Genomic DNA, 453624 nt, shown 5'->3' with positions numbered 1-453624 from the left:
GCTGGGCAGGATGGCGGATGCAGCAAGGGTTTCGCCATTGGCGGTCGAGACGCGATATTTGAAATCATCGGGTTTGAGCGACAGGCCGATGCGTCGTGCAGCGTTTGCGTTGATCGCAACCACGCTCGCCCCCGTGTCCACCATTGCACGAAGGGATTGCCCGGCAATTTTTATGTCCGTGATGAAATGGCCACGACTGTCCGGTGTGATCTGCGTGCGGCGTCCGCTATAGGCGGCGGGGTTTTGCGAAGGAGCAGTCGAAGCTGTCGCGGATGTGTTTGAACCGGCTTTAGGCTGTTGCCCGAATTTTTCAAACAGAAGCGGGAAGGCAATTGCCAGTCCCGCAAATACCAGAAGGATCGTAAAAACCCGCGCCATGCTGCCCCCGTTTCCAGGCACATTAGCAGGTGCGGGTTAATGCTTACTTCGTACCGTACATACGGTCGCCGGCATCGCCGAGACCGGGAACGATATAGCCCTTTTCATCGAGACGTTCGTCGATGGAGGCCGTGAACACGTCGACATCCGGGTGGGCTTCGGTAAAGCGCTTGATGCCTTCCGGTGCCGCCAGCAGACAGAGGAAGCGGATATTGGTCGCGCCGCGTTCCTTCAGCTTATCGATGGCTGCGATTGCCGAGTGCCCGGTGGCCAGCATCGGGTCGACCACGATGATGAGGCGGTTGACGATGTCTTCCGGCGCCTTGAAGTAATATTCGACCGGCTGCAGCGTATCGTGATCACGATAAAGGCCGATATGGGCGACGCGCGCGGCGGGTACCAGATCGAGCATGCCTTCGAGAAGGCCATTGCCTGCGCGCAGGATCGAGGCGAAGACAAGCTTCTTGCCTTCAAGGACCGGCGCGTCCATTGGCATCAACGGGGTTTCGATCGGCATGGTGGTCAGTTCGAGATCGCGTGTCACTTCATAGCAGAGCAACAGCGATATTTCCTTCAGCAGCCGCCGAAAGCTGGCTGTGGACGTTTCCTTCTTGCGCATGATGGTGAGCTTGTGCTGGACAAGCGGATGGCTGACGACTGTAACGCCCATGATCTTTCCACTTTTCTTGTTATCTTTTTGACTTTAGCGGCAGTTTGCGCCGGAGAAAACGCCGGGCCAAGCGCGCACACACAGTTTTATGTCTCTTTGGCCATTTTTAAACGCTAACGCAAGACAGTTCACAAGTGCCGGATCACAAAAGGGGTAGTGGAGGACGGTCTCTGCTTGTATCGTCTGGCACAAGCTTTATATGCATTACGGAAATCGTTTTCGTCTTAATATTCAAAAGCAGGATGAGCTATGAGCCAGCAGAACGGCAATGCGGACCGCGTGGGCGCACAAGGTGGCATGGAGCATTCATTCGGCTTCAAGGCGGTCGACGAAAGCGAAAAGCAGGGTCTGGTCAACGACGTTTTCCATAAGGTCGCCAGCAAGTACGACGTGATGAACGATCTCATGTCGGCGGGTATGCACCGCGTCTGGAAAGATGCGATGATCGCATGGCTGGCACCATCGAAGCGCCCCGGCTGGACCTCGCTCGACGTTGCAGGCGGCACCGGCGATATTGCTTTCCGCATTGTGGAGGCTTCCGGTCGTCAGGCCCATGTCACCATTCTTGATATCAATGGCTCGATGCTCGGCGTCGGTCGTGAACGGGCGATCAAGAAGGGCCTTGCCGACAATCTCGAATTTGTTGAAGCCAGTGCCGAAGAGCTGCCATTTGAAGATGCGAGCTTCGATGCTTACACGATTTCGTTCGGCATTCGCAATGTTCCACATATCGACAAGGCGCTGTCCGAAGCTTATCGCGTGTTGAAGCCGGGCGGTCGTTTCCTTTGCCTCGAATTCTCCGAGGTTGAACTGCCGGTTCTCGACAAGGTTTACGACCAGTGGTCGTTCCACGCCATTCCGCGTATCGGCAAGATGATTACCGGCGATGCCGATTCCTACAGCTATCTGGTCGAATCGATCCGCAAATTCCCCAAGCAGCAGGATTTTGCCGCGATGATCGAGAAGGCTGGTTTCGAGCGCGTGAGCTATCGCAATTTCACTGGCGGCATTGCCGCGCTGCATTCCGGCTGGAAGCTTTGATTGTGCCTGTGATGAGTTGGGGTCAGGAACGGGGCATCGGGGCATGAGTAATCTATCCGCCGCTTTCCGGCTGATGCGGGCCGGATGGGTTTTGACACGTGAAGGCGTTATCAGCGCCTTGCCGGTGGAAGGGCTCTCTGGCCTTCCGGCATTCGGGCACAAGATTGCCGGTCTTCTGGCGCGTCCGCGCGCACGTCACATGCAGCGTTCCGAACGTATGTCGCGGGCCATGAACAAGCTTGGTCCGTCCTATGTGAAGCTCGGCCAGTTTCTGGCAACACGGCCCGATATTGTCGGGCGCGATGTCGCTGCCGATCTCGAACTTTTGCAGGACAGGCTCGACTTCTTCCCGCAGGTCGACGCGGTTGCTGCTATCGAAGGTTCGCTTGGCCGCAAGATCGATGATCTTTACCTGCATTTCGATGCGCCGATAGCAGCGGCGTCGATGGCGCAGGTTCACCCAGCTGAAATCATGAAAGACGGAACGCGCCAGAAGGTTGCGGTCAAGGTCATTCGTCCGGGCGTGCGCCAGCGTTTCGTCCGCGACCTTGAAGGTTTCTACATGGTCGCGCGCATGCAGGAGCGTCATGTTCCGTTTACGCGCCGCCTGCGCCCGGTTCAGGTTGTCGAGACGCTGCAACAGACAACCCGCATCGAGATGGATCTGCGTCTTGAAGCGGCAGCGCTGTCCGAGATCGCCGAGAATATCAAGGGCGATGCGGGGTTCCGCGTTCCACAGGTGGACTGGGAGCGCACCGGTCGCGATGTGCTGACGCTCGAATGGATCGACGGCACCAAGATGTCGGATATTTCGGCGCTGGCCGCTGCCGGTTTTGATCTCAAGAAACTGGCCGAAACGCTGATCCAGTCTTTCCTGCGCCATACGCTGCGCGATGGCTTTTTCCATGCCGACATGCATCCGGGCAATCTGTTCGTTGATCCGCAAGGCATTATCGTTGCGGTCGATTTTGGCATCACCGGGCGGCTCAACAAGCAGCAGCGGCGTTTCCTTGCCGAAATTCTCTATGGCTTCATCACGCGTGATTATATGCGCGTGGCGGAAGTGCATTTCGAAGCAGGCTACGTGCCGCATACGCATGATGTGGCGAGCTTTGCGCAGGCTATCCGCGCCATTGGCGAGCCGATCCACGGTCAGCCGGCGGAAACCATTTCCATGGCCAAGCTGCTCACGCTGCTGTTCGAAGTAACCGAGCTTTTCGACATGGAGACCCGACCGGAACTCCTGATGCTTCAGAAAACCATGGTTGTGGTCGAAGGTGTGTCGCGCACGCTCGATCCGCATTTCAACATGTGGAAGGCTGCGGAACCGGTGGTGGGCGACTGGATCGCCAGGAATCTCGGACCGCAAGGTATGCTTGCCGATGCGAAGGACAGCGCTTATTCGCTGCTGCATTTCACGCGTAAGACACCGGAACTTGTTGCGCGTGTGGAACGTGTTTCCGTTGCTCTGGACGATATGGCTGCGAACGGATTGCGCTTTGACGAAGCGACGGCAGAAGCTATCGGCCGGGCTGAAGCGCGCCACTCACGTTGGGGTCGCATCGCGCAGGTGGTGATTGCGGTCTCACTCGCAGCGATAGCGATTAAGCTTTATATTTGGCTGTAGGATCACTTTTAAGGTGACATCTACCTTCTAAAGTGATTTCAATGATTGCACTTGTAACAAGCGGGTGCAATCAAATGGCCAGCATTACCATCCGTAATCTCGATGATGACGCCAAGGAACGGCTGCGTATCAGGGCAGCGCAGAACGGGCGCTCCATGGAAGAGGAAGCACGCATTCTGCTGGCCGGGCAGGATATAGCTCCACAGGCTGTTGCAGTGTCTCCCGGTGCGGGTGCGTCGCTGGCCGGGAAGCGCATTCTTCTCATTATCGGTGGTGGCATTGCCGCCTATAAGACGCCGGACCTCATCCGCCGTCTGCGCGAACGTGGCGCGCATGTGCGCCCGTTGATGACGGCTGCAGCGCAGCAATTCGTGACACCGCTGACCATTGGCGCAGTTTCTGCCGATCATGTCTTCACCGATCTGTTCTCGCGTGAGGACGAGCAGGATGTCGGGCATATCCGGCTTGCCCGCGATGCGGACCTGATCGTCGTCGCGCCTGCGACTGCGGACCTGATGGCGAAGATGGCGAACGGGCTTGCCGATGATCTGGCCAGTGCGGTGCTGCTTGCTCGCAAAGTTCCAGTGCTTGTTGCGCCTGCCATGAACCCGGCCATGTGGGAGAATCCCGCGACCAGACGCAACCGCCTGACGCTTGAAAAAGACGGCGTTCGCTTCATCGGCCCGGAGAGAGGGGAGATGGCGGAAAGCGGTGAAGCCGGAACCGGACGTATGAGCGAGCCGTTGGCGATTGTCGCGGCGATCGAGAACCTGCTTGCTCCGCAGGCAAAGCCGCTTGCAGGCAAAACCATTGTCATGACGTCCGGCCCGACGCACGAGCCAATTGATCCGGTGCGCTACATTGCCAACCGTTCGTCGGGCAAGCAGGGCCACGCTATTGCGGCGGCGCTGGCGCGGCTCGGCGCGACGGTGCATCTGGTGTCCGGCCCGGTCACCATTCCTGACCCCGAAGGCGTCGATGTCATTCATGTCGAGACGGCGCGTGAAATGAAGGCTGCTGTGGAGCGGCATCTTCCTGCCGATGCGGCAATTATGGTTGCAGCGGTTGCCGACTGGCGCACGGCCAATGAAGCCGGACAGAAGATCAAGAAGAAACCCGGTGAAAGCGCGCCGACGCTTGCCATGGTCGAAAACCCTGACATTCTGGCCGGCGTCGGTCATAGCGACAAGCGCCCCGGTCTTGTGGTGGGCTTTGCGGCTGAAACGCAGGACGTGGCCGGAAACGCGAGAGCCAAGCTTGAGAAGAAAGGCGCGGACTGGATCGTCGCCAACGATGTTTCGCATGCGCCGGATGGCAGCAGCGTCATGGGTGGCGACCGCAATCATGTCCGCATTCTAAGCCGTTCCGGCATCGAGGAATGGCCGGAAATGAGCAAGGAACAAGTGGCTGAAAAACTGGCGGAGAAGATTGCTGAGCGGCTTTTGGAAACGAAAGGCTAAGCGTTCTTGAGCGATGCCGGTTTAGAAAAACTCGTCCAGCAAACGGTAATAGGCAATTTTCGTTTCGTCGATTGCCGGGCCGCCATAAATGTCGAGAAAAGGCTGTACCCATTCGTCGCCCAGATTGTAGCGAATGCTCCAGCAGGCTAGTGCAAGATCCTGATAGCGGTCTGCACGGCCGAGCCTGCCGCAGTCGATAAAGCCTGTGAATGCACATTCGCTGGCCATGAAATTTGGCAAGCAAGCATCGCCGTGAGTCACGACCACATCTTCCTGTGACGGTTTCAGGCGGCAAAGTTCGGTGAACAGGTCTTTGGCGCTGCGGCCTTCGCGCTCGTCATCGAAATCATCTTCATCGACGGCACCGGCTTCGACCCGCTTGCGCGCGTCTTCAATGCGACGGTCCAGCCGGTGGTCGAAGGGACAAGCGGCGGGATCGACGCTGTGCAGCGCCTTCAAGGCTTTCGCGAGAATGGAGACGATGCGGTCCGCCGGGAGAGTGCCGACAGATGAGGCGAGGTCCGATCCGGCAAGGCGCGTCATCAAAAGAAAGTGGCGGTCGGCCTGCGTCTCGTACGTAACGACCTTGGGGCAAGGCAATCCCTGCGTTGCGAGCCATTCGAGCCGGGCGCCTTCACCGGCAAGTTCGCTGACGGTACTTGCCGGTTCGATTTTCAGAACGAGCGGTTCATGTTCGTCATGATCGAGAAGCAGGACATTGGCGGTCGAGCGGCCAAGCTCATCCTGCTGGCTGCTATAACCGGTAAGCCGATGCAGCAGTGCATCGGGCAAATCGAGAGCAGCCAGAACAGGATCGGTCATATCACCTTACCGTATCAGGCCTTGTCGCGGACCTGATAGTCCTTGACGGTGGCAAAGCGAATATCCTTCCAGCGTTCGGCTTCGTAATTGAGAGAGAAGCCGTTCTGGGCAAGGAAGACCGGATCGTGATCGAGGTCGTGGGCGATATCGGCACGATGCGAGGCGATGAAACGGTCGAGTTCGGCCGGATCATCTGCCGTAATCCACCGGCAGACCGAGAAGCGCGACATTTCAAAGCCGACCGGCAGCGAATATTCCACTTTCAGGCGTTCGGTCAGAACGTCGATCTGAAGAGCGCCGACGACGCCGACAATGGCTGGAGAACCGTCATCAGGCACGAAGAGCTGTACGACGCCTTCTTCGGCCATCTGCTGCAGCGCTTCACGCAGCTTCTTGGCTTTCATGGCGTCGTCCAGACGCACGCGGCGCAGGATTTCCGGCGCGAAGTTCGGCACGCCACGGAACAGGATATCTTCACCCTCGGTCAGCGTGTCGCCGATGCGCAGCGTGCCGTGGTTCGGAATGCCGACCACGTCGCCCGCAAAGGCTTCGTCGGCAATCTGGCGCGAACGTGCGAAGAAGAATTGCGGCGCAGACAGGCTCATTGGCTTGCCGGTGCGCACCAGCTTTGCCTTCATGCCGCGCGACAGCTTGCCCGAGCAGACGCGCAGGAATGCGATGCGGTCGCGGTGGTTCGGGTCCATATTGGCCTGAATCTTGAACACGAAACCGGTCATCTTGTCTTCGGTGGAGCCAACCATGCGCGTGTCGGCCTGCTGGTCGCGGGGTGAGGGGCCGAAATCGCAGAAAGCTTCGATGAGGTCGCGCACGCCGTAATTCTTCAGCGCCGAACCGAAATAAACCGGCGTCATATGACCTTCGCGGAAGGAGGCGAGGTCGAACGGACGGCAGACGCCGCGTGCCAGTTCCACGCCTTCGAGCCATGCCTCGCGTTCGTTTTCAGGCAGCAGTGCGGCGGCTTCTTCCGGGCCGCTGACCTTGGTTGGCTGCTCTTCATTGTCCTGACGACGCATCGTGTCGTTATGCAGGTCGAAGGTGCCTGCAAAGCTCTTGCCTGAGCCGATAGGCCAGGTGATCGGGGCCGTGTCGAGTGCCAGCTTTTCTTCGATCTCATCGAGGATTTCGAGCGGGTCGCGCGCTTCGCGGTCCATCTTGTTGACGAAAGTGACGATGGGAATGTCGCGCATACGACAGACTTCGAACAGCTTCAGCGTGCGCGGCTCAATACCCTTGGCGGCGTCAATGACCATGACGGCGGAATCCACAGCAGTCAGCGTGCGGTAGGTGTCGTCTGCGAAGTCTTCGTGGCCCGGTGTATCGAGCAGGTTGAAGATGCAATCCTTGTATTCGAAGGTCATCACCGAGGTGACGACCGAGATGCCGCGGTCGCGTTCGATGTTCATCCAGTCCGACCGGGTCTGGATGCGGTCCTTCTTGGCCTTCACCTCACCGGCGAGCTGGATGGCGCCGCCGAACAGCAGCAGCTTTTCGGTCAGCGTGGTCTTACCGGCGTCCGGGTGCGCGATGATCGCGAATGTGCGGCGCTTGGAAACGGGATGGTCAGCGGGCATGAAGAAACTCGTGATGGCGAAACGTTGGGCTGCGCGTGAAAGCGCGCCGCGAAGATGTTGGGGAGCATCTAGCAGGACTTGGCCGAAAGGTCGAGTTCAAATGAAAAAGCGGCGCAGTGCGCGCCGCTTTGCCAGTGATCTGTGATGTTTATCGGCTCTTGATGCCAAGGCCGAAGGCAATAAAGGACCAGCCCTGGAAGATCAGGTCTATCGCCAGGAAAAGACCAAGAATGAACAGGCTGTTGACCGGCCATTGCATGGCGATGATGAGACCGAGCAGCATGGTGATGACACCGGCTGCGACGATCCAGCCCCAACCGGCGGACGGTTTCGATTTGAAGCCGAGCCAGATGCGGAAAGCGCCGGAGCCGAGAAGAGCTGCCGCCAGAAGGAAGGTCATCACGCCAGCCGCCAGCACCGGATTGATGAAGGCGACGATACCGGCTGCCGTGTAGAGCAGGCCGCTCAGGAGCCAGAAGAAGAAGCTGCCCCATGTTTTGACGCCGAAGGCGTGAATGATCTCGATGACGCCGCCAATCAGCATCATCAGGCCGACATAGTAGACCGAGACTACGGTGGCCAGAACGAGATTACCGAAGGCGATGCCTCCGAGGATCAGCAGTGCGACCCCAAGGGCGACGAACCACCCCCATTTGCTGGAAAGTTCCTTTGGAAAGGTCGGGCGGTCGAAATCATTATGAGCTGTTGCCATGAGACGTCCCTCAAATTGTCATGCCTCGGGAACCATATAAGGCATGTCCGGGATTTGACCAGCTTTTGTGCGAGGCGGGTGGGATCATCGTTGTCTACTCTGTTCGTTCGCTCGACCGCGCATTATATCTCTTTGCTATTGCAGTCGTTTTCCGCTTAAAGTTCATGTGATGTTCGATCTCGTTTCCCACTACTGGCCGCATATCCTGTTCGTTCTGTCGGGCGTTCTGGGCGCGATTGCCGCCATTCACGCGACGATGACGAAGGACGAGGTACGCACGGCCATCGGCTGGGTAGGCGTGATCGTGCTGTCGCCCATCGTCGGGGCGGTGGTCTATGCCATTGCGGGCGTGAACCGTATCCGGCGGTCGACGCTCACCCACCAGCGCGCCAATATGGGCAAGATCGCGCTCTATCACCTGTCGCATTTCGATACGACGAACGACCTCGTGCGCGCCGCCTTCGGACGCCAGTTCGGGGCGATGAAGATATTGGGCGATGCCGTCAGCCTCTATGATTTCACCAGCGGCAACAGCATCGAGATGCTGGAAACGGGGGACGAAGCCTACGCCGCTATGCTCGACGCGATAAGCAGAGCCGAGCGCAGCATCATGCTGGAAACCTATATTTTCGACCGGGACGCCATTGGCGAAAAATTTGCCGATGCTCTGGGTGATGCGGTCAAGCGCGGTGTGGAAGTGCGGGTGCTGGTCGACGCTGTCGGCGCGCGCTATTCCTTTCCGAGCATCGTGAAGCTTTTGAAGGACAAGGGTGTTGCCGTCGATGTGTTCAACGGCAACATCATCATCGGGTTGCGCCTGCCTTATGCGAACCTGCGCACCCACCGCAAAATTCTCATTGTTGACGGCAAGATCGCCTTTACCGGCGGCATGAATATCAGAGCGGGTTTCGTGCGTGCGATCGCGGGCAAAGCGGTTGCCTTCGATACGCATTTCAAGCTTGAAGGCCCGGCGATTGCCGATCTCTTCCATATTGCATCCGAAGACTGGCGCTTTGCGACCGGCGAACTTCTGACCGGCGAGGCATGGAAGATAGCGCCGCCGGAAAACCCGCCGGGAACGGGAACGCTGGTGCGTGTCGTCGGGTCAGGCCCCGACAAGAATGTGGAAACCAACCAGCGCATGATGATGGGCGCTTTCTCGATTGCCGAGCAGCATATTCTCATCATGACGCCTTATCTTCTGCCGGACCGTGAACTGATCAGCGCGCTGGTGACGGCGGCGCGGCGCGGCGTGTCAGTCGATATCGTCGTGCCGGGCGTCAACAATCTGAAGCTGGTGGATCGCGCCATGCGCGCGCAGTTCGACCAGCTGTTGAAGGATGGTTGCCGCATCTGGCGGGCAGGCGGCGCTTTCAATCATTCGAAACTGATGACCATCGACGGTGCTTGGTCTTATGTCGGATCGTCCAATATTGATCCGCGCTCGCTGCGACTGAATTTCGAGGTCGATCTTGAAATTCTCGACCGCGACGTGGCGCGTCAGGTGGAAGAACGCATCGGCAAGGTGATCGAGGGTAGCCGCGAGGTCAATCTTGCGCGTCTCAAGAACAGGCCATTTCTGGAGCGTCTGCTGGACCGGATTATATGGCTGGGTTCGCCGTATCTCTGAGAATTATCCCGTCCTGCTCGTGAATATTTCCGGGCTGAATTCTTCCAGCAGGTTCGTTGCCGATTTGAGGTCAAGATGCGCCTTGATGGGCAGGTGATCGGATGCCAGGCGCGCCAGTGGCGTGTTGTGCACTTCAACCGATGTGACGAGATTGTGCGGTGCTCCGAGCACGCGATCCAGCGCAAAAACCGGGAACCGCGACGGGAAACTCGGGACTGCTGTGGCGACATGGTTGAATGTCGGCATGAGGGCAGCGAGCGACGAGCGCTTGCCGATGCGCCATTCGTTGAGGTCGCCGATGAGCAGGGTCGGCACCGTATCGGCCTCCTGCAAGGCAGTAAGAATACTTTCGGCCTGCTGCTCACGGGAGCGTTTCAGAAGACCAAGATGCGCGGCGATCACGCGCAGGGGGCCTGCCGGAAACTGTAGGTCCGCAACCAGAGCGCCGCGCGGTTCAACACCGGGAAGCTTGAGCTGCTGCACATTGCGCACCACGCCTTCACGAAACAGAAGCACATTGCCGTGCCAGCCGTGGCCCTTGGGCATTGTCGCGGTAATGGGGACCGGGACGAGCCCATGGCGGCGCTCAAGCAGGCCGAGATCAAGCAGGCCGGAACGCTCGCCGAAACGCCTGTCGGCTTCCTGCAGGGCAATCACATCCGCGTCGATTTCACTGATGACTTCAGCCGTTCGCTGCGGGTTGAACTGTTTGTCGATACCGATGCATTTGTGGACATTGTAGGATGCAATGACGATATCACCGCCGGTAATATTGGCGTTGAGCGGCCTGAAACCCGGCCTGTTCCGGATAGCAGTCAGGATGGACTTCGATATCCGGTTTGGTTCTTTCTTTTTCAGCACCCGTTTTTCACCTGTCAGGTATTCTGTTCTGAAAGACTATGACTATGCCGGAGAAATGAACCGGCGATCAGTCTTTATATAGTCAGATTGTATCTCTGTTTGAATAGCAATTCCCTACACAATCAGGCGATCTCAATATCCGAACGCGGAGGATGTTGGCATAGTTCCCAACCTCATCTTGCAATGAAACGGATCAGCCTGTCAGTGAGGCCGGTATAGGGCGGCTTGATGAGGTCGCTCGGAGCCGGGGCATATTTGGTCAGGACGGGCATTGCCTTGGAAAAGGTCAAAAAACCGTCATGGCCATGATACTGGCCCATACCGCTTGCACCCACCCCGCCGAATGGCAGGCTGCTGCAGGCGAATGGTAGAGCGTGTCGTTGACGCAGACGCCGCCCGCAACGATACGGCTGAGCATCATTTCAATTTCTGCAGTGTTATCGCTGAAGCAGTAAAGCGCCAGCGGGCGGTCAAGCTTGAGAACAAAGCCGATTGCATCGTCGAGCAGGCGATAGCTGACGATTGGCAGAAGCGGGCCGAAAATCTCCTCTCGCATGATCGTGCTGTCGGCGTCAGGTTCCAGCACGAGCGCAGGCGCCGTTGATCGCGGCTGTTCGGAGCCTGCCGGAAGCTCAATGACGACCTCGCTCCTGTTTGCGGCATCGGCCAGGAGTTCCGACAGTCGCGCTTCCTGAGCATCGTTGATGATCGTCGTGCGGTCTTTTTCCGCTGATGCGCTGCCGTAACGTGCCTGCATTTCGGCACGCAGAAGGTTCACGAATTCGTCGCGCTTGCTGTGATGGATCAGAACATAGTCAGGTGCGATGCAGGTCTGCCCCGCGTTGAAGAATTTTCCTGTCGCGATCGCTCGGGCGGCGCGTTTTAGATTGGCGTTTTCGCTGACGATGGCAGGTGACTTGCCGCCAAGCTCAAGCGTCACCGGGGTCAGGTTTGGTGCCGCCGCCGCCATGATCTTGCGCCCGACAGCAGTGGAGCCGGTGAAAAAGAGATGGTCGAATGGCAGTGATGCAAATTGCGCTGACAGGGAAGCATCGCCAAGCGCCACGGTAACACGATCCTCCGGGAACACATCGGCAAGCATGCTTTGCAGGAATTCGGCTGTGCGCGGTGTGTGTTCGGACGGTTTCAGGAAAACGTGGTTTCCAGCTGCTATCGCCGCGACAAGCGGCGCCAAGGCCAGATTGACCGGATAATTCCACGGCGCGATGATCCCCACCACACCGAGCGGAACATAACGGATTTCGGCCTTGGCTGGCCACATTTTCCAGCCTGCCTTACGGCGTTTCGGTTTCATCCAGCGCTTGAGATTGTGCAGGGCATCATCGATTTCGGCAAAGACGACACTGGCTTCACCGAGCAGGGTTTCGTGCAGCGAGCGATTACCAAAATCCGCGCTGATGGCCTTCGCCATTTCATCCAGTCTTGCTTCGAGCCGCTCGCGCAGGCGCTTCAGGTCGTCCAGACGCTGCTCATAGGCCGGGCGGTCTTCAAGCCATGCGTGACGCAGGCGCTCGAATGAGAGCTGCAATGCCTGTTCTTCAGTCGCCATAGGCAAAATCCTCGGTCGAGCGGGCAAAGAGGAATTGCGCAGCATAATAGGTTGCAAGCACCCATAGACCGTTCAGCGGAATGTCGAGGCTGAAGCGTCCATAGGCAAGCAGCGTGTCGCTTGCCATGAAGAAGAGGCCGCCTGCTGCCGCGAGCCATGCGGCATAGCGCTGTGGCGTTTCCGGCTCGGTGCCGAGCGCGCGGCTCATCGCCTGCGCCGCCATGATGCCGAGCGCTGCGGCATAGATGACGACCGGGATTTTCATCGACGTCGGCAGCGACGACCAAAGGCCTGCTATGATGGCCAAGGCTGCGATGGCAAAAAGGACGAAAACGCCTTTATGCGCGGCAAAGCGCGTATGGCGGCAAAGCGCATAGATATAGGCGCAATGGGTGACGAGAAAGCAGATCAGGCCCGCCATGAAATAATCGCCAGGCAACATCAGGAAAAAGTCCCCGAGTGCTGCAAAAGCCAGGCCAAAGGCGACGGCAAAGCCATAGGATTTCGATTTGGGGCGTTCGGCGCAAAGGACGGCGGCGAGCAGCAGCAGGGTTGCGGTTGGCTTGGTCAGATAGTGCAGCCAGCGCCAGGCGGAATCCTCGCCACTATAGCTCATGAGACTGCCCGCAATGGCGCAGATCGCGCAGAACAGAAACAGGCCGTAAAGCGTTCTGTTTCTCCCGAATTCCAGCAAGCCTTTACGGCGCATATTCGCTCCCCGTTATTATATTTGTAAGCAAATGAATTAGAGCAAAGGACGTCGGATTGTGCCGCCAATTACGAGATCAGCGCAATAGGCACAATTCATAGGGCTGTTGACAAAGCCTTGCCGAAGGGGCGGGTTCTCTACTCCAATGGTTCGGGAAGCCCGGCTGGAATCAGGAAAGGTTCTTACGTCGCTCGATTTCTTCTTCCGATGGGTGGTCCATCGCAAAAGATCCGGTCTTGAGTTCGCCTGAACGCTGATAATTGGCAATGATGACGCCGCTGGGCGATGTGGTGGAGCTGACCAGCTTGAAGGCTGATGGCACGGATTGCCCGTCGAAGAGACGCTTACCTTTGCCAAGGACGACCGGATAGATCAACAGCCGCAACTCATCGACCAGATCGCTGGCAAGTAACTGATGGACCAGTTCGCTGCTGCCCGAGACTGACAGGTCAGGGCCTTCCGTGGCCTTGATAGCTCTCAATGAGGCGATGATATCGTCGCCCAGCAGTTCACTGTTCTGCCAGTTCAGGCTTTCCGGCCTGTGCGTCGCGACATATTTCGTTACATCATTGAACATTCTGGCGATCTCGCCTTCGCCGGATACGAAGCCGGGGTCGTTGGGGTCTGTTACCTGATGCGGCCAGTGGGCAGCAAAAATATCGTAGGTGCGTCTGCCCAAAAGCAGGTCGAACGGCTTGGAAAAGCTTTCACCCATGGCTCCGGCAACCACATCGTCCCAATAGGGCACTGTCCAGCCGCCATATTCGAATTGGCCGGTACGATCCTCCTCCGGCCCACCCGGCGCCTGCATCACGCCGTCGAGGCTCAGGAACGTTCCAACAATGATCCGTCGCATGATTTTCCTCCCAGAAAGCCCGCCACGCGGGGCCTACCTTACAAGGTAGGGGCGGATCAGGATAGATGCGGACTGTCAGGAGGTATTTCTGCCGCCTTGCGTCTCTTGCGCTCTAGGAACGATGCCAGATCGTCGCTTTGTTTTTCTGCCAGCCGTTTCGGTGCAGCAGGGGTGAGTCGTCATCAGCCAGCGGCCAGCCGATGCACAGATAGAGGCTGAAGCGCCAGCTGGGCGGAGTCTTGAAAAGCGTTTCCATTGCATGTGGATCGAGAATGGAAACCATACCGACGCCAAGCCCGAGCGATCTTGCCGCCAGATTGAGATTCTGGACCGCCATTGCCGTGCTGTGCTCCAGCGTAATGGCCATGGATTGTCTGCCGAGGCCTTGCCCTTCGACGGGCGCAGTCTCGGTAAAAATGGCAAGCTGCACTGGAGCAACGCGGATGCCTTCCAGTTTCAAATCGCGGTAATGCTCCGCGCGCGAGCCTTCATAGATTTGTGCGGCCGACCGGTTGGCTTCCAGAAAGTTGTCGTGCACCGCTGCACGTATTGCAGCAGTTTCAACTGAAATCACGCGCCAGGGGCGGGCATTGCCGACGGAGGGAGCATAATCCATCGCTTCGTGCAAAGCATCGATGATTCCGCCGTCTATGGCTCTATCGCTGAAGTGACGGACATCGCGCCGCCATTTCAGCAATTCGAAGAAAGCGTCGCGTTCTGAGGGAGAAAACTGCATCGACTGCCAAATCTGTTGGTCGGATTAACCGGCTTGAAGCTTGATCCTGTCGGGACGACAATCCAGAAACAAAAAAGCCCGCTTGCGCGGGCTTTTTGGGGTGCTTCTGGACCTTGGTAGTGGTCTGAAGACTTGGAAATGGTGCCAGAAGAGGCAGTCAATTCCTCTCCTAACTCATTGAATGAGCTTATTAAATTAATGTCTCCTTCTTGTCTATACCAACAAAAGTACCAACAATCCGCTGTATGTGATGGTAATCCACAAGTTTCGTATCTTCTCGATCCAATCAAAACCCACTTAGGTGACAATTGCCGTTGATGTCTTTGTCATGATGTCGATTTCAGATTGCACCTCTGTGTAAAGATCGATGTCTGCAGCAGTTTGCATTTCGACAATCAAGGAAAAGCGAACAGTCTTTTGTGAAGGGTTGAACTGAGATTGCGTTTTCCACCATCCGCCAACGGGGAAAACCGCAATATGCGAACGCCGTGCAATATCCGAAGCCTGGCTAACACGTATGTCGAGCTCGTCGATATGGAGCGAACCTACGTCCCGCTGTTGAGTGCCGAAAAGCCAACCGTCGTCGTCTGTGCTCCTGATTGATAGGCTATCAAGATCGGCTAAATCATCTTCATTCAGTGCGTTAAGTCGCGCCATAAACTGGGCTGGCTTTTCGTTAGGCCTTTGCAGCTTAAAACGCAGATGGTGGGACGCGTAAGCGAGTTTCCTTCCTCGTGACGGCTCGGAAGGGTTTGGTTCTGGAAACGTACTCAGAGCGACCCTTACATTTACGCTGGCACTACCCATTTTTCGCAATGCCTGCGTTGGCCAAGGCAATTTGAATAATTTCAGCTGATTGAGGCCGGTGTATTTTCTTTTTGGGTCGTATCTATATGGCGTCAGCTCATCTTGGATGATTAGTGTGAAAGCGTTACTAGCGCTGCGCCGTGCCCGAGATATACTCGGTACACCGTAACCATATCGTTGAAACAACTCTTTATAAGCACGTTTTCCCGCGTTTGGCGGTAAATAGGACCGCATTTGGTCTGTCCATCTGGCCGAAGAAACGAAAAGTGCACGAATGGTTTCTGGCCAAAGTTCAGGATATTCCGCCCAAAGATTAGCAATCGAGCCGGCAGCTGTTGCTGTGGCAGCACTCGTGGCGTCGAAAGTCGTGAACGCTCGCTGAGGAAACTGGTTGCTGGTTGTGAGAGGCATTAAGTCTGGGTGCCTCATCGGGGGCGGGAAACCATCATCTACCCAGTTTCCGCCTTCCATAACTACATCCGGCTTAATTGGCCAGGTTGAGTTCCAGCTAGCAGTCCGGGACGATGGAGAGAGGTCGCCAAATTTGGCAACTGGTTTGCCTTTTGTGCCTTCCTCAAGCACCGTTTTCTCAGTGTAAGCGCCGACTGTGATAGCATTCCATGCTTGCGCCGGCGCCTCAATCTCATGATCTGGCGAATGACAAATGGATAGGTAATCACCACCCCGGTATTTGTTTTGTACGGTGTTTCCCGCCGAAACTACGAACAGACGTTGCTGTGGTGTGTCACCTGTGACGCCTGCCGCAAGTTGGTCTACGACGGTTGACCAAGAGGTGGGGGCACCGCTGTGCGGGGTGTCATCGCTGGTGGTTGTTGCCAGGGTATACACACGGCGGCGCGATGCGGATTGTTCGACTGCGTTGACACCTTTTTCTGTTACTGTCCCTAACAAATGGTATGGGTTTTCCCCGGCATCGGGAATTATCTTTACGGCCTCTAATCGATGCTTGATGATTATTGCGGTTGTTGATCTGAGTGCAGTTTGAAGATCCCCAAACAAAGCCATGCCGGCGACACAAGTCCCGTGACCATGATTGTCTTCCAAGGCCCAAGCCGGTTCTGCTGCGAAGCGATCATCCCGTGACAGGGCTGGCGAAATCAAAGGATTGCTTAACCCAACGCCCGTGTCGAGTACCGTAACATACACGGTATCGTCGCTAACTCGCTCAAACTTTGTTCTCGCAACGAGTTTAGTCGCTTCGTCATTTTGAGCAATACTATCCATTGCGTCATAGTATTCAGCTTTTGACGACGGAGTGCTTAAAGCAGTAACGGCTCCTAAATCTTTGATCGCATAAGCAAGTGATTTAACACTAGCCTGAGCATAAACAACGATATCTTCAGGGAAGCTAAGGCGATCAGCCGAAAACTGTATGCCGTATGGTCTGGCTTTTTGAATAAAATTCTCTGCGCCGGTTCTGTCGATCCATACTTCCCATCCGAATTCGCTATCGCCCGTCGGAAAGCTGTCTGGGTTTCCACGCCACAACCGTCTTAAACCAGCTTCAGCAATTTGGCCGATGCTTTGAACCAGATCAGCATTCGGGGGCTTGCCAACCTTGCCGTTTCTCCTTCGCGGTTCACCTTCACCAAAATCCTTAATTTTCTTGCGAAGGTTTCGTACACCCGTAGGAGAAGCAAAAATAACGGCGTGAGCTGGGCCCCCGTTTCCTTCACCGCCATCTTCGTATCTCAGAAGTTTAAGGCCGCTCTTTTCGAGAGATTTTGTAACCAGCGGTTCGCCGGAACGCCCTTCCAATGCAAGGTATACGCCTGCGCCGTCCGGACCCGATGGGGGAATGAATGCGTCTAATGAAGCCAATAGCTGTAGAGCGTGAGAGCGGCGATCATCAACATCACTTGGATGTTTTGCCGACCCTCCCCCGTTTGGCTTGTATCTTCTCGACTGACCTATCTTGTTCAGAATAAAGTGTGGTTTGTCCCGTTCCGCCACTTATCGCACCCACTTGTTGGAGCGATCGTCTTCTGTCTATTGCCCCCACTAGCAATTCTTCCGAGATCGCATTTTCCTCGCCCAAAACAAAACGTCGCGCTGCGTCTTCCGCGGCAGATATGACATCTGCATGAGAAAGGCCGTCTGCCCGCTTTGCCACTCTGTGCCAATCTATCGTTGCAAATGTAAAATTTGCAAGCCGCTGCCGGATGCTGTGGACAATTAGCTCCGGCTCAGGCAACTGATATTCAAGCACCAAATCAAAACGACGAAGAATTGCAGGATCTAAAAGGCCAGCATGGTTAGTAGTGGCGACAATAATTGATGGTCCAATGTCATCATCGAGAAATTGAAGGAACGAATTCAGGACGCGTCGTGCTTCGCCCACGTCATTCGGGTTGCCGCGTGAGCTAGCCAACGCATCTATTTCATCAAAAAGGTAAACGCCTCTGTTCGTTCGGATGGCGTCAAATACACTATGCAGCTTTTGGGCGGTTTCGCCCATGAATTTTGATATGAGGCCGTGTAGTTGAACAGTGAATAGAGGGAACTTGAGCTCGCCGGCCAGTGCACTGGCACTCAATGTCTTGCCAGTTCCAGGCGGCCCTGCAAACAGAAAACGCTGTCTGGGTCGCAAACCGTTTTTCTCCAACTGCTCCCGCCTTCGAAACTCCAAAACAATTTGGGCCAATTCAGCCGACGTATCCTCCGTAAGGACAACATTACCAAGTCGCACTGATGGGTAGCTGGCGAACAATAAATCAGCTAATGGACCTCTGGGTGCTGAAATAGGCGTCGGTTTAACCGGAAGCTTGCCGCCAGCCGGTTTCCCGGCTTCAGCCCATTGACGCAGTTGTTCAGCAAGCCTTGTATGGCCTTTTTGCTCTTCAGCAGCAGCCAATTGCATCGCGAGGTCGAAGAAGCGGTCTTCGTCACCCTCTGCGTGGCTTTTCACCAAGCCTATCAACTGTTGCGCCGAAGCCATGCGATCTCCACCCCCGAAGCGAACGTCCAGCTTTTTCGAGGCTAACCCTTAATGAGCCAAAAGTCTTCATAAACCGTTTTCTTATCCCCTATAGCACTCAATTCATATGGGCATATGGCGAAAATGTCGCATCATTGTAGTGTGATTGCAGTCAATAAGCGGGCGATTTGCATATGACTGGGCCTAAGCCGCAATGCTTCGGCTAGCTTTGTGGCAAAATTTCAATCGCTGCAAGTGCGGGCGTAATATCCTTTGGTATGTAAAAAGGTTTGCTCCCATCCGCCAACAATTTCTTAAATAATATTCATCTGTAAAGGACAATCATCACCAGTTGCTATTTTCAATCAGCAAGGATCTGGCATCAACTATTCTGCTATAAAGTTGTTCAAAGGCGTCAACCAATCCACTGTGATTATTATCTATTCTATCATAACAAAGCGTTTTTAGATTTCTATTCTTTCGAAGCGACTTCTTCATGTCATCCGATATTTCATCGGACGTCAAGAAATAGTGTGGGTTGATCGAGCCAGGCTGAGTGCTAAATGCCTGATTTCAAGTAGTAAATTGATATCAGGATCGCCGTAGCCGCAGCCGATAAACAAGAAAGTATGCGTCAATAATGCCGCGTCGAACGCAGAATAAAACAAGCTATGTTTTATACGCGCCCGGGCGTAATCCTCTTGAGTAAATATGAGTGATGCTGGCGAGGCTAGATTGCCGTGCACTTTGACAACATATCTTGCATCGTTTCTTAAAAACTCACAGACATCGGTGTCGCTATAATTTTTGGTGAACTGGGACGCTTCATTTATCTCTCTACTCTTAATTTCATAGATGTCGTCAAAGTTTAGCGAGAAAACGACGCGCGTATCTAGAAGTGCAATCAGTTCATGAAGTCTACTCGGTGTATAGCGCGGATCGGTAAATCGAGACCTAAGGTACGGCGCCCAATCCTCGTCATATCGGTTCTTAATCCACTCGCAGGCATGTAAAAGATCGCCGTCGTCGATCGCCCTATGGATATGCGCTGTTTCAACCGCGTTAGGAAATCGTTGAGCGGCATCTCTGAGAAATTCTTTCCATACCGGCGGGCGCGTTACGTTATCCGCGCCGACAGCGTGGCGAGAAACACCAGATCCAATAACAAAAATCGCGCGCCGACGAGCGATATCTCGTATCAGTGGTTGCGGCCATTCTTCTCTGAGCATGTTTTACACAAGCCGCTTTCGTATTTCGTCTGAAACTTCGCCAAAAATTTCTTTCGCTTCTTTGACTTTGGCGAAGTGGGCCCCTACGACGCCGTCAGCGGCTAACAATGAAAAGATAGGTTTTCTTCGCGATTGCGACATCGGAGCGAGACTATGCAAGTTGGGGATTTTTCCAATTTCATAAGGCTTGGGTGGCAGCAAAGAACCTTTGAAATGTTGATCAATCTGGCTGTCAATTTGCTTTATGATTTCGTCATACGATTTCACCGGCCGTCGCTCGCCGCTGGCATCTCGCTTCGCAATATACTGCTGTGAAACGTACCCTATAAACTTCGCCCCCGTTATCAATTTTGCATCAATAACGGTTTGGTTATTTCCGTCGAGTTGAGGACTATTTACTGAATAATTCCAATGGGCGTGCCATTTTGACATCCAACGACTGATGTTTTCGAACGCTTTTAATGAAAAAATGTCTATTGACATAGGACTAATAAAATAATCACACGACAGCAGAACAGTTCTGTTTATTGCGCCAAGAGACGGGCTTACGTCAAAGAAAACGTAGTCATAATCGGTTAATGATCCAAGCATGCGATGGAAAACCATCGTGCTTGAAAGGCCACGCTGTGTATTAAGCCCTGCCCATTCTTCGGCCAAAAAATCTTCGGCCATGGATAATCCTGGGCTTCCACACACCGCGTCTACCCCAAATGCAGCGGAACGTTTGACCGGTGCCCGAGCAGCATGGCCTTCTCCCGCCATGAGACCTCTGAACAAAGTTTCGATGTTTTGCTGCGGATCGTCAAATGTAGTTTCGAGAAAATCATCGTGAAAAAGGTATTGAGACGCATTACACTGTGGATCACAATCAACTACACAAACTCGCAGGCCGTCCTGCGCGAAATAGGCTGCAATATTGCAAAGAAGTGTAGTTTTTCCTACGCCGCCTTTATTGTTGAAAAAGGCTATAGCCTTCATACCGTTCTCCACATTCATCGCGTCGAGTAAAATTCCTCGTGAATTTAAACAGTATATGAATGCCGTCACGTCCGATAGCAAGCGGATTTTGGCATAATCAAACTATCTTGGTCAGTTTGCCGTTTCGGGTGTGAAGTTTCAATGAAATCAGGGCGGTACATCGAGTGGGCGGTTGGATTATTCCCCGATCGTTCTTTTAAACGATAACGTATATGAATATGTGAAATCTCCCATTTATAATCCACTTGATCCCCGCGTAAAACGGAACATAAAAAGGCACCTAATTGCGGAGCAACCGCTTTTCAGATTTGCGTTGGGAGTATCCCATTCTTACTCACACTACTCTGTGAGTAGAATAATCCCGGCTGTTGATAGTCGTTTCTAGATGCCGTTCAGAACTGCGTCACGCACGTCGTCTTGATCGTTTGCTTCGTCCAATATATTCAAAACTTGTGTAGCGCGTACGCCATACTTCTGAGTGATCATCCTGCGCTTGGCGGCCCAGTCCACCGGATTGTATTTTTCCAGCAGATCAGCGGCCAAGCCGGGGTTGTTCACGACGGCGCTTGTCAGTTGATCGATGGCCCGTGCCTGCACTTTCGCTGTCCGGTTTCTCAAGTACGAGGCCGCCAAATCGATGATCAGAATGGGAGCTGATATAACTCCACGGTGATATCCTCGTACACGCGAAGCGATCGACGAAGCCGACATGGACGGATCGTACTTGTTCGCCAGTGCCTGCGCTGTGCCGGAAGAGTTCGCCGCCCGTGGCCGGATGCTGCCTTCCGCTCCGGCCAGAGCGCTGAAAACATCCTTGATGTTCTTCAGATCCTCGGGATTGTCCGCCCAAAGTTCATCTGCAACGGCCGAAACTTTCGGGTCGTCGAACATCGCCTTCAGCTTTTTCGCATCCCAACGTTCTGCACCTTGCGCATCGGGAGCGGCGAATTTCTTCGACTTCACACTTTCCCAAAGCGCCGACCGTGCGTTCAAACGGGCTTCCGGTGTGTTGCCAGCTGCCTCCAGAAGTTCACGCGCGGCCTCCCGCGGCTGTGGCCCTTGCGTGACAGAACGGATCGCGTCAACGGTCGCTTCGTCACCGTACTTCAGATAGCTGGCAGTGGCCGAACGACCGGGGGTCGTCAGCCGCTTCTCTGTTCCCTGCCGGGCGCGTTCGGCGGCAGTCAAACCTTCACGTGCGGCACCTGCGTCCTGCAGTCGCGTGCGGAGTTCGGGGAAATTGTCGAGCAGGATCGAGCGGTCGCCTAACCAGCGTTGAAGTGCCTCCGGGCGATCAACGAGACGGTTCGCCTGAACCTGCGCCATAACTTCATCTGCAAGAGCGTTGCGAACGCGAGGATCATCTCCCGCCTCCCGCAGAAGCGCCTGCACGTCGTCAAGACGGCCATTGTCGGGTTGCGCGAAACGTCCGGCGACGGCGTTATCGTTCAGCTGATACCCGCCGCCTTCACGCGGCCGAAGCGTTTCTGCGATGCCGGTGCCTGGGCGCTCGAAACGATCTGCCTGATCGCGGCGGGCGGCGCGGGCCGTGTCGTATTGCTCCCGCAGCTCGACCGGGATCGACTGGTCGATGAAGTTGTCAATCTCATTGCGATATTGCTGTCCGACGCGCACTGCCTGATTTTGCTGCGCAGCGCGGTTTGCCCGGATATCGTCAGTGAGGCCGGAACGTGCACTTGTGATTTCCTGCAAAGGCACTTGCGCACTGGCCGCTTCAGGTGTGCGGGTGATCGGATTGCCAGACGCGTCCAGCAAACCAGTCTGTACGGGGGCGCCGGCCTGTTCTGGCGCCAGCTGCGCGGGGATGTTGGCTTCCGTCGGGCGGAACCGCTGCCGATCATTGAGAGGCAGGCTTTCATCGATCTGGTTGAAGCGGTCCCTAAGCGGGCCGACATCAACATCGACCTGCGCGTTGTTGATCGGCTCCCACGCCTTATTAACGGCAGCCTTGACATTATCGTAGGCGTCCTGCAGCCCTGCGCGGATAGATGAACCGCGTGCCGAGGCATTGCCAAGCGTTGGCTGGACAGCCTGATTTGCATCGCCGAAAACTGCGCGAGCGATTTCTTCTTCACTGATCGCATCAGCAATTGCCCGGTCGCGGTAACTGTCCAGCGCTTGGCGAAACGCAGCTGGATCACCTTGCGGTGCCAGCTCGGCCATCCTTGCGTCGATGGCGACGTTGTTTGCTGTCCGCCGAACGTTGGCCGCACCTGGCGAAACCATGTCGACGTTCTGCGCAAATGTCATCAAAGATGTATCGCCGCTCCGGTCGCCGATATTGGCGACGTAACCGGGAACAGCGCGTTCAGCGGCCGAAGGTTGCCGCAGCCGGTCCGCCAACGGCTTCGTGTTCACTGCTCCAGACTGCGCAAACTGATCGGCCAGATCTTGGGAATTATTGATGATGCGGTCGACAACTTCCTGCCCGGCGACTTCATCCATCATGTTCGGGTTGCCAGTGATCGCACCGTATGCGTTCTTGCCTGCCCCAAGAATGCGGGATCCGGCAGCGGTGAGGCTGGCTCCTGCGAGAGAACCCAGAAAATCTGACCAGAAATTATCTCCTTCTTGCGGGTTGCCAGCCATTTCGTTCGCAATACCCGCGCCCATCCCGGAACCCACGGCCATCGCTCCCTCTTTCTGAAGCACTGTGCCGGGAGCAACAGCAAGTGGCTCAACGAACATTCGGCCGAGTGGACCCATATTGCGAGCGCCTTCGGCTCCGACACGCGACGCCACACCAAGCGCGCCGCCGACCGGTACGGCAGTTGCGCCTACTTCACGGCCCACGCGATAGGCTACGCGCTGGAAAGCGTCCTCCGGCTGGCGGTTGGCCTGCACGCGACTATCGGATCCAAGAGCTTCAGCGCCTTGATTGTAAGCGTAAGCGCCGGCTTGCGCCGGAGCAGTCATCGCCGTGTCGAGACTGTCGGCGATCATCGCCGAGCCAAGAAACGGCCGTTCCGACATCGGACCGACGCCTTCAACGCCGGGGAGCAGGTTGGCCAGCCTTGGTGCATTGTTCACAGCGTCGACGACCAGTCCGGGCAGTGCTGCGAACTCTGCAGCGCCGCGTCGCGCGCCGTTGAGCGTGACTGCGCCCGTGTTGTCGGCATAGTCGACTACATCAAGTATCTTGTCGAGGGCAGTCGGTGCAGGTTGCGAACCCGTCGTCTGGCCACCTGGAATACCGTTTACATCGCGCGCATCTTCAGGTGCAACGACGGCTGGTGAGACTTCGGGCTGCCGTAAACTTTCGTTTGCCAATGCTCGCTCAAGCTTACCCATGTCACGTGCGAAGGGGTTCTGTTGCTTTGGCTGGGCTGTGGCGGTTTGCTTTCCGAAGCGCTTCCAGAGCGCATTGCGCATGACATCGTGCGAGGTGTCGTCTGGAAACTCCACGATTGTGCCATCGGGCAACTCAACTTCGATCATTTCTGCCGTCCTTTCTCCCATTCTTAGAGTGAAAACGGACGACATTTCCGCTAGTCGGCAGAACTAAAAGATGCTGGATGGATGCCAGAATTTCTTCGACGAGGCGTAGCGTCTTCTGCTGTGGGTCGATGGCTTCCCGGTGCTGTCGTTGGGATATGAGATCGGCGTTATGCAGCGCGTTCCGGAAAATGCGCATGTCAGATCGCAGACCATCAACGTGCATGACGCTGAATGGGATCTGGAGTGAAGTTGCAGCGACACCGGTAATCGCAGCATCTATTTCGGCCAGTTTTCCCAAACTGAGAAGTCCGAGACGGAGTTCGCGAGCCGTGAAATGAGTAGCTGGACGGGATTGTTAAAATCGCCATTGTCGCGGGTCCGCAGCCAGGTTTCATCGACCTTGATAACTTTGCCGTCCTTCAATGCTGATAGATTGCTCATGAGCCGACCCCCACTAGCACGAATTTTCCACTAACTATATTAGAGGTGCCCATATAGAGGCGTATGGTGGTGGCCGTACCGCCCGTAATTAGCATTCCGTTAATAATCTGCGTTTTGTACCCCCCTCCACCAATAGCTGGTTGAAGTCCTACTATGCTAGAAAAAGCAGGTTTGGCTTTTGCTCCATAGCCAGGATAGATGATCGTTTGAAAACGAATGCCATGGTCTATGGATACGTTGCTTCCAATCACTACATAAGTAAGAATTTCCGATCCAATAAATGAGCCAGTTGTTGCGCCAGTAACTACAATTCTGCTGCTTCTATACGAGTTATCAGTAATGAAGCTAGCGCCACCGTCGATACTCACGTTAAGAGCTAGAGCCACGTTTTCTGTATCTGAATACACGTCGATACCGTGAAGTTCAAAATACGAGTAACCACTCGGCAAAGTGAGGTCGATGTAGACGGTTGGAGCACTAATGTTGGTTACAGTTAATACCTGACGCTGCTCGGCGTCGATGTTGGTCCTTGCCTGTTTCCTCTGGGGCGACGTCAACGTCTGTGGTGAGTAGGAAACCGGAAACTGAACCCCGGAAGCTGCCGTTTCCGCGCGTTCCGCAGCGTCCTCCGCTTTATCTTCACTGATAGCGGCTGCACTGGCGCTCCCTGCCGCTGCCGCAGCGCTGTTCCCGGACGCTGTCGCGCTACTGACTGCGTTTGTCGCGCTGTTCGCAGCGTTTCCTGCGCTGGTCGAAGCAGCCGATGCGCTCCCTGCAGCAGCATTTGCGCTGTTACCCGCAGATGTGGCCGATCCTGACGCATTCGACGCGCTGATCGTGGCCGCACTGGCGCTATTTGAAGCTGCAGTCGCAGATGCCGCAGCGTCGTTCTTGCTGGTGTTCGCCGCAGAGGCTGAATTAGCCGCAGCTGAGGCACTTCCTTCTGCTGCTGTCGCTGAATTGGCTGCTGCGGTTGCAGAGCCGGCCGCTGCCGCTGCTTTGGCCACTGCCACATCCCGAGCGTCATAAACGGCCTGTTCGAGTTCGGTTACTGCGATCGTCGACAGAATGCGAAATTCATAGGCGACGCCAATTGCAGGTGCTGTGTTCAGCGTAATGGACGGGCCGGAGACTGTGTAAGCGTTGATGCTGAGAACGTTAACGCCAACTTTCGCAAAAACGTTGTTCACGCTGGCAGGCGCAACAGGCAACGTGAACGTTTTCGTCACGCCATCGCCAATTCCGGATACGACCGGAATAGACAGTGCGCCCGCAACGACCAGATCGTCAACCGAGAAAAGATAGCCCCACGTTGCACTATCTGCGTCCGGAGCGTTGGCCAATGTCGCCGTGTTTGCGACCAACGCCACGTAAAACTTCTGGTTATGCACCACGCCATCGCCCGCGTCGTAGCGCTCGCCGACTTGCCATTGTCCGGCCATCGTGAAACCGATGTTCAGAGACGCAGCCAGGCTTTCAGGCGTAACAATTCCGTTTTTCAGCTTCCCGTCATCGCGGCGGATGTCGTTGACTGCGTCGATGCTCTGGCCAAGCGACTGCGCGATATTGTCGAACTGTTCATCGAGCCGGGGCGCAGGCATTGGTGACGTCGGGTACTGCGTCTGAAACCCGGTGAAGCTGTAACTTGAGGTGTATTTCGTTGGTCGAGCCATGCCAGCAGTACCTTCAATTAGTGGAGGTCTCATTGAGGGAAGAGTAGAGAAACTGGAAGGGTGCCAGCGTCTCATCGAATATCCTGGTGACTTTCAGACATTGATTGGCTAATTCGTCGCTCTTTCGCTGGTCGCGTAGATCTATGTTGTGCAGAGCGTTGCGGAATACTCGGATGTCTCTGCGCAAACCTCCCTTAAAGGGATCTTCCTTTGCCTGCAGCCATTGCTTCAAGAGGCGCAACACCGCGCCAAATCCGAGGCCTACGTCGTCCACGTACAGATGAGATGCGGACGACATAAGCGTTTCTGTTGTTGCCCCAGCAAACGCAGCTGCAATGAGTTCATAGTCGTCACGAGTAATTGCGATTTTCACAGCAGCGGCTTCCAGATTGCACACTGCGCTTCCCAAGTAATATGCGGGATGGTCGTCGTGTTTGATTTGTTTCAGATCAAATACCAGATCCGCTGCATTACAGTAGGGCGCTTTCAAGTTACTGTTCGTGATGCTCATGATCGACCTATGAAAACTACGTTAAGGTCAAAAATACGCGTTCCAATTTTGCGATAAAACCGTCTTTAAGAACGCCTAAATCGCAAAGTATTATTGTCGTTGAAGATGCCGGACTTAATGTCCAAAAACTTCTCGCGCCCTGAAAATTTGTGCGGACGTGGGGCGGCGCCAGCGTTGGAGCGTTCGGAGTGTGCCAGGGGGCGGCCCCGCCCTTCGACGCCGCCCCCGACCACCTTGCAGGCGATGCGGTTTATGAATAAGGGGCGATGGGCGCGCCTCAAAAGTATACTTTGTGAGACTGTCGCTTGACGTGTCTCTTTTTATGTCTCATATATTTGTTATCGTTAACTCTAAGGATATATGAGACATGTCGCTGGTAGCTTACATTCGCGTTTCATCCATCGGCCAAAGCTTGGAAGTGCAGCGCGACAAGATGCTGGCGCTCGGCGTCGAGCCCGATCATATCTTCGAAGAGAAACGTTCGGGCGTCGACAGCAACCGCCCGGCACTGAAGGAAGCGCTTCGGTTTGCACGGAAAGGCGATACATTCGTCATCACGAAAATCGATAGGCTGGCCCGATCTGCGGCCGATCTGCTCGCAATTGTGAAGGATCTGCAAGGCAAGGGGGTAGAATTGCGCGTTCTCGATCAGAGCATCGATACGAGTAACCCCGCCGGCGCGCCATGTTGCAAATGTTGGGAGTGTTTGCGGAGTTCGAGACGGCAATACGCGCAGAGCGTCAAATGGATGGGATCGCTAAGGCGAAGGCAAAAGGCACCAAGTTCGGCCGAAAGACCCAAGCAACGCCGGACGTCGTTGCCGAAATTCGCCGGTTGAGAGGTGAGGGGGTGCTTATCAAGGATATCATGGCGCGTACCGGTTTGAGCAAGGCGACCGTTTATCGGGCGCTGGATAATGCGTCTGTCTGTGCTGAACCGTGAAGGCTGCTTAAATACCGGCGCAGCCTCCTTGCCGAGTTATTCCCTGTATGGTCCAGTCATCCGCAGCTACGCCCGCCCCCATATTTCGTGCTCGTATAAGCATCTTACAACCGAAACGTGGGTCCGGTGCCGACTTGTAGGCTACGAAAACGCGAACGCCTTGCGCGTCATAAAAATCGTGCGGCGTTATGAGCGTTTCGGAAGTGAAAGCGGCCATAGTCATACCGTTGAATGACGAAAAGCGGCTTTGCTCCGCCGCTTCTCGTTGCTCGACGGTCGTGCACCCTGCGCACATGAAAAGCAATAATATGCCCATTCTTGGTACTTGCATGTGGTCATGCTTTCCTATTCGCCACTAACCGTATTGTGGCGGTTCGAATGAACCGTCACCGCTGGGGCCGTTAGTTCTTCATATCTTGCCCATGAAGCTGAGAAATGTCTCGTATGGCATGTCAGCGCAAAATACGTAGTTTTCACTTGCCGTTGCCGACTTCGAACCAGGTAGTGTGTTATGTACAGGGTGGCGCTTGTCGTACGGCTGAACCGTCAGCATGGTGTCGAAAGCTGCCCAATCACCGTCCAAAACATCGCTTAGCGCGTTTTCGTACATATGCGCTTGTTCGATTGGCACAATCTGCGAAAAGCTCACAAGCGAAGGGCCGTATTCGATAGCAGGGATTGTGTTAGTTAACATGGTCATTTCGGTAGCTCCTGGCTGTTCTCATGATTTCTAAAGTCCGGAATTGAGAACTGGCTACCGCAGCCTGACGATTTTAGGCTTTCGCCTTGGACATGCCGTCAGCTTCCGGACTTGGATCAGTGATCAGCCGACCCAAAAGCACATTAGCGCTTTACCAGTTCCTTTTCCACCTTCCAATTGTATTAAAGGTTAATGTATTGTCAATATAGATTGGAAAATAATAAGTATGTATGATGTATGTAAGATATTAAACTTGTAAGACATGCATTCAGCATACAGTTTAATATAAAACTATTCAGAAAAATATATTTGACTTATTTGGCACGTTTTCTATTATTTCGCAATGAATGAGAGCGATGTGCAAAACTCAAGATATTTGCTGGAAGAGGAAGTAGCGGGATTACTCCGATGCTCGAGAGGCAAGGTAAAGCAGCTGCGGCTTTCGGGGAGATTGCCCTATGTGCCGGGCAGGCCGGTACTAATCGATCACGAAGATCTCCGGCTGTTTATCGACAACGCAAAGATTGCGGCAACATCCGATCCGATGACGCCCTATCGAAAAGACCCAAACGCTTGGAAAAAAGGGACTGAGGCGGCGAGAAAAGCATGGTTGAGAAGTCAACGGAAGCGCCCATAAGGTTACTTACTTCGGCTGAAGTCGCGAGAAAAATAGGCAAATCCGAGAGCGCCGTGAAGGCGCTACGAGTGAAAGGGTTCCTGGCGTACATTCCCGGGCGCCCGGTACTGTTCGAAGAGAGCGATGTGGACGCTTATATCGCGGCCCGCGAAGCGGCGATAAATGCGAAAAAAGCTCCTTACATCCCTGGAACTCCTGAATTTCAGCAGCGAATTGCCAAAGAGCAATATGTCAGCATCCACATGGATTTCTTTAAGCGGCGTCAACGCGAAGAGGAACGCCTCAAAAAGAAATGACGCTCAATCGAACGCGCCGCCGGTCGAAGTCGATTTGATAATGGCGTCTATTCGGCGCCTATCCGTTTCTAACTGGCGCTTGTGGGCTGCTAACTCTTCACCCGTCATCTCATGCAGTTCTTTACCGGATGGTTTTTCATCGTTTCGATCAGCGCGATTAAGCATCCCGCCAATCTCCAAAAGTGTCCGAGCAGAATTTGACCTAGCTTGTGACGTAGATTTTGGATCCTTACAGACTGCTAATGCCGTTTCGTAAGCAACTTCTATACCCTCAACGCGCGAACGCCTCCTGACCTGCTCACGTCTTGCCAGATCTTCGTCCTGAAAATCATCCTTTGGCTGGTTCATCCGAAAGCCCCCATGTTTTTATTTGCGTTGCTGATTGCATCTATGTCCTGAAGCATGCTTTCAAGCCTTTTGCGTTCGGCTGCCAGCGCAGCCACTTCCAGGGTAACTGGCTGAGTTTCCGCGTTGGCGTGGCGCCAACGGAATTCATCATTATTCGCCCGTTCTTGCCGTCTGCGCTCGCGTTCCGCTTTCGGGCCGGGAATATGCGTAGATTTCCATTTCTCGTATTCCTGGCGCTGTTCTGGCGTCATGGAAGCCAGTCGCTTATTGCGCGCTTTTTCGATACGGCGCTTGTCGGCAAGTTTGCGTTCGGCTCGGGCGACCGCATTGCGCGAATTTCCATCAGGAAGTTGGACCTTGTGCCATTCTTTGCCCTTTGGTGATTTTCCGCCGTGCCATTTGCAGCGACCGTTTTCCATGGCGAGATTTTTGCAGGGCTCGCCGTCCTTTTTGTTCGTCGCGCCACACTTCGGTTTCAAATGCCGTTCGGCGTTCATCTTGAAACAATGTTGCCGCGCAATCTCGCGCCATTCTTCGGATCGCTGCCAGTTCCGAAGCCGCTGCGATTGTATACGTCTCATCAAGCCACCTCGGCGAAGTTGCGCATATGAGCCATCGAACTGGAGAGGGGAAACCGTCGAGCGCCGGTCAATGCGTATGTGATACGCATAACCGGTGTTTTACGGACTTTGCGGCTTGCGCGCGCATAAGATAGATTTCCCTGTAGGCTCCCAATGACTGGGGAATTAATAATATAAGAAGAGAGAAAAAAAGGCTCTGTATGTTCGCGTACGCAAGCCGCAAAGTCCGCACTTTGAATGGAAAAACATCATTTTACGCCTCCAAACCGGACAATATGTCCTCAGAAGTGAAATCGTTGCGCGCCTTAACAGCTTGTTGAATGCGTGCGCGTTTTTCTTCCCGCGTTTTCCGTTCCCAATCTGCGCGCTGTTTGAAACGTGCATGCACCGCCGGATTGATTTTCCATTGGCTCGGCCCTCGGCTGGTTGTCTTTGAAACGCGCACCCAGCCGAAGTGTTCAAGCTCTGCCATCGCGGCGGCCAGCGTTCTGAAATTCTGCTCCCCGCGAAGCTCTTTCTTGATGTCCGTGATATCTCGCACCGTTACCGCTGCAAGGTCAGGCTTTGTCAGGAAGTGGCCCGCAATCCACCGCGCCAAAACCGTATCATCGGCGCCTTGGTAGTTCGTTTCGTAAAACTGCAAGCCGTGGCGTACGAGATAGCTGGAAAACGCAACAGCTCGACGCGCGACGTCTTCGGAAACTTCCCATGTGGGATCGACAACGCCTAGAAACTCCACCATCTCGACTGCATGGAAAGTCAGTGCGATGCGGTGAAGGAAGTTCTCCCATTTGTTGACATGCCCGATCCAATCATCGCTCGCACCTGGGATATGCATCAGCGTTTTAATTTTGCGCCAGCCATCTTGCAGAACCGTATAGGCGGCCGGTGACAACCGAACCGGTGTTTTCGATCCATATTCCGCGGTTGCCAGTTGACGAACGATATGGGCGTACCGGTGCCCGGCTTCCATATCTGGCGCTTCGTCCAAACCTTCCCGTTCGACACCATCATGCACTACAAAAAGAAAACGCTGAAGCAAGCCGTCGCCGCCCAAGTCGCGGACGCAAGCTGCGATCTTTTTCGGTTGAGTGCCTGCCAGGATGCCGAGCAACGCGTGCTCCGCATAAACAGAGCTTTGTCCGTTCACGCGATCCTTGCTGATAGCGCGACCGTCGAACATGCCCAGAAAATTGCCGCGGTCGCCGTCGCCAGTCTTTTTATACGCTCCGAAAGAACCCAAAAGCGCCGATAGTTCATCCGGCACGCGGAGCACACCGCGCGGGTTATCGGCCTGGATCTTGATAAGCTGCTCGATTGTCGTGTCATCCACGAGAGTGCGCCGCATTCGTGGTTCGGGACCGCCAATGTTTGCCGTAGCTTTGTTGCGTTTGCGCTCTGACCACTCGGCATGACGGGCCAAATCTGATCTGCGGTATTCAGTATCAAGTTTTCGCAAGGGCGCGATTGCTGACGATATCAAGGGGGATTTCGCAGCGCCGGGAGGCGCGACAAGGCAAACCCACAGGGAGGCGGGAAGGGCCCAGGTGTTATCCATGCTGCGGGCCTGAATGTTCAACGAGCTTCCAATCGCGGCCGCCACAGTTGCCAATGCTGATGCGGCAGCGAACGACAGCGGCACGCCCTTGCGCCGCGCTTCACTGCGGGCCCATCGCTCCAATATGGGCGGCAAGGAACCGACCGGAGGCTCTGAAAGCTGCGTAGGAAGCTCGTCGCCGAAAAGATCGATTGGCGCCGGCCAGCTCTCTTTGGGTTCATCGGGAAACAGACCGCCGCTTTGATCCGCTAACGCTGATGGATCAAACCACTTAATGACGGTTTCTGCAGCGTCGGCCGTAGGCGTTGTCTTTACCCAATCACGGGCAATCTGGCGGCAAAGCTGATCGTCATCATATTTTTCCCAAAACTCGCTGATCTGCGGCCAAACATGAAGCAACTGCGCAAATTCGGTGACCGAAAACTCAAGCTGCCGAACACGCTGGATCTGATACGCGAGCGCAAAATGCCATTCGCTGGTCGATCCAGATTTGGCCCCCTTCACATGGTTTGGGTCACCTTCCCATATGGATTGTAGTTGGGGATTCTTGTCACACGCGACAGCGAACCGATTTCGCAGATCGACGGGTAGCGCTTCGAAGGTTGAGCACTCAGAAGCCTCGGCAAGGTCGATCTCTGCCATGGTTTGTGAAACTCGCGGATCCAGATCAGACGCGGCACTGCCCGGTGCAGCGACAGGTGCTAACTCGCGGATCTGCCGCATGCCGTAGGTGGGGCCGTTGAAATGCAGTAGTTTTGCAGGTCGCTCGATCCGTCCGCGTGCCCGTTTGTTTGCGTCCGGAATGTTAAGCATGCCCGGCAATCTGAAAATGCGATCTATATTCTGAACCCGATCCCCGTCGTATTGACACGCAAGACTGCGGCCGAAGCTTTCAATCTCGCTGGCGATTTCGGGAGTGACTGGCACTTTCTCGTCGATTATCCAGCACGCTTGAAAGCCCCCGCCGCTATCCCAAACAGCGGTCGGCGGAAAATCCCCGTCTGCTGCGTTGATAAACTGTTGCCGGATGCGTTCACGAGACGGTTCCAACTGAATACCGTCGTCAGGATCAATGTCAACGCAAAGGGCGCGAACCCCCAATATATCGGCTTTGCTAAGCTTGCCGTTCGGAGAATTCGGACGCGGTTCGTTCAAAGAGAAATAGTAGTTGTCGCGACCGTATCCGTCGGCAAGATACGCTCGAATGGCATCCCATTGACTTGGCTCGAAAGTTCGCCCACGCGGCGCATGTTTCGCGTTAGCCACTCGATCAATTTTGATGCGAACGATATTGTGTCGGCCGGTTGGATCAAGCTTCTTTAGAAAGCTGACCGCTTCATCAACGGCACAATAAATTTCAAGATCAGACTTAATAGAAAGAGATCTGTTGGCGAGAAAGTCGCCTAGCTTTTCGGAGTGGTTTTGTTGTATATTCATGTCGGACACCTTCTGACCGGTTCGCCCCTGCAATGGGCGGCCGGTCTTTTCATTTGTCGTTGTTGACGATCAATCGGAGATGCTTGGCTTTGCGCGCCATGCGCGAACGTCGACGCATTTCGCTCATTCTCTGAACGCTATCGCCGTCGACATGAATTTTCCCGTCTAGTCGCCCGGAAATCAGTATTCCGCATGCACAGAGCGCATAAACGCGGTTGCGCGAAATCCCGAGCCGGGTTGCGGCCTCGGCGGGCGAAATCATGTTGCTGGCGTATACAGTTTGCATTTTGGTCGTCCCCAGGTTGGTGAGATCGACACAATCACGCTAAAAAGTTTGCGATCACAGACCGGCATACGCGTGCGAAATCGCAAAGATTATGCATATCGGATACGTGCACTATTCCGCTTCAGCCACCAGTCGACACACTGCGGAATGCCTTTATGGGTATGGACGGCGTTCGCAAGGTCATAGCCTTTACGAGATTTAAGAAGCTCGTGTTGTTTTGCCTGTATCCATAAATCGTTCAGAGCTTGCACCATAAGCCGATCGCGCCACATCATCGCTTTAAACGCCTCAAGAAACCGGGTCTTTCCGCAGCTCAATTCCTTCGAGGCCGAAAGGCACTCCTTGAGGAAACGGGCGTCAGTTCTCCGAATGAGATGAGCGTCTAGCCCTTGGCTCTCTGACATCGTGGGAATATCAGCGTTAAGGTCTTTGGCGGTTTGATTGTGACACCAATTATCGCTTCTCTGTTCGTGAGCTCCCCGCAAGTTGGCGAGGCAGGCATAGATAACGCGAGTTTGCAGAGACACGTAAGCGGCTAGGCCGCCGTTACTTGTTTGATCAAGCAGTTGGCCGGAGAATGCCAAAAGCAGGAGACGATTATCAACGATGCGGCTGATAAGGTCGGATAAGTTCGCAGTCTCAGTAACACCCGCAAGCTCCAGTTCTTCTATCACTTTCGCTCGAGTAGTCGTTTTGATGGCTTCGTAATGTGCGTTATTCTGCTCAGCTGCAAAGGCCGTATCGCGGTCTGCGCCGACATCGATTGAAATGTGGGTAAAAGTTGGCGAAACGCTGTTGGCGTCGAGCCATTCGAAACATCGAATGAAAAAGCTCAATTTGCTGGCCGGGTGCGGGGCTTTATAGCTGCGACGAGGTTTTGACATTACGCAGCCTCCCGGACTTTTCGAGCCATCCATTCTCTAACCGTGTTCAACGACCAACGGGAAGCGCGACCGAATTTCAGGGGTGCAGGGAACGTCTTTTCGTTCACCATGACGTAAATTTTTGCTTGGCTAAATCCAATTAGCTGCCGAACTTCTTTGACGTCGATAAATCGATCTTCGTAAGGCATATCCATTTTCCGCACAGCTCCGTAGTTGTCTGTCGGAGACTATGGAGCATCAGACATACGTCATACAATTCTGCAATGCGGGCCTTTTATCCATATGAAAACGCTAAATAAATGTCGGAAAGGGCGGCCGTCAGAAACTAATTTCTCCGCGAGCGCTCGCGTAACGCAGCTTTCAGGCTCGTTTTCCTACCCGAACGTAACCACCGTTCGATTGCATCCTTGCAACGTCTATCAGCATTCAAAACGTCGATAAGAGCCAGCGCTAGGTTCTGGGTAGTTTGTAACCTCCCCTCGCGCAGCAGAAGCTCGCTTGCGCGTGAATAATAATAAGTCTCGAAAACCACTTTATCGGTGTCCGAGTTGTAGCCATAGAGGGGCGGTTTTCTTAGCCGGTCCATCTGACGCTTGAAGTCGCGTGCCATTTCATCCGAATGGAAATCGAATGCTGGATTTTCCGGGTCATGCTTGACCGGGAGCTTCGGCGGACGACCGCGAATTTTCCCCGTGAGATTTCGTCTTGTCTTCAACCGAACGCCCCTACACCTTGGTTGCGGAGAGCGTCGATATCGTCTGCCCAAGCCTGAGCCATCTTCACGCGATCATCCCAATAAAGCGCCCGGTGGTAGACGCGGCGGACCTGATCAGCTCCGACATGCGCCAATTCCGCTTCAATGGCGTCAGCAGGCCATTTCTTGCTTTCGTTCAACATAGTGGAAGCAGAGGCGCGAAATCCATGACTGGTCATCTCTTCGGACGTAAAGCCCAGGCGACGCAAGGCGCCGTTCAGCGTGTTCTCACTGATTGGCTGTTTTCGCGATTTGATCGATGGGAAAACGAGAGATCCATCCCCGGTATGCTTATGCAATTCCCGCAGAAGCCCAACCGCCTGAGTGGGCAGTGGCTTAACATGCCCCCGTCGCATTTTCATTCTGGCGGCGGGAATGGTCCACGTCGCCGCGTCCAGATCGAACTCAGACCAATGCGCTTTCCGCAATTCGCCTGGGCGCGGATAAAGCATTGCCATCAGTTGCAAGGCGGCCTTGGTTTCGGGCGTGCCCTCATAGGCCCAGACCGCCCGGAGCAATCCTCCAAAAGCTTGGGGATTGGTGATCGCTGCATGGTGTGTGACCGTAGGAGTGGTCAGAGCTCCTCGCAGTGCGCCGGTGGGGTCGTTGTCTGCTCGAGATGTTGCAATCGCATAGCGGAACACTTGGCCGGCAGTAGAGCGCATACGGCGGGCCGTTTCATAGTTTCCCTCGGCTTCCACAGCGCGTAAGGGTTCTAGAACTTCGGCAGCCGTAATTTCTGCGATGGGGCGCGAGCCAATGGCGGGTCTGATTAGATCAAGCAGCCAGCGCTTTTTGATCATAGTGGTTTCGGCTCGGCCTTCACGTTCGAATTTCTCCAGTAGCTCGTCAGCGATGGCGTCGAACGTGTTTGCGGACGAAACGCGCTGGCGACGCCGATCGGCTTTGACCTGTTCGCTTGGATCCGTTCCAGTCGCCAGTAGCGTTTTCGCGTCTTCTCGACGTCGACGCGCGTCGGCAAGCGATACTGACGGATACGCACCGAACGCTAGCAGTTTCTGTTTTCCATTAAATCGGTAGGCAAGACGCCACAATTTCGAGCCGGTAGGGCTGACAAGCAGATGAAGCCCACCACCGTCGCTGTATTTTTTCGCGGCGTTTTGCGGTTTCAGGTTCTTAATCGCGGTGTCTGTCAAAGCCATTGTTGGTATCGCCTCGGGCCAAAACGCGAGAAAAGCGCGCTATACCAACAACAGTACCAACAAAATCTGTGGCTGCAAGTGGAGCTCAGTGGAGGCCAGCAGAAACTCAGAAAGCAAAAAAGCCCGCTTGCGCGGGCTTTTTGGGGTGCTTCTGGACCTTGGTAGTGGTCTGAAGACTTGGAAATGGTGCCCAGAAGAGGACTCGAACCTCCACGCCCTTGCGAGCGCCAGCACCTGAAGCTGGTGCGTCTACCAATTCCGCCATCTGGGCGACGAGGACCCATCTAAGGGGTCGACCTGTCTCTGTCAATCGCGTTTTCGACATTCAGCCAGCTTTTTTTCAGCCAATGCTTTTTTCGCGTTGAAATGAGGGACGGGCGCGCTGACGTGCCCGACGAATTCACAGCCAAACAGCTATCAGGCTTCGAGAATTTCCTTCGAAGCGACAGTCGAATCGGCATTGAGCCGATAAACGACCGGAACACCGGTGTTGAGTTCCTGCTTGAGAATCTGTTCCGGTGTCAGACCATCGAGCGCCATGATCAGTGCGCGGAGCGAATTGCCGTGGGCTGCAACCAGAACGGTTTCGCCGCGCAGCACGTGTGGCTGCACCGTGTGCAGATAGTACGGCCAAACGCGCGCGCCGGTATCCTTCAGGCTTTCGCCGCCCGGAGGCGGGACGTCGTAGGAACGGCGCCAGATATGGACCTGTTCCTCGCCCCACTTGGCGCGGGCATCATCCTTGTTGAGGCCGGACAGATCGCCATAGTCGCGCTCGTTCAGGGCCTGATCGCGGATCGTCTTGAGATCAGACTGACCGAGCTGGTCCAGAATGTGCTGGCAGGTCACCTGCGCACGCGACAGCGCAGACGTATAGGCGATGTCGAACTTCAGACCGGCAGCTTTCAGGCGCTGGCCTGCGGCCTTCGCCTCGGCATGGCCCTGTTCGGTCAGGCCCGGATCGCGCCATCCGGTGAAGAGGTTCTTGAGGTTCCACTCGCTTTGACCGTGGCGGACCAGGACGAGAGTACGAGACATATGCGACGCTCCGTTAGAGAGCGCATCCCGAAAAGTGTGAAGCGGTTTTCGGATAAGATGCGCGATAAGACAAAACTCTGGAGAGCTGATCTGAACAGGTCGGATCGGCGCTCCGGTGGAAACGATCAGTCGTTCAGCCCGAGAACATCGAGCATCGAATAGAGACCGGGCTTTTTGCCATGGGCCCAGAGTGCGGCCTTGATGGCACCGCGTGCGAACACCGACCGGTCTTCGGCATGATGGGAAAGAACGACGCGTTCACCGGGACCAGCCAGAATCACCGAATGATCGCCGATAACCGAACCGCCGCGCAATGTTGCAAAGCCGATGGAGCCGGTTTCGCGCGGGCCGGTATAACCGTCACGCACGCGCACGCTGTTTTCCGCCAATGCAATGTCGCGCCCCTTCGCTGCCGCTTCGCCGAGAAGCAGCGCGGTGCCGGACGGTGCATCGACCTTGTGCTTGTGGTGCATCTCGAGAATTTCGATGTCGAAATCCGCAGGATCGAGCGCTTGCGCTGCTTTCTGCACCAGAACGGACAGAAGATTGACGCCGAGGCTCATATTGCCGGATTTGACGATGGTTGCATGGCGGGCGGCGGCGCGGATTTTCTCGTCGTCTTCAGCCGAGCAGCCCGTCGTGCCGATGACGTGCACGATGCGCGCTTGCGCAGCAAGCCCTGCAAATTCCACGCTTGCCGCAGGGCTTGTGAAGTCGAGGACGCCGTGCGCCTTGGCAAAGACCGGTAACGGATCGTCGGTGATTGTCACGCCGAGCGGGCCAATGCCGGTGACTTCGCCCGCATCCCTGCCGAGAAGTGGAGAGCTGGAGCGTTCGATGGCACCGACCAGTTTCGCGCCTTCGATGGTCTGGATGGTCCGGATCAATGTCTGGCCCATGCGTCCGCCAGCGCCGACGACGACGAGGCCCACTTCGCTGTTCTGCGTTTCTCCGCTCATCGGGGTTCTCCTGTCCGCAATTCTTCTGCCGTTTTTTCGGTGATGATATCGCCGTTGCCGCTCTGCAATTGATAAAAGCGGGCATAAACGCCGTTCTGGATGCCGATCAGATCGTCGTGACGCCCTTCTTCCACCACACGACCAGCTTCCATCACCACGATGCGATTTGCATTGACCACCGTGGAAAGCCGATGGGCAATCACGATTGTGGTGCGGTTCTGCATGATGCCTTCCAGCGCTTGCTGGACCCGCTTCTCCGATTCGTTGTCGAGGGCGGAAGTCGCTTCGTCGAGCAGGAGAACCGGCGCATTGCGCACGATGGCGCGAGCGATCGAGACGCGCTGGCGCTGGCCGCCAGAAAGCGTCACGCCGTTTTCGCCGACCGGCGTGTCGTAGCCCTGCGGCTGTTGCAGGATGAATTCATGCGCATGGGCAAGTTTCGCCGCCTCGATGATTTCCTCATCCGCCGCGTCCGGGCGGCCATAGCGGATATTGTCGGCAATGGTGCCTTCAAACAGATAGGGCTGCTGCGAGACATAGGCGATGGCATGGCGCAGCGACCGTTTCTTGACCTGTGCGATATCCTGTCCGTCGAACAGGATCTTGCCGCTGTCGAGATCGTAGAAGCGCTGGACAAGATTGATGAGCGTCGATTTGCCCGCGCCCGAAGCGCCCACCACGGCAGTGGTTTCTCCCGCCTTGGCGACGAAGCTGACGCCGTGAAGCACCGGGGCGGTCTCGTTATAGGAGAAATAGATATCCTCGAAGCGGATTTCGCCAGGACCGGCTTTCAGTTCCACAGCGTTTGGAAGATCGCGCTGGCGCGGCTCTATATCCAGCACTTCATAGATCATGCGCGCATTGACGAGCGCCTTTTCCAGCCCGACCTGAAGGCGGGCGAGGCGGCGAGCCGGGTCATAGGCAAGCAGCATTGCGGTGATGAAGGCAAAGGTTGCGCCGGGCGGTTGTTGTTCGAGAATGGCGCGGTAGCCGCTATAGGCCAGCACGCCGGAGACGGCAAAACCTGCCAGCATTTCGGAAATGGGCGTCGTGCGCTCGGAGACCTTGGCGATCTTGTTGCTACGGCCTTCGGACTGGTCGATGAGCTTGCCGATCTTGGCGCGCAACTGGTCTTCCATCGTAAAGGCCTTGACGATGGCAATGCCCTGAATCGATTCCTGCATCGCGCCCAGCAGATGGGAATTGAGATGCACGAGATCACGGGTGACAGAGCGAATGCGGCGCGAAATATAGGCAACGGCGAGAATAAGCGGCGGTCCGATCAGGAAAATCGCAACGGACAGAACCGGATCCATGTAGAACATCATGCCGACGAGACCGACGAGCGAGATGAAATCGCGCGCGATCGACGAAATCGTCATGTTGAGCAGATCGCGAATGCCGGAAACGTTCTGATTGATCTGCGCTGCCAGATGACCGGAACGGGTGTCGTTATAGAAATCGAGACCGAGCTTCATCAGATGGTCGAAAATGCGCTTTTGGTAGCGCGCGACCAGATTGTTGCCGATCTTGGCCAGTTCCACAGCCTGTATATAGCCGGAAATGCCACGCAATACGAAGATGGCCAGCAATGTGCCACAAATGACCCAGACCAGAGCGAGATTTTGCTCATAGAAGATCTTGTCGATCATCGGCTTCATCATATAGGCCAGTGCGCCATTCGATCCGCCGACGATGAGCGATGCCAGAATGGCGATAATGTAGTTCTTTTTATATTCGCGGATGTTTTCCGACATCATGCGCCGGATTACGCGGGTGGCTTCGCCCGTATCGATCTTCTTGTTTTTCTTCTTAAATAGACTCACGTGCAAAAGCGCTTTTTGTCTCTTAGCCCTCCGGCAGGTCCGGCGGCTATCGTTGAAAAATACGACTTCCCATACGGAAACGCTGCACTGAAAAAGCCATCGGCAATTTCAGTGCAGCGTTTCTATAACGTTATCCGTGCGGCTTGACCATCCTCAAGCTTTGCCGGTCAGAGCGGGATGTTTTTAAGCTGAACCATCATCCCGCTCTAAGTTTTTGTTTGAGCATGATTTTACCCGAAGACCGGTTCCCACTTTTCGGAATCATGCTCTAATGCGCCAGCGGCGTCCTTCGGTCGAAACTTCGAAACGGGCGGGGGCCTGCGCAAAGGCGGAAAGCCCTGTGAGGGCTGCAAGCTGGTGCGTGATCACGCGGACAGGAATGTCGCGCATGATGGCCTTGTGCGGGGCTTTGTCTTCGAATGCTTCGCGAAAAGCGCCGGACTTGAGCGCAGAAAGGATGCGCTGCGGAATGCCGCCGGAAAGATAGACACCGCCATGCGCCATGAAGATCAGCGCCAGATCGCCTGCAACGCGTCCGAGATAGGTGACGAACAGATGCAGGGTTTCTTCCGCCTGCGCATTGCTGCCATCGAGCCCTGTTGAAGTGATGTCGGCAGGTGTTTCCAGCGTTGGCGTCACCTTGTCGGCGGCGCATATGGCAAGATAGAGATTGCGCAGGCCGCGGCCGCACAGGATCTGTTCGCCAGCGACGCGGCCGTCGATGCGCTCGATATGCGGGAAGACCTGATAATCGCGTTCAGTGCGTGGGCCGATATCGATATGGCCGCCTTCGCCAGGCACCGGCACCCATGCATGGCGTGTGCGGACAAGACCGGCAACGCCAAGCCCCGTGCCCGGTCCGAGTACGACGCGGGTGGCAATCACTTCTTCCGGCTTGCCGCCAATCTGTTCCAGATGATCGCTGCCGAGAGACACGACGGCAAGCGCCTGCGCCTCGAAATCGTTCAGCACGGTCACGTCCTCGAAACCGAGATCGGCGATCATCTTCTTCGGACGCACGACCCAGTCGCAATTGGTGAGGTCGATTTCGTCACCGTCGACGGGGCCGGCCACGGCGAGAATTGCGGAGCGTGGCCGGATCGAAGTGTGATCAAGAATGGCGCTCTGTATCGCCTCATCGATGGTTGCATAATCCGCTGTCTGGAGAACGGGAAATTCCTTCGGCTCTGCATTGGAATCCACCAAGATAGCAAAGCGGGCATTGGTGCCGCCGATATCGCCGACGAGTACTGGAAACCGGAACCCCTGTTCGACCAGCTCTATCTCTTTGTTTTCATGCATGTTTTTGTCCCAAAGCCGGTTCCCACTTTTGGGAGACATGCTGTACTTCGCCAGCATGCCCTCTCCCTGGTCATGTCTCCCGCCCGCGGTGGTCTTCCGCGGGCGAGCCTGTCTTGTGCAGGATTAGAGCGCGTTTCGATCTGATTGGATCAGATCGCGCTCTAATCATTTGTTTTTACGCGCATCTTTTCCGAAAACCGTTTCACACTTTTCGGGATGCGCTTTAATCAAGCGCTTTGATCAGTTTTTCCGCTGTCGCGCGATTGAGCGCCATTGGAATATCGTAGACGCTGCCAAGGCGTGTCAGCGCCTTCACATCGACATCGTGCGGAAGCGGGGACAGCGGATCGATGAAGAAGATGAGCACTTCCACCGTGCCTTCCGCAATCATCGCGCCGATCTGCTGGTCTCCGCCGAGCGGCCCACTTTTCACACGCTGAATGCTGAGTGAAGGGCAGGCATCCAGAATGAGGCTGCCGGTCGTCCCCGTCGCCACGATGTCAAAGCGGGCCAAAGCCTGCTCATGCGCTTTGGCGAAGGCGACCATGTCATCCTTCTTCTGGTCGTGGGCGATCAATGCGATGCGCAGGCGTTCCGTCATGAATGAGCAACCTTACGAGTTGATAACCTTGTCATTAGCATTCTAAATCGTTTTAAATCTATAGCGAAGTGCCAAAGACCTGAAAAGCGCTAAAAGCCTTTACTGCACGCCGTAGGTGACATCCGCAACCGAATTCGGCGCAGGGCCGTTGAGGACGGCGGCACAGGCCTTCGGCAGATCGGAAACCATCACCGGACGCGGCTTTTTTGGCGGTTCCTTCGACGGCTTTGCGGGCTTCCATGGCTCGTCGGTGAACCACCAGGCGAGCGACTTGTCACAACCGTCGCCAGCAGCCACTTTCGGCTGTCCCTTGCATTGAGGCGAACCGGGCTGGCAGGTCAGGCGCACGTGGAAATGGTAGAAGTGCCCCCAATAGGGGCGAACCTTGCCGAGCCAGCTTCGGTCGCCCGTCACTGTGTCGCAAAGCTGCTTCTTGATGCCCGGATGCACGAAGATGCGCTCGACTTCCGGATAGCTTGCGGCATGCTTGATGAGGGCCGTGCGGGCGGGGGTCCATTTTTTCGGGTCCACATAAAGCGAATCCGGTTTCAGCATCGAAACGGCGGAAACGCTTTCGCGTTCGGCATCGGAAAACCGCTTTTTCGGCATCGGTGTCAGCCAGATATCGGCATCGAGGCCGACCTGATGCGAGGCATGACCGGTGAGCATCGGGCCGCCGCGCGGCTGTGAGATGTCACCGACGAGCAGGCCGGGCCAGCCGTCCTGTGCTGCATCGCGGGACAGTTTCTCCAGAAGACCGATCATGCGCGGATGACCCCAGCGGCGGTTGCGCGAAAGGCGCATGACCTGCCAGTTCGGTCCGTCCGTCGGCAATGCCACCGCCCCGGCAAGGCATCCTTTGGCATAAAAGCCGATGGATTGTGGCTGCTGCGTCAGCACAGGAAGCCTTTCACCGCCGAAAGCCTGTTTGGCCGGCATGTCTTCCGCCATGGCCATTGGCGCGAAGTCGGGCGCGATCATTGCGGCCAGCGAGGCTGCGAGAATGATCTTCTTCAATCTGTTTGCGATCATGGGGCAGTTCCATGTTTTGCCTACAGCATCGGCCCGAAAATCGATTACGATTTTCGGAAAGTACGATGCGTAGATTCGATCGGTTAGAGCATCCTTTGTGCGTCCATATGGACGCACGGCGCTCTAGGGGCTGCGGCTGCGAATCAAGACAACCGGATTGCGGGCATTATGCGGTGTCCACGGCAGGGCTTCAATGGCGGTCGACAGTTTGTGCTGCCGACCGCCATTTCCCTCAGCTCTTTCGTAGCCTTGCAAGCATGGCCAGAACCAGCAACGGCATGAAGGTGCAGAAGGTGATCAATGGCCAGGCAGTATCGCCAGGCAGGAAAATGACCAGTGCGGTTCCTGCGAGACTGACGATCAGGCTCTGAACACAGAAATAGACTGCGACCGCCATGCCCGCATTGTCGTCAAAAGCTGCAAGCGCACCATTCGCCGTCATCGATGCGGTGAGAACGATCCCGACAGCGGCAAGCCACATCGGGACGATGAGGCTTGTGAATGATGGTTGCAGCAGTGTCTCGCCCGCCAGAAGCAGGAGTGCGCTGGCAAGGAGCACGACCATGCCAAGGGCCACGCTTGTACGGGCACCCCATTTCTGCGTCTGGCGCGGCAGGATGCGCGTGGCGGCGATCATGACGCCGGCAACGCTTGCGAAAGCAAGGCTGAATCCTGTTTCGCCGAAGCCGCTGCGTTCGATCAGAATGCGCGGTGCGGTAGAAAAGAATACGAAGAACGTGCCCATCGCCGTGGCAAAGCCGAGCGTGTAGGTCCAGAAGCGGAAATCCTTTATGATCCGCCCCAGACTGCCGGCGTTTGGCGCATCGCCGGTCGGTCGTGTCTCGTGCCAGTGGCGCAAGGCGCGCCATGTTGCGATGAGACCGAACAGGCCCAGCAATGCGAAGATTGTCCGCCATCCGAAACCCTTTGCAATCAGTGCACCGGCAATCGGGCCAAGCGCAGGAACGAAGGAAAGCATGGCGCTGAAAAGGCCGTAGATCGTCGCGCCGTCGGGACGTGTCGCATAGACGTCGCGCACCGTTGCGAAAGTGGCGACAAGTGCCGCCGAGGCGCCCGTTGCCTGTACGAAGCGAAGCGCCACGAATAGCGCGGCATTGTCGGTAATCGCCAGCGCGAAGGACGAAAGGGCGAAAACCAATCCGCCACCAAGCAAGATGGGCCTGCGTCCGAAGCGGTCCGACAACGGGCCGAACAGCAGTTGCCCGACACCCAGCATCACCATGTAGAGGCTGAGCGTCAGCTGCACCATGGCGGGTGTCGTTTGCAGGATGGCGGGCATGGACGGCACGACCGGCAGGTAGATGTCCATGGCCAGCGAGGCGAGAATGTCGAAAGGGGCCATCAGCGCGAGCGCAAATGGCAGGGAGTAACTCCAGCGTGGAGTTTGTTTGTTATCAAAAGGCATGACGAAGCATCCGCTCGAGAAAGAATTCGGGCGGCGATCTGCCTGCTTTACAACGCGTGTCTTATCCGAAAATCGTTACACACTTTTCGGGATGCGCTTTAAGGGAAATTGGTCCGGGGCAGATGCCGCAACAGGTCGGAAAGGCTGTTGCGGCTTATCTGGTTGCGAGTTCGGTGCTGCTCATTCTGTTTTGTCCCGGTTCGATTACGGATGCATTTTTAACAGCCGCATCTGAACAATGCAAATCAGTGCCAGCTATCGTCGCGCCACATGGCCGAAAAGGCGGTCTCGTAGTCGGGATAGGCAAATTCATAGCCGAGATCCCTGATGCGCTGGTTGGAGACACGCTTGTTCTCGCCATAGAAGGAGCGCGCCATCGGCGTCATGTCGGCTTCCGCGAAGGGGACTTCCGGCGGCGGCGTCACGCCCATCAGTTCGGCTGCATAGGTGACGACATCCTGTGGTGGGCTTGGTTCATTGTCGGTGATATTGAAGATGCCGCCCGTGTTGGTTCCTGCCAGAAAACGCAGGCTACCGGCGATGTCATCGACGTGGATGCGGTTGAAGACCTGATTGTCTTTGATGATGCGCCGTGCAGTACCGCGTTCCAGATTAATGAAGGCGTTGCGGCCCGGCCCGTAAATGCCGGAAAGACGCAAGATTGCGAGCGGCGTTCCGTGCCGTTCGCTCAATTGTCCCCATGCTTCTTCGGCTTCCACCCGCTCCAGACTGCGGCGGGACGCAGGCTTGCAGGGAGCAGTCTCGTCCACCCATTGGCCCTGATGGTCGCCATAGACGCCGACCGTCGACAGATAGCCGATCCAGCGAATGGTGTTGTCGGGGCGACGAAGCGCTTCTTCTACAACGGCGACCGCCGGGTCGCCGCTTTCGCCGGGCGAAATCGAAACGACAACATGGGTCGATTGGGCAAGCCGGTCCAGAAGGTCGGGCGAAGGTGTTTCACCGTCAAAGAGCATCGGCTTTATGCCCGCCTTTTCAAGGAGCGGGAATTTCTGCTCGTGCCGCGTTGTCCCGTCGATGCGTTCCGCCTCACCTGTCATCCTTTGAGCAAAGGCTTGGGCAGAATAACCGGCTCCGAACAGAAAAACGCGCATCAAACTTCCTCCATAGAGCGCCGTGCGCCCGTTGGGACGCACATAGGACACTCTAATCCATTGAATCTACGCATCGTGTTTTCCGAAAATCGCTTCCGATTTTCGGGTCGATGCGGTGGTCCACTCTGCTTGCACCGTAGCATCCTCTTCCGATGAGGCCAGACGTTTCTGCATTTCAGCCACACGGTCGGGATTGGCCAATTGCTTCAAGGCCCATATAGCTGCCCCGCGCACGACAGGCGCTTCGTCTTCCAGCAGTCGTTCGACATCTGGCAGAAGCGTTTTATCACCGGAATTACCGGTGGCGATCAGCACATTGCGGAGGAAGCGGTCGCGCCCGATCCGTTTCACCGGGGAACCCGAAAACAAAGTGCGGAACGCGGGATCATCCAGCGTCAACAGGTCGGCCAGACGCAGCGCTTTCAGATCGTCGCGGGCTTTCAGCTTCATTTCGCTGGTTGCCTGCGCAAACTTGTTCCAAGGGCAGACGGAAAGGCAGTCATCGCAGCCATAGATGCGGTTGCCCATCGCCTTGCGGAATTCGTGCGGGATCGGCCCCTTGTTCTCGATGGTGAGATAGGAAATGCAGCGCCTTGCGTCGATGCGATAGGGCGAGGGGAAGGCCTTGGTCGGACAAGCGTCGAGGCAGGCGCGGCAGGAGCCGCAATGGTCGCGGTCAGGCTTGTCGGGCGGAATTTCCGCCGTTGTGAAGATGGAGCCGAGGAACAGCCATGATCCAAGCTCACGGCTTACCAGATTGGTGTGCTTGCCCTGCCAGCCGAGCCCCGCGGCCTCAGCCAGCGGCTTTTCCATGACGGGCGCGGTGTCGACGAAGACTTTGACATCCTGTCCGGCGCGCGCGGCAAAACGGCTCGCCACATGCTTGAGCTTGCCCTTGATGATGTCATGATAGTCGCGGTTTTGCGCGTAGACCGATATGGCCGCGCGATCCTGTTGCTCCAGAATGGCGAGCGGGTTGGCATCCGGCCCGTAATTCATCGCCAGCATCATGATGGAACGGACTTCCGGCCACAGCACGCTTGGATCGCTGCGGCGCGCCTCGGTTTCCTCCATCCATTCCATGTCGGCGTGGTGGCCATCGGCAATATATTGGCGCAGCCGTTCGGGCGCTTGCGGAATTGCATCCGGCGTGGTGAAGGCGACGGCATCGAAACCAACCGCCTTCGCCTCTTCGATCAGGAAGCGCTTCAGCTTTTCGGTTTTCGAACTAGAAGTCGAGGTCGCCATAATGGGCCACCGGGGCAAGCCGCGCACGCGGTCAGAAAGTAATGGGCGGAAGGCCGGGCGCGATTTCATGCGTGCATACCAGTCACGCGCTGCTTTGGTTTCGCCCCACTCGATTTCGCCGAGATAGTCTAGCACGGAAATGCATGCTGCCGCAGCCATGTCGGCATAGCTTGGATGCGCGCCACCCAGCCAGTCGCGGGTCGCGGCCAGCCAGTCGATATATTTCATGTGCTGGCGGATATTGGTGCGGGCGGCGCGGATAGCGGTCGAATCCGGCGCGCTACCGCCCATTTCGGCTGCCATCTGCAGCTTGAACACACGTTCGCGCGCGATGTGGCGTGTGACTTCATTTTCGAATTTCAGCAGAAACCAGTCAACGAGGCGGCGCACTTCGGCGCGCTCCATCGGGCTTTCCGGCAGAAGGCGGCGGCTGCGTTTCAAGGCGCCACGGGTTTCGTCCAGATATTCGGCAATCACCGTCGCGCCGACGACCGGAAGGTCATTTTCAGCCAGAAGAACGGGCAGGGTGCCCGCCGGGTTCAGCGCCAGAAATTCTTTGCGACGTGACCACGGTCGTTCCTCGATCAACTCCGCTTCAACGCCATACTCGCCGAGGATGAGCCGCACATAGCGCGAACCCGAAGACATGGGATGATGAAAAAGCGTAAGCATGATCGACGCGATACTCTCGACTGAAGCTTGAATTGAACGTCCGGAGATAGCACGGCGGCTGGCGTTTGCGCATGCAGCAGGCTATTCCTGCTACCGAGCGATTCGACGCCGCCTCAACGGAATATAAAGTCTATAAGGGCTATGTCTGCGTGAGACAAGCAATCGCTGGAAGTGCTCGTTTTTGCCTCGGCAACCGCAATCGCGGCCCGGTCTTGCTGCCATCATGGTGCCCAATATTCTAAGGTGCTGACTTCATGGATGTTTTTAATCTGCTGGAAGCCGCGTTTCTCGGTCTTATCGAAGGCTTGACCGAATTTATCCCGGTTTCCTCCACCGGGCATTTGCTGCTGATCGGCCATTTTCTTGGTTTTGAATCCACAGGAAAAACCTTCGAGGTTCTGATCCAGCTTGGTGCCATTCTGGCCATCTTGACTGTCTATTCGGCAAAACTTCTGAAAATCCTGACCGATTTTCCCCGCGATGCCCGCACGCGGCGCTTCGTCTTCGGCATTCTGGTTGCCTTCCTGCCCGCTGCTGTCATCGGCGCGCTGGCGCACGGCTTCATCAAAAGCGTGCTGTTTGAAACGCCGATGCTTGTCTGCATCATGCTCATCATCGGCGGTTTCATCCTGCTCTGGGTGGACCAGCTCAATCTGCGTCCGCGCTATCATGATGTGATGGATTATCCGCTGCCCATGTGCCTCGCCATCGGCTTCATCCAGTGCCTGGCCATGATACCAGGCGTGTCGCGCTCCGGCTCCACCATTGTCGGCTCGCTTCTGCTGGGGGCCGACAAGCGCTCGGCGGCGGAGTTTTCGTTCTTCCTCGCTATGCCGACCATGGCAGGCGCTTTTGCCTATGACCTCTACAAGAGCCGCAATATCCTGTCGCTCAACGACGGTGCGCTGATCGGGGTCGGCTTCGTAATGGCTTTCATCTCGGGCGTTTTCGTCGTGCGCTATCTGCTTGACTATGTGTCCCGCCACGGCTTCAAGCTGTTCGGCTGGTGGCGCCTGATCGTCGGATCGGTGGGGTTGGCTGCGCTTCTCGTCTGGGGATGAACGTCGTCAAATTCAGACAAAGCTCGGCGTATAAAAAATCGGGCAAAAGAAAAGGGGCCTTTCGGCCCCTTGTTCATTTTCCGATGAGCGGAATGTCTCACGCAAAACCGGTTTTGGTGTACTGGCCGGCAACGCGGTAGCGCCACAGATAGGATGGCAGTACGGCGTCAACGCCTTCCGGCGTGATGCCCATGCCTTCCAGCGTGCGGCCTTCCTTGATCGCCTTTTCGGAAACGACATTGTCGAATTTCAACAGCGTCACCTGATCGTTGGTGAGCATCGGGTTCGGCAGCAGGCCGAGGATCGATGCCTGCAAACGGGCAACCCACCAAGGCATGGAAATGATGAGGCGCTTGCGGGCGATAACGCCGAGCATGTCCTTCATCCAGTTCTTGAACGGCTGCACATCCGGGCCGCCGAGTTCATAGACGCCACCCGGCATCAGCTTGCCATCGACGGCGCGGGCGACGGCTTCCGCAACATCACCGACATAGACCGGCTGGAGCTTCGTTTCGCCGCCGCCGATAGCTGGCAGGAACGGCGAGAAGCGCGCCATGTTGGCGAAGCGGTTGAAGAAGCGGTCTTCAGGGCCGAAAATGATCGAGGGGCGCAGGATGACGCTTTCCGGCAGAACGGAAAGAACGGCGTTTTCGCCTTCGCCCTTGGTGCGTGCGTAATCCGATGGCGAATTGACGTCGGCTGCGAGCGAGGACAGATGCGTCATGCGAATGCCTGCGGCCTTGGCGGCTTCGGCGATGTTCTTCGCGCCCAGCACCTGAACGGTGTTGAAACGCTGGCGACCGCTTTCAGCAAGGATGCCGACGAGGTTCACGACATGGTCGGAACCCTTGACGACATGTTCGACCGAAGCGCGGTTGCGGACATTGGCCTGCACCATCTGAATCTGGCCGACATTGCCGAGCGGAGCCATGTAATAGGCAACTTCCGGCTTGCGCACGGCAACGCGCACGCGATAGCCGCGCTTGGTGAGACTTGCGACGACCGCGCGCCCGACAAAGCCGGAGCCGCCGAAAACGGTGACCAGTTTCGGCCTGTTGTGGACTTCGTTCGGTTCGGTCTTCATCCTAAACTCCTGCATGAAAGCCAGCTGCGCCGCTTGCAATGAGCGGCGACAATGCGTCTATATTGCCGGTGATTTATCGCCTTTTGGCCACAAGGCAAAGGGGACTTGTTGTCACGATCATGATAGCAGGACTTTTTCCCATGTTCGTTTTTTTGTTTCAACGTGAACTTATCCGAAAACCGCTTTGAGATTCCGCTTCTTGCTGTTAAATCGCGCGCATGAGCACACCACTTGACCATATTCGCAATTTTTCGATCGTCGCCCATATCGACCACGGCAAATCGACGCTGGCCGACCGCCTCATTCAGTTGACCGGCGGGCTGGACACGCGCGAGATGAAGGATCAGGTTCTCGACTCGATGGATATCGAGCGCGAGCGCGGCATCACCATCAAGGCGCAGACCGTCCGTCTCAGCTACAAGGCGAAGAACGGCGAAGATTATGTGCTGAACCTGATCGACACGCCCGGACACGTCGACTTCGCCTATGAAGTCTCGCGCTCGCTGGCCGCGTGCGAAGGTTCGCTTCTGGTGGTGGACGCCTCTCAGGGCGTGGAAGCGCAGACGCTGGCCAATGTCTATCAGGCCATCGACAACAATCATGAAATCGTGGTCGTGCTGAACAAGATCGACCTGCCCGCTGCCGAGCCTGAGCGCGTCAAGCAGCAGATCGAGGAAGTGATTGGCATCGATGCCGCGCAGGCCGTGCATATTTCGGCCAAGACCGGCATCGGCATCGAGGATGTGCTGGAAGCCATCGTCACCCAGTTGCCCGCGCCGAAGGAAGGCGACCGCAATGCGCCGCTCAAGGCCATGCTGGTCGATAGCTGGTATGACAGCTATCTCGGCGTTATCGTTCTGGTGCGCATCATTGATGGCGTTCTGAAAAAGGGCCAGACCATCCGCATGATGGGCACGGGCGCGAAATATCCGGTGGAACGCACCGGCGTGTTCACGCCGAAGATGGTTCAGGTGGACGAACTCGGTCCCGGCGAGCTTGGCTTCATCACCGCTTCGATCAAGGAAGTGGCCGACACCCGCGTCGGCGATACGATCACCGAAGATCGCCGCCCGACGAACAAGATGCTGTCTGGCTTCAAGCCCGCGCAGCCGGTCGTGTTCTGCGGCCTGTTCCCGGTCGATGCGGCGGATTTCGAGGACCTGCGCGCTGCCATGGGCAAGCTGCGCCTCAACGATGCGTCGTTCTCGTTCGAAATGGAAACCTCCGCTGCGCTCGGCTTCGGCTTCCGCTGTGGTTTCCTTGGTCTTCTGCATCTGGAAATCATTCAGGAACGTCTTGAGCGCGAGTTCAATCTCGACCTCATCACGACCGCGCCTTCGGTTGTCTATCGCCTGAACATGCAGGACGGTTCGCAGAAAGAGCTGCACAACCCGGCCGATATGCCGGATGTGGTGAAGATCAATGCGATTGAAGAACCTTGGATTCGTGCGACTATCATGACGCCGGATGATTATCTCGGCGCGATCATGAAGCTCTGCCAGGAGCGCCGTGGTCTGCAGATTGATCTGACCTATGTTGGTCCCCGCGCCATGATCACCTATGATCTGCCGCTCAACGAGGTGGTGTTCGATTTCTACGATCGCCTGAAGTCGATCTCGAAGGGCTATGCTTCGTTCGACTACAATCTTTCGGATTACCGTGAGGGCGATCTGGTCAAGATGTCGATCCTTGTGAACGAGGAGCCGGTCGACGCGCTTTCGATGCTGGTTCACCGCTCGGCGGCGGAAAAGCGTGGCCGCGCGCTGTGCGAAAAGCTGAAGGAGCTGATCCCGCAGCACATGTTCAAGATTCCGATCCAGGCAGCGATTGGCGGTCGTATCGTAGCACGCGAGACCATCTCGGCGCTGCGCAAGGACGTGACGGCCAAGTGCTATGGTGGTGACGTGACGCGTAAGCGCAAACTTCTGGAAAAGCAGAAGGAAGGCAAGAAGCGCATGCGCCAGTTCGGCAAGGTCGAAATCCCGCAGGAGGCCTTCATTCAGGCGCTCAAGATGGGCGATGATTGATCATTTGGTGATCTGTTGAATACTGTCTTGGATTGGGCGCTTCGGCGCCCCTTCTTTTTGAACTTTGACGATGCCAATTTCGTCCTCATCCTGAGGAGCCTCCTGAGCTTGCGAAGGAGGCGTCTCGAAGGACGAGGGCGACAGCGCTCCCCTCAGCCCTTCGAGACGGCTCCCATGAGCTACGCTCAGAGTGCCTCCTCAGGATGAGGGGGAAGGCGGGACGAGGTAGACGTCCCGATCTCATCCCCGCTTCGACAATACAGGCAGGCCCTCATAATTTAGCGCAATCAACGCTTCTTTCTTTGCACGTGACCATCCTTTGATCTGCCGTTCGCGCGCGATGGCATCGATAATCCGATCATATGTTTCTGTGAAAACAAGTTCGATCGGTCGACGCTTCTTCGTATAGCTATCGTAAATACCTTCATTGTGTTCCCACAATCGGGCTTCGATGCTCTGCTTGGTGAGACCGGTGTAATATGAACATTCTGCGCAACGCAGAATGTAGACTGTTACTTCCATGACTTGCCCCCGCGCGTCTTTGGAAGCTAGATGTTGATGCAAGTTTGCCTGTCTAACAAGCCGGCAATAGACTTTAAGATTGCCCTAGTTCCGAAGGTTGAAATCAATGTCCGAACATCCCCGTATCTCCATCACCTACTGCACCCAATGCAACTGGCTGCTGCGTGCTGCGTGGATGGCGCAGGAACTGTTACAGACTTTCGGGCAGGATTTAGGCGAAGTGGCGTTGCGTCCGGGGACTGGTGGAGTGTTTGAAATCCGTGTTTATATGCCGGATGGAAGCGAAGAACTCATCTGGGAACGCAAGCGTGACGGCGGATTTCCGGAAGCCAAGGTGTTAAAGCAGCGCGTGCGCGATCTGGTCTGGCCGGAACGCGATCTCGGTCATTCCGACCGGCCAGCTAATATTTGACGAGCCGTTGTGCTGCCCGCCCTTTCGACAGGCTGAGAATGAGGGTCGAGTTGTGCGTTTCCCTCGTCCTTCGAGACGGCGCTTCGCGCCTTCTCAGGATGAGGGAAATAGCAGAGTCGCTATTCTGAGCCGAAGAAATTAATCCTCATCCACCACGCGCAGGCGCATTTGAGTGGGAGTGTTTTCCGCCTGTCTCGTTTGCGGGCGGGATGCTTCCTCTGCGGGTGCAGGGCCAAATTCCAGCGCTTCGATCTTCGCGCCGCGCCGGGTGACCTTGTTGGAAGATACAAGAATATCGTCAATATCCTTGTTGGCCTGCACGAAATGGGTCTGCAGCTTGCGCACGCGCTCGTCGAGGCGGCCCACATCTTCCATCAAGCGGATCACTTCGCCCTGAATCACATGCGCCTGCTCACGCATGCGGGCATCCTTCAGGATTGCCTGAATGACCTGAATCGACAGCATCAGCAGCGACGGCGAGACAATGACGACTCGCGCCCGATGCGCACGCTGGATCAGGGCCTCGAAGTGCTCGTGAATATCGGCGAAGATGGACTCCGACGGCACGAACAGAAAAGCCGTATCCTGTGTTTCGCCGGGGATCAGATATTTGTCCGAGACATCCTTGATATGCACTTCCATGTCGCGGCGGAACTGGGCGACTGCTGCCTTGCGCGCCTCCGGCTGTTCCGTTTCGCGCATCGAATTCCAGGCTTCGAGCGGGAATTTTGCGTCGATCACGAGCGAGGGTGCATTGTTCGGCATCCGTACAAGGCAGTCGGGACGGGTGCTGTTGGAAAGCGTTGCCTGAAACTCGTAGGCCCCCTGCGGCAGGCCGTCGGCGATGATCGCTTCCATGCGCGACTGGCCGAAAGCGCCGCGCGTCTGCTTGTTGGCGAGGATCGCCTGCAATTGCACCACCTGTCCGGCGAGCGACTGGATATTGTTCTGCGCCGTGTCGATGACGGCAAGACGTTCCTGCAATTTGGCGAGATTTTCATGCGTCGAGCGGGTCTGTTCGGTCATGGTCTGGCCGATGCGATGCGTCATGCCGTCGAGCCGTTCGCGGATCGACTGGTTGAGTTCCGCCTGCCGTGAGCCGAATACCTCGGCCATGGTCTGCATCCGGCCCTGCATCTCGGCCTGTGCCTTCAGGATTTCCGCCATGCGATATTCTGCATCCCGGGCACGGTCCTCGGCCTGTGCTTCCGCAACCGCGCGAAGTCGGGCAGAGCGCGTCGCCGCGATCAGAAAAATCGCAAGACACAGCACCAGCACGACGATACCCGCCAGCAGGATATTCCCCAGCGTGAAGGATGTGGCACCGAGCTGCAGAATCGGCTCATTCAGGAGATTCTGATTTTCCATGAAGAGAGCTTAGCTGATTCGTATCGTCTTGATGAGATCAAAACGAGAACATTTTGCAAAGTGTAATTGACGATTCTCGCGTGAGCCATTACGTGAAAGCCCATGTCTGTAAAACCGCTTGTCATCCTTCCCGATCCCGTCCTGCGCCAGGTTTCCAAGCCTGTGGAGCGCTTTGACGACCAGCTGCGCAAATTTGCCGGCGACATGTTCGACACCATGTATGATGCGCCGGGCATTGGCCTCGCCGCCATTCAGGTAGGCGAACCGATCCGCATGCTCGTCATCGACCTTGCCAAGGAAGATGAACCGAAAGCGCCGCATGTCTTCATCAATCCCGAGATTGTCGGCGTGACGGATGAAGTCAGCACCTATGAGGAAGGCTGCCTTTCGATACCGGATTATTATGCCGAAGTGGAACGGCCAGCCGCCATCAAGGTCAATTACTTCGATGCAGATGGCAAACAGCATTTGATCGAAGCCGACGGGCTGATGGCTACCTGCCTGCAGCATGAGATCGATCATCTGAACGGCGTGCTCTTCATCGATCATATTTCCAAGCTGAAGCGCGATATGGTCATCAAGAAGTTCAAGAAGCTCGCCAGCCAGCGCGCGCCCGGGAAAGTGCTTTAATGCGTGTCGTTTTCATGGGGACACCGGAATTTTCCGTGCCGATCCTCACCGCCATCATCGGTCACGGTTATGAGGTTGTTGCGGCCTATACGCAGCCGCCGCGTCCGGCTGGCCGTCGCGGGCTGGAGCTGACCAAGTCACCGGTGCATGAAAAGGCCGAACAGTTCGGTATTCCGGTGTTCACGCCGAAGAGCCTCAAGGGCGTGGAAGAGCAGGACGTTTTCGCAAGCCTCGAAGCCGATGTCGCGATTGTCGTGGCCTATGGTCTGCTGCTGCCGCAAGCCATTCTGGATGCACCGCGCCTCGGTTGCTATAACGGCCATGCCTCGCTGCTGCCGCGCTGGCGCGGGGCTGCTCCGATCCAGCGTGCCATCATGGCAGGCGATAGCGAAACCGGCATGATGATCATGAAGATGGATGCCGGGCTCGATACCGGTCCCGTTGCCATGGCCGAAAAGGTTGCGATCACGCCGGACATGACGGCAGGCGAACTGCATGACCGTCTGAGCATGATCGGCGCCGACCTGATGATCCGTGCGCTGGGCGCGCTTGAGCGTGAAAGCCTTGCCTTGCAGCCGCAGGCGGAAGAAGGCGTCACCTATGCCGCCAAGATCGACAAGGCCGAGGCGCGCATCGACTGGTCGAAGCCGGCACAGGACGTGCACAATACCATTCGCGGTCTGTCGCCCTTTCCGGGTGCATGGTGCGAGATGGAAATCAATGGCGCTGTCGAACGTGTGAAGCTTCAGCGCTCGGCGCTGGGTGAGGGGTCCGGGGAACCGGGCACGGTGCTGGACGATCGCCTGACGGTTGCCTGCGGGGAAAGGGCCGTGCGGCTCGTTACGCTGCAGCGTTCCGGCGGCAAGCCATTGCCCGCGCAAGAATTTCTGCGTGGCGCACAGGTTTCGAAGGTTCTGTAAGCGGTGCCGCGCTACAAGCTCACTGTCGAATATGACGGCACGCCCTATGTTGGCTGGCAGCGGCAGGAAAACGGCCATGCGGTGCAGAATGCCATCGAACTGGCATTCAAGAAGTTCTGCGGGGAAGATTTGACGCTGAGTGCGGCTGGCCGCACCGATGCAGGCGTGCATGCAACCGCACAGGTCGTGCATGTCGATCTCACCAAGGATTGGGGTGCAGGCAAGGTGCGCGATGCGGTCAATGCGCACCTCGTCATGGCGGATGAGCGCGTCAGCATCTTGAATGTCGAGAAGACGACGGACACATTCGATGCGCGTTTTTCAGCGCGTGCCCGGCATTATCTCTATCGTATCCATAATCGCCGTGCGCCTCTGGCGATTGATTATCAGCGCGCATGGTGGGTGCAGAAGCGACTTGATGCTGAAGCGATGCACGAAGCAGCAAAGCGGCTCCTGGGCGAGCACGACTTCACGACGTTTCGCGCCACGCAATGCCAGGCCAAGAGCCCGGTCAAGACGCTCGACCGGCTCGATGTCATCCGCAACGGCGATTACGTGGAAATGCGCGTTTCGGCGCGGTCTTTCCTGCACAATCAGGTCAGGTCCTTCGCAGGCAGCCTGATGGAAGTGGGTGTTGGCCGCTGGACGGCGGATGATCTGCAAGCGGCTTTGGAAGTCAAAGATCGCAAGGCCTGCGGGCAGGTTGCCCCGCCCTATGGGCTTTATCTGATTGGTGTGGACTACGCCTTTCCGTACTGAGACCCGAAGCGCGCTCTAGGGAATCAAGAGTAAACTTCCGGATGATTTTCCCGTCTCCAGCGCACGATGGGCCTGTTCTGCCTCGCTCAGCGGATAGGTTGCCCCAATCGTTCCAGTCAGTCCCTTTTCCATGATGTCGAAAAGCTTGGAAGCGGAGTTTCGGTAGTTATCCAGATCGTTGATGTAAGCGATCACGCTTGGCCGGACGAAAGAAAGATCTGCTTGATTGCCGAGTGCATCAATGACGGTCTGGGAGATTTTTCCACCGGCCTGACCGATGCTCGCCAGAGTTCCAAACGGGCGCACGCATTGTGCCGTTTTGGCCAGAGTTTCACCGCCGATCCCGTCATAGGCGACGTGAACGCCCTGTCCATCCGTGAGGCGCCGGGTGGCTGTCACGAAATCGCAATCGCGTCCGACGAGCACATGATCGGCACCGTTTTTGCGCGCCATTTCGGCTTTGTCTTCCGAGCTGACCGTTCCGATCACAGTTGCTCCAAGAGCCTTGCCCCAGCGGGTCAGCAAAGTGCCCAGTCCGCCTGCGGCTGCATGCACCAGCATGATTGTATCCGGGCCAACGGGAAATGTATTGGTGAGGAGCATGTGGGTGGTAAGACCGCGCAGCATGGTCGCTGCCGCCGACTGCGAGGAAATTGTGCTGGGCAGTAGCAGCGCCCTTTGGGCCGGTAGAAGCCGGGTTGAAGCATATGCCCCCACTGGCAGGCCCGCATAAGCAACCCTGTCGCCTGGCTTGAGGTCGGTTACATCCGATCCGACAGCTTCCACCACGCCTGCACCTTCGACGCCGAGCACTGCCGGAAAGGACGGCAGCGGATAGAGGCCGGTCCGATGGTATATGTCGACAAAGTTCACGCCGATTGCCTCGTGGCGAAGACGTATCTCGCCCGCACCGGGGCTTCGGGGTGTCTGCGGGTCTGTCTGAAGCAGCCCTGCTTCACCTGTTTCGTTCAGAATGATCTCGTAGTCCATCAGTCAGCCTCCGTTGCAATCCGTGGCAGTATCGCGGATAGAGAAACGGGAAAAAATTGCCGATTTGATCGCAGCGTATGGGAAAAATTTCACAATGGTGAATTGGGAAAGCGTGCGTTACTTTGTGGCTTTGGCCGATACGGGGACTCTGTCCGGTGCCGCGCGATTGCTCAATGTAGAACATGCGACGATTGCGCGACGTGTGGCAGCTCTGGAATCCGAAACCGGTTTGAAACTGGTTGATCGTCGGGGGCGACGTTTTCTGCTGACGGAAGACGGCGAGCGGATTGCGGCGATTGCCCGCAAGATGCAGGACGAGGCACAAGCCATCAGCCGTTTCGGCGCAGTTCGGGATACGGGCATAAGCGCGACCATCACGCTCACCGCGCCGCCGTCCTATGCGGTTGCAAGACTGGCGAAGCCGCTCGCTGCCGTGTCAGAACAATATCCGGGTATCCATATGCGTGTGATGGGAGAAGCACGCTTCAGTTCACTGAACCGTCGGGAGGCGGATATAGCTATTCGCCTGACGCGCCCGACAACCGGCGATCTCACCATTCGCAGGCTGGGCGAGGAAGCTTTCCGCCCTTATGCGAGCCGGGATTATCTGGCGCGAACTCCTCCTGAAGAATGGCAGTTCATCGCTTATGATGAAAGTCTGGAAGACGCTCCGCAGCAGGCCCATTTGCTTGCTTTGGCTGGTGCCCGGCCAATCGCCCTGCGCGCCAATACGCTGGAGATGCAGCTCGCTCTTGTAAGAGAGAACGCAGGCATAGCCATGTTGCCTGATTTCATGGCTGAGACGCAGGAGCAGCTGGTGCCAGCGCTGCCGGATCATGCCCCGCTCATACGCGAGGTGTGGATGGTCGTTCATTCCGATATGAAGACGGTTCCGGCTCTCCGTGCCGTCATGGCCGAGATCGCCAGCGCCCTCAATCATCCCATGCCGATATAATGGCTTTCGCTTTAATAGGCGTGCGGATCAAAGCCGATCCCGAGCAGTTGCTGCAGCAGGACGGTCAGGAACAGTGAGCCAAAGACGATGCAGGCGAAGAATGGTGCCGCATAGGCATGTGGGCGCTGCAACGCGACAAAAGTCAGCCGGTAGCTCAGCACAATGGATGCGCCGAACATGATGAAGGCAAACAGTGTCGCGATGTCGAACCGTCCGGGAAAGAAGAGCTGTAGCAGTGTAATGGGTGCGAAGACCCACGAAAGCAGTGCGCTGCCCCAGTTGGTGGCAATCACGAAAGCCGCATAACGCTTGGCAATGCCGATCCGCTTGGCGATAAGGCCGATGATGACGAGCGGAATAATCCAGGCCGCTATGTCCACGAAGGCTGCGCGCGTGACGATGGCAAAGCGCAAGCCTGCCTCCTCGCGACCTGCCGTCAGATCCGCGGCATAAGCGACCCAGCTTGCGAAGAGCGGCGGCAGTGCAATCGCTATCGCAAAGAAGGACGACCAGAAGCCCTCGGCGGAAATGTCGAGATAGCCCAGTCCTTCCTTGCGCCCGAGCATCATTTTCCAGACGCCCCAGAAATATCTGAAAATATCGTCCAGGCTTGGCATGAGATTCCCAATTTTTCGCGTAATCCCGGCGGAACAGTCATGCGACTTTCCGGGGCTATGCGTTACCCAAAGAAATCGGCGATGAAGCGTTCATAAATCTGTGTCAGGCCTTCGAGGTCGGCAAGGGCCACGCGCTCGTCAACCATATGCATGGTCTGTCCGACAAGGCCGAACTCGACCACCGGACAGTAATCCTTGATGAAACGGGCATCGGACGTGCCGCCCGATGTCGACAGTTCCGGGCGTTTGCCCGTTACGGCCTCGACGGAATCCGTCAACGTGCCGATCAGCTTTTCGTCACGGGTCAGGAACACATGGCTCGGATGCTCGCGCCAGGCGAGTTCGTATTCGATCGGTGTTTCGCGACCTGGTCGCAGGCGATTGTCGCTGGCGGCTTTTTCGAGGCGCGCGATGATTTCGGCCTGCAAGGTCTCTGCCGTCCAGGTGTCGTTGAAGCGGATGTTGAACGAGGCCGTTGCCTTGTTCGCAATGACATTGGTGGCCTTGTTGCCGACGTCGATGCTCGTCACTTCCAGATTGCTGGCCTGGAAATTGGCCGTCCCTTGGTCGAAAGCCGGATAAAGCAGGCTGTCGACCAGCGTGGTAATGCCGCGTACCGGGTTTTCGGCCAGATGCGGATAGGCGGCATGGCCCTGCACGCCATGGACGGTGATCGTGCCGGACAGCGAGCCGCGCCGTCCGATCTTGATCGCATCGCCGAGTGCATTCGGGTTGCTCGGCTCTCCGACGATGGATGCATCCCAGCTTTCGCCGCGCTGCTTCGCCCAGTCGAGAAGCTTGACCGTGCCATTGATGGCCGGGCCTTCCTCGTCGCCGGTGATGAGGAACGAAACGCTGCCCTTGATGCTGCCGTGCTTTTCGATGTGACGGGCAACTGCGGCCACGAAACAGGCGACACCGCCCTTCATGTCAACCGCACCGCGACCGTACATCACGCCGTCTTCAATAGCGGCAGAAAAGGGCGGGTGTTTCCAGTCGCCCTCATTGCCGGGAGGCACGACATCGGTATGTCCCGCAAACATCAGATGCGGGCCATTGCCCGATTTGCGTGCATAAAGGTTTTCGATGTCGGGCGTGTCTTCATCGTGGAAGACAGGTCGTTCCACCGAAAACCCCATCGGCTTCAACATTGCTTCCAGCGCCGTCAGCGCACCGCCCTCGGCAGGCGTTACGGATGCACAACGGATGAGGGCGGCAAGGTTATCGGCGGGATTGACGGCTAAGCTCATGAGATCGGGACTTTTTTGAAAAGGGAATCGTCTGACGGCGAGATTATCGCGCATCCCGAAAAGTGCGAAGCGGTTTTCGGAATAAGATGCGCGTTGAAACAAACTGCATCCCGAAAAGTGCGAAGCGGTTTTCGGAACAGGATGCGCGTTGAAAAAACAGGCCGGAAGCCGGCGGATGAAACAGCAATCCGATGGTTGCGCGCAGGCGGCATCGTTTCGCCTTTCACTTGTTTTTCTCAACCGGTTTCAATTTGGGAACGAAATTTCCTTGACCGGAGGGGGCCTGTCATCGTTAGTTAAAAATAAGTTGATAACGAGACCCGCAAAGGGCCGCTCAACGGGGACTCTTTTTAAATGGGAAACTGCGCATGCGTTTTGTCACTTCTGCGATAGCAGGCATGATGGTGCTCTTCGGGGCGACGACAATACCGGCCAAGGCCGCGCAATGGAGTGAAGCAGGCGGGCTTACAAGCATTCCTTACGGACACAAGGAGTACTGCGATCGTAACAAGCGCGATTGCGGTGCGCATCGCGTATTGCCGCCGATGAAGATGACCCCGCAGCGCGCGAAGCTGCTGCAATCGGTCAGCAGCTCCGTCAATCGCCGCATCAAACCGGTCTCCGATCAGGATAATTATGGCAAGCGCGATTACTGGACCATTCCGGTCAACGGCAAGGGCGATTGCGAAGACTATGTCCTGATGAAGCGGGCCCAGCTGATGGCGCGGGGTATCAGCCCGTCACAGCTTCTCATTACTATGGTACAGGGCAGCGAGCCGCATGTCGTCCTGACCGCCCGCACAGATCATGGCGACTATATCCTCGACAATCTGCGCGACGAGGTGTTGCCGGTCGAGAAAACTTCGTACCGCTATATCAAGATGCAGTCGCCTGCCAATTCCGGTCAGTGGGTTTCCATTGCCGGGCGTTCGGTCGCTGTTGCAAACAACTGATCGGGGTTACAGCGTTCAATCAAGAGCTGGTCCAATTGAATGTCATCAAGCCGCATTTCGATGCGGCTTTTCTTTTGAGTATGGGCTGATTTGACTGGCTGAACGATGCCAGCCGCAAATCAGGGTGTCATTTCGACGAAGCTTGCGTCGTTTGCAAAGGACCGATTTCGCGAAAAATCGCATCATTGTTCACTCTCATTGGACAATATATTGGGACAGACTGTTCGCTCTTTTTGAACAGAAGACACTTTGTAACAGTCGTGTGATTGCTGGTATATCAATTAAGTATTTGATTTTGTTATTATTTTATAATTTCAATTATCGTCCTCCAAGAAAATGGCCGCACAAATGTGTGATAAAGAAAACATTTTCGTGACTGGAACTTTTGCCCACTGTCACCCATTTCAGCTGCATCGGAACGACGAACAAACGCCGCTCCACTTTCCAAGGAGATAGGAAAATGAAGAAGATTGTTCTTGCTGCCGCTGCTCTTGCTCTTACCGCTGGTGCCGCTTTTGCAGAAAACCCACATGTCGGCGAACCTGCCGATCTTTATGCAAATGACCGTACGCCGGTTGCAACGCAGAGCCAGAAGCTCGATTACACGGCTCCTGCCTCGATCAACAAGGCAACGGTTTATCAGGATGGTTCGGCTCACCGCTTCGGTGACGCATCGCCTTCCTCTTACCAGAACTAAAAGTCCGCTCGGACTTTTGGCCTCTCCGGTCCAGACGGACCGGGCATGAATGAAATACCCACATTGCATGTATTCCCGAAGGTGTCGGGGCATTTCCTCCCAGATGTGCCTGACACCGTAGGGCGGGCCACGCGGCCCAGCTAACCAAAGGTCCCCTCTATGCCTGAGATGCAGTCTCAAGGTTCAGCCGGTTAAGCACCGATGCCGGGGACGCCATGGAGAAAAGGAATAAAGAAATGAAGAAGTTTGCTCTCGCCGCTCTTGCTGTCGCTCTTAGCGCCGGTGCTGCCTATGCCGAAAACCCGTTCGTTGGCCAGCCGCCTGCAATGGCTGCTCAGGACAAGGCTTTCGTTCTTCCTGGCGAAACGCCGGTCGCTTCGACCCGCAGCAACATCGACTATACGGCTCCGGCTGCCATTCGTCAGTCTGCGCCAGTTAATCAGGACGGCTCGGCTCATCGCTTCGGCGACGCTTCCCCGTCCAGCTACCAGAACTAATTTGTTCTGACGGCTGAGCCTGTCGGTCGCCCTGCATCGTCCGTTGCGTTCCTCCCCCTCACGCATGTGACACGCGGGGCAGCCGAAGGGCTGCCAAGAAATCTCCCCGGAGGATGGCGTCAGTGTCTCCCCGGACTGCCCGGATCAGAGGCATTGCGCCATCCGAAGGGGCGACCATTAAATGCAAAAAGGCGACGCCAGCAGCGTCGCCTTTTGTTTTTAAGCACGCTCTCAGTCATTGTCGAAACGCGCTATCCATTTGTTTTAAGAATGTCTTTATCCCGAAACCGGTTCCCACTTTCGGGAGACATGCTCTAGTCACGCAGCAATTCGTTGATCGAGGTCTTGGAGCGGGTCTTTTCATCGACGCGCTTGACGATCACGGCGCAATAGAGGCTCGGACCCCAGTTTTCGCCGGGAACGTTCTTGCCCGGCATGGTGCCTGCAACGACGACCGAATAGGGCGGCACTTCGCCATAGAAGACTTCGCCGGTTGCGCGATCCACGATCTTGGTCGATTTGCCGATGAAGACGCCCATGCCGAGGACCGAACCTTCACGCACGATGCAGCCTTCAACGACTTCCGAGCGGGCACCGATGAAACAATTGTCTTCGATGATGGTTGGACCGGCCTGCATCGGTTCCAGAACGCCGCCGATGCCGACGCCGCCGGAAAGGTGAACGTTCTTGCCGATCTGTGCACAGGAGCCGACGGTGGCCCAGGTGTCGACCATGGTGCCCTCATCGACATAAGCGCCGAGATTGACGAAGGATGGCATCAGGATCGCGTTTGGCGCGATATAGGCCGAGTGGCGCACGATGCAGTTCGGTACGGCGCGGAAGCCTGCCTTTTCGAATTCATTGGCTGTCCAGCCGTCGAACTTCGATGGCACCTTGTCCCACCAGGAGGACTGGCCGGGGCCGCCCTTGATGACTTCCATCGGGTTGAGACGGAAGGAGAGCAGAACTGCTTTCTTCAGCCATTGGTTGACTTGCCAGTTGCCGTCCGCCTGTTTTTCTGCGACACGGGCTTCACCGCGGTCGAGCAGAACGAGCGATTGTTCGACGGCTTCGCGCACTTCGCCGCGCGTTGCCGTGTTGATACCGTCGCGCTCGTCAAAAGCCTTGTCGATTGTCTTCTCAAGGGAGGCGAGGTCTGGCTTGGTCATAGGGTGCGATCTCCATGAAGGGGCGGCGGAAGGCAGGCGTGGACAAGTCCGGCCTGTTTGCTGGGAAATTGATTAAGCGAAGGCGCCATGAGGGTCAATGTCGTTCGTGATCTGATTGCAGTGCCACGTTTGAGACAGATTAAGCATTTAGCGCCAGAATGGATGCTGTTATACCAAAACCCGATGAGCTTGACTCATCGAGTTTTGGTTAAGCCCGTGCGGCAATTGAGCATTTTCAGGGCTTGGATAGCGTCAGCATCTCAGCGCCCTGGTATTACGCGTTGAATGGCGATAATGAAGGAGCAGGTGAGAGCATGAACCCGATGGAGAAGTCTGGCTGGACGCCATTCCCGAATTCTGAGGAAGCGGTCAAGCAGGCCCGCACCGTACCGCAGACGCCACAGACCGAAGCCCCTGCCTATCGCCTTGCTTTCACGGACGATGATTTCCTGACGCGGCGCGAACTGCGGCCGATCCGGCTGCAGCTTGAGCTTCTGAAACCTGAAATGATTCTGGCCGACCGGGGTATCAAGTCCACTGTCGTCATGTTTGGCGGTGCGCGCATTCCGGAGCCCGGCGGCGAGGCATGGGCAGCCAAGAACGAGGTTCAGAAGAAGAACCTTGAAGCCAATGCGCATTATTACGAGGAAGCGCGCAAATTCGCGCGGCTTTGCTCCGAATATTCCGCGACGACCTATTATCGCGAATTCATCGTGGTGACGGGCGGCGGTCCCGGCGTCATGGAAGCGGGCAATCGCGGAGCCGCCGATGTCGGTGCGCCGACGATCGGTCTCAACATTGTGCTGCCGCACGAACAGGCTCCCAACGCCTATGTTACGCCTGACCTTTGCTTCAACTTCCATTATTTTGCGATCCGCAAGATGCACTTCCTGATGCGCGCCAAGGCGATCTGCGTGTTCCCCGGCGGCTTTGGAACGATGGACGAGCTTTTCGAGGCGATGACGCTGATCCAGACCAACCGTATGGAGCGCGTGCCGCTGATACTGTTCGGTAAGGAGTTCTGGACCAAGGCGATCAATATCGAGTTTCTGGCTGAGCAGGGTACGATTTCGCCTGCCGATATCGAACTGCTCAACTTTGTCGAAACCGCCGACGAAGCCTGGGAACAGATCAAGGATTTTTACAAGCTCTGATCACCCCGGATTTTCTGTTCGATGCGCCCGGCCAAATGGTCGGGCGTTTTCTTTTGCGGCTCTTCTTCTGCTCGATAGGGACGAGGGCGGTGAACGAGTGTCACCAGCACGACCGAGATAATCATCAGGAGATACCACGAGCCGAGCTTGCTCATTGAAACGAGTTCCCAGCCATTGCGCTGGTTCGGATAAAGCCAGGCCTTCGACCATGTGCCGATGTTCTCGGCAATCCAGATGAAGAGCGAGGTCAGCAGAAAGGCGACCAGCAACGGCATTTTGTGCCGGAAGCGGAAGACGCGGTAATGCATCGTCGTGCGCCAGAAAAGGACGAAGGTCGCAGCAAACAGCAGCCAGCGCATATCCCAGATGAAGTGGTGCGCGAAGAAATTGATATAGATCGCGGCGGCCAGAACAACGGTCATCCAGAGTGGTGGATAGTGGTTCAGCCTTATATCGAAGATGCGATTGATGCGCGCCATATAGGAGCCGACAGCTGCATACATGAAGCCGGAAAACAGAGGAACGCCGCCAATGCGGAAGAAGTTTTCCTCCGGATAGACCCATGAACCGGCATGGGTCTTGAACACTTCCATCGCTGTGCCGACCACATGGAAGATGAGGATGACCTTGGCTTCCTCCCACGCCTCCAGCTTGAAGACCAGCATGGCAAGCTGGATAGCAAGGGCGGACAGGAACAGGAAATCGTAGCGCGTGATAAACCCCGCGCCGCCATCCGGCCAGAACCAGCGGGTGAGGATGATGAGCGCCAGCATGGCGCCACCGAAAAGGCAGGCCCATGCCTGTTTCAGCCCGAAGACCAGAAACTCGATCAGCGCATCGCTGATCCGGTGACGCGGCAGATTGTCGAGAAGGCGGTGGGCGGCCTTGTCGATGCGTCTTTCAAGGCCGGTGAATTGCCTATCGGTCTGCAATTATGGTTTCCAGAAACTGGGTCAGATTATCGGTCACATAGTCCACCTGATCGGTGAACTCGGGATCGCTTTCCCATATCTCGGAAAATGTAGGCTCAAAATTGTTCGGCACGACCAGCACCGTTTTCATGCCGAGGGCTTTGGGAACGACCAGATTGCGCGCCAGATCCTCGAACATCACGGCCTTGCCCGCATCGATGCCGAAGGCGCCGAGGAAGCGGTCATAGGTGACCCGTTCAGGCTTCGGTGTCAGGCCAGCTGCGACGATGTCGAAAATATCGTCGAAATCATCGAGAATTCCGAGCTGGCTGGCAGCGCGTTCGGCATGACCGCGATCACCATTGGTAAAGATGAAGCGACGGCCCGGCAGTGCCTTGATCGCCCGTCCCAACGCCGGATCGGGCGTCAGCCAGGAATAGTCGATGTCATGGACTTGTCTCAGAAAATCGTCCGGGTCAATCTGATGGCACTCCATCAGGCCTTTCAGCGTGGTGCCATATTCCAGATAGAACTGCTTCTGAATCTTGCGCGCTTCGTCACGTGGCAGTTTCAGCAAAGTCTCGACATAGCTCGTCATCTTCACGTCGATCTGCGAGAACAGATTGGCGGCGTGCGGGTAGAGCGTGTTGTCGAGGTCGAACACCCAGTCAGTGACATGGGCGAAGGCAGCTCTGTCCGGAATATCGGTCATGGTCGATCCTTAAGGCACGATCAAGGTGCCGGCACCATGTTCGGTGAAAAGCTCCAGCAGCACGGAATGCGGGGTCTTGCCATTCAGAATGACAACGCCTTCGACGCCCCGGCGGATTGCTTCGATGCAGGTTTCCACCTTGGGGATCATGCCGCCGGAAATGGTGCCGTCCTTGATGAGCGCCTGCGCATCGGCAACGGACAGTTCCTTGATGAGGTTCTTGTCCTTGTCCAGCACGCCCGGAACATCGGTCAGGAACAGGAGGCGCGTTGCGGCGAGCGCCCCGGCAATCGCGCCTGCAAACGTGTCGGCGTTGATATTGTAGGTATGGCCGTCGCGACCCGGTGCGACCGGCGCAATGACCGGTATCATTTCGGAGCGCGCCAGAAGATCGAGCAGGGTGCGATCCACTTCCGCCGGTTCACCGACAAAGCCGAGGTCCAGCACCTTCTCGATATTGGAATCCGGGTCGATGACGGTCTTGTGCGCTTTCTGCGCAAAGACCATGTTGCCGTCCTTGCCGCAAAGACCGATCGCCCATTCGCCTTCGGCATTGATGAGGGCGACGATTTCCTTGTTGATGGAACCGGCCAGAACCATTTCCACCACTTCGACGGTCTTTTCGTCGGTGACGCGCAAGCCGCCTTCAAAGCGGGATTCGATACCGAGCTTGGTCAGCATGGCCTGGATCTGCGGGCCGCCGCCATGCACGACAATCGGATTGATGCCCGATTGCTTCAGAAGCGCGATATCGCGCGCGAAGGCCTTGCCCAGTTCCGGATTGCCCATGGCGTGGCCGCCATATTTCACAACGACATGCTTGTTCTCGTAGCGCTGCATATAGGGCAGGGCCGCGGACAGGAGTTGCGCTTGCATTTCGGGATTTTCAAGTGTCGTCATCGCGGGCTCCATGGCAGGCGACAGGGCAAAAAGAGGCAGGCTTTTCTAGACCGGATTCATCGTAATTGGAATCCGCAGTTGCTTATTTTTCGCTTTCCCGGTCGCGATTATTTGAATTTGCGGCCCGAAACGTGCCCAACAAAAAGCCGGTCTGCGCTCTATGCAGGTTTTACCCGGAATGATTTTCAGAGACCGCATCATGCGCAAAATATTCCTCACTGTTCTTGCCTGCCTGCTTGGCACATCTGCATCCTGTGCTGCGCCTGCAGCAACGACTGAAACGATCATCCTCATCCGGCATGGAGAAAAGCCCAAAGGTGGCATGGGACAGCTCAGCTGTCGTGGGCTCAATCGTTCCTTGAAACTGCCTGCCGTCATTGCAAAAGATTTCGGCAAGCCCGATGCCATTTTCGCGCCCGATCCTGCCAAGGAAAAGAAGGATAGCGGTATTTCCTATGCCTATAACCGACCGCTGGCGACGGTGGAGCCGACCGCCATCCGTTTTCAGATGCCGGTCGATACGCGCTTCGGCTATGATGAGATCGGCAAATTGCAGGCGGTACTTGGGCAGCCGCAATACAGCAATGCGACGATACTGGTCGGCTGGGAACACAAGCAGCTCTACAAGCTGGCCAGAAATCTGCTCAAGGACAATGGCGGAGATAAAGCTGCGGTGCCGAAATGGCGCGGCAATGATTTCGACAGCATCTATGTGCTGCGTATCAAGCGCGGCGAGGGGCATGTAAGCGCTCGTTTCGAGCGCCTCAATCAAGGGCTGGACGGGCAGCCGGAAAGCTGCCCGAGCTAGAGCATGTCCCCAAAAGTGGGAACCGGTTTTGGGATTAGGACATGCGTCAGAATAGATAGTATCAGGCTTCCTTGATAAGCAATGCGATTGCTGCACGCAGCTCGTCGAGGCCTTCGCCTTTTTCCGACGAGGTCGCGATGATGCCCGGAAAGCAGGCGGCACGCTTGTAGGTAAGCTTGTGCGTTTCTTCCAGAAGGCGCGGTACGCCCGCGGGCTTGATCTTGTCGATCTTGGTGAGCACGATCTGGTAGGAGACGGCCGCCTTATCAAGAAGATCGAGCACTTCCGCGTCGTTCTTCTTGATGCCATGGCGGGCATCGATCAGCACATAGACACGTTTCAGTGTGGTGCGTCCGCGCAGATAATCAAACACAAGGCGCGTCCAGGCATCGACCTGTGCTTTCGGTGCTTCGGCGAAACCGTAGCCCGGCATGTCGACCAGTGCGAGCGGTGGCAGATCGCCGTTTTCGCCGGAATAGCCGTCCGGCACGAAATAGTTCAGTTCCTGCGTGCGGCCCGGCGTATTGGATGTACGCGCAAGGCCCTTCTTGTTGACGAGCGCGTTGATCAGTGACGACTTGCCGACATTGGAGCGGCCTGCGAAAGCGATTTCGACCGGACCTTCCGGCGGCAAGAATTTCATCGATGGCACGCCACGGATGAAGATCCACGATTTCTTGAAAAGCAGGCGTCCTTCCTCGACGAGTGCCGCCTGGACTTCCCGGACCGCATCCGCCGCTGCCTGAGCGGCCCTGATCGCCGCCTGCTTCTTATCCTGCTGGTTCAATGGTTCTGTCCCGGTCGGTATGTTCTCTTGTGTACACGCATCAATGTTATGAGCCGTATTGTCAACATGAAGGCACAAAAAACCCCGCCGAAGCGGGGTTCTTTCAAGTCTATTTCTTCGCCTCTTTCGGCTTTCGCTTGAAGAGGCCCTTGAGATTGTCGAAGAGCTCGATCTTCACGCCCTGGCGCTTCATGATGATGCCCTGCTGGGTAATGGAGAGCAGGTTGTTCCATGCCCAGTAGATCACGAGACCAGCCGGGAACGAAGCCAGCATGAAGGTGAAGATCACCGGCATCCAGGTGAAGATGGCGGCCTGCGTTGGATCCGGAGGCGTCGGGTTCATGCGCATCTGCAGGAACATGGTGATGCCCATCAGGAGCGGCCAGACGCCGATCATCAGGAAGTGCGGCACGCCGAAAGGCAGGAGGCCGAACAGGTTGAAGAGCGAGGTCGGATCGGGCGCTGCAAGATCCTGAATCCAGCCGAAGAACGGCGCATGGCGCATTTCGATGGTGACATAGAGCACCTTGTAGAGTGCGAAGAACACCGGAATCTGCACCAGCACTGGCCAGCAGCCTGCGAGCGGATTGATCTTCTCTTCCTTGTAGAGCCGCATCATTTCCTGCTGCTGCTTCATCTTGTCATCCGCATATTTCTCGCGGATTTCAGTCAGCTTCGGCTGCACCAGCTTCATGCGTGCCATCGACTTGTACGACTTGTTGGCAAGCGGGAAGAACAGGCCCTTGAGGAGAACGGTGACGACCAGAATGGCGACGCCGAAATTGCCCGAGAACTTGTAGATCCAGTCGATGAGGTAGAACATCGGCTTGGTGATGAAGTAGAACCAGCCCCAGTCGATCAGCAGTTCGAACTGCTTGATACCGAGCTTTTCTTCATAGGCCTTGATGTTGGAAACGACTTTCGCACCGGCGAAGACGTGGTTCTTCAGCGTCTGTGCCTGGCCGGGTGCAATGGTCATCGGCGCGCCGAGGAAGTCGGTCTGGTAGCGCGGGCGATCATTGGTGAAGTGCGAGAAGCGACCGGTGAACTTTTCGTCCTGCGGCGGAACGAGCGTTGCCGCCCAGTACTTGTCGGTGATGCCGAGCCAGCCACCGCTCACGTCCTTGAACGAAATGTCCTTGTCGTCCTCGACCTTGGAATACTTGATTTCCTGCAGGCCGTCCTGACCCATGACGCCGATCAGGCCTTCATGAAGCACATAGGTGGCGCTGGCATGTTCCGGCTGGTTGAAGCGGGTCACGCGGCCATAGGAGGCCAGCGAGATCGGCGCGCCGGTATTGTTGGTGATCGTGTCTTCAACGGCGAACATATAGGCGTCGTCGACCGAAATGACGCGCTTGAAGGTGATGTTCTTCTCGTTGGTATAGGTCAGCGTGACCGGCGTGGATGGCGTCAGCTTGTTGTTGCCTTCCACGGTCCAGACCGTGTTCGGACCCGGAACCGGGCCGGTCGTGTCGTTGCCGGTGAAGCCGAGTTCGACGAAATAGCCCTGCTTCAGCGCCGAGGGCGCGAGCAGTTCGATCTGAGGCGAATTATCATCGACGGTCTCGTGATATCTCTTCAGGAAGAGATCATCGAGGCGCGCGCCGGTCAGGTTGATCGAACCGCGCAGCGAAGGCGTATCGATTTCGACGCGCTGCGTCTGGGCAACGGCTGCCTCGCGGGTCAGCGTGCCGCCAGCGGCTGCAACATCGCTATGGCCGGGAATATTTCCGGACGTGGCGGGCATCTGCGGCGTGTCGCCACTTTGCGCCTGTTGTTGCGTTGCCTGTTGTTTCTGCTGCTGCTGCTCCTCAATGCGTGCCTGCTCCCGCTGGGCTTCCGTTTTCGGACCCAGATAAAACACTTGCCACAGCGTTAGCACGAGGATGGACAGGGCAATGGTGATGAAGAAATTACGATTATTTTCCATTGACGGGTCCTGATTCCGGTCTTTCCGTTCGGCGTTTCCCATCGCCCCGCCGTTCACCCTTCGCCTTGATGCGGCGGGAGAGTTCTTCGGTCAGTCGCGAAAAGGGCGCAGTGAGGGCTTGCTCGCGCGCTACGATCACATAGTCGGTCGAAGGCGCCATGTCACGCCCTGCGTGACAACGAACCGCTTCTCTCAGCCTGCGGCGGATGCGGTTTCGTATCACGGCGTTGCCGTTTTTCTTCGTTACGGTGAAACCTGCACGGGGTTTTTCGCCGATTTTGGCGGTTTGCGATTCTTCTTCGGTCCGCTCGCGGACTTCGAGAAGAAACAGTGGACCACGTCGCTTTTCACCATTCCTCAAAGCCAAAAACTCCGCTCTCTTGCGAAGGCGGAGTATTTGTTTCGGCTTGTTCATTTCTTTATTCACCGCGCTGCAGCGCGGGAAAAGATTAAGCGGAAAGCCGCTTACGGCCGCGCGAACGGCGAGCGGTGAGAACCTTGCGGCCGCCGGTGGTTGCCATGCGTGCACGGAAACCGTGACGACGCTTGCGGACGATCTTGGATGGCTGGTAAGTGCGCTTCATTTATTTAATACCGCGGTGTGCGGCCCTTCTTGATTCTGTTTTTCCGTTGAACACGATCTTGTCCGAAAACTGTTTTCCACTTTTCGGGATCACGCTCTATTGAACAGGAGCTGGTTCTTGTCCCTTGCGACGGACAGCACAAAACCATCCGTAAAACCGCACGGGCGAACGTGACGCGGCTTATAGGGGGAGGGGGGCAAAGAGTCAATGGTGACGGGCGCTAAAGCTTGTCTTCCAAAAGTGGGAACCGCCTTCACGGGGAAATCAGTCCACTGGACTGATTTCTGATCCCGCTATGATGGGAAAAAGACATGCTTGATATGATCACAGCTGTGCTTCAATCGCAGCCTTATCGATGACTGACCAGACTTTCCTTATGAGCGTATTCTCGAACTCATAGAAAACATTCTCTGCGAACCGGACCCGTTTGCCGTTGACCGGGAGGCCGAACAGTAGCCCTTTCGGCGTACAGTCGAACTGAAGCCGGCTGGCAATATAGGGCGGCTCGCTGACAAGCAATTCTATGTTGAAGCGCAGGTCGGGAATCGCCTCGAAATCCTGTTCCAGCATCGTGCGATAGCTGCCAAGCCCCAAAGGTCTGCCATTGTGAATGGCCTCCTCGTGCACATAAAGTCCGAGGTCGTCCCAGTCCTGCCGGTTCAGGCATGCAATATAGTCGCGATAAATCTCGGCGAGTGGTTCCGACATGGCTGTCCTCCTCTTCGGAGCGGTTCCAGTTGGAGCGGTGTCGCTGGAACTGCTCCAAGTATTTGTTTCGTAGCATTATCCTCACGCAAAACCGCTTCGCACTTTTGCTGGAAATGTTCTTTTTACTGAAATTGCATCATTCGGACCGGCATTGGCATTGCCAAAGCAGACTAGGGCTTTAATAAGGATGCGCAACATTTTCACATGCGGGACTGGTCCCGCAGAAGAGCATTATTGAGAGGAGTTCACCATGAGCATCCGTCGCATTGGAGTCGGCCCGCGCATGAGCCAGGCCGTCATTCACGGCAACACTGTTTATCTCGCCGGTCAGGTGGGAAATCCGGGCGCCAGCGTTACCGAACAGACCAAGGCCGTTCTGGTCGAGGTGGACCGCCTTCTCAAGGAAGCGGGCTCCGACAAGACCAAGATCCTTCAGGCCATCATCTGGCTCGCCGACATGAAGGATTTTGGCGAAATGAACGCTGTCTGGGATGCATGGGTCGATCCGGCTCACACGCCTGCCCGCGCCACCGGCGAAGCAGCGCTGGCAACGCCAGACTACAAGGTTGAAGTCATCATCACCGCTGCGGTGTAATTTCTTCATATCGATGCGAACCCCGTCGAAGCTTCGGTTTCGGCGGGTTTTTTTATTCGCGGATACGTTGCGAAAAGCCGTCCCGTCCACCCGCGAGCGCTCTTGCGTCGATTGACGCGCGTTTGCGTGCTTCCTCCAGCGTGCCGCCATTCTCGATCCAGCCGTGATCGTACAGATAACCGGGCAGGTAGCCTGACAGGAGGATGCGGTAGTCGAACGGGAAGGTCGGATCCAGCACCCGCGCCATGTGGAAGATGATCGTGGTGCAGTTTGCGGTCAGCGTATTATAGAATTTCGGCTGCTCTGCCAGCTCATTGCCAAGCTCGACATAGGACAGGAAAAGTTCGCGCGCGCCCACCGGCGGCAGCTTCACGCGGTAGCGATAGACGTTTTCCTTGCGGACATTGGTGCGCAGATAAATGATGTCCTGCTCTTCGGCGGCAATCATCGCCAGCTCATATTTGCGGAAGAAACCGGCGATGGGCGAATAGACTTCATGGTGTTCGCGGCGGATTTCGCCGGAAAAGACCACATGACGGCCATCCTCGAAGCCGAATGACAGAAGCGTATGGGCGATTGCCGGGCCCGACCAATAGGACAGATAAACGTCCACCGTCGCAATCTTGCTGAGGTCGTAGGTTTCCTCTTTCCAGTTGGGCGTAAAATCTTCTGTCGTTCGCCAGGTGAAATCGCGGACATTGGAAAGGGTGACGATGTCGCCATTGATCTTTCCCGTCACCGTGCGGGCGACGTCGGGCGCCCAGATGCGGTTGAGGGAGGGGCGGACTGTGGACCATGCCCCGAGCATCACCAGCGCCAGAAGGCAGAAGACCAGTCGCCTGCGCCAGCAGCTGTAATGTCTTTCGCCTGCAATCACGCCCAGAGCGATCAGAAGCCAGACGGCGATGATCGATCCGCGCATGGCATCGCCGAAGGGCAACTGGAACCACATGGCAAAGCTGGCCCATATCGCAAAGATAAGGACGAATAAAATGAAGACGAACTTGCCTGCGATGCGGACGGGAGCCGATTTCAGGAGAGATGACATATGCATTCCGTATTCGTCGGTTGCCGCTGCCAGGAATTATTCTGTGTGCGGAAATCGGCGGGATACTGACATGATTTGCATCCCTATGTCATGGGGTAACGGTTAGAATAGTAAATTTAAGTTTCTACATTAGAAACCGTAGAAAGTTATTGGTGTGTCAGGGCTTATTTCTTTACTGCCATTGCTTCGCCGCGCGGGCGGGAAACAGGCTTGCGGTTGCGGGCGTGCGGACGCACCAGACGCCATAGAAGCAGTGCGCTGACGATCCCGGCATAGATGACCGGTTCGGCGGGCCAGCTTTTCACCGACATGATGAAATGGATCGCGCCGCCAGCGATTGCGACATAGACCAGCTTGTGCAGGCTGTTCCAGCGGCGGCCGAGCTTGCGGATCGACCAGTTGTTGGAGGTCAGCGCCAGCGGCACCAGCAGGACCAGACTGATCATGCCGATGGTGATGAAAGGCCGCCGCACGATATCGGTGACAATGGCGGAAATGTTCAGGCCCTGATCCAGCACCATATAGGTGGCGAAGTGCATCAGCGCATAATAGAAGGCGAGCAGGCCGAGCGCCCGGCGATAGCGCAGAAAAGCCATGCCGGTCAGGTCGCGGATCGGCGTTACCATGAGGGTCAGAATGAGAAAGCGCAGAGCCCACAGGCCAAGCGTGTGTTCGAAAGTCTTGACCGGATCGGCACCAAGGTTGCCGCTTGCGCCCAGATAGAACGTCCAGACTGCCGGAACGAAACCGACCGCATAAAGCAGCCAGATCTTCCATTCACCGGGACGAACTGTCTTCTTTTTGCCTGTCTGGGCCGCTGCTGCCATGTCAGTAATTCACCTTCAGGTCCATGCCCGCATAAAGTGAGGCGACTTCCTCGCCATAACCGTTGAACGGCAAGGTGGGGCGGCGGCCCGAACCCAAAAAGCCGCCTTCGCCGATACGCCGTTCGGTCGCCTGGCTCCAGCGCGGATGATCGACCTCCGGATTCACATTGGCATAGAAGCCATATTCGTTAGCGGCCTGCTGCTGCCATGAGGTTGGCGGCTGCTTTTCGACAAAGCTGATCTTCGTGATCGCCTTGATCCCCTTGAAACCGTATTTCCAGGGCGCCACGAGCCGGATCGGCGCGCCGTTCGCATTGGGCAATGTCTCGCCGTAAAGGCCGACCGAAAGGATCGTCAGCGGATGATTGGCTTCATCGAGACGCAGACCCTCGATATAGGGCCAGTCGAGAACCTGAAAGAGGCCGGTCTGGCCCGGCATTTCTTCCGGTCGCACCACGCCGGTAAAGGCGATGTATTTGGCGGAACCAAGCGGCTCCACCTGCGACAGAAGGCTTGCGAGCGGAAACCCGATCCACGGAATGACCATCGACCATGCCTCGACGCAGCGCATCCGATAGATGCGTTCTTCAAGCGGCATCCTGGCAATCAGTTCCTGAATGTCGAATTCCTTCGGCTGTTTCACGAGGCCATCGACGGTGAGCTTCCAGGGCAGCGGCTTGTAGCTGCCGGAATTGGCGGAAGGATCGCTCTTGTCCGTGCCGAACTCATAGAAGTTATTGTAGGTCGTGACAGCGTCCTGCGGCGTCAGCTTTTCATCCACCTGATAGGCGGAGGCCTTTGCCTTGAGCGGTTCGGCAAAGGCGGTTGATGCAACACCAGCCGCGGCCAGTGCACCCGCGCCGACCATGAAGTTGCGACGGTTCAGATAGAGGCTCTTGGGCGTCACCGCATCATAAGTGAGACGGGCGGATGAAAAACGCCCGGGTTTGAAGCTGCTCATGGTCTCTCCCACTTCCAAAACGATTAGCCTGCTCTTGCAGATACGATCCCACGTAAAGGCGTCAAAAGCATGGATAATTTGCGAACACGATGTTGTTCACGCATTGTTGAGATCGCGTGAAGGCGTAACAGAATTGTAACACAATGTAACTTTTCGTGCATTCTGCCATATTCTCGCTAAAACTCTGCTGTTAACGGCATTACATTAGCGCATCCCGAAAGCGCTTCCTGCAAAAGCATGGGCGATTTCGGAGAGATGTGTCGGGTCATGTGATTATCGCCGGCAGGGGTGGGGACGCACCCGGGAAGAGCTGCCTTCAAACCTTCGTTAACGTCTCATTGGCTATATTGAGATCATGGTAAAGAAGATGTTTATTGCCGCTTTGGCGGCAGCTGCATTCACGGTGGCGGCCGGCTCGGCTCTGGCCGAAGGACAGCCCGTTTCGACGAACGGTCAGGGCAAGGTTCTGAGCGCTATTGCTGCATCGATGAAAGAAGAGCAGGGCGCTCCCAAGCTGGGTGAAGGCGTGACAATGCGCGAGAAGAAAATGGATACGGAAACGACCCCGGAACAGAATTTTTCGCGCAGCAAGCAGTTCATTCATCGCTTCTACAAGCCGGAAAATGCTTCGAATGAACTGGTTATTCTGCTGCACGGTTCGGGTGGCAATGAAACCAGCCTTGTGCCGCTGGCTTCCAAGATCTGGCCGCGCGCCACACTGCTCGGCATTCGCGGTCGCGTGATGCAAGATGGCGGTACACGCTGGTACAAGCGCATCTCGCCGGTCAAGTTCGACCAGAAGGACGTGAAGCTCGAAGCCAATGCGTTCGTGACCTTTTTGACGCGTCTGGCCGATGACAAGGACCTCGACCTCACCCACGCAACTTTCGTGGGCTATTCGAACGGCGCCAATCTTCTGGCTGCAACCATGATGCTGCACCCCGATCTGGTGAAGCGCGCCATTCTGATGCGCTCGATGCCGGTTCTGGATAACGCCCCTGTCGCCAATCTGAGCAAGGCGCGCGTTCTGACCATCACAGGCGAAGAGGACAAGCTCTATTCACCGTTTGCGCCAGCGCTTTCCGCACTTCTGCGCTCAGGTGGTGCCCGCGTCGATGCCCGCACCATCGATGCGGATCATATGCTGGGTGAAAAGGATATCGCCGCCATCACTCAATGGGTGGCATCGCTCGGACCAGATGGTGCGCCTGCGGTTGCAAGACGCGGACAATAATATCGACTTGATTGAAGCCCGGTCAGTTTCCCTGATCGGGCTTCGCGATCATGCATCTGCGCGGTAGCGAAAGTGACCGGTAATGGGAAACTCAAACAGCCGGTCTTCAATCCGGGTTCCCGCACCAATATTGTGAACAACCAACAGACGTGTGCCCTCGGCATTATAGCGCTGTGTAACGATGGCTATATGCGGCAGGTTTCCCGGAAGCATCTGCGCGACGAGATCGCCGGGACGATAATCCTCAGCAACTTTTGTAACCGGTAAGGCCGCTTTGCTCCTGTTGAAAAATACGGCAAGGTTCGGCACGCGACGGTGGTCGATATTCGGGTCGGGGCGCTTCAGGCCCCAGTTTCTCGGATATTGCCTGAAAGCTTTCCGCATATCGTTGTGGACCAAGGCCTGCAGGTCCGCATTCAACCCCTGCCGATAGGCGCGGATGATGACATCGGTGCAGACGCCTCGATCGAGAGGAACGTCCCCGCCGGGATATTTCAGCTGCGTATAGGCGGGGTCATAGTGAACCGTCGTTCCCACCTGGCTTTCCGCTGCCGCAATCAGCTTTTGTGCCCACGGCTCAGCCTCCACCGAAGGGAGCGCCGCAGAAGTCTTTTCAACGAACAGATTTGTCGAAAAGACTGCCGATACTCCGCCGAGGACAATAGAACGACGTGAAAGCATACTGAAATTCTCTTCCTCCTGTATGAACAGGATAAAACCGCTGAAGATCGATTACGATTGTTGGTCCGGTGTTGGTATGGTCTATTAGCAACTCTAGATTTAAATAAGGAAATCGTATGATTCTAAGAAGTGCTAAAGGTTCTTCTGTCCTGATGGCCGTAATTGGTGCGGCTCTTGTGGCAGGCGGGTTTTATTACCAAGCCAGTGGTTCGTCTGTTTCCAGCGCGGATCAACAGCGCTGCGAACAAATCATCCAGAATATTTATGGTGATAATGCCGATGCCAAATCGTCGTTGCTGCCGAAATGCAACGAGCCCGGCATGGTCGCGATGATGGATGCCAGGGCTGGTGGCTCTGGCGCGTCGGAAGCTGCCGCAGCCATTGCCTCTGCCAATCAGACCGACATAACGTCGAATGCATTGGGTTATGGGGTGATGGGCGTCGGTGTTGCGCTGGTGATTTCGGGTCTTTTCGGTATGGCTCGTGCCAAACGAAACGGTCAGGTCTGAGGATCTGCAAGCAGTCTGCTTGTGTAGATGAAACGGGGAATCAGTCCATTGGACTGTTTCCCCCCGCGACCTGCGGCTTCTGTTCAGGAATTAGAGTGCGTTTCGATCTGATTGAATCAGATCGGCGCTCTAATCATTTGTTTTTACGCGCATCTTTTCCGAAAACCGTTTCACACTTTTCGGGATGCGCTCTAATCCGCTATCGAAACCACACCGCAATCCCCGGCCTCGGAGCCGAAGACGAGGCGTTGGCCCTGTTCATCCCAGCCCATGCTGGTGATTGCGCCCTTGCCGGGGCGGCGCAGCAGAACTTCCTTGCTGTCGGCGAAACGAGCAACCAGGATCATGCCGTCATTATAGCCGATGGCTGCAATGTCCTCGACCGGATGGCAGGCAACGGATGTCACCATGCTATCGCCACGAAGACCGAGTTCCAGAGGAGCCTTGCCCATCGGGCCGTCCTTGCCCGCAAAAGGCCAGACGATTGCTGCCGGGGCGCCGGAGGTGGCCAGCCACTTGGCCTTGGCGCTCCACGACCAGTCTTTCACCTTGGCCGGATAGCCGGTCATGCGCATGTGCTTTGTATCTTCGAGACGCCAGCCATGCAGGGCATTTTCCTGCATCGAGGTGATGAGGAAGCGACCATCGGGTGAAAAGATTGCGCCGATATGTGCGCCTTTCCATTCCAGTTCGACAGGCTTCGCCGCCGTTCCGGTCCAGATCAGGGTTGCACCATTATAGCGGGCAATCGCCAGCCGCTGGCCCTTTGGCGCAAAGGCAATGCCTTCGACGCTGCGTTCCTGCGCAAATTCCTGCACCTTGCCGTCAGACGTGCGCACCCAGGCGGTGCGACCCGATGCAAAACCGACAGTTCCGCCGGGGCCTGCTGCCACGGCGGTCATCCATTTGCGCGGGATCTTCGCAAGTTCAGTTACCGTCCCATCGGCGTCGGTACGGCACACGCGACCGTCTTCGCCGCCAGTGATGAGCGACTTTCCGTCAACGGAAACGGTCGCGCTCAACAGTCCGTCATGGGCTGCCGATGTCTTGCTGCCGTTGTTGAGCTGATGGATCGAGCCATCGGCCATTGCGAAGAAGGGAATGCCGCCGACAAAGCGCGCATAAAGACAATGACCTTCAAGGTCGAGCGGAGCTACTGTAGGCATCGGCTTCCGGTATTGTTCTAGAGCGTGTTTCGATCTGATTGAATCAGATCGGCGCTCTAACTGTTTGTTTTAACGCGCATCATATCCGAAAACCGTTTCACACTTTTCGGGATGCGCTCTATTGATAAAAGCATTTCCAGCAAATGCTTGGCGCAGTTCTACTGGAAATGCATAAAAATGGACAGATAGAGCATTTCCCGGTTCGAACAGAACCGGAAGCGCTTTATCGGGCCTGACTGTTTTCGAAGCCGGCCTTCAGGGCGGCGGGGTCGAGTTCACGTCCGATGAAGACGAGGCGGCTTTCACGCTTTTCGTCTTCCTTCCAGGCACGCTGGTGGTCACCTTCGATGATCATGTGCACGCCCTGCACCACATAGCGGTCCGGATCGTCCTTGAAAGCGATGATGCCCTTGAGGCGCAGAATGTTCGGTCCTTGCGTCTGGGTGATGTTCTGAATCCACGGGAAGAATTTCGCCGGGTCGATTTCACCAGCCCTGAGCGACACCGACTTCACCGTCACATCATGGATCGGTGAGGCGTGATCGTGGTGATGGTCATGATCGCAGTCGGGACCGCACACATGGTCATGGTCGTGATGGTGGTCATGATGATCGTGATCATGCGCATGATGATGATGTCCATGGTCGTGACCATGATGGTCATGATCATGGTCGCAATCCGGTCCGCATACGTGATCGGGATGATCATGGTCGAGAAAGTGCGGATCGTTGTCCAGAACGCGCTTCAGGTCGAAGGCGCCGCGATCCAGCACGCGGTCGAGCGGAATGGAGGCGCGCTCGGTGCGGTGGATGATGGCATGCGGATTGATGGCGCGAACGGTCGCCTCGATGGCCGCCAGCTCCTGCGGCGTCACGAGATCGGTCTTGTTGATGAGCACCACATCGGCAAAGGCGATCTGGTCTTCCGCCTCGCGGCTGTCCTTCAGGCGCAGCGGCAGATGCTTGGCATCGACAAGGGCGACAACGGCGTCGAGACCGGTCTTGGCGCGCACGTCATCATCCATGAAGAAGGTCTGCGCAACCGGAACCGGATCGGCAAGGCCGGTCGTTTCCACAACGATGGCGTCGAAACGACCCGGACGGCGCATCAGGCCTTCCACCACGCGGATCAGGTCGCCACGCACGGTGCAACAGATGCAGCCATTGTTCATTTCATAGATTTCTTCGTCCGACTCGACGATCAGGTCGTTGTCGATGCCGATCTCGCCGAATTCATTGACGATCACGGCGTAACGCTTGCCGTGATTTTCGGTCAGGATACGGTTGAGAAGAGTGGTCTTTCCCGAACCCAGATAACCGGTCAGAACGGTCACGGGAATGCGGCCAGCTTCAGTGGTCGTCTTGGTTTCAGACGGAGCTTCGGTTTGGGCTTCAGCCTGGCTCATGGTTATGCCTCTTGAAGTTGTGGCCTTTTGAAATCGTGGTCCGGGATGGCCAGTGCGCGGCCAGCGCGAGCGGCACAGCACCGAAACCTCGGATAGGACAATTCATATAAGGGAAGGGCAGCGTGAATGCCATATGCAATGCTATAATATTACATTCGCCTAATCACATTCACGCCAGTTGGAACACGGGCCTTGCAGTGTCTAACCTGCCTGATTGGCGAGACGTTGCAATTCGAACCGGGCGAGATCGAACCTGTCGACATCGCGCAGCAGTTCGATAAAGCCCGTCACCGCGTTGGTGATCAGCTTTTCCCCGGCTTCTGCCGTTGCGGCAGCAGCGTTGCCAGCAACCCCTTCCGGGTTGAGATCGTGCATCTTCCAGCCGAAGGCATGAGGGCCATAGGCGCGCAGGAACTTGAATTCCTCGGCGTAACGTGACTGGGCGTTGGAGAAATTGCGTGCCTTCGACATGTCCACCAGATCGGGGCGCAGCGCCAGCATCACCGATGTCTCGATGAAACCGCCATGAATATCGAGCGCTTTTTCCTCCGGCGTAATCAGGCCCTCCGGCAGGCCGAAGCGGGTCCAGCTTGTGGCGACCGCCAGCATGTCGAGCCGCGTGCGCAGTTCGGTTGCGACAATTGTCATCAATGGCGAATTTCCGCCATGCGCGTTCAGCATGACCAGTTTGCGAATGCCGCCAGCGTGAAGGTTTTCACCAATGCCGATCCACTGGTTCACGGCCTCGGCGAAGGCGAGGCTCTGGGTCCCTTCCGTATCCATGTGTTCGATGGAATAGCCGACCGGCTGTGCAGGCAGGAAATTGACGTTCAACTCGGCAGGCAGCGCATCGCTGACACGCGCGACAATGCCTTCGGCGATGATCGTATCCGTTTCAAACGGCAAATGAGGCCCATGCTGTTCGTGAGCGCCAAGGGGCAGAACGACAATCATGTCGCTGTTTTGATCGCGCAGATCGGTCATGTTTTCCTCGCTTTTTTCATTTCATGGAGCCCCAGAGCGTAACGTCCGTTAGCCATGACAGCAACCGGGCCTTGTTGTTTCATAAGTCGGACAATATTTTACGATATATGAATGGATGGGACTATCGATCAGGCGACAGCAACTGGTTTATTTTGAACAGCGTATCTTGTCCGAAAACCATTGGATGCTTTTCGGGATGCGCATCAAAGTGCCAACAAGGGCGAGGTGGCGATGAGCAAGGACAATAAGGCGGTTGTACTTTACCGGCTGCAATCCGTGGCAAGACTGTCGCGGACGGTGCTGGCCACGCGGCTTCTGGAACAGGGGCTCTATGCAGGGCAGGATGCAGTCATGCTGCAGCTGGCTGCGGAAGACGGACTGACGCCGGGCGTGCTTGCACAGCGGCTGGGTGTGCGTCCGCCGACCATCACCAAAACCATTGCGCGTCTGCAGGGGCAGGGGTTTGTGGCAAAGCGCGCCTCGGAGACCGATCAGCGCCAGTCGCATGTCTATCTGACGCAGACCGGTCTCGAGACTATCAAGGCGATCGAGAAATCCATTCGCAAGACTGAAAAGGACATGCTGAAGGGGCTCGACAAGAAAGATCGCAAGACCTTCCTCAAGATGCTGAGCCGGATGGAGAGCAATCTTGCGCTTCGCGGCGTCACGCGCATTCCCGATGAGCCTGAAACGGAAGTGCTTGAAGAGGACGACGTGGAATAGGCCTGTCGCTTATCAAGCTCTAACTATTTGTTTTGACGCGTATCTTGGCGGGAAACCGTGAAACACTTTTCAAGATGCGTGCTATCGAAAATGCTTCCAATTCAAGGTTTGCAATGGCATAACCGTTCGCAAGACGAACGGTCGCGTCTCACCTTGTCAGGTTGCGGCCGCGTCTCCGACTGCGGCACGGACCATTTTGGGGAGGCGACTTGGCCCAGAAAATAAAGCTATCGACCATCGCGGATGCGCTTGGTGTTTCGACAGCCACAGTTTCGCTCGCTTTGCGCGACAGTCCCCTCGTTGCCGACCAGACCCGCGAGAAGATCAAGGAACATGCCCGCGCCATCGGTTATATCTATAACCGTCGCGCTGCGAGCCTGCGCACCTCACGCTCCGGCATTGTCGGCGTCGTGGTGCATGACATCATGAATCCGTTCTTCGCGGAAATTCTCAAATCCATCGAAACGGAACTGGACCGGTCGCGGCAGACCTTCATCCTGTCCAACCATTACGATCAGCTCGAAAAACAGCGCACCTTCATGGATACGCTTTTGCAGCTCGGCGCGGATGGGGTCATTATGTCGCCCGCTATCGGCACGCCGCCGGAAGACATCCAGCTTGCGGAAGATAACGGCCTGCCGGTCGTGCTGATCGCGCGTAGCGTCGAGGGTGTTCATGCGCCGGTTTTCCGGGGTGACGATGCCTATGGTATCGGCCTTGCCACCAATCACCTTATTTCGCTCGGTCATACGCGCATCGCGATGATCGGCGGTACGGACCAGACCTCGACGGGCCGTGACCGTTATCGCGGCTATGTGCAGGCCATGGAAAAGGCCGGGCTCGAGGTTCGCCCCGACTGGCGCATTGCCGGGCCGCGCACGAAGCAGGGCGGCTTTGAAGTCGCGCCGCAATTTCTGGCGCTGAAAGACAAGCCGACGGCTGCGGTCTGCTGGAACGATCTGACCGCCATCGGCCTGATGAACGGCATTGCTCGCGCCGGGCTGGTGCCGGGCGAGGACATTTCCGTGACCGGCTATGACGATCTCGAGGAAGCGGCGATCGCAACGCCAGCGCTGACGACCGTCTGGAACGGACAGCGTGAAGTGGGACGCCGTGCCGCTCGCGCACTGCTGGACCAGCTCAACGGCGTCGAGGTTTCTTCGATGCAGGAACTTATCAAACCGGAACTGCATATCCGGCAATCGACATCCAAGCCGAAACACGGCTGATTTCCCCCGCTCCGGCTCCGGTTGCAGCCTTTGGGTTGACCGGTCGCCGGTCCCTCACGAACTGCGACATGCTGTCCAGAGGAATCCAGAGGAATATTGTCATGACCAAGCGCGACGCAACCGTTCTGGTGCTCGGAAACTTCAACGATTATGCCGTCGAGCGTCTGTCCGGTGAGTTTTCGGTGCGCCGCATACCACGCGGTGACGCGGCGCTGGTCGATGCCGACTGGGCAGGCGACATATATGGTATTGCCAGCATGTCCACCGTCGATGCGGCGCTGATCGATGCATTGCCCAATCTGAAAATAATCGGCAATTTTGGCGTCGGTTATGATGCGGTCGATGCAAAACATGCCGGTACGAAAAATGTCATGGTCACCAATACGCCTGACGTCCTGACCGATGAAGTAGCCGATACGGCGCTTGGCCTTCTGATTGATACGGTGCGGGAATTGTCGAAGTCGCAGGAATTCCTGCGTGCAGGCAATTGGGTGAAGGAAGGCCGCTATCCGCTGTCGAAGCTGTCCTTGCGTGGGCGCAAGGTCGGCATTTTCGGCCTTGGCCGCATCGGCAAGGCGGTCGCCCATCGTGTCGAAGCTTTCGGACTGCCGGTTTCCTATCACAATCGTCGCAAGGCTGAAGGCGTCGCCTACGATTATTATCCGACCCTGCTCGAGCTGGCCAAGGCGGTGGACACACTTATTCTGGTCGCACCGGGCGGCGCGGAAACCGCGAAGGCAGTCAATGCCGAAGTGCTGAAGGCGCTCGGTCCGGACGGTGTGCTGATCAATGTCGGGCGCGGTTCGCTGGTTGATGAAGATGCGCTGGCCGCAGCGCTGAACGATGGCACAATCGCTGCTGCAGGTCTGGATGTTTTCGCGAACGAACCGTCAGTGCCACAAGGCCTGCTTGATGCGCCCAACACGGTTTTGCTGCCGCATATCGCATCCGCATCGCAAAAGACCCGTCAGGCCATGGCGGATCTGGTGATTGATAATCTCATTGCATGGTTCGACACCGGCAAGGCGATCACGCCGGTGCCGGAAACGGTGCATGTGCAAGGCTGAAGCAGTCTGTCAGGCGAGTAGGGGAATATGTTTTGATTGCGGACGACCGCAACGAACTTTTACCCTTACTGTCCTACTGCCCGATGTTGACGCACAGCCTCTCCGAACGCCTCGAATATCTTGCGCGACGGAGCATCGGAATGCGCCCAATATTCCGGGTGCCACTGCACGCCGACGACAAATCCCTTCGCATTCCTCACGGAGACGGCTTCAACCGTACCGTCTTCGGCCACCGCCTCGACTTCAAGCTGCGGTGCAAGCTTGTCGATGGCCTGACGGTGAACGGAGTTCACGCGCACGCTTTCTTCTTTGAGGATTTCCGCAAGGCATGAGTTCGGGTTGAGCTTGATCGGGTGCTGGATGGCGAAGCGCTCGGCCTGGCTTTCGGATTCCGGGGCGCGGTGGTCCATCCGGCCTTCCATTTCCTGAATTTCGGTGGCGAGCGTGCCGCCCAGTGCGACGTTCAGCTCCTGTATGCCGCGGCAGATGGCCAGCACCGGAACACCTTTTTCGATGGCTGCGCGGATGAGTGGCAGCGATGTCGCATCGCGGGCATTGTCATAGGGCTCGAACGCGGCGCTCGGTTCGACGCCATAAAGCGCCGGATTGACGTTGGATTTGGAGCCTGTGACGAGAACGCCGTCCACCGCATCCAGAATGGCATCGAGATCCATCTTGTCGCCAAAACTTGGCACCAGAAGCGGCGTTACACCTGCGACGTCGATGGCGGCTGCCAGATATTGCTGGGGTGCTGCGTGCCAGGTGTAGTTTTCAAATGGCTTTACATCGGTCGGCACGGCAACGAGAGGGCGAGAAGTCTTGGGCATAATGTTCGTATCCACCAGTCGGATTATGCTCTTATCTGCTCTGTTCCTTACTTCTCCGCAATGGGTCGCGCAATCACGAACAGGTGTCGTCTTTCGGCTGCGCCATAGGTCTTTCGTCGTGCCTTCTGTGTATTGTGTTGATTTGAACCGATTTTTACGGTCGAAGATGGTTCAAATGCTGATCTCTATATTCTAGGAAGGTATAAAGAGGGATTGGCAGTTGAGGGGATGAATGACTGACGATCAGCTTTTCTCCGTCAGGGGCAAGGTTATTGCCGTGACGGGAGGGTCTTCGGGGTTGGGCCTGCGCATGGTTCATGTGCTGGCGGGGCACGGTGCACGCGTGATTTCGATCTCGCGCACCCATGCAGGCGAAAGCATTTGCCCATCGGGCGGCGAAGTGCTCGAAATCATGGCGGATGTAACCCATCCGGATGAAATCGTGCGTGCTTTTGATGAAGCGGAAGAACGCTTCGGACCGATAACGACGCTCTTCAACAATGCCGGTGTCGCGCATATGGCACGCGCGCTCGACACGACGCGCGATATGCTGGAGCATATATTCGAGGTCAATGTCGCAGGCGCCTTTTTCGTGGCGCAGGAAGCAGCGCGCCGCATGATCGAGCGCGGCGAGGGCGGCTCCATCGTCAATACGACCAGCATTCTGGGCGAGCGTCCGCAGAAGGGTGCCGCCGCCTATTCCATGTCCAAGGCCTGCGTGACGCAGATGACGCGGGCGCTGGCGCTGGAATGGGCCACGCACGATATTCGCGTCAACGCGATTTCCCCCGGATGGTTTCCAACGCGAATCAATGAAGACCAGCTGCAAGGTCCTGCCGGGGGCTACTTCAAAGGGCGGAACCCAATGCGGCGCCTCGGCGAGCCTGAGGATCTGGACGGGGTTGTGCTGATGCTGGCTTCCGATGCCAGTCGCTATATGACGGGTTCCGTCATTACCGTGGATGGCGGTCATCAGCTCTGACAAGGTTGGAAGTTTCTTTAGCGGTTATTTCCCGCGTCGTGACTTGTATGGCAGGTTTTTTCTCTAACGGACGGGGGTCTGGCGGTAGAATATCCACATCGACTAATCTGGATTAATTCTCGGGAATGCGGAAACTAACCTGTCCCTGTTCTCCCATTTTAGCCATTTCAGTAATATTAGGACGACTAAAACATGTATGCCGATGGTTGTGATTGCCCGTTGAGGGTTGTGCGTCTGTGGTTTTCCTTAAAAAATATCTGAATACATCTTATGGTGGTTGTCGTGACAGCTTGTGGTTTAATATCCCGAAAGATATTTTTAAGTCATTAGTGCGATATTGCCTCCCCGTATAAGGGATAAATGCATCGATATGTGGCAAAGCCGTAAACCTGAGATACCTGCAGATGTGCGGCTATCTTTTCTCAGAGCGCTGTATGGTAATCGTACCACGCTCTGGTTTGGCTTGCTCGCGCACGTTGTAGCCTGTGTCGTCATCTATGTGAAAACCGATGACTGGCGCTATCTGGTTTTTGGCGGTGTGTTCGCCATCATTGCCGTTGGTCGCATCTTCGACATGCACAAGTTCGACCAGGCAAAACAGCAGTCGCTGTCCCATGCCGATCTCGACCGCTGGGAAACACGCTATCTGATCGGTGCGTCCGCCGTCTGCCTGACGCTCGGCATGTTGTGTTTCTTCTCAAGCTATGTGCTCAGGGATTCCTTTGCCGAACTTGCCAGCCTGACTGTGCTGCTTGCTTCGGTCGTTTCCATTGTGGGCCGCAATTATGCATCGGCGAAAGCCGTTGTCCTGATGTCGGCCTGCACGCTGATTCCGGTTCTGGCCGGGCTTATTCTGGCGGGAACGCCGTTTCACGTCATCATTGGCCTGCTGCTGATCCCGTATTTCCTGTCCAACATCCAGATGGCAAACGGTCTGCGCGAGTTTCTCTTCGCTGCAGTCATGGGCAAACGTCGCCTGTCCATTGTGGCCGGGCGTTTCGATGCGGCGCTCAACAACATGCCGCAGGGCTTGCTGATGTTCGACAGCCAGCAGCGCATTGCGGTCATCAACAATAAGGCCAAGGCGATGTTGCAGATCGCCGAACACACCAAGCTGCATGGCCGCAAGCTCGATGTCCTGCTGCGCTATTGCGCGAAGAAGGGACTGTTTCCGCAAAACGACCTGAAAAGCGTGCATGTGCGCATGCAGGATCTTCTGCTGGGCAAGCGCACGCGCGATATTTTCCAGCTTTCGAACCAGCGTTATATCGAATGTATCGGCAATCAGACCCTCAATGAGGGGGCCGTCCTGATGTTCGAGGATGTGACGCAGCGCGTGGAAGCGGAAGCGCGCATTCAGCATATGGCGCGTTATGACGGCCTGACAGGCCTGCCGAACCGCAATTATTTCGAAACCCTGGTGCGATCCATGCGTTCCCACCAGCAAGCAGGCACGCAGGCTGCGCTCATCGTCATCGACATCAATCATTTCAAGCATGTCAACGATACGTTGGGGCATCATACCGGTGACGTATTGCTGCGCCTGTTTGCAGAGCGGCTGAACTCGCTCGATCCGCAGCGTTTCGTCGCGTCACGCTTCGGCGGCGACGAATTCGTGGTGTTCGTCTTCAATCTGCGCAGCGAGGCCGACGTTGCAGGCGTGATGGATCATATCATGACCGTCGTGACCGGCGTCTACGATCTCGACGGCGATCAGGTGCATATCGATATCAGCGCGGGCATCGCGATCGAGGATATCGGAAGATGCGATGTCGGCAGCATGCATATCAGCGCCGATCTGGCACTCTACGAAGCCAAAAGCATGGAAGACAAGCCCTGGTCCATCTTCATCGATGCGATGGACACCAAATATCGCGGGCGCCAGAAACTCAAAGCCGATTTGCGGCTTGCCATCGAGCATGGCGAGATCAAGGTCGTCTATCAGCCCATCGTCAGCGCGCAGTCCCTGCGCGTTGTTGCGTGTGAAGCGCTGGCGCGCTGGGAGCATCCGCAGCTTGGCTTTGTGCCGCCTGCGGAATTCATTCCGCTTGCGGAAGAAATGGGCATCATCACCGACATTACCCGCTTCATGCTGGCGCAGGCCTGTGCCGACTGTCTGTCATGGGGCGACCGCATCGGCGTTTCGGTCAATCTTTCGGCCATCGATCTGAAAAGCAATGACATCGCCCGCGACATCGCCAATGCCTTGCAGAAATCAGGCCTTCCGGCTCACCGCCTTGAGGTGGAAGTGACGGAAAGCGCCATCATCTCGGACCGCAACAAGACTTCGATGGTGTTGCAGCGGCTCAAGAATGCCGGGATCAATATCGCGCTGGATGATTTCGGCACCGGCTATTCCAGTCTCAGCTATCTCAACACCTTGCCATTGACCAAGGTGAAGGTCGACCGTTCCTTCGTGCGCGACATCACCACCGACCGGCGCTCGCTCATGCTGCTTCGCGGCGTTACCCAGCTTTCGCACGAGCTTGGGCTGGGCGTGACAGTCGAAGGTGTCGAAACAGAGGAACAGCTTGCGCTGATCCGTGTGGCGGCGGGTGCCGATCTCGTACAGGGCTATCTTCTCGGTATGCCTGTGCCTGTGGAAGCGATCAGCGCTATGACCACGAAAGCCGCAGCGCGCCGCGACGGCGGGCGAACCGTCGCCTGATTATTTCAGATTTAACTGTTTGTGTTGGACGAGCTTCTCGCGGTTTTTCAAAGTACTGCGAAGTGTTTGGCATATCTCATCTACGACGCTCAATGTCGTTGCCACTTCTCGTGTAAATCACAGGAATTTGAATATAAATATAATAATTGGGATTTTTTGAGATGCACGTATCATGCTCTTAATGTCTTAGGAGGATGTATATAAGTATTTCGTTATTTGCTTATAAAATGTCTATCAAATTCAATTTTAATATTTAAAGGGGAGGCGATGAAACGATTTTTTCGCTATGCTTTATATGGACTGATCGGGCTTGTTGTTCTTGCCGGTGTTGGTACTGCGGTCTTCTGGACGAAAATCCACGAAAGCTGGGCGGTCTATCAATATGCCCAGATGTTCAAGGGGCCGGAAATTTTTGAAAACTTCCGCAATGTTTACAGGCGCTATCCATCGGTGCGCATCCCGCATGAGGGCGAAGTCAGCCAGTTGGCGAAAGAAGAGCGGCCCTTGCCGGAGACTTTTGTCTACAAGGGTGAGACCCGCAAGATTTCCGACTGGCTGAAGCGCGGCGGCACGACCGGTTTCATTGTTCTGAAAGACGGCGTGATCGTCCACGAGGAATATGATCACGGCAATACCGAGGCCACCCAGAGCATCGCATTCTCCATGTCGAAATCTGTCGTTTCCTTCCTTGTCGGCAATGCCGTTCGGGACGGTCTGATCGATATCAACCAGCCGGTCGACCGCTATGCACCGGTGCTGGCCGAGGGCGGATACAAGGGCGTGACGGTCAAGAACGTGCTGCAGATGGCGTCTGGCATCGGATTTAACGAGAACTATGGTGATCTCAATTCCGATATCGTTCGGTATGCTGTCGAGCTTCTGACTGGCTCGATCACAAATTTCACCGCGCATCTGAAAAATGAACGCCCCCAGGGAACGCTCAGCCACTATGTGTCGGCGGATACGCAAGTGCTCGGGCTGGTTCTGGAAGGCGCGACTGGTGTTCGTTTTCAGGATTATTTGAAAGACAAACTCTGGTCAAAGCTTGGCGCGGAAGCCGATGTCTACTGGGCGGTGGATCCCACCGGTGAAGCTGCTGCCGGGGCCGGTATGAACGCCGTTCTTCGCGATTATGCACGTTTCGGCCTGCTCTATCTCAATGAGGGTCGCAACTTCAAGGGCGAGCAGCTTGTGCCGGCGCAATGGGTGCACGATTCGGTAACGCCGGATGCGCCTTATCTGATGCCCGGTCGCAAGGATGCACTGGGCAAGATTCCGTTCGGTTATGGCTATCAGTGGTGGACGCCGGTTGACTGGCAAGGCGACTATAGTGCCGTTGGCATCTATGGGCAGTTCATCTATGTCAATCCTGCCAAAGGTGTCGTCATTGCCAAGACCTCGGCATATTCCAATTACAATGTCGACGGGCAGGATATGAAGGACGAAACGATGTATGCGTTTCAGGCTATCGCCAACGCGCTTTGAAGGCCCGTTTTCAAATCAAGGCAAATTCGTGAAATGGCCCCTGATGGGGCCATTTTGCATTTTTATCGCGTTCGTCACGTGTAAAAGCACAATCCAATTGTGGCGAAGGAGTGTTTTTTGTGGGGCAATAAAAAGGCAGTGCAAAAAGTTATATCTTTACACGCTGATAAAGGCGCATATTCTGCGCACTGATTTGTGGGGTGCGGAAAATCGATTGCATGACGAATACAGCTGTTACAGGCGATAAACCGCCATTGTCCAATTTCGCGCGACAGCTGTTGCAGTTTCTCGACCGGGTGGAATATCGCCGCATCGTCCATGCGGAGGACCTCGAGGAAATCGGCCGTCTGCGTTACCGTTCCTACCGGACGCGCAATGTCATGCATGAGGCGGAAGTGCCGTCTATCGTTGATGATATCGACCGCGATAGCCATGCCTTCGTCTATGGCGTGTATGTGGACGGGCAATTGGTCAGCACGCTGCGCATCCATCACATTACGCCCGATCATCGTCGCGGCACGAGCTATGCACTGTTCCCGGATATTCTTGATCCGCTGCTCAATAGCGGTATGCATTTTGTTGATCCGACCCGTTTTGCCGCCGATCCCGAGCTATTGAGCGAATACCCGGCCATTCCCTATATCACGCTGCGCATTGCGGCGATGGCATCCGAATTTTTCGCGGCAGATCAATGTCTTGCCTCGGTGAAACCGGAACATATGGCGTTCTATAAGCGCATATTCGGCACCTCTGTCATGGCCGATGCGCGCGAACATGAAGGCTATGGAATCAGGGTCGGGCTTGGTTCCGCACCTATCCGCAATATTCGCGATGCGGTGGCGGTGCGCTTTCCGTTTTTCAAGTCGCAGCCGCATGAACGCCATGCGATGTTTGGTGACATGCGCAGCAGTTCCGTGCCGCTGACGATTTTGCCGACGGCGAAATATACTGGCCTCGGCGTATAAGAATCTAAAAACATCGCCGGATATTAAACAATTAAATGTAGCCAGAGGGGTGGTTTCGCTTTACGAAGATTGCGGAACCGCTTCTGCGGAGAGAGGGTAGTGCGACGAAAAGCCTTGCTGTCAAAGCATCGGTTTGTTCGGTCGCGCATTGAAGATTGCAGTTATTTTCGCTTAACATGACGGTGTACGGGCGGAAATTCTGAATGGGTGGAACTAAAATGGCAGAACATCATACGACGGCTCCGGCTGAACTTGGCGCACCGATGGATTATTCCGAGCATGAGAAAACTTATGCCGGTTTCACGGGCCTGGTTAAATGGGGCACGGTGGCGCTCGTCGCCCTTATGATTGCCATGGCGTTCGGCTTTTTTGCTGGTGGTTTCTTCTCCGCGACCGTTCTTTTCATTCTAGTTTGTGTCGCTGCCTGGTTCATCCTCTAGCGCATCCTTTCGCTGCCGGATGGAGACCAACCGGTGGCGCACGATGCAGCTTTGGTGCTGAACCGGGATTAACCCGCACGATTTGATCGAATGCCTTGGCATGGGGTACCGTGCCGAGGGTTTATGCATGTCTGTAGTTCATTTTTAGAGCGCATCCCGAAAAGTGTGAAACGGTTTTCGGACCAGATGCGCGTTACAAAACAATAGTTAGAGCGCGTGTCGATCTGATTCAATCAGTTCGAAACGCGCTCTAAAAGGGCTTCTTCCCGGAAGCCCGTAATGCCGCCTGACCGGGGGAACCCCGGAAGAACGCCACGAAAGGGAAACCAGCTTGGCCCAGACGTTATTTATCCCGAAAGAGAGTGACCCCAGCGAGACCCGCGTTGCTGCGTCGGCGGAGACGGTGAAGAAGTTCATCGCGCTCGGTTTCGACGTTGTGGTGGAAAAAGGCGCTGGCGAGAAATCGCGCATTCCCGATGCCGAGTTTACGGCAGCCGGTGCCCGCATCGGCACAGTGGCGGATGCCAAAACGGCGGATGTGGTGCTCAAGGTGCGGCGTCCGACGGACGCGGAACTCAAAGGGTATAAATCGGGCGCAGCGCTCTTCGCCATGCTTGATCCCTACGGCCATGAAGACGCCGTGGCGGCACTCGCCAAGGCCGGAATTTCGGCTTTCACGATGGAGTTCATGCCGCGCATCACCCGTGCGCAGGTGATGGACGTCTTGTCGTCGCAGGCCAATCTCGCCGGTTATCAGGCGGTGATCGATGCGGCGGAAGTCTATGACCGCGCCATGCCGATGATGATGACGGCAGCGGGCACCGTGCCTGCCGCCAAGGTGTTCGTTATGGGGGCAGGCGTTGCCGGTCTTCAGGCCATTGCAACGGCGCGCCGTCTCGGTGCTGTCGTGACGGCAACCGACGTTCGCCCCGCCGCCAAGGAGCAGGTCGCTTCGCTCGGCGCGAAGTTCATCGCCGTTGAGGACGAAGAGTTCAAGGCTGCGGAAACCTCCGGCGGCTACGCCAAGGAAATGTCGAAGGAATATCAGGCGAAGCAGGCCGCACTTGTTGCCGACCATATCGCCAAGCAGGATATCGTCATCACAACGGCGCTCATTCCGGGGCGTCCGGCGCCGCGTCTGGTTTCCAAGGAAATGGTTGCTTCCATGCGTCCGGGTTCCGTGCTGGTTGATCTCGCGGTCGAGCGCGGCGGCAATGTCGAAGGCGCAGTTGCGGGTCAGATCACTGACGTGAACGGTGTCAGGATCGTCGGTCACCTCAATGTGTCGGGCCGCATCGCCGCGAGCGCATCGCAGCTTTATGCACGCAACCTGATCGCCTTCGTCGAAACGCTGGTCGACAAGGAAGCCAAGGTCCTGAAAATCGACCCGGAAGAAGAGCTGGTCAAGGCTACGCTTCTGACCCATCAGGGCAAGATCTTGCATCCGGCGTTCGCCAAGGCTGAGACAGCACCGGCTCCGGCTGTTGTTGAAAAGGCTGCCAAGCCAAAAGCCGCGCCGAAACCGAAAGCGGAAAAACCGGCAGCAAAGGCAGCGGTGCCGAAGGCGGCTGCCAAGCCTGCGAAAAACGCACCTGCAAAGGCGCCGAAGACGACGTCTTCCCCCAAGTCTCCAGTTGATGGAGGAGAGGCATAATGGCCGATACAAATCTCGACAAAGCCCTTGAGGGCCTTAATCAGGCTGTGGACGCCGTGCGTCAGGCCGCGGAAAACGCCGGTGGTCTGGGCGATGCTGCGACGGCTGCCGCGCATGCCGCATCGGGCGGCGCAATCGATCCGTTCGTGTTCCGCTTTGCGATTTTCATCCTGTCGATTTTCGTCGGCTATTACGTGGTGTGGTCGGTCACGCCTGCGCTGCACACCCCGCTGATGGCCGTTACCAACGCCATTTCATCGGTGATCGTGGTGGGCGCACTTCTGGCCGTCGGTCTTTCGCTTTCGGGCTGGGCAACCGGCTTCGGTTTCATTGCGCTCATTCTGGCGAGCGTCAACATTTTTGGCGGCTTCCTGGTCACCCAGCGCATGCTCGCCATGTACAAGAAAAAAGAAAAGTGAGGCTGAACCATTATGAGCGTTAATCTCGCAGCCTTCCTTTATCTCGTTTCCGGCGTGCTGTTCATTCTGGCACTGCGCGGCCTGTCGCATCCGACAACCAGCCGTCAGGGCAATATGTACGGCATGATCGGTATGGCGATCTCCATCGTCACCACGCTTCTGCTGGCGCGTCCAAGCTTCGGCGGTCTGGTCCTGATCGTCATCGGTATTGCCATCGGTGGCGGTATCGGTGCCGTTATTGCCCGCCGCATCGCCATGACGGCCATGCCGCAGCTTGTTGCCGCGTTCCACTCGTTGATCGGCCTTGCCGCCGTTCTGGTGGCCGCGGCCGCAATTTACTCGCCGCATTCCTTCGGTATCGGCGAAGTGGGCCAGATCCACGGTCAGGCGCTGATCGAAATGTCGCTGGGCGTGGCCATCGGCGCAATCACCTTCACAGGCTCGATCATCGCCTTCCTCAAGCTTGACGGTCGCATGTCGGGCAAGCCGATCATGCTGCCGGGACGTCATGTCATCAACGCCGCTCTGGCCGCAGCCATCGTGTTGCTGGTTGTTGTGCTGGTGAACACCGAAAGCCATTTCGTGTTCTGGCTGATCGTGCTTCTGTCGCTGGTGTTCGGCGTGCTGATCATCGTGCCAATCGGCGGCGCAGACATGCCGGTCGTGGTCTCCATGCTCAATTCCTATTCGGGCTGGGCAGCGGCAGGCATCGGCTTCACGCTCGGCAATCTGGCGCTGATCATCACCGGCGCGCTGGTCGGCTCTTCGGGCGCGATCCTGTCCTACATCATGTGTAAGGGCATGAACCGTTCGTTCATCTCGGTCATTCTCGGCGGCTTTGGCGGCGATACGTCCGGCGGTCCGGCTGGCGAGGTCGAACAGCGCCCGGTCAAGCAGGGTTCTGCCGACGATGCGGCCTTCATCATGAAGAACGCTTCCAAGGTCATCATCGTGCCGGGCTATGGCATGGCTGTGGCGCAGGCGCAGCACGCGCTGCGCGAAATGGCTGACAAGCTGAAGGCCGAAGGCGTGGAAGTCAAATATGCCATCCATCCGGTGGCCGGTCGTATGCCGGGCCATATGAACGTGCTTCTGGCCGAGGCCAACGTGCCTTACGATGAAGTGTTCGAGCTGGAAGACATCAATTCGGAATTCGCGCAGGCCGATGTGGCTTTCGTGATCGGCGCGAACGACGTCACCAATCCGGCTGCGAAGACCGATCCGAAGTCACCGATCTTCGGCATGCCGATCCTCGATGTCGACAAGGCTGGCACGGTTCTGTTCATCAAGCGCGGCATGGGCTCTGGCTATGCGGGCGTGGAAAACGAACTGTTCTTCCGCGACAACACCATGATGCTCTTCGCCGATGCGAAGAAGATGGTGGAGAGTATTGTGAAGGCCCTCGATCACTAGGCCTTCGATATTCGGGTTCTGGCGGCCTGCAAATGGCGCGGTTCTGCGCTTCCGGTGCTCATGTACGTTAAGTACCCTCCGCTCCGGTTCTCGAACCTCACCATTTTCGGCACGCCATTTCCCCGAATCTCATAAGGCCGGGGTGCCCGGTTGGAAAACAAAAAGGCGGCTTCGAGCCGCCTTTTTGTTTGAGTTTTCGATCGGGCTTCAGCCGTAGATCATCTTGTCCTGCAACGCGCGCAGTTCGGCGATCTTGGAGCCCGGCTGCGGTGCCGCATTGGCATAGGTGATGAGTTCGCCCTTCCTGATCGGGGCGATGACCGTGCCGTTCTGGAGCAGGCCGCAGGGGATGGCCTTAGCCGCACGCGCTTCAGGCGTCGTCATGATCCACGAGCGGTAGCAATATTGCCCGATGGCATCCAGATGATCGCCCGGACGCAAATCCTTCTTGGCGACGGCGCAGACTTCCGCCACAGGCTTTGGCAGCGGCACCATATCGGTCTTGCCGTGCAGCACGACGCGCGCCACGGTGAGCGGTACTTCCAGCGAGGTGAGGTGGAAAGGCCGATGGAAGGTGAAGTAGGGGCCTTTGCCCATCTTCAGGTCTTCCAGGCGCTCGACCAGGCGGGGATGCTCCATCTTGGCAATCACGAAAACGCCCGGCGATACGCCGCGCCCGATGGAATAATCGACCACGCCCGATTTGTTGAGCACGCCGCCGTCTTCCTTCGGAATCAAAGTGCGGTTCAGCTCGTCAATGGCTGCCTTGGGGCCATGCATGCCCGCAATGTCGGGCACAAGCCCGGTGGCGTTGGCGATGGCCGCCATTTCAACCATCGTTTTGGAACCATCGACGAATTCCACCAGCAGGCGGACATTCATATTCCGGCGGTCGGCTTCTTCCTGATAATCGTCTGGGATCGCGTCGAAATTGAGCGGATTGTTCTTGCCCTTGCCAGCGGCCACGACCTTGTGCCCCATGGCGGAAACGAACTCGATCAGTTCCATGCAGGATGACGGCTCGTCGCCCGCGCCAAGGGAATAGATCACGCCCTGCCTGTCGGCCTCGGCCTTGAGGTAGGGCCCGATTGTGACATCCGCCTCGACGTTCATCATGACGAGATGCTTGCCATTCTGGATGGCCTTGATGCCGGTCTCGGCACCCACTTCCGGAATGCCGGTCGCATCGATGATGACATCGAGCAGCGGATTGGAAAGGATCAGGTCATTGTCATCGGTGACGGCGATCTTGCCGTTTTCGATGGCGCTGGTCATTGCGGATTCTGTGCGGGCTTCTCGCGCGTTTTCCTCGTCGCCATAGGCGGTGCGGACAGCTTTGAAAGTGTTGGGCAGTCTGCGGGCAGAAAGAGCGCCGACTTCGATGCCCTGCATCCGCGCCACCTGCGTGACGATGTCGGTGCCCATTTCGCCAGCGCCAATCAGACCGATGCGGATCGGCTTGCCGGTTTCCGCTCGCGCTGCGAGATCGCGCGCCAGTCCTACCAGTGCCACATTTGTCGTCATGAAACTCTCCGCAAAACTTCAAGGCCGCTTCTTCGCGGTAATTTTGTCACGCTTATGTTGTTATAGATGCGTATTGGATGAACAGTCTCTATATCAACACTGACAGACGCGCATCCCCAAACTGCGCGACAAAATATGCATCCCTTTAGTGGGCCACTGGAGCCAAAATGAGCAGCGTATCCCCTTTCGATCTCGTGATCTTCGACTGTGACGGCGTTCTTGTCGATAGCGAGCCGCTTTCCTGTCTGGCTTTCGAGCAGGTCTATGCCAATCACGGCATGAAGCTGCCGGAAGGAACGGTCGCCAAGGGCATCGGCATGAAGCAGGCCGATATCATGAAGATGATCGAGGACATGACCGGGCACCGTCTGCCGGAGGAGGCCACGAGCCAATTCTGGCCCGAGACGAAAATCCTGTTCGCGGAGGCTCTGCAGCCAACCATCGGCATTGCCAATTTCCTGCGCGATCTGCCGCAAAAGCGTTGCGTGGCATCGTCGTCGCAGCCGGAGCGTATCGCATTCAGCCTGGAAAAGACCGGCATCAGCCATTATTTCGGCGATGCCGTTTACTCGTCCAGCATGGTCAAGCGCGGCAAGCCGGCGCCAGACCTGTTCCTGTTTGCAGCCGACAAGATGGGCATCGATCCGGCGCGTTGCGTGGTGATCGAGGATTCTCCCTTCGGTGTCGAAGGCGCTATCGCGGCAGGCATGACGGCATTCGGCTATACGGGCGGCGGACATACTTATACCGGACACGCCGAAAAATTGACAGGCAGGGGCGCGCATCGGGTTTTCTCGCACTGGGATGATATAGCACGGGAAATTCTGGTTGCCGCCTGAGTTTTATGGGTTAAACACAAGGCAAATCACATCAGCAGGAATAGCCAGCGAATGAAAGACGCAATCACGCTCGACCAGTTGCGCGAGGCAATCGGCACGGAAGTCGGATGTTCCGAGTGGCGCGAAGTCACGCAGGAAATGATCAACCAGTTCGCAGATGCGACCGACGATCATCAGTTCATCCATGTCGACCCGGAACGCGCCGCCAAGGAAACGCCGTTTGGCGGCACCATCGCGCATGGCTTCCTGACGCTGTCGCTACTCTCTACGCTGGCTTACGAAGCGCTTCCGATGCTGGAAGGTGCTACGATGGGCATCAATTACGGCTTCGACAAGCTGCGCTTCATGTCGCCAGTCAAGACCGGCGCCCGCGTGCGCGCCCGCTTCAAGCTGGCGGATGCGGATATCCGCCCGTCAGGTCGCGTGGTCAATCATTATGATGTGACGCTGGAAATCGAAAACTCGCTGAAGCCTGCGCTGACGGCCACCTGGCTGACGATTGCCGTCGTGGAGCCGCCGGAGGCTTAAGCAGTTCAAGCCGCTTCGCTATGCCGAACTGGAAGCCGTCCTTCTTCATCGAGAGGGGCGGCTTTTCCTTTGTGTTCGGTCATCAGATCGCGGAAGAAGAACGGGCCGTGCAGGAACATGCCGAAATCGTAGAAGTTCTTCTTCTCCGCCCCGCGCATGTAAAGCAGATGCATCAGGAAGAAATTGCCCTTCGACCGCTTGTAGCGGTTTTCGCTGTGCACGTTCTTGAAGCGGATGCGGTTGATAAGCGGCGGGTTGGTGGTCTCTAGCTTCAGAACCTTGGCCGGGTCCGAGCCGTAGAAGTGGATAATGTCGGTCAGCACCTGGAATTCCGACCACAGGACCGGGCTTTCCTCGATCACTACGCGCACGTCCTCGCGCAATGATTTCGCCTTGGGATGGAGAGCGATCATCATCAGGCATGAGCCGATGGCGAGCAGCGACACGGGCTGTTTTGCCAGAAGATCGGGACGCACACGCTGCAGGTCGGCAAGCGCCTCCACTGCCGGAACCGTGCCAAGACTATGCGCAACGATGATGACCTCATCAGCATTGCTGGCTTCGATCTTCTGCTTCAGGGCTTCCGCAAAAGCCTTGCGCCGCTGGTTGAGCTTCTCGTTGCGCCCGTGGATACGATCATAGGCCGCAGACCAGTCGTCGAGCAGATAGGACATGAAAAACCGGTCGCCGGGTTTGCGCACGAGCAGGGTTGCGAGGACGGCGGCAAGTGGAACCGACCACAGAAGATGCAGCGCGGAAAGGCCTGCTGCCATCGGTGTGAAAGCGAGCAAGGCTGCGATAGCCAGAATCGCCAGCGACAGCAGAAATGGCCACAGGAAAAACAGGACAAAGCGCCAGCTCGTCGTCAGATAGCGCCACAGCGTTCCGGTGAAGAGGATGTTCAGGAATGCGTGAAAGCCGGTCAGCATCCGCTTCGGTGTGGAGCGCGCGGCGTAATCGTCAAAAATATCCGCAGTGCCGAACTGGCAGAATTCGGTTTCCGTCTGCCAGCCATTGCCCACGGTGACGGCAGTGGTCGTGCCGCAATCGTCAGGCTCCTCGGTCATGGGCGGAAGCTTGGTCTTTGCCTTCCACAGGCGGTCGAAATCCTTCAGGGCCTGCGCGTGGCGCACGCGGACGGCTTTCGGGTGCAGACCTTCATAGCCTGTGAACTGGATAACGAGTCGTTTGCGGAGGGGCATCAGGAGAATCGGATAAATTGAGAGGAGGCATTATCGGTTTGCTGGCAAAATGCTATGCATAGCTATTGAGGCCGAATTATGCGGGAAACGCGTGCCGCTTAGCCTATTCGCGCGGTTGCGGCCATAGTAATTCGTGTGCAAGCCGGTATTTCACGCAAGCCGGTGGGCAAAGTTGCATCTTGAGGTGGACAGGCTAGGCTCTTTCTGGTATTAGCCACGACCAATTTGCAGCGTATCCGTTGCGAAGCTTGGGAGCCTTTGGGCGTTGCTCGGCCGGTCAGACCGGCTGAAATCGTTAAAAGACCCCCTAACGGCCTCAGGCTTAACCGAAATTCTAACCGATACGGGAATACACGTGCAGGTACTCGTCCGCGATAATAATGTTGATCAGGCTCTCCGCGCTCTCAAGAAAAAGATGCAGCGCGAAGGTATCTTCCGCGAAATGAAGATGCGCGGCCACTATGAAAAGCCGTCCGAAAAGCGCGCTCGCGAAAAGGCAGAAGCCGTTCGTCGTGCACGCAAGCTGGCCCGTAAGCGCGCTCAGCGTGAAGGCCTCATCGGCGGCCGTCCGGGCGCTCGCTGATCGACCTTGAAAACAGGCGCTGCTGGACAGCGCCTTTTTTGCTTTCCGGTGCTGGCTTCAGCTTGCGCCGGATTTTGCACGTTTTGACTTCAGATATTTGAGGTTGTTTCCCGCGCAGTGTGAAGCGATTTTATGTCGGCTAGTGGATTGAATTTGACGTTTGATACCCGTCCGACATTAATCCCGTTTCAAACGTCGGAATCAGACCACTAGATGTATTTTCATAACTTCGAGCCTCTATTTTTAATGCAGCGTTACGAAAAGTTTCTGGACTTCTTGCACGCCATTATGTGTAAAAACAAATAATTAGGATATTCAACTGTCAGGCGGGTTATCCGAAGGCAAGCCAAGCTTAAGAACATGCCGCCTTTTTGCTGTTTTTATCTGCTGGTTGAGACCAGTATAATACCGTAACAGACAGAATAGCCCGGCATGAATTAGCTCCGGAAACCGGGCTGGCACGGGATGGAAAAGAGGCAGAAGGGCCTTGCGCCCCTATGCGAGCTGAAAGGAATGCAGTCGTTGCCCACGCGCTTGAAGATGATGCAATCGTCTGGAACAGGTCGAAACGGCCTTCTCATTGCCGCCGCACTTCTGGCTTTGACCGTTGCCGGCTGCCAAAGCTCCACAACCACCGCACTCAGCACTGTCGATAAGGCGCAGGGGTCGAGCGAGAACATCAGTTCGCTGACAAGCGTGATCCAGAGCAATCCGCGCGATCCGGAAGGCTACAATGTGCGTGGTTCCGCCTATGGCAAGTCCGGGCGCTACAAGGAAGCGCTGCGCGATTTCGATCAGGCAATAGCGCTCAACCCGAATTTCTATCAGGCCTATGCCAATCGCGCGCTGGTCTATCGCTATATGGGCGACAGCACCAAGGCCGTGCAGGATTACAGCAAGGCCATCCAGCTTAATTCGCAATATGACGCTGCCTATATCGGGCGCGGCAATGTCTATCGTCAGGCTGGTCGTCTTGATCAGGCGCTCAGCGACTTCAATCAGGCTATTGCCCTGCAGACCACCGACGGTCGCGCTTACCATAATCGCGGCCTGATCTATCAGGCCAAGGGCCAGCACAAGCAGGCCATCGAGGATTTCTCCAAGGCAATTTCGCTCAATTCCACGGCACCGGAACCTTATAACGGTCGCGGCATTTCCTATGTGGCGCTCGGCGACTACGACAATGCCTTCGATGATTTCAACACAGCCATTACGCTCGATCAGAATATTGCGGAAAGCTGGGCCAATCAGGCGCTTGTCTACGAGCACAATGGCGACAAGGCCAAGGCTGCGAATTCCTATTCGCGCGCGGTACAGCTTGATCCGAAATACCAGCCTGCAAAAGACGGTCTGGCCCGCACACGCGGATAACCTTCGATATTATCAAGAATTGAAGAGTGATAGCGGCGTTTTCCAAAATCGAAAGCGCCGCTTTTCTTTATAGTTGGCCGCGATATATTGAATCTTATGTCGCTCTTCGATCACATCGGTTTCAAAGCCCGTAACGTCAATCGCAGCCTTTCCTTTTACGAAAGCTGCATGCCTGAACTTGGCCTGGAGGTCATTGCCCGATCAGGCAGCGGTTTCTTCGTCAGCGGGGGAGAGCGGGCGCCGGTTCCGTTTCTGTGGATCCATGGCAGCCACGATGGTGCAGGCGCTGGCGAGGACAAGCCCGGCGACCGCCTGCACCTGATGTTTACAGCCGGAAGCCGCGAGGCGGTGGAGGCGTTTCATGAGGCCGCGCTGAAGGCAGGCGGCAGGGATAGCGGCGGCCCGGGCTATCAGGGACCGGAAGAGATGGGCTATTACGCGGCACTGGTCTTCGATCCCGACGGAAACACGCTGGAAGCGGGTTTCCGCGAGAGGAAAAGATAAACGGACCAGTAAAGGGTCAGGCGCGCAGGTTGCGCTTGTCCAGACGGCTCACCAGCCGGTCGCCGATCCACTGGATGCCGCAAACCATGATGATGAGGATGATCACGACTGCGATCATGATCTGCGTCTCAAAGCGCTGATAGCCATAGCGAATGGCAAGATCGCCGAGACCGCCAGCACCGATGGCGCCCGCCATTGCCGATGCGCCGACCAGAGTGATGATCGTGACCGTGAAGCCCGCGATGATGCCCGGCAGGGCTTCCGGAACCAGCACTTCGCGCACGATGGTCCAGCGGTTTGCACCCATGGAGCGCGCGGCTTCGATGAGGCCGTGGTCCACTTCACGCAACGACACTTCCGCAATACGCGCATAATAGGGAATAGCGGCAATGGAAAGCGGCACGATGGAGGCCCATGTGCCGATGGACGTGCCGACGATGAAGCGCGTGACGGGAATGAGCGCCACCAGCAGAATGATGAACGGAACCGAGCGGAAGCCATTGATGATGGCGCCGAGGATCGTGTTCAGCGTCAGGTTCTGTGCGAGGCCACCCCGTTCAGTCAGGATCATGATGAGGGCAAGCGGCAGACCGACGACGAGCGAGATCAGGCTCGAAAAGCCGGTCATGATGATGGTCTCCCAGAAGGAGCGCCAGAGAAGATCAAGCATCGCCTGAGACATAGCCGAGTACCTCCGTGGCGTCTGCATGGGTGTTGAGATAGGTGATTGCGGCGTCGAGTTTCGCCTTGTCCTCAGCGGGCAGGCCGATGAAGAGCGTGCCGACCGGCTCACCCTGGATCGTATCCATGCTGCCGTGGATCAGCTGCGGTGCCACGCCGGTGGCAGCGGAAACATCGTTGAAGAAAGCGCCTTTTGCGGCTGCGCCTGACAGCTTTACCTTCAGCACGGCGAGGGCGCCGGATTTTTCCAGCTGGTCGCGCCAGACGGCAGGCAGTTCCGGCGTCAGCACCTGCAACATGCTTTGCGTGACGGGCGATTGCGGATTGGCAAAGACTTTCCAGACCGGACCTTCCTCGGCGATAGCGCCGTGGTCGAGCACGATGACGCGGTCGGCAATGCGGCGGATGACTTCCATCTCATGCGTGATGAGCAGGATGGTAAGGCCGAGCTTGGTGTTGATGTCTTTCAGCAGCGCGAGAATGGACTGCGTGGTTTCCGGGTCGAGCGCGGATGTCGCTTCGTCCGAAAGCAGCACAGCCGGTTCGGCAGCAAGGGCGCGGGCAATGCCGACGCGCTGTTTCTGACCACCGGAAAGCTGGGCTGGGTAATGCTTTGCCTTGTCGGAAAGGCCAACCAGTTCCAGAAGTTCCGCAACACGCCTGGCGCGTTCGGCCTTCGGCTTGCCCGCGATCTTCAGCGGCAAAGCGATGTTTTCCGCAACCGTCTTGGCCGAAAGCAGATTGAAATGCTGGAACACCATGCCGATGCGGCGGCGCAAGGGGCGCAGTGCGTCTTCGCCAAGACCAGTGATTTCGCGACCTTCGATCAGGATCGAACCGGCATCCGGCTTTTCAAGGCCGTTGACGCAACGGATCAGCGTGGACTTGCCCGCGCCGCTGCGACCGATGATGCCGAGAATTTCGCCGCGCGCGACGGAAAGCGAAACGCCGTTGATAGCTGCCGTATCGCCGAACATTCGGCGCACGTCTTTCATCTCGACGATGGGCGCTGATGTGGCGGGTGGCTTTTCAATGGTCACGGTCGTTTCTTCTATGTCTGGATAGGCCGCTGCGAACAGCGGCTGTTTTATTAAGGTTCAAGGAAGGATGATGCCTCGCTCAAGCCATCAGCTTTTGCTGTGGCGATGCTTTAGGGCAATTTTTGTCGGTACGTCAATAAAAGCCGCGCCGGAAATGGTTCCGGCGCGGTCTTTCAAGCTTCAAAAGCGATTATTTCCAGGCCGGGATGCCGGTGCCCTTGTAGGCACGGTCGATTTCGGCCTTCACGGCGTCGTTCTGGAACGAAGCCACGAGGTTTTTCACCCATTCGGCGTTTTCATCTTCGGTGCGGACCGCGATGAAGTTGTTGTACGGGTTGTTTTCCTTCGATTCCCAGCCGATTGCCTCTTCCTTCTTGAGGCCTGCCTTTGCTGCCCAATCGTTGTTCACGATGGCTGCATCGAGGTCATCGATGGAACGGCCGACAACACCGGCGTCGAGTTCCTTGATCTCAAGCTTCTTCGGATTTTCGACGATGTCGATCGGCGTGGCCAGAATGCCTGCATCCGGCTTCAGCTTGATGAGGCCTTTTTCTTCGAGAACGCGAAGGGCGCGGCCTTCGTTCGACGGATCGTTCGGCACGCCGACGACCGCGCCTTCCTTCAGCTCGTCAAGGCTCTTGTGCTTGCGCGAATAGATGCCGATCGGCCAGACGGCGGTGTAGCCGGCGACGCTGATCTTGTAGCCGTGCTGCTTGACCTGCTCATCGAGATAAGGCTTGTGCTGGAAGGCGTTGGCGTCGATTTCCTTGCGTTCCAGAGCTTCATTCGGCTGGTTGTAATCGTTGAAGGTCACGCGCTCGATGTTGAGGCCGTGCTTCTTGCCTTCTTCGGCAACGACTTTCCAGACGTCTTCGTCTTCACCGCCCATGATGCCGACCTTGATGGTCTTGTCTTCTGCGTGGCTCGGTGCCGACGCGAAGCCGACAGTCAGTGCGGCTGCGGTGAAGAGAAGGGCTTTCAGACCGGCGCGACGGGTCAGCGTGTAGCGGGAAAGGACTGACGACATTTTGTTTTCCTTGTTTAAAAACTTTGGAGAGCCGGTCCCGGAAAGCGATCTTTTGAGATGATCTTTCTCCCCCTGCCCACCTTGTTGCCGATAATTCCCTTTTGTCAGGCAATAAACAAGGAAAATTATTTCAGAATTTGCCGAAGTCATGATGCCGAAATTGCGTTCACGAGACGGTGAGCGGATTGTCATTTCCGCTGACCGGGCACTCGGAAATCTGGTTCTAGCGGTTATCGGCGATAATCATCTGTGCGGCCTTCTCGGCGATCATGAGAGTCGGCGAGTTGGTGTTGCCGGAAGTGATGGTCGGCATGACCGAGGCGTCGGCAACGCGCAGGCCCGCAATGCCGTTGAAGCGCAGGCGCGGATCGACGATTGCTTCCGCATCCTGCCCCATGCGGCAGGTGCCGACCGGATGGAAAATCGTGGTGCCGATATCGCCCGCCGCCTTTTCCAGCTGCTCCTGCGTTTCGTAAGCAGGGCCGGGCTTGAATTCCTCCGGGCGGAACTTCTGCAATGGAGCCTGTGCCACGATATGGCGCGTGATGCGGATGGCGTCGGCGGCAACGCGGCGGTCGCTTTCGGTGGCGAGATAATTCGGCCTGATCGCCGGTTGTGAACGATGATCCGGTGACTTGATGTGGATCGAGCCGCGGCTATCAGGGCGCAGATTGCACACGCTTGCCGTGAAGGCAGGGAAGGGGTGCACCGCCTCGCCGAATTTTTCCAGACTGAGCGGCTGCACGTGATATTGCAGATTGGCGGTCTCGTAGGACGGGTCGGAGCGGGTGAAGACGCCGAGCTGGCTTGGAGCCATCGACATAGGCCCCGAACGGCGCAGCAGATATTCCAGCCCGATCATTGCCTTGCCGACAAGCTTGCTCGCCTTTTCGTTGAGCGTCGGAATACCGGTGACCTTATATGCGCAGCGCAATTGCAGGTGATCCTGCAGGTTTTCGCCGAGTTGCTTGCGCTCCAGCTTGATCGGGATACCCGCTTGCTGCAGCACGTCGCCGCGCCCGATGCCCGACAATTCGAGAATTTGCGGCGAGCCGACCGCACCGGCAGCAAGAATGACCTCACGCTTTGCCTTCACCGTGCGGGTGGTACCGTTCTGGTCGAAGGTGACGCCGGTGGCACGCAACTCCTCGATCTCGATGCGGCGCACATGCGCGCCGGTTTCGACGGTGAGGTTCTTGCGATCCAATGCCGGGCGCAGAAAGGCCTTGGCCGTGTTCCAGCGAATGCCGCGCTTCTGGTTGACCTTGAAATAGGACACGCCTTCATTGTCGCCGCGATTGAAATCGTCGGTGGCGGGGATGCCCGCCGAGACGGCTGCATCGCGGAAGGCATCCAGAATATCCCAGTGCAGGCGAGCGCTCTCGACGCGCCATTCGCCGCCCGAACCATGCAGATCGCTGGCGCCTGCAAAATAATCTTCTGATTTCTTGAAGAGTGGCAGGATATCGTCCCAGCCCCAGCCTTCGCATCCGGCCTGACGCCACAGATCGTAGTCGCGGGCCTGACCGCGCATATAGATCATGCCGTTGATGGAGGAGCAGCCGCCCAATACCTTGCCGCGCGGATAGCCGAGCGAACGACCGTTCAGCCCCGGTTCGGCCTCCGTGGTAAAGCACCAGTCGGTGCGCGGATTGCCGATGCAATAGAGATAGCCGACCGGGATGTGGATCCAGGCGTAATTGTCCTTTCCGCCTGCCTCCAGCAGCAGCACGGAGCGGTTCTGGTCTGCGGAAAGCCGGTTCGCGAGGGCGCAACCTGCCGTGCCCGCGCCAACCACGATGTAATCGTAGGTGTCGGTCATGATCTCATATCCAGTAAAAGGCGGAGCCGCTATCGAACGAGCGTGCGGCTCCCGAAATGTTGGTTAGCCGAAGAGTTTCTTTCCAATTCGCGATGCATAGAACTCGCCTACGATTCCCTTACGGAAGAGGAGGACGCATGCCATGAAGATGACGCCCGTCACGATCGTTACCGGGAAGTCGGATGTTGCGAGATAGTTCTGCAGCGCAACGACGAAGGCAGCGCCGACGATGGGGCCTATGAGTGTTCCGATACCGCCCAGAAGCGTCATGAGGATCACTTCGCCCGACATCTGCCAGCCGACATCGGTCAGCGTTGCAAACTGGAAGACAAGCGCCTTCAGGCCGCCTGCAAGACCCGCGAGTGCTGCCGACATGACGAAGGCTGCAAGCTTGTAGCGGTTGACGGAATAGCCGAGCGAAACCGCGCGGTTCTCGTTTTCGCGTACCGACTTCAGGATCATGCCGAAGGGCGAATTGATGATGCGCCAGATGACGAAGACGCCAAGAACGAACACGGCCAGCACGAAATAATACATGTTCATCGGCTGGTTGAGGTCGATGATGCCGAAGAGATATCCACGCGGCACACCCTGCAATCCGTCTTCGCCATGGGTGAAGGTGGCTTGCAGGCAGAAGAAGAAGAACATCTGCGCCAATGCCAGCGTAATCATCGTCGAATAGATGCCCTGGCGGCGAATGGCGAGATAACCGATCACGAGGCCAAGGGCGGCTGCGGCGAGAACGCCGAGTACGAGACCGAGTTCCGGCGTAACGCCCCAGACTTTCACCGTATGGGCCGTGATATAGGCCGCGCCGCCGAAGAAGGCTGCATGGCCGAAGGACAGAATGCCGGTATAGCCCAACAGAAGGTTGAAGGCAGAGGCGAACAGCGCAAAGCACAGCATCTTCATCAGGAAGATGGGGTAGACCATGAAGGGCGCTGCCAGTAGTCCCACAAGGGCAATGCCGAGGACGATGACCGAGAGGCTGTTGACGGCAGGCGCCTTGCTTTCGCGCGGGGCTGCGGTGGCCCTGAGAGCGGTCTTGAGAGCAGTATCAGCCATATCAGGCCTCCTTCCCGAACAGTCCGGCGGGTCGAACCAGAAGGACGATAGCCATGATGACGAAGATGACGATGCTGGAAGCCTCGGGGTAGAAGACCTTGGTGAGGCCTTCCGCCAGTCCCAGCACATAACCGGTGATGATGGCGCCAAGGATCGAGCCCATGCCGCCGACGACCACCACGGCAAAGACCACGATGATGATGTTGGACCCCATCAGCGGGCTGACCTGATAGATCGGCGCGGCCATGATGCCCGCAACACCGGCAAGCGCTGCACCCAGCGCATAGGTGAAGGTGAGCAGCAGCGGCACATTGATGCCGAAGGCCTTGACCAAAGTGGGGTTTTCCGTCGCGGCACGCAGATAGGCGCCAAGCTTGGTCTTTTCGATCAGGAGCCAGGTGCCGAGGCAGACGAAAAGCGAGGCGACGACCACCCAGGCGCGATAGTTCGGCAGGAACATGAAGCCGAGATTGTGCCCGCCCGCAAGCGAGGGCGGCACGGCATAGGGCTGACCGGCAGCGCCATAATAATAGCGGAACGTGCCTTCGATCACGAGGGCAAGGCCGAAGGTGAAGAGCAGGCCATAGAGCGGATCGAGATTGTAGAGCCGCGACAGGGCCACGCGCTCGATGATCGCGCCACCGAGGCCGACGATAAGCGGGGCGAGGATCAGCGCTGGCCAGTAGCCGATGCCAAGCCAGCTCAACAGCAGATAGCCGACAAAGGCACCCAGCATATATTGCGCGCCATGGGCGAAATTAATGATGCGCAGAAGCCCGAAGATGATGGCAAGGCCGAGACTTAGCATGGCATAGAAGGAGCCGTTGATGAGGCCGACCAGCAGCTGCCCGAGAAGTGCCTGCAAAGGTATTCCAAAAATCATTGTCATCGTGTCATACCCCCAGCGCTTCGTTGAGCGCCGCCATGCGGGCGGGCAGTTCGGCGGTGGGGAAGTTTTCCGTCACCACGCCATGATCCATGAGATAAAAGCGGTCGGCGACCTTGGCGGCGAAGCGGAAATTCTGCTCGACCAGCAACACCGTCATGCCACGTTTTTTCAACTCCACCAGCACATCGCCGATGCGCTGCACGATAACGGGCGCAAGACCTTCGGTCGGCTCGTCGAGCAGCAGCACCTTGACCCCGGTGCGCAGGATGCGCGCAATTGCCAGCATCTGCTGTTCGCCACCCGAAAGCTTGGTGCCGGGGCTGTTGCGGCGCTCATGCAGATTGGGAAAGAGTTCGTAGATTTCGTCAAGCGACATCGTGCCCTGACTGCCTTTGGCGACGACAGGCGGCAAAAGCAGGTTTTCATGCACGCTCAAGGTGGCAAAGATGCCGCGCTCTTCGGGCACAAAACCGAGACCGGCATGGGCGATGCGATGCAGCGGCACGCGCATGATGTCCTTGCCGTCGAGCGTGATGGTGCCGGTGCGCTTGCGGATGATGCCCATGATGGCACGCAGCGTCGTCGTCTTGCCGACGCCGTTGCGGCCAAGAAGCGTTATGGTTTCGCCGGGCCAGATATCGAGGTCGACGCCGTGCAGGGCATGGCTTTCGCCATACCAGGCATTGAGCCCGCGCACGGATAATAGCGGTTGGCCTCTATTCATGTTCGGTTCCCATATAGGCGGTGCGCACGCGCTCGTCCTTGGAGACGGTGGCATAATCGCCGGAGGCGAGAATTTCGCCGCGCTGCAGCACCGTGACGTGGTGGGCAATGTCGGCCACCACCTTGAGATTGTGTTCGACCATCAAGACCGCGCGATCCTTCGCCACATCGGCAATGAGGGCGGCAATGGTATGGACATCTTCATGGCCCATGCCCGCCATCGGCTCATCGAGCAGCAGAACCTTCGGATCGAGCGCCAGCGTGGTGGCGATTTCGAGCGCGCGCTTGCGGCCATAGGACAGATCGGCGGCCAGCGCATGACGGGCATCGGCAAGGCCGACCCGCTCCAGAAGCTCGATGGCCTGCGCGTCGAGCCGGTCGAGTGCTGACAGCGAGCGCCAGAACTGTGTGGCAAGCCCATTGGGACGCTGCAATGCGACCTTTACATTTTCCAGCACGGTCAGGTGCGGAAAGGTGGCCGAAATCTGGAACGAGCGCACCAAACCCATGCGGGCCACCTTGGCCGGATCGGTCTTGGTGATGGTTTCGCCCAGAAGTGTGATCTCGCCACTCGATGGCTGCAAGAACTTGGTCAGGAGGTTGAAAACAGTGGTCTTGCCTGCACCGTTGGGGCCGATCAACGCGTGAACACGAGCATGTTCCACATCGAGGTCGACATTCTTGACTGCATGAAAGCCGCCAAAAGACTTGCCCAGTCCGCGTGCCGACAGAACGGTCTTGCCGGATGAGCCGCCATCGTTCGGCCCTGCTTCATGCAGGGCCGTCATATTGCCAGTTGCTGCGTTCATTCAACCAGCCTCTTTTTACTGCGTTACCAGCGGGCAGCCGCTTTCTTCCGGCTTCATGTAGGCCTGATCGCCGGGAATGGTTGCAAGAACCTTATAGTAATCCCAAGGCGCCTTGCTTTCATCAGGCTTCTTCACTTCCATCAGATACATGTCGTAGATCATGCGTCCGTTGGCACCGACCTTGCCGTGACGGGCAAAGACGTCCTCGACCGGCATTTCATGAAGCTTCTTGGCAACGGCCTCGGTTTCGTCGGTCCCGGCTTCCTTGATCGCCTTCAGATATTGGGTGACAGCGGAATAGGTGCCTGCCTGAATCATGTTCGGCATACGGCCCGTGCGCTCGAAGAATCGCTTGCCGAATTCGCGCGATTCATCGTCGCGATCCCAGTAGAAACCTTCGGTCAGCGTCAGGCCTTGAGCGGCTTCGAGGCCGAGACCGTGCACTTCCGACAGGGTAAAGAGCAGGGCCGCGAGGCGCTGGCCACCGGCGACGATGCCGAATTCAGCCGCCTGCTTGATGGCGTTGGACGTGTCGAGACCTGCATTGGCAAGGCCGACCACCTTGGCGCCGGAGGCCTGTGCCTGCAGCAGGAAGGAGGAATAATCGGTGGTTGCCAGCGGGTGGCGCACGGAACCCAGAACCTTGCCGCCCTTGGATTCGACGAATTTGCTTGTCTGCTCTTCCAGCGAATAGCCGAAAGCATAGTCGGCAGTGAGGAAGTACCAGGTATCGCCGCCCTGCTGCACAAGCGAGCCGCCGGTGCCGACTGCAAGCGCATGGGTGTCATAGGCCCAATGGAAGCCATAAGGCGTGCACTGCTTGCCGGTCAGTTCCGACGTGGCCGCACCTGTGTTGATGGTGATCTTCTTCTTGTCCTTGGACAGGGCCTGTACGGCGAGGCCGACCGACGAGGTTGTCAGTTCCATGATGGAATCGACCTGCTCGGTGTCGTACCACTGGCGCGCGATGTTCGAGGCGACGTCCGGCTTGTTCTGGTGGTCCGCCGTGATGATCTCAATCGGCGCATCGAGCACTTTGCCCCCGAAATCTTCAGCCGCCATCTTGGCAGCCTCGAACGACCATTTGCCGCCGAAGTCGGCATAAACGCCGGATTGATCGTTCAGAATGCCGATCTTGACCTTGCCGTCGGAAATTTCCGCTGCCGACGAGATAGCCGTGGCGGCGAAAAGCGCTGCCGTTGCAAGTGCGAGACATTTCATGAAGTGCTCCTCCCAATAACACCAAAACCGCCACGGAAAACCCGCACGGCATTCTTCAGAGCGCCATGCATCCTTACGGACGTACAAACGACGCTCTAAACTATTGAATCTACGCATTGTGCTTTCTGAAAATCGATTCCGATTTTCCGGCCAATGCTGTAGTGAAGCAGTCTTTCGAGATCAGGAAACGGCTTTTCCTCTGTGCCGTTAGCCCTCTGCTTCCGCCCGATTTGTTCCTCCGCCCCGGGCGTTTCTTTCTTTGTTGCAGCTCCTGACGCAAACCTGTCTAGCATTTTCGATGGAGCTACTTTTTGAAACGGTAGCATTGACAAATGCGTACACGAACAACAATTTTTGAACACCGTCTGTTCGAAAACGTACAGACAGAGAGGCAGGAGCCACCGCAACTGTTTGGGAGGGGTGCATGCGGCAGTTCACATGGGACGATCTGCAATATTTTCTGGCGGTTGCGCGCACCGGCCAGCTCTCCACGGCGGCGCGGCAATTGCGCACCAGCCATGTCACTGTTCTGCGCCGGATCGACCGGCTGGAACAGGCCCTTGCGACCAAGCTTTTCGAGCGCAATCCGCGCGGTTATCTGCTGACGCCCATCGGTGAACGGCTGGTGAACTCTGCCGAGGTCATGGAGCGCGAGGCGATGAAATTCCAGACCGAGGCTACCGGCAATCTGGCGGCGCTGTCAGGTGTCGTGCGTCTCTCGACGCTGGAAGGTTTCGGCAATTTCTTTCTTGCCGACCGTCTGCCTGTGCTGGCGCAATCCTATCCGAGCCTGTTCGTGGAAGTGGTGACGATCCAGCAGATCATGTCGCTGTCGCGCCGCGAGGCGGAATTGTCGATCACGCTGCATATGCCGCGCACCGGTCCCTATCACAGCGAGAAGCTGACGCCCTATCGGCTCTTCATCTATGGTCATCGCGATTATCTGGAGCGGCATCCGCCGATCAGGACACGCGAGGACATGGCCCGGCATCCGTTCATTGGTTACATCGACGACATGGTGTTCACGCCCGGCCTGGATTACATGCGCGAAATCCTGCCAGGGCAGCGCTGCACCTATCAAAGTTCCAGTATTCATGCGCAACTGATCGCCACGCAGATTGGCTATGGCTTGTGCGTGCTGCCTTATTTCATCGCCAGCCGGCATCAGGAACTGGTTCCGGTTCTGCCGCGCGAGATGCATCTGGTGCGTGAATATTGGATGAGCTGTCACATCGATGTGGTGGCTGCACCGCGAATCCGGGTGCTGAGCGATTTCATGATCCGCGCTGTGCGCGAATCTTCAGCAATCTTCCTCGGGGAACCCCTGCTGAGGGCATGATATTGTCGTTCGTTACTGATCAGATAGTGCCGCCGCCAATGGCGAAAATGCAAGTAATGACGAGTGCGGTAAAGCCGAACCCGATAATGAATAGATTAAGCGTCTTCATGTCCCCTCCTTTTCAACCCGGAGGCGTTATGTTCGACTTATGGTAGAATGTCTACCTTAAATTGTAGTAGTCCAAACTAAAGTTGTATAACTGAATTTCAGACGGTTTCGCGCTCGATATCCCGGCGAAGCACGATTGCGGTAGTGAGATCCTCTACAGTTTCATGAGTGGCGATGAGATCACGCAGGCTGTTGAGGCGGTCTATGGTGGGGACTTCAACCTCGACGATCAAATCGAGCTGGCCACTCACCGACGATACCCGGCGCACCTCGGCGTGGCGCGCCAGCTCATCGAGGAGACCGAGTGCCGGTGTACGCTTGAGGCTGACCAGAATCATGGCGCGGATGACGTTCCTGTCGATCTGGCCGATGTCTGCCCTGTAACCGCGAATGACGCCATTTTTCTCAAGATTGGCGACACGCTCTCCGGTTGCACTGCGCGAAAGACCGATGCGTCCCGCCAGGGTTTTCAGCGGAATGCGCGCTTCCTTGGAGAGAATGGCCAATATCTCGCGATCCTTCGCATCCAGTTCCCGCATGGTCGGTTCTTTCGTACTATCGTAAATGTGCCGGTCCATTCCGGCAAAGTGCCGGTCTGACCGACGCCTTGTCTGATGCCTGAAAATCGCGGACATGCCAAGCTCATCCTGTTACTTCCCATTCATATTCAACCCGTGAAGTGCCTCCCATGACCGATATTTCGTATCCCGCCCCCGATTTTTCTCCGCAAGAGGCTGAAGTGCTGGCCCAGCTTCATTTCGGGGTGACGGCGAGTGCCTCGCCGCTCGACAGCGAGCGTGATCGCAATTTCCGGCTGAAGACGGGCAATGGATCGGGAGACTGGATTCTGAAAGTCGTGAATGCCAGTGAACCGCGCGTTGAAAGCGAATTCCAGACAGCGCTCCTGCAGCATCTGGCCAAGGCTGATCCGGCGCTCGCCGTACCGCGCCTGAAAGCGAGCCTGTCGGGGGAGGTACTGGCCTCTATCGAAAAGGAAAAGGGCAAGCCCCATGCGCTGCGGGTGGCAAGCTGGCTGCCGGGCACGCCGTTGGCCGAGGTCAAGCGCACCAAGGCGCTGATGCACAATCTGGGCGGTGCGCTGGGGCAGCTGGACCGCGCCTTGCAGGGCTTCATCCATCCGGGTGCCTTGCGCGATTTTGACTGGGATGTGCGCCACGCCGGACGGGCGCGTGACCGTCTGCATTTCATCGACAAGCCGGAAGACCGCGCTGTCGTCGAGCGCTTCCTTGTCCGTTTCGAGCGCGATATCGCGCCGAAGCTGCCGCTCCAGCGTGCACAGGTGATCCATAGCGATGCCAATGACTGGAATGTGCTGGTTGATCCGCAGGATAATGAACGTATTGCCGGGCTGATCGATTTTGGCGATGCGGTTCACACTGTTCTGGTTGCCGAAGTGGCGATTGCCGCTGCCTATTCCATTCTGGATATGGACGACCCGATTGGTGCAGCCGCAGCCCTCGCTGCCGGGTTCCATGCGAGATATCCGCTTTTGCCGCAGGAAATCGATCTCATATTCGATCTGATTGCGATGCGTCTCGTCACCAGCGTCACGCTGTCGGCTTCGCGCCGCGAAAAGACCGGTGACAATCCTTATCTTGCGATCAGCGAAGCACCTGCATGGCGGCTTCTGCACAAGCTTGATGCCATGAACCCGCGCTTCGCCACCGCCATCCTGCGCAAGGCATGCGGTTTCGATGCTGTAGACGGTGCTGGTGCGGTGCGTGAATGGATCAATGCCAACCGAAAGAACCTCGCCCCCATCGTTCGCCCGCATCCGGCGACGATGACCAAGGCGCTGGTGCCCTATGGCGACCCGGCTCATGTGATGACGGTCGATTCTGCCGGGCAGCGCCCAAAGGAAGCCACCGCCTGGTGGGATGATTTCTGCGCCCGCAACCATGTGCAGCTCGGCATCGGTCCATGGGGCGAAAAGCGTACTGTCTATACCGATGAGGCGTTTCGTTCACGCTTTGTCGAAGGCGAGCGGCGTGTCCACCATCTGGGCCTTGACCTGTTCATGCCTGCAGGCACGCCCGTCTACACGCCGCTTGCAGCTACTGTGAAAAGCGTCGAGATCGAGACCGCGCCACTTGGCTATGGCGGCCTGATTGCGCTGGAACATCAGCCGGAAGGCTGCCCGCCTTTCATCACGCTGTGGGGCCATATGGCGCATGAGGCTGTGTCCCGCCTGAAGCCGGGGCAGAAACTGGCCGCCGGTGATCTCGTCGGCCAGATGGGCGACATGCACGAGAATGGTGGCTGGACGCCGCATCTCCATTTCCAGATTTCGACGGATACCGGCCTCACGGCAGCGGAAATTCTGGGCGTCGGCGAACATGCCTATCTTGATGTCTGGGCCGATATCTTCCCGGATGCCGCAGTCCTTGCCGATATTCCGGCGGAAGCCTTCCACCAGACCGGTCGCACGCGCACCGAGATCGTCAGCGCCCGCAAGGATATTCTGCTGCCGAACCTCTCCATCTCCTACTCCGAGCCGATCAAGTTCGTGCGCGGTGAAGGCGCATGGCTGATCGATAATCGGGGCCGCGCCTATCTCGATTGCTTCAACAATGTCTGCCATCTCGGCCACGCTCATCCGCAGGTGGTGGAGGCGATTGCCAGACAGGCCGCGATCCTCAACACCAATACGCGCTATCTGCACGACAACATCGTTTCCTATGCGGAGCGCCTGACGGCGACTTTGCCCGAAGGTTTGACGGTGGCCTCGTTTGCCTGCTCGGGCAGTGAGGCGAACAGTCTGGCGCTGCGTATGGCACGTGCGCATTCGGGCCAGCGCGATGCGCTGGTGCTCGACTGGGCCTATCACGGTACAACGCAGGAGCTGATCGATCTCAGTCCCTATAAATACAAGCGCAAGGGCGGCAAAGGACGTCCGGATCACGTGTTTGAGGCCGTCATCCCCGACAGCTACCGCGCGCCGGAAAATTGGCCGCTGGCAGAACATGGCAAGCGCTTTGCTGAAAGTATTGCCGAGCAGATCGAGGCCATCAAAAGCCTTGGACGCGGCCCGGCTTATTTCATTGCCGAGTCGATCCCGAGCGTCGCCGGTCAGGTCTTCCTGCCGGAAGGCTATCTGCAGGAAGTCTACAAGATGGTGCGGGCGGCTGGTGGTGTCTGCATCGCGGATGAGGTGCAGGTTGGCTTCGGCCGTGTCGGCAGCCACTGGTGGGCGTTTGAAATGCAGGATGTGGTGCCGGATATCGTCACCATGGGCAAGCCTATCGGCAACGGCCATCCGATGTCGGCAGTGGTAACGACCCGTGAAATAGCCAGCAGTTTCAACAATGGCATGGAATATTTCAACACGTTTGGCGGCAATCCGGTTTCCTGCGCGGCAGGTCTGGCAGTGCTGGATGTCATTGAGCGCAACGATCTGCGCCGCAACGCGCTTGATATCGGCAACTATCTCATCGACGGGTTCCGCTCGATGCAGAAGCGCTTCGATATCATCGGTGATGTGCGCGGGCAGGGGCTGTTCCTCGGTATCGAACTGGTCACGGATCACAAGACCAAGGAACCGGCAACGGCTCTGGCCAAGAAGATCAATGATGGCGCGCGCGAACGCGGCATTCTGATGGGGACTGAAGGTCCGTTCGACAATGTCCTGAAAATGCGCCCGCCGATGATCTTCACGCGTGCCAATGCCGATCATCTGCTGAGCGTTCTGGAGGACAGCTTCGCGGCTGCACTGAAGTAGTTCGTAGTCGGATAACTGAACAAACAACAAGCCCGGCGGCGTGCTGCCGGGCAATGGATCGGCTTTTTCGAAATTCTGGGCCGAAACTCTGGGAGGAGGAACAATGAAAAAAATAGTTTTGGGTTCGTTGTTGGCGGCGGGCTTTGCCATGTCCGCTCAAACTGGGGCGCAGGCGGATACGCTTTCGACCGTGAAGGAGCGCGGCAAGATCAATTGCGGCGTCAGTCAGGGCGTTGCAGGCTTTTCGTCGCCAGACGATCAGGGCAAATGGACCGGCTTCGATATTGATTTCTGTCGTGCGGTATCGGCGGCAGTCTTTGGCGATCCTGACAAGGTGAGTTTCATTCCGCTTTCGACCAAGGAACGTTTCACGGCGTTGCAATCCGGCACGGTCGACCTGCTTTCGCGCCAGACCACCTGGACGCTTTCGCGTGATGCGGGCATGGGCATCCATTTCGTCGGCACCGCCTATTATGACGGTCAAGGTTTCATGATCCGTAAGGATCTGGGTATCGATAGCGCCTTGAAGCTCGACGGCGCTTCGGTCTGCACCGAGCAGGGCACGACTACCGAACAGAACGCCGCTGATTTTTTCAGCGCCAACAGTATCAAGTATGAACCGGTGGTGATCGATTCTGCCGATGGCATCCTGAAGGCATTTGAAACGGGTCGCTGTGATGTTTACACGACCGACGCGTCCGCACTTTATGCGCAACGTCTGAAGCTTGCCGAACCTGATGCTTTCACCGTTCTGCCGGAAGTGATTTCCAAGGAGCCGCTTGGACCTGCCGTCCGCCAGGGCGACGATAAATGGTTCAACATCGTTCGCTGGACGCTGTTTGCAATGCTTGAGGCCGAGGAACTGGGCATTACGCAAGCCTCAGCTGATGCGGATCTGAACTCCAAGAAGCCGGACGTGCGCCGTTTCCTCGGATCGGAAGGCGATAGCGGCCAACAGCTCGGCCTTGAGCCGAAATGGGCCTATAATGTCGTCTCCAAGATCGGCAATTATGGCGAAATGTTTGAACGCACCATCGGCAAGGGCAGCCTGCTCAAGATCGACCGCGGCATCAATGCGCTGTGGAACAAGGGCGGGCTTATGTATGCGCCGCCTGTAAAATAACCGGTTTACAGCTCTTCGAGCAGGTCGCCGGAGGCTTCGATATCACGCAGGCGCTTTCGTCCGGAAGCGCCTGCTTTTTCAATGGCCCGCGTGGTCAATAAATGGCAGAGCGCCATGACCGCAACGTGATTGAACAACGGGCCGGGCGCCAGTGTCTGGCAATGAAAATGCCATTGCGCGGAAGCCCGGAACGGCGCGCCTTCATCGGTGATGTAGAGAAGTTTCGCACCACGCTTTTCGATGGCGGCAAGGATGTCGTCCATTTTTGCAATACGGCGGCGAAGCGCGAAGACGATGACCATATCGTCGGGGCTGATGCTGGCAATATATTCGCCAAGTGTCTGGCCCGGTCCGGGAACCGCAACGATATTGTCCACCACCTGTATCATCTGCCATTGCAGATAGGCCGCAAAAGGCTGGCTGCTGCGAAAGCCGAATACCCATGTCTTGCGTGCGCCGAGCATTGCTTCCACAACGGCATCGATCTGTGTTTCGCGTATTGAAAGAAAGGTCTTTTCCAGATTGGCGATGCCCTGACCGACATGCGACGACAGGGACTGGCCGCTCTCCGCATCGGTGGCACTCGACAGAAACAGACGCGATCCCGTCTGTTTTTCCTCACGGGCATGGCGTCGGGATTCTTCATAGGTGTCATAACCGAGGCGCTGTACGAAACGCGTCACGGTCGCGTTGGAAACATGGGCGAGAGCTGCCAGTTCCGACGCCGAATAGCTCGCCAGTTCCCCTGGAAAATCACATACGAATTCACCCAGCCTTTTTTCGGCTGGCGGCAGTTCGTCCATCACGTCTCTTACGCGGGTCAGAAAGGACTTTTCGGTGGGTTTCATGTGCCGCCTGATGAAATCATATTTTCAGATTGCCTAACTATTAGCAGCTTTTGACTATTTTGCATCTTTTTCGCCTAAGCTTTGAGCAGATTATCTATCTGAAAATAAACGATAAAAAATTGCTTGTAAAAATTGATTTTCTGATGTTTGATTATGAAAAAATAATTTCATACGGCTAATATCATGGGAGTTGGACCGTTATGGCAGGGGAACAAATGATACAATCCGGTGCGACGTCACCGGCCATCAAGCAGATGGAAAATGCATTGGGAAATATCGGCGTGACAACTGCGCACAAGCAGATTCTCGCGCTGATCCTGATCGGCTGTCTCTTTGACAGTTTCGAGCAGAACACGATTGGCCTCGTCGGGCCGATCCTTCGCGAACAATGGGGTCTGTCGGGCGCCGATATCGGCTTCCTCAATACCATCACTTTCGCAAGCGCGGCCATTGGCCGTCTCTTGTCCGGCATTCTTGGCGACCGGTACGGCCGCCGTGTCATGCTGACGATCAATCTTCTTCTCTTCACCGTCGGTTCCGCACTTTGTGCGCTCGCACCGAGCTTCGGCTGGCTCTGTCTCGCACGCGCCATTGTCGGCTTTGGTGTCGGCGGCGAAATTTCGACTGCCGTTACGATGCTTGCCGAATTCTGTTCGCCGAAGTTCCGTGGAACTGCAGCCGGTCTCGTCAATGTCGGCGCAGGCGGTTTCGGCAACTTCCTCGCCCCGGCTTTCGGCCTGCTGGTTTTCACGCTCTTTCCGGGCGACGACAACTGGCGCTGGCTCTTCGCCGTTCTGGCGATCCCCGCTTTCCTCGTTGTTTTCTTTCGCCGTTACGTGCCGGAAACACCGCGTTTTCTGGCCTCGCAAGGCAAGATCGACGAAGCAAACAAGGTACTTTCCATTCTGGCGTCCGGATCACTCCGACCCAAGAACCTGAAAGTCACTGAATATCTGTCGAAGTCGGAAGACAGTGACACCAAGCCTGTCAAGGGCAATTGGAGGGAACTGTTCCAGGCGCCTTATCTTGGCCGCACCGTCCCTGTGGCGATCGCGATCCTGATGAGCTACGGCGCACAGCTTTCCGTCCTGACGCTGATGCCAATGATTTTCGTTTCGATGGGCTACACGCTTTCGGGCAGCCTTCTTTACAGCATGATCATCCAGAGCGGCAGCGTGCTCGGTGCCATTGCAGCATCGGCATTCGGCTATTACTTTCCGCGCAAGAAAGTTCTCAGCCTGGGTGCGGTCTGTGCCTGTGCCGCAGCGCTTTCGATCATCTATCTGGGCACGAACATCTATCTGGTGCTGTTCTTCGGAGCGCTGTTCCAGTTCTTCGTCCTGTTGCTCAACACGTCGATCTGGATTTACGCGCCGGAACTCTATCCAACCCGTATCCGCGGCTTCGGTGTGGCACTCATCCTCGCGAGCGGTTCGGCTGCCGGATCCTTCGTACCAACGATTGCGGGTGCCTTGTTCGACACATACGGAATGCTCGGTGTCTTCGGCCTTGCCGCATCGATGTATGCCATCTTCGCATTCTGCATCCAGCTTGGGCCGGAAACCTATGGTCGGTCCATGGAAGACCTGACGCAGCCGGCGGAAGCCGACGAGCCGACGGTCGATTTCACAAAAACTGCTAAAGAACAGGCCTGAACATGACTGCATCATCCCCCTATGTCCTGCTGATCAATCCAAACAGCTCAGAGGCAACGAGCGGGATGATGCTCGATATTGCCAGGCGGAAGGCGAACGGGCGGCTTCGGATCGAAGCCGCCACTGCGACACGCAGCCCTTCGATGATCGTCAATGACGAGCAGTTGCACGCTTCAGCGGCGCAGGTCATAGAAATCGGCAGGGGGCAGAATTCAAACTGCATCGGGGTCATTGTCAGCGCTTATGGCGATCCCGGTGTCGTGCATTTGCAGGAAAGCCTGGCCGTACCGGTTCTCGGCATTTGTGAGGCCTCGATGGTCGAGGCAACACGGAATGGACGACGGTTCGGCATTGCGACGGTAACGCCGGATCTTGCCGATGCAATAGCGGCGCGGGCGGAAAGCCTAGGCCTGTCGCATCTTTATACGGGTATTCGCTGCACGCCCGGAGACCCTGAGAAACTGGCGCGCGATGGCGCGCGTCTGCGTACAGAACTGGAAGCGGCGGTGCGGTTTTGCATCATGGATGGAGCCGAAGCGGTCATCATCGGCGGTGGGCCGCTCGGGGAAGCTGCGGAACAACTGCGTGGCGGCTTCGATATTCCGATTGTCGCGCCGATCTCGTCAGCGGTGGAGCTGATGATCGAGGCGCTCGACAAACAGCAGATCTGTGGAGAAGCGCAGGCCTGATCTTGGGATTGCCGGGACACTCGTTCCGGCGACCGAAAGGCATTTTATCGGTGCGGTACACCCCCTTGCACCGGATCATAGATACGCCGGGGGGCGTTGTGATTGAAAATGTCTTTTTGCACGCTTCCTTCTTGGCCGAGAAGAAAGCGTGCTTTTTTATTGGCGTCCGTCTATCGCTGCTTGGCCAGACCCTGCTCGCGCATCTGACTGAGGCTCATCTTCGGTGAAAGCGCTTCCGGATCGATGCGGATTTCGATGAGGCCCGGCTTGCCGGACTTTTCGCAAGCCTCGAAGGCCGGTGCAAAATCAGCCGTCTTTTCCACCACTTCGCCATGCAGGCCATAGGCGCGGGCAAGCGCTGCGAAGTCAGGATTGGCGAGGCCGGTGCCTGAAACGCGGCCCGGATAGGTGCGCTCCTGATGCATGCGGATGGTGCCGTACATGCCGTTATTGACGACGATGAAGATGGCATTGGCGCCATATTGCGCCGCCGTTGCCAGTTCCTGTCCGTTCATGAGGAAGCAGCCGTCACCTGCAAAGGCAACAACCGTGCGTTCCGGCGCGGTGAGCTTGGCCGCGACCGCAGCCGGTACGCCATAGCCCATCGAGCCGTTGGTGGGAGCCAGCTGGCTGCGATAGGTACGGTACTGGTAGAAGCGATGCGGCCAGGCGGAATAGTTGCCTGCGCCATTGGTGATGATGGCGTCGGCTGGCAGATGCGCGCGCAACCACTCCATCACTTCGCCCATCTGCACATCACCGGGGATGACCGGCGATTTGATGTTGTCGCGGTAATCGGCATTGGCGCTGTCGGTCCATGATTTCCAGCGCGGATCAGCAACCGGCGCAAGCTTTGCTGCTGCCGCACAGAAGGCAGGCATGGAAGCATTGACCGGAACGTCTGCATGATAGACGCGGCCCAGTTCCTCCGCCCCCGGATGGATATGGACGAGCTTCTGTTGTGGCACCGGAATGGAGACGAGTTCGTAGCCCTGTGTCGTCATTTCGCCGAGGCGGGCACCGATTACGATCAGCAGATCGGCATCGCGCACGCGCTGCGCCAGCTTGGGGCTGATCGAGGTTCCCATTTCGCCTGCATAGAGCGGGTGAGTGTTGTCGAACATGTCCTGGCAGCGGAAGGATGCCGCGACGGGCAGGTGCATGTTCTCGGCAAATTTCCGCAGATCGCTGATGGCTCTCGCATTCCAGCCGCCACCGCCGACGATCACCAGAGGCCGTTCGGCCTTTGCAAGAAGCGCTTGCATGTCCTGCAACTGGTCGGCACCTGGATGCATCTGAACCTGTTTAAAGGCTGGTGCGTCGCTGACGGCGGCATAGGATGTCAGCATGTCTTCCGGCAGGGCGATCACGACCGGGCCGGGGCGACCGTTGACGGCGCGGTGGAAGGCTTGGCTGACCAGTTCCGGAATGCGGGCGGCATCGTCGATCTGGACGACCCATTTGGCCATCTGGCCGAACATGCGGCGATAATCGATTTCCTGAAATGCCTCGCGCTCGACCTGATCGCTGGCGACCTGACCGATGAAGAGCAGCATCGGTGTCGAATCCTGAAAAGCTGTATGCACACCGACAGAGGCGTTTGTTGCGCCGGGACCGCGTGTGACGAAGCAGATGCCCGGCTTGCCGGTCAGCTTGCCATAGGCTTCCGCCATATAGGCCGCGCCGCCTTCCTGCCGGCAGACGATCAGGTCAATCGTGTCGCTGGAATCATGAAAGGCGTCAAGCGCGGCGAGATAGCTCTCGCCGGGGACGCAGAAGACCCGGTCGGTGCCGTGGATGCGCAGCGCATCCACCAAAATCTGGCCTCCGGTACGGGCATTGGGTTTGCTCGTCATTGTATGCATTTCCTCAATCTCACCATGTCTCGCTCGCCATTCCGGCGCGCCTTGCAAGGACGGTTTCTCCGCCTCTTTTCAAAAAGATCCTCCCGAAAACCGGGACAATCCATGTGTTGGGGGAACGGGAACTCATGGTCAGACGCACCCAAATGGCCGACAGGTGCATAAACCTCAGTCTCGCGGCAAAGTTTACGTTCAGCCGCCTGCTTCTCCTCCCAGTCAAGCACGCTGATATGAACATAGCCAGCGGTGCGAATACAGATTAAACATCATGACTAAACTGTATGAACTCATGATGCACCGGTATGGAGGAATGGCGATGGCCAGGGAAAACACGGGTAAGATCCGCGTCGGTATTGGCGGATGGGCCTATGAACCGTGGGACAAGAGCTTCTATCCTGAAAAACTGTCGAAGAAGCGCCAGCTTGAATATGCATCGAGCAAGCTCACATCCATCGAGATCAACAGCACTTATTACGGTCCGCAGAAACCCACGACCTTCGCCAAATGGCACGATGAAACGCCGGAAGGCTTTGTGTTTTCGCTGAAGGCACCGCGTTTTTCCACCAATCGCCGTGTCCTGGCGGAGGCGGGTGAGAGCATTGAACGGTTCATGACCGGCGGCATGATGGAACTGAAGGACAAGCTCGGCGTGGTCAACTGGCAATTCATGGGAACGAAGAAGTTCGACCCCGTGGACTTCGAGGCGTTTTTGAAGCTTCTGCCGAAGCGTGTCGACGGGCGCGATGTGCGTCATGCGGTGGAAGTGCGCCACGACAGTTTCAATTCACCGGACTTCATCGCCTTGCTGCGCGAATATGGCGTAGCGGTGGTGATTGCAGGCGACAGCGACTTTCCGCAATTCGCCGATATGACCGCACCTTTCGCCTATCTTCGCATCATGGGAACGAAGGAAAGCGAGCCGCTTGGCTATGGTGAAAGTCATCTCGATCAGTGGGCTGCACGCGCCAAGGCGATAGCAGCGGGAGAACCCGCTGAAGGGTTGAAGACCGTGACGCCGCCTGTTGCGGACCATATCGCCCGCGATGTCTATCTCTATGTGATCAGCGGCTATAAGGCGCATAATCCGCATGCGGCCATGGCCTTGATCGAACGGACAAAATGATGCCTCGTGGCGGCTGTTGATTTTCATCTGAGTCGCCTGAGCATCATGTCAAAATTCGATCTTTCCGCGCTTGAAACCTTCGTTCGCACCATTCCGCAGCACTATAAGGGACCGGGTGGTGCGGTCGCGGTGCTGAAAGATGGCAAGGTCGTGCTGCGCCATGCATGGGGCTTTGCCGATCTTTCCACTCGCAAGGCGATGACGCCCGAAACGCGCATGCCGATCTGTTCGGTCAGCAAGCAGTTCACCTGCGCCGTTCTGCTCGACAGTGTCGGCGAGCCGGAAGTTCTTGATGATGCGCTTGCCGCCTATCTCGACAAGTTTGCTGAAAAGCGTCCCAGCGTGCGCGATCTGTGCAACAACCAGTCGGGCCTGCGCGATTACTGGGCGCTGACGGTTCTGTGCGGGGCCGATCCGGAAGGCGTCTTTCTGCCCGAACAGGCACAAAGCCTGCTGCGCCGCCTGAAGACCACGCATTTTGCACCGGGCACGCATTATTCCTACTGCAACGGCAATTTCCGCATTCTGGCTGATCTGATCGAACAGCATACAGGCCGGAAGCTTATCGAACTTCTGTCGGAACGCATTTTCCAGCCGGCGGGCATGAAGACCGCAGAACTTATTCCCGATACCGCGCTGTTCGATGAATGCATTGGCTATGAGGGCGATACGGTGCGCGGCTTCCTGCCTGCCGTCAATCGCATCCACTGGATGGGCGATGCCGGCATCTGCGCGTCGCTGGACGACATGATTGCCTGGGAGCAGTTCATCGATGCGACCGGCGACGACGAAAGCGGAATCTATCGTCGCCTGAGCGGTCCTCAGACTTTCAGCGACGGTGCTGCTGCTCCCTACGGCCTCGGCCTTAAATTCGAGGAAACAGGCGGCAAGCGACTGACCGGCCATGGCGGGGCTTTGCGCGGCTGGCGCTGCCAGCGCTGGCATTGCGCCGATGAGCGCCTCTCGACAATCGCCATGTTCAATTTTGAAGGCGGAGCTTCCGACGTCGCCTTCAAGCTGATGAATATTGCGCTTGGCGTTCCGACATCGGAACAGGTTCGCGTTGAAGCCGATGCCGCATGGTTCGGCTCATGGCTCGACCATGAAACCGGTCTCGTGCTGAGCCTTGAAGATGCCGGACGCGGACGCATGAAGGCACGTTTCGGCACCGGCCCGGAAATCATGGACGTAATAGGCGAGAACGAGGCGCGTTCCGCGATGACCACGATCCGCCGCGATGGCGACACGATCCATCTGGCGCGCGAGGATGAAAATCTGAGCCTGACAATGCAGCGCCTGAAAGGCGCGGCGAAGCAGGATATTGCTGGACGTTATCGCAGCGACGAACTTGAGGCCGATCTTCTGATCGTCAATGAGGGCGGCGCTTTTTACGGGGCCTTTGAAGGATTTCTCGGCAAGAGCGATATGTATTCGCTCTATGAGGCAGGACCGCATGTCTGGCTGCTGCCGGTGCAGCGCTCGATGGACGCGCCGTCGCCGGGCGAATGGAAACTTGTCTTCCATCGTGACGCCAAAGGCGAGATAACAGGCATGACCGTCGGCTGCTGGCTGGCACGGCATGTGGACTACAGGAGAATTCAGGAATGAGCGAACTGAAAGTCAGAACCCGCGAGACGGGTGCCGTCGCCGAAATGCAGCATGGAAAGCTGCCTGTCATCACCACGCCGACCGGCGGCGTGGTCGAGCTCGTTACGAGTGTCAGTCAAGCGGGCTTCAATCCGCTCGATCTCATCTATTCGTCGGTTGCGGCCTGCATGGCGTTGAGCGCTCGTATCGCCGCAACGAAGCTCGAACTAAGGGAAAAGCTGACCGATGTGCGGGTGGAAGTGAAGGGCGACAAGGCGCATGAAGGACCGTCGCGTATCGAACGGTTCAACATCACCTTCCATTTCGGCGGTGACCTCACCGACGACGAAAAGCATCGTCTCGCCGAAATGGCTGAGGAAATCTGCACGGTCAGTAATACGCTGCGCGGCGAGCCGCAGTTTGATCTGAAGGTATCGTAACCTTCAGAGTGGTTCTTGTATGATAGAACCGTAAGAACCGCTCTGTCTCTTTGTTACCGCATTTCCGAACGCAAAACCGGCTCCCACTTTTGCTGGAAATGCTCAGATCACATCGCGGATACGATCGACGCCGAGCTTGATAACGCTTTCCATGGCCAGACGTGCTTTTTGTGGATCACGCGATGCAATGGCGTGGGCAATGCGCAGGTGATTGGCCGCGCATTCGGCAATGCCTTCTCGCGATGAGGCGGGTGATGAAAGCTGGAACGAGATTGCCAGCGCCGCCTCGATCAATCCGCTGACCGAGCGCATGAACGGATTGCCGGACATGCGCGCAATGGCCAGATGGAATTCCAGATCAACCTTGGCGATGGACTCCGGCGTGTGGTTCGGATCGTCAAACTTGGCGGCGAGCGCGTAAAGCTCGACAATCTCGTCACTGGTGGCGCGTTCAGCCGCGGCCGCTGCGGCTGCCGGTTCCAGTGCCATGCGCATTTCCGCCAGATGGTCCACGAAGACTTCATCGAAGCCTGCCTCGAAGCGCCATGTCAGCACATCGGGATCGAAGAAATTCCAGCTCGCATGGCCCAGAACACGGGTGCCGACCTTGGCCTTGGGTTCGATGAGGCGCTTGGCGGCAAGGGTTTTCATCGCCTCGCGCAGAACGGTGCGGGAAACGCCGAAGCGCAGCGACAATTCATGATCGCCCGGAAGGATGGACCCTGCAGGAATGGTTCCCGCGACGATGCCGCGGCCCAGTTCACCCACCACGACAGCGTGGCTGTTATGGCGCTTGCGTCCGGTTATGGCCGTTTCCAGCAATCCCAATTCAGGCCTCCTTCATTCGTTGCCTGGCTAGCTATTTGTTTCAATGCGCATCTTGCCCGAAAACCGGTTCCCACTTTTCGGGATGCGCCTTAGATCCGAGAACCACGCAAGTCCTCGTTGCAGAGCAATGAACAGGAACAGCAATATACCGATTGCTATTTTCGTCCACCAGGAAGACAGCGTTCCGTCGAAAACAATGTATGTCTGGATCAGCCCCTGTATGAGAATGCCGACGAATGTTCCGGCCACAAGGCCTGCGCCACCTGTCAGCAATGTCCCGCCGATCACCACCGAAGCGATGGCATCCAGTTCTACCCCAACCGTCGCGAGCGAATAGCCGGACGAAGTATAAAGCGTATAGACGATCCCGGCGAGGCCGGAAAGGATACCCGACATCGTATAGATGCCGATTGTCGTGCGGGCAATCGGAACGCCCATCAGCTCCGCCGACTGCTGGTTGCCGCCAAGCGCGTAGATATTGGCGCCGAAGCGCGTGCGATGGGCGATGATGCCGCCAACGATGAAGACCGCGAGCATGAGCATGGCGATGAATGTCAGCCTGCCGCCGCCCGGCAGGCGGAAATAAAGCCCCTGCAATGTATCGAGAAACGGATGCGCGATGGGCACGGATTGCGTCGAGATGAGGAATGCCGCACCGCGAGCCAGAAACATGCCCGCAAGTGTGGCCACGAAAGGCGGGATCCGCAAGAAATGGATCATCATGCCCATCCACGCCCCGAACAATGCAGCGATCACAAGAACGAGGCCGAATGCCACGAGCGGATGCACGCCGAGCTGCCCGACCATCACGGCAACGAAAACGCTGGTGAAGGCGATGACCGAGCCGACCGACAGGTCGATGCCGCCGGAAAGGATCACGAATGTCATGCCGACGGCGGCTATGCCGAGGAAGGCGTTGTCCGTCAGAAGATTGCCGATTACCCGTGTCGACAGCATGTTCGGAAACTGGACGATGCAGATCGCATAGGCGAGCAGGAAGATTGCAACCGTCGTCAGGAAGGGCAGATTGCGCAGTGCTCTCATTGCCGTGCTCCCTGCTGGCTTTGACGGACCGGATTGGCTCCATTGCCCTTGCGTTCCGAGCGCAGGAAGGTAATGAGCTGGACAATGGCCGGCGACTGGAAGGTGAGCACGATCACGATGATGACGGCCTTGATGATGAGGTTGAATTCCGGCGGAAAGCCCGCCATCAGAATGCCTGTGTTGATCGACTGGATGATGAGCGCGCCGAGCAGCGAGGCCATGATCGAGAAACGCCCGCCATTAAGCGAGGTGCCGCCGATGACGACCGCCAGAATCGCGTCGAGTTCAAGCCACAGCCCGGCATTGTTGGCATCTGCGCCGCGAATATCCGCCGCCGCGATAAGCCCTGCAAGGGCAGCGCCGACGCCGGAAACCGCATAGACGCTGAACAGGAGAAAGCGTGCCTTGACCCCTGCCAGCATCGCTGCGCGACGGTTGATGCCGGTCGCCTCGATCAGGAAGCCAAGCGCACTGGTACGCACTGCGAGGCCCACGACCAGACCGGCCAGAATCCATATCAGGACTGGAACAGGCACGCCGAGGAAGGAGCCGGAGCCAAGCGCCGCAAAGGAATCATTGTTGAAGGTCAGGATCGCGCCTTCGGTGATAAGCTGTGCGATGCCGCGACCTGCCACCATAAGGATAAGCGTCGCGATGATCGGCTGGATATCGAAGACCGCAACCAGAAAGCCGTTCCACAAGCCACACAGAAGGCCGACGCCAAGCGCTGCCGGAATGACGATTGCAAGTGGATAGCCCGCGACGATGAGTGAGGCGGCAAAAGCACCGCTGATCGCCATGACGGCACCGACTGACAGATCGATGCCGCGCGTTGCGATCACCAGTGTCATGCCGACAGCCAGAATGGCGACGGGTGCGGCGCGCACCAGAATATCGATCAGGCTTCCATAAAGCCGTCCGTTCTGGAACGAGATGTCGAGAAAGCCAGGCGCGATGACGGTGTTCGCCACCAGAATGAGCACAAGGGCGGCCAGTTGCGGCGCCAGTCTTTTGAGTTTTCTGGTCATGCGGGCAATCATGCTGCAGCTTCCTTTTCGCTTCCGGTCTCAGCGATTGCACGCACGATATTGTCGGCAGTGATTTCCTCGCCCTTCAGTTCCGCCACATGGCGACGGTCGGACAGGACGATGACGCGATTGGCAACGGCGGCAAGCTCCTCGAATTCCGACGAGATGATGACCAGCGACATGCCTTCAGCGCAAAGTTCGCCGATGAGCTTCAGGATTTCAGCATGGGCGCCGATATCGATGCCACGCGTCGGCTCATCGAGGATCAGCAGGCGGGGATCGGTGGCAAGCCAGCGTGCCAGTATGGCTTTCTGCTGGTTGCCGCCGGACAGAAACTTGATCGGCTTGTCAGGATCGGGCGGGCGAATATCGAGCGCCTTGATGTAACGCTGCGCAAGCGCCGTCTTCTCGCGCGATGAAATCGGTCTGGACCAGCCGCGCTTCGCCTGAACCGCCAGCGCGATGTTTTCCGCCATCGAGAAATCGCCAATGATGCCGTCGGTCTTGCGTTCTTCCGGGCAGAAGGCGAAGCGTTCCGCAATGGCCGCAACGGGCGAGGGGAGCCTCGTTTCCTTGCCGTCGACGGTCAAGGTGCCGCTATCGGTCTGATCGACACCGAACATCAACAGCGCGGTTTCGGTGCGGCCGGAACCGAGCAACCCGGCAATGCCAACGGCTTCTCCCGGCTTGATCGAGAGATCGAACGGCGCAACGCTGCCTTGTCTGCCGAAGCCTGCAAAACGGATCGGGGCAATCGTGTCGCGGCTTACTTCCTCGGTCAGCTGGCGGCGCACAGTCTCCTGCAGCTGGTGGCCGAGCATCATGGAAATGAGATCGGTGCGCGGCAGTTCCGACAGGTTGCGGCTGCCGACCAGCCGTCCGTTGCGCAATACGGTGGCGCAATCGGCGATGGCGTAGACCTGATCCAGAAAATGGGTGATGACGATGATGCCGAGGCCTTCTGCCTTCAACTGGCGCAGCACGCCGAACAGCATTTCGACTTCGCGTGCATCGAGACTGGCGGTCGGTTCGTCAAGGACGAGCACCTTGCCCGAGAGATCGACGGCACGTGCAATCGCGATGATCTGGCGGATGGCGACTGAATAGGCGGACAGAGGCACGCCGACATCGATGGTGAGGCCATAGCGGGAAAGAAGGTTCGTCGCATCTTTTTCCATCCGGCCCCGGTCGACCAGTCCGAAACGTTTCGGCTGGCGTCCCAGAAACAGGTTTTCTGCTACCGTCAGATTTTCGAGAAGGTTGACCTCCTGATAGACCGTGCCGATGCCAAATGTCTGCGCCTCTGCCACGGAGGCAGGCGCAATCGGCTGGCCCTCAAGCAGGATCGAACCACCGAAGCCGTGGTAAGCGCCGGTCAATATCTTGATAAGCGTGGATTTACCCGCGCCGTTTTCGCCGAGCAATGCATGGATTTCCCCGCGGTTGAGCGTGAAATCGACATGGTCGAGCGCGGTCACGCCCAGAAAGGATTTGGTGATCGAACGGGCTTCAAGAAGCGGCATAGCGGCCGCCGATGGAGCGTCTTTTGCAGCCATGGCAGTCTTCCATTGCATTTTGCAAAGGTCATTCCGGGCCGCGACAAACGCGGCCCGAGGACGAGAGGATCAGTAACCGAGACCCTTCTTGGCTTCGTAGACGGCCTTCGGATCGTCAGCCTGCGTGTAGAGCTTCGATTCCGTCTGGATCCACTTCGGCGGAACGGTGCCCTTGTCCTTGAAGGCTTCAATCGCGTCGAAGGCCGGGCCTGCCATGTTCGGCGTCAGTTCGACGGTCGCGTTGGCTTCGCCGTTCGCCATGGCCTGGAAGATGTCCGGCACGGAGTCGATCGACACGATCTTGATTTCCGTGCCCGGCTTCAAGCCAGCTTCCTTGATTGCCTGAATGGCGCCGACAGCCATGTCGTCATTATGGGCATAGACGGCGCAGATATTCTTGCCGCCGCCTTCGGCCTTGATGAAGCTTTCCATGACTTCCTTGCCCTTTGTGCGGGTGAAGTCGCCCGTCTGCGAGCGGGAAATCTTGATGTTGTCATGACCTTTGATGGCGTCTTCAAAACCCTTCTTGCGGTTGATGGCGGGCGAGGAACCGGTGGTGCCCTGAAGCTCGACCACATTGCACGGCTTGTCGCCCACATCCTTCACCAGCCAGTCACCGGCCACCTTGCCTTCATGAACCTGATCGGAGGTTACGGCGGTCAGATAAAGGTCTTCCGGAGAATCGATCTGGCGGTCGAGCAGGACGACCGGAATTTCGGCTTCCTTGGCTTCCTTCAGAACGGCGTCCCAACCTGTGGAGACCACCGGTGCGATCAGGATTGCATCAACCCCTTGAGCGATGAAGCCACGAACGGCCTTGATCTGGTTTTCCTGCTTCTGCTGTGCATCGGCGAACTTGAGCGTATAGCCGCGTTTTTCGGCTTCCTGCTTGGTCAGGGCCGTTTCTGCAGCACGCCAGCCCGATTCCGAACCGATCTGCGAAAAGCCAACCGTCAGCGATGCAGCAGATGCGCTCGAAATCAGGGCAAAAGAAAATGCGGCCGTCAGGGCCGTCAATGTGCGTTTCATGATGGTTCCTCCCAATAAGGCCCTCCCGGCCTTCGCATTTATGAAGCATATAATATTACTTTATGGCAAGAGCCTTTCGACGTTTCCCAATAAAATGCCGGTGCGACAAACGCGCAATATTGCTATTTATATATATAAACAAAGGCTTGTATTCGTGCGGGAGGGGCAGGGCTCGCGAACTGCCCCGGTGGGGGCGTCTGCTTGCTTGACAAAGCGGGTTACGGCAAAATAGTCATATTAATAACACGAGCCGTAAATTGGCGTCTTATGGCGTTTCTCAAGCGGTCGGGGTGAATTCCGCAACGGGTATGCGGAAAATGGGAGGTTTAATGTTGCGTCTGGTCCAGTTCCGCGATGAAAGCGGAGAAATGCGTGTGGCTGCCTGCAGTGAGGAGGGAGCGGCGCATGTCGTCAAGGGCGTAGCAACGACCTATGAGCTAGCCTCGGCAGCCATTGCAGCGGGTATCAGCCTTGAGGAACAAGTCGTACGCAGCGGCAAGGGCGAAGCCGTCGATATAGACGCTGCCCTGGCGGCTGGTCGCGTCGGTCTGCCCATCACCCATGCCGATCCGGCACATCTGATTGTTGCCGGCACGGGCCTCACACATCTTGGCTCCGCCGACGGTCGCGACAAGATGCATAAGGCCGCGCAGTCTGCTGAAAAGCCGACCGACTCCATGCGCATGTTCCTGATGGGTGTCGAAGGCGGCAAACCGAAGCCGGGTGAAACCGGCGTGCAGCCGGAATGGTTCTACAAGGGTGACGGTTCGGCGCTGGTGGCAACCGGCGGCGAACTGGTTTCGCCTTCCTTTGCCGAGGATGGTGGCGAAGAGCCGGAGCTGGCAGGCATCTACCTGATTGGCCTGGATGGTACGCCGTTCCGGCTTGGCTTCTGCCTTGCCAATGAATTTTCCGATCATGTGACCGAGAAGCAGAACTATCTCTGGCTTGCCCATTCCAAGCTGCGTCAGGCCGCGTTGGGGCCGGAGCTATATGTGGGGGCGTTGCCTGACCATGTGGAGGGCGTTTCGCGCATTCGTCGCGGCGATCAGGTGATCTTTGAAAAGCCGTTCCTTTCGGGTGAAGCGAACATGTCACATACGATCGCCAATCTGGAACACCATCATTTCAAATATGAGCTGTTCCGCCGTCCGGGCGACATTCATGTTCATTTCTTTGGCACGGCAACCTTGTCTTTCTCAGAAGGCGTGAAGACGGAAGCTGGCGACCAGTTCGAGATTTCTGCCAAGCCGTTCCGTTATCCGCTGGTCAACAGGCTGGCTCAGGCGGCAGCTAAAAACCTTGTCGTGAAGGCGCTTTGAACATGGCGGCGGAACCGAACATCGCTCTCGCAATCGTCGGTCTGGGCAAGATTGCGCGTGACCAGCATCTGCCATCGATTGAAGCCGTCGATGGCATTGAGCTGAAAGCCATTGCCAGTCGCAATGCCGGGCTGGACGGCCTGCCGTCTTTTCACGACATCGATGAGCTGCTGGGCAGCGACGTTGCCATTGACGCGGTGTCGCTCTGCACACCGCCGCAAGGGCGCTTTAGCCAGGCCTACGCAGCCTTGAAGGCGCGCAAGCATGTGATGCTGGAGAAGCCTCCGGGTGCAACCATTTCGGAAGTGCAGGCGCTGGAGCGTCTTGCGCAAGCGGAAGACGTGACGCTTTACGCCACGTGGCACTCGCGCGAAGCCGCAGCGGTCGAGCCGGCGCGGGAATTCCTGAAAGATGCGGAAATTCGTTCGGTTTCGGTCACGTGGAAGGAAGATGTCCGCCACTGGCATCCCGGCCAGCAATGGATCTGGGAACCGGGCGGCCTTGGCGTGTTCGATCCTGGCATCAATGCGCTTTCCATCGTCACGCATATTTTGCCGGAGCGCTTCTTCCTGACGCAATCCGATCTTTATTTTCCAGAAAACCGTGCGGCGCCCATCGCAGCCAACCTCAAGTTCCAAACGGAAAGCGGCATACCGGTTTCGTTCGAACTGGACTGGCGGCAGACCGGTCCGCAGACCTGGGATATTCGCGTCGAGACCGACAAGGGCACGGTTCTGCTCAGCCATGGCGGCAGCCGCCTCACCATCGCCGGGACCGAGAAAATGGCCGAGCCGGACCGCGAATATCAACGACTTTACAAGCGTTTCGTGCAATTGATCGGCGCGGGGCGTTCGGATGTTGATCTCGCTCCACTGACCCATGTGGCCGATGCGTTTCTGCTCGGAAAGCGGCATGTCGTCGAAGCTTTTGAAGATTAGGAATCGAGGTTGTCGTAACGCGGCCTCTCACCCACGCAGGACAATGAAATGAACAAGCCCGTCTCTCCGAAAACGCCAAAGCTCCGCTCGCGCGCCTGGTTCGACAATCCTGATAATGTCGATATGACGGCGCTCTATCTGGAGCGCTACATGAATTATGGCCTGAGCCAGGAAGAGCTGCAGTCCGGTCGTCCGATCATCGGCATCGCGCAGACGGGCTCCGACCTCTCACCTTGCAACCGTCATCATCTGGAGCTGGCCAAGCGCGTGCGCGAAGGTGTTCGCGAGGCGGGCGGCATTGTCATTGAATTTCCGGTTCATCCAATTCAGGAAACCGGCAAGCGCCCGACCGCTGGTCTGGACCGCAACCTTGCCTATCTCGGCCTCGTGGAAGTGCTTTACGGCTATCCGCTCGATGGCGTCGTGCTGACAATCGGTTGTGACAAGACCACGCCTGCCTGCCTGATGGCAGCTGCAACCGTCAATATTCCGGCGATTGCGCTGTCGGTGGGTCCGATGCTCAATGGCTGGTTCCGTGGCGAACGCACAGGTTCCGGCACCATCGTCTGGAAGGCGCGCGAGCTGCTTGCCAAGGGCGAAATCGACTATCAGGGCTTCGTCAAGCTCGTTGCTTCCTCGGCTCCATCGACGGGCTATTGCAATACGATGGGCACGGCCACGACGATGAATTCGCTCGCCGAAGCGCTCGGCATGCAGCTTCCGGGCTCCGCCGCCATTCCGGCGCCTTATCGCGACCGTCAGGAAGTTTCTTATCTATCGGGACGCCGCATCGTTGAAATGGTGCATGAGGATTTGAAGCCGTCGGACATTCTGACCAAGGATGCCTTCGTCAATGCCATCCGCGTCAATTCCGCTATTGGCGGTTCGACCAATGCGCCGATCCATCTGAACGCTCTGGCCCGTCATGTCGGTGTGGAGCTGACGGTCGATGACTGGCAGAAATATGGCGAGGAAATTCCGCTTCTGGTCAATCTGCAGCCTGCCGGTGAATATCTTGGCGAAGATTACTACCATGCGGGCGGTGTGCCAGCCGTCGTCAATCAGCTGATGGGGCAGGGCCTCATCAATGAAGATGCGCTGACCGTCAATGGCAAGACCATCGGCGAGAATTGCAAGAACGCGACCATCGAAGACGGCAATGTCATCAAGACCTACGATCAGCCGCTGAAGAAGCATGCCGGATTCCGCGTGCTGCGCGGCAATCTGTTTTCGTCGGCGATCATGAAGCTCAGCGTGATTTCGGACGAGTTCCGCAATCGCTACCTGTCCGACGACAAGGACCCGAATGCATTCGAGGGCAAGGCGGTCGTATTCGATGGGCCGGAAGATTATCATCACCGCATCGACGATCCGGCACTGGAAATCGACGAGAATACGGTGCTGTTCATGCGTGGCGCTGGCCCCATCGGTTATCCAGGTGCGGCGGAAGTCGTCAACATGCGCGCGCCGAATTACCTTCTGAAAAAGGGTATCAGCTCACTGCCATGCATCGGCGACGGTCGCCAGTCGGGCACGTCGGGTTCGCCGTCGATCCTCAATGCCTCCCCGGAAGCTGCTGCTGGCGGCGGTCTGGCTATTCTGAGGACCGGTGACCGCGTGCGTATCGATCTTGGTCGCGGCAGCGCTGACATTCTGATCTCTGACGAAGAACTGGCGGAGCGTCGCAAGGCTCTGGAAGCTGCCGGTGGCTACAAATATCCGGAAAGCCAGACACCATGGCAGGAAATCCAGCGCGCCGTTGTCGGCCAGATGGAAACCGGTGCAGTTCTCGAAAACGCGGTCAAGTATCAGGACATCGCGCATACGCGTGGCCTGCCGCGAGATAACCACTAAGGTTCCCCGGATGGCTCTCGATAAAAAGCCATTTGCGGCAGTTGCGGACTGGGGCACCACCCGGTTTCGCCTCTGGACGCTGGATGTCGATGGCAATGTGCTGGGCGAAAGCCGTGGCGATGACGGTCTGCTGCAGGCAAAGGAAGCCGGTTTCGAGCCAACGCTCGAACGGCACCTTGCTTCTGTCGGCGCGCCGGACGATCTGCCGGTGGTGATCTGCGGCATGGCCGGTTCGCGGACCGGCTGGATCGAAGCGCCCTATATGAGCTTGCCCGCCGGGTTGGATGGCATCGTGAAGGCTGCGGTGCGCGTGCCCGCGCGCCGTCACGTCATCATGTTGCCGGGCGTCGCGCGTCGGGACGAAACGGCACCCGATGTTATGCGTGGCGAGGAGACAAAACTGCTCGGTCTTGTGCACGGCGGCACGCATGATGGTGTTGTCGTCATGCCCGGCACCCATGCCAAATGGGTGCGGATTGCCGACGGTGGCCTTGCCGATTACCGAACCTTCATGACCGGTGAAATGTTCGCTCTTTTGAAGGAAAAATCGGTGCTGGCCGGTGCGCTGGAAGGTGCTGCGGCGGTTGATCCGAATGGTGTGGCTTTCGCTGCGGGCGTCAGGGCGTCGCTCGAAAACCCGGCACTGATTTCCAACGCGCTTTTTTCCATTCGCGCAGGCTGGCTCGTCCATGATCGCAAGCCGACCGACCAGCTGGCCCGTTTGTCGGGCTTGTTGATCGGGCTGGAAGTGGCAGGCGGGCGCATGCTTTATGGCAAACCCGAAGAAGTGCTGCTCCTTTCAGACGACACTATGGGCGCGCTCTATGCCAGCGCGCTTGAAATCGCCGGGCTGACAGTCAGGCGCGTTGCAGCCGATGAGCTGGTGCGAGACGGTCTGTTCATGGCTGCAAAACACGCCTTCGAAGGAGCTGCGCAATGAGCGACCGCATCGCATGGCCAAAGCTGCGCTATCCGCTGGTCGCTATCCTGCGCGGCATTCGCCCGGAAGAAACGGAAGCAATCGTCGGAGCGCTGATCGAGACGGGTTTTGAGGCCATCGAAATTCCGCTCAATTCGCCGGAGCCTTTCGTCTCGATTGAGAAGGCGGCGAAGCTTGCGCCTGCGGGCGTGTTGATCGGGGCCGGAACAGTGTTGAGTGTCGCGGATGTGGATCGGCTCAACGATGTCGGCGGCAGACTTCTTGTCAGCCCGAATGTCGAGCCGGATGTCATTCGCCGCGCGGGACAGCACGGCATGGTGACGATGCCCGGCGTTTTCACGCCGACGGAAGCCTTTTCGGCGATCCGTGCAGGCGCATCGGCGCTGAAATTCTTTCCGGCCAGCGTACTCGGCGCGGACGGTATCAAGGCGATATCCGCCGTCTTGCCGAAGGATATTCCGGTCGGCGCCGTGGGCGGTGTTTCCGAGGCTGATTTTGCGACCTATCGGGCAGCGGGAGTGAGCTGCTTCGGACTCGGTTCCAGTCTTTACAAGGCCGGATTGACGGTTGCTGAGGTTCGCGAACGCGCTGAGCGCGCGGTTGCGGCATGGGACAAGATCGCGGGCTGACGGCCCTTTGAGAACTTGTTCCGGAGGAATTCCGCATGGCCGGAAGGCGGGGGCGGAAATTTTGGGAGAACGACAGGCGGAAAAGCCTGTCCCAATTTGGGAGTGAGACAATGGCAGGCATGAAATCTCTAACATTGGCAGTCGCGATGGCCGCGCTTGCCTTTAGCGGTCTGGCGCATGCGGAAGACAAGGGTCTTGTCGCCGTCGCCATGCCCACGAAGTCTTCGGCACGCTGGATTGCCGATGGCGACAACATGGTCAAGGTGCTGAAAGAACGCGGCTACCAGACCGATCTTCAGTATGCTGAAGACGACGTACCTAACCAGCTGGCGCAGATCGAGAACATGGTGACCAAGGGCGCCAAGGTTCTCGTCGTTGCATCCATCGACGGCACGACGCTTTCCGATGTTCTGGCCAAGGCCCACGATGCGGGTATCAAGGTCATCGCCTATGATCGCCTGATCCGCGATACGCCGAATGTCGATTACTATGCGACCTTCGACAATTTCCAGGTCGGCGTGCTGCAGGCCCAGTCCATCGAAACCGCGCTGGACCTCAAGAACAAGCCGGGTCCGTTCAATGTCGAGCTTTTCGGCGGTTCGCCGGACGATAACAACGCCTACTTCTTCTACAACGGCGCGATGTCCGTTCTGCAGCCTTATATCGATAGCGGCAAAGTCGTTATCGGCAGCGGCCAGACCGGCATGGACAAGGTCGCAACGCTGCGCTGGGACGGTGCAACTGCTCAGGCCCGCATGGACTCGATCCTTTCGGCCTATTATTCCGACAAGAAGCTCGATGCAGTCCTGTCGCCTTATGACGGCATCTCCATCGGTATCCTGTCGTCCCTCAAGGGTGTAGGCTATGGCAGTGGCGACATGCCGATGCCGGTCGTTTCCGGTCAGGATGCGGAAGTGCCTTCGGTGAAGTCGATCCTCGCTGGCGAACAGAACTCGACCATCTTCAAGGATACGCGCGAACTCGCCAAGGTCACGGTCGATATGGTCGACGCGCTGATGACCGGCAAGGAGCCGGAAGTCAACGACACCAAGACCTATGACAATGGCGTCAAGGTCGTGCCGTCCTATCTGCTCAAGCCGGTGATCGTCGACAAGTCGAACTGGAAGCAGGTTCTGGTCGATAGCGGTTACTACAAGGAAGACCAGATCCAGTAATGCGGTCTCGGGCGTATCGGAGGATATGCCCGTAACCTTTCTGCATGCCATTGCCCCAAATCCCCAGCCTTTCGGCTGGGGTAGGCTCGGCGATTGACAGCGTTGTCTTTTTGTTGAGGGCAATGGCAAAGCAGATTTGTAATGGGAGCGAGCGATGAATGTAGCCAATCCTGTCCTGCGCGAGCAGTCTGACGGTAAGCCGGAAATCGCCGGCAAGCCGCTTCTGGAAATGCGCGGCATCAGCAAGTCTTTCGGCGTCGTCAAAGCGCTGAGCGATGTCAATTTCTCGGTCATGCCGGGCGAGATTCATGCCTTTGTCGGCGAGAACGGAGCAGGCAAGTCGACCTTGATGAAGGTGCTGTCAGGTGTCTATCCGCATGGCAGCTACGAGGGGTCGATCTTCTTCGACGGAGAAGAGCGACAGTTTCGCGACATCAACGATTCCGAAGCGCTTGGCATTGTCATCATCCATCAGGAGCTGGCGCTCATACCGCTCATGACGATTGCCGAGAACATTTTCCTCGTCAATCCGCCGGCAAGTTACGGGGTCATCGACCGCAGTACGGTGCACAAGCGCACCCGCGAGCTTTTGCAGAAGGTTGGCCTGTCGGAATCGCCCGATACGCTCGTCACCGATATTGGTGTCGGCAAGCAGCAGCTGGTCGAAATTGCCAAGGCATTGTCGAAGCGCGTGCGGCTTCTGATCCTCGACGAACCGACCGCAAGCCTCAACGAGACGGACAGCGCGGCATTGCTGGCGCTTCTGCGCGAGTTTCGTGCTCAAGGCATCACCTCGATCCTCATTTCGCACAAGCTCAATGAAATCCGCGAAGTTGCCGACAAGATCACGGTGCTGCGCGATGGCAAGGCAGTGGCGACACTTGACTGCAATGCGGGCGAGGTCGAGGAAGACGACATCATTCGCAAGATGGTCGACCGCGATCTGGAAAGCCGCTACCCGAAGCGCGATCCGAAGATTGGTGAGGTGATTTTCGAAGTCGACAACTGGTCGGTGCATCACCCGCTGCATCCGGAACGGCACTCGGTCAAGAATGTGTCGTTTAAGGTGAGGGCAGGTGAAATCGTCGGTATTGCCGGATTGATGGGGGCGGGACGCACAGAATTCGCCATGAGCCTGTTCGGGCGTTCATGGGGCACGAATATCAGCGGCGAGGCGCGTATCAACGGCAACAATGCCGATATTTCCACTGTGGCGCGGGCCATCAAGGCGGGGCTTGCCTATGTGACCGAGGATCGCAAGAAGCTCGGCCTGGTCTTAGGCGAAAATATTTCGCGCAACATCTCTCTTGCGCATTTACGCGGCGTCAGCCCGAAAGGCATCATCGACGATATTCGCGAAATGAAGATCGCGAATTCCTATCGCGAACAGATGAGCATTCGCTGTCACAATGTCTATCAGGAGACGGGCACGCTTTCGGGCGGCAACCAGCAGAAGGTGGTGCTATCGAAGTGGCTCTTCACCGGACCCGACGTGCTGATCCTCGATGAACCGACGCGCGGCATCGATGTCGGCGCGAAATATGACATCTACACAATTATCAATTCACTGGCGGATAGCGGCAAGGGCGTGGTCGTCATTTCTTCGGAAATGCCGGAGCTGATCGGCATCTGCGACCGCATCGTCGTCATGCATGAAGGAGCCTTTGTCGGCGAAGTCGCTGGCGAGGAAGCAACGCAGGAAAACATCATGCGCGCCATCATGCAGAACAAGGGAAAACGGCCATGAGCGAGAATATCATCGGAAGCAGTGGATCGAAAGCTCCGGCGAGCAGCGTGGGGCGGTATCTCAAGAACAATCTGCGTGAATCCGGCATGCTGATCTCGCTGGTCGCGATCATGATCTTCTTCCAGATCGTGACTGGCGGCGTGCTGATGAAGCCGCTGAACCTCACCAATCTGGTTCTGCAGAACAGCTATATCGTCATCATGGCGCTTGGTATGCTGCTTATCATCGTCACCGGGCACATCGACCTTTCGGTCGGCTCGGTCTGTGGCTTTATCGGTGCGCTCGCGGCTGTGATGATGGTGAAATGGGGAGTGCCGTTTCCTATCGCCGCCATTCTGTGCCTGCTGGCCGGGGGCATTATCGGCGCAATGCAGGGCTTTTGGGTCGCCTATTTCAATATTCCGTCCTTTATCGTCACGCTGGCTGGCATGCTGGTCTTCAAGGGGCTGATGCTTGCCGTGCTAGGCGGCCAGTCGGTCGGGCCGTTCCCGGTCGTGTTCCAGAAACTATCGTCCGGCTTTATTCCGGAAATCATCGGCACGACGGGTGGCGTCTATCTGACATCGCTCATCATCGGCGTGCTGCTGGCCGGTTTCATGATCTGGCAGAATGTCAAATCGCGTCAGCGTCATATCGCGCATGAAGTGGAAACGGAGCCTTTTGGCCTTTTCGTCATCAAGAACATCCTGTTCTTTTCGGCGATTGCCTATTTGTCGTTGCTGATTTCAATGCATCGCGGATTGCCGAACGTCCTCATCATTATGGCCGTTCTGATTGCGGCCTATGCGTTCCTCACCAATCGAACCGTGCTCGGGCGGCAAATTTATGCGGTCGGCGGCAACCGGCATGCGGCCAAGCTTTCGGGTGTGAAGACCGAACGGCTGACATTTCTGGCTTTCGTCAATATGGGTGTGCTGGCGGCGCTTGCTGGCCTGGTCTTTGCGGCGCGCCTTAACACGGCAACGCCCAAGGCCGGTATCGGCTTCGAGCTGGACGTGATCGCAGCCTGCTTCATCGGCGGTGCTTCCGCCTATGGCGGTGTGGGCCGTGTGACGGGTGCCGTGATTGGCGCGCTCATTATGGGCGTGATGAACAACGGCATGTCGATCCTCGGCATCGGTATCGACTATCAGCAGGTCATCAAGGGGATCGTGCTGCTGGGGGCTGTTTGTATCGACGTCTATAACCAGAAACGCTGATATTTCGGCTCTGACGGCCTGCAAATGGCGTTGTTTTGCGCTTCCGGTGCTCACGTACTTTGTTTAGGCACATAATCTTATCCGAAAAGTCTGCAACTTTTCGGGATTATGTTCAGAAGTACGCTCCGCTCCGGTTCTCAAACTCCACCATTTTCGGCTCGCCATAACCAAAATCTTAGCCGCTTCACTGACGTGCGGCGGTTCAGTTTTCAGATTGCCGTGCGGCGGGCGTGATCGAGATAGATTTCGCGCAGGCGCTGGGCAACTGGACCCGGTTTACCCGTGCCGATGGTTTTCTCGTCAATGACGGTGATCGGTGTGACGAATGTGCCTGCGCTGGTGAGGAAAGCTTCCTTTGCCGCATAGGCTTCATCAATGGTGAAGAGCCGCTCTTCCAGCTTCATGCCGGTCTCGGCGATCAGCTGCAGGAGCGAAAGCCGTGTGCAGCCGGGCAGAATGGAGTTGCTGTTCGGGCGTGTAACGACGACATCATCTTCGGTCACGATATAGGCGGTCGACGATGCGCCTTCGGTTACATAGCCGTCTTCAATCATCCACGCTTCATCGCAACCGGCGTTCTTGGCGATTTCCTTGGCAAGCGCTTGTGGCAGCAGACAGACCGTCTTGATGTCGCGGCGCTTCCAGCGCAGATCATCCAGCGAAAGCACACGGGCACCGGTTTTCAGCGCAGGCTTGTCGAGCAGATTGGCTTCCTGCGTGAACAGGACAACCGAAGGCTTCATGCCTTTCGCGGGCACGAAATCACGGTCGCGCCCGTCGCCGCGTGTCACCTGCAGATAGACCAGACCTTCGGTCAGATTGTTGCGGCGGATCAGCTCACGCTCGATGGCAACGATCTCGTCTTCGTTCATCGGCATCGGAATACCGATCTCGCCGGTCGAGCGGCGCAGGCGTCGCATATGCGGCTCGCTGTCGATGAGCTTGCTTTCGAGCACGGCAGTCACTTCGTAAATACCGTCGCCGAACAGGAAGCCACGGTCAAAGATGGAAATGCGCGCATCGCGGGCGGAAACATATTCGCCGTTGACATAGACGATGCGGTTTTCAAGTTCTTCTGCTGAAACGGCCATGATTGGATGTGTCCTGAAACGAAAAGACTGCGATCAAGTCGCAGTCTTTTCATAGGTCAGTCGGCTGCAATGGGAAACAGCTATTTTCAGGCAGCCTGCTTTGCTGCCGCAATGGCTTCGCTGCGGATTTCCTCGGTCAACTTCAGACGTAGTTCGGAGAATTCCGGGCTTGCCTTGACGTGGTAGGTGCGCGGATGCGCGATATCGACCGGCGTGATCGATTTGATCTTGCCCGGACGAGCCGTCATCGTGACCACGCGGGTTGCCATGAATATGGCTTCCTCGATGTCGTGGGTGACGAAGATGACCGTCTTGTGCTCCCGCTCCCAGATGCCGAGCAGAAGCTCCTGCATCAGTCCGCGGGTCTGGTTGTCCAGAGCGCCGAACGGCTCGTCGAGAAGCAGGATCTTTGGGTCGTTGGCGAGTGCGCGGGCAATCGCCGTACGCTGCTGCATGCCGCCCGAAAGCTGCTTTGGCCAGTGATCTTCAAAGCCGCGCAGTCCGACCTTGTCGATATAGCTGTCCACGATTTCACGCGCCTGTTTTTCCGGCACGCCTTTCTCACGAAGCCCGAAGCCGACATTCTGCCGGATGGTGAGCCATGGGAACAGCGTGTAGGACTGGAACACCATGCCGCGATCTGCACCCGGTCCGGTGACAGGATTGCCCTCCAGCGTCACGGTGCCGGTGGTCGGTTTGTCGAGACCGGCAATGATGCGAAGAAGCGTGGACTTGCCGCAGCCCGAGGGGCCGAGAACGGTCACGAAATCATTTTTCGGGATGATGAGGTCGGTCGGCTGCAATGCCAGTGTCGGCTTGCCACCATGCACGCCCGGAAAGGTGCGGCTCACGCCCTTGATGACAAGTTCCTGGTCGCTTTTGGTAACCATTATGCGAACCTCCATGCAAAGAGCCAGCGGTTGAAATATTTGAAGGCAAGGTCCGAGATCAGACCGATGACGCCGATCACGATGATGCCGAAGATGATCTGGCCGGTGGCCATCAGGGCCTGAGAGTTGATGATCATGTAGCCGATGCCGGACGATGCGCCGATGAGTTCGGCCACGATCACATAGGTCCATGCCCAGCCGAGCACGAGGCGCAGCGTTTCGGCAATGTCCGGCGCACTGGCAGGCATAAGTACGCGGCGAATGATGCCGCTGTTTGATGCGCCGAGCGTGTAGGCTGCTTCGACAAGATCGCGACGCGTATTGGAGACCGTCACGGCGATCATGAGAATGATCTGGAACACCGCGCCGATGAAAATGACGAGCAGCTTCTGTGTTTCACCAATGCCTGACCAGAGGATCAACAGCGGAACGAAAGCCGAAGCGGGAAGATAGCGCGCAAAAGAGACGAAGGGCTCCAGCAGCGCTTCAATCGGCTTGTATGCGCCCATGGCGATGCCGAGCGGAATGGCAACGACGCTAGCGAGTATGAAGCCGCCAAGCACGCGCCAGACAGTCATTCCGATATCGGACATAAAGCCTTGATTGGCGATAAGATCCCAACCGTCTTTGACCATGGTGATCGGGTCGGCGAGGAATGTCGGGGAAACGAAACCGCCCAGAGTGGCGATACCCCAGAACACAAAGAAGAGAACGAAGAATAGAATGCCCAGTAATATCCGGGTCTGACTGCCTATAGGCTGCAAGGGCTGCATATATTTTCCTGTTTAGTCGCGCATCCGCCGCACTCGACGGGCAGAAAATAAGGAAGCCCGGACGTGTCGTCCGGGCTTGCATATGAAGCGATGTTACTTGATGAAGCTTGTATCCACGATGTCATCGAGATTGGGCTTCGACTTGATCACACCCGCCTTCAGCAGAAGATCGGCGGCTTCGGTTGAAAACTCCTTGAATTCACCTTCAAAGAACTTCTGGTTGGCTGCCTTGTCCTGCCAGCGAAGATAGTCTGCCGACTTGCCGAAATCCTCGCCCGACTGCTTCACGTCCTTGCCCATGATTTCATAGGACTTCGCCTTGTCGGAAGCGATCATCTGCAGCGCTTCAAAGTAGCTGTCGGCAAGCGCCTTGGCGGCTTCGGGGTTCTTTCCAAGGAAATCGGGCGTGCAGCCGACCGTGTCCATGACCGCAGGATAATCGAGCGTGGTGGCAAGAATCTTGCCCTTGTCGGGTGCTGCGCGCACGGTTGAAAGATAAGGCTCGTAGGTCATGGCGGCATCGTTCTGGCCGGCCACGAAAGCCTGTGCAGCCGGTCCCGGCTCCATATTGACGACCTTGACGTCCTTGGTCGTCATACCGTTTTTGGCGAGCATGAAGGCGAGAAGGAAATAGGGCGACGTACCCGGAGCAGAAGCGGCAACCGTCTTGCCCTTCAGATCGGCGAAGGAATTCACATCGGCGCGCACCGCAATACCATCGGCACCGTAGGACTTGTCCATCTGGAATATCTGCTTGGTCTTCACGCCAGCCGCGTTCCAGACAATCCATGTTTCAACGGTGGTGGCCGCGCACTGGATATCACCGGAAGCGAGGGCCAGATGGCGGCTTGCCTGCGGGATTTTGGTCAGTGTGACGTCGAGGCCATTCTTCTTGAAAATTCCGGCTTCCTTGGCAAGCGTCAGCGGAGCAAAGCCGGTCCAGCCGGAAAAGCCAAGGGAAACGGCAGTTTCAGCGTGCGCCGCAGACGTTAACGTGAAAGCTGCTAGTACCGCCCCGGCAAGCAATGATTTCTTCATGTGTAGTACCCCTTTTATAGTGAGACTTTTTTGTCTCTTACTCCTGCCAAATTAACAGGACCGTATCGTCTGTCCAGAGAGTTCGTTGCGGTTCTTTGAATACTTCATTCTCGATGGAATAGTCGTAAACTACTGATCAGATTGGGCTAATCGAAATCAGGTAAGCGGCTCCCTTCCCCTTTAGTTCAAGAGGCAAGGCGTCGCAGTTTGTGGCGACCGCGCAATCATGCTGCTCAAGTTTCGTCGTTTTCGCCGCGAGTGTCAGATCGATCTGACCTTCGGCACAGAAAAGAAGAACCAGATTGCCATTGGCCTGGGTGAGCGTGGTGCCGTTGACGGGCAGGCGCCGGACCATATGGGCAAACCGTCCGCGCCGGGTCATCACATTGAGGTCGGTAATGGCCGATCCGATCAGCCGTGCGCTGGATTGAGCATCCGCAGCGAAGAACAGCGGTACGCTTTCGCAGGTGAGGGTGCTCTGCTGTCCTTCGACATCGAGCAAGATGCCGTCTCCTTCCAGCACCGACAATGTGCGGTCGATGCCGGGAAAGATGGAAAACGGGCCATCGCTGGCGACGGTCGCCATGGAAATGCGCCAGTCGAAATTATCGACTGACGCGCCTTCCGGATGGACGGCGATTTCGACCGTAACGCCGCCGCCATTTTTCCATGGCATGTGGCGATGACTTTCGGCCTTGAGAATTTCGACCATCAACCGAGCCATCCATTGGATGCTGCCCAGAAGGCAATTGGTGCCGTTAGCAGGATGCTGAGTGCCGTGCGGATATACCAGATCACGATCAGGTCCCGGAACTTGAGCGGGATCGAGGTGGCAAGGACGCAAGGGATTGAGGCCGACAGGAAGAGAACCTGGCTGACCGAGACAACGGCGGCGACGAACTTCAAAACGACATCGGCGTCCTTCAAGAGGATGGCTGGCAGGAACATTTCTGCAAGGCCGGACGCCATGGATTTTGCGGCAAGCATCGGATCGGCCAGTTGCGCAAGCCATGTAAACGGATAGAGCGCCAGACCCAGAAGATCAAAGATCGGCGTATATTTGGACGCAAGCAGGCCGAGAAGCCCGACCGCCATGATGCTGGGAAGGATCATGGCTGCCATGCGCAGGCCATCAAGGAACGTCGCCCCGAGAAGCGGCAGAAGCTTGGGGGCATTTTGTGCCTGCTGGATGCCGGTGTCGATTGCCGTTTGAATACGGCCTTTGCCTTCGGGCAATGGGGTATCGCGGTCGCCCGGATGATCCATGCGGCTCAATGGCCAGATGCGTGCGGTGATCGCGGAGACAATGAAAGTCACGAAGAAAGTGGTCCAGAAATAGAGGTTCCACGCGTCCATAAGGCCCAGCGTCTTTGCGACGATGATCATGAAGGTGGCTGATACCGTGGAAAAGCCGGTGGCGACGATTGCCGCTTCGCGGGCGGTGTATTTGCCTTCCTTGTAGACGCGATCGGTGATGAGAAGTGCCAGCGAATAGCTGCCGACGAACGATGCCACGGCATCGATGGCCGACCAGCCCGGCGTGCGCCAGATCGGGCGCATGACTGGTTGTACGATGACGCCGGTAAATTCGAGCAGGCCATAGCCAATCAGGAAAGCCAGTGCCAGTGCACCGATCGGCACGATCAGGCCGACCGACAATACGAGCTTGTCGAACAGGAACGGCAGCATATCGGGCGTGAAAAGTGCAGCCGGACCGATATTGGCGAGATACATGGCAGTCGCAATGAGGCCGAGCAGACGCAGAACCGAGAAAATTCTTTCGGTTACATTCTTTTTCCACGTGCCCGTTACGAAAGGTGCAAAGGCACCATAAGCGATAAGCAAGCAGACGAAAACGAGAGCGGCAGGGCGAAGCTGCGTGGCAATCGCGGTCGCGGCGTGATCGAGCAGGATGGTCGATTTACCGCCAATGGTGACGGGCACGAAAAAGAAAAATATGCCTATGAAGCTGTATATGACCAGTTTCAAAGCCGCCGATCCACGAGAGGGCTCATTACGGCCAAGCGCTACGTCTGTCATCGTTATTCCCCAGTATTTACGTATTATCCAGCTATGAAAAAGGCGGCCCCCGGAAGGGCCGCCTTTCATTGATTTCTTAGTTGCCAAGGATGGCTGGAAGGCGCAGGCCCTGCTGCTTCGCCCAGTCGAGCGCGATATCGTAGCCCGCATCGGCATGGCGCATGACGCCGGTGGCCGGGTCGTTCCACAACACGCGACCGATGCGCTGATCGGCATCTTCGGTGCCGTCACAGCAGATGACCATGCCGGAATGCTGGCTGAAGCCCATGCCGACGCCGCCGCCGTGATGGAGTGACACCCACGTTGCGCCCGAAGCGGTGTTGAGCAGAGCATTGAGCAGCGGCCAGTCGGAGACTGCGTCCGAGCCATCCTTCATGGCTTCCGTTTCGCGGTTCGGCGAAGCCACCGAGCCGCTATCGAGGTGATCGCGACCGATAACGATTGGTGCCTTTAGCTCGCCATTGCGGACCATTTCGTTGAAGGCGAGGCCGAGACGATGGCGGTCACCGAGACCGACCCAGCAGATGCGTGCTGGCAGGCCCTGAAACTCGATACGTTCCTTTGCCATGTCGAGCCAGTTGTGCAGGTGCTTGTTGTCTGGCAGCAGCTCCTTCACCTTGGCGTCGGTCTTGGCGATATCTTCCGGATCGCCGGAAAGGGCAGCCCAGCGGAATGGGCCAATGCCGCGGCAGAACAACGGGCGGATATAGGCAGGCACGAAGCCCGGGAAATCGAAGGCGTTTTCCAGACCTTCTTCGAGTGCCATCTGGCGGATATTGTTGCCGTAATCGACGGTTGGAATGCCAGCATTCCAGAAGTCGAGCATGGCCTGAACCTGCACCTTCATCGAAGCGCGGGCGGCTTTCGCAACGCCCTTCGGATCGCTTTCCTGCTTGGCGCGCCATTCGGCGACGGTCCAGCCGATTGGCAGATAGCCATGTACCGGATCATGTGCCGAGGTCTGGTCGGTGACGATGTCGGGGCGTACGCCGCGCTTGACGAGTTCCGGATAGATTTCAGCCGCATTGCCGATGAGCGCGATGGACTTGGCTTCGCCTGCCTTGGTCCATGCATCGATCTTGGCCAGTGCTTCGTCGAGGCTATGGGTCTTTTCATCGACATAACGGGTGCGCAGGCGGAAATCAGCGCGGGTTTCGTCGCATTCGACCGCAAGGCAGCAAGCGCCTGCCATGACAGCTGCCAGAGGCTGTGCGCCGCCCATGCCGCCCAAGCCGCCGGTCAGAATCCATTTGCCCTTGAGGTTGCCATCATAATGCTGGCGACCGGCTTCCACGAAGGTTTCGTAGGTGCCCTGAACGATGCCCTGCGCGCCGATGTAGATCCACGAACCGGCGGTCATCTGGCCATACATGGCAAGACCCTTCTTATCCAGTTCGTTGAAATGATCCCAGGTCGCCCAATGCGGCACGAGGTTGGAATTGGCGATGAGAACGCGCGGTGCATCCTTGTGGGTGCGGAACACGCCCACCGGCTTGCCCGACTGCACCAGCAAGGTTTCGTCTTCATTGAGCGTCTTGAGGGTCGCGACAATCTTGTCGAAATCATCCCATGTGCGCGCAGCGCGGCCAATGCCGCCATAGACGACCAGCTCGTGCGGGCGTTCGGCGACATCGGGGTCAAGGTTGTTCATCAGCATGCGAAGCGGCGCTTCGGTCAGCCAGCTCTTGGCGTTGAGTTCGTCTCCGCGGGGCGCGCGGACTTCGCGCTCGTTATGGCGTGGATTGGACATGGTGTTCTCCTCAGGATTTCAGTTCTGCGGCTATTGCTTCCAGCCGCTGCAAAAGAGTTTTGAGATGCACGCGAAGCTTGTCCGCCCTGGCCTCGTCATAGGCGAAGGGAACCGCTTCGGTCGCAAGATGCGTGGATTGGGCAAGCTCCATCTGGATGGCGTGAACGCCAGTTTCCGGCTTGCCGTAATGGCGCGTCGTCCAGCCGCCCTTGAAGCGGCCATTGAGAATCGACGTGTAGCCTTCGGCCCGTCCCGTAACCTCAACGGCGGCAGCTTCGATCTTCGGATCGCAGGTCTTGCCCATGTCCGTGCCGATGTTGAAATCCGGCAATTTGCCTTCGAACAGGAACGGAATATGCGAGCGGATCGAATGGCAGTCATAAAGGATGGCGACGCCATGGATCGCCTTCACACGCTCGATTTCGGCTAAAAGCGCGTCGTGATAGGGCTTGTGGAAGCGCGTGATGCGGTCGGCAATATCGGCTTCCTTTGGTGCTTCGCCGTCTTTCCAGATGGCAATGCCGTCAAAGTCGGTTTCCGGGATCAGCGTCGTGGTGTTCTGGCCCGGATAGAGGCTGACACCCGCCGGATCACGATTGGCATCGATGCAATAGCGATGGAAGGTGGCGCGCACCGTGGTTGCGCCATCAATAAGGCCATCATAGAGCTGGTGAATATGCCAGTCGGTATCGTCAAGTATCCGGCCATTGTCGTTGAGCCGTGACCAGATGTCGTCAGGAACATCCGTGCCCGTATGGGGAAGGCCCAGAATGACGGGCGAGGTTCCCTGACGAACTTCGAACGGACTCATGATCACGCCTCCAGAGAGGGCAGGATGCCGCTCGAAACCGCCCCGGCAAGTGCACCGTCAGCCACCAGCTCAGCGGCATTCTTGAGGTCGTCTGCCATATAGCGGTCGTCTTCCAGCGTCGGCACGCGGCCGCGCAACGCGGCGATCACCTTGGCAAGCTCGGGGCTAGTGGTCAGCGGCTCGCGCAGCTCGACGCCTAATCCGCCGGTCAGCGCCTCAATACCGATAATGGCGTTGAGGTTGGCGGTCATCTGCAACAGGCGGCGCGCGCCATGGCAGGCCATGGACACATGGTCTTCCTGATTGGCCGAGGTCGGGGTGGAATCGACCGAAGCCGGATGCGCCATCTGCTTGTTTTCGCTCATGAGTGCTGCAGAGGTGACTTCTGCGATCATCAGGCCGGAATTGAGGCCCGGCTTGCGGGCGAGGAAGGCAGGAAGACCGAAGGAGAGGGCGGGGTCAACCAAAAGCGCGATGCGGCGCTGCGAAATCGCGCCGATTTCGCAGACGGCCAGCGCAATCTGATCGGCGGCGAAGGCAACAGGTTCGGCATGGAAATTGCCGCCCGACACGGCGCGACCGTCCGAGAGAACGAGCGGATTGTCGGTGACCGCATTGGCTTCGATTTCCAGTGTGCGGGCTGCCTGACGCAGAATGTCGAGGCAAGCGCCATCAACTTGCGGCTGGCAGCGAATGCAATAGGGGTCCTGCACGCGCTGGTCGCCCTCAAGGTGGCTCTGGCGGATGATGGAACCTTCGAGCAGGGCGCGCAGTGCCCGGCCAGCGTCGATCTGGCCCTTATGGCCGCGTAGCGTGTGGATTTCCTCGTGGAAAGGTGCGTCCGATCCCATGGCGGCATCGGTGGACAATGCGCCGGTGATGAGCGCTGTCTGTGCGGCGCGATGCGCACGGAAAAGACCTGCCAGTGCCAGAGCAGTCGAGGTCTGCGTGCGTTGATCAGCGCCAGCCCTTCCTTGGCAGCAAGCACAACCGGCTTCAGCCCGGCCTTTTCGAGTGCCTTCGCGCTCGGCAGGCGTTCGCCCTGATAAAAGGCTTCACCTTCACCGATCATGGCCGCAGTCATGTGCGCCAGCGGTGCAAGGTCACCGGACGCGCCAACGGAACCCTTTTCCGGGATCATCGGGATCACGCCTTTTCCCAGCATGTCTTCGATGAGGGTGATGACTTCAAGTCGTACGCCGGAAGCGCCACGACCGAGCGAAATCAGCTTCAGCGCCATGATGAGGCGCACGATATTTTCCGAAAGCGGTTCGCCGACGCCGCAGCAATGCGACAGGATCAGATTGCGCTGGAGCGTGGCGACATCGCCCGCCGCAATACGGATCGAGGCAAGTTTTCCGAAGCCGGTATTGATGCCGTAAACCGGTTCATCCCCTGCCGCGATTTCCGCAATGCGTGCCGCAGCCTTTTCGACGCCTGCGTGAAAAGCAGTGTCGATGCGGACGGGGAGACCTTCGCGATAGATTGTTTCAAGTGTTTCAAGCGGCACGCTGCCGGGCTTCAATACGAGGGTCATGGAAAACTCCCAAAGAGCGCATCTCGAAAAACGTGAAGCGGTTTTCGAGATGCGCGTTGAAACAAAAACTCAGATTTGGCCTTTGAACACACGCTTCCAGAGCGGGTTGAAGCCGATGCGATAAACAAGCTCTGCCGGGCGCTCGACGTCCCAGATTGCGAGGTCGGCATCCTTGCCAATTTCCAGCGTGCCGGTCTGATCAAGAAGCCGGAGTGCGCGCGCTGCTTCGCGGGTCACGCCTGCAATGCATTCATCGACCGTCATGCGGAAGAGCGTTGCGCCCATATTCATGGTGAGCAGAAGCGAGGTCAGCGGCGAGGTGCCGGGATTGTTGTCGGTGGCGAGCGCCATCTTGGTACCCGCAGCACGGAAAAGCTCGACCGGCGGCTTTTGTGTTTCGCGAATGAAGTAGTAGGCGCCGGGCAGCAGCACAGCTACCGTTCCGGCCTTGGCCATAGCGGCAGCGCCGTCCGCATCCGTATATTCCAGATGATCGGCTGAAAGCGCATCATAAGATGCTGCAAGAGCCGCACCATGCAGATTGGACAACTGGTCGGCATGAAGCTTGACCGGAATATTATGCGCCTTGGCCGCATCGAAGACGCGGGTGATTTCATCCGGCAGGAAGGCGATGCCTTCGCAAAAACCGTCAACCGCATCGGCCAGATTTTCAGCGGCGATAGCCGGAAGCATATCGTTGATGACGCGGTCGATATAGGCGGCCTTGTCGCCATTCATTTCCGGCGGCAGGGCGTGCGCGCCAAGGAAGGTGGTGCGGACCGCCACGTCGCGCTCTTCGCTAAGACGGCGGGCGGCTTTCAACGACTTGATTTCGCTGTCACGGTCGAGGCCATAGCCGGACTTGACTTCAACGGTGGTGACACCTTCTGCAATCAGTGCATCGAGACGGGGCAGGGTTTCGCGCACCAGATCATCTTCGCTGGCAGCACGCAGGTTCTTGACTGAGGAAACAATGCCGCCGCCTGCACGTGCCACTTCTTCGTAAGTGGCACCATTCAGGCGCAGCTCAAATTCATGGGCGCGGTTGCCCGCATGGACAAGATGCGTGTGGCAGTCGATCAGGCCGGGCGTGATCAGGCGGTTCTCGCAGTCGATTTTCTCGAAAGATGCATATTCAGCAGGCAGAGCATTTTCCGGACCGACATAAGCGATCTTGCCGTCTTTCACGGCGAGCGCGGCATTGTCGATGAGCCCCAGACCCTCGGCGTTTTCACCCAAGGTGGCGATACGGGCGTTGCTGAAAATGTAGCTTGTTTTATCTGGCATGAGCGTTTTCTCGCTTCCCCTGTTTTTCAATAATGTATATACATATTAACGGAGCCGCCAAGAGAAAAAATGCATCCATTTGCGATCTGTTGAAAGATCGGCGTGTGAATTTGGCGAAATGAGGAGCTTGTTCGAATGTCTGCCGCAGCCACAAAAACGCAATTTATCCATGCCGGTCAGGCGCTTCTGCAAACAGGTTGGGCGGATGATGTGCGTCTTGGCATTGTCGATGGAAAAATCGCATCTGTGGAAACCGGCGTCAGTGCGCAGTCGGGCGACGAACACCATACAGTGATCGTTTCAGGCATGCCAAATCTGCACAGCCATGCGTTCCAATATGGCATGGCAGGACTGGCTGAGCGGCGTGGACCTTCTGCTGACAGCTTCTGGAGCTGGCGCGAGATCATGTACAAGTTTGCGCTCACCATGTCGCCGGAACAGGCCGAAGCTGCGGCGCTGCGGCTTTATGTCGACATGCTGGAGGCAGGATTTACCCGCGTCGGCGAGTTTCACTATCTGCATCATGACCGCGACGGTACACCTTACGGCAATATTTCCGAGATGGCGGATCGCATCGTTTCCGCGGCCGGAGCAGCGGGTATCGGCCTGACATTGCTGCCAGTGCTTTATGCGCATTCGACCTTTGGCGGTGCTGCTCCGAATGAAGGCCAGCGTCGGTTTATCAATGATGAAGCAAGCTTTGCGCGCCTAATCGAAGGCTGCCAGAAGGCGCTTGTCGGTTTCGATGGTGCCGTGCTTGGCGTAGCCCCGCACAGCTTGCGTGCTGTGACGCCGGATGAGCTGGCTTTTGCAGCAAAACTTCTGCCCAATGCGCCGATCCACATTCATATTGCCGAACAGGTGAAGGAAGTGGACGATTGCATCGCATGGTCGGGCCAACGACCGGTCGAATGGCTGCTCGATCATCAGGAATTGTCTTCGCGCTGGTGTCTCATTCACGCGACCCACATGACCGATGCGGAAACTGTGCGTATGGCCGAGGCGGGCGCGATTGCTGGTCTTTGTCCTGTGACGGAGGCCAATCTCGGCGACGGAACCTTCAATGCCACGGTCTTCCACGAAGCAGGCGGCAAGTTCGGCGTCGGCTCGGATTCCAATGTGCTGATCGGCATTAGCGATGAGTTACGCCAGTACGAATATTCGCAGCGTCTCCTGCACCGCGCGCGCAATGTTCTGGCCGAGAACGCAGGCTCGACAGGCCGCGCACTGTTCGATGGCGCGGTGACCGGCGGCAATATCGCCATGGGACGCGCAGGCGATGGCTTGGAAGCGGGGGCTTCGGCCGATTTCGTTGCGCTTGATGCGGCGCGTCTGCCACATGCAAAAGGCGACGCAGTGCTCGATGGCTGGATTTTTGGCGGTCGCGCACGACCGTCCGATGTATGGGTGCGCGGCGTTAAACAGGTGGAAGGCGGGCGTCACCGCTTGCGCGATGAAGCCGAGCGTGCTTTCCAGACAGTGATCGGCGAATTACTCGCCTGACAGGAGATGGCATGGCTGGCGAAGATTTGATCGTAAAGGACGCACCGGTGCTTTCGCTGCATCAGCGTATTCTGGACGATATAGAATCGCGCATCCTGTCAGGAGAATGGCTGCCCGGTCATCGCATCCCGTTCGAACACGAGCTGACGGAACAATATGGCTGTTCACGCATGACCGTGAACAAGGCGCTGACGCAGCTGGCAAAGGCCGGTCTGATTGAGCGCAAGCGGAGATCCGGCAGTTTTGTTTCCTTTCCGCAATCGCAGGCCGCAATCCTCGAAATCCACGATATTCGCGATGAAGTAGCAGCGCTTGGCGCCGCTTATCGGTTCGAGCTGACGAGCCGGCGCGAGCGATTGAGCGGACCAGCCGATGCAAGGCATATCGACATGCCGCGCCATACGCCGCTGGTTGAACTCGTCTGCCGTCACTATGCCGGCAAGCGTGTCTTCGCTTTGGAAGAGCGCATCATCAGTCTGGATGCGGTTCCGACCGCTGCGCAGACTGACTTTGCTGAAAATTCACCGGGACCATGGCTGGTTTCGTGCGTGCCGTGGAGTAGCGCAAAACACTCGATACGTGCGATTGCCGCCACGCAGGAAAATGCTGGCATGCTCGGTATTCCGCTGGGGGCGCCCTGTCTGGTGATCGAGCGCCAGACCTGGAATGCTGACCAGCCGGTAACACATGTACGCTTTACCTATCCCGGCGACAGCCATGCGCTGGTGGCGAATTTCACGCCATCGCAGGGAGGATAAGTGGCTGGTCCTGCACATTACGGCCCGGCAAACGCATCGGCGCGCTTTTCGTCATGGTTTGACTGTTAGCTTTCCGATCATATCGGGGTGAAAACGGCAGTAAAATTTGACCGCTTCTGGCGATTTCAGAACCTGTCTCGTAACCTTCCCGGGTGGCAGGAGAATATCCCATCCTCCCTTTACGGTTGCGGTGTGCTGCATGGGGTCCTTGTTGTTCCATTCGATCACATCGCCCACATTTGCCTCAATGTTCTGCGGCGAAAAAGCAAGTTTCTCGACCGTAATCTCAATCGTTTTCGCCTCTGCCGGGACACTGATAATCAGCAGCCCGGCAAGTATGGTGACAGCTTGAACATATCTCATCGGACCGGTCCTATTTCAAAGACATGGCGATGTGTTCGGCATGTTGCTCATGGCTCTGGAACAATTTGAGACCGGTTTTGAGCAGGCTCTTCAGTTCAGTGTTGCTGGCGGACGGGATAAGTGCGGTTTTCAGCGCCTTGTTCACTTCCTTATGATAGGCAACCTCGTTGTCGACATAGGATTTGTCGAAAGCTGCGCCATCGAGCTTGCTCAACCTGGTCAGTTCTTCTGCTGCCGCTTTGGACAAGGCTTTGCTTGTGTCGTTATCCTCCGGTGTGACGTTCAGTTTCTTGACCAGAGCGAGCGCCTGCTGATTGACCGCTTCATGATCACGCAGCATGGTCTGTGCGAACTCAAGCACCGTTTTGTTTTTGGATTTTTCGAGGGCCTGTTTGGCAGCCGCGACATCGATGGCGCCTGCCGTGTAGGCGATATGGGCTATCGCCGGATCGTGTAATTTTCCGTCATGGGCAATTGCCAAAGACAGACTGCCGCAAATGCAAATTGTAGCAACGGATACAACTGAACGAATAGACATGGAACTCTCCCTTGTCCGGCGCCTTTTTACGGGCTCCAGATAGTTGTTTCGTCGCATTATCCTACGCAAAACCGCTTCGCACTTTTGCTGGAAATGCTCTAGTGACAGCTATTGGATGCAGGAGAGTTCAAAAGGTTCCTGACATTATGTCAGTTCGTCCAGCCGCGCCAAAACGGCGGTTATAATCCGCTCGCAGCGTTTGCCTGCGAAGGGAAAGGCATCCAGTAATACAGGGCCGATTTTCTCGTCCAGCTGTTTTCGCAACAGATATCGGGCGCGGTGAAGACGTGTCTTTACGGTTTGCGGGCGCAGATTCAACAATTCGGCTGTTTCATCCACGCTCAAGCCTTCAATGACCCGTGCGACGAATACGAGGCGAAAAATTTCCGGCAGATTATCCGTTGCCTGTTCGACCAGCTGCAATATCTGGCGCTGCGCAAAACTGCGTTCGGGGTCATTCACGCTCATGTCGGATGGAAACGGGATGATATTGTTTGTGTCGGGTGTGGTCTCAAGAAGCTTCTCGACCTTCCGGGTTTTGCGCAGACGACCGAGGGCTTCGTGAATTGCAATACGGGATAGCCACGTGGTCAGGCTGGATTGGCCGCGAAAGCGATCAAGACTCCTGAAAGCCAGAAAATAGGTCTCCTGAACCACATCTTCCGCTTCGCTGTCGTTGCGCACGATGCCGCGGGCCAGACGATAGAGCCGCTGATTGTTGGTCTGCATGACTTTGCGCAGCGCTTCCAGATCGTGCATTTTTGCGCACTGGGCGAGGACAAGATCATCCTGAAATGTTGGAGAGGTGGCGGGTAACGCTGTTTTTGCACGCATGGGTCAAACTCCTGTGGAGTTTCATTGGATGTATGCGAGGCCAAAAGGTTCCCGAAACAAGACAATATACGTTCTGAATAGTATCGCGGTTTGATATTTCCCGATAGCGGCGAATGAATTGCTGTTATCAAAAAAAAGCCGCCGCAGGGGAACAGCGGCGGCGAGCGCATCGGTCTAAAAATCGATGCGTAGTTTAAAAATAGAGCGCATCTTGTCCGAAAACCGTTGCACACTTTTCGGGATGCGCTCTAAAAGGCAGCATGACTTGGGTGAAGGTCAGGCTGCGCGTTTGATGGCGTCACCGATGACGGACACGATCGTGTCGATCTGTTCCTTTTCCACGATCAGCGGTGGCGAAAGCGCGATCACATCGCCGGTTACGCGGATGAGCAGGCCCTTCTTGAAGCAATCCACGAAAACATCGTAGGCGCGGGCGCCCGGTGCATCCTTGCGCGACGAGAGTTCGATGGCGCCAACCAGACCGAGGTTGCGAATGTCGATGACGTTCGAAACGCCCTTGAGCGAATGGAGTGCCTCCTGCCAATGATTGGCAAGTTCCGCACCGCGCGTCAGCAAGCCTTCCTCGGCATAGACTTCCAGTGTTGCAAGGCCGGCAGCAGCGGCAACCGGATGGCCGGAATAGGTGTAGCCATGGAACAACTCGATGGCGTTTTCGGGGCCGGTCATGAGGCCATCATAGACCTTGCGGGCAGCGAAGACTGCGCCCATCGGGATGGCGCCATTGGTCAGGCCCTTGGCGGTTGTCACGAGGTCGGGCACGACGCCGAAATAATCAACGGCAAACGGCGTGCCGAGGCGGCCGAAACCGGTGATGACTTCGTCGAAGATCAGGAGGATGCCATGCTTGTCTGCCGTAGCGCGGAGGCGTTCCAGATAGCCCTTCGGTGGCAGGATGACGCCAGCCGAACCGGACATCGGTTCAACGATAACCGCAGCGATCTTTTCAGCGCCATGCAGCTGGACGAGACGTTCCAGATCGTCGGCAAGTTCGATGCCGTTTGCAGGCAGGCCCTTGGAGAAGGCGTTCTTCTCGATATCGAGCGTATGACGCAGATGGTCGGCAGGAATCTGTGGGAAGACGCGGCGGTTATTGACAAGGCCGCCGACGGAAATGCCGCCGAAACCAACGCCGTGATAGCCCTTTTCGCGACCCAGAACCATGGTGCGGGTGCCCTGGCCGATGGCGCGCTGATAGGCGATGGCGATCTTCAGTGCGGTATCGACCGATTCCGAACCGGAATTGGTGAAGAATACGCGGTCAAGTTTTGCATCCGGTCCGCCCGGCGCGATGGCCGCGAGCTTTTCAGCAAAGTCGAAAGCCACATTATGGCCCATCTGGAAGGTCGGTGCGAAATCCATGGTCGAAATCTGGCGCTCGACAGCTTCGGTGATGCGCTTGCGGCCATGACCGGCATTGCAGCACCAGAGACCAGCCGTGCCATCCAGAACCTGATTGCCATCGGTGTCGGTGTAATACATGCCCGAAGCACTTGCGAGCAGGCGAGGCGCTGCCTTGAACTGCCGGTTCGCGGTGAACGGCATCCAGAAGTTCTCAAGGCTTGGCGTGTTGGTTTTGGTGAGCATAATTACCTCCTATTTGTAAGCAGCAGGCCACGCTTTGCGAGGTGCAACAAGTCCTTTTCTTCAAGATATTAAGCTATTGTTTTTATGTGGGATAATTATCAAGTTTGTGCTATATCGAACATCATAAACATGGGGAAGAGTTCGATGAGCATCGATATCGGCGGGAGGCTTCGTTATGTGCGCATGCGGCAGAATCTGTCGCAGCGTGAGCTGGCCAAAAGGGCAGGTGTGACCAACTCCACCATCTCCCTCATCGAGGCCAATCAGTCCAATCCGTCCGTCGGTGCATTGAAGCGCATTCTCGACGGTATTCCCATCGGCATGGCCGAGTTTTTCGCGCTCGAACCGGATGCGCCGCACAAGGTATTCTATCAGGCCGAGGAACTGGTGGAAATCGGCAAGGGCCCAATTTCCTATCGGCAGGTGGGAGACCATCTGTTTTCGCGCTCTTTACAGATGCTGAAGGAGCGTTATGAGCCGGGTTCCGATACGGGAAAAGTGCTTTTGATGCACGAGGGCGAGGAAGGCGGCATCGTCATTTCTGGCCGCATCGAAGTGACGGTCGGCAGTGAACGCCGCATTCTGGGGCCGGGTGACGCCTATTACTTTTCCAGCAAGCTGCCGCACCGGTTCCGTTGCGTCGGACCGGTGCCATGCGAAATCGTCAGCGCCTGCACGCCGCCGAGTTTTTGAATCGCCTTGAGGAAGGCGATTCAATTTCGTGCAAATAGTCTATTCGTAGCGGGAAATACCGAGATCGTCGGCCCGGATATCCGGCTTGTTGCCGGAAATAAGGTCGGCGAGCAATTTGCCGGAACCGCACGACATCGTCCAGCCGAGCGTTCCGTGACCGGCATTGATGAACACGTTGTCGTAGCGCGTTGCACCGATGATCGGCGTGGAATCCGGTGTCATCGGGCGCAGGCCGGACCAGAAGGTTGCCGCTTTCAGATCGCCGCCGGGGAACAGGTCCGTTACCGACAGATCGAGCGTTGCGCGCCGCGCGGCAGGCAGGTCCGTGGTGAAGCCCGAGACTTCCGCCATACCGCCAACGCGGATGCGGTCGCCAAGACGGGTGATCGCAATCTTGTAGCTCTCGTCGAGCACCGTCGAAACCGGAGCGCGATCCTCGTCGACAATCGGTGCCGTGATGGAATAGCCCTTCACCGGATAGATCGGGGCGTTAAGGCCAAGCGATTTGACGAGCGCAGGCGTATAGCTGCCAAGAGCGACGACATAACGGTCGGCGGTCAGGACACCCTCGGAGGTCTCGACGCCGGAAACCTTGCCGCCGGACATCAGTAACGACTTGATGTTGACGCCGAAGCGGAATTTTACACCGAGTCCTTCGGCAATCTTTGCCAGCGCATTGGTGAACTTGAAGCAGTCGCCGGTTTCGTCATGCGGAAGACGCAGGCCGCCGACGAACTTGTCCTTCACGCGGGCAAGTGCCGGCTCCACCTTGGCGCAGCCTTCGCGGTCGAGGACTTCGAACGGCACGCCATCCTGACGCAGTACCTCAATATCCTTGCCGATACCGTCGAGCTGATACTGCTCGCGGAAAAGCTGGAGCGTGCCCTGCATGCGCTGGTCGTATTCGATGCCGGTTTCCTTGCGCAGATCGACAAGGCAATCGCGCGCATATTCGGCTACGCGCACCATGCGGGTCTTGTTGACCTTGTAACGGCTGTCGGTGCAGTTCGCGAGCATCTGCAGGAGCCAGCTATACTGAACCGGATCGCAAGTCGGACGCAAAACTAGTGGCGCGTGCTTCTGGAACAGCCATTTCGCGGCCTTGAACGGAATGCCGGGTGCGGCCCATGGCGAGGCATAGCCCGGCGAAACCTGACCGGCATTGGCAAAGCTCGTTTCCAGTGCGGGGCCTTCTTCGCGGTCGACAACGGTTACCTCGTGACCGAGCTTGGCGAGGTAGTAGGCGGTCGTAACGCCAATGACGCCGCTGCCGAGAATGGTGATCTGCATGTTCGCCTCTTGTCTTATACTTTTATGTCGCTCGCGCCGCTCTCCACGTAGACACGTGCATAACGGTTGCCGAGCGCAGTCAGAATTTCATAGGGAATAGTGTCGCAATCGCGCGCCACGTCTTCGAGGCGCTGGTGCGGGCCGATCAGCTCCACAAGACTGCCGAGTTTCAGCGTGCCTTCCGGCAATGCGCTGACGTCGAGCGTGATTGAGTCCATCGACACACGGCCGATGATCGGCAGTCGCGTATCGCCAAAGAAGGCCGCACCCTTGTTGCTGAGAGAACGGAACCAGCCATCGGCATATCCGACAGCAATCGTTGCAACCCGCATCGGCCCTTCGGCGATATAGGCGCCGCCATAGCCAACCGCCGCCCCCTTGTCGATCTCGCGCACCTGAATGACGCGTGCCGAAAGGGTGAGGACAGGAATGATCTCGCTTTTCGGTCCAACGCCATAAAGCGCGACACCGGGGCGGGCGAGGTCGAAATGATAGGTCTTGTCGAGGAAGCTGCCGCCGGAATTGGCAAAAGCAACCGGCAGTTTTGGCAGGCGCGCAAGCAGCGCGGTCATATTGGCAAGCTGACGGGCATTTGCCGCATTTTCCGGTTCGTCACCGCTGGCCAGGTGGCTGATGACAAACTTGATGTCGATGGCATCCAGAAGCGTGGCGTTCTCAAGAAAGCGTTCAAATTCCTTCGGCGACAGGCCGAGACGCGACATGCCGGTATCGAGCTGGAGCAGGGCGGGCAGCTTCTTGCCCTGTCTGGTGGCGAGTGCCGCCCAGTTTTCAATCTGTTCCAGCGAGTTGAGAACTGGCAGAATGCCTTCGCGGGCGCAGGCTTCTTCGGTTCCCGGTTGAAGACCGTTCAAAACGTAGAGCGTCGCGTCGGGCTGGAGAAACGGCTTCAGCGCTATCGCTTCGCCGAGATGGGCGACGAAGAAGTCACGGCAACCGGCATCGTAAAAAGCTGGCGCAACACGACTGGCGCGGAGCCCGTAGGCATCTGCCTTCACAACGGCAGCAGCGCGGGTGGGGGCGATATGACGGGCAATGGCCGAATAATTGTGACGCAGCGCCGACAGGTCGATGGTCAATACGCCACCGGCGGCAAGATCGCGCTCATCCTGTGAAAATTGCATCGACATCTCAACCATTTGCACGGTTCTTTCCAAACTGCTCACTACGCTACGAGAACGCCTGGAAGGTCATTGTCGATATGGATCGTCTGCCGCCCAAAGCATATAAGCCTCGGTTGAGAAACCTTGTGACTCCTCACTCCCAAAGCTTGCTCGCATATTAGTCGAAGACTATTCGAATGTTTTTGCTATTTGTCGCATATTATGCGAATTTTCGCACATCTTGCGCATATTTTAGCTCCAGGGTTGAAGATTATTCATGCCAACGCTCGACAGTATCGACCGCAATATCATCCGTTGCCTGCGCCGTGATGGGCGCATGACCAACAGCCATCTCGCCAGCGAAGTAGGGCTTTCGCAGTCCGCCTGTCTGCGGCGGGTGCAGATATTGGAAGAAAGCGGCGTTATCCGTGGTTATACGGCCATCGTCGGTTCATCCGACGGCGATGAGCGGCTCGTCGCTATCGTACGCATTACGCTTGACCGGCAGACAGAGGAGTTTCTGAATCGTTTCGAGGAAGCGGTGCGGCGGCACCCTGAAGTTCAGGAATGTTATCTCATGACAGGCGATGCGGATTACATTTTGCGCGTCGAAGCCGAAAACGCTGCGGCTTATGAGATCATTCACAAGGAAATCCTGTCGCGATTGCCCGGTGTCGCGCGCATCCATTCCAGTTTCGCAATCCGCACGGTGCTTCTGTCAAAAGCACCGACTTCACGCGGCTGAAATGAAAAAAAGCCCGGCACTGACCGGGCTTTCTATCCGAAAGATCACTTTCTTTAACGGAATTCGTAGCGAAGACCGGCGCGGATCGTGTGCATGTTGAAGCCATTGTCCTTGGCCTGCGTTCCGGTGGCGCCCGGTCCTTCGGCATTGCCGTAAGGGTTGGTGCTGCGATCGGCTGCGTCAAAACCGTAGGCTTTGCCACCATTGATGCGCATATAGCGGTAACCGACATCAAGTTTTAGCTGCTCGGTGAGATCGTAGCTGACACCGGCCATGAGAGCCATTGCGAAGCGCCAGCTGTCGAGGCCGTCCTTTTCGCTGGAATAGGTGCAGCCTGCGCAGACTTCGTGGGTTTTCCAGTCGTCATATTGCACATAGGCGGCGCCAAGACCCGCGCCGAGATAAGGCGTCACAGGTCCTACACGCGGCAGGTCGACATAGGCGTTTGCCATGGCCGTCCAGATATTGGCTGTCGAGGAATCCTCGTAGTTGCAGTTGTCCTCGACCGGATTGAAGCCCTTGGCAGATTTCACATAGCTCGGACAGGCGGTGCGACCGTTGATGCCTGCACGGAAGAAGTCGAGTGTGGCATCGGCGCGGAACATATCGGTGAAGCGGTAACCGACACCCACGCCGTAAGTTGCGCCTGCTTTGAGGTCGAAATCATCGTAGCGTAGCGTGTCGTCAATGCCGCGATAGGGCGGATCGAACTGGTTCCAGAAGCTCCAGTCGCCATCCGTGCTGGATTTGAAATTGTAACCGAGATCGCCACGAATATACCAGCCGGACGAATTAACCGGTTCCGGCATGGGTTCAATAACAGGGTCTGCAATTATGTCGGCGGCAAACGCCGCTCCTGATCCCGCCATCAGACTGATAGCCACGATGGCAATGGCGGAAGTGCACTTCATCGGTTCCCACTCCAAATCCGAACAGAAAAACGGCTCACAAGCCGTACTGCCGGATATGGTAAAGAGATATGTTTAACACTTGGTTATTTTTAAGTAACCTTGCGGTGCATCAGTCGCCGGTACTCGCGTGTGACGCGATGTTATGCAAGCAATTTCTAAAGTATAGGAGCCGACGCGAGGCCGGCTCCTGTCGTTATCAGAAGTTTATCGAATGGATGATCGAATTGTCGATATCGTTGATATCCCGCTTGCCGCAGAGCGCCATCGTGACATCCAGTTCCTTGCGGATGATGTCGAGTGCCAGCGTTACGCCGTCCTTGCCCATGGCGCCGAGGCCATAGAGGAACGGGCGACCGATATACACGCCCTGAGCGCCAAGTGCGCGGGCCTTGAGCACATCCTGGCCGGAGCGGATGCCGCCATCGACATGCACTTCGATCTTGTCGCCAACGGCATCAACGATCGGCTGCAGCATGGATATCGAGGACGGTGCGCCATCCAGCTGACGTCCGCCATGGTTCGACACGATGATCGCGTCGGCACCTGATTTGGCTGCCATCTTGGCATCTTCCACATCGAGAATGCCTTTAAGGATCAGCTTGCCGCCCCATTGTTCCTTGATCCAGGCAACGTCGTTCCAGTTGAGCTGCGGATCGAACTGTTCAGCCGTCCATGAGGAGAGCGAAGAAAGGTCGGTAACATTCTTGGCGTGACCGGCAATGTTGCGGAACGTGCGGCGCTGCGTGCCCATCATGCCGAGGCACCAGCCGGGACGGGTTGCCATCTGCCAGATATGCTTCGGGGTGAATTTCGGCGGGGCGGAAAGGCCGTTGCGGATATCCTTGTGGCGCTGGCCGAGAATCTGGAGATCGAGTGTCAGCACCAATGCCGAGCAGCCAGCCGCCTTGGCGCGACCGATCAGGTTCTTCACGAAATCGCGGTCCTTCATCACGTATAGCTGGAACCAGAACGGCTTCTTTGTCACCGAAGCGACGTCTTCGATGGAACAGATGCTCATGGTCGAAAGGGTGAAGGGAACGCCAAAGGCTTCGGCAGCCTGTGCTGCCAGCATTTCACCGTCCGCGTGCTGCATGCCCGTCAGGCCGGTCGGTGCGAGAGCCACCGGCATGGACACTTTCTCGCCGATCATCGTCGTTTCCAGCGAACGGTTCGTCATGTCGACGAGAATACGCTGGCGCAGCTTGATCTTCTTGAAGTCGTCTTCATTTGAGCGATAGGTCGACTCGGTCCATGCGCCAGAATCCGCGTAATCAAAGAACATCTTGGGGACGCGGCGCTGGGCAAGCCGCTTCAGATCGGCGATTTCAACGATGTTGGGCATCTATCCCACCCCTTGTGGTAATTTTTCTTGACCAATCGCATGACGGATCGCGCGGCCGAAATCAAGTACGAACAAGTATCGAATAACAATTGCCTCGCGGTTAATTGAAGGACCGTGTAATTCCACTTATGATATTGGCACCCGCCCAAGGCATCTTTGCCACTCGAAGAAGGCGGTCCCGCAACTGGGTTAGAGGGTAACGGATGAGCAAGGCCACCAAGACCGGTTTCATCGGCAAGCGATCCGCTGCAGCGGGTGGATGGGGTGCATTGAAGAGCTGCGGCAAGCAATTGCTTGCAAGTGGCGCTCCTCTTTCCGGCGCGCGCACGCTTCTCAAGGCGAACCAGCCGGACGGTTTCGATTGCCCCGGTTGTGCCTGGGGTGATCCGGAACATGGCTCATCTTTTGAATTTTGCGAAAACGGTGTGAAGGCTGTCGCCTGGGAGGCGACCGACCGGCGCACGACGCCTGCCTTTTTTCGGGAGCATACGGTTTCGCAGCTGCGCAACTGGACGGATTACGATCTGGAAAATACCGGGCGCCTGACCCATCCGATGCGGTACAATGCTTCGACCGATCAGTATGAAGCCATCGAATGGGATGAGGCGTTCAGGACTATCGGCGACATTCTCAAGAGTTTCGACAGCCCAAACCGGGTTGAGTTCTATACGTCGGGCCGTGCCTCGAACGAGGCTGCGTTTCTGTATCAGTTGTTCGTACGCGCTTATGGGACCAATAATTTCCCCGACTGCTCCAACATGTGCCACGAGGCTAGCGGCGTTGCGCTGAAACAGTCGGTTGGCGTCGGCAAGGGGACCGTCCTGCTGGAAGATTTCGAAATGGCTGATGCCATTTTCGTGGTCGGTCAGAATCCGGGCACCAACCATCCCCGCATGCTGGGTGATTTGCGTCGTGCTGCCGAGCGCGGTGCGCGCATTGTCGTTTTCAATCCGATCCGCGAACGCGGGCTGGAGCGGTTCGCTGATCCGCAGAACAAGCTTGAAATGCTGCATGGCGGCAGCGAAGCCATAGCGAGCGATTATTTCCAGCCGCGTCTTGGCGGTGATCTTGCCGCTTTCCGCGGTATGGCCAAGGCGGTTTTCGCAGCGGATGATGCCGCACTCGCCGCAGGCAAGCCATCAATCCTCGATCGGGAATTTCTCAGCACACATACAGCGGAACTGGAAGCCTATCGCACTGCGGTGGACAGCACGTCGTGGGAAGAAATCGAGGACCAGTCGGGACTTCTCCGGCAGTCGCTGGAGCGCGCCGCAAAGATCTATATGGAATCGGATCGGGTCATCTGCACCTGGGCGATGGGCATCACCCAGCATCGTCATTCGGTGATCACGATCCGCGAAATCACCAATTTCATGCTGCTGCGCGGCAATATTGGCAGGCCCGGTGCGGGTCTCTGTCCGGTGCGCGGTCATTCCAATGTGCAGGGTGATCGTACCGTCGGCATCAACGAACGGCCTCCAGTCGCATTTCTTGATGCGCTGGAAAAGGAATTTGGCTTCAATGTTCCGCGTGAGCCGGGGCACAACGTTCTGGGTGCCATCGGTGCCATGCTCGACGGGTCGGCTCAGGCATTTATCGGTCTCGGCGGCAATTTCGCCCGGGCCACTCCGGATAGTCCGTTGATTTCAAAAGCGCTTTCCGGCCAGCGCCTGACGGTTCATGTCGCAACCAAGCTCAACCATTCGCATCTGGTGCCGGGGCAGGAATCTTTCATCCTGCCTTGCCTTGGCCGCACCGAGATCGACCTCAATTCCAGAGGTGTGGCCCAGATCGTAACAGTCGAAGATTCCATGAGCATGGTGCACGGTTCGGGCGGCATTAATGCGCCTGCTTCATCACATCTTCGTTCGGAAGTGGCGATCATTGCGGGTATGGCGCAGGCGACGCTAGGGCCGCAGCCAGTCAACTGGCTGGAGCTTGCCGACGACTATGATCTTATCCGCAACCATATCGCCCGTGTGTTGCCGGACTTCTACGATTTCAACGCTCGTGTACGGGTTCCGCGTGGCTTCCATTTGCGCAATTCTGCCCGTGAGCTGGAATGGAATACGACAAAGGGCAAGGCCACATTCTGGACCGGCGCCCTTCCGGAAGCTGTCGAGCATCAGCAGGCACGCGGTACGCCGGGGCGTTATGTGCTGCAGACCTTCCGCAGCCACGACCAGTACAACACCACCATTTATGGCATGGATGACCGCTATCGCGGTGTCTATGGCGAACGACAGGTCGTCTTCATGAATGAAGCTGACATGGCGGATATCGGTGTCGAGGCCGGTGACCGGGCTGATATTGTTGGCGAATTCGATGACGGCGTGGAGCGTATCGCGCGCGATTTCCGCTTCGTGCCCTATGATATCCCGCGCGGTTGTATTGCGGGCTACTATCCGGAAATGAACGTGCTGGTGCCGCTCGCCAGTTCTGGTGATGAAAGCTACACGCCCACATCGAAATCGGTGATCGTTTCGTTCCGCCCCCTTAAATCGGCAGCTGCATGATGGATGAGGGCGAAGCGGAATATATGGCGTTCGTCGACGCTTTGATGACGGCGTCCAGCAATTTGACCGGGCTTGGTGCCGGGATCATCGCCGCGCTGGCGCTGGATATCGCGTCGGATAGCCGAACTTTTGCGCGTTCGCTGGGGATCGCTCATGCACTTGTGCTTCGGGAAATTTCAGTGCTCGGGCAGGACCACGGTTATGTGCGGATCAAACAGCGCGATCCGCGCACGCAACGCACACGTTACGAATTGAATGTTGCCGGTAAAAGGCTTGTCGAGGAGGCAACGAGTTAGCCGCCGCCTATATTCTTGAAATTCAACACAACTATATATTTCTACTTATAAATTCTCTGATCGAAGGCAATGCCTACCGATTGCTCCTGAGTAAGTGTTTTCGAAAAGACTTTAATAGCGATAACTATGATTCATCATCTTTTACAACGCCGCTTTTCTCTGCAAAGCTTTAGTTGCATTCTCAACAGAACCAAACCAGTGAGAATCGTGTAAATGGCAGCAAAACCATTCATTTACAGCGCGCAGAATGGGTGGAGGCGCGTTATGGGCCAGCTTGCTCCCCATTTCAAAGCACCCCGTATACTGCTCTTTTGCCTGGGGCTGCTTGCGCCGGGCGCAATGTTGCAGGCGCATGCCGACTCGCTCGACATCGTGCCGGTGGCAGCGGTAAAGGCAGTCGCCAGCGATTATCAACCGAAACTGACCTTATCCGGCGCCATTGCGGCACGGTCGCTTGTCAATGTCTCGTTTCGTCTGAACGGTCAGGTTGTGCAGCGTCTGGTCGAGATCGGCCAGCACGTGGAAAAGGGGCAGCCTCTCGCCAGCATCGATAATGTTGAGCAACAGGCCAATCTGCGCGTTGCACTGGCGTCGAAAGATGCCGCGCAGGCGCAGCTGGTGCAGGCCCAGGCCAATTTTGCGCGACAGAAGGCATTGCTGGCACAAGGGTTCACCACTCGCAGCACCTACGATCAGGCAAACCAGAACCTGCAAACGACGCAAAGCGCTCTTGCCAGCGCTGAAAGCCAGCTCAACGATGCACGCGATCAGCTCTCCTACACTGAATTGCAGGCACCCGTTTCAGGCGTGATTACGGCGCGCAATGTCGAGGCCGGGCAGGTCGTGCAGGCTGCGCAGACAGCGTTCTCGATTGCCGAGGATGGTCCACGCGACGCGGTATTCGATGTGCAGGAAACACTGGTCAATCATGCCAAAATCGGAATGGACGTAACGATTGCGCTGCTGTCCGATGCGTCGATAAGTGCCGAAGGCAAGGTTCGTGAGATTTCGCCGGTGGTCGATGCGCAGACTGGAACCGTACGGTTAAAGGTCGGCATAGCGCAAACCCCGCCTCAGATGGCACTCGGGGCCACAGTGACCGGCACGGTTCATATGGACACGGTGAAGGTGGTCGTTTTGCCATGGAGCGCAATGACTTCGGATGCCGGGCGTACAGCCGTCTGGAGGCTCTCGAAGGATTCCAAGGTGGCAACGCTGGTTCCGATCAAGGTGCTTTCATACGAAAAGGGGCGGCTACTCGTGGAAGGCGGGCTGCAGGAAGGCGAGCTGATCGTCACGAAGGGCGCACAAATGCTGCGTTCCGGCGAACCGACCGAAGTCGTGCAGGAACAGGAAGGACAAGTTGCGCAATGAAGGCGACAATCCAGTTTCCTAACATCCGCACCATGAGCAGTATTGCTGTTATCGCTGCCATGCTTGCGCTTGCCGCTTGCGGAAAAGGTGAAGAGAACACGGCTGAGACGGACCCTGTCCGTCCGGTTCTTTATATGGTGGTCGAGCCCAAGCCCGTAACGCAGACGGGTTTTGCAGGCACGATTGAGCCACGCTATTCCACTGATCTTGCATTCCGTGTGCTTGGGCGAATTATCAATCGGCCTGTTCAGGTGGGGGATATTGTGAAAAAGGACGAGATGGTTGCGATGGTTGATCCATCCAACCTCGATCTTGCCGTTCAGTCTGCGAGGGCTGATCTGGCGAGCGCCGAAGCACAATATGCCAACGCTGCGGCGAGCGAAGAACGCCAGAGCATCCTGCTTAAGGGCAACAACGTTTCGCAAGCCGATTATGATGCCGCCAGACAGGCGCGTGACAGCGCAGAGGCCGGGTTGGAAAAAGCCAGGGCAGGGCTGAAAAAGGCGCAGGATCAGCGCAGTTACGCTGTGCTGCGTCCGGATTATGATGGCGTCATTTCTGCAACGAATGCCGAAGTCGGGCAGGTGGTTGCCGCTGGCCAGACGGTTATGACGGTTGCGCGTCCCGATATTCGCGAAGCGGTGCTCGATATTCCTGACAGCATGACGCAATATTTTGAGCAGGGCACGCCATTCAATGTACAGCTCCAGGCCGATCCGAAAGTGACAGGGCAGGGAACAGTACGCGAGGTGGCGCCGCAGGCTGATGCGCAGACACGCACACGCCGTGTGCGTATTGCTCTCGACAACCCTCCGGAAGGCTTTCGCCTTGGCGCGACGATCCGGGCAGCCAAAGCCGGGCCTGAACAGAATCTTGTGACGATGCCGATACAGGCTTTGCTCGACGAAAACGGCAAGACAAGCATCTGGGTTATCGATCCGCATAAACAGACGGTCTCTCTTCATGACGTGCAGGTGACTGAACGGCGCGGCAACAGTTTCGTTGCCGGTGGCGTGGATGTCGGAAGCTATGTTGCGATTGCCGGTGTGCATGAGTTGAAAGAAGGACAGAAAGTCCGCCTGGACGAGAAAGGAACGGGCCTGTGAAGAAGGGATTTAATCTGTCTGACTGGGCTCTGAATCATCGGTCTCTGGTCTGGTATTTCATGCTCGTCTTTCTGGTGGCGGGCCTGATTTCCTATCTTGACCTTGGTCGTGAGGAGGATCCGGACTTCACCGTCAAGACGATGGTTGTACAGGCCAACTGGCCCGGCGCCTCCGTCGACGAAACGCTCAATCAGGTCACGGACCGGCTGGAAAAGAAGCTCGAAGAACTGGATACGCTCGATTATACGCGCAGCATAACCACGGCGGGCAAGTCGGTCGTGTTCGTCTTTCTGAAAGACACGACGCGGGCCGAGCAGGTCAAAAAGTCATGGACCGAAGTGCGTCATTTTCTGAACGATATTCAGAATACGCTGCCTCAGGGCGTTCTCGGACCGTATTTTAATGACCAGTTCGGTGACGTTTACGGAAACGTCTATGCATTCACGTCGGATGGTCTTTCCATGCGACAGTTGCGGGACTATGCCGAAAGCACGCGGACGAAAATTCTGACATTGCCCAATGCGGGCAAGGTCGAGCTGATCGGCGCGCAGGACGAAGCGATCTATCTGGAGTTCTCGACGCGCCAGATTGCAGCGCTTGGACTGGATCAGCAGGCAATCCTGCAGGCCTTGCAGGACCAGAATGCCATTACGCCGTCCGGTGTAGTGGAAGCCGGGCCGGAGCGCATCAGCGTGCGCGTCAGCGGACAGTTCAATTCGGAAGCGGATCTGCGTGCGGTAAACCTGCGCGTTAATGATCGCTTCTTCCGTCTTTCCGACGTCGCGACGATTACGCGCGGCTATGTCGACCCGCCCGCATCCATTTTCCGGGTGAACGGGCACGATGCGATCGGCCTCGGCATTGGCATGAAGCCGAACGGCAACCTGCTCGAATTTGGCGCGGCACTCGACAAAATGATGAGCCAGGTGACGGCGGAACTCCCGGTCGGTGTCAAGGTCTTCAAGGTTGCCGATCAGCCGGAAGTCGTCAAGGACGCTGTTTCGGGCTTTACCGAAGCTCTGTTTGAAGCGGTTATCATCGTTCTGGCGGTGAGCTTCGTCAGTCTTGGGGTGCGAGCGGGTTTTGTCGTTTCGCTTTCGATCCCGCTGGTGTTGGCAATCACCTTCCTGGCGATGTCTTTGATGGATATTTCCCTGCAACGCGTGTCGCTCGGTGCGCTCATCATCGCGCTAGGCCTCCTGGTCGATGACGCGATGATTGCGGTGGAAATGATGGTGGCCCGGCTTGAGCACGGCGATCCCATCAACAAGGCTGCGACCTATGTCTATTCGCATACGGCTTTCCCGATGCTGACAGGCACGCTGGTTACGATTGCCGGGTTCATCCCCATCGGACTGAACAACAGTCAGGCGGGTGAGTACACGTTCACATTGTTCGTAGTGATTGCGGTTTCGCTGCTTGTTTCCTGGATCGTGGCAGTTCTGTTTGCGCCTTTGCTGGGTGTCACTTTCCTGCCGAAGAAAATGAAGGCGCATGAGGAAAAGCACAGCCGTCTTTTCCAGATATTTTCGCAGGTCCTGCTTGCGTCCATGCGGCACAAGTGGATCACGATCATTACGACCATTGCACTTTTCCTCGTTTCGGTTTTCGGCATGGGCTTTATCGAACGGCAGTTCTTCCCGGAATCCGACCGTCCGGAACTGGTGCTCGACTGGACCTTGCCTCAGAACAGTTCCATCACCGACACCAAGGCCCAGATGGAGAAGTTTGAAGCCACGATGCTCAAGGACAATCCCGATGTGGATCACTGGAGCACGTATGTCGGGGAAGGTGCTATCCGTTTCATTCTCTCCTTCGACGTGCAGCCAGCAAATCCCTATTTCGGGCAGATGGTCGTTGTCGCGAAGGACCTCGAAGCGCGTGACAGGCTCAAGCAGAAATTCAACGAGGTTCTGCGCAAGGATTATGTCGGGACGGATGTCTATGTGAAGTATCTGGAGCTTGGACCGCCAGTTGGCCGTCCGGTGCAATATCGCATCTCGGGTCCGGATGTCCAAAAACTGCGCGGTGTCGCACAGGACTTTGCCGGCATCCTCAGTTCCGACAAGCGGCTTGGAGTGGTGAGCTACAACTGGAACGAGCCGGGTCGGGTTATCCGCGTCGACGTCATGCAGGACAAGGCGAGAAAGCTCGGCATTTCCTCGAAGGATATTGCAACGACCCTGAACGGCGTTGTCGGCGGTATCACCATCACTCAGGTGCGGGATTCGATCTATCTGATCGACGTTATTGTGCGGGCACAGAAACACGAACGCGATTCGATCGATACGCTGCAAAGTCTTCAGATCGCAACCGGTAACGGGACGTCGGTGCCATTGGCCGCGATTGCCAATTTCCGATATGAGCTGGAACAGCCGGTTGTCTATCGCCGTTCGCGTATTCCTACGATCACGGTTGCTGCAGGCATTATCGACAAGACGATGCCGGATACGATCGTCAAGGATCTGGCACCTGCCATCAAGACTTTCGCCGACAAGTTGCCGTCCGGTTATCAGATCCAGATTGCTGGCACGGTGGAGGAGAGCGGTAAGAGCCAGGGGCCGATTGCTGCCGTGGTGCCTCTGATGCTGTTCGTCATGGCGACAATCCTGATGATCCAGCTTCAAAGCTTCCAGCGCTTGTTCCTTGTTGTCGCCGTGGCGCCGCTTGGACTGATCGGTGTGGTGGCTGCCTTGTTACCGAGCGGCAAACCGCTCGGCTTCGTGGCCATCCTTGGTGTGCTGGCACTGGTCGGTATTCTTATCCGAAACTCGGTCATTCTGATCGTGCAGGTCGAAGAGCATATCACCGAGGGCATGCACCCGTGGGATGCGGTGACGCAGGCCAGTCAGCACCGAATGCGACCCATCGCGCTGACGGCGGCGGCAGCAAGTCTGGCACTGATCCCGATTGCGCGTGAAGTGTTTTGGGGACCAATGGCCTATGCCATGATGGGCGGCATCATAGCGGGCACGGCAATCACGCTTCTCTTCCTGCCGGCACTTTATGTCGCCTGGTTCCGGATCAAGGAGCCCGAGCATGGCGTAGATGAGCCACCGGCCGAGGCGCATCCCGCTCCGCAATCGCATTAAACAAAAAGCCCGGTCATGACCGGGCTTTTTTCATGAGATTGTCACTTGCCATTGGTTCTATATAGGTTCTATTATATGAAGTATGAATAGAACCACATTGATCACGGCTATTGAGGAGCGCGGTTTGCACGATCCGCAGCTTACGGGGCCGCTTTACCGGAACCTTGCGCGTATTCTCGGTGAACTGATCGAGGAGGGGCAACTTGCGCCCGCTGTCGGACTGCCGCCGGAGCGCGATCTGGCGGAGCAGCTTGGCGTCGGCCGCATCACTGTTCGCAATGCTTATAAGGAACTGCTGACTCAGGGCGCGGTCGAGGCGCGGCGCGGCAGCGGCACCTTCGTTGCCGAACGCCCGGCCCGCATCAGCCAGCATCTCTGGCGCCTGACTTCGTTTTCCGAGGATATGCTGTCGCGTGGCAAGGAGCCGGGCGCACGCGTTGTCACCAACAAGGTTGACAGGCCGTCGCCCGACGAGGCTTTCCGGCTGGGAATCGGCGTTGATACGACGGTGGTGCGGCTGGATCGTCTGCGCCTTGCCGATGGTGTGCCGATGGCCTTCGAGCGGGCTGTGGTCCCGCGCCATTATCTGGATCAGGATCGCGTCGAAGAAACCTCGCTTTATGGCGCATTGGCAAGGCGTGGCCACAAGCCGGTGCGCGCCTTGCAGCGCCTGACGGCGGTTACACTCGACCCCGGCACGGCACGCCTGCTTGGTGTGCACAGGGGTGCGCCAGCACTTTTGATCGAGCGTGTCTCGCATCTCGAGGACGACCGGATCGTCGAATATACCCGTTCGCACTATCGCGCCGATGCCTATGACTTCGTCGCCGAACTGAAAATTGGAGAATGACCATGAACAGCCCTTCCTCCCTGATGCTGCAGGAAACCGAACAGTCGCCTGCCGTCGTCGCCGGTCTGCTTGAGAAGGAGGCAGGCACCTTTGCGGAAATCGCGCGCATTTTCCAGAAGAACGAACCTGCCGTCATCACCACCGCCGCGCGTGGTTCGTCCGATCATGCGGCGACATTCTTCAAATATCTGATGGAAATCACCATGGGTATTCCGGTGGCTTCCATCGGGCCTTCGGTGGCGTCGGTCTACGGTTCCAAGCTGAAGCTCAAGAACGGATTGCACTTTACCGTGTCGCAATCCGGCGCGAGCCCGGACATTGTTGCAGCGCAGGACGCTGCCAAAAAAGGTGGTGCCACCACAATTGCCGTCGTGAACGTTGTCGATAGCCCGCTGGGTAATGCCGCCGACGTGGTACTCGCGCTCAATGCTGGTGAAGAAAAGAGTGTTGCTGCCACCAAGTCGTTCATTGCCGCAGTCGCGGCATTGTCGGGTGTGGTCGCGTCGGCCAGCGGTGACGCAAGCCTGCAGGCCGGACTGCAGCGCCTGCCGGAGGCGCTTGCTGCAACACGGCCTGACGGTCGCGAAGCGGTTGAAAATCTCCTTTTCAATGCCCGCTCGCTTTATACCGGCGGTCGCGGCACGGCCTTTGCAATCGCGCTTGAGGCTGCGCTGAAGGCAAAGGAAACCGCCAATATCCATGCGGAGGCCTTCTCTCTGGCAGAGCTGATGCACGGTCCGATGCGTCTGGTGGAAGAAGGTTTCCCGATTATTTCCTTCCTGCCGCGCGATGAAGCGTTCGACACCAACATGCAGGCCCTGAAGCGGCTGCATTCGTTTGGAGCGAGCATCGTGTCGCTATCCGATGCGGAAACACCGGGCTTCCGACTGCCATCGGCTAGCACAGGCAATGCGCATCTCGATCCGCTGGTTTCCCTCATCAATTATTACCGCGTCATTGAAGCGGTCACGCGCCGCAAGGGTTTTGACCCAGACAAGCCGCGCAATCTCAACAAGGTTACGGTGACGGTATGACAAGAAAATCGGCAATAGCAGGCGCGCGCATTTTCGACGGCGAGCGCTTTCACGACCAAAGCGCACTGGTGTTCAGCGATGGCAAGACCGAAGCCATCGTGCCGGAAGCGTCACTAGGCGAAGCCTATGATGTCGAGCGCCTGAACGGTGGCGTTCTGGCACCCGGATTCATCGATGCGCAGGTCAATGGCGGCGGCGGGCGTATGCTCAATGACCAGCCGACACCCGAGACCATGTTCACGATTGCCAAGGGGCATCGCAAATATGGAACGACGAGCCTTCTACCGACGCTGATCACCGACACGACGCCGGTGCGCGACCGGGCCATTGAAGCGGCGATTGAGGCAGTCAAGGCCGACAAGGGCGTTGCCGGTCTGCATCTGGAAGGACCGCATCTGGCACCGGCTCGCAAAGGCGCCCATCTGGCGGAACTGATGCGCCCCGTCAACGATGCCGATATCGCGCTCTATATCCATACGGCAAAGCAGATCGGCATCTTGCTGGTCACGCTTGCTGCCGAACAGGTCACGCCTGATCAGGTGCGTCGTTTGAGCGACGGCGGTGTGGTCGTCAGTATCGGCCATAGCGACACGACGGCAGATGAGGCGTTCAAGCGTTTCGATGCCGGTGCGCGAAGCGTGACCCATCTTTTCAACGCCATGAGCCAGATTGGCCATCGTGCACCGGGGCTGGCTGGTGCGGCACTTGATCATCCCGACATCTGGTGCGGTATCGTTGCCGATGGCCATCATGTCGATCCGATGGCGCTGCGGCTTGCTCTTCGGGCGAAACGGGGAGATGCCCACCTGTTCTTCGTGACGGATGCCATGGCTCTGGTCGGTTCGGATTCCGAAAGCTTCGAGATCAACGGGCGTGCCGTCCGCCGTGTGCCAGGCGGCATCTGCTCCAAGCTTGTTCTGGCAGATGGCACCATTGCTGGTTCCGATCTCGATATGGCGTCGGCGGTGCGTTTCGGCGTGGCCGAACTGGAGCTGACGCTGGCCGAGGCACTGCGCATGGCGAGCCATTATCCGGCGCGCTATCTGCATCTCAACGATCGCGGAACGTTCCGTCCCGGCATGCGGATGGACGCCGTCCATCTTGACGATGGGCTGTTTGCGAAAGCCACATGGCTTTCTGGCGGAAAACAGATTTCGGGGTAAGGTCGATGACGGAAATTACAGATCGTTATTTTGATGACCTCATTGCGCGGCTCACCGGCCTGCGTAATCGCCTTGCCGAGCCGATGGCCAAAGCCGCCGAGCTGATTACTGCTGCCGCACTGGCAGACAGCCGCGTCTATGTGTTCGGTACTGGCCATTCGCACATGATGGCGGAAGAACTGCACTATCGCGCGGGCGGATTGGCAATCACTGTGCCGATCCTTTGCGGGGCAATCATGCTGCAGGACGGAGCGGCTGCCAGCTCGCATTTCGAGCGGATCGAAGGAGCTGTGCTGCCGATCCTCGAGCGCTACGGCATTCGCGAAGGTGACGTGCTGATCGTCGTGTCGAACTCCGGTGTGAATGCCGCTCCCATTGAGGCTGCGCGCTATGCACGGGAGAAGGGGGCTGCCGTTATCGCGGTCACTTCCGTCACCTATTCCAACGTCATCGCCAAGGGCCGCACGCAACTGCTTTCTCTGGCCGATGTCGTGCTGGATAATGATGCGCCAGCGGGCGATGCGGTGCTGGAAGTGGAAGGCAGTTCTTTGAAGGTCGGTCCGGTTTCGACGGCGCTTGGTGTCACGATCCTCAATGCCATTTTTGCCGATGTGGCGGCGAAGCTGGTGGGCAAGGGCGACGCACCCATTTATCTGAGCGCCAACATGCCGGGCTCCGGTGAGGTGAACCGGGAACTTGTCGCCCGGTATCGTGACCGCAATCCGCATCTTTGATCAAATTAGAGCGATCTTTCTTCCAAAGTCGCTTGATAGCGCAATCCGGTCAGTGCATTACGCATTCTGGCATGGCGGAGGCCGCATCGTGAACTAGTTTCAAGGCGCGCGCTTTGGCTTGCGCCTTCGAAAATTGAGGAAGTCCGATGCATAATTTTGTCCTGACCGTCACCTGCAAGTCCACTCGTGGTATCGTTGCCGCAATCTCGGGTTATCTTGCGGGCAAGGGTTGCAACATCATCGATAGCGCCCAGTTCGATGATTTGGATACCGGTCGTTTTTTCATGCGCGTCAGCTTCATCTCCGAAGAAGGCGTAGCGCTTGATGTGCTGCGTGAAGGCTTTGCGCCCGTGGCAGCTCCGTTCGAGATGGAATTTGAATTCCACGACAACGCCCAACGGACAAAAACCTTGCTGATGGTTTCCCGTTTCGGCCATTGCCTGAACGATCTGCTCTATCGCTGGAAGATCGGCGCTCTGCCAATCGATATCGTTGGTGTCGTGTCGAACCATTTCGATTATCAGAAGGTTGTCGTCAATCACGACATCCCGTTCCACCATATCGCCGTGACCAAGGCCAACAAGCCGGAAGCTGAACAGCGCCTTCTGGATATTGTCGATGATACAGGCACCGAGCTGGTGGTTCTTGCGCGCTATATGCAGGTTCTGTCCGATCAGCTTTGCCAGAAGATGTCGGGCAAGATCATCAACATCCACCACTCCTTCCTGCCATCCTTCAAGGGCGCGAACCCTTACAAGCAGGCCTACGAGCGCGGTGTGAAACTGATCGGAGCCACGGCGCATTATGTCACCGCTGATCTTGATGAAGGTCCGATCATCGAACAGGATGTCGCCCGTATCACGCACGCACAGAGTGCGGCGGATTATGTGTCTATCGGACGTGATGTCGAAGCGCAGGTTCTGGCACGCGCTGTTCACGCGCATATTCATCATCGCTCGTTCCTCAACGGCAATCGCACGGTTGTATTTCCGGCTTCGCCTGGTTCTTTCGCCTCCGAACGTATGGGCTGATCGACCAGTCGATATTTACGCACTGACGGTCTGCAAATGGCGCTTCTCTGCGCTTCCGGTGCTCATGTACCTTAAAGTACACTCCGCTCCGGTTCTCGAGAAAGCACCATTTTCGCCGCGTCATTGCAAAAATCTCAACCGGTCGATGCATTGTGCCAATAAAAAACCCCGCCGAAGCGGGGTTTTCTTTTGATCTGAAATCAGATCGATTAGTCGATGTCGAAGGAAACGCCCTGTGCGAGCGGCAGAGCCTTCGAGTAGTTGATGGTGTTGGTTGCGCGGCGCATATAGCCTTTCCACGCATCCGAACCCGACTCACGACCGCCACCGGTTTCCTTTTCGCCGCCGAATGCACCGCCAATTTCAGCACCCGAAGTACCGATATTGACGTTCGCAATGCCACAATCCGAACCCTCAGCCGAGAGGAAACGTTCTGCTTCCTGCAGGTTGAGCGTGAAGATCGACGAGGACAGACCTGCGCCAACTTCGTTGTGGCTTGCCAGCACGTCGTCGAAATCCGAATACTTCATGACGTAAAGGATCGGTGCGAAGGTTTCTTCAAGAACCGGACCTTGCTGCTTCGGCATTTCGACGATGGCCGGACGCACATAGTAAGCATTTTCATGGCCAGCATCGACGCGTTCGCCGCCCTGTACCTTGCCGCCGTGAGCAGCAGCTTCCTTGAGGGCCTTCTGCATGTTGTCGAAAGCAACCTTGTCGATCAGCGGACCGACCAGAGCGCTGGTTTCGAGCGGCGAACCAACGGTGACGCTGGCGTAAGCCTTCTGCAGACGCGGAACGAGAGCGTCGTAAACGCTTTCATGTACGAAGAGACGACGCAACGTGGTGCAACGCTGACCGGCAGTGCCCATTGCGCCGAAAGCAATCGCACGCAGAGCCATGTCGAGATCGGCCGACGGGCAGACGATACCGGCATTGTTGCCGCCGAGTTCGAGAATTGCGCGAGCAAAACGCTTGGCCAGACGCGGACCGACTTCGCGGCCCATGCGGGTCGAACCGGTTGCTGAAACGACCGGAACCTTCGGGCTGTCGACGAGGACTTCACCGAATTCACGGTCGCCGAGCAGAAGCAGCGAGAGGCCTTCCGGTGCATCGCCGAAACGCTTCAGCGCGCGCTTGAAGATTGCATCGCAGGCAAGAGCGGTCAGAAGGGTCTTTTCAGACGGCTTCCAGACAACCGAGTTGCCGCAAACGATTGCAAGAGCAGCATTCCACGACCAGACAGCAACTGGGAAGTTGAAGGCAGAGATAACGCCGACAACACCGAGCGGATGCCAGGTTTCCATCATGCGATGGCCAGCGCGTTCGGTTGCAATGGTGAGACCGTAGAGCTGGCGCGACAGACCGACGGCGAAATCGCAGATGTCGATCATTTCCTGTACTTCGCCGAGACCTTCCGAAGGAATCTTGCCAGCTTCGAGCGAAACAAGACGGCCGAGGTCTTCCTTGGAAGCGCGCAGTTCTTCACCGAGCAGGCGGATCAGTTCGCCGCGCTTCGGTGCCGGAACGTTGCGCCAGGCGCGGAAGGCTTCATCGGCCTTGTCGATGATCTTGACAGCATCTTCCTTGCTGTGGGTCTTGACCGCAGCAATCTGTTCGCCCGAAACAGGGCTGAAACCGGCAAGGTCGCCGCCGGTATAAGCGGATGCATCGACGCCGAGTTTGGAAAGCAGATCGGCGGCTTCCTTCTTCACGTCGATTTTTCTAACAGCGGTGTTCATGGCTTTCCTCTCTGTATGAGTTGTTTGCGCATAGTCCTGTCCAAAAAGTCTGCAACTTTTCGGGGCTATGCGTTTATTCTGCCGCTTCGAGGCCCTTTAGACCTGCCTGAACGGCTTCGATGGATTCGCGTTCGATGCGGGCATAGTGCTCGAACTCATTAAGCACTTTCGCACCCAGATCATCCTCGAAACGCTTCTGGTTCGGGCTTTCAACAAATTCCTGTGTTTCGTCGTCGCCCAGATTGGACTGGAATATACCGGCAGCACTCACCGGCAGGAAGTCTTCATAGATGATCGGGTCGAACTGAACCGCGCCAGCTTCAATCAGAACCTCAATATCGGTGCCCGGCTTGTAAGCTTCAAGCTTTGCAGCGTCCTTGACCGAATAAGCGAAGTAGCCGAGGCCTTCTTCACGCACGCCAGCCCATGTGTCCGGGAAAGCGGCAAAAGTGTCGCTCAGCGCCTTCACATATTCAGCTGCATTCGAGCCGTCTGGGGCAGGGCGGGCAACGGCGCGGGTGTCGTTGAGCAGCTTGTCGTAAAGCGCGCGGCCCTTCGGCGTGAGCGCTACGCCGCGCTGTTCGATTTCACCGAAACGGGCAGTGTGCGAGCCCGGCGTCCAGGTGCCGTCTGCATTGACGAAGGATACTTCTTCTTCCAGCGCCTTGAACGAGGTCTGGCGCAGAAGGATCGGGCACTTGCGGGTCGGAGGACCTTCAACGACGGCTTTCGGGTTAATACCGCGATCCGGCATCTGAACCTGCACGGCGTCGATGTCGAGCGTGCGCGGCGTCAGATGGTTGATATGTGGGCCCTTGAACGACACGACATCGGCGATCAAGCGATGCGCGTCATGCAGGCGATGGTAAAGCTCGGCGCTGACATTGGCATGATCGTGCCAGCGGAAGGTTTCCAGTACTTCAGCAACAAAGGCTTTCGCGTCGTCGTCGTTGAGGCCGCCTTCGGCTTCAGCCTTTTCGACAAAAGCGATGGCTCCGGCAGTGAAGATGTTGCGCTTCAACAGGACTTCTTCCGATTCAGCGCGCAGCTTTTCATCGGCGATGAGGTCGAGGCGCAGAAGCGAGGTGAAGACACGGAACGGATTGTGCTTCAGTGCCGCATCGTCAACCGGGCGGAAGGCGGTCGAATGAACTGGAACGCCTGCGGCGCTGAGGTCGTAATAGCCGACCGGGAACATGCCCATGACCGCGAAAACACGGCGCATCATGGAAAGTTCAGCAGCTGTGCCGAGGCGGATCGCGCCGTGACGTTCTTCAGAGATGCGTTCAAGCGAATCTGTTTCCGTCAGACGTTCATGCAGGTGACTGTCATCAGCAAGCACCTTGGCGTTCACATCGGCAACGAGTCCCATCAATGTGCCATAAGCAGGTACTTCCTGCTTGTACATGGCGGACATTGCTGCCGAAAAAGCCGAGCGAATGGCGTCCGGTGAAACGAATTTCTGGTCTTTCATGGCGAAAATTTCCGTCGAGTGGGGCATCTTCGGGTGGTGCATGTCTTGTTTGGGAGGAACATGCATGGATTATGATGAAAATGTATCATATAGACCGTTTTGCGGTTATGCTTGCGACGAAAGCAACTATGTTAATGCGAGAATGGAATGAAGCTGAGCAGAAGACTGATCCCGGACATCGCCACGCTGCAGGCATTCGAGTGTGCCGCCCGTCACGGCAGTTTCACGCAGGCTGCGCATGAGCTCAATCTCACCCAGAGCGCTGTCAGCCGTCAGATCAAGGATCTTGAAAGCCAGCTCGGTGTTCTGTTGTTCGAACGCATCCGCCAGCGCATTCTGCTTTCCGACGCAGGCAGGAAATTTTTGCCGGAAGTGCGGCGTCTTCTGAACCAGACGGAGGACACGATGTTGCGCGCCATGGCTTCGGCGCAATCAACGTCTTCTTTCAGTGTGGCTACATTGCCGACATTCGGCACGCGCTGGCTGATGCCGCGCATTTCCGATTTCATCGAAAAGCATCCCGGCATTGCCATCAATGTCGCGTCGCGCTCCGGTGTCTTCGACTTCGAGGAACAGCCGTTCGATCTGGCTATCCATTATGGACAGCCGGTCTGGGCACATGCCACCTGCACTTTCCTGTGCAGCGAGGTCATCGTGCCGGTTGCCAGCCCGGCCCTGTTGAAAGCGCGTCATCCGTCGGCCCCGGAAGAGCTTGAGAATGAGCCCTTGCTGCATCTTGCGACGCGGCCCAAAATGTGGGCGCAATGGTTTGAAAGCTGCGGTGTCGAGGGGCGGTCGGCCTATCGGGGGCATCGCTTCGATCAGTTCTCGATGGTCATTGGCGCGGCGTTGGCCGGTCTGGGTTTCGCGCTCCTGCCGCTTTATCTGATTGAACAGGAATTGCTCAGCGGTGAGCTGGTCATGCTTTTCGAGAAGCCGATGCGAACCGAGAATGAATATTATCTCGTCGTGCCGGAAGGAAAGCTGGAAAATCCGCTGACGCAGGTGTTTTGTCAGTGGATCGCCGGGCAGGTAGGGAATACGGATTATTCGCCGTTGGTTCATTCCAAACCGGAATGAATTGTTGCGCAAATAACGCTGTCCAACCGGCTTTCGCGGCGTGAAATAGAAACAGTCGGGCAGGGTGCCCGTATTCCACTATTTAAAATGGTTGCTCTCAATGCTGAACGATCCGCGCTCCCATGGTCTTTGGGAAAAGACCGCCCCTGCCGCCCCCGAGACGAATGCGCTGCAAGGTGATCTGACTGCGGATGTCGTGATTGTGGGTGGCGGTTTCACCGGTCTTTCGACCGCTCTGCATCTGGCCGAAAAAGGCACGCGAGCCATCGTTCTCGAAGGTATCGAGATCGGCTATGGCGGTTCGGGCCGCAATGTGGGTCTGGTCAATGCGGGCATGTGGGTCATGCCGGATGATCTGCCCGGCGTGCTTGGCCAGAAATATGGTGACCGGTTGCTCGATGTCCTCGGCAATGCGCCGAAGCTCGTCTTCGAAATCGTTGAGAAGCACAAGATCGCCTGTGAAGTCGAGAAGCAGGGCACGCTTCATTGCGCTGTTGGCAAGAAGGGCCTGAAGGAACTTGAAGACCGCCATGAGCAGTGGGCGCGCCGCGGCGCCAATGTGAAGCTGCTCGACGCCAAAGAAACCGAAGCCAAGGTTGGAACCAAGGCCTATGCTGGATCGCTGCTCGATCTGCGCGCCGGTACGATCCAGCCGCTCGCTTATGTGCGCGGGCTTGCCCATGCCGCCATTACCGCTGGCGCGACAGTATTTACCGGAAGCCCGGTGATCGGTGCCGAAGAAAAGAACGGCAAATGGGTGGTCAAGACTGCCAAGGGTTCCGTGACGGCCAACTGGGTGGTTGTGGCGACGAATGCCTACACCAATGCGCCATGGCCGGAAGTGCGCGCCGAGCTGGTTCATCTGCCATATTTCAACATGGCTACAAGGCCACTGTCGGATAATCTGAAAAAGAGCATTCTGCCGGAACGTCAGGGTGTGTGGGATACGAAGGAAGTCCTTTCATCCTTCCGTTTCGACCAACAGGGCCGCCTTGTCTTCGGAAGCGTTGGCGCACTGCGCAATACCGGCGCTGCCGTGCATAAGGCATGGGCGAAGAAATCGTTGAAGCGTCTTTTTCCGCAGATTGGCGAGGTCGAGTTCGAAGCCGAATGGTATGGCAAGATCGGCATGACCAATGACAGCCTGCCGAAATTCCATCGCCTCGCGCGCAATGTGGTTGGATTCTCCGGTTACAACGGCCGTGGCATCGCGCCGGGCACAGTCTTCGGAAAACTGCTTTCGCAGCTTGTTTCAGGCGAGATTAACGAAGACGATCTGCCGCTGCCGGTCAGCGATCCGAAGGAACAGAATTTCCGCGGTCTGCGTGAAGCCTATTACGAGGCGGGTGCGCAGGTTGCACATGTCGCCGAGATTGTTATCTGATCTGTTGATCTTTTTACCGGGAATGCGTTTGCGGTTGTCATAAAACCGCATTGCAATTCCTCTAATGCCATCCGCATCTTCTCCATACTTGGAGATACGGATGGCTGTTCGGCAAAACATTCAATGTCTTACAAGCCTTCCGATGGTTATGATTCCGCCGGGAGGCTTTTGCTTTTCCGGGTTCACGTTGCAGGATGTTTGACAGGTGCACCATGAATGGAAATGATCGTGCCTATCGCCATGGCAGTATCTGCGCGCTATCACTTCGCACGCGTCAGGATTGTACCGGCATCGCTGGTCATGCTGGCGAACATTATACAGAAATTCGAGGAGCGAATCCCATGAACAAGATGCTGAAGCGGGCTGCTGTCGTACCTGCGCTTCTTGCTCTTTCCATTGCCGTGGCACAGGCTGATACGCTGACGCTCTATACGTCACAGCCGGAAGCGGATGCGACAAAGACGGTTGAAGCTTTCCGCAAGGCCAATCCGGACACCGATGTGCAGATTTTCCGCTCTGGCACGAGCGAACTCCTCACCAAGCTTGCCGCCGAGTTTTCGGCTGGCGCGCCGCAGCCTGACGTTCTGCTGATCGCTGATGCGGTGACGATGGAAGGTCTCAAGAAGGACAAGCGCCTGCTTAGCTATCCGGAAGCCAAGGTTGATGGTTTTGCTGCGGATAGCTATGACGCCGACAAGACCTATTTCGGCTCCAAACTGATCACCACTGGCATCGCCTACAACACGGGTGCCGCACAGAAGCCGGAACATTGGGCCGATCTCGCCAAGGCCGATTACAAAGGCCAGGTGGTCATGCCAAGCCCGCTTTATTCGGGCGCTGCTGCCTATCTCCTGAGCGGCTTTGCACTCAATAAGGATATTGGCTGGGATTACTTCAAGAACCTCAAGGCCAATGAGCTGGCAAGCGTTAAAGGCAATGGCGCCGTGCTGAAGTCGGTTGCGAGCGGCGAAAAGCCATATGGCATTCTGGTTGACTTCATGGCGCTCAATGCCAAGGCCAAGGGTTCGCCGATCGAGTTCGTCTTCCCGTCGGAAGGTGTGCCTGCCGTGACCGAACCGGTTGCGATCATGGCAACCGCCAAGAACGTCAACGGTGCCAAGAAGTTCGTCGATTTCATCCTGTCGGATGATGGCCAGAAGCTGGCATTGGAGCAGGGCTATCTGCCTGCCAAGGAAGGCGTTGGTCGCCCGGCATGGCTGCCGGAAGGCACCAAGATCAATATCATGTCTATCGACACCCAGAAGGTTCTCGATCAGACTGATGCCGACAAGAAGCAGTTTTCCGAGCTGTTCGGCGGATAAGGCATTTTAATGCGCATGTTCCGAGATCTTCAGGGCCGTGATGCGGCCCTGATTATTGGTGTAACGCTTATTGTTGCAGTGCTGTCGCTTCTGCCAATGGGCAGGCTGCTGGTCGAACTGGTCGCGCCGCAGGGGCAGTTTTCGACCTCGGCGCTGGTGGAAACGCTTGGCAGTCAATCGACCTGGGTAGCGACATGGCATTCGCTGCAGATCGGCATTGGCGGCACGCTGCTGGCGCTGGCGTTTGGCATTGTTGCGGCGCTGCTCGTCGGTCTCACCGACATGCGCGGGCGCAATGTCTTTGTGCTTTTCTACGTCACCCCGCTGCTGATTGCCCCGCAGGTAACAGCGCTGGCGTGGCTCCAGCTATTCGGGCCTTCCAGCCAGTTCCTCAAGATCATCGGCATGGCGCCGCCGCTTGGCAGCCGCAATCCGCTCTATTCTGTCTGGGGCATTATTTTTCTGCTTGGCGTGCAATATGGACCGCTGGTCTTTCTGATCGTGCGGGCAGGCCTGCGCAAACTCCCACGCGAACTGGTGGAAGCGGGTCTGAGTGCCGGTGCCAGCAAATGGACAGTTCTGCGCACCATCATCCTGCCGCTGATGACGCCGTCGATCATCGGCGCAGCCGCTCTGGCCTTCGTCTCCTGCGTCGGCAATTTCGGCATCCCAGCCTTCTTGGGAATTCCGTCCAATTATCTGGTTCTGCCGACGCTGATTTATCAGCGTCTTGCGGGCGGCGGCCCAGCTGTGCTGTCCAGCGTCGCCGTGCTGTCGGTTCTGATCGGGCTGATTGCAATGGCAGGCATCGCCGCGCAGGAATATGCCTCGCGCCGCCGCGATTTTCGCATTGTTTCGACGTCGCTGCCTGCTGCACCCTTCGCGCTTGGCCGCTGGCGCGTGTTGGTGGAAGCCGCGGCATGGCTCCTGATTGTTATCGTGCTGTTTCTGCCGTTGATCGGTCTTACGTTGTCCGCTCTGGTTCCGGCCTATGGTGTGCCGCTGACATTTGCGACGGCAACAGCCGAGAATTTCCGTTTCGTGCTGCTTGAACATGCTGGTGCTGCGCGCGCTTTCCGCAACAGTGCGGTTCTGTCGTTGGCGGCAGCATTCTTTGCGGTGCTGATAGCAGTTCCGCTTGCCTATATGCTGGCATGGCGTAAACGGCGCTGGACGCCGATCCTCAATTTCGCAGCCGAGATGCCCTATGCGTTACCGGGCGTAGTTCTCGCGATTGCCTGTCTGCTGATGTTCTTAAAGCCGCTGCCAGTGGTTGGTGTTAGCCTCTACAACACGCTTTGGATCATACTGTTTGCCTATCTTGCGCGCTTCTTCGTGCTGGCGCTGCGGCCAACGGTTGCCGGGCTGCACCAGATCGACCGTGCTTTGGAAGAAGCAGCGCGCGTTGCGGGGGCGGGGCTTTTCTATCGGCTGCGGACCATTATATTCCCTCTGGTCGCCCCGGCGACGCTTGCAGGCGGCGTGCTCATTTTCATGACCGCCTTCTGTGAGCTGATGGTTTCAGCGCTTCTTTGGGCGTCGGGATCGGAAACGCTGGGCGTGGTGATGTTTTCTTTCGAACAGGCGGGCGATTCCGCCTATGCGGCTGCCATATCCATTCTGGCCGTTGCGGTGACATTCATGCTGATGCTTGCAACAAATCTGTTTGCGCGGCGTCTTCCAAACGGAGTGCTGCCATGGCGCGACTGAAAATCGCTTCTGTTTCCAAGGCTTTCAACGAGTTTCAGGCCCTGTCTGAAGTGTCGCTCGATGTGAAGGACGGCGAGTTTGTTGCTATTCTCGGACCATCCGGCTGCGGCAAGACCACACTTCTGCGGATGATTGCAGGTTTTGAAGACGTCGATGGCGGCGAAATCCACATTGGTGACAGCCGCGTTTCCCATGTTGACGGGAACGTGCCGCCGGAGAAGCGGCAGGTCGGTATCGTCTTCCAGAACTATGCGCTCTGGCCGCATATGACGGTCGAAGAGAATGTCGGCTATAGTCTGCGGGTGGCCAAAGTTGCCAAAGCCGAGCGCGAGGCTCGTGTGAAGCAAGCGCTCGCGCTGGTCGATCTCGACGGTTTCGGTGATCGCCGCCCGGCCAATCTTTCGGGTGGTCAGCGGCAGCGCGTGGCATTGGCCCGTTGTCTGGTGGCTGCGCCTTCGCTGGTATTGTTTGACGAGCCACTCGCCAATCTCGACGTGCATTTGCGTGCTTCGATGGAAAACGAGTTTGCGGCTTTCCACAAGCGTACCGGTACGACGATTATCTACATCACGCATGACCAGGCTGAGGCCATGGCGCTTGCCGACCGGATTGCGGTTCTCGACCATGGCAAGCTTCAGCAGTTCGATACGCCGCGCAAGCTTTACGAAGAACCGGCTAGCGAAATGGTCGCGTCCTTCATCGCGCACGGCATGGTTCTGCCTGCGGAGGTCGTGTCCTTTGCGCAAGCGGGACAGTGCGAGGCGCTGGTGCTGGGAAGCCGGGCGCAGGTGCGTTGTTCTGGCATTGAAATGCCGCGTGCCAATGCACAGCTCTGCGTTCGTGCAGAAGATCTGACATTGACCGAAACCGGCGGTATTCCCGTGCGGGTCAAGCGTTCGGTCTATCGCGGTGGCGGTTCGCGCATCGAGGCACATCCGCTCAGCAAGCCCGATATTCACCTGCATTTTGAAGTGTGCGATCCGGTAAGACTGGAAGAAGGCGATGAGGTTCGCATCGCTATTCGCGGTGGCTGGATCATTCCCACCGATGAAATGCCGGTGAGAAAAGTCTCAACCGGCTTTCCAATCGGCAACAAGATTTAGCTTATTTCTTCTTCATCGCTTCCAAAAGTGCTGCACCGAAACCGCCGGTTGATGGTTGTTCCTGTTTGCGCTGTGGGGTGAAGTTTTTGGCAGGCCGCTGGTCGCGGTTTGCAGGACCACGCGGGGCAGGGGCTTCACCGCCGTCCTTTCTCATCGTCAGGCCGATGCGCTTGCGTGGCACATCCACTTCCGTCACGCGTACCTTCACCACATCGCCAGCCTTGACCACTTCATGCGGGTCTTTGACGAAGCGGTCGGCGAGCTGCGAAACATGGACAAGTCCGTCCTGATGCACACCGATATCGACAAAGGCACCAAAGGCAGCAACGTTTGTGACGGTGCCTTCAAGCATCATGCCGGGTTTCAGGTCCTTGATGTCATCGATGCCATCGGCAAAGGTCGCGGTCTTGAATTCAGGGCGGGGATCGCGGCCCGGCTTGTCGAGCTCGGCGATAATGTCGCGCACGGTTGGCAGGCCGAAACGCTCATCGACAAAGACACGCGGATCGAGGCTTTTAAGTGCTGCGCTATCACCCATGAGGCTGCGCACATCGCGGCCGCAGGCGGAAACGATCTTTTTGGCAACGCCATAGGCTTCCGGGTGAACGGAGGACGCATCAAGCGGCTCGGTGCCGTTGGCGATACGCAGGAAGCCTGCGCATTGTTCAAAAGCGCGGTTGCCTAGGCGGGCGACTTTCAGAAGTTCCTTGCGGTTCTTGAAGGCACCGGCGTCATCGCGATGCGCAACAATTGCTTCGGCGAGAGACTTTCCGAGACCGGACACACGCGCCAGCAGTGAGGCGGATGCCGTGTTGAGATCAACGCCGACAGCGTTCACTGCATCTTCGACCACTGCGTCGAGCGAACGCGCCAGACGGGACTGATCGACATCATGCTGATACTGGCCGACGCCGATGGATTTCGGCTCGATCTTGACGAGCTCTGCCAGAGGATCCTGCAGGCGGCGGGCGATGGAAACGGCACCGCGCAGCGATACGTCGAGCTGCGGGAATTCGGCCGCGGCGGCTTCTGACGCCGAATAGACCGATGCACCTGCTTCCGACACGATGACTTTGAGCGGCTTTGGCGCTGGCATGTCGGTGAGCATATCAACGACAAGCCGTTCGGTTTCGCGGCTGCCTGTGCCGTTGCCGATGGCAATCAGTTCGATCTTGTGTTTGCGGATCAGGCTTGCGAGCTCGGCCTGGGTACCACGCACATCGTTCTTTGGCGGAAACGGATAGACCGTCGTTGTGTCGAGCAGTTTGCCAGTGCCATCGACGATTGCGACCTTAACGCCGGTGCGGATGCCCGGATCAAGGCCCATGGTGGCCCGCGAACCGGCAGGCGCGGCCAACAGCAGGTCTTTGAGGTTGCGGGCGAAGACGTTGATGGCTTCTTCCTCGGCGCGTTCACGCAGGTCGCGCATCAGGTCAAGCGACAGGGAGAGCGAGAGTTTGACGCGCCAAGCCCAGCCTGCAACTTCCATCAGCCAGCGGTCGCCGGGCAGGGTTGCGCCGATATTATAGGCGGCTGCAATTTTGCGTTCGACCGGCTTTACCGGCGAGGTGTCGTCGGCGTCGATTTCAATGTCGAGCGACAGGAAATCCTCGTTGCGTCCGCGCAGCATGGCCAGAGCCCGGTGGCCTGCAACATTTGCCCAGCGCTCGAAATGGTCGAAATAATCCGAGAATTTTGCGCCTGCATCCTGTTTGCCATCGACCACATGTGAGCGCAGAACAGCGCGTTCCTTGAGATAGTTGCGCAAATTGCCGATCAGTTCGGCATTTTCCGCAAAGCCTTCGGCGATGATGTCGCGCGCACCATCCAGTGCTGCCTTCACATCGGCAACTTCACCGGTGACATATTGCGCAGCAATCTCGGTGGGGACCAGCCTGCGGTCGGTCAGAATGGCTTCGGCAAGCGGTCCAAGACCGCGTTCGCGGGCGATTTCCGCTTTGGTGCGACGCTTGGGCTTATAGGGCAGATAGAGGTCTTCAAGCTCGGCCTTGGTCTGAGCGCCAGCTATTTTTAGTTCGAGTTCTGGTGTGAGCTTTTCCTGTCCGCGGATCGATTCCAGAATGGACGAGCGCCGCGCCTCAAGTTCGCGCAAGTAAGCGAGGCGCTCTGAAAGCTGGCGCAGCTGCGTATCATCAAGGCCGCCGGTGACTTCCTTGCGGTAACGGGCGACGAAAGGCACGGTCGCGCCTTCGTCCAGCAAGCCAATGGCGGCGATTGCCTGTTCGGGCTTTGCATTGATCTCCGCCGCTATAATCCCAGCAATGCGCTTAATATCGTTGGCCATATTCATTCCAATCTCAAATCTTTACGGCAACATAGTCGGATGTGGGTTCGGCGCAATCAAGGCAGTAACGACGTTCCACAGGAAAGGCGTCGGTTTCCTGTTCACGGCGATGTGAACGAACGGCCTCTTTATAAATCGGATTTACTCAATACTTATATCGGGAAATGACGATACGTATCAAAGGATCAGCGAGGTGACTGCGATGTCGGATGTTCAATCTATACCCTTGGACGAGATACTCAAGGCGCTCGCCAATCCGGTGCGTCTCGACATTTTGAGCTGGCTCAAGGAACCGGAGAACCATTTCTCCGATCAGCACATGCCTCTGGAGATGGGCGTGTGCGCGGGCCAGTTCGAACGGTGCGGCCTCTCCCAGTCGTCCGTTTCTGCTCATTTGTCCGTGCTAACAAAGGCGGGGCTGATCATGCCCCACCGCGTTGGCCAATGGACGTTCTACAAGCGTGATGAAGAGGCGATAGCCGCCTTCATCAAAGCTGTATCCGATCTTTAATTCACCAGTCCAATCTTTCCCATTTGCCCAATCTTTCCCATTTGAAGGAATGTATCCATGGCCACATTGTTCGATCCAGTTACAATCGGCGATCTGAAGCTTGCCAATCGTATTGTTATGGCACCGCTGACGCGTAATCGCTCACCGCGCGCCGTGCCGAATGATCTCAACGTCACCTATTATGAACAGCGCGCCAGTGCGGGCCTCATCATCACCGAGGCAACGCCGATCAGCCATCAGGGACAGGGTTATGCCGATGTGCCGGGCCTTTATTCCGCCGAACAGTTGGCAGGCTGGAAGCGCGTGACCGACGCAGTGCACAGCGCAGGCGGCAAGATCGTCGTGCAGATGTGGCATGTGGGGCGTATTTCACACAACACGTTGCAGCCAAATGGCGGCAAGCCGGTTGCGCCTTCGGCCATCATCGCCAAATCAAAGACCTATCTTGTGCATCCGGATGGCACCGGCGAATTTGCGCCAACCTCCGAACCGCGTGCGCTTGAAAAGAGCGAGCTTCCGGAAATCATTGCGACCTATGCCAAGGCTGCCAAGGATGCCGTTGAAGTGGCTGGTTTCGACGGCGTCGAAATTCATGCGGCAAACGGCTATCTGATCGATCAGTTCCTGCGTTCGGACAGCAACCATCGTACCGATGAATATGGCGGCTCTATCGAAAACCGCGCCCGCTTCCTGTTTGAAGTGGTGGATGCGATCACCAAGTCGGTTGCGCCGGGCAAGGTCGGCATTCGTCTTTCGCCAGTGACGCCCGCCAATGACGCCTCGGATTCCGATCCGCAGCCGCTGTTCGACTATGTGCTCGACAAGCTCGCCGCTTACGGTCTTGCATATGTTCATATCATTGAAGGTGCGACCGGTGGTCCGCGCGACTTCCAGCAGGGCCCGCTACCTTTTGACTATGCGCGCCTGAAGCAGGTCTATCGCGATGCTGGCGGTGAAGCTGCCTGGATGGTCAATAATGGCTATGATCGTGAACTGGCGGAAGAAGAGATCGAAAGCGGTCGCGCTGACGTCGTGGCCTTTGGCAAGCCGTTCATCTCGAACCCTGATCTTGTGCGTCGCTTGAAGGATAATGCTCCGCTCAATGAGCTGGACCAGCAGCATATGTATGGCGGCGGCGCCAAGGGATATACAGATTATCCGATTCTTGCCTAACAGCGAAAAAAGCCCGGCGAATTGCCGGGCTTTTTGTTACAGACGCGCCCGCGTCGAGCGCGGTGTGGCAAGCAGCAGGTTGGTTTCGCTGGCCTTGATGCCCGGCACCAGCCTGATGCGGCGCAGCACGGCATCAAAATCGGTGAGCGTCGCAGCACCCAGTTCCACTACCAGATCGAAGCGGCCATTGGTGGTGTGAACGGCGGAAACTTCCGAGAAACCGCCGAGCGCCTTGACCACACGGTCGGCGACATTGCCTTCGATTTCGATCATCATGATACCGCGTACCGGCAGATCAACCGCATCGGACCGCAGGATCACCGTGTAGCCGATGATGTCGCCGGACTGTTCCAATCGTTCCATACGGGCGCGGACCGTTGCGCGGGAAACGCCGAGATCGATTGCCACATCCGAAATACTGCGCCGTCCGTTGTGACGTAAAAGCGTGATGAGCTTTTCATCCAGATCGTCCATGTTTTCTCCATTTTGAAAAGCCAATCCGACATTCTGATAAACCAAACCGTTAAAATTGCCAATCCGGTTGCTTCACATCGCCAAGCGTAAATGGTCAATCTAGGGCAATAATTTCTCTGGAGTAGCAGTTTATGCATTGCAAGATTTTGGGATTGCCTGTTCAGGAAGGCACGGGCCGTCTGGGCTGCAATATGGGCCCTGACGGTTATCGCGCCGCTGGCATTGCGGATGCGATTCGCGAACTCGGTCACGAGTTTACCGATCTCGGTAATCTGGCCCCGGCCGAACTACGCCCGCTGGCCCATCCCAATCCTGTGATCAAGGCGCTGCCGCAGGCTGTTGCCTGGATCGAAGCAATCAGCGAAGCTGCTTATCGTGAGAGTGAAGACGGTTTTCCGATCTTCCTCGGTGGCGATCATCTGCTTGCAGCAGGCACTGTTCCCGGCATCGCGCGCCGCGCGGCGGAAAAGGGCCGCAAGCAATTTGTGCTGTGGCTTGATGCGCATACGGATTTCCACACGCTGGAAACGACTGGCAGCGGCAATCTGCACGGCACGCCTGTTGCCTATTACACGGGCCAGAAGGGCTTTGAGGGCTATTTCCCAGCCCTGGCAGCTCCGATTGATCCCGCCAATGTTTGCATGATGGGTATTCGCAGTGTTGATCCGGCAGAACGCGCTGCAATCAAGCAGACCGATGTTGCCGTCTATGACATGCGCCTTATCGACGAACATGGTGTTGCTGCCTTGCTGCGTCGCTTCCTTAAGCGCGTGAAGGACGAAAACGGCCTTCTGCACGTCAGCCTCGATGTCGACTTCCTTGAACCTTCGATTGCGCCGGCTGTCGGCACCACGGTTCCGGGCGGAGCGACCTTCCGTGAAGCGCATCTCATCATGGAAATGCTGCATGACAGCGATCTGGTGACGAGCCTCGATCTCGTCGAGCTGAACCCGTTTCTCGATGAACGCGGACGTACCGCAACGGTGATGGTCGACCTGATGGCGAGCCTTTTGGGCCGCAGCGTCATGGACCGTCCAACCATCAATTACTGAATTCAGGAGGCCGCATTCGTGAAGCGCCGGGTGGTTCCATCCGGCGGCAGAATGCTCAAGCTAATTGTATTACGCGCATCTTGTTCCGAAAACCGCTTCGCACTTTTCGGGATGCGCTCAAGGAGCAATAATGACCCAACCGAACCTCAATATCGTCCCCTTCGTCAGCGTCGATCATATGATGAAGCTGGTGCTGTCCGTCGGCGTGGAAACCTTCCTCAAGGAACTCGCCGACTATGTCGAAGAAGATTTCCGCCGCTGGGAAAACTTCGACAAGACGCCGCGTGTGGCGTCGCACTCGAAGGAAGGCGTGATTGAGCTGATGCCGACGAGCGACGGAACGCTCTATGGCTTCAAATATGTGAACGGCCATCCGAAGAACACGCGTGAAGGTCTCCAGACCGTTACGGCATTCGGCGTTCTTGCCGATGTGGGCAGCGGCTATCCGATGCTGCTGACCGAAATGACCATCCTGACTGCGCTGCGCACTGCCGCGACTTCGGCAGTAGCCGCCAAGCATCTGGCCCCGAAGAATTCCAGCACGATGGCCATCATCGGCAATGGCGCGCAAAGCGAATTCCAGGCTCTGGCTTTCAAGGCACTGCTTGGCGTCGACAAGCTGCGTCTCTACGATCTTGATCCGGAAGCGACTGCCAAGTGCATGCACAACCTGCAGGGCGCCGGTTTCGACATCGTTGCCTGCAAGACGGTCGAAGAGGCTGTCGAGGGTGCGGACATCATCACCACCGTCACCGCCGACAAGGCCAATGCGACGATCCTGACCGACAACATGGTTGGCGCTGGCGTGCACATCAATGCTGTTGGCGGCGATTGCCCCGGCAAGACGGAACTGCACGGCGATATTCTGCGTCGTTCGGACATCTTCGTCGAGTACCCACCGCAGACCCGTATCGAAGGCGAAATCCAGCAGCTGCCGGAAGATTATCCGGTCAAGGAGCTTTGGGAAGTCATCACCGGGAAGATCGCCGGACGCAACGATGCCCGCCAGATTACGCTGTTCGATTCCGTCGGCTTTGCGACCGAGGATTTTTCGGCCCTGCGCTATGTGCGTGACAAGCTGAAGGACACCGGCTTCTACGAAAAGCTGGATCTTCTTGCCGATCCAGATGAGCCTCGCGATCTCTACGGCATGCTGCTGCGTCACGAAAAGCTGCTGAAAGGCGAAAAGACCAAGCCAGCGGCCTGATCCGGCCTTTTGAGCAGCTTCCACTTTTGGAAGACGGGCTCTACCTGTTGCAACCCTGCCGCGCTTGATGCACGGCAGGGGCACGTTTTCGCAGTCGCTGCGATAAATCCTTGGTGCCTTGCGCGATTTCCATTATTGCAGGATGTGATTTCTGTGATGGGGTGCATCAGGCATGGGCGACAGGGTGGAAAACGAAACATCCTACAGGCAACCGGCGAATGTTGTGCGGTCTGCCGCCAGTCCGGTCGTCTTCTGCGACACGCTGGGCCTTTATCAGGCCCCTGTTGGCCCATCTCTTGATACGGTTGTCTTGTTCGCAAGCCCCTGGGGGCTGGAAGAGCTCTGCACGACACGCAAATTCTGGCGCATTATCGCCGACGGACTTTCGGTGCAGGGGATAGGCTCCTTCCGCTTCGATTGGCCCGGTACGGGCGATGGACGCGACGACATCGAATTTTCCAAAGGGCTGGAGCTCTGGCGCAATACGCTTGCTGAAGCTGCCCGGAAGGCGCGTGACCTGTCCGGGGCAAGCCGCGTTATCATCATTGGACAGAGCCTTGGTGCAGCGATTGCTGCCGAAACTGCGGTCCGGATCGAAGGCATCGCAGCGTTGGCGCTTCTGTCGCCGGTCATTTCCGGGCGGTTCTACACGCGTGAACTGGCCGTCTGGTCGAGTATGGTCGATGCCGATCTGGGCCTGACGGACGAGCAAAGGATCAAGAACAGCGTTTCCATCGCATCGCTGACAATGCAGCCGGAAGTGGCCGCCGATGTAAAGAAGATCAATCTTCTGTCGCTGGAGACGAAGCCTGCGCCTCAATGCCTTTTGCTGGCGCGGATGGACCGTCCGAATGATGCCGAATTGGCAACGCATCTGGAAAAGCTTGGCGCGGATGTGACGGTTGAAGCTTTTACCGACTACGACAAGCTGATTTCGAACCCGGTCATCTCGCGCCTGCCGCTGGAAGTCGCGGACCGGCTTGTCGACTGGGCGGCAGGTCTGGCAGGTTCGCAGCCTGCGCAGAACAAGCCGGATGAAAGGGCACTCGGCGGCACTTTGACGGGTGACGGTTTTGTGGAAACGCCTATCTCGTTCGGTTCCGGCAATCGCCTTTCAGGCGTTCTCTGCGCACCCGTGGGTGAGCGGCGCGGCAGGACGGTCCTGTTTCTCTCCGCAGCCTATGATCGACGTGTCGGGTGGGGGCGTACGACCGTCGATATGGCGCGCAAGCTTGCGCGGGAAGGGATAGCATCACTGCGCTTCGATATTGCGAATGCAGGCGACAGCCCGCCCAATCCGGGGATGCCGGAACAGGTGCTTTATACCAATGGGGCAGAGGCCGATGTTGCCGAAGCACTCGACTATCTCGACACTATTGGTTGGGGCCGTCCCATTATCGCAGGACGATGCAGCGGTGCTTTTCTGGGATTCCACAGTGCCTTGAAAGACGAGCGCATTTCCGGTGCGGTCCTCGTCAATCCGGAGACGTTCTATTGGGCGCCGGGACGCTCGGTAGAAGATGCCGTTCGCGACGGCAAGCGCACGCTGGAGGATTATGGCAGCCGCGCGCTCCGCGCCGAAACATTCCAGCGCTTGTTTCGCGGTGAACTGGATATCCGTGCCATCCTGCGTAACATCTCGCGCGGGGTTGTCGGGCGTATTCGCGGGCTTGCACGCAAGCTTCTGCGCAGCCGCACAGTGGAAGGACGGGCAGTCTATTCGGCTTTTGACGAATTGAAGCAGCGTGAGGTGCCGCTGGCGCTGGTCTATGCCGAAAAGGATATCGGGCGCGAACATTTCAATTTCTATTTTGATCAGGCGGGCGCCAAGCTGCAGGGCTTCGACAATGCGTCAGTCGCCATCATTCCGGATGCCGATCACAATCTGACGCCGGAACATTCGCGCGAGATTTATATCGGCGCGATCCGCGCAATGGCCTTGCGAGGTTAGAACCAGACGATCCGTGACGAACCGGCGATGCGGATTTCTCCAGACGGTTTTTCGAGTGTTGCCTTACGTGGAATAAGGGCGATGCGTTTGGTCTCGTTGGGAGCAAGGTGAAACCAGTTCTCGGCAGCCCGCCAGTCACCTGCATCGATGCTGACAGATTGGGCCAGAACCGGCGTTTTCAGATCGAGGAACCAGTTTCCGTTTTCTTCGATGGGAGCTACTTCGATAGTGGCGTCGTGAAATGCCTTTGTTCGTCCGAGCGGAAAGTGGAATGCCTCGGCAATCGTAATGTCATTGCGCTTCAGTCGCGCGACGGTCACGTCATGGGCCGGAGGGCCGAAACGATAAGCGTAAGTGACATCGAAGAACGCGCCGAACAAGTCCGTTGCGGCAATGGTGATCGCTGAACGTCCGGCAATCGAAAGAACACGGCGGCCGGAAACCACCGGCTGCGAACCGGCGCGCAAACAGGTCAATTCAAGCGAAAGATCAGCGGATTCTGCCTGCTCATTCAGAACATGAATCGCGAGGCCATTGACGCCTTCATCGGTCAAGGCGACCTGCTGTGGACGGAAGGCGCGTTTCAAACCATGCCATGACGCTTTGGGTTCGCCGGTCGCATCAATCATGCCCCAACCGGCACCGGGCAGCAGGTCTTGGAACATCCAGAGAAGTGCACCGAAACAGGTGCTTCCCGGTCGTCTCCACTCGGCGAAGGTCGCTTCCATCACTTCCGCCGTAACAGCGCGGGAAAGGTGGAGATACTGTTCCACATCCTCGCGCCGCAGCCGTGCCGGATCATAGCCGTACAGCATCTCCAGATAGGCGTCCCGCACATCCTCGAAATCCCAGGACACACCACGGTCGCGGGGCACGCGTGCTTTCCAGCGCGGATCGTGAACCGGGGGTACATCGAGATGGGTTTTCAGCGTGCGCGCTTCGGGCACGTTGGAGAAGGCCAGACATTCGGTCGCAAAGCGTACTTCCGCGCGCCGCGCATCGTCCAGCGGACGGCAATAAGCGCTGACTCCATAGTAATGGCTGACGCCTTCATTGCTGATGAAGGGAAGGGCGCCACCGCAGGGCGAGTTCGGCACATAGGGAATATTCGGGCAAAGTTTACCGGCGATACCGGGCAGGATTTCCTCGGTAAGCGGGCCTTTCCAAGTCGCTTCCGGCAGGCCCATCATTGCGCCCTGCTGATAGATTTCGCTACCGCCGCAGAGGATGCTCAGCGAAGGCGCATGCCTGACAGCGGTGAGAAGCTGTGAAGCTTCGGCCTGCACTTTTGCGACAAACGCTTCGTCCTTTACCGGATAGTCGAAATTGGCAAACATGAAGTCCTGCCACACCATGATGCCCAGCTCGTCACAAAGCGCATAGAAATCTGGTGTCTCATAGGCAGTGATGCCGCTCAGCCGCAGCATGTTCATGCCCGCTTCCTGCGCGAGCTTCAGCCATGGTTCGTAATCGTCGCGCGCGCCGGGAAGGCGGACGATATCGGCAGAACTCCATACTGCGCCGCGACAGAAAACCTTCTCGCCATTGATCCTGAGTGCAAAACCCTTGCGGTCCGGTCCGCGATCGACCTCGATGCGGCGGAACCCAGTGCGCCCCAGCAGGCGTAGTTCGCCGTCGAGCGAAAGTTCGACGTTGTGAAGCGTTGGATTGCCATGCGTGTGTGGCCACCATGGTTCAATATTAGGAAGCGTCAGCCTTGCCGTCCAATGATTGTCAGTCTGGCGCTCGCAGGCGATCTGCTGCCCCGCGCAATGGAGAGTGGGTGCCTCGGCCTTGCCGCTATAGGTAAAACTGACCTGAAGTTCGCCATCGCCGGTTTCTGTCAGTCTTGCCTGAATGGCGATGTCGGATATGGTCTCCGTATCAGAACGGCTGATGGAAATCGGACGCCATGGACCCACGGCATGCACTTCCGGGCACCAGCCTGGCATATAGCCAAGCGCGGTCGTGCGAATGAGGCGCAGACCTTGCGTGTTCATCAGTTGCGTGCGCCAGCGGGCACGCGGGCCTTTTTGGCTGAGGCGAGGCGCGAGCGCGCGGAAACAGAGGGCAAGCTCGTCCTTGCCGGTCAGTGTAACGGGCAGATCATGGCCGAGAAACATGCTGTCGGTTTGCAGCAGCAATTCGCCATTGAAAAAGATGTCGCAAATCGTGGCAAGCCCGCCAAAATGGAGTGTGGCGGGGCCGGGTGTCTCCTCGATATCAAGGAAATACCAGGCTTGCCTGCTATCGAGCGCTACGGGATTGTTTCGGTCGAAATGCCCCGATTTTTCCAGAGCTTCCGCCACTGTGCCGGGCACCGGCGCACCATTGATCGCCGTACTGGACTTGGCATCATGCGGCGTTTGCGCCGCATCCGGGCCGGTGACAGCAAGCCGCCAGCCGGTCGAGAGCGGTCGTTTGGTCGGGTTTAGTTCAAGCCGCATCGCGACCAAGTTCCGCTGCAAGCGCTGCCGTCAACCGATCCCAGGCATCTGCCGCCGGTTGTAGCGTTCCGGCCAATGCGTCGAATTTCTTGCGCATGACGGCGCGGGCGAGCTGGAACTGAACAGCCTTTGCCGTTTCCGCAATCTGCAAGGCATCTGCCGAGGCCGTTGCAAAGCGCCTGCCTTGCCCGAGCCAGTCGAAATGACTTGCCGCGAGTTCGAAATTCGCGCCGAGCTGGCGCAGCGTGTTGAATGCATACTTATGGAAGAAGCCGAACGGGCGTTCCGCGATTGCTTCAACCTGTCCCGGAAACACGCTGGCAAAGGCACGAATAGGGTTTTCCTTCGGCCTGCGGGCAAAGTGGCGGGGCAGAAGGATTTCGGCAACGCGTCGCTGATGCGCTTCATCCGGCACATGCTTCGGAAACTTGGCGAATTCCGTATAGGGCAGGAAGGGCAGGTCGGCTTCCGTCAGATGACGCTGGAAGACACCGTCGAAATCCTCACCTTCGAGATGATAGAAACCGCCATTGTGGAAATAGTCCAGCAAGCGGTTTTCGACGTCCATACGGTTGATGGCGATGGTCGTCTTGCCATGTTCCGTGCGATAGCTGACGCCATGCGTATCCGGCATGAAGTAGCTGTCCATTTCGATCATGCAGAGGCGTCCGCGCGCGATCTGCTCGGCGACATGGCTTTCCACGCGGTCGAAAATCGCAAGCTCCGTCGCCCGCACGCCATAAAGGGCTTCGAGGTCTTCCAGCGGCACCTTGAAGAAGGTGAACTGGTCGCCCTCGAAATCCTGTGTCAGCGTGAAACCGAGCATGGCTTCCGGAGCGACACCCAATGTTGCCAGCACTTCGATCCAAAGATCGACATAGCAGTTGGTTTCCGGCCAGATACGCGTCTGGGCATGCAAAGCGTGCGGCGTGTAACGGTCGGGCGCGATGTTCGGAAAAACTGCCTGCATGGTGGTGATCAGCCCCACAATTCCTTGCGTACGTTTTCCGGCCAGATTTCAACATCCAGACCGTGATGATGGAAGAGCGCCAGCGCGATGCGCTCCAGTCCGAACCCGACGCAGGCCGTGTGCGCCACCGCACCGTCATCGAGGGAGAGGCCCCATTTCACGCCGAACTGGTCCTGATGATAGTTAAAGCTCATGCAAGCGGTCGGCTTTTCGACGCTGGTGATCGGGATCAGCAGCTCGAATTTCAGGTTCTGGTCGCGCTGGTTGTTGACCAGCAACTTGCCTGCGCGTCCGAAGAACGGGTCGTTGGCGACGTCGATTTCGACCGGCAGTCCGACCTTCTTCATCATTTCAGTGCCACGGTCGATCCAGAGCTGGCGGAACGACATCACATCGGCTTCGGTGCCCATGCGCACATATTCCCGCATGCGGAAAAGCTGCTGGCGGGCAGGGTCGACCGACGGTTCATGACGGAAGCAATAGGATTGCAGGTCGTAAAGCCCGCCGCCCTGCGGCAGCGGTCCGCGTTTGGCCACAGTCGGATAGAGCGGATAACAGGCCGCAGGCGTCAGCACGATGTCTGTTGCTTTTTGCTCCAGCGTCCAGTCCGTGCCTTCATCCATGCATTTGATGAGATTGACGTGGTCAAGCTCGCAGCCACAGAAGCTGTGCACGGTGCCGGCCAGCTGCGGGAAGCTTTTCATGTAGCCGCTTTTTTCGAAAAAGCGCGGTTCATGCCGGGTGGAAAGCGGATCGCTTCGGCGCCGTCATTGCCTCCGGTACGGTCGATCAGGCGTTCAAACGCCTGGATGACATCTTCGAACTGGCCGGAACGTCCGTATAGGCCTTCCACGCCGGTGTCGATCAGGAGACCGGAATCGAAAAGCCGGTCTAGAAATGATCTCTGAGCATCCATGGCAATTACCCCAAAAGGCTGGTGTTCTGTTTGTGAATGAGCAGCATGGTGGCTGTATTGCCGAGGATGCGCTCGTTGGAAATCATCAACTGCGCCGAATGCGCGTCACGCAGATGGCGGCCGAGGCTGAAAGGCGTACCGTTCTTGTAGCCCATGATGCCGCAGACCAGCATGGCATGATTGATGATCTGAAGGATCGTCTGCGATGCGGCAATCTTGAGATTGTTCATCGCAATCGCAAAGCCCATCGAGGCCAGCTTGTCCGGATCGTGCTTTGCTTCGCGATAGGTCTTAAGGCAAGCGACGATTTCGGATTTCAGCATCTGAAGCATGTTGGACGCTTCGGCTACGCGCAGAGCGCCCGGCTGCGGCGCACCCGGATTGCGCTTTGCTGCGGCGCGCACGAATGCCTGCGCGCGGTTGACCGCATCGACGGCGATGCCATACCAGAGCGAACTCCACAGCGTATGCGACTGCGCCAGCATGGATTGGGCTGCGATTTCGGCAAAGGGATGCGGCAGGATCTGCACCTTGTCCGCCTCGCCACGGAATACAAAACCTTCCGAGCAGGTGCCACGCATGCCGAGCGTGTCCCAGTCATGGGTCTTTTCGAGCGTGTACTGGTCCTTCAGGAACACGGTCATCACCTGATCCGACGATGCGGCATCCTTGTGGGAGCGCGATGTGATCAGAATGGCATCCGCATAGGTACCATAGGAAATGACGGTGGCGTTCTTTTCCAGACGGCAGATATCACCTTCGACCTCGATGGCGCAGATCGAGTTGCGCAGATCGCCGCCAATGCCGCCTTCGGTCGTAGCCGAAGCAAGCAGCAGCTGGTCCTTTGCGACCTTGCGCATGAAGTCCCGGTGCCATTCAACCGTCTGGCCGTGCTCCACCAGACTTGAAAGCTTGATGTGATGCATGGCGAAAATCATTGCGCTCGATGCGCAAGACTGACCAAGAACACAGCACAGTTCTGCAATCTGGTCGATCTCTGCACTCTCGCCGCCGAATTCGCTCGGCACCTGAATGCCCAGCAGACCTTCGGCCTTCATCGCATCGATTGCTTCACACGGGAAGCGGCCTTCCTTATCGACGCTATCGGAAAATTTACCCGCTATGGCCGCAACGCGGCCCACGCGCTCTGAAAGACTGTTTCCCGCCCCGGCATTCATTATGCGGCCTCTTTGTCCTTGAGAATTTGGGTGATCGTCTGTTCGATGGCCTTGATGCTCGCAAAAGATTTGCGATTGAGATACTGGTCTGGAAATTCGATGTCGAACTTGTCTTCCAGGCCAAGCATGAGCTGGACCGATGCAAAGGAGGACAGGCCCGCGCTGTAAAGGTCGGCATCGTCGGCGATGTCCGTCACCGGGCCCGGCAGGCCGCCGACCTTGGCCAAAAGTTCGCGAATGGATTCATTCATAGTTTAACTCCCTGCATATCCGCTCAAGTCGAAACTTCACGTCTGGGTTGACGCGATACACGATCTATCGAGCTTTCAAAAAGCTGCGGTAACTGTTCGAAATTCTGCCCCTTTATGCAAGTGATATGTTGCGAATATTAGTTAATCCGCAAGCACACCATCGTGCGTCAGGCTTTATTCTGCTCCCGCAAGCCTTTATTTTCTATTGACGCAACTGAATTGCGGCCCGGCTATTCTGCGGACGTGCTTATATAGTTAAATATTCGATGACAAGATGGGTGGCATTGCCCGTAAAGGTTGCGTCCTCTTTTGGTTAAAGAGGGCGGCGCGAATGCCGTGGTGCGGAAATCTGACCCGTATTGGTAGCAATCGCCATTTCAAAACTGTCGGCAATGCGCCGTGCCCGGTCTATGAAAATGATCGCGGCTTCCGGCGGGAAGATTTCGCGTGCGGTTGTCTCGAAAAGGTCGAGCCAACGGTCGAAATGTTCGTTCTTGAGTCCCAGTTTCAGATGTGGCGCCATGGGGCGGCCTTCATAATTGCCGGTCTTGAGAATAACCGACGACCAGAACGCGGCGATCTGTGCGATGTGATGATCCCAATCATGAACCGCATCGGCAAAGATCGGCCCGATGACTTCATCCTCGCGTGCGCGTCCATAGAAAGTGGCCACCAGTTTCTCGATTGAAACCGGATCGATGGACGGGTGAGGCTGGTTGATGAGAACAGTCATGATCGCTTGTCGATTGCCTTTCGCCGGGTAGCGGGCTTTGGGCCGGATATAGTCGCTGCGTCGGCCACAATCCAGTGAAGTGTTGCCGCATGGCCATCAACTTCCCGTTGGCGAAGCCGCTGCCACGATTTAATAGTCTAACTGTCTAATATAGTTGAGGGAGAGATGAATGCGGGTGTTTCTGCTTACGGGTCTGTTGACCCTGGCGACAACCGGGGCAGGCTTTGCTGCTTCGTGCGAACAGAATTTCAAGTCCGAGGGTGTTCCACTCGTAACAGCGATTAGCTATCGCTCGACACAAAGCTTTGCCGGTGTGAAATCGTCGACCGCCTTGCAGCGTCTGGCGCAAGCCGTCGCAGCCGAAGGCTTTTCTGGCATCAAGATCAACAAGCAGCTCGCTTCGATTGACGCGTTTCAGGAAACAACCGGATCGGGTCGCATCCAGACCTTGCGCGTCACTGCACGGGCGCAGGGTAAAGGCACTCGTGTCGATGCGATCTTCAGTATTCAGGCGGGGCAGGCGACCAGCAAGTCGGTGGTACGCGAAGGGCTTTGTCGCATCATCGCAGCTGCAGCGAATTAAAACTTATAGCCTGATGGCCATCGCCGTCAGGCTATCTTTTGCATCAATTCGATACGATTGCCGAACGGATCGTGGATGTAGCAACGCTCATAACCGTGCAGCGGCTCATCCCCGATGGTTTCGATGCCCGCTCGCGTCAGATGCGCGATCGTGTCATGGAGGTTATCGACCAGAAATGCAGGGTGTGCCTTGCGCGCAGGTGCGAAAGGGCGTTCGACGCCCAGATGAAGCCTGATTGCTCCATTCTCAAACCAGCAACCGCCGCGAGCCGCCAGATTCTCAGGCTTTGGAACTTCCGCAAAGCCGAGGGTCGAACCATAAAAATCGCGCGCTTTCTGCTCCTGACCTTCAGGCATTGCCAGTTGAACATGATCGAGAGCGATGATTTGCATGAATGTGCCGACGTTAAATAATGACGCGCACAACATAAAGCGCATCGATAGCCGGTCAAGCTATAGGCATTTGACACAGATGTCTGGAGAGGGAGAACGATGGTAGCGGAGGCCCGTTCTGTTCGAACTCCCCATACGCTACCACGCCAAAAACAACGGATTTCGCATAGGATCGGCCGGTTTTACGCCTGATAAAGCCGGAAAACAAAAAAAGCCCCGCTCGGCGATTAACCGAGCGGGGCTTTTTCTATTCTTTGTCTCGCGATTTTACAAAGCGCAAAAGGCGGTCGGCCAGAATGTCGGTAATCCACATTGCTATGACGCCGACAAGGAAGGCTGCCGCATTGTTCGTCGCCTCGGGCGCGCCGTCGGTCGGCATAGGCCAATTCATCATGCGGGCGTAATGGATGATCGGCTCGGTTAGATAAGCGGCCGCAAGAGCGCCGCAAATCGGCGAGAACACGACTTCGCGGATTTTGAATTGCTTTCTGGATAGCGCCCGCAGGAAGCCGCCGGCAGTGCCCGCAACGATGAAGTTCGGATTGAGGCCGAGGCTTGTCAAGAATTCATGAAGCGACATTGCACCATTCTTTCCGGGCGGCATTGTTGCCCTTAACCTCGATCCTCGTTTGCGCCGTGTCGCTCTTGCTCGACGAGATCGGCAACCAGACTGCGCAAACTGCGTCCGTGTCCACATCTTGCTTAATCCCTTGTCCATTCGTCATCGAGCATCCCGCCGCGAGCATTACGCTCGGCAGAAGCGCGAGCATCGGCAGCGCGACCAATCCTTTCGATTTCCTTTTCATAGCTATCCGCCTTGCCCCTTAAGTCTTCGGCGGATTGCACCCGTTTGCCCGCAGAAAACGCCTTGTAGAAAAGGGCGGCTATTGCAGCCGCCCCCGTGAGAATGCCGAGAAGGGTCGCAGTCATTGGCGCTACGCCTTCGGAATGAGTTTAGGACTGATAAGGTCGGTAATCTTATCGTCCGTCAGCTTGAAGAAGCCGACCGCATCGGGGACCGATTGCCGAACGTATTTTGTCGCAGCCAAGAGGGCCGGATTACTTCGGTCGACAGGTTTGCCAACCAGCTTGCTTTCCAGATGCCCGATTGCGAGCCGAGCGGCGTTTTCGAGAGCCGATTGAAGCGCCTCTCGATGCTTCGCCTCGATTGCGATCCCGGTCCAATCGGTAAACCGCTTGATCGCGTAGCCCACGCCGACGGCGATCGCAGCCGACACGAGGTTAAAGAGAAGCGGGTTCACGCTTTCAAAAAAGCCAGGCGGTGACGATGCGGCCTCGGCCGTCGCAACGGCCGGGAGCGCGAGGGCAAGAGCCGCAACCGCGCACACGGCCACGCCGATCATAGAAAAAAATCTCATTCCGAATTCTCCTTCGGTTAGAGGATGGTTTTGACGGCGGCGCGGAATGCGTCGCCGACCTTAGCGGCCGTGTTGAGCGAAGGCTCAAACGGCAAGATCGCAATGTCCCATTTCCCCCGCTGTTGGATGCCAAGCGTGCGCTGCACTTCGGCGTGCGAAAGCACGGTCGACGGGGTGACCGGGATCGAGTAGCGGCGGCATAGGTCGGCAGCGGCCTTAATCGCCGCTTCCCATTGCTGCCGGGTGATTGGATATTTGCCAGCGTTGAACGGCTTCTCGACCGCACCGGCCATGCCGCAGAGCGACAGGCCAATCGAGCCGCTATTGCAATTCAACGTGTGGGCGGCATAGCCGGACGATACCGGCGCTTGGTTTGCAGCGATCGACGGATCGCCCTTCACCGGAGTGCCGTCGCCTTCGATAAGCACATGATAATGAGCCTTATCGACCGCGCTCGCTTTGTTCGCTCCGGCCGTCCAATGGACGATGACACGTTGCATCTGCGCCCAAGGGAGCCATTCTTCCGGCAAAAAGCGAACCGCAGGGCTTGGCGTAGCGGTTCCTTTACCTGCAAGGGCTGTAAGGGCCGCATCGATTGCGGTTAGCGTTTTGGGGCCGATCAAGCCGTCAGCCGCGCCCGGGTTGTAGCCGAGCGAAGCCAACCGCCGCTGAATAGTCAGCACGGTAGTCATTCAATTTCCTTTCGGTGAGGATGCCGCCGAAGCGGCGGCGCTTAAGCGATATTGCTGTCGGGATTGCCTGACAGGGACGGCGTGCCTGCCTGCCCGCTATTCGATGTTGAAGATAACGGCGGTGCGGCCCGACCGCCGGAGCGGCTTTTATTGGAGGACTTGCGCTTGTCCTTCCCCGCGTCGCCTTGCGGTTGTTTGACGTCGAGGCGGGTCACCCAACCCGTCGAGCGCGAAAAGTCATGATTGACGGTGTCAATGCGATACGTTCCGTCAATTCCGGGACGCGAACCGCTTAGATTGACCGTTCCCTCGGGCTGCGCATCGGCATTGCCGTCGATCGTGATCGAGCCTTCGCCCTTGGCGCGCTCGCTGTCCGCCTTCCGGCTTTCTGATAAGCGCTTGGCCTCGGCAGCATCTCCGGCCGGGTAACGGCTGGTAAACTCGGCCTTGGCCTTTTCGTCCTCAATCTCGACTTCTTCCGTTTTCCACGTGCCGGATTTGGCGTCGTACCAACGGGTTTTAGTTTTCGAGTATCGAGGGCGGCCGGTGACGGGTGCGATATCCCAAGCGATAAGATTGTCGCCGTAGGCCGCGTTGATGACAGCGAGCGGTTTCCCGCCGGCCGACTTGCCGCCGTTGCGTTTGGCAAGGATCGCAACGTCATTCGAGATTTTGAATGTCCCGCCGACTTCACGCGCGAGACGTTCGCCAAAATGAATGAAACTTTCCGATTGCATCGCCCAATAGGGCCGCACGATCGAGGCGAGTTCTTCGTCGACGCGAACGCTTTCAATCCCGCCGAGCTTTGCCGCCTCGCCGAAAACGTCGCCGAGCTTCTCTTCGTCCCAATGTTTTTCTTGCTGTTGCTTCGCCTTCCCCTGCGCGTCGAAGCCTTTTCCGCTGATCGACAGAACTCGGCCCTCGCTCCGCGAGCCTTTCGAGCGAACTTCATCAACCACGCCACGAAAGGCAACGCCTGCGCCTTTCCCGACCGTGCCAAGCGAAACAGAGATAGAAACGCCTTCGCTCGGGAGGAGGATTTTCCCGTCCGCATCGTCAAGGTCGATGCGAACCGTGTCACTCGATGCACCCGCTTTATCCGAGATATTCAGATTTAGGAGCCGGGGCATTAGAGCGCTGGAAATGTCGCGCCCGTCGACAATGACAACGCACTCGGTCTTTTTGCTCGTTGTCATTCGATCAATCCCAAAGATGAACGGTGTCTCGTTCCTTCGTCTGCAATTCAGGCGCATCGATCGGGAACAGGATTTCGGTTCCGACCGGCAGGAAGGGGCCGAGGTCAGCAATGCCAGGGTTCAAGTCGAGAACGCGCTCAACAAAGCCGGTGGGCTGCCTTTTGAAGCGTCGCCAAACAAGAAGGGGAAGCGTGATAGCTTCCCCTTTGACGACGATCGTTTCCGCGTTGCCTTGGTAACTCATTCCAGCATCCCTATTACCGATGCGAAATAGTCTGCATCTTGCGGAGCGTCGCCCCGCAGCAAGCTGATTTCGACGTTGATTTGCTGCCCGACACCCTTCGCCGAAAGGTAGGAACCTTGTTCCTTAACGCCCGTCACGCCAAACCAGCCGAGCGGCTTCCCGTCGCCTCGCATGAGGTATTGAGGAATGCCGCTTTTTCGGATGGTGTGAAGCTGGTCGAGTTTGTCGAGGCCGCCAAGCTTTTCAGGGAACAGCACGGCCGAGAACGAAAAACTCTCTGTAGCTTCGCCGACAAATTCGAGAGGCGGACGTCGGCCCATTACAGGCTTTTCGACGTAGTCACCGCCGTTCTCGCTATCGGTGCCGATGGGGTTGAGCGGCCAAATCTCGAAAGACAATGCGCCGAGAAGGAAAAGCATTATTCAACTCCTATATCAGCGTGAAGCCCCGAAATTGACGACGTATCAAGGCGTGGTGAAATCACCGGGCTAAGGGTCGTCGCCATCTTCTGCTTGATGCGCGCCATGAACGCGTCAATTTGCTGTTCGGCGGCCGACAGTTCGGTCGAAAGAGCGGAATTATATCCATCCATCGTTTGCTTGGCGGCCGCCGCAGCCTCGGCAGGCTGCGCCTGCGGAATTGCCGCATTTATTTGCTGGTCGAGCATAGAGCGCTCGGTCTGCAAATTATCCCGCTCGACGTTCGGCATGTCGCGCATGGCCGGGTGGGTGTTCTTCTCGATTTGAGCAAGTCGGGCGTCGATTTCCGCTTGGCGGGCTTGCCATTCGGAAATGTCATGTGCCCGGCCTTCCTCGGCGGTTGCTTCCGGGCCGACCCGCTCACTACCGCCGACCTTCGACGGGTTGATGCCGGTCTTGCTTTCGATCCACGCGTCAATGCCGCTCGTGAGGCCCCAAAGATTGCCCTCGGGATCAACAGCGTCGAGCACTTCCTTGATAGTCCAAGCGGTGCCGATGATACCGGCTCCCTTGGCAGCCTTGCCAAGAAGCGAGCTTCCCTTCGATGCTGCGCCAGCACCCGCCGCCGCACCTGCGGCAGCCACTCCGGCTCCGGTAGCGCCAGCGGCACCGGAGATACCCATCGCAGCACCGGCAACACCAAGCGCGCCGCGCCCGATCTTCGTCACCAGCAACAGCATTGCGAGAAGGGACGTGAAGAACGAAATCACGCCCCCGCCGACAAGAGCGATCGGCCCGAGCACACCCGCAATCATCAGGGCGTATGTCCCGAATTCGAGGAGCTTTGGGTTTGACTGCGCGAGAGACTTCAACCCGTCAGCGGCAAGTTTGAAAGCTTCGGACGCGGTTTTCAGGACGCCGCTTTCCGCAATCGACACAAATAGATTTTCGACCGACGCTTCGAACTCGGCCCAATCTCCGACGATGCCTTTCATCATCGTTTTAGCCATGCGGTCAGTTGCGCCCTTGGCGTTCTTCTCGACGTCGGCCAAAGCCTTATCGAGGTCACCCGCAAGAAGTGTAATCAAACGCGACCCCTGTCGAGCATCGAAGATGCGTGCAATGTCGCCAAGGTCGGCACCCTTTTCGCGTAGGGCGCGAATGAACCCGAAAAAGTCCACTTCCGACCCGGCGGCCGTAAGAACGTCCGTAATCGTTTCGGCGAGCTTCGACTTGTCGACGGCCGTGCCGTCGCCGCCGATGATTTCGGCGAGTTTGGCCGAGAGCTTGCTCAATGATGTATTTAGGCTCGGATCGTTGAGAACTTGCTCAATCTGTTTCGAGAATGAGCTTGCATCAATGCCGTCGATTGCAAGCGAGGAAACCACGTCTTGAGCGCTAATCTGTCGTCCGCCCTTTACGAACTTGTCAATGTCCACATTGAGGCGGCCAAGAGCTTGCAGCATTGGCTTTGTCGGCCGAACCATGCGCACGAGTGCGGATCGCATTGCGACGCCCGCCTCGCTTGCGCGGATGCCGTTTCGAGCCATGACCATAGAAGCGGCCGCGACTTGTTCGATTGACAGTCCCGCAGCGGCGGCCATCGGGCCGACGTACTTGAATGTTTCGCCCATCATGCGGACGTCGGTGTTCGAGTTCGACGCGGAATAGGCGAGGGCGTCATTGACGCGGGTCAAGCTGTCCGATGCTTGCTCGACCGTCTTCATTGGAAGGCGCATCGCAGTCAAAATGTTCGTCGCGATATCGGAACTTTCCTTGATCGCAATGTCGCCAGCCAGCGCGAGGTTTAGCATGCCCTTCATGGAACCCATGATTTGATCATATTTGAACCCGGCTCGGCCGAGTTCATAAGCGCCCTTCATGATTTCCGAATTTGTGGCCGGGAAAAGCTCGTTGAGTTCCTTCGCGTAGCTTTGGATAGATTTGCGCTGTTCATCCGTTATGTCGGTAACAGCTTGCAGAGCGTTCGACGTCTTTTCGAAGTCATAAACGGCGCGCGCGCCAAAGAACGTCAAGAAACCAGCGGGCATTGAAAGCCCGGTGGTCATGCTGTGAAGGTTCCGCTTTAGGATTTGCGTTTGCTTGCCAACGTCGGAAACCATTGTGCTAACCGCCCCGCCAATGGCGAGGCGGCGCGCGTTCGTGCTGTCAACGGCATTGCCGATGCCCCGAATTGAGTTCGCCGCCGCGCGAGCGGGTCCGGCAACGGCATCGATCAGCCGAACCGTGAGAACGGAAGTAAGATTTGCCATTTAGATACGCCTCGGGGGTAGTTTCGATGCCGTTTCAAGCCAGTCGAGAAGTTCACCGACGGGGAGGTCGAGAAAGAACGTCAGGGGCGTGTTGGTAGCGTTGGCAACGAGAGCTATTGCTCGACGCCATTCGTCGCCGCCCCACGCCCCGGAGCTTCCCCCGTGTTGAGCGCCTTCGCAGCGATATCTTGAAGGTCGGCGACGTCCAGTTCCTCGGCGGCTTCACCGATCCCTGTCAAACGGCCGACGATGGCAACCATTGCCGTATAGACGCGGCTGTCTGGCGGCGTCATCTTCGATGCGATCTTGTCGAAATCAGGCTCGGAACCGGAAAGCTCTGCGGCCACCTGAGCGTTGTTGATTTCTTGGGCCGCCTTAGCATTCGACGAATAGAAGCGCATCAGGTGAGCGACGTCGTCACCGATAACGACCATGTCGCCGCCTTTCGGCCTGCGGATCGTAACCGACGATACGGTCGAGCCGTTGATTTCGATCGGGTATTGGAGCGTGTGCTTTGTCATTTGGGAACCTGAAACAGAAAAAAAAAGGCCCGCATGAGAGCGGGCCGGGGAGGGGAAGCTATTCAGCGGTTACCCGCCGTTGCTGATACGCAGGATATTGTTGAAGTCCGGATCGGGATCGACGCCACCTTGCCGAAGCGTGTTTGTGAAGAAATCCCAATAGAATTCTTCCTTGCCGTCGAAGAAAACTTCGTAGTGCAGCACTTCGTTGATGGAATAATCATGCCCCATCGTTTCGCCGCGCTTGAACGCTTCGGGCGCAACCTTGGAAAGGCGTCCTTCCATGATTGCTTTTGCTTCCAGCGCGTCGCCCGTCTTTTTGTCTCGCACGATGCCGTAGGCAGTGAATACCTTCCGCTTTGTCGTTCCGAGGCCAAAGTCCCGCAGGAGAGGAGCGTCCCAACCCTTGAGCTTGAACGTAGGTTCAAGCTTCTGGACGCCGACGGCGAACTCAACGCCAACTTTGCCGCCGCCCGGCGTGTGATCGACAAGCGTCTCCTGCAAGTCGGAGAGCTTCAATTCCTCAAGAGTAAGGAATTTGGAGTTCTTCGGATCGTGGTCGCCGACGAAAAGGTTCGCAGCCTCCATGATGTAAATGTTCGACATTGTTGATTTCTCCGAAATCGAGGAACAAGAGGGAACAACGGCGGCCAAAGCCGCCGCGCGAACCGGGTTAAGCTGCGACGTCGAGGCTCGTAAGCAGGTCGTCGAGGAGGGCATCGAGCGCCGGGCGATAGCGCGCCGACTGAATGCCGATGTAGCGAAGGACGGGCGGCTCCTCCGCCTGAAACGCCACAGTGAAGCGACCAAGGCGAAGCTGTTCCGGACTGTTCGCGTTCTTATTGAAGCCGACGCGGAAGCCGAGGAGGTCGCCGGTAGCCTGAATGTCGCGAAGTCCGCCCTTCATCGTTGCGAGAATGTCTTCGATTGTCCCGCGATCAATGTTGCGACGGCCGAGGAAATAGCGAAGCGTCTTGATGAACATCAGGTGGATATAATCGCGGCCGCGCACCTGATTGTAGAAACGCCAAAGCGTATCTTCCGAACAAGTATCCGTACCGACATAGACATATCCGCCGTCGGCGATAGCGCCGTCGGAACTTTCGCCCCGGACGATAACGCCGATGTTCTTCGCCAAAAGCTGCTGACCTTCCGTCGCCCCGTCGAGGATCGAAAACTCAATCGGCCGCGACGGCCCGACGATCCCGTAAATCGGCTGGTTGGCCCAAGAATGGAACGGCCGCCCTTGGAACTCGTGATCCCGGCGAACCGCAACACCGATAATTGCAGGCGAGGCGGGAACGACGACGACCTCGCCTTCGTCGTTCATGTATTTGACGCCACTATCAACCGGAATGATGCGTTCCGACTGGATGCTCGCACGCCAAGCAAATGCCGCCGTCTGATCGGTCGACGGGCCGTCAACAACGGCCACGGCGAGAAGCCGGTCCAGAAGCGTCGGCAGGCCCGCAATAATCGCATTGCTCGCCGTGTCGACGGTTGCCGTGAGGGCGGCGTTTTCGCCTGCGGTCGAAGTCACTGCCAGCGTTGGGGCCGAGGTGAAGCCCGTTCCGCCATTGGTGATGGTGACGGCAGTAATTGCGCCGCCTGCGCCAATCGCCGAGACTTCGGCAGTGAAGCCACTTCCACCGCCGCCCGTCGCGGTAACTGCATCGCCCACGACATAGCCGGTTCCTGCCGTGTCGACGGTCACGCCGCTAACAATGCCGGTCATCTGCGAAGTAAACCCGGGAACGCAGATAAGGCGTGGCGTAAGGCCAAGCTCTGCGCCTGCGTTAAGAAGAGCATACATGCCGGTACGGCTGTTGATATCGCCCCGCAGGTTGACAATCGTTTCGGTGGCGTTTGCGCCAGCTTCCACACGAACGCCGATGATGGTTGCCGAGGCCTGAAACTCGCCAAGCTGCTGATTGATAAGCTCGACTGCAATCGGGCCGGTCCCTGTCTTCCCCATCTTCGCCAACATGGCAATGTCATCAGAATAGAACTGCACGACGCGGTTAAGAGGGAAGGCGGCCGTGTCGGCTTCGGGCGCGGTGAATACCAGACCGACAATCGACATGTCGGTAAGAATTGCGGGCCGTGGTTCGTTATCGACGCGAGTAATCGACAGGCCGAAAGTTGGATCGCTCATGCTCAAGTCTCCTTTGTGAGCAATGCAAAACAAAAAGCCCGGCGCGATGGCCGGGCTTTCGGGCATAAAAAACCGCCTCAAGGGCGGTCGTTGGAAACAGAAAAGCCGCCCGGAGGCGGCTCTTTTTCTAAGTGCGTATCAACCCAAGAGCGTATCCCGTCAAGACAATGGCGGAGGCCAGAACGCCACGCCCTTCCAGTCGCAATCGTTCGCGCACGTAGGTTAGATTTCTGCGCTTCTTTTTGCCTTTTGCAGTCCAGACCGTCGCGCCGGGTTTGAAGGTCCAGTCGAGCCAGCCTGTTTCGGCGATGTCAAAAATTCGCACATCTTCATTAGCCAAGTACGTGCGATAAAGCGCGTGTTGGTCGATGTAGTAACGTCTTTGATTACGGTCGAGGTATTCGCCGACTTCATCAAAGAAAGACGCGCCCTTCGGATCGGCATAGACCATTGCTCCGAGAACCTGCATTCCTTCGCGTTCGAAGTCAGTCTTTCCCTTCTGATTGCCAAGCCGGAGGTATAGCCCCACTTCGGCGTCACGTCTGGCAGGAATTGGTTGCATAACCAAACTGTCAATGTCGAGGACAACAATCGGTCGGCAGTAGTTTCGAAGAAGCGATGGAAGATAGAAGAAACGAAGCGATTGATAAAAAACCACGGCCTCGCTGTCTGTCATTTCTGCTGTAGCGCGAGGGTTCTCGACCACTTCAACAACCAAGCGGGCAATTTCAGATGCTGCAAATCGAGCAAGAAAGGGCGTAACGACGTCCTTTTCTATCTGCCTTGCACGCTTCGGAAGCCCCGGCCCCGGCGCAGGTGACACAACCAAATGAACATTGTGACCCGCCGCAAGTGCTGACTTTGCAAATCCAACTGCATGTTTACGAAAGTAGCGCTCGTCTGACGCTGCCATAACAATAGGCAACGCCGATGCGAAGTTTGAACCGTCCATGAAAGCCCCCAATAAGCAAAGCTTAAATAACTGCGGCCACTTCACATTTCAATCGAAAATAGACCCTATTCGACTAAAGCTTAGAAGCTTCCAGCCAAAAACTATCCCGCTGTTCTTCGGTCCATTGCATTGCCAGACGGACCGTTTCAGTGAGGGCATGCAAGCGGTTGAACGTATCCGCACCTATTACAAGCATTTCGGCGTTAAACCGAGCTTGTTCGGTTGGCAACGCATCTATGATCGCTTGCAAAGCCTGTGGGACTACCCCTGATTTCATGGCCGCGAGTGCTTCTGCGTTCGTTATAATTCCAGTGACCGCTAGTTGCTGGAAGAATTGACGACGGCTTATTTCGTCCGGCACGTTTTCCGCAGCCTGCCGGATGATTTCAGAGCCTGTCCAAGTTGCTCCGTAGACTGTTCCACCGGGGCCAAACGTGAAGCCGAAGTCGGCATCAATACCCACCAGCGTATAAGCGGCAATCTGCGACTGCTGAAAATCGTCAGTCATCGAAATGACACGCTTATTATCATCGACAGCAATATAATAAGGATGCGGAAACTGTTTGACCAAGTCAAACCAGTCTACGCCCTTCTTATCGCGAAATATCCGTACGGGGTATTCTTGTTCCGGTCCGAAGATCGGTTCGCCGTCGTCATCCACGCCGATTTGGACAGGTGGAATTTTAACCCGTTCGGTCGCTTCTGTCATCTTCCCGAAGATTTTCATTACCAACCTCCTAGTGCTCGCCAACCCGCATTGGGAATATAAATTTGCGGCTGACGGGCACCGAAATTGTATTGGTCGCCGCTATTACGAGACGCATAGGTGAAAACGTAGCCACTTGGTGCGTGCCATGCTTCGTTCTTTTGCATTTGATGCTCCACCCACCCTGCAAACCGAGTGTCGGTCACCCGCCAATTGTCTTGATCCGCAATAGTTCCTTGCGACCAGCCGCCCACAGTATTTGCGTTGCCTGCGCTATTCGCATAGTTGGCGCTGCTGGCGTAGTTCACGCTGAAATTGGCGGGGTTGTAGACGCGAACATCTGTACCCGGCTCATTCGCGCCAAAAAGCCAAGACGGCTGACCACCTTGCCCAGACCACGAAAAATTCATAGCCACGCCGTCAGAGCGGCGGGGGTATGCGCGTCCGGCCATATTGCCGCTTACAATGGTATTCACGATAGCCGTAATGGCAGTTTTGATGTTGCCCCATGTCGTCTTGAACATGGTCGAACCGCCAGCTTCAACGCCGCCGAAAAAGTCGCCATCCGCTGGCGTCGTTTTACCGTTGGCCCCGGCCATGGCCGCGCCGACGGTCGCTGTCGTTGTAAGGGCTGGCAATTGAGAGGGAGGCACCTTGCCGGTGCTGTCGAGGCTGGCGACCCCGTCAGCCTTTCCCTTGTCGACCATTCCGAGCGCGTCGATATTGGAACGGCCTTGCGCCTTTTCTGCCAAGGTGAATGCTTGTGCCGCATCAACTCGGACCCGGACGCCCAAGGCGTTGCCTACGGTGGTCGCAAATTCCGGGTCATTGCCGAGCGCGTCGGCAAGCTCTTTCAGCGTATCGAGCGCAGCCCCGGAACCATTGATAAGGTCGTCAACCGCCGTTTTGATTGCCTGCGCAGCCGCTTCGGCGGTCATGCCGTCCGTGATCCCGTAGCCGCCGAGCGTTGTCGGTTTTTCTTCCAACTCGGCGAAGTTGTGCTTGTGATTGCTAAACGAAGTCTCGAATGCCTTGATCTTGGCATCGATCGCCGTGAATGAGGTCGCAATTTTAGCGACCTCATTCGTCTGAATGCCGGATGGAGACGGCAAAGGCCAATTGTAGTTTGCCGTGTTGGCCATTTATCACACCTTTGAAAGTAGCATGCGAACCGCCGACAACTCCGGCCGCGCCGCTGGCGTGCCGGTAATCGTAATCAACGTGCGCGCATCGAGGAGGGCCGCCGGGTAGGCGGATCGGATAAAGGTTTGCTCGACGAGGCCGTCGCCGAGTTGGGTTGCACTCGAAACCGGAATGTTCGGGTAGTCGCCCGGCATTCCAATTTGGACCGTCGCGGAGGAACCAGCAGGCAAGCGGGCGTCGAGTGTCACCAACACCTTGTTTGTGTCGGCGGCGTCTATAGCTCGCGTTGCATAGTTCGCGGTCGTCTGTAACTCGCCCTCGATAATCTGGATATCGGGAAACAAGAACGGCGTTATGCGCTCGGTTCCGCGCAAGACCGCCTCGACTTGGATATCCTCATTCTGGATATACTCGTCGAACCGGATCGTTTGCGAGGGTGCCGAAGTGATTACTTCGCCGCTTGGTCGGCGGAGCCGGATCGAGATATCGACCGAAGGGTCGGGGTATTCGACGCCAGCACGAATAATCACGTCCGACATTTTGTTCGCCTTGAATGTGCCGATCGGGACAACCCGCTCGACAGGATCAAAGCGACAGCCGAGCATTTCAAACCAAAGATCGGCCTCGTTGTGAACCGTCCAAGTCGAAGCGTTCGACGATGAAAGCAGTACTCCAACCGTGAACGGTTGCTCGGAAATGACCGCGTTCGTGTCGAGGTCGATCTTGCCAATCTCGGCCACAAACAACGAATGCTCCGCGTCGTCCGTTAGCGCCACGAATGAAAATTCCCGGCCACCTTGGATGAAAACCGGGAAGTTGAAACGTGCCGTAAAGACTTCGCCTTCGACAAGGTCTGTACCGGGAACGAACGCCTCGGCAAGAACGGTTTGCGTCGGCATGCCGACCTCAACCGTTCGTAACTGCACCGCAATCGAATTGCTTCGCGATCCCACTTTTGCGCACATCAACCGAATGCCCGAGAGGCACCACGATTGAGCGAGCGTAAAAGTCTGTGCAAGCGGATCGTGCCCGCCGCCGCCATCGCTTCCGCCCTCTCTACGGATCGGTGTCGAGTTATTCGCCGCAACATTCGTCACATTGGTGACGTTCGTCACGTTATTGATGACGGTGTTATTGACGACGGGTTGGGGCATCGTGTCCGTCGTCGTTTCGAGCGACGACGTAAGGCGATACTCCTCAACCGTGATCGAACCGCGTCCGACGTAGGTGCAACCGGCCTCCGTTCCGACCGAGCCTTCAAAGTAAATGGACTTCGAACCGGCCGGAATGTTCGGCGGTGTGGTGAAATGCCCCGTAATTACGCCGTCCTCGTCGGCAGGCCCCGAAACGGTAGGCACAACGGGCACACCATCGAACTCGACGAGCACCAAAGTTTCATTTTCGATGAAGCCTTCCAGCCGGAAGTTAACGTCTCGCTGCCGGATGAATTCGGCATTGACGACGCGCTCGCTGACTTTCTCGACCCTTTGCTCAAGCGAGATACCGCTTATGAATTCGCCTTCGCCAGCTTCAAAAGCCTGTGTTTCCGGAGACGTCCAAACGGTTTGCTTGTCAGTCCAAATGTCGGTTGAAGGCTCGACGCTCGCGCGCCCTGGCATCGGAGTGAACGTCTGATATGGATTGATCTTCATCGCCTTGCTTCGCCGTGGCTGGCGAATGACGGCGACTTCGGAAAAATCCAGATGACGGATACCCACGAAGGCAGGGAATTCGTGCATGCGAGCGTAGATCGGCAAGGTCATCTTGCCGCCAAAGACGGCCGCCGTCTGCGCGATGCCTTGATCGCGCATGGCGTCATTGCGAAGCGGATCGACGAACAGGCCACGCTTTGCGCCAACATCGCGTGCAGACACGTCATTCTTAAGACGCTCCTGCGCAACGAGGTCGTACACGTCAAGCAACATCGTTCGAATGTCCTGTATTTCGCTGTAAGGCACATTCCGGACGCCGGTAACCTCGACGAGTGGCTTTTGACCCCAATCGTTCCAAATCCGGGCGAGTTCGATCATGCTGTCCGATACGATCGGAGGGCGAGGACGAGACACCGCAGAAGTGCCCGTCACGTAAACCATAGAGCCGGTCATATCCATGCAAACGGCATCAATGCGCGGTAGCTTGTACGCGTAATCAATAAGAACGTTCGTATCCTTGGCGGCCCCGGTCACAGTAACAGTGTCGCGAGTGACCTCGTCCGGCTGTACGTTCTCATTGTAGCGGTATTTGACCGTGTAAGTCGTTCCCGGTGCGGGTTCCGGCCCGGATGGCGACCAGTCAATTTGCCCCTGCGAGAGCAACCAGCTTGCCGGCGAGGTGTAGACCGTATTTCCCTGTTTGATTTCGAGGATCGCGGTGACTGACGGGTGTTCCAGTGGATCGACGACACCGGAATAAGGTCCATGAAGAACGCTTTCGGTGACCTCCTTTTCCACTGTTACCCGACGAACGCTTGAAATCGGTGCCTTGGAAACCTTGAACGTCTGCGTTCCGCCGGTCGCCTCGGTAAAGGGGTGCGGCTCGGCGTCAACGTTGCGAAGGTCCGGCTTCTCCTCAACATCGAACGGGTATGATTGACGCCGCACAATGCGGCGACCATTCACATAGGCCGTCCCCTCGGAAACAGAAAACGCCTGTTTGCCGTCGGGCTTCGGCCCGAGGGCGGTAATCAAGAAGCCGTTGAAGACATACGACCCGTTGCTCTCGCGCGAATAGCCTTCGATCGCCTTGTAGATTTCCGAAAAGTCGATGTTTGTTGACGTCGTGAGGATAACGCCGTCCCGGACCTGATATACCGAAACGAGCGGCTCGGGGTCACCGTCCTGCGAATGCCCCCAAAGAACGGTAATTTCAATTCGGCTCGGCCCTTCCTCCATGTAGGCTTCTGTGCCGGGGATCGAACCCTTCAAATCCACGTCGACCACATCGGTTACGAGGACTTGCGAGCTTCTGACACCGATGGTCAGGTCGCCCTTGTTTGGGAGGACAAAGGTCGCGGCCGGCACGTCATGGACGATACCTTCGATGTAAATCGGGCAGGCCGGGAGGCGCACTCGAATATGGTCGTCATCCTCAATTTCAACAACCGGGTCTTGGCCGTCCATGACACGGCCGTCTTGAAGGATATAGTCAAACCCACGGCGCATATGATCGATTTGCATCGACTGCAATTCGTTCAAATCGGTCGATTGAAGATAAATGCCCTTCTTGTCACGGCCGACGTCCTGAAACGCGATTGCGTGGCGACGTAGTGCGCGATCAAACCGATCGCCATAACCGGCGCGCTTAATGATGCTGTTCATGGCACCTCACATTGTCAGAACGAAAGTGAACGTTTGACCGATCGAGCCATCGCGAATGATCGGCGAGAAGCGGTCGACTTCGATCATTTTCCCAAGGTCGACCACGTCGGCGAGGGGGACATACATCTGACCGGCCGGAACGCTTTCGGCCAATTTTGTACCGACGTACATGCCCGTTTCGCGCAACGTGTTGCTGCTCGCGTCGTCGAGATCGAGTTGAAACCGTATGAAGACGTACCCGGTCGGCTCGGAGCTTTGCGAAAACTTCGCGCCGTCGGCCATGACGATTTCGCCGTTTGGATCAGGCACGACAAAAAACTTGTCGCGCGTCCTCGTCATGCCAACGGTATTTTCAAGGCCGGTCAGCACCGACCATGCGGCATCTTGGGCCGCCTGTTCTTCTGGCGTAGACGGCCGGGGCTGATCGTCCCATTCCGGCAAGCCTTCGCCGACGGCAAGAAAGAGCGTCATGTCATAAAGCGCTTTCGCCAGTGCGACGCGCCCGTCTTGGGTAAAGACAGCCATTATTCAAATCCTGTTTGGACACGCGGCACCGGAGCGCCGAAAGGTTGATGAACAAACGGCGCATTCTGGAATGCGACCGTAGCGCGGTTGCGGTAATCGACCCGAACCGCCGCCAGCGACGCGAAGCGCGTCGAGTGCTGGCTCATTGGAATGATCGATTGGACGGTTCGAACCGTCTCAATGTGTTGAACGTCCTTGACGTCCACTCGCCCGCCAGTCGGGACAATGACCTGCTTGCGGTGGTTGACGCGGATTGAAACAACGGGTCCGCCGGGTTCCTTTCGGGTGCCCGACCATGTGTTTAATCCTGCCCCGCCATTGAGCCGGTGCTCATTCAATCGGAACGCCCTTACGTCCCATCCCGCGGTCAGGCGGGCGAATTCCGAGCGCAAGGGCTTCGACGACTGGACTAGCTGCGTCGTCGGCCGCAAGAATTGGGTATTGGTCGGCTCAAATGGCAGGTGAATTTGAAACCACCACCATTTGCGTGCTGTCGCTGGAAACTCCTCGATATCGCCATCGTGGTTTATCCACCGCAAGGACTTATGGATCGCTGCGGGCGTTCCTATAATTCTCTGCCACTGGATGCCTTCGCGAATGACGTCCCGAAGGTTCGGAAGAAACTCGGCGACCTCCGACAAACCATATTCCGCGACGAGATAGGGAATAACCCTGTCGATCGGGTGGAACTTAAACCCGCGCAATTCGACGATGCCGGGCGACAGTTCCGGGGTTCGGTCAAGAGCCTCCGAAAATGCCTTTTCCAGCGCCGTCGCATTGCTTGGAAGCAATGCGATACGTTCGGCCATCAGTAATCGCGCCCCATATAGTTGAGTTTTATCTCGCCGATGGCGATTGCGGTGCCCGGCGCGGCAATAAGAGGAGCGGTCGGACTAACCATTTCCACGCGCTGGACGCCTGACACGTGCAAACGAGCCTCGATCCATGACGGCACGAGGTCGAACCCGATCCCGGTTTCTGTTGTCCAAGCCTTCCGAAGCGCATCTTGCAGAGGCGTCATATCCGCAATGGGAGCGGACGGTAGTAGCCAGACATTCGCCTCGACGTTTGTGCGGTTCTGGACGGCCGCTTCGACGACGACGGTATCGTTTAGCGGACGAACGTCGTCGCTCGTGACGATTGCACGAACAGCGTCGAGCATGGCGTCGTCTGGAATGCCGTCATTGTCGCGTGAAAGCACGGCGACATGAATAATCGGCCAAAAATCCTCACGATAAACGGCGACGTCCCGGATGCGGACGTCGGCGCGTCTGGCGGCTGCCTTGTACCAATTCGCGCCGCCCGCAGGCGAGCGCGCTTGAATAGCGAGAACGGTCCGGCTCCGAAGGGCTTCGTCATCTTCGCCTTGCAGGCGCTCCACATCGTAGAAGGCTGCGAGGTGGTCAAGATCGGCACCATTCGCAAACGCCAAAAGGTTTGCTCGCGCCGCATCATTCACGCGCGCGCGGAAAAGTGCTTCGCGGAACGATGCAACTTGCATCAACTTATTTGCGAGCGCGCTTTCGAGCGCCAGAGTTGGCGCGATGGCGGGAAACAACCGAATAAGCTCGTTCTGCATGTCGGCGAGAATTTGCTCGAATGCGATTGTTTCGATCACGTCGGGCGAAGGGTAACTTTCGAGATTGATTGTCATATCAAAACCAGCCCCCGGCCCACGGCCCCGCTAATGGTTAAATGCTTCGGACTGCCCGACGTGAAATTGCCGATCAGCGCTAACGGGCGATAATCGCCCTCAATTCGAACCTGAAATTCTCCGCTTCGGTTAACGGAAAGCGGCGTTATCTTCGCGATCTTGAAGCGAGGCTCCCACTGGTCGATTGCTGACGTCACGGCCGCAAAGAACCGGACAATCGTTTCAGTGGTCAGATTTTCGCCCATCAACGGCGGAACGATCGATCCGTACCATTCCCGCATGACACGCTCGCCGAAGAACGTTGATAAGAAATCACCGATACATTGTTCAACATGCGCCCAACCTTCGATGATTTCCCCGGTTTGCCGATCAATATCGATGCCGAGGGCAGAGTTAAGCGACATGGCATATCTCCCGGCTATTTCTCGGCTTTTCGCCGCGGTTGCTTGCGTTCTTGTTCCGGTCGCTCGGCAGAGGGCGGGAGCGCGATTGTTCCTAACGCCAACTCATAGGCGGCCTGACTGTCGGATAGGGCGATTTTGCCGTCCTTCGGCTTGCGCTGCCCGGCGATCCAGTCGCCCGCGCGTTCGGTCACGAGATAGGTCTTTTTCATGGCATCCTCTTTCTATGGAATGCGGAAGAACGTCCGCCCCGTTGTCGGGTGCCCGCACGTTGCAAGGTGCCCCTCCCGGCATACGGCAATGCCGCCCGCTCGAAAGGATGGGGAACCTTCCGCCATGACCGGGCTGCTATGCGGGAAAATTCCATGCCCCGAAACCCGGTCGCCCTTAACCGCAATAGGTTGGCCGTTGATGCGAAACCAAGGTACTTGCAAGCCGAGTTGCACGCCCCCGGCCGTATCGACACCCACTAAAGCAATGCCCGGCATGGTTTACCCCTGACTAAAATCAAAATCGGGCGCGACAGCCTTTAGGCCCGCGCCCGTCAATTCCATTGTGGTGCCGTCGCACTCGATCAGCATTCTCGGCACTTTGATCACAAGCTCGTTTCCCCGAGCTTCGATAGTAAGCGCGCCAAAAGTGATGACGTTCTCGTCGCCCTTTTCGCTTGGTGATTTGTTGCTGTCGCTCCATGTCATCGGAACGGCCAATCCTTGCCGGAAATCGCCAGCCCCGCTTAGAACCGTCATTTGCTGCCCGACGGTTGGGGGAGCGTGAACCTTTAAGCCGCCGGCAACCTGCGCATACGGGATTGGAGGCGAAAGCATCGGCTCTTTGTCGCTTCCCCCAAGGCGAACGCGAACCGTCCCTCTTTTGGGGTCGACCTCCGCGACCGGGCCTTGCTTAATCATGCCGTCGAAGCGTCGCTCAATCTCGGCCGTTCGGCGAAGCACCTCGACGAGTAGCTTATCTATCCTCATTTCGGCTTCTCCGGCCCATCGACTTCAACGGCTTTTTGCTCGTCGACCGAAAAGCCGTCAGTCATTTCGACGGCAGCAAGCGGGACAATTTCGGATATCTCAACTGGCTTGCTACCGATGATATCCGTCTCGTCGTTTGCAAGGCCAAGCTGGCCGCGTGCGAGTTCCCAAGGCAAATAGTCACCGCCCGTAATCTCGGCTTCGATCAGCTTCGCCATACCAGCGAAATCGGGATCGGCCTTCATGGCCGCAAGGACACGTCCCCAAGCGCTTCCCGGTGCGGGCGTTTCGCCCGGTGTCGGTTCGTTGATATGGTCGATTGAGTAAATGTATTGCCGGGCTGCATACCGGACGCCCTTTTCTTCGTCCGCACCGCGTCGGCTTGAAATGGAATGCACCTTTACGACCAACGTTCGCCAGAGGTCGCCCCATTCCCCGCCATCTGCGGAGAGGGCCTTTGCGATTTGCCAGCCGACAATGCCGACGGTCGCCTCAAGACCGGCATCGCTCGCCGGTATTGATATGACTTCGGTCGTCGCGCCTTTGCCGACTGCCACTTCGATTTTTTGAGTAACGGCAACCTCAATCACTAGTTCGAGCTTGTGATTGCCCGCGCGCAGGTCTCTACCTTCGATATCGACGTTGTCGTCGTCAGTGGTGACGACGATCACCGGCCGAGGTTCGCCTTTTGCGACGAGGTTGATCGGATTTATCTTGCTGTCGAAAATCCGATCCTCGGCGAAGGTTCGATCTTTCAAAGCGCGGATAGTGGCGAGGCGAACGGCGAGGGCTGTAAGGCTCATCGGTTTCCATCCAAAACAAGAGAAACGACAACGTCGCCACGGTCGGAACTTTCCGGCGCGCGGGATACTTCATAGGGCGGCTCCTTCGGCCGCTCGATAAGGAGAATTTGATCGCCTTCGCGAAGCGCGTATTTCAACGCTTCATAGACCGGAGGATCGAACCAAATGGCCGCCTCGCGCTGTGAAAGACGCGTTGACGTGTTGATCTTCGTGCCGCGTCGCGATCCGTCGAAAGGTGCCGTTTCCGGCGTCAATGAAACGACGACGAAAACGTCTACAATTCGACGGTCAGGATCGGGAGAGGGGCCGCTATAATCGCTTTGAATGCGAGGTACGACCCGAACAAATTCCCCAAGCTCACGCTGCACCGCCCCGAAGGCGGTGCGCGCTGCGATGCTGTTGAGGCGCATAGCGGTTAGGTCCGCTTGCCCTTCATAAGCACCTTCGGACGGGTGCAGTATTGGAGCGCGTTCATCTGCGTATCCAGATGAACGCCTTTGTCGTTCTGCATCCGATATTGCTTGTTGTAGAGGCGCTGGCCGATGGTATTCACCGTGTCGATATAGTCGGCCGGGGCGTAGGCGGTCTTGAAAAGGCCCGGGACGCCAGTCGGGAAGAAGTTTGCCTTATCCGGCTCAATGAAAGTCTTTCCATCGACAACTGCGCCACGATAGTTTTCCCACACGATGCCGCCAAACTCAAAGATGCCGTAGCTTGAGCGGTTGGGGCCGACATAACCTTCGCGAAGGATTTGTGCTTCCGACCAGCCCTTGAAGGTTTCGCGGACTTCGGGATGCGAGAGCAGATCATCGAAGAAATTGTCGCCGACAAACGAATGAATGCCGTCGAACGGGATGCCGCCGAGAATGTCCGACATTTTGCGGACTAGGCCAGCGCACTTCTTGCGAAGCGCACCTTCCGCCGGGTTCGGATTGTCGAGGTCGAAGTCAATCTCGGCTTCCGGGGTGACGCCGAACTCGTTAAAGAGGTTGAGCGTCGAGCCGTCGGCATAGATCACGATGCCCTTGACCGCACCCATGCGGGCGTGTTCCTCGGTCACGGCAAAGTTGATGACGTGGGTCTGCTGGCGCTGACCGACCTTCATCATGACCGTTTCAAGCTGGCGCTCGGTGCCGAAGGCGCGGACGCCCTGTACTTCCTCGGCATAGATCGCGTCATTGATCTCAAAATGAGGAATGATGAGCGAGCGGAGGTCGCGCTTTTCCTTGCCGATGGTCGTTCCCGGAGCGCCGCGCGGGGTTGGAGGAACGATAGTCAAAATATCGCCCTTCTTTTCGATGGCGATCGTCGTTGTATCAACGCCACTATCGTTAAACAGACCCATTTCGCCGATGCGACCGGGCTTGAATTTCAGTTCATTGATAGCATCGGTCAGGCTCGTGGTCGAAAACGCCGCGTCGTTAAAAATATCCAACATCTAAGTTGTCTCCAAATTTTCGGAATGTGGTGCGTTGCTGCGGCGGGATGCGTTAGCGAACGATGATGCCGAGGGCGGCGAGAGCGGAAATTGCGGCGGCCTTTTTCTCCGCCGCGATTACCTCCGGCCAAGCAAGGCAATGCGTATTCACCTCGGCGTCACGACGAAGCGCCGCAATCTCGACGGTTTCACCTTCGCCAGTAAGGGCTGGATAGATCGCGATGGCGGAGGGCTTTTCGCTCCCATCTTCTCCGTCTGGATTGTAGGCCACCGCCTGATAATCTCCGGCCTCAACGCCGACGATCACTTCAAAGCGGTCGCCTGCGGCGAACGGAGTGCCACCGGCCGCGATGGTGAACTTGACCTCCTTATTGAAGGCTGTTCCTACCGTGGCATTGCCGATGTTGACGCCAGTCGGGTCCTCAACTGCAAAGGCGGTGTCGGACGTCGCGATCGCGACATAGGTGCCGTTCTTGGCCTTGGATGATACCGGGGTGCCCGCCATCGTCAGCGTGCCGTTACCGGCATTTTCGGCTCCTGCAACAACCGTTGCGGTTACGCCAGCCGCCATCGCGAGAAACGCCAAGATCGTCCCCGCCTCAATGGCCTGTTCCGCAGCGACCGTCACGTTTTCGCGCGAGCGGTGGCCGTTGGCCTCGCTCAAGATAAATTCGCCCGCGTGGCGGGGTTCGACGAACACTTTCGACATTGTTCAATCTCCAATGAAAGCGATTTGGGAAAATATGGGAGGGCGCTTGGAGCGCCCCGCGATCACATGCGTGCGTTGAGCTTGCTTGTGACTTCACCCCACGCGGCTTTTGTCTTTTCGGCCTTGCTCGGCTGTTTGTCGGCCTTTGGGTCAAAGACTACGAGGCCGCCGACAGCTTCATGCGAACGCTGACCTTCGATATCGGCATCGTTGTCAGGTTCTGGCTTCGATGCTTCCAGACCTGACAGAACGCCCTTGGCGGTTTCCGCCGAAAGGTCGGTCGTAAACGCAAGGTGCATCGCCGAAGCTTCGCGGCCTTTGGCTTCCGGCAGATTGAGAATTGCCTGAATGCGCGCCCTTTCTGCGGTCGCTCCCGCCTTTTCGCCGACCGTCTGGCCTTCGGTGCGAGCGGCTGCTACGGCGGCATCATGTTCCGCGCGAGCGATCATTTGTTCATTCATGGTGTTGCTCCTGAATTTGGAGGTTGCGGAGGGGGATCGCCCGTCCAGTTCTTTGATGACCGCCTCGAAATTGCCGATGCGATCAGCCATTCCGGCCGCAACTGCGGCCGAGCCAATAAGCACGTCGCCGCCGCCAAACTTGGCGATCACGTCGTCGGGCTTTACACCTCGGCCTTCTGCGACCGTGGCGATAAAAACGTCGGCGAGCGCATCAATCGTGCGCTGAATGCGCGCTCGCCCTTCGTCGGTTGAGAGGTCCGTTCGCTTCCCGGGGATTGCGACGAAATGAATTCGATCCGTCCGGCCTCGGCGTCTTTTTGCTGGTGTCCTGCAAGGCTGCACGAACACCAATCGAGCCAAGTAAAGCGGTATCGGCGATCACGATTTCCGTTGACTGCGAGGCAAGCCAGTATCCCGCCGAGGCTGCCGAACCGCCGACATAAGCGACAATCGGCTTGATCGCCTTCCCGGCGCGGACGGCCTTGGCTAACTCGTCGACGTTCGTCACCGATCCGCCGGGCGTGTCGTAAGACATGACAATCGCCCGGATCGACGGGTTGTCGAGTGCTGCTTGAAGGTCCCGGCGCAAAATGTCGTATGACGTTGCGCCGGATATGGCCGTAAACAGGTTGGCGCGACTGACAAGCGGGCCGCGAACATCAAGAATGGCGACCGACCCGCGGCGGGTCAGGCGCTCGGCAGTGGGGACATGCTCGGCGCGATAGGCTTCAAGAGCATCGATCGAGACGTCATTTTCGCGGGCGGCAACGGAGAGGACGAGTTCTAGCCCTTCGGCTGTTATCGCCCACGGCTCCGCAAGCGCCGCCCGGAGGGCGCGCGTTGCTGGCATTGAGGTTTTCCTTGTGTTTTACCGGCGTCGTGAGCCGGCGACGATCGCAAAGCGACGGTTCAAACGCGGAAGTCCGTTAAGCTCGCGGCATTCATCTTCCGCCCTTTGCATTTCTTGCCGCAGCATCGCGAGATTGCCTTGCAAAACAGAAGTTTGGACTTCCTGTTCGTTGTCCCCGTGGCGGAAACGCACGCGTTGAGCGGTCCCTCCGGCAAGCCTGTCGAAATAGGCTTGCCGAAGTGCTTTTTGCTCTCGCGCAAGGATCATCCCAATCAATGGCGACTGGCCCGATTTTTTCGACCATTATTTTTCATCCTCAATTACGAGTTTGTCGCCGACGGGATCGGGAACGATAGGCCCCACTTCGGGGGAGGCCAAGCTCTTTCCGCTTCTTCTGCTCTCGTGCACGTTGATCGTAAACGTCTTCCCAATCCGCACCCATGTCGTTGCAGATCATTTCATCGCTTACGACGCCGAGCCGTTGGTAAATCTCGTGCGCCTTGGCCGATTTGAGGTCGTCAGCTTGAGGCTTAGGAGGTCCTCGCCAATCTGCGGAACACGCCTCTGAACGTTGTGCGCGAAACGCTCGCGGCCCGCCCGGGAAAGGGATTGTTCCGCGTTCGATCTCTTCCTCAAGCCATGCCTCATAGACCTGCTGTAAGAAACGACCGCAGATATTTGCCCGCCGCGAAAGCGTGATGGGCCATTTTTCCGCTGTGGACATGCGTACCGACGAGTATGTCGCCCCGGTGTAATCTCCCGTGAGAGTTTCCACGGTCATACCGAGGCAGCTTGCAATCTCCCGGAGGAGGAACTTGCTGAACGCCTCGTAAGTGTCGTTCGGATGCTCCGAGCGGTTCATCTTAAGGCTTTCGCCCGGAAACAGGTGAGCAATTCGCCCTCCGACGCCGAGGTCGATTTTCGTCTGCTGATACCAAGCCTTTTTGAAGCCGAACAACGTCTCGGCCGGTGCGCTGTCATCCTGCTCGGTCGGGTCTTGAAGCGCCCGCATAAGGTCCTCGGTCGGGGCCTCGCTCTCAATCGTGGCGGCAAAGATCGCCTGAATGAGAGCGGCCGTTAGCGTTGCGTCCGCAAGCTGGTCATACTGCCGAAGGACCCGAAGGACGGGAGCGAGCGGCGTAATGCCGCGAACCTGCCCCGGCGCACCTTGGAAGATATGTACGACCTGCGGCCGCCCCGCGCCGTCGCGGGCGGAAATGTCAACTCGTTCCTTGTAAACGCCATCCCGGAGGAACCGATAGGCGAGCGGAAAGCCGAAACTGTCCATTCGCACGCCTTGATAAAAGCCTGTCAACTCATCCGTGTCCTGCACAAGTCGGTGCGGCAAAACGAGTTGAACTTTCGTCCTCGACAAAGCCACGTCCCGGCGGATCGAAGGCAGAAGGCTTACGGCCTCGCCATAGGCATACCAAGTTTTCAGGACCATCGCCGTCAGTTCGCCGATGGAATGCTTTCCCGCCGCGTCGCACTCGACCGGGTTCTCGGACCAGAGTATCCAGCGCCGTTCGACACGGCTTGTCCAGTCGTCGGCCTGCTTTTCGTCCCATCCGAGCGCGATCCGGTCGGGCCGGGGCGCAAGACGAAGGCCCGTGCTGATTGTGCTCGCGACGGCCTGCTCGACCGCCCCGGCAATCCATCCCGAATTGTGGAGCGCATCGATAGCGCGCGCGGCCGCCTCGACGTAAGAGCGTGCAACGTCCTCGCGGGCGTCCCGGAGGGAGGGCCGCCACGCAAAAAGCGCGGCTGCCCCGCCGCTCCCCGGCGAGCGGAAGTATTGCGCCGAATGCTGCGGCGACGAGGCCGGGAGACCCGCGCCCCGAACGGCATTCCGAAGATGTTCAGATACGCGAGTGAGAAGGCCCATGATTACAACCCATTAAATCCAGCCGCAATCTTGGCGATCCGGTCGAACTTCGACCCGCTCGCCTCGACCGGCTTACCGTTTGCATCGGGAACCGCAATTCGCGGTTCCGCTCGATCGTCGTCGTCGTCACGTCGTCGAGCATTCGGGCCGAGGCGGTGCGCATTGAGTTGGAAACCGGCGGCGGCGGCCAGTGCCTCGCAGTCAAGCAAGTGGTTTTCGCGCGATCGCTGCACCCAAACCGGCGTGCCGGAAGGTGACGTCGTGCGGGCTTCACTTACAATTTGCTGGCAATAGTCGTCCGTGGTTTGGGAATGGAGATACCACGCCCCAAGTGCTGGACTGCCATCCTCGGTTAAATGAGGATAGCGAAGTCGTTCATGCACCCAACTTTTCCAATGGTCCGTATCGAGGAGGTGCAGCGTCAGGCCGTACTTGGCCGACTTGCCGTCAGGTTTCACCTCGATTTTCGACTGAATGATCGGCTTTGACTGTGTGCGTCGCCCCTTTGTAGGGAAGACGAAACGCGGGAACCGCCTTGCAAACTCGTAGACGCGATGCTCCGGCACGGCAAATTTTTTGCCGGGCCGGAAGCCACTGTCGACGAACGCAAGCCTTATCGGCAGGCTGTCGATAGGTTGCGTAAGCAGGTCGGCAAGATCGTCCCAAACATCTTGCTGCGAGGTTTCTCCCCAAAGATCGCCGCTATCGACAAGCCAAGAGGTCGCGCGCGGCCCCCAAGCCCGAATTACAAACGGGAGGCGGTTTTTCTGGACGTCGACGCCGGCAGTCAAGAAAACCGCTTGATCCGGCAACGTCCGAGGCAGATACGGGGCCTTGAGCCTCGCGACCTCCTCCCATTCTGGCACGTCGCCGCCGCCGGGAGTGAAAACCTCGCCGAAACCTGCGTTCACGGCAGTTTGCACTTTGTCGCTATCGCCCGAGGCAAGCGCCTTCAAATAAGTTTCGGCCCGCTCGCCGAAGGAAACGAAAGGCGACGCAAGACCAGAAACCCAAAACGAAAGCGTTGTCGTGTCGGGCGGATCGCCGAAGACGTTGCCGTCTTCGTCCACCGTCTGGCCCGGCGCGACAAACACGCCGGTAGCGTTCATTTCGGCCTTGTCGCTCTCCTCAATCACGCAACCGTTGCGGGGGCATTCAAGGAAAGCCTCGCGACGAGCTTGCGCAGGCGTCGCACGCTTAGGCCATGACAAGCATTTGAACCGCGGAACAAACCACTCCCGACAGTGCGGGCAACGCCATGTCCAATGATGGCGCGTGCCCTCTTGCCAAAGTTTCCAAATTGGTGACGCGACGTCATCCGTCGGCGCGACCTTCCAGAATTCAAGGCCGGTTTCCTCGTCCATTTCCGTTTCAACCATTCCTTGGGAGGGCGTGGACGTGATGCCGGTCATGAAATCTGCGTAAGTGATGCCGCGGGCTTCGACGAGGCCGAGCGGATCGCCCTGGCCTTTGACGTTCTTGAGCATTTCGTCGTACTCGTCGACGAGTGCCAAACCCGCAGGGTCGGACTTAAGCGCGGTGGACGAACCGGCGTGAGCGAGGCGGACAGTCACGCCCGCGACCCGTTTCAAGGTTTTCTTCATTCGCTTTCCGCGCGAAAGTTTTGCCTTGAGCTTCGGGGCCTCGTCGAAAAGTCCCATAAGACGCGGTTCAAACTGATCCGTTAGGAACTCCCGAGAGGGACCGACATACAGGATCGGCACCGGCCGCGTGTCGCAGCGGTGGCCGATCACATCGAGAATGCTTTCGGTTTTTCCGCTTTGCGCGCCGGTCACGAGGACATTGCGGGTATATCGATGGTCGTCAAAACCTCGCGTGAACGGCACAGCGTAAGGTGTAAGGTACGGGTCGCGCTGTCCGGGCTTTCCCGAAGTGGGGGGATAAACCCGGTTTTCAGCGCCCCATTTGTCAGCCGTCGTCTTCTCTGTCGGTTCCCAAAGGATCGCGGCCAGATCGTAGAGCCTCGCTTGCCTCTCGGAACTTGTTTTGTGATCGAGCAAACGCGCCATTTAGACCCTTCTCAATCTCCTCGCGCAGCTTCACGTCCCGCGTAACCGATGCGGGAAGCCCTGCCAGTTCGGCCCGGAGCGTGGCTAAGATGCTGGATGAAACGGCCTCGACGTCGTCCATTTCGACGAGCCGGCCTTCCTCTTTGGCGATACGAAGTTCGACTTCGCGCTGTCGCGCTGCCTTCAAGCCGTTGTCCGCCGCTGATTTTGTTGATCGCCGTTCCTCGTCTTTGAGGGAGCGGACATAGCCTTGCACCACTGCGACGAGCGGATACTTCCCTTTGACCGCCGCCGGGACATAGCCATTCGCTGCCAACTGCCGGAGCCATTGCGTCGTAATTCCCAAGAGGGAAGCCGCCCCGCTGGCGGAAATCATCTCCTCGCCAGTCAAGGCAAACGCTCGCGGCGTCGGAGGGGCGACGGTTGGTTTTTTCGCCATGGCGAACATTCCTTCGGTGCAAAGCAAACCGCGATTTTCGAAAGCTGAAAAACGCGCAAATTCGGGGCTGCGGCGGCACCGCATGCCTTGGCCTTGGGGTACGGTCCCTAAAGGGGTGGGGGGTACCTCGCCCCGCAGGCGGTCACCCACGCGCGCGGTCACCCTGCCGATACCGATTTGACGTCCGCGCAAGAACGCGCTTCTACGGTCAAATTTGAGGCTTTCGACTGGCCGGGGTCAGGAGAGCTTGAATAGGCGCATGAGTTCATGCTCGACGCGGGTCATGACGAACCCACCGACCATGCGCCACTTCTCGGCCGTCGGGTCTTTGACGACCTCGCGGGCGATGTTGGGACCGAACAGCGGTTCGAGCGGTCCACGCTCTTTGCCTTCACGCTTGAACACCCTGCCGTCATATGCGGGGACGATGAAGGTCGACTTGAAAACTCGGCGCTTTTTCCACGGGGCAGCGCTCACACCTTTCTTGCCTTGTCGGGCGTTGAAAAGGTTGAGGTTTGTTTCCCCGCCTTCCGCTTCCAATTTGTATTCGAGCTTGTTCGGGTGCGCTCTAATGGTTTTGACGGCCTTGTTAATCAGGCCGTACTTGATCCCGGTTTGAGCGACCAGTGAACGCTTGACTTGCGTGCGGGCTTGGTCACCACCGCGATTGAGTGCCCGGGCGAATACACGCTTTGCATCACGTTCGCCGATTGCTTCCAGCGCTTTGCCGTACCGCTTGAATACGCCGTCCGAGGTGATGACGATGCTTGCCATGATTTCACCTGATCAGAACCCGGCATGAAAAAACGCGCGGTGCCGATAGGCATCACGCGCGCTCGCATGCGGATTTAAAATTTAAAGATTTTCGATTTTAACGATGGATCAGAATAACAATACTAGATCGCTCGTCTCTCCGGGAGACTTGTCGTCTCCCGTCGCCTCGCTCTCGTCGGTGCTCTACGATCCGCGCGCGACCCCATCGTCTTAACGCGAGAGAAAGAGCGAAATTGTCTCACTCGTCAAGACGAATTTTTTCAACCGGACGCGATTTCTTCTAACCGGACACGACGGGGCGGAACCTAAACCATTGATGTACCGACGGTTTCGACCAGTGCCGGACAGGTGAAAATATTTTTGTCCGGTATGCGTGTCCGCCATCCTTTCAGTGCTTTACAACCGGACAATTCGATAAGCTATTGGAATTGCGTTTATAATTGACATGGCGGACAGTGGATTGTCCGCTTTCTCCCCTGTTTATGTCCGGCTATTAGCGCATTTTGTCCGGTTGCCGCATTGCTATGTCCGGCAGCGTCTTGCGCGGGCGGCGGCGCAGTGCTTTGCGTCTGGCGGGTGATTTGCAGGCGATTTGCCTTTAAGAAAAGTGCGAAAAAATCTAACTTTGCTATTGCGCTGTTAGATAAAATCTGCCAAAACATAGTCACAAACAGCGATTTTATAGCCGAGCCAGATAGAGAAAAATGCCATGCCCATTAGCCCCAACGGATACACTGACGATTTCGGGCCGAACGTCTCCCGCATTCTTAGTCAGGGAACCCTCGTCGTTCGTGGTCGCATCCCTGCACAAGTGCGGAAGGAATTGTCGGCGGCTGTAAAGGCAAAGGTTCTTGGTCGTCTACGTAAGGATGGCCTGAAGCCTGAAGTCTACTTTCATCCGAGCCACAAGAACGGTGCGATTGATCGGCAGAAGCGCGAAGCGGCCTATGCCATTTCTTGCATCGCCAAGGTCATAGCAACTCCAGCGCAGGTTCGCGAAGGCATCGAGCAGAGCGGCGGCGATGTTCTGGAATACGCACTCAACGAAATGAAGCGGGGCGCTTGAGCCTTTCAGTTTCCCGTCTCTTTCCCTCCAGTCAGGGGCGGGTTTCTCAAATGTTCAAACGAGTTGGGAGTAACGCAAATGACGCACAAGCACACAGTACCGCAATCAGTGTTTGACAGCCCGGAAGCGCGTTTCATTGCCAAAATTGCGACCAAGCAGGCTACCGATGAACTGGACCGGATGAATCCTAACGATCTGGATGTCGGCAACCCGAACCATCCAATCAACAGCGGAATATTCGGTTACGATGCCCGAGAGTTCCTCGCCAAACAATACCGTTCCTAAGCCTTCCGGTTTCCGCCCGGAAGGGCGGCTTCCCGAATGCTTAACCACCACATGAGGCATTATCATGCAGATTTTTGAAGTAGAATTGCCGCGGGGAAATCAGCGCCGAGAAGCGCTTAAGCGCCCGCTACCGGAAGCCCAAATTGCAACGCTCCGCGAGGTGAGCGCCGCCTATCAGGCGCGATGCCCGTTCAAGGTAGGCGACATAGTCACCCCGAAGCCGACGTCGACCTATGCCGACAAGGGCGTTCCGCATGTCGTCCTTGAGGTTGCGGCGGACCCGATACGGGATTTCGAAACCGGCGACTGCCTTTTGGATAACTACGGTTGCCGTTTGGATATCCGGGTTGGCGTGCTGATCGGCGACGAGGTCGTCGCATACTGGCAAGAAAGCTGGCAGCACCAACTTTATCCGGCCGAGTAACGGCCGCCAATCAATTCCTTAAAATTTCCCGCCGACTGATCGCGCGTTTCTGCGCCACGGCGAAGCTATGTCGAAAGAGGACGAGCAATGGCTCAAATCCGATACATGACCGGGCCGGAGGTCCGCAAACGGTACGGCGTCACCGCACAGACGCTAATTAAGTGGACCCGTGACGAAAGGCTCGGCTTCCCGAAGCCGCTCTCGATCCGGCGTCGCAATTTCTGGCGGCCCGATGAACTCGACGCTTTTGACCAGCGTCAGCGCGATTTGCTTGCATCGAGGAGCGTTTGAGAATGGATAACCTTACTCTCAATGTGATCGAACATATGCAGGCGAGGGGAGACACCATTCGCCGTGTTTACAATCTCCCGACCGACCTTCACGCGCGCTTGCTTAATTACATGGCAGCGACGGGCATCGACACGGAAGTCGAAGCCGTCCGCCGGCTTTTGTCCGACGAGCTTAACAACCACGAAACGGCCGATCAGGCTTTTTCCCGGCTGGCGATGATGCAGGCCGACGAGGCAGCTATTGCAGCTTGCGGTCACCCGCAGGTTGAGGGCTTCCGCTGGTCCGATAGCCGGGACGAGTTTGCAATTTTCCTGCGCAACGGCCGAGTTATTCAATACGTCGACGGATTTGCCCGTATCGACAACCTGCCAGTGAGGGCGGTCCTATGACGACGGGCAAGACGACGCCGGGGCCATGGACCCAAGGCAAACTTCTATCCACGGCCACAACGCGGCGCTGGACGAAGGAAGTGCGCGACGAAGTGCAGACTTCGGAAAGAGTTCGCGTTTTCGCGAATTTTAGGGCGGCCGACGAGGGGCGCGGCCGCGAACTGGTAGCGGTATTTCAGCGGCCGGAAGATGCGGCGCTCGGCGCGGCGGCTCCTGAATTGCTCGATGCCGTCTACCTGGCTTTGCCGTTCGTCGAGGATGCGCTCGAAAGTCCAGTGTTCACACCGGGTGTGGTCAAAAAAGCCGTCGCGCAGTTGCGCGCGGCTATCGAGAAAGCGGAGGGGAAGTAATGTCCTTTAAGCTGTCGAAGGCCAAGATGAAGTGCCCGAAATGGATGAAGAGAGCGGACTTTAATCGCATCCTCCAGATGGACACGGAAGAAGCGCTCGACGAGGTTGAGCGGCTCAAGAACGAATTACGCGAATACAAGCGTAAATGGCGCGAAGAAAACCGGGAGAAGTACCGCGAATATAAACGCGAGTATGTCCGCCAATGGCGCAAGAAAAACCCGAAAAAGGCTAAGGAAATAGACAAGCGAAAGCAGGATAAAATAAGGGGCGATCCCGTACTACTCGAAAGGGCGAGGCAGCTTCGCCGCGAAAGTAGAGCGCGCACCGGAATATACACAAACAAAAACGAGCGGGCGATAAGAATGCGCCGATACTACCGCAACAAGTCTTTGAAGATGGCGCGGGAGAGGCCAAACGAATTGCGAGCGCTTATCCGTCCGATGGTCCCCGGCTATCTCGACCCATCGGCAAAGATGGATGTGATCGCAGCGGTTATGGAAATGGCCCTCAAGAATAGGGTCGAGTTCAATAAGCTGAATGAAGCCGTCAAAGCGGCAGTGACCGCCTACAACCGCCAGTTCGACCAATTCAAGAACGTCTCTATCGACGCCCCGATCGCCGGGACGGACGGCCTTACGCGCGCCGACTTGCTCGATAGCGAAACGTTCCATTTTTAGGAGAAAACCAATGAAGGACAATGAAACCGGCATTTGGTCGATGGACGTCGGTGAAAGAAGCATTTTGCTCTATTCAACACGTCAAGACGGATGGCGAAAGGGTCAGCCTGTTCTGGTCAATGACGTGACAATTCGTATCGAACGCGGTCGAGGTTCTTCGGCTGATATCGAAGCCGTCGCGGCCGACATTCTCCGGGCCTTTAGGAGTTCCCATCCTTCAATCAAAATCGAACTGAAACGAACGGCCAGCGAAACGCCGGTCCCTTCTCACGGCGGCCCTGCGGTTGCCGTCACGTGGGAACTTCGCCTTAACGGCGTCGTCATCCAGCAAAGTTATGACCGCTATCGCTGGTCTGATCGCGAAAAGGCGGGTCTGAAAGCGCCCGCCGGCATGCAAAAGCGTCTGCTTGATCTGCAAGCGGCGATTGACGGCGCAAGCTCGGGAAGGGAGGGCGACAATGAGTAAATCCGAACGCCTTTTTAATCTCATTCGCGCGATTGAGGACGGCCGCCGCCATACCTCGGATAGCCTTGCTACGCTTTTGAATGTCACCCCGCGCACCATTTACCGCGATATCAAGGTTCTTCGTCAACAGGGCTGGCGCATCCCCGGCGGTGCCGGTGTGGGGTACGTCTTTATGGGCCGGGCGAAAGTGCAGGGCTTCCATGCGCCAACCGAACAACCGGAGGCAAGGCTATGAAGACTATCGAGCAAATCATTCGTGGCGATATCGGGCAGGGCGGGCCGCAACTTCCTTCGGACGAGATAGAACAGGGGAATTGAACCCGGTTTAAATTCGAACTAGCCTCTCTCCCGACTTTGAAGCGGGAGAGGGCATATGAAGAAATCCGAAAAGCTTGCGGTTATGGCCGGGATATTCGGGGCCATCGTGTGCGTTGGGCTGAATTATTGGCTCGGGTCCGAGGTGTGGCCTTGGTATGTTCATGCGGTTTTATGGGGGATTTCGGCGCTTTCCGCGTATAAAGCGCTCGTCGGCTTCGCCGTCACCGACCGCTTAATCGATAATTGAACAGCGGGGAAAACCTGCGTTATTCCGACGCTGGTTTCTGTTCGTGCACTGACCGCTCATTGACGAGCGTCTAATTTTGTTCTCATGATGTTCTCATGCAGATTGAGACACTAGGAGACGCCTACACGCACAGCGTCCGCATTAGAATGCGGTGCGCGTGGGGCAAAAGAGACGCAATGAAGTCGGTTCGCGAATGCTTGTTTAGCGCGGAACTTGACGTCCAAACGCTCGTCTGTACCCGCGGTAGGGACATGCCGCTCACTTTTCTGCAAGAGCGCATGAAGTGCCCGTCCTGCGGGTCGAGACGGGTTCGGCTCTTGTTCGACTTCCCGAGCAATTCGGGAGCCGGGGCGGTTGCCGCTCCACTGCCGAAGTCGGCGAGAGGATACTAAACGGGGGCTTACATGATTGAGGTTCTTCTTGCTGCGGCCATAATGACCAGCGCGCCGCAAGCATTGGACGGTGATACATTCGTCATTGATGGCGAGCATGTACGCATCGCGAATATCGACGCACCGGAAACCCGCAACGCGAAATGCGATGCCGAGCGACGCCTCGGGCGTGTCGCCAAGCGTCGGTTGCAGGAATTGCTTACTTCGCCCGGCTTTGAAATTGAACGGGGCGACCCGAAGTCCGGCCGCATCAAGGATCGCTACGGCCGCACGCTGGCGACGGCCTACGTCGAGGGCGTTGACGTAGGGGCAATTTTGATCGAGGAAGAACTTGCCCGCCCTTGGCGGGGCAAGCGTGAACCGTGGTGCATCAAATGAAGTCAGAACATAAGCTCGATATTCCGCCGCACGTCGCGCAATCTCTTTCAAAACTCGCAAGGGCCGGGACGTTTTCGGCGAAAGAATTTGCGGAAGCAAGCAGGAAAGCGGCACTCGCTACTCGTCGGGGTCTTTCCCCTGAATGCCGACAGCCAATCCCCGCGAAACCTCGCTAACTGCTCGGGCGGCTTCTAAGGCCGTCCAACCAGCCTTTTCCGCTTGTTCAATGATATCGACGACAGCGTCCGCGATAGCCTCCTGACAATCGATATTCCGGTCGGGATATTTCCCTTCGCGCTTCGGACCTATCACGGATTTCAAATGTTCTGGCATGCCGGTGACCTCCCTCATTGACGAGGAAGGTAGGGCGATGAAATTAGCCGTCCAGTAAATCGCCCGTTTCGATGGGCTGCATAGTGTCTTCGCCCTGATACCGGCTCGAATTGACGTTCGTGGAAACGCGCCACGCCTGCAAGTTATCATCATTGGCAGGCTTCAATAGATCGACGCGCGGCTCGGCGAGCCAAGCGCGCCAATCGCTTTCCTGCAAAATCACCGGCATGCGAGTATGGATTTTCTGCATGAAGGGGTTCGCATCGCAGGTGATTATTGTGCAGCTTGTGACCGCCTCGCCGGTTTCGCGATCCTTCCAACGGTCATGCAGTCCGGCGAACGTCAACGGCCGCCCATCCTTGGCCGAGATAAACCACGGCAAGCGTGCCTCTTTCGGCCCCGACCATTCAAAAAAGCCTGTTGCCGGGATTAGGCAACGGGTCCGCTGTAGCGGCCCTTTGAACATGCCGCTTGTTGCCACGCCCTCGGCCCGAGCGTTGAAGGTGGAAGGCACTTTGTTAATTGGCTTGTCCCACCATGACGGAACAAGCCACCAGCGCATTTCTGAATAGGCCAGGTGCTCGCCGTCTTGCGTGATAACGCCGACTTGCGTCGTCGGGGCAATGTTATAGCGAGGCTGGATATTTCGGGGCGTGGTCGCCGTGAGGTTATACATCGCATAGATTTCGGCCCACGTGTAAGTTTGCGTGAAACGCCCGCACATTGTCTTTCCTTCCTCTGAACTACCTATGCTAGGATTGCGCTCACTCCCAACGGGACCAAAGCTTTTCACTGCATTCCACGTAAGCTTCAACTTGATAAGAAATCGGCATTGTGAAAGCACCTACGCCATTGGCTAGCTTTTCCCAATACTGAGCGGCTAAGTTGACGCAATCAAACAAGTCATTATAAATCGGCGGTTCTTCTTGTGGCGCGGCTATATGCGCAACATTTTTGTTCCTGAAGTGAATTAAACTTTTTGTTGCGGGTGCTTGGCGATACTCATCGAATAGCTTGAGAGCCAATCTGACGTCGTCTTCGTACGCATCTTTCGAATAATCGTATGTTTTTAAGAACCTTTCGACTGCACCGAAGGTAAGGTCACCGCTTCGGACGGGGAGCACGTCACGAGTTGCAAACAGAACAAGCCGAGAAATAACGGCATTTATCAAAAGCTTAACCGCACGACCGGCACCATCGTTATTCAAGCCGCGTATGACTGTCGGCCGGTTTGACCGCTCGATGATGCAAACTAACGCCATAGCTTCTACTGCATGTTGATATCCGCTTGATGCGATCGACTTAACCGTGGACCAATCATTTATCGTCTTAGAACTGTTCATTCATACCCCTCGTCATACTAATTCATCAATCGTCACACAGAGGGCACCGGCAATCTTCTTCATCGCGTCGAGAGAGCCTTCGCGGGCACCCTTTTCAATCTGCGACAAGTAGGCGGCACTAATACCGGCAGCCTCGGCGAGTGCCTTCGCGCTCATACCGCGATAGTCGCGCCAGACCTTGATTTTGTTCTCGCCGTCGATCATGCGATTGACGAATTCCGCCGGGATCAATTCTTCTTCACCGGCGGCCAGCTTTTCGCGGAAGGTGCGGGCGGCTGCAATGTCTTCGCGATCCTCAAAAGCTTCAAGAAGCTTATCGTAATCAGCCTTGGGGAGAACCGCCATTTCCTCCCCCTGCGGCGTCTTGATGATTTGAACGTTCATTTCCGTTCTCCTTATTCGTATGCGCCGCCACGCGGCGCTATCCTGATTACTTCGATAATGCGGCCATCTTCTGTGAAGATAACCCGCCAGTCGCCAACTCGAAGGCGGAGCAACCCTTCGCCGCCCTTGAGCGCCTTAACGTTGTTCGCAAGGCTCGCCGGATCGGCGGCATATTGTTCGATCTTCGACCGGATCAGCTTCGCCGTGTTGGCTGGCATCTTGATCAAGGTCTTGGTTGCTTCGCGGGAGTAAGTGATCTGTTCCATGGATTGAAATTAGCAATATGCTAATTAAAAAGCAACCAAAAAATTAGCATTATGCAAATAATGAGCGGCGGAACTTTTAGACGGCGAGAAAAAGTCCGACCGAAATCGGCCCCTTTGTGCTGAATTCGAAGGTAAGGAATGCATGCCGCTTGAAATTGTCGCCCAAGGCGATCTTTCCTGTTCCCCGCTTGCTCTGCTTCTTCTGCAAGCCTCTCCCGGTCGTCGTTCGAAAGGTTATGCCGGTCTAGACGGCGATTATTACGCCTTTCGGTACTCATGCACGTTATAATTTCATGAACTATTGACGCGATCTCGTCGCCGAAAAGGAACGTTGCGTCCGAACGCGCTCTATAAAGCTTAAAAGTGGCCTCCTTAGTCTGTTGGCCGCTTCCGTCATCCATATTGGAAAGCGTAATCGCTTTCAGCACGTTTTCGTAGATCACAAGACGCTTATCGAACAAGTCGACCATGACTTTTGTGTGGGCTGTTTTCCATTGCAAATAGGCAACTACAACAACACTCACGCCGATCAGCGAAGCAGGTATAAGTTTGTAGGTTTCCAGCCACCAGTTTATTTCAGTCATGAAAGACCCCCGAGTTGCTTGATATAGGTCATAAGCCTCGGGGGTGGTCAATATCTTGCGCTTAGGCACTTATCACATTCGAAACCAAGAGAATGGGGTCAGGAAAGCCGTTAGTAGCTCTTGGCTAATTTCCAACCTCCTGCATATCTCCCGCTGGTTGACGCCTGCGCGGTGCATCCCTATGGCGGCCGCCTTGGCATACGGCCGCTTCTGAAACACGCGAACCGGGCAGGCCGATTTACGGGCGCGACGAATGAAGATTAGATTTGGCTGTGTCATCGGCGCGGAACCTCAATTCGATCGCGGTCCAATCCTTGGGAAATGGTCGAGAGTGCCTTGTCGCGAAGGCGGTAGGCCGTTGCACGGCTCCATCCCTTGTCATCAACGGCGTGCGCGAAGCGGTATCGAGTGCATTTGCACCGCAACCAGAGTTGCAGCACGCGCGCAGCGCCGTCGTTCCCCTTGAGGTAATTCGCGGGCCAATGGATCGCCTTTTCGAGTAGCGAAACGCGGGCAGGCGAAAGCATCCGCTTGCGGGATGGAGTGACATTCTCCGGGTCGAGCTTTTCGAGGATGCCGTTTCGGTCGTCGGCCGGGCCGGTGCGGCCGGCGCTGGCAATCGACCATTTCGCAGCATCGACAAGAACTTCCCCGACAAGCTTCGGGGTCCAAACATCATCGTAGTGTCTCAATCGTTCCCCCATAGCGCGCCCGCTTCTTCAACGGCCGCCATATTGACGTTGCTTGGTTCTGCGGGTGTGATTGGCTGCCGAGCGTCGTCGGAACGGGTTAGCCGACGTTTCGCCTTCGGCGTCAGCCAAACAAACGGACTGTCGCGAGCAATAAGCCCCTTGTGGAACAGGCGTTCGCCACGGCGGCCGAGTTCCTTTCGACGTGCATCAAGCTTGCGCTGTCGCGCCTTCTCGTCGTCGTTCTTTTCAATGGCGTATTCGAAATCCAGCTTGTCGAAAGCCTCGATGACCTTTTGCCAATGAACGATGCGGACGTCGCCCGGGAGGTCCATCGCGGGCGGCGCATCGCTGCCGTGTTCGTCGAGCGCCTTAATGATCGCCTTGAGGAGCACGTTCTCCTTGTCGGAAATGTTCGGTCGCTTTTCCGGTGCCTCGTCCGATCCTTCACCCTTGGGCGTGATAACAACGCATGAGGTTATCGGGTCGCCATCCTCGTCCGTGCCAATTTTGACCTGTGATAGAGCGAAGCGAAGCGCGAAACCCGCTTCGCCTTCTTTGTTCTTTTGCAGATAGACTTCGCGGATTTGGCGGCCGTCTTCGTCACGTAAGCCGTCGACCGGCCGGACAATCAGCGCGTTTTCGAGATTGGCGATTAGAGACGTATGCCCGCGGACCTTGGTGCCATCCGCGTTCATGTGGTGCACAAATAGGACGTGGCAATTCAGGGCTTCCGAAATCCTGCGGCCACGTTCCAGCACCGACCCGACGTCTTTCCCGTCGTTCTCGTTCGCGCCCACGGTTGCCGTCGCCCATGTATCGATGACGACCAGTTCAAGCGGAACGTCAAAGGTCGAAGCCCAATGCTTCGCCTCCTCAATGAATTCGTTTGTCTGGTCGTCATTTTGGTAAAGGTTGAGACGGGCAGGCATGAAAACGAATGGCAGATTGTCCGACGAAATGAGGCCGTGCCATTGGCGATATGCCTTGATGCGCTTGCGCAGGCCCTTTTGGCCTTCACCGGCCTGATAAATGACACCGCCTTTGCGGACCTTCCGGCCCATCCAGTTTACGCCGCGAGCAACGGCCATTGCCGCGTCGAGGATTACAAACGTCTTGCCGCTCTGCGACGCGCCGGAAGCGATAGACACTTCCCCACGTGTCAGAATGCCCTTGATAAGATGCTCGTGCTCTTGGGCCGGGGCGTCGAAAGCATCCCACGGGACCGCGTTGAACTTCGATTTGAAGGCGGGAGGCGTGAATTTTGGAGCCTTGGCCGCGATCTGGTAAAGCTCCTCGACCGTATGCCCGCCATCAAGCCAGTCGACGACGTCTTCTTTCCTCTTGTTGTCCGTCAACTGGACGACGCGAACGTCCGAGGCTTTCCCGAGCAATGAAGCTGCGACACTGTTTGCATGGTCGATGCCTACAAATTTCGGGCGGCCATCATCGTGGAATAGTGGCTCATTGGTCTTTTGGTGCCGTGCTTGCGGGTCGTCATCCGCGAGCACGACAACCCGCGCCCCTTTGAGATAATCGCTAAGTTCCGGGAGCCATTTCCCGGCACCGCGCGCATTTGTCGTTGCCGGCACACCGAGGTCGAGCAACTTGTCCGCCGCCTTCTCGCCTTCAACCACAAAAACGATATGCTTTTTTTCAAGAGCCTTTTGGAGATCGGGCAGGCGGTAAGGCACTTGCCGGACGCCCTTCGTCGACCAGTTCCAGCCACCGCCCTTGCTCGGGTCCGGGCGGCGCTGTCGGTACGTCTTCACCGGCTTTCCGTCTTTTCCCGTCTCGCCGTTCTCAAGCCGCACCACTTGGAAAAGCAGTTCGCCTTTCTCGTCGACATAATCCCACGTCTTGACCGGCTTCATATTCTCGTCATTGCGGCGAGAATTGCCGTCTTCCGGCCCATAGTCGCGATTGCTGGAACCGCGCTCGTGTTCCCTATCGGGAACGTCGAAGCCATGCTCGCGCAACCATTCGACTGCCTCCCGGCCCTTTCGGGAGGTTTGACGTTCGATAAGGGCAAGGACGCCGCCGCCCGTGTTGTCGCTGTGATCGAAGAATGTTCCCTTCGCAAGATCGACCGATATCGACCCTTTGGAGCCGAAACGAAGCTCGGTTTTGCTCGAAAGGTGCGTGTTCGGCTCGCCGAGTAGTTCACGGGCTACCGCACCGGCAAAGCCTGCAAACTTATCGCCATTGTCAGCCATCGAAAGCCGCCCCTATTAATTTGGATTGTCGTTCTGATTGTCTGGTTGCTGATCGGCGAACCCGGCTTGACCGGGTTTCGCTCTTGCTTTGGCAACGGGTGCGAGGACTTTCGCGACGTCTTCTTTGACCGGGATAATCGTCGAAATGAGATCGGCAATGTCGGAAAAGACGTCTGCTTTTGCGATCTGCTCGCGGCAGGGCTTGTCTCGCATTCCGTTGCGCACGAGTGCTTTCTGCGTCCCATAAATCCGGTCCGCCTCGCGTGACGCCGTCTGCAACATGGTCCAAAGACCGGCGCGCTTTCGGCTCATATCAGAACCTCAAATCGGCTTGCTTGTGCTCGAAAAGCGGCGTCGTGTGAGCGGGGTTCACGTCCGGCGCAATGGCGTTGCATGCGAAAAGCCAGCCTGCAATTGCATCCGATGCATTGTCGTCCTGCGGATTGAAGCCGAGGTCTTGCATCGCCCGCATGACTTCCTCTTTCGCTTTGCCTGTCGTCGGCTTGCGCCCGAGAACAAACTTGCGGATCGACGCTTGATCCATTTCGCGGTAGTCGAACACTTTCTCGTGGTAGGCCGTCGCGGCCATAGCCCAAGGAAGGCACTGCAAGAGACGCGTAGTCTTGTGGTTCGTCTTGCCCTTCATCGCACCGGCAAATACCGGCTTTTCAGCAATGATGACATTTGGACGGTAGGTTTCGATCAACTCACAAGTGAAGATTTGAGAGTGCGCGACTATTGCGACCGGCGGGGCTTCCTCGGGGGCGAGGCGTTTCGAACCGTACTCCGGCGTTTCGCCTGGGCGACCCGCACACCAACCGGTGCGGGTAGCAACGTCGAGAAACAAAATCATGCGCTGTGGGAGATTACGCATCTTCGGAAATCTCCTGCGAATAAACGTAATCGAAATGAACCGGGCAGATGACCGCAACGCCGTTCAAGCCGACAATGTGCGGAGTGCGCTCGACGGCCACTCGGGTGCCGTCTGCAATTTCGTTCGTCTGGATGCGGTGGCCTTTTAAGCAACCGTCTTCCGCGAGCCTTTCGAAAACGTCGTCAAAGCTATCGGCTTCGGTTTCAAACGTCAGGGAAATGTATTTGTAGGGATCGCGGCGCGATGGGACGACCGTCGTCACTGATAGACGCTGTATCGGCATAGCAGTTTCCTTGTGGTGGTTTTGGTAAAGCAAAGGCCGGGCAATGGATGCCCGGCCCGTAATCGGTGGCCGGTGCCTTCAACGCAGGGAGTGAGAGGCGGAGGCACCGGCCTTGATGTGCGCAGCCCGGTTGCAGAGGGCGCGCACTATCAATCTAATTCACGGTGGCGAGCGTAAGCGGAGCCTTGGCCTTCTTCGGGGCGTCCTCCTCGGCAGGGCGCTTGCCGTCGACGATATTCGCCATCGTCGAAATGACGTCATCGAACATATCGACGTCGTCGAAGTAGCCAATCTTGTCGGCAAGCTCGATCACGCCGCGAAGGGTAGCTTGTCGCTTTGTGGTTTCCATCTTGGCGAGGCCGAGAATGAAGCGGAAAGCCTTGCGGTCCATGCCGTGGCGATCCAAGGCGTTCTTGACGATCGATCCGGCCGCGCCGTTATGTTCGGATGCCTCGGCGGCTTCGGTCATGAACTGGTTTACTACGCGGCGCAGTTCTTCTGCCGTGATGGACGACTTGCTCGACGTAACGTCAGCCTTTTTAGCGCGTCTTGCCATGCTGCATGCTCCTTGATTTCGGTCGCGTCTTAGACGGCGACGGGCTGCGGAATATCCAAGGGCCATGCTTCCCCAACGGGCCATTCGGGATGAATGCCGCTAATGGGTTTCCGGTTCTCGGATACGAGTTTGAGGGTTTGAGCATCGAGGATGGCAGGCTCCGGGCGTTCGACGCCCGCCGGCCAAGCCACGCCTTCCGGCCATATCGCGGAAAACCGCGACATGATCTTGTCGTATGTCCCGGCGCGCATATCGACGCGATCAATCGTCTGCGAAAACGTGCGATACCCGGAGACAATTTCGTCAAGCTTCGTCTGTGTGCACCCGGTCGCTTTCCGGTATGCATCCATCGTCACTCGAATGTTGGTTCGGAATAGATCGAGGTAATTCATGCACCATTTGTTAAGTTAGATTTTGTCTAACTGCAATAGGGCGCGATATCGAAACTGTCAGTAGATAGAAAATAGTTGATTTCTATGTGAAAAGTTTTATTTGTCGTACTCGGGCGGACAGATTGGAAAATTTTGACCTATAAAGCGTCAAAAAGGGGATGCGTGAATGAGTGACGTTTTGCGGAAACGGGTCCAAGGGCGGCTTGATGCTCTCGGCATCAATGCGTTTGAAGCTGCCAAGCGAGGCGGCCTGACAAGAAATTTCTTCTACGAGTTATTTCGTCTCGAAAACGGCAAGTACAAGAAAGACCGCTTCAATCCAAAGCACCTTGATGCGGCCGCCGCTGCGCTGGATTGCGACCCGGAATACCTCACGCTTGAACAGCGCACACCCCGACGGGGTGGCATCCCCGACGGCACCAAAGTTTCCGGAATTGCCGAGGCGGGGGCACTAAGGTCGCCCGGTGCCGGGGTTCCGAAGGGGCTGTCAGCCGCCATCGAAACCGATCCACGATATCCAGCCGAGGCGCAAGCGATCTATCTAGTTCGCGGCGGGCATGCTGTCGGGCTGAATATCCCGAGTGAGGCTTTCGTCCTAATCGCTAACACCGACGCATTGAGGGAAGTCGGCAGAGAATTGATCGCGGGTGACGTCGTGGTCGTCTCCCGAACGGCTGTTGAGGACAAGGTAGAAATCACAGTTCGCAAGGTCGCCTTTGACGCGAAGGGCATAAGGTTTGACGCGCTTCCAGACGAAGGCGAGATAGAACCTTTGTACGCTTCGGAGGAGGTGTCGGTGCTCGGCTTGGTGCTTCAAGCGATTATGGTTTTCTGATCCTCGCGCTCGCGCGCGTATAGATATTTATATAATTAGATTAGGGACAGGGGTTTATACCCCTGTCCCATTTTATAATATTCACAATCTAACTGATTGATTTCTAATATTTAAAAATCATCCTGACAAAAAGTTAGAGATTTTCAAACTTTATGGATTGCAAGGTCTGAAAAGTTAGATTATTTCTATCTTCGTAAACGAATGGTTACGACAAATCAGGATACATTATGCCGATGATTTCCCTTCTTTCTACAATCTCGAAATTGAGTGAAAAACTGCACCAATCGTTTACGACGATTGCCGATTGACCTGCGACGAATTCGCGGGGTTTGGACATATCTTCCTTGGCAAACGCAAGGAATATCAGCGGCTTAAAAAAATCGCACGGAGAAATAGGAAAGTTATCCTCACCTCCCGCCGCCCGTGTCAAAACCTATCCTTAAGGAAGGCCGATTTCCTTTCGAAGCGTTAACGATGGCAGGAAACAAAATGACCAAAATTATTCAGGCAACAGGCGCGGTGAGGGCTTCACTGGTCAGCATCATCAAGCGTCAAATGATTGATACCATTATCGAAAATAGTGTCGACCCATCTGTTTTTGAAGACGTGGTCGAGGAGTTACGGAAAGCTAACTTCGGTAAACCAGCAATCGAGGCGTTGGCGGTTGAAGTTGCGCAGGCGGCGCAAGAGGAAATCGGGGCAGGGAAAGAGAAATGACAATCGAGCGGATCAACGTTAGGACAAGTGCCGAATGGCACGCTCGCAGGTCGCGAGACGTCACGGCGTCGGTCGTTGGGGCTTTGTTTGGGGTTCATGAATTCGTAACGCCTTATGCGCTTTGGGCGTTCAAATCGGGTCGGGTCCAGTCGGACCCGGAGGAAACTCCGGCCATGCTTCGCGGCCAGCTATTGGAGCCAGTCGCGGTAAAACTCCTGCGTCGTCAACGGCCGGCATGGAAAATCAAGCACAACACAAATCCCGGCGACTATTGGCGCGACGATGAAGTCCGCCTTGGTGCCACTCCCGACGTGCTCGCGGTCGATAAAAAGCGCGGGCCGGGGATCGTGCAAATCAAGTCAGTTGAACAGGGCGTCTTTCGCCGGAAGTGGCTGGCCGGAAGTGATACTCCCGAGCCGCCGTTCTGGATCGCCATGCAGGCAGTCGTTGAAGCCTATTTGACCGGCAGCAAATGGGCCGCGGTTGCGCCTATTGTTGTAGGTCACGGCATCGACATGCCGATCATCGATATCCCCATTCTTGACGGCGCTATCGAGCGTATTCGCGCAAAGTGCGCGGAGTTCTGGAAGCTGGTCGAAAGTGGTGCCGAAATTGTGCCCGACTATAGCCTCGACGCTGACCTTATCGAGCGAATGTATGAGCGGGAGGACGGCGAGGAAATCGACCTCACGCGAGACAACCAAATTTACGAATTGATTGCGGATCGCCACCGCCTGAAAGCGGACGTGGCCGAAGTCGAAAGTAAGGTCGCGGCGGTTGAAGCCGAGATTAAGCACAAAATGCAAGGCGCTTCGATTGCGCATCTTGCCGGCGGAAAAAAGATTACTTGGCTGACGCAGAAGCGCGCCGGGTATTTCGCCCCGCCCAAGGAATTCCGCGTCCTGCGTACCCCTCCGCCTGACGCGTGAAAGGTGGACCGGCGGCTAAAGGCTGCAACCCAACGTCGCCGGTCCCGATGCACCCCTGAACCACCACGAACAGGAGGCACCATTCGCTATGGTAGCTGAAACGAATGAACGCGCCGTTATCGGCGGGAATAATCCCCCTATAAAAGAAGTTCTTGCGGATCAATACAAAGATTTGGTCGAGCTTATCGAGCCGATCGCGGATCGCGCAAATGCGCATCCGCAAAAGATCGAAAGCGACGATGACCTCGGTCCGCTCGGCGAAATCGTGCTCGATGCTAAGGCTTTGTCGAAGCGCATCGAAGCGGCTCGGAAGGTTGAGAAGGAACCTTTTGTAAAGGGCGGACGTGAAGTCGACCAGTTCTTCCATCCCCTGACTGATCGTCTCGACCGCATCGTCGACGTGTTTGAAGCTCTCGCATCCTCTTATCAGCGCGACAAGGCAGAAGCGGAGCGGCGTCGGGCGTCCGAAGAAGCGGCGCGCCTTCGCGCCGAGGAGGAGCGCAAGCTCAAGGAAGCCCAAGAGGTTAAGCGCGAAAGCACTGCGGAGCGCAAGAAGGACGAGGCGGCAAGCCTCGGCCATCAGGCAACCAGTGCGGAACAGCGCACCACTGCGAGCGCGGCCGAATTGACGAAAGTTCGCACGGGCAACGGTGTCACCGCTTCGGCAACTACGAAATGGGCTTTCCGCATTGTTGACCTGGCTGCGGTCGACCTCAACAGCCTGAAAGATTTCTTCCGTGTTGAAGATATCGAAAAGGCGATCCGCTCAAAGGTCGCCATTCACAAGGGCAACACAAAAATCCCGGGCGTCGAAGTCTTCGAAGACGTGAAAGCTACGTTCCGCTGATCGCCGGTTAACCCATTCAACCGGCGCGGCCGGAAAGAGAAATCCCATGAAGTATCTTGTTATCGACACCGAAACGACAGGCTTGTTTGACTTCACGCAACCGGCTGATGCTGAAGGACAGCCCCGCCTCGCGCATTTGGCTATGATTTGGGCCGACGCGGAAGGCAAAGAGCTTGATCGTCAGGACATTTATGTTCGCCCGAATGGCTGGACGATGCCGCAGGGTGAAGGCTCTGCGGGTGCTGTCAACGGTTTGACGGACGAGTTTTTGCACGCAAACGGTGCGGATATCGGCGTCGTTCTGAAACAGTACACAGATGAAGTTCTCCGGGGCTTGGTCGTGGTCGCCTACAATGCACAATACGACCTTAAGGTCATGCGGGGCGAAATGCGTCGCGCAGGCGTACCGGACCTTTTTGAGCAGACGAAAAACGTCTGTGTAATGCGCCCCATGATGAAGATTTGCAGAATTCCGAATGCAAATCGCGGCGGCTTCAAATTCCCTAATCTCGGCGAAGCATTGGCTCATTTCGGGCATGATCTGAATGGCGCTCATCAAGCCATGAACGACGCCGAAGGCGCGCGCATCCTCTTGCGGGAACTCTTACGCATCGGCGAGTTGCCGACGCCTGCGGTTCATTATGCCAAGGAAAAGGCAGCCGAAAAACTCCCGAAAACTCGTCGAAAAGCCAGCGCTTCGGGCTTCGTCGGGAGCTTCTAATCCGGCGCGGTAGCCGGAGGCCCGGCGAGTAGTCGCGGATCAGCGTGCCGCAGCGAAGCCCGGGCCACTTTTCAACCACCACAGAAGGAAATGTCCAAATGTCAGGACAAGAATTAATCACGGCGGACGGGGAGGTTATCACCGCGCCGACGTCATCGGAGCAAATGAGCCTCGCTATCGGGCTAACCAAGGCTGAAATTGATCAGCAGATAGCTACTGCGAAGCTTTATCCGCGCCTTGTCAGTCGGGTGACGCAAAACATTCTCTCCCTCGTCACCATAGACGAGCACTCGGCAGAAGAATGTAGCTATGCCTTGCCTCGTGGCGGAAAGCCAATCGTCGGCCCAAGCATCCGGCTCGCGGAAATCATCGCAGGGCAGTGGGGCAACTGTCGCGTTGGTGCTCGTGTGGTGCATGTCGACCGAGTTGAAAAATTCGTCGAGGCAGAAGGCATATTCCACGATCTTGAAACGAACACCGCGACCACGGCCCGCGTTCGTCGTCGGATTAGCAATAAAAACGGCGGCCTGCTTACCGATGACATGATTATCGTCACTGGCAACGCCGCATGTTCGATTGCAAAACGCAATGCAATCCTTGGTGGCGTGCCGAAAGCTGTTTGGCGCAAAGCCTACGAGGAGGCGGAAAAGGTCGTGAGGGGCGACGTCAAGACGCTGGCGGAGCGGCGGGAGAATATCTTCAAGGCGTTTGCAGCGTTCGGCGTAAAGCCCGAACAGATTTTCGCTTCGCTCGGAATTGCTGGCGAGGACGACATAACCCTTGAGCATATTCCCACGCTCACCGGCATGCGGTCCGCTCTCAAGAGCGGGGAGGCCACGGTCGAAGAAATGTTCGGCGCTCAAACGCGTGGGGACGGCGAGAAGAAGTCGACCAGCCAGAAAATGAGCGATTTCGCCAAAGGCGAAAACGGCCACGAAAAGACGAAGGATCAGGCCGGTACGAACGGCGGCAAAAAGGCCGAAACGAAACAGCCCGCCGAGAAACAGGCCGGCAAGCCTAAACAGGAAAAGCCTGCCGACGAGGACGCTGAAATCCTTCCACCGACGTCCGACGACCTCGAAATCGCTCGCGATAAGGGGCACGACGCATTCCACAACGGCATGCCACGTGAAACGTGCCCGCGCGAATTCAACGCGAGGGGCCGCGAGGAGGAGCGCAACGCTTGGCTTGAAGGCTACGACGCCGCGGCCGAGGAAGAAGCGGAGGCACGCAATTGACCAGCGAACGCACCCATTACGCAAAGCTTATGGATAAGTGGCGCGAAGCCGAAGCCCTTGCGGAACTCATTCGGCAGTTTGCCGACGAGGGAGGTCGACACCGGCTCAAAATCAAAGTCGAGCATCCCGATCCTGTTGTCGCAGGGAACGCCGAGCGGGTCATCAACGATATGATGAAAAACAACGGCTTTGGTGTGGCCGTCCAAAAGGCTCTTGAACGGGTCGAGCGCAAGCGTGACGAAGCCCGGGAAGCATTTTTGCAAGAAGCCGGCTCGGCTTATCTCGCGCCGTCCAAACCCGACGCGGAACACCCGTTCTAATCACTTCTGCAACGGCTGGAGAGCGGCGACCACTGCAAGGGTCGCCGCCAATCTCCCCGATATCCCTAACCACCACTTTAAGGGACCAACATGCTTATTCGCGTTTTTGATTTCGAAACCACCGGGTTCCCTCCCGGCGCTGCCATCGTTGAGGCCGGTTGGACTGACCTTCTTGTCGAGGGCGGCAAGGCCGAGGTCCGCGGCACGACCTCAATGCTCGTTAATCCTTTTGAAGCTGCACCGCAGCTTGAAATGTCGATCGGAGCGTTATCCACCCATCATATCGAAAAGTCGGACCTCGTGGACGCTCCGGCTCCCGAAGTCGCCCTCCGAACCCTTTCAGATGGGGCCGACGCTTTCGCAGCGCACAATCTGGAATTCGATCAGCAATTCTTTACGGGCGGCGGTCGGCCAATGATTTGCACCTACAAGGCTGCGCTTCATCTTTGGCCGGATGCTGAAAAGCATCAAAACCAGTTCTTGCGGTATCTGCATAATTTGCCGGTTGACCGTGAGATCGCGGAAATGTCTCACCGGGCAGGCCCCGACAGCCACGTCACCGCGCATCTTCTGAAATATGTCATCGACCAAGGCGTCGAGGTCGACACGCTGATCAATTGGACGCAAGGCGAGAAGCCTTTGCGTTTGTTGAAAGCGGTTCCATTTGGCGAGCACCGCGGGAAGCCGTTCAAAGAAGTGCCGAGCGACTATCTCAAATGGATAGTCCGCAAGGTCACGGACAAACCGGACCTCGTCCACACTGCCCGCGTCCACCTGAAAAATCGGGGGGAAATGTGATGCGTGCCGACGAACTCAATAGCAAAATCGGAAGCCGCATTCGTGCCTTCCGTATCCTTCGCGGGCTGTCGGCCGACGATCTGGCCGAAGTTATTGGCGTCAAGAAAAACTCGATTACGCGGATCGAAGCGGGACGCCATTCGATTACGGCCGCGCAGTTGGTGCTTATCGCCCAAAAGCTCTCCACGACGTCATCGGTTTTGACGGGCGAACAGCCGGCGACGGAAGGGGGCGAGGTATGACAAGAAAATATCTAGTTGCCGATCTGTTTTGCGGCGCGGGCGGATCATCGACCGGCGCGGCCCACGCGTTCAACGAACTCGGCTTAGAAATGGAGCTGGTTTGCCTAAATCACTGGGAAACGGCGATTGAAACCCATCGCCGGAACCATGAACACGCGCGCCATTACATTCAAGATATAGCCGTCGCGCGTCCAACCGAGATAGTGCCAGAAGGATATCTTGACCTCCTTATGGCTTCGCCGACGTGCACCTATCATTCGGTGGCGCGCGGAGGGAAGCCTACCAGCGATCAACAGCGTTCCGACCCTTGGCACATAATCACGTGGTTGACCGAATTGCGGGTTAAGCGGCTGATAATCGAAAACGTATGGGAGTTCTGCGGTTGGGGGCCTGTCGATCCAGAAACCGGCAAGCCAATAAAGGCACGTAAAGGCGAGTACTTTCACGCATGGGTCGAAACTATAAAGCGGCTCGGTTTTGATCCCGAGTGGCGGAAATTAAATGCGGCCGATTTCGGAGACGCCACCACACGTCAGCGCTTTATCCTTATGGCGCGATCAGACGGCAATAAGGTTCGCTGGCCGATGCCAACGCATCAGAAGCGGCAGGAAGCGAAATCCGAGCTTTTCGAAGATGTTCGACCTTGGCGGCCGGCCCACGAGATAATTGATTGGTCGATCAAAGGCCGTTCAATTTTCAACCGAAAAAAGCCGCTCGCGCCGAAAACTCTCGCGCGCATTTATGCGGGGGCGATCAAGCACAAATGGCCACAGCCTTTTGTCGTCGTTTTGCGTAATCACATGGCAGCGCAAGGCATCGATGTTCCTCTCCCGACCATCACGGCAACAGGACAACACATCGGCATTGCCGAGCCGGTCATCGTAAATATGAAAGGCAAATCCAAGTCGTCCGGCGTGGCCGATCCACTGCCAACGCAAACGGCACACGCTCCCCATTTATATACGGCCGAAGCCATAATCTTGTCGCAACATACCAGCGGATCGCCGCGCCCTGTCCGCGATCCGTTGCCAACCGTCACGACCGGCGGAGCCGGGACGAGCGAGCGTCCGGGGTGCGCCCGGCCGATGTTGGTTGAGCCGTTCGTCCTTTCACAGGCAAGCTGCGGGTCGCCTCGGACTGTCAATGAGCCGTTACCTACGTCGACAACTGGCGGGAGAGGCGGCGCTCACACTCTTATTGCGCCGTTCTATGGCTCCGGCTCCGGCGAAACGTGCACGAACACAGCCGAGCCGCTGCCAACGGTCACAACGAAAGACCGTTTCGGCATCGTCGTTCCGGTGACGCATAGTCAAGGCGGTAACAGTAGCCGTTCCGTTGATGAACCTTTGCAAACAGTAACGACAGCCAAGGGCGGAGAATTCGCAGTTGTCTTGCCTGTCACGCATGAGGGCGGGTTAAATCGCGTTCAAGGCGTACACGAGCCTTTGCCAACGATTACGGGCGCAAATCGTGGGGAGCTTGCTATCGTCGAGAGCATTTCTTGCGACACTGGCGAGCATCGCGGCGAACTCGAATTCGATATTCTTTTTCGAATGCTTGAGCCGCACGAACTCGCCTTAGCGATGGGCTTTGAAAACTACGAATTTGCCGGAACGAAGACGCAGAAGGTGAAGCAAATCGGAAACGCCGTTTCCGTTCGCAAGCTTAAAGCGTGCGTTCACGCCATCATGGCCGATGAAGCCCCCGACAAAGAAAAAATCACCGAATTCATGGAGGCGGCGGAATGAAGTTGTCACCCCAACAAGATCAAGCCATCAAGGCGGTTTCAACCTGGCTTAAAGACCCGGGCGCTAAACAAACGTTCTACCTCGCTGGCTACGCTGGAACGGGCAAGACGACGCTTGCGCGTCGGCTCGCCGAGGATATCGGCCGCGTTTGCTTCGGAGCCTTCACCGGCAAGGCTGCGCTCGTCCTGCGTTCAAAAGGCTGCGAGAACGCGAGCACGCTTCACAGCCTGATTTACAAGATAGAGAACCCGAACAGCCCAATTCCCCGTTTTGTTAAAAACTACGATAGCGCGGTTCGCATTTCCGACCTCGTAATCGTGGACGAAGTTTCGATGGTTGGCGAAGAACTCGGCCGCGATCTTCTGTCATTCGGAACGCGCGTGCTTGTTCTTGGTGATCCTGCACAGCTTCCGCCGGTCAAAGGCGAGGGGTTCTTCACCGCAGGCGACCCCGACTTCATGCTTACGGAAGTCCACCGGCAGGCCGCCGACAACCCGATTATCGCTATGTCGATGAAGGTTCGCCAACGCGAAACCCTCGACTTTGGCACATTTGGCGATAGCCGCGTTATTCGCAGGGAAAGCCTTGATGCAGCCGAAGTTCTCGCGGCCGATCAAATCCTCGTCGGGAAGAACAACACCCGCCGCAATTTCAATCAACGCCTTCGGGAATTAAAGGGTTTGAAAGGTGACTTCAAGGTCAACGACCGCGTGGTTTGCCTGAAAAACAATCGAGAAATGGGCCTATTGAATGGCGGCATCTGGAACGTTGACAAGGTGCTCCGGCAGTCTCGCGACACGACTTCGATGTATGTCTCGCCGCTCGATAGCGGCATGACGAAACAGCCGGTCGAGGTCATCACGCACCACGCTTGGGCACGAGGGCAGGAGCGTGACCTCCATTGGAAGGATGCACGCCGTTTCCAGCCTTTCGATTACGCCTATGCGCTCACCTGCCATAAGGCGCAGGGCAGTCAATGGGATAATGTCATGGTCTTTGACGAGGGCGGCATCTTCCCGGAACCGGAGCGCTGGCTTTACACGGCCATTACCCGCGCAGCCGAGAAAGTGACGGTTGTTCAATGAAAACCGACGGCATCGTCCTTCGCCTTATAGGCACCTTCGGGGTCTGCCGGTGCGCTCTGATTGTGAGCGAGGAGTTCGTTCATCGGGATTGGACAGTCGCCCTTGTCATTGCGGTCATGACGGCGGCGTCGCTCTCGGTCCTTTGGACCGACTGAAAGTTTCACTGAATTCAGATGGAGCCGCGCGCAGACGCGGGCTTCGCACGAGGAAAAACCATGGCAGGCATAAACAAAACAATTCTCGTCGGTCGTGTCGGGCAAGACCCGGAAGTCAGGCGCTTCAATAGTGGCGACCAAGTCGCCGAGTTCTCACTCGCCACGTCCAAGGAATGGCGCGACAAAAACACCGGGGAGCGCAAATCGAAAACGACTTGGCACAAGATCAAGGTGTTGAATAACTCTCTGATCGAGAACGTCATTCGCCCATACGTCAATAAGGGTTCGCTAATCGGGATCGAGGGCGAGCTTGATAACGAGGAATGGGAAAAGGACGGACAGAAAAGGCAGGCGACAAAAGTTGTCGTCGGTGCGTTTGGCGGCTCGCTCTATCTCCTTGGCAGCAAAGACGACAACGGCGGGGATCGCAATTCGCGTAGCCGCGATGACGATCGCGGTTCAAGGTCATCCGGCAGGTATTCGAACGACGACAAGGGACAATCTTCCGGCGGCTACGGCGGCGGTTTCTCGCGCGATCTGGACGACGAAATCCCATTCGCTCCGGAATGGAGATAGGGCATGTCGGACCAAACGCAGGGGCGCATCAATTGTTGCGTCCCGTTTTGCACGCGCACGCGACACAATCGGGACAACACGTCGGAATGGATTTGCGGAACCCATTGGCGACTTGTTCCGCAACACCTGAAACGCCGCAAGTTCAAGCTCTTTCGCCGATACAGGCGGCTTTTCGGCGATAGCTCATTTTGGTGCTTCGAAGCCGGTAGCGAGAAACGAATTCAGGCCGTCCGCCTTGATCGCCTTTGCGGGATCGCATGGGATCGGTGCAAGGCCGCAGCGATAGAAAGGTCCGTAGGGCTATGACCGAAGATGAAAAGATGATTTCCGAGCAAGCGCAAAAGTCGGCGAACGATATTCGCCGGCTCCTGTCTGGTCGGGATATGGCTTCCTCATATGTCGCGCTTGGCATGGTAATCGGAAAAATCGCGTCGGAAGCCGAAAGGCCAGACTTGCACGGGGTAATGCCGCTTATCACCGAACAGGCTTTTCACACGTACCTCAACAACTTGGAGGTAAAGCGCCGTGGCTGATCTTCCTATCCTTTTCAGCGCGCCGATGGTGCGCGCGATCCTCCGGGAAATCGAAAATCCGGGCACCGGCAAAACGCAGACGCGCCGGATTATAAAGCCGCAGCCGACGGCATCGGGAACGGTATCGTTGGGCGACCGCGTGATTGAAGCCGCCGAATGGCAAATCCGGGAAGGAAAGTTCCTTCGGATCAATGAAGGCGATCGCCTTTACGTCCGCGAAGCGTGGCGGGTGTCCCGCATGCACGACCAAACAGCGCCCCGCGATCTGAAACCGCGCACGATGACGGTTTTCTTTGAAGCGGGAGGTTCAATCGCAAATCAGGACGCACCCGGCGACTGGAAGTCCGCAGTGTGGCCGGAAATCGGAGAACGGCCGGATTGGGCCGGGAAGTTCCGGCAGGCTATGCATATGCCCCGGTGGGCTTCTCGGATCACGCTTGAAGTGACCGGCGTCAAGGTTGAGCGCTTGCAGGATATCAGCGAAGAAGATGCTATTGCGGAAGGTATTGATCCGTTCACTGACTTCCAGCCTAAAGGACACTGGCGGCGATATCGCGACGCCTCCGGCCTCGGATATGTCGATTGTCCTATCGCGTCCTTTGCATCGCTCTGGACGGAAATCAATGGCCCCGCAGCGTGGGAAGCCAACCCTTGGGTTGCCGCCTACACCTTCCGGCCCATCCTCGGGAACATTGATCAGATTGAGAGGGCGGCATAATGGGCCGCCACGGCAAGTCAAAATCCTACCGTCACAGCGCGGTCGACCTCGGCGCAGGGGTCTTTCATATCGGGTGGACCGTTGATCGATATTACAAGAACTCTCGGCTTCGCCACCCCATAAGGTTCCGGGTTTCGACCGACAAGAAAGGCGCAGAGCGATTTGCAGCGCGGTGGGGCATCAAAATCAAGCAATTCGGGGAGACGTTCACGAATGGGTAGGCGAGGAAAAATGAATGATCTATTCGGCCTTATCCCACGCAAGCCCCGCGTCGTGCGAATGCACGCGATCGACCACGGCGAAGCACCCGGCTTAATGCCGGGCTGGCGAACTGCGCAGGGAGGGCACTTCAAATGCTTCCGGTGCGGGCATGATGCTGGATGGCAATTCAATCTTACGGCAACCGAAATCCGGCGGGGATTACCTTGCCCTGTTTGTGAGAAAACCAACGATGACTGAAACGAAAAAGCGTGATTTTTCGCCAAGCTGTCAGGATGAAACACGCGGGCGGCTAGAAAAAATAGTTAGAAAACGCAAAGGTAAAAAAAGCGGCGGGAAGGAAATCGACCCGAAGCTGTTATCCCTCGTTTCCATTTTCGCAAAAGTGGATGCCCGCGAGGACTGCAAAAACACTGACACCAATGCCAATTTCAAGGATGAAAAGCCTTGCGCGATCAAACCACCACAATCCGGCGGGCCGCAATCTATGCCCGCTACTCGACAGACATGCAAAGAGAACGTTCCATTGACGATCAGGTGGCACTATGTCGAGAGTACTCCCGCAAGAACGGCCTTCGCGTAATCCAGTCCTATAGCGACCGCGCTCAAACGAGCGCGTCGCTTGTCGGCCGAGAAGGCATCATGAGCCTTATCGACGACGCCAAGGCCCGCAAATTCGACGTCGTTATCGTAGAAGCCTTAGACCGAATTTCTCGCGATCAAGAAGATTTGGCAGGCGTTTTTAAGCGCCTGTCTTTTGCCAATGTCGAAATCATCGCCGTGCATGAAGGTGTCGCCGATGCCGTGCAGGTCGGTATTCGTGGCCTTCTCGGGTCGATGTTTCTCTCCGACCTTAAGCACAAGGTTCGCCGGGGCATGGCTGGCGTCGTTAACGACGGCCGCGTCGCAGGAGGGAACGCCTACGGCTACGACGTCGTGCTCGGCAAACCGGGCGAGCGCACAATTAACGAGGAACAGGCTGCGGTAATTCGCCGTATATTTCGCGAGTATGTCGGCGGCGCGTCGCCGCGTGACATTGCCGGGCGTCTCAACGCGGAGGGCGTTCCGCCGCCGCGTGGATCGAAATGGAATGCAAGCACGATCAACGGCAGCAAGAACCGCTCTTACGGCATTTTGGTGAATGCTCTTTACAACGGTCAAATCGTTTGGAACCGCGTGCATATGGTCCGCGACCCGGACACCGGGAAGCGTGTCAGCCGTTTCAATCCCGAAAGCGAATGGAAGATTGCCGAAGCGCCGCATTTGGCGATTGTTGACCGGGAAACATATGACGCTGCGCAGGCTCGCAAAGCGGACCGCACGCGACTTGTTGAACAAGGCGCGTCGACAAAGAAGGCGAAGCGTCTTTTGTCGGGGCTGTTGCGTTGCTCGATCTGCGGTTCGGGTATGGCTTCCGTCGGCTTCAACGGCGGAAGGCTGCGGGTGCAGTGTTCGCAGAACCGCGAAAGCGGCTCTTGCGACAACAATCGCAAATACAACGCCGAGCGTATCGAGCACGCGGTCGTTACCGGCATTCTTTCTAAGCTGGAAGATGAAGAAGCGGCCGAACGCTATATCCGCGAATATGTCGCAGAGCGGCGAGCCAATATCGACAATGCAACTCGCTCGGCGTCACAAATCGAGGCGAAGCTCGCCAAGGTCGCAGGAGAGCAAGAGCGGCTTATCACGCTGTTTCAAACCGGAGTGCTCGATCTGGACCGGGTAAAGCCCCGTTTGACCGAGTTGGAAGAACAGCGGAAGGCGCTGGAAGATGAAGCCGCATCGGCACGCGAAGCCGTCCCGATTATCGAATTGCATCCGGCGGCCGTCGAACGCTTTATCAAGCTGCTTTCGCGCGCCAAGGCCGAATATGAAAACTATGAAATGTTGAAAGACCCGGAGAAAATCGAAGCGATGCGCGAACTGATTTCTCACGTCATCGTGAGCGATAGCGCCGCAAATGGTTACGAACTCGACGTCTTCACATACCTGTCAGCACTTACGGGAGATTATGCACCCGGTGGTTTGGGGGGTGCGTTGGTAGCGGAGGAGGGATTCGAACCCCCGACACAAGGATTATGATTCCTCTGCTCTAACCTACTGAGCTACTCCGCCACGCGTCGCTTTACAGAGACAACTTCATGATCGCCGTTTCCGGTGGGACAAATCGTTGTTCCTGCAAGGAATGGCGGCGGTATATGTGCGGAATGAAATGCTGTCAAGCACTCTTCGCATAGCTTTCGTCTTGTTTTCTATCATTGCACCGATAAGGAACTTGGCATCAGCAAAGGCATAGTTTTATGGCACCTCGTATTGCGGTTTTGGGTTGCGGCTATTGGGGCGGCAATCACATTCGTACCCTGAAGAGCCTCGGTGCCCTTCAGGCAGTCTCGGACTCAAGGGCAGAACAGGCGGAACGCTTCGCGACCGAGTTCAATGTTCCGAGCATTCCCGTCGATGAATTGTTCACGCATCCAGACATTGATGGCATCGTTCTGGCGCTGCCAGCGCAGTTTCATTCACAATATGCCATTCAGGCAGTGAAAAACGGCAAGGACGTTCTGGTCGAAAAGCCGATCGCGCTCGACATTCCGGCTGCAGAAGCCGAAGTGGAAGCTGCCCGCGAAAACGGTCGCGTGTTCATGGTTGGCCATGTGCTGCGTTTCCACCCGGCCTTCGAGAAGCTTCTCGACATGGTGAAAAGCGGTGAGCTCGGCGACATTCGCTATGTGCATTCGCATCGTGTCGGGTTCGGCAAGTTCCACAACGAGTTCGATGCCCTGTGGGATCTTGCGCCGCACGATCTTTCGATGATCCTGGCTATCACCGGGGAAGAACCGGGCGCGGTTCGCGGAGAGGGTGTTGCGACACTCGATCATCTCACCGACATCGCCCATCTTCATCTCGATTTTCCGAATGGCATCCGCGGCCACCTGTTTGCGTCGCGCCTGAATGCCTATCGTGAGCGCCGCCTGACCGTTACCGGCACAAAGGGCATGGCTGTCTTCGATGACGGCGAACCATGGGATCGCAAGCTTGCGCTCTACAGCCATGAAGTCTGGCGGGAAAACGACCAGTGGTCTTTCAAATCCGTCGAGCCTGTCTATATCCCGGTTGAGGAAGGCATGCCGCTGACACGCGAATTGCAGCATTTCCTGCATTGCATCGAGACGCGCGAAAAGCCGCGTACCGATGGCAAGGAAGCAATCAGTGTGCTGCGTATCCTCACGGAAGGCACTGTCCGGCACCCGCACTAAAGGGGAGCCGTGCGATCCGCGTCAACTGCGTCAAGCGGTGTTACAGGAATCGCAAAACTTTGAACGCTCTGGCCATAGCCGGGCAGGGCGCAAGCGAATAAATAGGTTGCCGAGGATTCGCATATCCATTTGTGCGGGCCAGATATATTGGAGCCAACATGCAGTTTATTGATCTTGGAGCGCAGCGCGCGCGTATCGAAGACCGTCTCAATGCCGCCATTTCCAAGGTTGTTGCGGAAGGCCGTTATATTCTTGGACCGGAAGTGGCCGAATTCGAAAAGAAGCTCGGTGAATATCTGGGCGTGGAACACGTCATCGCCTGCGCCAACGGCACCGACGCCTTGCAGATGCCCCTGATGGCACGCGGCATCGGTCCGGGTGATGCCGTCTTCGTTCCGTCTTTCACCTTCGCTGCTACGGCGGAAGTTGTTGCGCTGGTTGGCGCAGAGCCGGTGTTCATCGACGTAGACGCGGATACATACAATCTGAATATCGAACAGCTTGAAGCTGCCATCGCCGCTATCCGTAAGGAAGGCCGTCTGCAGCCGAAAGCGATTATCCCGGTCGATCTGTTCGGTCTGGCTGCTGACTATAACCGCATCAGCGCCATCGCTGACCGCGAAGGCCTGTTCGTCATCGAAGATGCTGCGCAGTCGATCGGCGGCAAGCGTGACAATGTCATGTGTGGTGCTTTCGGCCATGTCGGCGCGACGAGCTTCTATCCGGCCAAGCCTCTCGGCTGCTATGGCGACGGCGGTGCCATGTTCACCAACGACGCCGAACTGGCCGATACGCTGCGCTCGGTCCTGTTCCACGGCAAGGGCGAAACCCAGTACGACAATGTCCGTATCGGCATCAACTCGCGTCTCGATACGATTCAGGCTGCCGTCCTTCTGGAAAAGCTTGCGATCCTGGAAGACGAAATGGAAGCACGTGACCGCATCGCCAAGCGCTACAACGAAGCGCTGAAGGATGTCGTCAAGGTTCCCGCCCTTCCGGCTGGCAACCGTTCGGCATGGGCTCAGTATTCCATCGAGAGCGAAAACCGTGACGGCCTGAAGGCGCATCTTCAGGCGGAAGGCATTCCTTCGGTCATCTATTATGTGAAGCCGCTGCACCAGCAGACGGCATACAAGCATTACCCGGTTGCGCCGGGTGGACTTCCGGTTTCGGAAAGCCTGCCGAACCGCATTCTGAGCCTGCCGATGCACCCCTATCTGTCGGAAGCCGATCATGACAAGATCATCGGCGCCATCCGTGGTTTCCACGGAAAGAAGGCCTGATCTATCTCAACCTGATTGACGAAAAACCCGGCGAAAGCCGGGTTTTTTTATTTGTCATGCCTGTAAGTTCAATTGCCAGGAAACGCCGTATTTGTCCTTGATCCAGGCGAAAAGCTTGCTGAACCCGTAATTGTCGAGCGGCATCAGCGTCTCACCACCTTCTGAAAGCTTTTCAAAAACGCTGGTCAGGCTTTCCTCATCATGGAAATCGACGAACAGCGATATGGATGGATTGAAATCGAACTGATGCGGAATGGGGCTGTCGATGACGATCAGCCGGTGTTCGGCAAAGGTCACACGCGCAATCTGCACCTTCCCGGGACTGCCGCTCGCGTCGTCATAGATTTTGATCGACTCGATCAGGAAGTCGGGAAAGATCGAACGATATGTTTCCAGAGCTGCGCCTGCACTGCCCTGAAACATGAGATGGGTGCAAACCTGTGTCATTCAGAAAGCGTAACACGGCCCCGCCAGTTTCGGCAATCGGGCTGTTATAGCAGGGCGCTAAGATGCTAACGCATCACGCCCTGAGAATGCTCAATTGCCACACGGGCTTAACCAAGTCTCGATGAGTCAAACGCAACGAGACTTGGTATTAAAGGTTCTTTTTCATGATCCGCTTATCGATGCGCGCGGCGACAAAGCGGGCGATGGCAGGGCCTGCCAGAAGCACGATGAAGAAACGGCTCGTCTGCATTGCGATGATGAAGGGCAGGTCGACATTGCTTGATGCTGCGATGATTGCAACCGTATCGGCGCCGCCGGGACTGGTAGCGAGATAGGCGGTCAGCGGATCGAGTCCCAGCACGTGACCGAGCGCCATGCCGAACAGTCCGCAAACGGCAATGAGGAGCAGCGTGGATGTCAGCACCGCTGGAAAAGCCCGCGCGGCATGAGCGATGATGGCGCGTGAGAAGCCAAGGCCGATGCGCCATCCGATAAGCAGGTAGCTGACCGCGAGCAGCCATGGTGGCAGGTCGATGGTGATGAAACCGGTGTCCTGAAGCAATGCGCCCAGTATAAGCGGCACGAGCATGGCGCCGGTGGGGATGCGGAGAATTTCTCCAAGGAACGAGCCGCCGACAATCAGAAGCACTGTCGGGCCGAGGGTGGACCAGTCGATGGGCGGAAACCAGACGATTTCGACAGGCGCAATGGTTTCCACGCCAGTGCTGAGGCGCAGGACGAGCGAAGCGGCTGTGGCGACCAGCACTACACGCAGATATTGCATGAAGGCGACGAGACGAGCATCGGCTCCATGGGCTTCGGCCATCAGTGTCATTGCGGTGGCAGCGCCCGGAGAAGATCCCCATACAGCAGTTGTTCCGGGCAGGATGCGAAACCGCGCGAGCAGATAGCCGATAAAAGTGCTGGTAAACAGCACATAGCCGACGGAGAGCAGGATAACGGGCAGGTGTTGCCCCATGCTGGTGAAAAACTCCGCCGTGATCGAACGGGCGATAAGGCAGCCGACAACGCCTTGGGCTAACAGCGACAGCCAGCGATGAACCCGCAAGGTGCTTTCGCCTGCAGCCATCAGGATTGCGCCGAGCATCGCGCCAAGGAGCATGGCGGCAGGTAGCTGCAGCACTTCCCCTGCAAAAATCAGAATAACGGAAAACACAGCCAGCAAGACCCATTGGATTGGCTTGGCTCTGTTCCTGAAACTGAATTTGCTTGGGGTCGAATTCGGCCCTGAGGGGGAGGTTTTCTGCATTGCCCTTCCTCACTACATCTGGGGAGGAAGCTATGCAAATCCGATTTTACTCGAGAAATATTGATTTCTAAATATCAATATACTGAGGAAAATGAGGTGCTTGCAGCAAATGGCAAGACGCCGCTTTTCCACAAAAGCAGCGTCTTGAATTTCCGTATGGCCGCTTCGATCAGCCGATCATGGCGCGGCGCTGGTTGACAGGGCGCTCGATCACTTCCCGCGGAGCCTTGCCACCGTCGCGTTCTTCGAGCGCTTCGGCTTTCGTCAGTTCGGTTTCCGCAGCCGACAATTCGGCTTCGGCCGCTTCCTTCTGGGACATCAGGTCGCGAATCGAGACGAAGAGATTGTCGCGCCGCTGGCGTGCCGCCTTGGCGAAGGTCGGATAAGCGAAATGATTGATGTCAGTGATGCCAGCTTTTTTCTCTTCCGATAGAATCTGGGCGTCGAGTTCTCCGGCCATCCGTTCGAACTCGCCGATCATCAGGTCGAGCTGGCCCAGTTGACGGCGTTTTTCCTTCACCTGGAACAGTTTCAGCCTGACTAGGCTTTCACGTGGCTTCATACGCAATACTCCTTGAACACCAACCAGCTTCATGTGTTGGGGCGTTCCCCCCGACTTTATTAACAGGTGTAAACGAGCAAAACGCACCCGATCCACCGCCGAATCTCCTTGCGAATCCAAGCCCCTAAAGGGAAAATCATCGCAGCCGTTCTTCCGAAAGGGCTCAACAAGCGAAACAAAAAGTTAAGAATTCGCTCGTTTGGTAACCATTCCTTTACCGGCGAAGTTAATCATACGCGTTAGGACTTAAGGCTCGGTAAACCTCGTGTGGTTTTTCGGCAACAGGCGAAAGCTAGAGTCAGATGAATCGCTTAGCAAAGATTCTTAATGCGATGCTTTAGAGTCATCAGAATGAGAATGTCTTTATGATTCAGGCGCGTAAGAGAATTTTCTAAACAGGGAAGAAATATGCTTGCCAAGCAGAATCATATTTTGTTAACCATTTGCTGGCACCTTCATGCACAGGCAACGATAGTTCCGTGTGCTGCCGTGAGGGACATCGGGTCGGCTGCGGAAAGGGGATAAGAGATGCGCGTCCTTTTGATTGAAGACGACAGTGCTATCGCACAGAGCATCGAGTTGATGCTTAAGTCCGAGAGTTTTAATGTCTACACGACCGATCTGGGCGAAGAAGGCATCGACCTCGGCAAGTTATATGATTACGACATCATCCTGCTGGACTTGAACCTGCCGGATATGTCTGGTTACGAAGTTCTTCGCACCTTGCGTCTGTCCAAGGTGAAGACGCCGATCCTTATCCTTTCCGGCATGGCCGGTATCGAGGACAAGGTTCGCGGTCTGGGCTTCGGCGCCGATGACTACATGACCAAGCCGTTCCACAAGGACGAGCTGATCGCACGTATTCATGCGATTGTGCGCCGTTCCAAGGGGCATGCTCAGTCGGTCATCACGACGGGCGACCTGGTGGTCAATCTGGATGCGAAGACGGTCGAAGTTTCCGGCCAGCGCGTTCATCTGACCGGCAAGGAATACCAGATGCTGGAGCTTCTTTCGCTCCGCAAGGGTACGACGCTCACCAAGGAAATGTTCCTCAACCATCTCTATGGTGGCATGGATGAGCCGGAACTGAAGATCATCGACGTCTTCATCTGCAAGCTGCGCAAGAAGCTTGACGCTGTTTCCGGTAGCCAGAGCTACATCGAGACTGTCTGGGGTCGCGGCTATGTGCTGCGTGAGCCGGATGCGGAAATGCGCGAAAGCGCCTGATCGGCAACAGGCTTCGAAATGTAAAAAGCTCCGCTTCGGCGGAGCTTTTGCTTTTTGGGGACTGCTTTTGGATTTAGGCGGACAGGATGCCTGAAAATTGTTCGGTGAGATAGGCGCGGTCAAACGGCTTCAGGATGTAGCCATTGGCGCCTGCGCGCTTCGCCCGCATAATGCGGGTCACATCGAGTTCATAAAGACACAGGATGATGCGGGGGCGGTCGCCGCCCGGCATGGCGCGGAGCTCGGTTACGACCTCCAGCGCTGTCATGTCCGGAAGGTCATAGTCGAGCAGAACGACGTCTGGCATGCGCGCAAAACAGGTTTCGAGCGCTTCCCGGCCGGTTGAGGCCTCAGCAAATTCTGCAATGGTTTCGGAAAGGACGCGGCGCGCGACTTTGCGAATGACGGAGGAATCGTCGACCAGCAGGCAATAACCTGTCATTGGTTCATTCGCCATGCAGTCCCCCTCCACAAATGCGTGTTGGCTGTCACGCCTTCGCTGAATATATTCTGACGCACATCTCACTGGAAATGCGTTGCCTGACTGATAGAGGGTTTTATGACTGTTTGCCAGTGTGAGCGCGGGTCGGCCCCGCGCTCAGGGGCGCTTATTCAGCAGAAAATACGATGTCTTCCGCAGTGGCGTGGATGGAAATCTTCATACCGGCTTCTTCGGCCAGAAGCAGAGTGTAGTAAGGCTGGACGGAATGGGCGTCGATCGGCTCTTCCGGGGTGGCGCCTGAATGAAGCTCAAGGAACTTCGGTGGAACGCGCAGCATACGACCCTTCACGGTGATGACGAAGCGCGGTTCGGTATCTCCGCCTTCGAGGCGCACAGCCAGTGAGCCGCCACGTGGTATGGCTGCATTGCCGATCAGAAGCATGTTCAGAAGCAGCTTGACCTTGTTCTTGGGCAGAAGGACACGCGTGCCTTCCCAAGTGAATTCCGGCTTTTCGTTCTTGAAATATTCAGTGGCGACGTTCTGTGCATCGCCTGTGTCTATCTGCACGCCAGCCGAACCTGCAGCGCCAAAGGCGATGCGGGCAAACTGAAGGCGGGCGGAGGCATTGCGGGCGCTCGACTTGATGAGCGCCATGGCGTCTTCGTCGGCTCCGCCTTCTTCCAGCAGTTCCAGACCGTTATTGATCGCGCCAACCGGCGAAATGATGTCATGACAGATCCTGCTGCACAGAAGCGCACCGAGGTCGAGCGCAGAAAGGGTAACGGGCATTGGCATGGCGTTTTCTCCGGAACGCGGATCGATCCCGCTCGTCCCAGCGTGTTGGGTGAGCAGACCGTTATCGGTTAACGAGACAGTTCGCAAAGCCAGAGTTTGCGCGCTGCATGAAGGTGGGCGAATCGCCCGGAATGTCGATTTAACTGGATACACGCGCCATCGGACCGCCGCAACAAAGCTCTCTTTTCGGTTCTTTCGGGCTCCGGCATTCCCTCACATCAGTGTGAAAAGCTGGAAATCGTATGCCTTCGTAAAGCCAATTTCGATGCTTAAAGGTTTGGACAATAAATTCGGGTCTAAAATAGGCGCGATTCGACCGAAATGTCCGTAAGAGACGTGGTCTGGCTTTTAACAGGGCCGTCAGACAGAGGAGCGGAGAGCCAAAAGGAATTTTACATGGCCATACAATCCCTGTCGCAAATCAGATTCCGCAATGCGGCGTGCTTCGTTGCGTTTTTTGCGGCGCTGTTTGTTTCTTTCATCGCTCTGCCAAATCAGGCCAGAGCACAGAATACATACACTGCCGAGGAAATCGTCGAATCTGGTCACAGGTTCTTCGGGTCGACTTCGGGTGGCATCGCAAGCGCGGTCGAAAAGGCGTTCCAGAGTTTTGGTCTGCCCAACGGCTATATTCTTGGTGAAGAAGGCTCCGGCGCTTTCATCGGTGGCCTGACCTACGGCGAAGGCACGCTCTATACCAAGAACGCAGGCGACCATAAGACCTACTGGCAAGGCCCCTCGCTTGGCTGGGATTTCGGCGGGCAGGGTTCTCGTGTGATGATGCTCGTCTACAATCTCGACGACATCCAGAACCTTTACGGTCGTTATGCCGGTGTTGCAGGCTCTGCCTATGTCATTGCGGGTGTCGGCTTCAACGTCCTGAAACGCGAGAACATCATGCTGGTGCCGATCCGCACCGGTGTGGGCGCGAGGCTGGGCGTGAATATCGGTTATCTGAAGCTGTCCGCTGCGCCGACGTGGAATCCGTTTTAAGGATTAGTTGCTCATAGGTGTCTTTTCAGCCGGAGATTGTTTTAGCTGGCTGGAAAGACGGTCGATTGCGCACTATGAATAGGAAATACTTGTCTGAAACCGTTCGGGCTTATTTGAAATCGTGATCCAGTCCGCTCTCTTTTTCATATTCGGCGTTCTTGTGACAGTTTTCGTCGTGGTTCTGCTCGGCCCTTCGGTCTGGCGCCGCGCCTTTTTTCTGGCGCGCCGGCAGGTTCAGGCGGAACTGCCGATAACGCTGGCCGAGATACGTGCCGACCGCGACGGGTTGCGCGCCGAACACGCCGTTGCGGTCAGCCGTCAGGAACAATTGCTGAAGCTCGAACGCCACAAGAACGCGGAACAGAAGGTGACGCTCGCCCGGCAATATGAAGAGCTGAAACGCATTCCGCTGCTCGAAGAAAGCCAGGCTGAGATAGACAAGCAACTGGAAGAGCACGAGCGGGTGACGAAAGAAGCCGAGACGGCGCGTGACACGGCGCTGGAAAAGGCAGAAATCCTCCAGGCGGAACTGGAACGGATGCAAAGCCACTACAGCGCGCTCGAGGGACTGGCCGATACCTTGCGTATCGAAATAAGTGGAAGCGAGACGGAGTACAGCCGTCTGACAAACGAGATGACTGAAATGCGTCGAGATCGCAAGGAAGCCGCAGCACGTTACAACGAAGTTTCGACCCAGTTGACCTCTGCACAAACGGAACTGAAAAGCGAAAAGCGGCGCAATGGTGAACTGCAGCAGAAGCTTGAAAAGCTGATATCCGAGCTTTCCGACGCGCAGGAAAAAATCGAGCGCTATAGCCGTAAGAATGCTGGCGCGAGTGACAGCCCCGAGTTGGCCGAAATCGAACGCGAGAATGCAGCGCTTCGTGAAGAAATGGCCGTGCTCGCCGCCCGCATGGTGGCTGCGACCGCTGAAAAAGAAGGACCGGAATCTCCGATCCATTCAATTCTTGAAGCGGCAGAAAAATCTGACACAGGAAAAGACAAGAAATCCGGCCCCAAAAGTCTGGCGCGCCGCATTCGCGACCTGCAATAGAGCATTTCCAGTTTAAATCGAATCGTTGGAAATGCTCTATCTCTTGTTTTTACGTGCATCTTTATCCCATTGTTGCGAAATCAGAAATCAGTCCGGTGGACTGATTTCCCCGCGAAGGCGGTTCCCACTTTTGGGAGACATGCTTTAGTTCAGCGATTATTCCTTGCCGAAAACATCCGACCAGTCGGGATGACGCATCGCCTGCGCGTGCATGAAGCTGCAGCGCGGGATGATTTTCCATCCGCTGCGCCGCGCGTCCAGAACGGCATTCTTGGCAAGCGCCTGCGCGACGCCTTTGCCACGCATCGTATCCGGCACGAAAGTGTGGTCGATGGAAATCAATGAGGGACCAAGCTTCGTATAGGTCATTTCGGCTTCGCTGCCGTCAAGAACAGCCGCATAGCGTCCGCCGTCGGAGCTGTCTTCCTTGCGAATCTCGATAGTCCCGCTCATGCCATCCTCCTGAACAAATACGTGTCCTGATCAACGCATCAAGTTCACAACATAGGAACGGAATGTGCAAATAAAAACCGGCCACGTGGGCCGGTTTTCGATTTGTCGATCCATGACAAGCGCGGAAGATATTGTTCCACCGAGGCCATGATCCCCGTCCTTCCAAAACCTGTCCCGGTTTTGGCGAGACAGGTCTTAGTGACGATATTGTTGTATTCTGGTGGTCCTGAGACCGGCGAGACCATGCTCGTCGATCGAGGATTGCCAGCCAAGGAACTCCTCCACCGTCAATGTATAACGCTGGCATGCCTCCTCAAGGCTCAGAAGTCCGCCGCGAACAGCAGCGACAACTTCGGCCTTGCGGCGGATGACCCAGCGCCTTGTATTGGCGGGGGGAAGGTCCGCGATGGTCAGCGGGCTGCCATCAGGACCGATAACATATTTTATACGTGGTCTTACCAGATCGGTCATTGTACTCTCTACACAACACTCAAGGACCTAATCGAGTGTGAGACTAACGCGACAGCTTTAAAAATTACCTAAGCAGCTGGTAACTCTCTGGTAAGACTTGGAAAAATTTTCGTTTTCGCCCTATTGCCGGCGTTTTTGCGACATATGTCTGGAAAACCTCACGGGGAAGTGTGCCTTGCCTGTCGCAATCTGGACAATGATTGTTCCCGGACCCTTGGCAAATTGCCGCACTTTAGCCTATATAGGGCGCAGAAATCTAAATTTTGAGAAGCAGGGCGTATGCCCGGAAGCTGGAATCAATCATGAGCCTGAACAGCCTCGATCTGCCGGGAAAGCCGGAAGACACGCGCGTTGTCGTCGCCATGTCGGGCGGCGTCGATTCATCTGTTGTGGCCGGGATTCTCAAACGTGAAGGTTACGATGTCGTTGGCGTGACGCTGCAGCTTTATGATCATGGCGCAGCCGTTCATCGCGCTGGTTCCTGCTGTGCGGGACAGGACATCGAAGATGCCCGCCGCGTTTCGGAAAGTCTCGGCATTCCGCATTATGTGCTCGATTACGAAGCGCGTTTCCGCGAAGCTGTGATCGATCCATTTGCGAATTCCTATGTCAGCGGCGAAACACCGATTCCATGCGTCTCCTGTAACCAGACGGTCAAGTTCGCCGATCTTCTCCAGACCGCACGCGATCTTGGCGCCGACGCGCTGGCGACAGGGCATTACATTCGCAGCCGCGCCAATGGTGAGCACCGTGCGCTTTATCGTCCGGTCGATACGGATCGCGACCAGAGCTATTTCCTGTTTGCAACCACGCAGGAGCAGATCGATTATCTGCGCTTCCCGCTCGGTCATCTGCCGAAGGCACAGGTGCGTGAAATTGCAGAGGAAATGGGCCTGACTGTCGCCAAGAAACAGGACAGCCAGGACATTTGCTTCGTGCCGCAGGGAAAATATTCCGACATTATCTCCAAACTGAAGCCGGAAGCGGCCAATCCCGGCGATATTGTCCATATCGATGGCCGTACGCTCGGCCGCCACGATGGCATTGTGCACTACACCGTCGGCCAACGCCGTGGCATTGGCGTTGCCACGGGTGAACCGCTTTATGTCGTGCATCTCGATGCCGCCAATGCGCGGGTTATCGTCGGTCCGCGTGAAGCGCTGGAAACACACAAAGTCTTCCTGCGCGACATCAACTGGCTGGGCGATGCGCCGATCAGCGATTTGCCTGAAGGCGGAATGGAAGTATTCGCGAAGGTTCGCTCGACCCGACCGCCACGCCCTGCCGTGCTGCGCCATGCCGATGGCCAGACCTGGGTTGAGCTGGTCGATGGTGAAAGCGGTATCGCTCCGGGACAGGCCTGTGTGCTTTATTCCGATGAAAGCAACACTGCGCGCGTCTTTGGCGGCGGCTTTATTGGCCGTTCGGAACGCGAGCCGCAGGCAGAAGAGATGTTGCGCCGCCTTGTCGCCAACACGGCAAGTGCCTCGGCAGCTTGAAGCTTTTTCTGATCGATGAATGAAAAGCGGGTGCGAGAGCATCCGCTTTTTTTATGTGTGTCAGCAAGATGCTATCTCAGTTAGAGCATTCGTTGTTATGCATGTCTTTATTCCGAATCCGGTTTCCACTTTCGAGATACATGCTCCAGAGTTTGAAAGCGACAAACGGGAAGTCAATTGCACTGGCTGCGTCTAAGCTCATAGTGAGCGGTATTTTGAGCGCGTTTTGATCCGGCCGAATCAGATCGGCGCTCCAACTTTTTGTTTTGATGCGCATCTTATCCGAAAACCGTTTCACGCTTTTCGGGATGCACTCCAAGCTTTGGCTTCAGAGGTCTTGAAGATGACGGCGCAGAAAATGATGGGGTGGAAGGAATGGGCGATGCTTCTTGTTCTTTCCGTTCTCTGGGGCGGTTCATTCTTCTTCAACGGCATTGCTGTTCGAGAATTGCCGCCTTTCAGTATCGTCACGCTACGGGTGGGGCTGGCTGCGCTCGCTTTGGTCGTATTGATTCGCATGATGGGCCTGTCGCTGCCAAAAGACCGCCGTGTATGGCTGGCGTTTTTCGGAATGGGCTTTCTCAATAATCTGCTGCCTTTCTGTCTCATCGTCTGGGGGCAGACCCAGATTGCCAGCGGGCTGGCTTCCATCCTCAATGCCACGACACCGCTCTTCGGCGTCATTGTTGCGCATTTTCTGACGGTGGATGAAAAGATCACCAGGAACAAGATTGCTGGCGTTTTGATCGGCTTTTGCGGTGTAGCAATCATGATCGGACCCGATGCCATCAGCGGGCTTGGAGGCAATCTGTGGCCGCAGCTTGCGGTTCTGTGTGCTGCTTTTTCTTATTCGCTGGCGGGAATTTTCGGTCGTCGCTTCAAAGCGATGGGGGTCGCGCCGTTGATAACCGCTACCGGCCAGGTGACGGCCACGACCGTCATGCTCATTCCGGTGGCTTTGTTGGTCGATCATCCCTGGACGCTGGCCGCTCCGAGCGCGGCAGTCTGGGGAGCGCTGGCCGGTATTGCGCTTCTTTCAACAGCACTCGCTTATGTTCTCTTTTTCCGTATTCTTTCGACGGCGGGCGCGGTCAATCTCATGCTGGTGACGTTTCTCATTCCCGTTAGTGCAATCCTGCTCGGAGTGCTCTTTCTTGGCGAGACTTTGCAAGCCAAGCATTTGATCGGCATGGCAATGATCGCCGCAGGATTGGCAGCCATCGACGGCCGGTTGATAGCAGCGGTATTGCCATCGTCAGGCCAACGAGAAATCTACTGAAACTTGCTGAAGCGCGACAAGGCGATGCCGGATGCGGTTGCAACATTCAGGCTGTCGAACGCAGTGGACATGGGAATTCGCGCTGTTTGCAGCTTCTCAAGCAGGCGTGGCGGTAATCCTTCGCCTTCCGTGCCGAGCAGGAGCGCCTGTCGGCCGTACTTGGTCGCATCGTAGACACTGAGCGACGATGACGGGCTGAGCGCAAGCAGGTTGAAGTCGGCATCGCCCAGCGCAGCGATGATCTCATCAATGCTTCCACCGTGGAAATAGGGAACTTTCAGCGTGGCGCCGACCGATACCCGAATAGCCTTGCGGTAAAGCGGGTCGCAGCACGTATCGTCCATCAGGACGCAGTCGGCTTCGAAAGCGGCGGCATTGCGGAAGATCGAACCGACATTGTCGTGATTGGAAATGCCGCACAAAACGACGACGAGTGATTTTGCGGGCAGGGTATCCAGCATTGCCTGAAGGCTTGGCGGCGTCTTGCGACGGCCTACTGCAAGAATGCCCCGATGGACATGAAATCCCGCGACCGCGTCCATAACAGTTTGTGGAACGGAATAGACAGGAACCTCTGAGGGCAATTGGCTGAGTTGTTCGCCGAGGCCCGCAAGCCGGTTCTCCAGAACGAGCAGTGATTCTGTCTCAAAACGTGCCGAAGATGAGAACAGAACGTTCAGAACCACTTTACCTTCAGCGATAAACCGCTGCTGGCGTCCTACAAGATCCTTTTCGCGAATATCGCGATAAGGGGACAAGCGGATGTCGTTCGGATCGTCGATCTGCTGGACGCAGCCGTGCGAATGAGTGTCTTGGTTCATCGCACGGCTGTGACCTCATGTGATTATGCGTGAGCGACTGCCGCCAGATTATGTCTGCGCGGTGTTGGACTCATATACAGACTTGAAAGTGTCGACAACATCAACTCGATATGCGGCGAAGAGACCATATAATAGATGGTCTGCGCGTCGCGACGGGTAGAAACGAGGTCAAGGGCTCGCAATTTTGCCAGGTGCTGAGACAAGGCGGATTGGCTAAGGTCAATCGCCTTGGCAAGCGCACCTACCGACATTTCATTATGAAGCAACTTACATAAAATTAGTAATCGCTTATTGTTAGCAAGTGCCGACAGGAAGTCGGCAGCCTGATCTACATTTTCAATTAAATCAAAGAAAGTATTCTCGTTGCTCATTTGCCGTCATACCCCCGTAAGACTCGACAAAGTTAAAAATATACATGCGAATTTTCATAAGCATGCATATTGAAAATAATGCCATATGCAGAATTTGAAAAGCCCTTGCTTATATTCAATCCAGTATAAAGACGTGCAATTTCGTCCCAAAAAAAATGCGGTTTTGTTTCAGGGGGCTTTATTTACTGTTTGGTCAGTGCTGTAACAGCTTCCCTTACGGAAGGTGGATTCGAAGGAAAAACGTAACGCAGAACAAGGTCGCCATTGGCGATGTCGACGCCATCCGGATCCAATCCTATCACCTTCTGCTGATCTTTGACGGTTCCTCTTTTAAAAGATGTTGAGCAATTTGCGCAATTTTTTGGTGCGTGATACTCGTTCATGCTGTCGAGCGCATTTTGCTCGCTTTCGGCAAAGTCCGCGCTGATCGACGCTGCGCAGAGCAAGTCGTCCTGTGTCAGGTTGAATGCCTTGCCAAAGCCACCATTCAAGCTGGCGCTTTCCAGTTCAAGCCGGAAAAAGACAAAGTCTCCGAGATCCACATAAAGCGAACCCTTCGGATTGTGATTGAGATAGCGTCGCCGAATGCGGGGGTAGTCAGCCGCTGTTCTCTCAACTTTCCGGGCCTGACAATGAAGCGTGACGCGCGCATGGGCGAGGGGGTCTCCCTTGCCAACCTCGCCGAGCAGAAGCGAGCAGGCCGGGTTTGCCAGCAGCCCCGGTGTGTGTGTCGCCAATCCGGAAACCAGAATGAGAGGCGTTCCGTCCATATCCGTCGCTACGGAGACACGACTTGCCAGTGGCCTGCCGGTCGCAGCGTCGAAAACGGCGATGGCACCGTAGCGCGATGTCCGCAACAGGGTTTTGGCAAGCTGAATGGCTTCAGGCGTGGTCGGGCGAATTGGATTGGTTTCAGGCATGGCTGTCAGACTCAAATATGACTCATATTGTCCACTTAATACTGTGCCTTATTCGATAGAGCCAGCGAATTCGGTGGAGTCCTTATGCCGGACGTTCAAAACTGCAAGCAATTTCCGATTGATCGGCCGCCTTGATGTCGCGCCTGAGTCGGTGATGCATAAGTTGCATTATCCCATGCAAAATGCGTGCGAATAATATTATAAATCAAGGGGCTTTAGCGCAATATTTCGAAATTGTGTCGATTGATGGAATAAAAATCTAACCATTGGGGCCAAAACCCGTTGAGAATGTGAACTGGTTCTACAGATTGCGCTTGCAAAGTGACAGTCCACGCGTTTCGATAAGCGCAAGCTGCGGGCAATGGGGTGCGCGCGGCATGCTTTTCCGTGGAGGCGGACAATAATGAAATTCTACCAAAAACTCCTGGCAGCAACCGCGCTGGTGGCTCTGATGAGCGGTGCTGCATCGGCAAAGACCTTTGTATATTGCTCGCCGGCTTCGCCTGAAGGCTTCGATCCGGCTGCCTATACCGGCGGCGATACGTTCGATGCCTCGGCGCATCCGGTCTACAACCGCCTTGCCGAATTCGAAAACGGAACGACGAAAGTCGTGCCGGGTCTCGCAGAAAGCTGGGATGTTTCCGCCGATGGTCTGGAATACACCTTCCATCTGCGCAAGGGCGTCAAGTTCCATTCGAACGACTATTTCACGCCGACCCGTGATTTCAACGCCGACGACGTGATTTTCTCGTTTGATCGCATGCGCAACAAGGACAATCCTTGGCACCAGTACACCGCTGGCATCACCTACGAATATTTCGACAGCATGGAAATGGGTGCGCTGATCAAGGAAATCACCAAGGTTGACGATTATACCGTCAAGTTTGTGCTGAACCGTCCAGAAGCACCGTTCCTCGCAAATATCTCGATGCCTTTCGCTTCGATCATTTCGAAGGAATACACGGACAAGCTTGCCGCCGACGGCAAGAAGGACGATCTCAATCAGGTTCCGGTCGGTACTGGTCCTTTCCAGTTCGTCGCCTACCAGAAGGACGCCGTCGTTCGCTTCAAGGCCAACGAAAACTATTGGGGTGGCAAGCCGAAGATCGACGATCTCGTCTTCGCAATCACGACCGATCCTGCTGTTCGCGCGCAGAAGCTCAAGGCTGGCGAATGCCACCTGATGTCCTATCCTGCTCCGGCAGACATCAAGGGCCTGCAGGCCGATTCCAACCTCAAGGTTGACGAACAGGCTGGCCTCAATGTGGCTTACTTCGCGTACAACACGCTGAAGGCACCTTATGACAAGCCGGAAGTGCGCAAGGCGCTGAACCAGGCTATCAACAAGCAGGCCATCGTCGATGCCGTGTTCCAGGGTCAGGGCCAGGTTGCCAAGAACCCGATCCCGCCGACAATGTGGGGCTACAACGACAAGGTCGAGGACGACAAGTACGATCCGGAAGCTGCCAAGAAGGCTCTCGAAGCCGCTGGCGTCAAGGATCTGAAGATGAAGCTGTGGGCCATGCCTGTCAGCCGTCCGTACATGCCGAACGCACGTCGTACTGCTGAACTCATGCAGTCCGATCTGGCCAAGGTTGGCGTCAGCGCTGAAATCGTTTCGATGGAATGGGGTGAATATCTCAAGAAGTCGTCCGACAAGGACCGCGACGGCTCCGTCATCCTCGGCTGGACCGGTGACAACGGCGATCCGGACAACTTCCTGGGTACGCTTCTCGGCTGCGCCGGTGTTGGCAATAACAACCGCGCCCAGTGGTGCTACAAGCCGTTCGAAGACCTGATCCAGAAGGCCAAGGTTTCGACCAGCCAGGAAGAGCGCACGAAGCTTTACGAAGAAGCACAGGTAATCTTTAAGGAGCAGGCTCCTTGGAATACGCTTGCTCACTCGACGGTCTTTGTGCCGATGTCGGCCAAGGTTACGGGCTTCAAACAGAGCCCGCTCGGCGATTATCGCTTCGAAGACGTTGATATTTCCGAGTAAAATCTGACAACACAAGCGGCCGGGTGTAGGGTGATCCCCTGCACCCGGTCGGAGTTTTTGTATGTTCCGTTTCATATTCAACAAACTCGTCTATCTGGTTCCGACCTTCATAGGCATTACAATCGTAGCCTTCGCCTTCGTCCGGGTTCTTCCCGGCGATCCTGTGCTACTGATGGCCGGCGAACGCGGCGTAAGCCCTGAGCGCCATGCCGAGCTGATGGCGCAACTTGGGTTCGATCGCCCGATCTGGCAGCAATATCTGGACTATGTCTGGAACCTGCTGCATGGCGATTTCGGTCAGTCTCTGGTGACCAAGAAGCCTGTTCTCGTCGAATTTTTCGCGCTGTTTCCTGCAACTGTCGAGTTGTCCATCTGCGCGATCATCGTGGCTATTCTCCTTGGCATTCCTGCCGGCGTCATCGCTGCTGTCAAGCGCGGTTCGTGGTTCGATCAGGGCCTGATGGGCATTTCGCTGGTCGGTTATTCGATGCCGATTTTCTGGTGGGCGCTGCTGCTCATCATTTTCTTCTCGGGCGTGCTGCAGTGGACACCGGTTTCCGGTCGTATATCGCTGCTCTATTTCTTCCCGCCTGTGACCGGTTTCATGCTGATCGACAGTCTGCTGTCGGATCAGAAGGGCGCTTTCGCCTCGGCGGTCTCGCATCTCATCCTGCCGACCATCGTGCTTGCGACCATTCCGCTCGCCGTTATCGCGCGTCAGACCCGCTCCGCTATGCTGGAAGTTTTAGGCGAGGACTATGTGCGCACCGCTCGCGCCAAGGGCCTGCCGGTTCGTCGCGTTGTCGGACTGCACGCACTTCGCAACGCGATGATCCCTGTTATCACGACTATCGGCCTGCAGGTTGGCGTTCTGATGGCTGGTGCGATCCTGACCGAGACGATCTTCTCCTGGCCCGGTATCGGCAAATGGATGCTCGATTCCATTTTCCGTCGCGATTATCCGGTCGTGCAAAGCGGACTGCTGCTGATTGCATTCATCATCATGCTGGTGAATCTGGTCGTGGATCTGCTGTACGGCCTTATCAATCCGCGTATCCGGCACAAGTGAGGGTATCATGACACACTCAGCTATTCAGCCGGAAGCCGCGAACGACATTGGCAAGATGCGTGCGCTGAAGGACTTCTGGTTTTATTTCAGCGTCAACCGTGGCGCTGTGATCGGTCTTTTCGTATTCCTCGCGATTATTCTGGTGGCGATCTTCGCTCCATTGATTGCGCCGCACGATCCTACGGAACAGTTCCGTCAATTCGTGAAGGTTCCACCCTTCTGGGAAGATGGCGGTTCGACCCAGTTCCTTCTGGGAACGGATGCTGTCGGGCGTGATATTCTGTCCCGCCTGATCTATGGCGCGCAGTATTCGCTGCTCGTGGGCTTTGTCATCGTCATTATTTCGATGTGCCTCGGCATCACCATCGGCCTCATCACCGGCTATTTCGGTGGCGGCGTCGATACGGTGTTTATGCGCATCATGGACGTTATCCTGGCATTCCCGTCGCTCCTGCTGGCTCTGGTTCTGGTGGCAATCCTCGGACCCGGCCTGATCAATGCCGTTCTGGCGATCACGCTGGTTCTGCTGCCGCACTTCTCGCGTCTCACCCGCGCTGCCGTCATGGCGGAAAAGGAACGCGAATATGTGACCGCGGCCAAGCTTGCCGGTGCAAGCAAGCTGCGCCTGATGTTCAAGACGATTCTGCCGAACTGCCTTGCTCCGCTTGTGGTGCAGGCAACGATGTCGTTCTCCAACGCCATCCTCGACGTTGCGGCTCTGGGCTTTCTTGGCATGGGCGCGCAACCGCCAACGCCAGAATGGGGCACGATGCTTGCCGAAGCGCGTGAGTTCATCCTGAGTGCCTGGTGGATCGTTACTTTCCCCGGCCTTGCTATCCTGATTACTGTTCTCGCCATCAACCTGATTGGCGACGGTCTGCGCGATGCGCTTGACCCGAAACTGAAGAGGAGCTGATCGATGGCTCTGCTTGAAATCAAGAACCTCACGGTTTCTTTTGACACCTCGACCGGCCCGTTCCGGGCGGTCGACGGGATCGACATAAGGGTCGACAAGGGCGAAGTGCTTGCGATTGTCGGCGAGTCCGGTTCAGGCAAGTCGGTCGGCATGCTTGCCGTCATGGGGCTTCTGCCCAAGACGGCAACTGTTACCGCAGACACCATGACCTTCGATGGCAAGGACTTGCAGGCAATGTCCGACAAGGAGCGCCGCAAGATCATCGGTCGTGATATTTCGATGATTTTCCAGGAACCTGTTGCCAGCCTAAACCCGTGCTTCACGGTCGGGTATCAGCTTGAGGAAGTGCTGAAGCAGCATATGGGCATGAACGGCTCGGCGAGCCGTGCGCGTGCTATCGAGCTTCTGGAACTCGTCGGCATTCGCGATGCTGCGGAACGCCTGAAAAGCTTCCCGCATCAGATGTCGGGCGGCCAGTGCCAGCGCGTCATGATCGCTATCGCGATTGCCTGCAACCCGAAGCTCCTTATCGCCGACGAACCGACAACGGCTCTCGACGTTACGATTCAGAAGCAGATTCTCGATCTTCTGATGCGGCTTCAGGTGGAACACGGCATGGGTCTCATCATGATTACCCACGATATGGGTGTCGTGGCTGAAACGGCGGACCGTGTGATCGTGCAGTACAAGGGCCACAAGATGGAGGATGCCGACGTGCTGTCGCTATTCTCTGCGCCCAAGCACCCTTACACCCGTGCGCTGCTCTCGGCCCTGCCGGAAAATGCGACCGGTGATCGTCTTCCGACGGTTTCCGATTTCGTCTTTGAAAATAATGGTGCGGGAGAAGCGCGATGAGCGAGATTGTTCTCGAGGCGCGCGACATCAAGCGCGATTATCATGTTGGCGGTGGTCTGTTCGGCAAGGCAAAAGTGGTTCATGCCGTCAAGGGCGTGAGCTTCAAGGTCGAAAAAGGCAAGACGCTGGCGATCGTTGGTGAATCGGGTTGCGGCAAGTCCACGCTGGCACGCATTCTCACCATGATCGACCCGCAGACATCCGGCGAACTGAAGATCGGCGGCAAGGATGTGGATATCGCTCGCGATGGCCTGACGCCCGAAATGCGCCAGAAGGTGCAGATCGTTTTCCAGAACCCGTATGGCTCGCTCAATCCGCGCCAGAAGATCGGTGACGTTCTGGCTGAGCCTCTGCTGCTGAATACGAACATGTCAGCCGAGGAGCGCCGCGCGAAGGCTATGCAGATGTTGTTGAAGGTCGGCCTCGGTCGCGAACACTTCAACCGCTATCCGCATATGTTCTCCGGCGGCCAGCGCCAGCGTATCGCCATTGCGCGTGCGCTGATGCTCAACCCGAAGCTGCTCATTCTCGATGAGCCGGTTTCCGCGCTCGATCTGTCCGTGCAGGCGCAGGTTCTGAACCTGCTGTCTGATCTGCAGGAAGAATTTGGTCTCACCTATGTTTTCATCAGCCATGACCTTTCGGTCGTGCGCTACATCGCCGATGAGGTGATGGTGATGTATTTCGGTGAGGTGGTTGAATACGGCTCGCGTGACGACGTTTTCAACAATCCGCAGCATGACTATACGAAGAAGCTCTTTGCTGCGACGCCGCGTGCGGATGTCGATGCCATCAAGGCTCGCGTGGAAGCACGCGCTGCTGCCAGACAGGCAGCGCATAGCTGATCTACATCTATATGCAGTCTGAAATGAAAAAACCGCACATGAAAATGTGCGGTTTTTTGTTTTGAGCATCTCCAGCAAAAGCGCGAACGAATATAAGCGCATTCCGCTCTAGCTGGACGTTCCGCGTTGCTGATGCCAGGCGAGGGCGCGCACGATGTCATCTGCTGCAATCTTGCCGACGATGGCGCCGTTTTCGATGATGCCAACATCGCCGCTGCTGTCTGCCACCGCATTCATCAACTCGCGTACCAGCGTTTCGCGCCGGGCAGTGGCCGCAAAAGGACGTGGCGCCGCTTGGCGATCGAAGGGCACCATGATGTCGCCTGCCCGAAGCACGCCGAGCGGGTTCATATGGGCAACGAAGTCAGCGACATAGTCGTCGGCAGGCTGCAGGAGAATCTCCTGCGGCGTGCCGCACTGAACGATACGCCCGCCTTCCATGATGGCGATACGATTGCCGATCTTCATGGCTTCATCGAGATCGTGGCTGACGAAAACGATGGTCTTTTTCAATCGTGACTGGAAGGCCAGCAACTCGTCTTGCAGGCGCGTGCGGATCAGCGGATCGAGGGCCGAGAATGGCTCATCCATCAGCAGAATCGGTGCGCCGGTTGCAAAAGCGCGGGCAAGCCCGACGCGTTGCTGCATGCCGCCGGAAAGTTCTCCAACCTTGCGCTTGGCCCAGTCCTGCAGACCGACAAGTTCAAGCTGGTCGCGCGCTTTGGCAAGGCGGTCTTCCTTGCCCATACCGGAAATTTCCAGGCCGAAAGCGACGTTTTCTTCAACCGTACGCCAAGGCAGCAGGCCGAACTGCTGGAACACCATGGAGACGAGTTCGGTGCGCAGATGGCGCAGGGTTCCGCGGTCGGCCTTGCCGACATCTATGGCGCGCTCGCCTTCCCGTACGAGAACGCGCCCGCGCGAAATCGGATTGAGCCGGTTGATTGCGCGAAGAAGGGTGGATTTGCCCGAGCCTGACAGCCCCATCAGAACGAGGATTTCACCTTCCTCAATGTTGAGTGTGCAGTTGTGCACGCCCAGCACGAGATTGGTTTCAGCCTGAATCTGGGAACGGGTGGCGCCGCGATCCGCAAGAGCAAGTGCGTCATCGACATTGCTGCCGAAAATGATGCAGACGTCTTCGAGTGCGATGATGGTCATCCGCGTGCTCCTGATCTTTGTTGGAGCATGATCTGTTCCGAAAACCGGTTTCCACTTTTCGGGATCATGCTATTTCTCGCGTCCGGCGCGGAAGATACGGTCGAGCACGATGGCGACCACGACGATGACAAGTCCAGCCTCGAAACCGAGTGCGGTATTGACTGAGTTCAACGCCCGGACAACCGGTACGCCGAGGCCATCTGCGCCGACAAGGGCTGCAATGACCACCATCGAAAGCGACAGCATGATTGTCTGAGTCAGACCGGCAAGAATTTGCGGCATGGCATAAGGCAGCTCAATCTTCCACAAGAGCTGAGAACGCGACGCACCGAACGCTTCACCCGCTTCGATCAGCGATGAGGGTGTGGACGATATGCCGAGGTGGGTCAATCGCACCGGCGCAGGCAGAACGAAGATTGCCGTTGCAAGCAGGCCCGGCACCATACCGATGCCGAAGAAGACAATGGCCGGGATCAGGTAGACGAATGTCGGCAGGGTCTGCATCAGATCGAGCACAGGACGCATTGCGGCGTAAAGCGCGGGGCGATGGGCTGCGGCGATGCCGAGCGGCACGCCGATGGCCATGCAGAGAAAGCAAGCTGACAAAACGAGGGTCAGGGTTTCGAGCGTTCGATCCCAGTAACCCTGATTGATGATGAACAGGAAGCCGATCACGGTCAGCACGACCACCGAGATACGACGCTGGATCAGCCACGCGATGACAGCGAAGATTGCGATGAGAAGCAGAGGGTGCGGGAGCTTGAGAAGAAAAAGCAGCCCGTCAATGAGGCTCTGCATGACGGCGGCGAGGGTATCGAAAAAGCCGCCCATATTGTCCGTCAGCCAGTCCACCACGGATTTGGCGGTCGGTCCGACAGGGATCTTGTAGTCCGTCAGCCAGTTCAACGATCAAGTCTCCTGCTGCGTGTTAGAGCATTTCCGGCAAAGGTGCGATGCGATTTGCGTAGGATAATGCGTAAAACAAAGAGAAAGGGTGCGGGCATCCTTGAAACTGCCGGGCCGCGTTTGTCACCGCCCGGCAGCATGTCGGGATTAAAGACCGAGTGCCGCCTTTACGGCGGGCAGGCCTTCCTTGCCGTCGACGGTAGTTACACCGGCGAGCCACTGGTCGAGAGCGCCCGGATTGGCTTTCAGCCAGTTGGTCGCAGCCTTCGAAGGCTCTTCGCCATCATCGAGAATCTTGCCCATGATGTCGTTTTCGATATCGAGCTTGAATTCCAGATTGGTGAGGAACTTGCCAACATTCGGGCATTCCTGCGTGTAGCCGGTGCGAACGTTGGTTTCGACCTTGGCGCCGCCGAGATTGGGGCCGAAGAAATCGTCACCACCGGTGAGATACGCGATTTCGAAACGCTTGTTCATGGGATGTGGCTCCCATGCCAGAAAGACGACCGGTTCCTTGCTCTTGATGCTGCGAGCGACCTGCGCCAGCATGCCCTGCTCGGACGATTCCGCCAGCTCGAATGACTTGAGGCCGAAGGCATCCTTGTTGATCATGTCGAGGATCAGGCGGTTGCCGTCATTTCCCGGCTCGATCCCGTAGATCTTGCCGCCGAGCTCGTCCTTGAACGTGGCGATATCCTTGAAGTCCTTGAGGCCTTCGTCATAAGCATATTTTGGCACGGCAAGCGTGTATTTCGCGCCGGTCAGATTGGTGCGCAGCGTCTCGACGGTCTTGTTGTCCAGATAGGGCTGGAGGTCGGCGGTCATGGACGGGTTCCAATAGCCGAGGAAGACGTCGATATCCTTTTTGCTCAGTGACGCATAGGTCACCGGCACGGAGAGAACCTTGATGTCGGTTTTGTAGCCGAGACCTTTCAGGATTTCTGTCGCCACCGCCGTCGTCGAAGTGATGTCAGTCCAGCCGACATCCGAGAAACGGACGGTCGAGCAGCTTTCAGGTTCGGCGGCGAAACCGGTTGCAGGCGCGCTTAGCATTGCCGTTCCCGTGGCAAGCCCACCCAAGGCAAGCGTAAGCATATAGGTCGATACGGACTTCATTGTTCTCTCCATTTACCGGGCCGTTTTGACGGATTGATTGTTTTTCCGGTTCCAGCTTTAGCAAACACCAAAGATTGCGCCATTCAAGTACCACAGCGGCGAAAATGTTCTCGATTGCGACGTTGGTCGCAGTTTCCGGCGGAAAACCGTTTCGCACCTGACTTGAAACTGCTGTCACTCATCATTTTCCGGAACCGTCGGCCAAGGGGAAACGGGCTGGATTGCCACGCATTTGGCCGAAGCGAGTTGGCGCCATGTTACGGATCGGCCCTCGGGATTCAACCCTGTCAGCGGAAAATGACGGATAAAATCAGTTGGATGACCGTTCCAGGTTGTCGAAAAGATGAGCACACTCTATTTGAGAGCGTGAAGCCTTTTCAGGTTTGGCTGCTTGCGAACGGGACTTGTGATGCATAGGTCCATGGGCGATGCAGAAGCGATGGAAAGCCCGGATTTTCGGGCAAAAGGAAGGATTTTTTACAGTGTGGAATGCAGTAAAGGGCGTTTTTTCCTTCCTGGGCCGTTTCATCGCCGCGCTTGCTCGCCTGATTGCCATTCCGCTCGGCGGTTTGTGGCGGCTTTTCCTGCGGCTCGGAATTTTGTGGAAAGTTGCGGTTGCGGTCGTCGTGATCGGTCTTGGCGGTCTTTACGTCTATTTCATCTGGCAGACTCAGGTATGGACGAATTTCGATCCCGACTATCCGGCCAAGTACAGCTATCAGGATGCGACCACGCCCGGCGAAGAGGTAAAGGCGCAGGGCGCACCGGCTGAAGCGCCGTCCACCGCAACACCCGTGGAACAGCCTGCTGCCACGCCTGAAACCAATCAGACTGGCGATGCCGCTCCCGCGAATCAGCCGGTTCAGGCGGCACAAATCCCGTCTTCGGCCCGCAAATGCTCACGCTCGGCGATAGCGGAAGTTGCCGCTGATCTCACCGATTTCAACGTGAACCAGAACGCGTGGATTTCATCCATGCTGCTCTACAAGCTCGGTCTTTTCGGTATGGACTGGGATCGCACCCCGTTCCTTGACAATAAGGCGTCGTTCCAGCGCGGCATCAATGCAGCGGTACGCCGTACCGCGATTGAGCTCGTCGACAATATCGGCCGTCTGCGCGGCACGTCGCAGATCGACGGCGATCTGCAAAAGGCGCGTGGCAATCTGCAATTTGCCGAAGATTCCTGGTATTTCGGCCTGAGCCCGTTCGGTCCGAAGACGCCGACGCCGAGCTATTACCGTTCGGCGATCAAGGATCTGCGCTCCTTCAACGGACGGCTTGAAAACTGTCAGGCTACCTTCGATGCCCGCGCCGACAATCTGATCCAGTTTGTCGACCGTATCGCAAGCGACCTCGGTTCGACTTCGGCCATCCTCAAGGACCGTGCCGAGAATTACCACGCCGGCTGGTTCGATACGCGTGCAGATGACCGTTTCTGGTTCGCCTATGGTCAGCTCTATGCCTATTACGGCCTGCTGCGTGCGGCGCATTCGGATTTCCGCGGCGTTCTAGCCGAGAAGCACCTCGACGGTGTGTGGGACGAGATGGAAAAGCAGATGCGTGCCGCGCTCGACATGCAGCCTTTCATCGTTTCCAACGGTAGCCCGGATGCATGGTTCACGCCGTCGCATCTGACCACGATGGGTTTCTACATTCTGCGTGTCCGTTCGAATCTGGTCGATGTGAAACAGGTTCTGGAGCGCTGACCGGCAATGGAACTGCCAGCTTCATTGCGACAGGCGGTGGATGCTGCGCTTGAGGGCGTGGCATTGGCCGATCTGAAGCGCGCATCTGAAATGCTTTCACGCCGTTACCGCGCCGAGACGCGGGACGGACGCATGCATATTTCCGATGATCTTGCCGCGAAGGCCTATCTGGCAGCACGTTTGCCTGCGACCTATGCGGCGGTTCGCGCCAGTATGGACAGTGCAGCAGAGGTTTGTCCCGATTTCGCGCCGCAATCCATGCTCGATGTGGGTGCAGGACCGGGAACCGCCCTTTGGGCGGCAAAGCAATGCTGGCCCATGCTTCATTCGGCAACGATGATCGAGGCAAGCCCTGCGATCAGAGCTGTGGGCAGCGATCTTTCGCAAAATTGCGGATTTTCCGACCTCGACTGGCGGGCAGGGGATGTGGTTCGGGAGAAACTTGATTTTCCGCAAGCCGATCTCGTGACCATTGCCTATGTGCTTGACGAGCTTGCTCCTGAAAAGCGGCAGGCACTGATTGAGCGCTTGTGGGCGTCGGCACGGCAAATGCTGGTGATCGTGGAACCCGGCACACCGGCAGGCTGGCAGCGCATTCTCGATGCACGCCGGGCGCTTATTGCGGAAGGCGCAAACATTGCAGCGCCTTGTCCGCACCAGCTCGATTGCCCGCTGGTCACCCCTGACTGGTGCCATTTTTCGCGCCGCGTTGCGCGCTCGCGTATTCATCGTCTGACCAAGGAAGCCGAAGTGCCGTGGGAGGATGAGAAGTTCATCTATCTTGCTGCGGTGCGCGAGACGGTCGATGAAGTGAAAGCGCGGGTTATCGCGCCGACACGGGTTGGCGGCGGCAAAGTTTCGGTTAAACTCTGCAAGGATGACGGCAGGGCGGAAGAACGCCTTCTGACCAAGCGCGACAGCGATCTGTTCCGTTGGGCACGTCGCGCCGACTGGGGCGACGCATTATTGAAAGATTGAGTCGGAACCGAAGCCCGGAACCAAAGCGATGAAGATCAGTCTGGTCCAGTTACGTTTGCTTGAAGCTGTCGCGGAAACCGGCAGTGTCGGTGCTGCTGCGCGGCGCTTGCGGCTCACGCAATCGGGAGCCAGTCAGGCGATTGCGACATTGGAAAAAATCCTCGGGGTCGATGTGCTGGCGCGAAAGCGCGATGGAGCCGCCCTGACGGCGTTCGGGCATTCGATCCTTGCCGATACCAAGGCCGCCCTCGCGGCAGTCGACCGGATAGAACTGCAGGCACGGTGCAGTGCTTCCAGCGCGCCCGAACGGCTGCGCGTCGCGGCAATTCCAAGTCAGCTTGAATATGTTCTGCCCGGTCTGCGAAAGACGTTTCAGCGGCTTTATCCCGGCATTGAATTCAGCGCTTTCGAGGGCGGGCACGACGATGTGAGTCTATGGGTGCGCGATGGTATTGCCGATCTCGGCATTACATCGCTGCCGACGCCCGAGCTTGAAGCACGGGAAGTTGGCCGTGAAGAACTTGTCGTGGTGGGACGGCGTGATGACCCCTTCATGCGCAACGACACAATCACTGCCGGGGACCTGCGGGATCGCCAGTTGATCGCCGCAGCAGGCTGCGAAATGATTATCGACAGGATCATTCATGGCGACGGCGAAATGCGCAGCGAGCAGGTGCGCACCCGCGACGTTGCCACGGTGCTGGAAATGGTGCGCCATGGCATCGGCACGACGCTTCTGTCAGAAATCAGTCTGCCGGGGGCCGATCTGCACGGATTGCGGGCGCGCCGCCTCAATCCGCCGACGTTTCGCACCGTCTATATTGTTTTTCGGGCCGACAGTCCGGTCCGGCATCTGGTCGAACGGTTCTGCGACGTGGCGCAGGACGCCAGAAGCAGAGCGGCATAAGAAACTCTAATATCTCATATCTCGCTTATCCGTGACGCTTGCGCATATCAGGGATGCAATAGTCTGCGCTCTTCCCTCATCCTGCAGCGAGTGACCATGACGGCAATTACCGAAACCACCCCGACAAGCTCGACTTCCGATACCATACGCGGTCTGGCCTGGGGGCTGTCCGGGGTTCTCGTGTGGTCCGGTTCGTTCGTCCTGACCCGTTTCGGGTTCAAGACCGCACTGACGCCTTTCGACATCATTGCGTTGCGTTTCGGCGTGGCGGGGCTGGTGCTGTTGCCGGTGGTTCTGATGAAAGGGTTCGGCTTTCGCAAGCTCGGTCCGCTCGGCTTTGTGCTTCTGGTTTCCGGAGCAGGTGTTCCCTATGCGCTGCTGACCACCTGTGGTCTGCAATATGCTCCGGCATCCCATGCAGCAGCGCTCATTCCGGGGCTGATGACAGCAATGGTTGCCGTTCTGGGTATGGCGCTTCTCAAGGAACGTCTTGCGCCGTCGCGCTGGTCCGGGGTCGTGCTGATCCTGATCGGCGCCATGCTGATCGCCGGTCTGTCGCAACTGGGCGGACCGGAAATGCTCGGGCACTTTTTCTTTCTCGTCGCGGCACTCGTGTGGGCGATTTATGTCATGGTGTTTCGCAGAAAGGGAATGGACGGGCTGCATGCGACCGCTATCGCGGCCGTCACCTCGGCAATTGTCTATCTGCCGATCTATATGCTCTTCCTGCCCAAGGGGCTTGGCGCGACATCCTGGGGTGATATTGCCCTGCAGGGTTTCTATCAGGGCGTACTTACTTCGGCCTTTGGCGTCTTTGCCTTCAACCGTGCCGTTGTGCTGCTGGGAACGGCGGCAGGGGCAGCGCTATCAGCACTGATCCCTGTCATCACTCTGGTTCTGGCGCTTGTTCTTCTGGGCGAGGTGCCCGGTTGGACCGACACGCTCGCCGCCTTCCTGATCAGTCTCGGCGTGCTGGCACTGAACAGGAAGGGCAGGAAGCGTATAGCATCATGAAGCCTGCAGGACTGGCCTTGCAGCAGGACGGTTGATGATGAACACCATGGCCGCAGCGGCAAAACACATGGCACCGGCGAGGATCAGGGCAGGGGTGTAGCTGTCATAGTCGGTGCGCACGAGCCCGGCGAAAGCGGCTGCGGCTGCGGCCCCGATCTGATGGCCGGTGAACACCCAGCCGAAAACCAGCCCGGCCTTTTCCGGGCCGAAGCGCTCGGCGGCGAGCTTGACGGTTGGCGGCACGGTCGCCACCCAGTCCAGCCCGTAAAAGACGGCGAACAATGCCAGTTCGTAGACGGTGAAGTCGGTGAAGGTCAGATAGATCAGCGAGAGACCGCGCAGCGCATAGAACCAGAACAGAAGCCAGCGATTGTCGAACCGGTCGGAAAGCCAGCCGGACATGATCGTGCCGATCAGGTCGAACGCGCCGATCACGGCAAGGATGCCAGCCGCACCGACCGGCGCAATTCCGAAATCACCGCAAAGCGTGATCCAGTGCGTCTGGATCAGGCCGTTCGTGGAAAAGCCGCAGACGAAGAAGGTCAGGAACAGGACCCAGAAAGTTGCCGTTGAAGACGCTTCGCGCAACGTGACGAGGGGTGAGGCCAGCATGGTGCCAAAGCTCATTCTGGGTCCGGGTGCCGGGAGCGGTGCCGTGCGACCGTAAGGCTTCAAGCCGATATCCGCCGGATGGTCACGCATCAAAGCGAGAACCAGTACAAGCGCGGCAACAAGGAAGCAAACGACGATGGTGAGCGACGTTCGCCAGCCGATGGTCTGGCTGACACTGGCAAGGATCGGCATGAAGACGAGCTGGCCGGTGGCATTACTGGCTGTCATCAGGCCGACGACCAGACCGCGCCGCTTTTCGAACCAGCGTGCTGCAACGGTTGCACCGAGCACGAGCGCCGTCATGCCGGTGCCAAGGCCGATCACCACGCCCCAGAGCGCAACCATCTGCCATTCCTCGGTCATGAAAATGGAACCGACAAGCCCCAGTGAAATCATGATGAGAGCGGCTGCAACCACGCGGCGCAGGCCGAACTGGTTCATGAAGGCTGCCGCAAACGGCCCCATCAGGCCGAAAAGAACGAGGCGAAGCGCCATTGCGAAGGAGATATTCGCATTCGTCCAGCCGAATTCACGCTGGAGCGGTTCGATCAGGATACCCGCAGACCCCATGGCAGCTGCTGTCGCCAGCATGGTCAGGAAGGTGATGGCGGCGACGACCCATCCGTAATGGATGTTCCTCTGGGCGAGAAAGCTGGCAAGGCGGGCAGAAATCATCTTTGGCGCTTTCGGGTTTAAGCTGGTTTCAAGCTGGCTTTTGGCCAGCCATACGTTTGATGGCGAAACCGTTCGCTCCATAACGGGCGCGTGGCTTCAGGTCATTGTTTTCAGTCAAGGGACAACCGGTCTCCGGTCAATCGAGGCTGCGTAACAGGCTTTCCAGCTGTTCCACGCCGTCCTCTCCCAGCTTGGCTTCGATTTCTTCCTGCGCCTGATCCCAGAGCGGACCGCCGCGTTCCACAAGATCGCGACCGTCTGCCGTCAGCGTCACGCTGGTCTCGCGATGGTCGTCGCTGGCCGCAGGCTCGATCAGCCCCATGCGCTGCAGAACCTTCGCATTGCGGCCCATGGTCGACCGATCCAGCTCGGACAGATGTGCAAGCTCGGTCAGCGAGATGGAACCCGCACGACGGATTTTTCGCAACGTACTGAACTGCGCGACATTGATGCCAAGCGGCGCCAGAGCGTTGTCATAGACGCTCGATGTCTTGCGGGCTGCCTGGCGCAGAAGGATACAAAAACACGGATGTGACATATTGCGGGTATATACCCGTAAATAAGCGATAGCAAGTTGGAAGTGAAAAGTAGGGAGTTCGTTGCTGCCATTCTGCTGACAGCAACGATGTCTTCAGGAAGGGCTTGTCGCCGGTTCAGACGGCGATATAGGCGGTTTCCTTCACTTCCTCCATCACGGCGTAAGTGTGCGATTCCCGCACGCCGGGCAGAGAAAGAAGCGCCTCCGAAAGGAAACGCCGATAGTGATCCATGTCGGATACACGGGCTTTGACGAGATAATCGAAGCCGCCCGCAACCATGTGGCATTCCAGAATGTCGGGATTGTTGCGGGTGAAGGTCGAGAAGGTTTCAAAGACTTCCGGCGTGGTGCGATCAAGCTTGATCTCGATAAAGACCAGCATGGCCCGGTCGAGCATCTTGGGTGAAAGCCGTGCCGAATAGCCGAGAATATACCCTTCGCGGGTCAGTCGTTTGACGCGTTCGGCAGTTGCCGTCTGCGAGAGATTTATGCGATCGGCCAGTTCGGTATTGGTCAGACGCCCGTTCTCCTGAAGGGCGCGCAAAATACTCCTGTCCATCGCATCGAGATTCTTCATCAGTTGTCCCCAATGGCCGCTTATGTGTGACGGCTCTGTTCTTGATTTTTGCATATGTGTTTGAGTTGCCACGGAAATCAATCCGAAATCGGTCCCCGACGCAAGATGAAACTTGTTGGGTGGTCCTACAAATTTTTGAACTACTCGGATGAATTCGGCTTAAACGTAAGCATATATGCAAATAACAATCACAGGTTGTAAATTATGCGCAACCTGTGATAAGGATAGTGCGCATACTGAAAGTTATATTGCACCTGTAAATTTTGGCATGGGGTAAGGGGGTGTTTGAAACTGGAGGAATCGTCCCATTCCTTCCGTTTCGTTTATCCCGGTTCTGAGGAAGTCCGGACAGCCCCAAACTGTCCGGATTTTCTTTTGCGAGACCTGTGGAACTCTGTCCCGAAGATGGCCTGCGTGGCACATTTGGGTGGCTGAATTTTCCGGTTGCAAGCGAACACATTGAACGCTAACAGTACGTCCATGAACATTTCGCGCAATATCGTCATCAACGGTTGGTGGTGGGCCCGCTAAAAGCGGCCACGCAGGCGTTTGTGCATTTGCGTTTAGAAAATAGGCCGCTGGGATTATCCGGGCGGCCTTTTTGTTTGGCTGTTTGAATAAGACTGGCGGGGAAACCGGGTTCTGGAAATATTCGGAAACAGTTGAGATTTGGGATAGCCGATCATGAATGCGAAGATTGCGGATAGCGAGATATTCCAGCACGAGACGGCAGGCGGCATCGTCGTCGAGCGCGTGCGTCACCTCACGGCCTATAAGGGCGCGATCGAGACCTATATCGATGCGCTGAACGAACGGCGTGGTGCGGTGTTTTCGTCGAACTACGAATATCCGGGCCGCTATACGCGATGGGACACAGCTATCGTCGATCCTCCGTTGGTCATCACCTCGCGCGCCCGCACCATGCGCATCGAAGCGCTGAATGCCCGCGGCGTCATTCTTCTGCGGCCTATCCTGGACACAGTGAAGGCGCTTGCCGAGGTGGCGGTCGACAAGGCCGAAGAAAACCGCATTGAGCTGACCATTGCCGAGCCGAGCGGAACCTTCACCGAGGAAGAGCGCTCGCGTATGCCTTCGGTCTTCACCGTTCTGCGCGCCATTGTCGGTCTGTTCTTCTCTGAGGAAGACGCCAATCTCGGCCTCTACGGTGCCTTCGGTTACGATCTGGCGTTCCAGTTCGATCCCGTTCAGTACAAGCTGAAGCGTCCCGACGATCAGCGCGATCTGGTGCTGTTCATTCCGGATGAAATCTTCGTGGCCGATCACTATGCGGCGCGTGCCTGGGTGGATCGTTATGAATTCGCCTGCGGTGGCTCATCCACGCATGGTCTCGCACGGGCAACGCCTGCACAGGCCTTCAAACCATCGGAAGCCAAACTTGCGCGCGGCGATCACAATCCGGGCGAATATGCGAAACTCGTAGAGCGCGCCAAGGAAAGCTTCAAGCGCGGCGACCTCTTTGAAGTGGTCCCGGGCCAGACCTTCTATGAGCGCTGCCATACCGCGCCATCGGAAATCTTCCGCCGGTTGAAGACGATTAATCCGTCGCCCTATTCGTTCTTCATCAATCTGGGTGACAACGAATATCTGGTCGGCGCATCGCCGGAAATGTTTGTGCGGGTCAACGGACGGCGTATCGAAACCTGCCCCATCTCCGGCACGATCAAGCGCGGCGAAGATGCGATTTCGGATTCGGAACAGATTCTGAAACTGCTGAATTCCAAGAAGGATGAATCCGAGCTGACGATGTGCTCGGACGTGGACCGCAACGACAAGAGCCGTGTCTGCGAGCCGGGTTCGGTGCGCGTCATCGGTCGTCGCCAGATCGAGATGTATTCGCGCCTGATCCATACGGTCGATCATATTGAAGGGCGGCTTCGCGACGGCATGGATGCTTTCGACGGGTTCCTCAGCCATGCATGGGCTGTGACCGTGACCGGCGCACCGAAGCTGTGGGCGATGCGTTTCCTCGAGGAAAACGAACGTAGCCCGCGCGCATGGTATGGCGGCGCCATCGGCATGATGCACTTCAATGGAGACATGAACACCGGCCTGACGCTGCGCACCATCCGCGTGAAGGATGGCGTGGCCGAAATTCGGGCTGGTGCAACGCTTCTGTTCGATTCCAATCCGGAAGAGGAAGAAGCCGAAACTGAATTGAAGGCATCGGCGATGATCTCGGCTGTGCGTGAAGCGCAGAAGAGCAATCAAATTGCCGAAGAACGCGTGGCGGCAAAGGTGGGTGAGGGGATATCGATCCTGCTTGTTGATCATGAAGATTCCTTCGTGCACACGCTCGCCAATTATTTCCGCCAGACCGGCGCTACGGTCTCGACGGTGCGTTCGCCTGTTGCCGAAGATGTGTTCGACAGGGTCAAGCCTGACCTCGTGGTTCTGTCACCCGGACCGGGCACGCCGCAGGATTTCGATTGTAAGGCGACCATCGACAAGGCGCGCAAGCGGGAACTGCCGATCTTCGGTGTCTGTCTTGGATTGCAGGCACTGGCAGAAGCCTATGGCGGTACGCTGCGCCAGTTGCGTATTCCGATGCACGGCAAGCCGTCGCGCATTCGCGTGTCGAAGCCGGAGCGGATATTCTCGGGCCTGCCAAAAGAAGTGACGGTCGGGCGCTATCATTCGATCTTCGCCGATCCGGAACGTCTGCCGGACGATTTCCTGGTCACAGCGGAAACGGAAGACGGTGTCATCATGGCTTTCGAGCACAAGAAGGAACCGGTTGCCGCCGTTCAGTTCCATCCGGAATCCATCATGACCCTTGGTCATAATGCCGGAATGCGCATGATCGAGAATGTGGTGACGCATCTGGCGGGCAAGAACAAGGCGCGCCGTACCAACTACTGATCGAACGCTTTTCGTTCCGATTTCGAGCCAGCCGCAGCCATCGCTGCGGTTGGCTTTTTTGTGCGCTTGCTATGCTTGCCCATTGCCTGCTTTGGCAACTCATTTGCAACTGTAATGCCTTGCATTTGCAGGAGAAAATTAAATGCCGTAACTGAAAAAACAGGGGTACGAAGTTTCGCTTTTCTGGGGTATAGAACGGCGGTGAATTGCTGCTGCATATGCCAGATGCGTTGTGGATGTGTCCCGCGCGCTGGAGCGTATCCCGAAAAGTGTGAAACGGTTTTCGGATCAGATGCGCGGTTCAAAACAAACACGTAGAGCGCCGATCTGATTCAATCAGATCGAATCGCGCTCTAGCAAATGAGTGAAGGGCTGTGCGTAGGCCCGTCTCGATTTCGGGACAAGATAACGATATTCAAAGGTTCATCATGGACGCGAGTGCAAAGGTTCGGCGGCTTGCCGCTTGGTCTATTCCCGTTGCTTTTGGTGTGATGGGTCTGAAATATCTGGCCTATGCATTGACCGGTTCCGTGGCCCTTTATTCGGACGCGCTGGAATCCATCGTCAATGTGATCGCGGCAATCGGCGCTTGGTGGGCCATTCGCGTCAGCTATCTGCCCGCCGATGACAATCATCCCTTCGGTCATCACAAGGCCGAGTATATTTCGGCTGTCGTGGAAGGCGTTCTGATTACGGTCGCCGCACTTTTGATCTTCCGCGAAGCCTGGTTTGCGCTTCAATCACCGCGAACGCTCGATGAACCCTGGCTTGGCCTTGGCATCAACACGGTAGCCGCAGTCATAAACGGCTTGTGGGCATCATTGTTGATTCGCACTGGTCGCAAGTTCCGCTCACCTGCGCTGGAAGCCGACGGCAAGCACATCATGACCGATGTGTTCACCTCCGTGGGCGTTCTGGTCGGTCTTGTCGGTGCGGTCGTGACCGGTTGGGCCATACTCGACCCGCTGCTTGCTATTCTGGTGGCAATCAACATTCTCTGGCAGGGCTGGCATGTCATCAATTCCTCGGTGCAGGGATTGATGGATATCGGCGTCGAGCCGACCGAGGAAATGCGCATTCGCGATGTGATTTCGGCCAATGCGGGCGGCGCTATCGAAGTTCATGACCTGAAGACCCGTATCGCTGGCCGTGTAACCTTCATCGAGTTTCATCTGGTCGTTGCGGCGGAAATGAGCGTCGGCGATGCCCATGTGATTTGCGACCGTATCGAAGATGCCCTGAAGAAGCAGATCGACAGCGCGCGCGTGGTGATCCACGTCGAGCCGGAGGATGAGGCAAAGCTGCCGCCGGGAACCAGCGCGGTGCCCTTCGCCTGAATGAAATACTGTCTTGCACAGTACAAATCGCGCGTGTAAAAGCTTTTCCATGACGATCAGAAACGCAACATCCTTGGAACATTCCGCAGCCGCCTTCGGCGCGCGCGTTGATGTTTGCGTTCTAAACTCGCTTCTTACCCTCGGCCTTAGCGGCGATCGCCGGGCTCGCTGAAAGGAGCGTCCGGCGGTCGATCTCCGGTCGCAGGCCTGTGCTCCTTTCCAGAAAACCCTTATAATCGATCAGTAGTATCCGCGCTTGACGGGCTTGAATGCCGTCGAAAGCCGGGAGGAAACGAAAATGAATCAGTCCGTCGCCACGCCGCAATCGAAATCCATTTCCGAGCGCAAAGGCATGCCTACTGCAGGCAGCAAATATTCGCCTTTCCCGGTTCCGCAGCTCGATGACCGCACCTGGCCGTCCAAGCGTATCGAAAAGGCACCGATCTGGTGTTCGGTCGATCTGCGTGATGGCAATCAGGCCTTGATCGACCCCATGGGCCATGACCGCAAGGAGCGCATGTTCCGCCTGCTGGTCGATATGGGTTTCCCGGAAATCGAAATCGGTTTTCCGTCCGCTTCGCAGACGGATTTCGATTTCTGCCGCTGGGCCATCGAACAGGGCAATGTTCCCGACGAAGTGGATTTGCAGGTTCTGGTCCAGTGCCGCCCAGAACTGATCACGCGCACTTTCGAAGCGCTTGAAGGCGCCAAGTCGCCGATCATCCATTTCTACAATTCCACCAGTGAATTGCAGCGCCGCGTGGTCTTCGCCAAGGATGTTGGCGGTATCAAGCAGATCGCGACCGACGCTGCAAAGATGATCATGGATATGGCTGCGAAAGCGGGGGGCGGTTATCGCTTCCAGTATTCGCCCGAAAGCTTTACCGGCACTGAGCTGGATGTGGCGCTGGAAATCTGCAATGCGGTCATCGAGATCGTGAAGCCGACCGCAGACAACAAGCTGATCGTCAACCTGCCTTCGACCGTCGAGATGAACACGCCGAACATCTATGCCGACCAGATCGAATGGATGTGCCGCAACCTCGACAATCGTGAGAACCTGATTGTCTCGCTGCACCCGCATAATGACCGTGGCACGGGCATTGCTGCAACCGAACTGGGCTTGATGGCTGGTGCCGACCGCGTTGAAGGCACGTTGTTCGGCAATGGCGAACGCACCGGCAATGTCGATGTGGTGACGCTGGCGCTCAACATGTATACGCAGGGTGTGAACCCTGAGCTGGACTGCACCGACATCAACCGGATGAAGGAAGTCTATGAATATTCGAACCAGTTGAAGATTGCCGAGCGTCATCCTTATGTCGGCGAGCTGGTCTATACGGCTTTCTCCGGCTCGCATCAGGATGCGATCAACAAGGGCATGAAGCGCGCCGTTCGGCCAATTCGCCGATCTGGGAAGTGCCCTATCTGCCGATCGACCCGCAGGATGTGGGCCGTTCCTATGAAGCGATCATTCGCATCAATTCGCAGTCGGGCAAGGGCGGTATCGCCTATATCCTGCAGGCGGATTATGGCTTGAACCTGCCGCGCAACCTGCAGGTCGAGTTCCGCGAGATCATCCAGAACATTACCGATGAAGAAGGCAAGGAACTGCCGTCGAAGCGCATTCACGAGGCGTTCCAGCAGCTCTATGTGACGCAGCCCAATGCCCGCATCAAGTTCGTCGATCATCACACCATGCCCGATCCGGAACAGAAGGGCCGTCGTATCCTGACCGCCGAAATCACCGATAACGGCGTGACCAAGAATATCGAGGGCAAGGGAACGGGACCGATTGACGGCTTTGTCGACGCGCTGTCGAAATATCTCGGCGTGAAGATGTCGGTCGTTGACTATTCCGAACATTCGCTACAGCAGGGTTCGGATGCTGCGGCCATCTCCTATGTCGAAATGGCTCATCCGGGCGGCAAGCTGTTCGGCGCCGGTATCAACGACAATATCGTCAGCGCGTCGCTGGAAGCTATTGTCTCAGCTGTCAACCGGGTGATTGGTAAGTAGTTTCAATAGCATAACGCTAGTGAAAGGCGGCACATCGTGCCGCCTTTTTCCTATCTTGTGGTAATTATCAATTGTTGAGGCGGTTCACGAAAATAGCCTCCAATTATTAGCCTTTTGAAATGTGATAACGTTTCATTTAGATCGATTAGTGTATTATTTAAAACTAATTGGTGTTCAATGAATCGTTTTTTACTATGTGTTGTTTCTTTAACCGTTATTTCCGGATGTGCGTCGCAGGCAAATAAAATTGAACCAAGTTACGCATCATCAGCGGCTTATGGTTCTCTTTCCTGTCGTGCTCTCAAAGAAGAAGGTGTTCGTCTTTCTGCCAGCGCGGCGACGGCGGTTGGGCGTCAAAACTCGGCAGCAAAAAATGATGCAATCAAAACAGGCGTCGGTCTGGTGTTGTTCTGGCCAGTATTGCTGTTCAATGAGGGAAATGGTGTCAAGGCTGCGGAAGTTGCTCGTCTAAAGGGCGAGATGCAGGCTCTGGAACGAGCTGCAGGACAGAAGGGGTGCAACATCACGTTCCGCAATTCTTAGAAATCAGTTGGAGCTGCCGTTCCCGGCGAAAACTGCGTCAACTTTAGGGAATCAGCCAAAATCGGACAAGAAACGGCGCTTCGGCGCCGTTTTTGTTTTGGAGTTAATAAAGCACGCGCTCGTTGAGCTTGGTTATTTTCTCGCTGGCATCGGAAACGCCGTGCTCTTCCATGAGGCATGACCAGCTGCCGTCAGACCGCTTATCGATATTGAATATATTATAGCGGGCAGCCGGTTTATGGCCGCCGAAATTCTGGCTTGCAGACGGCACGCTGATAACGGGAATCTTGCCGTTCGGCCCGTCGATCTCGTAATGCGTGATAAGATGCGTATGGCCGTGAAGAACCAGCTCTGCACCGTGTTTGCGTATGATCTTCTGGAAACGGCGAATACCATAGAGGCGTTTATGGGCAGGCGTTGCACCATAGATCGGCGGATGATGGATCATCACAATACGGAAGAGCCCACGAGCGCCAGCTTCATCCAGCATTGCGGCCAGACGTTTTCCTTGTTCAGACCGGAAGTCGCCGCTCGCCATGAAGGGGGCCGTCGCACGCGCTGACGAAACGCCGATCAGCGCAATGGGTCCGCGCACGCGCATATAGGGAAATTGCGGGCGATTGTCTTTGTTGTCGATGCCGTCGCCGCGCATCCACGGTTCCCATTTCCGGCACGACTTGTCGAGCGCGCCCGGAACATAGGCATCATGATTACCGGGAACGACCGATACATCGTCCGGACTACCCAGTTTGGACAACCAGTCGTGGGCAATATCGATTTCGAGATTGAGCGCCAGATTGACGAGATCGCCCGTCACCGCGATATGATCCGGCGTTTGCGCCTGCATATCATCAATGAGAGTGTCCAGCACGGTTCCGTGCATCGCATTTTTGCGATTGCGCAGCCAGTTGATATAGCCGGTGATACGCTTCGATGCCAATTCGCGATATCGCACGCGCGGCAGAGGCGAAAGGTGTATATCGGAGATATGGGCGAGACGAAACATAAGGCCCATTTACTGGATAATGCGTGAAACCGAAACCTGTTTAGCGACTTTTTGTTGATGTCATTGCTGTTTTGGATAGAGGTATATTGCCTCGCGGAGAGACGGTATGCGCTTTCGTCATTTCATATTTCATACTTATTTTCTAATGCGACGTCCGATGACGCTGGGCGTCAGGGCTATTGTCTTCGATGAAAAGAAGAATTCCGTTTTTCTTGTGAAGCATACCTATGTCCCCGGATGGCAATTGCCGGGCGGAGGCGTCGAACGCGGCGAGACCTTCGGGCAGGCGCTGGAAAAGGAACTGCGCGAGGAGGCCAACATCGTTCTGAAAGGCCCACCGCAGCTTTTTGCGCTTTACAAGAATGCGCATGCGTCGCCGCGCGACCACGTGGCGCTTTATGTATGCAGGAAATTCGAACAGACGGCCCCGCGTTTGCCGGACCGGGAAATCGCAGAATGCGGTTTCTTTCCTCTGGACGATTTGCCGGAAGGGACGACGCCGTCAACCAAGCGGCGTCTGCAGGAAGCGCTTCACGATCTGGAACCGCTTCCGCTTTGGTGAAGGCACATTGGCTGCGCCTTCACCGTGACATGCGTAATTTTAGAAGCGGTAGGTAACACCCGTACCGATCAGCCATGGATTGAGCTTGGCCTTGCCGCTGACTTCCGTGCCGCCGATCAGGGTGGCATCGAACTTGGGCTCCAGGAACAGCTTCTTGACGTCGAAGTTCACGCCCCAATGCTCGTTGAGCATGTAGTCGAAGCCAATCTGCAGCGCGCCGCCGAATGCATTCTTGACCTTGAGATATTCAACGCCAGTCGCATCCTGATTGTAGAACATGGTGTAGTTCACGCCCGCGCCGACATAAGGCTTGAAGGCGCCGAAATTGGTGAAGTGATATTGCATGGTGAGGGTCGGAGGCAGAATCCATGCCTTGCCGATCTTGCCCAATCCGTCGATTGAACCGGCGCCATTGATATTGGCATAGGTCGTGCCGAGAATGAGTTCGGCAGCGAAATTATCGGTGAAGTAATAGGTGATGTCGAGTTCAGGTGTGATCGACTTCGAATAGTCGAGATCAGAACCCGAAATGCCGTTCACATAGCCGGAATTCTGGGGGATGACGCCGAGTGCGCGCACACGGATCTGCCATGGCGACAGGGCTTCCGGAATGGCCTGAATTTCAGATGCAGGCTGTGCTACCACGGCGTCCGCAGCAAATGCTGCCGGCGCGGCAAAGGTCAGCGCGGTTGCGGCCAGCAATCCCCTCGTGAAGCGGTTCATCTTCTCTCTCCTTAAGTCGTGTTCGGTCTTGTCAGTCTTGTTAGCCTTGGGGGGTAGTGATGTGTGCAATCTGGACCGCGCAACGAAACGCCCCATTGATCGAAATCAAAGGGGCGCAAGAGATTTGAGAGAGTGCTGATGTTCTAACAATAGTGTTGCAGGAAAAACGCAGTCCCGTTTGGTCAGGCTTTCGGAAACCGACCCCGGTCATGCGGCGCAGAGAAGTCGATCTCCGGTCCGAGCGGCACAATGCCCGTCAGATTGATGTTCTTGTGGCTGCGATAATAGTGGCCCTTGATGTGCTCCATGTTCACGGTCGAGGCCACGCCCGGCACCTGATAGAGTTCACGCGTGTAATTCCAAAGGTTCGGGTAATCGGCAATACGGCGCAGATTGCACTTGAAATGGCCAACATAGACCGGATCGAAACGCAAGAGCGTCGTGAACAGCCGCCAGTCCGCTTCTGTCAGGCGGTCGCCGGTCAGATAACGCTGGCGCGAAAGCCGATCCTCAAGCGAATCGAGTGCCGCGAACAATTGCCCGAACGCTTCCTCATAGGCCTCCTGCGTGGTGGCGAAACCGGCGCGATAAACCCCGTTGTTGATATTGGGGTAGATGAAATCGTTGAGGGCATCGATTTCACCGCGCAACGCTTCCGGATAAAAGTCGAGCGAAGCGTCACCGAAATCGTTGAAAGCGGTGTTGAGCATGCGGATGATTTCCGCTGACTCGTTGGACACGATTGTCTGTTGCTCTTTGTCCCAGAGCACCGGCACCGTGACGCGGCCGGAATAGTTTGGATCGGCGCGAGTGTAGATTTCATGCAAACGCTTTGCACCGTAAAGTGCATCGCCGGTGCTGCCGGTCGTGCCGTAGAAGGTCCAGCCTTCTTCCGCCATCAGGTAGTCCACGACCGATACCGAGATGACATCTTCAAGTCCCTTCAGGGCACGGAAGATCAGCGTGCGATGCGCCCACGGACAGGCATATGAAACGTAGAGATGGTAGCGCCCAGGCTCAGCCTTGAAGCCGCCTTCGCCCGTCGGACCGGCGCTGCCGTCTGCCGTTACCCAGTTGCGGAATTGTGATTTCGAACGTTCAAAGCGGCCTTTCGTGCTCTCGGTGTCGTACCAGACATCGTGCCACTTGCCATCGACCAGAAGTCCCATGTGATTTCTCCTTTTGCAAAGAGAATAGGGCGAGAACCGCCATTTTGCAGCATTGCAAGCCGTGAACAGTGCGTAACGGTTCCAAAAAGATCAGTCTAAGCCGCCATTTTGAAAAAAATAGTTTTACCTCTGTCCATTTTGGTGTAATGCAACTTCCAAATTGCGGTCATTCAAACGCCGACCGCCAAGGAGAACGATTAATGGAAATGCTTTTCATCCGACGATGAAACTTGAACCGCGCCCAAGCGCGGAATGCATTCCATTGACCTGATGGTCCCCGACTTCTCCTATTGCGATCTAAGCCCATGCAGCAGCTTGAACTGACCTACGCGCAGGAATGCCCGGCGCACGACATTGAAATCGAAGCCATCAATGCCGAAGCCTTCGGACCCGGCCGGTTTACCCGGGCCGCGCATGTTATCCGTGAAGGTGGTCCGCACGCCCTCGACCTTTCCTTCGTTGCGCTGATGGGCGGCATCGTCGTTGGCTCAGTACGGCAGACGCCGGTTATCGTCGGCAAGACGCCCGCACTCCTGCTTGGACCACTTGCTGTGCGGCCTGAGTGGAAGAAGCGGGGCATTGGCGGCAAGCTGATGCGCATGTCGCTGGAAGCGGCGAAGAAGGCCGGTCACAAGCTGGTTATTCTCGTCGGCGACGAGCCCTACTACGGTCCGTTCGGTTTCAAGATGGTGCCTGCTGGCTCCATGGTCATGCCAGCATCGGTCGATCCGCGCCGGATGCTTGCCTGCGAACTCGCAACCGGTGCGCTGAACGGTGTCAGCGGCATCGTGCGCCACGCCAACCGGGCAAAATAGTTAAATGAGGGGAAAGCGAGGGGCGGTTTACCGCCCTTCGCGATACCACATGCTGCCGAAGACGAAGAGCAGCAGGCCGAGCGCCAGGAAGCCGGAGAACAACGGCAGGCGATTGACGCTTTTCAGCTGCGTATCCGAGGTTTCACGCAGGCCAATCCAGTCGTTGCCGCTGGCGCTACGGTTGCCGCTGATTGCGGTAATCGTGGGAACCCGGACCGAACTATCGGCACTTGCATGCACGCGATGGACCGAGCCACCGGCCGCTTCAGCGAGCGGCTTCAAACGATCCGTTGTGGAGATACTGTCCGCAAATTCCGGCGCATCGATCGGCCCGACATGGGCCAGTGCTTCCAGATCGCCGTTTTTCACCCGGAAGATGCCGATCTCGTCCGTTTGCTGCGAACCTTCAAACAGGCCTGGCTTGCTGGGCGCAAGATTGACCTGCAATTCCTTGCCGGATGGGGTCGAGACGGTTGCAACACCCGGATTGTCGCCCATGGTCTGGCGGCGGATGGAAAGGGTGCGGCCATTGCCTGAGGCGGTCAGCGCCTCTTCCTCCAGTTCCGGCTCCTGCATCAGCCAATGGGCGATACGGCGATAGAGCGAAGCATAAGGGCCGCCGCCTTCGAAGCCGCGCGCCCAAAGCCAGCCCTGATCGGAGAGGAACATGCCGACGCGGCCTTTTCCGACGCGGTTGAGAACCAGCAACGGCTTGTTGTCCGCGCCACTCATCACTGTTTCGCCCTGCGGCGCGGTGATGTCGATGGTGCGGAACCAGCGGCTCCAGTGCGGCGGCTCCTGTTCGCTGCCATCAAGCCCGCGCGTGACGGGGTGGCGTTTGCCGATCGTCGTGAGGCGTGGATAGAACGCCTTTTCCGTCACGGCACCAGTCGGCATGGCGGGCAGGGCGCTATAAAGCGGCGTGCGGGCAATCGACATTTCGCCTGCATATTCCGGGCCGGCTGCGACCAGCAAGGCACCGCCATTCTCCACATATTGCGCAATGTAATCGTAATAGAGGAGCGGCAGCACATCGCGGTGCTGATAGCGGTCGAGAATAATGAGGTCGAACTCGTTGACCTTGTCCACGAAGAGTTCGCGGGTCGGGAAAGCGATCAGCGACAATTCGTTGATCGGAGTGCCGTCCTGCTTTTCCGGCGGGCGCAAAATGGTGAAGTGAACGAGATCGACGGCGGCATCGGATTTCAGCAGGTTGCGCCATGTGCGTTCACCATTGTGCGGCTCACCGGAAACGAGCAGCACGCGCAGGTTCTCGCGCACGCCGTCCACGGTTGCGACAGCGCGATTGTTGGTGTCTGTTACTTCACCGGGAAGCGCTGGCGTGGCGATTTCGACAATGTTGACACCGGCGCGCGGCAAGGTGATGGTGACGGGTGTTTCCTGCCCGACCTGCGCTTCTTCCTCGCTGACGGTTTCGCCATTGACGCGGATTTCGACCGGCGCAGGGCTGCCGAGGTTTTTGCCTTCATCGATCACCGTAAACGACATTTCGAGCGGCTTGCCGCTGATGCCATAACGCGGTGCCTTGTTGAAGCGGATGCGGCGGTCGAATTCGTCCGGCTTTCCGGTCACGAGACCATGCAGCGGCGCATCGAAGCCGAGCGCATTCTTGTTACCTGGGATGTCGTGCACCTGACCGTCGGTAATCATGATCGCGCCCGCGACGCGGGACGGTGGCACGTCGAGAAGCGAACGTGCCAGCGGCCCAAAAAGCCGGGTTGCATAACCGTCTTCGTTTTCGCCGGGCTTACCTGCTTCTACCACGCGGGTTTCAAACTGCGGCATGGTGGCAAGCTGGTCCTGCACCGCCTTCAAGGCAGCATCAGTGTCGGCACGACGGCTGCCGAGTTCCTGGCTCTGGCTGCGATCTACGACCACCGAGACCACGCTTTTCAGCGGTTCGCGTTCTTCATTGATGATGACGGGATTGAAAAGCGCGAGCGCAAGTGCCGCCGCAGCCAGCAGACGGATCAGACCGCCGCGCATCCGTAACGCAATCGTGGCCAGCACCAACAGCGCCAGCGGCACGAGGATGGCAATCAGCCAGGGCGTGGAGAGGAACGGTTCGAATTCGATATCCATTCTCACCTCCTACCGCCGTTCGCGTTCACGACGAGGGGAAAAGAGAAGCGGGATCGGGCGATGACGTGGCTGCAAAACATCATGCTAGTTCCCCAGCCGTTCGATGAGGTCCTTGGCGTGGACCTGATCGGATTTGTAGTTGCCGGTCAGCATATACATCACGATATTCACGCCGCCGCGAATGGCATAGATGCGCTGCATCGGATCGTTTGGCACAGTCGGGAGCAGCGGATTGCCTTGCTCATCCACAGCCCATGCGCCAGCGAAATCATTGGCTGTAATCATGATCGGCGTCACGCCGTCGCCGGTGCGCACGGGGCGCTCCCGTGGCGAAGCGTTCGGTGTCGAAGCCTCCACCCACAGTGGGCTTCCTTCATAGCGACCCGGAAAATCGGGCATGATGAAGAAGGATTTGGTCAGCACATGATCGTCAGGCACGGGTTCCAGCGGCGGAACGTTCATGCCGTCGAGAATGGCGCGCAGGCGCTGGTTGGCGGGTGAGGCGGACGGATCGAGGCTGGCTCCGGCCTGCAACTGGTCGCGCGTGTCGAAAAGCACGGTGCCGCCTTGCTGCATATAGGCATCGACATTGGCAATCGCTTCCGGGCTCGGCATCGGTGCCTGCGGGTCGATAGGCCAGTAGATCAGCGGATAAAAGGCCAGTTCGTCCTTGGCGGGGTCGACGCCGATAGGGTCGCCCGGTTCGAGTGCGGTCTTGTCCATCAGCGCGAAGCTCAAGCCCCGCATGCCTGCCTTGCTGATGTCGTCGGTCTGGGCGCTGCCGGTGATGACATAGGCAAGATGCGTCTGCGAGACGGAGTTGATGATCGCCTCGTCTCCGGGCTTGCTGTCGTCATGCACCTGCTCTTGAGCCCCAGACTGGGATTGAGTCTGTGCTTTTGCTTCGCCCATTCCGGAAGGAAGAAGGTTGAAGGCGAGGGAACCGGCCAACAGAACAGCTATTCCCGCCACCTTGGCACGCACTTTCATGCGGCGACGGAAGGCCCCGCGCAGCCACAGCATCAAAAGCGTATCGAGTGCGAGAAGCATTGCGGCGATCGCAAAGAATGGACCCGCCAGTGAAATCGACTGGTCCGATGTATAGGAGGCAGGTGTTATTCCGACGGAAAGTGTCGGCTGGGCAATGGGTTGCAGCTTGATGTTCGCACCTTCGAAGATGTTGAGCGCTTTCAAGCCGTCCTCATTGCCATAAAAGCCGGGCGGCGTGTTGATGCTGACGCTGGCCTGCTTGTTCTTTTCGACGATCAGTGGCTTGGCCTCGGATGTCGGCGGGGTCAGCGCGCCGGAAGCCGAAAGCAGCTGGTAGGGCGGCAGAGAGACCGAAGCCTGATTTTCCTGCGCGCCGGTTCTCTGTGACAGCGACACGATGCGGCGCAGCATTTCCACGAAGGAACCCGAAATGGGCAGGCTCGACCAGCTGGCATCGGGAGAGATGTGGAACAACACGATATTGCCGCGTCCGCGCTGTTCGCCGGTCACAAGCGGCGTTCCATCCTGAAGAACGGCGTAAGCCTTGTCGTTGAGATCGAACGACGGCTCGGCAAGAACCTGCCGGGTGACGGTCACATCATCGGGGACAGCCAGACCGGCAAAAGGTCCCTTGTCAGGAAAAATGCGCAGCTTCTGCGGTTCGGACCAGGACAGCGTGCCGCCCAAGGCGCGCTCGCCCTTGCGCAATTTCACCGGCAGAAGCGGATCATTGTCGCTGGCACCGGCAAGGCGCGGGCCTGCGAACCGCACCAGCGTGCCGCCGTCCTCGATCCATTTGGAAAGCTGTTCGGTGACAGGCTGTGGCAGCGTGCCGATATCGGCCATGATGAGGATCGACGGCTTTGCATCCAGCACTTCCGGCACGGATTGCAGAAGATCGGCAGAACGTGGTTCGATCAGATTGACATAGGGCGACAGGGCACGGGAAATATAATGCAGCGGCGAGAGAAGGGGCTGCGCCAGATCGCCGTCACCGCTGGCGATAAGGCCGACGGTGCGCCGTTCCGATCCTGCATCAATCAGCCGTGTTGCGCCTGCCTGTTCGATACCATCGACACGGATCAGGCGGAAATCGTTGCGAAGCTCCACTGGCAGGTTGAACCGTGCCGTGCCTTCCGCACTTCCAAGCGCGAAGGAAAGCGGCGCCTCGGCGATGCGGCGTCCCTTGTCGTCATAGGCAGCGGCAGTGAGCGTGCGCGGAGCCGATACGCCTTCCGGGCGGATGGCGACGGCTTCCAGACTGTCAGCCTTGTTGTCTATGCCGGTCAGCGCCAAAGTGCGGCTGAGGCTCGCGCCATACCAGAGAACGGAGGCGAGATGCCCCGACTTGTCCAGTTCTGCGAAGGTTTCCGCATCATCTGATGATGCCAGTCCGTCGTTCATGAAGGCAAGGCGGACCTTTGTATCCGCGGGCAAGGTGGAAGCCAGTCGGTCCATTGCCGACTTGCGGTCAACCGGGATCGGGCGCGGCTCCAGTGCCTGAAGGCGCTCGGCAGCACTCTTGCCGTCATAGGGGCCGATTTCGGCGTTGGCCGGTTCCGCCGAACCCACGATGTAGATCGGAGCATTGCTGCCCTCTGCATCGGAGATGAGTTTTTCGGCAGCATTGACCCGCTGTTGCCAGTCCTCGGCGGAAGCCCAGCCATTGTCGATGACGATGGCAAGCGGCTCATTGCCGGACAGCGCGACCGGACGCGGATTCCAGACCGGCGAGGCAAGTGCGAGAATGACGAGCGCGGCAATCAGCAGCCGCAGCAGCGTCATCCACCATGGACTTTTCGACGGCACTTCCTCGCGCTTGAAAACCTGCGCCAGAATGCGAAGCGGCGGAAAGGTTTCTTCCTGCGGACGCGGCGGCGTCATGCGCAAAAGCCACCAGATGACCGGCAGGGCGATCAGCCCCGCGAGAATGAGCGGCGAACCGAAGGCGAGCGGCAGAAAATTCATGTGCGCGCGCCTCCCGCTGCAGGCAGGGCGGCGCTCAAGTTTCCGCTGGTGCTCAGCGCATCGTGAAGCCGTGCCAGTGCTTCCGCCGTCGGCCTGTCTGTCCGGTGGACCGTATAGCTCCAGCCGAGCCGCTTGCAGAAATCCGACAGGGTTTCACGGCGCGCAATGTAGAGGCGGCGATAATCGTCCGCATAGGTTTCGGCCCGACCGGCGACGAGCGTGGCGCCGGTTTCAGGATCGCGGAATTCGGTGCGGCCCGAATAGGGAAATGTTTCTTCGGCAGGATCGGCAACTTCAACCAGATGCGCGCGGACACCGCGTTGTGCCAGACGGTCGAGAAGATCGGTCAGTTCATCGAACGGATGCAGGAAATCCGATACGAGGACGACTTCCGAAAAACGGCGGATCTGGGTGATGTCGGGCAGTGCTGCAACCGGCGCTTCGTGCATCAGCGCTGCCGCCAGACGTTCAGCTCCGTTGCGGGCAGAAAAAGGCTGGATCAGCGCCGGAAAGGCAATGCGTTCGCCCGAGCGCGATAAAAGTTCGGCAAGAGCGAGCGTCAGCACGAGCGAACGCGCTTCCTTGGAAACAGGCGCGAGCTGCGAGCGATAGAGCATTGAGGGCGAGAAATCGCACCAGAGCCAGACCGTATGGGCGGATTCCCATTCGCGGTCGCGGACATAGGTATGATCGTCGCGCGCGGAACGCCGCCAGTCGATACGGGCAAGGGATTCGCCGTCCACATAGGGGCGGAACTGCCAGAAATTTTCGCCGGGACCGCGTTTGCGCCGTCCGTGCCAGCCATTCATGACGGTGTTGACCACGCGCTGAGCTTCAACCAGCAGATCGGGGATAGCCGCTGCCCGCGCACGGGCGCGAGCAAGTGTCTCCTTGCGATCTGCGGTGGAAACTTCTGCGCCAATGACCATCAGACGGCAGCCTTTACCAAATTTGCGATGACGTCACGAATATGCATGCCGTCGGCGCGCGCAGCAAAGTTGAGCGCCATGCGGTGCTGAAGGACTGGCTCGGCCAGTGCCTTCACGTCGTCTACGGATGGGGCGAGACGGCCTTCATAGAGCGCGCGAGCGCGTGCGCAGAGCATCAATGCCTGGCTGGCGCGGGGGCCGGGACCCCAGGCGATGTGCTTCTTCGCATGGTCGTTATCGGCATCGGGACGGGCGGAGCGCACCAGCTTGAGGATTGCTTCCACAACGCTTTCCGACACCGGCATGCGTCGCACTAAAGTCTGCATTTCGATCAGCCGTTCGGCGTTGATGATCTCATAGGCCTTGGCCTCGGAAACGCCGGTTGTTTCCAGAAGAATGCGGCGTTCCGCATCCAGTTCCGGATAGAGAATGTCGATCTGCATCAGGAAGCGATCGAGCTGGGCTTCCGGCAGCGGATAGGTGCCTTCCTGTTCCAGCGGGTTCTGTGTCGCAAGCACATGAAACGGTGCGGGCAAGTCGTAGCGCTGGCCCGCGACCGTGACATGATATTCCTGCATGGCCTGCAAAAGCGCAGACTGCGTGCGCGGCGAAGCACGGTTGATTTCGTCAGCCATCAGGAGCTGCGCGAAGATCGGGCCCTTGAGATAGCGGAAGGAGCGGCGCCCGTCGGCATCTTGTTCCATGACTTCCGAACCGATGATGTCGGATGGCATCAGGTCGGGCGTGAACTGGATGCGCTGGCCGGAAAGGCCGAGCACGGTGCCCAGCGTTTCGACCAGCTTGGTCTTGGCGAGACCCGGTACGCCGACCAGCAAGGCGTGCCCGCCAGCCAGAACGGCGACGAGCGTGCGCTCGATCACGTTTTCCTGACCGAAGATCACAGTCCCGACGCTTTCCTTGATGCGTGCGATGTCCGCGAGCGCCCGTTCGGCCTCCGCGACGATCTGTTCGGGATTGGCGGTTTCAGGCGTAACGATAACGCTCATGTGGACCTCGCAATATGACCGCTCTGGCGGAAGTGCCTTATAAATCGCATATAGTGCTGACAAGCCGCGAAACGGTGACTATTTCATGACTTCGAGCATATTAAACACATTCGAGCAGGAATAACCGAGTCGGATGATAAAAAGCACCCCTGAAGGCAAAGACGCGCCGCAAAGTTCGATGCGCACCGCGGAAGGAACTGGCGGGCTGGAAGCCCTGATTGCGCGCGCCCATGCGGATGCGCAAAGCGGTCCGGCGACGAAAGAGCGCGGAATCCCGCCTGTTGAGCGCTGGAACCCTGACTTTTGCGGCGATCTCGATATGGAAATCAAGGCAGATGGCACCTGGTTCTATATGGGTACGCCGATTGGGCGCAAACAGCTTGTGCGGCTGTTTTCGACCGTGCTGCGCAAGGACGACGACGGCCGGACCTATCTCGTAACTCCGGTGGAAAAAGTCGGCATCCGCGTCGAGGATGCGCATTTTGTTGCCGTCGAGATGGAAGTGTCTGGCGAAGGCGATGCGCAGGTGCTGACCTTCCGCACCAATGTGGGAGATGTCGTGACCGCCGACGCGCAGCATCCCCTGCGCTTCGTGATCGAGCGGACAAGCGGTGCATTGAAGCCCTATGTGCTGGTTCGTGGACGGCTGGAGGCGCTGATTGCGCGTGCTGTGATGTATGATCTGGTGGCGCTGGGCGAAGAGATCGAAATCGACGGCGTGCCGACATTTGCGGTTCGCTCTGGCGGCGTGGTCTTTCCGATCATGGCTTCCGATGCACTGGAGGCTGCACTGCAATGAGTGAATTCCCAGCCTTTTCAGCCGGTGATTTTGCCGAGCGGGTTCGGCAGTGGCGTCCCAGCCAGGATGATCTGACGGGCGATCATTCGCTTAATCCCGATATTACACAATTAATGACGATGGCTAAGATGCGCGACGCCGCCGTGCTGGTGCCGGTGGTGGATCGCGGATCGGAGGCCACACTGCTTTTGACGCAACGCACCGATACGCTGCGCAAGCATTCCGGCCAGATCGCCTTCCCGGGCGGCGCAATCGACCCGGAGGACGGCACGGCGGAACGGGCTGCACTGCGCGAGGCGAATGAGGAAATCGGGCTTGCGGCGGATCGTGCGGAGATCATCGGCAACCTGCCGCGTTATCTCACCGGTAGCGGATTTTCGATCACGCCCATTCTGGCGGTGGTGAAAACACCGTTTGACGTGCATCCGAACCCGGATGAAGTCGCCGATATTTTCGAGGTGCCGCTTTCCTTCCTGATGAACCCGGAGAACCATCGGCGTGAAAGCCGGGTATTCAACGGCAAGGAACGCTTTTATTACGCCATGCCTTATCACGAGCGATTCATCTGGGGGGCAACCGCCGGTATCATTCGCGGACTTTATGAAAGGCTCTACGTTTGAGCGAGAGTATGAATATTTCCGGCAAGGCGGACTGGCTGAAAGCAAAGCCGTTGCAAGGCCTGTTCAAGGCGCTGAACCGCGATGGCGGCGAGGCGCGTGTCGTGGGTGGCGCAGTGCGCAACACGCTGCTCGGCACCAAGGTCAGCGATGTCGATCTGGCAACGACGCATTTGCCGCAGGATACGGTGAGGCTGGCAAATGAAGCCGGTTTCAAGCCGGTGCCGACCGGTATCGAGCATGGCACGATCACTGTTGTCGTGCAGGGCCATCCGTTCGAGGTCACGACGCTGCGGCAGGATATTGAAACCAATGGCCGCCATGCCAAGGTCGCCTTCGGCACCGACTGGAAAGCCGATGCGGAACGGCGCGACTTCACCATCAATGCACTTTATGTGACGGCTGATGGCAGCGTGATCGATGATGTGGGCGGGCTTGGCGATATTGAGAGCCGGACGCTACGCTTCATCGGCGATGCGGAACAGCGCATTCGAGAGGATTACCTGCGCATCCTGCGCTTTTTCCGCTTCTTCGCCTGGTATGGTTCGGGACGGCCCGAGGCTGAGGGCTTGCGCGCCAGCGCACGATTGAAGGACGGTCTTTCACAACTTTCCGCCGAACGGGTCTGGTCGGAACTGAAGAAACTCCTGTCCGCTCCCGATCCGTCGCGCGCGCTTTTGTGGATGCGACAGGCCGGTGTCTTGAATCTCATTCTGCCTGAAAGCGAGAAATGGGGCATCGACGCCATTCATGGGCTGGTGCGGACCGAGGCCGATCTTGGCTGGCAGCCTGATCCGCTGCTGCGGCTTGAAAGCATTATTCCACCCGACAGCGTGCGGATGGAGGAGATGGGCAAGCGGCTGAAAATGTCCAATGCGGAAAGGGCGCGGCTTGAAGCCTGGGCACGGGCCGATGCGGTCAAGCCGGAGCTTTCCGAGCAAGCTTTGAAGAAGACTATCTATCGCGGCAGCAAGCAGGCTGTGCTTGACCGCATTCGTCTGGCCTATGCGGCGGCGAGGGCCGATGCTGTGGGCAGCGACGATGCGATGATCCGCGCCGGTGGTTTCGCACGTCTTCTCGATGCTGCCGAACATTACGATGCGCCTGTTTTCCCTGTCACGGGCAGTGATCTTCTGGCTTTGGGCATTGAAAAAGGCCCCGGTCTTGGAGAAACATTGCGGTCTCTCGAAACTTTCTGGATTGACTCCGGTTTTAGTATTGACCGTGCCACGCTTCTGGACAAACTTGATCGCGGTTAGAGCGGTTTCGCTCTAACCGCTTTTTCTCAGGCATTTCCGAACACAAAACCGTGTCTCACTTTTGTTGGAAATGCCCTGAAAATGAATAGCTAATGGCTTGCTTGCAAATTTCAGCCGTAGTTTCATCGCTTTATAGCTGGAGCATGTTTCCCAAAAGTGGGAACCGGTTTTGGGGCGAAACATACCCAAAACAGGCCCAATACTGGCAAAGAAAACTTTTCAGCGCGCGTTTTGAAAGAATATGAGATGTCCAACCCCGATACATCGATACAAGACAAAGCAGCGACCGATCCGAAGCAGAAGTTTGGCACCGAAGGCATCGCCGCCATGGACCGGCCAAGCCCGATCACCCGTTTTTTCATGGGGATCGTATCCTGGGCCGAAGGTCTCAATCTGAAATATGCCAAGCTCGGCAATCCGCCCGTCTACGACAATGCGACTTTCCCCTGGTCCGCCGAGATCGAGAAGGAATGGCCTGCCATCCGCAAGGAGCTGGATACGGTTCTGCTGCGTCAGAGTGAGCTGCCTTCCTTTCAGGATATTTCGACCGATGTGAAAACGATCTCGACCGATAATCGCTGGAAGACATTCTTCCTGCTCGGTTTCGGTGTGAAGTCGGAACAGAACATCAAGGCATGCCCGGAAACCTGGCGTATCGTGAACAAGATTCCCGGCCTGACGACGGCAATGTTCTCCATCTTCGAACCGGGCAAGCATCTGCCGCCGCATCGCGGACCTTATAATGGCGTGCTGCGCCTGCATCTTGGTCTCATCGTGCCGGAACCGAATGACCAGCTTGCCATCCGCGTGGACAATCAGGTCTGTCATTGGCAGGAAGGCAAGGTGTTGATTTTCGACGATGCCTATGAGCATGAGGCGTGGAACCATACCGACAAAACGCGCGTGGTCCTTTTCGTCGACTTTGTGAAGCCGCTCAAGTTCCCGGCTCGACTGGTCAACTGGTGCCTGATGAACCTTGCGATCTTCACGCCGTTCATCAAGGAGGGGCTCGATAACCACAATGAGTGGGAAAAGAAGTTTTATGCGGAAGCCGAAAAGCTGCGCAACCAGCCGAAAAACTGAACGGTTTGACAGCGGCGCTCAGCGCTTATAAATGTGCAGGAGGGCTTATCGCCCTCCTGTTTTTATGTGTTCCCTGCCGCACTGCCATTTTGGGTTTTGCCGGGAATACCATGACGAGGAATTGTTGATGCCGGAGATTGTAGGAAGCCTTTGATCGTTCCGAACAAGCTGCAAGATGGCAGGCGCTGAGAGCGTCTGACTGGCAGTGTTCAGGAGCGGAAACGGCATTGGCCGTGGATGGTTCACCATCCGCGAGAGCTGATGCTTGTCATGGTTTCCATCCAGGCAAGAACAACAATGAATATCTCACGCATGGAACAGCGCGTCTTGCACGTGCTGGCGCAGGGCGGTTACATCCGCCATCTGCGCGAAGACGGACATATCTGCGAAATCGAATGCTTTACCCGTGAAGGCTATCTGCTTTCCGATTGCACGATGGCAGTTTTCCAGCAATTGCGCCGTAAGCGGCTGATCGAATCCCGAATGGGCAGTCCTTATCGCATCTCGTTCAAAGGGCGCGAAAATGTTCGCGCTCAGCTCAATAACCGGTGAAGGAGAGCGTCATGCATATTCGCAAGGAAACGTCTGAAGACGCCGCCGAAATCCGTCACCTCACGGATGAGGCATTCCGCACCGTGGCTTATAGCAACCAGAAGGAAGGAGAGATCGTTGATGCGCTTCGCGCTGCAAAGGCGCTCACTCTGTCGCTGGTTGCCGAAGATAAGGGCGAAATTCTGGGTCATGTCGCATTCTCGCCCGTCCTGATCGGCGGCGAGGACAAGGGCTGGTACGGGCTTGGCCCTGTTTCGGTCCGTCCAGACCGGCAAGGCGAGGGGATCGGCGGCAAGCTGATCCGCGAAGGCCTTGCGCTATTGCGTGCGACTGGAGCTAAAGGCTGCGTTCTTCTGGGTGATCCCGGCTATTACGGTCGTTTCGGCTTCAAGGCCGATGCGCGGCTGAAACTGCCGGGTGTGCCCGCGGAATATTTTCAGTGTCTGGCCTTCGGGCCCGATATGCCACAGGGCGATGCCGCCTATCATACCGCATTCAACATATAAAAAAGGGCCGGGAAACCGGCCCTTTTCATTCAGTACTGTTAAGGCCACTTCACCACGGGCGGCATGGAAGACAGGATGGAATTCACATTGCCGCCGGTCTTGAGGCCGAAGATCGTACCGCGATCATAGAGCAGGTTGAACTCGACATAGCGGCCACGGCGGATGAGCTGCTCGTTGCGATCTGCGTCGGTCCAGTCCTTGTTGAAGTTCTGGCGCACCAGATGCGGATAGACGACCGAGAAACCTCGTCCCACGTCGCGTGTATAGGCAAAATCCGCGTCCCAGCCGCCTTTTTCGTCCGGCGAATGCAGCCAGTCATAGAAGATGCCACCGGTGCCACGCGGTTCATTGCGATGCGGCAGGAAGAAATATTCGTCGCACCAGTCCTTCACGCGCTGATAGTCGACGATGTCCTTGTGCTTCTCGCAGATGAAACGGAAAGCCTTGTGGAAGGCGAGTGTATCGGGATCGTCCTGCGTACGGCGGCTGTCCAGAACCGGCGTCAGGTCGGCACCGCCGCCGAACCACTGGCGCGTGGTCACGACCATGCGCGTGTTCATGTGGACGGCAGGCACATTCGGGTTTTGCGGATGGGCGATGAGCGAAATGCCGCTCGCCCAATAACGCGGGTCTTCCTCTGCGCCGGGAATCTGCTTGCGGAACTCCGGCGAGAACTCGCCATAGACCGTCGAGACATGCACACCGACCTTTTCGAAGACACGGCCATGCATGATCGACATGACGCCACCGCCGCCACGGCCTTCGTCCTTCTGCCAGGGCGTGCGGACGAAACGTCCGGGCTCACGATCTGAAAGTGGGCCCTGCAATTCATCTTCAAGTTGTTCGTAGCTTGCACAGATACGGTCGCGCAGTTCCTCGAACCAGCGCTGTGCCGCCTGTTTCTTCTCTTCGATGTCTGCGGGGATGATTGCTGGAATTTCGTCGCGTTGCATTGTCTGTTTCCTTCCGGCGCGGTTTGCCGGATCGCTCGGCGGTATCAGGCAGCCAAGGGTAAATGGATGAACTATTATTTCTTGGCTTATCAAAGTCCGCTGCAGGCGCAAAGCACGAAGCGCGCGATCACAGGGTAGTATAGACCCTCTCCCCAAGAAAAGACTCGTCTTTGTAGACCCGCTCCCCTATCTTTCTCTACCTAGGGTTTGGAAGTCATTCATTTCCGGTTTTGCCGGGAGGGCATAGCATGACAGCAGCACCGCCCCGTCCACCGCTCGAAGGCTTGCGCAAGCAGCTGCAGAAGAGTCGCGCCCAGAAAGGCCTGAAGCAAAGCCGGATGCCGCGCGACGGTTTCGTTCGCGAGACATTCACCCTGCCGAGGCTGGCGGCACGTGAAAAAGCGCGTGAATGGTTCGAGACATTCCCGAAAGCGGCCTACTGGACGGAAATCGAGAGCTGGTGCGAGCGCCCGGATGACGTGATCGAGTTCACCATGCGCCGGCTGGCGACTGCGGATTAGCGAACTGGTTCAGCCCAGCGGCTTAATTCAATGAATCGAGATTCCAATTAGGACATTGTAAAAACGCCCTGCGGCAAAAGCCCGGGGCGCTTTCAATTCTGGTTCGTTATATCGTTACCCGTTTTGTCTCACGTTGGAAGCTTTGGTTTCAACGTGAGTCTGTTCGACACGATCGAAACAAAGTTCTAGAATTTTACTTTCAGGCCAGCTGATACAGTTGCTGCCTGAAGCGAAGCGCCAGCGCCGTCTGGCACGAAGCTCACGGTGTTGTCGGAGTGATCGAAAGTTTGGGTGTCACCTCTCATTTTCAAGTGCTTTTCAAACCCGGCAGTGACGTAAAGGCTTGTTTGTTCGTTAAACGAATAGGAAGCGTTGGCTTGAAGTTCAAAGTATGGCGCACTGTCAAATGTTTCGTTGAAACGCAGGTTGCGTAGCCAGTGATCGTCGACATCTTTGCCGGAAACGGTGACACCAACACGTCCGAGAGCGCTGAACGACCATCGATCCAGCTTGGTGGTCCATTCAGAACCAATGAAAAGCGCAGGCAAACGCTGTTCGTAACTTATTACTTTTCCGTCAGAAAATGTTCCTTCAGTGTCACGAAAATCGGTTGAACTGTAGACATAATCGCCGCCATAAGCCGTCCACTTCACGTTCGTATACTTAAATCCGCCATGAATATTCAGCGTATTCTGCGGATTGATAACGAAGTTTTGCCCCAGGGCGACATCAAAACTGATGTAGCGGTCTAAATCGGTTTCACTTAGAGAGTGATCTGTCCAGTTGTTAAAGTCGTATCCGCTGAAACCGCCTACGTCGGAAAGCCAATCATAATCGTGTAAATTTCCGCTTCCAGTCAGACCGACGTTCAAGTTTCCTGAGAATGTAAGGTCAGAACCAATGTCTGCCGTTATCTTGCCGTTTAAGATCGGCATTTGAGACTTCCAGATAAGATGACTTATTCTATTGTCTTCGTCGTAGACTAGTTCGTCAGCTTTGATCCAGGAGTATCCGATGCTTCCAGAAAATGTATAATTTACATCTGTGGTTTTCTGATTTGAAATATCCGCCGAAATGGCATTGCTGCAGTTCAAAGAATATAAAAAATAAAGAATATAATTTTCTTCATTATTTAGCCCCATATCAATTAGAGTGTAATTTGAGATGGAGTAATTTTTATAATACTTTGAATCAACCGCTTGTTTGAGCTGGCAATTTATATTCAAAAAAAAACTGCCAGCTCAATGATTGGAGTTTTATTTCCCTGCAGTCTGTGGTGCCTTCTCCCACGCATTCCAGTTCTGGATAATGCTGTCGGCATAGGCCTTCCCGACGCGATAGGCGTTGGTTGTGGCGAGCGGGAAGCCGCCGGAATTTGCGGCAAGCGATTCAGCAGCCGTCTGGTCCTTGCCCTGACGGTCGAAGTTCGACGCGGTGCGCAGCAATGCGATGCGGTTGAAATCGAGCTTGCCAGCGTCGGCAGCCCGTTTCAGCGAGGTCAGTGTGGCATTGTCTTCCATCTGGGATGTGCAGTAGTCGGCCTTGCCGTCGGTCAGAAGCTTCGACCATTCGGTCATGGCTTCGCCGAGCTTCGCGCCGTGCCAGTAGGTATCGCCCGAAGCCGTATCGCAGATCGTGACCTTTGGCGAGCCGGTCGCCGCTTCCTGCGTGTAGTGCTTGCGGTATTCCTTCGCTGCGTCGCTATCGAGAAGTTCGATGCCCTTGGTTGTTGCCAGTGCGTAATCGGCCAGCTTGCCGTTCAGTTCGAAGACTTCAGTGCCCGCAGCCCATTTCGGCTTTTCGCCGGGCTTTGCAGCACCGAGGCCGAAAAAGTCCGTTGGCCAGCCTTCCGGTGCTTCCCGAATGTCGATGCGATGGTTCAGATTGGCATCGACGGAATATTTTGCCCAATGCGCCGATCCGAGTGTGCCGTGCTTCGGGTCGACACCGGCAATGCCAGCGATCAGGAAATAGGTGTGCGAGAGGTCGAGCTTGTCGCTCAGCGCCATAGCCGCCGTCGCGCTTGCGGCATTGGCGAAGCCCATCGCCGTCGTCATGTGACAGAGGCCTTCGGCGGTGCAGTCGATCTCTGGATATTCGGGGCTCAGGCCCGGCAGCTTGATCTTCTGCGTGAATTTTTCGCCTTCAAGCCATGGCTTGGCTTCTTCGCCGAACATGGTGATGACCATCACCTTTGGCGCGATAGGCGAAGCCTCCTTGGCGAAAGCCGGAGCGCTTGCCAGCAGGGAAGCGGCGGAAGCAGCAAGAGTGAGTGTACGAACAGACAGGTTCATGGACGAAGCGAGCCTTTCAGACCGGATGGGGCGGGGGTGCTTTGCGAAGCCGGTCCTTTCGCGAAGCGCAATTCTGGCGTTGTCATTCCTGCCGGAGGGAATCGACCTTGTCCCTCCGCTGGCGCAGAGCTTCGCCTGCCGTCATCGCAACCGAAACCGCAAGATTTAGCGATCTCGCGCCGGGCATCATCGGGATCAGAAGCCGTGCATCGGCGGAATTGTGGACATTGTCGGGAACGCCCGACGACTCACGCCCGAAGAGCAGAATGTCATTTTCCTGAAACCGATAATCCGTATAGGGGATCGCTGCCTTGGTGGACAGCAACACGATCCGGCGCTTGGCCTGCAGACGCCAGTCTTCGAAGTGGTGCCAGTCCGCATGGCGGGTGAGGGTTGCCTGCTCCAGATAGTCCATGCCGGCACGCTTCAGGGACCGGTCGGAAATGTCGAACCCGGCAGGTTCGATCAGGTCGACCGCGAAGCCGAGGCAAGCGGCCATACGCAGGATGGTTCCCGTGTTGCCGGGAATGTCGGGCTGGTAAAGTGCGACGCGCAGTTCCATATGATGCGGGTAACGCGAAATGCAGATCGCCGCAAGCACCGAAGGCGGCAATAGCCGGAACATCAACAGCTCCGGTGTCGTGATTTCTACAGAAAACATCTGTAGAAATATTCCCGTTTTGTTCCTCTTCCGTCTTGGCAATTCTTCCGGGACCACCTAAAAGGTGCACCATGTTCAGATGGTTTGAAAAACGACTCGAAGCCTATCCCGAAGAGCCGCCGCGCGAGCCCCCGCGCGGACTGGTAGCCTTTTGCCTTTATTATACCCGCGGTGCCTGGCCGTGGATCATCGGCATGGCAATCTTCACCACGCTCATCGCCGTGATCGAAGTGTCGCTCTTTGCCTTCATGGGCAATATTGTCGACTGGCTGTCACATCAGTCGCGAGAGACATTTCTGAGCAATGAAGGCTGGCGGCTTGCGCTGATTGCTGGTGTTGTTCTGGTCGTCCTTCCGGGCGTGGTACTGATCCATTCGCTGCTTATCCACCAGACATTGCTCGGCAATTATCCGATGCGTGTGCGCTGGCTGATGCACCGTTACCTGATCCGCCAGTCGATGGCTTTCTTTCAGGATGAGTTTGCCGGGCGTATTTCAACCAAGCTGATGCAGACTGCGCTCGCCGTTCGTGAAACGGTGATGAAGCTTCTGGACGTGCTCAACTATGTGATCGTCTATTTTGCGGGCACGCTGTTTATTGCAGCGTCTGCGGACCTTGTCCTGATGATCCCGTTTGCCGTCTGGCTCGTCGTCTACATCATATTGCTGCGCGTTTTCATCCCGCGTCTGCGCGTGATTTCAGAACAGCAGGCCGATGCGCGTTCATCGATGACGGGACGTATCGTCGACAGCTACACCAATATCGCAACCGTGAAGCTTTTCTCGCATTCAAGCCGGGAAGAATCATATGTGAAGGAAAGCCTCGATGGCTTCCTCGGTACCGTGCATCGGCAGATGCGACTCATCACGTTGTTTCATTTCACGCTCTATATGGCGAACTGCATTCTGCTGTTTGCGGTGGGTGCAATCGGCATCCAGCTCTGGATGAATGAAGCGATTTCCGTTGGCGCCGTTGCTGTGGGCATTGGTCTGGTTCTGCGCCTCAACGGCATGTCGCAGTGGATCATGTGGGAAATGTCGGCCCTGTTTGAAAATATAGGTACGGTGGAGGACGGGATCACGACGATTGCGCGTTCGCATGAGGTCGTGGACGTCCCCAGTGCACCGGCATTGCAGGTGACCAGAGGCGAACTCGACTTCGACAAGATCGGCTTCCATTACGGCAAGGGCAAAGGGGTTATCGAAAATCTCACGCTCACGATCCAGCCGGGCCAGAAAGTGGGTCTGGTTGGGCGGTCCGGTGCTGGCAAGTCCACGCTGGTCAATCTGCTGTTGCGCTTCTACGATCTGGAGAAGGGCCGCATTCTGATCGATGGGCAGGACATCTCCAAAGTCACGCAGGATTCGCTTCGCGCCAATATCGGCATGGTGACGCAGGATACCTCGCTTCTGCACCGTTCGGTTCGTGAGAACATCATGTATGGGCGGCCGGATGCGACCGAAGAGATGCTCCAGCAGGCCATTCGTCTGGCGCAGGCCGACCAGTTCATTCCGCTGCTGACCGACCCGAAGGGACGGCAGGGGCTGGATGCGCATGTCGGCGAACGGGGAGTCAAGCTTTCCGGCGGACAGCGCCAGCGCATTGCCATTGCGCGTGTGATGCTGAAGGATGCGCCGATCCTCATTCTGGACGAGGCGACCTCGGCGCTCGATTCGGAAGTCGAAGCAGCCATTCAGGATAGTCTCAACACCTTGATGGAAGGCAAGACCGTGATTGCCATCGCGCACCGCCTTTCCACCATTGCGGCGCTTGATCGTCTCGTGGTGATGGACAAGGGGCGCATCGTCGAAGATGGCACGCATGAGGAACTTGTGGCGCTCGGCGGCATTTATGCAAGTCTATGGGCCCGCCAGTCCGGCGGTTTCCTCGGCTTCGATGAAAATCCCGAGGATGCGCTGGTACAATAAGGACAGAAGCCATTGATGAAAGCGGTTTACAGCCTGTTCGAACGTTGGGTCGATCCCTTTCGTGAACCGGACCGGCTGAGACCGCCTTCAACCACGCTCGGCTTTCTCTGGCATTATGCGAGGCAAGCGAAATGGCCGCTCGCCGTTTCGCTTGCGGTTGGCGGATTGCTGCCGCTGGTCGAGGCGGGCCTGTTCTATTTCACCGGCAGGCTGGTCGATATTCTCGATCAGGCGGGGAAGGGTGGCGTCGAACGAAGCTGGTCGGCGCTTTTGCAGGCGGCAGGGCCAGAACTTCTGTTCATGGGCATAACCGTCCTTGTAATCCGCCTCGTCGTGACGGCGATCAACACGCTGCTGGAAGACCAGACCTTGTCGCCGGGTTTCTACAATATGATCCGCTGGCAGGCGAACTCCTATGTTCTCCGCCAGTCCTATGCCTTCTTCCAGAATGATTTTGCCGGGCGCATTGCCACCAAGGTCTGGCAGGCGGGGCAAGCGGCAGGCGATCTCATTGAAAGTCTCATTCAGGTCGTCTGGTTCATGGCGATCTACAGCATCACCACGCTGTTTCTGGTCGGTCGGCTCGACTGGCGGCTGGCAGCGGCGGTAGTCCTTTGGATCATTGCCTTCGGCTTCATCGCCTGGCGCTATCTGCCGCGCATCCGCAAGCACGCTGAGGCTTCTGCCGAGGCGGGATCGATGATTAACGGGCGTATCGTTGACAGCTATTCCAACATCCAGACGATCAAGCTCAATACTGCCGATGACGATGAGCGCTATCTGCGCGATGGTTTCGAGCGGTATCTCGGCGCAATTCTTCCGTTCATGCGCTCACTCACCGGCGTTCGTGTTTCGCTCACCGCACTTTCCGGCCTGATGATCGTGACGGTTGCGGCGATTGCCATCGATTTGTGGACGCGCAATGCCATCACGGTCGGGCAGGTGTCGTTCACGCTTGGCCTCGTGCTGCGCCTCAATATGCTCCTTGGCCGTCTCATGATGCAGCTCAATGGCATGCTGCGCCAGCTCGGACTGATCGAGAATTCCATGCGGCTGGTTTCTGCTCCGCTCGGTCTTGAGGATAGGCCCGGTGCCAAACCTTTGCAGGTGACTAAGGCGCGTATCGATGTTCAGGATGTCACGTTCCACTACGGCAAGGCTGCGGGCGTTCTCGACAATATCAACCTCACTGTGCGCGGTGGTGAACGCGTCGGTCTCGTCGGGCATTCCGGGGCGGGCAAGTCTACCCTCGTAAATCTCATCCTGCGCCTCTACGATGTCGAGAAAGGCGCGATCCTCGTGGACGGTCAGGACATTCGCGATGTCACCCAGACCTCGCTGCGTCGGGCGGTCGCGGTCGTCAGTCAGGAAACTGCATTGCTGCACAGGTCGCTGCGCGACAACATCATGCTGGCGCGCGACGATGCGACCGACGAAGAACTGCTGCAGGCAGCACGTCAGGCCGAAGCCGATGGGTTCATTGCCAGTCTGGAGGATTTCCAGGGGCGGCGGTCGTTCGATGCCTTTGTGGGCGAGCGCGGCGTCAAGCTTTCTGGCGGGCAGCGCCAGCGCATTGCTATCGCTCGCGCTATTTTGAAGGACGCGCCAATCCTCATCCTCGATGAGGCGACTTCCGCACTCGATTCGGAGGTCGAAGCTTCGATTCAGGAGAATTTGAAACGCCTTATGGATGGAAAGACGGTTATTGCGATTGCTCACCGCCTTTCCACCATCGCAGCGCTCGATCGTCTCGTTGTGATGGATCAAGGCCGCATCGTGGAGGAGGGGACGCATGACGAACTTATCGCCCGCGGTGGCATCTATGCGGGACTTTGGGCCCGCCAGTCGGGCGGTTTCATAGGGAGGAACGGAGAAAGCTGAAAGCTTTCCACTGTCTGTAATGCGTTATCGCTTTGCTGTGCATTCCCTGAATTGAGCAAGCAAATCCGCCTGCGACATCGTGCCGTCATAAGGGGTTGGTGTCTGGACAAGCGATTTTTACGCGCATAAACCGGATAGTGAAATGGAGGGAATTTCGTCCTGTGAGCACTTGCAGGACTACTTTTGCGCAAGTGCAAAAGAGGACGAGGGGAGAGTTCAATTGAACATGCAGGTTGAAAAGGAATTGGCACGTGAGCGCACACGACACGGCTGAGCCGACACGGCGTGATTTTTTGTATATTGCGACGGGAATGGCCGGTGTCGTCGGAGTTGGCGGACTGGCCTGGCCGTTTATCGACCAGATGCGTCCGGACGCTTCGACACTCGCGGCTGCGTCCATCGAGGTTGATGTTTCGTCCCTGACGGAAGGAGCATCACTAACTGTCAAATGGCGTGGTAAGCCGGTTTTCATTCGTAACCGCTCCGCCAAGGAAATCGAGGATGCCAAGACAACCGCTCTTGGTGATCTCAAGGATCAGAACGCACGTAACGCCAACCTCGCAGCGGATGCGCAGGCGACCGATGTCGCCCGCTCGGCAGGCGAGGGCAAGGAAAACTGGCTGGTGATGATCGGCGTGTGTACCCATCTGGGTTGCGTGCCGCTCGGTGAATCCGGTTCTTTCGGTGGCTGGTTCTGCCCATGCCATGGCTCGACCTATGACACTGCCGGACGTATCCGCAGTGGTCCGGCTCCGGAGAACATGCACATTCCGCAATATGCGTTCGCTTCCGATACGGTCATCAGGATCGGCTAACAGGTCTTGGGGAGAGAAGACATGAGTGGTGGACACTCCACATACACGCCGAAGACCGGCATCGAAAAATGGGTGGACGAACGGCTTCCCTTGCCGCGTCTCGTCTATGATTCCTTCGTGGCCTATCCGACGCCGCGTAACCTGAACTACATGTACACCTTTGGTGGCATTTTGAGCTTCATGCTCATTTCGCAGATCCTGACCGGCGTTGTGCTGGCCATGCATTATGCTGCCGATACGGGCATTGCGTTCAATTCCGTCGAAAAGATCATGCGCGACGTCAACTCCGGTTGGCTGCTGCGCTACATGCACTCCAACGGTGCATCCTTCTTCTTCATTGCCGTCTATCTCCATATCGCTCGCGGTCTCTATTACGGTTCCTACAAGGCGCCGCGCGAGCTTCTGTGGATTCTGGGCGTGGTGATCTTCCTTCTCATGATGGCTACCGCCTTCATGGGCTACGTGCTGCCATGGGGCCAGATGTCCTTCTGGGGTGCGACGGTTATCACCGGCTTCTTCACGGCTTTCCCGATCATCGGCGAACCGATCCAGCAGCTTCTGCTGGGCGGCTTTGCGGTCGACAATCCAACGCTCAACCGCTTTTTCTCGCTGCACTATCTGCTGCCGTTCATGATTGCCGGTGTCGTTATCCTGCACGTCTGGGCGCTGCATGTGACGGGTCAGACCAATCCGACCGGCATTGAAGTCAAGTCCAAGACCGACACGCTGCCGTTCACGCCTTATGCGACCATCAAGGACGCTTTCGGCGCGCTCGTCTTCTTCGTGTTCTTCGCCTACTTCGTCTTCTACATGCCGAACTTCCTCGGTCATCCGGATAACTATATCCCGGCTGATTCTCTGAAGACACCTGCTCACATCGTTCCAGAATGGTACTTCCTGCCGTTCTACGCGATGCTGCGCGCCATCACCTTCAACATCGGCCCGATCGACTCGAAGCTCGGCGGCGTTCTGACCATGTTCGGTTCGATCGCAATCCTCTTCGTCGTGCCGTGGCTCGATACGTCGAAGGTTCGTTCGGCTGTCTATCGTCCGTGGTTCAAGCTGTTCTTCTGGCTGTTCGTGATCAACGCCATCTTCCTCGGCTGGCTGGGTTCGCGTCCTGCGGAAGGTTCCTACGTCTTCATGGCGCAGCTGGGTACGCTCTACTACTTTGCTTTCTTCATCATCATCATGCCGGTCATCGGCTTGATCGAAACGCCGAAGCGTTTGCCGAACTCGATCACCGAGGCGGTTCTGGAGAAGAGCGGCAAGGCCGGGGTTACCCCCGTGGAAATCCCTGTTGAAACTCGGGGCTGAACCAGCGAGAGAGATGAAGGACGTAACAATGAAAAACATCCTCAAGAATTTCGCTGCCTTCGGTATTGCTCCGCTGGTCGCGCTTGGTATCGCCCTGGGTGGTGCCTCGGCTGAGGAAGGCGGCAATGCCGCGGAGCCGGAACATTTCCCGATCCACCATCCCAAGCAGGAAAAGTGGAGCTTTGCCGGTCCGTTCGGAACCTATGACAAAGGACAGCTTCAGCGTGGCCTGAAGGTCTACAAGGAAGTTTGTTCGGCCTGTCATTCGATGAACCTGGTGGCCTTCCGCACGCTGGAAGGTCTCGGCTACTCACCGGAGCAGGTCAAGGCATTTGCCGCTGAATATGAAGTACAGGACGGGCCGAATGCGGATGGCGAAATGTTCACCCGCAAGGCGATCCCGACTGATCACTTCCCGGCGCCATTTCCGAACGCGAACGCAGCTGCGGCCGCGAACAACGGTGCAGCTCCTCCGGACTTCTCGCTGATCGCGAAGGCTCGTGGTGTTGAACGCGGCTTCCCGACCTTCATCTTCGACATATTCACGCAATATGCCGAAGCAGGTCCGGACTACATCCATTCACTGCTGACCGGCTATGATGAACAGCCACCAGCGGGGATGCATATTCCTGAAGGGACGCATTTCAACCCATACTTCATCGCCGGCAAGTCGCTGGCCATGGCAAAGCCGCTGAGCGACGACCAAGTCACCTATGACGATGGTTCGCCGCAAACGGTGGATCAGTATGCACGCGACGTTTCGGCATTCCTGATGTGGGCTGCAGAGCCGCATCTGGAAGATCGCAAGCGGACCGGTTTCCGGGTCATCATATTCCTGATCCTTTTTGCCGGTCTGGTTTATGTCGCCAAGCGTTCGATCTGGTCGGATGTTAAACACTGACAATAGATCAACCTGAATTAAAAGATGGGCGCCGTGGGCGCCCATTTTTTTGTGCTGGAACTGGAAGATCAGCCTTGCCACAATTAGGCCATGCAAATGACCGTGCGTCGCCGCAATGTTCTTGGCAGAAATGGGCGGTTTCTTTTGCAATTTGCCCGTTTGAGGGTGTAAAGGTCCTTGGTCCCAACTTTGCCTTGATTAACTTGACCGGCCCGCAGGCCGCCTGAAAGGATGGAAAATGGAATCCGGATTTAAAGCCAGCTTGAAGGATGCGATCCGCACCATTCCGGACTATCCCAAGCCGGGCGTCCAATTCCGTGACGTGACGACGCTTATGGGCGATGCGCAGGCATTTCGCCGTTCCGTCGATGAGCTGGTCTATCCCTATGCAGGCAACAAGGTCGACAAGGTAGCGGGCATCGAAGCACGTGGCTTTATTCTCGGCGGCGCAATCGCGCATCAGCTGTCGGCTGGTTTCGTACCGATCCGCAAGAAGGGCAAGCTGCCGCGCGATACAGTGCGCATTGCCTACAGCCTTGAATATGGCATCGATGAAATGGAAATGCATCGCGACGCGATTGAAAAGGGCGAACGGATCATTCTGGTGGACGATCTGATCGCCACGGGCGGAACGGCGGAAGCGGCAGCGAAGCTTTTGCTTCAGATGGGCGCAGAGATCGTCGCAGCCTGCTTCATCATCGACCTGCCGGATCTCGGCGGACGCAAGAAGCTGGAAGCTCTTGGCGTGCCGGTCCGCACGCTCGTGGCCTTTGAAGGCGACTGAGAATACGAAAAAGCCCGGACATTGCTCCGGGCTTTGTTATTTCAGGCATCAGCCTTGGGCGGCAGTTTCACCATCGCCGCATTGTCGAAGGAAAGCACCTCTTCGCCATTCTGGTTATGGGCGCTCGTCGTCATGGTCAGCATCGACCAGCCGGGGCGGGAGGCGAGCGGCCTTATGGCGTGGACCAGGCGCTTGTAGGTGATCGTATCTCCGGCATAGACGGGCTTTGACCATTTCAGGTTTTCAAAGCCGGGTGAGGGGCCGAATGTCGGCGGCGTCTCGCCGCGTTTCAGAGCTTCCTTCGTTGCCTTGACGATGGAAGCGACATTGAGCTTCATGAACACTGCAGTGGTGTGCCAGCCGGAAGCACAAAGTCCGCCGAAGACGCTCTTTTTTGCCGCTTCGCTGTCCAGATGGAACGGCTGCGGATCATATTTTCTGGCGAAATCGATGATTTCCTCGGCAGTAAACGTATAGCTGCCGATGACGAGGTTCTGCCCGAGATTTTCTTCCAGGAAACTCATGACGCCCCTCCTGCCGTCGCATCGTAATCGCGGCGCAGCATCATGCATGGATGCTGCATTTCGCACACGCTCTCACCACGCTGATTGAACAGTTCATGGTGGAACGTCACCAACCCGATTGCCGGGCGCGATTTGGAAATGCGTTTGTCCTTGATGGTCGTCACACCATTCAGCGTATCGCCCGCGAGTACGGGGCGTTTCCAACGCGTGAATTCGACGCCGGGACCACCCTGTGACGTTGAGTTTGTAAGATAGGCATCGCAGACCATGCGCATGATGAGGGAGGTGGTCTGCCATCCTGATGCCGCCAGCCCGCCGAGCACGCTCGCCTTGCCTGCTTCCTCATCAAGATGGAACGGCTGCGGATCGAACTCGCTGGCAAACTCGATGATTTCTTGCTTGTTGATCGTACGAGGACCGAAGGGAAGGGTCATTCCCGGCTCCATATCCTCATAAGCATATTTAGGCAGAGGCTTGCTCACCCTCGATCTCCTCCGAGTAGGCATAAAGAAAAGGCTGCCGGTTTCCGGCGGCCTGAACGTATCAGGTATTGAAGCGGAACAGCATCACATCGCCGTCATGGACGATGTATTCCTTGCCTTCGTCCCTTGCCTTGCCGGCTTCCTTCGCTCCGACTTCGCCATTGTATTTGACGTAGTCTTCATAGGCGATGGTCTGGGCACGGATAAAGCCGCGCTCGAAATCGGTATGGATGACACCGGCAGCGCCGGGAGCCTTGGTGCCGCGCCGGATTGTCCAGGCGCGGGTTTCCTTCGGCCCTGCGGTGAAATAGGTGATGAGGTCGAGAAGCTTGTAACCGGCGCGGATCAGGCGGTCGAGACCCGGTTCCTCAAGGTCCATGCTTTCCAGATATTCCTTGGCTTCCTCATCGGGAAGCTGCGCAACTTCCGCTTCGATTGCAGCCGAAATGATGACCGTCTGGGCACCCTGTTCCTCGGCCATCTTGTCGACGGCAGCGCTATACTCGTTGCCCTTGGCCGCATCGCCTTCAGCGACGTTGCAGACATAAAGAACCGGCTTGGAGGTGAGAAGGTTCAGGCCCTTCAGCGTCAGCAGGTCTTCTGCGGCAATATCCTTCAGCATCAGGCGGACCGGCTGGCCGTTCTGGAGCAGTTCGAGTGCTGCTTCCATCACCGGCAGAATGGTGAGGGCTTCCTTGTCCTTGCCGGTAGCGCGCTTGCGGATTTGCACGATGCGGCGCTCGATGCTTTCGAGGTCCGACAGCATCAGCTCCGTTTCAACCGTCTGGGCGTCCGATACCGGATCGATACGACCTTCGACATGGGTGATATCGTCATCCTCGAAGCAACGCAGCACATGCACGATGGCATCCACTTCGCGGATATTGGCGAGGAACTGGTTGCCGAGACCTTCACCCTTCGATGCGCCGCGCACGAGGCCGGCAATATCAACGAAGTTGATGCGGGTCGGGATGATTTCCTTCGAACCGGCAATCCGGGCGATATCGTTCTGGCGCGGATCGGGAACCGCCACTTCGCCCGTGTTCGGCTCGATGGTGCAGAACGGATAGTTTGCGGCCTGTGCGGCGGCCGTTTTGGTCAGCGCGTTGAAAAGCGTCGACTTGCCAACATTTGGCAGACCGACGATGCCGCATTTGAAACCCATGATCGTACCTATCAGACTAGAATTCTATTGTTGTGGCTATGCGTCATCGGACCGTGAAGCGTCAAGAGGCGGAGGCGTCGCGCCCTTGGGAACGGCTTACTTTTACGCATTCTCCCATGCAAAACCGCTTCGCACTTTTGCTGGAACTGTTTTAGTCCTTTTTCCCAAGCAGCTTTTTCAGCATTTCAGCCATCGGGCCGCTGGCAGGAATATTCGGCTTCTTCTGGTTCTGCCGCGCCTGGCGAATATGGCTCTGCGCCTTTGGTGGCGCCTTTTCCAGTTGTGCGGGATCGGCCTTGAAACCGCTGGGCCGTTGATTGCCGTCGCCCATGGCGAGCGCAATGCGGTTCATGAAACTGTTGTCTTCGCCCTTGGCGGCAAGCAGGCCCACATTGTCGGCAATAGCGCCCAGAAGCGTATCCAGCCATTCATTGTCGGCCTTGGCGAAATCGCCGAGGACATAGTTATGCACGAGTTCCTTCGCACCCGGATGGCCGATGCCAAGCCGCATGCGGCGATAATTCTGGCCGCCGGGGAAGGCCTGCATATGCGCGTCGATGGATTTGATGCCGTTATGACCGCCGGAGCCGCCGCCGGTCTTGATGCGCAGCTTGCCCGGAATGAGGTCGAGTTCGTCATAGATCACGACGAGATCGGCAGGTGTCAGCTTGTAGAAGCGCATGGCTTCGCCGATGGACTGACCCGAAAGGTTCATAAAAGTCTGCGGCTTGACCAGCAGCACTTTTTCGCCGTCGATCACGCCGTCGGCAATCTCGGCCTGAAACTTCTTCTGCCAGTTGGAAAAGCGATGGCGGCGGAATATTTCATCCGCCGCCATGAAACCGATATTGTGCCGGTTATGCGCATATTTGGGGCCCGGATTGCCAAGACCTGCAATGAGCAGCATGGTTCAGAGCCCCTTCTGTAGCGCTTCCCGAAAAGTGGGAACCGGTTTTCGGATAAGAAGCGCGTTAGCGCTCCTGTGCGGAAAGCGATTATTCGCCGTCCTTGGCTTCTTCTTCTGCAGCACCTTCCGAAGCAGCTTCTTCCGACTTCAGGCCGGCAGGAGCAGCAATCGTGGCGATGGTGAAGTCGCGATCCTGGATGGCAGCGGTCACGCCCTTCGGCAGCTTGATCGCCGAAATGTGGACGGAGTCGCCGATTTCGAGGCCGGTCAGGTCGAACTCGAGTGCTTCCGGAATTGCATTGGCCGGAACGATCAGTTCAACGTCGTGACGAACGATGTTGAGAACGCCGCCGCGCTTGATGCCCGGAGCTGCTTCTTCGTTCTTGAAGTGAACAGGAACATTCACGTGGACGACCGACTTCGCGGAAACGCGCAGGAAGTCGACATGCTGCGGGAAGTCACGGACCGGATCCAGCTGGTAGTCCTTCGGGAGGACCTGAATCTTCTTGCCGTCTACTTCGATCGTGGCAACAGTGGTCTTAAAGCCACCGCCATGAATCTTGTAGAAGATCTCCTTGTAGGAGACGGCGATTGCGAGGGGTTCCTGCTTGTCGCCATAGATGACTGCAGGAATCTGGCCGTTGCGACGCAGTTCGCGGGAGGACCCCTTACCAACCCGGGTACGCAGATCGGCCTTGAGCACGTAAGTCTCGCTCATGGCATTTCCTTTCGATGTTACTGGAGTGTCGCTCGCTGTATAATCTGCGCATGATCTTGTCCGAAAACCGGTTTCCACTTTTCGGGATCATGCTTCAACAAACGACATGAAACAGCCCGTATTGTCTGTCACAAGGTGAAAGACCGGACCGCTCCATTCCGCGTTGCCTCCAAGGGTGTCTACGCGGATGGCGCTGGCTATAGACCATAGCGTGCGGCGGCGCAAGTTTTTTGGGCTGCGAGCAGTTCCCGTGCCCGGCATCTGTGGGCATTTCTCATAACCGGTGGCATTGGCGGCGTCAAAGATGTTAAGCGAATGCCTGATCGACCGCAGGCTTGGCCGTGCGAGTCGTTTGTTCCTGCTATGTTGAAACAAGGAGGCGAGATGCAGGTCGGTATCGACATGGGTGCAGTTGCTGGAAGCGGTTCTGCCTCGGCAGCGGCGCTTGGCGGTGGCAAGCAGGCCATGCTTGATCTTGAGGAGCTTCTCGCCACGCGTTTGCTCGTGCAGGGCAATTCCGGCTCCGGCAAATCGCATCTTTTGCGCCGCCTTCTGGAACAGAGCGCGCAATGGGTGCAGCAGTGCATCGTCGACCCTGAAGGCGATTTCGTCACGCTTGCCGATCTTTACGGCCATGTCGTTGTCGATGCCGCCCGTACCGAAGCCGAACTGACACGCATTGCCGGACGCATCCGCCAGCATCGTGTTTCGGTGGTGCTCAATCTGGAAGGTCTCGATGTCGAGCAGCAGATGCGCTCGGCTGCGGCTTTTCTTGGCGGTTTGTTCGATGCCGAGCGCGACTATTGGTATCCGATGCTGGTGGTTGTGGATGAGGCGCAGCTTTTTGCGCCTGCCGCCGCCGGTGAAGTGTCGGATGAAGCGCGCAAGCTGTCGCTCGGCGCGATGACCAATCTCATGTGTCGCGGACGAAAGCGTGGCCTTGCGGGTGTTATCGCCACGCAGCGACTGGCGAAGCTTGCCAAGAACGTTGCAGCTGAAGCTTCGAACTTCCTCATGGGGCGTACATTTCTCGATATCGATATGGCGCGCGCCGCTGATCTTCTGGGCATGGAGCGCAAGCAGGCGGAAATGTTCCGCGATCTGCAGCGCGGGCATTTCGTGGCGCTTGGCCCCGCATTGTCGCGTCGTCCATTGCCGATCAAGATCGGCAAGGTGGAGACATCGGCGCGGTCTTCATCGCCGAAACTGATGCCGCTTCCTGATGCGCCGGAAGATGCGCTCGACCTCATCTTCACGCCTGCGCCGCAGGAAATCCGTGCTGCCGTGCGCAGAGCGCCGCCGCCTCCACCGCCGCCATCGACGGCGGAGATTCTGGCGCAGGTAGCAAAGCCGAAGCCCGAAGCCGAACCGGCACAGGAACCTTTGTTCCCCGGCATGGTGGAAGCCGAACGGGATGAGCTCCTTGAAAAGGTGATGCGCGAGATCGTGGACGATCCGGAAGCGTCGTTCCGGTCCGTGGCCGTGCTTTATCAGGACTTTCTGGTGCGTTGTCGCATTCACCGCGTTCCGGGCGAGCCGCTGGCTCTCCCTGCCTTCCGCCGCAGGCTGGCAGTGGCGCAGGCCAGCATTGAAAGCGATGTGGCCAGTGGCGAAACATGGCAGCAGGCGCTGGCCCTGTCGGAAAGCCTCACCGACGATGTGCAGGGCGTGTTCCTGATCGTGGCGCAGGCGGCGGTAACCGGCGCGCCTTGTCCTTCCGATGCGGCTTTGGCGCGCGCCTATGGCACGCACTCGTTCAGCCGTGCCCGGCGTCTGCTGACCTATTTTGAAGAACGCGGGCTTCTGGTGGTCCGCAACGATTTCAAGGGAATGCGCATCGTCAATTTTCCCGATCTCGCCTGCGAAACGGCACCGGGCGACCCGAATGCGCCGGACGATCTGGCGGAAGAAGGCGCTGCGGCGGAGTAAGCTGTGAAAACTGTCATGAACCTGTAATGATCCTCGCCGACAGCTTGCGAAACGGATCATTCAGGGCAGCAGCGTGACACAGCCAATTCAGCAACCGGGTTACAAAGAACTCTTCGCGACATTCGGCAAGATCGGGCTTCTGTCCTTCGGCGGGCCGGCCGCGCAGATCGCCATGCTGCAGCGCATTCTCGTGGATGAGAAGAAATGGATGGATCAGGAGCGGCTGATTCATGCGCTCAATTTCTGCATGTTGTTGCCGGGGCCGGAAGCCATGCAGCTTGCGACCTATTCCGGTTGGGCGGTTAAGGGCTGGCGCGGCGGCCTTCTGGCCGGGCTTCTGTTCGTGCTGCCCGGCGCTGTCGTCATGCTTGCATTGTCGGCGCTGTATATCTCCTTCGGGCATGTCGACATCGTGGCCGGGCTGTTGTTCGGCCTCAAGGCTGCGGTTCTCGCCGTGGTTTTTGAAGCGCTTTATCGCATGGCCAAACGGACACTAGCCTCGGGGTTTTCCTATGCGGTGGCGATTGCGGCATTCGTTGCGATAGCCTTCCTGAAACTGCCGTTTCCGCTCGTCGTTCTGCTGGCGGCTCTTGCAGGTGGCCTGCGGCATATCGTGCAGGGAAATGGTGCTGCCGCAATTATGGGAGAGGCGACGCCTGGCGCCTTGCGCGAATTCACGCAGCAAACGCTCATCTGGGGCGGGCTGTGGCTTTTGCCTTTGCTCGGGCTTTTCTTCACTTTTGGTGGCGCGCATGTCTTCGTGCAGGAAGCGGCCTTCTTTTCGAAGCTCGCTGCGGTGACATTTGGGGGCGCTTATGCAGCTCTTTCCTATACGGCGCAGCAGGCGGTCGAGCATTTCGGCTGGATGAAGCCGGGGGAAATGCTGACGGGGCTCGGTCTGGCGGAAACCACGCCGGGACCGCTGATCCTCGTGCTGGTTTTTGTCGGCTTTGTGGGGGCTGCGAACCTGTCGGGCCTGCCGCCACTTCTGGGTGGCCTTTTCGGCGGACTGATCGCGCTGTGGTTTACCTTCGTGCCCTGCTTTCTATGGATATTGGCGGGCGCGCCATTCGTGGAGCGGCTGCGTCAGGTGCGCTGGCTGTCGGCCATGCTGGGCGGGATCACGGCTGCGGTCGTCGGCGTGATTGCCAATCTGGCGCTGTGGTTCTCGCTGCATGTCCTGTTTTCGCAGGTTGTCGAGAAGGCTATAGGTCCCTTCACATTGCCGCTGCCGGTCTGGAGCACAATAGACAATGCCGCCGTCCTGATTGCAGGCGCGGCGGCATTCTTGCTTGTTGTTCTGAGGCTCAACATGCCGCTCGTGCTGTTGCTGGCGGCATGTCTCGGAATTGTAATCCGGCTGGTGTTTTAGTCGAACAGGCTCGAAACGGACTCTTCCGCTGCCGTGCGGGCGATGGCCTCGCCAATCAGGTCCGAGATCGAGAGGACGCGGATATTTGGCGCATCGTTGATGGCAGTGGTCGGCTGGATGGAATCGGTGATGACCAGTTCCTTCAGCTTGGACGAGGCGATACGGGCAACCGCGCCGCCGGACAGAACGCCGTGCGTGATGTAGGCGGTGACGCTCTTGGCGCCCTTGTTCAACAGGGCCTCAGCTGCGTTGCAGAGCGTGCCGCCGGAATCGACGATGTCATCGAACAGCAGGCAGTCCTTGCCGGAAACGTCGCCGATGACGTTCATGACTTCCGATTCACCTGGACGTTCGCGGCGCTTGTCGACGATGGCGAGCTGCGCATCGATGCGCTTTGCGAGCGAACGGGCGCGAACCACGCCGCCAACGTCAGGCGAAACGACCATGCAATTGCCGGTCGCGTAATTGGCCTTCACATCGCGGGCGATGACCGGAACGGCGTAGAGGTTGTCGGTCGGGATATCGAAGAAGCCCTGAATCTGACCGGCATGAAGGTCAAGCGTCAGGACGCGGTTCGCACCGGCTTCGGTGATGAGATTGGCGACCAGCTTGGCAGAGATCGGCGTGCGCGGGCCGGGCTTGCGGTCCTGACGGGCATAGCCGAAATAGGGCAGGACGGCGGTGATGCGACGTGCCGACGAGCGGCGGAAGGCGTCGATCATGATGAGCAGTTCCATCAGGTGATCGTTTGCCGGGTAGGAAGTCGATTGCAGTACGAATACGTCTTCGCCGCGCACGTTTTCCTGAATCTCTACGAAGATTTCCTGATCGGCGAAGCGACGGACGCTGGCCTTACCGAGTGGAATGTTGAGATACTGAGCAACGGATTCGGCAAGAACCCGGTTGGAGTTGCCTGCGAAAAGTTTCATTCTTTTGCCTCTGACGCCGATGCGGTCGCGGTTTGCAGTTTGGTTCTGTCGCAACAGTCCGCCGGAACGGACTTAATCTCTTAAAAACTTTAAAGCTGCGTACGGTCTGACCGGCCAAGTACTGCAGCTAGAAAGGTTTTCTTTCGGATGTGGGGCCTATTGCAAAGAGTCATCGCCATTGCAAGGCCCTCGGGAACACAATTGCTGTAAAAAGCCCGGTTTTCCGGCTTTCCCACAGTAGGCAAAACAGATTCAGCAAAAGATTTCAGTCTTTTGCTGCCAAAGCAAGTTTCTATGCGCGATTTGCCGCAAGCCAGGTCGAATATTCCTGCATGGTGCGGTCGGCGATTGTCTGCATTGCGGAAGCCGGAACGACGCTCCATGAGTCTGCGGCCGCACCTGGAACTTTCTCCTGCCCCTGTATCCGGTGAAGGCGGTTGCCGGAAGCATCCAGAACATCCCAGACGTAAAGCACGGTGGTCTGATTATCTTCCGAAAGAACGGAGAAATATCCCTTCATGACGTAGGCAGCACTCGGGTCGTTATTGCCTGCAAGCTCAATGCCTTTCGACTTGGCATCGTCATTCATGCGATGGGTCAGCGGCGTCACCACATTGACCGGTGCGCCGACAATCGGGGCGATATGCAACTTGCCCGGCTTGAGCGCTGCACTGCGCTGCGGTGCCACTGGCGTGGTCGTCGCAGGTGCTGTGCCGGTCGTGGCCGGAGTTGTTCCCGTGGGCTGCACGGGAGCGGTGCCCGTCGCCGGGGTGCCCGGTGTCGCGGCTGGCGTAGTAGTTTGCCCGGAATTTTGCCCGGAATTTTGATTGCTACCCTGTACGTTCAGAGCGGACTCAGTGCTGTTGCAGGCGGCCAGGACGCTTGTAAGCACTCCGGCCAGCAACAACATCGTTGAAAGACGTGCCTTGTTCATGTTCGGCTTCATGCTCCTGAAGGCGCAGGTTCTCTGCGGTCGGGCATTTTCAGTTCAAAATAATCTATCGATTTTATCGACGTGCATCTTGCCCGAAAGCCGCTTTGCAGTTTCCGGGTTGCGCTTGTGGCAGTTTTATCGCCGATTGCGCCTCATTTTACAATCATATCAAGAGAATGGCGGGATAATGGCTGAGCTGCGCCATTTGTTGTGAGATATGTCTGCCCCAGCGTCATGGCGGTTTGGGTGTCGGAATCCATGATGATCATATGTGCGAAAAGCGTCATGTCCGGCTGGATGCTTTCCGGGTTTCCGGCATAGAATATCTGCGGGTCCATCCATGATGGCGTGAAACGTGCTCCCACCGAATAGCCACAGGTATTGAGGCGATGACGGGTAAGGCCGTGTGCTTCCATGGTCCGCGCATGGGCGTCAAAGACGTCGCCGAATGTCGAGGCGGGCGTCATGGCTGCTTCCACTGCTTCCAGCGCCTCGCGTGCAGCCGCATAGAGCTCTTGATGATGTGTGGTCGGCTTGCCGACGACGATCGTGCGCATCATCGGCGCGTGGTAATGCCGGAAGACGCCCGACCATTCGAGCGTGAGCTGATCGTTCTTGTTCAGCTTGCGCCGACCGGATTTGTAGCGGCAGAGCAGGGCATCGTCGCCCGAGCCGATGATATATTCGTTGGCGGGAAAATCGCCGTCGCCGGCAAAATTGGTGCTCATCATCGCAGCCAGAATATCGGCTTCGCTCGCCCCGCCTTTGGTGAGCTTTATCGCAGCGTCGAGTATGTCGTCACTGAGTTCGGCGGCGCGTTTCGCATAGGCAATTTCCGCAGGGCTTTTGAGCAGCCGCAGGCGATCCACCATGCCGGAAGCATCGTAAAGCTTGGCAAAGCTCTGCAGCTGTTCGTCCAGCTTGCGCGCATTGGCGCCGGTAAGGCCATGCGTCTGATATTCGATCCCGATCCGGGTGCCGAGAAGGTCGAGTTCGGTCAGAATATTGCGAAGGTCGGAAGCCGGATTGGCATTGTCGCGATCGGTCCAGACGACGACGTTCTCGATGTTCGACGTATGACGCGCCTGCCGCAAATCGGCGGAGCGTGTCATCAGCACCATCGACCCGTCGGCCTTCACGACGAGGCATTGGAAGAAGCAGAAGCCGAACGTGTCATAGCCGGTCAGCCAGTACATGCTCTCCTGCGCGAACAGCAGAAGCGCATCCAGCTTTTCCTCCTCCATCTTCAAGATCAGACGGTCGCGACGTGCTGCGAATTCTTCCGGCTCGAAGTGAAGGGCCATGCGGTTCTCCTAATCTTCTATGATGGCGATCGCTGCAATCTGACGCCCGTAGTCGGGTTCATTGCGATGGGTGGTGCGCCGGTAGGAATAGAATTGTTCCTCATCGGCATAGGTGCACTGGCGAAGGGATTCTGCCCGCACACCAGCCTTCGTCAGCCGGTCGGTGATGAATGTCCACAGATCGAACAGCTTGTGTTCCGGCTTGTCGGAAGGCCGGAAATAGGTGGTGTAGGCAGCATCTCTGCCGATGAATTCTGCATAGAATTCCGGCCCGACTTCGTAATTTTCCGGCCCGATGGTCGGCCCGAGAACAGCAACGATGTTCTCGCGTTTCGCACCGAGGCCGATCATGGCTTCAATCGTGTTTTCAAGGACACCGCCGAAAGCGCCACGCCATCCGGCATGGGCGGAGCCGATGATTCCCGCTTCGTGATCTGCAAAAAGCACAGGCCCGCAATCGGCGGACAAAGCACCAATGGCGATGCCCGGCACATTTGTGACCATTGCGTCGGCCTTCGGGCGTGGAGCGCCGAACGGCTCGGTGACGTGGAGGACATCGGGCGAATGAACCTGATGCACGGTCATGAGATGATCGGGTGCAACGCCAAGGTTCTCGGCGACGCGGCGGCGATTCTCGGCAACTTTTTCCGGCACATCGTTTGACCCGCTTCCAACGTTCAGGCCCGTATAGATGCCATCGGAAACACCGCCCTTGCGGGTGAAAAAGCCATGCGCGATCCGCTTCCCGTTCTGTCCGACGGGCTTTTCAAGGAGAGGCGAGCGGAGTGGTTGCGGCATATCGGTCATCTTGCTGGCTTTCGTAAACGGCGGGATGGTGGGGGAGGTCCGCTGGCTTGTCAATTGAAGCTTTTTGAAGGGAAGGGCATCACTTGGTTTCGAAAGGATAGAGGCGTGTCAGCCCGTCACTCAATGCGAGAACCTTGAACAAGGTTCCCATTTGATCGGGTGCGGCCAGTCTTTCGACGTCCTGTCGGATTTTTTCCTGAAACGCTGCGTCCTTGCCCGTACCGAGCCGTCCGGCGCGATCAAGCAGGCCCATTGCGAGCAGAAATTCGCCCTGCGTCATTGTTCCGGTCTTGCAGCCGCTGGCCCGCGCGGTCTTGTCCAGAATGTCGAAATCGACATGGCTGGTGAGGTCCGCAATGCCCGGATTGGCAAATACATCGTCAAAGCCGTGTTTCAACATGGCTTGCAGCGTGTCGCCGAAACCGGCTTTCAGATGGCCATAGTCGACGTTGAGCGCTGCGCCGCGTGTGGTCGCGATACGGCTGGCAATTTCCTGCATCAAGGCCGTGCGCGCAGGGGCTGCTTCAAAGATCGCGCCTTCGGGTGCTTCCGCATGGCCTACAGGTAACAGCGCCGGATCTATACCACCCAGACCGCTGACGAAATGGAACTCATCCTTGTCATCGAGCGCAATCATCCGTTCGACAAAGCGGCCATCGACCTTGACGAACTGCCGGAACGGGATCGCATCGAACAGCTCATTGGTGACGAGGATCAGCGGCCCGTTGGCAGTATCGGCGGGAATATCGGAAAAGCGTTCGAACCAGTCGATCTTCGCGCCTGCGTCGGACAGTTTTTCCTTTTGCTTTTCGGCAAGGCGCGGGCTTGTTTCGACCATGGCGACACGCACATGGTCCAGCATTTGCGGGGCGAGCCTGCCAATAGTGCGCAGCATATCGCTCATCAGCGTGCCGCGACCGGGGCCGATTTCGCACAGCACGATATTGTCCGGGCCTCCCAGCGCGTCCCATTCGCTGACACACCAGATGCCGATCAGTTCACCGAACATCTGGCTTACTTCCGGCGCGGTGATGAAGTCACCGTCGCGTCCGAAAGGTTCACGCGTCGTATAATAGCCCGCCTCGCGGTCGCCGAGGCAGGCTGCCATGTAATCGGCAACGCTGATCGGCCCGGAGGTGGCGATCAGGCGTTTCAGCCGGTCTTTCAGCGAAAGATCAGGCATCCTTGGCTGCGGTCCGGTTTGCGCGCCACATGGCCCAAAGCCCGATCAGTACCATCGGCACCGAGAGGACCATACCCATGGTGAGCCATCCGCCGAAGAGATAGCCGAGCTGCGCATCCGGCTCGCGGAAGAATTCGACCACGATGCGGCTGAGGCCGTAGCCCGTGACGAAAGCGCCTGCAATGAAGCCGGGCTTCTTCAGTTTGCGTCCGACCCAGACGAGCAGGAACAGCACGAGGAAGAGGACTACACCCTCAAGGAACGCTTCGTAAAGCTGGCTTGGATGACGCGGCAGCGGGCCTCCATTGGGGAAGTAGACTGCCCACGGCACATCACTGACACGACCCCAGAGTTCCGAATTGATGAAATTGGCGACGCGCACGACACCAAGTCCGACCGGAACACCAGCGGCAATCGTGTCGAACATGCTCCAGACCTTGATGCCGCGCGAGCGGGCAAACAGGATCATGGCGAGCGTTGTGCCCAAAATGCCGCCGTGAAACGACATGCCGCCATCCCATACCGCCGGAATGGCAAGCGGGTTGGAGATATAATAGGAGAAATTATAGAAGAGCACGTAGCCGATGCGACCGCCGAGCACGACGCCAAGCGCTGCCCAGATGACGAAATCATCGAGCGCTTCCGGCGCCATGGGCGGCTGGTTGTTGGCCCACAGGCGGTGGCTTCGCAAGAGCTTCTTGCCGTACCACCAGGCGAACATGATGCCGACGACATAGCCGAGGCCGTACCAGTGCACTGCCAGCGGTCCGACCCGGAAAATCACCGGATCGATATTTGGGAAGGCGAGCGCCGATGCGGGCAGCAACGTCTCAATCATGAAATCACTCCGTTTTGTGACGGAACATGCTGGACCGACCCGTTATGGTCAAGCTGTTCCCGTCGGCTGCAAATCGCGTTTGCAAATCGTGTTTGCAAATCGCGTTTTCTGGGCTTCCGGTGCTGATCTACCCTTAAGGTAGCCTTAAGTACATTCGCTAGTGGCGCTTCCGGTTTCCGGTCGCCGTCATTTTCGCGTGGCCCGTGGTTTTGATTCAAGTGCGCCGAACCTGATCACTTTCTATAGCTGCGCTTGCATCGGAACTGAGACGGCCCTATTTCAAATTTATGTTTTCAACAGGTCTCACCTGGAAATAAGGAATGATTGCCATGACCAGCGGACAGAACCGGGTTCTTGATGAACTCGCCAAGCTTGTGACGGATGCGGCAGGCGCTGCCCAGGGCGTGCGCCGTGAAGTGGAAACGGCGTTGCGTTCGCAAGGAGAACGCGTGCTGAACACACTCGATGTCGTGCAGCGCGAAGACTTCGAAGCCGTTCGTGAAATGGCAATCAAGGCGCGTGCGGAAAACAGCGCGTTGCTGGCAAGAATCGAAGCTCTCGAAGCACGTCTTGCGAAATTCGAAGTTGATTCTGAAGCCAAATCGGCAAAATCAGCTTCATCTTCGGCAAAATCCAAAAATAATCCCTGAATATTTATTAACAGGCCGCAAGTGGCAAAAACCCTTGTCTTAGAGTCGGTTAAGGCAAGGGTCGCGGTCGGTCCCTCGTATATTTCCACATGCTTTCACGGCTCTTTGTTCAAAAGGGGCTGGCGTTCAGATTCAGCATCAATAGACTGAAAACACTACATGATTCGTAACGCGGTCATGTAGGCGGCGGCGAGGGGCTGAGTGTCAGGTTTCGCGTCTTTCAGGCTGCTTTCCAGTATCAGTTGCGTATGTGCGTGTGCCATTGAGGCGCTTGCATGCCGTCGTGCATGCCGGTTCCTCAACCGATCAATTCGTGCCTGTTTTCCTGCGCTTGTTCTTGCGCGGTGGCCGGCACGGGCGAGCAATGACTTGCGCGCCGGGAATTAGGAAACATCTGGGGGCAGATGGTTCCCAGAACAGGAAACGGACATGAGCCTTCTTGAGCTTGAATTCGCACGTGAGGCACATCCGGTGGATGTGATCGAACAGGTCGCGCATTCAAACGACTGGACGTTCGAGCGGACTGGCGACGACGAAATCGCAATTTCGGTTGCGGGCAACTGGACTGACTATCACATCTCGTTTTCCTGGATGGAGGATTTCGAGGCGCTGCATCTGGCCTGCGCATTCGACATCAAGGTGGCCGAGCCACGTGTGAACGAAGTGATGCGCCTGCTGTCGCTCATCAATGAAAAGCTTCTGATGGGCCATTTCGATCTCTGGCAGCAGGAAGGCGCGATCATGTATCGCCAGTCGCTGCTGCTGGCAGGTGGTGCGGAACCGACGAGCCGTCAGGTGGAAGTGCTGCTTTCGGCGGCGCTGGAAGCTTGCGAAGCCTATTTCCAGGCCTTCCAGTTTGTGGTCTGGTCGGGTGTTACGGCGCGTGAAGCGCTTGAATGCGTGGTGTTCGAGACCGTCGGTCGCGCCTGACTATAAATCAGTTGAATTTTGGCCCGGCGCTCGCGCCGGGTTTTCTGCGAGGCCGGGAGCGCGGGCCGGGGAGTGAAAAAATGAGCGAAGCAACCACTATCACCTGGGCAGATTTCGAACAGGTCGATATCCGCAGCGGAACCATCGTGGAAGCTGTGCCATTTCCCGAAGCCCGCAAGCCTGCCTTCAAGCTGAAGATCGATTTTGGTGAAAAGATCGGCATCAAGAAGTCGTCAGCCCAGATCACCAGGCACTACACGCCGGAAGAGCTGGTCGGCAAACAGATCATGGCAGTCGTGAACTTCCCGCCACGACAGATCGGGCCCTTCATGTCGGAAGTGCTGACACTCGGCATGCCGGACGAAGATGGCGAAGTGGTTCTCGCTGCAATCGACAAGCCCGTGCCGAATGGTGGCAAGCTTTATTGAGAGCGGATGATTTCGCGTTAAGCAAGCGCGTTTCTCCCTCATCCTGAGGAGGCTCCTGAGCTTGCGAAAGAGCCATCTCGAAGGACGAGGGCAAGCACCGTGCGTTTTCCCTCGCCCTTCGAGATGCCGTTTTCAACGGCTCCTCAGGATGAGGGAAAAGAATAGCGTTGGAAGTATGGAACTCCGTTGTCGGATCGCTCTGCCTTGACGTGCAGCCGTGCATTTGACGGGGCCAGAACGCTTTAAGCCGGAATATGGATGGTCGCGCGCAGGCCGCCGGTCGGAGCGTCTTCCAGCGTAATGTCGCCACCGTGGCTGCGTGCAATATCGCGTGCAATAGCAAGACCCAGCCCGCCTGTGCCGCCCGAATCCTGCGTTCGCGCTTCATCCAGCCGGACGAAAGGCTTGAAGACGTCTTCGCGGCGGTCTTCCGGAATACCCGGCCCGTCATCGTCCACAACGACTTTCAGCCAGCCTTCAACATGCGAAATCGACAGCTCGACATTCTGCGCATGACGGAAGGCGTTCGAGACGAGATTGCTGACCAGCCGCGAGAAGGCGTTCGGACGCACATGGACCTCGCTGTCGCCTTCAATATGATACTTGAAGCCGCGCTCGCGCAGGCGTGCTTCATGCTCCAGTTTTTCGCAAAGCCTCGTGACATCGTAGCTTGCGGTTTCCTCCGAACCTTCGCCGCGCGCAAAGGCGAGATAGCCTTCGAGCATCGTCTGCATGTCGGCAATATCCTGATTGAGCGGCTCGGTGTCGATCGAGTGGCCAGCCAGCGCAAGCTGCAGCTTGAAACGGGTCAGAATGGTGCGCAGATCGTGGCTGACGCCGGAAAGCATGGCCGTGCGCTGCTCGATCTGGCGTTCGATGCGCGAGCGCATCTGAATAAAAGCGATGCCTGCACGGCGCACTTCCTCGGCTCCGCGCGGATGGAACCCTTCCGGCATTGGTCGCCCCTTGCCGAAACTCTCTGCGGCCTCGGCAAGCTGCTGGATCGGCTTGATCTGGTTGCGCAGGAATGCGATGGCGATGATCAGCAGAACGAGCGCGGTGCCCACCATCCACGTCAGGAAGATGCCTGTATTGGATGCATAGGCCTGGCTGCGCCGCGCAAAGACGCGCAACACCTTGTCCTCCAGCTTGATGCGGATTTCGATAAGATCGGAATCGCCCACCGTATCGACCCAGAAGGGGCGATTGATCTGGCGGGTGATCTCTTCACTCAGGAAGTAATCGAGAATGGCGAAAAAGGGCTTTGGCCCGGGAGGTGGCAGCGGATCGGGCGGCAGGATCGAAATGTTCAGCGCCAGCCGCTGCTGCGCGATGCGGATGAGATTGTCGTAGCCCGGTTCCTGCGGATAGGTTTCGAGAATGTCGATGATGCCTGCAATATCGCGCACAACGGCGGTCGACAGTCGTTCGGTCACCATCTGCCAGTGACGCTCCATGAACACATAGGCGATCACGGACTGGAGCAGAACCATCGGGGCAATGATGATGATGAGCGAACGCGCATAAAGCCCCTTCGGCATGATGCGCGCCAACCAGCGGGAGAATTTTCTCAAGGGCGATTTCATCGTGTTAAAACGTCCCTCAGTACCCTGTGGTTGCGCTCAAAAGACTTATTTTGTCGCAAAGCCGCTTCACACTTTTTGGCTCGAAAAACGCTTCCGGAAATATTGCTGTCTGCAAATGGCGTTTTCCATGAACAACATTGCGGCTGCACCTTTGGTACATGCCGCCCTGCGTTTTGAGAAAACACCATTTTCTGATCGCGATATTCCTGATTGCCGATGGTTGCTATTCGATGCTGAGCTTGTAGCCGATACCGCGCACGGTCTGGAGCCAGACCGGATTGGCCGGGTCCTGCTCGATCTTGCGGCGAAGGCGATTGATCTGGACGTCGATCGTGCGTTCACCGACATCGCCATCCTGACCGGTCAGCTCATGGCGGGGGATCGTCTCGCCGGCACGCTCGGCGAAAATCGCCATGATATCCTGCTCACGATCCGTCAGCTTGATGGTTTCCGTACCCTTTTTCAGCTCGCGGCGCGGGATGAAGAAAGTATAGGGGCCGAACACGATCTGCTCGATTTTCGGCTGTGCGGGTGGCGCGCCGCGGCGCAGGATATTGTTGATGCGAAGCGTCAGCTCGCGGGGATCGAACGGCTTGGGCAGATAATCGTCCGCTCCGGCAGCCAGACCGTCGATGCGGCTGTCGGTTTCCGACAATGCCGTCAGCATCAGGATGGGGACGTTCTTCTGCTCGCGCAGCGATCGCGTCAGCGAAACGCCGGTTTCTCCCGGCATCATGACGTCGAGGATCAGCAGATCGAAATCGATGCCTTCCAGTTTGCGGCGCGCTTCGGCAGCGCTTCCAGCCATGGTGACACGGAATCCGCTATTGGTCAGATATTGTGAGAGAAGGCTGCGGATACGCGTATCGTCGTCAACGACGAGGAGATGTGGCGCGTCGTCCGAGAGCGTCTTTTCTTCTTCTACAGCCATGGCGTCTTTCGATCCCATTCCGATAATTTTACTTCAGCATTCCAGCTTATGCCCGATGCTTTGGTGCACATATTATCGACTGGAATGCGGCACGTCCATTCACTGCCTGCGTGGACCTGTTTTTATACAAGCACTTATTGTCTGATCCAAAAGTCGCCATACCTTGGCTCGCAAACAGCGTTTTTCTGCGCTTCCGGTGCTCATGTACTTGCTCAGACGCATAATCTTATCCGAAAAGTCTACAACTTTTCGGGACTATGCTTAGCAGTACACTGCGCTCCGGTTCTCGAAACCCACCATTTTCGCCACGGCCTGACGTTTTTTTATTCAGACACTTTGTGCAACTAGACGTAACACTCAAGCCCAGTGTCACTCGGTTCAGAGATGTCTGGTCGAACTATCTTCGGCAGAAAACTCGTCGATCTGGGCGCGCCGCTCGGGGTTGACCATATTATAGAGGAAGCGCTCGATGACTTCCCGGTCCTGCGGCGCACAGTCCTCCAGTGCACGTGCGATGCGTCGTGACTGCGGAAGGGCGAGGGCAAGCGTGAGCTGGCGGCCGCTCTTGGTCGGATAAAGCTTGCGGTGGCGGCGGTCGTGAAGGCCGGTGGCCTGAACCACATGCCCCGTATCGATCAACTGTTTAAGCACGCGCGACAGGCTCTGCTTGGTGATCCGCAGGACCTCCAGCAGCTCGGCAACCGTCATGCCGGGCTTTCGGTTGATGAAGTAGAGAACACGGTGATGCGCCCGCCCGAATCCGATCTTTTCCAGAATAAGATCAGGGTCGGCGGTAAAGTCGCGATAGGAAAAAAACAGTAGTTCGATCACGTTGAGGTCGGCCGCCTCCTCAGCCGTCAACGGATTGCTTATATAATTCATATCGTTCGTCGAATTCACATCTGTGCTCCGTTCTGTTGCGTTAAATATGTCAGCATTATTGACATAATTCAATCGCCCAGATAATTTTCGATAAGTGTGAGCTGGCTTTTTTGGAATAATGTTTGCGCTGATACGTGCAAGGAGGAGGAATAATTGCGCTAACGGGCTACCCGCCACCGTCTCAATGGGTTGGTGATGGAATGGTTGTCGCAATATTCGAACCCTGTGGAGGATTTATTTTCTTTCCATGCATGCTCCGCCTGGGATTCGCGCAATATGTTTGCGTGACCTCAAAGCATTTTGAACAAAAAGGCCAGCAATTACGCAGGAAAAGGTGGCCGTCTCACCAGTTATATCGATTTAGCTGGGGAAGACGGGATGCGGAGAAGTTTATCTGGTCTGAAGTCGACCTGAAACCAGATCGAGACAGCGCTGCTGAGGCGCATCCCGAAAAGTATGAGGCGATTTTCGGGATGCGCGTCAAAATGCATAGACAGGGCATTTCCAAGGTTTCATCCTGAAAAAAGAAATGCTCGATGAAATATTTAGGAGCAAGAAAATGGCTGCGATTCCATTCGATCAACGGGACGGATTTATCTGGCTGGACGGAGAATTCGTCGACTGGAAAGATGCAAAAATCCACGTGCTGACCCATGGTCTGCATTATGCGAGCGCCGTGTTTGAAGGCGAACGCGCCTATGGCGGCGAGATCTTCAAGCTCAATGAGCATACCGAACGCCTGCATGAATCTGCACGCATTCTCGGTTTCGAGATTCCTTTCAGCGTTGCAGAAATCAACGATGCCTGCCGCGAGCTTCTGAAGAAGCAGGGTTTTGAAGACGCCTATGTTCGCCCGATTGCCTGGCGCGGTTCGGAGTCACTGGGGGTCTCGGCGCAGAACAACCGCATTCATCTTGCCATCGCCATCTGGCAATGGCCGAGCTATTTCTCGCCCGAAGAAAAGATGAAGGGCATCCGGCTCGATATCGCTGAATATTGCCGCCCGGACCCGCGCACTGCGCCCTCGCGCTCGAAGGCTGCCGGTCTCTATATGATCTGCACGATCTCCAAGCACGCCGCCGAAGCCAAGGGCTATGCCGATGCATTGATGCTCGACTGGCGCGGACAGGTTGCGGAAGCAACCGGTGCAAACGTCTTCTTCGTGAAGGACGGCGCACTGCATACGCCGAAGCCTGACTGCTTCCTTGACGGTATTACGCGTCGCACGGTCATTGATCTTGCCAAGCGCCGCGGCATTGAAGTCATCGAGCGGGCAATCATGCCGGAAGAACTTGCCGGTTTCTCCGAATGCTTCCTGTGCGGAACAGCAGCGGAAGTGACGCCGGTATCCGAGATCGGTCAATACCGTTTCAAACCTTCCGAAATTACAAATGTTCTAATGAATGACTATTCTGCGGAAGTTCAGCCAAAGCGGGCGGCAGCCGAATAGTAGGTGCCGAACCAAGTTTTAAACAGAAAAAGAGCGGTCTTAGGGCCGCTTTTTTGTTATTCCGTCGCTTATTGTTTGACATTGGAAAGTTTCGGCACAAGATTTTTTTACCGGAGTCGCGCTACTCCGGTTTAAAACTCAGATGGGGTGACGATTATGGAATCTCTACTACCTATCATTCTCCAGCTTGTGGCTGGCGCGGTTGGTGGCAACATCGCCGGAGCAGTGAAGAATATCAGTCTGGGCACCACGGGTAACACGGTGGCAGGCGGCATCGGTGGTGTCATCCTCGGGCAGCTGCTTCCGATGTTGTCTGGCGGTGGCCTCGATTCCGTTCTCAACGGTGTTGTTGGTCAGCTGGCAGGCGGCGGCATTGGCGGTATCGTGCTCACGGCCGTTGTCGGCCTGATCAAGAACGCGATGGCCGCCAAGGCCTGACGCACTAAGACATCCCGAGAAGTGTGAAACGCCTACGCAGGGAAATCAGTCCACTGGACTGATTTCTGATCCCGCTTCGATCGGGTAACATGTGCGTGAAAGCAAACAGTTGGAGCGCCGGTCTGATTCAATCAGATCGAAACGCGCTCTGGAGACCGCATGGTTGTGGGGACAACCGGTAAGACGAACTGTCGGGCCTATCCCGGAAACCGTGAAACGGTTTTCGGAGAAAGCGCCTCGGACAATCCTGGAGAGGGAAAACGGGCGGCTATCAGCCGCCCGTATCTATTTAAAGCTTCACCTGACGGGCACAGGACACTATCTCTGTGTCAGAAAGCACCTTCCGGACCGCTATTTATTCAAGTGGAGTAAGACTATGGGGCAATTGCAGGCCATCATCGTTCCCGTCACGCCTTTCCAGCAGAATTGCACCATTCTGTTCGATGGCGAGACCAAGAAGGGTGTCGTGATCGATCCGGGCGGTGACCTGGATCGCATCCGCGAGGCGATTGATTCCCAAGGGATCGATGTCGAGGCCATCTGGATCACGCATGGCCATATCGATCATGCTGCGGCAGCCCTTGATCTCAAGGAAGCCCTGAATGTGGACATTATCGGCCCGCACAGGGATGATAAGTTCCTGCTCGATAATCTGGAAGCGACCGGCCTAAAATATGGCATCACTGAAGGCGTGCGCAATGTTACGCCGGACCGCTGGCTGGACGAAGGTGACAAGGTTTCCGTCGCCGGGCATGAATTCGACGTCTTCCACACGCCGGGCCATGCGCCGGGGCACGTCGTGTTCTTCAACCCCGAAGCGCGGTTTGCGATAGTCGGTGATGTGCTTTTCAACGGCTCGGTCGGGCGCACTGATCTGCCAGGCGGTGATCACGCGGCGCTGATTCGCTCCATCAAGAAAAAGCTGCTGCCGCTCGGGGACGATATCGGTTTCATTTGCGGGCATGGTCCCGGCGGTAGGTTCGGTGATGAACGGCGCTCCAATCCATTTTTGAACGACATCGGATATGCATAAAAAAAGCCGCCTTTAAAGGCGGCTTTTCATCGGGATGGTTTGCTTTGGAGCACCGATCTGGTTGAAGCAGATCGGTGCTCTAATCACTTGTTTTGGCGCGCATCTTATCCGAAAACCGTTTCACACTTTTCGGGATGTGCTTTAATTTGCGGAGCAGAAGTGATCGCGTCCGTCATAACCGCGATAGGTGCCGGTATTCGGATTGAATGACCGGTAACGGTCGGCGCAATACTGGTACCAGCCACGGCTCCATGGCTCATAGCTTGAGCGATAATAAGTCGCCTGACGAGCCGGGGCTGCCGGGTAATAAGCTGGCGGCGGCGGAGGCGGTGCATAGACCGGGGCAGGCTGCACGTAGGTCGGTTGCGGCTGGCTCAGCGCGCTGCCGATGAGGGCACCTGCTGCAAGACCGATCACACCTGCGGCAACGGCGTCGCCATGGTTGCGATGCCGGTCGCGGTAGTAGGGTCGATCCCAGCCGCCACGATCCCAGCCATGGCGGCCCCAGGAATCTGCCGATGCTGTTGCAAGCGGTGCGGCAACAGCCGCAAGGGATGCCGCTGCCAGAATGGCTGTTTTCGCAAATCGGTTCATTGTTCGCTCCTTCAGAAGCTCGACTGTAATTTCTCCGATACGCTCGCCGAACGGGCACACACGTATCGTTTATGAATAACTAATTAACTGTTTCGACATGAATGGAGGCTGAACAATGGTGAAGGGCGATGGAAAGCTGTCAGTTTCCGGTCAATTACTTGCAGCATCTGTAATATTTCGCGCCTGAATGATGATCCGTTCAGGGTTGCATACCGGCAATAAAAAACCCCGGCAAAAGCCGGGGCAAGTGGTAGGTTCTTTTATGAACGATCAGCCGGTAACGGTGATGTTCACGGCCTTCGGGCCTTTGCCGCGACGATCCGGTTCCGTCTCGTAGGAAACCTTCTGATTGTCTGCGAGGCCAGTGAGGCCAGAAGCCTGTACAGCAGAAATGTGTACGAAGATGTCAGCGCCACCGTCGTCCGGCTTGATGAAACCGAAACCTTTTTCGGTATTGAAGAATTTGACCAGTCCGGTCTGTGCCATGGGATCCGTTCCTTTTCCTTGGCGCCACTGCTCTTGTGGAGACAGTGGTATTACAAATTCTGCCAAGCGCACCACACACCCGGCAGAGGGTTATGCAGGCAGTTCTCGACATTGGGAAGGAACCGATCATTGCCGAAGGGGAGCCTTCGACCCGGAACTTATAGCGGCCCCGGCGCGCCGTTCTTCCAGTCTTCCATTTGTTCGCTAAATGCCCGAACAGGTGGAGACTGATCTATGAAGCGGTATTTGGCAAGCAAATTCTTTGGGGGGAACATGATTGGTTATCTTTGAACCGGTATCGTCAGAATTTTTTACGATTGTTTCAAGAAAATCATCGACTCAATCCCAAAATAGAACAGGCTAACCCTAATATATCGCGAATTTAAACGGATATGTCCTGGTATTTTCATCGATTGCGCGAAACTATGCATGCGCCACCGGCGGCGCGCAGCTTCGCACAGATGCTGTCGGCTTCTCCGCGGCTGTTAGCGCCGATGCGTACTGCATAGATGCCACGGCGTCCCATCGGCGTCCGTATCCGGCTGATAACGGGGTCGTGGCCTGCCAGCACGGCGCTGAACTGTTTGCGCAGGCGCACCCATTGATTGGCCGCCGCGCTGCGGCGGAAATTGCCAGCGACCTGAATGCCCCATGGCTTGGGTTTCACGCGCGACATCGGAATTGTGGCGCTGCGGATGATCGGCAGGCGCTTGCAGGCATCGACGAAGGCGAGCTTGGGATCGAGCGGGCGGTTCACGACCTCCTTGCCTGCCGCGAAGTCATCGGCAGGTGCGCCGGTAATGTCCAGCACGTAATTTTCAGTTTCGAGCGGCAGAAATCCACCGGACCGCATCCAGCTGGAAACACGCCCGGCCCCTGCATTATAGGCGGCGGCTGCAAGGCCCCAATTGCCGAAAGCGCCTTTAAGGTCGCGCAGGAAACTCGCCGATGCGGGGATGGCCTGTTCTATGTCGAAAGGGTCGGCAAGCCCACGCTCCTTAGCAGTATAAGGCATGAACTGCGCAATGCCTTCAGCGCCGACAGGGCTGACCGCGTTGTGATCGAACCGGCTTTCTTTCCAGATCAGCCGGGCGAAGAAGTCGCGCGGGATGCCGTGGATGTCGGCATTGGCACCGATGAGCTGGCAGATGCGGCCGACGGTCGGGACTTTCTTCTCCGGCGGTAAAGGCGGCGCATAGACTGGCGGGTTCGGCTCGCTCGCCGCATAGGATGCAGCCACGCCGGAAGGCAGGCTGAAAAGCTGCGAAGCCAGGATAAATGCTATGCCGTGCCGATAACGATTCATGCTGCCTGTTCCGCCCCTCAACATCGGCCAAAGTAACCTATATGGGCGGGTTGTCGATATGGTCTGCAAGGTTTTGCACTTTTGCGAAAAGACTTGCTCTTATCGTAGGTTGCGCCATTTTAGTGTCCGGGACAGATCGGATTTATCCGGACAAGGGAGAGGAAAATGCAGTTTCATCGATTCAGACAATTGGCTGTGCTTGCGGGCGCTCTGCTTCTCGCCGGTTGTGTTGCCGAAGGCGGCCCGGATTATCGTCCGCCGATTCGCCCTGGACCGTCACAGCCGCAGATGTGCCCGATGATCTATGCTCCCGTCTGCGCCACGCGCGGTTCTTCGCGCAAGACCTTCGGCAATTCCTGTCAGGCAAGAGCTGAGGGCTATCGCGTCATCGCAAATGGCCAGTGCTCATCAAGACCGGGTCCGGGATGGGGCGGCGAAGGCGGCATGCGTCCGCCGCATCAGGGCAACAGACCGGGCAGGCCGGGCGCGGGTGCTTGCACGCGGGAATATATGCCTGTTTGTGCACGCCGTGGGAACGACAGGCGCACTTTCCCCAATCGTTGCGAAGCCGACCGTGCAGGCTATCGCATTATGAATGGCGGGCAGTGCCGCTGAATATAGAAAATCGAATGGCCGTTCGTGATGTGTTGGAAGACCGGTAAGTCTTCCAACACATAATCAACGATCTCGGTCACCGTCCCGGTCGGCCTGTCTTGCCGGGGCGGCGTTTCTTGCGCGCTGTTTCGGCAGGGTCCTCGTAAGACCCGATGCCTGCGCGCTCACGGCGGATCGCCGCATCGTCGCCGCCACTTGGCACTTCGGTCCGCTTGACCGTCATCTCATCAAGCGTGTTCTTGCGGAAGAGCGGTTTTGCCATGTCGGTGCCCGGTCCCATATCGTCAAGCGATGGCTTCTGGAACAAAGACGACTTGCCAAGCGGGCGCGTGGTATCAGCGCCCATTTCATCCAGCGCCGGCTTGCGGAAACGTGAATTGCCGGTGGGCTTGCCCTTGTTGCGGCTTGCACCTGCATCGCCCGCCTCAAACTCGCGTGCCAGCGGGTCGTCGGCAATAGCCAGTTCCGTCTCACGCAGCCGCTTGATTTCGTCGCGCAGGCGCGCGGCCTTTTCGAAGTCGAGATCGGCAGCGGCGTCGCGCATCTGCTTTTCCAGATGCTCCAGATGGGCGGCAAGATTGTTGCCCATCATCGCGCCTTCTTCCGCAAAGCCCGAAATATCCGCGCGGACATGATCGCGCTCGTAAACTGAGCCGAGGATGTCCGAGATATTCTTCTTCACCGAGGCAGGCGTGATGCCGTGCTCTTCATTATAGGCAACCTGCTTCTCACGGCGGCGGCTGGTTTCATCCATCGCGCGCTGCATCGAGCCGGTAATATTGTCGGCGTAGAGAATGACCTTGCCGTCAACGTTACGCGCTGCACGTCCAATGGTCTGAACCAGTGAGGTTTCCGAGCGCAGGAAGCCTTCCTTGTCGGCATCGAGAATGGCGACGAAGCCGCATTCCGGAATGTCGAGACCTTCGCGCAGGAGGTTGATGCCAACCAGCACATCGAAGGCGCCGAGACGCAGATCGCGAATGATTTCGATACGTTCCAGCGTGTCGATATCGGAATGCATGTAGCGAACGCGCACGCCCTGTTCATGCAGATATTCCGTCAGGTCTTCGGCCATGCGCTTGGTCAGCACTGTGACCAATGTACGGTAACCCTTCTGTGCCGTTTCACGAATTTCGCCGAGTACATCATCGACCTGCGACTTGGCAGGGCGGATTTCGACCGGCGGATCGATCAGCCCGGTCGGGCGGATGACCTGTTCTGCGAACACGCCGCCAGCTTCTTCCATTTCCCAACCGCCCGGCGTTGCCGAAACAGCAATGGTCTGCGGGCGCATGGCGTCCCATTCCTCGAAACGAAGCGGGCGATTGTCCATGCAGGATGGCAGGCGGAAACCATATTCGGCAAGCGTTGCCTTGCGGCGGAAGTCGCCGCGATACATGCCGCCGATCTGCGGAACCGTGACGTGGCTTTCGTCGATGAAAACCAGCGCATTGTCCGGAATATATTCGAACAGCGTCGGAGGCGGCTCGCCGGGATTGCGGCCTGTCAGATAGCGTGAATAGTTTTCGATACCCGCACAGGAACCGGTTGCTTCCAGCATTTCGAGATCGAATGTCGTGCGCTGGTCGAGGCGCTGGGCTTCCAGCAGACGCCCGGCATTGTTCAGTTCGACAAGGCGATGCTTCAGCTCTTCCTTGATCGACTTTATCGCCTGATTGAGGGTCGGACGCGGCGTCACATAGTGCGAATTCGCATAAATCTTGACCGATTTCAGATCGCCGGTCTTCTGGCCGGTGAGCGGGTCGAACTCGGTGATGGTCTCGATCTCATCGCCGAAAAGGGAAATGCGCCAGGCGCGATCTTCCAAGTGAGCCGGGAACAATTCGATCGTGTCGCCGCGCACGCGAAACGAGCCGCGCACGAAATTGATGTCTTGCCGCTTGTATTGCTGGGCCACGAGATCGGCGAGCAGCTGGCGCTGGTCGAGCCGGTCCCCGATCTTCATTTCGAAGGTCATGGCCGTATAGGTTTCGACCGATCCGATACCGTAGATGCACGATACGGAAGCGACGATAATCACATCGTCGCGTTCGAGCAGCGCGCGGGTGGCCGAGTGGCGCATCCGGTCGATCTGTTCGTTGATGGACGATTCCTTCTCGATATAAGTGTCCGAGCGCGGCACATAGGCTTCCGGCTGGTAATAATCGTAGTAGGAAACGAAATATTCGACGGCGTTGTTCGGAAAGAAGCTCTTGAACTCGCCATAAAGCTGCGCGGCCAAAGTCTTGTTCGGCGCCAGGATCAGGGCAGGGCGCTGCGTCCGCTGGATGACCTGCGCCATGGTGAAGGTCTTGCCCGAACCGGTGACACCGAGCAGGACCTGCGTGCGGTCGTCGTTGTCCAGCCCTTCCAGCAAATCGCGAATAGCCGTTGGTTGGTCGCCAGAGGGTTCGAAACTGGTTTCCATCTCGATGGCGATGCCGCCTTCGGATTTATCTGGACGTGCCGGGCGGTGAGGCGTCCAGAGTTCGCCGTTCTTGAACAGCGGATTGCCGGAGGCAATCAGGTCCGACAGGGCCTGAACTGTCGCGGTCGCACCGGTCGGGTTCAGTCCGGCAGCGTCTTCCAGACTGATGTCGAGACCGGCAACCGGATTGAGGCCAGCCGCTGCACGCTCCTTGGCGGATGCAGCGCCACCCATGGATGTGCCGCGCCCGCTGCGCGACGCTTCCTTGCTGCGCTCGGGAATTTTCTTGGGTTGTTTTGGGTTTTTCGCGCGTGGTTTCGCAGCCTCGTCGCCGATCTCCTTCGCCCAATCGGCGATGGGGCCGGCGATGGAGCCGGAAAGGGGCGCACCGGAAAGTTCGGCCTGAGGCATTTCGCCGAAACCACCTGAATGTGGTGCTTCACCGAAGCCGCCAGCCTTGTCGTGCGAATCCTGGGAGTGTTTGTCTTTTGAGGAAGCCATGTCCCCAATATGGATTTTCAGCGTCCAAATGAAAAGAGTGCGAAGGTGAAATCCTCCGCACCCTTACCCTATCCGGCGATGCTCCTGACAGAAGGTTGTCAGGAGGTGTGGTTCCAGAGGCGGCTTTACAGCCTGCCGCCGGGACGCATGCGAGGGCCGGGGCCAAAACCATGCCCGAAGCCGGGGCCAAAACCGGGATGATAGCCCGGATGATCGTTCCAGCCGGGACGGTCCGTCCAGTGTGGGCGTGCTGGTCCCCTGTTCGACTGGCAATTACGCCCGATGCAGCCATTATAGACATTGCCGCCACCGTTCCAGCCGCGATAAGGGCCTGGACCCCAGCCGGGTCCCCAATAGGGGCCGCTGTTGGCCGCCAGTGCCGAACCGATGGCGATGCCTGCGATGAGCGGTATGCCAACCGCTGCGGCGGTCGATCCGAAATTGTCGTTCGTCGTATAGCCGTTGCCTGTCTGAATGGCGATGTAGCTCGATGCAGCCCAGCCGGTCATGCCGCCATAGGTCACCTGACACCAGCCATAACCGCTGGTGCAGCCAGCCACTGTAATGCCGACGCCATTCGGGATCGCCCCGATGGTTCCGTACTGGGTGCCCGGGCCGACGCGAAGATTAATTGTCGATGTTACAATTGCTGATGATGCATAAGCATTCGTTGAAACAAGAAGTGCTAATGTAACTATGGAGGACTTAACCGATAGTTTCATATGTCATTCCTCTAATATACTTTCTTTAATTACTTATAACATGAAGATTATTATTTACGTGCATCACGATTTTTCGATTTCAATTCATGATTAATGAATATCGACCTCTTGAAATCGGCTTTCACACTAACGGTTTAAGCGCTTCATGCGGTACTTTTCTTCGTGGCGGGCTTGTCTCATATTAAAGGGCGACTCTCTCAAGCACTTAAGGACCGACTTCGATGAATACTGACAATGCGCCGAAGGGCATGCTGACATTGCGCGTTCCGGCCATGCCCAAGGATGCGAATGCGGCGTTCGATATTTTCGGCGGCTGGGTGATGGCGCAGATGGACTCCGCATCCGGCATTCGTGCTGCAGAACGCGCCAAGGGCCGCGTGGTGACGGCAGCGGTTCGTGAAATGTCCTTTGCCAAGCCGGTGAAGATCGGTGACGCGCTCTGCGTCTATACCGAGATTACGCGGGTTGGGCGCAGCTCGATCACGCTGCGGGTGGAAGCCTGGGCACAGCGTTACCTGACCCAGCAGATGGATCTCGTGACCCATGGCGAATTCGTCATGGTTTCTCTGGATGAAAACGGCAAGCCGACGCCGGTGCCGCCGGAGGAATAAAGTATCGTCAAGCCCGGCATTGCGCCGGGCTTATTTAGAGCGGTTCCGGTTAAAACCGGTGGTTGGAACCGCTCTATCTATTTGTTTTCACGCATTATCCTACGCAAAACCGCTTCGTACTTTTACTGGAAATGCTCTATTTACAAGCGCGATAGCCGCTGCGACGCTGCATCAGGTCGAAATGGAAGTGATCGGCATGTTCCGGGTTATAGCCGGGGCCGAGAACTGTCGAGAAATAGCCGCACGCATCGGAGCGAACGCTGTTGAGCAGGCCCTTTTCGCGAAAGGCGAAGAAGCCCGGCTTGCGCACCATGATGTTCTTGCCGTTGTTCAGCACGATCTTGGTGACATCGATGGCGTTGCCGCGTGAATGTTCCGACATTTTCGCGCCGCGACGGCTGTTCATGGTGCGGCAGGAATAGCCCCCGGCATTATAGATCGTGCTCACGCCGGACAGATAGCGCATACGCGAGGCAGGTTGCAGGTCGCCTTTGATCCAGCGGGCAAAGGCCTCGGTCACCTGACAGTTCAGCGTTGCCGCCGGTTTGAACGCGATGGAGCCGCTGTTGAAGCCGGACACCTCGATGGGATTTGCGATCTGGCAGGCACTGCTGCGATAGATCGGCGGTTTTTCCTTGAAGACGACGCCGAGCCGTTTCAGGCGCGTGCGGCAGGCGGTTTCCGCATTGGACATCGTATAGATGTTTTCGGCTGCTGTTACCGGATTTTGAATCGGGGCTGAGAAGCCATAGTCGCCGGAATATTGCGGCTGGCTCTGCTGCGTGGATTGCGTGACGTGGTTCTCTTCCTCCTCGGCAAGCCCGACGATGCGTTCTTGCTGTGGCTCCTGCATGACGGGTGCGTCTACAACCGGGGCAGCATTTGCAATCGGTGCATCGGGAACCATCACGTCGGAATTGCCGACACTGGCCTGCGGGCGCGGAGCGCTTTCACCGGAACAACCGGCGATGATTGCCAGCAGGGCGAGGGATAATGACGGGGCCAGACCTCGCAACCGGGAGCGCTGGCGGCTGACTGGAGCGGTGGCGGACAACGCAGAACTCATGTCCATACCTTTTCTTCAGGAGACCAGACCGATGGCGTTCCACGAATATTAGCTTGGAAGCGTAAAGGAAGAGTCAGCGCTCGCGTTAAGTGCTGTGGCGTAATCAGGGCAGCGACCAGAGCATAATCCGGCCGGAGTGAAACGCGCTCCAGCGCGCAGGATTGGCAAAATGCCGCCTTTGTTCTATCACCATGCAGCGGTTTCGGGCCATGCCGCCGACAACATCCTCCCGGTCCCTGAAGTCATTTCCATGTCAGCACTGATTTCGCCGAGCGTCCTGCCGATCCTGCTTCTCATCGGCTCGAACGTTTTCATGACATTCGCCTGGTACGGGCATCTGAAATTCACCAGCACGCCACTCGTCACCGTCATTTTCATCAGCTGGGGCATCGCTCTGATCGAATACTGCCTCGCGGTTCCGGCCAACCGCATCGGGCACGAGGTCTATTCAGCGGCGCAGCTCAAGACCATTCAGGAAGTCATCACGCTGGTGATCTTCAGCCTGTTCTCGGTGTTCTACCTCAAGGAAGCCTTTACATGGCACCATCTGCTGGGCTTTGCGTTCATAGCAGGCGGCGCGGCCCTGATTTTCAAAGGCTGACCGGGTTACTCGGCAGGTTCGGTGGCGGGTATAAGCGCCGCCTTGCGTTTCCAGAACATGGGAATGAGTTCCACCGCCATCATGGCGGCGAAGATCAGTCCGCAGCCGATAAAGCCTATGAAGGTCACCCGCTCGCCGAGGAAGAGTGCACCGAACAGGGCCGCAAAAAGCGCTTCCGACGACAGGAAGATCGCGGCCTGTGCGGAAGTCGTATAGCGCTGTCCTATGGCCTGCAAGGTGAAGGCAATGCCGGACGAGAAGACGCCGGTGAAAAGAATTTCCTTCCAGGTGAGTGCGATGGCGGTCCAGTTGAAGTCTTCGATCATGGACGCGATCGCAAGTCCTGCGAAGGCACTGGTTGCGAACTGGATGCAGCTCAGCGTTATCGGTCGCCCTGCGCGGTTTGCCCTGCTGATCAGGACCACCTGCAAGGCCCAGAAGACCGCGCCGCAAATGACCAGCCAGTCACCTTGCTTGAGCGCAGTCAACGTTCCGCCGGAAAGCAGGAATATGCCTGCCAGACATGCCGCCGCACTCGGCCAGACGACAGGATGCGGCCAAGTGCGAAACAGGACGACGCCAAGCACTGGCACCATGACGACATAGAGCCCGGTCAGAAAACCGGCATTGGTGACGGATGTGGTGATGAGCCCGATCTGCTGGAGAACAAGCCCGGTGAACAGGCTCAGTCCGATGAACATGAAGAAGAGATAGTTCGAGCGGCTCAGGCTGGTCTTCGCCCGACGGCCCTCGGCTACGGCCCATGGCAGGACAGTAAGGGCGGCGATTGCCGAGCGGATACCGATGAACAGAAACGGGCCGATACTGGCCATTGCCGTCGATTGGGCGACGAAACCCATGCCCCAGATGACGCCTGCCAGAAGCAGCAGCATATTGGCCTGTACGCGCGTCATCATTACCTCGGTTCGGGATATGTCATTGCAGAAAGAGAAACCGGACGCTTTTCAGCCTTTCCCGGTCGTCATGCTATAGGCAATATTATGGGCAGGCGGCAAGGGAACTTCCGATTCTGCGACATTCATGCATAGTCTGATTATAATTAGAGCGATTTCTTACTGACGGAGTGTTTTATGCTCTCTTTAAATCGTCAATCCGCTGTTGTGGCATTGATTGCCACAACACTGCTGTTTCTGGCGGGCGGGGAATCGCAGGCTGCTTTCAAGAAGGTTCGCGACACGCTGGTTCTGTGCGATTTCGCGCAAAACTGCACTTTGACCCTTACGCCGGTAGCAAGCGATGGTGCGCCGGGGCTTGGCATCTTTCGCAGCAGCCAGTCAGGCTCGAAGCCGCTACTCCGGCTTTCCTATGTCGATCCATCGCAGAAAACTGGCAAGTTGGAGATTTCCATCGACGGTCAAACACTGCTCGATGTCGATGTCTCGGCTTTGAAGGCGCAGGACGATCAGCTGGATTATACGGGCGATATGGTCAAGGCGCTCGACGGGATGAAGAACGGTCAGAAACTGCAGCTGAAATTTGCCGGAAAGACCTCGACCTATTCGCTTTCGGGCCTTGTCGGCGGGCTGATCTATGTGGACGAACAGCAATCGCGCGACGGAACTGTCGAGGCATTGCAGGTCAAGGGCAGCAAACCGGCGCCTGTTCCGCCACAGCTCAAGCTGATCGAAACGATCGAGCAGATACCGGCTGACATCCGCAAGGATTTTTCCGACGAGGCGGCGGTCTGTGGCGGGGCAAGCCCCGGCACGTTCCGCAATGCAGGCGGTTTCGAGACGAAGATTGCCGATGGCCTCGATCTTATCGGCCTGCCATGCGGATCGCCGGGCGCCTACAATCAGCCTTATGCCTTCTACAGCCGCTACGAAAACAAGACTGTGCCGATCTCGCTACCGACCATTTCCGACGATGGCCCGACTGTGACCGACACGGCATGGAACATCGACTGGGCCCAGAAAACCTTGACGCTGACGGCCTTCTTCAAGGGGAGAGGGCTTGGAGATTGCGGCATTTACGATGTCTGGAAAGCTACTGACAGCGGCGAGGGCCGGGTGCGTTTCGTTCTGGTGCAGGAACGTTCAAAAGGCGATTGCGATGGCAATTATGCCGGAGGCCCGGAGAAGTGGCCCGCGAGCTGGCCGGTTAACGCGCAATAGGTGCCGCTTAAGGGCACAGTTGACAGAGACATATTTTTCCGCGTGAAATGGTTGATGGAAATGCTATAGTTCTGTGAACGGCTATTCGAACGGTTCCGAGGCGGATGTTTCGGTGACCGTTTTCTTTTTGTGTGTCGGAGGCTGGTTGGCCTTCGAAAAGCGCCTCGCACTATCCAAGCATTGCGCGAGGTGAGGCGGGCAAATCAAGATGCCGGTGCGTGCAGGACCTCGGGGAGAGGTGAGTACCGGACGAAGGAAAGGACTGGGTATGGAAAAGTTCCCTATGACCCCTGGCGGTTTCGAAAAGCTCAAGGAAGAGCTGCGCTGGCGTCAGCAATCGGAGCGCCCTCGGATTATTGAGGCGATCGCCGAAGCACGTGCGCATGGCGATCTGTCGGAAAATGCCGAATATCATGCTGCGAAAGAAGCCCAGAGCCTGAATGAAGGTCGTATCAACGAACTGGAAGATCTGGTCGCGCGCGCCGAGATTATCGATGTCTCGAAGCTGTCGGGTGACCGCATCAAGTTCGGTGCCACCGTCACCATGATTGATGAGGATACGGAAGAAGAGAAGGTCTACCAGATCGTCGGCGATCAGGAAGCCGATGTGAAGGAAGGCCGCATCTCCATTTCATCGCCGATTGCGCGTGCGCTGATCGGCAAGGGCGAAGGCGATACGATTGAAGTCAACGCACCGGGCGGCTCGCGTTCCTATGAAATCGTCGGTTTGAAGTTCGTCTGATTTCCGTGTCCGTGCATAAGCCAGATTCCGGACCGGTTCGGGTTCAGGACGTTGAGGTGGTGGCGCCGAATTTCAAGCGCCGCCTCTCCGGTGTCACATCGACAATCGTTCAGCTGATCCCCTTGCAGCGCGCAAAGGGGTTGAACATTGCGACGATGGGGCCGGGCCTGCCGGATACGCTTCCGCATCTGGGATGGAGCGCTCTTTGGTCCTTCTGGTCAAAGCCAGCTACGAAACCGTTCCGCATCTGGCATGCGCGGCGCAATATTGAAATGCTCGCCGGTATTTTCATGCGCGATGTGCTGCGCATGAAACTGAGGCTGATCTTTACCTCAGCTGCACAGCGAGACCACAAGCCGTTTACCAAATGGCTCATCCGCCGCATGAATGCGGTGATTGCAACGAGTGGTCGCTCGGGAAGCTTTCTCGAAGTCCCGCATCAGGTCATCATGCATGGGGTGGATCTGCAGCGTTTCCATCCGCCTGTCGGCGATGAGGACAGTTTCGCGGCGTCGGGTCTGCCCGGAAAATATGCTGTCGGTTGCTTCGGTCGCGTGCGTTCCTCCAAGGGAACAGACCTTTTCGTCGATGCGATGATTGCGCTGTTGCCGCAATATCCGGGCTGGACGGCCATTATCACCGGACGCACGACTGCAGAACACCAGTCTTTCGAGGATGCGCTGAAGGCGAAGATCGCCGCTGCCGGTTTGCAGGACCGTATCCTCATTCTGGGGGAAGTGCCGGATATCCGCGTCTGGTATCGCCGCCTGACGCTTTATGTTGCGCCTTCGCGCAATGAAGGTTTCGGGCTGACACCGCTTGAAGCCATGGCGTCGCAAACGGCAGTCGTTGCCAGCGATGCGGGTGCCTATGCGGAAATGATCGTGGAAGGCACCGGAACATCGGTTGCGGCCGGTGACGGAGATGCCCTGCGCAAGGCTATCGAACCTTATCTGGCAGATCCGGCTCTGGCGGAACGCGATGGCGAGAATGCTCTCAGGCATGTTCGCGCGACTTTTCCGCTCGAAAAGGAAGCAGCTGCCATCAGCGCTGTCTACGAGCGCGTATTCGCCGGGACGTAACAAGTAATGACAGGGCGCTGCAATGCTGACGCATCACGCCCTGAAAATGCTCAATCACCGCACGGGCTTAACCAGGTCTTGATGAGGCAAGCTCATCCAGACCTGGTATAATTCCCGGCGCAAACCGTCGAAATATCAGAGAATCATCAGCGGTTCGTCCTTGACCGGACGAATGGTCAGCGCGGTGCGCACGGAATCCACATTGGGAGCGGCGGTCAGTTCCTCGATCACGAAGGTCTGGAACGTGTTGAGATCGCGCGCGACGCAATGGAGCAGGAAATCGGACTCGCCCGAAACCATCCAGGCGCGGCGTACCAGAGGCCACTGCTTGGATTTCTCGGCAAAAGCCTTGAGGTCGGCATCTGCCTGGCGATGGAGGCCAACCGAACAGAAAGCGACCAAATCCTGTCCAAGGGAATTGCCATTCAGAATGGCCCGATAGCCCCGGATAACGCCGCTTTCTTCCAGCTTGCGCACACGGCGCAGGCAGGGCGGAGCCGAAATACCGACGCGTTCGGCCAGCTCGACATTGGTGATGCGCCCGTTATTCTGGAGCTCCCGAAGGATTTTCCAATCGATTTCATCCAGATCGGCCTTGATCGGCATGCGTAACTCCGCGCGCAAGGAAATTTCATTCCGGGGTAATTATAGAACATTCGTCGCCATCGTGGCGCAATCTAATCCTGCTCATATCAAATGAAACGGGCGGATGTAAACTGCCTAACGTTCTGTCAACGCACCCAAAAAGTGCGAGTGAACAGGATATACACGGTAACGAGCTCCAGACGCCCTGCCAGCATCAGGAAGGAAAGGACCCACAATGCCGGGTCGTGAATGGTGGAAAAGTTGCCGACGGGGCCAATGGTGTCGCCAAAGCCGGGGCCGATATTGGAGAGGGCAGTCAACGCGCCAGTGAAGGCCGACACGAAGTCGAGGCCCAGTGAAGCAAGCAGCACCGCGCCTATAATCAGCGAGGCGCAGTAGAGGAACAGGTAGAGAAGCACGTTCTGTGCGATTTCGCCGGAAACTTCCGAGCTGCCGTAGCGGATCTTGATGACAGCATGTGGCATGATGAGCCGGGCAAGATTGGCGCGCGTCAAGCTCCAAAGGATGATGAGACGGTTCATCTTGATGCCGCCTGATGTAGACCCGGCGCAGCCACCCAGAAATGAAGCGAGAAAGAAAATTCCAATCGCCGGTGGTCCCCACAGGAAATAATCTTCCGTGGCATAGCCTGTTGTCGTCATGACCGAGACAAAATGAAACGAAGCCGAGATCAGCGCGTCGCCGAAAGGCACATCGGACCCAAGTCGCAGAACCACCGCGAGTGCAAAGCTGAAGCTGATTGCGATCGTGAAGAACAGTTTCACCTGCGGGTCGACAAGCGATTCCATGCGGCGTGGCATGAAGGCCTTGATATAGAGCACGAAGGGCAGGGCCGAGAGGGCCATGAAGATCGTGGACACGACCAGGAGCGGGCGGTTTCCCTGATAAAAGCCGATGGAGCTGTCGTGAGTGGAAAAGCCTGCTGTCGCAATCGTCGTGAAGCCGTGGTTGATGGCGTCGAACATGCTCATGCCGACGGCAAAATAAGCAATGATGCAGGCGGCGGTCAGGCTGAGATAGGCCAGCACGATGCCGAGCGCGATCTGGTTCATGCGCGGGAGAATTTTTTCCGACTTGTCGGAATTCTCCATATGGAAGAGCGCCAACCCGCCCGCCCGCAGGGACGGCAGCATCAGCAGAGCCAAGCCGATAAAGCCGATACCCCCGATCCAGCAGAGAAGCGAGCGCCACAAAAGAATGCCGCGCTGCATGTTGTCGAGCCCGGTCAGCGCGGTCGCGCCGGTTGACGTGACGCCCGACATGGCCTCGAAGAAGGCCGTCGCATAGCTGATCGGCAAATGCGAGAAATAAAGCGGTATCGAACCCAGAAAACTCGCTGTCAGCCAGAGGCACGCCGTCAGCAGAAAGCCAAGGCGCGGGGTGAAGCGCATCGTCTGGTTCTGGGTGGCCAGCAGAATCAAGGCTGAGAGCGCGCCGGTTGCCGCAGCTGAACGTACAAAGATCAGCCAGTCGTCACTCCCATCGCGCAGGTCGATTGCTGCAGGCAGAAGCATGGCTACCGCCATGAGGAGGCCGAAACGCGCACAGATATTGGCGACTGTCTTATAAATGGCGGACGGCTCCGAGGTTGGGCAAATTTTCCATTGTTTAGCGTGAGATCGATCCACCCGCAATGCGCTGGCTGTCAAAGGCTTTGCTTAAAGGTCACAAGCTGTGGCTAAAGCACAGCAAATCCCTGTGGAACCTTGCAAACATTGAGGGGCAGACCTACCTTGGCCATAATGTCGGGGCATTGGCCAAACAGGCGCGAAAGCGATTCTGGTGAGCCGGAACCCGCCGCTTTAAATCGATTTTAGAGTACCCCCGAAGTGTGGAACATTTTGGACAAGGTACATGTGAAAACAAACATGTGGAGCGCTGATCTGGATCAATCAGATCAAGACGTTCCGGGACCGGAGAGAACTTCATGTCACAGCGTCACGCGCCAGTCATAGTCATCGGCTCAGGTCCTGCTGGTTATACCGCTGCGATTTATGCTGCTCGCGCCATGCTGAAACCACTCATCATTGCCGGTCTCCAGCAGGGTGGTCAGCTTATGATCACCACCGATGTGGAAAATTATCCGGGCTACGCCGATCCGGTGCAGGGGCCATGGATGATGGAACAGATGGCAAAGCAAGCGGAAAATGTCGGCTCCGAAATCGTCCATGACATTATTACCGAGGTTGAAACCACGGTGCGTCCTTTCCGCCTGAAGGGTGATTCCGGCACGATCTATACCTGCGATGCCCTGATTATCGCCACGGGTGCGCAGGCCAAGTGGCTTGGCCTCGACAGCGAGCAGACCTTCATGGGCGGTGGCGTTTCTGCTTGCGCGACCTGTGACGGTTTCTTCTATCGCGGCAAGGATGTGGTCGTTGTCGGCGGTGGCAATACCGCTGTTGAGGAAGCGCTTTATCTTTCCCATATCGCCAAGAGCGTGACGGTCGTGCATCGCCGCGATGGCTTCCGTGCAGAGAAGATCATGCAGGATCGTCTGCTTTCGCGCCAGAACGTCTCGGTGGTCTGGAACAGCGTGATCGATGAAATCCTTGGCACCGAGGCAAAGCCGCCGATGGGCGCAACTGTGACCGGCGTACGCCTCAAGAATGTCGTGACGGGCGAGACGCAGGAACTCGACACGCACGGTGTTTTTGTCGCTATCGGCCACGCACCTGCGGTTTCTTTGTTCGAGGGCAAGCTCAAGCAGAAGCCGAACGGCTATCTGTGGACTGCACCCGATTCGACGGCTACCGACGTTCCGGGCATTTTTGCTGCGGGCGACGTCACGGACGATATTTATCGGCAGGCTGTGACTGCCGCCGGTTTGGGTTGCATGGCTGCTCTGGAAGCCGAGCGCTGGCTTGCCGCACAGGAACCGCTGCACGAAGCTGCGGAGTAAAGCATTTCCAAGCCAAAAGTGTGAGGCGGTTTTGCGTAAGGTGAATGCGGTGAAAACAATGAGAGGGGATAATCGTGGTCGCTCCGCTCGACTGGGATAAACTGCGCATTTTTCATGCTGCGGCTGAGGCTGGGTCGTTCACCCACGCAGCCCAGACATTGCATCTGTCGCAATCGGCTATCTCGCGTCAGGTGAGCGCGCTGGAGCAGGATGTCGGCGTCCCGCTGTTTCATCGTCATGCCCGCGGGCTCATTTTGACGGAGCAGGGCGAAACGCTTTATCGCACGGCGCATGACGTGCTGATGAAACTTGAAAACGTTCGCTCGAAGCTTGCCGAGAGCAAGGAAAAGCCGACAGGCCGTCTCCGCGTGACGACGACTGTTGGTCTTGGCTCCGGCTGGCTGATCGAGCGGATTCAGGAATTCGTCGAGCTTTATCCCGATATCCAGCTGCAGTTGATCCTCGACAATGAGGAACTGGACCTGACGATGCGTCATGCGGATTGTGCCATCCGGTTGCGGCAACCGCAGCAGCCAGACCTGATTCAGCGTCGGCTGTTCACAGTGCATATGCATGTCTATGCGTCGGCTGGTTATGTTTCGAAATATGGCAAGCTGAATTCGATCGATGAGATCGATCAGCATCGTGTCGTGACTTTCGGTGAACCGGCGCCAAGCTATCTGACAGGCCTAAACTGGCTGGAGATTGCCGGGCGTGCCGATGGTAGCACGCGCATTCCCGCGTTGCAGGTGAACAATCTGCTGTCGATCCGTCGCGCTGTGCAGCGTGGCGTCGGCATCGCCGTTCTGCCTGACTATATGGCCGACAAGGAATCCGGGCTGGTGCAACTTCTGCCGGAACTGGAAGAAATACCGTCCTTTGATACGTTCTTCTGCTATCCGGAAGCCTTGAAGAACTCTGCGAAACTGCACGCTTTCCGCGACTTCCTGTTCTCGAAGGCCCGCAACTGGACCTATTAATCGTATCTTACTGTTCATAAAAAAAGGCCGCGCTGATCGCTAGCGCGGCCTTTTTGCTTATGGCGATGGCTGGTTATTTGCGTGGCAGCAGGCGCTGCACTTCCTTGGACGCATCGGCAAGGGCGTCTTCCGGCGTGGCGGATTGCTCGACGACGCGCGAAAGATTGTCCACGATGGTTTGCGTCACCTTCACGCCGTTCGAACCCGGGAAAGCATACCACGGGATCATCAGTGACATCTGGCTGAGACCGGCTTTGAACAGCGGATTTTCCGCGTAGAATTTGCCGAGATATTCGTCGGACTTTGCAGCCAGTTCGTTGTTCGGCACATAGCCGGTGCCGGGAACGACAACGGAAGCGCCGTAAGGGCCGGCAGCGAACTTGGCGAATTTCCATGCCGCATCCTGCTTGGCCTGATCTTCTGTCAGGATAACAACGGCATTGCCGCCGGTTGGCAGGCGACCCTTTTCAGCATTGATAAGAGGAATTTTCGCGGTACGAAGATCGAACTTGTCGCCGACATTCTTGATCGTGTTGCGCAGCGCGCCAGTCGTCTGGAACGAGAAGCCGACTTTGCCAGCCGCGAAAGCCTGCTCACCCGCTGCCTTGGTCAGAACCGGCATGCCGCCTTCCTTCACCATGCGGTCGACCAGCTTGAAGGCTTCGAGCCCTTCCGGTCCGTCGAAGGCGACCTTCTTCTCGTCTTCGGTCAGCATGGTACCGCCTGCGCCGAACAGAAGCGCCGAGAACATCCAGTCGTCGCCCTGCCAGCGGAAATCAATGCCTTCATTGCCGTTGCCAAGCGCCTTGATCTTGCCGCCGAGCTCGATCACTTCATCCCAGGTGGTTGGAGGCGTGTCGGGATTGCCGCCTGCAGCCTTAACCAGATCGGCATTGTAATACATGATCGGGTTGGAGGTCGCGAAAGCAAGACCAACCTGACGGTCGCCAACGCGGGCGAGGCTCAGCAGGTGATCAGTGAAGCCCTGTGCTTCCATGTCGGTTTCTTTTTCGACCAGCGGCTTCATGTCGACGCCGATGTTGCGCTCGGCCAATACGCGCAGGCGGTTCAAACCAGTGAAGGTGATGTCCGGCATTTCCGACGTTCCGGCCTGACGCATGATCGTCTGGATGCCTTCTTCGTAGGTTGCCGAGGGGCTGACGAAGTTGATCTTGATGTCCGGATTTTCTGCCATGAACTTTCCAGAGATGTCAGCCATGACATCCTTGAAAAAGCCTGGCATCGGATAGTGCACATTCAGCGTCGTTTCGGCAAAGGCGGGCGAGCCGAGGCCTGTTGCCATAGCCAGAGCGGCGAGTGCACCGGAAAAGCGTTTCATGTTTGAACTCCTGTGGAGGATGGGAGGGAAGAATTCAGCCCTTGAGGCCGGTGAGGGTGATGCCTTCGATGAAGCGGCGCTGGGCGGCAAGAAACGCAAGCAGCAGCGGCAGCGTGATGATGAGGGTTGCCGCCATCAAGGCCCCATAATCGTCACCTGCTTCCGCAGCGCGAAAATAGAGGAGACCCAATGGTGGCGTGGCGCGCTCCATGCCGTTGATGACGATCAGCGGCCAAAACAGATCGTTCCAGTGCGCAACTACCGAGAAGATCGAGAAGGCGGTGATGGCGGGCCAGGCATTGGGTACGATCACCCGCATGACGATGCCTGCCTCTGACATGCCGTCGAGACGCGCGGCGCTGATGAGATCATCCGGCATGGCGCGGAAGAACTGCAGAAACAGGAATATGCCGAAGACCGAGATGAAGAACGGAGCACTGAGAGCAAAATAGCTGTTGAGCACGCCGAGCTGATTGAAGCCGACATAGAAGGGCAATGCGGTGGCATGGATCGGCACGAGCAGGCCGAGCATGACCATCATCATCATAGTGCGCTGGCCGCGGAAATTGAGCTTTGCCATGGCATAGGCGCAGGGAATGGCGACCACGACCTGAATGACCAGAATGAGCGCGCAGACGACTACGCCGTTGAACAGCAAGAGCCCCATCGGCACACGGCTGAATGCCTTGGCAAGGTTATCCAGGAGTGCCCAGTTGTGCGGGATCAGCGACAGGGAGGACGAGAAAATATCCTGCTGCGACTTTGCTGCCGTCGACAGCATGAAGATATAGGGCGCGAGAAAAAGCAGGGCACCCAGTGAAAGAATGCCAAGACGGAAAGAACGAGCCAATGTCATCCGGGTTTCCTCAGTAATGGGTGCGGCGGTCCAGCACGCGGAACTGCAACATCATCAGGATCACCAGAACCGCGAGAAAGATCACCGTCATTGCCGAGGCATAACGACGCGCAGATAGACGAAGCCTTCCTGATAGATGGTCCAGAGCAGGACTTCCGATGCCTTGTTCGGGCCGCCTTCGGTCAGCGTCTTGACCGTCTCAAACACCTTCACGGCATTGATGATGCTGATCGTCGTGACGAAAAGCGTGGTGGGTCCGAGCAGGGGCCACGTGACCAGCCGGAAGCGTTCCCAGCTGTTTTTCACGCCGTCCACTTCGGCTGCGGAATAGAGTTCTCGCGGAATGGCGGTGAGCCCGGCCAGAAACAGCACCATGTTGAAGCCGACGCTCTGCCATACGCCGATCATCGCAAGGCTGGTCAGAACCGTGTCGCTGGAACCAAGCCAATTGGGACCGGCAATACCGATCATGCCCAGCATGGCATTGACGGGGCCGAGTGTCGGATGCAGCAGATATTGCCAGACGGTTGCCATGGCGACGAGGAGCGAAGCGACCGGCAGGAAATAGACCGTGCGGAAGAAGGATTTGCCGCGAACTTCGCCTTCGATGAGGAGGGCCACGCCAAGGCCGAGAAAGACGGAGGCCGGTGCCACGATCGCGGTATAGATGGCGGTGTTCTTCAGCGAGACCAGAAACGTCCGGTCGCTGAAGAGTTCGGCGTAGTTTTCCAGTCCGATGAATTCGAAACCGTCATAGCCAAGCTCGAAATTGGTCAGGCTCCAGAAAATGACGGCGGCTGTCGGCAGGAGGATCAGCAGCACCGTCAGAACGATGGCCGGAGCTGCGAGTTTCCAGGCCAGCCGTTCTTCGCGGCGGCGGGCTTCATCAGCCGCAGTGCGCGCGCTGGTGGCCGCAGGGCCGGATAGCGTAAAATCAGACATGAGCGGCAGCCTTTGCCGGCGATGCAGGTTTGACGATGTTCCCGGCGGGCTGGCGCAGGCGCAAACCATCTTCTCCGAAGAGGTGGGCGTGGCTGGCATCGAAATGCAGGCCCACCGGCAGGCCGACGACAATGTCACGGGCTTGTTCGGGTGTGAGCTTCACAGTGAGATCTTGTGAGGCGCCGGGAGCCTTGAGATAGACCAGTACTTCCGAGCCGAGAAATTCGATCCGCGATACCGTGCCCGCAATGCCAGTCTTGTCATGCGGCTTGAGCTGAAAATGCTCAGGACGAATGCCGATGCGGATATTAGTGCCGGAATGGGCGGCGACGTCCTGCAGGATGGGGCGACCGGCAAAATGCACCATGCCGTTATCGCTGACCAATGCTTCCAGAATATTGATGCGCGGCGTGCCGATGAACTGTGCGACCTCGATATGGCGCGGATCGTTATAGATTGCGGTTGGCGTGTCGATCTGCAGCAGTTTTCCGCCCATCATCACAGCAACGCGGTCGGCCATGCTGAGCGCTTCAGCCTGGTCGTGGGTCACATAGATAGTCGGGACATCGGCGCGGCGATGCAATTCGACGATTTCCGCACGAGTGTGAACACGCAGATTGGCATCGAGGTTCGACAATGGTTCATCCATCAGGAATGCACCGGGCTGGCGGACGAGCGCACGGGCAAGGGCCACGCGCTGGCGCTGGCCGCCGGACATCTGGCCCGGCTTGCGGTCGAGCAGGTGGTCGATCTTGAGGCTTGTTGCGGTTGCCCTGACCTGCTTCTGGATGGCGGCGCGCTTCCTGCGCTGGCCGGGAATGAAAGCGCCGATCATTGGCAGGCGTTCCACGGCGGTCAGATCACGCATTGCAAGCGGCACCGCGATGTTCTGCGCTGTCGTCAGGTGGGGATAGAGCGCGTAGGACTGGAACACCATGGCGATGTTGCGGTCGGCAGGGTGGGCGCCGGTTATGTTACGCCCTGCCAACTCCACGCTTCCTTCATCCGCATGGTCGAGACCAGCCAGAATACGTAAAAGCGTGCTCTTTCCGCAGCCTGACGGGCCGACGAGGGCGATGAATTCGCCTTCTGCTGCTTCGATGGAAATGCCATCGAGAATGCGATTGCCCCCGTAGGATTTGCCGATGTCGCGAAGGACGAGCGTGCTCACTGGCTTGCCTCCTCAGCGACTTTCTCGCCGTCGCCAGCGTGGTGTGGATAGACTTCATGCACCACGTCATCGATGACATAGGGCGTCAGCTCATCAATGCGGACGATGCTGCTTGTGGCGACTTCATCGAGATCGTGAATGGCGGCTCCGAGGATACGTTCGCCGGGGAGGTCGCGTTCCATCGGCCCGACGATGAAGGCTGCGGCAGGCGCCCAGACATAATTCGTACCGAAGGCGTCGCCCGACCATGCACGATGCAGGTGGCCGCTGGCATGAAGCTGAACATTATACTGAGCGAAGAGATCATAAAGACGTTGGCGCGGGGCAGGGCGAATGCCCCAGTAGCCGCTGTCGCCTTCATCCGGATCGTCCACGAAGAGCGGCTTGTGGGCGAAGACGGCGACGGGCTTGCCATCGCTGTTCTTCAATTCGTCTTCGAGCCACTGGAACTGTTCCGCTTCTTCGGCTTCACCGGAGCCGATGACGAGACTGTTGAGGCCGATGATGCGCCAGCTGCCGAAATTTTCCGCCCAGCGGTCCGGACCGATATGACGACGCCAGCGCATCAGGCGCTGCGGATTGACCGGCTGGTGGCTCTCGGGAAGATGGCCGATATCGTGATTGCCCGGAAGACTGAGAACGCGCACTGGAAGCTCGTTCAGGCAGGCGCGGCAGAACAGAAGGTCAGCCTCTACGTCTGCGCCATCGACGGTCAGGTCGCCGGTGTGAATGACGAGATCGGGCTTTTGCTGATCGATCCAGGCAACGAGTGGTTCCCAGTTGCGATTGAAGTGCGGCTTAATGGGGCTGAGGTGGGTATCTGTAATCTGAACGATCCGCACGGCTACGATCCTTCTCGGGTCTGTCTATTGTCGCAGCACTTTTCGCGCGCTGCACATCCGCCGGGCGCGTCATGCGCGGCGTCTTGCCGGGGCTTTTAGGCGCGTTGTGTGACAGGCCCGCTGCATAGCCGTGACAGTTGCATGACATCTGCTTTGAGCGACTCAGAAAGGGCGATTTGCCAAATTTGGAGGCATCGTTGTTTTGCCGATGCTCATGCTTTAGGCGGCTAATTTGCACATTATAATATTACGAAGTAATTCAATTTGCTGTAAGCTTTTGTTTTTAAATAAGTTTCTTGCTTAATCTAGTCATGCGTAAAATGCATAGCTGCATTGCGCTAAAGTCGCATTGCAAAAACAATGGGCAACAGGCATATAAAGATCATCTCAGCGCTGCGTTTCCTCCTCCCATTTGCGCAGGCTGAGTGTTCCCCTCTGGAGGTTTGCCTCAAAGGCACCTTCAAAACTCAAAGCCAGACATTTGTCTGGCTTTTTTTTTGGCTTTTTGCCAAGCCGCCTCTTTTTGTCAAAAATACAGAAACGAAAAAGGGGCCTTTCGGCCCCTTCGTTATTCTATTTTGTTTTGTTTAGCGCAGGCTGGCACAGAAGCGCTGGATGCGCGTGCAGGCTTCTTCGAGAAGCGCGTCTGACGTTGCATAGGAAATGCGGAAATTTGGTCCAAGACCGAAAGCCGAACCGTGAACGACGGCGACGCCTTCTGCTTCCAGCAGTTCGGTGACGAAGTCTTCGTCGCTTTCGATGACCTTACCGGCTTCCGTCTTCTTGCCGATGAGGTCAGCACAGGACGGATAGACGTAGAACGCACCTTCCGGTGTCGGGCACTTGATGCCTTTGGCCTGATTGAGCATCGACACGACCAGATCGCGACGGGCCTGGAAGATTTTCTTGTTTTCCGGAATGAAATCCTGCGTGCCGTTGAGTGCTTCGACTGCGGCCCACTGTGCGATGGAGCAGGCGCCCGAGGTCTGCTGACCCTGCACCATATCCATGGCCTTGATGAGCTGCAGCGGTCCTGCCGCATAGCCGATACGCCAGCCGGTCATGGCATAGGCCTTCGACACGCCGTTCATGGTGAGCGTGCGGTCGTAAAGCGAAGGCTCGACCTGAGCAGGCGTCGTGAAGACGAAATCGCCATAGACCAGATGCTCATACATGTCGTCGGTCAGGATCCAGACATGCGGATGACGAACCAGAACGTCGGTCAGGGCCTTGAGTTCCGCTTCCGTGTAAGCCGCGCCGGTCGGGTTCGACGGCGAGTTGAAGATCAGCCACTTGGTCTTGGGTGTGATGGCCTTTTCCAGATCGGCGGCGGTCAGTTTGAAATTGTCTTCGATCTTCGTGTTGATGAAAACCGGGTTGCCGCCGTTGATCGCTACCATTTCAGGATAGCTGACCCAGTAGGGGGCAGGTACGATGACTTCATCGCCGGGGTTCAGCGTCGCCATAAAGGCGTTGAACAGTATCTGCTTGCCGCCAGTGCCGACGATGACCTGTTCCGGCTTGTAGTCGAGACCGTTTTCACGCTTGAACTTGGCAACGATGGCCTGACGCAGTTCAGGAATACCGGCAACGGGCGTGTACTTCGTTTCACCGCGATTGATCGCGTCGATGGCAGCCTGCTTGATATTCGTGGGCGTGTCGAAGTCGGGCTCGCCCGCACCGAGACCAATCACGTCCTTGCCCTTGGCTTTCAGCTCACGTGCTTTCTGGCTGACCGCGATGGTCGCAGATGGCTTTACACGAGAAAGGGCGTCGGCGAGAAATGCCATGATAGATCTCCATAGATGGCAGGCTCTGTTAACCGGCACCGGGCGCGTCCGGTTTTGCGGATTTTCTATGTCCCATCGGCGCAGGAAGCGCAACAGAAGGATTGTGATTTCATCGGCAATTGCTGGATTTCGCAAAAATGTGTTGCCGAAACGAACAGATCCATCAGTAATGCTGACATATTAACGCAACGAAACTGATCGGACCGGGCGATATTTGGCGTCATCCTGCCAGGAGGTCTCGCAAGCTGCGTGTGGCCATTACTTTATAGGCCTCTATCAGCGTCATGCTTTCCTCTTCCGAAACGTCGACGGCGATGCGCATGGTGGATTCGCCAAAATGCATCAGGAGGAAAGCAGTCTCGTCCAGTTGTGCGGACACCTTGCCGGGGGCAATCCGGCGGATCGTATCAGCAAGCAACTGACCATTCTGCCTGCTTTCGGCAATTTCCAGTTTTGACAGGGACTTGTCGGTCTGCGTGGCCGACCAGATGTCGCACATTGCCGGTTCCTGACGCATCAGTGCCAGATATTCATCGATCAATGCATTGAACGCGACAATCAGCTCATCGGCAGAATGGGCCGCTGCAAGACCTTCCTCGATGCACTGGCGCGATTGGGCATTGCAGCTTTCAAACAGGTAGCGGATCAGGGCGCTTTTATCGGGAAAATACTGATAGAGCGCGCCAATCGAGATGCCGGCCTGCTGGGCGATCTCACTCATCTTGAGACTGTCGCTGCCTTTGGCGGCGATCAGCGCCGTGGCGCATTCAGCAATGCGACGAATCTTTTCCTGCGCCCGGCTCTGGCTGGGGGTGCGGCGCAGGATCGGTGCACTGGTTGTTTCTGTTTCCGTGGCGGAATTCTGCTTCATGACGGACTCACATTTTTCGCTCTTGACAGAATATGAGAGTTGCTCACATATTGCAAATATGAGGGTTACTCATATTTTGGGAGACGGAAGATGAATACACATCGTAATGATCGTTATCTGGTGATTGGCGCCAATGGCAAAACCGGCAGGCGTGTCGCTGAGAGGTTGTGGGAGAAGGGGGTGTCCGTGCGTTCTGTGTCGCGGAGCACCGAGGTTCCCTTTGACTGGGCCAACCAATCCACCTGGGCTGCCGCGCTTGACGGCATCGACAGTGCCTATGTGTCATACCAGCCGGATCTGGCCCTGCCGGGTGCCGTTGATGCCATTCGCGCATTTCTTTTGGCGGCAAAGAAGGCGGATGTGAAGCATGTCGTGCTTCTGTCCGGGCGAGGTGAGGAGGAGGCGGAAATTGCGGAAAAGGTTCTGCAGGATTCCGGGCTGGACTGGACCGTGTTGCGCGCCAGCTGGTTCATGCAGAATTTCAGCGAAAACTACATGCGGGACGAACTGCTTTCAGGTTCGCTGACCTTACCCGTCGGGCCGACGAAAGAACCCTTCATTGATGTTGACGATATTGCCGATGTCGCCGTTGCTGCCCTCACCGAAACGGGACATCGCAACAAGCTCTATGAACTCACCGGCTCGGAACTGTTCAGCTTCAGCGATGCAGTAAGCGAGATTGCCAGGGCGACAGACAAAAACTTGTCGTTCAATCCGGTCTCATACGCCGATTATGAGGCGGCGCTGCGCGAGCAGGCCTTGCCGGAAGATGTCATCACGCTTTTGCGCTATCTTTTCGTCGAGCTTTTCGATGGCCGCAATGCCAGTGTGGCACATGGTGTGGAGGAAGCTCTCGGGCGCAAGCCGCGCCGGTTTGCAGATTTTGCGCGCAAGGCTGCCATTGAAGGCACATGGGAGGGACAATCATGACGATGAGTTTTCAACTACTTGTTCTGCTGACGGCATGGGGGAGCGCGATTACAGGCGGCATCTTCTATGCGTTCTCAAGTTTCGTGATGGCCGCGCTGGCACGCATTCCGGCCAATGCGGGCATAACGGCGATGCAGTCGATCAATATCACCGTTATCAACGGAACGTTCTTTGCCGCCTTTTTCGGCACGGCATTGCTGTGTCTGGTGATTATCGTACTGGGATTGATGGGCTTTGGAAGCTTGTCGAAATGGGCGGTGATCGGCGCTGCCGTCTATCTTGTCGGCACTATTGGCGTCACGATGGCTTTGAATGTGCCGCTGAACAACCAGCTCGCGGCGATGGATGCCAGTGCCGCCGCGTCGGCCGATGTCTGGCTTACTTATGTGCGCGACTGGACCCTATGGAATCACGTCCGCACCATTGCTGCGCTGATTGCGGCCCTGATTCTGGGCGCGAGCGCGCTGGCAAGGGTGTGAGCAGAAAAGCGGACAAACAAAAAAGGCGGGTCCGAGGACCCGCCTTTTCTCTGCCTTACGGCAAAACTTATGCTGCGACGAGGTTGTCGGCAGACGAACGGCCCGAACGACGGTCCTGTACGATTTCGTACGAAACCTTCTGACCTTCATCGAGCGTGGCCAGACCAGCGCGCTGAACGGCGGAAATGTGGACGAATACGTCCGTGCCGCCCTGATCAGGCTGAATGAAGCCGAAGCCCTTGGTCGTGTTGAACCACTTAACTGTTCCCGTAGCCATGGGAAATTCCTTTGTAACATTAGTAGTAGAGTAGTCCGTATGCTTCGCACACGTCCCTGTGAATCGAATTTATGGACAGGAGATCGTCAGGAAGCACGGCGGGCCGCACGGGTCGCAAAGTCACTTGACCGAAAAATCGATGCGCTAACTATATGCGACAAATTTGACCAATACAAGACAGCTAAAATTGTCAGCTAAAAACTGATTTTACTGAGGCTTTTTGCCATTCCGAGCCCGAGCCGGTTTTGCGCGCTCAATCGGTCGAGCCAGAACAGCCGGAACAGAATCGGGGCGCTTCCGTCGCAGGGCGACATTTCATAGTGATCCCAGGTTTCAGGTACGGCGTTTCTCAATCGCAGATGAAAGCAGTGGCGGCGGTGAGGCTCTGTCTGCCCCTGTTCGGGATAGTCATAATCGACGGTTTCGAGATGGATCATGCCATCGTCATAGACGAGGCCGGTTTCCTCGGCGAATTCGCGATAGGCGGCGGCGAGAATGTCTTCTCCCGCATCGACCGTGCCGCCCGGCACCTGAAGCGGCGTTTCAGGAAAATCCGGTTCTTCAAAAACCAGAAGCCGGTCGTTCCATGTCGCGTAAATGAGTACTTTGTCGGTGGGTTGGATTGTAACGGTCATGGACTTTTCCGGCAGGGTTAGCGTTCAGACCATAATTGCAACGAATGATTTGCGGTAAAACCCGCATATTGTTGTGGGTCATCGCAGCTGGCGCGCGCGAAAAGCGTGTGCTCTCCTATCTTTGACTTCCACGTGACGTAGATATTCAGCATGTTGCAAACATATCTGCAAAATTGAGCGGGCGGATGGGCAGCGAGGCAGGACATGACGTCTGAACCAGACAAGGACAAGACGAAGCGGAGTGCGCCCAAGAAAGAGCGCCGCCGCAAAAAACCCAGGCGCAGTGTCTCGGAGCGCCTTCGCAAGAGTTCGGCCAAGCTGATTGGTGGTTCTCCGTCACGCGACGGAACCGATCTTTTTTCCCAAGTCTCGATGATGGTGGGAGCCTTTATGGTCTCGCCGGTGCGCAACACGCTGATTGCGCTCGGGACCGGTATTTTCGTTCTCATCGTGCTGATCGCCATCGGACAGGTTGCCATCAATCGCTGGAACGAACCCTTCTACGATGCGCTTGCGCGCAAGGATTTGCAGGCTTTCTTCCATCAGCTGATGGTTTTCTTCGGGATTGCGGGCAGCTTGCTTGTGCTCAACGTATCGCAAACCTGGCTCAACCAGATGTTCAAGCTCAAGATGCGTGAAGGACTGGCGCGCGATCTCGTGGGGCAATGGCTGGTGCCGGGTCGGGCATTTCGTCTCGCCAATGCCGGCGAGATCGGCATCAATCCCGATCAGCGTCTGCATGAGGATGCACGTCACTTTGCAGAAATGTCGTGCGATCTTGGGATCAACCTCCTCCAGTCGACCGTCATTCTGGTGAGCTTCGTCGGTGTCCTGTGGTCGCTCTCAAGTGGCTTTGTGTTTCATGTCGCTGGCTACAGCTTCTCCATTCCCGGCTACATGGTCTGGGCTGTCATCATCTACGCGGCCTCTGCCTCATGGCTGACATGGATCGTCGGGCGCAGTCTGGTCAATATCAACGCCAATCGCTATGCGCGTGAGGCGGATTTCCGCGCATCGTTGATGCGGGTCAACGAACATCTGGATGCCATCACCTTGTCGCGCGGCGAGGGGGATGAAAGACGTCGTCTCGATCTGGATATAGATGCGGTTCTGGCCGCAATCCGCAAGATCGTCTATGCGACCACGCGATTGACCTGGGTAACGGCCGGTTACGGCTGGCTGACAATCGTGGCGCCGATCCTCGTGGCGGCTCCGGTCTATTTCGGCGGGGGTCTGACATTTGGCGGGCTGATGATGGCCGTCGGCGCATTCTCACAGGTGCACAATGCGCTGCGCTGGTTCGTCGACAATTTCGGGGCGATTGCGGACTGGCGGGCAACGCTGCTGCGTGTCGCGAGTTTCCGTCAGGCGGTGCTGCGCATGGACGAGCTTGGTCATCTGGACCGGCAGATCGATCTTGAGACGAACGAAGATGACAGGCTGACGCTGGACGGTGTTTCCATCGCCGCCCCCGATCAGTGCCTGAAGCTCTCCCGCAAGGCTTTTTCGGTAAAACCCGGCGAGCGGGTGCTTGTGACGGGCGGGACCGAAACGCAAAGAACGCTGCTGTTCCGCGCATTGGGCGGGCTTTGGCCATGGGGCGAGGGGCGGATCGGCATGCCGGTTGGCGATGGTGTCGCCTTTATGCCGCGCGCGCCTTATTTCCCGCCGGGCAGCCTCAAGGGCGTGATCGTCTATCCGCTTGATATCAAGAAATTTTCTGAACAGGATCTGGAAAATGTCCTGCGGCGTGCCGGGCTTGAACGGCTTTCCACGAGCATGGATCGTGTTGCGCGCTGGGATCGCGTGCTGACGGACGATGAGCGCCAATGTATCGCCTTCGCCCGCCTCATATTGCAGAAACCGCAGTGGATCGTGATTGACGGTGCGCTCGATGGTCTCGACGCTGAAGCCTATGACAGGATTCGCGACATGCTGAACACCGAATTGAAGGATGCAGCCGTGATCCATCTCGGCAAGCCGCATTTGCATGACGGTCTTTTCACACAGCAGATCAATCTGGAAGACGATCCTTCAGGTAAGCCTCTGGAGCTGCCAGCCTTGAAAACAGCATGAAAAAAGCCGCCGGGATGACCGGCGGCTTTTTTGTTTCGGGATGTCTTCAGGCTATCAGCGGAAGTAGTCCTGCAGCGGGCGCACTTCCAGCGATCCGGCCTTGAGCGCAGCGATGGCCTCAGCAGCGGCTTCAGCTCCCGCCATGGTCGTGTAGTAAGGCAGCTTCTGCATCAGCGTTGCGCGGCGGATCGACTTGGAGTCGGAAACAGCACTGGCGCTGTCCGTCGTGTTGAAGACGAGATGAATCTGGCGATTGCGGATCGCGTCTTCCACATGCGGACGGCCTTCGATGACCTTGTTGATCTTGGTCGATTCGACGCCGTTGGCTTCGAGGAACTTCTGTGTTCCGCCGGTTGCCATGACCTTGAAGCCGATGCTTGCAAGCTTGCGGACCGCACCGAGCACGCGTTCCTTGTCCTCGTCGCGAACAGATACGAAGACCGTGCCTTCACGCGGCAGTTCAACGCCTGCGCCAAGCTGTGCCTTTGCGAAGGCCAGAGCATAGTCGTAGTCGAGGCCCATGACTTCGCCGGTCGAGCGCATTTCCGGTCCGAGCAGCGTATCGACGCCAGGGAAACGGGCAAACGGGAACACAGCTTCCTTGACCGCGATATGCGGGCGGGAAGGCGTCTTCGGCTTGCCGCCATAGGCGCCGAGTGCTGCTTCCAGGCTTTCACCGGCCATGACGCGGGCTGCAACCTTGGCGATCGGAGTGCCGACCGTCTTGGCGACGAACGGAACCGTACGCGATGCACGCGGATTGACCTCGAGAATGAAGATTTCGCCGTCCTTGATGGCGAACTGCACATTCATCAGGCCGCCGACATGAAGCGCCTTGGCAAGCGCCGCCGTCTGGCGTTCCAGCTCGGCAACGGTTTCAGGCGAAAGTGTATGCACCGGCAGCGAGCAGGCCGAGTCACCGGAGTGAATGCCAGCTTCCTCGATATGCTCCATGATACCGGCGACAAAGCTGTCCTTGCCGTCACACAGGCAGTCGACGTCCACTTCAATGGCTTCCGTCAGATAGGTATCGAACAGAAGCGGGTTCTTGCCGAGCAGCGTGTTGATCTGGCCGGTCTTGTCGTTCGGATACTTGGCCTTGATGTCTTCCGGCACCAGCTCCGGCACGGTGTCGAGCAGATAGTTCTGCAGCGAGCGTTCATCATGGATGATCTGCATGGCGCGGCCACCCAGAACATAAGACGGGCGCACGACAAGCGGGAAGCCGAGGTCGGCTGCGACGAGGCGTGCCTGCTCCACCGAATAGGCGATGCCGTTCTTCGGCTGGTTGAGATCGAGCTTGATCAACAGCTTCTGGAAACGGTCACGATCTTCCGCAAGGTCGATGGCGTCCGGCGACGTGCCGAGGATCGGGATACCGGCCTTTTCAAGCGCATTGGCGAGCTTGAGCGGGGTCTGGCCGCCAAACTGTACGATGACGCCGTGAAGCGTGCCCTTCTCCTGTTCAACGCGCAGGATTTCCAGCACGTCTTCCGCTGTCAGCGGTTCGAAATAGAGACGATCCGACGTGTCGTAGTCGGTCGAAACCGTTTCCGGATTGCAGTTGATCATGATGGCTTCATAGTCAGCATCATTGAGCGCAAAAGCCGCATGGCAGCAGCAATAGTCGAACTCGATGCCCTGACCGATGCGGTTCGGACCACCGCCGAGAATGACGACCTTCTTGCGATCCGACACCTCGGCTTCCGAGCGCGGCTGGCCGACGAAAGGCGTTTCATAGGTCGAGTACATGTAGGCAGTCGGCGAAGCGAATTCGGCAGCGCAGGTGTCGATGCGCTTGTAGACCGGATGCACGTCGAGTTCGCCGCGCAGCTTGGCCACGTCTTCCGCGTCCTGATCCGTCAGGCTTGCAAGGCGCGCATCGGAGAAGCCCATGGCTTTCAGCATACGCAGGTTTTCAGCGTCCTGCGGCAGGCCGTGTTCGCGGATGCGCTCTTCGGTCTTTACGATGGCTTCGATCTGTTCGAGAAACCACGGATCGATCTTCGATGCGTCGTGCACCTGCTCGGTGGTCAGGCCGAGGCGCATGGCCTGCGCGACCATGCGCAGACGATCCGGCGTCGGCGTGCCGATGGCAGCGCGGATGGCGTTCTTCTCGTCGCCTTCCTCGATATTCGGAATGGCAATTTCGTCGAGGCCGGTCAGGCCGGTTTCAAGACCGCGCAGCGCCTTCTGTAAGCTTTCCTGGAAAGTACGGCCAATGGCCATGACTTCACCGACCGACTTCATGGCGGTGGTCAGGATCGGCGAGGAACCGGGGAACTTTTCGAAGGCGAAACGCGGGATCTTGGTGACGACATAGTCGATCGACGGCTCGAACGAGGCAGGCGTTGCGCCGCCGGTAATGTCGTTGTCGAGTTCGTCGAGCGTGTAGCCGACGGCAAGCTTGGCTGCGACCTTGGCAATCGGGAAGCCGGTCGCCTTGGAAGCAAGCGCCGAAGAACGCGACACGCGCGGGTTCATTTCGATGACGATCATGCGGCCATTGGCCGGGTTGATCGCGAACTGCACGTTGGAGCCGCCGGTTTCGACGCCGATCTCGCGCAGCACCGCAATCGAGGCGTTACGCATGATCTGGTATTCTTTGTCGGTCAGCGTCAGCGCAGGCGCGACGGTGATCGAATCGCCGGTGTGTACGCCCATCGGATCGAGGTTTTCGATCGAGCAGATGATGATGCAGTTGTCCGCCTTGTCGCGGACGACTTCCATTTCATATTCTTTCCAGCCCAGAACCGACTCTTCAATCAGCACTTCGGTCGTCGGCGATGCGTCCAGACCGCGCTCGATGATTTCGAAGAATTCCTGGCGGTTATAGGCAATGCCGCCGCCGGTGCCGCCGAGCGTGAAGCTTGGGCGGATGATGGCAGGCAGGCCAACCACGTCGAGCGCCTGCGCAGCCTTTGCAAGTGCATGCGTCATGTAACGCTGCTTGCGTTCGACTTCGCCGAGCTGCCATTCGGTTTCAAGCTTGTCGAGCGCCTTGTCGAGATCGTCACCCGAAAACTGCGCCTTGACTTCGGCGCGCTTGGTTTCGTGGCGCTTGCGGTCTTCGTCCTTGATTTCGGTGGCGTTGGCGAGGCGGGATTCCGGCGTATCAAGGCCGATCTTTTCCATGGCTTCGCGGAAAAGCGCGCGATCTTCCGCCTTGTCGATGGCTTCCGCATTGGCGCCGATCATCTCGACATTGTAGCGCTCAAGAACGCCCATGCGGCGGAGCGACAATGCGGTGTTCAGCGCGGTCTGGCCGCCCATGGTCGGCAGCAACGCGTCCGGGCGTTCCTTGGCGATGATCTTGGCGACCACTTCCGGCGTGATCGGTTCGATATAGGTTGCATCCGCCAGATCGGGATCGGTCATGATCGTGGCCGGATTGGAGTTGACGAGGATGATACGGTAGCCTTCCTCTTTCAACGCCTTACAGGCCTGCGTGCCCGAATAGTCGAATTCACAAGCCTGGCCGATGACAATGGGGCCCGCGCCGATAATCAGGATCGATTTGATATCTGTACGTTTCGGCATGGGCGCTCGTCCTATCTTCTTCGCGCGCATGATCTTGTCCGAAAACCGGTTCCCATTTTCGGGATCATGCTCTTGTTTTACGCATGTCTTTGTCTCGAAACCGCTTCCCACTTTCGAGAGACATGCTGCTTAGCCTGCCAGAAAAGCCCGCACGGTTTTCCGGCGGGTTGGCAGCGTATGAATTCTGTGGGCTAAGCGGGCCTTATAGGCAATCGATTCCGAAAGCGGAACCCCACAAATCGTTTTATTTCAAAGAAAGTGCGGGCATTCACGAAAATTCTTGCCCGCCTCATACTTTCTCCGTCGATGTTATGACCGAAACACAGTGCTCGCGGGCCGTTCAGGCTTCTGCCTGAGCGACTTTCAGCGATGGTTTGTTGCGCTTTGTGAGCATATGGCCGAGCCTGTTCGACGGTAGTTCGATCAAGCGATAGGAAATCTTTGCTGCGATGATCGCACCAATCACGATGGCAGCCATGCCGGCGATCTCAAGTGTGGGGCCGAGGTTCAGCTTCCGCATCACCGCCCAGCCAAAACCGACCACGAACATATGTGTCAGGTAGAGCGAATAGGAAGTCGCCCCGAGATCGACAAAGAAATTGTCTCGCAGGTCGCCGAGCCAGCGCTCGATGCCCAATGCACCGGCAACCAGTAAAACAGCCGCACCGCACATGATGAGATAAGTGAAGAAGTTGTTGAATGCGACCAGTGGGGTGGAGAAGGTGCCGTAAAGAGCCGCTATGGCGAGGACGCCAATTCCGGCCAGCGCCACCGGGGGCAATTTTTCCCACAGGCGGTGTTTTTCCGCTTCGGCCAGCCACATGCCGCACATGAATGTCAGCAGGTTCTTGTGAAGATAGAATGCAGCGATGCTCGCCGATGGTTCGACGAAGAAGCTTCCGATGACACATGCGCCGAAGATACCGGTCAGCAAGATCGTGCGCTGTAAGGCATTTTTGCACCACCAGAACAAGGCGAATACGAGATAGAAGAACAATTCGTAGTTCAGCGACCAGCCGAGTTTGAAGATCGGGCGCCAATCGCTTGGGTCACCCGGTGTGGCGGCGGGTATGAAGAACAGCGATTTGATGAAATAGCCCACATCCGGAACCGTCGTCTTGAACAGTGACGGCAGATAAAGAGCGCAGATGAAAACCGTGATCGTGCAGAGCCAGTAAAGCGGCACGATGCGGAAAACGCGGCGCAGCAGAAAGTCACCGGGCCTGAACGGGCCGTCGGCATTGACATAGGCGATGATGAAACCGCTGATGACGAAGAACAGTTGAACGCCGAAAACACCCAGCATCGTGATGGCATTGTTTGTTTCTGCGCGCGGATGCTCAATCGTATGGGCGATCAGGACGGCCGTTGCCGCAAGACCGCGCAATATCTGGATCGAATAAAGCTGTTTTCGATTCTGCATCGTCTATGCCCCCATTGACAGAGCATGCTTTAGCGAATGCCGCGCATTTCCGCAATTACTAGCGTATAGATTGTGAAGGCTTCGCCTTCATGTTTGTGACATTGTGAAGGAAGCCGTCAATTTTTCTAGGATCCCTTCCATTGATGCTTGTTTTGACAGGTTTTGTCTATCGAAGCGGAAAGGGATTTCTATTGTCCAAACTATTGCGAAAGAGTCTTCGTTTGTGATTGACACTGCCATTTACTTTTTATGTTGCCGTGCCAACTCTTTATGCGACAATTACATGTATAGTTTGGTGCTGCTTCGTCGAGAGCGGCACGGTGTAGGGGAGTTGGTCAATGCGCTGGCAAGGCCGTAGGCAAAGTGACAATGTGGAAGATCAGCGCGGGGCGCAGGGCGGTGGCATAGGTGGCGGCTTCGGTCGCGGCGGGGGCCTTGGCGGTCCCGGCTTTCGAATCGTTCGCGGCGGCGGCATTTCCGGTATTCTCATTCTGGTGGTGATGTTCTTCGTGCTGCGTGCGGTTGGTATCGATCCGCTGCCGATCCTGTTCGGCGATGGCAGCATGGGGCCGAGCGTAACCCAGCAAGCCGGTCAATCCGGACGGACCGCTGCCGAGGGGGGCGCGGTTGCCAATGATGAGACAACGCAGTTCGCCCGCACCGTACTGGCTGAGACGGAAGACGTCTGGAGCGGCATTTTCAAGTCACGCGGCCAGACCTACACGCCGCCGACCATGGTGCTCTTTTCCGGACAGGTTCGTTCGGCCTGCGGCTTTGCTTCCGCGGCGTCCGGGCCGTTTTATTGCCCCGGCGATCGCAAGCTCTACATCGATCTGAGCTTCTATAAGGAACTGGCAAACCGTTTTGGCGCTTCCGGCGATTTCGCACAGGCCTATGTCCTTGCGCATGAGGTCGGGCACCATATCCAGAACCTGCTCGGCATTCTGCCGAAATTCAACCAGATGCGTCAGCAGATGAGCGAAGCGCAGGCCAACCAGATGTCGGTTCGTGTTGAGCTTCAGGCCGATTGCTTCGCCGGTGTGTGGGGTTACTACACGGAACAGAAGGGCATTCTGGAGGCGGGCGACCTTGAAGAAGCTCTGAATGCGGCACACCAGATCGGCGATGACACGCTGCAGCGCCGTAGTCAGGGTTACGTTGTGCCGGAAAGCTTCAATCATGGCACATCCGCCCAGCGCGCCAAGTGGTTCCAGCGCGGCTTCGATAGCGGCAAGCTGGAATCCTGTGATACATTCAGCGGTGATGTTTAAAGTCGTTCTGATACTTTAGAAAAAGGCGGTTTCGACCGCCTTTTTCTTTGTGGAGGAAAAACGCCCGTTCTTTTTGTCGAAAGCCCGCAATATTCGCCTTGTCGTGAAATAATTTTCCAGATAAATGCATTCGCACCGGCGCGGCCTTTTTCCGATTTGCAAGCGTGACGCTCAATTTTGAGCGGCGATGGCGCGCGAGTTCTCCAATCAACACAATTTATGAATGTTCCACCTTTTCAGTCGTGGAGCATATTTCAGGTGTCCCATGCATGATCCCCAGTTTGTACGGCGGGGCTTGTTACTCGTCTTTATGACACTGTTCCTCGACATTATCGGCATTGCGATCATCATGCCGGTTCTGCCGACTTTTCTCGAAGAGCTGACCGGTGCGGATATCAGCACCGCAGCCGTCGATGGTGGCTGGCTTTTGCTGGTCTATGCCGGAATGCAGTTCCTGTTCGCGCCGATGATCGGCAATCTGAGCGACCGTTTCGGGCGACGGCCGGTGCTGCTCGCCTCGATTTTCACCTTCGCGCTCGACAATCTGATCTGTGCGCTCGCAACCACCTATTGGATGCTGTTTGTCGGCCGTGTGCTGGCAGGCATCAGCGGAGCAAGCTTCGCGACGGCATCCGCCTACATTGCCGATGTCAGCGATGACAGCAATCGTGCGCGCAATTTCGGCCTGATCGGCATTGCTTTCGGTGTCGGCTTTGCGCTTGGTCCGGTGCTGGGCGGCTTGCTGGGGGAGTTCGGTCCGCGCGTTCCGTTCTACGGAGCGGCGTTCCTGTCTTTCATCAACTTCATCCTCGCCTATTTCCTGTTGCCGGAGACGTTGACGCGCGAAAACCGGCGCACCTTCCAGTTCGCCCGGGCCAATCCGCTGGGCGCGCTCAAGCAGATGCGAAACTATCCCGGCATCGGCTGGGTGGTGCTGGTCTTCTTCCTGTTCTGGCTGGCTCATGCCGTCTATCCGTCCGTCTGGGCCTTCGTCGGTGCTTATCGCTATAACTGGAGCGAAGCCCAGATAGGTCTGTCGCTGGGGCTTTTCGGTATCGGCGCAGCGTTCGTGATGGCGCTGGTTCTGCCAAGGGTCTTGCCGGTGCTTGGCGAGCGGCGCACAGCGATCACAGGCGTGCTGTTTTCCTGTCTTGGCATGATTGGATACGCCATCGCATGGGAAGGTTGGATGGTTTATGCCGTCATCTTCCTGACGGCGCTGGAAGGTCTGGCCGATCCGCCGCTGCGCAGTATTGCGGCAGGCAAGGTTCCGCCTTCCGCGCAAGGCGAATTGCAGGGTGCACTGACAAGCGTGTCGAGCATTACGACCATCATCGGCCCGCTCATCTTCACGCAGCTATTCGCCGTGTTCACCGGCATGAATGCGCCGTTCGTCTTCGCTGGAATGCCCTATGCCGTCGGAGCCGGACTGGTTTTTCTGGCGCTGGTCATCGTGGTGGCGCGGGTGCGTCCAACGCCCTCGGCCAAGCCCTCAGAGGTTTGATCGATACGGAAAATGAAAAGGCCGGAGTTTTTACTCCGGCCTTTTACTTCGATAATTCTTTTAGAGGGCTTAGAGCGCGTTTCGATCTGATTGAATCAGATAGGCGCTCTAACTTTTTGTTTTGACGCGCATCTCTTCCGAAAACCGTTTCACACTTTTCGGGATGCGCTCTAAGCCGCCTGTTCGCGTTCCGGAAGCGGCGTTTCGCCCTTCTTTTCGCGGATCAGGTTGATGAAGCGGCGGAACAGATAGTGCGAATCCTGCGGGCCGGGCGATGCTTCCGGATGGTGCTGCACCGAGAATACCGGCTTGCCGACGACGCGCAGGCCGCAATTGGTGCCGTCGAAGAGCGACACATGCGTTTCCTCGACATTTTCCGGCAGCGAGTCTGAATCGACCGCGAAGCCGTGGTTCATCGATACGATCTCGACCTTGCCGGTCGTGTAGTCCTTCACCGGATGGTTGGCGCCGTGATGGCCCTGATGCATTTTCTCGGTGCGTCCGCCAAGTGCGAGCGCCAGCATCTGGTGGCCGAGGCAGATGCCGAAGACCGGAAGGTCGGTTTCGACAAGCTTCTTGATGGTTGGAACGGCATATGCGCCGGTCGCTGCCGGATCGCCAGGACCGTTGGACAGGAAGACACCATCCGGGTTGTGGGCCAGAACGTCCTCAGCCGTTGCCGTTGCAGGCAGCACGGTGACCTTTGCGCCGAGGCCGGTGAGCAGGCGCAGAATGTTACGTTTCACTCCGAAATCGAGCGCCACCACGTGATATTCCGGGGTGTCCTGTTCGCCATAGCCGTCTGCGAGCGTCCATGGAGTTTCTTTCCATGTGAGGCTCTGGCCAACCGTGACGTCCTTGGCGAGATCGAGATTTTCAAGACCGCTCCATGCGGCGGCGCGTGCCTTGAGTGCTTCGAGGTCGAACTTGCCGCTCGGATCATGAGCAATGACTGCGTTCTGTGCGCCGCGCTCGCGGATGAGCGAGGTCAGCGCGCGCGTATCGATACCGGCCAGTGCAATGACGCCGCGGTGCTTCAGCCACGCATCCAGATCTTCCGTTGCGCGGAAATTCGATGGTGACGTGATGTCAGCCTTGAAGATCGCGCCGACTGCGCCGTGGCGATTGGCCGGCGTCAGGTCTTCAACGTCTTCGGCATTGGTGCCGACATTGCCGATATGCGGGAAGGTGAAGGTTACGATCTGACCGGCATAAGACGGGTCGGTCAGGATTTCTTCGTAACCGGTCAGCGCCGTGTTGAACACGACCTCGGCTTCAATCGCACCGATTGCACCGAGGCCTTTGCCTTCGATCACGGTTCCGTCCGCAAGTACGAGGATGGCGGTTCGCTTCTCAACAGTCCAGGGTGCTGTTTTCGGTGTGGTTTCTGTCATGGTCTGCACTCCTGATTGTTAGCCGCGCGCCAGCGTGTGCTGTTATTTCGTTGCCAGCTAGAGCGTCGAACTGATGGAATCAAATCGACGCTCTAACTGTTTGTTTCCATGCATGCCGTTGTCCCAAAACCGGTTCCCACTTTTGGGCGGCATGCTTTATGCGGCACGCGTTCGTGTTCCAACGACCACCGGAAGGGTGGCTTGAAAGATGAAGCGTCAAGGGTCATATATGCGCCAAAAGGCAGCGGGGATTTTAAACCTCCCGCCGCGAGCACGTGCCGATGTCCTGCTAAGCCTTGAGCAATAGAGAAACTTGGACGCCGGGTCAATCGTCCGAGGCCATGCTTTCCTGAAATAATGACGATAATCGTCGTATTATTATTTCTCGGGATGGTGGTTCGGACAGCTCGGCGATTCTATTCGCTTGTTGTATAGATGCAGGAAACGAACAACAAAGAACTTACACCGTCAGGAGAGACGTTATGCTTCGCCAGGAGATTTCCCAGGCCCTCACGACCGCGCTGAAAGCACAGGAGAAGCGTCGCATGTCGACGCTGCGTTTGATCCTGGCTGCGGTAAAGGACCGAGATATCGCCAACCGTACTGCTGGCAAGGACCCGGTCGGGGATGAAGAATTGCTGGGTATTCTCGGCAAGATGGTCAAGCAGCGCGAAGAATCCGCCCGCATCTATGAAGAAGGCAGCCGTCTTGAGCTCGCTGAAGCCGAGCGTGAGGAAATCACGATCATTTCCGAATTTCTGCCGCAGCAGATGAGCGAGGATGAGGTCAAGCAGGCCTGTGCGGATGTGATTGCCGAAATCGGTGCTCAAGGTCTGCGCGACATGGGCAAGTGCATGGCCGTTCTTAAAGAGCGCTATGCAGGCAAGATGGATTTCACCAAGGCCAGCGCCATCGTGAAATCGCTTCTGCAGTGAAAGCGTGAGGCATAAGTGCCTTTCGCTTTTGTTTCAGCCCCCGCTCTGGCGGGGGCTTTCTATTGTTTGGGCGCTATACTCAGCCCTGCTTGACGGCTTTCAGTCGCGTATCGCTGAGGAGGCCCTGTTCTTCGAGGACCGGATAGGCCATTGAGGCGAGAAGCGAGTTGATCTGCTTGAGGTCGCGGATCGTGTCGAGATGGATGCTGCTGGTCTCGATGCTGCGGGTGGCGCCTTCGCGCAGTCGGCTGAAATGGCGCATGCTGGTCTGCTTTTCCAGTTCACGCAGCTGGTCCTTTTCCTGCACTAGCTGACGGGCCGTACGGCCATCGCGTGAGACGATCACATTGAACGCCATGTGCGCATTGGCCAGAACCATGGCGTGGAAATGGCTGAGTTCCTTCCAGCCTTCTTCGGTGAATTCCAGCTTGTGGTCCATCTTCTTTTGAACATGCGCCAGCATGTTGCGCACGATGATGTCGCCGACCTGCTCAAGCTTCACACATGCGCCCAGCAATTCCTGCATGCGCAGCGACTCGAAATCACTCAGCTCATGGGTTGCAAGCTTGGTCAGATAGAGCTTGATGGCAGCATGGCGCTTGTCCACGCGGTCATCGAGAGCTTCAAGTTCATCGATCCGCACCTGATCGGGCTTCTCATAAAGCTCGATGATCCGCCGCAGCATGACTTCGATCGTGTCGCAGACGCCGACCACTTCGCGGGTTGCATTGGCAAGCGCCTGTGAGGGCCGGTCGAGCACGGCAGTGTCGAGCGCGCTATATTGCTCGATCTCGATGGGCTGCTGTGAAGCCGGGGTGCCCTTGTCCGCATTGAGATTAACCAGAGCCTCTGTTGCGCGCAGCACGAGGCCAGAAAGCGGAATACCGGCAATCATCACGATGACATTGAACAGGATATGCGCATTGACCACCTGCGAAACCGGATCGGTGCCGAGGAAGGCAACCGACGGTTTGAAGGTCTGGTAAAGCACGAGCATGATGAGTGACCCGGCGCCGCGCATCAAAAGATTGCCGAGTGGCACGACGCGGGTTTCAGGTGGCGCATGCCGGGTCAGGATCGGGGCGATGATCGAAGACCCCAGATTGACGCCGAGAACCATCACCACGGCGAGCTCTGGATGGATCAGCCCGCGCGAGGCAAAGGTCGTAAGCAGGATGACGGCGGCAACGCTGGAATGAAACAGCCATGTCATGAGTGCTGCGAGCAGATAGGCAGTGATCGGGTCGCTTGACAGATAGTCGACGATGACCGGCAGCAATTCACTTTGCCGCAGCGGCTCGGTGGCCTGTCCGGTCATTTCCAGTGACATGATGAGCAGGCCGATACCGACCAGAATGCGTCCGATCTGCCGCCAGTCGCGGCGCTCGGTGGTCATGAAGATGCCTGTGCCGATGACAAGGCAGAGCGGTACCAGAAGCGTGAGGTCGTAGCTCAGGATCTTGACGACGAGGGCGGAGCCAAGCTCGCCGCCGCGCACGGCCATGAGGCCTGCAACGCCGCTTACGAAACCTGAACCGACAAATGAACCGACGAGAAGCGTAACCGCTGTCGAGCTTTGCAGGGCGACAGCAAGGGCAAGGCCGAAGGCGACGGAAAGCAGCGGGTTCTGCATCTGGTTGCGCAAGCGTCTGCGCAGCCGGTCGCCATAGGCACGCTCCACCCCGGTCCGAACCATGCGTGTCGCCCAAAGCAGGAGCGCAACTGCACCGGCCAGATGCAAAAGGACCAAAGAACCATTCACGGCAAAATCCCTTCGGGTTGGAGGTTGACATCTGTGATTAAGCTAACGCAACAAATGAAGAAAAAATATGTTCCGGCTAATCAATTCTTCAAGAGATATGGGCTTGTTCGCAATTAAAAGCAATCCATTCCCGCAGCGTCATGACGGATATATGACAGTTTTGTGACAGCGGGCTTGTTTGGCAGCGACATGTGATTAGCGGGGAGGGACATGCCTGCACGATGGACTGTCAGAACGGGCGCGCCTATATACTCTAAGGAATACACTCCCGCTGTCTGAACGAACTGAAAGTGAAATCTGTAATGCGTTTTCCGCCCTCCTTTCTCGATGAGATCAGAGACCGCGTCCCGATCTCGACGCTGATAGGAACGCGCGCTTCGTTCGACCGCAAGAAGAGCAATCCTCCGAAGGGTGATTTCTGGGCCTGCTGTCCGTTTCATGGCGAGAAGACGCCAAGCTTTCACTGCGAAGATCGCAAGGGTCGCTATCATTGTTTCGGCTGCGGCGTAACCGGCGACCACTTCAAGTTTCTGACCGATCTTGAAGGCCTGAGTTTCCCGGAAGCAGTGGAGCGTGTGGCCGATATGGCAGGCGTTCCGATGCCTGCGCGCGATCCGGAAATGGAAAAGCGCGAGGCGCAGCGCGCAACGCTTTATGACGTCATGGAGCTGGCCGCGCAGTTCTTCGAAAACCAGCTGCAAAGCGCCGTTGGAGCCAAGGCACGCGCCTATCTGCGGGATCGCGGACTTTCGACCGCAACGCAGCAGTCGTTCCGCATTGGCTATGCGCCAGAGTCGCGCAATGCCTTGAAGGAGTTTCTGGCTGGCAAAGGCGTGTCGCGCGAGCAGATCGAAGCGTGCGGTCTCGTCGTGCACGGCGAGGGGATTGCCGTTTCCTACGACCGTTTTCGCGATCGCGTCATGTTCCCGATAGAGGATTTGCGCGGGCGGATCATTGCTTTCGGCGGGCGTGCGCTTTCTGCGGACGCTCCGGCCAAATATCTGAACTCGCCGGAAACCGAACTCTTTCACAAGGGGCGGGTTCTCTATAACGGATTGCGGGCGCGCAAGGCCTGCCAGCCGCAAGCTGGAGAGCCGGCCAAATCCATCATCGCTGTTGAAGGCTATATGGATGTGATCGCGCTTGCGCAGGCGGGTATCCATCAGGTGGTGGCTCCGCTCGGTACGGCGCTGACGGAAGAACAGCTCGAACTTCTCTGGCGCATCAGCCCTGAACCGGTTCTGTGCTTTGATGGCGATGGTGCGGGGCTTCGCGCCGCCTATCGCGCCGTCGATCTTGGATTGCCTGCCTTGCAGCCCGGCAAATCGCTGCGCTTTGCACTATTGCCGGAAGGGCAGGACCCGGACGATCTGGTCAAGGCGGAAGGCCCAGCCGCATTTCATGCGGTCCTGCGTGACGCCAGACCGCTGGTCGATATGGTGTGGACGCGGGAAACGACGGGCGGTGTGTTCGATACGCCGGAACGCCGCGCCGAACTGGAGGCGCGGCTGCGTGAAATTACCAGCCGCATCGCGAATGAGGACATTCGGCGCCACTACAGTCAGGATATGCGCGACCGGGCGCAAGCTTTTTTTGGCCAGGGGCGTCAAGGGTATCAAGGCGGCGGTCAGCGCAATTCGTCTTTCAACCGCAGGAATGATGGCGGACGGGGACGCGGCGGACCGGCGGGCGGCAATGGCCGCCTTGCGATTTCCGACAGTCTGGTGCGCTCCACGCTGGTAAAGGGCGGCAGGCCGGGCGCTGGATCACATGCCCCCTTGCGCGAAACGGCCATCGTGCTGACGCTTCTCAATCACCCACGGCTGATTGAAGAAGATTTCGAGACGCTGGCGGCACTCGATCTGGGACATGAGGCACTCAAGTCGCTGCATCTGGCCATGCTGGATGTGCTGGCTGCCGGCCATATGGAAGATGGTCACGCCATGCGGCACGCACTGGTCAATGCCGGTCATGGCGAGCAGATTGAAATGCTCGAACTCGTGGTGAAGGGTGCGAAACTCTGGACTGCGACGGCTCTGGCCGCAGAAGACGACGCGCGCGAAGCCCTTCGTCAGGCGCTTCACTTGCATCAGCGTGCGCGCACACTACATAAGGAGCTGCGGGCCGTTGAGGCCGCACTTGAAACAGACGAGACGGGCGAATTGTTTGCACGTCTCAGAGATATACAAAATCAGATTTTGAAAGCTGATGCGACTGAAGCTCTGATCGACGGTTTTGGACTGTCTTCGGGGCGCCCACCCGGCGGTTTCTGATTCGGATTTCCGAATCAGTTCTGCGAGAACAGCCGGAAATGCGGGGTTGCGATCCGGAAAACGTGCTCTATCTGGCCAACGAAGAGGTCGCGACAACAAATGATTCGCTTTTTAAGCCCGAATCATGTGAGTCGCTCTTGACGTGTGGCGTAAATGACGGAATCACGACAGTTCGAACAAGGAAAAGAACAGAAACCGGTGATATCCGATGCTGCAAGGCAGCAAGCCGGATTTGGGCCGGAAAAGTGGCCCGGAAAGTGGCGTTGTCTGGTTGACCGCCTGATCTGCCCACAAGAAATCGGAGATGAAGAAGCCCGATACCGATGGCAAGGTTAATCCGCCATTAACAGGAAATCGGCTACTCGCAGAATCAACTGACGGATTGCGGCCTCGCAAAACTGTCCGAGAACTCTATATATCTTAGAAGCGACCGGGGTCGCCTGGAGAAGAACATATGGCAACGAAGGTTAAGGAAAACGAAGAAGCCGAAGTCGAGCGCGAAGGTGCTGCCGACGGTCCGCTTCTCGACCTTTCTGACGATGCTGTCAAGAAGATGATCAAACTCGCGAAGAAGCGCGGCTACGTCACCATGGACGAGCTGAATGCCGTGCTGCCTTCCGAGGAAGTGACATCCGAGCAGATCGAAGACACGATGTCGATGCTTTCCGATATGGGTATCAATGTCGTTGAAGATGACGAGCAGGACAACGACCGCGAAGAAAACAACGACGACGACTCGGAAGAGGGCGGCGATCTGGTCGAATCCGGTGGCACGGCTGTTGCCACCACCACGACCAAGAAAGAGCCGACCGACCGTACCGACGATCCGGTGCGCATGTATCTGCGCGAAATGGGGTCCGTCGAGCTTCTGTCGCGCGAAGGCGAAATCGCGATTGCAAAGCGTATCGAGGCTGGTCGCGAGACCATGATCGCCGGGCTTTGCGAAAGCCCGCTGACCTTCCAGGCGATCATCATATGGCGCGACCAGCTGAACGATTCCAACATTCTGCTGCGCGAAATTATCGACCTCGAAACCACCTATGCCGGTCCGGAAGCCAAACAGGCTCCGGTGATCGAGCGCGTGGAAGAGGAAAAGCCGCGCGATGACAAGCCTCAGCGCCGCTCGCGTGATGACGACGACATTACCAATGTCGGCGGCGACATGCCCGCGGAAGAGGAAGAAGAGGACGAGGACGAAGCCAACCTGTCGCTGGCGGCCATGGAAGCCGAACTGCGTCCGCAGGTCATGGAAACGCTCGACCTTATCGCCGACACCTACAAGAAACTGCGCAAGCTGCAGGACCAGCAGGTCGAGGGCCGTCTGGCCGCGACGGGCGAACTGTCGTCGAGCCAGGAGCGTCGCTACAAGGAACTGAAAGATCAGCTCATCAAGGCAGTGAAGTCGCTGTCACTGAACCAGAACCGTATCGAACAGCTCGTCGAACAGCTTTACGACATCAACAAGCGTCTGGTGCAGAACGAAGGCAAGCTGCTGCGTCTGGCCGAATCCTTCGGTGTGCGTCGTGAGGAATTCCTGAAGGAATATCAGGGCCACGAGCTGGACCCGAAATGGGTAGAGCGCGTGAGCACGCTTTCAGCCCGTGGCTGGAAGGAATTTGCAGCCAAGGAAGAGCGCGCCATCGACCGTCTGCGTTCGGAAATCCAGATGCTGGCGACCGAAACCGCGATCTCCATCGGCGAATTCCGCCGTATCGTCAATCAGGTGCAGAAGGGCGAACGCGAAGCGACCATCGCCAAGAAGGAAATGGTGGAAGCCAACCTTCGTCTCGTCATCTCGATTGCCAAGAAGTACACGAACCGTGGTCTGCAGTTCCTCGATCTCATTCAGGAAGGCAATATCGGTCTGATGAAGGCGGTCGACAAGTTCGAATATCGCCGTGGTTACAAGTTCTCGACCTATGCGACATGGTGGATTCGTCAGGCAATCACCCGTTCGATTGCCGATCAGGCGCGCACCATCCGTATTCCGGTGCACATGATCGAAACGATCAACAAGATCGTTCGTACATCGCGCCAGATGCTGCATGAAATCGGTCGTGAGCCGACGCCGGAAGAACTGGCTGAAAAGCTCGCCATGCCGCTCGAAAAAGTGCGCAAGGTGCTGAAGATCGCCAAGGAGCCGATCTCGCTCGAAACGCCGGTTGGCGACGAGGAAGATTCACATCTGGGCGATTTCATCGAGGACAAGAACGCGCTTCTGCCAATCGATGCAGCGATTCAGGCTAATCTGCGCGATACGACGACCCGTGTTCTGGCTTCGCTGACGCCGCGTGAAGAACGTGTTCTGCGTATGCGTTTCGGCATCGGTATGAACACCGACCACACGCTGGAAGAAGTCGGCCAGCAGTTCTCGGTTACCCGCGAACGTATCCGCCAGATCGAGGCCAAGGCGCTGCGCAAGCTGAAGCATCCGAGCCGTTCGCGTAAGCTGCGTTCGTTCCTCGATAGCTAGGGCCTGGATAGCTGAACTGAACAAACACATACGGGAAGGGGAGGCGATATGTCTTTTTTGAAGCGTCTTTTCGGTGGAGGCTCTGCCTCCGAGACACCGGCAGAGCCGAAAGAGGCGGGTCGCCTTGAACACAAGGACTTTCTGATCATTGCCACGCCCTATAGCGAGGGCGGGCAGTATCAGGTCTGCGGCGTCATTTCCAAGACGATCGATGGCGAAGTGAAGGAATATCGCTTCGTTCGCGCCGACCGTTGCCCCGGCATCGAAGATGCCGCCAGCATTTCGCTGAATAAGGGACGGCAGATCGTGGATGAACAAGGCGAAGCTATTTTCCGCTGAGCCGCCTGCGAGAGAATTGAAAAAGCCGCGCATCAAGATGCGCGGCTTTTGCTTTTTAGAGCATAATCCGACCGGAGTGAAACGAGGATCGATAAGATTATGCTTGAAATAGAAGACGTTAGAGCGCCGATCTGATCTTATCAGATCGAAACGCGCTCTAACTGTTAATGCGGGTCGCACACCATGGCGACCATTCTGCGCACGATGGGCAGAATGGCGAGGAGAACCGGAAAGGCGACCACCCACGAAAGGGCCCATGCCGTCATCCAGCTGGATGCGAGATTGGGATGGGCAATGCCAAGGGTCTTGGCGGTTGCAATCAACGACACAATGAACGTCATCATGATCGATAGGATGAACGGCATCACAATAGATGCATAGCGTGCAGGCAGCTTCCTGCGGCGTGCGCATTCAAACTGAGACATGTGTATTCCTGAATATTATGCAGGGAAGGCGCAACGAAACATCAATGCGAATTGCCGTTCCCGGCGAGATTGATGCGTTGCCTAACGTAAGACGCTTACGGTCATGATGATGACGCGGGTCTAATAGCCCGATCCGGATCGAATATCAAGTGTTCTGAAATGGCGGCGATTTGTCCACGCCATTCCCGACATAATTCCATTATACGCTGCGTTATGAACGACAAACCATTCTGGCGCACCAAGACCTTGAACCAGCTCACCCGCAGCGAGTGGGAGAGCCTGTGTGACGGTTGCGGCCAATGTTGCCTGCATAAATTGCAGGATGACGACACAAACGAGATTTACTGGACCAGCGTTGCCTGCACGCTGCTCAACCCGGACAGCTGCCAGTGCCGTGATTATCCGAACCGCAAGAAGACGGTGCCGGACTGCGTTTTTCTGACGCCGGAAATCGTTGACGAGGTGGACTGGCTGCCTGTGACGTGCGCCTACCGTCTGGTTGCAGAAGGTTCGGATCTCTATTGGTGGCATCCGCTTATTTCGGGTTCACCCGAAACGGTGCACGAGGCAGGTATTTCCGTTCGCGGCAAGGTGACGGCTTTCGATCACGATCTGGAAGATGACGACGATTATCTCGATCATATGGTGATGCCGAGCCACCGCTGATGGCTCGTTTGCGTTTTTCAAACATTGCGTAAATTTAATCTATGCTTCAAATATAGCAGCGCGGATTTTGTTTCCTTATAACGCATTGAATTTATTAAGTTTATAAAAGCAGTGCGCAGGCATTCCTTCTACTTCATATGAAGCTGAACGGCACATGAACGTTGGTTTTTCATTCTGTTCATCTATAGGGCGCTACTTCTCGGGTGCCTCAGGCAAGACCTGAAAACAAATCGAAGAGGTTCAAAGATGTCTGCTATTTCGCTCAAGTCGTTCGTCGTAACCGCCGCTCTTGGTGTTGCCGCCATCTTCACGACGGCAGCTTCCGCCAGCGCCGCATCGCCGGTTGTCGCTCCAACCATCAGCACGTCGGCAAGCTCTGCCATCGTGAATATCGATTACCGAGGCTACCACCATAGCCGTCCAGCTTATCGTGGCCGTGCCTGCTCCATCGAAGGCGCCAAGATGAAGGCTAATCGCATGGGCATCCGCAATGCGCGTGTCGTCTATCGCGGCAAGTCGGTTCAGGTTCGTGGCTTCCGTCATGGTCGCCCTGCCGGTGTCGTGTTCGCAAATGTTCGTGGTTGCCCGATCATTCGCTAAGGCGCACGGTTTAAGTTTCAAAAGCCCCGGCCTGAGTAAATCAGGCCGGGGCTTTTCTTTGTGGCGGGTAAAAGAAAAGGGGCGCTGGAGCGCCCCTTCGCAATTGCCAATTGGATTGCCATTATTCCTTGATTTCGAAAACGACATTGACCGAAACGTTATAGCTGTTCTCGCCAGCTGCAACGGGCACGGCATCTTCCGGCGCTGCTGCAGCCATGGTCTTATACTGAGCACGAGCGATTGGCATCGGCATGGGTGGGCGGCTCTGCTCGTTGATCTCGACAACGCGGCCAATGCCTACACCGGCAGCATCGGCAAGGGTCTTTGCCTTGGCGATGGCGTCGGCAACGGCACGCTTGCGCGCTTCATTGATCGTGGCGGCTGGGTTGTCGTTCACGAAACTCAGATCGCCACCCTGATTGACGCCGAGCGTGACGGATTCATCAAGCACATTGCCGACCTTGGCCAGATCGCGCACGCGTACAGTCAGGCTGTTCGAAACCGTATAGCCGGTAATGCTTGGTTCTTTCAAACCATTCTTGTCGTCCGGATAGACGTAGCGTGGCTGGATGTTGATGCCGCCGGTCTGAAGATCGCGATCTTCGATACCAGCTTTCTTCATGGCTTCGAGTACTTTCGCCATGGCTTCGTTGTTGGCGGTCATAGCTTCGCGAGCGGTCTTTGCCTCGCGCAGTACGGAGAGATTGAGGATGGCCATATCGGGCGAGGCGGTCATGGTGCCTTCGCCAGTGACGGCGATACGCGCAGGCTGCTTCGTCATCTGATTCTCCTGTGCCAGAGCTGGCAGCGTCAGCGCGCCTGCGAGCATGATTGCAGAAAAGGAGGTTGCAAGAAGAGTGGTAGCGCGGTTGTTCATAAAATCTCCTGTAGAGAAAGTTGAGGCAGCTCTGGCAAAGCTGGTTACACCGGAGCGGCTGGCCACTTTGCCTTTGAAATCGCTTATTTCTTAAGTTCCCTCTTATGTATGAAGCCGACGATATCAGATTCGAATTGCGTGCCAATTACAACTGCTGGTTCAAATCAGAAATACCGTGGTTTTAGAGCGGTTCCAGTTAAAGCGGAGTCGCTGGAACCGCTCTAACTATTTGTTTCGTCGCATTATCCTACGCAAAACCGCTTCGCACTTTTGCTGGAAATGCTCTAGGTTGTATGCATCGCAACTGAATATGTGCGCATTAGGGCAACTGATGCATTTGACAGCTTGTATCCCGGCTTTCTTTAGGGTAGGTCAACGTTGCGTGGGGCCTGTAGCTCAATTGGTTAGAGCCGGCGGCTCATAACCGCTTGGTTGGGGGTTCGAGTCCCTCCGGGCCCACCATTTTCTCCCTCAGTAATTTATTTGGCTTATCTTTGGCGAGTTCGCCGTTCTGTGCGCTCGTTTGCAACTCTAAACGAGACTCAGCCAAACCATGTCCAGTTGGTGCAAGTAAAGCGGCTATTCAAGTTGATATTTACAGCAATTAGTTTTTGCATATGATTGAGCATATTCAAGCTCTTTTAAAGAGTATTATGCTGGACTGATACGGATGCCGAATAATCGTTTTCGCTGATCCCGCAGATTCGTATGAGAAGCACTAATTTCGTTGAAACAGACAGATGAAACATCCGTTCTGATTAGCAAAGTGGCTTTGGGTGACAAAGACGCTTTCGCCTCACTTTATAAGGATACTAGCCCGAAACTATTCGCGATTTGCCTTCGTATATTGAAAGACAGATCGGAGGCAGAGGAAGCCCTTCAAGACGTCTATATCAAGATTTGGAAACGTTCGAGTACGTTTGGGATTGGTGAAAGCGTGGCTTCAGCTTGGTTGGCAACTATCGCCCGCAATCATTCAATAGATGTCATTCGAGCAAGAAAACCTGTTACGGAGGATCTTGACGAAGTTCATGATCTGGCTGACGACGTCAATCCAAGCCCCGAGAAGGAGGTGCTGGCAAGAGACGAAGGACGCCGGATAGATGATTGCATGCGAGAGCTTGATCAAGTTCATGCGAAAGCGGTTCGGCAAGCTTATGTGGAAGGTCTCAGCTATCTTGAGCTCGCCCAGGAATTACAAGTGCCTTTGAATACTGTACGCACTTGGTTGCGACGCAGTCTATTGAAACTGAGAGAGTGCATGCAGCGATGACATCAAGCGAGCAAAATCATGGCAAACGCGGTCAGGATGACGTGCTGGCTGGTGAATACGTGCTCGGCGTTTTGTCAAATGAGAAGCGTCGCCAAGTGGAGCAAAGGATGCTTCATGACAAGGAGTTCGCGTTACTAGTTGAGCGATGGCAGATCAGTTTCTCGCATTTCAATGACGACTATCAAGAATTGCCAGTGAATGAAAATATATTCGGAGAAATAGAGAAGCGATTGTTTGGATCGACACAGGATGCAGGGCATACTGTGTCGTTATGGAGTTCTGTTATCTTCTGGCGATGGGTTTCTTTGGCAACAACAATCGCTGCCGGTGTAGCGATTATCTTCGCTTTCGGCGGTAATCTAACGTCTAAGAACAGCGGTCCTCTGGTTGCCGAACTGTCAGCAACAGACGTACGTGTGAATTTGCTCGCTTCCTATGATCCGGCCAGCGGATATCTTCAAGTCATCCCTGTTGCAGCTGGAGCCTCCGGCGAGAAATCGCTTGAACTTTGGTTGGTACTGCAAAAAGGCAACCCGGTTTCGCTGGGCATCTTTAAGCCAGGCAAACAAGGGGAACTTACCATTCCGCTTGAACTACGCGACGATATTACAGCGGGTACGACACTCGCCGTCAGTCTTGAACCATTTGGCGGGTCTCCAACCGGGGTACCATCTGGCCCAATCGTGGCTAGTGGTATTGTGCGCCCATTGTAAGGTGCCACAAGTTTGGCTTGGCTCCTGAAACTTTTCTCTTTCTAATCTCGTCTTCCTCATTGGCTACCTTTTCAGGAGCTTCTGGGCAGGTGTTATCTCCCAGAATTGTTTGCTTTAGGAGGAGACAGACTATGAACCCCTTTACGTTCCGTGCACTTTCAGCAGCAACTGTAATGCTGGTTGCTGCCACATCTGCTTATGCCGAAAACCCCAATGTCGGCGGCTCGCCAATGTATGCGAACAAAAACATAGTTGAAAATGCGATGAACTCCAAAGACCACACTACACTGGTTGCAGCAGTAAAGGCCGCAGACCTTGTGGAAACGCTGAAAGGTAAGGGGCCATTTACAGTGTTTGCACCAACAAACGAAGCGTTTGCCGCACTTCCAAAAGGCACTGTTGATGAACTGCTTAAGCCTGAAAACAAGGCAAAGCTAACCAAGGTTTTGACGTGCCACGTCGTTGCAGCGGACGCGATGTCAAAGAACATCAAGAAGATGATTGCCGATGACAAGGGCTCGCATGATGTGAAGACAGTCGGTGGCTGTATTCTCAAGGCAAAGGAAAGCGGCGATAAGATTACGTTAACCGACGAGAATGGCAATGTTGCGAACGTAACCATTGCTGATGTGAAGCAGTCAAATGGCGTTATTCATGTAATTGATAAGGTCTTGCTGCCAAAGATGTAATCAACGCGTAACATTGAGATATGCCGATCTACATATATACGTGGTCGGCATGTCTTCATGGACTTTTTTGAACTTAACTGTACTCGCGATTGTCGGGTGCCGCGTTATCCTGTGCAATGCAGGCAAAAACGGCAATGTGGTACCAGACCAAATATTTCGGGAGGTCTAAGGGGGGGCTTCTTGGGGATTGCGATGTCTCCTTCAATCAATTTTGTCGCGTTGCGCGATATTTCCATTGGAGCTGTTACCTTGTGCGGTATCCGGTCTGTTCAACAGACCGGTGTTTTGCTTTCCATCGCAAACTTTCAACAAATTTTAGCAGTTCGTTAAGAAAATAGTAACGCAATGAAACAATTTTTTAAGTGACGTGAACTGGCGACAAAATGGAGGTTTTGGGCGATGAGAAAAAATGCAACCACCGTTGCGCTGGCATTGGCAGGGTTGGTGGCGAGCTCTCTCGCGGCTTCAGCGAAGACGAGTTATTTGGGTGAATTCCGCGATTGGGGCGTTTACCAGAACACCGAGCTTGCGGGTAACAAATGCTATGCTTTGACTGTGCCGATCAATTTTCAGCCGACCGGCGTGCAGCACGGCGATAATTTCGTGATTATTTCCAAGGCGGATGGCCAGTATAGCCCTCAATTGGTGATGGGATATCAGCTGAAAGCCAACAGTTCGGTCAATGTGATGGTGGATGGCGCGCGCTTTCCGTTCTTCAGCGAGGGCAATCGCGCCTGGGCGGAAAATGTTGCCGACGAAGCGAAGCTGATGCGGGCAATGCGCGCGGGCAAAACGCTCAATGTGCAGGCAACGTCGGCACGCGGTACACAGACTCGCTATACCTTCTCCCTGATGGGGCTTTCCGCCTCTCTGCAGCGCGTGGATGGCTGCCGGTAATAATTGAAAAAGCCCTGCCAATGGGCAGGGCTTTCTCTTGAAGGATGCGGCTTTATGAAAGCCAGGTCTGGCGATTGTACCAATCATCCAGTTCAGAACGCACGCGGTCTTTTTCTATGCCGTAGCGTTCCTGGATTTTGCCTTCCAACTGCTCGCGCCGGCCATTGATCTGGTCGAGATCGTCATCGGTAAGTTTACCCCACTGTTCCTTGATCTTGCCCTTGGCCTGTTTCCAGTTTCCTTCAACGCGATTCCAGTCCATTGGTTGGTCCTCCGTTCTGGGTTGGTTATGGATAACTAACGCAGCGGAGCGTGATTGGTTCAGCAAAAAACTGTAGAACCAGCTCAAAGACCGAGGAACTTGAAGGGCTCGCTTTCCTTGAAACTGTCGTTGACGACGCCATTGAACGTGTTGGTCTGATTGACGCCGAGGTCGAGTTTCTTGACCTTGCCGGTCTCTGGCGAAAAGTCGATTTCCTTGAGATCAACCCAGAAGACATTGGGTGTCAAAGCCGATTCGAAGAAATAAAGCATGCGCTTCTGGTCGGCCACCGTCCGCCAGCGCGTCGAGGAAATGTTCGGCTGGTCAGGTGTTGTCAGGCCGAAAGGCACCGAAGTGTTCCGGATGACGCTGAAAACACTGGCAATCGACTCAACAGGGTCGTCGGTTTTCGGGACGGCGTTTACATAGAACGATGCGCGCGCGAAACGGTCGGCGGCGCGATTGGTGCCCGGCAGCATGACAGTGCCGCCGATCTGGGTCCAATAGGAGTTGAGCGCAAGCTGCTCGTCGAATGTCGGCGAATTGGTCATCACCTGATATTGCTTGCCGTGATGGATCACCTGCTTGCCGTTGATATATTCGATGACCGCGCTGTCGCCGCTGGAATCGGATATGGCCAGATGCAACGTGGCCAGTCTGTCTTCACCGGGGACCTTGTCCGTCACGATGGTGAAAGGCTCTGCGCGCAGAGTTTTGACCGCCTCGTCGACTGTGGCAAAGTTATCAAGCACATATTGCGCCCAAGCCGCGATGCTGAGGCCCGGTGTGGTGCCGTCATATTTCGGATATTCCGATTCAACGAGCCACAATGCGCCAACGGAAAGTCCTGCTTCGTTCAGTCCATCTGTCGTGGAAATGTCGTAACCGGAGGCGATCACACTGCCATATTTGGATGTCCACTGAAGCGAGTTCTTGCCGGCCTCGCCGGAACGTTTCATGCCGCGTGGAAAGACCCAGAGATTGGTCGCAACATCCACTTTCCAATCCATGGATCGGGCGGTCATCACCTGATCGTTGGCCCCGTGATACACGAAACGTGTGCAAGCTTCGGCAATCGGTGCGGCAAGCATGCTGCCTGCAACGAGCGCTGTAGTGCAGATGCTGGAAAAAGACCGCTTCACAATCGGCATGGATCGTCCCCTCTGTGATGCCCGGTAATCTCTAGGGCAGGATGCCCGTTTGCTATTGAGTGAATGCCCTTCGCAGGGCGATATAAGGCAGTGATTGTAAGTGGAAAGACGGGCGAACGAGTTTTAACGCTCGCCCATATAACCGCGCTGCTTCCATTGCTGCAGCGGCATGATGTCTGGCGGTCCGCCGCCTGCCTCATACCAGGAATCGACGGCCCATTTCTGGCCCTGCTTGTCTTCGACAACTGCCGTCCAGTGTGGATATCGTCCATCGAAGAAAGCGCCGCGGGACGTGCGTCGCGCGACAGTGTGGTGCTTCAGCCAGCCGCGTGATTGCAGGTAGCGCAGGAAGTTATCGGTATTGGTCGATTCATCGATGCAATCCATCTGGCCCTTGATTCGGGCCTTGCCGAATTGCATTCTCGGCTTGTCCCGGACGCCAATCGCTGCGGTACCGCGCTGTTCGAAGATTGCAACTGCCGTTCGCAGTGCTTTCCGTTCGCCATCTGCGCTGCGACTGCCATTTTGCAGAAGGTTCCGGATACGCTGTTGGTCCTTCGCGGTCAGCGTAACTTTGGTCCGGTAATGGCATTCATAACCGTGGCAGACGCTGAAGGTTTGTGCAGAAGCCATTCCGACCGGGAAGGCCAAGCCTATGAGGGCGCCAGCGCCCAGCAGTTTCATCAAATCGCTGCTCCGCGTTCGATTGAGAAGATTTCCCTGCAATTTCAGCAGGATAAAATAAATCGAATCTCCAGGTATCTTAACCGTGCTTGTGGCTGGTGAAAAGCAGGGACGGTTCAAGGCGTTCCAGCCCCTGATAGGGATTGGCGTGGATTGCGAGAATCCAGAGGCAGAATGAGGCTGTCAGCGAATAAATGACGAGCGCCTTTACACCAGCTCGCACACGGTCCGCGTGGGTCGCTGCAATGGTTATCGCCGTGAGGAATGTAAGAGAAAGCACGAGATACCATTTGTAATAGTCGATTGAGGTCGATCCGACAGCCAGACGGGTATTGCGCGCGTCCTGCAGTTCATCGAAGTCGTTGATGAGCTGGGAGATAACGGGTGACGGCACGTCGGCGCGTGCCAGATTGATGATCTCGCGCCGGATACTCTGCAACGCCGTTTCAACGGAACCTGCTGGCTCGACATTGATCTTTTCGCGCCATTCGTCATCGATCACGGCAAGGCGATAGCCGGTGAGGGCGGCAGTAAGTTCAGGCGCATTCAATATCTCGGCCCTGGACGTTCCGATCAGACGGGAAATGGCCGAGCGTTCTTCACTGATCGCCTGATCTGCCCGGGAATTGACGCTCCAGATATCAGCGGCAACAAAACCGAGCGACAAGGCCCAGGCCGTCGCAATGGTGCTGATGAAAGCACCGATCGGAATGGACAGAGCGTCGCTGGCGGCATGTTTGGACAGCATGTCGAGCGCGAAACGTCCAACCGCATAGAACACAATTCCAAGTACGGCGAAGGCCGTAAAAGAAAGATAGATCGGCAGCTCGAAGATATAGGTCATTCATTCCCCCAGATTATTCCCCGCTTATTATTACCGGAAGTCGTTGAATTTTACTTAGAGCTGATCAAGGGGAGAGAATAGCAAAAAACCCGCCGGTTTTGCCGGCGGGTCAAACAACAGAAACTAATTTGTTGTGCACTAGAACGAGACGGAAAAACCGACGACTGGCCCATGCTGGGTCACGTCATACTTGAAATTCTCAACCGTATCGTTGTCCTTGTAGTCCTGATAAAGCGCCCGGTAGCCGACACGGAATGTCGTGGGAATATCGAAAACCATTGTTCGATATCCAAGATAGATCTGGCCATTGGCGCTGAGTTTGGTTCCAGCTCCGAAACCACCAATGTCGGCTTCTGCAAAAATGTTCCACCGGTCATTGATGTCGTAGAAGACACGCGCGCCTACAAAGGGATCGGTCCATTCCACCTTGCGCGACTCGCTGTAAGGGCCAACTTCAAGTCCGGCCTCCAGTCTTGTCCAGCGAACACCCACGGTTGGTTCAATCGCGAAAATCCGCTGGTTTCCGAAGAGCGTCGTTCCCTCGAGCTGCTGTTCATAGACGCGATAATAAGCACCAGCTGCCAAGGTGGTTGTCTTGATATCGAGGGCGAGTTCGTTGTCGCGGAGGTTTTCATCCTGACTGGTCTTGACGTACTGACCGTCGATGAAAAAACCAACCGTGCCGTTGCTGATATCGACATTGCCCATGAAAGTCATATCGAGATTATCGAAAATCTCGCGAAAGGGGACGTTGACATCGGTGCTGCGGCCTAGCAGACCAGCGGTGCCGTTCAGCGATGCACCCCAGACATATGGGCTGAAAATCACGCGCCAGCGCTGCTGGTCCTGAATTTCTGGTTGTGTTGTCACGGCATCTGCCGCGAACGATGTCGCTGACATACCTATTAAAACAGTTGATGCTAATATAATATTTCTGGAAAATTTTAACAGTAAATTCCCGTTCTGGTTACGCGATCTTCCGTCTTTCACCGAAAAAACCCCCTGGATTATGTATTAGCAATTTCGATAATACATCAGATTCAAATCTTTCTCCATATATATGTTAATCATTCCGGGAAATAAACTGAAAATTGATACTTATATTAAGGTTTGTTCTGTTGACTTTCATCAGGTGCAACCATTTATTCGGAATGGGAGCGGCGCCTCTTTTCTCATTGAGGCGAGGCGAGGAAGTTATTTTGGCAATTCTTAATATGACAAATCGTGGAGTAACGAGGTCATCATGAAAACGAAACAATCTATCTGGAAGTCGTCTCGCCGGATGTTTGCGCGGGGCGCTGCAACTGCTCTCATCGCTGCAGCTCTGGTCGTTCCTCAGGCAGCTTTCGCCTGCACCAGCTTCGTTCTCCCGACGAGCGACGGTGGTATGGTCTATGCGCGCACGATGGAGTTCGGGTTCGAACTCAAGTCCGATATGATCGTCGTTCCGCGAAACTATGCTTTCACGGCGACCGCCGCCGATGCGAAACCCGGCAAGCAATGGAAGAGCAAATATGCCGTGATCGGCATGAATGCATTCGGCATTCCGGCTCTCACGGATGGCATGAATGAGAAGGGACTTGCGGGCGGCATCCTCTATTTCCCGGATTACGCCAAGTTCCAGGATCCTTCCACGGCCAAGGCGGAAGACAGCCTTGCTCCTTGGGATGTTTTGAGCTGGGCCCTGACCAATTTCTCCACCGTGGCGGAAGTGAAGGCAGCTCTTGGCAGCATTGCCGTCATTGATGTCAAGCAACCCAATATGGGTTTCGCACCACCTGTGCATTATACACTGCACGATGCGACGGGTGCATCGATTGTCATTGAACCCATCGATGGCAAGCTGAAGGTTTATGACAATCCGCTCGGAGTGATGACGAATTCGCCGTCCTTCGACTGGCACATGACCAATCTGCGCAATTATGTTCACCTGTCGCCGGACAATACCAAGCCGCTCAAGGTCAATGGCGCTACTTTCACGCCATTGGGTGAAGGATCGGGTATGCTGGGCGTGCCTGGAGACACGACGCCTCCATCAAGGTTTGTGCGCGCAACGGCTTTCGTTCTGTCGGCCGCAAAGGTGCCGAGCGGGCCGCAAAGCGTTCGTCTGGCCGAGCATATCGCCAACAACTTTGATATTCCCAAGGGCTGGATCGTGGACCCGGCAACGCCGCTCGAATACACGCAGTGGACGACCATCGCCGACATGAAGAACATGACTTACTACGTCAAGACCTATGACGATCAGGTTCTTCGCGGTGCTGCTTTCAAAGATTATAATCTTGAAGCCAAGGATCTGGTGACGATCAAGATGCAGGAGCGTCTGAATCCGCCAGCCCTGACTGACAAGTAAGCCTTTTCAGGAATTGAGAGTCTGGAGCGCCGAGCTGATTGAACCGGGTCGGCGCTCCAACTATTTACGCGGTCGTTTTCAGGACGCGCTATCGAAAAGCCTGCGCTTGCTACGGCACCTCGTCGGAGGCAGTCGGGCCGCCCTCGTTCTCCAGATTGGCAATGCGTTTGGTCTCCGAACGATTGAATTTCAGGCGTACCCCGACACCGCCACCATTTTCGGGAATGAATTGCGCACCGGCTTTTTCCAGCGCATTGGCCAATGCCTGTATCTGTTCGCCCGTTGGCGTACCGAGCTTGCGCTCAAACTGCTCGATGGTCGCTGCTTCGATCCCCGATAGTTGGGCCAGACGGTCGCGTGAGAATTCCACAAGCGCTCTGGCTGCACGGCATTGAGGTCCGGTTATCATCATCTGTGTCTCCCCTTGCAGTCATGTATCGAAAGAAAAATACTGGAAATGCGCTCTAAATGTTTGTTCTAACGCACATCTAATGATGGTCGGAGTTGCCGACCTTTTTCCCAGCGCCATTGATAATCGTTTCGAGCAGCCAGGGCTTGTGGTCGATTATTTCGGAAAGCTCCTGCAGACCTATTTGCGAACCGGCTTCCTTCAGCAGTGCGTCGGCCACCGAGGCTGATCCGTTCTTGCCTTCCTGCGCCAAACGATGCGCCCGCCGGATCAGAAGTTCCGGTTGTGAAAAACTGCTCTCGGCAAGTCTTTTTTCTATTCGGCGCTGTAGCTCTTCCGGAGCAATCATCTGTTGAATTCCCTTATTCCTGAAAGGCCCGCAACCGGCAGCGGTGCGCAGCCCACATTATAAATCTATGTTGTGATGAAGTTTTTGCCACGTGACAATTCGCACAAATCTGACGTTCCGGCAGATTTTACTATGAGGGCGAGTAGGTGGAGCTGTGAGGCTGTTCTACTTTAGTATCACAGAATAGTAACGAAATATTTCAGCACATCAAATCCGCAAATTGGCCAAATTATTGCCACGCTTTCTCTTGTTTGCATCTGGCAAGCTACTTACATAGCCGGTACGGCCTCGGCGGGAAGAGCAGTGGTCAGGTAGCGCGCGCGCGACGGGAAGCGGATTTCGCTTCACGGCAGTGTGCTGTAGCGGCCAGTGTCTGTTTCCGTTTGATAAACAATAAGAATTCAATGGTTTGAAATGGCCACTCTTCGTTACTTTATTTGGCCCATGGTTTTTACCGTACTGGGTCTCGCTGGTGCCGTTTGGCTCGGTTTCGAAATGACCGGCACTTTTGGGGGAATGGTCTCCGTCTTCATCATCTGTGCAGTTTTGAGCGTTCTCGAAATATCGCTTTCTTTCGATAACGCTATCGTCAATGCGCGCATCCTGCGCGACATGACGCCGGAATGGCAGCATCGCTTCCTGACTTGGGGCATTATCATTGCCGTTTTCGGCATGCGCATCATCTTCCCGCTTGCCATTGTCGCCGTTGCCATGTGGACCGATCCGATCTCGGCATTGAAACTCGCGATCTGGCAGCCGGATGAATATGCTCGCGTGATCTCGGAATCCCATACAGGTATTGCTGCCTTTGGCGGTACATTTCTGCTGATGGTCGGCATGAAGTACTTCTTTGATGTCGAGAAGGACGTGCACTGGATCAAGGCCATCGAAAGCCGTATGTCGAAGTTTGCTTCGGTGCAGGGGGTCGAGATCGGTGTGGCAATCGCTCTGATCATCTTCTTCTCGTACCAGCTTGATGCCGAACATTCGCACACCTTCCTGATCGCAGCCCTGTTCGGTCTTCTGACCTTCCTCGCTGTCGAAGGACTGGGCGAGGTTCTGGATGCGACGCAGGAGCAGATGGATATGGTCCATCGCGGTGGTCTCGGCGCCTTCATCTATCTTGAAGTGCTGGATGCCAGCTTCTCGTTCGACGGTGTTATCGGTGCGTTCGCGCTGACCACGAACCTGTTCATCATCGCTATCGGTCTCGGTATTGGTGCATTCTATGTGCGTTCGCTCACTATCATGCTTGTCGAGCGCAAGACGCTGGGTCAGTACCGCTACCTCGAACATGGTGCTTTCTATGCGATCCTGGTTCTGGCGGTCATCATGTATGTCCAGACGCTGGTACATATTCCGGAAGTCATTACCGGCCTTATCGGCGCGGCTTTGATCGGTCTCTCGTTCATGTCTTCGCTGCGCTACAACCGGCTCAATCCGAACTGGCAGGAAGAAGCCGAAAAGGTGACAGGGCACTAGTTGGCCTTGTATCCTTGGATTAGAAGGGCAGCTTCGGCTGCCCTTTTTGTTGGCCTTGACCGAATCGCCGGAGTTGAGGACCATCACCGGACGCGACTGACATCGCGCTTTCATGCTGCAGATCGTTTTCAGGGGATCATGATCGGCGCGCTGCGGCTCATTCGGGGAAGGGGATTTCCATGATCGTAACACGTTTGAGCAAAACCGCCTTCGTGGCGGCTATAGCCTTTTTCGCAACGCTGGTTTCGTTCGGTAATATCACCGATTACGACACGAATTTCGGGTTCGTGCAGCACGTCCTGATGATGGATACCATCTTTCCCGATGCCACTATCAAGTATCGCGCCATCACTAATCCGATGCTGCACAATGCCGCCTATATTCTCATCATCGCGGCAGAGACGCTGACGGCGATCCTGTGCTGGATCGGGGCGTTTGCGATGCTCGGCCGTCTGACTGACCGGGCGGTCAGCTTCAACCGTTCGAAGAAATGGGCCATTGCCGGTCTCGCACTCGGTTTTCTGGTCTGGCAGGTCGGCTTCATGTCGGTTGGCGGCGAATGGTTCGGCATGTGGATGTCGCAAACCTGGAACGGGATCGAATCCGCGTTCCGGTTCTTCATCACCATCATCGCTGTGTTGATCTTCGTCGTGCTGCCGGACGGCGAACTGGTGGATTGAATTTGACGTTTGAATCCCGACTTCATGAGATGCTGTTTCAAACGTCAAATTCGAAAAATCCACTAGATACATGAAGTTACCAGTGGTCTTTGCGATTCCGACATTTGCTCGGCGCCTGTATCAGAGGGACGCAAATGTCGGAATCAGACCACTAGAGTAAATGTGATGCTGAAACAGGCTCGTCAATCAACTCGACACCAGCCTGTTTCATCTTCTGCAGCATGATGTCCATTGAGCCATTAAGGTCGATCCCGCGGCACGCATCCAGACGGACGCGCACCTGAAAGCCTTCTGCAATGGCGTCGAGCGCCGAATAGGCGACGCAGAAGTCGGTTGCCAGTCCCGCCAGAGTGAGCGAACCAATGTTACGTTCGCGTAAATACCCGCCAAGACCGGTCGGCGTGCTGCGGTCGTTTTCGAAGAATGCAGAATAGCTGTCTATGCCGATGCGAAAGCCTTTGCGAATGACGAGCTGTGCCCGTGTCCACTGCAGATCGGCGTGAAAATCTGCACCATGACCGCCCTGAACGCAATGGTCGGGCCAGAGCGTCTGCAGGCCATAGGCCATCTCGATCGTATCGAAAGGCTGGGCGTGGGCATGAGTCGAGGCGAAGCTTGAATGATTGGCCGGGTGCCAGTCCTGCGTGAGGATCACGTGTTCGCTTTCATCGATCAGCCGGTTGACGGTGGGAATGATTTCGTCACCGCGATCGACGGCTAGCGCACCGCCGGGGCAGAAATCATTCTGGACGTCGACAACCACAAGTGCATGGCCGATCATAAGGTGCTCCCGCTTAGAGCATGTCTCCCGGAAGTGGAAACCGGTTTCAGGATAAAGACATGCGTAAATACAAACATCCAGCTTATTCCGTAACCGACTATAGCCAGACAGGGTTCACGAGACCAGCAATAAGCCGCGTTCTGGTATAACATCGGCAAGAGTGCTACGGACGGCTCAAATCAGACATCAGACAGGAAACCATCATGACAGATGTTATCGTCCGCGACAGCAATGGAACTCAGTTGAATGACGGTGATTCCGTCACCTTGATCAAGGACCTGAAGGTCAAGGGAACCTCCACGACATTGAAGCGGGGAACGCTGGTCAAGGGCATTCGCCTCACCGGAAATCCGGACGAAGTCGATTGCAGCACCAAGCAGGTCAAGGGACTGGTGCTGCGGACCGAATTCCTGAAGAAAGCCTGATTATCAGAGCGCGCATCTTATTCCGAAAACCGCTTCGCACTTTTCTGGATGCGCTCTAAGCATCGATCTCCACGCGACCGCGTGGGCGGCTGCAGCAGGCGAGGATATAGCCCTCGGCAATTTCGTCGTCGCGAATGCCGCCATTGTGGTTCATCTCGGTCTCTCCGCCGAGGCACTTCACCTTGCAGGTGCCACAGATTCCGAACTCGCAGGCGCTCGGAATCTTGAGGCCGCCACTACGGGCGGCAAGCAGGATTGTGTCGTTTTCCGTACATTCTACTTCCACGCCGGAAAGGCTGAAGACGACGCTGGCTGCTGCCACGGCCGGGGCGATGGGTGCTGTCACTGTGCTCGCCGGTTCGGAGAGCGTGGACGGCACCGGAACCGACGAAATCTCGCTGGCCGGATTAAAGCTCTCCTGATGATAGTTGGCCATGTTGAAACCGGCGTCTTCCAGCAAGCCTCGTACACCGTTCATGAACGGCTCCGGTCCACAGCAGAAGACCTTGCGATGCAGGAAATCAGGCGCCAGCAGTTCAAGCCGGGCGCGGTCTATTCGCCCATGCAAGCCCGGCCAGACATGGCGTGCCGATGATTGCTCGACAATGAAGGCCAGATGCATTGCTTCCATGCGACCGGCGAGCAGCTCCAGTTCACGGCGGAAAATGATGTCGTCCGGCGTGCGCGCGCAATTGATGAACGCGACGTCGGTTGCCGGTGCGCAGTCGAAGAGCCAGCGCGTCATGGAGACCATCGGCGTGATGCCGGAACCTGCAGAGACGAAAAGATACTTTTCGCCCGGATGATTGGCGAGTGAGAAATCGCCGTTCGGTCCGTAAGCCTTGATCTTCATCGGCGGACGCAGATTGTCGAGCATCCAGCGCGTGCCGATGCTGTCCTTCTGCGCCTTGACAGTGACGGAGACGTGGTAGGGGCGGGATGGGGTCGAGGAAAGCGTATAGGTCCGTAGCACCGGGCCGAGGCCATCTGCCCGTTCAATCGGCAGTTCCAGAGTGACGAACTGGCCCGGCGTATAGCGGAACCAGTTGTCCTCGGCGGTCTTGAAGGAGAAGGTCATGACGTCTGGCGCTTCTTCGATGGCCGAGATGCATTCCAGCATCTGCAACCTGTCGTTCCACGGCAGCATCTCGTCCAGATATTTCAGAGGCTGCATGGCCTTCTCACTTCTTCAACTGCATTTCAAAAATCAGGCGACGCGGCTGAGCTTTGCCGCTTCACCACGCAGGCGCGGCGTAATGGTGTTGGTGTACCATTCGAGGAACTGCATCACGCCGCCTTCATGTTCAACCGAGTAAGGGCCCGGCTGATAAGCGGGCGAGCGAATGCCCACCGCATTTTCTTCAACGATCTGCCGGTCCTGGTCATTGGTCTGGATCCACACATGGGTCAGTTCATCGAGATCATAGTCCACGCCTTCGACGGCATCCTTGTGGACGAGCCATTTGGTGGTGACAAGCGTTTCCTCGGCATTGATCGGCAGAACGCGGAAGGAAATCGCATGATCTGCCATCAGGTGGTTCCAAGTTGATGGATAGTTGAACATCAACATTGCACCGATATTCGTGTTACCAGCTACCTGATCGCTCAAAGGCTTCTTGACAGCCGCCTTGCCAGACATGGTGTAGCTCACCGCGTCGCGCAGAAGTGGGATGCGGGTGATGCGATAGCGCCCATCCTCGGACATGTTGAATTCTGCAGGCAGACCGACGCTGGCGCAATTCTTCCAGAGCTGGTTGATCTCCGGATCTTCCATCACGCCCTGCACGCCGGTTGCCGACGGAGCTTCCGGATAGGTGCGGCAGAGTTCTGGATGGTTCGCGGCGCAGTGATAGCACTCGCGGTTGTTTTCCCAGACGAGCTTCCAGTTGCCCTTCTCGATGATCGAACTTTCGAAGGCGACCTTTGCATCCTTGATATTGTGCGGTGCGAGATAAGGCTCGACCAGATTGCGGAATGCAGCGAAATCGGGCGCTTCCTCGGCGACGCAGACATAGATATAGCCGGCGACGGTTTCGCAATGGACCGGCTTCAGGCCGTATTCGGCAGGCTTGAAGTCAGGGCCGACCTGACGCGCGAAAAGCAGACGCCCGTCCAGTTCATAGGTCCACTGGTGATAAGGGCAGACGAGCTTCGCGGCGGTTCCCTTTTCAGCCGCGCAAATGCGCGAGCCACGATGGCGACAGGAATTGTGGAAAGCACGAATGCCGCCCTGCGCATCGCGAACGATGACAACAGGATAAGCGCCGATCTGCACGGTCATATAGGAACCGGTCTTCGGCAGCTCGCAATCATGGCCGACAAACAGCCAGTCCTTGTAGAAAATGTTCTCCAGATCCAGCTTGTGATATTCTGGATCGGTGTAGAATTTCTGCTCCAGGCTGAAATTGAGGTCGCGCCCGGTCAACAGCCCCAGCATTTCGTTGCGAACGTCCATAGCCTCGAACCCTTGCTTTCCATCTTGGATCTGCCTTCTGCTGTTCTCCCAGCGACTATGGCTCGATCCGGTGTTCCCTTTGTCTTCCGGAAGCACGGCTTGTCCCGTTATCTCAATGGCTTGCCCACATCTCCCGAGGTCTGTGAACTAGCTTCCGTTATCCCGATTCAATCACTGAACTATTCTAAACGCGCATTGGGATGCGACATGGTTTTCGCGTAAAGACGACACGCCAAAATGTCGCTTTTGCGGCGCGATCAGATCGTCGCAAATATGTGTTACATCCGCCTTCGGAGCGTTTCCGGGATTGCAAATTGGTTTAAAAGCCAGTTACCACGTCAACCACATCCCAATCTGTTTCATTCCATGGGAGGCTCGGTGGCCATGAAACGTTCTGAAATCAACGAAATCATCCGCGAAAGCGACGCTTTCATCCGCTCTTTCGGCTATGTCATGCCGCCTTTCGCATATTGGTCGCCCGAGGAATTGAAGGCGCGGACCTCTTCGGATGCGCATGCCATTCGCGACGCGCGCCTTGGTTGGGATATTACGGACTACGGGCAGGGCAAATTTGCCGATCTCGGCCTGTTCCTCTTCACCACGCGTAACGGCAATGCAGAAGACCTCAAGCGCGGCGGCGGCATGCTTTATGCCGAAAAGATCATGATCTCGCGCAAGAACCAGCTTTCTCCGATGCACCGGCATGTGGTGAAGGCCGAAGACATCATCAATCGTGGTGGGGGCACGCTGGTGCTGGAACTGTTCAACTCGCTGCCGGATGGCAGTGTGGATGAGCAAAGCGACGTGACTGTTGCCACCGACGGACGCCTTGTGACGCAGAAGGCTGGTGCTCATCTGAAGCTGCAGCCGGGCGAAAGCGTGACGCTGCTGCCGGGCAATTGGCATGCTTTCTGGGGGGAAGGCGGCGATGTGCTGATCGGCGAGGTTTCGACCGTCAACGACGACCTGACCGACAATATTTTCCGCGAGCCGATTGGCCGTTTTTCGAATATCGATGAAAACGAGAAGCCGCTGCATCTTCTGGTATCCGACTACGACAAATGGCTGTGAGCCTACCGATATTTCGGTTCTAGCCGCCTGCAAATGGCGTTGTTTGACGTTTCCGGTCTGCATGTAACTTTAAGTGAACGATGCTCCGGTTCTCTAACGCTGCCATTTCCGGCAAACCGGGGCCGGAATCTCACACGAAGCCAAACTGAAGGACTGAGCATATGAAGCTGGCGATGATCGGAACGGGCTATGTGGGTCTGGTTTCGGGTGTGTGTTTTGCCGAATTCGGCTTTCACGTTACCTGCGTCGACAAGAACCCGTCGATCATCGAGCGGCTGAAGGCCGGGAAAGTCACCATCTTCGAGCCGGGGCTTGATGAGTTGATGACCCGCAATATTCGCGATGGTCGGCTGGAGTTCAGCACCGATCTTCCGGCAAGTGTCGCGGATACCGATGTCATCTTCATCGCTGTCGGCACACCGTCCCGTCGCGGTGATGGCGAGGCGGACCTGCAATATATCGAAGCAGCTGCGGATGAAATCGCCGCCGCCATGAAGCCGGGCGCGGTGGTCGTCATCAAGTCGACGGTCGTGGTTGGCACCAATGCGCGCATACGCGACCGTATCAAGGCTGCCAATCCGGCTGTGTCGTTCTCGATGGTGTCCAATCCAGAATTCTTGCGGGAAGGCTCGGCGATCGAGGATTTCATGCGACCCGACCGTGTTGTTGTTGGGGTGGAAGACGAGCGCGGCAGGGCCGCGATGCAGCGCCTCTATCGTCCGCTTTACCTGCGTGAAACGCCGATGGTCGTCACGTCGCTGGAAAATGCGGAAATCATCAAATATGCGGCCAATGCTTTTCTGGCCATGAAGGTGACGTTCATCAACGAGGTTGCGGACCTTTGTGAGAAGACCGGCGGCAATGTGCAGGAAGTCGCGCGTGCCATCGGTATGGATAATCGCATCGGCTCGAAATTCCTGCATGCCGGTCCGGGCTTCGGCGGATCGTGCTTCCCGAAGGATACGCGGGCCTTTGCTGCGACGGGCAAGAAATATGATGCGCCGCAATCGCTGATCGAACAGGTCATTGCGGTCAATGAGACGCGCAAACAGTCGATGGCCGAACGGATCGTGACTGCGGCCAAGGAAAACGGTGCAGACACGGTTGCTGTTCTGGGCGTCGCCTTCAAGCCGAACACCGATGATATTCGCGAGTCTCCTGCGCTCGACATTATCGCGGCCATTCAGAAAGCCGGGATCAAGGTTCAGGCGCATGACCCTGAGGCCATGGACGCTGCCAGGGCGGTGCTTCCTGATGTTGTCTGGTGCAATTCAGCTTACGAAGCGGCGAAGGGCGCAGGCGTCGTTGCCCTGCTGACCGAATGGAACGCTTATCGTGCGCTCGATCTTAAGCGAGTGGCCAATGTCATGGCCGGAAATGTGCTGATTGATCTGCGCAATGTCTACAAGGCAGAAGATATTGCAGGCACCGGGCTAGATTATCGTTCGGTTGGGCGGACGCTTCGGGCCTGACCAGAGCATTTCCAATAAAAGTGGAAACCGGTTTTGCGTCCAGAAATGCTCTGGAAACGACCGGGGAGTTTACTCCCCGGCTGTCAGCCGCTTCTTCTCATTGGCGATGAGCCAGAGATTGCGAACATAGACGATGAGGCCAAGTCCTTGGCCAGCGATGAATACCGGGTCTTTACGCTGGATCGCATAGATCAGCAGCAAAGTGCCGCCGAAGAGTGAGAAGAACCAGAAGGCAACCGGCATGACGCTGCGTTTTGCCTTTTCGGAAGCCAACCACTGCACAACGAAGCGCATGGTGAAACAGGCCTGAGCGACGAAGCCCAGTACGATCCAGCCATCCCACTGCGCCACGAAAACCTCGTGCAGCCACAGTGACAGGCTGTTGAAAATATCAGTCATGGGTGATCTCTCTCACACGCGGAACGACCTTGCGGCGCTTCCGCAGCCACCAGACGCCATAAAGGTCCAGAATGCCACGCACTCCACGGTCCAGAATGCCGTAATTGGATTTGCCGTGGCGGCGTTCGCGGTCGACAACATCGACATGCACGACGTCGAAACCTTCGCGGATTGCCAAAGCAGGCAGATAGCGATGCCATCCGTCAAAGAAAGGCAGTTGCCGGAACAGGTCAGTGTGCAGCGCTTTCAGGCCGCAGCCGGAATCGCGGGTCTTGTCCTTGAGGATCGCGCCGCGCAGATTGTTAGCAAAGCGAGACGAAAGCTGCTTGAGTTTCGTATCCGTGCGCTTGAGGCGCTGTCCGGCTGCAATGCCGTAATCAGGCCCGGCTTTTAACAGTGCATCTGCCAGAACCGGGAGATAGGCGGGGTTGTTCTGTCCGTCGCCATCCATAGTCACGACGATCTTGCCGCGTGCCGCGAAAACACCGGAGCGCACAGCAGCGCTCTGGCCTGACGACCGGTCATGGCGCAGATGGCGGAGTGGCTTGCCGGCATGAATGCGGCCCGCGAGTACATCGCTGGTCGAGTCCGTCGAACCGTCGTCGACGACGATGACTTCGTATGCGCGGCCCTGCATGGCGGCATCGACTTCATCCAGCAAAAAGGCAAGATTGTCGGCTTCGTTGCGGCAGGGGATAACCACAGAAATCGTCGGTGTGTCCAAGCGGAGTGTTCCTTTATTCCTCGCGCTATCTGCTTAAGCTCGGCTTTCCTGCCCGGAAACCCGATAACGCGCAAGGCGCGCTCCATAGCATTGATTGGATGGCAAAGCCAAGACGGTTCAAGTAAACGTGAGTTCTGGCCCGGATAATAGCTCGATTGATCGGTTGACTGCCGTTTTTTAGCCGGACATTGCCGGATACGGAAGAGCCTCCGCCAGCCAATCCAGAAAATTCTGTGTCACCTCATCCCGGTTGATTTCATTGAGGCTCTCGTGGCGGGTGCCGGGCAGGATCGTGCAATTGACACGCTCGAAACCCATTTTCCGCATTCTGTCTGCCAGTCTGCGCACGGCGGCACCGTTCACCGTTGCAGGGTCTTCGGTCCCACCAACAAGATTGAAGGGCATGTTTCGCGGGATATTGGAAAAGTTCCGGTCGTCGGCGCCACGGCGGATCAAGCGGAAAATGTCGATCCATAACGCCACGCTGGCATCGAAGCCGCAAAGCGGATCGGCGACATAGGCGTCGACCTCTGCCGGGTCGTGCGAGAGCCAGTCGAATAGCGTGCGGTGGCCCTTTATGGATCGACCCCAGGCGCGGAAAGTCATCCTTGGCAGAATGGTACTCGGAACATCCGAGCCTTTCAGTATGCGCTCCATATAAAGAAGTGCGAGCGCTGCAGCGCTTTCCGCGCCACCATCGACATTGGCATTCCAGATCGCGGCGGCATCGACTGTGTTAGCGTAGTCCAGCACATAGTTCAGCGCGATCAGCCCGCCCATGGAATGTCCGAAAAGCACGACCGGAAGGCCCGGATGGTTCTCGTGAATATGCCGGTTGAGCGCCAGCACGTCCTCGATAGCCACAAGATGGCCCTGCTTTTGTGCGAACATTCCTCTTGGCGCATGAGCGCCGATATTGGCGCCGTGGCCGCGATGGTCGTGGATATAGACGTGGTAGCCTGCTGCGACCAAGACGGACGCGAAGCGTTCATAGCGTGCGGAATGTTCGGCAAGGCCGTGGCATATCTGGACAACGGCTCGCGGTGTCCCGGCGCGGACGGTGCGGAACGGGAGTTCTGATTTGTCTGAAACCGGCAGATGATGAATGGTTTTGAATGTCATTTCGCCATCTGATTTTATGCCGTGCAAATAGTCAATCTCCTCCGTTGCGGCGTCGCTTAAACAGGCACTGGAACGGAGTGTGAATGAATTTTAGGCAATTGCGTTTTTTGTGCAGATTCCGCTTGAAAAGCGCAAAAGCTTGGGCAAATCTAGCTTTGCAGACGGGGTTTTTGAAGGGCAATCAGGGGCGTTTTAAACGGGATTCCACGTCATAACTTGCAGGCCGTCCGATGAAAGGGAGGAAACTTTCGCGGACGGTGGCCAGAGGGGAAACCGGGTGACGGAAATATCCGCGCCCGGTTTCATTATTTATGGTTTTCATCAGAGTTTGATTTGCGGTTCCGGCTGCTTCCGTTTGGTGGGTTGCCGTTTGCGTCCGGGGCATATTTGGCCTACATACGCGTCAGCAATTTCCGCGCGGTTCGGCAATGTTAAGACCGATCGCGCTTCTCAACCTGCGGAGACGACGCGCTTTATGGCACGCCAGTTCATTTATCACATGTCCGGCCTCAATAAGGCCTATGGCAACAAGAAGATTCTGGAGAATATCCATCTCTCCTTCTATCCCGACGCGAAGATCGGCATTCTCGGCCCGAACGGCGCCGGTAAGTCGACCATCCTCAAGATCATGGCCGGTCTCGACAAGGAATATACCGGCGAGGCCTGGCTGGCCGATGGCGCGACCTGCGGTTATCTTGCTCAGGAACCGGAACTCGATCCTTCCAAGGACGTGCTCGGTAATGTGATGGAAGGTGTGGCCGCCAAGAAGGCGATCATCGACCGTTACAACGAACTGATGATGAACTATTCCGACGAAACTGCGGATGAAGGCGCGAAGCTTCAGGACATCATCGACAGCCAGAACCTCTGGGATCTCGAAAGCCAGGTTGAAATGGCCATGGAAGCGCTGCGTTGCCCTCCGGGCGATGCTGACGTGACCAAACTATCGGGCGGTGAAAAGCGCCGTGTGGCACTTTGCAAGCTTCTGCTTTCGAAGCCTGATCTGCTGCTTCTCGACGAACCGACCAACCATTTGGACGCCGAAACGACTGCATGGCTTGAAAAGCACCTGCGTGAATATCCGGGTTCAGTGCTGATCATCACCCACGATCGCTACTTCCTCGACAATGTGACGGGCTGGATTCTCGAGCTCGACCGTGGTCGCGGCATTCCTTATGAAGGCAATTATTCCGCCTATCTGGAAGCCAAGGCCAAGCGCATGCAGCAGGAAGGCCGCGAAGAGGCTGCCCGTGAAAAGGCGCTGTCGCGTGAACGTGAATGGATTTCCGCGAGCCCAAAGGCGCGTCAGGCCAAGTCCAAGGCGCGTATCAAGGCCTATGACGAACTGGTCAAGAGCGCGGAAGAACGCCGCCCTGGCGATGCGCAGATCATTATCCCGGTCGGCGAGCGACTCGGTCAGGTGGTCATCGAGGTCGAGGGTCTGTCGAAGGGCTATGGCGACCGTCTCCTGATTGACGATCTGAGCTTCAAGCTGCCAGCAGGCGGCATTGTCGGTGTGATCGGCCCGAACGGCGCCGGTAAATCGACGCTCTTCAAGATGCTGACGGAGCAGGAACAGCCGGATAACGGTTCGGTTCGTATTGGCGATACGGTTCATCTTTCCTATGTGGACCAGAGCCGCGACGCGCTCGATGCCAACAAGACCGTCTGGGAAGAAATTTCCGGCGGCAATGACGTCATCAAGCTCGGCAAGTTTGAAATGAACTCCCGAGCCTATTGCGGTGCGTTCAACTTCAAGGGCGGCGACCAGCAGCAGAAGGTCGGCAATCTTTCCGGCGGCCAGCGCAATCGCGTTCACCTTGCCAAGATGCTGAAGTCCGGCGGCAATGTTCTGCTGCTCGACGAACCGACCAACGATCTCGATACGGAAACGCTCGGCGCGCTTGAAGATGCGCTGGAAAACTTCGCTGGCTGCGCCGTTATCATCAGCCACGATCGTATGTTCCTCGACCGTCTGGCAACACATATCCTCGCATTCGAAGGCGACAGCCATGTCGAATGGTTCGAAGGCAACTTCGAGGACTATGAAGCAGACAAGATCCGTCGTCTTGGACCGGATAGCGTCAACCCGAAACGGGTGACCTACAAGCCGCTCACACGGTAAGGTTCGAGATGTTCAGGCTCTGGCGGTCTGCAAATGGCGTGGTTCTGCGCTTCCGGTGCTCACGTACGCAAAGTACGCTCCGCTCCGGTTCTCGAACCTCACCATTTTCGTCTCGCCATAGCCAGAACCTCAACGAACCTTTGGCGCTTTAAAGTTAAGGCCGGTGCAATGCACCGGCCTTTTTTATTTGATGAAGGGAAACATGATGAAAGACTGGTCTGCAAAGCAATATCTGAAGTTTGAAGACGAACGCAGCCGCCCGGCACGCGATCTTCTGGCCCAGATACCGGTCGATAAGCCGCGCAAGGTGGTCGATATCGGCTGCGGACCGGGTAACTCGACGGAGCTTCTGGTTGAGCGTTGGCCGGAAGCTGATGTTTCCGGCTTCGATACATCGCCAGACATGATCGAGAAGGCCAAGGCCCGCCTGCCGAAGGTGGATTTCACCATCGGCGATGTGGCGAGCTACGAGCCGGATGCGGAAACCGATGTCCTCTTCTCCAATGCTGTTTTCCAGTGGCTGCCGGATCACATCGAGCAGATGAAACGCCTCTTGTCGCTGCTTCGTCCCGGCGCGGTGCTGGCCGTCCAGATGCCTGACAATATGGGCGAGCAGACCCATGTCGGTATGCGTGACGTCGCAAAAACAGAGGCTTTTGTCGCCAAGATCGGCACCAAGGGCAGGGGACCTCTGCCCCCGGTGATGGAATATTATAATGCGCTCGCCGGTCAGGCCGCTCGGCTCGATATATGGCATACGGTCTATAACCACCCGCTGGATGGCGTTGATGCGATTGTGGAATGGGTAAAGGCGACCGGATTGCGACCGTTTCTCGATCCGCTCGATGAACAGGAGCAGGCCGACTATCTGAAGGCTTACAAGGCGAGGATTGCGCCGCATTATCCGGCGGCTGTAGACGGTAAAGTCCTGCTGCGTTTTCCGCGTATTTTCCTGGTTGTTCAGAAGAGATAGTTGCCCGAAGATCGCTCTACACGGGGAATTGATCGATTGCCCGTGTAGAAGAAGCCAATTATTTTATAATTATTTCAATGTCTTATATTGGCAGCTCATCGCTCGGCAACGTCAATCATTAATTTGAGCGCTTTCTAATATTGGAATAGATTGCATGCAAACGATTTTGTTCCTATGGTCTGGCCGCATCCTGAAACCGCTCTAAATATGAGCCGTCATGATCGTAACGCCGCGATGCGCGCCATCCCCGTTGCGATTTCGTTCAGGAGGCCGGTTTCGATGCTCTTGCTCCGTTTTTATTTTTCAATGGGAATGAACGCCGAGGCCGCCGGTTCAAGGACTGTTTCAGGCGTCTTTGCGTCTTCGCAATAGATCCAAGCAGCGTGATTTCGACCGGGAGGACATTTCAAATACGAGCCTGCTTTCGGGTTGAATGTGGTTCGTAGTTTTATGTTTACGAAGTGAAACAATCGCCGATTTCGGTAATCCCTGCTTGGGATCGGCAGCTTGCAGGTTGTTTGAGAACCGCCTGCTATCGGGAGTTTTCAGAATGAACAATGCAGAAATGCATGCTGACGCCAATGGCGAGGTCGAAGCGGCACATGATGCCCATGACACGCGCCGCCGCGTCTTTGCCATCGTGGCCAGCGCATCGGGTAATCTGGTGGAGTGGTACGATTTTTACGTCTATTCCTTCGGTGCGCTTTATTTCGCATCGCAGTTTTTCCCTGCGGAGGACCAGACCAGCCAGTTGCTGAATGCGGCTGCGATTTTTGCGGCTGGCTTCCTCATGCGCCCCATCGGCGGCTGGCTGTTTGGCCGCATTGCCGACAAGCTTGGTCGGCGCACATCCATGCTGATTTCGGTTACGATGATGTGCCTTGGCTCTTTCGCCATCGCCATTTTGCCGACCTATGAAACGATAGGTGTTCTGGCGCCATTCCTGCTGTTGATCGTGCGCCTCTTGCAGGGCCTTTCCGTGGGCGGCGAATACGGCACCACCGCTACCTATATGAGTGAGGTGGCGCTGGCCGGGCGCCGTGGTTTCTTCTCCTCGTTCCAGTATGTCACGCTGATTGGCGGGCAGTTGCTCGCTGTTCTTGTGATCGTGGTCCTGCAGTTCTTCCTGACATCGGACGAGCTTCATGCCTGGGGCTGGCGCATTCCATTTGCCATTGGCGGTGTTGCAGCCATCGTCGCGCTTTTTCTGCGGCGGACCCTTCACGAGACCTCGACGGAAGAAACCCGCAACAACAAGGCGGCGGGCAGCTTCGCCAATATCTGGAAGAACCATCGCAAGGCCTTCCTTGTCGTCGTCGGCTTCACGGCTGGCGGTTCGCTCGCCTTCTATACCTTCACCACCTATATGCAGAAATATCTGGTCAACACGGCTGGCATGAGCAAGGAAACGGCCAGCGAAACCATGACCTTCGTGCTGTTGGCCTATATGTTGATGCAGCCGCTTTTCGGCGCGTTGTCCGACAGGATTGGCCGCAAGACGATGATGATCGGCTTTGGCGGCATTTCAATCCTGACCACAATCCCGCTCATGACGTTGATCGGTTCGGTGCAGAGCTCGACCTGGGCATTCATCTATATCGTGATCGCTCTGGCGGTTGTCAGCATGTACACCTCCATCAGCGGCATCGTGAAAGCGGAATTGTTTCCGGCGGAAGTGCGGGCGCTGGGCGTCGGATTTTCCTACGCCATCGCCAATGCGATCTTTGGCGGCACGGCTGAATATGTGGCGCTCTGGTTCAAGCAGCAGGGCATGGAAAGCGGCTTCTTCTGGTATGTGACCGCGATGATGGTGATTGTCTTCGTCGTCAGCCTTGTCATGCCGAACCCGCGTGAACATGGATATCTGCAAGGCCACGGCACCGAGTAGCCGGTGTTCTATTACGTATGAAAACGCCGCCTCCGGGCGGTGTTTTCACATCTCCACGGCTTCGTCGTCCTCGGGCGACAGAAGGCGCGTGGCGCGCCATTCGGTCAGCTTGGTATTGATTGCATCCAGCACGAAGAAACGCGCTGAATCCTTGTCATATCCATCATCCCGCAGTGCATCGTAATCAGTATGCGTGTGGCGCACATGCGCGACTGTCGCCAGCCACACGGCAGTAGATGGTGGCAACGTCTTCATATGGGGGCTGAGCGCCGCAGCGCGGATCGGTTCTGAATCCGAATAGGGTACTGCCGGAAGCAGGAGCGTCAGCGATTTGGCGATTGCCTTCTGGCGCATTGTGCCTGCACGCATGGCTTATCCTTACAGTCAGTTATTGAGGCGAATCCTTTGTCTGCTTCATTGTGCCACGAAAATCGCTTGCGCAGGAATTACTTTCCATATAAACATATCTTTATATCTTTACGGATTGCCGCGATGGACCGTAAATGAGGTGATGGATCAATCAAGAGCGGAAGGCATGACCGGTTTGCAACTGCAACTCGATCTGATGGTGGATGTGCTGAAGGCGGTGGCTGAACCAAGCCGCTTGCGTATTTTGGCGCTTCTTTCGCGCGGTGATCTCACCGTCTCCGACCTGACGACGATATTGGGGCAATCCCAGCCGCGGGTTTCGCGCCATCTGAAGCTGCTTGGGGAAGCCGATCTTATCGATCGCTATCAGGAAGGGGCATGGGCTTATTTCCGTCTCGCCGACAATGCGATCAGTGGCGATCTTGCACGTGGGCTTTTGGCTCGTCTCGACAAGGCGGATGCGCTGGTTGAGCGCGACATGGAACGCCTGTCGCAGGTGAAGTCCAGCCGTCAGGAAAAGGCGGCCGCCTATTTCAGCGCCAATGCCGGCAGCTGGGATCAGATTCGCAGGCTGCATGTTTCCGAGAATGCGGTTGAAGTCGCGCTTAAGAAAGTTATCGGTGACAAGCCGTTTCAGGCGATGCTGGATGTTGGCACCGGCACGGGTCGGTTGCTGGAGCTTTTTGCCCCGCTTTATCTTCGTGGTGTCGGCATCGACATCAATCGTGACATGCTGTCTGTAGCGCGAGCCAATCTTGATCTTGCAGCTATCGGCAATGCGCAGGTTCGCCAAGGCGATGTCTATGCGTTGCCTGTGGAGCGTGAGAGCTTCGATCTGGTGACTATTCATCAGGTTCTGCACTTCCTTGACGATCCGCTTGCGGCCATTCGTGAAGCGGCGCGGGCTTTACGCCCCAACGGACGGTTGCTGATCGTCGATTTTGCGCCGCACAAGCTCGAATTCCTGCGTGAGGAACACGCCCATTTGCGGCTTGGGTTCAGTGACGAGCAGATGCTGGGCTGGATGAGAGATGCCGGTCTTGAGCCGGAAAAGACACTGGAACTGGAGCCGAAGGCGGCCAATGGAGAAGAGGGGCTGACGGTGAAGCTGTGGCTTGCCCGCGATCCACGCCTTCTTATCGCCGATCCGGCTTCGCATGTCTCCCAAAAGTGGGAACCGGTTTTGGGATAAAGACAATGCGACAAAAACAGATAATGAGCATGACGGAGACAGTTTGATGGGTTTTTACGGTCTTTCCCGCCGACCGGATATTGGCCAGACCACCCGGGTATCGTTCGAATTCTTCCCGCCCAAGTCGGAGGAAATGGAACAGCGTCTCTGGGATACGGTGACACGGCTCGCTCCGCTGCAACCCGAATTTGTCTCCGTGACCTATGGTGCTGGCGGTTCTACGCGTGAACGCACAGCGCGTACCGTGGCGCGCATCCTCAAGGAAACAGATGTCAAGCCAGCGGCGCACCTGACCTGCGTGGATGCAACACGCGAGGAAGTCGACCGCGTCGTGCGTGAGTTCGCAGCTCTTGGTGTCAACCGCTTCGTGGCGCTGCGCGGCGACCCGGCCGCCGGTATCGGCGAAAAATATGTACCGACGCCGGGCGGCTATCAGAACGGCGCCGAGCTGGTCTCCGGTTTGCGCAATATCGCTGATTTCGACATTTCAGTTTCCGCCTATCCGGAAAAGCATCCGGAAAGCCCGGATTTTGCCACCGATATCGATATGCTGAAGCGCAAGGTCGATAATGGTGCAACGCGCGCCATCACCCAGTTCTTCTTCGAGAACGACCTTTACGAGCGTTATGTCGAGCGCGTTCGCCGTGCTGGTATCTATATCCCGATCGTTCCAGGTGTCCTGCCGGTGCACAATTTCAAACAGGTCAAGAATTTCTGCGCGCGGTCGGCAACGCATATTCCAAGCTGGCTGGCGGAGCGTTTCGAAGGACTGGACAACGATCCGCAGACGCATCAGCTTGTAGCCGCAGCAATTGCCGCCGAGCAGGTGATGGATCTGATCGAACGCGGCGTGCAGGATTTCCATTTCTACACGATGAATCGCGCCGATCTGCCCTTTGCGATCTGTCACATGATCGGCATAAGGCCGAAGACGGAAGCAGCTTTAGAGGTTGCTTGAAATAAAAGAAAGCCCGGCGGTGACGCCGGGCTTTTCATTTTCGTGCGGGTCGGCCTATCCTCAAAACCGAAGCCGCCGTAATGGTTTAGGCTAATTCCCCTAAGGGATGACGCCTGCTATCAACGCTGCAACAAATGCAAATGCCGCACAGATCATGAGGACATTCAAAGATCGCGTAAGTCCCATTGGTCTGTCTCCTTCATATGCGCCCGGGTGACCGGACGCGCGCTGGTAGGAAACTGGAATCTAAGCGCAAAACGCCTCGAACAAAAGAAGATTTCGTGCTGCAATCTGGCGTGATGGAGAAATAAACCTATCGTTTACCACCTAAACTATTGAAATATTTGACTAGAAAAATTTGTTCACATTTCATGAAAAAGACACCGAACTGCCACGTTTGGTACTGTTTTCGCCGTAGTTGCCACCGGCTTTTGGCGATATTTTTGCGCTTTTTAGCGAATTAGCGCCAAATATGCCGACAAGGTGAGGATAGATATCACTGTCGAGTAGAGGATGACGTTGGAGGTTATCGCCGCCTCGCGACGATAATGCTCGGCCAGCATGAAGGGGCCCGTGCCGGTCGGAAGTGCGGCAAGAAGAGCAGCGCTTTGTGCGAGCAGGGGAGGCAATCCGAATACATAGACCGCCAGCAGCCAGGTTGCGAGCGGCTGGACGATGAGTTTCACCGAAACGAGAAAAGCGATGGCATTGACGCTTTCGCGTTCGATCTTGCGCGGCTGGGCGAGAAACAGGCCAAGCGCCACCAGCGCGCAAGGGGATGCGGCACCACCGAGCATCTTCAGGAAGGTTTCGGCCGGGGCAGGGACGGTGAGTCCCAGAAAGGACACCAACGCGCCGAGCGCCGGAGCGACAAGCAGTGGATTGCGGATCAGGGACCGCATGACTTTCCAGATGAGATGAAGCGGCTTCTTCTCTGTCTGCAGGCCGATTTCGATCAGCACGATCGCCAAAGCAAACGTGACGCAGACGGTGATGATGATCGAAATGGTGGTCGCTGCCAAAACGCCTGACCCGAAGGCGATCATCGAAAGCGGAATGCCCATATAGCCGGTATTCGGGTAGGCGGCGTTCAGCCCGTCAAGCGCGGTATCCGCCAGAGGCAGCTTTCCACGCAGTCGCACCAGAAAGGGCAATGCGAAAGCAATGGCGCTTGAGAGCAGAAACACTGCGATGAACCCCGGCTGCCAGAGCTCGCTGCCATGTGTATTGGCCATGATGTCGAAGAGAAGAGCAGGCAGGGCCAGATAGACGACGAAACGGTTCAGCTCCGCTATCGCATGAGGCCCGAGTATTTTCAGCTTGAAGGCACCCCAGCCGGAGAAAATCAGCGCAAAAACGGGAAGGACGACAATCAGCGTTGTGAGCATGGGGCGCATTTCATTTCAGGAAAGGAAAAGGCGCGGTTTTTTGAACCGCGCCTTGTCGAGATCAGAGCCTATCGAGAAGCTCTTGTGTCGGCCATGAATCGGCAGGCATTCCAAGGCGCATCTGTTCGGCGCGCACGGCATCGCGGGTCAGGAGACCGAACACGCCGTCGATTTTTCCGCCCATGTCGTAACCGCGGGCCTGGAGCTTGGTCTGAAGTTCCTTTAGCTGGTCCTGTGTCAGACCCGGAACTGGATTGCCCGGATCGAAGGCAGGTGCACCAGCCAGACGTGTTGCGAAATAAGCAGCCGTTGTGGCGTAGACGATGGACTTGTTCCATTCCACGAACACGTCGAAGTTGGGATAGGACAGGAAAGCCGGTCCCTTGCGGCCCAGCGGCAGTAGAAGCGACGCGTCGCCATCATCCGGGCCGAGTGGACCGTTGAGGCCCATCACACCCTGCTCAGCCCACCAGGAATGTGGCTTGCGGTTGGTGCGGATCGCTTCTTCCCAAGGCAGATCCTTGGTCAGGCGAACTTCCTCCAGCCAAGGTTGGCCACGCTTCCAGCCGAGTTCCGAAATCATGCGGCCAGCGGTCATCATGGCATCGGGAACGCTGCTCTTCAGATCGACCTTGCCATCGCCGTCGCCATCGACGCCACGTTCAAGATAATCCTTCGGCAGAAGTTGCATCATGCCGATTTCGCCAGCCCATGCGCCGGTTGTCGCGGCATCGACGACGCCCTGATCAAATAGCTTGAGAAGGGCGATCAACTGCGGGCGGAACAGATCTGGACGGCGGCAGTCATAGGAGAGGGTGACAAGCGCATTCAGCGTGTCGAAATCACCCTGAATGGCGCCATAGTCGGTTTCAAGCCCCCAGAACGCGGCAAGGACTGGCCCCGGAACGCCATAGGTATCTTCAACCTTCTTGAAGACGTCGGCATATTTGACCAGATTTTCGCGGCCCTTCTTCAAACGAGCTTCCGAGATGAGGCGCTTGGAAAACTCGGTGAAAGTCAGGTTGAAAACAGTCTGCTTGCGGTCGCGATCAAGCACCTTTTGCTCAAGCATGGCCTTGTGCAATTCGGCGATGCCCTTTTCGCCGACACCGGCTTCCCGGGCTTCCTTGGTCAGATTGTCCATCCACTGGCCGTAATCGATCTCGCATTCCGGCTTGGGAAGATTGACGGTGTTTTCAGTTGGCGTCGCAGCAGGCGCTGGAGACGCGGCGGCCTGTGCACCCGACATGGTTGTCGATGCAAGCAAGGCGGCTGCGATAACTGAAGCAAAAAACTTCATTGGTAACTCACACTAATAGATTGGGAGCAAAAGGCTCCCTTTCGGGGATTGTTTTAGCTATTGCCCCAACAAGCCCCGGAAATGAAGCAAAACTTGGTGTGAACTGCCAAACTGCGCCGTGTTAGCGGACCTTGTTGCTTTCCAGCCACTTTTTCCACGAGTTGGCATCGCCTGCGAAGACATTGATATCGGCGTCGCCCTTAATGCCGGGAATTGAGCCGGTGCCGGTATATTGCCAGAACGTCCACGGATGCGGGCCGTACTTCTCGTCCGGATGACCGGCAACGGAGCGCAGCCAGAACGGATAGTCTGCCATCTGCCGCAAGTCGTTGTCATCGAAGAAATCGACCGTCGTGTAAACAATCGGGCGTTTGCCGTAATGCTTTTCCAGCGCCTGCAGGAAGATGCGCATTTCCTTGCGCACAACGGCTGCGTTGGGGCGCAGCTTGCAGGTCGGCGATTGCGGGTTCCACTCCATATCGAGAACGGGTGGAAGCGCGCTCGGATCACGCGGCACGTTCTGGATATACCAGCGGGCCTGTTCGATGGCCGGGCGGCAGAAATAGTAGAAGTGATAGGCGCTCCGTGCGATGCCTGCCTGATGGGCGCCGTTCCAGTGTTCCTTGAAACGGTCGTCGACGCGGTCACCGCCTTCGGTCGCCTTGATGAAGGCGAAGGAAATGCCGCTGGCGCGCACGGCGCTCCAGTCAATGTTGGTCTGATATTTGGAAACGTCTGTGCCGTGGATCGGATAGTGCCAGGGCGTTTTGCCGGTCCAGTCGTGCGGGTCGCGATCACCGAAGCGCGGTGCCTTTACCGAGCCGGACGGCGGTGCGATCCGGGCCACCGAGCCGCCTGATTTCTTTACGTCGGAAAAGTCGTAATCCACCGTCGTGCAGGCGGAGAGAAGTAAAGCGCCGAGGGCGAGAATGCTGCAGCTGGCCAGACGGTTCATATAGTGGTTCCGTGTCGCGAATCAGTCTTCTAACGGTTACGCGATCCGGAGGCGGACGTCACCAGTCTGGCGGGCAAGTTTGGTGCTAATCTGTGGCAGAGGGTGGCATTGTCGAACGAACAACCGTTATCCAGGCAAAGCCGCGATAAAGAATGCGCTTCTCAACGACAGCACTGCGTTCCTGCGCAAGCTGGTCGCAAACCGCGAACAAGTCGCTGCGCGGGGTGACATGGAACCATTCCAGCCATTGGAAGAGTGCCTTTCCGAACCAGCGCGGCAGCCGGGCCTGATCGCCAAAATCGACGATATGCAATTCTCCGCCCGCATTGAGGTGCCGGATGCTCTCACGAATGACCGACTGCCATTGCGGTATCATCGATACGGCATAGGAAATGAAAATCCGGTCGAAGCCGGCTTGCCCGAACAGTCGTTCTGGATCGAACTGGGCCGCATCCGCACGATCAAGCCGGACGCGATCTTCGATGCCAGCGCGCTCCGCCGCCCGGCGTGCCGTATCCAGCATTTCTGCTGAAATATCGATGCCGAAGAGTTTTGCATCGGGGTAGTTTTCTGCAGCTTTTATCAGATTGCGGCCGGTGCCGCAGCCGATCTCCAGAACTGTGCCGTCCTTGGGTACGGACAGTCCTGCGATCATGGGGTCGCGACCCAGAAGATAGTATTTGCGGGTCGCGTCATAGAAGTGCCGCTGACGACGGTAGACCCGATCCATGAGGTTGGCATGGTCTATACCCTGAACGCTCCATGGGCTGCGCGACATGTCAGGCATCCTTCAGCGCATAAAGATGGAACCCGCCATAGATCGACGAGCGATCGCGGTCGTGCAGGGCGCGGGATTCGTCCGCTTGATATTCCCAGCGATCCAGAATCTGCGGTGCCACCCGTCCTGGAAGCAGGCTCGGTTCGGCTGCGGTACGAAAGATGACACGGGCATTTGGTGCTGCCGTACGGGTGATTTCACTCCAGAGGGCATTGAGCTGCTCGTCATTCATCCAGTCCTGCGCATCCAACAGGATATAGCGGTCGACGGATGCCGCAGGCTTGGCAGCGAGAAAATCGGTATAGCTTGCGTTCTGTACGGTCATGCGATCAGCGCGTGCCCGTACCGTTTCGAAGTTGGTGCGCGACAGATAGGGCGGGAGAGGCCCGGTCTCCTCATTGCCGCTATAGCCGCGCCCGAACGCCTGCCAGGCGAAATAATTGTCGGTAAGGGGGAAACCGCAAGCGAGTTTCTCAAGACGGCTGCGCAGGACAAGCGCCATGTCGCCGTTTCCTGCAGTGGCAAGGGCATCATATTGCTGTGGCGGTATGCCCAGTCCGAAAAGGGATGATTTGCGGGCTGTGGCCCAGCGCACCATGCGTTTTTCAAAGAGCGGGGCAAGCGCCGTGTCGAAGAAGCTACGCTGCTCTTCCATTGTGCGCGCCTTCAAGATGTCGCGCGGATCGATCCCGTAGAGGCGCGCCACGCGATGGCCCATGCCGATGAAGACGCCAAGCAAGCCGTGGCGATAGAGGTCGCGCCAGAAAATGGAAATTCGCTGGCGACCATTCCATTTGCGTTTTTCCCAATAGGCGCGGCTTTCGCTGTCCAGATGTGGGCGGATGAAGCGCTTGTAGGCGGCAAGATTGGTCTTGTCGTCGGCTTTCCCGTAAAATCGGTAGAATGCATCGTAGTCGGGCAGGTTTTTGACAGCCGCAAGCTTCAGCCGGTTGAACGCGACGTGTGCCTGATTGAGATCGACCGCCTCCACACGTGCCGGATCGGCAGTCAGGTAGGACATGGCATTGCATCCGCCGGACGCGATGGTGACGATGCGATGGTCCGGCTCTATAGCCAGAGCCGCCATATCAACTTCCGGGTCTTCCCATATCTGCGGATAGACCAGCCCTTTGAACAGCCAGGCAAACAGCCTTTCAGAAAAGCCTGCCCGCGAGAGGGCGCTGTTCTGGGTCACGGCCTGTTTTAGAATTGTGTCGGCTGATGCTTGCTGTGTCATCAAAAAATTCCCCTAATGCACGAATCCCGACTTTGATTTTGCCAAGTTAAACATCGTCCAATGACAGGGGCGTGACGAATTAATTGCGGGTTTTTAAACCAGATGAATGCGGCTATACGCCTGTAATACTGTCGCTTTATTACGGTCGGTAAGACTATTTGAGAGAACTTTTTCGCGCTGTTGCCGTTTTTTGTGTGACGGTCCGAGTCGACGGGATTTCTGTGTCGATGAGTGACCGTAAAGGTGATTGGCCGGATCAACCGGTCACGCACGGAGAAAACAGAGAGAGGCGTTTGGCAATATTGCCATTTAATGCCTGAAACCAGGCCAACGAGCCTGATCTAGGAAGGAGAGCCAACGTGAAGAAGTTTCTGATTGCTTCTGTCGCCGCCGTATCGCTTCTCGGCCTTGCAGCGTGCAATGACAAGAAGGACGACACGAGCAACGCACCGGCACCATCCGCGCCGGCAGCGCCCTCGAACAATGACACGACGACGACGCCAGCCCCGGCAACTCCGGCACCGGCTACCCCGGCGCCAGGTACAGGGACAGCGCCTTCCAACTAAGGTTGGGAAGTCGTAATGCACTAGCATGCGGGTGGCGATCCGGTTTCCGGGTCGCCATTCGTGCCAATAGGCTTCGGTCAAAGGCTTTAGGCCAATGGCTTTAAGCCAATGGTTTTAGGATTGAGATGAACGTTAAAGCAACCATGTCGGGAAAAGACGGGCATTCTGCGTTTTCCGTGTTTCAACGCAGGCTCGGTTCGGTTATGGCTTTTGTCATGAACCGTAACTTCCTGTTTTTCATCTCTGCGATTGTTCTTGTTGTGCTTGCCGCTTGCGGCAAAGGAGACGACGAGACTGCTGCCACCACGAATGGCGGCGAGCAGGGCGCTGCTGCTGTATCGCAGCCTGCCAAACCGGCAGAAAGTGGAAGCACGGAGAAAGGCCCCGATCTGGTCAAGTCGCTCCGCGACAGTTCCGGTGTGGTGAGCCCGGAAGAGAAGGCAGCAGCCATTGAACGCGCACGGACCAATGCTGTCGCTGCGGCAAAATCTGTCGGTCAGACGGATCAGCAGGCACAGACGGCTGGACAAGCAGCAGCCACGGCCGCACAGCGTTCCTTCGACGAACGCGAACCCCAGCAATAAGCGTTCGTTGCGGAACTCGGCAACAATCTAAGCCAATGTCCTGATATTCTTTCTAAATGTTTGTTTTTTAGACTTTCGCTCGCCTGGGCGGTTTTCAGTTCATTCGGAATTCTATAGAAAAGTCCCATGTCGATTTGGGTTCGCATCGGTGAGTTTGTCACTTACGTGGCGTCGAATGCCATTACTGGCGTTATCGAAGCCGTGCGCACCGTTTTCGAAGGTGACGCCGATACACGGCGCCGGGTGGCCTTCTCCATTGCGATGATCGCGCTTTCAGCCAAGATGGCCAAGGCCGACGGGGTCGTCACACAGGACGAAATCCGCGCCTTTCAGGACATATTCGCTGTGCCGAAGGAAGAGACGGCGCATGTCGCGCGGCTCTACGATCTCGCCAAGCAGGATGTCGCTGGCTATGAATCCTATGCGCGTCAGCTCGCCGGATTGTGCAGTGAAGGGCAACCCGATTGCCATCTGCTTGAGGATATCCTCGACGGTCTTTTTCATATAGCCACCGCTGACGGCTATGTGCATGAAAAAGAGATGGCCTTCCTTGCAGGCGTTGCGGATATTTTCGGCTATGATGAAGTCGCTTTCGATCGTATCGCGATCCGGCATGTCCAGCGCGGTGCTGATGATCCTTATGCCATTCTGGGGCTGGAGCGCGGCGTTTCCTTCGAGATGGCCCGCAAGCGCTATCGCTCTCTGGTCAAGGAACATCATCCGGACCGGCTGGTGGCAGAGGGCTTGCCGCTTGAATTCATAACCATTGCCAACAGGCGTCTGGCAGCGATAAACGCTGCCTGGGCAAGCATTGAGAAGAATCTGGAGGCTGCATGAGCAGCGTGCGCGAAATCGAGAGCGAGTTGTTGCGGGAGCTGGCGCTTGACCGGCCCGATTTTGCCGGTGCAACGCTTGATCCGTCACCCAATTTCGGTCCGCGTCGCGACGGCAAGGTGCCTGCCTTTCTCATTCTCCATTATACCGGTCTGGCGACTGCCGAAGAGGCCGTGCAGGTTCTTAAATCGCCAGATATGGAAGTTTCCGCGCATTACCTTGTCCATGAAGACGGGCGGATCGTGCAGATGGTTTCGGAAAAGGCCCGTGCCTGGCATGCGGGCAAGAGCTTCTGGAAGGGCGAAACGGACATCAATTCCGCTTCCATCGGCATCGAGATCGTCAATCCGGGTAATCTCGAAGGCTATCCGCCGTTCAAGGATGCGCAGATCGATGCGGTCATCCGCCTCTGCCGCGATATATGCGAGCGTCATGCCATCAAGCCGGAAAATGTTCTGGCCCACTCGGATATTGCACCTTCGCGCAAGACAGACCCGGGCCATAACTTTCCCTGGAAGCGGCTCCACGAGGCGGGTATCGGCCACTACATCGAGCCGACGTCGATCCGCGGCGGGCGGTTTCTGGCACGTGGCGAAAACGGCCAGCCGGTTGAGGCGTTGCAATCCATGCTGGCACTTTATGGCTACGAAATCGCCATCACTGGTGTCTTCGATGAAGGCACCGAGACTGTGATTAAGGCCTTTCAGCGACATTTTCGGACACAAAATGTGGACGGGGTGGCCGATGTATCTACTATAGATACCCTCTACAGGCTAATTTTTTCTCTGCAGAATGTTACCGCCTGACGAGATGCGGGCGGTTAATCTCTCTATCCAGCGTTGATTCGTATTTCTGTAATGATTTCATAAAAATAGATCGATCCAGCCCGGTTGCAGAAGGGTTGTGGCGAAGGTTTACGCCGCGTTTGCGTGAATCGCGAATGTTACAACCTGTAAGACTATTTTACTTTTACAACCAATCTTCGGCTGCATTTGCCCGGCACTTCATCGCTCAATCCCAGCGGACAAGGGCCTGACAACCCATATCGGGCGGGATCAAAAAACAGGACTGTTTTTACCCAAGACAGACAGTCTGAGAAAAGAAACGTTCCAAGACGGTAGGTTATGAAAATTAAATTTGTTGTTGTTTGCGCCCTTGTTGGCGCGATGAGTTCGTTTGGCCTGAATCCAGCACTGAGTGCCCCTTCAACTGAACCGACCAACCTCGCAGCTCTCCTCAAGGCACGCCAGCAGAACAAGACTGCCGAGGCGGAAAAGCCAACCAAAGCGCCGAAGAAGGCATCGGTCGTAAGCCGCCGTGCGGCTCCGACTGCCAAGAATTCTACGGGCAAGGGTTCTGCTGCTAAGCGTTCGCAGTCGAAGGACACGACTGCTCGTAACGCCAAGAGCGGCGGCGCTTATTCGAGCATTATCAATCGTTACGCATCGACCTATGGCGTGCCTTCCGCACTTGCCCATGCGGTTGTGCGTCACGAAAGCAATTTCCAGCCGAATGTGCGTGGCAAGGCCGGTGAAATCGGCCTGATGCAGATCAAGCTCTCGACCGCACGTGGCCTCGGCTACACGGGTTCAGCCAAGGGTCTCTATGAGCCTTCCACGAACATCCAGTTCGGCATGAAGTATCTGGCCCAGGCGCAGAAGCTCGGCGGCGGCAGCACTTGCGGCACGATCCTGAAGTACAATGCCGGTCACGGTGCAAAGCGTATGAACCCGACCTCGGCGAAATATTGCAGCTCGGTCAAGGCCTATATGCGCGCTCTCTGATGCATTTTCAGGATGCGAATGCAGATTTACGTCGGCGGTCGCGTAGAGTACAGGCCGCCTGATGTGAACGGAAAGCCGACAGTGGAGACACTGTCGGCTTTTCTGTTTCCGGTGACTGCAGATTTTTTCCGGAATCCGGTTCCACTGTTCCGCTATCGTTGCTATATGCGCGCTGTCAGTCGGTTGGGCAGCCGCGCTTGTCATATGCCGAAAGGCGGCAGGTGAGGAAAGTCCGGGCTCCATGGAAACACGATGCCGGGTAACGCCCGGCGGGGGCGACCCCAGGGAAAGTGCCACAGAAAGCAGACCGCCCCGTCTTCCGTACCGTTGCGCAACGAAACGGCAGGGATGACGGGGTAAGGGTGAAAGGGTGGGGTAAGAGCCCACCGCGTCTGCAGCAATGCAGACGGCACGGTAAACCCCATCGGGAGCAAAACCGAATAGGGACGGCGCGCTGGCTCGCAAGGGCCGGCAATCGGTTTCCGGATCAGCCGTCCGGGTGGGTTGCACGAGGCGGGTGGCGACATCCGTCCCAGATGAATGGCTGCCACGTCGGGCGAAAGCCCGGCCATACAGAACCCGGCTTACAGACCGACTGACAATTTTCTCTAGAGCGGCTTCTATTTTAAAAGAAGCATTGGAACCGCTCTAACTATTTGTTTTGTCGCATTGCCCTACGCAAAATTGTTTCACACTTTTGCTGAAAATGCTCCTAATCGACTGCTTCAGCATTCAAACGCAAGAAACGGATAGTTGCGTTACCGCCGGGACTTTAATTGGGACCTCCACGAAATCACGGAGGTTCAGTATGTCCAGTTTGAAAGACAAGGTCGCAATCATCACCGGCGCATCGTCCGGAATAGGGCGCGCCGCCGCATTGCTCTTCGCCAGAGAAGGCGCAGCCCTTGTGCTGAATGCTCGCGGGCTTGCCGGTCTGGAACGTGTTGCGGAGGAGATCGCGGCGTTTGGCGGAAAGGCGCATTGTGTTGCAGGCGATGTCTCAGAAGCTGAAACGCATGAGGCACTTGCTACGGCAGCGAAGGATAAATTCGGCGGGCTTGATATAGCTGTCAACAATGCTGGCACTGTAGGCCCTATCGCGCCGCTTGCCGAAATCGTGCCCGATGATTGGGAAGGGGTGCTGGCGGGCAACCTGACCTCGGCATTCCTGGGAGCGAGATCGCAAATCCCGCTGATGCTCGAAAGGGGCGGCGGCTCGATTGTCTTCACCTCGACATTTGTCGGCACGAGCGTTGGCATTCCCGGCATGTCGGTTTACGGAACCTCGAAGGCAGCTCTCATGGGGATGGTCAAGGGCATAACCGCTGATTACGGCGCCCGTGGCATCCGGGCGAATGCGCTTCTGCCGGGCGGTGTTGATACGCCAATGGGTGGAGATGAAAAGCAGAAGGAATGGGCCGCAGGCCTGCATGCGATGAAGCGGATCGCCCAGCCTGAAGAAATCGCGCAGGCAGCGCTGTTCCTGGCAGGCCCGATGTCGAGTTTTGTTGCTGGTTCGGCGCTTTATGCCGACGGTGGCAACGCCGCAGTGAAGTAAAAGAAAGGGCGGCTCCGCGATACGGAACCGCCCATTCCAAGAGCCTCGGGAGGGGCTTAAATTGGCACGCCGGACATGAAATCGTAAATCAGCTTCATGTTCAGGACGACGATGATCGCGGCGGTAATGGCGGCAAGAATCGTCACCCAGCGTGGAGCGACCAGCGATCCCATCTTCTTTTTCTCCGCCGTGAACATGACGAGTGGAATGATGGCAAAGGGCAGCTGAAGACTCAACACGACCTGAGACAGGATCAGAAGCTCGGTCGTTCCTTGCGAACCATACATGATCGTCACGACAGCAGCCGGAACGATGGCCACGAAGCGGGTGATCGCGCGGCGCAGCCACGGCTTCAGACGTATGTCGATGAAGCCTTCCATCACGATCTGACCGGCCATCGTCGCGGTGATGGTCGAGTTCAGGCCGCAACAGAGAAGTGCAATCGCAAAAAGTGTTGGTGCGAGGGCCGATCCCAATAGCGGGTTCAGAAGAGCATGGGCCTTGTCGAGATCTTCGACACCGGTATTGCCGGTGGCGTTGAAGCTTGCCGCAGCGAGGATCAGGATCGATGCATTGACCAGGAGTGCGAATGTCAGCGCAATGGTGGAATCCAGCGTCGCATAGCGTATGGCTTCGCGCTTTTCAGCGGTCGTGTGGCCGTAATCGCGTGTCTGGATGATGCCCGAATGCAGATAGAGATTATGCGGCATGACCGTGGCGCCGATGATACCAAGGGCGATATAGAGCATGTCCGGATTGCGGATGATGTCGGTCGTTGGCGCAAAGCCCTTGATGACTGCGCCCCATTGCGGCTGCGCCATCAGAATCTGAATAAGGAAGCAGAGCGCAATCACGCCCAGAAGGGTGATGATGAGCGCCTCGACACGGCGAAATCCCTTGTTCTGGAGATAAAGAACCAGAAGCACATCGGCAGCAGTGATGATGACACCGATTTCCAGCGGAATGCCGAAGAGCAGGTTGAGGCCGATGGCGGTGCCGATGACTTCCGCCAGATCGGTGGCGCAGATTGCCAGTTCGGCGAGGAACCAGAGCGGCCATGCGAGAAAGCGCGGATAGGCATCGCGGCAAGCCTGTGCCAGATCGCGGCCGGTTGCGACGGCAAGACGTGCGCAAAGCGCCTGCAGTAGCACGGCCATAAGATTGGACAGCAGCACGACGGATAGCAACGTATAGCCGAAGCGAGAGCCGCCAGCGAGCGAGGTGGCCCAATTGCCGGGGTCCATATAGCCAACGGCTACCAGATAGCCGGGACCGAAGAAGGAAAGTGCGCGACGGAACTTTGAACCTGAACGATTGACTCGGATCGAGCGGTGGACATCGGACATGGATGCTTCGCCGCGATCACGTCGCCAGCCTTCAAATGTTACTTCGCCAGCGCCGGAGGGGCCTGCTCCATGGGGTGCCATACTCAATGCCTTGGGTGTTTATGCAGTTGCAAACTATTTGCATTAAATATGCCAATGATGGGAAGGCGTCAACCGGGGGCGGGGCATCACAAATCATAAGCTTGTGATGCATAGTGTGTGGATCCATCGCATTTGGATTGAAGCAAATATCCGTTTTCGGGCAAGCGCTGAGCGCAAGCTGCCTTCAAAAAATCCCTGTTGAAAATTATGGGGCTGGCACAGTTCTGTAGAAGTGCTGAGCCAAAGGATAACGCTTCATTAAGCTTAATATCCGATAACTGACGAACGAATCCGCCATGTCGCCACGTTGACGGCAAATGGGCGGAATCCGCAAGCAAAACACGAAAGCATGTTTCCTGAAGTTGGGAACCGATTTTGGAACAAAACATGCGTGAAAACAAAAGATTGAAGCGCGAGACGCTTTAAAACGGGCCAAGTACCCGGGAAAGGATCGGAATGATGGCAAGCCTCGGCGGAGACAAATCTCAAGCCGAAGGGGCTGAAGTCCGTCACGTTCCGGTGCTGATCGCCGAAGTGATCGACGCCCTGAAGCCTGTATCTGGCGCAGTGATTGTCGATGGGACATTCGGTGCTGGCGGGTATACGCGTCGCATACTGGAAGCGGGAGCGGACGTGATCGCGATTGACCGCGATCCGACCGCAATCGAAGCCGGGCGGGCGATGGAAAAGCAGTTTCCGGACCGGCTCGATCTGGTCGAGTCCCGGTTCTCTGCTCTTGATGAAGCAGTCTCGAAGGTTAAGGGAGCAGGCAGCAAGGTGGACGGCGTTGTGCTCGATATTGGCGTATCGTCGATGCAGATCGATGAGGCCGAGCGCGGCTTTTCCTTCCAGAAAGATGGTCCGCTCGACATGCGCATGTCGAAAAAAGGACCAAGCGCTGCCGATGTGGTGAACCGTCTCAAGACCGGTGATCTTGCCCGCATCTTCAATTTTCTGGGCGAAGAGCGCCATGCAGGCCGCATTGCACGCATGATCGACAAACGCCGGACCGCACAGCCTTTCACACGTACGCTCGATCTTGCCAATGCCATCGAAACGCTGGTGGGACGCAATCCGAAGGATCGCATCCATCCGGCGACGCGGGTGTTTCAGGCGTTGCGGGTCTATGTGAATGACGAGTTGGGCGAACTGGCGCGGGCGTTGCTTGCTGCCGAACGTATCCTGAAACCGGGCGGTCGGCTGGTTGTCGTGACCTTCCATTCGCTCGAAGACCGCATGGTGAAGCGCTATTTCGCTGACCGCGCTGGCGGTAGTGCCGGATCGCGTCATCTGCCGGAAACACATGTCCGTCTGCCGAGCTTTACACCTGCGGTCAAGGGCGCTGTTGGCCCGACCGCAGAGGAAGAAGAACGAAATCCACGTGCGCGCTCGGCGAAGCTGCGCGCTGGAATAAGGACGGAAAATCCGCCACTGGAAGACGATTTATCGCTTTTCGGACTGCCCAAACTGCCCGAGACGAACGAACTGGCCCGGAGTTGAACGAGTGCTGCGTACTTTCGACATCATCATGATAGCGGCGATGCTGGTGGCGGCGACCGTCACCTACACGATCAAATATGACGCGGAAAAGCAGATCGCGGTGATCGCCAAGCTGAAGCGACAGATCGACTCCGAGAAGGACACGATCACGCTCCTGCGCGCCGACTGGGCATTGATGACCCAGCCTGGCCGCCTGCAAAGTCTCGTTGGTGTCTACGAAAAGGAACTCAACCTCCAGCCGATCGAAGCCGAACAGCTTGTGCTGGGTGTCCACGAAATTCCGGAACGTCCGGTTGACGATATCCAGAAGATCATCTCCGGCAGCGATGAACTGCTTGCAAGTGGCGTGCTTGAAAAGGATGCCATCACGACCGGTAGCGTCAAGAAAAGCGGGGCGAGGCACTGATCATGCGGCTGAGACTTTTCAAAAAAAAGAATATGCAGGCAGATGACGGTGTCGAGCCGGTTGGCGATGAAAAGCTGGCCGGCAACATGGCGTTTGTCGGCTCGCGCAAAAAGCATGGCAACCGCGCGCGCAATCGTCTCTGGATGGCCATCGCCTGTTTTGTCGGCATCTATGGTGTGATGGGCGGCAAGCTCATTTATTTCGGTGTCATCGGCGGCGAAAATGAGGATAATGCAGGTCCGGCGGTTCACCAGCTCGCGTCACGCCCGGATATTCTCGACCGCAACGGCGAAATCCTCGCGACCGACATCAAGACGGCTTCGCTCTATGCAGAGCCGCGCAAGATCGTAGATCCCGACGAAACCATCGAAATGCTGTCGACGGTGCTGCCCGATCTTGATTGGGAAGCGACATATAAGCGTTTGAAAAGTGGTGCCGGTTTCGTCTGGATCAAGCGAGGACTGACGCCCCGCCAGCAGAGCCAGATCATGGCGCTCGGCGTGCCGGGCATCGGCTTCCGTACGGAAAAGCGCCGCTTCTATCCGGGTGGCCCGACCGCGTCGCATATCCTCGGTCTCGTCAATGTCGACAATCAGGGCATTGCGGGCATGGAGAAATATATCGACAGTCAGGGGCTGACCGATCTGCGTTCCGTGGGGCTCGCAACCGGACAGTCGCTGGAGCCGGTGCGCCTCTCGATCGATATTCGTGTGCAGCACATCATGCGTGACGTACTCGTCAAGGCCATGGAACGCTACCGGGCAATTGCTGCCGGTGCTGTGGTGCTGAACGTCAAGACCGGCGAAGTGATCGCCATGGCATCGGTGCCGGATTTTGATCCGAACAACCCGGTCCATGCTCTGGACAAGGACCGCCTGAACCGCATGTCGGCAGGCACCTATGAAATGGGTTCGACCATCAAGAGCTTTACCACGGCAATGGCGCTCGATTCCGGTAAGTTCAACCTGCAGTCGAAACTCGATGCCAGCCGTCCGCTGGTGTTCGGTCGCCAGACGATCCGTGACTTCCACGGCAAGGGCCGCTGGCTGACGCTGCCGGAAGTCTTCATCTTCTCGTCCAATATCGGTTCGGGCCGCGAGGCGGATGCCGTCGGCATTGAAGGCCATCGCGCATTCCTGAAGAAGATCGGCCTTCTCGACCGCATGCAGACGGAGTTGCCGGAAGTGGCGCGTCCCGTTGAGCCGCGTGTGTGGAAGAAGGTCCACTCGATGACGATTTCGTTCGGCCACGGCATGATGACGACGCCGTTGCAGACGGCGGTCGGTGCGGCTGCACTGATGAATGGCGGCAAGCTGATGGAGCCGACTTTCCTGATGCGCACGCAGGCTCAGGCTGATCAGGTGGCCAAGCAGGTCATTCATCCACAGGTTTCTGCGGATATGCGTTACCTCTATCGCCTCAACGCGACCGCTCAGGGCGGCTCCGGCAAGCGGGCCACTGTTCCGGGCTACCGCGTCGGCGGCAAGACCGGCACGGCGGAAAAGGTTGTGCATGGCCGCTACTCGAAGGACGTGCGTTTCAACGCGTTTCTGGCGTCATTTCCGATGGATGATCCGACCTATGTCGTGCTGACCATCATCGACGAACCGAAGCCGGAAGAAGGCAAGTTCAGCGCAACCGCAGGTCTCAACGCAGCACCGATGGTTTCGGAGATCATCCGCCGATCTGCATCGTTCCTCGGCGTGAAGCCCGATTTCCAACTCGAAGCCCAGCCAGCAATGGTTAGCAATTTAAGCGGCAAGCCTGATTTTCAACAGGAAGTGCCGCCAGCAATGGTTTCCAACGAATACGACTGATTCGCATAAAGCAGCCCTTGCAGCGAAACGCGCACAACTGAATCTGGATTTGGTATGACCATGAAACTGAAGGAAATCGCTCTCTTTAAGGAACTGGCCTCCGGCGATGCCGGTGAGGTGGAGATCACCGGCGTCACGTCGGACTCCCGCAAGGTCGAACGCGGTTTTCTTTTCGCAGCGTTGAAAGGCGTGAAAGCAGACGGTGCGGCTTTTGTCGTCGATGCCGTCAAGCGCGGCGCCAGCGCCATCATCGCAGGCAAGGATACGGCTGTCGCTGACGCAGGCGTCCCGGTTCTTCATGTCGATGATCCCCGCCTTGCATTGGCAGTTGCTGCGGCGCAGTTCTATGGCAAGCAGCCACAAGTTATGGTTGCAGTTACAGGCACCAGCGGCAAGACTTCCGTCGCGTCCTTTACCCGGCAGATTTGGGCCTATGCCGGTTTTCCGGCGGCGAATATCGGCACGACCGGCGTGTTTTCGCCGACGCGCAGCGACTATAATTCGCTGACAACACCCGATCCGGTGGAGTTGCATCGTGTTCTGGCAGAGCTTGCCGATGAAGGCGTGACCCATGCGGCCATGGAAGCCTCATCGCATGGCCTTGATCAGCGTCGTCTTGATGGTGTCAAGCTCGCTGCCGGTGCGTTTACCAATCTCGGTCGTGACCATATGGATTATCACGCGACCATCGAGGAATATCTTGGCGCGAAGATGCGTCTCTTCAACACGCTTTTGCCGAAGGGTGCGCCAGCCATCATCTTCTCCGACGATCATTTCTCGGCGCAGGCCATCGAGGCGGCGACGCTTGCTGGATGCGACGTGAAGACGGTCGGACGAAAAGGCAATTTCATTGCTCTCAAGCGGGTCGAGCACGAGCGTTTCCGCCAGCATGTCGAAGTGCGCATCGGCGACGAGATTTTTGAGATCGAACTGCCGCTCGCCGGAGATTTTCAGGTCGCAAATGCGCTGGTTGCTGCAGGGCTTGCCATGGTTACGGGCGTTCCGGCTGCGGCTGCAATGCGTGCCTTGGCGCTCCTCAAAGGTGCGCCGGGACGGCTCGATCTCGTCGGTGCGACGGAAGATGGCGCTCCGGCCTATGTCGATTACGCCCACAAGCCTGAGGCGTTGGAAAATGTTCTGACTTCGGTGCGTCCGTTCACGACGGGCCGGGTGATTGTGGTCTTCGGTTGCGGCGGCGACCGCGACAAGGGAAAGCGTCCGATCATGGGCGAAATCGCCTCGCGACTGGCGGATGTGGCAATCGTCACGGACGACAATCCGCGCTCGGAGGTTCCAGCCCAAATCCGCTCGGAAATCATGGCAGCAGCGCCGGGCGCAACCGAAATTGGTGATCGTCGAGAGGCTATCTTTACCGCTGTATCCATGATGCAGGCGGGCGATACGCTGGTCGTTGCAGGCAAGGGGCATGAAGAGGGCCAGATTGTCGGCAGCATTACCTTGCCGTTCTCTGATCATGCGGAAGTTGCAGCAGCACTTGCTGCCCGCCTTGAGGAGCGCTCGGAATGAGTGACTGGCTCTGGACATCCAACGATATGGTTGAAGCCATGGAAGGCAGGCCCTTTGGCAACCTTCCCGGCGGCATAACCGGCATCTCAATCGACAGCCGTTCGCTGAAACCGGGCGAGGCTTTTTTCGCCATCAAGGGCGAACAGTTCGACGGGCATGATTTCGTAACCAGCGCCATGGCCGCTGGTGCGGGTCTTCTTGTGGTGGCCGAGCATCGTCTGCCCGCATTCGGCAATTCCAAAGTACCGATGATCGTGGTCGAGGATGTGCTTGAGGCCCTGACCAAGCTTGGCATTGCCTCGCGGGCACGCTCGAAGGCGCAGATCATCGCGGTGACTGGTTCGGTTGGCAAGACGACGACCAAGGAAGCCCTGCGTCACGTTCTTTCGGAAGTCGGCAAGGTCCATGCTTCTGTGGCGTCGTTCAACAATCATTGGGGTGTGCCGCTGACGCTTGCGCGCATGCCTGCCGATACGGATTACGGCGTTTTCGAAATCGGCATGAACCATCACGATGAAATTCGTCCGCTGGTGAAGATGGTGCGCCCGCATGTGGCGCTGATCACGCTGATTGCACCGGCACATCTTGGTCATTTCGCCAATCTGGAAGAAATCGCCGTTGCTAAGGCGGAGATTTTCGAAGGCATAGTTCCAGGCGGCTATGCGCTTCTCAATCGTGATGACAAGCGCTTCAAACAGCTGGAAGAACTGGCCGAAAAGGCCGGTGTCGAACACATTGCCACATTCGGCGAGAACGCCCGGTCCGACTATCGTCTGCGCGAAGTGAAGCTGCACCCAACCTGCTCCTGCATGACGGTCAAAATCGGAACGCATGAAGCAGCCGTGAAGGTTGGTATGCCGGGCCGTCATATTGTGCAGAACATGCTCGCCGTTCTTGGGGCCGCTGATCTGGTCGGAGCTGATATCGCCAAGGTGATGATGGCCATGGCGACGCTTTCTGCAGAAGGCGGTCGTGGTGCGCGCCATGTGCTTCAGCATCCTGAAGGAACCTTCACGCTGATCGACGAGAGCTACAACGCCAATCCGACCTCGATGCGCGCAGCCCTGTCGCTGTTGCATTCGACCACACCGGAAGGTTCGCGTGGCCGTCGCATCGCGGTTTTAGGCGACATGCTGGAGCTTGGCCGTCAGTCGGGCAAACTTCATGCCGATCTCGCGCGCCCGATCGTGGATGCTGAAGTGAATACGCTTTTTATCGGTGGACCGGACATGTCGGCGCTGAAAAATGCCTTGCCGGTTGAAATTCAGACCGAGTACAGGCAAAGCACCGACGAATTGTTGCCGCTGGTGATCAAGGCGGTCCGTCCGGGCGATGTCATCATGGTGAAATCGTCGAAGGGGATCGGCTTTTCCAAAATCGTCAAGACGTTGATTAGCCAGTTTCCGCCGGTGGAACCCGCGGAGTAAGCGGTATTTGAGGGATTTTTCTCTACATGTTGATGCTTCTCACCTTCTTCGCCGAACATATGACACCGCTCAATGTGTTCCGCTACATTACCTTCCGCACCGGCGGCGCGATGATTACATCGGCGCTGATCGTGTTCCTGTTCGGCCCGTCGATCATCAACTCGCTTCGGGTGCGTCAGGGGAAAGGCCAGCCGATCCGCGCTGACGGTCCGCAGACCCATTTCAAGAAGGCCGGTACACCCACCATGGGCGGCCTCATGATCATGACCGGCATTCTTGTGTCATGCCTGCTCTGGGCCAATCTGGCCAGCGTCTATGTCTGGGTCGTTCTGCTGGTTACGGTGGGTTTCGGCGCCATCGGCTTCTATGATGATTATCTCAAGGTGACGAAGCAGTCCGACAAGGGTTTTTCCGGCAAGGCGCGTCTTGGCATCGAATTCCTGATCGCCGCTATTGCCGCGTTCGTCATCATGCGGGCAGGGCAGGAGCCGTTCTCGTCGTCGCTGACATTCCCGTTTGCCAAGCAGTTCGTCGTCAATCTGAGCTGGTTCTTCATTCCGTTTGCAGCCTTCGTCATGGTGGGCGCAGGCAATGCCGTAAACCTGACAGATGGTCTCGACGGGCTTGCAATCGTACCGGTCATGGTGGCCGCAGCGTCTTTCGGCTTCATTGCCTATCTTTCCGGCAACGCGATCTTCGCCGACTATCTGCAGATTCATTTCGTGCCGGGCACAGGTGAACTTGCTGTGGTTCTTGGCGCTGTTATCGGCGCGGGCCTCGGCTTCCTGTGGTTCAATGCGCCTCCCGCCGCTATCTTCATGGGCGATACGGGTTCGTTGGCGCTGGGTGGTATGCTGGGCACTGTTGCGGTTGCAACGAAGCATGAAATCGTTCTCGCCATCATCGGTGGTCTGTTCGTCGTCGAAGCGCTTTCCGTCATCATTCAGGTTGGCTCCTTCAAGCTGACCGGCAAGCGTGTCTTCCTCATGGCGCCTATTCACCACCATTTCGAAAAGAAGGGCTGGACCGAGAGCCAGGTCGTGATCCGCTTCTGGATCGTTGCGATCATTCTCGCGATGATCGGCCTTTCCACCCTGAAGCTCAGATAACAGGCATATCGAATGATCCCGATCACCGCCCTCAAGGATAAGACAGTCGCCCTTTTCGGACTGGGCGGGTCGGGTATCGCGACCGCCAAGGCCATTCTCGCGGGCGGCGCAAAGATCATTGCCTGGGATGACAATCCCGACAGCGTTGCCCGTGCCCAGAGCGCGGGCATTGCCACAGGCGATTTGCGGCAGGCTGACTGGACGCAATTTGCGGCTTTCGTGCTTTCGCCGGGCGTTCCGCTGACCCATCCAAAGCCACACTGGACTGTCGATCTGGCTCATGCCGCAGGTGTCGAAATCATCGGTGATGTGGAGCTGTTTGTCCACGAGCGCAATCACATTGCTCCCGATTGCCCGTTCATCGCCATCACCGGCACCAACGGCAAATCGACGACGACCGCTTTGATCGCCCATATCATCAAGGCTTCCGGTCGGGATATGCAGCTTGGCGGCAATATCGGCACCGCAATCCTGACGCTGGAGCCGCCGCAGGCAAATCGCTTCTATGTGGTCGAATGTTCATCCTATCAGATCGATTTGGCGCCATCGCTGAACCCGACGGCGGGCATTCTGCTCAATCTGACACCGGATCATCTCGACCGTCATGGCTCAATGGAAAACTATGCCGCGATCAAGGAACGTCTGGTGGCGGCGAGCGACACGGCAATTGTCGGCGTTGATGATGATTATTGCGAAGCCATTGCGGACCGGCTTTATCGCGATGGTGTACACGTCGTGCGAATTTCCAAGGAAAGGCACCTTGGCAAAGGCTATTTCGCTGACGGCGCAAAGCTGCTCTGGTCGCAGGACGGGGAAATTGACGAAATCGCTTCCCTGGAAGGTATCGGTTCGCTGCGCGGTGCGCACAATGCGCAGAACGCGCTTGCGGCTGTCGTCGCCTGCCTGTCAGTGGGCTTAAGCCTTGAAGAAATCGATGCGGGATTGAAGAGCTTTCCCGGTCTGGCCCACCGCATGGAGCAGGTTGGGCATCGCGGGAAAGTCCTGTTCGTCAACGATTCCAAGGCAACCAATGCGGAAGCAACGGCTCCGGCGTTGTCCTCCTTCCCGCAGAACATCTACTGGATTGCAGGTGGTGTGCCGAAAGCTGGCGGGATTACCTCGCTGGCCGGGTTCTTCCCGCGAATTGCCAAGGCCTATCTGATCGGCGAAGCCGCAGCGCAGTTTGCGGCAACGCTTGGCGATGGGGCGCCATTTGAGATTTCTGACACGCTTGCAGTTGCCGTCGAACATGCGGCTCGCGATGCCGGTAACGATGCGGCTCCCGAACCGGTTGTGCTGTTGTCGCCCGCTTGCGCGAGCTTCGATCAGTTCCAGAATTTTGAAAAACGCGGCGATGCATTCCGCAGCGCTGTTCTGGCGCTTCCGGGCGTCGAGCCGATAGGAGGGAAAAGCTGATGGTAAGCCGTGTCGATCGCGGTCCTGTCGCCAATTGGTGGTGGACAATAGACCGCTTCTTCCTCGCTGCATGTCTTGCTCTAATGGGGCTTGGCATTCTGCTGTCATTCGCCGCAAGTCCTGCCGTGGCCCAGCGTATCGGGCTCGACGGGTTCCACTTTGTCGAGCGCCAGATTTTCTTCATGCTGCCGGCAGTTGGCGTCATGATCGGCGTGTCGTTTCTGTCGCCGCGCCAGATCAGGCGATTTGCTTTGATCCTGCTCGGCATTTCGCTTGTATTGATGGTTGCCGCACTGTTCTTCGGTATCGAAGTGAAAGGTGCGCGGCGCTGGGTCAATCTGGCAGGGATCTCTATCCAGCCGTCAGAATTCATGAAGCCTGCATTCGTGGTGGTTTGCGCCTGGCTGTTCTCGGAGCGTGAACGCGGTGGCGAAATGCCCGGCAATTTTCTTGCCATGCTGCTGTTCGGCACCGTTGCTGCTTTGCTCGTCCTCCAGCCTGACCTTGGCCAGACAATGCTGACCACAGGCACATGGGGTGCCATGTTCTTCCTCGCCGGTCTGCCGATGTTCTGGATTCTGGTCCTGGGTGGTCTTGCTGTTTGCGGCGGCGTTTCAGCCTATTTCATGTTCGATCACGTGGCCGGGCGTATCAACCGGTTCATGACAGGCGAGGGCGACACGTTCCAGGTCGATGCCGGACGCGAAGCAATCCTGCGCGGCGGCTGGTTCGGACAAGGTCCGGGCGAAGGTACCATCAAGCGCATCATCCCGGACAGCCATACCGATTTCATTTTCTCGGTTGCGGCAGAAGAATACGGCATCGTTCTGTGCATGATCATCATGCTGCTTTTCGCATTCATCGTCGTGCGCGGCCTTTCGATTGCGTTGCGCGAGCGTGATCCGTTCACCCGTCTGGCTGTCTCGGGGATTGTCATTCTGTTCGGCTTCCAGTCGATCATCAACATGGCTGTGAACCTGCATCTCATGCCTGCAAAGGGAATGACCCTGCCGTTCATCTCCTATGGCGGTTCCTCGCTCATTGCCATCGCCATCACGATGGGCATCCTTCTGGCTCTGACGCGCCGCCGTCCGGAAGCCCGCATGACCCATACGGTCGGTAGCGGTGTCGATATGGGCAAACGCATTCCTGCGCTGTGAGGGGCTGATGGTAAAAGGCGTAATCGTACTGGCCGCCGGTGGAACGGGCGGTCATCTTTTTCCGGCGGAAGCGCTGGCGCATGAACTGAAGGCGCGTGGTTGGGACGTCCATCTGGCGACCGATGCGCGCGCGCAGCGTTTCGCGGGTGCCTTCGCGGAAGATCATGTTCATGTCATTCGTTCGGCAACAATTGCAGGCCGCAACCCGATAGCGCTCCTGAAGACGTTCTGGTCACTATGGCAGGGCAATCTCGATTCCCGTAAATTGTTCCGCAGGCTGAAGCCCAAACTCGTTGCGGGCTTTGGTGGCTATCCGACGCTGCCGCCGCTCTATGCCGCGAGCAACATGAACATCCCGACGATGGTGCACGAGCAGAATGCCGTCATGGGTCGCGCCAATAAGGGCCTTGCAGGTCGCGTGAAAGCAATTGCCGGTGGTTTCCTGCCCGAGACCGGTGGGGCCCATGCCGAAAAGACGGCTACGACCGGCAATCCGGTGCGTCCACCAGTTCTGACTGCAGCCGGAACGCCCTACAAGCCGGTCAAGGCGGATGAACGTTTCCGCCTGCTGGTTTTTGGCGGTAGCCAGGGCGCTCAGTTCTTTTCGACTGCCATTCCCGCTGCCGTGGCTTTGCTGCCAGAGAACGACCGAGCGCGGCTGCTGATCACCCAGCAGGCCCGCAAGGAAGACGAAGCCGCTGTACGCGAAGCTTACAAGAAACTTGGTGTTCCCGCTGACGTTGCGCCGTTTTTCAACGATATGCCAGCACGCATGGCGGATGCTCAGTTCGTGATTTCGCGGTCCGGTGCTTCGACCGTTTCTGAGATCACCGTGATCGGTCGTCCGGCGATGTTGGTGCCGTTTCCGCACGCGCTCGATCATGATCAGGCAGCGAATGCAGCAGCGCTCGCGGCTGTCGGCGGTGGCGAGGTTGTTCGCCAGTCGGAATTGTCGCCAGAACGCCTTGCCGAGATACTCCAGGCTGCGATGAATGAGCCACAGCGCCTCGAAGTACAAGCAAAAGCTGCAAAAAGCGTTGGTAAGCCGGATGCAGCGCAGTTGCTTGCTGATCTGGCAGAGGCTATTGCAGCAGGTAAATCTGTTCAGGAATTCAAAGAAGGAACTCGGCCATGAAAATGCCGCTGAATATCGGGCTTGTCCATTTCATCGGAATTGGCGGCATCGGCATGAGCGGTATTGCCGAAGTGCTGCATAATCTCGGCTACAAGGTACAGGGCTCTGACCAGTCCGACAGCGCCAATGTGCAGCGCCTGCGTGAAAAAGGCATTGAGGTCTTTGTCGGCCACAAGGCTGAAAATATCGGTGATGCCGAAGTTGTTGTCGTTTCGACGGCGATCAAGAAAAACAATCCCGAGCTGGTTGCTGCACGCGAAAAGCTGCTGCCTATCGTGCGCCGCGCCGAAATGCTGGCCGAGTTGATGCGCTTCCGTCATGCGGTTGCGATTGGCGGTACGCATGGTAAGACCACCACGACCTCAATGGTCGCCGCATTGCTCGATGCCGGGCATCTTGATCCGACCGTCATCAATGGCGGTATCATCAATGCTTACGGTACCAATGCCCGTATGGGCGATGGTGACTGGATGGTGGTGGAAGCCGACGAAAGCGACGGCACGTTCCTCAAACTGCCAGCCGATATCGCGGTCGTCACCAATATCGATCCGGAACATCTCGACCATTACGGCAATTTCGATGCCGTGCGTGCGGCTTTCGCGCAGTTTGTCGAGAATGTTCCGTTCTATGGCTTTGGCGTGATGTGCCTTGACCATCCGGAAGTGCAGGCTCTGGTGAGCCGGATCGAAGACCGCCGCATTGTGACTTATGGCCAAAACCCGCAGGCTGATGTGCGTTTTGTCAATCACCGCATGGATGGTGCTGCGAGTCTGTTCGATGTCGTGATCCGTTCGCGCAAGGGCGAGGCAACCGAGATCAAGGATCTGCGTCTGCCGATGCCGGGGCAGCACAACGTATCCAATGCGACGGCGGCAATCGCCGTTGCGCATGAGCTGGGTATCGTGGCCGACGATATTCGTCGTGGCCTTGGTTCGTTCGGCGGTGTGAAACGTCGCTTTACCCATACGGGCACGTGGAACGGCGTAGAGATATTCGACGATTACGGCCATCACCCGGTTGAAATCCGCGCCGTGCTGAAAGCTGCACGTGAAGCCACAAAAGGTCGTGTGGTCGCCATTGTGCAGCCGCACCGCTATACGCGTCTGGCAAGCCTGTTTGATGAATTCGCGGCATGTTTCAACGATGCCGATACGGTTATCGTGGCGCCGGTCTATACGGCTGGCGAAGACCCTATCGAAGGCGTCAATTCCGAGGCGCTCGTATCGCGCATCAAAACCGCAGGTCATCGCGATGCACGCTATGCCAGCGGGCCAGAAGCACTGGCACCGTTGGTTGCTTCGATAGCGGAGCCGGGCGACTTCGTGGTCTGCCTCGGCGCAGGCAATATTACGCAGTGGGCATATGCGCTGCCGAAAGAACTGGCTGAACAGGGTAAGAAGTAAGATGGAAAGCGGCGAGACGCTTCTGAAGAAGCTCGACGGCAAATTGTCGGGCTTGCGTGGTCGGCTGACGCCCGATGCTGGTATGGACAAGATCACCTGGTTCCGCGCTGGCGGACCGGCACAGGTTCTGTTTCAGCCTGCCGATGAAGAAGACCTCTCCTCGTTTCTGAAGGCTGTGCCGGAAGAGATACCGATTCTCGTGGTTGGCATCGGCTCCAATCTGCTCGTGCGCGATGGCGGTGTTCCAGGCTTTGTCGTGCGGCTTTCCGCAAAAGGCTTCGGCGAAGTCGATCAGGTTTCTGAGACGCAGCTGCGGGCAGGCGCGGCGACGCCTGACAAGCGCGTGGCCGCAGCGGCGCTGGAAGCGGGGCTGGCTGGCTTCCACTTCTACCATGGCATACCCGGCGGCATGGGCGGGGCTTTGCGCATGAATGCAGGCGCCAACGGCGTGGAAACGCGCGAGCGCGTCGTGGAGGTTCGCGCCCTTGATCGCAAGGGCGATGTGCATGTGCTTTCCAATGCGGATATGGGCTACGCCTATCGGCATTCCTCAGCATCGCCGGATCTGATTTTTACCTCTGTCTTGTTCGAGGGAACTCCCGGCAAGCATGAAGCGATCAAACAAGCCATGGACGAGGTGCAGCATCATCGCGAGACGGTGCAGCCTGTACGCGAAAAAACAGGTGGCTCGACCTTCAAGAATCCGGAAGGCACATCGGCCTGGAAGGAAATCGACAAGGCAGGTTGCCGCGGTTTGCGCGTCGGCGGCGCGCAGATGTCCGAAATGCACTGCAATTTTATGATCAATACAGGCACCGCAACGGGGCTCGATCTGGAGACTTTGGGCGAAACGGTTCGCGCCAGAGTTTTTGAAAATTCGGGTATTCGCCTTCATTGGGAAATCAAACGTCTCGGTTTGTTCCGCGAGGGCGAGGCGGTAGAAGAGTTTCTTGGAAAATTTTGATAAAAAAGTTGCCCGGATTTTCTACCTGATATTCCGGGCTTTTTTGCCTTCACAAGCGACGCGTAAGGTTCGTCCCTTTCTATAGGGTCTTGTCACGGAATCAATCCTCTGATTCTTTAGGGTTAACCACACAGTGATTTGATTCGGCAGGATTTTCCTGCCGCGGGTGCCTGCGGCCTTCGCTGCTGGGTTGCTTGGATTCTGTTTAATTGATGCGCAGGGGATTGCGCAGAGGGGATGCTAACATGACGGGAAAGCACGTCGCCGTTTTGATGGGCGGTTTCTCTTCGGAGCGCCCGGTCAGTTTGTCCTCTGGAGCGGCTTGCGCTGCGACCCTTGAAGAGCGCGGCTATCGCGTGACGCGTATTGATGTGGATCGCAATGTTGCCAGCGTTCTTGCCGAACTGAAGCCTGACGTTGCGTTCAATGCGCTGCATGGCCCTTTCGGTGAGGATGGCGCTATTCAGGGCGTTCTCGAGTATCTCCAGATTCCCTACACGCATTCGGGCGTGCTCGCATCGGCGCTCGCCATGGACAAGGACCGCGCCAAGAAGGTTGCGGCTGCTGCCGGTGTTGCTGTTGCTTCCTCGCTTCTGCTCAACCGTTTTGAGATCGGCACTGAGCATCCGATGGAGCCGCCTTACGTGGTCAAGCCGGTTCGCGAAGGTTCGAGCTTTGGCGTCGTGATCGTCAAGGAAGATCAGGCGCATCCGCCGCAAATCATCAGTTCGGCTGAGTGGAACTACGGTGCCGAGGTTCTGGTCGAAAAATACATTCCCGGCCGGGAATTGACCTGTGCCGTGATGGGTGATCGCGTCATGGACGTGTGTGAGATCATTCCGGTAGGCCATCAGTTCTACGATTATGATTCAAAATATGTTGCAGGCGCGTCATCTCACGTGTGTCCGGCAAAAATTTTACCAAATATTTACCAAAAAATACAAACAATGGCCCTTACGGCGCATCGGGCAATCGGGTGTCGGGGCGTAAGCCGGTCAGACTTCCGTTTCGACGATCGTTTCTCTGATGATGGCGAAGTTATCTGGCTGGAAATCAATACCCAGCCGGGGATGACTCCTACCTCGCTCGTGCCTGATATCGCCAAAGCGGCTGGTATCTCTTTCGGTGAATTGTTGAGTTGGATGGTGGAGGACGCGTCTTGTTTGCGTTGAACGGAAAATCGGACGGATATGGGCGCTCGGGCTCGATGCGGGATGCATCGGGGGCGACGGGTGCTGCTTTTGTCCTGCCGCGTTTCCTGCGCAAGCCGTTTCGCTTTGCTGCTCGCCTTTTCCAAGGCAATGTAAATATTCCGCGCCATGCAGGCACTGTCGGCATGCTGGGTTTCCTTGGTGCTACCGGCCTTTATGGCATGGCGGTTGGCGGTCACACGCCGGAGGTGGTCAAGGCGACTGCTTCCACACTCGGTTTCGCAATTGAGGATATAAAGGTCGTCGGCAACAACGAGACGTCCGATATAGATATTCTGGGTCAGCTCGATCTTGATGGCGAGACATCTCTCGTCGGTCTGAGCGCTGAAGAAGCGCGCCAATCCATCGACAAGCTGCCATGGGTTGAAAGCGCAGAAGTTCGCAAGGTTTATCCTGGTACGGTTCTTGTCTCGTTGCATGAACGCAAGGCGTTCGCCATCTGGCAAAACGACAAGGATCTGGCGCTGATCGACGCCGCCGGGGATACCATCGTTCCGTTCCGTCCGGGCCGTTACAATTCGTTGCCGCTCGTCGTGGGCGATGGCGCGGAAAAGAAGGTCAAGGGCTTCGTTGATGAAATCGCTGCCTATCCGGGTCTGGCCGGAAAGGTTCGCGCCTACATCCGTGTCGGCGACCGTCGCTGGGACCTGCTTCTGGATAATGGCGTGCGCATCATGCTGCCGGAAACCGATCCGCTGAAGGCGCTCGCGCAGGTCGAGAAGCTCGATCAGGACCAGCATCTTCTTTCGCGCGATATCGCTGCGGTCGATCTTCGTCTGGATGATCGCGTGACTGTTCAATTGACTGCAAGTGGCATGGAGCAGCGCCAGAAGTTTCTGGCAGAGCGTAAAAAAGAACTATCCCGCACGGGGAAGCGCGTATGAGTATTCTGGGCGGCAAGGGATCATCACAAGGCGGAACTGCAGGGCGCAAGGTGCGCCTGTTAACGGTTCTGGATGTCGGATCGAGCAAGGTTTCCTGCGTTATCGCACGGTTGCGTCCGCATGAAGGCGGCGCACTGCTGCCAGGCCGCACGCACCGTATGGAAGTACTGGGCATCGGCCATCAGCGTTCGCGCGGCGTCAAGTCGGGCGTCATCATTGATCTGGATGCGGCAGAGCAGTCGATCCGCCTTGCGGTCGATGCAGCTGAGCGCATGGCTGGTCTTACCGTCGATAGCCTGATCGTCAATATTTCAGCCGGTCGCCTCAAGAGCGAAACCTTCACGGCCAGCGTCAATCTGGGCGGCCATGAAGTCGAGCAGACCGATATTCGTCGTGTTCTGGCTGCCGGTGCCAAGCAGGCGCTTGCAGCCGAGCGTCACCTCGTTCATTCGCTGCCGGTTGGCTACACGCTCGATGGTGAACGCGGTATTCGCGATCCGCTCGGCATGTTGGGCGATAGCCTCGGCGTCGATATGCATGTGCTGACGGCCGACGCAGCGCCACTGCGCAATCTGGAGCTTTGCATCAATCGCTGCCATTTGTCGGTGGAAGCCATCGTTGCAACGCCTTATGCCAGCGGTCTTGCCGCTCTGGTCGGCGACGAAGCTGAAATGGGCGCGGCCTGCATCGATATGGGCGGCGGCACGACGACGATCTCCGTCTTCTCCGAAGGCAAGTTTATTCACGCCGATGCAGTGGCCATTGGCGGCAATCACGTGACGATGGATGTGGCTCGCGGCTTTTCCACCCGGATGGAAGATGCCGAACGTCTGAAGGTCATGTATGGCTCCGCTCTGCCGAGCGCTGCCGATGACCGCGATCTCATTTCCGTTCCGCCCATCGGCGACGATGAGCGTGATGTACCCAATCAATATCCGCGCTCGGTGCTGACGCGGATTATCCGTGCAAGAGTGGAAGAGACACTGGAACTGGTGCGCGACAGGCTTAACCAGTCAGGTCTTGGACATATTGTCGGCAAGCGTGTGGTTCTGACCGGCGGCGCTAGCCAGCTGCCAGGAATGCCAGAGGCAGCCAGGCGAATCCTTGCAAGAAATGTACGAATCGGGCGTCCTCTAGGAATAGCGGGATTGCCTGAGGCGGCTAAGGGGGCAGCTTTTGCCGCGACCGTTGGACTTCTGATTTACCCGCAGGTGGCCGGGATAGAAGAGCGGTCGGTGAAAGCGGCTTCCTCCGGTCTCATGACCGGTACGGGTGGGCGCATTCAACGTGTCAGCCAATGGCTGAAAGAGAGTTTCTGAGTAGTAAGTATTGTGTAAGCTGTTGAAATAGCGTGTTGAATTATTGGGGCGTGACCATCTGGGTAACAACCAATCCACACCGCGGCGGCGAAGCGGTGGTAAGGCTTAAGAGGAACAAGGACCTATGACTATCAATCTGCAAAAGCCGGATATCACCGAGCTGAAGCCCCGCATCACCGTATTCGGTGTCGGCGGCGGCGGCGGCAATGCGGTCAACAACATGATCAATGCCGGTCTGCGCGGCGTGGATTTTGTCGTGGCCAACACCGACGCTCAGGCTTTGACGATGTCGAAGTCCGAACGCATGATCCAGCTCGGCGCTGCCGTTACAGAGGGTCTTGGTGCTGGTTCCCAGCCAGAAGTTGGCCGTGCGGCTGCTGAAGAGTGCATCGACGAAATCGTCGATCACCTGAATGGCACGCATATGTGCTTCGTGACCGCCGGCATGGGCGGCGGCACCGGCACCGGCGCTGCTCCGGTCGTGGCGCGCGCTGCCCGTGAACGGGGCATCCTCACCGTTGGCGTCGTGACCAAGCCTTTCCATTTCGAAGGCGCCCGCCGCATGAAGACTGCCGATCTCGGCATCGAAGAACTGCAGAAGAACGTCGATACGCTTATCGTCATTCCGAACCAGAACCTCTTCCGCATCGCCAACGACAAGACCACCTTCGCCGATGCTTTCGCAATGGCTGACCAGGTGCTTTATTCGGGCGTTGCCTGCATCACCGACCTGATGGTCAAGGAAGGCCTCATCAATCTCGACTTCGCCGACGTTCGTTCGGTGATGCGCGAAATGGGCAAGGCTATGATGGGTACGGGCGAAGCTTCCGGCGAAGGCCGTGCAATGGCTGCTGCCGAAGCTGCAATCGCTAACCCGCTGCTTGACGAAACCTCGATGCGCGGCGCGAAGGGCCTCCTGATCTCGATCACCGGTGGTCGCGACATGACCCTGTTCGAAGTCGACGAAGCTGCTACGCGTATTCGCGAAGAAGTCGATCCGGATGCGAATATCATCCTTGGCGCAACCTTCGACGAAGGCCTCGAAGGCGTCATCCGCGTTTCTGTCGTCGCTACCGGTATCGATAAGCAGTTAGGAGACGCGGCGCCTGCGCCGCTGGAATTTCGCCAGCCGGTAAAGCAGACTGCACAGGCGAAGCCAATGGCTCCGCATGGCGCACTTCGTCCTCCAGTTGTTGAACAGCCGCGTCAGGTCGATCCGATTGCCCAGGCGATCCAGTCTGCCGAAGCTGAAATTCCAGCCGCACCAGCAGCTCCTGCAGCTTCTGCTGAGCCGGAATTCCGTCCGCAGAGCCGCATTTTCCAGGCTCCGGCACCGGAGTCCTTCGAACGCGCTCCGGTTGCCCGTGCACCGATGCCGCAGGCACCGGCAGGTCATCAGGCAGCACAGCCACAGGCCTACCAGCAGCCGCAGATGCATGAACAGCCGGTTCGTGAACCGCGTCCTGCTCCGCGCATGCCTGCCGTTTCGGATTTTCCGCCGGTTGCACAGGCTGAAATCAATGCCCGTCGTGCTCCGCAGCAGCCTGCACAGGAAGAGCCGCGCGGCCCGATGAGCCTCCTGAAGCGCCTGACTCATGGTCTGTCGCGTCGTGAGGAAGATCAGCCTGCAGCCCGTCTGGAACCGGCTCAGCATCGTGAACCTGGCATGCGTCCGGCTGAACGTCGCGCTCCGCAGCAGGACACGTCCATCTACGCACCGCGTCGCGGCCAGCTTGATGATCAGGGTCGTCCGCAGCCGCGCGCAGCTTCGGAAGAAGATCAGCTCGAAATCCCGGCCTTCCTGCGCCGTCAGTCGAACTGAGCCATTTCGGTGAGTGAATAGGAAAGCCGCGGGTAACCCCCGCGGCTTTTTCGTTTCAGTAAACAAAATCAAAACATTCGTAAGAAAGCGTGATTTTCTTCAAGTCACGCAAATTATTATTTTAATTGTAACGGAGTATGGTCCGGGCAGCACGAGTTGGTGAACCCTCTGTATTTCCTGTCGCAATTTTAGCTATATCTATCCATATAGACGCAA

Annotated in this window: 438 protein-coding genes, 3 tRNA genes, 1 other RNA gene and 9 pseudogenes (1 of these 451 only partly in view); 208 read left to right on the top strand and 243 right to left on the bottom strand. The window is 56.8% G+C overall.

Annotation, left to right across the window (positions count from 1 at the left end):
• Nucleotides 1-378 carry the 5' portion of a TIGR02281 family clan AA aspartic protease gene (locus tag LJ361_RS19790; protein ID WP_010659382.1) on the bottom strand. Its footprint begins 147 nt before the window's first position, so only the first 378 of its 525 coding nucleotides appear in the window; it begins with the start codon at nt 376-378; its stop codon lies beyond the left edge, outside the window.
• Nucleotides 379-421: 43 nt separating this feature from the next.
• Nucleotides 422-1048, bottom strand: a complete 627-nt coding sequence (gene upp, locus LJ361_RS19785; protein WP_006467614.1) for a uracil phosphoribosyltransferase — start codon at nt 1046-1048, stop codon at nt 422-424.
• Nucleotides 1049-1297: 249 nt separating this feature from the next.
• Here upp and ubiE point away from each other — a divergent pair, with 249 nt between their 5' ends.
• The 3 genes from ubiE to coaBC all read left to right on the top strand — a co-directional run bounded on the left by ubiE (nt 1298) and on the right by coaBC (nt 5176).
• A complete protein-coding gene (ubiE, locus tag LJ361_RS19780) occupies nt 1298-2089 on the top strand; it encodes a bifunctional demethylmenaquinone methyltransferase/2-methoxy-6-polyprenyl-1,4-benzoquinol methylase UbiE (RefSeq protein ID WP_010659383.1) in 792 nt (263 codons plus the stop codon).
• A 43-nt stretch (nt 2090-2132) separates the two neighbouring features.
• Entirely contained in the window at nt 2133-3716 is a 1584-nt protein-coding gene (ubiB, locus tag LJ361_RS19775) for a 2-polyprenylphenol 6-hydroxylase (RefSeq protein WP_010659384.1), read from the top strand.
• A 74-nt stretch (nt 3717-3790) separates the two neighbouring features.
• Nucleotides 3791-5176: a bifunctional phosphopantothenoylcysteine decarboxylase/phosphopantothenate--cysteine ligase CoaBC gene (coaBC, locus tag LJ361_RS19770; RefSeq protein WP_226622093.1), complete on the top strand. Its 1386-nt coding sequence runs from the start codon at nt 3791-3793 to the stop codon at nt 5174-5176.
• Nucleotides 5177-5197: 21 nt separating this feature from the next.
• Here the strand turns inward: coaBC and LJ361_RS19765 are convergent, their stop codons facing one another.
• From LJ361_RS19765 to LJ361_RS19755, 3 genes are all read right to left on the bottom strand, one after another.
• Nucleotides 5198-5998, bottom strand: a complete 801-nt coding sequence (locus tag LJ361_RS19765; protein WP_010659386.1) for an APH(3')-II family aminoglycoside O-phosphotransferase — start codon at nt 5996-5998, stop codon at nt 5198-5200.
• 14 nt (nt 5999-6012) lie between these two features.
• Entirely contained in the window at nt 6013-7590 is a 1578-nt protein-coding gene (locus LJ361_RS19760; protein WP_010659387.1) for a peptide chain release factor 3, read from the bottom strand.
• Nucleotides 7591-7738: 148 nt separating this feature from the next.
• Nucleotides 7739-8302 carry an HdeD family acid-resistance protein gene (locus tag LJ361_RS19755; RefSeq protein WP_010659388.1) on the bottom strand — a complete coding sequence of 188 codons (564 nt, stop codon included), beginning with the start codon at nt 8300-8302 and terminating at the stop codon, nt 7739-7741.
• 169 nt (nt 8303-8471) lie between these two features.
• Between LJ361_RS19755 and cls the strand changes: the two genes are divergently transcribed.
• Nucleotides 8472-9932: a cardiolipin synthase gene (cls, locus tag LJ361_RS19750; protein WP_010659389.1), complete on the top strand. Its 1461-nt coding sequence runs from the start codon at nt 8472-8474 to the stop codon at nt 9930-9932.
• A 3-nt stretch (nt 9933-9935) separates the two neighbouring features.
• Here the strand turns inward: cls and LJ361_RS19745 are convergent, their stop codons facing one another.
• The 13 genes and pseudogenes from LJ361_RS19745 to LJ361_RS19685 form a co-directional block, all read right to left on the bottom strand.
• Nucleotides 9936-10793, bottom strand: a complete 858-nt coding sequence (locus tag LJ361_RS19745; protein WP_010659390.1) for an endonuclease/exonuclease/phosphatase family protein — start codon at nt 10791-10793, stop codon at nt 9936-9938.
• A 173-nt stretch (nt 10794-10966) separates the two neighbouring features.
• Nucleotides 10967-12363 (bottom strand): annotated as a pseudogene (locus LJ361_RS19740) (coniferyl aldehyde dehydrogenase).
• The gene (locus LJ361_RS19735; RefSeq protein WP_029376033.1) at nt 12353-13072 is read right to left on the bottom strand and encodes a lysoplasmalogenase; all 720 of its coding nucleotides are present in this window, start codon (nt 13070-13072) and stop codon (nt 12353-12355) included. Before LJ361_RS19735 ends, LJ361_RS19740 begins: the two are co-directional and overlap by 11 nt.
• Nucleotides 13073-13241: 169 nt before the next feature.
• Nucleotides 13242-13928 carry a dihydrofolate reductase family protein gene (locus LJ361_RS19730; RefSeq protein WP_010659393.1) on the bottom strand — a complete coding sequence of 229 codons (687 nt, stop codon included), beginning with the start codon at nt 13926-13928 and terminating at the stop codon, nt 13242-13244.
• A gap of 112 nt (nt 13929-14040) precedes the next feature.
• The gene (bluB, locus tag LJ361_RS19725; RefSeq protein WP_010659394.1) at nt 14041-14664 is read right to left on the bottom strand and encodes a 5,6-dimethylbenzimidazole synthase; all 624 of its coding nucleotides are present in this window, start codon (nt 14662-14664) and stop codon (nt 14041-14043) included.
• Between the two features lie 297 nt (nt 14665-14961).
• Nucleotides 14962-17250, bottom strand: coding sequence for a S8 family peptidase (locus LJ361_RS19720; protein WP_264812114.1), 2289 nt, complete (start codon nt 17248-17250; stop codon nt 14962-14964).
• A 97-nt stretch (nt 17251-17347) separates the two neighbouring features.
• Nucleotides 17348-18430, bottom strand: a complete 1083-nt coding sequence (locus LJ361_RS19715; RefSeq protein WP_264812113.1) for an AAA family ATPase — start codon at nt 18428-18430, stop codon at nt 17348-17350.
• A gap of 500 nt (nt 18431-18930) precedes the next feature.
• Nucleotides 18931-19638, bottom strand: coding sequence for an SIR2 family protein (locus tag LJ361_RS19710; RefSeq protein WP_264812112.1), 708 nt, complete (start codon nt 19636-19638; stop codon nt 18931-18933).
• A 3-nt stretch (nt 19639-19641) separates the two neighbouring features.
• Entirely contained in the window at nt 19642-20616 is a 975-nt protein-coding gene (locus LJ361_RS19705; protein WP_264812111.1) for a ParA family protein, read from the bottom strand.
• A 381-nt stretch (nt 20617-20997) separates the two neighbouring features.
• A complete protein-coding gene (locus LJ361_RS19700; protein ID WP_264812110.1) occupies nt 20998-24075 on the bottom strand; it encodes a hypothetical protein in 3078 nt (1025 codons plus the stop codon).
• 276 nt (nt 24076-24351) lie between these two features.
• Nucleotides 24352-24516, bottom strand: a complete 165-nt coding sequence (locus tag LJ361_RS19695) for a hypothetical protein (RefSeq protein WP_264812109.1) — start codon at nt 24514-24516, stop codon at nt 24352-24354.
• The gene (locus tag LJ361_RS19690) at nt 24513-26189 is read right to left on the bottom strand and encodes a hypothetical protein (protein ID WP_264812108.1); all 1677 of its coding nucleotides are present in this window, start codon (nt 26187-26189) and stop codon (nt 24513-24515) included. The genes LJ361_RS19695 and LJ361_RS19690 overlap by 4 nt, the downstream gene beginning before the upstream one ends.
• 13 nt (nt 26190-26202) lie before the next feature.
• Nucleotides 26203-26700, bottom strand: a complete 498-nt coding sequence (locus LJ361_RS19685) for a hypothetical protein (protein ID WP_264812107.1) — start codon at nt 26698-26700, stop codon at nt 26203-26205.
• A 367-nt stretch (nt 26701-27067) separates the two neighbouring features.
• On the opposite strand from LJ361_RS19685, the pseudogene LJ361_RS23535 reads away from it, so the two are divergent.
• Nucleotides 27068-27420 (top strand): annotated as a pseudogene (locus LJ361_RS23535) (recombinase family protein); the annotation flags it as partial.
• Nucleotides 27394-27642 (top strand): helix-turn-helix domain-containing protein, encoded by a 249-nt coding sequence (locus LJ361_RS23530; protein ID WP_413775058.1) that lies wholly within the window; start codon nt 27394-27396, stop codon nt 27640-27642. The pseudogene LJ361_RS23535 and the gene LJ361_RS23530, both read left to right, overlap by 27 nt.
• Before the next feature lie 409 nt (nt 27643-28051).
• On the opposite strand, the gene LJ361_RS19675 is transcribed toward LJ361_RS23530, so the two are convergent.
• Complete coding sequence (locus LJ361_RS19675) at nt 28052-28342, bottom strand: hypothetical protein (RefSeq protein ID WP_264812106.1); 291 nt, start codon at nt 28340-28342, stop codon at nt 28052-28054.
• A gap of 343 nt (nt 28343-28685) precedes the next feature.
• Here LJ361_RS19675 and LJ361_RS23655 point away from each other — a divergent pair, with 343 nt between their 5' ends.
• Together LJ361_RS23655 and LJ361_RS19670 are read left to right on the top strand one after the other, a co-directional pair.
• Nucleotides 28686-28979, top strand: coding sequence for a helix-turn-helix domain-containing protein (locus LJ361_RS23655; protein WP_341457302.1), 294 nt, complete (start codon nt 28686-28688; stop codon nt 28977-28979).
• Nucleotides 28949-29275 carry a helix-turn-helix transcriptional regulator gene (locus LJ361_RS19670; RefSeq protein ID WP_264812105.1) on the top strand — a complete coding sequence of 109 codons (327 nt, stop codon included), beginning with the start codon at nt 28949-28951 and terminating at the stop codon, nt 29273-29275. The genes LJ361_RS23655 and LJ361_RS19670 overlap by 31 nt, the downstream gene beginning before the upstream one ends.
• A gap of 3 nt (nt 29276-29278) precedes the next feature.
• Here LJ361_RS19670 and LJ361_RS19665 read toward each other — a convergent pair whose 3' ends face one another.
• From LJ361_RS19665 to LJ361_RS19580, 19 genes and pseudogenes are all read right to left on the bottom strand, one after another.
• Entirely contained in the window at nt 29279-29623 is a 345-nt protein-coding gene (locus LJ361_RS19665; protein WP_264812104.1) for a hypothetical protein, read from the bottom strand.
• Entirely contained in the window at nt 29620-30120 is a 501-nt protein-coding gene (locus LJ361_RS19660; RefSeq protein ID WP_264812103.1) for an HGGxSTG domain-containing protein, read from the bottom strand. Before LJ361_RS19660 ends, LJ361_RS19665 begins: the two co-directional genes overlap by 4 nt.
• Nucleotides 30121-30457: 337 nt before the next feature.
• On the bottom strand, nt 30458-33199 hold the full coding sequence (locus LJ361_RS19655; RefSeq protein WP_264812102.1) for a YfjI family protein: 2742 nt from the start codon (nt 33197-33199) through the stop codon (nt 30458-30460).
• Between the two features lie 49 nt (nt 33200-33248).
• A complete protein-coding gene (locus LJ361_RS19650) occupies nt 33249-33485 on the bottom strand; it encodes a helix-turn-helix domain-containing protein (RefSeq protein WP_264812101.1) in 237 nt (78 codons plus the stop codon).
• A gap of 89 nt (nt 33486-33574) precedes the next feature.
• A complete protein-coding gene (locus LJ361_RS19645; RefSeq protein ID WP_264812100.1) occupies nt 33575-34369 on the bottom strand; it encodes a hypothetical protein in 795 nt (264 codons plus the stop codon).
• Nucleotides 34369-34557, bottom strand: a complete 189-nt coding sequence (locus LJ361_RS23650; RefSeq protein WP_413775042.1) for a helix-turn-helix transcriptional regulator — start codon at nt 34555-34557, stop codon at nt 34369-34371. Before LJ361_RS23650 ends, LJ361_RS19645 begins: the two co-directional genes overlap by 1 nt.
• A 137-nt stretch (nt 34558-34694) precedes the next feature.
• Nucleotides 34695-35084, bottom strand: a complete 390-nt coding sequence (locus LJ361_RS19640; protein WP_264812099.1) for a hypothetical protein — start codon at nt 35082-35084, stop codon at nt 34695-34697.
• On the bottom strand, nt 35081-36286 hold the full coding sequence (locus LJ361_RS19635; RefSeq protein ID WP_264812098.1) for a tyrosine-type recombinase/integrase: 1206 nt from the start codon (nt 36284-36286) through the stop codon (nt 35081-35083). The genes LJ361_RS19640 and LJ361_RS19635 overlap by 4 nt, the downstream gene beginning before the upstream one ends.
• 184 nt (nt 36287-36470) lie before the next feature.
• A tRNA-Leu gene (locus LJ361_RS19630) sits at nt 36471-36557 on the bottom strand.
• 146 nt (nt 36558-36703) lie between these two features.
• Nucleotides 36704-37324 carry a 2,3-bisphosphoglycerate-dependent phosphoglycerate mutase gene (locus LJ361_RS19625; protein ID WP_010659395.1) on the bottom strand — a complete coding sequence of 207 codons (621 nt, stop codon included), beginning with the start codon at nt 37322-37324 and terminating at the stop codon, nt 36704-36706.
• A gap of 125 nt (nt 37325-37449) precedes the next feature.
• Nucleotides 37450-38283: a 4-hydroxy-tetrahydrodipicolinate reductase gene (dapB, locus tag LJ361_RS19620; protein WP_010659396.1), complete on the bottom strand. Its 834-nt coding sequence runs from the start codon at nt 38281-38283 to the stop codon at nt 37450-37452.
• The gene (locus LJ361_RS19615; protein WP_010659397.1) at nt 38280-40109 is read right to left on the bottom strand and encodes an ABC transporter ATP-binding protein; all 1830 of its coding nucleotides are present in this window, start codon (nt 40107-40109) and stop codon (nt 38280-38282) included. Before LJ361_RS19615 ends, dapB begins: the two co-directional genes overlap by 4 nt.
• A gap of 261 nt (nt 40110-40370) precedes the next feature.
• The gene (locus LJ361_RS19610) at nt 40371-41411 is read right to left on the bottom strand and encodes a glucokinase (RefSeq protein WP_010659398.1); all 1041 of its coding nucleotides are present in this window, start codon (nt 41409-41411) and stop codon (nt 40371-40373) included.
• A gap of 223 nt (nt 41412-41634) precedes the next feature.
• Nucleotides 41635-42012, bottom strand: coding sequence for a methylglyoxal synthase (locus LJ361_RS19605; protein WP_010659399.1), 378 nt, complete (start codon nt 42010-42012; stop codon nt 41635-41637).
• Between the two features lie 99 nt (nt 42013-42111).
• The gene (gene mepA / locus LJ361_RS19600; protein WP_071632555.1) at nt 42112-43044 is read right to left on the bottom strand and encodes a penicillin-insensitive murein endopeptidase; all 933 of its coding nucleotides are present in this window, start codon (nt 43042-43044) and stop codon (nt 42112-42114) included.
• Between the two features lie 232 nt (nt 43045-43276).
• Nucleotides 43277-44470, bottom strand: a complete 1194-nt coding sequence (gene cml, locus LJ361_RS19595; protein ID WP_264812097.1) for a CmlA/FloR family chloramphenicol efflux MFS transporter — start codon at nt 44468-44470, stop codon at nt 43277-43279.
• Between the two features lie 245 nt (nt 44471-44715).
• The gene (locus tag LJ361_RS19590) at nt 44716-45585 is read right to left on the bottom strand and encodes an SDR family oxidoreductase (protein WP_010659402.1); all 870 of its coding nucleotides are present in this window, start codon (nt 45583-45585) and stop codon (nt 44716-44718) included.
• Between the two features lie 66 nt (nt 45586-45651).
• A complete protein-coding gene (gene queG / locus LJ361_RS19585; protein WP_010659403.1) occupies nt 45652-46833 on the bottom strand; it encodes a tRNA epoxyqueuosine(34) reductase QueG in 1182 nt (393 codons plus the stop codon).
• A 504-nt stretch (nt 46834-47337) separates the two neighbouring features.
• Nucleotides 47338-47481: pseudogene (locus LJ361_RS19580) on the bottom strand (glutathione S-transferase N-terminal domain-containing protein); the annotation flags it as partial.
• Nucleotides 47482-47759: 278 nt separating this feature from the next.
• Between LJ361_RS19580 and LJ361_RS19575 the strand changes: the two are divergent.
• Nucleotides 47760-48566, top strand: a complete 807-nt coding sequence (locus tag LJ361_RS19575) for an undecaprenyl-diphosphate phosphatase (protein ID WP_010659405.1) — start codon at nt 47760-47762, stop codon at nt 48564-48566.
• A gap of 97 nt (nt 48567-48663) precedes the next feature.
• Here LJ361_RS19575 and LJ361_RS19570 read toward each other — a convergent pair whose 3' ends face one another.
• Nucleotides 48664-49650, bottom strand: coding sequence for a complex I NDUFA9 subunit family protein (locus LJ361_RS19570; protein ID WP_029929346.1), 987 nt, complete (start codon nt 49648-49650; stop codon nt 48664-48666).
• A 218-nt stretch (nt 49651-49868) separates the two neighbouring features.
• On the opposite strand from LJ361_RS19570, the gene lepA reads away from it, so the two are divergent.
• Complete coding sequence (lepA, locus tag LJ361_RS19565; RefSeq protein WP_010659407.1) at nt 49869-51677, top strand: translation elongation factor 4; 1809 nt, start codon at nt 49869-49871, stop codon at nt 51675-51677.
• Nucleotides 51678-51917: 240 nt separating this feature from the next.
• On the opposite strand, the gene LJ361_RS19560 is transcribed toward lepA, so the two are convergent.
• A complete protein-coding gene (locus tag LJ361_RS19560; RefSeq protein WP_010659408.1) occupies nt 51918-52199 on the bottom strand; it encodes a GIY-YIG nuclease family protein in 282 nt (93 codons plus the stop codon).
• Between the two features lie 106 nt (nt 52200-52305).
• Between LJ361_RS19560 and LJ361_RS19555 the strand changes: the two genes are divergently transcribed.
• Nucleotides 52306-52611, top strand: coding sequence for a SelT/SelW/SelH family protein (locus LJ361_RS19555; RefSeq protein WP_010659409.1), 306 nt, complete (start codon nt 52306-52308; stop codon nt 52609-52611).
• Between the two features lie 138 nt (nt 52612-52749).
• Here LJ361_RS19555 and LJ361_RS19550 read toward each other — a convergent pair whose 3' ends face one another.
• Complete coding sequence (locus tag LJ361_RS19550; RefSeq protein ID WP_010659410.1) at nt 52750-53979, bottom strand: DNA recombination protein RmuC; 1230 nt, start codon at nt 53977-53979, stop codon at nt 52750-52752.
• A 102-nt stretch (nt 53980-54081) separates the two neighbouring features.
• Between LJ361_RS19550 and def the strand changes: the two genes are divergently transcribed.
• The 3 genes from def to truA are packed head-to-tail and all read left to right on the top strand — an operon-like array spanning nt 54082 to nt 56288.
• Entirely contained in the window at nt 54082-54609 is a 528-nt protein-coding gene (def, locus tag LJ361_RS19545; RefSeq protein ID WP_010659411.1) for a peptide deformylase, read from the top strand.
• On the top strand, nt 54609-55529 hold the full coding sequence (gene fmt, locus LJ361_RS19540) for a methionyl-tRNA formyltransferase (RefSeq protein WP_010659412.1): 921 nt from the start codon (nt 54609-54611) through the stop codon (nt 55527-55529). Before def ends, fmt begins: the two co-directional genes overlap by 1 nt.
• 3 nt (nt 55530-55532) lie before the next feature.
• The gene (gene truA, locus LJ361_RS19535; RefSeq protein ID WP_010659413.1) at nt 55533-56288 is read left to right on the top strand and encodes a tRNA pseudouridine(38-40) synthase TruA; all 756 of its coding nucleotides are present in this window, start codon (nt 55533-55535) and stop codon (nt 56286-56288) included.
• Nucleotides 56289-56303: 15 nt separating this feature from the next.
• Here truA and LJ361_RS19530 read toward each other — a convergent pair whose 3' ends face one another.
• On the bottom strand, nt 56304-57278 hold the full coding sequence (locus LJ361_RS19530; protein ID WP_010659414.1) for a quinone oxidoreductase family protein: 975 nt from the start codon (nt 57276-57278) through the stop codon (nt 56304-56306).
• 94 nt (nt 57279-57372) lie between these two features.
• Between LJ361_RS19530 and LJ361_RS19525 the strand changes: the two genes are divergently transcribed.
• Entirely contained in the window at nt 57373-58233 is an 861-nt protein-coding gene (locus tag LJ361_RS19525) for a LysR family transcriptional regulator (protein WP_010659415.1), read from the top strand.
• A gap of 11 nt (nt 58234-58244) precedes the next feature.
• On the opposite strand, the gene LJ361_RS19520 is transcribed toward LJ361_RS19525, so the two are convergent.
• Together LJ361_RS19520 and dapE are read right to left on the bottom strand one after the other, a co-directional pair.
• Nucleotides 58245-58850: a hypothetical protein gene (locus tag LJ361_RS19520; RefSeq protein ID WP_010659416.1), complete on the bottom strand. Its 606-nt coding sequence runs from the start codon at nt 58848-58850 to the stop codon at nt 58245-58247.
• Nucleotides 58851-58912: 62 nt separating this feature from the next.
• Entirely contained in the window at nt 58913-60100 is a 1188-nt protein-coding gene (gene dapE, locus LJ361_RS19515) for a succinyl-diaminopimelate desuccinylase (protein ID WP_264812096.1), read from the bottom strand.
• A gap of 401 nt (nt 60101-60501) precedes the next feature.
• On the opposite strand from dapE, the gene LJ361_RS19510 reads away from it, so the two are divergent.
• The 3 genes from LJ361_RS19510 (at nt 60502) to LJ361_RS19500 (ending at nt 62247) form a co-directional block, all read left to right on the top strand.
• The gene (locus LJ361_RS19510) at nt 60502-61053 is read left to right on the top strand and encodes a transglutaminase-like cysteine peptidase (protein WP_010659419.1); all 552 of its coding nucleotides are present in this window, start codon (nt 60502-60504) and stop codon (nt 61051-61053) included.
• 460 nt (nt 61054-61513) lie between these two features.
• Nucleotides 61514-61750 carry a hypothetical protein gene (locus LJ361_RS19505; protein WP_010659420.1) on the top strand — a complete coding sequence of 79 codons (237 nt, stop codon included), beginning with the start codon at nt 61514-61516 and terminating at the stop codon, nt 61748-61750.
• Nucleotides 61751-61986: 236 nt separating this feature from the next.
• Nucleotides 61987-62247, top strand: a complete 261-nt coding sequence (locus tag LJ361_RS19500) for a hypothetical protein (protein WP_010659421.1) — start codon at nt 61987-61989, stop codon at nt 62245-62247.
• Between the two features lie 314 nt (nt 62248-62561).
• Here LJ361_RS19500 and dapD read toward each other — a convergent pair whose 3' ends face one another.
• On the bottom strand, nt 62562-63416 hold the full coding sequence (dapD, locus tag LJ361_RS19495) for a 2,3,4,5-tetrahydropyridine-2,6-dicarboxylate N-succinyltransferase (RefSeq protein WP_010659422.1): 855 nt from the start codon (nt 63414-63416) through the stop codon (nt 62562-62564).
• 314 nt (nt 63417-63730) lie between these two features.
• On the opposite strand from dapD, the gene LJ361_RS19490 reads away from it, so the two are divergent.
• Nucleotides 63731-64570 carry an LOG family protein gene (locus tag LJ361_RS19490; RefSeq protein ID WP_012091443.1) on the top strand — a complete coding sequence of 280 codons (840 nt, stop codon included), beginning with the start codon at nt 63731-63733 and terminating at the stop codon, nt 64568-64570.
• Here LJ361_RS19490 and LJ361_RS19485 read toward each other — a convergent pair.
• Genes LJ361_RS19485 through argB form a run of 3 tightly spaced genes read right to left on the bottom strand, consistent with a single transcriptional unit; the run spans nt 64558 to nt 67093 of the window.
• Nucleotides 64558-65502, bottom strand: a complete 945-nt coding sequence (locus LJ361_RS19485) for a DUF817 domain-containing protein (protein WP_010659424.1) — start codon at nt 65500-65502, stop codon at nt 64558-64560. The two genes, LJ361_RS19490 and LJ361_RS19485, sit on opposite strands and share 13 nt — an antisense overlap.
• Complete coding sequence (locus LJ361_RS19480; protein WP_010659425.1) at nt 65489-66193, bottom strand: pyrimidine 5'-nucleotidase; 705 nt, start codon at nt 66191-66193, stop codon at nt 65489-65491. The genes LJ361_RS19485 and LJ361_RS19480 overlap by 14 nt, the downstream gene beginning before the upstream one ends.
• 9 nt (nt 66194-66202) lie before the next feature.
• A complete protein-coding gene (argB, locus tag LJ361_RS19475; protein ID WP_010659426.1) occupies nt 66203-67093 on the bottom strand; it encodes an acetylglutamate kinase in 891 nt (296 codons plus the stop codon).
• 199 nt (nt 67094-67292) lie between these two features.
• Here argB and LJ361_RS19470 point away from each other — a divergent pair, with 199 nt between their 5' ends.
• Entirely contained in the window at nt 67293-67901 is a 609-nt protein-coding gene (locus LJ361_RS19470) for a hypothetical protein (RefSeq protein WP_029376034.1), read from the top strand.
• A gap of 61 nt (nt 67902-67962) precedes the next feature.
• Here the strand turns inward: LJ361_RS19470 and yihA are convergent, their stop codons facing one another.
• The 5 genes from yihA to LJ361_RS19445 all read right to left on the bottom strand — a co-directional run bounded on the left by yihA (nt 67963) and on the right by LJ361_RS19445 (nt 71913).
• Entirely contained in the window at nt 67963-68589 is a 627-nt protein-coding gene (gene yihA / locus LJ361_RS19465) for a ribosome biogenesis GTP-binding protein YihA/YsxC (protein WP_036563705.1), read from the bottom strand.
• A gap of 208 nt (nt 68590-68797) precedes the next feature.
• Nucleotides 68798-70621, bottom strand: coding sequence for a membrane protein insertase YidC (yidC, locus tag LJ361_RS19460; protein WP_010659429.1), 1824 nt, complete (start codon nt 70619-70621; stop codon nt 68798-68800).
• Nucleotides 70611-71036 (bottom strand): ribonuclease P protein component, encoded by a 426-nt coding sequence (gene rnpA / locus LJ361_RS19455; RefSeq protein WP_010659430.1) that lies wholly within the window; start codon nt 71034-71036, stop codon nt 70611-70613. Before rnpA ends, yidC begins: the two co-directional genes overlap by 11 nt.
• Before the next feature lie 34 nt (nt 71037-71070).
• The gene (gene rpmH / locus LJ361_RS19450; protein WP_010659431.1) at nt 71071-71205 is read right to left on the bottom strand and encodes a 50S ribosomal protein L34; all 135 of its coding nucleotides are present in this window, start codon (nt 71203-71205) and stop codon (nt 71071-71073) included.
• Nucleotides 71206-71529: 324 nt separating this feature from the next.
• Complete coding sequence (locus tag LJ361_RS19445) at nt 71530-71913, bottom strand: ester cyclase (RefSeq protein ID WP_010659432.1); 384 nt, start codon at nt 71911-71913, stop codon at nt 71530-71532.
• Nucleotides 71914-72163: 250 nt separating this feature from the next.
• Between LJ361_RS19445 and LJ361_RS19440 the strand changes: the two genes are divergently transcribed.
• Entirely contained in the window at nt 72164-72508 is a 345-nt protein-coding gene (locus LJ361_RS19440; RefSeq protein WP_010659433.1) for a RidA family protein, read from the top strand.
• Between the two features lie 52 nt (nt 72509-72560).
• Here LJ361_RS19440 and LJ361_RS19435 read toward each other — a convergent pair whose 3' ends face one another.
• The 3 genes from LJ361_RS19435 to msrP form a co-directional block, all read right to left on the bottom strand.
• The gene (locus LJ361_RS19435) at nt 72561-73556 is read right to left on the bottom strand and encodes a DUF4105 domain-containing protein (RefSeq protein WP_010659434.1); all 996 of its coding nucleotides are present in this window, start codon (nt 73554-73556) and stop codon (nt 72561-72563) included.
• A 164-nt stretch (nt 73557-73720) separates the two neighbouring features.
• Nucleotides 73721-74383, bottom strand: a complete 663-nt coding sequence (gene msrQ, locus LJ361_RS19430) for a protein-methionine-sulfoxide reductase heme-binding subunit MsrQ (RefSeq protein WP_010659435.1) — start codon at nt 74381-74383, stop codon at nt 73721-73723.
• 1 nt (nt 74384) lies between these two features.
• Nucleotides 74385-75344 carry a protein-methionine-sulfoxide reductase catalytic subunit MsrP gene (gene msrP / locus LJ361_RS19425; RefSeq protein WP_010659436.1) on the bottom strand — a complete coding sequence of 320 codons (960 nt, stop codon included), beginning with the start codon at nt 75342-75344 and terminating at the stop codon, nt 74385-74387.
• A 355-nt stretch (nt 75345-75699) separates the two neighbouring features.
• Between msrP and LJ361_RS19420 the strand changes: the two genes are divergently transcribed.
• Nucleotides 75700-76578 carry an alpha/beta hydrolase gene (locus LJ361_RS19420; protein WP_010659437.1) on the top strand — a complete coding sequence of 293 codons (879 nt, stop codon included), beginning with the start codon at nt 75700-75702 and terminating at the stop codon, nt 76576-76578.
• Nucleotides 76579-76626: 48 nt separating this feature from the next.
• Here the strand turns inward: LJ361_RS19420 and LJ361_RS19415 are convergent, their stop codons facing one another.
• A complete protein-coding gene (locus LJ361_RS19415; protein WP_010659438.1) occupies nt 76627-77259 on the bottom strand; it encodes a DUF1287 domain-containing protein in 633 nt (210 codons plus the stop codon).
• Between the two features lie 116 nt (nt 77260-77375).
• Between LJ361_RS19415 and LJ361_RS19410 the strand changes: the two genes are divergently transcribed.
• A complete protein-coding gene (locus LJ361_RS19410) occupies nt 77376-77768 on the top strand; it encodes a hypothetical protein (protein WP_050897434.1) in 393 nt (130 codons plus the stop codon).
• 191 nt (nt 77769-77959) lie between these two features.
• Here the strand turns inward: LJ361_RS19410 and LJ361_RS19405 are convergent, their stop codons facing one another.
• From LJ361_RS19405 to LJ361_RS19395, 3 genes are all read right to left on the bottom strand, one after another.
• On the bottom strand, nt 77960-78934 hold the full coding sequence (locus LJ361_RS19405) for a WD40 repeat domain-containing protein (protein ID WP_010659440.1): 975 nt from the start codon (nt 78932-78934) through the stop codon (nt 77960-77962).
• A gap of 223 nt (nt 78935-79157) precedes the next feature.
• Nucleotides 79158-80339: a CobW family GTP-binding protein gene (locus tag LJ361_RS19400; RefSeq protein ID WP_010659441.1), complete on the bottom strand. Its 1182-nt coding sequence runs from the start codon at nt 80337-80339 to the stop codon at nt 79158-79160.
• A gap of 201 nt (nt 80340-80540) precedes the next feature.
• The gene (locus LJ361_RS19395; RefSeq protein ID WP_010659442.1) at nt 80541-81323 is read right to left on the bottom strand and encodes a creatininase family protein; all 783 of its coding nucleotides are present in this window, start codon (nt 81321-81323) and stop codon (nt 80541-80543) included.
• A 231-nt stretch (nt 81324-81554) separates the two neighbouring features.
• Between LJ361_RS19395 and LJ361_RS19390 the strand changes: the two genes are divergently transcribed.
• The 3 genes from LJ361_RS19390 (at nt 81555) to LJ361_RS19380 (ending at nt 84342) form a co-directional block, all read left to right on the top strand.
• A complete protein-coding gene (locus LJ361_RS19390; RefSeq protein WP_012091455.1) occupies nt 81555-82046 on the top strand; it encodes a MarR family winged helix-turn-helix transcriptional regulator in 492 nt (163 codons plus the stop codon).
• 209 nt (nt 82047-82255) lie between these two features.
• A complete protein-coding gene (locus tag LJ361_RS19385) occupies nt 82256-83275 on the top strand; it encodes a LacI family DNA-binding transcriptional regulator (protein WP_006471199.1) in 1020 nt (339 codons plus the stop codon).
• A 101-nt stretch (nt 83276-83376) separates the two neighbouring features.
• The gene (locus LJ361_RS19380; protein ID WP_010659444.1) at nt 83377-84342 is read left to right on the top strand and encodes a 2-hydroxyacid dehydrogenase; all 966 of its coding nucleotides are present in this window, start codon (nt 83377-83379) and stop codon (nt 84340-84342) included.
• Nucleotides 84343-84407: 65 nt separating this feature from the next.
• On the opposite strand, the gene LJ361_RS19375 is transcribed toward LJ361_RS19380, so the two are convergent.
• Complete coding sequence (locus LJ361_RS19375; RefSeq protein ID WP_010659445.1) at nt 84408-85169, bottom strand: gamma-glutamyl-gamma-aminobutyrate hydrolase family protein; 762 nt, start codon at nt 85167-85169, stop codon at nt 84408-84410.
• A 232-nt stretch (nt 85170-85401) separates the two neighbouring features.
• Here LJ361_RS19375 and LJ361_RS19370 point away from each other — a divergent pair, with 232 nt between their 5' ends.
• From LJ361_RS19370 to LJ361_RS19335, 8 genes are all read left to right on the top strand, one after another.
• The gene (locus LJ361_RS19370; RefSeq protein WP_010659446.1) at nt 85402-86151 is read left to right on the top strand and encodes an SDR family NAD(P)-dependent oxidoreductase; all 750 of its coding nucleotides are present in this window, start codon (nt 85402-85404) and stop codon (nt 86149-86151) included.
• Between the two features lie 370 nt (nt 86152-86521).
• Nucleotides 86522-88819, top strand: coding sequence for a putative bifunctional diguanylate cyclase/phosphodiesterase (locus tag LJ361_RS19365; RefSeq protein WP_010659447.1), 2298 nt, complete (start codon nt 86522-86524; stop codon nt 88817-88819).
• 267 nt (nt 88820-89086) lie between these two features.
• The gene (locus LJ361_RS19360) at nt 89087-90304 is read left to right on the top strand and encodes a serine hydrolase domain-containing protein (protein WP_010659448.1); all 1218 of its coding nucleotides are present in this window, start codon (nt 89087-89089) and stop codon (nt 90302-90304) included.
• Nucleotides 90305-90522: 218 nt separating this feature from the next.
• Entirely contained in the window at nt 90523-91269 is a 747-nt protein-coding gene (locus LJ361_RS19355; protein WP_010659449.1) for an N-acyl amino acid synthase FeeM domain-containing protein, read from the top strand.
• Between the two features lie 218 nt (nt 91270-91487).
• Entirely contained in the window at nt 91488-91709 is a 222-nt protein-coding gene (locus LJ361_RS19350) for an aa3-type cytochrome c oxidase subunit IV (RefSeq protein WP_010659450.1), read from the top strand.
• Nucleotides 91710-92040: 331 nt separating this feature from the next.
• A complete protein-coding gene (locus LJ361_RS19345) occupies nt 92041-93363 on the top strand; it encodes a Re/Si-specific NAD(P)(+) transhydrogenase subunit alpha (protein WP_151576227.1) in 1323 nt (440 codons plus the stop codon).
• On the top strand, nt 93363-93782 hold the full coding sequence (locus tag LJ361_RS19340; RefSeq protein ID WP_010659452.1) for a proton-translocating transhydrogenase family protein: 420 nt from the start codon (nt 93363-93365) through the stop codon (nt 93780-93782). The genes LJ361_RS19345 and LJ361_RS19340 overlap by 1 nt, the downstream gene beginning before the upstream one ends.
• Before the next feature lie 12 nt (nt 93783-93794).
• The gene (locus LJ361_RS19335) at nt 93795-95195 is read left to right on the top strand and encodes an NAD(P)(+) transhydrogenase (Re/Si-specific) subunit beta (protein ID WP_010659453.1); all 1401 of its coding nucleotides are present in this window, start codon (nt 93795-93797) and stop codon (nt 95193-95195) included.
• A 207-nt stretch (nt 95196-95402) separates the two neighbouring features.
• Here LJ361_RS19335 and LJ361_RS19330 read toward each other — a convergent pair whose 3' ends face one another.
• The gene (locus LJ361_RS19330) at nt 95403-96719 is read right to left on the bottom strand and encodes a 1-deoxy-D-ribulose 5-phosphate reductoisomerase (protein WP_010659454.1); all 1317 of its coding nucleotides are present in this window, start codon (nt 96717-96719) and stop codon (nt 95403-95405) included.
• A gap of 167 nt (nt 96720-96886) precedes the next feature.
• Here LJ361_RS19330 and LJ361_RS19325 point away from each other — a divergent pair, with 167 nt between their 5' ends.
• Both LJ361_RS19325 and LJ361_RS19320 read left to right on the top strand, forming a co-directional pair.
• Nucleotides 96887-97558: an HAD family hydrolase gene (locus LJ361_RS19325; protein WP_012091465.1), complete on the top strand. Its 672-nt coding sequence runs from the start codon at nt 96887-96889 to the stop codon at nt 97556-97558.
• A gap of 51 nt (nt 97559-97609) precedes the next feature.
• On the top strand, nt 97610-98086 hold the full coding sequence (locus tag LJ361_RS19320) for a MaoC family dehydratase (protein ID WP_010659456.1): 477 nt from the start codon (nt 97610-97612) through the stop codon (nt 98084-98086).
• A 5-nt stretch (nt 98087-98091) separates the two neighbouring features.
• Here LJ361_RS19320 and LJ361_RS19315 read toward each other — a convergent pair whose 3' ends face one another.
• A complete protein-coding gene (locus LJ361_RS19315; RefSeq protein WP_010659457.1) occupies nt 98092-99288 on the bottom strand; it encodes an alpha/beta hydrolase in 1197 nt (398 codons plus the stop codon).
• Nucleotides 99289-99643: 355 nt separating this feature from the next.
• On the opposite strand from LJ361_RS19315, the gene rpsU reads away from it, so the two are divergent.
• From rpsU to LJ361_RS19300, 3 genes are all read left to right on the top strand, one after another.
• Nucleotides 99644-99871 carry a 30S ribosomal protein S21 gene (rpsU, locus tag LJ361_RS19310; protein WP_010659458.1) on the top strand — a complete coding sequence of 76 codons (228 nt, stop codon included), beginning with the start codon at nt 99644-99646 and terminating at the stop codon, nt 99869-99871.
• 513 nt (nt 99872-100384) lie between these two features.
• Nucleotides 100385-101242, top strand: a complete 858-nt coding sequence (locus LJ361_RS19305; RefSeq protein WP_010659459.1) for a tetratricopeptide repeat protein — start codon at nt 100385-100387, stop codon at nt 101240-101242.
• Between the two features lie 96 nt (nt 101243-101338).
• On the top strand, nt 101339-101746 hold the full coding sequence (locus LJ361_RS19300; protein ID WP_010659460.1) for a VOC family protein: 408 nt from the start codon (nt 101339-101341) through the stop codon (nt 101744-101746).
• Between the two features lie 16 nt (nt 101747-101762).
• Here the strand turns inward: LJ361_RS19300 and LJ361_RS19295 are convergent, their stop codons facing one another.
• The 9 genes from LJ361_RS19295 to LJ361_RS19255 all read right to left on the bottom strand — a co-directional run bounded on the left by LJ361_RS19295 (nt 101763) and on the right by LJ361_RS19255 (nt 111023).
• Nucleotides 101763-102428: a methionine ABC transporter permease gene (locus LJ361_RS19295; RefSeq protein ID WP_010659461.1), complete on the bottom strand. Its 666-nt coding sequence runs from the start codon at nt 102426-102428 to the stop codon at nt 101763-101765.
• Nucleotides 102409-103467, bottom strand: a complete 1059-nt coding sequence (locus LJ361_RS19290; RefSeq protein ID WP_010659462.1) for a methionine ABC transporter ATP-binding protein — start codon at nt 103465-103467, stop codon at nt 102409-102411. Before LJ361_RS19290 ends, LJ361_RS19295 begins: the two co-directional genes overlap by 20 nt.
• 190 nt (nt 103468-103657) lie before the next feature.
• Nucleotides 103658-104494 carry a MetQ/NlpA family ABC transporter substrate-binding protein gene (locus LJ361_RS19285; protein ID WP_010659463.1) on the bottom strand — a complete coding sequence of 279 codons (837 nt, stop codon included), beginning with the start codon at nt 104492-104494 and terminating at the stop codon, nt 103658-103660.
• A 223-nt stretch (nt 104495-104717) separates the two neighbouring features.
• A complete protein-coding gene (locus LJ361_RS19280) occupies nt 104718-106316 on the bottom strand; it encodes a GMC family oxidoreductase (protein ID WP_036585590.1) in 1599 nt (532 codons plus the stop codon).
• A 63-nt stretch (nt 106317-106379) separates the two neighbouring features.
• A complete protein-coding gene (locus tag LJ361_RS19275) occupies nt 106380-107381 on the bottom strand; it encodes a branched-chain amino acid ABC transporter permease (RefSeq protein WP_010659465.1) in 1002 nt (333 codons plus the stop codon).
• Between the two features lies 1 nt (nt 107382).
• Entirely contained in the window at nt 107383-108270 is an 888-nt protein-coding gene (locus LJ361_RS19270; RefSeq protein WP_010659466.1) for a branched-chain amino acid ABC transporter permease, read from the bottom strand.
• A 4-nt stretch (nt 108271-108274) separates the two neighbouring features.
• Nucleotides 108275-108994, bottom strand: coding sequence for an ABC transporter ATP-binding protein (locus LJ361_RS19265; protein WP_010659467.1), 720 nt, complete (start codon nt 108992-108994; stop codon nt 108275-108277).
• Nucleotides 108987-109802, bottom strand: coding sequence for an ABC transporter ATP-binding protein (locus LJ361_RS19260; protein ID WP_010659468.1), 816 nt, complete (start codon nt 109800-109802; stop codon nt 108987-108989). Before LJ361_RS19260 ends, LJ361_RS19265 begins: the two co-directional genes overlap by 8 nt.
• A 15-nt stretch (nt 109803-109817) precedes the next feature.
• The gene (locus tag LJ361_RS19255) at nt 109818-111023 is read right to left on the bottom strand and encodes an ABC transporter substrate-binding protein (protein ID WP_010659469.1); all 1206 of its coding nucleotides are present in this window, start codon (nt 111021-111023) and stop codon (nt 109818-109820) included.
• 424 nt (nt 111024-111447) lie between these two features.
• On the opposite strand from LJ361_RS19255, the gene LJ361_RS19250 reads away from it, so the two are divergent.
• Entirely contained in the window at nt 111448-112362 is a 915-nt protein-coding gene (locus tag LJ361_RS19250; protein ID WP_010659471.1) for a LysR family transcriptional regulator, read from the top strand.
• 206 nt (nt 112363-112568) lie between these two features.
• Here LJ361_RS19250 and LJ361_RS19245 read toward each other — a convergent pair whose 3' ends face one another.
• The gene (locus LJ361_RS19245; RefSeq protein WP_010659472.1) at nt 112569-113009 is read right to left on the bottom strand and encodes an Lrp/AsnC family transcriptional regulator; all 441 of its coding nucleotides are present in this window, start codon (nt 113007-113009) and stop codon (nt 112569-112571) included.
• Between the two features lie 149 nt (nt 113010-113158).
• Here LJ361_RS19245 and LJ361_RS19240 point away from each other — a divergent pair, with 149 nt between their 5' ends.
• Both LJ361_RS19240 and LJ361_RS19235 read left to right on the top strand, forming a co-directional pair.
• Nucleotides 113159-116209 (top strand): aminotransferase class III-fold pyridoxal phosphate-dependent enzyme, encoded by a 3051-nt coding sequence (locus tag LJ361_RS19240; protein WP_010659473.1) that lies wholly within the window; start codon nt 113159-113161, stop codon nt 116207-116209.
• A gap of 103 nt (nt 116210-116312) precedes the next feature.
• Nucleotides 116313-117332: an amino acid ABC transporter substrate-binding protein gene (locus LJ361_RS19235; RefSeq protein ID WP_010659474.1), complete on the top strand. Its 1020-nt coding sequence runs from the start codon at nt 116313-116315 to the stop codon at nt 117330-117332.
• 5 nt (nt 117333-117337) lie between these two features.
• On the opposite strand, the gene LJ361_RS19230 is transcribed toward LJ361_RS19235, so the two are convergent.
• On the bottom strand, nt 117338-118180 hold the full coding sequence (locus tag LJ361_RS19230) for a MurR/RpiR family transcriptional regulator (RefSeq protein WP_010659475.1): 843 nt from the start codon (nt 118178-118180) through the stop codon (nt 117338-117340).
• 200 nt (nt 118181-118380) lie between these two features.
• On the opposite strand from LJ361_RS19230, the gene LJ361_RS19225 reads away from it, so the two are divergent.
• Both LJ361_RS19225 and LJ361_RS19220 read left to right on the top strand, forming a co-directional pair.
• Nucleotides 118381-119835 (top strand): MFS transporter, encoded by a 1455-nt coding sequence (locus tag LJ361_RS19225; protein ID WP_010659476.1) that lies wholly within the window; start codon nt 118381-118383, stop codon nt 119833-119835.
• Between the two features lie 2 nt (nt 119836-119837).
• Nucleotides 119838-120524 carry an aspartate/glutamate racemase family protein gene (locus LJ361_RS19220; protein WP_010659477.1) on the top strand — a complete coding sequence of 229 codons (687 nt, stop codon included), beginning with the start codon at nt 119838-119840 and terminating at the stop codon, nt 120522-120524.
• A 170-nt stretch (nt 120525-120694) separates the two neighbouring features.
• On the opposite strand, the gene LJ361_RS19215 is transcribed toward LJ361_RS19220, so the two are convergent.
• Nucleotides 120695-122380 carry a thiamine pyrophosphate-binding protein gene (locus LJ361_RS19215; protein WP_010659478.1) on the bottom strand — a complete coding sequence of 562 codons (1686 nt, stop codon included), beginning with the start codon at nt 122378-122380 and terminating at the stop codon, nt 120695-120697.
• Between the two features lie 322 nt (nt 122381-122702).
• Here LJ361_RS19215 and LJ361_RS19210 point away from each other — a divergent pair, with 322 nt between their 5' ends.
• The 3 genes from LJ361_RS19210 to LJ361_RS19200 are packed head-to-tail and all read left to right on the top strand — an operon-like array spanning nt 122703 to nt 125536.
• Nucleotides 122703-123509, top strand: coding sequence for a DUF72 domain-containing protein (locus LJ361_RS19210; protein ID WP_010659479.1), 807 nt, complete (start codon nt 122703-122705; stop codon nt 123507-123509).
• Between the two features lie 45 nt (nt 123510-123554).
• Nucleotides 123555-125117: a D-aminopeptidase gene (locus tag LJ361_RS19205; RefSeq protein ID WP_010659480.1), complete on the top strand. Its 1563-nt coding sequence runs from the start codon at nt 123555-123557 to the stop codon at nt 125115-125117.
• Nucleotides 125114-125536: an OsmC family protein gene (locus tag LJ361_RS19200; protein ID WP_010659481.1), complete on the top strand. Its 423-nt coding sequence runs from the start codon at nt 125114-125116 to the stop codon at nt 125534-125536. Before LJ361_RS19205 ends, LJ361_RS19200 begins: the two co-directional genes overlap by 4 nt.
• Nucleotides 125537-125638: 102 nt before the next feature.
• Here the strand turns inward: LJ361_RS19200 and LJ361_RS19195 are convergent, their stop codons facing one another.
• The 5 genes from LJ361_RS19195 to ytfQ all read right to left on the bottom strand — a co-directional run bounded on the left by LJ361_RS19195 (nt 125639) and on the right by ytfQ (nt 131021).
• Nucleotides 125639-126364: a FadR/GntR family transcriptional regulator gene (locus LJ361_RS19195; RefSeq protein WP_010659482.1), complete on the bottom strand. Its 726-nt coding sequence runs from the start codon at nt 126362-126364 to the stop codon at nt 125639-125641.
• Between the two features lie 27 nt (nt 126365-126391).
• On the bottom strand, nt 126392-127408 hold the full coding sequence (yjfF, locus tag LJ361_RS19190; protein ID WP_010659483.1) for a galactofuranose ABC transporter, permease protein YjfF: 1017 nt from the start codon (nt 127406-127408) through the stop codon (nt 126392-126394).
• Nucleotides 127405-128448, bottom strand: a complete 1044-nt coding sequence (locus tag LJ361_RS19185) for an ABC transporter permease (RefSeq protein WP_010659484.1) — start codon at nt 128446-128448, stop codon at nt 127405-127407. The genes yjfF and LJ361_RS19185 overlap by 4 nt, the downstream gene beginning before the upstream one ends.
• Nucleotides 128445-129992: a sugar ABC transporter ATP-binding protein gene (locus tag LJ361_RS19180; RefSeq protein WP_010659485.1), complete on the bottom strand. Its 1548-nt coding sequence runs from the start codon at nt 129990-129992 to the stop codon at nt 128445-128447. The genes LJ361_RS19185 and LJ361_RS19180 overlap by 4 nt, the downstream gene beginning before the upstream one ends.
• A gap of 69 nt (nt 129993-130061) precedes the next feature.
• The gene (gene ytfQ / locus LJ361_RS19175; protein WP_010659486.1) at nt 130062-131021 is read right to left on the bottom strand and encodes a galactofuranose ABC transporter, galactofuranose-binding protein YtfQ; all 960 of its coding nucleotides are present in this window, start codon (nt 131019-131021) and stop codon (nt 130062-130064) included.
• 329 nt (nt 131022-131350) lie between these two features.
• Here ytfQ and araD1 point away from each other — a divergent pair, with 329 nt between their 5' ends.
• The 8 genes from araD1 to mmsB all read left to right on the top strand — a co-directional run bounded on the left by araD1 (nt 131351) and on the right by mmsB (nt 140825).
• Entirely contained in the window at nt 131351-132343 is a 993-nt protein-coding gene (araD1, locus tag LJ361_RS19170) for an AraD1 family protein (protein WP_010659488.1), read from the top strand.
• 2 nt (nt 132344-132345) lie between these two features.
• Nucleotides 132346-133281 (top strand): Gfo/Idh/MocA family protein, encoded by a 936-nt coding sequence (locus LJ361_RS19165; protein WP_036580521.1) that lies wholly within the window; start codon nt 132346-132348, stop codon nt 133279-133281.
• A 48-nt stretch (nt 133282-133329) separates the two neighbouring features.
• Nucleotides 133330-135135: an IlvD/Edd family dehydratase gene (locus LJ361_RS19160; RefSeq protein WP_010659490.1), complete on the top strand. Its 1806-nt coding sequence runs from the start codon at nt 133330-133332 to the stop codon at nt 135133-135135.
• Nucleotides 135136-135145: 10 nt separating this feature from the next.
• Nucleotides 135146-136075 (top strand): 2-dehydro-3-deoxygalactonokinase, encoded by a 930-nt coding sequence (locus tag LJ361_RS19155; protein WP_010659491.1) that lies wholly within the window; start codon nt 135146-135148, stop codon nt 136073-136075.
• Nucleotides 136072-136704 (top strand): 2-dehydro-3-deoxy-6-phosphogalactonate aldolase, encoded by a 633-nt coding sequence (locus LJ361_RS19150; protein WP_010659492.1) that lies wholly within the window; start codon nt 136072-136074, stop codon nt 136702-136704. The genes LJ361_RS19155 and LJ361_RS19150 overlap by 4 nt, the downstream gene beginning before the upstream one ends.
• Before the next feature lie 110 nt (nt 136705-136814).
• Nucleotides 136815-137879 (top strand): multiple monosaccharide ABC transporter substrate-binding protein, encoded by a 1065-nt coding sequence (chvE, locus tag LJ361_RS19145; protein WP_010659493.1) that lies wholly within the window; start codon nt 136815-136817, stop codon nt 137877-137879.
• 154 nt (nt 137880-138033) lie between these two features.
• The gene (mmsA, locus tag LJ361_RS19140; RefSeq protein ID WP_036580513.1) at nt 138034-139626 is read left to right on the top strand and encodes a multiple monosaccharide ABC transporter ATP-binding protein; all 1593 of its coding nucleotides are present in this window, start codon (nt 138034-138036) and stop codon (nt 139624-139626) included.
• On the top strand, nt 139623-140825 hold the full coding sequence (gene mmsB, locus LJ361_RS19135; RefSeq protein WP_010659495.1) for a multiple monosaccharide ABC transporter permease: 1203 nt from the start codon (nt 139623-139625) through the stop codon (nt 140823-140825). Before mmsA ends, mmsB begins: the two co-directional genes overlap by 4 nt.
• A gap of 209 nt (nt 140826-141034) precedes the next feature.
• Here mmsB and LJ361_RS19130 read toward each other — a convergent pair whose 3' ends face one another.
• The 10 genes and pseudogenes from LJ361_RS19130 to hutI all read right to left on the bottom strand — a co-directional run bounded on the left by LJ361_RS19130 (nt 141035) and on the right by hutI (nt 152042).
• Complete coding sequence (locus LJ361_RS19130) at nt 141035-141916, bottom strand: D-amino-acid transaminase (protein WP_010659496.1); 882 nt, start codon at nt 141914-141916, stop codon at nt 141035-141037.
• Between the two features lie 86 nt (nt 141917-142002).
• Nucleotides 142003-142806 carry an ABC transporter ATP-binding protein gene (locus LJ361_RS19125; RefSeq protein ID WP_010659497.1) on the bottom strand — a complete coding sequence of 268 codons (804 nt, stop codon included), beginning with the start codon at nt 142804-142806 and terminating at the stop codon, nt 142003-142005.
• On the bottom strand, nt 142806-143579 hold the full coding sequence (locus LJ361_RS19120) for an ABC transporter permease (RefSeq protein ID WP_010659498.1): 774 nt from the start codon (nt 143577-143579) through the stop codon (nt 142806-142808). Before LJ361_RS19120 ends, LJ361_RS19125 begins: the two co-directional genes overlap by 1 nt.
• A gap of 93 nt (nt 143580-143672) precedes the next feature.
• Nucleotides 143673-144617 (bottom strand): ABC transporter substrate-binding protein, encoded by a 945-nt coding sequence (locus LJ361_RS19115; protein WP_010659499.1) that lies wholly within the window; start codon nt 144615-144617, stop codon nt 143673-143675.
• Nucleotides 144618-144753: 136 nt separating this feature from the next.
• Complete coding sequence (locus LJ361_RS19110) at nt 144754-145332, bottom strand: HutD family protein (RefSeq protein ID WP_029376046.1); 579 nt, start codon at nt 145330-145332, stop codon at nt 144754-144756.
• Nucleotides 145329-146657 (bottom strand): YjiH family protein, encoded by a 1329-nt coding sequence (locus LJ361_RS19105; RefSeq protein ID WP_010659501.1) that lies wholly within the window; start codon nt 146655-146657, stop codon nt 145329-145331. Before LJ361_RS19105 ends, LJ361_RS19110 begins: the two co-directional genes overlap by 4 nt.
• 76 nt (nt 146658-146733) lie before the next feature.
• On the bottom strand, nt 146734-148407 hold the full coding sequence (gene hutU, locus LJ361_RS19100; protein ID WP_036580486.1) for a urocanate hydratase: 1674 nt from the start codon (nt 148405-148407) through the stop codon (nt 146734-146736).
• 10 nt (nt 148408-148417) lie between these two features.
• Nucleotides 148418-149218, bottom strand: a complete 801-nt coding sequence (hutG, locus tag LJ361_RS19095) for an N-formylglutamate deformylase (protein ID WP_264812095.1) — start codon at nt 149216-149218, stop codon at nt 148418-148420.
• A gap of 2 nt (nt 149219-149220) precedes the next feature.
• A pseudogene (gene hutH / locus LJ361_RS19090) lies at nt 149221-150755 on the bottom strand (histidine ammonia-lyase).
• A gap of 69 nt (nt 150756-150824) precedes the next feature.
• Nucleotides 150825-152042, bottom strand: coding sequence for an imidazolonepropionase (hutI, locus tag LJ361_RS19085; protein ID WP_010659505.1), 1218 nt, complete (start codon nt 152040-152042; stop codon nt 150825-150827).
• A 135-nt stretch (nt 152043-152177) separates the two neighbouring features.
• Between hutI and LJ361_RS19080 the strand changes: the two genes are divergently transcribed.
• A complete protein-coding gene (locus LJ361_RS19080; RefSeq protein WP_010659506.1) occupies nt 152178-153545 on the top strand; it encodes a formimidoylglutamate deiminase in 1368 nt (455 codons plus the stop codon).
• Nucleotides 153546-153556: 11 nt separating this feature from the next.
• Nucleotides 153557-154303, top strand: coding sequence for a histidine utilization repressor (gene hutC / locus LJ361_RS19075; RefSeq protein ID WP_010659507.1), 747 nt, complete (start codon nt 153557-153559; stop codon nt 154301-154303).
• A gap of 51 nt (nt 154304-154354) precedes the next feature.
• Here hutC and LJ361_RS19070 read toward each other — a convergent pair whose 3' ends face one another.
• The 4 genes from LJ361_RS19070 to LJ361_RS19055 form a co-directional block, all read right to left on the bottom strand.
• Nucleotides 154355-154666: a cupredoxin domain-containing protein gene (locus LJ361_RS19070; protein ID WP_010659508.1), complete on the bottom strand. Its 312-nt coding sequence runs from the start codon at nt 154664-154666 to the stop codon at nt 154355-154357.
• Between the two features lie 10 nt (nt 154667-154676).
• Nucleotides 154677-155204 (bottom strand): DUF4142 domain-containing protein, encoded by a 528-nt coding sequence (locus LJ361_RS19065; RefSeq protein ID WP_010659509.1) that lies wholly within the window; start codon nt 155202-155204, stop codon nt 154677-154679.
• A gap of 144 nt (nt 155205-155348) precedes the next feature.
• Complete coding sequence (locus LJ361_RS19060; protein WP_010659510.1) at nt 155349-156038, bottom strand: RNA polymerase sigma factor; 690 nt, start codon at nt 156036-156038, stop codon at nt 155349-155351.
• Nucleotides 156039-156314: 276 nt separating this feature from the next.
• On the bottom strand, nt 156315-157643 hold the full coding sequence (locus LJ361_RS19055) for an aspartate aminotransferase family protein (RefSeq protein ID WP_010659511.1): 1329 nt from the start codon (nt 157641-157643) through the stop codon (nt 156315-156317).
• 144 nt (nt 157644-157787) lie between these two features.
• Here LJ361_RS19055 and LJ361_RS19050 point away from each other — a divergent pair, with 144 nt between their 5' ends.
• Nucleotides 157788-158336: a cupin domain-containing protein gene (locus tag LJ361_RS19050; protein WP_010659512.1), complete on the top strand. Its 549-nt coding sequence runs from the start codon at nt 157788-157790 to the stop codon at nt 158334-158336.
• A gap of 39 nt (nt 158337-158375) precedes the next feature.
• On the opposite strand, the gene LJ361_RS19045 is transcribed toward LJ361_RS19050, so the two are convergent.
• Entirely contained in the window at nt 158376-159626 is a 1251-nt protein-coding gene (locus tag LJ361_RS19045; RefSeq protein WP_010659513.1) for a D-amino acid dehydrogenase, read from the bottom strand.
• Between the two features lie 14 nt (nt 159627-159640).
• A complete protein-coding gene (alr, locus tag LJ361_RS19040) occupies nt 159641-160783 on the bottom strand; it encodes an alanine racemase (RefSeq protein WP_264812094.1) in 1143 nt (380 codons plus the stop codon).
• Between the two features lie 241 nt (nt 160784-161024).
• Between alr and LJ361_RS19035 the strand changes: the two genes are divergently transcribed.
• Nucleotides 161025-161492: an Lrp/AsnC family transcriptional regulator gene (locus tag LJ361_RS19035; RefSeq protein ID WP_010659515.1), complete on the top strand. Its 468-nt coding sequence runs from the start codon at nt 161025-161027 to the stop codon at nt 161490-161492.
• Nucleotides 161493-161545: 53 nt separating this feature from the next.
• Here LJ361_RS19035 and LJ361_RS19030 read toward each other — a convergent pair whose 3' ends face one another.
• Nucleotides 161546-162403, bottom strand: coding sequence for an outer membrane protein (locus tag LJ361_RS19030; protein ID WP_010659516.1), 858 nt, complete (start codon nt 162401-162403; stop codon nt 161546-161548).
• A gap of 196 nt (nt 162404-162599) precedes the next feature.
• The gene (locus tag LJ361_RS19025) at nt 162600-163745 is read right to left on the bottom strand and encodes an alpha-hydroxy acid oxidase (protein ID WP_010659517.1); all 1146 of its coding nucleotides are present in this window, start codon (nt 163743-163745) and stop codon (nt 162600-162602) included.
• Nucleotides 163746-163948: 203 nt separating this feature from the next.
• On the opposite strand from LJ361_RS19025, the gene LJ361_RS19020 reads away from it, so the two are divergent.
• The 10 genes from LJ361_RS19020 (at nt 163949) to purU (ending at nt 176941) form a co-directional block, all read left to right on the top strand.
• Entirely contained in the window at nt 163949-166261 is a 2313-nt protein-coding gene (locus LJ361_RS19020) for an FdhF/YdeP family oxidoreductase (protein WP_010659518.1), read from the top strand.
• Nucleotides 166258-166557 (top strand): hypothetical protein, encoded by a 300-nt coding sequence (locus LJ361_RS19015; protein ID WP_010659519.1) that lies wholly within the window; start codon nt 166258-166260, stop codon nt 166555-166557. Before LJ361_RS19020 ends, LJ361_RS19015 begins: the two co-directional genes overlap by 4 nt.
• Nucleotides 166558-166896: 339 nt before the next feature.
• A complete protein-coding gene (locus tag LJ361_RS19010; protein WP_376749533.1) occupies nt 166897-167931 on the top strand; it encodes an efflux RND transporter periplasmic adaptor subunit in 1035 nt (344 codons plus the stop codon).
• A gap of 32 nt (nt 167932-167963) precedes the next feature.
• A complete protein-coding gene (locus LJ361_RS19005; RefSeq protein WP_373366441.1) occupies nt 167964-169037 on the top strand; it encodes an efflux RND transporter periplasmic adaptor subunit in 1074 nt (357 codons plus the stop codon).
• On the top strand, nt 169034-172129 hold the full coding sequence (locus tag LJ361_RS19000; protein ID WP_010659522.1) for an efflux RND transporter permease subunit: 3096 nt from the start codon (nt 169034-169036) through the stop codon (nt 172127-172129). The genes LJ361_RS19005 and LJ361_RS19000 overlap by 4 nt, the downstream gene beginning before the upstream one ends.
• A gap of 82 nt (nt 172130-172211) precedes the next feature.
• The gene (locus LJ361_RS18995) at nt 172212-172979 is read left to right on the top strand and encodes a GntR family transcriptional regulator (protein ID WP_010659523.1); all 768 of its coding nucleotides are present in this window, start codon (nt 172212-172214) and stop codon (nt 172977-172979) included.
• Between the two features lie 2 nt (nt 172980-172981).
• A complete protein-coding gene (locus tag LJ361_RS18990; RefSeq protein WP_010659524.1) occupies nt 172982-174013 on the top strand; it encodes an SIS domain-containing protein in 1032 nt (343 codons plus the stop codon).
• On the top strand, nt 174010-175176 hold the full coding sequence (nagA, locus tag LJ361_RS18985; protein WP_010659525.1) for an N-acetylglucosamine-6-phosphate deacetylase: 1167 nt from the start codon (nt 174010-174012) through the stop codon (nt 175174-175176). The genes LJ361_RS18990 and nagA overlap by 4 nt, the downstream gene beginning before the upstream one ends.
• 5 nt (nt 175177-175181) lie before the next feature.
• Nucleotides 175182-175910 carry an SIS domain-containing protein gene (locus tag LJ361_RS18980; RefSeq protein ID WP_010659526.1) on the top strand — a complete coding sequence of 243 codons (729 nt, stop codon included), beginning with the start codon at nt 175182-175184 and terminating at the stop codon, nt 175908-175910.
• A gap of 146 nt (nt 175911-176056) precedes the next feature.
• A complete protein-coding gene (purU, locus tag LJ361_RS18975) occupies nt 176057-176941 on the top strand; it encodes a formyltetrahydrofolate deformylase (protein WP_010659527.1) in 885 nt (294 codons plus the stop codon).
• Between the two features lie 209 nt (nt 176942-177150).
• Here the strand turns inward: purU and LJ361_RS18970 are convergent, their stop codons facing one another.
• Complete coding sequence (locus LJ361_RS18970; protein WP_264812092.1) at nt 177151-178683, bottom strand: aldehyde dehydrogenase family protein; 1533 nt, start codon at nt 178681-178683, stop codon at nt 177151-177153.
• Nucleotides 178684-178756: 73 nt separating this feature from the next.
• Nucleotides 178757-180157 (bottom strand): VOC family protein, encoded by a 1401-nt coding sequence (locus LJ361_RS18965; protein WP_010659529.1) that lies wholly within the window; start codon nt 180155-180157, stop codon nt 178757-178759.
• 147 nt (nt 180158-180304) lie between these two features.
• On the opposite strand from LJ361_RS18965, the gene LJ361_RS18960 reads away from it, so the two are divergent.
• The 5 genes from LJ361_RS18960 to LJ361_RS18940 all read left to right on the top strand — a co-directional run bounded on the left by LJ361_RS18960 (nt 180305) and on the right by LJ361_RS18940 (nt 186756).
• Nucleotides 180305-181237, top strand: coding sequence for a LysR family transcriptional regulator (locus LJ361_RS18960; RefSeq protein WP_010659530.1), 933 nt, complete (start codon nt 180305-180307; stop codon nt 181235-181237).
• A 100-nt stretch (nt 181238-181337) separates the two neighbouring features.
• Nucleotides 181338-182621, top strand: coding sequence for an NAD(P)/FAD-dependent oxidoreductase (locus LJ361_RS18955; RefSeq protein WP_010659531.1), 1284 nt, complete (start codon nt 181338-181340; stop codon nt 182619-182621).
• 341 nt (nt 182622-182962) lie between these two features.
• Nucleotides 182963-183943 carry an ABC transporter substrate-binding protein gene (locus LJ361_RS18950; protein WP_029376048.1) on the top strand — a complete coding sequence of 327 codons (981 nt, stop codon included), beginning with the start codon at nt 182963-182965 and terminating at the stop codon, nt 183941-183943.
• A gap of 9 nt (nt 183944-183952) precedes the next feature.
• Nucleotides 183953-185653 (top strand): ABC transporter permease, encoded by a 1701-nt coding sequence (locus LJ361_RS18945; RefSeq protein ID WP_264812091.1) that lies wholly within the window; start codon nt 183953-183955, stop codon nt 185651-185653.
• A complete protein-coding gene (locus tag LJ361_RS18940) occupies nt 185641-186756 on the top strand; it encodes an ABC transporter ATP-binding protein (protein ID WP_010659534.1) in 1116 nt (371 codons plus the stop codon). The genes LJ361_RS18945 and LJ361_RS18940 overlap by 13 nt, the downstream gene beginning before the upstream one ends.
• A 1-nt stretch (nt 186757) precedes the next feature.
• On the opposite strand, the gene LJ361_RS18935 is transcribed toward LJ361_RS18940, so the two are convergent.
• A complete protein-coding gene (locus tag LJ361_RS18935; protein ID WP_010659535.1) occupies nt 186758-189061 on the bottom strand; it encodes a Tex family protein in 2304 nt (767 codons plus the stop codon).
• A 202-nt stretch (nt 189062-189263) separates the two neighbouring features.
• Between LJ361_RS18935 and LJ361_RS18930 the strand changes: the two genes are divergently transcribed.
• Both LJ361_RS18930 and LJ361_RS18925 read left to right on the top strand, forming a co-directional pair.
• Nucleotides 189264-189572, top strand: coding sequence for an ArsR/SmtB family transcription factor (locus LJ361_RS18930; protein ID WP_012091525.1), 309 nt, complete (start codon nt 189264-189266; stop codon nt 189570-189572).
• 57 nt (nt 189573-189629) lie between these two features.
• Nucleotides 189630-190745, top strand: coding sequence for an alkene reductase (locus LJ361_RS18925; RefSeq protein WP_010659537.1), 1116 nt, complete (start codon nt 189630-189632; stop codon nt 190743-190745).
• A 36-nt stretch (nt 190746-190781) separates the two neighbouring features.
• Here the strand turns inward: LJ361_RS18925 and LJ361_RS18920 are convergent, their stop codons facing one another.
• Complete coding sequence (locus LJ361_RS18920) at nt 190782-191219, bottom strand: Lrp/AsnC family transcriptional regulator (protein ID WP_010659538.1); 438 nt, start codon at nt 191217-191219, stop codon at nt 190782-190784.
• Between the two features lie 131 nt (nt 191220-191350).
• Between LJ361_RS18920 and rocF the strand changes: the two genes are divergently transcribed.
• The 3 genes from rocF (at nt 191351) to LJ361_RS18905 (ending at nt 195429) form a co-directional block, all read left to right on the top strand.
• Complete coding sequence (gene rocF, locus LJ361_RS18915) at nt 191351-192271, top strand: arginase (protein ID WP_010659539.1); 921 nt, start codon at nt 191351-191353, stop codon at nt 192269-192271.
• Nucleotides 192272-192401: 130 nt separating this feature from the next.
• On the top strand, nt 192402-193478 hold the full coding sequence (locus LJ361_RS18910; RefSeq protein WP_264812090.1) for an ornithine cyclodeaminase: 1077 nt from the start codon (nt 192402-192404) through the stop codon (nt 193476-193478).
• A gap of 172 nt (nt 193479-193650) precedes the next feature.
• Complete coding sequence (locus LJ361_RS18905) at nt 193651-195429, top strand: alpha/beta fold hydrolase (RefSeq protein WP_010659541.1); 1779 nt, start codon at nt 193651-193653, stop codon at nt 195427-195429.
• Here the strand turns inward: LJ361_RS18905 and LJ361_RS18900 are convergent.
• The 6 genes and pseudogenes from LJ361_RS18900 to LJ361_RS18875 form a co-directional block, all read right to left on the bottom strand.
• Nucleotides 195426-197876 carry a glycoside hydrolase family 2 protein gene (locus LJ361_RS18900; protein WP_010659542.1) on the bottom strand — a complete coding sequence of 817 codons (2451 nt, stop codon included), beginning with the start codon at nt 197874-197876 and terminating at the stop codon, nt 195426-195428. The genes LJ361_RS18905 and LJ361_RS18900 overlap by 4 nt on opposite strands.
• Nucleotides 197866-198846, bottom strand: a complete 981-nt coding sequence (locus LJ361_RS18895; RefSeq protein WP_029376049.1) for a DUF1839 family protein — start codon at nt 198844-198846, stop codon at nt 197866-197868. The genes LJ361_RS18900 and LJ361_RS18895 overlap by 11 nt, the downstream gene beginning before the upstream one ends.
• Nucleotides 198847-198854: 8 nt before the next feature.
• Nucleotides 198855-199762, bottom strand: a pseudogene (locus LJ361_RS18890) (amino acid--[acyl-carrier-protein] ligase).
• A gap of 5 nt (nt 199763-199767) precedes the next feature.
• Entirely contained in the window at nt 199768-200940 is a 1173-nt protein-coding gene (locus LJ361_RS18885; protein ID WP_010659545.1) for an acyl-CoA dehydrogenase family protein, read from the bottom strand.
• Nucleotides 200940-201191, bottom strand: a complete 252-nt coding sequence (locus LJ361_RS18880) for an acyl carrier protein (protein WP_006467457.1) — start codon at nt 201189-201191, stop codon at nt 200940-200942. The genes LJ361_RS18885 and LJ361_RS18880 overlap by 1 nt, the downstream gene beginning before the upstream one ends.
• A 313-nt stretch (nt 201192-201504) precedes the next feature.
• Complete coding sequence (locus LJ361_RS18875) at nt 201505-201924, bottom strand: group III truncated hemoglobin (RefSeq protein ID WP_010659546.1); 420 nt, start codon at nt 201922-201924, stop codon at nt 201505-201507.
• Nucleotides 201925-202093: 169 nt separating this feature from the next.
• Here LJ361_RS18875 and LJ361_RS18870 point away from each other — a divergent pair, with 169 nt between their 5' ends.
• Nucleotides 202094-202507, top strand: coding sequence for a hypothetical protein (locus tag LJ361_RS18870; RefSeq protein WP_010659547.1), 414 nt, complete (start codon nt 202094-202096; stop codon nt 202505-202507).
• Nucleotides 202508-202533: 26 nt separating this feature from the next.
• On the opposite strand, the gene LJ361_RS18865 is transcribed toward LJ361_RS18870, so the two are convergent.
• The 34 genes and pseudogenes from LJ361_RS18865 to LJ361_RS18705 all read right to left on the bottom strand — a co-directional run bounded on the left by LJ361_RS18865 (nt 202534) and on the right by LJ361_RS18705 (nt 230845).
• Nucleotides 202534-202899, bottom strand: coding sequence for a VOC family protein (locus LJ361_RS18865; RefSeq protein ID WP_010659548.1), 366 nt, complete (start codon nt 202897-202899; stop codon nt 202534-202536).
• Between the two features lie 247 nt (nt 202900-203146).
• Nucleotides 203147-203479, bottom strand: a complete 333-nt coding sequence (locus LJ361_RS18860; protein ID WP_151657818.1) for a hypothetical protein — start codon at nt 203477-203479, stop codon at nt 203147-203149.
• A gap of 122 nt (nt 203480-203601) precedes the next feature.
• Nucleotides 203602-203829 (bottom strand): hypothetical protein, encoded by a 228-nt coding sequence (locus LJ361_RS18855; RefSeq protein ID WP_063881995.1) that lies wholly within the window; start codon nt 203827-203829, stop codon nt 203602-203604.
• Between the two features lie 5 nt (nt 203830-203834).
• Nucleotides 203835-204278, bottom strand: a complete 444-nt coding sequence (locus LJ361_RS18850; RefSeq protein ID WP_138785364.1) for a hypothetical protein — start codon at nt 204276-204278, stop codon at nt 203835-203837.
• 17 nt (nt 204279-204295) lie between these two features.
• Entirely contained in the window at nt 204296-204970 is a 675-nt protein-coding gene (locus LJ361_RS18845; RefSeq protein WP_264812089.1) for an N-acetylmuramoyl-L-alanine amidase, read from the bottom strand.
• Between the two features lie 41 nt (nt 204971-205011).
• A complete protein-coding gene (locus LJ361_RS18840) occupies nt 205012-206166 on the bottom strand; it encodes a phage late control D family protein (protein WP_259030130.1) in 1155 nt (384 codons plus the stop codon).
• Nucleotides 206167-206170: 4 nt separating this feature from the next.
• On the bottom strand, nt 206171-206410 hold the full coding sequence (locus LJ361_RS18835; protein WP_138785361.1) for a tail protein X: 240 nt from the start codon (nt 206408-206410) through the stop codon (nt 206171-206173).
• Nucleotides 206407-206829, bottom strand: coding sequence for a phage tail protein (locus LJ361_RS18830; RefSeq protein WP_259030129.1), 423 nt, complete (start codon nt 206827-206829; stop codon nt 206407-206409). Before LJ361_RS18830 ends, LJ361_RS18835 begins: the two co-directional genes overlap by 4 nt.
• Nucleotides 206829-209102, bottom strand: coding sequence for a phage tail tape measure protein (locus LJ361_RS18825; protein WP_259030128.1), 2274 nt, complete (start codon nt 209100-209102; stop codon nt 206829-206831). The genes LJ361_RS18830 and LJ361_RS18825 overlap by 1 nt, the downstream gene beginning before the upstream one ends.
• Nucleotides 209103-209215: 113 nt before the next feature.
• On the bottom strand, nt 209216-209623 hold the full coding sequence (locus LJ361_RS18820; protein WP_192798893.1) for a phage tail assembly protein: 408 nt from the start codon (nt 209621-209623) through the stop codon (nt 209216-209218).
• A 69-nt stretch (nt 209624-209692) separates the two neighbouring features.
• Nucleotides 209693-210229 (bottom strand): phage major tail tube protein, encoded by a 537-nt coding sequence (locus tag LJ361_RS18815; protein WP_259030127.1) that lies wholly within the window; start codon nt 210227-210229, stop codon nt 209693-209695.
• A gap of 67 nt (nt 210230-210296) precedes the next feature.
• A complete protein-coding gene (locus tag LJ361_RS18810) occupies nt 210297-211778 on the bottom strand; it encodes a phage tail protein (RefSeq protein WP_259030126.1) in 1482 nt (493 codons plus the stop codon).
• Between the two features lie 127 nt (nt 211779-211905).
• A complete protein-coding gene (locus tag LJ361_RS18805; RefSeq protein WP_259030125.1) occupies nt 211906-212730 on the bottom strand; it encodes a hypothetical protein in 825 nt (274 codons plus the stop codon).
• A 73-nt stretch (nt 212731-212803) separates the two neighbouring features.
• Nucleotides 212804-213457, bottom strand: coding sequence for a hypothetical protein (locus LJ361_RS18800; RefSeq protein ID WP_259030124.1), 654 nt, complete (start codon nt 213455-213457; stop codon nt 212804-212806).
• Nucleotides 213457-214578 (bottom strand): hypothetical protein, encoded by a 1122-nt coding sequence (locus LJ361_RS18795; protein ID WP_259030123.1) that lies wholly within the window; start codon nt 214576-214578, stop codon nt 213457-213459. Before LJ361_RS18795 ends, LJ361_RS18800 begins: the two co-directional genes overlap by 1 nt.
• A gap of 3 nt (nt 214579-214581) precedes the next feature.
• A complete protein-coding gene (locus LJ361_RS18790) occupies nt 214582-217896 on the bottom strand; it encodes a DUF4815 domain-containing protein (protein ID WP_264812088.1) in 3315 nt (1104 codons plus the stop codon).
• Nucleotides 217897-217902: 6 nt separating this feature from the next.
• Complete coding sequence (locus tag LJ361_RS18785) at nt 217903-218421, bottom strand: hypothetical protein (protein ID WP_006472985.1); 519 nt, start codon at nt 218419-218421, stop codon at nt 217903-217905.
• The gene (locus tag LJ361_RS18780) at nt 218421-219230 is read right to left on the bottom strand and encodes a phage tail protein (RefSeq protein ID WP_151657828.1); all 810 of its coding nucleotides are present in this window, start codon (nt 219228-219230) and stop codon (nt 218421-218423) included. Before LJ361_RS18780 ends, LJ361_RS18785 begins: the two co-directional genes overlap by 1 nt.
• Entirely contained in the window at nt 219230-220075 is an 846-nt protein-coding gene (locus tag LJ361_RS18775) for a baseplate J/gp47 family protein (RefSeq protein ID WP_151657829.1), read from the bottom strand. The genes LJ361_RS18780 and LJ361_RS18775 overlap by 1 nt, the downstream gene beginning before the upstream one ends.
• The gene (locus LJ361_RS18770) at nt 220072-220479 is read right to left on the bottom strand and encodes a GPW/gp25 family protein (RefSeq protein ID WP_151657830.1); all 408 of its coding nucleotides are present in this window, start codon (nt 220477-220479) and stop codon (nt 220072-220074) included. The genes LJ361_RS18775 and LJ361_RS18770 overlap by 4 nt, the downstream gene beginning before the upstream one ends.
• A gap of 14 nt (nt 220480-220493) precedes the next feature.
• Nucleotides 220494-220688 (bottom strand): hypothetical protein, encoded by a 195-nt coding sequence (locus tag LJ361_RS18765; RefSeq protein ID WP_151657831.1) that lies wholly within the window; start codon nt 220686-220688, stop codon nt 220494-220496.
• A 12-nt stretch (nt 220689-220700) separates the two neighbouring features.
• Complete coding sequence (locus LJ361_RS23645; protein ID WP_151657832.1) at nt 220701-220964, bottom strand: PAAR domain-containing protein; 264 nt, start codon at nt 220962-220964, stop codon at nt 220701-220703.
• 3 nt (nt 220965-220967) lie between these two features.
• Nucleotides 220968-221456, bottom strand: coding sequence for a phage baseplate assembly protein V (locus LJ361_RS18760; RefSeq protein ID WP_151657833.1), 489 nt, complete (start codon nt 221454-221456; stop codon nt 220968-220970).
• Nucleotides 221453-222259 (bottom strand): hypothetical protein, encoded by an 807-nt coding sequence (locus LJ361_RS18755; protein WP_151657834.1) that lies wholly within the window; start codon nt 222257-222259, stop codon nt 221453-221455. The genes LJ361_RS18760 and LJ361_RS18755 overlap by 4 nt, the downstream gene beginning before the upstream one ends.
• A complete protein-coding gene (locus LJ361_RS18750; protein ID WP_151657835.1) occupies nt 222256-222669 on the bottom strand; it encodes a hypothetical protein in 414 nt (137 codons plus the stop codon). The genes LJ361_RS18755 and LJ361_RS18750 overlap by 4 nt, the downstream gene beginning before the upstream one ends.
• 5 nt (nt 222670-222674) lie before the next feature.
• Nucleotides 222675-223697: a major capsid protein gene (locus LJ361_RS18745; protein WP_151657836.1), complete on the bottom strand. Its 1023-nt coding sequence runs from the start codon at nt 223695-223697 to the stop codon at nt 222675-222677.
• A gap of 52 nt (nt 223698-223749) precedes the next feature.
• Entirely contained in the window at nt 223750-224406 is a 657-nt protein-coding gene (locus tag LJ361_RS18740) for a head decoration protein (RefSeq protein WP_151657837.1), read from the bottom strand.
• 62 nt (nt 224407-224468) lie between these two features.
• Entirely contained in the window at nt 224469-224867 is a 399-nt protein-coding gene (locus LJ361_RS18735) for a hypothetical protein (protein ID WP_264812087.1), read from the bottom strand.
• A gap of 102 nt (nt 224868-224969) precedes the next feature.
• Nucleotides 224970-225059 (bottom strand): annotated as a pseudogene (locus LJ361_RS23640) (hypothetical protein); the annotation flags it as partial.
• Nucleotides 225060-225078: 19 nt separating this feature from the next.
• Nucleotides 225079-225717 (bottom strand): S49 family peptidase, encoded by a 639-nt coding sequence (locus LJ361_RS18725; protein ID WP_264812085.1) that lies wholly within the window; start codon nt 225715-225717, stop codon nt 225079-225081.
• Between the two features lie 316 nt (nt 225718-226033).
• Entirely contained in the window at nt 226034-227602 is a 1569-nt protein-coding gene (locus tag LJ361_RS18720) for a phage portal protein (RefSeq protein ID WP_264812084.1), read from the bottom strand.
• Between the two features lie 2 nt (nt 227603-227604).
• Nucleotides 227605-229632 (bottom strand): phage terminase large subunit family protein, encoded by a 2028-nt coding sequence (locus LJ361_RS18715; RefSeq protein ID WP_264812083.1) that lies wholly within the window; start codon nt 229630-229632, stop codon nt 227605-227607.
• Nucleotides 229532-230155 (bottom strand): hypothetical protein, encoded by a 624-nt coding sequence (locus tag LJ361_RS18710; RefSeq protein ID WP_151657840.1) that lies wholly within the window; start codon nt 230153-230155, stop codon nt 229532-229534. Before LJ361_RS18710 ends, LJ361_RS18715 begins: the two co-directional genes overlap by 101 nt.
• A 153-nt stretch (nt 230156-230308) precedes the next feature.
• Nucleotides 230309-230845, bottom strand: a complete 537-nt coding sequence (locus tag LJ361_RS18705; RefSeq protein WP_151657841.1) for a phage tail protein — start codon at nt 230843-230845, stop codon at nt 230309-230311.
• Between the two features lie 709 nt (nt 230846-231554).
• Between LJ361_RS18705 and LJ361_RS18700 the strand changes: the two genes are divergently transcribed.
• The 11 genes from LJ361_RS18700 to LJ361_RS18650 all read left to right on the top strand — a co-directional run bounded on the left by LJ361_RS18700 (nt 231555) and on the right by LJ361_RS18650 (nt 236128).
• Nucleotides 231555-231911, top strand: a complete 357-nt coding sequence (locus tag LJ361_RS18700) for a hypothetical protein (RefSeq protein WP_151657842.1) — start codon at nt 231555-231557, stop codon at nt 231909-231911.
• A gap of 78 nt (nt 231912-231989) precedes the next feature.
• Complete coding sequence (locus LJ361_RS18695; protein ID WP_151657843.1) at nt 231990-232196, top strand: hypothetical protein; 207 nt, start codon at nt 231990-231992, stop codon at nt 232194-232196.
• A 64-nt stretch (nt 232197-232260) separates the two neighbouring features.
• Nucleotides 232261-232620: a hypothetical protein gene (locus tag LJ361_RS18690; protein WP_151657844.1), complete on the top strand. Its 360-nt coding sequence runs from the start codon at nt 232261-232263 to the stop codon at nt 232618-232620.
• A gap of 87 nt (nt 232621-232707) precedes the next feature.
• On the top strand, nt 232708-232911 hold the full coding sequence (locus LJ361_RS18685) for a DNA-binding protein (protein ID WP_151657845.1): 204 nt from the start codon (nt 232708-232710) through the stop codon (nt 232909-232911).
• Nucleotides 232912-232913: 2 nt separating this feature from the next.
• Nucleotides 232914-233300, top strand: a complete 387-nt coding sequence (locus LJ361_RS18680; RefSeq protein ID WP_151657846.1) for a hypothetical protein — start codon at nt 232914-232916, stop codon at nt 233298-233300.
• Complete coding sequence (locus LJ361_RS18675; protein ID WP_151657847.1) at nt 233297-233650, top strand: hypothetical protein; 354 nt, start codon at nt 233297-233299, stop codon at nt 233648-233650. Before LJ361_RS18680 ends, LJ361_RS18675 begins: the two co-directional genes overlap by 4 nt.
• A complete protein-coding gene (locus LJ361_RS18670; RefSeq protein ID WP_264812082.1) occupies nt 233650-234327 on the top strand; it encodes a hypothetical protein in 678 nt (225 codons plus the stop codon). The genes LJ361_RS18675 and LJ361_RS18670 overlap by 1 nt, the downstream gene beginning before the upstream one ends.
• Nucleotides 234328-234337: 10 nt before the next feature.
• Nucleotides 234338-234793, top strand: coding sequence for a hypothetical protein (locus LJ361_RS18665; protein WP_151657849.1), 456 nt, complete (start codon nt 234338-234340; stop codon nt 234791-234793).
• Entirely contained in the window at nt 234786-235028 is a 243-nt protein-coding gene (locus tag LJ361_RS18660) for an HTH domain-containing protein (RefSeq protein WP_151657850.1), read from the top strand. The genes LJ361_RS18665 and LJ361_RS18660 overlap by 8 nt, the downstream gene beginning before the upstream one ends.
• 138 nt (nt 235029-235166) lie before the next feature.
• A complete protein-coding gene (locus LJ361_RS18655; protein ID WP_151657851.1) occupies nt 235167-235358 on the top strand; it encodes a hypothetical protein in 192 nt (63 codons plus the stop codon).
• Between the two features lie 404 nt (nt 235359-235762).
• A complete protein-coding gene (locus tag LJ361_RS18650; protein WP_151657853.1) occupies nt 235763-236128 on the top strand; it encodes a thermonuclease family protein in 366 nt (121 codons plus the stop codon).
• A gap of 117 nt (nt 236129-236245) precedes the next feature.
• Here the strand turns inward: LJ361_RS18650 and LJ361_RS18645 are convergent, their stop codons facing one another.
• The 13 genes from LJ361_RS18645 to LJ361_RS18585 all read right to left on the bottom strand — a co-directional run bounded on the left by LJ361_RS18645 (nt 236246) and on the right by LJ361_RS18585 (nt 244006).
• A complete protein-coding gene (locus tag LJ361_RS18645) occupies nt 236246-236461 on the bottom strand; it encodes a hypothetical protein (RefSeq protein WP_151657854.1) in 216 nt (71 codons plus the stop codon).
• A gap of 43 nt (nt 236462-236504) precedes the next feature.
• Entirely contained in the window at nt 236505-237185 is a 681-nt protein-coding gene (locus LJ361_RS18640) for an SOS response-associated peptidase (RefSeq protein ID WP_151657855.1), read from the bottom strand.
• A gap of 40 nt (nt 237186-237225) precedes the next feature.
• On the bottom strand, nt 237226-237804 hold the full coding sequence (locus LJ361_RS18635; protein WP_151657856.1) for a hypothetical protein: 579 nt from the start codon (nt 237802-237804) through the stop codon (nt 237226-237228).
• Nucleotides 237805-237816: 12 nt separating this feature from the next.
• Complete coding sequence (locus tag LJ361_RS18630; protein ID WP_151657857.1) at nt 237817-238188, bottom strand: helix-turn-helix domain-containing protein; 372 nt, start codon at nt 238186-238188, stop codon at nt 237817-237819.
• 11 nt (nt 238189-238199) lie between these two features.
• On the bottom strand, nt 238200-238454 hold the full coding sequence (locus LJ361_RS18625; RefSeq protein ID WP_151657858.1) for a type II toxin-antitoxin system RelE family toxin: 255 nt from the start codon (nt 238452-238454) through the stop codon (nt 238200-238202).
• Nucleotides 238455-238474: 20 nt separating this feature from the next.
• Nucleotides 238475-239038, bottom strand: a complete 564-nt coding sequence (locus LJ361_RS18620; RefSeq protein WP_151657859.1) for a hypothetical protein — start codon at nt 239036-239038, stop codon at nt 238475-238477.
• Between the two features lie 275 nt (nt 239039-239313).
• On the bottom strand, nt 239314-239730 hold the full coding sequence (locus LJ361_RS18615) for a hypothetical protein (RefSeq protein WP_151657860.1): 417 nt from the start codon (nt 239728-239730) through the stop codon (nt 239314-239316).
• Nucleotides 239727-241943, bottom strand: a complete 2217-nt coding sequence (locus LJ361_RS18610; RefSeq protein ID WP_151657861.1) for an AAA family ATPase — start codon at nt 241941-241943, stop codon at nt 239727-239729. Before LJ361_RS18610 ends, LJ361_RS18615 begins: the two co-directional genes overlap by 4 nt.
• Nucleotides 241944-241958: 15 nt before the next feature.
• Nucleotides 241959-242255 (bottom strand): hypothetical protein, encoded by a 297-nt coding sequence (locus LJ361_RS18605; protein ID WP_151657862.1) that lies wholly within the window; start codon nt 242253-242255, stop codon nt 241959-241961.
• 1 nt (nt 242256) lies between these two features.
• Nucleotides 242257-242817 (bottom strand): hypothetical protein, encoded by a 561-nt coding sequence (locus LJ361_RS18600; RefSeq protein WP_063882077.1) that lies wholly within the window; start codon nt 242815-242817, stop codon nt 242257-242259.
• Complete coding sequence (locus LJ361_RS18595; RefSeq protein ID WP_063882078.1) at nt 242810-243100, bottom strand: hypothetical protein; 291 nt, start codon at nt 243098-243100, stop codon at nt 242810-242812. Before LJ361_RS18595 ends, LJ361_RS18600 begins: the two co-directional genes overlap by 8 nt.
• Before the next feature lie 154 nt (nt 243101-243254).
• Complete coding sequence (locus LJ361_RS18590) at nt 243255-243656, bottom strand: hypothetical protein (RefSeq protein ID WP_151657863.1); 402 nt, start codon at nt 243654-243656, stop codon at nt 243255-243257.
• Between the two features lie 29 nt (nt 243657-243685).
• The gene (locus LJ361_RS18585) at nt 243686-244006 is read right to left on the bottom strand and encodes a hypothetical protein (protein ID WP_151657864.1); all 321 of its coding nucleotides are present in this window, start codon (nt 244004-244006) and stop codon (nt 243686-243688) included.
• 208 nt (nt 244007-244214) lie between these two features.
• On the opposite strand from LJ361_RS18585, the gene LJ361_RS18580 reads away from it, so the two are divergent.
• From LJ361_RS18580 to LJ361_RS23635, 16 genes are all read left to right on the top strand, one after another.
• Entirely contained in the window at nt 244215-244883 is a 669-nt protein-coding gene (locus tag LJ361_RS18580) for a hypothetical protein (protein ID WP_063882082.1), read from the top strand.
• 489 nt (nt 244884-245372) lie between these two features.
• Nucleotides 245373-245600 carry a hypothetical protein gene (locus LJ361_RS18575; RefSeq protein ID WP_151657865.1) on the top strand — a complete coding sequence of 76 codons (228 nt, stop codon included), beginning with the start codon at nt 245373-245375 and terminating at the stop codon, nt 245598-245600.
• A complete protein-coding gene (locus LJ361_RS18570; protein WP_151657866.1) occupies nt 245597-246529 on the top strand; it encodes a YqaJ viral recombinase family protein in 933 nt (310 codons plus the stop codon). Before LJ361_RS18575 ends, LJ361_RS18570 begins: the two co-directional genes overlap by 4 nt.
• Nucleotides 246530-246617: 88 nt before the next feature.
• Nucleotides 246618-247376 carry a hypothetical protein gene (locus LJ361_RS18565; protein ID WP_081255551.1) on the top strand — a complete coding sequence of 253 codons (759 nt, stop codon included), beginning with the start codon at nt 246618-246620 and terminating at the stop codon, nt 247374-247376.
• Nucleotides 247377-247422: 46 nt separating this feature from the next.
• The gene (locus LJ361_RS18560; RefSeq protein ID WP_063882090.1) at nt 247423-248097 is read left to right on the top strand and encodes a 3'-5' exonuclease; all 675 of its coding nucleotides are present in this window, start codon (nt 247423-247425) and stop codon (nt 248095-248097) included.
• Nucleotides 248098-248195: 98 nt separating this feature from the next.
• A complete protein-coding gene (locus tag LJ361_RS18555; RefSeq protein WP_063882091.1) occupies nt 248196-249335 on the top strand; it encodes a hypothetical protein in 1140 nt (379 codons plus the stop codon).
• Nucleotides 249332-249655 (top strand): hypothetical protein, encoded by a 324-nt coding sequence (locus LJ361_RS18550; protein ID WP_063882094.1) that lies wholly within the window; start codon nt 249332-249334, stop codon nt 249653-249655. The genes LJ361_RS18555 and LJ361_RS18550 overlap by 4 nt, the downstream gene beginning before the upstream one ends.
• A 90-nt stretch (nt 249656-249745) precedes the next feature.
• Nucleotides 249746-250453, top strand: coding sequence for a 3'-5' exonuclease (locus LJ361_RS18545; protein ID WP_063882095.1), 708 nt, complete (start codon nt 249746-249748; stop codon nt 250451-250453).
• Entirely contained in the window at nt 250453-250695 is a 243-nt protein-coding gene (locus LJ361_RS18540) for a helix-turn-helix domain-containing protein (protein WP_063882096.1), read from the top strand. Before LJ361_RS18545 ends, LJ361_RS18540 begins: the two co-directional genes overlap by 1 nt.
• Nucleotides 250692-252443 (top strand): DNA cytosine methyltransferase, encoded by a 1752-nt coding sequence (locus LJ361_RS18535; protein WP_063882097.1) that lies wholly within the window; start codon nt 250692-250694, stop codon nt 252441-252443. The genes LJ361_RS18540 and LJ361_RS18535 overlap by 4 nt, the downstream gene beginning before the upstream one ends.
• Nucleotides 252440-253528, top strand: coding sequence for an ATP-dependent DNA helicase (locus LJ361_RS18530; RefSeq protein ID WP_151657868.1), 1089 nt, complete (start codon nt 252440-252442; stop codon nt 253526-253528). The genes LJ361_RS18535 and LJ361_RS18530 overlap by 4 nt, the downstream gene beginning before the upstream one ends.
• A gap of 215 nt (nt 253529-253743) precedes the next feature.
• Entirely contained in the window at nt 253744-254259 is a 516-nt protein-coding gene (ssb, locus tag LJ361_RS18525; protein WP_063882102.1) for a single-stranded DNA-binding protein, read from the top strand.
• A gap of 302 nt (nt 254260-254561) precedes the next feature.
• Nucleotides 254562-254792, top strand: a complete 231-nt coding sequence (locus LJ361_RS18520) for a hypothetical protein (protein WP_151651087.1) — start codon at nt 254562-254564, stop codon at nt 254790-254792.
• Nucleotides 254785-255510, top strand: a complete 726-nt coding sequence (locus tag LJ361_RS18515; protein ID WP_063882104.1) for a hypothetical protein — start codon at nt 254785-254787, stop codon at nt 255508-255510. Before LJ361_RS18520 ends, LJ361_RS18515 begins: the two co-directional genes overlap by 8 nt.
• A 370-nt stretch (nt 255511-255880) precedes the next feature.
• A complete protein-coding gene (locus LJ361_RS18510; protein ID WP_063882107.1) occupies nt 255881-256312 on the top strand; it encodes a hypothetical protein in 432 nt (143 codons plus the stop codon).
• On the top strand, nt 256237-257811 hold the full coding sequence (locus LJ361_RS23635; protein WP_376787011.1) for a recombinase family protein: 1575 nt from the start codon (nt 256237-256239) through the stop codon (nt 257809-257811). Before LJ361_RS18510 ends, LJ361_RS23635 begins: the two co-directional genes overlap by 76 nt.
• Here LJ361_RS23635 and LJ361_RS18500 read toward each other — a convergent pair.
• A tRNA-Met gene (locus LJ361_RS18500) sits at nt 257768-257844 on the bottom strand. The two genes, LJ361_RS23635 and LJ361_RS18500, sit on opposite strands and share 44 nt — an antisense overlap.
• A gap of 185 nt (nt 257845-258029) precedes the next feature.
• On the opposite strand from LJ361_RS18500, the gene LJ361_RS18495 reads away from it, so the two are divergent.
• Both LJ361_RS18495 and LJ361_RS18490 read left to right on the top strand, forming a co-directional pair.
• Nucleotides 258030-258986 (top strand): Gfo/Idh/MocA family protein, encoded by a 957-nt coding sequence (locus LJ361_RS18495; RefSeq protein ID WP_010659549.1) that lies wholly within the window; start codon nt 258030-258032, stop codon nt 258984-258986.
• Between the two features lie 158 nt (nt 258987-259144).
• Entirely contained in the window at nt 259145-260269 is a 1125-nt protein-coding gene (locus tag LJ361_RS18490; RefSeq protein ID WP_010659550.1) for a DegT/DnrJ/EryC1/StrS family aminotransferase, read from the top strand.
• Between the two features lie 54 nt (nt 260270-260323).
• On the opposite strand, the gene LJ361_RS18485 is transcribed toward LJ361_RS18490, so the two are convergent.
• From LJ361_RS18485 to LJ361_RS18475, 3 genes are all read right to left on the bottom strand, one after another.
• Nucleotides 260324-260716: a VOC family protein gene (locus LJ361_RS18485; protein WP_029376050.1), complete on the bottom strand. Its 393-nt coding sequence runs from the start codon at nt 260714-260716 to the stop codon at nt 260324-260326.
• Between the two features lie 148 nt (nt 260717-260864).
• Entirely contained in the window at nt 260865-261986 is a 1122-nt protein-coding gene (locus LJ361_RS18480; protein WP_010659552.1) for an AbrB family transcriptional regulator, read from the bottom strand.
• 169 nt (nt 261987-262155) lie between these two features.
• Nucleotides 262156-262548, bottom strand: a complete 393-nt coding sequence (locus LJ361_RS18475; RefSeq protein ID WP_006472627.1) for a hypothetical protein — start codon at nt 262546-262548, stop codon at nt 262156-262158.
• Between the two features lie 528 nt (nt 262549-263076).
• Between LJ361_RS18475 and ctrA the strand changes: the two genes are divergently transcribed.
• Nucleotides 263077-263775, top strand: coding sequence for a response regulator transcription factor CtrA (ctrA, locus tag LJ361_RS18470; protein ID WP_010659553.1), 699 nt, complete (start codon nt 263077-263079; stop codon nt 263773-263775).
• A gap of 73 nt (nt 263776-263848) precedes the next feature.
• Here the strand turns inward: ctrA and LJ361_RS18465 are convergent, their stop codons facing one another.
• A complete protein-coding gene (locus tag LJ361_RS18465; protein WP_010659554.1) occupies nt 263849-264232 on the bottom strand; it encodes a response regulator in 384 nt (127 codons plus the stop codon).
• Nucleotides 264233-264383: 151 nt separating this feature from the next.
• Nucleotides 264384-265013, bottom strand: coding sequence for a histidine phosphotransferase ChpT (gene chpT, locus LJ361_RS18460; protein WP_010659555.1), 630 nt, complete (start codon nt 265011-265013; stop codon nt 264384-264386).
• A gap of 396 nt (nt 265014-265409) precedes the next feature.
• On the opposite strand from chpT, the gene LJ361_RS18455 reads away from it, so the two are divergent.
• Nucleotides 265410-266006 (top strand): DUF1134 domain-containing protein, encoded by a 597-nt coding sequence (locus LJ361_RS18455; protein ID WP_010659556.1) that lies wholly within the window; start codon nt 265410-265412, stop codon nt 266004-266006.
• Nucleotides 266007-266151: 145 nt separating this feature from the next.
• Nucleotides 266152-267060 carry a hypothetical protein gene (locus LJ361_RS18450; protein ID WP_029376051.1) on the top strand — a complete coding sequence of 303 codons (909 nt, stop codon included), beginning with the start codon at nt 266152-266154 and terminating at the stop codon, nt 267058-267060.
• A 156-nt stretch (nt 267061-267216) separates the two neighbouring features.
• Here LJ361_RS18450 and LJ361_RS18445 read toward each other — a convergent pair whose 3' ends face one another.
• Nucleotides 267217-267513: a GNAT family N-acetyltransferase gene (locus tag LJ361_RS18445; RefSeq protein WP_010659558.1), complete on the bottom strand. Its 297-nt coding sequence runs from the start codon at nt 267511-267513 to the stop codon at nt 267217-267219.
• A gap of 195 nt (nt 267514-267708) precedes the next feature.
• The gene (locus tag LJ361_RS18440) at nt 267709-267984 is read right to left on the bottom strand and encodes a DUF1153 domain-containing protein (protein ID WP_010659559.1); all 276 of its coding nucleotides are present in this window, start codon (nt 267982-267984) and stop codon (nt 267709-267711) included.
• 302 nt (nt 267985-268286) lie between these two features.
• On the opposite strand from LJ361_RS18440, the gene mnmA reads away from it, so the two are divergent.
• Together mnmA and LJ361_RS18430 are read left to right on the top strand one after the other, a co-directional pair.
• Entirely contained in the window at nt 268287-269483 is a 1197-nt protein-coding gene (mnmA, locus tag LJ361_RS18435; protein ID WP_010659560.1) for a tRNA 2-thiouridine(34) synthase MnmA, read from the top strand.
• A 343-nt stretch (nt 269484-269826) separates the two neighbouring features.
• Nucleotides 269827-270762, top strand: coding sequence for a DMT family transporter (locus tag LJ361_RS18430; RefSeq protein ID WP_010659562.1), 936 nt, complete (start codon nt 269827-269829; stop codon nt 270760-270762).
• On the opposite strand, the gene LJ361_RS18425 is transcribed toward LJ361_RS18430, so the two are convergent.
• The 3 genes from LJ361_RS18425 to LJ361_RS18415 all read right to left on the bottom strand — a co-directional run bounded on the left by LJ361_RS18425 (nt 270756) and on the right by LJ361_RS18415 (nt 272874).
• Nucleotides 270756-271583 (bottom strand): TrmH family RNA methyltransferase, encoded by an 828-nt coding sequence (locus LJ361_RS18425; RefSeq protein WP_010659563.1) that lies wholly within the window; start codon nt 271581-271583, stop codon nt 270756-270758. The genes LJ361_RS18430 and LJ361_RS18425 overlap by 7 nt on opposite strands.
• Before the next feature lie 23 nt (nt 271584-271606).
• Nucleotides 271607-271954, bottom strand: coding sequence for an ArsR/SmtB family transcription factor (locus LJ361_RS18420; protein ID WP_010659564.1), 348 nt, complete (start codon nt 271952-271954; stop codon nt 271607-271609).
• A gap of 182 nt (nt 271955-272136) precedes the next feature.
• A complete protein-coding gene (locus LJ361_RS18415; protein ID WP_413775057.1) occupies nt 272137-272874 on the bottom strand; it encodes a HugZ family protein in 738 nt (245 codons plus the stop codon).
• A gap of 403 nt (nt 272875-273277) precedes the next feature.
• Between LJ361_RS18415 and LJ361_RS18410 the strand changes: the two genes are divergently transcribed.
• The 5 genes from LJ361_RS18410 to LJ361_RS18390 all read left to right on the top strand — a co-directional run bounded on the left by LJ361_RS18410 (nt 273278) and on the right by LJ361_RS18390 (nt 278558).
• The gene (locus LJ361_RS18410) at nt 273278-274873 is read left to right on the top strand and encodes an ABC transporter substrate-binding protein (RefSeq protein ID WP_010659566.1); all 1596 of its coding nucleotides are present in this window, start codon (nt 273278-273280) and stop codon (nt 274871-274873) included.
• A gap of 61 nt (nt 274874-274934) precedes the next feature.
• Nucleotides 274935-275942 carry an ABC transporter permease subunit gene (locus LJ361_RS18405; RefSeq protein ID WP_010659567.1) on the top strand — a complete coding sequence of 336 codons (1008 nt, stop codon included), beginning with the start codon at nt 274935-274937 and terminating at the stop codon, nt 275940-275942.
• A gap of 7 nt (nt 275943-275949) precedes the next feature.
• Nucleotides 275950-276858 (top strand): ABC transporter permease subunit, encoded by a 909-nt coding sequence (locus LJ361_RS18400; RefSeq protein WP_010659568.1) that lies wholly within the window; start codon nt 275950-275952, stop codon nt 276856-276858.
• A gap of 3 nt (nt 276859-276861) precedes the next feature.
• Nucleotides 276862-277713, top strand: a complete 852-nt coding sequence (locus tag LJ361_RS18395) for an ABC transporter ATP-binding protein (protein WP_010659569.1) — start codon at nt 276862-276864, stop codon at nt 277711-277713.
• Nucleotides 277710-278558, top strand: a complete 849-nt coding sequence (locus tag LJ361_RS18390) for a dipeptide ABC transporter ATP-binding protein (RefSeq protein ID WP_010659570.1) — start codon at nt 277710-277712, stop codon at nt 278556-278558. Before LJ361_RS18395 ends, LJ361_RS18390 begins: the two co-directional genes overlap by 4 nt.
• Nucleotides 278559-278666: 108 nt before the next feature.
• Here the strand turns inward: LJ361_RS18390 and choV are convergent, their stop codons facing one another.
• From choV to LJ361_RS18375, 3 genes are all read right to left on the bottom strand, one after another.
• Complete coding sequence (gene choV / locus LJ361_RS18385) at nt 278667-279719, bottom strand: choline ABC transporter ATP-binding protein (protein ID WP_010659571.1); 1053 nt, start codon at nt 279717-279719, stop codon at nt 278667-278669.
• 69 nt (nt 279720-279788) lie between these two features.
• The gene (gene choW / locus LJ361_RS18380; protein ID WP_012091632.1) at nt 279789-280625 is read right to left on the bottom strand and encodes a choline ABC transporter permease subunit; all 837 of its coding nucleotides are present in this window, start codon (nt 280623-280625) and stop codon (nt 279789-279791) included.
• Between the two features lie 147 nt (nt 280626-280772).
• Nucleotides 280773-281741 (bottom strand): choline ABC transporter substrate-binding protein, encoded by a 969-nt coding sequence (locus LJ361_RS18375; protein ID WP_264812080.1) that lies wholly within the window; start codon nt 281739-281741, stop codon nt 280773-280775.
• A 428-nt stretch (nt 281742-282169) separates the two neighbouring features.
• On the opposite strand from LJ361_RS18375, the gene LJ361_RS18370 reads away from it, so the two are divergent.
• The 4 genes from LJ361_RS18370 (at nt 282170) to LJ361_RS18355 (ending at nt 286346) form a co-directional block, all read left to right on the top strand.
• Entirely contained in the window at nt 282170-283447 is a 1278-nt protein-coding gene (locus LJ361_RS18370) for a DUF2333 family protein (RefSeq protein WP_010659574.1), read from the top strand.
• A gap of 6 nt (nt 283448-283453) precedes the next feature.
• On the top strand, nt 283454-284425 hold the full coding sequence (locus LJ361_RS18365; protein WP_264812079.1) for a small ribosomal subunit Rsm22 family protein: 972 nt from the start codon (nt 283454-283456) through the stop codon (nt 284423-284425).
• 28 nt (nt 284426-284453) lie between these two features.
• Nucleotides 284454-285332, top strand: a complete 879-nt coding sequence (locus tag LJ361_RS18360; RefSeq protein WP_010659576.1) for a LysR family transcriptional regulator — start codon at nt 284454-284456, stop codon at nt 285330-285332.
• Nucleotides 285333-285428: 96 nt separating this feature from the next.
• Complete coding sequence (locus LJ361_RS18355) at nt 285429-286346, top strand: DMT family transporter (RefSeq protein ID WP_029929178.1); 918 nt, start codon at nt 285429-285431, stop codon at nt 286344-286346.
• Here LJ361_RS18355 and LJ361_RS18350 read toward each other — a convergent pair.
• The 3 genes from LJ361_RS18350 to LJ361_RS18340 all read right to left on the bottom strand — a co-directional run bounded on the left by LJ361_RS18350 (nt 286341) and on the right by LJ361_RS18340 (nt 288748).
• Complete coding sequence (locus tag LJ361_RS18350) at nt 286341-287633, bottom strand: MFS transporter (RefSeq protein WP_010659578.1); 1293 nt, start codon at nt 287631-287633, stop codon at nt 286341-286343. The two genes, LJ361_RS18355 and LJ361_RS18350, sit on opposite strands and share 6 nt — an antisense overlap.
• Before the next feature lie 136 nt (nt 287634-287769).
• Nucleotides 287770-288171, bottom strand: a complete 402-nt coding sequence (locus LJ361_RS18345) for a MarR family winged helix-turn-helix transcriptional regulator (RefSeq protein WP_010659579.1) — start codon at nt 288169-288171, stop codon at nt 287770-287772.
• A gap of 115 nt (nt 288172-288286) precedes the next feature.
• Nucleotides 288287-288748 carry an Lrp/AsnC ligand binding domain-containing protein gene (locus tag LJ361_RS18340; RefSeq protein WP_006472719.1) on the bottom strand — a complete coding sequence of 154 codons (462 nt, stop codon included), beginning with the start codon at nt 288746-288748 and terminating at the stop codon, nt 288287-288289.
• 684 nt (nt 288749-289432) lie between these two features.
• Here LJ361_RS18340 and LJ361_RS18335 point away from each other — a divergent pair.
• Nucleotides 289433-291628, top strand: coding sequence for an anthranilate synthase component I (locus LJ361_RS18335; protein ID WP_264812078.1), 2196 nt, complete (start codon nt 289433-289435; stop codon nt 291626-291628).
• Here the strand turns inward: LJ361_RS18335 and LJ361_RS18330 are convergent.
• The gene (locus LJ361_RS18330) at nt 291622-291942 is read right to left on the bottom strand and encodes a hypothetical protein (RefSeq protein WP_125300050.1); all 321 of its coding nucleotides are present in this window, start codon (nt 291940-291942) and stop codon (nt 291622-291624) included. The genes LJ361_RS18335 and LJ361_RS18330 overlap by 7 nt on opposite strands.
• Nucleotides 291943-292056: 114 nt before the next feature.
• Here LJ361_RS18330 and LJ361_RS18325 point away from each other — a divergent pair, with 114 nt between their 5' ends.
• From LJ361_RS18325 to LJ361_RS18310, 3 genes and pseudogenes are all read left to right on the top strand, one after another.
• The gene (locus LJ361_RS18325) at nt 292057-292965 is read left to right on the top strand and encodes a cation diffusion facilitator family transporter (protein ID WP_010659582.1); all 909 of its coding nucleotides are present in this window, start codon (nt 292057-292059) and stop codon (nt 292963-292965) included.
• A gap of 298 nt (nt 292966-293263) precedes the next feature.
• A pseudogene (gene leuA / locus LJ361_RS18320) lies at nt 293264-294984 on the top strand (2-isopropylmalate synthase).
• 177 nt (nt 294985-295161) lie between these two features.
• A complete protein-coding gene (locus LJ361_RS18310; RefSeq protein ID WP_010659585.1) occupies nt 295162-295527 on the top strand; it encodes a hypothetical protein in 366 nt (121 codons plus the stop codon).
• 103 nt (nt 295528-295630) lie between these two features.
• Here the strand turns inward: LJ361_RS18310 and LJ361_RS18305 are convergent, their stop codons facing one another.
• Entirely contained in the window at nt 295631-296533 is a 903-nt protein-coding gene (locus LJ361_RS18305) for a metallophosphoesterase family protein (protein ID WP_010659586.1), read from the bottom strand.
• A 106-nt stretch (nt 296534-296639) separates the two neighbouring features.
• Here LJ361_RS18305 and LJ361_RS18300 point away from each other — a divergent pair, with 106 nt between their 5' ends.
• A complete protein-coding gene (locus tag LJ361_RS18300; protein WP_010659587.1) occupies nt 296640-297095 on the top strand; it encodes an NUDIX domain-containing protein in 456 nt (151 codons plus the stop codon).
• A 39-nt stretch (nt 297096-297134) separates the two neighbouring features.
• Here LJ361_RS18300 and LJ361_RS18295 read toward each other — a convergent pair whose 3' ends face one another.
• Nucleotides 297135-297818: an OmpW/AlkL family protein gene (locus LJ361_RS18295; RefSeq protein WP_010659588.1), complete on the bottom strand. Its 684-nt coding sequence runs from the start codon at nt 297816-297818 to the stop codon at nt 297135-297137.
• Nucleotides 297819-298000: 182 nt separating this feature from the next.
• On the bottom strand, nt 298001-298987 hold the full coding sequence (locus tag LJ361_RS18290) for a glutathione S-transferase family protein (protein WP_264812076.1): 987 nt from the start codon (nt 298985-298987) through the stop codon (nt 298001-298003).
• 305 nt (nt 298988-299292) lie between these two features.
• On the opposite strand from LJ361_RS18290, the gene LJ361_RS18285 reads away from it, so the two are divergent.
• Nucleotides 299293-299802 carry a GNAT family N-acetyltransferase gene (locus LJ361_RS18285; protein ID WP_264812075.1) on the top strand — a complete coding sequence of 170 codons (510 nt, stop codon included), beginning with the start codon at nt 299293-299295 and terminating at the stop codon, nt 299800-299802.
• A 27-nt stretch (nt 299803-299829) separates the two neighbouring features.
• On the opposite strand, the gene LJ361_RS18280 is transcribed toward LJ361_RS18285, so the two are convergent.
• From LJ361_RS18280 to LJ361_RS18265, 4 genes are all read right to left on the bottom strand, one after another.
• Nucleotides 299830-301905 carry a glutamine amidotransferase gene (locus LJ361_RS18280; protein WP_010659591.1) on the bottom strand — a complete coding sequence of 692 codons (2076 nt, stop codon included), beginning with the start codon at nt 301903-301905 and terminating at the stop codon, nt 299830-299832.
• Between the two features lie 84 nt (nt 301906-301989).
• On the bottom strand, nt 301990-304863 hold the full coding sequence (locus LJ361_RS18275; protein ID WP_010659592.1) for a DUF4159 domain-containing protein: 2874 nt from the start codon (nt 304861-304863) through the stop codon (nt 301990-301992).
• Entirely contained in the window at nt 304860-305792 is a 933-nt protein-coding gene (locus LJ361_RS18270; RefSeq protein WP_010659593.1) for a DUF58 domain-containing protein, read from the bottom strand. Before LJ361_RS18270 ends, LJ361_RS18275 begins: the two co-directional genes overlap by 4 nt.
• Nucleotides 305792-306799 carry an AAA family ATPase gene (locus tag LJ361_RS18265; RefSeq protein WP_010659594.1) on the bottom strand — a complete coding sequence of 336 codons (1008 nt, stop codon included), beginning with the start codon at nt 306797-306799 and terminating at the stop codon, nt 305792-305794. The genes LJ361_RS18270 and LJ361_RS18265 overlap by 1 nt, the downstream gene beginning before the upstream one ends.
• Nucleotides 306800-306932: 133 nt before the next feature.
• On the opposite strand from LJ361_RS18265, the gene LJ361_RS18260 reads away from it, so the two are divergent.
• The 6 genes from LJ361_RS18260 to LJ361_RS18235 all read left to right on the top strand — a co-directional run bounded on the left by LJ361_RS18260 (nt 306933) and on the right by LJ361_RS18235 (nt 311615).
• Nucleotides 306933-307598, top strand: a complete 666-nt coding sequence (locus LJ361_RS18260; protein WP_264812074.1) for a DUF1285 domain-containing protein — start codon at nt 306933-306935, stop codon at nt 307596-307598.
• Nucleotides 307595-308218, top strand: coding sequence for a CoA pyrophosphatase (locus LJ361_RS18255; protein WP_010659596.1), 624 nt, complete (start codon nt 307595-307597; stop codon nt 308216-308218). The genes LJ361_RS18260 and LJ361_RS18255 overlap by 4 nt, the downstream gene beginning before the upstream one ends.
• Entirely contained in the window at nt 308215-309474 is a 1260-nt protein-coding gene (locus tag LJ361_RS18250) for a CCA tRNA nucleotidyltransferase (protein WP_029376055.1), read from the top strand. Before LJ361_RS18255 ends, LJ361_RS18250 begins: the two co-directional genes overlap by 4 nt.
• Before the next feature lie 246 nt (nt 309475-309720).
• Nucleotides 309721-310557: an aspartyl/asparaginyl beta-hydroxylase domain-containing protein gene (locus tag LJ361_RS18245; protein WP_010659598.1), complete on the top strand. Its 837-nt coding sequence runs from the start codon at nt 309721-309723 to the stop codon at nt 310555-310557.
• A 297-nt stretch (nt 310558-310854) separates the two neighbouring features.
• Entirely contained in the window at nt 310855-311109 is a 255-nt protein-coding gene (locus LJ361_RS18240; protein WP_010659599.1) for a YjhX family toxin, read from the top strand.
• 11 nt (nt 311110-311120) lie between these two features.
• Nucleotides 311121-311615 (top strand): GNAT family N-acetyltransferase, encoded by a 495-nt coding sequence (locus LJ361_RS18235; protein ID WP_010659600.1) that lies wholly within the window; start codon nt 311121-311123, stop codon nt 311613-311615.
• A 38-nt stretch (nt 311616-311653) separates the two neighbouring features.
• Here the strand turns inward: LJ361_RS18235 and hemF are convergent, their stop codons facing one another.
• Nucleotides 311654-312568, bottom strand: a complete 915-nt coding sequence (gene hemF, locus LJ361_RS18230; protein WP_010659601.1) for an oxygen-dependent coproporphyrinogen oxidase — start codon at nt 312566-312568, stop codon at nt 311654-311656.
• Between the two features lie 248 nt (nt 312569-312816).
• Between hemF and LJ361_RS18225 the strand changes: the two genes are divergently transcribed.
• Nucleotides 312817-313089 carry a hypothetical protein gene (locus tag LJ361_RS18225; RefSeq protein ID WP_010659602.1) on the top strand — a complete coding sequence of 91 codons (273 nt, stop codon included), beginning with the start codon at nt 312817-312819 and terminating at the stop codon, nt 313087-313089.
• A gap of 185 nt (nt 313090-313274) precedes the next feature.
• Here the strand turns inward: LJ361_RS18225 and LJ361_RS18220 are convergent, their stop codons facing one another.
• The 3 genes from LJ361_RS18220 to LJ361_RS18210 all read right to left on the bottom strand — a co-directional run bounded on the left by LJ361_RS18220 (nt 313275) and on the right by LJ361_RS18210 (nt 315945).
• Nucleotides 313275-314315, bottom strand: a complete 1041-nt coding sequence (locus tag LJ361_RS18220; RefSeq protein WP_264812073.1) for an omptin family outer membrane protease — start codon at nt 314313-314315, stop codon at nt 313275-313277.
• A 30-nt stretch (nt 314316-314345) separates the two neighbouring features.
• Nucleotides 314346-315383: a purine-nucleoside phosphorylase gene (locus LJ361_RS18215; RefSeq protein ID WP_010659605.1), complete on the bottom strand. Its 1038-nt coding sequence runs from the start codon at nt 315381-315383 to the stop codon at nt 314346-314348.
• Nucleotides 315384-315465: 82 nt separating this feature from the next.
• The gene (locus tag LJ361_RS18210) at nt 315466-315945 is read right to left on the bottom strand and encodes a tRNA (cytidine(34)-2'-O)-methyltransferase (RefSeq protein WP_010659606.1); all 480 of its coding nucleotides are present in this window, start codon (nt 315943-315945) and stop codon (nt 315466-315468) included.
• A gap of 170 nt (nt 315946-316115) precedes the next feature.
• Between LJ361_RS18210 and LJ361_RS18205 the strand changes: the two genes are divergently transcribed.
• The 6 genes from LJ361_RS18205 to LJ361_RS18180 all read left to right on the top strand — a co-directional run bounded on the left by LJ361_RS18205 (nt 316116) and on the right by LJ361_RS18180 (nt 323670).
• Nucleotides 316116-317972: an ABC transporter ATP-binding protein gene (locus LJ361_RS18205; RefSeq protein WP_010659607.1), complete on the top strand. Its 1857-nt coding sequence runs from the start codon at nt 316116-316118 to the stop codon at nt 317970-317972.
• Between the two features lie 15 nt (nt 317973-317987).
• Nucleotides 317988-319853, top strand: coding sequence for an ABC transporter ATP-binding protein (locus LJ361_RS18200; RefSeq protein ID WP_029376056.1), 1866 nt, complete (start codon nt 317988-317990; stop codon nt 319851-319853).
• Nucleotides 319854-320104: 251 nt separating this feature from the next.
• The gene (gene petA, locus LJ361_RS18195; RefSeq protein ID WP_010659609.1) at nt 320105-320668 is read left to right on the top strand and encodes a ubiquinol-cytochrome c reductase iron-sulfur subunit; all 564 of its coding nucleotides are present in this window, start codon (nt 320105-320107) and stop codon (nt 320666-320668) included.
• A 21-nt stretch (nt 320669-320689) separates the two neighbouring features.
• The gene (locus tag LJ361_RS18190; RefSeq protein WP_010659610.1) at nt 320690-321985 is read left to right on the top strand and encodes a cytochrome b; all 1296 of its coding nucleotides are present in this window, start codon (nt 320690-320692) and stop codon (nt 321983-321985) included.
• 28 nt (nt 321986-322013) lie between these two features.
• Nucleotides 322014-322886, top strand: coding sequence for a cytochrome c1 (locus tag LJ361_RS18185; protein WP_012091661.1), 873 nt, complete (start codon nt 322014-322016; stop codon nt 322884-322886).
• A gap of 238 nt (nt 322887-323124) precedes the next feature.
• Nucleotides 323125-323670 carry an adenine phosphoribosyltransferase gene (locus LJ361_RS18180; RefSeq protein WP_010659612.1) on the top strand — a complete coding sequence of 182 codons (546 nt, stop codon included), beginning with the start codon at nt 323125-323127 and terminating at the stop codon, nt 323668-323670.
• Between the two features lie 41 nt (nt 323671-323711).
• On the opposite strand, the gene LJ361_RS18175 is transcribed toward LJ361_RS18180, so the two are convergent.
• The 5 genes from LJ361_RS18175 to LJ361_RS18155 all read right to left on the bottom strand — a co-directional run bounded on the left by LJ361_RS18175 (nt 323712) and on the right by LJ361_RS18155 (nt 327466).
• Nucleotides 323712-324194: a MaoC family dehydratase gene (locus LJ361_RS18175; RefSeq protein ID WP_010659613.1), complete on the bottom strand. Its 483-nt coding sequence runs from the start codon at nt 324192-324194 to the stop codon at nt 323712-323714.
• The gene (locus tag LJ361_RS18170) at nt 324191-324676 is read right to left on the bottom strand and encodes a MaoC family dehydratase (RefSeq protein ID WP_010659614.1); all 486 of its coding nucleotides are present in this window, start codon (nt 324674-324676) and stop codon (nt 324191-324193) included. Before LJ361_RS18170 ends, LJ361_RS18175 begins: the two co-directional genes overlap by 4 nt.
• 61 nt (nt 324677-324737) lie before the next feature.
• Nucleotides 324738-325841 (bottom strand): redox-regulated ATPase YchF, encoded by a 1104-nt coding sequence (gene ychF / locus LJ361_RS18165; protein WP_010659615.1) that lies wholly within the window; start codon nt 325839-325841, stop codon nt 324738-324740.
• A 151-nt stretch (nt 325842-325992) separates the two neighbouring features.
• Nucleotides 325993-326748: an aminoacyl-tRNA hydrolase gene (pth, locus tag LJ361_RS18160; protein WP_010659616.1), complete on the bottom strand. Its 756-nt coding sequence runs from the start codon at nt 326746-326748 to the stop codon at nt 325993-325995.
• A gap of 88 nt (nt 326749-326836) precedes the next feature.
• Nucleotides 326837-327466, bottom strand: coding sequence for a 50S ribosomal protein L25/general stress protein Ctc (locus tag LJ361_RS18155; protein ID WP_010659617.1), 630 nt, complete (start codon nt 327464-327466; stop codon nt 326837-326839).
• Between the two features lie 384 nt (nt 327467-327850).
• On the opposite strand from LJ361_RS18155, the gene LJ361_RS18150 reads away from it, so the two are divergent.
• Nucleotides 327851-329395, top strand: coding sequence for an ATP-binding protein (locus LJ361_RS18150; RefSeq protein WP_010659618.1), 1545 nt, complete (start codon nt 327851-327853; stop codon nt 329393-329395).
• Between the two features lie 73 nt (nt 329396-329468).
• A complete protein-coding gene (gene chrA / locus LJ361_RS18145; RefSeq protein WP_010659619.1) occupies nt 329469-330767 on the top strand; it encodes a chromate efflux transporter in 1299 nt (432 codons plus the stop codon).
• Here chrA and LJ361_RS18140 read toward each other — a convergent pair.
• From LJ361_RS18140 to lgt, 6 genes are all read right to left on the bottom strand, one after another.
• On the bottom strand, nt 330764-331696 hold the full coding sequence (locus tag LJ361_RS18140; protein WP_010659620.1) for a ribose-phosphate pyrophosphokinase: 933 nt from the start codon (nt 331694-331696) through the stop codon (nt 330764-330766). The genes chrA and LJ361_RS18140 overlap by 4 nt on opposite strands.
• Nucleotides 331697-331988: 292 nt before the next feature.
• The gene (locus tag LJ361_RS18135) at nt 331989-332642 is read right to left on the bottom strand and encodes a hypothetical protein (RefSeq protein ID WP_010659621.1); all 654 of its coding nucleotides are present in this window, start codon (nt 332640-332642) and stop codon (nt 331989-331991) included.
• Nucleotides 332643-332782: 140 nt separating this feature from the next.
• A complete protein-coding gene (locus tag LJ361_RS18130; protein ID WP_010659622.1) occupies nt 332783-333934 on the bottom strand; it encodes a M24 family metallopeptidase in 1152 nt (383 codons plus the stop codon).
• Between the two features lie 9 nt (nt 333935-333943).
• Nucleotides 333944-334741, bottom strand: a complete 798-nt coding sequence (pgeF, locus tag LJ361_RS18125) for a peptidoglycan editing factor PgeF (RefSeq protein ID WP_036563639.1) — start codon at nt 334739-334741, stop codon at nt 333944-333946.
• Between the two features lie 79 nt (nt 334742-334820).
• A complete protein-coding gene (locus LJ361_RS18120) occupies nt 334821-335924 on the bottom strand; it encodes a class I SAM-dependent methyltransferase (protein ID WP_010659624.1) in 1104 nt (367 codons plus the stop codon).
• Complete coding sequence (lgt, locus tag LJ361_RS18115) at nt 335917-336762, bottom strand: prolipoprotein diacylglyceryl transferase (RefSeq protein WP_010659625.1); 846 nt, start codon at nt 336760-336762, stop codon at nt 335917-335919. Before lgt ends, LJ361_RS18120 begins: the two co-directional genes overlap by 8 nt.
• Nucleotides 336763-337091: 329 nt before the next feature.
• Here lgt and LJ361_RS18110 point away from each other — a divergent pair, with 329 nt between their 5' ends.
• The 3 genes from LJ361_RS18110 to LJ361_RS18100 all read left to right on the top strand — a co-directional run bounded on the left by LJ361_RS18110 (nt 337092) and on the right by LJ361_RS18100 (nt 338770).
• Nucleotides 337092-337412, top strand: a complete 321-nt coding sequence (locus LJ361_RS18110) for an accessory factor UbiK family protein (protein ID WP_010659626.1) — start codon at nt 337092-337094, stop codon at nt 337410-337412.
• A gap of 429 nt (nt 337413-337841) precedes the next feature.
• Nucleotides 337842-338342: a YbjN domain-containing protein gene (locus LJ361_RS18105; RefSeq protein ID WP_010659627.1), complete on the top strand. Its 501-nt coding sequence runs from the start codon at nt 337842-337844 to the stop codon at nt 338340-338342.
• An 80-nt stretch (nt 338343-338422) separates the two neighbouring features.
• Nucleotides 338423-338770, top strand: a complete 348-nt coding sequence (locus tag LJ361_RS18100; protein ID WP_010659628.1) for a tRNA-binding protein — start codon at nt 338423-338425, stop codon at nt 338768-338770.
• 242 nt (nt 338771-339012) lie between these two features.
• Here the strand turns inward: LJ361_RS18100 and LJ361_RS18095 are convergent, their stop codons facing one another.
• The 3 genes from LJ361_RS18095 to LJ361_RS18085 form a co-directional block, all read right to left on the bottom strand.
• Entirely contained in the window at nt 339013-340356 is a 1344-nt protein-coding gene (locus tag LJ361_RS18095; RefSeq protein ID WP_010659629.1) for an ATP-binding protein, read from the bottom strand.
• Between the two features lie 223 nt (nt 340357-340579).
• Nucleotides 340580-341287 carry a response regulator gene (locus tag LJ361_RS18090; protein ID WP_012091674.1) on the bottom strand — a complete coding sequence of 236 codons (708 nt, stop codon included), beginning with the start codon at nt 341285-341287 and terminating at the stop codon, nt 340580-340582.
• 378 nt (nt 341288-341665) lie between these two features.
• On the bottom strand, nt 341666-342187 hold the full coding sequence (locus tag LJ361_RS18085) for a MarR family winged helix-turn-helix transcriptional regulator (protein ID WP_010659631.1): 522 nt from the start codon (nt 342185-342187) through the stop codon (nt 341666-341668).
• 182 nt (nt 342188-342369) lie between these two features.
• Here LJ361_RS18085 and LJ361_RS18080 point away from each other — a divergent pair, with 182 nt between their 5' ends.
• The 4 genes from LJ361_RS18080 to LJ361_RS18065 all read left to right on the top strand — a co-directional run bounded on the left by LJ361_RS18080 (nt 342370) and on the right by LJ361_RS18065 (nt 345090).
• On the top strand, nt 342370-342690 hold the full coding sequence (locus LJ361_RS18080) for a hypothetical protein (protein ID WP_162998230.1): 321 nt from the start codon (nt 342370-342372) through the stop codon (nt 342688-342690).
• 38 nt (nt 342691-342728) lie between these two features.
• Nucleotides 342729-343619: a branched-chain amino acid aminotransferase gene (locus tag LJ361_RS18075; RefSeq protein WP_010659633.1), complete on the top strand. Its 891-nt coding sequence runs from the start codon at nt 342729-342731 to the stop codon at nt 343617-343619.
• A gap of 156 nt (nt 343620-343775) precedes the next feature.
• Complete coding sequence (locus LJ361_RS18070; protein WP_010659634.1) at nt 343776-344057, top strand: hypothetical protein; 282 nt, start codon at nt 343776-343778, stop codon at nt 344055-344057.
• A 376-nt stretch (nt 344058-344433) separates the two neighbouring features.
• Entirely contained in the window at nt 344434-345090 is a 657-nt protein-coding gene (locus tag LJ361_RS18065; protein WP_010659635.1) for an MBL fold metallo-hydrolase, read from the top strand.
• Between the two features lie 141 nt (nt 345091-345231).
• Here the strand turns inward: LJ361_RS18065 and LJ361_RS18060 are convergent, their stop codons facing one another.
• From LJ361_RS18060 to LJ361_RS18050, 3 genes are all read right to left on the bottom strand, one after another.
• On the bottom strand, nt 345232-345684 hold the full coding sequence (locus LJ361_RS18060) for a BA14K family protein (RefSeq protein WP_010659636.1): 453 nt from the start codon (nt 345682-345684) through the stop codon (nt 345232-345234).
• A 270-nt stretch (nt 345685-345954) separates the two neighbouring features.
• Nucleotides 345955-346170 (bottom strand): cold-shock protein, encoded by a 216-nt coding sequence (locus tag LJ361_RS18055; protein WP_010659637.1) that lies wholly within the window; start codon nt 346168-346170, stop codon nt 345955-345957.
• A gap of 406 nt (nt 346171-346576) precedes the next feature.
• Nucleotides 346577-347476, bottom strand: a complete 900-nt coding sequence (locus LJ361_RS18050; protein WP_010659638.1) for an SPOR domain-containing protein — start codon at nt 347474-347476, stop codon at nt 346577-346579.
• Nucleotides 347477-347641: 165 nt separating this feature from the next.
• On the opposite strand from LJ361_RS18050, the gene LJ361_RS18045 reads away from it, so the two are divergent.
• Nucleotides 347642-348091 (top strand): Kazal-type serine protease inhibitor family protein, encoded by a 450-nt coding sequence (locus LJ361_RS18045; protein ID WP_010659639.1) that lies wholly within the window; start codon nt 347642-347644, stop codon nt 348089-348091.
• A 76-nt stretch (nt 348092-348167) separates the two neighbouring features.
• Here LJ361_RS18045 and uvrB read toward each other — a convergent pair whose 3' ends face one another.
• Together uvrB and LJ361_RS18035 are read right to left on the bottom strand one after the other, a co-directional pair.
• Complete coding sequence (gene uvrB, locus LJ361_RS18040) at nt 348168-350930, bottom strand: excinuclease ABC subunit UvrB (RefSeq protein ID WP_376749532.1); 2763 nt, start codon at nt 350928-350930, stop codon at nt 348168-348170.
• 215 nt (nt 350931-351145) lie between these two features.
• Nucleotides 351146-351742, bottom strand: coding sequence for an SH3 domain-containing protein (locus LJ361_RS18035; protein WP_010659641.1), 597 nt, complete (start codon nt 351740-351742; stop codon nt 351146-351148).
• 221 nt (nt 351743-351963) lie between these two features.
• Here LJ361_RS18035 and LJ361_RS18030 point away from each other — a divergent pair, with 221 nt between their 5' ends.
• Entirely contained in the window at nt 351964-352353 is a 390-nt protein-coding gene (locus LJ361_RS18030) for an acyl-CoA thioesterase (RefSeq protein WP_010659642.1), read from the top strand.
• 136 nt (nt 352354-352489) lie between these two features.
• Here LJ361_RS18030 and LJ361_RS18025 read toward each other — a convergent pair whose 3' ends face one another.
• The gene (locus LJ361_RS18025; RefSeq protein WP_010659643.1) at nt 352490-353419 is read right to left on the bottom strand and encodes an extensin family protein; all 930 of its coding nucleotides are present in this window, start codon (nt 353417-353419) and stop codon (nt 352490-352492) included.
• Between the two features lie 250 nt (nt 353420-353669).
• Here LJ361_RS18025 and LJ361_RS18020 point away from each other — a divergent pair, with 250 nt between their 5' ends.
• A complete protein-coding gene (locus LJ361_RS18020; protein ID WP_010659644.1) occupies nt 353670-354020 on the top strand; it encodes a DMT family protein in 351 nt (116 codons plus the stop codon).
• Nucleotides 354021-354025: 5 nt separating this feature from the next.
• Here LJ361_RS18020 and LJ361_RS18015 read toward each other — a convergent pair whose 3' ends face one another.
• Nucleotides 354026-354934 (bottom strand): DMT family transporter, encoded by a 909-nt coding sequence (locus LJ361_RS18015; protein ID WP_010659645.1) that lies wholly within the window; start codon nt 354932-354934, stop codon nt 354026-354028.
• Between the two features lie 177 nt (nt 354935-355111).
• On the opposite strand from LJ361_RS18015, the gene LJ361_RS18010 reads away from it, so the two are divergent.
• The 3 genes from LJ361_RS18010 (at nt 355112) to LJ361_RS18000 (ending at nt 357979) form a co-directional block, all read left to right on the top strand.
• Complete coding sequence (locus tag LJ361_RS18010; RefSeq protein ID WP_010659646.1) at nt 355112-356155, top strand: DUF1176 domain-containing protein; 1044 nt, start codon at nt 355112-355114, stop codon at nt 356153-356155.
• 268 nt (nt 356156-356423) lie between these two features.
• Complete coding sequence (greA, locus tag LJ361_RS18005; RefSeq protein ID WP_010659647.1) at nt 356424-356897, top strand: transcription elongation factor GreA; 474 nt, start codon at nt 356424-356426, stop codon at nt 356895-356897.
• Nucleotides 356898-356908: 11 nt separating this feature from the next.
• Nucleotides 356909-357979, top strand: coding sequence for a glycosyltransferase family 4 protein (locus LJ361_RS18000; protein ID WP_029376058.1), 1071 nt, complete (start codon nt 356909-356911; stop codon nt 357977-357979).
• Nucleotides 357980-358114: 135 nt separating this feature from the next.
• On the opposite strand, the gene LJ361_RS17995 is transcribed toward LJ361_RS18000, so the two are convergent.
• Both LJ361_RS17995 and LJ361_RS17990 read right to left on the bottom strand, forming a co-directional pair.
• A complete protein-coding gene (locus LJ361_RS17995; RefSeq protein ID WP_010659649.1) occupies nt 358115-358585 on the bottom strand; it encodes an Lrp/AsnC family transcriptional regulator in 471 nt (156 codons plus the stop codon).
• A gap of 125 nt (nt 358586-358710) precedes the next feature.
• Nucleotides 358711-360111 carry a TrkH family potassium uptake protein gene (locus LJ361_RS17990; RefSeq protein WP_029376059.1) on the bottom strand — a complete coding sequence of 467 codons (1401 nt, stop codon included), beginning with the start codon at nt 360109-360111 and terminating at the stop codon, nt 358711-358713.
• A 401-nt stretch (nt 360112-360512) separates the two neighbouring features.
• Between LJ361_RS17990 and trxB the strand changes: the two genes are divergently transcribed.
• Nucleotides 360513-361487, top strand: a complete 975-nt coding sequence (trxB, locus tag LJ361_RS17985) for a thioredoxin-disulfide reductase (RefSeq protein WP_010659651.1) — start codon at nt 360513-360515, stop codon at nt 361485-361487.
• Nucleotides 361488-361561: 74 nt separating this feature from the next.
• Nucleotides 361562-362467 (top strand): LysR family transcriptional regulator, encoded by a 906-nt coding sequence (locus tag LJ361_RS17980; RefSeq protein WP_010659652.1) that lies wholly within the window; start codon nt 361562-361564, stop codon nt 362465-362467.
• Nucleotides 362468-362540: 73 nt separating this feature from the next.
• Here LJ361_RS17980 and LJ361_RS17975 read toward each other — a convergent pair whose 3' ends face one another.
• The 8 genes and pseudogenes from LJ361_RS17975 to LJ361_RS17940 all read right to left on the bottom strand — a co-directional run bounded on the left by LJ361_RS17975 (nt 362541) and on the right by LJ361_RS17940 (nt 370278).
• Nucleotides 362541-363806, bottom strand: coding sequence for an ABC transporter substrate-binding protein (locus tag LJ361_RS17975; RefSeq protein WP_010659653.1), 1266 nt, complete (start codon nt 363804-363806; stop codon nt 362541-362543).
• Nucleotides 363807-363840: 34 nt separating this feature from the next.
• Nucleotides 363841-364662 (bottom strand): carbohydrate ABC transporter permease, encoded by an 822-nt coding sequence (locus tag LJ361_RS17970; RefSeq protein ID WP_010659654.1) that lies wholly within the window; start codon nt 364660-364662, stop codon nt 363841-363843.
• Nucleotides 364663-364672: 10 nt separating this feature from the next.
• Nucleotides 364673-365604, bottom strand: a pseudogene (locus tag LJ361_RS17965) (carbohydrate ABC transporter permease).
• A complete protein-coding gene (locus LJ361_RS17960) occupies nt 365597-366775 on the bottom strand; it encodes an ABC transporter ATP-binding protein (protein WP_010659656.1) in 1179 nt (392 codons plus the stop codon). Before LJ361_RS17960 ends, LJ361_RS17965 begins: the two are co-directional and overlap by 8 nt.
• Nucleotides 366772-367617, bottom strand: a complete 846-nt coding sequence (locus LJ361_RS17955) for a metallophosphoesterase family protein (protein WP_010659657.1) — start codon at nt 367615-367617, stop codon at nt 366772-366774. Before LJ361_RS17955 ends, LJ361_RS17960 begins: the two co-directional genes overlap by 4 nt.
• A gap of 382 nt (nt 367618-367999) precedes the next feature.
• A pseudogene (locus tag LJ361_RS17950) lies at nt 368000-368189 on the bottom strand (hypothetical protein).
• Between the two features lie 15 nt (nt 368190-368204).
• A complete protein-coding gene (locus tag LJ361_RS17945) occupies nt 368205-369407 on the bottom strand; it encodes a pyridoxal phosphate-dependent aminotransferase (RefSeq protein WP_010659659.1) in 1203 nt (400 codons plus the stop codon).
• Between the two features lie 220 nt (nt 369408-369627).
• Nucleotides 369628-370278: a TetR/AcrR family transcriptional regulator gene (locus LJ361_RS17940; RefSeq protein ID WP_010659660.1), complete on the bottom strand. Its 651-nt coding sequence runs from the start codon at nt 370276-370278 to the stop codon at nt 369628-369630.
• 90 nt (nt 370279-370368) lie between these two features.
• On the opposite strand from LJ361_RS17940, the gene LJ361_RS17935 reads away from it, so the two are divergent.
• Both LJ361_RS17935 and LJ361_RS17930 read left to right on the top strand, forming a co-directional pair.
• The gene (locus LJ361_RS17935) at nt 370369-371208 is read left to right on the top strand and encodes an NAD(P)H-binding protein (RefSeq protein ID WP_010659661.1); all 840 of its coding nucleotides are present in this window, start codon (nt 370369-370371) and stop codon (nt 371206-371208) included.
• The gene (locus LJ361_RS17930; RefSeq protein WP_010659662.1) at nt 371205-371687 is read left to right on the top strand and encodes a DUF1772 domain-containing protein; all 483 of its coding nucleotides are present in this window, start codon (nt 371205-371207) and stop codon (nt 371685-371687) included. Before LJ361_RS17935 ends, LJ361_RS17930 begins: the two co-directional genes overlap by 4 nt.
• A 67-nt stretch (nt 371688-371754) precedes the next feature.
• Here the strand turns inward: LJ361_RS17930 and LJ361_RS17925 are convergent, their stop codons facing one another.
• A complete protein-coding gene (locus LJ361_RS17925; RefSeq protein ID WP_006471898.1) occupies nt 371755-371964 on the bottom strand; it encodes a cold-shock protein in 210 nt (69 codons plus the stop codon).
• Between the two features lie 194 nt (nt 371965-372158).
• Nucleotides 372159-372599 carry an NUDIX hydrolase gene (locus LJ361_RS17920; RefSeq protein ID WP_010659663.1) on the bottom strand — a complete coding sequence of 147 codons (441 nt, stop codon included), beginning with the start codon at nt 372597-372599 and terminating at the stop codon, nt 372159-372161.
• Nucleotides 372600-372803: 204 nt separating this feature from the next.
• On the opposite strand from LJ361_RS17920, the gene LJ361_RS17915 reads away from it, so the two are divergent.
• Nucleotides 372804-374675, top strand: coding sequence for an ABC transporter ATP-binding protein/permease (locus LJ361_RS17915; protein ID WP_010659664.1), 1872 nt, complete (start codon nt 372804-372806; stop codon nt 374673-374675).
• Nucleotides 374676-374729: 54 nt separating this feature from the next.
• On the opposite strand, the gene carB is transcribed toward LJ361_RS17915, so the two are convergent.
• On the bottom strand, nt 374730-378215 hold the full coding sequence (gene carB / locus LJ361_RS17910; protein WP_010659665.1) for a carbamoyl-phosphate synthase large subunit: 3486 nt from the start codon (nt 378213-378215) through the stop codon (nt 374730-374732).
• 340 nt (nt 378216-378555) lie between these two features.
• Complete coding sequence (locus LJ361_RS17905; protein WP_010659666.1) at nt 378556-379638, bottom strand: acyltransferase family protein; 1083 nt, start codon at nt 379636-379638, stop codon at nt 378556-378558.
• 338 nt (nt 379639-379976) lie between these two features.
• On the opposite strand from LJ361_RS17905, the gene LJ361_RS17900 reads away from it, so the two are divergent.
• Nucleotides 379977-380909 carry a neutral zinc metallopeptidase gene (locus LJ361_RS17900; RefSeq protein ID WP_010659667.1) on the top strand — a complete coding sequence of 311 codons (933 nt, stop codon included), beginning with the start codon at nt 379977-379979 and terminating at the stop codon, nt 380907-380909.
• Nucleotides 380910-381174: 265 nt separating this feature from the next.
• Nucleotides 381175-382413, top strand: coding sequence for a TCR/Tet family MFS transporter (locus tag LJ361_RS17895; protein WP_029376060.1), 1239 nt, complete (start codon nt 381175-381177; stop codon nt 382411-382413).
• A gap of 170 nt (nt 382414-382583) precedes the next feature.
• Here LJ361_RS17895 and carA read toward each other — a convergent pair whose 3' ends face one another.
• Complete coding sequence (carA, locus tag LJ361_RS17890) at nt 382584-383807, bottom strand: glutamine-hydrolyzing carbamoyl-phosphate synthase small subunit (RefSeq protein ID WP_010659669.1); 1224 nt, start codon at nt 383805-383807, stop codon at nt 382584-382586.
• A gap of 482 nt (nt 383808-384289) precedes the next feature.
• On the opposite strand from carA, the gene LJ361_RS17885 reads away from it, so the two are divergent.
• Nucleotides 384290-384742, top strand: a complete 453-nt coding sequence (locus tag LJ361_RS17885; protein WP_010659670.1) for a GatB/YqeY domain-containing protein — start codon at nt 384290-384292, stop codon at nt 384740-384742.
• A gap of 79 nt (nt 384743-384821) precedes the next feature.
• Here the strand turns inward: LJ361_RS17885 and LJ361_RS17880 are convergent, their stop codons facing one another.
• Nucleotides 384822-386504: a Na/Pi cotransporter family protein gene (locus tag LJ361_RS17880; protein ID WP_010659671.1), complete on the bottom strand. Its 1683-nt coding sequence runs from the start codon at nt 386502-386504 to the stop codon at nt 384822-384824.
• A 302-nt stretch (nt 386505-386806) separates the two neighbouring features.
• Here LJ361_RS17880 and dnaG point away from each other — a divergent pair, with 302 nt between their 5' ends.
• From dnaG to LJ361_RS17865, 3 genes are all read left to right on the top strand, one after another.
• Nucleotides 386807-388777 carry a DNA primase gene (dnaG, locus tag LJ361_RS17875; protein WP_010659672.1) on the top strand — a complete coding sequence of 657 codons (1971 nt, stop codon included), beginning with the start codon at nt 386807-386809 and terminating at the stop codon, nt 388775-388777.
• Nucleotides 388778-389231: 454 nt separating this feature from the next.
• On the top strand, nt 389232-391250 hold the full coding sequence (gene rpoD / locus LJ361_RS17870; protein WP_010659674.1) for an RNA polymerase sigma factor RpoD: 2019 nt from the start codon (nt 389232-389234) through the stop codon (nt 391248-391250).
• Nucleotides 391251-391298: 48 nt separating this feature from the next.
• Entirely contained in the window at nt 391299-391589 is a 291-nt protein-coding gene (locus LJ361_RS17865; protein WP_010659675.1) for an HlyU family transcriptional regulator, read from the top strand.
• A 164-nt stretch (nt 391590-391753) separates the two neighbouring features.
• Here LJ361_RS17865 and LJ361_RS17860 read toward each other — a convergent pair whose 3' ends face one another.
• Nucleotides 391754-392014, bottom strand: coding sequence for a DUF2798 domain-containing protein (locus LJ361_RS17860; RefSeq protein ID WP_010659676.1), 261 nt, complete (start codon nt 392012-392014; stop codon nt 391754-391756).
• A gap of 213 nt (nt 392015-392227) precedes the next feature.
• On the opposite strand from LJ361_RS17860, the gene LJ361_RS17855 reads away from it, so the two are divergent.
• Together LJ361_RS17855 and LJ361_RS17850 are read left to right on the top strand one after the other, a co-directional pair.
• Nucleotides 392228-392680, top strand: coding sequence for a YcgN family cysteine cluster protein (locus LJ361_RS17855; RefSeq protein ID WP_029376061.1), 453 nt, complete (start codon nt 392228-392230; stop codon nt 392678-392680).
• A 246-nt stretch (nt 392681-392926) separates the two neighbouring features.
• Nucleotides 392927-393280, top strand: coding sequence for a hypothetical protein (locus LJ361_RS17850; RefSeq protein WP_010659678.1), 354 nt, complete (start codon nt 392927-392929; stop codon nt 393278-393280).
• A 121-nt stretch (nt 393281-393401) separates the two neighbouring features.
• Here LJ361_RS17850 and LJ361_RS17845 read toward each other — a convergent pair whose 3' ends face one another.
• The gene (locus tag LJ361_RS17845) at nt 393402-394157 is read right to left on the bottom strand and encodes an SIMPL domain-containing protein (protein WP_010659679.1); all 756 of its coding nucleotides are present in this window, start codon (nt 394155-394157) and stop codon (nt 393402-393404) included.
• A gap of 385 nt (nt 394158-394542) precedes the next feature.
• Between LJ361_RS17845 and LJ361_RS17840 the strand changes: the two genes are divergently transcribed.
• The 5 genes from LJ361_RS17840 (at nt 394543) to LJ361_RS17820 (ending at nt 397729) form a co-directional block, all read left to right on the top strand.
• Nucleotides 394543-394619 (top strand) — tRNA-Ile (locus LJ361_RS17840).
• A 265-nt stretch (nt 394620-394884) separates the two neighbouring features.
• Complete coding sequence (locus tag LJ361_RS17835) at nt 394885-395430, top strand: sigma-70 family RNA polymerase sigma factor (RefSeq protein WP_010659680.1); 546 nt, start codon at nt 394885-394887, stop codon at nt 395428-395430.
• Entirely contained in the window at nt 395427-396143 is a 717-nt protein-coding gene (locus LJ361_RS17830; RefSeq protein WP_010659681.1) for an anti-sigma factor domain-containing protein, read from the top strand. The genes LJ361_RS17835 and LJ361_RS17830 overlap by 4 nt, the downstream gene beginning before the upstream one ends.
• Before the next feature lie 131 nt (nt 396144-396274).
• Nucleotides 396275-396832, top strand: a complete 558-nt coding sequence (locus LJ361_RS17825) for a fasciclin domain-containing protein (RefSeq protein WP_010659682.1) — start codon at nt 396275-396277, stop codon at nt 396830-396832.
• Between the two features lie 399 nt (nt 396833-397231).
• Complete coding sequence (locus LJ361_RS17820; protein ID WP_012091713.1) at nt 397232-397729, top strand: invasion associated locus B family protein; 498 nt, start codon at nt 397232-397234, stop codon at nt 397727-397729.
• Between the two features lie 52 nt (nt 397730-397781).
• On the opposite strand, the gene LJ361_RS17815 is transcribed toward LJ361_RS17820, so the two are convergent.
• The 5 genes from LJ361_RS17815 to LJ361_RS17795 all read right to left on the bottom strand — a co-directional run bounded on the left by LJ361_RS17815 (nt 397782) and on the right by LJ361_RS17795 (nt 401570).
• Nucleotides 397782-397991, bottom strand: a complete 210-nt coding sequence (locus tag LJ361_RS17815; protein WP_006467262.1) for a CsbD family protein — start codon at nt 397989-397991, stop codon at nt 397782-397784.
• A gap of 83 nt (nt 397992-398074) precedes the next feature.
• Nucleotides 398075-399142: a linear amide C-N hydrolase gene (locus tag LJ361_RS17810; protein WP_264812072.1), complete on the bottom strand. Its 1068-nt coding sequence runs from the start codon at nt 399140-399142 to the stop codon at nt 398075-398077.
• Between the two features lie 123 nt (nt 399143-399265).
• The gene (locus LJ361_RS17805) at nt 399266-399826 is read right to left on the bottom strand and encodes a hypothetical protein (protein ID WP_010659685.1); all 561 of its coding nucleotides are present in this window, start codon (nt 399824-399826) and stop codon (nt 399266-399268) included.
• A 79-nt stretch (nt 399827-399905) separates the two neighbouring features.
• Nucleotides 399906-400670, bottom strand: a complete 765-nt coding sequence (locus tag LJ361_RS17800) for a DUF4239 domain-containing protein (RefSeq protein ID WP_010659686.1) — start codon at nt 400668-400670, stop codon at nt 399906-399908.
• Nucleotides 400671-400808: 138 nt separating this feature from the next.
• Nucleotides 400809-401570 (bottom strand): hypothetical protein, encoded by a 762-nt coding sequence (locus LJ361_RS17795; protein WP_010659687.1) that lies wholly within the window; start codon nt 401568-401570, stop codon nt 400809-400811.
• Between the two features lie 343 nt (nt 401571-401913).
• Here LJ361_RS17795 and LJ361_RS17790 point away from each other — a divergent pair, with 343 nt between their 5' ends.
• On the top strand, nt 401914-403023 hold the full coding sequence (locus tag LJ361_RS17790; protein WP_010659688.1) for a linear amide C-N hydrolase: 1110 nt from the start codon (nt 401914-401916) through the stop codon (nt 403021-403023).
• Nucleotides 403024-403132: 109 nt separating this feature from the next.
• On the opposite strand, the gene LJ361_RS17785 is transcribed toward LJ361_RS17790, so the two are convergent.
• Nucleotides 403133-403435 (bottom strand): helix-turn-helix domain-containing protein, encoded by a 303-nt coding sequence (locus LJ361_RS17785; protein WP_010659689.1) that lies wholly within the window; start codon nt 403433-403435, stop codon nt 403133-403135.
• 76 nt (nt 403436-403511) lie between these two features.
• Entirely contained in the window at nt 403512-403781 is a 270-nt protein-coding gene (locus LJ361_RS17780) for a hypothetical protein (RefSeq protein WP_010659690.1), read from the bottom strand.
• Nucleotides 403782-404195: 414 nt separating this feature from the next.
• Between LJ361_RS17780 and LJ361_RS17775 the strand changes: the two genes are divergently transcribed.
• Together LJ361_RS17775 and LJ361_RS17770 are read left to right on the top strand one after the other, a co-directional pair.
• Complete coding sequence (locus LJ361_RS17775) at nt 404196-405263, top strand: DUF475 domain-containing protein (protein ID WP_010659691.1); 1068 nt, start codon at nt 404196-404198, stop codon at nt 405261-405263.
• Nucleotides 405264-405442: 179 nt separating this feature from the next.
• Nucleotides 405443-405943, top strand: a complete 501-nt coding sequence (locus tag LJ361_RS17770; protein WP_010659692.1) for a DUF2165 family protein — start codon at nt 405443-405445, stop codon at nt 405941-405943.
• Between the two features lie 151 nt (nt 405944-406094).
• On the opposite strand, the gene pncA is transcribed toward LJ361_RS17770, so the two are convergent.
• Complete coding sequence (gene pncA / locus LJ361_RS17765; RefSeq protein ID WP_010659693.1) at nt 406095-406724, bottom strand: bifunctional nicotinamidase/pyrazinamidase; 630 nt, start codon at nt 406722-406724, stop codon at nt 406095-406097.
• A 203-nt stretch (nt 406725-406927) separates the two neighbouring features.
• Here pncA and LJ361_RS17760 point away from each other — a divergent pair, with 203 nt between their 5' ends.
• Nucleotides 406928-407149, top strand: coding sequence for an alkylphosphonate utilization protein (locus tag LJ361_RS17760; protein ID WP_010659694.1), 222 nt, complete (start codon nt 406928-406930; stop codon nt 407147-407149).
• Between the two features lie 55 nt (nt 407150-407204).
• Here LJ361_RS17760 and LJ361_RS17755 read toward each other — a convergent pair whose 3' ends face one another.
• Together LJ361_RS17755 and LJ361_RS17750 are read right to left on the bottom strand one after the other, a co-directional pair.
• Entirely contained in the window at nt 407205-408323 is a 1119-nt protein-coding gene (locus LJ361_RS17755) for a hybrid-cluster NAD(P)-dependent oxidoreductase (protein WP_029929074.1), read from the bottom strand.
• Between the two features lie 33 nt (nt 408324-408356).
• Nucleotides 408357-409604 carry an aromatic ring-hydroxylating oxygenase subunit alpha gene (locus LJ361_RS17750; protein ID WP_010659696.1) on the bottom strand — a complete coding sequence of 416 codons (1248 nt, stop codon included), beginning with the start codon at nt 409602-409604 and terminating at the stop codon, nt 408357-408359.
• A gap of 384 nt (nt 409605-409988) precedes the next feature.
• On the opposite strand from LJ361_RS17750, the gene LJ361_RS17745 reads away from it, so the two are divergent.
• Together LJ361_RS17745 and LJ361_RS17740 are read left to right on the top strand one after the other, a co-directional pair.
• Nucleotides 409989-410675, top strand: coding sequence for a D-lyxose/D-mannose family sugar isomerase (locus tag LJ361_RS17745; RefSeq protein WP_010659697.1), 687 nt, complete (start codon nt 409989-409991; stop codon nt 410673-410675).
• 161 nt (nt 410676-410836) lie between these two features.
• Nucleotides 410837-412147 (top strand): UDP-glucose dehydrogenase family protein, encoded by a 1311-nt coding sequence (locus LJ361_RS17740; RefSeq protein ID WP_010659698.1) that lies wholly within the window; start codon nt 410837-410839, stop codon nt 412145-412147.
• A gap of 69 nt (nt 412148-412216) precedes the next feature.
• Here LJ361_RS17740 and LJ361_RS17735 read toward each other — a convergent pair whose 3' ends face one another.
• From LJ361_RS17735 to LJ361_RS17725, 3 genes are all read right to left on the bottom strand, one after another.
• Nucleotides 412217-412546 carry a lipid-A-disaccharide synthase N-terminal domain-containing protein gene (locus LJ361_RS17735; RefSeq protein ID WP_010659699.1) on the bottom strand — a complete coding sequence of 110 codons (330 nt, stop codon included), beginning with the start codon at nt 412544-412546 and terminating at the stop codon, nt 412217-412219.
• Nucleotides 412539-413270, bottom strand: a complete 732-nt coding sequence (locus LJ361_RS17730) for a glycosyltransferase family 2 protein (protein ID WP_010659700.1) — start codon at nt 413268-413270, stop codon at nt 412539-412541. The genes LJ361_RS17735 and LJ361_RS17730 overlap by 8 nt, the downstream gene beginning before the upstream one ends.
• A gap of 177 nt (nt 413271-413447) precedes the next feature.
• Nucleotides 413448-414392, bottom strand: a complete 945-nt coding sequence (locus LJ361_RS17725; RefSeq protein ID WP_029376066.1) for an alpha/beta fold hydrolase — start codon at nt 414390-414392, stop codon at nt 413448-413450.
• 475 nt (nt 414393-414867) lie between these two features.
• Here LJ361_RS17725 and ettA point away from each other — a divergent pair, with 475 nt between their 5' ends.
• From ettA to LJ361_RS17710, 3 genes are all read left to right on the top strand, one after another.
• Nucleotides 414868-416517: an energy-dependent translational throttle protein EttA gene (gene ettA / locus LJ361_RS17720; RefSeq protein ID WP_012091727.1), complete on the top strand. Its 1650-nt coding sequence runs from the start codon at nt 414868-414870 to the stop codon at nt 416515-416517.
• Nucleotides 416518-416722: 205 nt separating this feature from the next.
• Entirely contained in the window at nt 416723-417490 is a 768-nt protein-coding gene (gene tam, locus LJ361_RS17715; protein ID WP_010659703.1) for a trans-aconitate 2-methyltransferase, read from the top strand.
• Nucleotides 417491-418040: 550 nt separating this feature from the next.
• Nucleotides 418041-419378, top strand: coding sequence for an MFS family transporter (locus tag LJ361_RS17710; protein WP_029376068.1), 1338 nt, complete (start codon nt 418041-418043; stop codon nt 419376-419378).
• A gap of 45 nt (nt 419379-419423) precedes the next feature.
• Here LJ361_RS17710 and LJ361_RS17705 read toward each other — a convergent pair whose 3' ends face one another.
• Nucleotides 419424-419747, bottom strand: coding sequence for a DUF2293 domain-containing protein (locus LJ361_RS17705; RefSeq protein ID WP_010659706.1), 324 nt, complete (start codon nt 419745-419747; stop codon nt 419424-419426).
• A 166-nt stretch (nt 419748-419913) separates the two neighbouring features.
• On the opposite strand from LJ361_RS17705, the gene LJ361_RS17700 reads away from it, so the two are divergent.
• Both LJ361_RS17700 and metF read left to right on the top strand, forming a co-directional pair.
• Nucleotides 419914-420939: an ArsR/SmtB family transcription factor gene (locus LJ361_RS17700; protein WP_010659707.1), complete on the top strand. Its 1026-nt coding sequence runs from the start codon at nt 419914-419916 to the stop codon at nt 420937-420939.
• Between the two features lie 46 nt (nt 420940-420985).
• Nucleotides 420986-421897, top strand: coding sequence for a methylenetetrahydrofolate reductase [NAD(P)H] (gene metF / locus LJ361_RS17695; protein WP_010659708.1), 912 nt, complete (start codon nt 420986-420988; stop codon nt 421895-421897).
• A 452-nt stretch (nt 421898-422349) separates the two neighbouring features.
• Here the strand turns inward: metF and LJ361_RS17690 are convergent, their stop codons facing one another.
• From LJ361_RS17690 to LJ361_RS17670, 5 genes are all read right to left on the bottom strand, one after another.
• Nucleotides 422350-423285 (bottom strand): AEC family transporter, encoded by a 936-nt coding sequence (locus LJ361_RS17690; RefSeq protein WP_010659709.1) that lies wholly within the window; start codon nt 423283-423285, stop codon nt 422350-422352.
• 61 nt (nt 423286-423346) lie between these two features.
• On the bottom strand, nt 423347-424585 hold the full coding sequence (locus LJ361_RS17685) for a lytic murein transglycosylase (protein ID WP_010659710.1): 1239 nt from the start codon (nt 424583-424585) through the stop codon (nt 423347-423349).
• Nucleotides 424586-424706: 121 nt separating this feature from the next.
• Nucleotides 424707-425540 (bottom strand): GH25 family lysozyme, encoded by an 834-nt coding sequence (locus LJ361_RS17680; RefSeq protein WP_029929055.1) that lies wholly within the window; start codon nt 425538-425540, stop codon nt 424707-424709.
• Between the two features lie 85 nt (nt 425541-425625).
• Nucleotides 425626-426318 (bottom strand): class I SAM-dependent methyltransferase, encoded by a 693-nt coding sequence (locus LJ361_RS17675; protein WP_010659711.1) that lies wholly within the window; start codon nt 426316-426318, stop codon nt 425626-425628.
• A gap of 1 nt (nt 426319) precedes the next feature.
• On the bottom strand, nt 426320-427555 hold the full coding sequence (locus LJ361_RS17670; RefSeq protein WP_010659712.1) for a DUF3419 family protein: 1236 nt from the start codon (nt 427553-427555) through the stop codon (nt 426320-426322).
• Nucleotides 427556-427914: 359 nt separating this feature from the next.
• On the opposite strand from LJ361_RS17670, the gene LJ361_RS17665 reads away from it, so the two are divergent.
• The 7 genes from LJ361_RS17665 to LJ361_RS17635 all read left to right on the top strand — a co-directional run bounded on the left by LJ361_RS17665 (nt 427915) and on the right by LJ361_RS17635 (nt 432881).
• Entirely contained in the window at nt 427915-428121 is a 207-nt protein-coding gene (locus tag LJ361_RS17665) for a hypothetical protein (RefSeq protein WP_010659713.1), read from the top strand.
• Nucleotides 428122-428246: 125 nt separating this feature from the next.
• Nucleotides 428247-428705 carry a hypothetical protein gene (locus LJ361_RS17660; protein WP_029376069.1) on the top strand — a complete coding sequence of 153 codons (459 nt, stop codon included), beginning with the start codon at nt 428247-428249 and terminating at the stop codon, nt 428703-428705.
• A 126-nt stretch (nt 428706-428831) separates the two neighbouring features.
• Nucleotides 428832-429542, top strand: coding sequence for a J domain-containing protein (locus LJ361_RS17655; RefSeq protein ID WP_010659715.1), 711 nt, complete (start codon nt 428832-428834; stop codon nt 429540-429542).
• Nucleotides 429539-430345 (top strand): N-acetylmuramoyl-L-alanine amidase, encoded by an 807-nt coding sequence (locus tag LJ361_RS17650; protein WP_010659716.1) that lies wholly within the window; start codon nt 429539-429541, stop codon nt 430343-430345. The genes LJ361_RS17655 and LJ361_RS17650 overlap by 4 nt, the downstream gene beginning before the upstream one ends.
• A gap of 318 nt (nt 430346-430663) precedes the next feature.
• On the top strand, nt 430664-431323 hold the full coding sequence (locus LJ361_RS17645; RefSeq protein WP_010659717.1) for a lytic transglycosylase domain-containing protein: 660 nt from the start codon (nt 430664-430666) through the stop codon (nt 431321-431323).
• A gap of 175 nt (nt 431324-431498) precedes the next feature.
• Nucleotides 431499-431926: RNase P RNA component class A (gene rnpB, locus LJ361_RS17640), an RNA gene on the top strand.
• 205 nt (nt 431927-432131) lie between these two features.
• Nucleotides 432132-432881 (top strand): SDR family oxidoreductase, encoded by a 750-nt coding sequence (locus LJ361_RS17635; protein ID WP_010659719.1) that lies wholly within the window; start codon nt 432132-432134, stop codon nt 432879-432881.
• Between the two features lie 56 nt (nt 432882-432937).
• Here LJ361_RS17635 and LJ361_RS17630 read toward each other — a convergent pair whose 3' ends face one another.
• Nucleotides 432938-434308 carry an Nramp family divalent metal transporter gene (locus LJ361_RS17630; protein ID WP_010659720.1) on the bottom strand — a complete coding sequence of 457 codons (1371 nt, stop codon included), beginning with the start codon at nt 434306-434308 and terminating at the stop codon, nt 432938-432940.
• A gap of 456 nt (nt 434309-434764) precedes the next feature.
• On the opposite strand from LJ361_RS17630, the gene rsmH reads away from it, so the two are divergent.
• The 15 genes from rsmH to ftsZ all read left to right on the top strand — a co-directional run bounded on the left by rsmH (nt 434765) and on the right by ftsZ (nt 453408).
• Nucleotides 434765-435808: a 16S rRNA (cytosine(1402)-N(4))-methyltransferase RsmH gene (gene rsmH / locus LJ361_RS17625; RefSeq protein WP_029376071.1), complete on the top strand. Its 1044-nt coding sequence runs from the start codon at nt 434765-434767 to the stop codon at nt 435806-435808.
• A 4-nt stretch (nt 435809-435812) separates the two neighbouring features.
• Nucleotides 435813-436214 (top strand): hypothetical protein, encoded by a 402-nt coding sequence (locus tag LJ361_RS17620; protein WP_010659722.1) that lies wholly within the window; start codon nt 435813-435815, stop codon nt 436212-436214.
• Nucleotides 436215-436216: 2 nt separating this feature from the next.
• The gene (locus tag LJ361_RS17615) at nt 436217-438031 is read left to right on the top strand and encodes a peptidoglycan D,D-transpeptidase FtsI family protein (protein ID WP_010659723.1); all 1815 of its coding nucleotides are present in this window, start codon (nt 436217-436219) and stop codon (nt 438029-438031) included.
• A 54-nt stretch (nt 438032-438085) separates the two neighbouring features.
• Complete coding sequence (locus LJ361_RS17610; RefSeq protein WP_010659724.1) at nt 438086-439558, top strand: UDP-N-acetylmuramoyl-L-alanyl-D-glutamate--2,6-diaminopimelate ligase; 1473 nt, start codon at nt 438086-438088, stop codon at nt 439556-439558.
• Nucleotides 439555-440985: a UDP-N-acetylmuramoylalanyl-D-glutamyl-2,6-diaminopimelate--D-alanyl-D-alanine ligase gene (locus LJ361_RS17605; protein ID WP_010659725.1), complete on the top strand. Its 1431-nt coding sequence runs from the start codon at nt 439555-439557 to the stop codon at nt 440983-440985. The genes LJ361_RS17610 and LJ361_RS17605 overlap by 4 nt, the downstream gene beginning before the upstream one ends.
• A gap of 26 nt (nt 440986-441011) precedes the next feature.
• A complete protein-coding gene (gene mraY, locus LJ361_RS17600) occupies nt 441012-442094 on the top strand; it encodes a phospho-N-acetylmuramoyl-pentapeptide-transferase (protein ID WP_010659726.1) in 1083 nt (360 codons plus the stop codon).
• Nucleotides 442095-442106: 12 nt separating this feature from the next.
• On the top strand, nt 442107-443510 hold the full coding sequence (gene murD / locus LJ361_RS17595) for a UDP-N-acetylmuramoyl-L-alanine--D-glutamate ligase (protein ID WP_010659727.1): 1404 nt from the start codon (nt 442107-442109) through the stop codon (nt 443508-443510).
• Nucleotides 443510-444670, top strand: coding sequence for a putative lipid II flippase FtsW (ftsW, locus tag LJ361_RS17590; protein ID WP_010659728.1), 1161 nt, complete (start codon nt 443510-443512; stop codon nt 444668-444670). The genes murD and ftsW overlap by 1 nt, the downstream gene beginning before the upstream one ends.
• 7 nt (nt 444671-444677) lie before the next feature.
• Complete coding sequence (gene murG, locus LJ361_RS17585; protein WP_010659729.1) at nt 444678-445805, top strand: undecaprenyldiphospho-muramoylpentapeptide beta-N-acetylglucosaminyltransferase; 1128 nt, start codon at nt 444678-444680, stop codon at nt 445803-445805.
• Complete coding sequence (murC, locus tag LJ361_RS17580) at nt 445802-447208, top strand: UDP-N-acetylmuramate--L-alanine ligase (RefSeq protein ID WP_010659730.1); 1407 nt, start codon at nt 445802-445804, stop codon at nt 447206-447208. The genes murG and murC overlap by 4 nt, the downstream gene beginning before the upstream one ends.
• 1 nt (nt 447209) lies before the next feature.
• Entirely contained in the window at nt 447210-448172 is a 963-nt protein-coding gene (gene murB, locus LJ361_RS17575; protein ID WP_010659731.1) for a UDP-N-acetylmuramate dehydrogenase, read from the top strand.
• Nucleotides 448173-448417: 245 nt separating this feature from the next.
• On the top strand, nt 448418-449344 hold the full coding sequence (locus tag LJ361_RS17570; protein WP_264812071.1) for a D-alanine--D-alanine ligase: 927 nt from the start codon (nt 448418-448420) through the stop codon (nt 449342-449344).
• Nucleotides 449332-450267, top strand: a complete 936-nt coding sequence (locus LJ361_RS17565) for a cell division protein FtsQ/DivIB (RefSeq protein WP_010659733.1) — start codon at nt 449332-449334, stop codon at nt 450265-450267. Before LJ361_RS17570 ends, LJ361_RS17565 begins: the two co-directional genes overlap by 13 nt.
• Nucleotides 450264-451586 (top strand): cell division protein FtsA, encoded by a 1323-nt coding sequence (gene ftsA, locus LJ361_RS17560; protein WP_010659734.1) that lies wholly within the window; start codon nt 450264-450266, stop codon nt 451584-451586. The genes LJ361_RS17565 and ftsA overlap by 4 nt, the downstream gene beginning before the upstream one ends.
• A 124-nt stretch (nt 451587-451710) precedes the next feature.
• Nucleotides 451711-453408, top strand: a complete 1698-nt coding sequence (ftsZ, locus tag LJ361_RS17555) for a cell division protein FtsZ (protein ID WP_010659735.1) — start codon at nt 451711-451713, stop codon at nt 453406-453408.
• Nucleotides 453409-453624 lie beyond the last annotated feature (216 nt).

This window comes from Brucella sp. JSBI001 (assembly GCF_026014005.1).
Lineage (GTDB): Bacteria > Pseudomonadota > Alphaproteobacteria > Rhizobiales > Rhizobiaceae > Brucella > Brucella anthropi.
This window is presented reverse-complemented; position numbering and strand designations above follow the sequence as displayed.

Excerpts from the sequence above, each read along its gene's own strand:
- LJ361_RS18765 (WP_151657831.1), bottom strand. The coding sequence starts at position 220,688 with ATGAAAAAGACCTATCTCGTGACCGAACGCGCGGGCGACTGGATCGCC.
- uvrB (WP_376749532.1), bottom strand. The coding sequence starts at position 350,930 with ATGCCTCAGGCCGAACTTTCCGGTGCGCCCCTTTCCGGCTCCATCGCC.
- LJ361_RS19185 (WP_010659484.1), bottom strand. The coding sequence starts at position 128,448 with ATGATTGCCCGCATGACCAGAAAACTCAAAAGACTGGCGCCGCAACTG.
- LJ361_RS18340 (WP_006472719.1), bottom strand. The coding sequence starts at position 288,748 with ATGAAGAATCTCGATGCGATGGACAGGAGTATTTTGCGCGCCCTTCAG.
- LJ361_RS18755 (WP_151657834.1), bottom strand. The coding sequence starts at position 222,259 with ATGAGCCTTACAGCCCTCGCCGTTCGCCTCGCCACTATCCGCGCTTTG.
- LJ361_RS19380 (WP_010659444.1), top strand. The coding sequence starts at position 83,377 with ATGACCAAGCGCGACGCAACCGTTCTGGTGCTCGGAAACTTCAACGAT.
- LJ361_RS18225 (WP_010659602.1), top strand. The coding sequence starts at position 312,817 with ATGACAGCAGCACCGCCCCGTCCACCGCTCGAAGGCTTGCGCAAGCAG.
- LJ361_RS18390 (WP_010659570.1), top strand. The coding sequence starts at position 277,710 with ATGAGCGAGATTGTTCTCGAGGCGCGCGACATCAAGCGCGATTATCAT.
- LJ361_RS18605 (WP_151657862.1), bottom strand. The coding sequence starts at position 242,255 with ATGAGCCGAAAGCGCGCCGGTCTTTGGACCATGTTGCAGACGGCGTCA.
- hutU (WP_036580486.1), bottom strand. The coding sequence starts at position 148,407 with ATGTCCAATCCACGCCATAACGAGCGCGAAGTCCGCGCGCCCCGCGGA.
- yidC (WP_010659429.1), bottom strand. The coding sequence starts at position 70,621 with ATGGAAAATAATCGTAATTTCTTCATCACCATTGCCCTGTCCATCCTC.
- LJ361_RS23655 (WP_341457302.1), top strand. The coding sequence starts at position 28,686 with ATGAATGAGAGCGATGTGCAAAACTCAAGATATTTGCTGGAAGAGGAA.
- LJ361_RS17920 (WP_010659663.1), bottom strand. The coding sequence starts at position 372,599 with ATGACCGTTACAATCCAACCCACCGACAAAGTACTCATTTACGCGACA.
- pth (WP_010659616.1), bottom strand. The coding sequence starts at position 326,748 with ATGCTGCTCATTGCAGGTCTTGGCAATCCGGGCCCCAAATATGCGCAT.
- LJ361_RS19255 (WP_010659469.1), bottom strand. The coding sequence starts at position 111,023 with ATGAAATGTCTCGCACTTGCAACGGCAGCGCTTTTCGCCGCCACGGCT.
- LJ361_RS17860 (WP_010659676.1), bottom strand. The coding sequence starts at position 392,014 with ATGTCTCAGTTTGAATGCGCACGCCGCAGGAAGCTGCCTGCACGCTAT.
- LJ361_RS17990 (WP_029376059.1), bottom strand. The coding sequence starts at position 360,111 with ATGGCGGTAGCCATGCTTCTGCCTGCAGCAATCGACCTGCGCGATGGG.
- LJ361_RS17780 (WP_010659690.1), bottom strand. The coding sequence starts at position 403,781 with ATGATTGCTCCGGAAGAGCTACAGCGCCGAATAGAAAAAAGACTTGCC.
- LJ361_RS19015 (WP_010659519.1), top strand. The coding sequence starts at position 166,258 with ATGATGGATGAGGGCGAAGCGGAATATATGGCGTTCGTCGACGCTTTG.
- metF (WP_010659708.1), top strand. The coding sequence starts at position 420,986 with ATGGGTTTTTACGGTCTTTCCCGCCGACCGGATATTGGCCAGACCACC.
- ubiB (WP_010659384.1), top strand. The coding sequence starts at position 2,133 with ATGAGTAATCTATCCGCCGCTTTCCGGCTGATGCGGGCCGGATGGGTT.
- LJ361_RS17940 (WP_010659660.1), bottom strand. The coding sequence starts at position 370,278 with ATGAAGCAGAATTCCGCCACGGAAACAGAAACAACCAGTGCACCGATC.
- LJ361_RS23645 (WP_151657832.1), bottom strand. The coding sequence starts at position 220,964 with ATGCCGGGCATTGCTTTAGTGGGTGTCGATACGGCCGGGGGCGTGCAA.
- LJ361_RS19055 (WP_010659511.1), bottom strand. The coding sequence starts at position 157,643 with ATGCTCACCAAAACCAACACGCCAAGCCTTGAGAACTTCTGGATGCCG.
- LJ361_RS19400 (WP_010659441.1), bottom strand. The coding sequence starts at position 80,339 with ATGAGCCAGGCTGAAGCCCAAACCGAAGCTCCGTCTGAAACCAAGACG.
- LJ361_RS19605 (WP_010659399.1), bottom strand. The coding sequence starts at position 42,012 with ATGACGGAACGCCTGCGCATCGCATTGATCGCCCACGACCAGAAGAAG.
- hutI (WP_010659505.1), bottom strand. The coding sequence starts at position 152,042 with ATGCCAGATAAAACAAGCTACATTTTCAGCAACGCCCGTATCGCCACC.
- LJ361_RS17760 (WP_010659694.1), top strand. The coding sequence starts at position 406,928 with ATGACAGATGTTATCGTCCGCGACAGCAATGGAACTCAGTTGAATGAC.
- LJ361_RS18960 (WP_010659530.1), top strand. The coding sequence starts at position 180,305 with ATGAAGCTGAGCAGAAGACTGATCCCGGACATCGCCACGCTGCAGGCA.
- LJ361_RS17630 (WP_010659720.1), bottom strand. The coding sequence starts at position 434,308 with ATGGCACCCCATGGAGCAGGCCCCTCCGGCGCTGGCGAAGTAACATTT.
- LJ361_RS19035 (WP_010659515.1), top strand. The coding sequence starts at position 161,025 with ATGCCAACGCTCGACAGTATCGACCGCAATATCATCCGTTGCCTGCGC.
- LJ361_RS18070 (WP_010659634.1), top strand. The coding sequence starts at position 343,776 with ATGGAATCTCTACTACCTATCATTCTCCAGCTTGTGGCTGGCGCGGTT.
- LJ361_RS19735 (WP_029376033.1), bottom strand. The coding sequence starts at position 13,072 with ATGCGCCGTAAAGGCTTGCTGGAATTCGGGAGAAACAGAACGCTTTAC.
- LJ361_RS18645 (WP_151657854.1), bottom strand. The coding sequence starts at position 236,461 with ATGCCAGAACATTTGAAATCCGTGATAGGTCCGAAGCGCGAAGGGAAA.
- LJ361_RS18830 (WP_259030129.1), bottom strand. The coding sequence starts at position 206,829 with ATGCTTTTCCTTCTCGGCGCATTGTCTTTCGAGATTTGGCCGCTCAAC.
- pgeF (WP_036563639.1), bottom strand. The coding sequence starts at position 334,741 with ATGACCGATATGCCGCAACCACTCCGCTCGCCTCTCCTTGAAAAGCCC.
- LJ361_RS18625 (WP_151657858.1), bottom strand. The coding sequence starts at position 238,454 with ATGGAACAGATCACTTACTCCCGCGAAGCAACCAAGACCTTGATCAAG.
- LJ361_RS18980 (WP_010659526.1), top strand. The coding sequence starts at position 175,182 with ATGACGGAAATTACAGATCGTTATTTTGATGACCTCATTGCGCGGCTC.
- LJ361_RS18405 (WP_010659567.1), top strand. The coding sequence starts at position 274,935 with ATGTTCCGTTTCATATTCAACAAACTCGTCTATCTGGTTCCGACCTTC.
- yjfF (WP_010659483.1), bottom strand. The coding sequence starts at position 127,408 with ATGAGAGCACTGCGCAATCTGCCCTTCCTGACGACGGTTGCAATCTTC.
- LJ361_RS19715 (WP_264812113.1), bottom strand. The coding sequence starts at position 18,430 with ATGGCTTCGGCGCAACAGTTGATAGGCTTGGTGAAAAGCCACGCAGAG.
- LJ361_RS18130 (WP_010659622.1), bottom strand. The coding sequence starts at position 333,934 with ATGGCCCTTCACTTCGAGCCGGAAGAATTCGCAGCACGTCGCGACCGT.
- LJ361_RS17745 (WP_010659697.1), top strand. The coding sequence starts at position 409,989 with ATGAAACGTTCTGAAATCAACGAAATCATCCGCGAAAGCGACGCTTTC.
- LJ361_RS18265 (WP_010659594.1), bottom strand. The coding sequence starts at position 306,799 with ATGAGCGTTATCGTTACGCCTGAAACCGCCAATCCCGAACAGATCGTC.
- LJ361_RS18825 (WP_259030128.1), bottom strand. The coding sequence starts at position 209,102 with ATGGCAAATCTTACTTCCGTTCTCACGGTTCGGCTGATCGATGCCGTT.
- LJ361_RS19300 (WP_010659460.1), top strand. The coding sequence starts at position 101,339 with ATGTCGCTCTTCGATCACATCGGTTTCAAAGCCCGTAACGTCAATCGC.
- LJ361_RS19210 (WP_010659479.1), top strand. The coding sequence starts at position 122,703 with ATGGCCAGGGAAAACACGGGTAAGATCCGCGTCGGTATTGGCGGATGG.
- LJ361_RS17690 (WP_010659709.1), bottom strand. The coding sequence starts at position 423,285 with ATGCTCACAACGCTGATTGTCGTCCTTCCCGTTTTTGCGCTGATTTTC.
- LJ361_RS18845 (WP_264812089.1), bottom strand. The coding sequence starts at position 204,970 with ATGACTACCGTGCTGACTATTCAGCGGCGGTTGGCTTCGCTCGGCTAC.
- LJ361_RS17850 (WP_010659678.1), top strand. The coding sequence starts at position 392,927 with ATGTCTGCTATTTCGCTCAAGTCGTTCGTCGTAACCGCCGCTCTTGGT.
- LJ361_RS18185 (WP_012091661.1), top strand. The coding sequence starts at position 322,014 with ATGAAAAACATCCTCAAGAATTTCGCTGCCTTCGGTATTGCTCCGCTG.
- LJ361_RS17790 (WP_010659688.1), top strand. The coding sequence starts at position 401,914 with ATGAAAACGAAACAATCTATCTGGAAGTCGTCTCGCCGGATGTTTGCG.
- LJ361_RS18310 (WP_010659585.1), top strand. The coding sequence starts at position 295,162 with ATGAATCGTTTTTTACTATGTGTTGTTTCTTTAACCGTTATTTCCGGA.
- LJ361_RS19355 (WP_010659449.1), top strand. The coding sequence starts at position 90,523 with ATGACGAATACAGCTGTTACAGGCGATAAACCGCCATTGTCCAATTTC.
- LJ361_RS19155 (WP_010659491.1), top strand. The coding sequence starts at position 135,146 with ATGGCTCTCGATAAAAAGCCATTTGCGGCAGTTGCGGACTGGGGCACC.
- LJ361_RS19180 (WP_010659485.1), bottom strand. The coding sequence starts at position 129,992 with ATGGCTGCAAAAGACGCTCCATCGGCGGCCGCTATGCCGCTTCTTGAA.
- LJ361_RS18155 (WP_010659617.1), bottom strand. The coding sequence starts at position 327,466 with ATGAGCGAGACTTACGTGCTCAAGGCCGATCTGCGTACCCGGGTTGGT.
- alr (WP_264812094.1), bottom strand. The coding sequence starts at position 160,783 with ATGGTTGAGATGTCGATGCAATTTTCACAGGATGAGCGCGATCTTGCC.
- LJ361_RS18795 (WP_259030123.1), bottom strand. The coding sequence starts at position 214,578 with ATGGCCAACACGGCAAACTACAATTGGCCTTTGCCGTCTCCATCCGGC.
- LJ361_RS17900 (WP_010659667.1), top strand. The coding sequence starts at position 379,977 with ATGCGCTGGCAAGGCCGTAGGCAAAGTGACAATGTGGAAGATCAGCGC.
- LJ361_RS18990 (WP_010659524.1), top strand. The coding sequence starts at position 172,982 with ATGAACAGCCCTTCCTCCCTGATGCTGCAGGAAACCGAACAGTCGCCT.
- LJ361_RS19710 (WP_264812112.1), bottom strand. The coding sequence starts at position 19,638 with ATGCTCAGAGAAGAATGGCCGCAACCACTGATACGAGATATCGCTCGT.
- LJ361_RS18630 (WP_151657857.1), bottom strand. The coding sequence starts at position 238,188 with ATGAACGTTCAAATCATCAAGACGCCGCAGGGGGAGGAAATGGCGGTT.
- LJ361_RS19655 (WP_264812102.1), bottom strand. The coding sequence starts at position 33,199 with ATGAATATACAACAAAACCACTCCGAAAAGCTAGGCGACTTTCTCGCC.
- LJ361_RS19650 (WP_264812101.1), bottom strand. The coding sequence starts at position 33,485 with ATGCAAACTGTATACGCCAGCAACATGATTTCGCCCGCCGAGGCCGCA.
- LJ361_RS17570 (WP_264812071.1), top strand. The coding sequence starts at position 448,418 with ATGACGGGAAAGCACGTCGCCGTTTTGATGGGCGGTTTCTCTTCGGAG.
- LJ361_RS18295 (WP_010659588.1), bottom strand. The coding sequence starts at position 297,818 with ATGAACCGCTTCACGAGGGGATTGCTGGCCGCAACCGCGCTGACCTTT.
- LJ361_RS18150 (WP_010659618.1), top strand. The coding sequence starts at position 327,851 with ATGCAGGTCGGTATCGACATGGGTGCAGTTGCTGGAAGCGGTTCTGCC.
- rpoD (WP_010659674.1), top strand. The coding sequence starts at position 389,232 with ATGGCAACGAAGGTTAAGGAAAACGAAGAAGCCGAAGTCGAGCGCGAA.
- LJ361_RS19130 (WP_010659496.1), bottom strand. The coding sequence starts at position 141,916 with ATGGCCGTTTCAGCAGAAGAACTTGAAAACCGCATCGTCTATGTCAAC.
- LJ361_RS19445 (WP_010659432.1), bottom strand. The coding sequence starts at position 71,913 with ATGTCGGAACCACTCGCCGAGATTTATCGCGACTATATTGCATGCCTG.
- LJ361_RS18775 (WP_151657829.1), bottom strand. The coding sequence starts at position 220,075 with ATGACAATCAATCTCGAAAGTTACCCTTCGCCCGACGTGATCGAAACA.
- LJ361_RS19480 (WP_010659425.1), bottom strand. The coding sequence starts at position 66,193 with ATGACCGATATTCCGGACAGAGCTGCCTTCGCCCATGTCACTGACTGG.
- LJ361_RS18660 (WP_151657850.1), top strand. The coding sequence starts at position 234,786 with ATGAGTAAATCCGAACGCCTTTTTAATCTCATTCGCGCGATTGAGGAC.
- LJ361_RS19250 (WP_010659471.1), top strand. The coding sequence starts at position 111,448 with ATGCGGCAGTTCACATGGGACGATCTGCAATATTTTCTGGCGGTTGCG.
- LJ361_RS18690 (WP_151657844.1), top strand. The coding sequence starts at position 232,261 with ATGCAGATTTTTGAAGTAGAATTGCCGCGGGGAAATCAGCGCCGAGAA.
- LJ361_RS19520 (WP_010659416.1), bottom strand. The coding sequence starts at position 58,850 with ATGCCAAGCCTGGACGATATTTTCAGATATTTCTGGGGCGTCTGGAAA.
- ssb (WP_063882102.1), top strand. The coding sequence starts at position 253,744 with ATGGCAGGCATAAACAAAACAATTCTCGTCGGTCGTGTCGGGCAAGAC.
- LJ361_RS19285 (WP_010659463.1), bottom strand. The coding sequence starts at position 104,494 with ATGTCGTCAGTCCTTTCCCGCTACACGCTGACCCGTCGCGCCGGTCTG.
- LJ361_RS19410 (WP_050897434.1), top strand. The coding sequence starts at position 77,376 with ATGATTCTAAGAAGTGCTAAAGGTTCTTCTGTCCTGATGGCCGTAATT.
- LJ361_RS18365 (WP_264812079.1), top strand. The coding sequence starts at position 283,454 with ATGGAACTGCCAGCTTCATTGCGACAGGCGGTGGATGCTGCGCTTGAG.
- LJ361_RS18750 (WP_151657835.1), bottom strand. The coding sequence starts at position 222,669 with ATGCGCCTCAACAGCATCGCAGCGCGCACCGCCTTCGGGGCGGTGCAG.
- LJ361_RS18780 (WP_151657828.1), bottom strand. The coding sequence starts at position 219,230 with ATGGCCGAACGTATCGCATTGCTTCCAAGCAATGCGACGGCGCTGGAA.
- LJ361_RS18600 (WP_063882077.1), bottom strand. The coding sequence starts at position 242,817 with ATGCGTAATCTCCCACAGCGCATGATTTTGTTTCTCGACGTTGCTACC.
- LJ361_RS19470 (WP_029376034.1), top strand. The coding sequence starts at position 67,293 with ATGCGCAAAATATTCCTCACTGTTCTTGCCTGCCTGCTTGGCACATCT.
- hutC (WP_010659507.1), top strand. The coding sequence starts at position 153,557 with ATGGCTGGCGAAGATTTGATCGTAAAGGACGCACCGGTGCTTTCGCTG.
- carB (WP_010659665.1), bottom strand. The coding sequence starts at position 378,215 with ATGCCGAAACGTACAGATATCAAATCGATCCTGATTATCGGCGCGGGC.
- LJ361_RS19690 (WP_264812108.1), bottom strand. The coding sequence starts at position 26,189 with ATGGCTCGACCAACGAAATACACCTCAAGTTACAGCTTCACCGGGTTT.
- LJ361_RS17750 (WP_010659696.1), bottom strand. The coding sequence starts at position 409,604 with ATGGACGTTCGCAACGAAATGCTGGGGCTGTTGACCGGGCGCGACCTC.
- rpmH (WP_010659431.1), bottom strand. The coding sequence starts at position 71,205 with ATGAAGCGCACTTACCAGCCATCCAAGATCGTCCGCAAGCGTCGTCAC.
- LJ361_RS19120 (WP_010659498.1), bottom strand. The coding sequence starts at position 143,579 with ATGCAGCCCTTGCAGCCTATAGGCAGTCAGACCCGGATATTACTGGGC.
- LJ361_RS18240 (WP_010659599.1), top strand. The coding sequence starts at position 310,855 with ATGAATATCTCACGCATGGAACAGCGCGTCTTGCACGTGCTGGCGCAG.
- LJ361_RS17775 (WP_010659691.1), top strand. The coding sequence starts at position 404,196 with ATGGCCACTCTTCGTTACTTTATTTGGCCCATGGTTTTTACCGTACTG.
- LJ361_RS19275 (WP_010659465.1), bottom strand. The coding sequence starts at position 107,381 with ATGGCTGATACTGCTCTCAAGACCGCTCTCAGGGCCACCGCAGCCCCG.
- LJ361_RS18440 (WP_010659559.1), bottom strand. The coding sequence starts at position 267,984 with ATGACCGATCTGGTAAGACCACGTATAAAATATGTTATCGGTCCTGAT.
- LJ361_RS18520 (WP_151651087.1), top strand. The coding sequence starts at position 254,562 with ATGACCGAAGATGAAAAGATGATTTCCGAGCAAGCGCAAAAGTCGGCG.
- LJ361_RS19080 (WP_010659506.1), top strand. The coding sequence starts at position 152,178 with ATGTCTGCCGCAGCCACAAAAACGCAATTTATCCATGCCGGTCAGGCG.
- LJ361_RS17795 (WP_010659687.1), bottom strand. The coding sequence starts at position 401,570 with ATGTCAGCGACATCGTTCGCGGCAGATGCCGTGACAACACAACCAGAA.
- LJ361_RS19215 (WP_010659478.1), bottom strand. The coding sequence starts at position 122,380 with ATGACGAGCAAACCCAATGCCCGTACCGGAGGCCAGATTTTGGTGGAT.
- LJ361_RS17645 (WP_010659717.1), top strand. The coding sequence starts at position 430,664 with ATGAAAATTAAATTTGTTGTTGTTTGCGCCCTTGTTGGCGCGATGAGT.
- murB (WP_010659731.1), top strand. The coding sequence starts at position 447,210 with ATGGAAAGCGGCGAGACGCTTCTGAAGAAGCTCGACGGCAAATTGTCG.
- ychF (WP_010659615.1), bottom strand. The coding sequence starts at position 325,841 with ATGGGTTTCAAATGCGGCATCGTCGGTCTGCCAAATGTTGGCAAGTCG.
- LJ361_RS19610 (WP_010659398.1), bottom strand. The coding sequence starts at position 41,411 with ATGCATGAAAACAAAGAGATAGAGCTGGTCGAACAGGGGTTCCGGTTT.
- argB (WP_010659426.1), bottom strand. The coding sequence starts at position 67,093 with ATGACGACACTTGAAAATCCCGAAATGCAAGCGCAACTCCTGTCCGCG.
- LJ361_RS19700 (WP_264812110.1), bottom strand. The coding sequence starts at position 24,075 with ATGATCGAAGTTGAGTTGCCCGATGGCACAATCGTGGAGTTTCCAGAC.
- LJ361_RS18135 (WP_010659621.1), bottom strand. The coding sequence starts at position 332,642 with ATGAAGCCGAACATGAACAAGGCACGTCTTTCAACGATGTTGTTGCTG.
- LJ361_RS18375 (WP_264812080.1), bottom strand. The coding sequence starts at position 281,741 with ATGAAGTCCGTATCGACCTATATGCTTACGCTTGCCTTGGGTGGGCTT.
- LJ361_RS17925 (WP_006471898.1), bottom strand. The coding sequence starts at position 371,964 with ATGGCTACGGGAACAGTTAAGTGGTTCAACACGACCAAGGGCTTCGGC.
- LJ361_RS18275 (WP_010659592.1), bottom strand. The coding sequence starts at position 304,863 with ATGAATTTTCTGCCGCTCGCCTTCGGTTCGCCGCTCATTCTCGCGGGG.
- mraY (WP_010659726.1), top strand. The coding sequence starts at position 441,012 with ATGTTGATGCTTCTCACCTTCTTCGCCGAACATATGACACCGCTCAAT.
- LJ361_RS18760 (WP_151657833.1), bottom strand. The coding sequence starts at position 221,456 with ATGAGGATAGATAAGCTACTCGTCGAGGTGCTTCGCCGAACGGCCGAG.
- LJ361_RS19420 (WP_010659437.1), top strand. The coding sequence starts at position 75,700 with ATGGTAAAGAAGATGTTTATTGCCGCTTTGGCGGCAGCTGCATTCACG.
- LJ361_RS18665 (WP_151657849.1), top strand. The coding sequence starts at position 234,338 with ATGAAGGACAATGAAACCGGCATTTGGTCGATGGACGTCGGTGAAAGA.
- LJ361_RS18010 (WP_010659646.1), top strand. The coding sequence starts at position 355,112 with ATGCTCTCTTTAAATCGTCAATCCGCTGTTGTGGCATTGATTGCCACA.
- trxB (WP_010659651.1), top strand. The coding sequence starts at position 360,513 with ATGTCACAGCGTCACGCGCCAGTCATAGTCATCGGCTCAGGTCCTGCT.
- LJ361_RS19010 (WP_376749533.1), top strand. The coding sequence starts at position 166,897 with ATGTTGCAGGCGCATGCCGACTCGCTCGACATCGTGCCGGTGGCAGCG.
- LJ361_RS18485 (WP_029376050.1), bottom strand. The coding sequence starts at position 260,716 with ATGACACAGGTTTGCACCCATCTCATGTTTCAGGGCAGTGCAGGCGCA.
- LJ361_RS18030 (WP_010659642.1), top strand. The coding sequence starts at position 351,964 with ATGAATACTGACAATGCGCCGAAGGGCATGCTGACATTGCGCGTTCCG.
- LJ361_RS19695 (WP_264812109.1), bottom strand. The coding sequence starts at position 24,516 with ATGAGCAATCTATCAGCATTGAAGGACGGCAAAGTTATCAAGGTCGAT.
- murD (WP_010659727.1), top strand. The coding sequence starts at position 442,107 with ATGATCCCGATCACCGCCCTCAAGGATAAGACAGTCGCCCTTTTCGGA.
- LJ361_RS17785 (WP_010659689.1), bottom strand. The coding sequence starts at position 403,435 with ATGATGATAACCGGACCTCAATGCCGTGCAGCCAGAGCGCTTGTGGAA.
- LJ361_RS18835 (WP_138785361.1), bottom strand. The coding sequence starts at position 206,410 with ATGAGTTACCAAGGCAACGCGGAAACGATCGTCGTCAAAGGGGAAGCT.
- LJ361_RS18300 (WP_010659587.1), top strand. The coding sequence starts at position 296,640 with ATGCGCTTTCGTCATTTCATATTTCATACTTATTTTCTAATGCGACGT.
- LJ361_RS18905 (WP_010659541.1), top strand. The coding sequence starts at position 193,651 with ATGGGCGACAGGGTGGAAAACGAAACATCCTACAGGCAACCGGCGAAT.
- LJ361_RS18095 (WP_010659629.1), bottom strand. The coding sequence starts at position 340,356 with ATGAAATCGCCCTTGAGAAAATTCTCCCGCTGGTTGGCGCGCATCATG.
- LJ361_RS18745 (WP_151657836.1), bottom strand. The coding sequence starts at position 223,697 with ATGTTGGATATTTTTAACGACGCGGCGTTTTCGACCACGAGCCTGACC.
- araD1 (WP_010659488.1), top strand. The coding sequence starts at position 131,351 with ATGTTGCGTCTGGTCCAGTTCCGCGATGAAAGCGGAGAAATGCGTGTG.
- LJ361_RS23530 (WP_413775058.1), top strand. The coding sequence starts at position 27,394 with ATGTTGGGAGTGTTTGCGGAGTTCGAGACGGCAATACGCGCAGAGCGT.
- LJ361_RS17660 (WP_029376069.1), top strand. The coding sequence starts at position 428,247 with ATGAACGTTAAAGCAACCATGTCGGGAAAAGACGGGCATTCTGCGTTT.
- dnaG (WP_010659672.1), top strand. The coding sequence starts at position 386,807 with ATGCGTTTTCCGCCCTCCTTTCTCGATGAGATCAGAGACCGCGTCCCG.
- LJ361_RS18850 (WP_138785364.1), bottom strand. The coding sequence starts at position 204,278 with ATGAGATTTTTTTCTATGATCGGCGTGGCCGTGTGCGCGGTTGCGGCT.
- LJ361_RS18805 (WP_259030125.1), bottom strand. The coding sequence starts at position 212,730 with ATGGACGGTTCAAACTTCGCATCGGCGTTGCCTATTGTTATGGCAGCG.
- LJ361_RS18770 (WP_151657830.1), bottom strand. The coding sequence starts at position 220,479 with ATGTCGCTTAACTCTGCCCTCGGCATCGATATTGATCGGCAAACCGGG.
- LJ361_RS19415 (WP_010659438.1), bottom strand. The coding sequence starts at position 77,259 with ATGCTTTCACGTCGTTCTATTGTCCTCGGCGGAGTATCGGCAGTCTTT.
- LJ361_RS18200 (WP_029376056.1), top strand. The coding sequence starts at position 317,988 with ATGAAAGCGGTTTACAGCCTGTTCGAACGTTGGGTCGATCCCTTTCGT.
- LJ361_RS18015 (WP_010659645.1), bottom strand. The coding sequence starts at position 354,934 with ATGACGCGCGTACAGGCCAATATGCTGCTGCTTCTGGCAGGCGTCATC.
- LJ361_RS19305 (WP_010659459.1), top strand. The coding sequence starts at position 100,385 with ATGCAGTCGTTGCCCACGCGCTTGAAGATGATGCAATCGTCTGGAACA.
- LJ361_RS18465 (WP_010659554.1), bottom strand. The coding sequence starts at position 264,232 with ATGGCGAATGAACCAATGACAGGTTATTGCCTGCTGGTCGACGATTCC.
- LJ361_RS19570 (WP_029929346.1), bottom strand. The coding sequence starts at position 49,650 with ATGAAGACCGAACCGAACGAAGTCCACAACAGGCCGAAACTGGTCACC.
- LJ361_RS18345 (WP_010659579.1), bottom strand. The coding sequence starts at position 288,171 with ATGTCACATCCGTGTTTTTGTATCCTTCTGCGCCAGGCAGCCCGCAAG.
- LJ361_RS18875 (WP_010659546.1), bottom strand. The coding sequence starts at position 201,924 with ATGACTGTTCTCATCAACCAGCCTCACCCGTCCATCGATCCGGTTTCA.
- def (WP_010659411.1), top strand. The coding sequence starts at position 54,082 with ATGTCTGTAAAACCGCTTGTCATCCTTCCCGATCCCGTCCTGCGCCAG.
- LJ361_RS17820 (WP_012091713.1), top strand. The coding sequence starts at position 397,232 with ATGAGAAAAAATGCAACCACCGTTGCGCTGGCATTGGCAGGGTTGGTG.
- hemF (WP_010659601.1), bottom strand. The coding sequence starts at position 312,568 with ATGCAACGCGACGAAATTCCAGCAATCATCCCCGCAGACATCGAAGAG.
- ettA (WP_012091727.1), top strand. The coding sequence starts at position 414,868 with ATGGCACGCCAGTTCATTTATCACATGTCCGGCCTCAATAAGGCCTAT.
- LJ361_RS18260 (WP_264812074.1), top strand. The coding sequence starts at position 306,933 with ATGATAAAAAGCACCCCTGAAGGCAAAGACGCGCCGCAAAGTTCGATG.
- LJ361_RS18335 (WP_264812078.1), top strand. The coding sequence starts at position 289,433 with ATGAATGCGAAGATTGCGGATAGCGAGATATTCCAGCACGAGACGGCA.
- LJ361_RS18855 (WP_063881995.1), bottom strand. The coding sequence starts at position 203,829 with ATGACTGCGACCCTTCTCGGCATTCTCACGGGGGCGGCTGCAATAGCC.
- LJ361_RS18360 (WP_010659576.1), top strand. The coding sequence starts at position 284,454 with ATGAAGATCAGTCTGGTCCAGTTACGTTTGCTTGAAGCTGTCGCGGAA.
- LJ361_RS19685 (WP_264812107.1), bottom strand. The coding sequence starts at position 26,700 with ATGAGCATCACGAACAGTAACTTGAAAGCGCCCTACTGTAATGCAGCG.
- LJ361_RS19330 (WP_010659454.1), bottom strand. The coding sequence starts at position 96,719 with ATGACGACAAATGTGGCACTGGTAGGACTGGCGCGCGATCTCGCAGCG.
- LJ361_RS18490 (WP_010659550.1), top strand. The coding sequence starts at position 259,145 with ATGCAGTTTATTGATCTTGGAGCGCAGCGCGCGCGTATCGAAGACCGT.
- LJ361_RS19390 (WP_012091455.1), top strand. The coding sequence starts at position 81,555 with ATGAGCAAGGACAATAAGGCGGTTGTACTTTACCGGCTGCAATCCGTG.
- LJ361_RS18575 (WP_151657865.1), top strand. The coding sequence starts at position 245,373 with ATGACCAAAATTATTCAGGCAACAGGCGCGGTGAGGGCTTCACTGGTC.
- upp (WP_006467614.1), bottom strand. The coding sequence starts at position 1,048 with ATGGGCGTTACAGTCGTCAGCCATCCGCTTGTCCAGCACAAGCTCACC.
- LJ361_RS19590 (WP_010659402.1), bottom strand. The coding sequence starts at position 45,585 with ATGCGCGTTTTTCTGTTCGGAGCCGGTTATTCTGCCCAAGCCTTTGCT.
- LJ361_RS17825 (WP_010659682.1), top strand. The coding sequence starts at position 396,275 with ATGAACCCCTTTACGTTCCGTGCACTTTCAGCAGCAACTGTAATGCTG.
- LJ361_RS18090 (WP_012091674.1), bottom strand. The coding sequence starts at position 341,287 with ATGGCTGTAGAAGAAGAAAAGACGCTCTCGGACGACGCGCCACATCTC.
- chpT (WP_010659555.1), bottom strand. The coding sequence starts at position 265,013 with ATGCCAATGCCCGTTACCCTTTCTGCGCTCGACCTCGGTGCGCTTCTG.
- LJ361_RS17635 (WP_010659719.1), top strand. The coding sequence starts at position 432,132 with ATGTCCAGTTTGAAAGACAAGGTCGCAATCATCACCGGCGCATCGTCC.
- LJ361_RS19660 (WP_264812103.1), bottom strand. The coding sequence starts at position 30,120 with ATGAACGCCGAACGGCATTTGAAACCGAAGTGTGGCGCGACGAACAAA.
- LJ361_RS17685 (WP_010659710.1), bottom strand. The coding sequence starts at position 424,585 with ATGAAGTTTTTTGCTTCAGTTATCGCAGCCGCCTTGCTTGCATCGACA.
- LJ361_RS19025 (WP_010659517.1), bottom strand. The coding sequence starts at position 163,745 with ATGCCCAACATCGTTGAAATCGCCGATCTGAAGCGGCTTGCCCAGCGC.
- msrP (WP_010659436.1), bottom strand. The coding sequence starts at position 75,344 with ATGAGCAGCTTCAAACCCGGGCGTTTTTCATCCGCCCGTCTCACTTAT.
- LJ361_RS19030 (WP_010659516.1), bottom strand. The coding sequence starts at position 162,403 with ATGAAGTGCACTTCCGCCATTGCCATCGTGGCTATCAGTCTGATGGCG.
- choV (WP_010659571.1), bottom strand. The coding sequence starts at position 279,719 with ATGACCATCATCGCACTCGAAGACGTCTGCATCATTTTCGGCAGCAAT.
- LJ361_RS18595 (WP_063882078.1), bottom strand. The coding sequence starts at position 243,100 with ATGCCGATACAGCGTCTATCAGTGACGACGGTCGTCCCATCGCGCCGC.
- LJ361_RS18555 (WP_063882091.1), top strand. The coding sequence starts at position 248,196 with ATGTCAGGACAAGAATTAATCACGGCGGACGGGGAGGTTATCACCGCG.
- LJ361_RS19320 (WP_010659456.1), top strand. The coding sequence starts at position 97,610 with ATGAAAGACGCAATCACGCTCGACCAGTTGCGCGAGGCAATCGGCACG.
- LJ361_RS19550 (WP_010659410.1), bottom strand. The coding sequence starts at position 53,979 with ATGGAAAATCAGAATCTCCTGAATGAGCCGATTCTGCAGCTCGGTGCC.
- LJ361_RS18895 (WP_029376049.1), bottom strand. The coding sequence starts at position 198,846 with ATGCAGGCAGTTTTTCCGAACATCGCGCCCGACCGTTACACGCCGCAC.
- LJ361_RS18610 (WP_151657861.1), bottom strand. The coding sequence starts at position 241,943 with ATGGCTGACAATGGCGATAAGTTTGCAGGCTTTGCCGGTGCGGTAGCC.
- LJ361_RS18110 (WP_010659626.1), top strand. The coding sequence starts at position 337,092 with ATGACCAGCGGACAGAACCGGGTTCTTGATGAACTCGCCAAGCTTGTG.
- LJ361_RS19555 (WP_010659409.1), top strand. The coding sequence starts at position 52,306 with ATGTCCGAACATCCCCGTATCTCCATCACCTACTGCACCCAATGCAAC.
- mepA (WP_071632555.1), bottom strand. The coding sequence starts at position 43,044 with ATGATCGCAAACAGATTGAAGAAGATCATTCTCGCAGCCTCGCTGGCC.
- bluB (WP_010659394.1), bottom strand. The coding sequence starts at position 14,664 with ATGCAGTTTTCTCCCTCAGAACGCGACGCTTTCTTCGAATTGCTGAAA.
- LJ361_RS18935 (WP_010659535.1), bottom strand. The coding sequence starts at position 189,061 with ATGGCCAACGATATTAAGCGCATTGCTGGGATTATAGCGGCGGAGATC.
- hutG (WP_264812095.1), bottom strand. The coding sequence starts at position 149,218 with ATGAGTCCGTTCGAAGTTCGTCAGGGAACCTCGCCCGTCATTCTGGGC.
- LJ361_RS18700 (WP_151657842.1), top strand. The coding sequence starts at position 231,555 with ATGCCCATTAGCCCCAACGGATACACTGACGATTTCGGGCCGAACGTC.
- LJ361_RS19240 (WP_010659473.1), top strand. The coding sequence starts at position 113,159 with ATGACCGATATTTCGTATCCCGCCCCCGATTTTTCTCCGCAAGAGGCT.
- LJ361_RS17740 (WP_010659698.1), top strand. The coding sequence starts at position 410,837 with ATGAAGCTGGCGATGATCGGAACGGGCTATGTGGGTCTGGTTTCGGGT.
- LJ361_RS18585 (WP_151657864.1), bottom strand. The coding sequence starts at position 244,006 with ATGGATGCATACCGGAAAGCGACCGGGTGCACACAGACGAAGCTTGAC.
- LJ361_RS23650 (WP_413775042.1), bottom strand. The coding sequence starts at position 34,557 with ATGCCTTACGAAGATCGATTTATCGACGTCAAAGAAGTTCGGCAGCTA.
- LJ361_RS18965 (WP_010659529.1), bottom strand. The coding sequence starts at position 180,157 with ATGAAAGACCAGAAATTCGTTTCACCGGACGCCATTCGCTCGGCTTTT.
- LJ361_RS19325 (WP_012091465.1), top strand. The coding sequence starts at position 96,887 with ATGAGCAGCGTATCCCCTTTCGATCTCGTGATCTTCGACTGTGACGGC.
- LJ361_RS19315 (WP_010659457.1), bottom strand. The coding sequence starts at position 99,288 with ATGCCCCTCCGCAAACGACTCGTTATCCAGTTCACAGGCTATGAAGGT.
- LJ361_RS18530 (WP_151657868.1), top strand. The coding sequence starts at position 252,440 with ATGAAGTTGTCACCCCAACAAGATCAAGCCATCAAGGCGGTTTCAACC.
- LJ361_RS18350 (WP_010659578.1), bottom strand. The coding sequence starts at position 287,633 with ATGATTTCTGCCCGCCTTGCCAGCTTTCTCGCCCAGAGGAACATCCAT.
- LJ361_RS19525 (WP_010659415.1), top strand. The coding sequence starts at position 57,373 with ATGGTGAATTGGGAAAGCGTGCGTTACTTTGTGGCTTTGGCCGATACG.
- dapE (WP_264812096.1), bottom strand. The coding sequence starts at position 60,100 with ATGAGCTTAGCCGTCAATCCCGCCGATAACCTTGCCGCCCTCATCCGT.
- LJ361_RS17655 (WP_010659715.1), top strand. The coding sequence starts at position 428,832 with ATGTCGATTTGGGTTCGCATCGGTGAGTTTGTCACTTACGTGGCGTCG.
- LJ361_RS19245 (WP_010659472.1), bottom strand. The coding sequence starts at position 113,009 with ATGCGGGAACTGGATGCGAAGGATCGCGAGATATTGGCCATTCTCTCC.
- LJ361_RS18035 (WP_010659641.1), bottom strand. The coding sequence starts at position 351,742 with ATGAAACTATCGGTTAAGTCCTCCATAGTTACATTAGCACTTCTTGTT.
- LJ361_RS18715 (WP_264812083.1), bottom strand. The coding sequence starts at position 229,632 with ATGGCGCGTTTGCTCGATCACAAAACAAGTTCCGAGAGGCAAGCGAGG.
- LJ361_RS18215 (WP_010659605.1), bottom strand. The coding sequence starts at position 315,383 with ATGAACCTGTCTGTTCGTACACTCACTCTTGCTGCTTCCGCCGCTTCC.
- LJ361_RS17675 (WP_010659711.1), bottom strand. The coding sequence starts at position 426,318 with ATGTCGCGCAGCCCATGGAGCGTTCAGGGTATAGACCATGCCAACCTC.
- LJ361_RS18635 (WP_151657856.1), bottom strand. The coding sequence starts at position 237,804 with ATGAACAGTTCTAAGACGATAAATGATTGGTCCACGGTTAAGTCGATC.
- mmsB (WP_010659495.1), top strand. The coding sequence starts at position 139,623 with ATGAGCGAGAATATCATCGGAAGCAGTGGATCGAAAGCTCCGGCGAGC.
- LJ361_RS18020 (WP_010659644.1), top strand. The coding sequence starts at position 353,670 with ATGTCAGCACTGATTTCGCCGAGCGTCCTGCCGATCCTGCTTCTCATC.
- LJ361_RS18840 (WP_259030130.1), bottom strand. The coding sequence starts at position 206,166 with ATGACAACGAGCAAAAAGACCGAGTGCGTTGTCATTGTCGACGGGCGC.
- LJ361_RS23635 (WP_376787011.1), top strand. The coding sequence starts at position 256,237 with ATGCAAAGAGAACGTTCCATTGACGATCAGGTGGCACTATGTCGAGAG.
- LJ361_RS19665 (WP_264812104.1), bottom strand. The coding sequence starts at position 29,623 with ATGAACCAGCCAAAGGATGATTTTCAGGACGAAGATCTGGCAAGACGT.
- LJ361_RS19350 (WP_010659450.1), top strand. The coding sequence starts at position 91,488 with ATGGCAGAACATCATACGACGGCTCCGGCTGAACTTGGCGCACCGATG.
- LJ361_RS18140 (WP_010659620.1), bottom strand. The coding sequence starts at position 331,696 with ATGAAACTTTTCGCAGGCAACTCCAACCGGGTTCTTGCCGAATCCGTT.
- LJ361_RS18650 (WP_151657853.1), top strand. The coding sequence starts at position 235,763 with ATGATTGAGGTTCTTCTTGCTGCGGCCATAATGACCAGCGCGCCGCAA.
- LJ361_RS17930 (WP_010659662.1), top strand. The coding sequence starts at position 371,205 with ATGACGATGAGTTTTCAACTACTTGTTCTGCTGACGGCATGGGGGAGC.
- LJ361_RS18445 (WP_010659558.1), bottom strand. The coding sequence starts at position 267,513 with ATGAGCGGGACTATCGAGATTCGCAAGGAAGACAGCTCCGACGGCGGA.
- LJ361_RS18395 (WP_010659569.1), top strand. The coding sequence starts at position 276,862 with ATGGCTCTGCTTGAAATCAAGAACCTCACGGTTTCTTTTGACACCTCG.
- LJ361_RS17735 (WP_010659699.1), bottom strand. The coding sequence starts at position 412,546 with ATGACTGATATTTTCAACAGCCTGTCACTGTGGCTGCACGAGGTTTTC.
- LJ361_RS18120 (WP_010659624.1), bottom strand. The coding sequence starts at position 335,924 with ATGCCTGATCTTTCGCTGAAAGACCGGCTGAAACGCCTGATCGCCACC.
- LJ361_RS17805 (WP_010659685.1), bottom strand. The coding sequence starts at position 399,826 with ATGAAACTGCTGGGCGCTGGCGCCCTCATAGGCTTGGCCTTCCCGGTC.
- LJ361_RS17895 (WP_029376060.1), top strand. The coding sequence starts at position 381,175 with ATGCATGATCCCCAGTTTGTACGGCGGGGCTTGTTACTCGTCTTTATG.
- LJ361_RS18105 (WP_010659627.1), top strand. The coding sequence starts at position 337,842 with ATGAGCCTTCTTGAGCTTGAATTCGCACGTGAGGCACATCCGGTGGAT.
- LJ361_RS19675 (WP_264812106.1), bottom strand. The coding sequence starts at position 28,342 with ATGACCATGTTAACTAACACAATCCCTGCTATCGAATACGGCCCTTCG.
- LJ361_RS19340 (WP_010659452.1), top strand. The coding sequence starts at position 93,363 with ATGGCCGATACAAATCTCGACAAAGCCCTTGAGGGCCTTAATCAGGCT.
- dapD (WP_010659422.1), bottom strand. The coding sequence starts at position 63,416 with ATGACCAAGCCAGACCTCGCCTCCCTTGAGAAGACAATCGACAAGGCT.
- LJ361_RS18685 (WP_151657845.1), top strand. The coding sequence starts at position 232,708 with ATGGCTCAAATCCGATACATGACCGGGCCGGAGGTCCGCAAACGGTAC.
- LJ361_RS18735 (WP_264812087.1), bottom strand. The coding sequence starts at position 224,867 with ATGAATGAACAAATGATCGCTCGCGCGGAACATGATGCCGCCGTAGCA.
- LJ361_RS18880 (WP_006467457.1), bottom strand. The coding sequence starts at position 201,191 with ATGAATGAATCCATTCGCGAACTTTTGGCCAAGGTCGGCGGCCTGCCG.
- LJ361_RS18590 (WP_151657863.1), bottom strand. The coding sequence starts at position 243,656 with ATGGCAAGACGCGCTAAAAAGGCTGACGTTACGTCGAGCAAGTCGTCC.
- LJ361_RS19265 (WP_010659467.1), bottom strand. The coding sequence starts at position 108,994 with ATGAATAGAGGCCAACCGCTATTATCCGTGCGCGGGCTCAATGCCTGG.
- LJ361_RS19005 (WP_373366441.1), top strand. The coding sequence starts at position 167,964 with ATGAGCAGTATTGCTGTTATCGCTGCCATGCTTGCGCTTGCCGCTTGC.
- LJ361_RS18970 (WP_264812092.1), bottom strand. The coding sequence starts at position 178,683 with ATGAACACCGCTGTTAGAAAAATCGACGTGAAGAAGGAAGCCGCCGAT.
- rnpA (WP_010659430.1), bottom strand. The coding sequence starts at position 71,036 with ATGAACAAGCCGAAACAAATACTCCGCCTTCGCAAGAGAGCGGAGTTT.
- LJ361_RS17865 (WP_010659675.1), top strand. The coding sequence starts at position 391,299 with ATGTCTTTTTTGAAGCGTCTTTTCGGTGGAGGCTCTGCCTCCGAGACA.
- LJ361_RS19505 (WP_010659420.1), top strand. The coding sequence starts at position 61,514 with ATGAAGAAGATTGTTCTTGCTGCCGCTGCTCTTGCTCTTACCGCTGGT.
- LJ361_RS19500 (WP_010659421.1), top strand. The coding sequence starts at position 61,987 with ATGAAGAAGTTTGCTCTCGCCGCTCTTGCTGTCGCTCTTAGCGCCGGT.
- mmsA (WP_036580513.1), top strand. The coding sequence starts at position 138,034 with ATGAATGTAGCCAATCCTGTCCTGCGCGAGCAGTCTGACGGTAAGCCG.
- pncA (WP_010659693.1), bottom strand. The coding sequence starts at position 406,724 with ATGATCGGCCATGCACTTGTGGTTGTCGACGTCCAGAATGATTTCTGC.
- LJ361_RS18210 (WP_010659606.1), bottom strand. The coding sequence starts at position 315,945 with ATGGAACTGCGCGTCGCACTTTACCAGCCCGACATTCCCGGCAACACG.
- LJ361_RS18400 (WP_010659568.1), top strand. The coding sequence starts at position 275,950 with ATGACACACTCAGCTATTCAGCCGGAAGCCGCGAACGACATTGGCAAG.
- LJ361_RS18720 (WP_264812084.1), bottom strand. The coding sequence starts at position 227,602 with ATGGGCCTTCTCACTCGCGTATCTGAACATCTTCGGAATGCCGTTCGG.
- LJ361_RS18235 (WP_010659600.1), top strand. The coding sequence starts at position 311,121 with ATGCATATTCGCAAGGAAACGTCTGAAGACGCCGCCGAAATCCGTCAC.
- LJ361_RS18180 (WP_010659612.1), top strand. The coding sequence starts at position 323,125 with ATGGAATCCGGATTTAAAGCCAGCTTGAAGGATGCGATCCGCACCATT.
- LJ361_RS18045 (WP_010659639.1), top strand. The coding sequence starts at position 347,642 with ATGCAGTTTCATCGATTCAGACAATTGGCTGTGCTTGCGGGCGCTCTG.
- LJ361_RS18455 (WP_010659556.1), top strand. The coding sequence starts at position 265,410 with ATGGCCATACAATCCCTGTCGCAAATCAGATTCCGCAATGCGGCGTGC.
- LJ361_RS17755 (WP_029929074.1), bottom strand. The coding sequence starts at position 408,323 with ATGCAGCCTCTGAAATATCTGGACGAGATGCTGCCGTGGAACGACAGG.
- LJ361_RS17800 (WP_010659686.1), bottom strand. The coding sequence starts at position 400,670 with ATGACCTATATCTTCGAGCTGCCGATCTATCTTTCTTTTACGGCCTTC.
- rsmH (WP_029376071.1), top strand. The coding sequence starts at position 434,765 with ATGATGGCAAGCCTCGGCGGAGACAAATCTCAAGCCGAAGGGGCTGAA.
- LJ361_RS19165 (WP_036580521.1), top strand. The coding sequence starts at position 132,346 with ATGGCGGCGGAACCGAACATCGCTCTCGCAATCGTCGGTCTGGGCAAG.
- fmt (WP_010659412.1), top strand. The coding sequence starts at position 54,609 with ATGCGTGTCGTTTTCATGGGGACACCGGAATTTTCCGTGCCGATCCTC.
- LJ361_RS18545 (WP_063882095.1), top strand. The coding sequence starts at position 249,746 with ATGCTTATTCGCGTTTTTGATTTCGAAACCACCGGGTTCCCTCCCGGC.
- LJ361_RS17975 (WP_010659653.1), bottom strand. The coding sequence starts at position 363,806 with ATGAAACGCTTTTCCGGTGCACTCGCCGCTCTGGCTATGGCAACAGGC.
- LJ361_RS19115 (WP_010659499.1), bottom strand. The coding sequence starts at position 144,617 with ATGAAGAAATCATTGCTTGCCGGGGCGGTACTAGCAGCTTTCACGTTA.
- LJ361_RS17905 (WP_010659666.1), bottom strand. The coding sequence starts at position 379,638 with ATGCAGAATCGAAAACAGCTTTATTCGATCCAGATATTGCGCGGTCTT.
- LJ361_RS19375 (WP_010659445.1), bottom strand. The coding sequence starts at position 85,169 with ATGCCCAAGACTTCTCGCCCTCTCGTTGCCGTGCCGACCGATGTAAAG.
- LJ361_RS18280 (WP_010659591.1), bottom strand. The coding sequence starts at position 301,905 with ATGGATATCGAATTCGAACCGTTCCTCTCCACGCCCTGGCTGATTGCC.
- LJ361_RS18620 (WP_151657859.1), bottom strand. The coding sequence starts at position 239,038 with ATGACTGAAATAAACTGGTGGCTGGAAACCTACAAACTTATACCTGCT.
- LJ361_RS18430 (WP_010659562.1), top strand. The coding sequence starts at position 269,827 with ATGACGGCGCAGAAAATGATGGGGTGGAAGGAATGGGCGATGCTTCTT.
- LJ361_RS18860 (WP_151657818.1), bottom strand. The coding sequence starts at position 203,479 with ATGTCGCTTCATGAATTCTTGACAAGCCTCGGCCTCAATCCGAACTTC.
- LJ361_RS19360 (WP_010659448.1), top strand. The coding sequence starts at position 89,087 with ATGAAACGATTTTTTCGCTATGCTTTATATGGACTGATCGGGCTTGTT.
- LJ361_RS18785 (WP_006472985.1), bottom strand. The coding sequence starts at position 218,421 with ATGGCTGTCTTTACCCAAGACGGGCGCGTCGCACTGGCGAAAGCGCTT.
- LJ361_RS18080 (WP_162998230.1), top strand. The coding sequence starts at position 342,370 with ATGGTTGTCGCAATATTCGAACCCTGTGGAGGATTTATTTTCTTTCCA.
- LJ361_RS19160 (WP_010659490.1), top strand. The coding sequence starts at position 133,330 with ATGAACAAGCCCGTCTCTCCGAAAACGCCAAAGCTCCGCTCGCGCGCC.
- LJ361_RS19125 (WP_010659497.1), bottom strand. The coding sequence starts at position 142,806 with ATGGTTACCAAAAGCGACCAGGAACTTGTCATCAAGGGCGTGAGCCGC.
- LJ361_RS19150 (WP_010659492.1), top strand. The coding sequence starts at position 136,072 with ATGAGCGACCGCATCGCATGGCCAAAGCTGCGCTATCCGCTGGTCGCT.
- LJ361_RS18535 (WP_063882097.1), top strand. The coding sequence starts at position 250,692 with ATGACAAGAAAATATCTAGTTGCCGATCTGTTTTGCGGCGCGGGCGGA.
- LJ361_RS19670 (WP_264812105.1), top strand. The coding sequence starts at position 28,949 with ATGGTTGAGAAGTCAACGGAAGCGCCCATAAGGTTACTTACTTCGGCT.
- LJ361_RS19645 (WP_264812100.1), bottom strand. The coding sequence starts at position 34,369 with ATGTCAAAACCTCGTCGCAGCTATAAAGCCCCGCACCCGGCCAGCAAA.
- LJ361_RS19635 (WP_264812098.1), bottom strand. The coding sequence starts at position 36,286 with ATGGCTTTGACAGACACCGCGATTAAGAACCTGAAACCGCAAAACGCC.
- LJ361_RS19705 (WP_264812111.1), bottom strand. The coding sequence starts at position 20,616 with ATGAAGGCTATAGCCTTTTTCAACAATAAAGGCGGCGTAGGAAAAACT.
- LJ361_RS19560 (WP_010659408.1), bottom strand. The coding sequence starts at position 52,199 with ATGGAAGTAACAGTCTACATTCTGCGTTGCGCAGAATGTTCATATTAC.
- dapB (WP_010659396.1), bottom strand. The coding sequence starts at position 38,283 with ATGAGCGGAGAAACGCAGAACAGCGAAGTGGGCCTCGTCGTCGTCGGC.
- LJ361_RS17810 (WP_264812072.1), bottom strand. The coding sequence starts at position 399,142 with ATGCCGATTGTGAAGCGGTCTTTTTCCAGCATCTGCACTACAGCGCTC.
- purU (WP_010659527.1), top strand. The coding sequence starts at position 176,057 with ATGCATAATTTTGTCCTGACCGTCACCTGCAAGTCCACTCGTGGTATC.
- LJ361_RS18060 (WP_010659636.1), bottom strand. The coding sequence starts at position 345,684 with ATGAACCGATTTGCGAAAACAGCCATTCTGGCAGCGGCATCCCTTGCG.
- LJ361_RS19270 (WP_010659466.1), bottom strand. The coding sequence starts at position 108,270 with ATGACAATGATTTTTGGAATACCTTTGCAGGCACTTCTCGGGCAGCTG.
- carA (WP_010659669.1), bottom strand. The coding sequence starts at position 383,807 with ATGACAGAAACCACACCGAAAACAGCACCCTGGACTGTTGAGAAGCGA.
- LJ361_RS17770 (WP_010659692.1), top strand. The coding sequence starts at position 405,443 with ATGATCGTAACACGTTTGAGCAAAACCGCCTTCGTGGCGGCTATAGCC.
- murC (WP_010659730.1), top strand. The coding sequence starts at position 445,802 with ATGAAAATGCCGCTGAATATCGGGCTTGTCCATTTCATCGGAATTGGC.
- ftsA (WP_010659734.1), top strand. The coding sequence starts at position 450,264 with ATGAGTATTCTGGGCGGCAAGGGATCATCACAAGGCGGAACTGCAGGG.
- LJ361_RS19070 (WP_010659508.1), bottom strand. The coding sequence starts at position 154,666 with ATGAGATATGTTCAAGCTGTCACCATACTTGCCGGGCTGCTGATTATC.
- LJ361_RS17970 (WP_010659654.1), bottom strand. The coding sequence starts at position 364,662 with ATGACATTGGCTCGTTCTTTCCGTCTTGGCATTCTTTCACTGGGTGCC.
- LJ361_RS19020 (WP_010659518.1), top strand. The coding sequence starts at position 163,949 with ATGAGCAAGGCCACCAAGACCGGTTTCATCGGCAAGCGATCCGCTGCA.
- LJ361_RS18290 (WP_264812076.1), bottom strand. The coding sequence starts at position 298,987 with ATGGGACTTCTGGTCGATGGCAAGTGGCACGATGTCTGGTACGACACC.
- LJ361_RS18865 (WP_010659548.1), bottom strand. The coding sequence starts at position 202,899 with ATGCAAATCATCGCTCTCGATCATGTTCAACTGGCAATGCCTGAAGGT.
- chvE (WP_010659493.1), top strand. The coding sequence starts at position 136,815 with ATGGCAGGCATGAAATCTCTAACATTGGCAGTCGCGATGGCCGCGCTT.
- LJ361_RS18565 (WP_081255551.1), top strand. The coding sequence starts at position 246,618 with ATGGTAGCTGAAACGAATGAACGCGCCGTTATCGGCGGGAATAATCCC.
- LJ361_RS18370 (WP_010659574.1), top strand. The coding sequence starts at position 282,170 with ATGCAGAAGCGATGGAAAGCCCGGATTTTCGGGCAAAAGGAAGGATTT.
- LJ361_RS18815 (WP_259030127.1), bottom strand. The coding sequence starts at position 210,229 with ATGTCGAACATTTACATCATGGAGGCTGCGAACCTTTTCGTCGGCGAC.
- greA (WP_010659647.1), top strand. The coding sequence starts at position 356,424 with ATGGAAAAGTTCCCTATGACCCCTGGCGGTTTCGAAAAGCTCAAGGAA.
- cls (WP_010659389.1), top strand. The coding sequence starts at position 8,472 with ATGTTCGATCTCGTTTCCCACTACTGGCCGCATATCCTGTTCGTTCTG.
- LJ361_RS18790 (WP_264812088.1), bottom strand. The coding sequence starts at position 217,896 with ATGAACAGCATCATTAAGCGCGCCGGTTATGGCGATCGGTTTGATCGC.
- LJ361_RS18640 (WP_151657855.1), bottom strand. The coding sequence starts at position 237,185 with ATGTGCGGGCGTTTCACGCAAACTTACACGTGGGCCGAAATCTATGCG.
- lgt (WP_010659625.1), bottom strand. The coding sequence starts at position 336,762 with ATGATTGAGACGTTGCTGCCCGCATCGGCGCTCGCCTTCCCAAATATC.
- LJ361_RS18900 (WP_010659542.1), bottom strand. The coding sequence starts at position 197,876 with ATGCGGCTTGAACTAAACCCGACCAAACGACCGCTCTCGACCGGCTGG.
- LJ361_RS17705 (WP_010659706.1), bottom strand. The coding sequence starts at position 419,747 with ATGCGTGCAGGCACAATGCGCCAGAAGGCAATCGCCAAATCGCTGACG.
- LJ361_RS19260 (WP_010659468.1), bottom strand. The coding sequence starts at position 109,802 with ATGAACGCAGCAACTGGCAATATGACGGCCCTGCATGAAGCAGGGCCG.
- LJ361_RS18475 (WP_006472627.1), bottom strand. The coding sequence starts at position 262,548 with ATGAAGCCACGTGAAAGCCTAGTCAGGCTGAAACTGTTCCAGGTGAAG.
- nagA (WP_010659525.1), top strand. The coding sequence starts at position 174,010 with ATGACAAGAAAATCGGCAATAGCAGGCGCGCGCATTTTCGACGGCGAG.
- LJ361_RS19230 (WP_010659475.1), bottom strand. The coding sequence starts at position 118,180 with ATGAAACCCACCGAAAAGTCCTTTCTGACCCGCGTAAGAGACGTGATG.
- LJ361_RS18065 (WP_010659635.1), top strand. The coding sequence starts at position 344,434 with ATGGGGCAATTGCAGGCCATCATCGTTCCCGTCACGCCTTTCCAGCAG.
- LJ361_RS19050 (WP_010659512.1), top strand. The coding sequence starts at position 157,788 with ATGAGCATCGATATCGGCGGGAGGCTTCGTTATGTGCGCATGCGGCAG.
- lepA (WP_010659407.1), top strand. The coding sequence starts at position 49,869 with ATGAGCACACCACTTGACCATATTCGCAATTTTTCGATCGTCGCCCAT.
- LJ361_RS18560 (WP_063882090.1), top strand. The coding sequence starts at position 247,423 with ATGAAGTATCTTGTTATCGACACCGAAACGACAGGCTTGTTTGACTTC.
- LJ361_RS18580 (WP_063882082.1), top strand. The coding sequence starts at position 244,215 with ATGAGTGACGTTTTGCGGAAACGGGTCCAAGGGCGGCTTGATGCTCTC.
- LJ361_RS17815 (WP_006467262.1), bottom strand. The coding sequence starts at position 397,991 with ATGGACTGGAATCGCGTTGAAGGAAACTGGAAACAGGCCAAGGGCAAG.
- LJ361_RS19755 (WP_010659388.1), bottom strand. The coding sequence starts at position 8,302 with ATGGCAACAGCTCATAATGATTTCGACCGCCCGACCTTTCCAAAGGAA.
- LJ361_RS18540 (WP_063882096.1), top strand. The coding sequence starts at position 250,453 with ATGCGTGCCGACGAACTCAATAGCAAAATCGGAAGCCGCATTCGTGCC.
- LJ361_RS17935 (WP_010659661.1), top strand. The coding sequence starts at position 370,369 with ATGAATACACATCGTAATGATCGTTATCTGGTGATTGGCGCCAATGGC.
- LJ361_RS19530 (WP_010659414.1), bottom strand. The coding sequence starts at position 57,278 with ATGGACTACGAGATCATTCTGAACGAAACAGGTGAAGCAGGGCTGCTT.
- LJ361_RS19625 (WP_010659395.1), bottom strand. The coding sequence starts at position 37,324 with ATGTCTCGTACTCTCGTCCTGGTCCGCCACGGTCAAAGCGAGTGGAAC.
- LJ361_RS17995 (WP_010659649.1), bottom strand. The coding sequence starts at position 358,585 with ATGCCGATCAAGGCCGATCTGGATGAAATCGATTGGAAAATCCTTCGG.
- LJ361_RS18675 (WP_151657847.1), top strand. The coding sequence starts at position 233,297 with ATGACGACGGGCAAGACGACGCCGGGGCCATGGACCCAAGGCAAACTT.
- LJ361_RS17680 (WP_029929055.1), bottom strand. The coding sequence starts at position 425,540 with ATGAACCGTCTGGCCAGCTGCAGCATTCTCGCCCTCGGCGCTTTACTT.
- LJ361_RS18950 (WP_029376048.1), top strand. The coding sequence starts at position 182,963 with ATGAACAAGATGCTGAAGCGGGCTGCTGTCGTACCTGCGCTTCTTGCT.
- LJ361_RS18925 (WP_010659537.1), top strand. The coding sequence starts at position 189,630 with ATGGCCACATTGTTCGATCCAGTTACAATCGGCGATCTGAAGCTTGCC.
- LJ361_RS18655 (WP_151657851.1), top strand. The coding sequence starts at position 235,167 with ATGAAGAAATCCGAAAAGCTTGCGGTTATGGCCGGGATATTCGGGGCC.
- LJ361_RS18940 (WP_010659534.1), top strand. The coding sequence starts at position 185,641 with ATGGCGCGACTGAAAATCGCTTCTGTTTCCAAGGCTTTCAACGAGTTT.
- LJ361_RS19200 (WP_010659481.1), top strand. The coding sequence starts at position 125,114 with ATGAGCGAACTGAAAGTCAGAACCCGCGAGACGGGTGCCGTCGCCGAA.
- LJ361_RS17830 (WP_010659681.1), top strand. The coding sequence starts at position 395,427 with ATGACATCAAGCGAGCAAAATCATGGCAAACGCGGTCAGGATGACGTG.
- LJ361_RS18820 (WP_192798893.1), bottom strand. The coding sequence starts at position 209,623 with ATGACAAAGCACACGCTCCAATACCCGATCGAAATCAACGGCTCGACC.
- LJ361_RS18100 (WP_010659628.1), top strand. The coding sequence starts at position 338,423 with ATGAGCGAAGCAACCACTATCACCTGGGCAGATTTCGAACAGGTCGAT.
- LJ361_RS17610 (WP_010659724.1), top strand. The coding sequence starts at position 438,086 with ATGACCATGAAACTGAAGGAAATCGCTCTCTTTAAGGAACTGGCCTCC.
- LJ361_RS18670 (WP_264812082.1), top strand. The coding sequence starts at position 233,650 with ATGTCCTTTAAGCTGTCGAAGGCCAAGATGAAGTGCCCGAAATGGATG.
- LJ361_RS17605 (WP_010659725.1), top strand. The coding sequence starts at position 439,555 with ATGAGTGACTGGCTCTGGACATCCAACGATATGGTTGAAGCCATGGAA.
- LJ361_RS19510 (WP_010659419.1), top strand. The coding sequence starts at position 60,502 with ATGGTGCTCTTCGGGGCGACGACAATACCGGCCAAGGCCGCGCAATGG.
- LJ361_RS18055 (WP_010659637.1), bottom strand. The coding sequence starts at position 346,170 with ATGGCACAGACCGGACTGGTCAAATTCTTCAATACCGAAAAAGGTTTC.
- LJ361_RS18415 (WP_413775057.1), bottom strand. The coding sequence starts at position 272,874 with ATGCCTGAAACCAATCCAATTCGCCCGACCACGCCTGAAGCCATTCAG.
- LJ361_RS19065 (WP_010659509.1), bottom strand. The coding sequence starts at position 155,204 with ATGTCTATTCGTTCAGTTGTATCCGTTGCTACAATTTGCATTTGCGGC.
- LJ361_RS18885 (WP_010659545.1), bottom strand. The coding sequence starts at position 200,940 with ATGAATGCCGGGGCGGGAAACAGTCTTTCAGAGCGCGTGGGCCGCGTT.
- LJ361_RS17945 (WP_010659659.1), bottom strand. The coding sequence starts at position 369,407 with ATGGCATTTCTCGCCGACGCCCTTTCTCGTGTAAAGCCATCTGCGACC.
- LJ361_RS18870 (WP_010659547.1), top strand. The coding sequence starts at position 202,094 with ATGCGGGTGTTTCTGCTTACGGGTCTGTTGACCCTGGCGACAACCGGG.
- LJ361_RS18945 (WP_264812091.1), top strand. The coding sequence starts at position 183,953 with ATGCGCATGTTCCGAGATCTTCAGGGCCGTGATGCGGCCCTGATTATT.
- LJ361_RS19335 (WP_010659453.1), top strand. The coding sequence starts at position 93,795 with ATGAGCGTTAATCTCGCAGCCTTCCTTTATCTCGTTTCCGGCGTGCTG.
- LJ361_RS18800 (WP_259030124.1), bottom strand. The coding sequence starts at position 213,457 with ATGAAAATCTTCGGGAAGATGACAGAAGCGACCGAACGGGTTAAAATT.
- LJ361_RS19435 (WP_010659434.1), bottom strand. The coding sequence starts at position 73,556 with ATGTCATCTCTCCTGAAATCGGCTCCCGTCCGCATCGCAGGCAAGTTC.
- LJ361_RS18910 (WP_264812090.1), top strand. The coding sequence starts at position 192,402 with ATGACCCAACCGAACCTCAATATCGTCCCCTTCGTCAGCGTCGATCAT.
- rocF (WP_010659539.1), top strand. The coding sequence starts at position 191,351 with ATGCATTGCAAGATTTTGGGATTGCCTGTTCAGGAAGGCACGGGCCGT.
- LJ361_RS18245 (WP_010659598.1), top strand. The coding sequence starts at position 309,721 with ATGTCCAACCCCGATACATCGATACAAGACAAAGCAGCGACCGATCCG.
- LJ361_RS18695 (WP_151657843.1), top strand. The coding sequence starts at position 231,990 with ATGACGCACAAGCACACAGTACCGCAATCAGTGTTTGACAGCCCGGAA.
- msrQ (WP_010659435.1), bottom strand. The coding sequence starts at position 74,383 with ATGGCAGCAGCGGCCCAGACAGGCAAAAAGAAGACAGTTCGTCCCGGT.
- ftsW (WP_010659728.1), top strand. The coding sequence starts at position 443,510 with ATGGTAAGCCGTGTCGATCGCGGTCCTGTCGCCAATTGGTGGTGGACA.
- LJ361_RS18920 (WP_010659538.1), bottom strand. The coding sequence starts at position 191,219 with ATGGACGATCTGGATGAAAAGCTCATCACGCTTTTACGTCACAACGGA.
- LJ361_RS19235 (WP_010659474.1), top strand. The coding sequence starts at position 116,313 with ATGAAAAAAATAGTTTTGGGTTCGTTGTTGGCGGCGGGCTTTGCCATG.
- LJ361_RS18325 (WP_010659582.1), top strand. The coding sequence starts at position 292,057 with ATGGACGCGAGTGCAAAGGTTCGGCGGCTTGCCGCTTGGTCTATTCCC.
- LJ361_RS18270 (WP_010659593.1), bottom strand. The coding sequence starts at position 305,792 with ATGGTCATTGGCGCAGAAGTTTCCACCGCAGATCGCAAGGAGACACTT.
- LJ361_RS17650 (WP_010659716.1), top strand. The coding sequence starts at position 429,539 with ATGAGCAGCGTGCGCGAAATCGAGAGCGAGTTGTTGCGGGAGCTGGCG.
- LJ361_RS18025 (WP_010659643.1), bottom strand. The coding sequence starts at position 353,419 with ATGAGTTCTGCGTTGTCCGCCACCGCTCCAGTCAGCCGCCAGCGCTCC.
- LJ361_RS17855 (WP_029376061.1), top strand. The coding sequence starts at position 392,228 with ATGAACGACAAACCATTCTGGCGCACCAAGACCTTGAACCAGCTCACC.
- LJ361_RS17845 (WP_010659679.1), bottom strand. The coding sequence starts at position 394,157 with ATGAACAACCGCGCTACCACTCTTCTTGCAACCTCCTTTTCTGCAATC.
- tam (WP_010659703.1), top strand. The coding sequence starts at position 416,723 with ATGAAAGACTGGTCTGCAAAGCAATATCTGAAGTTTGAAGACGAACGC.
- LJ361_RS18050 (WP_010659638.1), bottom strand. The coding sequence starts at position 347,476 with ATGAATCGTTATCGGCACGGCATAGCATTTATCCTGGCTTCGCAGCTT.
- LJ361_RS17700 (WP_010659707.1), top strand. The coding sequence starts at position 419,914 with ATGACCGGTTTGCAACTGCAACTCGATCTGATGGTGGATGTGCTGAAG.
- LJ361_RS18510 (WP_063882107.1), top strand. The coding sequence starts at position 255,881 with ATGATGCTGGATGGCAATTCAATCTTACGGCAACCGAAATCCGGCGGG.
- LJ361_RS19760 (WP_010659387.1), bottom strand. The coding sequence starts at position 7,590 with ATGCCCGCTGACCATCCCGTTTCCAAGCGCCGCACATTCGCGATCATC.
- LJ361_RS19225 (WP_010659476.1), top strand. The coding sequence starts at position 118,381 with ATGGCAGGGGAACAAATGATACAATCCGGTGCGACGTCACCGGCCATC.
- LJ361_RS19045 (WP_010659513.1), bottom strand. The coding sequence starts at position 159,626 with ATGCAGATCACCATTCTCGGCAGCGGCGTCATTGGCGTTACGACCGCC.
- LJ361_RS18285 (WP_264812075.1), top strand. The coding sequence starts at position 299,293 with ATGCAGCAGCTTGAACTGACCTACGCGCAGGAATGCCCGGCGCACGAC.
- LJ361_RS18810 (WP_259030126.1), bottom strand. The coding sequence starts at position 211,778 with ATGAGCGATCCAACTTTCGGCCTGTCGATTACTCGCGTCGATAACGAA.
- LJ361_RS18410 (WP_010659566.1), top strand. The coding sequence starts at position 273,278 with ATGAAATTCTACCAAAAACTCCTGGCAGCAACCGCGCTGGTGGCTCTG.
- coaBC (WP_226622093.1), top strand. The coding sequence starts at position 3,791 with ATGGCCAGCATTACCATCCGTAATCTCGATGATGACGCCAAGGAACGG.
- mnmA (WP_010659560.1), top strand. The coding sequence starts at position 268,287 with ATGAGCCTGAACAGCCTCGATCTGCCGGGAAAGCCGGAAGACACGCGC.
- LJ361_RS17710 (WP_029376068.1), top strand. The coding sequence starts at position 418,041 with ATGAACAATGCAGAAATGCATGCTGACGCCAATGGCGAGGTCGAAGCG.
- LJ361_RS18680 (WP_151657846.1), top strand. The coding sequence starts at position 232,914 with ATGGATAACCTTACTCTCAATGTGATCGAACATATGCAGGCGAGGGGA.
- LJ361_RS18995 (WP_010659523.1), top strand. The coding sequence starts at position 172,212 with ATGAATAGAACCACATTGATCACGGCTATTGAGGAGCGCGGTTTGCAC.
- LJ361_RS17915 (WP_010659664.1), top strand. The coding sequence starts at position 372,804 with ATGACGTCTGAACCAGACAAGGACAAGACGAAGCGGAGTGCGCCCAAG.
- LJ361_RS18305 (WP_010659586.1), bottom strand. The coding sequence starts at position 296,533 with ATGTTTCGTCTCGCCCATATCTCCGATATACACCTTTCGCCTCTGCCG.
- LJ361_RS18570 (WP_151657866.1), top strand. The coding sequence starts at position 245,597 with ATGACAATCGAGCGGATCAACGTTAGGACAAGTGCCGAATGGCACGCT.
- LJ361_RS18420 (WP_010659564.1), bottom strand. The coding sequence starts at position 271,954 with ATGAGCAACGAGAATACTTTCTTTGATTTAATTGAAAATGTAGATCAG.
- LJ361_RS17615 (WP_010659723.1), top strand. The coding sequence starts at position 436,217 with ATGCGGCTGAGACTTTTCAAAAAAAAGAATATGCAGGCAGATGACGGT.
- LJ361_RS19765 (WP_010659386.1), bottom strand. The coding sequence starts at position 5,998 with ATGACCGATCCTGTTCTGGCTGCTCTCGATTTGCCCGATGCACTGCTG.
- LJ361_RS18425 (WP_010659563.1), bottom strand. The coding sequence starts at position 271,583 with ATGAACCAAGACACTCATTCGCACGGCTGCGTCCAGCAGATCGACGAT.
- LJ361_RS17725 (WP_029376066.1), bottom strand. The coding sequence starts at position 414,392 with ATGACATTCAAAACCATTCATCATCTGCCGGTTTCAGACAAATCAGAA.
- ctrA (WP_010659553.1), top strand. The coding sequence starts at position 263,077 with ATGCGCGTCCTTTTGATTGAAGACGACAGTGCTATCGCACAGAGCATC.
- LJ361_RS18495 (WP_010659549.1), top strand. The coding sequence starts at position 258,030 with ATGGCACCTCGTATTGCGGTTTTGGGTTGCGGCTATTGGGGCGGCAAT.
- LJ361_RS18075 (WP_010659633.1), top strand. The coding sequence starts at position 342,729 with ATGGCTGCGATTCCATTCGATCAACGGGACGGATTTATCTGGCTGGAC.
- LJ361_RS18205 (WP_010659607.1), top strand. The coding sequence starts at position 316,116 with ATGTTCAGATGGTTTGAAAAACGACTCGAAGCCTATCCCGAAGAGCCG.
- LJ361_RS18255 (WP_010659596.1), top strand. The coding sequence starts at position 307,595 with ATGAGTGAATTCCCAGCCTTTTCAGCCGGTGATTTTGCCGAGCGGGTT.
- LJ361_RS19220 (WP_010659477.1), top strand. The coding sequence starts at position 119,838 with ATGACTGCATCATCCCCCTATGTCCTGCTGATCAATCCAAACAGCTCA.
- LJ361_RS18355 (WP_029929178.1), top strand. The coding sequence starts at position 285,429 with ATGACGGCAATTACCGAAACCACCCCGACAAGCTCGACTTCCGATACC.
- LJ361_RS19105 (WP_010659501.1), bottom strand. The coding sequence starts at position 146,657 with ATGACAGACGTAGCGCTTGGCCGTAATGAGCCCTCTCGTGGATCGGCG.
- LJ361_RS18930 (WP_012091525.1), top strand. The coding sequence starts at position 189,264 with ATGTCGGATGTTCAATCTATACCCTTGGACGAGATACTCAAGGCGCTC.
- LJ361_RS19405 (WP_010659440.1), bottom strand. The coding sequence starts at position 78,934 with ATGCCTACAGTAGCTCCGCTCGACCTTGAAGGTCATTGTCTTTATGCG.
- LJ361_RS18710 (WP_151657840.1), bottom strand. The coding sequence starts at position 230,155 with ATGCGGTGCCGCCGCAGCCCCGAATTTGCGCGTTTTTCAGCTTTCGAA.
- LJ361_RS19295 (WP_010659461.1), bottom strand. The coding sequence starts at position 102,428 with ATGTCTCAGGCGATGCTTGATCTTCTCTGGCGCTCCTTCTGGGAGACC.
- LJ361_RS18190 (WP_010659610.1), top strand. The coding sequence starts at position 320,690 with ATGAGTGGTGGACACTCCACATACACGCCGAAGACCGGCATCGAAAAA.
- cml (WP_264812097.1), bottom strand. The coding sequence starts at position 44,470 with ATGCCTTTTGATAACAAACAAACTCCACGCTGGAGTTACTCCCTGCCA.
- ftsZ (WP_010659735.1), top strand. The coding sequence starts at position 451,711 with ATGACTATCAATCTGCAAAAGCCGGATATCACCGAGCTGAAGCCCCGC.
- LJ361_RS18740 (WP_151657837.1), bottom strand. The coding sequence starts at position 224,406 with ATGTCGAAAGTGTTCGTCGAACCCCGCCACGCGGGCGAATTTATCTTG.
- LJ361_RS19060 (WP_010659510.1), bottom strand. The coding sequence starts at position 156,038 with ATGCGTGCAAAAACAGCGTTACCCGCCACCTCTCCAACATTTCAGGAT.
- LJ361_RS19575 (WP_010659405.1), top strand. The coding sequence starts at position 47,760 with ATGGATGTTTTTAATCTGCTGGAAGCCGCGTTTCTCGGTCTTATCGAA.
- LJ361_RS19205 (WP_010659480.1), top strand. The coding sequence starts at position 123,555 with ATGTCAAAATTCGATCTTTCCGCGCTTGAAACCTTCGTTCGCACCATT.
- LJ361_RS18725 (WP_264812085.1), bottom strand. The coding sequence starts at position 225,717 with ATGCCAGCAACGCGCGCCCTCCGGGCGGCGCTTGCGGAGCCGTGGGCG.
- ytfQ (WP_010659486.1), bottom strand. The coding sequence starts at position 131,021 with ATGAAACGCACATTGACGGCCCTGACGGCCGCATTTTCTTTTGCCCTG.
- murG (WP_010659729.1), top strand. The coding sequence starts at position 444,678 with ATGGTAAAAGGCGTAATCGTACTGGCCGCCGGTGGAACGGGCGGTCAT.
- LJ361_RS18955 (WP_010659531.1), top strand. The coding sequence starts at position 181,338 with ATGCTGAACGATCCGCGCTCCCATGGTCTTTGGGAAAAGACCGCCCCT.
- LJ361_RS19370 (WP_010659446.1), top strand. The coding sequence starts at position 85,402 with ATGACTGACGATCAGCTTTTCTCCGTCAGGGGCAAGGTTATTGCCGTG.
- LJ361_RS17670 (WP_010659712.1), bottom strand. The coding sequence starts at position 427,555 with ATGACACAGCAAGCATCAGCCGACACAATTCTAAAACAGGCCGTGACC.
- LJ361_RS19395 (WP_010659442.1), bottom strand. The coding sequence starts at position 81,323 with ATGACCGATCTGCGCGATCAAAACAGCGACATGATTGTCGTTCTGCCC.
- LJ361_RS19730 (WP_010659393.1), bottom strand. The coding sequence starts at position 13,928 with ATGCGACGGATCATTGTTGGAACGTTCCTGAGCCTCGACGGCGTGATG.
- LJ361_RS19280 (WP_036585590.1), bottom strand. The coding sequence starts at position 106,316 with ATGACCGACACCTACGATTACATCGTGGTTGGCGCGGGCACGGCAGGT.
- LJ361_RS18705 (WP_151657841.1), bottom strand. The coding sequence starts at position 230,845 with ATGGCAAGCATCGTCATCACCTCGGACGGCGTATTCAAGCGGTACGGC.
- LJ361_RS19440 (WP_010659433.1), top strand. The coding sequence starts at position 72,164 with ATGAGCATCCGTCGCATTGGAGTCGGCCCGCGCATGAGCCAGGCCGTC.
- LJ361_RS19365 (WP_010659447.1), top strand. The coding sequence starts at position 86,522 with ATGTGGCAAAGCCGTAAACCTGAGATACCTGCAGATGTGCGGCTATCT.
- LJ361_RS19490 (WP_012091443.1), top strand. The coding sequence starts at position 63,731 with ATGAACCCGATGGAGAAGTCTGGCTGGACGCCATTCCCGAATTCTGAG.
- queG (WP_010659403.1), bottom strand. The coding sequence starts at position 46,833 with ATGGCGACCTCGACTTCTAGTTCGAAAACCGAAAAGCTGAAGCGCTTC.
- LJ361_RS18480 (WP_010659552.1), bottom strand. The coding sequence starts at position 261,986 with ATGCAGAAAACCTCCCCCTCAGGGCCGAATTCGACCCCAAGCAAATTC.
- LJ361_RS18175 (WP_010659613.1), bottom strand. The coding sequence starts at position 324,194 with ATGAGTTTCCTGGAAGAAAATCTCGGGCAGAACCTCGTCATCGGCAGC.
- LJ361_RS17885 (WP_010659670.1), top strand. The coding sequence starts at position 384,290 with ATGCTTCGCCAGGAGATTTCCCAGGCCCTCACGACCGCGCTGAAAGCA.
- ubiE (WP_010659383.1), top strand. The coding sequence starts at position 1,298 with ATGAGCCAGCAGAACGGCAATGCGGACCGCGTGGGCGCACAAGGTGGC.